The sequence below is a fragment of the Enterococcus termitis genome (assembly GCF_001730305.1).
GTDB lineage: Bacteria > Bacillota > Bacilli > Lactobacillales > Enterococcaceae > Enterococcus_L > Enterococcus_L termitis.
In genome coordinates this window covers 1-406,527 of record NZ_MIJY01000012.1, presented here as the reverse complement: position 1 = coordinate 406,527, position 406,527 = coordinate 1, and the positions used below count along the sequence as shown (strand labels likewise).

Sequence of the window (406,527 nt, the reverse complement as noted above, 5' to 3'; positions counted from 1 at the left end):
AAGGTGCATGTACGGTGTGGAGCGGGGGAAAACCTAGAGAAGTTATTTGCTTTTAGTAGCTAAGAAAGCAAACTTCAAAAGGTTACCTATCGCTATCTAAACTGCAAGAAATCTCTACAACATTACCAAACTTACCACATAGCAGTGTGCCTATCGGCGCAGATGAAGATGACAACGTTGAAGTTCGTCGATGGAGTGAACCTAGAAACTTTGCGTTTGAGCCTAAAGCTCATTGGGATGTCGCTGAACAGTTAGACATTCTTGATTTTGAACGCGGAGCCAAAGTTGCCGGCAGCCGTTTTGTCTATTACAAGGGATTAGGCGCTCGTTTAGAACGTGCTTTATATAATTTTATGCTGGATATGCATGTTTATGATCATGGGTATACTGAAATGATGACCCCTTATATCGTCAACAGCAATTCTATGTTTGGAACTGGTCAATTCCCTAAATTCAAAGAAGATGTTTTCCAACTAGAAGGCACGGATATGACATTGATTCCAACAGCAGAAGTGCCGCTGACAAACTACTATAATAATGAGATTTTAGATGGTAAAGATTTGCCGATTTATTTTACAGCTCTAAGTCCTTCTTTCCGTTCAGAAGCAGGAAGTGCTGGTCGAGACACACGTGGTTTGATTCGTTTACATCAGTTCAACAAAGTCGAAATGGTCAAATTTAGTGATGCAGAGCATTCTTATGAAGAATTGGAAAAAATGACAGCAAACGCGGAAGACATTTTACAAAAATTGAATTTACCTTATCGAGTTATGGCGCTTGCTACAGGCGATATGGGCTTCTCTGCTGCTAAAACTTACGACCTAGAAGTTTGGATCCCTGCGCAAAATGCATACCGTGAAATCAGCTCTTGCTCAAACTGTGAAGATTTTCAAGCTCGCCGTGCAATGATCCGCTACCGTGACGAAAATGATAAAGTTCAATATGCGCATACCTTAAATGGATCAGGATTGGCAGTCGGCCGAACAGTAGCCGCTATTTTAGAAAATTATCAAAACGAAGATGGTTCAGTTACCATCCCAGAAGTATTAGTCCCTTATATGGGAGACCTCAAATTGATCAAATAAGGAGTCAAAGAAATCCTTAATTTAATGATTAGGCTGTTGAAAACAGAATTTGTGCATGTTACATTTGATTTATTGTAAAAAGATAAGTCAAAACATAGAGGAATCAAAGATCATGGATAAAAATAGGCATGCACATAGCACTCGAAACAGTCGACGTATAAACAGAAATCAACATACTGGTAAAAAGCTAGCTATTCTCTCTCTTTTTACTAGTATGTTTCTTTTGATTGGCGGTGGTCTTTATGTCACTCATGCAATCCAGCATGATACAAAAGAAACCGCAGAAGAGGACGAAAACAATGACTACCAGCAAAAAGCGGCTGCACTTGTAGAGAAGATTCGACAAGCGCAAAAAGAAGAGCCCATAGAAAGTACAGAATTTTTAGAAACAACAAATGATATACAAACTCTTCTTTATAATCCCGCTCAGACGAAGTCGATCCCTCAATTCTCAACACTAAAAAGTGAATTGACTGCAATGATCGATACGATAAAAAAAGATCGAGCGAACCACGCCCCTCGAAAAATCGTGGGACAACTGAAAATGACTAAAATAACCGAGCAATTAAATAGGTATCAGCCCTTTATTACAACGTACACTTGGGAAAAGAATAAGCAAGACTGGTCTAAACAAACAAATACGGGAAAAACATCGGTTGTTGTCAATCAAAAAAACAATCAACGTTTAACCCTTACGGATCTTTTTACTAGCGAAGCAAATTTATTAGCCGTTCAGCAAATCGTTCAGCAAAAACTACTAGATGACAGCCTTGATGGAAATGCTGTTATCGACGGAGTGCTCACTATGCCGAAGTTTTCTATACAAGACACAGCATTTACCTATTATCCAGATAAAATCAGCTTGAATTTACCTGATAATCCAACTGGAAAAAAAGAAGTGACCTTGCCTTATAATGAAATTACCGGCTATATCAATTCAGAATTTGTTGATCCAAGATCGCTCCAAGAGACTCCCCCTGTTGCCTTGGATCCAAATAAAAAATATATCTCGCTAACATTTGACGACGGCCCCAATCCTAAAACAACACCCAAACTTTTAGATATCTTAAAAGATAAAGGGGTCAATGCTACATTTTTCATGTTAGGACAAAACGTAGTAAAAAACGAAGCGATTGTTAAACGTACAGCGGAAGAGGGGCACGAAGTTGCTAGTCACTCTTATTCTCATCCCCAGTTAACTGAACTCAGCCCAGAGCGTATAAATGAAGAAGTTCAAAATACAGATAAAGCTATCTATCGTGCTATTGGGAAGCTGCCTACTGATTTTAGACCGCCATATGGCGCTGTGACTCCTGAAGTCGCAGCAATCATCAATAAACCAATCATTCAATGGTCGGTCGACTCACAAGATTGGCAAAGTCATAATGTAGACAAAATTATTCAACGAGTTCATGATACTGAATACAACGATGCCATTATCTTGATGCATGATATTCATCCAGAAACTGTGGAAGCTGTTCCGATCGTGATCGATCGCTTACGTGAAGAAGGCTATGAAATCATTCCATCTAAACAGCTATTAGGGAATAAGACTAAACCGATGCACATGTATTACGGTTCTACCGACGAACGTCCTATACAATAAAAGGGCTGAGCTACAACTCTTCGAGTTATAGCTCAGCCCTTAAAATTCAACTAAACGGCGGAAACAGAAGTACTCACTACACTTCAGTGCCAGCCTCTTCGTATTCTTATTGTTCTACAGAATAATTTGGTGCTTCTTTGGTGATTTGTACATCATGAGGATGGGATTCTTTCAATCCGTTACCGCTCATTTGAATGAACTGTGCGTCTTCACGTAATTGTTTTAAGTCCGCTGCACCTACATAACCCATACCTGATTTTAGTCCGCCAATCAATTGGAAAACAATATCAGATACGCTGCCTTTGTATGCTACACGACCCTCAATACCTTCTGGAACCAACTTATTCGCTTCATTGACTCCACCCTGGAAGTAACGATCGCTTGATCCTTTTTCCATTGCACCCAATGAACCCATACCGCGGTATGTTTTAAAGCGACGACCTTGATAAATTTCAAATTCACCTGGTGATTCATCTGTTCCAGCTAACATACTTCCTAACATTACCGCATGTCCACCAGCAGCTAATGCCTTGACGATATCACCAGAATATTTGATTCCGCCATCTGCAATGATTGCTTTGCCATATTTGCGAGCAACAGAAGCTGCATCGTAAATCGCGGTTAACTGAGGTACACCAACACCTGCTACTACACGAGTGGTACAAATAGAACCTGGTCCGATCCCAACTTTAACCACATCAACGCCCACATCGTACAGCGCTTTTGCGCCTTCTGCTGTTGCAATATTTCCAGCAATCAACGTAGCTTCTGGGAAAGTATCACGAATTTCTTTGATTTTACGAATCACACCTGCACTGTGACCATGAGCTGTATCAATAATAATCGCATCTGCGCCTGCTTCCAATAACGCTTCGGCACGTTCAAAGGTATCACTTGTCACACCTACTGCAGCTGCCACTAACAAACGTCCATGCTCATCTTTCGCAGCATTCGGAAATTCGATTACTTTTTCAATATCTTTGATCGTGATCAATCCACTTAGACGATTGTTTTCATCAACAATCGGTAGTTTTTCGATTTTATGTTTTTGTAAAATCTTTTCAGCATCTTTTAGAGAAGTACCAACTGGGGCTGTTACTAAATTGTCTTTCGTCATGACTTCTTCGATCTTCATTTGATAATCTGTTACAAAACGCATATCACGGTTAGTGATAATACCTACTAATGTACGATTTTCCATTGTTTCAACGATTGGCACACCACTGATACGATATTTGCTCATCAGATTTTCAGCATCTGCTACCAAATTAGTTGGTGTTAGGAAAAATGGATCAATGATTACTCCGCTTTCAGAACGTTTTACTTTACGAACCTCATCTGCTTGTTGCGCAATACTCATATTCTTATGGATCACTCCTAGTCCACCTTGACGAGCCATTGAAATCGCCATTTTACTATCTGTGACCGTATCCATACTTGCACTGATCAGAGGAATATTCAATTTGATATTTTTCGCTAGCTGCACGCTCATATCTACTTCATTTGGCAGTACATGACTTTCCGCCGGAATCAATAAAACATCATCAAATGTTAGACCCTTTTTCGCGAATTTTGTTTCCCAGTTAGACATTTTCTAGACCACTCCTCTATTTAATTTTATATAAGAAAATAACAGATAATATAAGGGAAGTCAACAGCATTTCTTCCTTTAAATAAATTTTCTGTTCGTTTTGCAAAACATGAGATTTTTCTCATGTTTTTGCCACTCAAGCCAAAGGATAACGACGGTTATTTCTCTTCTTTAGACCCTTGGGAGTGAAAGATAGACAATTTTACTAGGAGAAATATAAACAGTGTTCCTAGAGATATCCCTAAAGCAACTTTTTGTATCCAAGTTGCTTTATAAGAAACAGAGACCTTACCTTTTCCAGATAACGGAATATCGACGAGTCCATTTTCTTTATTCAATGCCCCTAAGACCACTTGGGTTTTGCTGTCCTCAACAACTTCTGCTTGATAACCATAGTAATAAATAAAAGGGAGTGTGACCGTAGCTTCTCGTGAGCTTTTTACAGAATAGTCAAATGTTGCACCGCCAAATGGTAATTTGACATTCGTCAGTTCAAGCTCATTTGGATCATAAGCCATTTTTCTTTTTTTATTTTTCAGTAACTGATCATAATTTACTTCTTTTGGTAAATATTCGTGACCAGCACCGATATAATAGCTATTTGTCTGATCATAGCTCTGATGCGATAATACCCGACTATTTTCAGTACGAATACTTTCCCATTCATACAGTACAACACCCAGTAAAATAAAGAGCAGCACAATAACAGACCCATAAGGTACTCTTTTCAATATGCCGATAGAATCATTTGCAATCAAATAGGCTAACAACAATGTAACGACAGAAAGAAAACGCCACGGAAACTGAATCGTATTTAATGGCGTATGGTCAAAGAGCTGCCAGGGAAAAAGATTCGTGGTCATCAACATAAACAGGAAAGAAAGAAAAATCAACTCCTTATTTTCTGTTTCTCGTTTAAAAAGCATTGCCCCATAGACGAACAGCCCCATTAAAAGAATAATTCCTATATTCGCTGAAGAAGCATGAAAAACGCGGTTCTCAAAGCTATTTTTCAGTAATTCACCTATAGAATAGCTTTTAGTAGAAATCAATGTCAGTGGCTTAGCCGTTACTTGAAACGTGATACGACTCATCTGTTCAAAAACTGGAAATAAATAAAAGGCTAATAATAACACCGTCATGACTGCAGCCTTAAAAAACGCAACAATGATTGGCTTTTTAAGAAAATAAGAGGCATTCAAGATGATATACAAACCAATGAACAGACTAATGATTTCTAAGGAAATAAAATGAGCTAACCCGATCCCTGTCATTGCAACTGTTAAGAGCCACCATTTTTGTACTTTCCCTGCTTTTAGCAATGATAAGCTAGCTAAGACTAAAGGGAAAAAACTCATTGCCAGTAATTCTCCGATCGCTTGACGATTGAAAAAATCTTGTAACCGGTAGATCGATAGTGTATACAACAAAGAAAACAGATAACTATTAAGCTTAGGTAACCCCATATAACGCCCGGATAAATAGGTCAATCCAAAGGTACCCAGATTGATTGCCATCGCAAAAAAAAGAAAACTCGTAGCTAAAGAACATCCAGCAACTCTTAAAAGAGCTGGAAAATATAGATAAAAATCTGGGTAAAACAAACTCGAAGCATACCCATATCCGCCAATAAAAAAATAACTAACTTTAGGAAACCATAGTCCATGTTTTAACGATTGTGCCAGTCCTTCAATACGATTTTGATGAAAATGATAGTCATCACCGATTAAAATATGACCATTTTGAAAGTAGACAATATACAAAGATAAAAAACTTAACAGAAGAAAGCTAATGAAAATCAATAGTCGACTTCGTTTGTTGATCCATTCGGTCATCATGTCACCCTTTCAAGATTATAGTTCTACTATAATTAAAGTACCTTGAAAAAGTGCATATTTCAAATACTAACCTTTTTTAAATAAAAACACTCAAAACAGATTTTGTTTTGAGTGTTTTTGTTCTTATTCTACATATTAACGTGCTAAACTACTGCGCATATTGTATTTTTTCTTTAAGAAATGACGGACTACCAATGCTACTCCGCCAAGAATAATCACGATTACTGGATCAAAAATCGGATTAATCACTGCTGGCAACATCGCTGACCCTGCAAATACGGCTAACCATAATAGCATTGACCCGACTAAAATCAAGCCAGTTTTAAACCAGCCTGGACGTTTTGATTTATCCATGCCAGGACGATCGTACTGGTAAACATATTTATACATCAGATAGAATACATATCCGCCAGCCATCGATGCTAAGACAAGTGTCAGTAATCCTAAAGGCTGTGTTTTACCTTTAGACCACATCATCATGATCGAGAACATCAACGTCATTACCCCAAATAACAATAACGTATTATCCAGCCACATCAGTGTCGGTGTTGATTCTGGTAGTTCTTCTGGTTTATTTAAAATAGACTCCGTACGTTCAGATACTGTACCAAACAACTGACGTGCAGTTTTCCCACTCTTTTGACCTTCTACCAATTGGGGTAAAATCTCATGCAAAGCCAATGTCTGCGCTTCTTCAGAAAGGTTGGCTGCTACTAATGATTTTTTTAAATCAAAAATATACTGTTCATTTCTCTTTGTCAATTTTTGTTCAAGCTCACGATTCTCTGAAACAATATCTCGAAGTGCTTCTGATTCCATTTTTTGCGTCCTCCTCGCCCATGAAAAACGGGGCAGTCTTTACCTAAAAAGTATTCTAACACATTTTTTAGGGAGAAAAACAGTTTTTAGCAAATTTTTCCTATACATTGAAACGGAAAAGCATAACATCGCCATCTTGTACAACATATTCTTTTCCTTCTAAACGGACTTTTCCAGCCTCTTTAGCAGCCTGCATATTGCCATAGGTACTTAAATCATCGAAGGACACTGTTTCGGCACGAATGAAACCGCGCTCGAAATCTGTATGAATAATTCCTGCTGCTTGAGGTGCTTTGATTCCTTTGCGGAAAGTCCATGCACGAACTTCTTGTTCACCTGCTGTAAAATACGTTGCCAAGCCTAACAGATCATATGCTGCACGAATCAATTGATCCAAACCAGACTCTTCAATGCCTAAGGCCTCTAAAAATTCAGCCTTGTCCTCATCGTCTAATTCAGCGATTTCTTCTTCTGCTCGCGCGCACACTACAATAACTTCTGCGTTCTCATTCGCAGCAAACGTACGAACTTGTTGGACATAAGGATTATTGTTTGAATCAGAAACTTCATCTTCTGATACATTCGCTACATATAAGATAGGTTTTGCAGTTAATAAGAACAGACTTCTAACAATCTTTTGTTCTTCTTCCGTAAATTCGATTGTTCGAGCAGATAATCCTTCTTCCAAGACTGGCTTAAGTTTATCCAACACGGCCAATTCAGCGACAGCATCTTTGTCTTTTGTTTTAGCAATTTTAGCAACACGAGTATAGCGCTTATTGATAGAATCCAAATCAGCTAAAACCAATTCTAAATTGATCGTATCGATATCCGCTAATGGATCCACGCGTCCTTCAACGTGAGTGATATTATCATCATCAAAACAACGTACCACGTGACAAATCGCATCAACTTGACGGATATGACTCAAAAATTGGTTTCCTAGACCTTCACCTTTACTTGCACCTTTTACGATACCTGCAATATCTGTAAATTCAAATGTTGTTGGTACTGTTTTTTTAGGTTTTACTAATTCTGTTAAACGCTGCAAACGATCATCTGGTACTTCAACCATTCCCACATTCGGGTCGATCGTCGCAAACGGGTAGTTTGCTGCTTCTGCTCCTGCTTTTGTAATTGCGTTAAAAAGAGTTGATTTCCCTACGTTGGGCAAACCTACGATTCCAGCTGTTAATGCCATTGATCATTCACTATCCTTTATTATTTTTTTCCAAAATTTTCTTCATTTTCTTTTCAAAATCACGACGTGTCATCATAACGATATGACCGCAGTTGGTACATTTTATTTTAATATCGGCACCCATTCGGATAATTTCCCAACGATTTGCCTGACAAGCATGTGGTTTTTTCATTTCGACGATATCACCAAGATCATACATTACAGACATATCCTTTCTAATATTAAATAGTACGCAATATTTATGAAATCCAACATAAACATACAAAGATACAATACCATTTTTTTAGCAATCAAGCAAAAGCTATTTTTACCAAGCTTTCGATTTTGTATGATTTTATGATAATGGAAAATAGTTCAACGGATTTTACCAAAAAATATACATTTTTCCTTAAACAGGATTGTATTCTCCTTGTTTTTAATAGATAATGATAAAAATATCTTTAAAATCGAGAATTTCTACTTTTTATTTTTAGAAATATCGTTCTCAATTGATATAAGGGAGATTTGTTTTGGAAAAATTTGATCTATTAGAAAAAATGGAAATGTATCAACTTGACTTACTTATATATATAATTAATGCTGGAGGCTCTGCGACCAAAAAAGAACTGTTGGCACATCTAAAGATCGGCGATTATATTCTAACAAAAGTAACTGAAAGTTTGATCACTTATGCAAACGATTCCAGTAACGGATTTACGCTTGAAGTAACAAAACACTCCATTCGTTTTCAAACTAAACCAGACTATTCGATCCACACTTTATTTAATAAATTAATTGTTCACGCACCAAAATATAGGATTTTAGAAGAATTACAGCTTTGCGGAACGATTGACCCCATTCGCTTATGTGAAAAAATCGGAATCAGCCATTCAACCTATTTTAGAAAAATCAATGAATTAAATTACTTACTGAAAGAATTTGACTTGTCTATTCAAAATGGCTATCTTTTAGGATCCGAGCTGCAGATTCGTTTTTTCTATGTTTCTCTTCATCTTATTACGGATTCAAAAGAACCGTTGAAACTTCCTAATATAGATCCTAGGATTTATGACTCCGTAAATGAAATACAAGCAATTTTAGGCTCTCCTTTATCCTTTCTTTCTAGAAGAAAGCTGATCATTTATCTAAGCCTATTAAAAAGAAGGAATGCTCAAAAGAATATCTCTGACTATAGTGATCAAGCACCATTTTTTAATAATAAAACCGGAATCACGAATCAAAAAAAATTTATACGCTCCTTAAAAACCACGACTCTCTTTAAAAAAATCAATAAGGTTCTTACTTCTTTTTTAGTCTACTATTCCTTTAAAATGCTTCCAAACGAAACTACCTTACTACTCCTTTTCCTACTAGGAGAAGAAATCATTCCTATTCATTCCTATTTTTTAAAAGAGCTGGATTCTATTGAAAAAAGTAGTAATCTTTTCGTTCTAACACTGAATGAGGAATTTATAGTCTTTATGAAGCAGATTTATCCACATGCTCAACTCAGTAAGCGGCATCTTACTATGTTAAATTACTATCTAAACTCGATTGCTTATCGTTATTTGATTTTCAAAGGAAACGTCAACTATTACTGGGAGCCATACCCTATTGACCACCAAGAGAACAATCGATTTAACATTATCATTGCATTTATTGATCACTTGAAGGGAAAATACCCAACACTTTTTGAGGACAGCAAGTACACTCATCTCCTGATTAAAAAATATGCCTATATTTTAGATTTTTATGAAGAGTGTATCAAGGCAAAGGTAACTGTCGGTATATTTATTGAAGACAGCTCATTATTTAAAAAACAGGCAACTAAATGGTGGATCAAGCATGCTGAACTAACCTCATTTGCTCAAGCTGAACCACTGGTCATCAGCCATCCTTACGATTTAGTCATCAGCAATGTTGATTGCTCTTACCTTAGAAAACAGGGAAAACATTTCTTCTTTATCACGAATTATAATGAAAAAATGGATACGATCGACCTTGATAACTTGCTGCACAAAATTTATTCTTCACGTTATTAACGGTATGAGAATAACCGTTATCTTGCAGGTTATTTTCTGCCTTTATTTCTTTTACTATTGCTTTTATCAATGAACAAATTCAAGCTTTTCAACTAGCTGTCGTTCCTCTGACAAAAATGAATTTGTGTAGCAATCCAACGTCATCTTCGTTGATGAGTGACCTAAAAGAGAACTGATTGTAGCAATATTCCCGCCGGCCTCTAGACAGCGTGTAGCGAAGGTATGCCGCAAGGAATGGAAAGAAAATTTTTCTAATCCGATTTTTTTACGAATAACTTGAAAACGATAGGCAACAGTACGCGGTTCAAGTGCTCTATGTTTATTAGAGATGACATAATCACTTTTAGAGAGCTTTTGAAGCTCCAAAAGTTTTTCCTTTAGAGTACCAGATATTGGAATTCTTCGAGATGAGTTCCTACTTTTAGGAGTAATTTCAACAATTTTGGTCTTTCTAACGCCATTATCTTTTACCGGAATTCTTAATACTGTTCGGTTTACACCTAATGTATTGTTTTCAAAGTCAATATCCTCCCATTTCAACCCACAAATTTCTCCGATTCTCAGTCCAGTCTGCAATGCTAAAACAATAGAGAAAAACTTTTGATTTGTATTGATTTCTTTGATCAATCGATTCTGATCTTTGACGGATAGTGCCTGAACCGTTTTTCTTTCTGCTTTTGGCAACTCGATGCCTGTGCATGGATTTTCAGTCAGTAGATTCAATGCGACAGCTTTACTCATACAGTTTTTCAAGACAGAAAGAATAGATCTAACCGAACTGGCTTTCAGCGTTTCGTTCATTTCATTAAGTAATGTTTCAATATCAGATTGTTTCAATTTTTGTAATTTAATGTTTCCTAATTTGGATAGTACATGAACGTCCATTTTATTTTTATAACTGGCATATGTACTATCTTTTACCTTCGGTTGGACAAATGTTTCCAGCCAATACTTTGTCCAATCAAGTAATTTGCCATCATACTGCATTAGATGCTTATTGCTGCTTGTTTGCTTTTCATATTTCATTAATATCAATTGCTGCTTGACTTCAGAATACTTATAACCGTAAATGTATCCATAGTAAATTTTTCCACTCTCTTGTCTACCTTTTATGTATCGGCCTTCCCAACGGCCATCTTTTCTTTTGTAGATATTCTCTCCTCTTCTTGCCATAATCAATATCCTTTCCAAAGTTAATTTCGTCAATTCAAGAAAATAAATTCACTGAAAATATATAAAAATTATGTTATTTTATTTAAATAAAATTTATAATTTTAAGCGATAATTTATATTCATTCCCAATCTAACCAAAACTTCTTACAAACCACATAAAACTTGGCTTTATCAACTAATTATGCATTCATTTGAAATTTTTTTAGTTCCAAAAATTTCAATAAAATCATTAATTTTTGAAAGTAGAATCCGACTATTATTTGTTATAGAAATACAAATTAAGAACAAAATAAAGAGGGCTATACTACAGAGACTTTTAGTCTCTTGTACACACCTCCTTTCTTAAACAGTCTATCACTCACTTCTTATCACTATTCATTATTGTTATATCCTCAATCTGACGCAAAGAGTTGCTCAGCAATTCTTTTAGCGCTGCATATCCTTCCAATTTGATCAGCATTTCTTGTGAACAATAGACCCAATAATTAAAAATAGACGCATTTGCTGTAATTTTCTCTACCCGCTCCATAAACTGCCCTAAATCTTCAATCAATTTTCGACAACTCAACTCATTAGCAATAATTATTTCTTCTTTTCCTTCTAACTCGAGTAACATCCATAAATAGTCTATAAATTCCACCTTAGCTTTTAATTCTAAAAACTGCCTTTTTGATATCATCTTTTTTTTATTTAGATTTTTACTTGCTGAAAAACATCTAATGATCTCCAGCTCAATTTTGGGAATAGGTTTTCTTCGTGAATTAATAGGTTCTGGTTTCTCCGTAATAGCTTCTTTTTGCTTTGGTTGAATCCTAGCAGTTGTCTTTACGTATTGACTAGTACGCATCAAAATGAAGTTACGCTTATGTTTAGGTTTTTCTTTTGAATGCTCATGTCTTATTTCCTCGACTTGCTGCGAATCATTCTGAATTTCCATCTTCTCTTGTTCGTTAGAAGCATCCACAAGTTGGTATTCTTCCATTTTTATTTGCTCTTTTAACGTTTGACTTACCTTCGTTAATTCATTTTTTAGTAATTCTCCAGAATCAAGAACAATCGCTTCATTCTTTTTTAGTCTATTTTCTAAAACATCCATTTTTTCCGTTAGCTGACTAAATTTTTCTAAGGCATTATACATTTTTTCTTCTTTTCGTTTATATTCTGCCTCTTGTTCTTGCTTGAGTATCGCTGCATAAGATTCGATCAGCTCCTGCGCATAGTTTCTAAATACCGGTAGTTGCTTCACTTGTTCTGGTTCAAAAAAACCAAGGGTAAAGGTTAAAACGATGTAAGCTGGTGAAGTATAAATATTGATTTTTTTTATGGACAGTTCATGGTCTTCTTCCAGCCAGCTCTCTCGAATTTTCTTTGCCATTTGTTCAAGTTCCATCAATGACTGGATATCTCTTTGAAAGATCAGTTTGCAGGATAAATAAGCTTCATGCGGCGTTTTTATGTGCTTATTGTATATTTCTACCCCCAAAAGTCTTGGATTAACTTTTTGGTGAAGAATATATTTTTTAATGATTTTTTTTCCATGTCTTTGAAATTTTTGTTCGGTATCGTTCATATCCTCAAACTCCTAAATTGTTATGCTCTCGACCTGACGTCTCGTCATTATGGACATTCATATGAAACAAGCTGATTTTCTGTTTTTTTAATATGTTTCATTCGTTGTTATTGGGTATATGTTTCTTTTTTCGTTTCATTTTTTTCTGTTCGTTACTTTTTTGTGGGTGCTGCTGCACCTTTTTCCGCCGATTTCGCTTTTTCTTTTTCTGGTACAGCTCTGCCTCATATTGTTTCTGTTTTCTTCTTCTCAAAAGCAGCAATGATAGTAAAGCAATCAGTAGAAAAAGAAGAACGACTGTACAGATTACTATATAAAGAATCAACTGATCATGCTTACCTTCTGATGCTTCCTTCGGTAGTTCAAACGCTTCTTCCCATTTCCATACTTGATCAGTATCTTTGGATCTAACGGTTAAATGAAAAAGATATTTTCCAGCAGGCTGAAGAACCTTTGCTTCATCAAGCACACTCAAGGTAGTACTTGAGTTGGGTGCCATGCGATAATCATTTTGCTTGATTTGATATATGACTTGTTCAGATCCTTGTTCGGTGATCTCAGCTGTGTATTCGATTGCTTCTAGATTTACTGCTTGATCATTTTGAATTGTTGCGTGTATAACATACTGCCCAGCTTTTTTTGTAGGAAGCAGCTGCAGTAAATTTAGGTTTGCTTGTACTGGTGTATCTGTTTCTGTTAGCTTAACAGCTACAATATAGACGTTTTTTCTATTTTGATTGTCTATTGTAGGTTTAGGATTTGTTGAAACCAACTTGATTCCACCCAAAATCATACCGTCAAATGGTTCTTTAGGCATTTTTAAATGAACGAGGATTATCTTTTTTTCATGGGCGGAAATCACAACTTGAGACTCCACAGCAGCAATATCTTTGAATGAAACCGTTAAGCTTTTATCTCTTTGTATCTGCTCAGAGCGATCCGTATAGTCGATATCTCCTAAAAAATTGGTGGTTGCATCATTAAGTTGGATCGTCAGTTTTCGTTCCTCATCAGAAGTGTTAGATACTTCTAATTTCAGTTCCTGTTCTTGACTTGGTTTCATTCTAAGATCGTAATAAGTTGCTTCTGGGTCATGTTGATTTTCTGGCAGAATCGGCTTGACTGAAACAGCTAAACCACTCTCAGTTGTCATTATAAACAGGAAAAAAGGAAGGAAAAGACTATATCCCAAGATAAGCAAACGAACGTTCTTCTGTTTATTCGTCATTTATTTAAACTCCCCATATAGTGGATTATTTAAGCAATGAGGAAATAGAAGGTCATACTTCCTTCATTTCTTTAACCGTATAATTTTAGTTTTCTCGCCATGATGTCTATTTGCATCGGTCTATACGTATAAAGTATTTTCCCAATAAACTATGTAATACGGATGGGAAAAACCGACTATTCCCACTCCATTTTTATTCTTATGAAACCTGTTTTTTTACTCTAGGTCATCTGGCTCTTCATTCAGTACTATTTGTTCTAATAAAAAGTTTTCTCCCTGAATAAGGTCAAAATAAGCTGCCTTATTTAAAATACTGTCATAATCCATTTTCATGATTCGGACATGTGGTTGCCTAAACCACGATTTTTTTTTGATTTTCACTCGTGATTCAATCAGCTTACACTCTTCCAAAATCAAATAGATTTCATTAGTGGAAACAGACTCTTTAAAACTTCTCACTTGTTCTCTCTCATACGTCAAGCGGTTGTCAGAAATCGTCATTTTTTCTGATTTCGTAACTAATTCCTTATTCATCATCCATGACTGCTCTAAGAATTTTGCCTTCTGCAATAACTGTGAATACTCTCGCAAATCGATTTTCAATAGTTGGTCCCAATCTTCATTTTCATTGTTGTTGGGCTTACTTAGCTCATTGATTGCTCTGGATAGGTTTTGCCGCTCCATTTGATCGATAACAACTTCTAATTTTTTATTGGCAAGACGCATTCGTTCTTTTGCATAACGTTCCCTGCTGACAGCTTCTTCCATTTTTAAAACATAATTTATATTTGCTTCTTTTACGTTATGTTCTGCTGCTTCTACCTTCGGTTTGGGTTTTGCTTTTACTTTTGGATTACTCGTGGTAAGTGGTTTGACGAATTTAGACACCAATCGCTCAATTTCGTTGACGAATAACGCTAATACATCATCACTTTCACCTATCAGCTGCTGTTCTAAAGATTGAAGTAAATTGACCATGAATGGAAAATTCGTCTCACGATAAGCAATAGGAACAAAATCAATATAGTAAACGACTCGATTGTCTTCTTTTTCCTTCGAGCCTCCAATCCAGGCAATTTGAGGAAATGTGTGAATCAACTCATCCAACAACGCAGACCAATCAAGGTCTACGAAGTCCAAGGTAATTTCTACATGTTTAAAAAAAGAAATAATCGTATGAAATTCTTCAAAATATTCTTCTACCTCTTCTTTTGGGTAGGGATCTCCTGCATTTCTTTTTTGAAAAATTTCTTCACAGATATAATAAATATCCCGCAACATATCGTCATCAAAAAGACGCTCACCTACTGCCGGAGAAGCAGCTTGATAAATATCAACAATAATATTTTGATAAACCACTTCTTATTCTCCTCCCCTTATTCTATTGACTGATCAGCTAATCGTTCTGATTTACTCAATAGATCTTCCATCAACACACTTGTCTCACTTTGAAGACGAAGAATACGAGTATGGTAATTTGCCGCTTCTTGGTTGATTTTTTTCAACTCGATTGACGCTTCTGAAACAGCCTTCTTAGTCTCATGCCTTGCCGCTTCTACTGTTCGATCTGCTTCAATCGTTGCTCGTTCGATGATCTGTTGTGCTTTTTCTTTTGCTTCCATCAAAACTTCTGCAATTTGATTTTTCATTGAATCTTGCTGGCGCAGTTGACGTTCAAGCTCACCATTAGCCGCTCGTTCTTCCAGCAGCTGCTCTTCTACCTGTGTTCTTAAGTCTTCTTCTTGTCTGATATGCTCTTCCAGCGTGTGTATTTTATCTTTCGATTGAGATGAACTCGTCAACCGCAACGTTAACTGATCGATTTCCTGCTGCTTATTTTCCACTTCTGCTTTTAACCGTTCAGTCATCGTTTTTTGACGTTGTACTTCTTTTTGAAATTGTTGATTTTCATTTTTTAAATGCTCGATTACAGCTGCCTGTTCTTCTTTCATTTCTTGTTCTTGCTTTCTCATAGTATTTTCCAAACGTTCTCTCTTACTTGATGTTTCTGGACGGCTCTTTTTAGGTGGTTCATATTCTTCTTCCTCAAACTCATCCTCGTCATATTCATCGTAATCGTCGTATTCTTCATAATCATCATAATATTCTTCGTAATCATCATCATACTTCTGCTTTTTTTTCTTAAAAATCGCCAACTTGCCTCTCCCTTTCTCGCTTAAATTGTTCCTGTTAGTAATTCTTTTATTTTTTCACCTTGTTGATCATCCAGCATCACAAAATCTTGATTTAAGTAGTAGCCTATACCTTTTTTATTTAAGATAAACGGCTCAAAAATCGATGTTTTTTCCATTATTTTTTGTTTGATGCGGTTGATCAAATTACTTAGCAGTGCTTGTTTATTTTTTTGTTTAGCATTCGTCCAAATTGCTTCGCATAGCGCCTGACTAGAAAATACTCTCTGATCAGATTTAATAAAGTGATCCAAAACTTGATGTTCTTTTTTGGTTAGCGGAATCAACCAGTTATCAATAATCAATGTCCGATCTTTAAGCTGAAATGTGTGGTGTTTTTTTAATTTCGCTCCATGTGAAAATGATGCATGCTGTGCCTCCCGTTCATTTTCTGCATAGATGCCGATTGTTCGTTCTGAGCTGGATTGACCTTTACGATTTGCAGATTCTTCAAAAATTGCAGCCAGCTTACTAGCTAAATCAGTAACAGATATCGGATAACGTACAAATGTTACGTCTGAATTTCCTGCATATTTAGCTTCATTAACGTGCTCTGATTCAAAAGTCAAAACAACGATAGGTTTATTGAGTAGCGCCAAATTGTCCAAAAAGGATTCTTTTAACCCGCTATACATGGATTGTTGATAAATAATCAGATCAAAGTTTTGCAAAAAATAAAATTCTTTGTCTTTGGGCCGAGTTAGTATATCTTTTGAAACCATAATTTCATAATCCATGTTCAACAAACTATTTTGTAATAAGCCATTTGCGCTAAGTGTGTCAGTTAATATAATTATTTTTTTCCTCATAAGAAAGTCCTCCTCTTAATTTTGTATATAGTAAAATACCAACCATTCATGTTTACTAAAATTCCCTAGATAGAACAAATACAACCTTGCTATTAGCCTATGCACCACTATATGCTGCAAAAATTGAATAATAGGAATTTCTTATTCTTATGTAAAATAAGAAAAAATAATAAATACAACTGACCTTGTACATCTTTACAATCCCCTTATGACGGCTAAATGACGGTCAATTAAACTGTATGAATATATTTAATATGAAAAAAAATAATTTTAATGAAATAAATGATTCAATTATAAGAGTAAAAAAATTTAAAAAAGGGACACTTCATTTTTTCGCAAACCAACAGATGTCTTGATATCCTACCTGTTTTTTTGACGGCTTATTTGACGGCGAATAAAAACAAGTGATTTTTTCATTAATTACTGTTTATTTATAAAGAACGATAACTGACTAAAAGCTTGTGTCTTCCGGGTATTCTAGCGTTACTCCTACCTGTTGCACCACTATCATCATTATGATTTAATCATATGATCTATCAATGTATATAATTTAATTAAATATATTGTTATTTTTTTATTCCTCATTGACACGCCTAAATTAGTTATTGTATACTTGAAACATAAGTACTTAACAAAGCGTCTATTTATAACAATTACCATATAGTTTAATTTTAACAATTGTAAATTTTTCTTATTTTACATAAGAATAAGAAAAAATCTGTTATTTATACATAAAATGATTTTTATATGAATTATATTCAAAATTTGATAAATTGTTCTTCTACATCAACTAAGTCGAAAAAAAAAGAGTAACAAAGACGAAATCGTCTTTGTTACTCTTTTTTGAATTTATTATGCTATTTTTCGTCAAAATGGATTTCTAAAATATCTAAAATTCTTGCTAAGTCTGATTGTGAGAGATATTCGATTTCGATTTTACCTTTGCCTTCTTTTTCTTGAATTGCGACAGTCGTTCCGAATTTATCCATTAATCGATCTTCGCTTTCACGAATATAATACGGCTTTTCTTTTATAGACTTTTTATCTTTTTTAGCGATTTTCTTCCCTTGATTTTCATTTAAATCATTGACGATTTGTTCCAATTGACGGACAGTCAAGTTTTCTTCAACAACTCTTTTCGCTAAAGTCAAAATCAATTCTTTGTCTTTCAGACCTAATAACGTTCTTGCTTGTCCCATTGATAATGTTTCACCTTGCACCATTTCTTTGACAGGAGCAGGTAAGGTCAATAATCGTAAGTAATTCGCAATATAGGGACGGCTTTTCCCTAAGCGTTCAGCAACTTCAACTTGCGTCAATTTCAAATTTTTCATCAGCATATCATATGCTTCTGCTTCTTCTAACGGATTTAAATCTTCCCGCTGTAGATTCTCTAAAACAGCAACCTGCATCATTGCCTCTTCATCAAACTCACGGACAATCGCTGGAATTGTTTCTTTTTCTGCTAATTTTGAGGCACGAAAACGTCTTTCACCTGCAATGATCTCATAGCCTTTGACTGCTGATTTTCTTACGATGATCGGCTGGAAAACACCCGATTGCTGGATTGAATTCGCCAACTCTTGTAGTGATGCTTCATCAAAGGTCTTTCTTGGCTGGTATGGATTTGGCCGAAGCTCATTTAAAGGGATCTCAATAACTTCCTCTTTTTGAACATCCACATCTTCTAGACTAGCAAAATCCTGAAATAGTGCATCAATACCTCTTCCTAAACCTTTTCCTTTACTCATTATCCAACACTTCCTTTGCTAGTGCTTGGTACACTTCGGCACCACGTGAACGAGGATCATAATCAATAATCGACAAACCATGACTTGGCGCTTCAGACAGACGAACATTCCGCGGAATAATCGTATCATAAACTTTTTCACGGAAATATTTACGGACTTCTTCTACAACTTCAGCACCTAGATTTGTTCTAGCATCATACATTGTCAATAGCACCCCTTCTATACGCAGATCAGGATTAAAGTGCTTTTGAACTAATCGAATCGTATTCAACAACTGACTCAATCCTTCTAGAGCGTAGTACTCACACTGTACAGGAATCAAAATCGAGTCACTGGCAGTAAACGCGTTGATGGTTAAGTGCCCTAACGACGGCGGACAATCGATCAAAATGAAATCATAAATATCACTCACCTCTTCGATTGCGGCCTTTAATCTTGTTTCACGTGCCATCATTGAGGTCAACTCAATCTCAGCTCCAGCTAACTGAATCGTTGCTGGAACAATATCCAAATTTTCTCTTGAGGTTTCTTGAATCACTTCTTTGATCGGTTCTTCATTTACTAATACATCATAAACATCTGTTGCAACGTCCGGTTTACGTACACCAATACCGCTTGTTGCATTTCCTTGAGCATCAATATCGATCAGCAAGACTTTCTTACCATAATAGGCTAAACAAGCACCTAGGTTCACAGTGGTCGTTGTCTTACCAACACCGCCCTTTTGATTCGCTACAGAAATTATTCGTGCCATTTGTGTCCCTCCATCTTATTTGATCGGTTGTTTATTTGGTAGTCCTGGTTTTCTTGGGTATTTTTTAGGTGTTTCTTTTTTCTTTTGAATCACCACAATATGTCGCTCATCCTTTGTAACAGGCAGTTCAAACGAAACTTCTTTTTGAAATTGGCCACCTAAAAGGGCAATCGCAGGTTTTGCTTCAGTAATTTCCTCTTCACTTTTAGCGGCTTTCAAAGCTAAGAAAAAACCCTCTTTTTTCACTAGCGGCAGACACAGTTCACTTAACACATTTAAACGAGCGACTGCTCGGGCAGTAACATAATCAAACGCACCTCGAAATGCTGCTTTTTGTCCAAAGGTTTCTGCGCGATCATGATATAAAGAAACATCCTCCAAGCCAAGTTCATTGACTAACTCTGTTAAAAAGGTGATCCGTTTATTCAATGAATCCACAATCGTTACTTTTAATGAAGGGAAAACGATCTTCAACGGTATACTAGGAAAACCGGCTCCTGCACCCACATCACAGATTGCTTTGTTACTTGAAAAATCTTCGAAAAATGCTAATGAAATCGAATCGTAGAAATGCTTTAAATATACTTCTTGCTCTTCAGTGATCGCAGTCAGATTCATCTTTTCGTTCCACTCGACAAGTAATTCAAAATAACGAGCAAACTGCGCCATTTGATGCTCTGACAGCTGGATTTCTTTTTTACTCAATAGTTGTTTAAATTCTTCAGGTGTCATAACTTTCCTTCCTTGCGTGAAACAGAAAATGTTTCACAATTGTCTTTTCTTACTTTAACGCAAATAGAGATTTCTTGCAATGTTTTTAGCAAGATTTATAGGAGTTATAATGAAATCATTCTTTCTATTATATGCAAGAAATTTTTAGCTACTCGATCAAATGAAAAAAGGACCGAGACATAACTCTACGAGTCACGAATCTGGTCCTTTTGAAAACGAATAAACAATAGAAGCAGGAGTAACTACTACGCTACATTACGTATTAGTCTCCACCTACCGTTGCCTTGATAATTGTATTGTAGATTGGCTCATGTTGCATTAAGTCGTCGATCGTACCGATTTTAACGCCCTTAGAATAATAACCATCTAAAATACCTAGTTTTTGGAAAATGGTTTGTTTATATGCAATTTCAGCATTCCACTCGACTGTATCCAAAATTGCCAATGCTGAATGGATCGCTTCAATCCCTGTCTCACCACCCGTTGTAATCAGCACGCCATGACTATCCAGCAAAAATTCATGCGGCAACTGCTTTCTCGGCATTGTTTTAATGTGGTTGCTGACAATTTCTGCTAGCTCCTCTGAACAGTTTGGCTCAAACTCTAGCACTTCAATGTATTCAACTTTTTGCGTTGCTTCAGTCAGATTGGGCATGTCCAAGCCACTCGTTGCCCAAAACATACTTTCTGGTGCATGTGCATGAAGTACAGCCTTGATTTCAGGATTTGCATCATATACCGCTTCGTGCATATTGATTTCCCGAGTCAAGCCGCCTTCCCCTGCGAGCACCTTTCTCGTATGGGGTTCGACGACTAAAATCTGCGATGCTGAAAGATGACCTAAATATGCTTGTGACATCATCGTTGGTGTCATGATGATGTATTCTTTTCCGGCTTTGTCGGTCGTCTTAAACGAAAAATTCCCTCCGGCCACATTGGTATTTTTACGTTCAAAGATCAACTGAACGATTTTTGCCATATCTTCTCTTTCACGTTCAAATAAAATTCTTCCATCTGCCATTATTTATTACAGCTCCCTTTTCTTTTTAGTAGTTTCCCTGTACGAATCGTTGCTTGTGCCGCTTCTTGAACTCGCTTATATTCTTCATATTTCTGCTTTTTTCGTTCATCATATTCTTTAAAAAGGACTGCATTTCCATCTTTGTAAATAAAAAAGGAAAGAAGAATCACTAAAAAATAGATTGGCGTTAAAGTTGTAGTTATTGCTAGTAAAAAAAGGAGGATATCCACAAACAACAGCAACGTCCATTTCCCTTTTTGGCTCATCATTACCACTCCTTTCATGATCATCATTTGGTTTCTTCATACCGAACACTTGGAACGGGTTCTTTAGACATATACTTATACAACCAGACAAACATTGCGATAAAAATAATAAAACCAACAATCGCTACTATATTAAGATTTGCTGCTTCTGCAAATAAAATTCGAAATTCTGGTCCTTCAATCGATGACCAAGTAATACTGCCGCCTTTTAAATCGACTGCCCCCGTTTTTTTCGCTAGTCCTGTCAAGACTGGTGCCAAATAAGTTGCTCCATAGAGGTACAGCGGTGTATAAATCAAGCCCAATGTAATCATCCGGTAGAGATTTCCTCCCGTTAATAACAGGCCGCCTACCGCGATCGAATAATTGATGATCCCTGCTAAAGGAAGCACTTGATTGCCTGGTAAAATCATGGCATAACCGATAAATACCGGCACTAAGATAATCGCTGTCACCCAGATTTCTGAACGCCCAGCTAACACAGGCCAATCCAATCCGATATATACCTCGCGATCCTTAAAGCGTTTTTTCATCATTTCAGACATCGCATCCGCTAATGGGGAGAGCGACTGCATAAACATCTTACTGATCATAGGAAATAGCGCCATCGCAGTCGCAATCTGAATTCCTAAATTCAGTGAGCCTGATACACCATACGCCGCACCAAAGCCTAGTAAAATTCCAATGATGAAGCCCATTACACTATTTTCCGAGAAAATCCCAATTTTTGCTTTTAAAGCTGTTGTATCTGCCTTTTTATTAAAGAAGGGGATTTTATCCATCACAATATTGACCGGCAGCATCAAGACTGCTGAAATATTCATCAAATGTGTTACCGTCACTAATGGAATTCCTGTTAAATCTTGAATATGCCGTTGGAACATATCACCCATTTTCAACTCTAAAACCACTTGAATCACCGCAGCAGCGAAGCCTGCAATCAAGGAACCACTGATAAAATAGACAAGATAAGCCGTTAGTGCTTTGCCCCATACATTCCACATATCAACATTTAGCGTTTTCGTCCAATTCAACAGCAGCATCACGAAATTTACGCCTAAGACAACTACGAAAAAGACAAACGCATACGACCAAGACCATGTAATACTGGCAGCCCCTGTCCAACCTAAATCCAGTGCCGGCAAACTGATACCCGTATTTTTTGCCATCGCTTCTGACGCTGGACTTACAGCATCCGACATAAAGCCGATCACCATACTCATCCCTGTGAACGCCACACCTAACGTAATTGCTGACATGAAAGCTTTTTTCAGCGGCATTCGGGCAATCAAGCCGATAATCAGAATAATCAGCGGAACAAAGATCGCCGAGCCAAGATTCAATATATAATCAATCACAGATTGAAACATTTCCATCTCCTCTACCTACCTATCTTTTTAATTTTTTGGTATGATTAACTTATAATTTTTGTTTCAGATAATAAGATCATCCATTTAGCTGAGCTTATCATCTGTCTACGTTCAGGTTCATCACAACCTGGACGTTTCTTTATTATTTCTTCGTATCGTTTACGATCCCTGCGTATATCTCATCTACGCCCATGCCTGTTAAGAAAGGAACACCTGCATAAACGGATATACCGAGCTTCTCTGCAGCCTGCAACACTTCGTCATCTGGTTTAGCAATATATACATAAATACTGGCACTTGGCAGTTCTTGTAAGATTGATTTGTAATCCACTGCTTCTACTGGATAATCAATATTATCCGCCTCTAATTTACTTTTGATTTTCTCTGCCACTGTTGTACTTGTCGCCACACCGCTTCCACACGCTACAATCAATTTTCTAGCCATTTTTTACTTCCTCCCATTGCTTCATGAATAAATTAAACACATCTTCTTTTTCTGTCGCCTGTTTTAATTCAGATACAAATCCTTGATTTTGAAATAAGAGCATTAATTCCTGCAGCAAACCAACTTGTTTCGTCGGTTCTTTAATTCCTAAAAAAAATAGATCCTTCACCTCCATTTCTTGATTGTCGCCCATCTGTTTGACTTTGATCGCATCTGTTGTTCTAACAATATATATGAAAGGCCTTTCAATATATTCTGTATCTGAGTGAGGTAGCGCAATATTGAGATACTCTGTAATCAATCCTGTTGGGAACTCTTTTTCTCTCGCCTTAATGCCCGCTAAATAACCATCATTTACATATCCTTCTTTTTGTAAGCGCGCAGCAATCAGTTCAAATAATTCTTCTTCATTTTGAACCGACACCTGTAAATCAATCAACTTCGGCTGGAACATCTCTTTTGTATTCATTGATTCTCTCCTCATCATTATTGATCAAGCTAAAATATATTTATTTCGCTAAACTTTTTATGTTCAACTTTGTAAATATATGTTAAACTTTGTTTATACAAAAAGAATACAACTTGTATAAAGGTTTGTCAACGCTTTCTTTTGATTGTTTTTTGTTCACTTTACGTTTAAAATGTAGTAGATAAACATTTCCGAACAAAAAGGAGCACATATTATGTTAAAAAGAGAGCGTCATGCGCATATTTTAGAATTATTGGATGAACATACCTTTATGACAGTATCTGACATCGCAGGAAAACTACAGGTTTCTGAAATGACGATTCGTAGAGATATCAATGAGCTGAGTGATTCCAATCAACTCGTTCGTCTATACGGTGGAGCACAAAAGATCGACCGCAAAGATAAAGAGTTGGCTACTCACGAAAAGATCAATCTGCATATCGAACAAAAGGAATATATCGGAAAAATCATGAATTCGTTGATTCAGGATCATCAAGTCGTTTTTCTTGGTGCAGGCACAACAATTTTATATGCGTTACCTTTTATTAAGAAACAAAATTTGATGATCGTTACCAATAGTCTTTTGGCCTTTAATTATGTTATCGCCCATACGGACTATCGAATACTGTTAACAGGAGGAGATTTCACACCGATCACAGAGGAATTTATTGGAGAGCATGCGGAGCAAACCTTCGACACGATCAATATCGACATTGCTTTTGCCGCAACAAATGGTATTTATAACAATAACGTAACGACTTCCAATTATTTAGAGGGCGGTGTCCAACGGGCAGCCTTTAAAAATGCGAAGCAAAAGGTGGTGGTTGCTGACAGTACAAAATTTAACGTCAGTGATGTTTATACCTTTTATAAACTTTCCGATCTGGACTATGTGGTCACCGATGACAAAATTGACGAACAAACCTTTAATTTTTATCAATCTTATGGCACGTTGTTGAATAAAAAAAGGTAACTGGGTGTTGTTGTTCTTTCAATAACCCAGCTAACCGGGAAAATTGAGAGGAGAACAACCATGATTTTAACAGTGACACTGAACCCTTCATTAGATTCTATCTATTTCACAGAGACATTTGTCTTGGGAGAGATGAATCGCTGCGGCAATCCAGTCAAGGCAGTTGGCGGAAAAGGAATCAATGCTGGTAGAACAGCAGCCATTCTAGGTGCTAAAGTAACAGCAATAGGAGTTTTAGCCGGCATCAACGGAGACTTTATTCGTTCTGCACTTAATAAAGAACCATTTTTTGCTACTCATTTTTTATCAATCTCAGGAGAATCTCGAAATGCGGTCACCGTAATGGACCAAGAAAAAAATCAAACAGAAATCGTCGAATTAGGACCTGAGATCACTGCGGATACAGCTGAAAAAGTATTAAATCTTGTGATCGATCTTTCAAAAAAGCAAAAAAAAGAACCGATCCTTGCACTATGCGGATCAGCAAACACAGAAAATGACCACCTCTACCAACACTATTTAGAACAACTAGGTGGCATATCTAAGGTTCTGACAGATATTTCAGGAAAACAACTGAAAAACATACTCAATAGTCCTGTAAAACCTTATTTTATCAAACCCAATATTCATGAATTTGCAGAATTGCTGCATACGACAATCAAAAATAAAAATGACGTCATTGCTCACCTTACTCAGCCTCTGATCAAGGATATTCCATTTGTGCTTGTTTCCTGCGGCAGCGAAGGGGCAATAGCAAAATATAAAGACCGAATTTTTGACGTTTCCATACCGGCGATCGATGCCATCAATCCGACTGGCTCTGGCGACGCTACAGTCGGTGGGATTGCTTTTGCTTTAGATCAAGGATTCTCTATTGAAGAAACCTTGCGTTACGGCATGGCTTGCGGGATGAGCAATGCGTTAGAACAGGCTGTAGGTTTTGTATCTACGGATAATGTCGAACAGCTTAAAAAGAGAATCATTTTGCGTGATGTCCGCATATAATGATAAACCTAAAAATTGGAAAAAAGAGGAGGCTGGGATAAACACCCTGCCTCCTCTCTAACTTTACTCTATTTCTTCCTACTTATTTTACAATAGATTTAAACTACTTTTTTGTTTACCCTCTTCTGTAAAATTCTCAGGAGCAAGCCAAGTTTCTATTCGCTGCTTGACCTTTGGCCATTCGCTATCGATAATAGAAAACCATGCCGTATCACGATTTCTCTCTTTATACACTACCGCTTGCCGGAAAACACCTTCAAAAACAAAACCTAAACGTAATGCTGCCTTTCGAGATGGTTCATTCAAGGCATCGCATTTCCACTCGTAACGTCTGTACCCTAACTCGTCAAATATATAACAAGCAGCCAAGTACTGTGCTTCCGTTGCAATACGCGTTCTTTTCAACTCGTCAGCATAGATAACAAAACCAACTTCGGCCGATCCCTGCTCTTGATCTATCCGCATCAGTGCTAACGTGCCTAATGCTTTTCCATTACTCTTGTCAATAATCGCATAATGCACTGGATCTAAAGACTGACTGATCGTTTGCAGATAGTCAGCAAAAACTGATTTGTCCTCAAATCGATTTAATGGAATATATGTCCAATTTTCAGGACGACTGTTTGGCCCATAAACCTCATACAGGTCATCCAGGTGCTTTTCTAATGAAACCCTCTCCAAGCTGCAATACTGTCCTTCCAGCTTAAACTTCTCTGGCAGTTCTCTAGTAGTCCAGCCTATCACTTCTTTCCCAATCGGCTGATCATATTCATTCTTACGTATTCGCTCATTCATCTGAATTCCCTCCCATATCTTAGTTTACTAAAAAAAGAGCTACATTTATAGAAAGGATTTTTTTCTACATAATTCATTTACGTGCAAAAATTTCCGAAAATATACCAAAATATGATTATTCTACGTTAAATTTTATGATATGATAAATATAAGTGATACCACAGGGTGGAAACTTATTTTCAAATGTAACAAAAGATAATTAAATGGTAAATAAAAGAAAAACGTTTTAAAAGAATGTTAAACTAAAGAGGTGATATATCATTGAACATTGCTTTGTGTGATGACGATCAAATCGAAATCGGAAAAATCGAAACTTATCTAAATCCCTTAAGAGAACAACATTATGAGTTTGATTTTTTTAGCAGCGAAAATAAATTGTTAAAACAGATTCAAAAAACAGAAACAAGCTACAGCATTTACTTCATTTCGATTGAAATGCTAAAAAACAAGGGCATCCAGCTTGCCCAACAAATACGTAAAGTTGATTTAGAAGCCCTTATTATTTTTATTTCAGATGATAATACCCATATGCCAGAAGCTTTCAAGGTTCAAACCTTTGATTATTTACTTAAACCGATTTCTGAAGAACAATTGATGCTAACAATGAAACGAGCAAATGACTATTTAAATGAACGAAATACCTATTTTGACTTTTCATTTGGCCGAAAGACGATTTTTCTAGCAATGAATGAAATCGTGTATATATCAAAAAGCGGACGGGTTGCTTATATTCATACAACAAACACGATCTACAAGACGTATCTAACAATGTCAGAAATTCTTAAAAAACTAAACACTAACGCATTTGTTAGAACTCATGGAAGCTATGTCCTTAATTTAAATTACATTGTTGAAATCGTTAAAAATGAAGCCTTCGTAAAACATTTTAAAGAGGGCCTTCAGCAAGACACAAAACTTTCGATCCCTATTAGTAGAAAATTTAAAGATGAATTAAAAATAAAGTATTCAAATTTTGTAAATACGCTCTAATCTATTCCGTTAATTATTACATTCAGTTATTACTAAAGATCAATTATGAAGATATAAACCGCTTAAAGCGCTGATAAAAAACGACCCTTTGTGGCTCCTTGTCAACTAATGTTGGTAAAGAGCCATTTTACTTCATATTTTCCCTCTCATGCTTCAACAACCACTTCTTCCGTTCAACTCCGCCGCCATACCCACCAAGGCTGCCATCTGTCTGAATCACTCGATGACATGGGATAATGATCGCTAATTGGTTCGCGCCGTTAGCATTTCCCACAGCTCGCATTCCTTTTGGACTGCCAACAACCGCTGCTAGTTCTTTGTATGACAACGTTTTTCCAGGCGCGATTTGAGTTAGTGCCTGCCAAACATTTTTTTGAAAATCAGAGCCTAAGCATCGATACGGCGTATGAAATGTTTCCAGCTTGCCATCAAAATATAGTGCTAGCTCCTCTTTGATTTGTTCATTGATCTTCGTTTTTCCCGGAACGATCGATGCATTCAATCGATTACGTAGTCGCTCAACTTCCCTCTCCAGTCCGCGTCGATCAACAAATTCCAACAGATATAAATAGTCATCGTCAGCAATGCTCATCATCGGACCTAAAATAGTGTCGATCCAATCTGCCGATAAGCTTTTGATTTTTTCTGATTGTTTTGGATTTCTTCCCATGATTTTTGAGAAGGCATCGTAAAATCCACTGGAAGAATCATAGCCTGCATCTAACTGCGTATCGATTCGTTTTTCACCATTTTTAATTGATTTCAAAGCCATGCCCATCCTTCTTGAACGTGCATATTGGACAAAGGTCATGCCATAAACTTTTTTGAATTGTCTTCTGGCAGTCATTGAATGAATCCCTAATTCAGCGAAATCTTGATCTTTCCAGCGCTTTTCTGGATTTTCTTCCACTAACTCTACCATTTTCTGAACAAGTGGCGGGATTTCTCTTGGGAAAGATAACGGTTTGCATCGTTTACAAGGTCTGTAACCAGATAAAAGTGCTTCTTCTGCTGTTTCATAAAAAGTACAGTTCTCATATTTAGGTTTTCTAGCTGGACATGTTGCATGACAGAAAACACCTGTTGATTTAATGCCCACAAAGAAAATACCATCATAGGTAGAATCTTTTGCAAGTAGTGCTTGGTAATAGTGTCTGGTTTCCTTTTCACTGATCATTGGGAACTTCTCCTTTCTAATTTATTCTGAAACATTCAACAAGACCTTGTTCCTCATAGTGAGCTAAATCTACCAATAACGACGTATAAAATTCATTTAAGTCTTTATTTTCACGTTCATTGTAAAACAGATAGATCGAAGGTCCAAAGCTGATTCTTGAAACTCCTGTATGTAAATATTCTGCAATTGAATCTTCTTTGATATCCAGCATAATATTGATCGGTAGTGTCGTTTCCGCTGCTATTTTCTTGATGTGTTCTTTATTTTTTAATCCTGGTATAAAAATACCATCGATTCCTGTTTTTTCATAGGCTTTGATTCGAGTAATCGTTTGGTTTAGTATAGCCTCATTTTGATTATTTTCAACAATATCTCCGATAAAATAAGTATCTGTTCTCACATTGACAAATAGATCTTTTTTCATATCATTGCTTGTTTGTTTGATGCAATGCAGGCGCTCACTTTGTTCATCTATGGAATAAAGAGTTTCTGTGTTTGCTTTTTTATCTTCAATATTGATTCCGATGACACCGTTGTTTATGAGTGTTTCAATCGTATTTGCTAGATCTGTTTCGTTTTCAGCATATCCTGATTCAATGTCTGCAGTAATATAGTTCGTTTCCGGCTTCATTTGTTTGATAGATTCGATTATTTCACCGAAGGGCATATTTTCACCATCTTGATAGCCATAGTAATCGGACACCGCATAACTACTTGTTGGAACCAAGAGTATCTTTTTCTTTGTCAGTTCATTGGCACTAGCCGCATTCCAAATGTTTAATAAAATAAGGGGTTTATCTTTTTTGTGTGCATTTCTAAATTGTGCTGTTTTATTTTTGATCATCTTTTATCAATCCCTTCTTTTAGTCTCTCTATTGTACTGCTGATCCGTAGAAGGTTCTTTCGAAAAATGAACATCAATTTTTTTATTTTAGTGAGTGATAATAAAAAAGCATCGCCCTTTAAACTAGAGAAATGCTTTATCAGTAAAATTTATTTATTCAGTACCAATTCCTTTTTCCATCATCTCATGTCCCCAATTATTAATAATTTCTAAGGCTGGAATTAGTTTTTTTCCTTCTTTGGTCAAAGAATATTCTACATGAGGCGGAATCACTTCAAATTCCTTTCGACTAATCAATTTGTATTTTTGTAGATCTTCTAAGGCTCGATTTAAGGTTGTATTCGTTATGCCATCAAGCTCTCGTTTTAGTGCATTATATCTAAGAACTGAATGATAGGACAACTGCCATAGAATCTCGATTCTCCATTTTTTTCCAATGATCGACAATGATTTTGTTACACCGCATGCGGATGTTTGTTCTCGCATTAACTCATCTCCTTTTTACAAACACAAAAATGTGCGTACTTGTTTCTGTCAATTTTAAATAATAAAATAATCATAACACTTGATCAAGTGGAAAATAAAGAGAAAGTTGGGCATCCCTATGTCGGGAATAAAACAATTTTTAATCAGTCGAAAATCAATCAGAAATTTTGATAAACAATTTACAATCACAAATGAAGAAATCAATACAATACTTACAGAAGCTTCATCTGCTCCATCTAGTAACAATTTACAACCTTGGAAAGTCATTACAGTAAAAGATAAAAGCCTTCAGAAAAAACTATCAACATTAGCCTTTGATCAGTCAGCGATCAAAGAAGCATCAGCAGTATTTATCTTATATGCTGATACGACTCAATATGACCATATCGAAGAAATTACCAAACGAATGGTCGATCAACATATTATTGATGAGGATATGGCAACGAAACAAATCAAAACCGTTGAAGCTTTTTTCACTTTGCATCCAAATGATAATCAAGAATTTGGAGCCGCTTTAGACTCTGGTTTATTTGCAATGCATTTAATGCATATTATTCGAGCACATGGTTACGGTACTGTTCCAATAAGAGGGGCTACTTTTTCTAAGATTTCAGAACTTCTAGATGTTCCTAGTCACTGGATTCCAATCATGTTATTGCCAATCGGTAAAGCTTTAGACAATGGTTATGACTCCATTCGCTATCACGTTAATGAATTTTCTACTATTATAGAATAAGTTTTTAACAATAAAAGACCCGCTCTTCGGGGAAAGAGCGGGAAAAGGAGTTAAAAAATGAAAAAGTGTTTTGTTAGGGTTGTTTGTTTGGTATGAATATATAATAACCCGAAATTGTGACTATTTTGTGTTGAAAAATTGGTTTCTTTATTACGATTGTTTGGTGAAACTCTGAATTTCTTTTAGATTTCTATAATCTTTGACTCGCTTTGTCGCTTATTCGTTTATTCTTACTAATGCTTGCGTCGTGCATCTAAAAGAACCGCCGAATATTCTTGAAATCTCGTAATCTAACGTTTCGACATGTATTCCGTAACCGCTCAACGCTGCGATCAATTCTGTAAATGACCGATCCGTCACATAAACCGATTCATTGATCGTCAGACCATTTGCCATCAATAACGCTGCTTCGTTTAAAGAGATATTTATCTTATCCCACTTGTTTAGCTCTTCAGGTAAACCATCTAAAAATGCTTCCTCACAGTAAATCATCAACCCTTCTTTCACCATACTTAAGGCACAATCCAAATGCAATATATCCGGGTGCAAACGTACTGGAACAATCGTATAACCCCAATGAGTCAACAGCGATTTTAGCCAGTTTATTCCATTTAAATTACTTGCCAAGCCAGAATATCCGACAAAGATTGTTTTACCATAGACTAAAACATCGCCCCCTTCTATAAAAGGACCTGTTTCACTCTCCAGACCTTGAGAAATATCTGGTTGAGGTGCAGCGAAATAAATAGCTTCAGAATGCTTGGATTCCTCGATTAAACGATCTCGAAGCGGTAAGACTTCTAAACGACGATGAGGAAATCTTAAATTACCTTCGATGATAAAATGACCAATTGTAAAAAAAGGATCTCTTGAAAAGAAATTTGCATAGCCTTGCCCGCTCGCTTTTCCTGATTCCTTTTCATAGTTTGTTAACATTCTAGGTCTCACAACTTCTACACCATAAGATGTCAATAATTGACGCATCTGCTCTTTTTCATTTTCCCACTGTTTCTGCATATCTGGATAAAGATCGGCAACATCTCCCACTTTATTTTTAAACAGTGTAAGATTTTTTTCCGACAAAAAACTTGTATCTACTGCTTCTTCTCCTTCTGGTATATAAAATTGTGATTGTGCCAGAACGACTCTTTTTAGCGGTGCAAACTCACTTTCCACAAAATTTATGCTCATTTAGCGTCACTCCATCTCTCCCTATATTTTCTACATTATAGCAAGAGTTATTTGAATTTTGTTGACTGACCCCTTTTCATTTTAATTAAAAAAGCCCTTCCCCCACGTAGTATCAATACGCCCATCATCGGGTCCCACTGCAATGTAACGCCGCTTTCCGCCGTAATCAAGATAACTGATCCAAACATAACCATTACTATGCGTGTACTTATCATAATAGATTGCCATTCCTGGGAAATAATACGCAAGTGCGGGACTTACTGCGTCATCTGGATTGGTATCCTGACTGACGGCTAATTTTCTGTCTGGATAAAATGTACCTGACTTTGAAAGTAGCTTTACCTCTTTCTTTTCCGGTGTTGGATCTGGTTTAGGACTTGATGGGATCGGCTGCGTGCTATTGCTATGAGAATAGCGGTAAATTGTGATACTAGGACAGCCGTTGACAGACCAGATTTGATCATGATTATTAACGGTAATCCCGTTGTATCCATAGTTACAATGAATAATCGAATCCTTATCATCCACAAAAATTCCAGTATGTCCATTTGCTCCGCCTGAAAAACCTCGATCACCCCAGATAAAAATATCTCCTTTTTTAGCAGGGTAATTCCCTGTACTATCTGGTTTCACCAACTCCCAGCCTGCTTTTTCTAAATGAGAGAAAAGTGTATCTGTATTCCCCATTGTTCCGACAGGTAAAAATTCTCCCGCGATTAAAGAAAAATAAACCGCACTGGAACAATCATAACTGTTAGGACCTGTTCTTTCGATCATTGAATAGCTGACCTTCCCCTGGCGTTCAACCATCCACTGAATCATTTTTTCAATTGTTGTCATGTTGTCTCTCCTTTCAATAATAATAGAAACAAATTTGCTTTCCTTCATTTTAAATGATTATCCTCATGCACTTCCTATTGATATTCTGTTAAACCTCTCCCAAATCCAGTTATACTCATTTTCTATAAAAAGAACCTCTGACAATTATCTAGAATGTTTCACATGAAACAAAATTTGATTTAGACTGCTTATCACTCTTTATTTTGAACACTTATCAAGCTTTTATTAATATATACAATAAAATACATATAATTATTTTTATTATTGTATAAATAAAGGATTATTATTATACCGTTATTTTTACATTAGAATCAATATCCTTTCTTAACCTCATTTACTTCAAAAAAGGGGCTATTTTAAGCAATATTCTCATTTATTATAAAATAGGATTATCTAAAAAAAATATATGTACTTTCTATTTAATGTTATTATCTGATTTTTTTGATATTTACTTCTCAAAAAATTAGATGATCAAAGAAAAACATGATAAATCACTAACTTGTAATTATTGTATAATTACATTTGTGCAAATATAAATGGCTTAACGAAGGCATTGTTTTACCACAAATAGTAAGTGAAAAAAAGGGAAAAATAGTAAAAGGAAGGTAATATTTATGAATTATTCATGGAGAAAGGGTACCTTTAAGTTTTTATTGTATTCAAGTACAATGCTTATGGGAACAGCAACATCTGTGCAAGCACTGGCTACGACCGTTAATCAGGTAAATCAGTCTACACAGACAAAATTGCAAAGAGACTACATGACTACTTTGCAAGAATACGAAGCTGCAAAAGCTGATTATCAAACTGTCAAGGACAACTACGAGGATGCTCTTAGCGAGTACAACACAGCCAAAACAGCGGCGGATGATGCTTATGCTATTGCTGCACCGTTAAAGGCAGAACTCGACAATCTAAAAGGACCTTACCAAGAGAAATTGTTGGCATTTGAAGAAACTAAAAAGTCTTATGAAAATAGCAGAGCCCTTTATGAGGCAAATAAAGCAGATTATGAAGAAAAAGTAGATAATTATGAAGAAGTTCGAATTAACTATGAAGCCGAAAAAGCTAATTATGAAGAAACACAACAAACATTTATTTCAATGCAAGAAGAGTACCTAACAGCACAAAATGACTACGAAATGCTAAACACTGAGGCTGAAGAAAAAAGAGCTGCATACGAGACGTTGCGTAATGCTTACGAAGAAAAACGAACAGCTTATGAAGCCGCTGCACTTGATTATGAAGAAATACAATCCGCTTATAATGAAGCAAAAACAGCGTATGCCTCACAGTTGCTAAGCTATAATGAACAAAAAAGTTCTTATGAAAAAATGTTAAACACTTACACTACGAAAAAAGATAATTATAATGCAAATGCTGTCCTATTCAATCAAGCAGTTGTAACCTACAATACCTTAAGAGCTGAACTTGAAACAGCAAAAACCGCTTATGCTGAAGTCAAAACCGTATACGATCAAGCACTTAGCGAGTACAATACATTATTAAATGAATACAACACAGCCAAAGAAAGTTATCTAACTGAAAAAACAACGTATGAAACGCGTTCTGCTGAACTAAATGCATCGATTGCGAACTACGAAGACAAGCTTACTGCATACAATACGATCAAAGATAACTATAATACGGCCAAACAAGCTTATGAAACTGCTTTGTCTGATTACAACACATTATCAGCACAGTTGACGGAGCTAACAACACAATATGAAACAGAACGAAAAACATATGAAGCTGAAAAACTAATCTATGATCAAAAAACAACGGCCTATGAAACTGAAAAAACAGTTTATGATCAGCAGAAAGCGGATTACGATGTTCAGCTGGCTAACTATACAACTGATTTAGTTACTTACGAAGAAAAACGAGCAGCTGCAAAAGCTTTGATGACCCAATATGAAGAAGGATCAGTGGAATACTCAGCGGCACTTTCCGCTTACAACGAAAGTAACACACGTTTTAATGAAATAAACAAAGAATACCAAGCAGTCAAAGAACAATCAGACCTACTAACTGCTAAATTTAATGAAACTAAAACAGCATACGATAAAGTAACAACTGACTACCAAAATGTTACTGCTTCTTATCAGTCGATCAAGCAGCAATATGATGCGCTTGTTTTAAAACGTGATCAAGCAAAAACAGATTATCAAAAACTGGAAACAACGTACAACGAAGTTCATATAAACTACACACAAGTCATGCAAGTTTATGATGAAACGGAAGCAGATTATCAAGCAGCACTGGCAGAAGCACAAGTAGTCAATGATCTTTATGATCAAGCAAAAGCAGCCTATGATGCCGTACAAACTAAATTTACTAACGGACTTGATGCTTATACTGCCATCGAAACAAAGTACAATACAACGTATTCTTCTTACGAAAATGCGAATCAAAAATTTGAAACCGCTCGTACTGAATATGATCGTTTATTATTGGAGCAACAACTATTAAAAGACGAATTGACACAATTAAAAGAAGAACTTTCACAAACTAAAACAACTTTTGCTAATTTAGAAGAAGCGTTAGCAGACACACAAGGTCAATTTGATTCATTACAAACACAATTTGATGATACTAGAGCAATTTATCTCGACCTAAAAGGACAATTTGACACATTACAAACAGATTATACGAATGCAAAAACTGCCTATTCTATTGCAGCAAACGCTGTTACTGCTGCATCTGATTCCTATGAACTACGTAAAATAGAATATGAAAAACTAGCAGCTTATTATGTTGATCTTGAAAAGAAATATCAACTTACCTCAGCAAATTATGATAAAGCCTCAGAATTGTTGGGAAGTCTTAAAACAAAGCAAACGAATCATACTAATGAGTATCAAACTGTTTTAGAGGAATTCAATGCTATAAAAGATACTTTTACACAACTTAAAACAGAATACACAACCATAAATACTAAATATGAAGCGGCCTATACTGCATGGGACTCCGCCAATACGACATATGAAGCTGCAAGCGAGAAATTCGAAATCCTTGAAGACCAATATAACGAAACTATGACTGCATACAATCAGTTAAAGGACAAATACGAACTTGCTAAAGAAGATTTCACTACAGCAGCAAAACCTTATGAGGATGCATTTGCAGCTTACAACAATGCTGTAACTGCCCAAGCAAAAATCAATGAATCAATTACTGAAATGAATACAGTACTTGAAAACTTCCCAACAGATCAAATCACGCAAGAAAAGCTTGCAGGGATACCTAATGCTATAGCTGCATGGCAAGAAACATACGATGCTGCCGAATTGGCACTTGAAGCAGCTTTAGCCGACTCTTGGCCGATTATTGAAGAATATCAAGCGAAAAACGATGCATATAACGTTAGTTCCATTGCGCCTGATATTAAATTAAGTGTTGTTTATAGTCCTGATTCATTTGAGACTAAGTTAACTAACTTTATTGCAGAAGCAGAAGAAGTAATGAAAAAAAATATTGCTACTGTCAAGATTTACGAAGATTATTATTTGGCATATTCTAATTACCAAACAGCATTTGATGCATATAAAACAGGTTGGAGTATTGGAAATTCGGGTGACCCAAATGATGATTATACAAATATTTGGCAACCAATTATTAATTCATTAAATACCCTAGATTTTACATCTATTTCGCCAGAATATACTACTGAGAATCTGCAACAAATGACAACGGCAGACGAATGGAACTCATTTGTTGCAACTTTTGAAAAAACTGTCAATGAACAAGTAACTAATTTTTCTAATTATGCAGATTATTTAAAAGGAGTTTCAACAGCATGGAATACAGCCCAATTAGAATTAAAAGAAGCTATTGCAACTTTTAATAGCTTAACATCTAGTACCGTTCAAATTTATTTTTGGGGAGATCCTATTCCTAATTCCGTTGAAAGTATGGTAACTCAAACTACCAATATTGCCAAAGAAAATATTAAAAACTTAAAGAATACTCCTCTCCCACAAATACCTGGTTATCCAATTTCAATTTATAGCTGGCTAAAGGATAATTTTAGACAAAGTAGTGAGTACAGTGGCGTAATAGTGGGACAAAATCCAGATATTGTTATTCAATTTCCTGAATTTACTATGGAAACTATCACAACAAAACTAGATTCATTAGAAATCTACAAAATCACAGCTCCAGATATTCCGCCAGTACCTGATATGCCAGAAGCACCTAAGCAAGTAGAAGTAGATTTAGCGGCACCACAAATAGTCACACCGGTACAAGAGCCGGTGAATCCTTCCATTGAGCCAACAGCTCTTTCTACAAAAGTGCTTACGGACGTTGCAAATGTTGACCTTCCTATGCTGACAACAGCGCAACCTTCAACACCAACTCAACCTGTTGAAGACATTGATAATACTGAACCTGTAACAGATATAGATTTTGATAGTGAAGAAGCGACAGGGAGCGTCCAACCCGAAGCACCTACGGAATTAGGAGATTTAGAAAATGTCACAGAGGTCGATCCTTTAGAGAAACCAACAGAAATAGAAGAAGCTCCTGAAGTTGTCGCGCCTGCTACACCAGAGGTAACGGCTCCTGAAGTTGTTGAAGAAGCAGAGCAACCAGTAGAAAAAGTAATTGATTTAACTGCTCCGACTGATCCGAAAAAGACAGAAGCAGCCAAAGTAAATACAGTGCCGACAGCTCCATTAACTTTGGCAAAACCTACAGAAAAAGCTCAAGATCCAGCAGGTACCACAGTAACAACGACTAGATCTGCTATTCGTACCAAGACAGATCCTAGCAGTTCAACTTTACCAACTACCCGTTCTCAAAGAACACTACCAAATACGGGTGCAGAAACATCTGCTACAGCACAGAGTATGGGTGTCTTAATGGCTGGCGCTGCCGGATCACTTCTATTTTGGAAGAGAAGAAAAGGGAAACATGAAAAATAAAGTGAAATGAATTAGAGAAAGAATAGAACTATTTTATAAAAGAATAGACGGATACTTAACTTTTTTCGTTAAGTATCCGTCTTTTTAAATACAAAAAAATGATTACTACAAAAAAGAAACACTAAACTATGATAAAATTAAAAAAAATTTATCTCTAATACAAATAATTTATATCGAATTACTTAATACCATATAGAATAGTCTATTTGATGTTATCAATCTATTTTTTAAATTTATTGTGGCGGATAACGAACAAAAGAAATGAAATAATTATCTGAATTTTCAGCATATTATTCAAGACTTACAAGAAATCCTATTTTTGTAAGCGTATTCAAAACAATGTCCACATATATGGACACAACAATAAGTTTATACTCGAAAAAAGAATTTATAGTATAGATAAGGAGGTTGATAAGATGCAGCTAAGTAAAAGAGAACTTGTCATTATTGATTTATTTTTGAAGCATGATCTTTCACTGACGGCAAATCAATTAGCTTATTTTACCAACGTTTCTACCAAAACCATTTATCGAACAGTAAAAAAAATAAATGATCAGTCTGATTCCGGTGATTTAATTATTTCCGAGCCTAGTAAAGGGTTCGTTTTAGATTATGACCGATTTTTAAAAGAAAACGCCAAAGTTGGTCGAGGTATTCAAACAACTGATCCTTTAGAACGAAGAAATAGCGTTATGTTGAGGCTCCTTTTTAAAGCACCTAATAAGGTAGACATTCATTATCTATTTGAACCGTTCTATGTAAGTGATGCTGCTGTTAGTGGTGACATTCAGCGGATAACAGAATATTTAAAAACGTATCATCTTCAAGTAAAACGGTCCCAAAAGAAACTGTCCATTGAAGGTGCTGAACGGAATATCCGCAAGGCAGTACTTTCTATCATTGCAAAAGATAATTTGATTGATGATGTATTTACAATTGATGGTCAATTGATGAACGCATACGATATCGATTTTCTTACGTCATTGTTAGATTTTATCGATAAAATGCTCAAAACATCCATTACCTATCCCTACAATGTAAACATTTTTTCTCACCTGTATATTTTGGTGCAACGAACGCGAGAAGGGAAAATTCTTTTTAGCGAAGAACGTTTTCTACTGGATAGCGAAGAAGAAGAGCTCATCAAAAAAAATCAAGAACTCTATAGCTTGGCTTGCATCGTGATTGATAGAATTGAAGGCTATCTAGCTACCCCGTTACCAACGAATGAACGTTTTTTCTTATTTCAATACCTCATCTCCTCTCGTATTGAAAATCACAGTTCCCATATGATTGAAGAACCTGATTTAGCCAAAACTGTAGCCAAAGATTTCTTGGAAATCATTTCTGTGACGTTAGGGATCGAGTTAGCAATTACTGCAAATATTCAAGATCTCAAAAATCATATCGCTCCCTTACTCTATCGTTTAAAAAACGAAATTATTGTTAAAAATGGATTATTGAACGACATTTCATTGGAATATCCCGATATGTTCGAAACGGTTAAGGAAACTGCTCGTATCATCGAAAAAAGATATGACTTGATTTCCATATCAGATGATGAAGTTGGATTTCTCACACTATATTTCGTTAAATACCGAGAAATGATCAATCATCAAAAAAGGATCCTGATTATGTGTAGTTCAGGGGTGGGTACATCAGAATTGCTCAAAGTAAAAGTCAGTCGAGCTTTTCCTGATATCAATATCGTCGATGTTCTTTCTTCGCGAAAATATCAAAATAATATTGATGACTACAAAAACATTGACTTGATCCTAACAACTATCCATCTAAAGGAGAATCCAAACATACCGACAATTTTAGTCAACTCTATTTTTACAAAGCAAGATGAAGAACGAGTAAAAGAATTTTTAGGAGGCTTATAGCATGACAATCAGTGAAAATTTTAGTATTGCAGACGTCATCAACAAAGATCTAATCAATTTAGAATTAAATGCAAGCAACAAACAAGAAGCAATCTTGGAATTAACGCAAATGCTTTACAAAAAAGGCATTGTAACTAATGCGAAAGATTTCTCAAACGATGTATTTTATCGTGAAAACGAAGGAATGACTGGACTAGGTCAAGGCGTAGCTATTCCTCATGGAAAATCAGACAGCGTAATCAAAACATCTCTCGTCGTTGGACGAACCCAAGAACCAATCGAATGGGAATCTCTTGATGAAAAGCCGGTAACAATCATCATTTTATTCGCTGTAAAAAACACAGATGCGAATACAATGCATATTAAACTATTACAGAAAGTTGCTATGTTGTTAGCAGATGAAGCCTTTATTGAACAACTGCATACAGTTAATAGTAAAGAGGACATGTTGACCCTGCTGGCAAAAGATCCAACAGCATAATAGAAAGGAGGAAAGAAAATGAAAATCGTAGGCATCGCAGCTTGTACGTCTGGCATCGCACATACGTATATTGCTAAGGAAAAACTAATGAAAGCCGCCCAAGCTTTAGGACACACCGCCCATATTGAAACACAAGGAACCATTGGTACAGAAGATGAATTAACTGCTGAAGAAATCAAAGAAGCGGATGTCGTTATCATCGCAGCAGATATCAAAATTAGCGGACGTGACCGTTTCAATGGGAAAAAAATTGTTGAAGTCCCTACAAATATGGTTATAAAAGCTCCCAAAGGACTAATAAATAAAATTGCTGATGAATTAGAAAAATAAAGGAGGAAAAACTTATGTGGAAAAAGTTACAACTAAAAAAACATGCACTCACAGCTATCTCGTACATGCTCCCAGTTGTTGTAACAGCAGGTTTGCTTATTGCGATTGGAAATCTAACTGGCGGACAGGTCATCGCAGATTATAAAGCTGCTTACTCGATCCCCGATGCGTTGGTATCTTTAGGTGTGTTGGGGATGGGATTATTAGCACCCGTCATTTCTTCTGCGATTGCTTATTCGATCGCCGATCGCCCTGGAATTGGTCCTGGTTTATTTATGGGGTTGATTGCAAATAGTATTGGTGCTGGTTTTCTTGGCGGAATGCTGGGCGGTTATTTGATTGGATTCTTTATCAAATGGTTGGTAGCAAATTTGAAAGTGCCAAAATGGGCACAAGGGTTGATGCCAATGATGATCGTACCCGTTCTTTCAACTCTTATTATTGGGTTGTTGATGTTCTTTGTGATCGGTGTACCAATTGTTTGGCTAACAGAAGCAATGACAGATTTCTTAACAGGGCTTCAAGGTTCTGGAAAATTCTTATTTGGCACGATCATGGGCGGTATGGCAGCCTTCGACTTTGGTGGTCCAGTGAATAAAGTCGCTTCCTTATTTGCTGACGGACTCTTATTGGAAGGTGTACAAGAGCCAGAAGCGGTTAAGGTTTTAGCTTCTATGGTCCCTCCATTTGGCGTCACCATTTCATGGGTATTATCAAAAATATTCAATAAACGTAAATTTACAACAGAGGAAGAAGACAATATTAAGATCGCATTCCCAATGGGCTTATGCATGATTACAGAAGGCGTTATCCCTCTAGCTGCCGTTGATCCCCTTCGAGTGATCTTATCTTGTACAGTCGGTGCTGCAATCGGCGGTGGATTGAGCATGTCTTGGGGCGTAGGTTCACCGGTTCCATCTGGCGGCGTGTTTATTATTCCTGCTATGACTGATCCTTTGAAATTCACTCTAGCTTTATTGATCGGCTCTGCAATCACAGGTGTTCTATTATTTGTCTTGAAGAAACAGCCAGCAAACGACGTTTTATTAGATGAAAATATTGAAGAAGAAGAAATGGACTTTTCCGACATCAAATTCACATAAGGAGCAATTAACTATGTACGTTTCTATGAAAGGAATGCTTCAGCGGGCAAATGAGGGAAGATATGCAGTTATGGCAATCAATTGTTTCAACTTAGAAACAGCCAAAGCAGTGATTGAAGCTGCCGTTGAAATGCGTTCTCCCATCATTATCGACTTGTTGCAAGATCACTTAAAAGAGCATTTAAATCACCATTATTTGACAAAACCAATTATTCGAATGGCCAATAATGCCAGTGTCGAGGTCGCTATCAATTTAGATCACGGCAATGATATCGCCTTTGTTAAACAGTGTTTAAATGAAGGATTTTCTAGTGTCATGATGGATGCTTCCATGTATCCTTTGAAAGAAAATATCCGAATCACAAAAGAGATGGTAACTTTTGCCCAAGCCTATGATGCTAGCGTAGAGGCTGAGGTTGGCGATATGGGCGCCGTTTCTGGAGATCACTGGACTCGTGATGACATGTTCACAAATCCTGACGATGCGATTTACTTCATTCAAGAAACTGGAGTGGACTGCCTAGCCCTTTCTTACGGTTCTTCTCATGGTGATTATCCTGAGGGCTATGTCCCTGATTTTAGGTTCGATATCGTTGAAAAAATCAAAGCTGCTACAAACTTACCCTTAGTTTTACATGGAGGTTCTGGGGCTGGAGAGGATAATATCAAAAAATCTGTTGCACTCGGTATCAATAAAATCAATGTCGGCTCAGATTTCATGCGTGGACAGGTAGACGACATTATCGAACAGCTCAAAAAGAACCCACAAATCGAGTACCCTGACTTGATCCATCACACGGTTGCAGCCGGTAAGGAAGTCGTTAAGCGGTACATCAAAATTGCAGGTTCAGAAAATAAATCTATCTAAAGTATACTATAAAATAAAGAAAAAGAGGAATCTAATTATGTTAATTAATATGAATCAAATGTTAGAAATAGCTAAAAAGAATAAATTTGCTGTCGGAGCTTTCAATGTTGCAGATAGCAACTTTTTACGAGTCGTCATTGAAGCTGCTGAAGAAAATGATGCACCTGCAATCATTGCTGTTCACCCTACTGAATTAGATTTTACCAAGGATGAATTTTTCCAATATGCTGTTGAACGCGCAAAAAATAGTCACGTTCCTTTTGTCATCCATATGGATCATGGCGATAGCCTAGCAAGCATCATGCGTGCTATTCATTGCGGTTTTAGTTCCGTTATGATCGACGGTTCATTATTATCCTTTGAGGAAAACATTGCGATTACTAAAGAAGTAGTTGATGTTTGTCATAAAATTGGTGTTTCAGTTGAAGGAGAGTTAGGTACTATTGGAAATACTGGCACCTCAGTTGAAGGCGGCGTTTCAAAAGTTATTTATACGAAACCGGAAGATGCCAAAGAATTTGTTGAAAAAACAGGAATCGATACCCTAGCGGTAGCTATTGGCACAGCTCATGGAATCTATCCGAAGGATGTTAAACCTGAGTTAAAAATGGATGTGTTGGAAGCAATCAAGAAAGAAGTCGACATTCCTCTAGTATTACACGGCGGCTCAGCAAATCCAGATGGTGAAATTGCGAAAGCTGTTGAAATCGGCATCCAAAAAGTCAATATTTCGTCAGATTATAAATATGCTTTTTATAAAAAATGCCGTGAAATCCTAGCAACTACTGAACTGTGGGATCCAAATGCTATCTACCCAGAATGCATCATTGAAGCAAAAAAAGTCGTGAAACAAAAAATGGAACTGTTCAACTCAATTGGCCAAGCTAAAGTATATCGGACAGAAAATGTGAAACCTTGGAGAAGTGATTGGAATTAAACAACTGTTAACAAGTATATAATATGCAAGGAGACTGGAAAATAACTCTGCGAGTTACACTCCAGTCTCCTAAAAATGATAGAAGCAGAAATTATTTCTCGGATCTAATCACTTCTCAGCCACCTTGGATAGACTTGTTGTAATCTTTTTCAAAAATGCGCTCTTTTATAATTCTACTTTAACCAATGAAAATAAGTCTTTTTAAGTCGGATGGATATCTTACTATTAAGCCTTCTTTGGTGCTATTTTCGCGATTTTTCCTTGCTCGTTGTATTCAGTGTTTTCACAATCATTATCAGCTATTACGCATCATATGGGCTTTTTAACAAGTAAAAGAGATCAAAAATCATCATTATACGCCACAAGAAAATTTTTTTCATTATTTATTTGTTTTGAACCTCAAAAGAGCCTACTTCTTTGACAATCGTACCATATATATCTGACTCTTCAATCTTAACTTTATAAGTTGATACTTTATCTAAAGCACTTAAATCCAGCTCGATTTCTAACTTTTCCTGATCTAATTGCTTGAAATTAATATTTGAATTAGAGATCTCTACGCCATTCTTATATACTGTAATCTCAGGAGAATTCGGATACTCTATTGGAGCATTAAATGTGATTGTTGTTTGTAGTGCGTCGCTTTTAGATACAATATTTGTAACATTATTTGAATCAAGAACCTTTGTAACAGCTGTTTGATTGAGTGGTCGATAAGCAATATCAAAGCTCCAATCTCCCGTATATTCTAAAGATGTAGGAACACTAAATGGTTGAGGATTATCGGGATCAGCAAATGCCTTAGATTCTGCTACTTCATACTCGTCACGATCCATCCAAGCTAATCTATAAATGTGAAGACTTAGTTCTGCATTTTCAGGAATACTTTCCGTATCGAAAGTCGATATCACTGATCCATAAAAAACATCTCCATCTAATCTAAACGTTGAATAGGAATGTACACCTTGAAATAAGTCTTTATTATTCCCATTGACAAAAAGACCAATTTGAATATCTTGATGATCTGATCTAGCTGCTATATCCTTTTTTAGTAACTCTTTTAATTTTTCATCATCCACCTTAAACTGATAATCAAAAGCAAATTTTTTCTTTGTAGAAACAAATTTAGTTAACTTTATCTCTCGATCATTTTGAATACTTGTCAAATTGAGTTCAGTCGGTATTGCATTGTTCTCTACTGTTTTCACTCCAGAATCTCTTCCAATCCCCAATGCATTCTCTATTGCTACCCCTACTGGTGTTTTGGTTATTATTAGCAAAAGTGCTGCTGCAGCAACTAACACTGCAATGACACTTTTTTTAGAAAGAATTTTAAAATTTTTCTCTTGCTTAAATTTATTGTTTAGAATATTTTCTCTGTTGGATTCTAGCTTAGTTAGTACCTCATCTGGAATTTTTCGTTCGTTTTTAATTTTATCGATTATCTTTTTATCCATCATTTGATTCCTCCAATAAAATTCTCAATTTCATTTTTCCTCTTGCTAGTCTTGTCTTTACAGTATTTACAGATATTTTTAATTGTTCAGATATTTCTTTGATACTAAATCCCGCATAATAATATAGTATAAGTGGAATTCTGTAGATTTCTTCCAAGCCATTCAATTCTTGCTCTATATCAAATGTATTAATCATGTCTGCCTTATCAGATAGATACCTCTCTTCAGATTCTGAATGTGCTGTTTTTTTCTTCAAAATATCTTTTGCAATATTAGTCATTATTTGAAAAATCCAAGAATTGAACGCTTCTTCATTTTTTAATTTAGTTATTTTTGTCCATGCACGTATCTCTGTTTCTTGCATACAATCAGCCACATCTTCATCATTCAAAAGTATTTTATAGGCTGAATTATATAAAATGTCTTGATAGGCAGTACATAGCTCAATAAAAGCTTGAGAATTTCCTTTCTTAGCTTTTCTAACTAAATGGACATTTACATTTTTTGGCACTACTATTCCTCCCTTCATAATATAAGACTATAAATCTCCCTTAAAAGTTTCATCGAAAATATTTTTTTATTTTATATGTACTTTGTTTACCAGCAAAAAGACCAGAATAAGTATTATGAACTACTCTGGTCTTTTCTACCTAATAATTTAGATTACTTTTCATGTAGTAACAATAAACATGGCTAATATATATAGTATCGGCTTCCTTTGACAGGATTGTATGTTGCAAAATATCCTTGTAATTTTGCTGACCCACTTTTTGAAGGAAAATATACCCAGTCTAGATTTGCGCCGACCTCATGTCTACGTAAGAAACTATTATTCCCTGGAATCACAGTGTAAAAATAGAAAGAATCTTTTGTAGCTCTTATACCAAATTTAGGGTTTGCATTGTAATCCCTAAATTTAAATTGAGCTCCACTGTATCTCCAACCTGATCCAGAAAATTCTTTTGAATTATATGGAATCCATGCGGTTTGGTTATCTCTAGGTGCCCCAGCAGCAAATGGCATGAATGGAGGTAAGGTTTTTTCAGTAGTCTCTATTACCTCTACATTTTTTATTGAGCTAAATACTTCATCATAAATCTCCTGCGTAGGTTCTTCAATATTTAAATCTTGTATTTCTCCTTCAAGTGCTTCTATTACTTCAAGTGAACCTTCTTGAGTCATTATTCCGTCTATCTCTGGATTATAAATCAAGCCAGTTCCCTCTTCAACATTCTTTTTCATACTTTCATATGAAGCTGCTTCAGAAGTATGTGCACTCAAAATTAATCCCATACACCCAACAACACTAAATAACGTTACTTTTTTTAATAAGTTACTCATAATATCTCCCCCTTATTTTTCGATAAGCAAATAATAACAAATGAAAAACTATATGTAAATTATTAATATTATAAAATAATTTATTATTAATTAAAAGTAATGTTTAACATAATTTTCGTATGGAGTATAACTTTAAATTTGTCACTCTTCAATTAACACACTGTCGCAACACCCTTACAGTATTATCATATTCATTAGCAAATCTGATTGGACGCTCTTGCTTTTGTTGGACTAAGCAATGGCTTATAAATGGAAAAACCACATCATCCAACAAAAACTTTCTCTAGGTCTAAGAGATAAGCATGTTGAGAACAACGTGATTTTTAGTAATTCTGTTTTATATCGTGATCGTTAATATCTTTACAAGTCTTACTCTACTCATGTAAACAAATCAACAAAAATCACAACAGATATTTATATCAAGGTAACGCAAACAAAGCAAGATGAAACTGCCGAAAAATTTCCTCAATATATGGCGTTTTAAAAAAGTTTATTCAATAAAGTTTTGGTGTATATTGAACTCCCTGTAAACATTGGTATATAAGTATTCTAAGGCTTAACCTTCGCTATCTTGCCTTGTTCAATATACACCATCAATATCGAGATATCAGCCGGATTTACTCCGCTGATTCGGCTTGCTTGGGCAATAGTTTCTGGTTGGATTTTTTGTAGTTTTTGTTTTGCCTCTGTTGCTAGTCCATTAATCGCGTCGTAATCGATGTTTTCTGGAATGCGTTTGGCTTCCATGCGTTTTAATTTATCGACTTTCTCTAATGCTTTTTTGATATAGCCTTCATATTTGATTTGGATTTCTACTTGTTCGATGACTTTTTCATCTAGTTTTTCATCAGCTGTAGGGATGAATTGAGTCACTTCGTAATAGGTCATTTCTGGGCGTTTTAAGAAGTCACTTGCTAGAACGCCATCTTTTAGCGGTACAGATCCTTTCGCCTCTAAAAAGGCTTGTACGTCCGCTGTAGGCTTCACTCTGACTGAACTTAGACGAGCGATTTCTGCTTCCACTGCTTTTTTCTTTGCAAGATATGCTGTATACTGCTCTTCTTTCACTAAACCGATCTCATGACCTTGTTCTGTTAAACGCAAATCGGCATTATCATGACGTAAAATCAAACGATATTCTGCTCTTGATGTTAGTAAACGATAAGGTTCATTTGTTCCTTTTGTTACCAAATCATCGATCATCACACCGATATAACCATCACTACGTTTCATGACGAATGGTTCTTTTCCTTGGACTTTCAAAGCAGCATTGATCCCAGCGATCAAGCCTTGACCAGCAGCTTCTTCATAGCCGCTTGTTCCGTTGGTTTGACCAGCAGTAAAGAGATTTTCAATAATTTTTGTTTCCAATGTTGGACGTAGTTGATGGGGTACGACTACATCATACTCGATAGCATAACCTGTTCGCATCATTTCAGCTTTTTCCAAGCCTGCAATTGAGTGAAGTACTTCTGTTTGCACATCTTCTGGTAATGATGTTGACAATCCTTGCACGTAAACCTCTTCCGTATTCAATCCTTCAGGTTCTAAAAATAACTGATGACGCGGCTTGTCAGAAAAACGAACGATTTTATCCTCGATCGATGGACAATAGCGGGCGCCTACACCTTCCACGATTCCTGTAAACATTGGTGCACGATGGAGATTTTTCTGAATGATCTCGTGAGTTCCTTCGTTTGTATAAGTCAACCAGCAAGAACGCTGTTCCAAATTATAAGCATCATCTGGCGTGCTAAAGCTAAAATGATTTGGTTTTTCATCGCCAGGTTGTTCTTCTGTTACCGAATAATCGATGGTGCTTGATTTTACACGCGGAGGAGTTCCTGTTTTAAAACGATCCATTTCTAGTCCTAATTCTTTTAAATGATCTGCTAAACCGATCGAAGGTAATGAATTATTTGGCCCAGAAGAATATTTCAATTCACCAATAATGATTTCCCCGCGCAAAGCAGTTCCAGCAGTAATGATCACCGCACTGCTATGGTATTCAGCGCCAGTGGTTGTAACTACACCTTGACAGAGGCCGTCTTCTACAATCAGTTTTTCAACTACTCCTTGACGTAGTGTTAGGTTCTCTGTTTTTTCGATCGTGTGCTTCATTTCTGAAGCATAGGCGTGTTTGTCTGCTTGGGCGCGCAAGGCGCGAACCGCAGGACCTTTTCCTGTGTTCAGCATCCGCATTTGGATGTATGTTTTGTCTATATTACGACCCATTTCTCCACCTAAGGCATCGATTTCTCTGACTACTACACCTTTGGCTGGTCCGCCGACAGAAGGGTTACAAGGCATAAATGCCACCATATCTAAATTGATCGTTAAAAGGAGGGTTTTGCTGCCCATACGTGCGGAAGCTAGGGCGGCTTCTGAGCCAGCATGTCCTGCTCCAACAACGATTACATCATACGATTCTGCTTTAAATTGATTCATCGACTCTTCCTCTCTATTTTCCTAAACAAAATTGACTGAATAATTGAGTGATCAGTTCATCTTGGACACTGTCACCGACGATTTCACCTAAGAAATCCCAGCAACGCGTCATGTCCATCTGTACTAAATCGACTGGCATGCCAGCTTCTATTCCACGAATCACTTCGTCTAAAGCAATCGCTGCTTGATCCAATAGTGCGATATGACGAGTATTGGAAACATAGGTAGCATCTTTTTCGGCTGTTTGTCCACCGAAGAATAGATCAGCGATTTTTAGTTCTAAAGCATCCATTCCAGTATTTGATAAAACAGATACAGGTAAGATTTCTTCTTCTTTCACCAACTGTTTTAATTCTTCTTTGTCCAATACAGACGGTAAATCCATTTTATTTAATAAGATGATCCGTTTTAACCCATCAGTAGCTGTTAGTAAGTGTTTATCTTCTTCTGATAATGCTTCGTTCTGGTTTAAAACTAGTAAAATCAAGTCTGATTCTGCTAAAGCTTTGCGGCTGCGTTCTACACCAATCCGCTCCACGATGTCTTCTGTTTCACGAATCCCCGCTGTATCAATCAGTTTTAACGGAACGCCGCGTACATTGACATATTCCTCAATCACATCTCGAGTGGTTCCTGCAATATCAGTTACGATCGCTTTTTCTTCGCGTAACAAATGGTTCAGCAAGCTGGATTTTCCAACATTCGGCCGTCCAATGATTGCTGTACTCAATCCTTCACGTAAAATTTTTCCTTGTTTAGCTGTCGTCAATAATGCTTCGATCTGTCCTTTTACAAAGCCAGCTTTTTCCAGCAGTAATTTGGTTGTTAGCTCTTCGACATCATCGTATTCTGGATAATCGATATTGACTTCCACTTGTGCCAATGTTTCTAAAATTTCCTGGCGCAATGAACGAATCAACGTTGATAAATTCCCATCTAGCTGATCCAAAGCGACTTGCATCGCTCTATCTGTTTTGGCTCGGATCAAATCCATCACTGCTTCTGCCTGTGATAAGTCCATTCGTCCATTCAAAAATGCCCGTTTGGTAAATTCTCCTGGTTCAGCTAAACGCGCTCCTTCTCTCAATAACAGCTGCAGTAATTGATTGACGACAACGATCCCGCCATGACAGTTGATTTCAACGACATCTTCCCGGGTAAATGTTTTTGGTGCCCGCATAACAGAAACCATGACTTCATCTAATAAGTGATCGTCTTTTGGATCGACGATATGTCCATAGTGAATCGTATGAGTTGGTACATCCAGCAGCTGCTTGGTGCCTGAGCGGTACACTTTATCTGCGATCGTAATCGCGTCATCTCCACTTAAACGGACAATACTGATCGCCCCTTCGCCAGGCGGCGTGGAGATAGCTGCGATCGTATCAAATTCTAAGGTAACTTGTTGCATGAGTGACTTCCTTTCTTAAAAAATAGCCTATTTTATGTATATACTCATTTTTGACTACAAAAAAAGCGCCCACTCCACCCCTATTTTTTCAGGTTGGATCTAGCACTTTCACTGCATCAATTCCTATTTAATTCTGGACATAGAATAGCATAATTTCATTTTTTTCGCAAGATTATTTCTTTTCGACTTGTAGTGGTTAGCTTTGCATTTCTCACCTATTATCATTAAAATGAATATATCTAAGACAGGAGGTCTTTATCATGAGAAAAGGAAAAAAAGATGGATTATCTGCAGAGGAGTTAGAAAATCGTTTAAGCAGCATTACTTTATCAACTGGGAACGTCAATAAAAAATATATCGTTCGAGATATCGTTTTTGCGACAGATCGAATCGAAACAGATTTATTTTCACCAGATGTCAACGCTAATGAAGTATTCAGCGGTGTCTATCGCCAACTAAAAGAAATTGCTTTTGAATATGAAGCAGACGCGGTCATCAATTGTCATTTTGAAGAAAAATATGTAGAGTATCAAGGAAAATGGGTCGTGGAAATTTTTGCCTACGGTACTGTTGTTCAATTTACACAGACTACGATTGGCTAAATAAAAAAAACCTGATCCAAAAGAACCAGGCCGGAAGAAGCACGAATGCTTCAACTACTTTATCATCGTATTTTGTACGTTGATAAGAATGATTTCGTCTTAAAATATACTTTGTTTGACTGTGTTTGTCAATGTATTTTTTAGATAACGACACTCAATTAGCTAATTAATGAGGATGGGACAGAAGTGTTTAATCCCGAGAACCAGGTAGGTACTGTTCTACATCAGCTCGTGCCTCACTGTGTTTCACAGCAATTTCAGCTTATTTCCGAAGTGATTGCTTCTGCTCCCACCGTTTATTCGGATTACAAGTGAGTGGGACATGACTCGAAGAGTTATGTCCCACTCATTTTTTCTATTAAAAATGTTTTTTTGCAGGTTCAACCACTAAATAGCGATACGGTTCATCACCTTCTGAATGAGTTTGGATCTGATCGTCTTTACTTAGGGTAAAGTGAATTTGTTTTCTCTCAAAAGCAGGCATAGGTTCAAGAAAAACCGGACGACCTGTTTGTTTGACTTTTTCAGCTGTTCTTTCTGCTAATCGTTGTAAAATCGCTTGGCGTTTTTCACGGTAATCACCAACATTGACAACAACTGATAACTTATTAGCAGCTACACGGTGTACAAATACTTGTGCTAAGTATTGCAGAGCATTTAGTACACGACCATGTTTTCCAATCAAAATTCCTTGCTTATCTGTATCTAAATGGAAGATCAGCAACCCTTCACTGCGTTCTAAACGAACCAATGCGGGTGCGTTCAATTCTTTTGAAATTGCCGTTAAATATAAGGCTAATTCAGTAATTGCTTCTTCATCTTCAAGATTTTCCAAAAGTTTCGGTTCAGAGGTGTTAGCCGTTTGGGCAGACAGCAATTCTTCAACCGCAGCTTCTGCTTTACTCTCCTCGTCTGTCACAATAATATCTTCAACGACTTCTTCTACAGCTTCTGATATCTGTTCACTGACCGTAGGTTCGATCGAAACTTGTGCAAGCTTTTTACCAAAGCCTAAAAACCCTTTTTTGGCATCTGAGATCACGTTGATCTCTACTTCTTCTTTTGTCAAATTCAGTGCGTGTAAGCCCTTAGTTGTTGCTTCTTCGATTGTGTTTCCCTCATAAACCGGCACCCGGAAAACCTCCTTTTATTTTTTCTTATTTTTTTTCTTTGGATTCATTGCTTTCTTCAACGCTTTTTCACGTTCTTTTACTTGTCGTTCTGCTTCAGCGCGTTCTTTCCGAATCTTGAATGGGTTATTGATTAATAACGTTTGTCCTACTTGGAACGCATTAGAAACCACCCAATATAGTGATAGTCCACTAGCCAAACTCATCCCCATCACGAAAATCATCACTGGCATTGCAAAATTCATGATCTTCAATGAGGCATTTGATTCCAGCTGACTCATACTTGTTAAATAAGTACTGGCAAAAGTAAAGACCGCCGCAAGGATCGGTAAGATCAAATATGGATCTGGTTTACCTAAGTTCAACCACATGAAACTTCCTTGTTTCAATTCTGGAACACGAGAGATCGATTGGTACAACGCCATCATGATCGGCATTTGGATCAATAAGGGTAAACATCCAGCATATGGATTAACATTGTTTTCTGCATACAATTTCTGTTGTTCTTCACGGAATAAACGTTGTGTTTCCGGATCTTTTGACGAATATTGTTTTTGCAGTGCTTTTAATTTAGGTTGTAGTTCTTGTGTTTTACGCATGCTCTTCGTTTGGAAATGCATCAATGGTAATAAAATGATCCGAATCACTAAAGTAAACAGGATGATCCCGATCCCAGTATTTGCTGAAATGGATAAAAACTTGATCGCTTCAGCGAAATAATAGACAATATAACGATCCCAGATTCCTGTACTATTTTCATTAATCGGTGCTGTTCCACAGGCAGATAATACAAAAATCAAGGAAATTAAACCTGCCATCAATAATAAACGTTTATACTTCTTCACAAAACTGTTCCTCTCTTATTTCAAAATTTTTGCAAGTTTTAAGACATGCGTGATGTTGCGGTGAATTTCTTCTGAGGTCAACGCTTCCACTCCTGGCCGGGCAATGATGATAAAATCACATGTTGGCTCGAGCGATTCTCTTAGCTGATAGATCGATGTGCGGATTTTACGCTTCACAGCATTTCTGACAACAGCATTACCGATTTTTTTACCAACCGAAATGCCTACTCGAAAATGCTTTTGTTCTGGCTTTTCCAAAACGTAGACCACAAATCTTCTATTTGCGCAGGATTGCTTATGCTGAAAGACGGTCTGAAATTCTTTTTCTTTTTTTACTCTATAGGATTTTTTCATCTGCATCCCTTTGTTTCTTTCTTTTTTACTCACTTACAATAATAGCATAGTTCAGTCATTTTTTTCCAAATTTCAAGGAAAATATCCTGAGATTTTGAATGTCTTGACTCTAATTCAATATATTATCATTTATTGACTTTTTTTTCACTTTATTTCTTGTAAATATCGAGGGAAAATGAACGGTATTTTGTTGATTTATGTTTGTCTTGTTTTTTTGATGCTCATTTATTTTGATTTGTTGGTCACGTCGTTCTATCATTGTTTGGCGATTATGATCGACACCATCGTTTGTAAATTTCACTTTTTTCTTTGGTTAATGATGACTCTTCAAAGAGTAAGAAGTTAAATTGAAAGGGTAAAAACGATAGAAAGCTATTTAGGACCGTTTGCTTCCTTAGGTTGTTAAGTATTGTTTATCTCCAACTCTAGCAAAGCCTGTTATAGGGTTTCAATACTTTGATCTTTAGCGCTTAGAAATTGATGTGATCGAAACTACGTAGTGGGGTTTTTATTGTGTTATTTTTTTGCTTAGCTGATGCCTTTTGTTTAATTGAATGTTGAGCATTTGGTGATTCACTAGTATGGACACTTCGCTCCCTTTAGTCGCCAAGTATTGTTCATCATCTGCTCTGGTAAAACCAGTCGCAGTCCTTCAATTCTTAGAGTTTTAGCTCTTAGAAATTGATACGATCGAAACTATGTGGTGGGAGTTTAATTGTGATACTTTTTTCTTAATTGATGCCTTTTGTTTATTTGAGTGTTAAGCGTTTGGTGATTCACTAGTATGGACACTTCGCTCCCTTTGGTCGCCAAGTATTGTTCATCATCTGCTCTGGCGAAGCCAATCGCAGTGATTCACAACAAAAGAACCCTTTATTATTTTCACATATGTATTGTGAAGATAATAAAGGGTTCTTATAGTTCATTTGATTCGTTATTCAAAGTCAACATAAATTATGCTGAAATAACTTTTCTACCTTTACGACGTCTGCTCGCTAATACGTTACGACCATTTTTTGTGCTCATACGTTTACGGAATCCGTGAACTTTTTGACGTTTACGTTTGTTTGGTTGATATGTTCTTTTCATCTTGTTCCACCTCCTGAAATTGTAACTATCCATCAATACATAGACATACTTTGATAGTATACCTAGTATTGGGTAGGTTTGTCAATAAATTTTCAGGAATATTTTTGTCTCTTTATTCACTAAAGTTATCCACAAAAGTTAAAATTATCTGTATAAGCTGTGGATAGTTTTTTGTCTTCACTTCGGCTATTTTCGGTTTTCAGCCAGTTTTTACACAAAAAAACATGGTGTGAAAAAGTTATGCACATTTTATTTTCTTGTTGTGAATAACTTTCAAAAAAGCTTGTATTCACTGATTTTGTTTTACAGAAGATGCTGTGGATAAATAAAATAAAGTAGTGTAATCCACTGTCTAATCACGATCTGTGGATAAACTTTTAGACATCTGTGTATTTTTTTTCCACAATTCACGTTTGCCTGTGGAAAAAGTTCCAAAAAAATGCTAAAATTCTATTTGCTTATCTATTTATATTTGTGCTGCCCTTTTATATAGAAAAATAGGATTTCGGTCACATGAACGTCATTTCCTTTTCTATTTTTAACTTTACCCAGCCATCTTTCGGAAAAAAGATACAATAGATTGTTTCTGATTTACACGACAGTCTATTTTCAGTTTTATCTGAACAAGTCTACTTTTAAAATAAGGAGGTCGCTATATGCCCGATATGGAAAGTTTCTGGAAAGATCTTGAGAATACTTACCAAGCTGTTTTATCTGCTCCAAGTTTCGATGCTTGGATCAAAACAGCCCAACCGCTAAAGTTGGAAAATAATCAATTATGGTTGGAAGTTCCTTCTGCTGTCCATAGAGACTATTGGGAAAAAAACTTAGCTGCAAAAATCGTTGAAACCGGCTTTAAATTGACTGGCGCTGAAGTGATGCCTCATTTTGTTGTAACCGATGAAAAAGAAGCGATGATCGTTCAAGAAGAAAAAAAAGAAGCTGTCACTCCGGAAAAAATCTCAGAGCACAGTAAAAAGGCTTTGTTGAACCCGAAATACTCTTTTGACACATTCGTTATCGGAAAAGGCAATCAAATGGCTCATGCAGCTGCTTTAGTTGTCGCAGAAGATCCCGGCTCGATCTATAATCCACTCTTCTTTTACGGTGGTGTTGGTTTAGGGAAAACTCACTTGATGCATGCGATCGGTCATCAAATGCTGCAAAATCGCCCTGATGCCAAAGTAAAATATGTCAGCAGTGAGACCTTTACAAACGAGTTCATCAATTCGATCCAAACAAAGAATTCTGAACAGTTTAGAAAAGAGTACCGCAATGTGGATTTGCTTCTTGTCGATGATATTCAGTTTTTGGCTGAAAAAGAAGCGACCTTGGAAGAATTTTTCCATACCTTCAATGATTTGTATAATGAAAATAAACAAATTGTTTTAACCAGCGATCGGCCGCCCAATGATATTCCAAAATTACCGGAACGTTTAGTTTCTCGTTTCGCTTGGGGCTTATCTGTTGATATTACTCCTCCAGATTTGGAAACACGGATCGCTATTTTACGAAAAAAAGCTGATGCAGAGCGTTTGGAAATTCCCGACGATACGCTTAGCTATATTGCAGGACAAATTGATTCCAATATTCGCGAACTTGAAGGTGCATTGGTACGAGTTCAAGCCTATGCTACGATCAATGGTGAAGATATTTCAACAAGTCTAGCAGCTGATGCACTGAAATCATTGAAATCTGTTGGTAGTCAAAATCATCTCTCTATCTTACAGATCCAAGAGGAAGTCGCAAAATATTACCATATTCAGCTGAAAGATCTTAAAGGGAAAAAAAGAGTGAAATCAATCGTCGTTCCTAGACAAATTTCAATGTATCTTTCTAGAGAGATGACAGATAACTCCTTACCTAAAATTGGTGCTGAATTTGGCGGCAAGGATCATACAACCGTCATCCATGCCCATGAAAAAATCCAACAATTATTGGAAAAAGATCCAGCAATCCAAAAAGAAGTAGCTGAAATCAAAAATCTGCTCAATTCATAGATTGTGGATAAAAGAAAGAGAAACTAAAAAGTTTTCCACAAGTTATACACAGGTGGAAAACTCTACTTTCATTTCGTTTTTTAAGTTTTCCACAGAATTAACAGGACCTACTACTTTTATTATTTATTTATATATAAATACAAAGATTCCTCAATAGAGATTCTCTATTTAAAAATCATAGAAAAAGGAGTTTAATCATTATGAAAGTAACCGTAAAAAGAAATACATTTTTACAAGAACTACAAACCGTTCAAAGAGCCATTTCTTCTAAAACAACTATCCCTATTTTAACTGGGGTAAAAATTGTATTAACTGATGAAGGATTATCTTTAACAGGGAGTAATGCAGATATTTCTATTGAAAGTTTTTTAAGTCAAGACGATGAAAAAGCACAAATGACCATCGAATCTACAGGGAGTATTGTTTTACAAGCCCGTTTCTTTGGTGAAATTATTCGTAAATTACCTGAAGATCTCTTTACATTAGAAGTTTTAGAAAATAATCAAGTAGCGATCACTTCAGGAAAAGCTGATTTTACAGTAAATGGTTTAGATGCTGAAAATTATCCACACCTTCCAGTTATCGATGCTAAAAATCAAATCCAATTACCTGTTCATCTGTTGACAAAAATTATTAATGAAACTGGATTTGCTGTTTCACTTCACGAAAGCCGTCCTATTTTGACAGGGGTTCATTTTATTTTAGAAAATCAAAAATTATTAGCTGTTGCGACGGACTCTCATCGTTTGAGTCAACGTGTGATCCCAATCGAACAAGCAGCAGAAGATTTCAATATCGTCATTCCAGGTAAAAGTTTGACTGAGCTTTCTCGTTCATTTACGAATGAAGAGGAAATGGTTGAAATCAGCATCATGGAAAATCAAGTTTTGTTTAAAACACAAAACATGTATTTCTACTCTCGATTACTAGAAGGCAATTATCCTGATACTAATCGTTTGATTCCAACGAGCTTCAATACTGAAATCGATTTTTATGTACCAGAATTATTGTCAGCAATCGATCGTGCATCTTTATTATCACATGAAGGCCGCAACAATATCGTTCGTTTAGCGATTGCTTCTGACTCTGTTGTTCTTTATGGTAATTCTCCAGAAATTGGTAAGGTAGAAGAGCCGTTGAGCTATGAGAAGGTCACTGGCGACCCATTAGAGATTTCTTTCAACCCGGATTATATGAAAGACGCGTTACGTGCATTTGGTGATATGAGTATTACGGTGAAATTTATTTCAGCGATCCGTCCATTTACATTAGAACCAACAGAAACAGATCTTGACTTTATCCAACTGATCACTCCCGTACGGACAAATTAAAAATAAACTAATTCATTGAAAAAAGGTTAGAATGTGACGGATCATCGTCTCATTTTAACCTTTTTTCGTTAGCCTTCATTTTCTTGGAATGAAAATGGAGTGAAAAGAAAGTCATCTCCTTCCAACTTTAAATTTCTTCTTAAAATGCATTTTAAGCCTTTTTTAATCGTTAGAATATTTTTTATCGATTATATTTAAAATTGCTTAGAATGAAAATTAGACGGATAAATTTGTTTTATCCTCGAAAAAAGAGTATAATATTAGAGTGAAAGTGAAAATAAAAAAGAGGGATGCATTTTGAAAAAGACACTTGTTTTAGAAACTGATTTCATGACACTTGGTCAGGTCTTAAAAGAAGTCAATGTAATTGGCAGTGGAGGCCAGGCTAAATGGTATCTAGCTGAAAATAGTGTGTTCGTAGATGGGGAATTAGAGAATCGCCGCGGTAGAAAATTGTATGCCGGTATGATGATCGAGATACCTGAAGAAGGTACTTTTTTTATGGTGAAAAAAGGCGAGGCAGCGGATGAGACTGAATGAAATCGAAGTGCAGCATTATCGTAATTATGATGGGCTGACTTTGGATTTTCCCAAAACATTGAATATTTTTTTAGGAGAAAACGCACAAGGTAAAACCAATCTTCTAGAAAGTATCTATGTGTTGGCAATGACCCGCAGTCATCGGACTAGTAATGAAAAAGAGCTGATTCATTGGGATTCTGATTCTGCAAAAATCAGCGGAGTCATCGAAAAAAAGACAGGAACGGTCCCGCTAGAAATCATTATTTCTACTAAAGGACGTAAGACAAAGGTAAATCATATTGAACAAAAACGATTGAGTTCATACATAGGTCAGCTGAATGTCATCTTGTTCGCGCCAGAGGATTTATCTCTGGTCAAAGGCTCTCCCCAGTTACGCCGTAAATTTATTGATATGGAATTAGGTCAGGTCAATCCGATTTATTTATATGATCTGGTTCAATATCAATCTGTTTTAAAACAGCGGAACCAGTATTTAAAGCAATTAGCTGAAAAAAAGCAGTCAGATCTTGTCTATTTAGACATTTTGACTGAGCAGCTGGCAGAATTTGGCGGCAAGGTTTTATTTGCTCGTTTAGAGTTCATCAAAAAATTGGAACATTGGGCAAACCTCCTGCACAAAAAAATCAGCCATGAAAAAGAAGAGCTATCAATCGAGTATTTTTCAAGTATTCCATTAGATAAAGAAAATTTTTCACTAGAAGAACTTCAAAAACAATTACTGCAAAGCGTTATGGATAGCCGCAAACGAGAGTTATTCAAGGCCAATACCTTTTTAGGTCCTCATCGTGACGATCTGATTTTTAATGTAAATGGTCAAAATGTTCAAACTTACGGGTCACAAGGTCAGCAAAGAACGACGGCGTTAAGTGTGAAGCTTGCAGAAATTGATTTAATGTATTCAGAAACAGGAGAATATCCTGTTCTGTTATTGGATGATGTCATGAGTGAATTAGACAATGAACGACAATTGCACCTACTAGAAACGATTGAAGGAAAGGTCCAGACATTTTTAACCACAACCAGTTTGGATCATTTAAACAATAAATTAACTGTTGAACCAGATATATTCTATGTTCATCAGGGAGAGATAGAGAGGGAAGCATCTATATGACAGAAGAAGAAAAAAACATGAAAGAACGTGCCCAGGAATATGATGCCAGTCAGATTCAGGTATTAGAAGGTCTTGAAGCGGTTCGTAAACGTCCAGGGATGTATATTGGATCAACTAGTTCGGAAGGACTGCATCACTTAGTTTGGGAGATCGTAGATAATTCCATTGATGAGGCCTTAGCTGGTTTTGCAACAAGTATCCAAGTGATTATTGAACCAGATGATAGTATTACCGTTATCGATGATGGCCGTGGAATTCCAGTCGATATCCAAGCAAAAACAGGACGTCCTGCTGTTGAAACTGTATTTACTGTTCTTCATGCCGGTGGTAAATTTGGCGGCGGCGGATATAAAGTATCCGGCGGGCTGCACGGCGTTGGTTCCTCTGTAGTTAACGCGCTATCTACTACCTTAGATGTAAAAGTTTATAAAGAAGGTAAAGTTTACTATCAAGAATTTCAACGAGGCGCTGTTATTAATGATTTGAAAGTCATTGAAGAAACAGACCGCCACGGAACAACCGTTCACTTTGTTCCAGATCCAGAAATTTTTACAGAAACAACTACATTTAATTTTGATAAATTGGCAACTCGTGTAAGAGAGCTTGCTTTCTTAAATCGCGGACTGAAGATTTCTATTGAAGATAAACGTGAAGAAAAACCAGTTCTAAAAGAATACCACTATGAAGGTGGGATCAAGAGTTACGTTGAACATTTAAATGCGAATAAAGATGTTTTATTCCCAGAACCAATTTTTATCGAAGGGGAACAACAAGACATTACAGTCGAAGTTTCAATGCAGTATACAGATGGCTACCATTCAAATTTATTGAGTTTCGCCAACAATATTCATACGTACGAAGGCGGAACACACGAATCTGGGTTTAAAACCTCTTTGACTCGTGTTATCAATGATTATGCTCGTAAGCAAAAAATCATGAAAGAAAATGATGAAAACCTAACGGGTGAAGATGTACGTGAAGGATTGACTGCGGTTATTTCGATTAAGCATCCGGAACCTCAATTTGAAGGTCAAACAAAAACAAAACTAGGAAATTCAGAAGTTCGGACTGTTACAGACCGCTTATTCTCTGAGTATTTCAATAAATTCTTGATGGAAAATCCAACAGTAGGGAAACAAATCGTTGAAAAAGGGCTGTTAGCTTCAAAAGCTCGTTTAGCTGCGAAAAGAGCCCGTGAAGTAACGCGTCGCAAAGGTGCACTTGAAATCAGCAACTTGCCAGGGAAATTGGCAGACTGTTCAAGTAAGGATCCTGAAAAATGCGAAATTTTCATCGTCGAAGGAGATTCAGCCGGCGGTTCAGCAAAACAAGGACGAAGCCGTGAATTCCAAGCGATTTTACCGATTCGAGGAAAGATCTTGAATGTTGAAAAAGCCAGCATGGATAAAATTTTGGCTAATGAAGAAATCCGTTCATTATTTACAGCAATGGGAACTGGGTTTGGAGCAGACTTTGATGTTTCAAAGGCTCGTTACCACAAATTAGTGATCATGACCGATGCCGATGTCGATGGTGCCCATATTCGTACGCTGTTATTGACATTGTTCTACCGTTTCATGCGCCCTGTTGTTGAAGCTGGCTATGTTTATATCGCTCAGCCGCCATTATATGGGGTCAAACAAGGAAAGAACATCACGTATGTTCAACCTGGTAAACATGCCGAAGAAGAGCTTGCAAAAATTTTAGAATCATTACCCGCAAGTCCAAAACCAAGTGTACAGCGTTATAAAGGTCTGGGCGAGATGGATGATCATCAATTATGGGAAACAACGATGGATCCGGAAAGACGTTTGATGTCACGTGTTAGTGTGGATGATGCGATCGAAGCCGACCAAATCTTTGAAATGCTGATGGGCGATCGAGTTGAGCCGCGCCGTGCGTTTATCGAAGAAAATGCCCATTACGTGAAAAATCTAGATATTTAGTTTAAGAAGGAGATAAATTCATGAGTGAAGAAGTGAAAGAAAACATTCAAGACGTCAATCTGACCAGTGAAATGAAAGAATCCTTCATTGATTATGCGATGAGCGTTATCGTAGCTCGGGCATTGCCGGATGTACGTGATGGGTTAAAACCTGTTCACCGCCGTATTTTATATGGTATGAATGAGTTAGGTGTGACACCTGATAAACCACATAAAAAATCTGCCCGTATCGTTGGGGATGTTATGGGTAAGTACCATCCTCACGGTGATAGTGCGATTTATGAATCAATGGTGCGGATGGCTCAGCCATTCAGTTACCGTAGTATGCTAGTCGATGGTCACGGAAACTTTGGTTCTGTTGATGGAGACGGTGCTGCTGCGATGCGTTATACCGAAGCTAGAATGACAAAAATTGCCTTGGAAATGCTGCGTGATATTAATAAAGACACTGTAGATTTTCATGGAAACTATGATGATTCGGAACAAGAGCCGGATGTATTACCGGCACGTTTTCCTAACCTGTTAGTCAATGGGACGACAGGGATCGCGGTAGGGATGGCAACAAATATTCCACCGCACAATTTAACAGAAGTGATTGAAGCAACAAATTTGCTGATGGATAATCCAGAGGTCACAACCAATGAATTGATGGAAGTCCTACCTGGACCAGATTTTCCAACTGGTGGTCTAGTTATGGGAAAATCCGGTATTCGCCGGGCGTATGAAACAGGTAAAGGTTCTATCACTGTTCGTGCCAAAGTAGATATCACAGAAATGCCTAATGGCAAAGAGCGGATTTTGGTATCTGAATTGCCATATATGGTCAACAAAGCGAAGTTGATCGAGCGGATTTCAGAGCTGCATCGTGAAAAACGGATTGAAGGAATCACGGATTTACGTGATGAATCTTCCCGTGAAGGAATGCGGATCGTTATTGATGTTCGTCGTGATGTTAGTGCTTCTGTTATTTTGAACAATCTTTATAAAATGACCGCTTTACAAACATCATTTGGCTTCAATATGCTGGCAATCGAAAAAGGTGTGCCGAAAATCTTGAGTTTGAAACAAATTCTTGAGAATTATATTGAACATCAAAAAGTAGTCATTATTCGCCGTACTGAATTCGATAAGAAAAAAGCCGAAGCGCGTGCACATATCTTAGAAGGTTTGCGTATTGCATTGGATCATATCGATGAAATCATTTCAATCATTCGAAATTCCAGAGCAGACGACGAAGCGAAAGCTTCTTTGATCGAACGCTTTGAATTTTCTGACCGTCAAGCGCAAGCAATCTTAGACATGCGTTTACGTAGTTTAACAGGCTTGCAGCGTGATAAGGTTGAAAATGAATATCAAGAACTATTGAAATTCATTGCTGATATGAATGATATCTTGGGGCGTCCAGAACGTGTCATTGAAATCATCAAAACTGAATTAGGCGATATCCGTGATAAATATGGCGATGCTCGCCGTACCGAGTTATTAGTCGGAGAAGTTTTGAGTTTAGAAGATGAAGACTTGATCGAAGAAGAAGAAGTCGTTATTACCTTGACAAACAATGGCTATATCAAACGTGTAGCCAACAGCGAATTCCGTGCGCAGCGCCGTGGTGGTCGTGGTGTGCAAGGAATGGGCGTTCATGACGATGACTTCGTGAAAAACTTAGTATCATGTTCAACTCACGATACATTGTTGTTCTTTACGAATAACGGTAAAGTTTATCGCGCGAAAGGATATGAGATTCCTGAATACGGTAGAACAGCGAAGGGAATTCCTGTGATCAATATGTTAGGTATCGACTCAAGTGAGAAGATCCAAGCAATCATTGCCGTTGAAGGTCAAGCAGAGGATGGTCATTATCTGTTCTTTACAACTCGTAAAGGAACTGTTAAACGTACAGCTGTAACAGCCTTTTCTAATATCAGAAGTAATGGTCTGATTGCGATCGGTCTGAAAGAAGACGATGAGTTAGTCAACGTTGTCTTGACGAACGGCGAACAAAATATGATTATCGGAACGCACAATGGTTATTCTGTAACATTTGCAGAAACAGCTGTTCGTGACATGGGCCGTACAGCATCTGGTGTTCGTGGTATTCGTCTAAGAGAAGATGATTACGTCGTAGGAGCCTCTTTATTGGACGCTGACACGGAAGTTCTAGTGTTGACGGAAAATGGTTACGGTAAGCGGACAAAAGCCTCTGAGTACCCTGTGAAGGGCCGTGGCGGTAAAGGAATCAAGACAGCCAACATTACAGCGAAAAATGGTCCATTAGCAGGACTTACAACTGTTCGCGGTGATGAAGATATCTTAGTTATCACTAATAAAGGCGTTATTATTCGCTTCAACGTAGATTCAGTTTCTCAAACAGGACGTGCTACATTAGGTGTTCGTTTGATGAGAATGGAAGAAGATGCAAAAGTGGTGACGATGGCAGTGGTTGAGCCAGAGCCAGATGAAATCGTTGAAGAAGTTGAAGGTGTAGAAACAACAGTTGTAGAAACTGAAACACCTGAAACAGATACAACGACTGAAGAATAATTTATTTGAATAAAAGTTAACAATAAAAATACAGTTGCTTCCTTTTAGAGGAAGCGGCTGTATTTTTTATTGATTATTATTTTTAAAAAAACTCAATTATATTTCTTTTGTTTTGCCTAAAAGTATGTTTATAATAAAAAATAAGAATAAGTATGGGGTGAAGAGATGATTCAAGAAAAATTACTATTATCCAAAACTTTTTCCAAACAATTAAATATAGGAACCGCATTGTCAAACTTCATCGAAAATATACTTGAAATATTTGGAGATAAAACAACGGTGCTAGAGCGTAGACCGATTACTTTTTCTGAATACTTTTATGTAGAGTTGATTACATTTACTAATGGGTTTCAAGTGAGAACTAGTTTAAGAAGGAATCCAAAGACTTTTGAGATAGAAGCAAAAGTGTACTCTGAACCGAATCATTCTTATTTATCAGAATTGACAATAGAAGAGTTAAGTGTGATGCGTTCTCTAGTAAAGAGAGAACGAGACCACATCATCAAACAAAAATACTCAGATGTCGATCAAAGTGAGCTGGATGTTATTTCTTCTTTATTCATGAAATTAAAGATTATAACTGGAGAAATTATTTAAATAGAATAAATAACAATAAAACAGAAGCGCTTAGAAATATTCTAGCACTTCTGTTTTATTGTTTACTACCCCATACCGTTTTATTTCCTGTTTCGTTTGAGTAATGTACATCGCCCTACACTTATCAGCTCTTCATCATCATTGAAAATCTTTCCCTCCCAAACTTGCAGAGAACCACCGATCTGATCAGGTTTAGCAATGATAGTCAATGTGCCATCTGCGACACTTTTTAGGTGATTGATCTGTAAATCAACGCCTACTGCGTAAACATTTTCTTCAGAAAATTGAGCATTGGCACCTAGACTACAGGCTGTTTCAATCAGTACACCGTTAATGCCACCATGAACAATCCCATAAGGTTGTTTATGAAAAGCTTCAACGTTCATTGTTAGGATTACTCGATCTTTCCTTACTTCTTGCGTTTTTATTTGTAAATAGTCAAGCAAATGCATAAAATCAATTCCCTTCTTAACGCCTATTTTGCTACAAAATCATGAATAGATCGAATCGAGAAAATCGATCGCAGAATCTGTCAACAAATGATGATAAGCTAGTGAGTCATAAAAAAAGATGCGTTCCTTTGGATAATTTCCACTATCAAATTGCTTTTGCAGCCCAGGCAGACAGATGATTGCATCCGCTTTTTGCGAAATTTGCTCGATATCCGCAATTGAATCATCTAGAACAGCAGTCCATGGCGCCTTTTTTTTATTTAATTCTATGTTTAACTGTGTAACTAGCTTGTTCTGATTAAACATTCCTAAAATATTGCCGGTTTGAAGTAGATTTCTTCCCAGCATAGGAGTACTTTGATAAACGATAACAGCTGTATACAAAAAAAAACGCCCTTTCTATCTTTTATTAAACATCTTATCACAAATCATAACCAAAATTTAAAGTGTTCACAAGAAGTTTCGTACAGGAACGACGTAAATTTTTTATAAAAAAGAAAAGCGCTGGATCCTCTTTTATAGTATAATTTATTATCGATTTAGCATCGAATAGAGCAAGTGATTTCAGATTAAAAGTGTTAAGTGATCATTATTTAATTGCTTAGTCAACATAATTAACTATTTATACCAAGTACCAACTCTTTCAGTACTCAAAAACACCAAAATTAATTGGTCTACTTCTAAATTGAAACAGAAATGTTATTAAATCAATGTTTTTGTTTTTATCCTTTGGTGGATCTATTTTTCTCCTATACGTAACAAAATTAATATGTAAATTTAACTTTGCAACTAAAAAGTTTTCTGTTATGATTTATGTATCTCATACATGCCTAAATGTATAAATAAAAGAACAGGAGAATTAATTTGAAAGGTATACCTTATCTTCTTTTTGGCCTAGTGATGTTAACCATTTTAGTAAGTTGCAAACCATCAAAAAATGAGACTCATTCAAATGAGTATTCTCTTTTTGATGGTACATGGGAAGTTATAGATAATCCTGAGCAAAGGATTACTATAACAGAAAATGACAAGCATTCATTTGATCTGTCCTTTGAAAACTTGGATTTTCTTGAAAGTAGTGATCTTATTGTTTCTGAGCAGACTAGGAAAGAGCTTATTTTAAAATCAAAAAACAAAGGTCTAATTTACTCATTTTATATAATTGAAAAAAATCAATTAGATTTTTATTTTGCTGCTAATTCTGATGAGAATATTGTTGGTGAATCTCCGCCAATAACCTTAAAAAAAACTAAGTAGGATTTCTACTTAGCTTTTTTATGTTACCAATTAGTTATTGTACCTATCCAAGTATATGTTCGCTTGGAATTTGCTATATATTTGATCTGTTTTGGTGAAGCGTCAATTATTTCTGTATAGTTATTCCATGGATTCCAAATGATATAACCATTCATTTGTTTACCCATATAGTTTTCTGAATAAGTTCCTAATAAATCGATGGCATGAAATGTGTTAACCTGAGATTTCCATAAACCAAGTAAGGCATTACTTTTTCTAAATTGAGTTAGACTTTCTGACCATGTAGTCGGTCGTTCGAGCAGTTTCGGATAAACGCCTCTAGTTTTAGCATATTTAATTATTTCTTCAGGAGTGAACCCATTATTTTTACCCTTTTTACCCCACTTTACAATATCAGAAACTTTTGTTGTTCGTGCATCGTTTTTATTAATTAGAATCATTGTAGTTGCATAAGCCATGCACCAGTCATTCCCTTTTTGAATTTCTGAAATTTTCCAATTAATGCGGGTTCCAAATTTATTTAAAGTAATTGATCTTGAAACTAGTTCAGAGCTTGATTCGTTTACTATTTCTGTGCTGCCATTACTATCATAGTCTATTGTATCATTCAAAGAAATTTGGTTTAGATCTTCTGATTTGTGCTCATCTAATACTACTTCTGCTGAATCTTTTTGTGAGCTTTCAGTTTTTAGATCAGGATTTTCCCAAAGTAAAAAGACTGTGTTGTTATCTTCATAATAAATACTTCCATCTTCAGAAGCTATTAATGTTATTGGACGGTTTTCCCCTTGTTCCTCTAAATTATTTAACTCATCAACCATCATTTTTGATAGTTTAGAAGAGAATCCGTCATTTTCTTTTTTTACATAAAAAATATATTCAATCTTTCCATCTTTTGTTACAGGAAAAAGGATTAAATTATTTTTATTATCTTTTTCAAGTAATGAGAAAGGTGCTGAAAGCTTATAGTTTAAAAGACTTCCTTCACCTTTTTCAGCTTTTATCATCCCTTTTAAATAGAATGATAGATTATCTGTAGCATAATCTACAACTTCTTGCTCTACAACTTCAGTTTTTACTGATAGTATATGTTCATCATTAGCATAAACATTTCCACCAATAAAAAATATACCGCTAAATAATAACCCAAATAAAAATTTCTTCATTTTTTTCCTCCTTAAAAAATATCAATACATCACTAAATATATTATAAACATAACACTAAGTAAATATTAGTAGTTTCATATTTCAACAAAAAGACTATCCTTTATGCCAAATGAGGCATCCTCAAAGATCAACTAAAGTTTTATAATTTTAGTAGAAGAAATATTCTATTTATTTTTTTTAAGGAATAAGATATAGTATAACAGGTGGGAAATTGTGAATTAATTCTTGGCAATCAAAAATCGAAATGTAGAGGAGATTGCCAACGAAATGTGTTAAACGTTTTCTATTGTGAAGTCTTCTACATATTCTGAAAGGGTATGAAGTTGGTTAAAGCAGAGACCTTAATCGCTTTCTGATAAGAAGTTTGGAAATGGCCAATGTGGCTGGTGATTATTGTGATTTTGTTTATATTTTTTTATCCTGGTTACGTTGTCGGGCGAGAATCTAAATCGCATTATACAAAAAACGACAGCTGTCAGCGTTGGTTTTAGTTATTTTAGAGTTAAGAAAGAAGAGGGATTGGGAATGAGTTGTTTAGGAAATATCATATGGTTTATTTTTGGTGGTTTTATTGGTGGAGTAACATGGCTTTTGGCTGGTATTCTTTGGTGCATCACGATCGTGGGAATACCAATTGGACTGCAATGTTTTAAATTAGCTGGTTTGAGTTTTTGGCCGTTTGGGAAGGATGTTGTCTATAGCACAAGCAGTGTATCATTTATAGTCAATATTCTATGGCTGATTTTTAGTGGCTTCTGGCTAGCTGTCGGACATTGTGTTAGTGGAATTATTCTGTGTGTGACGATTATTGGAATTCCGTTTGGTATGCAATCATTCAAATTAGCTAAATTGGCACTGATGCCATTTGGCGCTCAGGTGGTTACTGTAAAATAATTTTTAATCGAATAGAAAAAGGAACGAAGGTTGACTATCAGCTTTTGTTCCTTTTTGCATTTTTACTGAAGTTGTAATTAATTGATAGAGTACAAAAGAATCAACGAGGGAGAATGTGATGAATCAATGGCGTGTTAAGCTTAAAAAGCAACTGTTTATGTGAGTTGAATTATATAATTAAGTACATTGTAACTCATAGTGTTATGTCCGAGTCATATTCTTTTTCTAAAGGTGATTTTCTTGTTCTTTAAACCGTCTATCATTCTAAAATGTCTATATTTGTGTATAATAGAAGCATTGAAAACTTATTGAGTTGCACAGGCCAGCCTTTCGAGGGAAAGATAAAAATAAATTGTGGTAAAAAACACCACATTTTATTTTTCCTATTTCCTTGTCAAGGCTAACCGGCTTGTTCCGCTTTTATTGTTATCTAGCTGCACAGGCTAGCTCTTCAGAAAAAAGATAAAACCTGAATGAGGCAAAAAGCACCTCAGTCATGTTTTCCTATTTTTCAGCCAGAGCTAAACGAGCCTGTTTCGCTTTTAAATTTATAAGGAGGTTTCTACATGAGAAACTGGACAACGATTAAAGAATACGATGAAATTTTATTTGAACAAGAAGGTAAAGTTGCGAAAATCACTATTAATCGACCTCAGGTGCATAATGCTTTTACACCGAAAACAGTGATGGAAATGATCGATGCCTTTAATATCAGTCGCGATAAACAAGATGTTGGTGTAATTATTTTGACAGGTGCAGGAGACAAGGCATTTTGTTCTGGTGGTGATCAAAAAGTCCGTGGCCACGGTGGATATGTCGGAGAAGATAGTGTTCCTCGTTTAAATGTATTAGATTTACAGCGCTTGATTCGTGTGATTCCAAAACCTGTTATTGCGATGGTTAAAGGTTATTCGATCGGCGGCGGAAATGTTCTTCAACTTGTTTGTGATTTGACGATTGCAGCAGATAATGCCAAATTTGGTCAAACGGGACCAAATGTTGGTAGTTTTGACGGCGGCTATGGCTCTGGTTATTTAGCACGTGTAATCGGCCATAAAAAAGCCAAAGAAGTCTGGTTCTTATGCAAACAATATTCTGCAGAAGAAGCGTTAGATATGGGTTGGATCAATACTATTGCGCCATTAGCAGAAGTAGAAGATGTAACGATGGAATGGGCGGAAGAAATGCTGAAGAAAAGTCCGCTTGCATTACGTATGATCAAAGCTTCTCTAAATGCTGATACGGATGGACTTGCCGGTATTCAACAATTAGCTGGAGATGCAACATTACTTTATTACACAATGGATGAAGCAAAGGAAGGACGAGACTCGTTCAAAGAAAAACGTGATCCTGATTTTGATCAATTTCCTAAGTTTCCATAAGGGTGAAAACTATGAATAGTTGGCTGCAAAAACAAATGAATGAACGACCTGATCATCCTGCTTTTTATTGGCAGGATGAAGAGTGGTCATTTTTGGAAGTAGGTCAGGAAGTACAAAAATGGCTAACGGCATTTTCTTCAAAAATACCGCAAACAGAAAAACGAGTGGCTCTTTTCAGCCGAAATTCAAAAGAAATGTATTTTTCGATCCTTGCATTGTGGGAATTAGGCAAAGAGATCGTTTTTTTGAATACACATTTAAGTGCTCAAGAGCTTCGTTATCAGTTATCAGATGCTGAGGTAATGACTGTTATTACTGCTACGGAATATTTAACAGCTATTACTGAATTGCATCAAGTGAGATGCATAGAAATGAGTTGTTCAGTCGTTACAGAGAGACAAAAAACTGCGGATGAATCATCGTATCAATTAGAAACACCCGCTTCGATTATGTATACTTCTGGAACGACAGGTAATCCTAAAGGGGTGGTTCAGCGTTTTAGCAATCATTTAGCTAGTGCTTTAGGTACACAAGAAAATATGAAGATCACTGCAACTGATTGTTGGCTTTGTCCGGTCCCCTTATTTCATATTAGCGGATTATCGATCGTGATTCGTCAATTAGTTTTAGGCTGTAGCGTTCGTTTATATAGTAAATTTGATGCAGAACGTATCACAACGGATTTGGTTGAGGGGCGTGGCACGGTTATTTCAGTTGTTGCAGTGATGTTGCAGGAACTATTAGAAAAATACCCAGAATCTGGTTACAGCGAAACATTCAAAGCCATGCTTTTAGGCGGCGGACCAATTACACCCACAGCATTAGAAAAATGTGAACAGTTTGGAATTCCCGTCATCCAGTCATATGGTATGACTGAAACATGTTCTCAAGTCGTTGCGTTAGGTTTTGAAGATGCAGTAGCTAAAATTGGCTCTTCCGGTAAACCTTTAAAAGGAATAGAAATAAAAATCGTTGACGACAGTGAGCAGTTTGTTCCAGCAAATAAGGTCGGAGAAATTTTGTTAAAAGGAAAAAATATTGTCCAGAATTATCTGAATGGAGACCAATGGCAAGCAATAAAATGGACAAGCGATGGTTGGTTTAAAACAGGAGATATGGGGTATCTAGATGATGATGGGTACCTTTATTTAGTTAGTCGCTTAAGTGAGTTGATTATTTCTGGTGGAGAAAATATTTACCCCACGGAAATTGAACATGTATTACAGGAAGTTCCAAAAGTTAAAGAAGTTGCAGTTGTAGGTGAACCAGATGAAAAATGGGGTGCCGTTCCTGTGGCCTATATCGTTGGTGAATCAACAGTAACTGCTGAAGAAATCTATAATTTTGCTCAAAAATACTTAGCAAAATTCAAACTTCCAAAACGGATTTATTTCTGTCACACATTGCCTAGAACGGCTAGTGGAAAACTTGCAAAACATCGCTTAACAACAAAAGAAAGGGAGGCTTTTTTAAGCAAATGAGCATTCCTATAGAATTAATTCAGGCTTATGAAGAAGGCTATCGTCAATTTAGCTGGGTCAAAAAAATAAATGAAAATACAGAAACATTGCGTACTTATTTTGAGAAGGGGCAAAATCGATTCAAAGGAGCAAGATTTTATTGGCAAACACCAGAACAAGAGTTGACACTTGTAGGACTTGGAAAAGAAAAAGAGCTGTCTGCTGCTGAGGCCTCTTTTGAAAATGTGGATGCTTTTCTTTTAAAAGAACAACAGTTGATTTATCAAAATGACACTATCGCTGGAACGGGAGCAGTTTTATTCGGCGGATTTGCATTTGACTATAAATCATCCGCACAAAATGATTGGGGAGAGATGGAGCAGGGACTATTTTATCTACCTACGTTTTTGATCACCCAAAAAGAAGAACAACAGTATCTTACTATTAGTTTCAGTGCTGAAACTTTGGATGTATTACAGCAGCGATGGCTTGAATTAAATCAAGAATTTAACGAACTGCTGCATGCTCAAGTAAAAACAAGGGCAGAACATGATGAGCTTGAAGCAGAGGAAGTCGCTGTTTCAGAATGGTTAACACTTGTTGAGCAAACCGTTGAACGCTTAAAGCAGCCCGATCCATTAGAGAAAGTCGTGCTAGCTAGACGAATGAAAGTAAAAAGCACGGAGTCATTTCAAGCAGAGTCAATTTTGAAAAATCTCCAAGAACAACAAATGAATACGTACTTTTTTGTGTTGGAATCAGCTGAGCATCTTTTTATTGGAGCAACACCAGAACGCTTATTAAAAGCAACGGCAACCTTATTTTCAACAGCGAGTATTGCTGGCTCTGTTTCACGTGGAACAACTGCAGCTGAAGATGAAGCGCTAGGAAAATATTTATTGAACGATCTAAAGAACCGTCAAGAACATAAGATCGTTGTTGATCGGATTGTTAAAGAAGTAGAAAAGATGACAGGTGTTTCAATCCAGCCGCAACAACCGCAACTCCTCAAAAATCGAGATATTCAGCATTTACACTTACCGATCCAAGGAAAACGGCAAAAAGAATACCGTTTCTTAAAAGGGGTTCAACAGCTTCATCCAACACCGGCATTAGGCGGAGAACCAAAAGAATTAGCGTTGGCTTGGCTAGTGCAGCATGAGCAGCTGGATAGAGGTCTATATGGCGCACCGATCGGCTGGGTTGCTGTCAAAGAAGATATTGGTGAATTCGCAGTGGGGATTCGATCTGCTGTATTTTCAGGAGATACTGGCTATTTATATGCTGGTTGCGGCATTGTGAAAGATTCTAAGGCAGCAGAAGAACGTGAAGAAACAAAAATCAAATTTCAACCGATGTTAAGAGGAATAGGTGGGAAAATCCATGGCGAATCAAAATGAAATGACGAAATATCTACAAGCTTTTATAGAAGGAATCATTAGTAGTGGTGTCACTCAAGCAGTGATCAGTCCTGGTTCAAGATCGACCCCGCTAGCACTGCTTTTGCATCGACAGGAAAAAATCAAAACCTACGTTGAAGTTGATGAACGTTCAGCCGCCTTTTTTGCATTGGGACTAAGTAAGGCTAGTGATAAACCGGTTGTTTTATTATGTACCTCTGGAACAGCTGGAGCAAATTATTATCCGGCGATTTGTGAAGCCAGGGCAAGTCATATTCCTTTACTGGTGCTGACAACAGACCGTCCGCATGAATTGCGACAAGTGGGCGCACCGCAAGCAATGGATCAGTTTCATTTATTTCAAAGCCATGTCAAATTGTTTGTGGAGATGGCGATTCCCGAAGGAACTAAAGAGATGCTGGATTACGCTTACTGGCAAGGGATGCGTTCAACAGATGCAGCTTGTCAGTTGCCTAAGGGGCCTGTTCATCTAAATTTCCCCTTGAGAGAACCATTATTGCCAGATCTATCTCAATCATTAGCAACAGAGCAACGTACAGAAATTATTGCAGGAAAACAACTTCTGTCTAAAGATCAAATGTTGCACTGTGTAAATGCTTGGCAAGGTAAAAAAGGTGTTTTAGTCGTTGGTGGAAGTCATACACCGGAGGAAGCTGTATCGTTTATTGAGCTAGCTTCAGCATTAAATTGGCCGATCATCAGTGATCCATTGGCAAATATTCAATCCTGCGGCAAAGATAGTCCATTGATTATGAGCTGTGCCGATTTATTTATTCAAGAAGTCAAAATGGAGCAACATCCGGAAGTAATTGTTCGTTTTGGGATGCTGCCAATTTCAAAAAATACGATGTTTTGGCTTCAGTCTCTTAAAGAATCTGAAACAACTATTTATTTTGTAGATGAGACTGGTGAATGGCAAGATCAATTGAAACAAGCACAACTATCCATCCAAGCAGAAGAACAAGCATTTATTCAATCTATCAAAGAAAATACCACTATAAAAACGCCGAATTCATGGCGGGATCAGTGGATTGAGTGGCAAAAAATCGCAGAACAGCAGCTACAGGAAGTAACAGAACTGAATCAGTTAACAGAAACCTCTGCAAGTATTTTAGTGCATAAAAAAATGACTACTGGCGGTCAGTTGTTTGTTTCAAATAGCAATGCGATTCGCTTTTTGGATAGATTTTCGACTACTGGAAATAGCCAGTATCATTTGTTTGGTAATCGCGGAATCAATGGCATCGATGGAATTGTTTCGACGGCACTGGGAGTGTGTGCGATTAAACCTGAGCGTCAAAACATGCTATTGATCGGGGATTTAGCGATGTATCATGATATGAATGGGCTATTACTGGCTAAAAGTTATGATTTACCGTTAACAATTGTTTTGTTGAACAATAACGGTGGTGGTATCTTTTCTTTCCTTTCTCAAAGACAACTTGAAAAAGAAGATTTTGAACCAATTTTTGGAACGCCGATTCATTTGGATTTCTCTTTGGTTGCAGATTTGTACGGCGCAGAGTATACAAAAGCTGAAACGTTGGATGAATTGGACGAATTATTAGAGAAAACAAAAACGCAGCCAAAATTTCAAATAATTGAGATTGTTGGTGAGCGTGAGGAAAATGTGGATTTGTATGAACAGGTGATAGAAGGCTTGAAAGAAAAATTGAGGTAGAATAAATGAATGCAGAGATCAATGGAGTAAATTACTACTATGAGTGGCTGTCCTATCAAAAGGATCGAGCAACATTAGTTTGTTTTCATGGTTTTACTGGCAGCAGTCAAACATTTGTACCAGTTTTTCAACATAAAAATGATCATAATATTTTGCTTATCGATTTAATAGGTCACGGTCAAACCGATTGCTATGTTCATCCTTATCGTTATCAATTAGAATCACTTTGCCGAGATATTGCATTATTAACAGAGACATTGGGCATTAGTAGGTTTTCATTGCTAGGCTATTCAATGGGTGCTAGAGCGGCTTTAGGTTTTTGTTGTCTATTTCCTAATAAAGTTCAAAAACTGATCTTAGAGAGCGGTTCTCCGGGCTTAAAAAGTCCTTTAGAACGAGCAAAGCGTCAATTGTCGGATGAGCGATTAGCAGCAAAGACTTTGACTTCCTCTATCGAAGCGTTTGTGACGAAATGGGAGGCACTCCCTCTTTTCAACACACAAAATAGCCTGCCAAAAAATGTTCAAATGGTAGTTCGTGAAGAACGATTATCTCAGCAACCTTTTGGGCTTGCTTGTAGTCTTTGGTTTATGGGGACAGGCGCTCAAAAAAATTTTTGGCCGGAATTAACGCATATAACTATTCCAGTCCTGTTGATTGTTGGTGAATTAGATACCAAATTTCAACAGATTGCTGATCAAATGAAGCAACGACAAGTTACTTTTTCTATTAAAACGGTGAGCGATGCAGGACATTGCGTTCATTTGGAGAAGCCACAGCAATTTGAAAAAATTGTGTATGATTTTTTAAAGGGAGGCAGTAACAGTGATAATTAAGCGTATTGATCGCTACCAAGTTCGTTTACCGTTACGTACTCCTTTTGAAACGAGTTATGGTCGTCTAACGGAAAAAGCGTTTGATATTCTGCTAGTCACAGATGAGTTGGGAAACAAAGGGATTGGGGAGCTAGTTCCTTTTGAACAGCCGGATTATATTGAGGAAACGATCCAAACAGCCCGAATCATTATAGAAAAGCATTTGATTCCGTTACTCAAAGATAAAGAGATTTATGATCCTAACGAAATCTCTTCTTTGTTTAAAGAAGTAAAGGGGAATCAAATGGCTAAAGCTAGCCTAGAAACGGCCATTTGGGATTTGTATGCGAAACGTAATAATCGAAGCTTAAAAACCTATTTTGCTACAACACGAGCACAAATTCCAGTTGGTGTCAGTGTAGGAATCCAGCCCAATCTATCGGAATTATTAAAACAAATCACGAATTATGTAGATCAAGGATATCAGCGAGTGAAACTCAAGATACGCCCAGGATATGATTTGGAACCGATTCGTGCGATTCGGAAAAAATTTCCAAAGCTGCCATTAATGGTCGATGCTAACTCAGCCTATACCATTGAAGATATCGATCGTTTAAAAAAACTGGATATTTACGATTTAGCAATGATTGAGCAGCCTTTTTCAGCTGACGATTTTTTAGACCACGCACAACTTCAAAAAGTAATTAAGACGAAGATTTGTCTAGATGAAAATATTCGATCGCTTAAAGATTGTGAATTAGCGTTCGCTTTAGGGAGTTGTCAAAGTATCAATTTAAAGATTCCTAGAGTCGGAGGAATTACAGAAGCATTGAAAATCGTTGAATTTTGTGAGAAACATGGTCTGCTTGTCTGGTTAGGTGGTATGTTCGAGTCAGGTGTAGGGAGAGCATTGAATCTGCAATTTGCTGCTCAAAATATGTTTACTTTTCCAGGTGATATTTCAGCTTCTGATCGCTATTATTTTGAGGATATTGTATCGGAACCTTTTATGATTCAAGAGGGTGAGATAAAGGTACCCGATGGCTTGGGAATTGGAGTCAAGTTATCGCAAGAGAAGCTAATGAAATATGGATATTATGAAACGATATATTCAAATTAAAAAGAAGAGGCTGAGACAAACACTTACAAGAGCGATTGCTCTCATGAGTGTTTGTCCCAGCCTTTTCTTTGATGCTATTTATTGTTCCTTCAACGTTTTTTCAATCTGTAAGCGTTGAACTTTCATTGTTGCTGTACGAGGAATTTTATCCCAATCCATAATGATTGGTTCGTTTAGACGAGGCAGGTCATTAACTTCTTCCCACCAAGCATCCCAGTCCATTCCTTGTTTTGGATCGACCGCTAAAATCGGCTGTGGAGAATTATCTTTTGCACGGACGATAATTACTTCTTGAAGAAAATCGAGAGCATCTAATAAATGGTCTTCAATAGCTAAGTTACTATCGATTTTCTCAATTAAATCAACTTGACGGTCTTTTAAATGTAGATGACCATTTTCATCCATAAAGCCATAGTCGCCACTATCCCACCACGGGCCAAAGACCGTTGCTTGAAATCTATCATCTTCTTTATAGTAAGTAAGAGCACGCCCTTTTGATAAAAATTGAATATGTCCATCCGTCATTGCTGGTAGAATATTGCCATCTTTGTCAGCAATCCGAGCTTCAGTCAATCCTTCTAAACCAACACCCATATCACGAGCGTCAGATGTTTTTAAAGATTCTAATTTGTGTGCTTTTAGGATCATTGGTCCACATTCACTTTGTCCATAAACCTGTAAGAAAATGGGTTCATTTTTTTCGGAAGCCTTTAAGAAACTCGCCATCGTTGCATTATTGATAGCGTCAAAAGTTGAATGGTAATAACGAACGCTGGAAAAAGCTTCAGGATTACGTTTGGCTAATGCTGTCCATTGAACAAAATTGTTTGGATGAGTCTCAAGAGCAACTGGCTGATGTGTCGATAGCATTTCTGCAACAGAATCACTAGTTGAAATTGATAAAGGCATCATAGGAAATCCCATCGCCATCAATGAAGAGATACCAATATTGAAGCGTGAGTGTACAGGCGAGATATGAAATCCGACTAGTTTCTTTTCAGCAATTTTTGTAAAAATTGTTTTTTGCCATTTGGTTCGCCACCCCATGGAGTTTGCTGAATGACAGATTAATTTAGGAATACCAGTCGTTCCAGAGGTATGCGTCATATATGCAATCATATCTTTTGGAAGCTCTACTTGGGGAACTTCCACCGCTTGTGCTTGTAAAAGTTTTGCTACTGAAATTTGTTTTTCTGGAGAACTATTTTTTACATTTGCAATTTTATCTGCCGTTTCATCATCAAATAAAATAAATGGATTTTCTAAACGATCAACAAAAACTTCTATTGTTTCAGCTGGAAAATGATAGGAAATCATTGCTGGAACAGCGCCTAAATAAGAAGCTGCAACAGCTAGTAAGTAAGTATCAAATTTTGAACTTTTAAAAATAATGATCTTATCTTCAGCTTTTACTCCTAAGCTCGCTAGTTGATATGCGCGAGTCAAAATAGCCTCATGACTTAATTTATACGTATAGCTTGTTCCTAGTTCTGGAAAAGCAGGTAATGCTTCATCATGAATAATTGCTGTGTCAGGTGCTTTACGCGCCGCATCCCGATAGTTTGTGTACAAATTAAGTGGTTGGTACTCTAACAGTTGGTTCAATTTACAGCATCCTTTCAAACTACATAAGTATTTTTCGCTTGTGTAATAACGAACAAAGACAGTATACCATGAAAAATAAATAACCAAAATAATTAACAAAAAAATGAGATGCATGTGTTTTAGCGTATATTATTAGTGAGAGCCAAATGTAAAATAGCTTAACAAAAAACAGTCAGAAATTATGAAGAATACTTGATTTGATTGGATTTTAGGTGTATAATAAAATATTGTGAGTAGTCTATAAATTTTAGATAACTCTCCTTGCTCTTAGCAATCTAAGAGCCTAAAGTCCATAGGGAGGTGAAAATCAATGAGTCAAGCTACGAATTATGAAATTATGTACATTATTCGTCCGAACATTGATGAAGAAGCAAAAACTGCTTTAGTAGAACGTTTCGACACAATCTTAAAAGATAACGGAGCAGAAGTTATCGAATCAAAAGATTGGGAAAAACGCCGCTTAGCATATGAAATGAACGGATTCCGTGAAGGCATCTATCATATCGTTAAAGTATCTTCTCCATCAACAGCAGGCGCAATCAATGAATTTGATCGTCTTGCTAAAATCAATGACGATATTATCCGTCACATGATTATCAAGGAAGAAGCATAACCAAATGTTTCACGTGAAACATTGGATTGACGAAAGGAGATGTTTAAATGATTAACAACGTTGTATTAGTTGGAAGACTAACAAAAGATCCCGATTTACGATATACATCTAGTGGTTCAGCAGTTGCGACGTTTACTCTAGCGGTAAACCGTAACTTTACGAATGCAAATGGAAATCGTGAAGCAGATTTTATTAACTGTGTGATTTGGCGTAAACCGGCTGAAACAATGGCAAACTATGCGCGTAAAGGTACATTATTAGGCGTGACTGGTCGTATTCAAACTAGAAATTACGAAAACCAACAAGGTCAACGTGTTTACGTGACTGAAGTTGTATGTGAGAATTTCCAGTTGTTGGAGTCTCGTTCTGCATCAGAACAAAGACAAACAACAGAAGGATCAGATTCGACACCAAGTTATAATGCTGGTGGCGGAAGTTTCCAACAACCACAGAACAATAATTTTTCAGGACAAAACAATTTTAATCAATCATCCTCTCAGTCTAGCAATAACGGTATGCCTGATTTTGATAGAGACTCTGACCCGTTTAGTGGATCAGGATCGACTATTGACATTTCAGATGATGATTTACCATTCTAAACGAATTTGATAGGAGGGAATAAGAATGGCACAACAAAGAAGAGGCGGACGTAAACGTCGTAAAGTCGATTATATTGCAGCTAACCATATCGAATACATCGATTATAAAGATATCGAATTATTAAAAAAATTCATTTCTGAGCGTGGAAAAATTTTACCACGTCGTGTAACTGGTACAGGTGCTAAAAATCAACGTAAATTAACCATTGCGATCAAACGTGCACGTATCATGGGCTTATTACCATTCGTTGGTGAAGAGCAATAATATAGAGAAACAAGAATCAAAGAATTCATTTTCTTTGGTTCTTTTTTTATTAAAGAGTTTAAAGTTGTTCTTTCCTCTAAAATGATATTGGATTTGTCTGACCATATATTATTGTTAGAAGTCTGGATAATTGATACTTTTTAAATGTTTCACGTGAAACATTCTGGATTCGCAGAAATCCTTTTTTTATGCTAAAATAACGGTATATTTAGAATGATGGAGGAGTCCTTTGAATGAGAAAAATTAGAATGAAACGGATTTTTGGTTCTGTATTCGTTCTCTTTTTTTTAGAAATACTAATCCTTTTCTTTGTAACGAATAAATATATTTCTATACTGGCATTGTTGATACTCAACCTTGTTTTAATCAATAGAATCATCTATTTAATTAGAAGGCTAGAGATATCGAATACAGAGAAAATAAGAGCAGCAAGCACAATTGCGGAAAAATCATTGGATTATGCATTCAATGAAGTATCTGTTGGTATCATTAACTATGATCCAGATACAAAGGAAGCAAAATGGCTAAATCCATTTGCTGAAAGTATTTTTAGAAAAGACGGACAGTCACTGATCAGTCCTGAATTAATTCAGAATTATGTAGCGTTGGCTGAGAAGAATAAAGATATATTTAAGGTTGGAGATCATGTTTACCGTTTTAATGTTGATGCTGCTCAAAATACAATTACGTTCAAAGACATTACGGAAGAGAGTAATCTATATCAGCAAAAACATGAGATGCAAACAGCGATTGGTATAGTATCTGTCGATAATTACGATGACATTACTGATAGTTTAGATGACAAAGAAATCTCTTATTTAAATAGCTTTATCACAACGATGATTTCTGATTGGATGGATGAATATCAGGTCTTCTATAAACGGTTAAATGCTGAACGTTACTTTTTCATTGCTCAACTGGAAGATGTAAAAAAAATGATGGAAACGAAATTTCAAATTCTAGATAAAATCAGAAAAGAATCAACTTCACGTGAGACGGCTGTTACATTGAGTATGGGAATTTCTTATGGTGGAGAAACCTTGAATCAAACAGGAAATACTGCTCAGACCAACTTGGATATGGCTTTAGTTAGGGGCGGAGACCAAGTGGTTGTAAAAGAAGCAAAAGATGATGCGAAACCTATTTTTTATGGGGGTAGAACAGCCTCTGTTGCAAAAAGAACACGCGTTCGCTCTCGGGCAATGAGCACCGCAATTCAAGGGATTTTGTCGGAGTCATCTGATGTTTATATTATGGGGCATAAATATCCTGATATGGATGCAATTGGTTCCGCATTTGGGATGGCACGGTTAGCTAAATTTCATAATAAACACGCCTGGGTTGTTTTAGAAAAAAGTGAGAGTATTCCTGATGTAGAACGAGTGATGAATGAGGTTGAGAAATATCCAGAGTTAGCCGAGCAAATTATTACTCCGAAGGATGCGATGAAACGAAAGACAGACAGCAGTTTACTTATTATGGTTGATTATCATAAACCTTCACTATCGATTTCACAAGAATTGTATGAACAATTTGCTAAAGTAGTGATTATTGACCATCATCGTCGTGGCGATGAGTTTCCAGCGAAACCGTTGCTTTCTTATATTGAATCCTCCGCTTCTTCGGCATCAGAATTAGTGACTGAGTTGATTGAATATCAAAGCAACGTTCAAAGACAGTTAGACAAATTTGAAGCAACCTTATTATTAGCTGGGATTGTCGTTGATACAAAAAGTTTTAGTGTTCGTACAACAGCTCGTACCTTTGATGTGGCAAGCTACTTAAGAACTTGTGGTGCTGATTCATCTTTAGTACAATATTTATTAAGCTCGGATTTAACTAGCTATTTAGAAATGAACAGCTTGATAGCCAAGAGTGAATATGTTACCCCTGATACAGTAATTGTTACAGGTAACGAAACGAAAGAATATGATAGTGTAACTGCAGCCAAAACAGCCGATACGTTATTATCTATGGTCGGGATCAATGCGGCTTTTGTGATTACAAAGCGGACAGATAAACAAATCGGTATTAGTGCTAGAAGTAATGGGTCGATAAATGTCCAACTTATTATGGAAAATCTTGGCGGAGGTGGTCATTTCACTAATGCTGCGGTACAATTATCTAATGTAACTGTAGCTGAGGTGAAAGAACAGCTATTAAGAGTGATCCATCAAAATATTGATGTGATGTATGATTCAGCTACGTAAGCTATCCTTTCGAATAAAAGATGTTTGTGAGAAAAACAATACACGTATAGTTTATTTTCGTAAGGCTGAACAAGCTTCGTATGCTTTTAAAATGAGGAGGAGTAATAGAGATGAAAGTTATTTTTTTACAAGACGTTAAAGGCAAAGGAAAAAAAGGCGATGTCAAAGAAGTACCAACAGGCTATGCTCAAAACTTCCTAATTAAAAACGGCTATGCCAAAGAAGCAAATAAAGGCAGTATCAGCGCGCTCGCTGGACAGAAAAAAGCACAAGACAAACATGAAGCAGAAATCTTAGCAGAAGCGAAAAAAATGCAAGAGTTTCTAGAAAAAGAAGAGACTGTTGTAGAGCTTAAAGCAAAGGCTGGTGAAGATGGACGTCTATTTGGATCTATTCCATCAAAACAGATTGCAGAAGCCTTAAACAAGCAATATAAGGTGAAATTAGACAAGCGTAAGATTGAGCTGTCTCAACCAATTCGTTCACTAGGCTATACGAATGTTCCTGTCAAACTTCATCATGAGGTCACAGCTAAAATCAAAGTTCATGTTGTGGAAGAATAATCAATAAAAACAAAAAAGTAGAGGCATTCCTCTGCTTTTTTGTTTGCTCTGGAAGAGGAGAAGCTCCACCGTTCTTATGTACATTTGGGTTATTTCTTGTTAAAATAGAAAGACTGGACAGATTGAATATACGATGAGAAAGATACAAATAAATCATAGTGAAATGGTTCGTTTGTATTTAGAAAAAAATAGGAGAGAAAAAAATGAGTGAAGTATGGCAAGATAGAGTACCGCCACATAGCATGGAAGCAGAACAGGCCGTTTTAGGGTCGGTTTTTTTAGATGCTGAGGTTATTATCGATGCATTAGAATACATAGAACCAAAAGATTTTTATCGCCGTAATCATCAATTGATTTTTCAGACTATGCTCACGTTGAATGATCGGAATGAAGCGATTGATGTGATCACAATCAAAGATCGTCTGGAACAGGAAAATTTACTGGAAGATGTTGGCGGACTAAGTTATTTATCAGATTTAGCATTGGCTGTCCCCACTGCAGCGAATATTGTTTACTATGCCAAAATCGTGGAGCAAAAATCATTACTGCGTAATTTGATTTCAACTGCTACAGAGATTGTGACAAAGGGTTTTGAACAAGGTGAAGATGTTGAAACGATATTAGACGATGCTGAACGAAGCATTTTAGAAGTATCAGAAAAAAGAAATCGTAGTGGTTTCTTATCGATCGCTGATGTGCTGAATACCTCGATTGCAAACATTGATCAGCTGTATCAAAACGATGAAGAGATCACTGGATTGCCGACAGGTTATCCTGCTCTTGATAAAATGACTGCCGGACTTCAAGCAGAAGAATTGATCATTTTAGCAGCGCGGCCAGCCGTTGGTAAAACGGCCTTTGCCTTAAATATTGCTCAAAATATCGGAACAAAAACGGATCGTTCTGTTGCTATTTTTAGTTTGGAAATGGGGGCGGAATCGCTTGTCAATCGGATGCTTTGTGCGGAAGGCTCGATCGAAGCGGGGCATTTGCGTACAGGTCAATTATCAGAAGAAGAATGGCAAAACTTGATTATTGCAATGGGTAGTTTATCTAGGGCACAAATTTTCATTGATGATACGCCAGGGATCAAAATCACTGAAATTCGAGCAAAATGCCGAAAGTTAGCTCAGGAAAGAGGAAACCTAGGCTTGATTTTGATCGATTACTTACAGCTAATTGAAGGAACAGGCCGTGAAAGCCGCCAGCAAGAAGTTTCTGAAATTTCCCGTCAACTGAAGAAATTGGCGAAGGAATTGAAAGTACCGGTTATTGCGTTGTCTCAGTTATCTCGTGGAGTAGAACAGAGACAAGATAAACGTCCTGTGTTGAGTGATATTCGTGAGTCTGGATCAATCGAGCAAGATGCGGATATTGTTGCCTTTCTTTATCGTGATGATTATTACGAACGAGGTGAAGGCGGCGAAGATGGAGATCATGAACCACCTGAAATCGATAATGTGATTGAAGTAATCATCGAAAAAAACAGAAGTGGGGCCAGAGGGACTGTCGAACTTTTGTTTATCAAAGAATACAATAAATTCTCTTCCCTCTCACCAAGAGAAGAATTTTAGTAAATAAACGCGCTAACCAAAATGATTAAACAATTTTGGTTAGCGCGTTTTATTTGTATAATGTATGAGCAAATCAATCAAAGAGCGGCAAAGATAAAAGCAGAAAGCTCCAAGAATCAGGTGGGCTATGTACATCTATTCGGTACATGTTATTTTCTAAGGAGTGAATTCTTAGTACGCAGGCACTTAGATGTTGCTGTGTTCGAAGCGATTGCTTTTCTCTTGCCTTATTAGGAATTAGAGAGTGTTTTAAGGTTACAATGTAATTCCGCCATCTACACTGATTACAGCACCAGTCATGTATTTTGAATGATCTGAAGCCATGTAAGAAACAAGTGAAGAAATATCTTCTGGTTCACCAAGTGCGCCATTATTTAATAGAGCAATAGAAGGACGAGGTTGTTGGAATTTACTTTCAGTCATTGATGCAATGGTTGAATCGGTCAATGGTGTCACGATCCCGCCAGGACAAATCGCATTGATCCGAATATTGTTTGCGCCATATTCAATAGCTGCGTCTTGTACTAAACCAAGAACGGCACGTTTTGAGGCAGAATAAACCCCAAATCCTGTTTCTGAACGAATACCTGAAGAGGAAGCGATGATCGTGATGTTCCCGCTGTCTTGTTTTAGAAGCTGTTTAATTACGTGCTTCATACCGAAAAAAGTACCCTTAACATTTACGTTCAATACTTTATCAACATCTGATTCAGGTGTTTCATCAAACATTTTTGGTTCATAGATAACACCTTGATTACCTAAATAATAATCGATTTTATTGTACTTTTTCACGACAAAATCAACTAAGTGCTTCACCTCTTGCTCAACACTCATATCTGTTTTTACAAAATCGGCTTCGCCGCCGAGTGCGTGGATTTCTTTAACCAGAGCAAGACCATTTTTTTCACCTCTAGCAGCTAGAACTAGCGCAAAACCATCTTTTGCTAATTGAAGTGCAGAAGCTTTACCGATTCCTGTTGTAGCTCCAGCGATTAATGCAACTTTTTTCATACTATCGTCTCCCTTAATTATAGATTGGTGGTAGCTTTTACTGGTTTTTCAAATACGTCACGGTCACGATTCAAATTGAAAATAATTTCAGCAACATTTTCAGCGATGACACGTTCCTTTAATGCAAATCCTTCGGGTAGATCAGTCCGTTCTTTTTCCTTAGCTGGATCGGAATACAGTGGTGGGTTATCTAAAGGTAAGTAGCCCACAAAAATATCATCAGGTTTAAGTTCATCTCTTAAATGCTCTGCCAACAACCTTAATGCTGCTTGAGGCGCACCGATTGCTGCTGTATATGGAAAAGGTGAACGATCCGATTGACCACTTGTAAACAAGAGTGATCCTTTACTTGCTTTTAAGTAAGGAATTGCAGCTTGAGCACTGCTTAATGCACTTAATACTCTCATTGTCAGAAATTCTGTTAATAGTTCAGTAGAGACTTCTGTGACAGGTACATAAGCTTTTCCTAGAGGACCAGGTACATTGTAGAATAGAACATCAATGCCAGCCATTTTTTCTCCTAATGCTTGAACTGCTTCTGAAATTTCTTTAGGATCACTCGCATCTGCTGTTGCAGAGAAGGTTTCAATTCCTTCCTGAGCCAATTCTTCTTCCATAATTGCTAAGTTTTCTTTTCCTCTGCGGATTAGCCCGACTTTATAATTTTGCTTACCGAACTTGCGGGCAGTTTCCATACCGACACCAGGTCCAGCACCGACGATAATAATTGATTTTTTCAAAATGACATCTGTCCTTTCAATAATGGTTTTGCTATAGCACTGTTAGAATAGGTGCAATGCAAGGAATTGTCACGAAAATCTTTTTAGACAGTCACTCACATTTTTAAAATAAAATTTTCTTTTTAGTCGAGCTAAAACCTGTTTGTCTCTAAGGGAGTGTCATTCAATCAGTACGTTATTGTCTATAAAGAGGGAGCGTTTCATCTTGAAAATAAGAAGTTTTGCTTTCAGTTATCAGTACTAAATTGTTTTTCTTTAATGTTCGCTTGCCTTCTTTCCTGTAAACTCTTTATAATGAAGCCATAGTCCAATGAGAGGAATTTCTGTGATGGTTGAAATGGTAAAATATAAAAATGAATTGAATCGTGTAGCGTTAGAACAGTTTACACCAAGTGAGATGAATCTCTTTTTTGCAATTGTTTCACGTATAAGAAATAAAGAAGACTGTGTCATTCGCTTCTCATTGAAAGAGATCAGAGAGTTAGCCCAGTATAAGCCGACAGCGGCCAATCGCTTGATTGAAGATTTGACACATACATATGCTAAATTATTAAAATTGACCTATCCCCATACGTATACGAAAAAAGACCAGGTGATAATCGAATCGTTCAATTTATTTAAAAACTTTGAGTTTTGTGAAGAAAATGAAGCAACTTATGATAGTTCAGGGGAAAAAATCACCGCACATACAGGAACGACACTAAAAGATGGATATGTAGATATTGCTGTAAACCCGCATTTTTCTTGTTTATTCAATAATGTATTCAGTGGCTTTACACAATTTTCTTTATCCGAATTTATTAGCTTAAAAAGCAAGTATGCTAAAAATATGTTTCGATTACTTAAACAATTTCGCTCTACTGGTTACAGGCGATTTTCTATTGTGGAATTTCGCTACATGCTGAGTATTCCAAAAAGCTATCAAATCGGTCAGATCGACCAAAAAATTATTCAACGACTGAAACAAGAACTGTCCCCCTATTTCAAAAATTTAACGATTCGAAAAGAGTACGCCAGAACGCAAGGGAAGAAAGTGACAGGGTATAATTTTTATTTTACGCCAGAAAAAATCTATCGATGAAGGAAGAACGAATAGCTGGAATTTTCGTTTTTTTAACGTATGTTTATTTTAATTTTAAATAATGTTCGTGTTTTGCCTTGTTTTTATTTTTTTGAAATCACAATATTCGATTTTTTGTTGAAAGCATTGTGTTTTACTGGTACAATGAATCAGGACAAAATAATTTAGAACGAGGTGTTCGAATGTCATCAGTTGTAGTAGTTGGAACGCAGTGGGGCGATGAAGGAAAAGGAAAGATCACGGACTTTTTAAGTGAGAATGCTGAAGTCATCGCACGTTATCAAGGCGGAGATAATGCAGGTCATACCATTAAATTTGATGGTATTACTTATAAACTACACTTGATTCCTTCAGGTATCTTTTACAAAGAAAAAATCAGTGTGATCGGAAACGGTGTTGTCGTCAATCCTAAATCATTAGTAAAAGAGCTTGCTTATTTAAAAGAAAATAATGTAACGACAGATAATTTACGAATCTCTGACCGTGCTCACGTGATTTTACCATACCATATTAAATTGGATCAGTTACAAGAAGATGCCAAAGGTGAAAATAAAATCGGAACGACAATCAAAGGGATCGGTCCTGCATATATGGATAAAGCGGCACGTGTAGGGATTCGTGTTGCAGACTTATTAGATAAAGAAATTTTTGAAGAACGTTTGAAAATCAATTTAGAAGAAAAAAATCGTCAATTCGTTAAAATGTTTGATAGTGAGCCAATCGCTTTTGAAGATATTTTTGAAGAATATTATGAGTATGGTCAACAAATAAAGCAGTACGTAACAGATACATCTGTTATTTTAAACGATGCGCTGGATGCAGGTAAACGTGTCTTATTTGAAGGTGCCCAAGGCGTTATGCTGGACATCGACCAAGGAACTTATCCATTTGTAACGTCATCAAATCCAGTTGCTGGAGGGGTTACGATCGGTAGTGGTGTTGGTCCTTCTAAGATCAATAAAGTCGTTGGGGTATGTAAAGCTTATACATCGCGTGTAGGTGATGGTCCATTCCCTACAGAACTATTTGATGAAACAGGTGAAACGATTCGTAAAGTAGGAAAAGAATATGGGACTACTACTGGTCGTCCACGACGTGTTGGTTGGTTTGATACCGTTGTGATGCGTCATTCTAAACGTGTATCTGGTATTACGAACCTATCTTTGAACTCAATCGATGTTTTAAGTGGTCTAGATACAGTAAAAATCTGTACAGCTTATGAGTTGGATGGAGAATTGATTTATCACTACCCAGCTAGTTTGAAAGAATTGAGCCGTTGTAAACCAGTCTATGAAGAATTACCAGGCTGGTCAGAAGATATCACTGGCTGTAAAACATTAGCGGATCTACCAGCAAATGCACGGAACTATGTTCACCGTATTTCTGAATTAGTTGGAGTTCGCATTTCGACATTTTCTGTTGGTCCAGACCGTAATCAAACAAATGTTTTGGAAAGCGTTTGGGCACAAATTTAACTAATAGAATGGAGAGCGGGACAAAACTGAAAATCCGTTTTGTTTCGCTCTCTAAACCCGAATAAACGGCGAGAAAAAAGCAGCTCCTTCGGAAATAAGCCGAACTTCACAAAAATTTGAAGAGCAATTTTCGTGAAGTCCTTCTTATTTCTTGGAGCTAAACGCTTTTGTCTCAGCCTCTTTTTGTTTCATTTTGATGAGCTTCTTCCTTTAATAAAGCATGAGTATCCTTCCATTATGTGTTAAAATAGAAAAGCAGTTAGGAGGATAAAAAAATGACATTTAAATTAATGACAGATTCATGTTGTGATTTACCATATACATATTTAGAAGCAAATGACGTTGACTTTATTAGTATGACGATCCAGTTAAATGACAAAGAGTTGGTAGATGACTTAGGAAAAACATTTGATTACGACTGGTTTTTAAAAGAAATAAAAACAGGCGGGATGCCAACGACTTCACAGGTCAATGTTGGTCGTTATATTGAGTTTTTTAGACCGTTTGTCGAAAAGCAAGAACCTATTTTATATCTAGCATTTTCATCTGGTTTAAGCGGCTCGTATCAAAGTGCAATGCAGGCTGTTGAGATATTGAAAGAAGAATATCCGGATGCAGAAATTTATGTGATCGATACAAAAGCAGCCAGCTTAGGTGAAGGACTATTAGTCAGTGAAGTGATTGGCTTGAAGCAAGAGGGGCATTCATTGGAAGCCATATTACAATGGCTGTCAGAAAATAAAATGACTGTTCATTCTTGGGTCACGGTGGATGATTTAAAACATTTAGAACGCGGCGGTAGAATTTCCAAGGCTGCAGCAGCTATTGGCGGATTAATGAACGTTAAGCCGATCATCGTGGTAGACTCACAAGGAAAACTGCAAAATATTGGTAAAGTCCGAGGGCGTGGTAAAGCCTTGAAAAAGTTAGCTGAGGAAACGGTTCAGGGAATGATTGATCCTGCCAATCAAACACTGTTTATTGCATATGCAGGAGATTTAGAAAGTGCAGAGAAGGTAAAAGCACTGATTGAAGAACAAGTTCAGGTACGGGAAATTCGTCTGCATCCTCTAGGACCTACAATTACTAGTCATACAGGGAATGGCTGTATTGCCGTCTTTTCTAGAGGAAAGAAGAGAGTATAGTTTGTTATTTAATTATGAGTGAGATCAAGGCGAAAATGTGTCACTCCAAGAAATAGCAGGAAATCCACGAAAATTGTTCTTTAAATTTTTGTGGATTTCTTGCTATTTCCGAAGATGCTGCTTTTTTTTACCGTTTATTTGGATTTAGAATCCAGCACAAATTTTTTTTTAGTTTTGTTCGGGAAATATTTTTTGTGAAGGACTCTTAAAATATAGGACCAAAGTCTGATTACAAACGTATTTCTTTAATATTACAATAGTGTTACATAAAGTTGGCTGGTCACTTACAAAAGAGTATTAGCAACATGATGTGAGGGCTGAAACAAAAGGAGTGAGTTATGATGACAGTGTTGAGAAAAGTGAATATAAAAGGGTTGTTTTTTTTATTACTATTATTTATTGTAACGGTTCCCGTAAAAAGTTATGCGAGTAGAGACGAATTACCGGAAGCACCAACGCATTTTTATCTAGATGAATTATCTATTTTAACTGAGGAAACACAACGGTTGATCGATAATAAAGGGGATTACTACAAAACACAAGCAGAGAATCCTCAGGTTGTTGTTGGGGTGATCGAATCAACGAATGGCGATAGCATCGATAGTTATGCGGCAGATCTCTTTGAAAAGTGGAAGATCGGTAATCAAGAACAGGATAATGGCATTTTGATTTTATATGCATTAAATGATGGGGATCGTAATGTCAGAATTGAAGTTGGCTATGGATTGGAAGAGGTTATTACCGACAGTACGGCGATGAATATTTTAGTTGATCAAAAAGAGAAACTGAAATCCTCCGATCCTGAACAAATCAATGAAGGCTTGCGTTATGTGTTTAACGCAGTAACGACATTGATCGATCAAAAATATGAATATCCTCTAGACGAGCATGCGTTGAGTCAATCAGAATTAGATGGGTTTTATGAGGATGAAGATGATAATGTGATTTATACTTCCTATAGTATTTGGGATTCAGTTGATGGTGAGTCTATTCTAATTTTCTTTCTCTTTTTTATTATTGCGATTTTGTCGACTATTTTTGGTAAAGGTGACGGCGGCAGTAGTGGTGGTAGTTCTTGGGGAGGTGGCTCATCTTCTGGCGGTTCCTGGGGTGGCGGTGGCTCTAGTTCCGGCGGCGGTTTCTCTGGAGGTGGAGGAAGTTCTGGCGGAGGCGGAGCGAGTATTTAAAAAAGAGAGGACTGAGATATAACTATTTGAGTTATGTCTCGGTCCTCTTTTTTATTAGTATTCACCAGCGAATAATTCATCCAGCTGTTTTTGAACATCTTTGTTTTCTAAGAATTCATCGTAAGTTGTATCTGCGCGATCCACAACACCTTTGTCTGAAACGGCAATGATACGGTTAGCTAATGTTTGAATAAATTGATGGTCATGAGAAGCAAATAAAATTGCGCCGGTAAAGGCCATTAAACCATCATTTAATGCTGTGATTGATTCTAAATCTAAGTGATTGGTTGGATCATCTAGCACAAGAACGTTGGCTTTTGATAACATCATTTTAGATAGCATAACACGAACTTTTTCGCCACCAGAAAGGACATTTACTGATTTTAGTACATCTTCACCAGAGAATAGCATTCTTCCTAAGAAACCACGTAAGAACGTATTATCGTCTTCTTCTTTGCTGGCAAATTGACGCAACCAGTCCAGAATCGTTAAATCAGTATCAAAGTCTTTACTGTTATCTTTTGGTAAGTAAGCTTGAGATGTGGTTACACCCCAACGAACTGTACCTGTGTCTGGTGTAATTTCACCCATGATAACTTTGAATAGAGTCGTCGTCACGATATCGTTGTCGGCAATAAATGCCACTTTATCAACATTACTCAAAGAGAACGAAATATTGTCTAAAATCTTTTTACCATCGATCGTGACAGAAACATTTTCTACATGAAGTAAATCATTACCGATTTCTCTTTCAGGTGTAAAGCCTACGAATGGATAACGGCGTGAAGAGGGTTGGATATCGTCTAAGGTAATTTTATCCAACATCTTTTTACGAGATGTTGCTTGTTTTGATTTCGATGCATTCGCACTAAAACGAGCGATAAAGTCTTGTAATTCTTTAATTTGTTCTTCTTTTTTAGCGTTTGCATTGGATTGCAATTTTGCTGCTAACTGGCTTGATTCTAACCAGAAGTCGTAGTTACCAACATATAGTTTGATTTTCCCAAAATCAAGGTCAGCCATGTGTGTACATACTTTATTCAAGAAGTGACGGTCATGGGAAACGACGATAACGGTATTTTCAAAGTTGATCAAAAATTCTTCCAGCCAGCTGATCGAACGAGTATCTAATCCATTGGTCGGCTCATCTAAAAGCAGAACATCCGGTTTACCAAATAGAGATTGAGCAAGCAAGACTTTGACCTTTTGGCCAGCTGTTAGCTCACCCATTTTTTGGTCGTGAAATTGTTCAGGAATATTTAATCCTTGAAGTAAAACAGCAGCTTCTGGTTCAGCTTCCCAACCATCAAGTTCGGCAAATTCGCCTTCAAGTTCTGCAGCTTTGATCCCATCTTCATCAGAAAAATCTTCTTTCATGTAGATCGCATCTTTTTCTTTCATCACTTCATATAAACGTTTGTGACCCATGATAACTGTTTCTAAAACTGTATTATCTTCATAGTCGAAGTGATTTTGTTTCAAGGTAGCCATACGTTCGTCAGGACCTAATGTTACAGTTCCTGTGGTTGGCTGGATCTCACCAGATAAAATTTTTAAAAACGTTGATTTACCAGCACCATTTGCACCGATCAATCCATAACAGTTACCTGGAGTGAATTTAATATTTACATCATCGAAAAGTTTGCGGTCTGAAAATAGCAAACTTACATCATTTACAGTAATCAATAGATTTCCTCGCTTCATATATAATTGTTGAACCTCTCTGCATTATAGCGAGGAAACCTATATTTTTCAAGGAATTTCAGAGTTTTTCAGAAATCCCTTGAGGTTTTTAGTCAAATAAGATAGATTTTTCCAATTAGCAGTGTTTCATGTGGAACATTCTCATAAAGGGGTTATTAGTGTACTTTTTTTATGATACACTGTATGATACACATAAAATTAGTGTATCGTTTCTACGGCTTGGCAGCTTAAAAGGGGAGAGAAAAATGAAACGGATCGAACGAATCTACCTGTATGTGAAAGAGCAGACCGAACATTTACAGCCAAATGATGTTTCTTTAGGAAGCGGCGTGACGACAGGTGACGTGTCCGCTGCATTAGACATTCAAAGAACCAATGCCAGTAAAGACTTAAATAAGCTTGTTAGAGAAGGTTTATTGGAGAAAACAGATGGACGCCCCGTTAAATATGTAGATAAGGCTATTTTTAAATATCAACCGCTGTCTAAACCGGTAAAAAGCTACCGTGAGCATAGTTTAGTAGAAGAACAGACGGCAAAGATTCAACAACCGCAGTCATCTGCTAAGAAGTTTGTGGGCGAAGATATCTTTAAAGCAATGATCGGTTCGACTGGAAGTATGCGGACGCCAGTGGAGCAGGCAAAAGCAGCAATCTTATATCCGCCAAAAGGGCTAAACTGTTTAATAACAGGACCGACAGGGTCAGGAAAAACCTATTTTGCTCACGCGATGTTTCAATTTGCTTTATTGAATCATGTGATCGATTCTTCAAAAAAACTTGTGGTTTTTAATTGTGCAGACTATGCCCACAATCCTGAATTATTAATGTCTCATCTTTTTGGTTATGCTGAAGGAGCATTTACAGGTGCAACGAAGGCTAAAGAGGGAATCATTCATGAAGCAGACGGCGGCATTTTATTTCTTGATGAAGTTCATCGCTTGCCGCCAGAAGGACAGGAAATGGTTTTTTATTTTATGGATCACGGCACGTATTCAAGATTAGGAGAAACAGTCAAAAATCGACATGCAGATGTCAGGATCATTTGTGCAACAACTGAAAATCCAACTTCTTCATTATTAAATACATTTGTCCGAAGAATTCCGATCATTATTCAGTTGCCGAATTTCATTGATCGTCCAGCCAAAGAAAAAATCGATTTATTGAGAGTCATGATTTCAATGGAAGCGTCACGGATTCATCGAACGATCTCTTTGTCAGAAGATGTAGTCAAAGCATTGATCGGTAGTGTTTCATATGGAAATGTAGGACAGTTGAAATCCAATGTCCAGCTAGTGACGGCTAGAGGTTTTTTAAATCATATCGATCAAGATGAGCTGGTCATCACGATTGATGAATTAACTGACAGTATCAAAGAAGGAATGATGCAGCTAGCAAGTAATCGCGATTTGTTGGCGGAGTTATCAAAATATTTAGAGCCGCAAATGGTTGTTACACCTAATGAACCACTAGTAACGATTCAGTCAGATTCTTATGAGTTACCATACAACCTTTATGAAATCATCGGAGACAAAGCGGCGTTATTGAAAGCAGATGGACTGGAGCAAGAAGTCATCAATAACTTTATTACGACGGATATCAATGTTCACTTGAAATCTTTCTATAAAGATCATGGCTTTACCTTTGATACAGAAAATAAATTAGCAGAAATCGTTGATCAGCGCATTATAGATGTGACGAAAGAAATCTATAGTTTTGCTAAACAAAAGTTGAACTATAATTTTCAATCGAATTTTATTTATGCAATGAGTTTGCATATTAGTTCCTTTTTGAAACGAATCCAAAATGGGGAAGAACGACAACATCAGCTCAACGAAAATATTCGAAATATGGTTTTGGATTATCCATTAGAATTTGAGACAGCTCAAGAAATTAAACGAATCATCGCAAATAGCTATCAAATGAATATCCCAGAATTTGAAACCTATTATTTAGCCGTTCTACTGATTTCACTGAGGGAAAATAAAGATGCTGGACGGATCGGGATTGTAGTAGCAGCTCATGGGAAAAGTACGGCTACAAGCATGGTACAAGTTGTCTCTCAATTATTGAATGTTGATAATTTAAGAGCAGTTGATATGCCTTTAGAGATGCAGCCCAAAGAAGCATTACGTCAAATCGTCAATGTAGTTAAGGAAGTAAATGAAGACAGTGGTGTGATTCTTTTAGTAGACATGGGTTCTTTAGCAACTTTTTCAGATGAAATTACTCGTCAAACAGGCATTGATGTCCGCACCGTGGATATGGTGACGACACCGATCGTTTTGGAAACGGCACGAAAAACATCTTTGATCGATACACAATTAGATTCATTGTATGAGTCGTTGAAAAATTTCCAAGGCTATGCGGACATTCAGCAGGAAAAGAAGAGCGAAGCGGTTGAACCATGGAAAAAAAGGGCAATCATTGCTATTTGTGCTTCTGGTGAAGGAACAGCAAGGCGGATGAAGGAAATGATCGAATCGGCGGTTCCACCGCAGTTAGGGCTGGAATTAGAGGTATTGCCGTTATCGATCGTTGATATGAAAGAACAGCTGCTAACGATTCAAGAAGAATACCATATCCTTGCGGCGACAGGAATCACTGATCCTAAGATTGCAGCACCATTTATTCCAATGGAGAATTTTTTCTCTGGAGAAGCAGAGACGATCATTGAGCGTCTTTTACTGGAAAGTGAGATTTCTGTAGAATCGCAGACAATGAATGAGCAAACTGCAAAGCAAGTTTGTATTGATTACATGGAAGAAAGTTTCACTTTTATCAATCCGAAAAAAGTGATCGAACCGCTGTGGCAATTTGCTGATATCATTCGGACGAAACTTTCCTTAAAGCTAGATTACACTTTTTATGTGAATCTAATCATGCATTTAGCAGGGATGTTGGAACGCATGTTGCAGCATGAAACGTTATCACTGACAGAAGAAGAGCTGGCTCATATCATATCGGAGCCAAGCTATGAGGTAGTAACTAAAGCTGTTCTGTATTTAAAGCAAACCTTTCAGTTAGATGTACCATCAGAAGAAATCTACTATATTATTCAGTTAATCAAGAATACACAATTGAACCAAGCAGAAATCGGAGAAAATACACTAGAATCAATACACAAAGAAGATACACTATTTTAGTGTATCTTCTTTGTGTATTTTCTTAAATAAATCCTTAGTTTTTGCTTTTTTTAAGCAATACACTAATTTTGGCACGATTCTTGCTTTAAATAATATGATAGATTGTACACGACTGTCTAATAACTATTTTTCTACACTATTCTAGTTTTTATAATCGTTTTTTTGGTAATAAATGAAAGAGCATAGTATTTTATTACTAAAGATTATTTAAAGGGACATATCGCGGCAGGAAATCGCAAATGCATGAAGGAGAACAATAGATGATGGATATTCGTTTAGTGCGCATCGATGATCGTCTGATTCATGGACAAGTGGCTACAGTTTGGACTAAGAGTACAAATGTGGAAAGAATTTTAGTCATCAGTGATGCAGTTGCACATGACACGCTGAGAAAAGCATTGCTTGTACAGGCCGCACCGCCTGGCGTAAAGGTAAATGTCATTACTGTTGAAAAAATGATCGATATTTTTTCAGATGAACGTTTCAATGGGATTAAAGTTATGTTGCTGTTTACGAATCCGGAAGATGTTCAAAGAGTGGTGGAAGGCAAAGTTGTGTTTCAATCGGTTAATATCGGTGGTATGAGCTTTACTAGTGGTAAACGAATGATTTCAAATGCTGTTGCAGTTGATGAACGAGATATTGCAGCGTTCAAGTATTTAAATGATCAAGGGATCAAGCTAGAGATTCGTAAAGTGGTTGCTGACAACCAAGTGAATTTGATGGAATTGCTGAAAAAGGAACAACTTGTTTGATTTTTCAGATTCTATAAATAAAAGAAGCAGACTAGAAGCCAATTGTGGAAACGAGTCAAAAGAGTATTGAAAGAGGTGGTCACATAGGAAAAAAGTAAAAGAAAAGTTGTGGTAATCAAGGGATTATGATCATTGTCACTCAATTCAAAACGATAAGTCAAACGAGCCGTGTAACGCATTTTTTCTTTTATATCTTTCTAAAGGCTGTTTTTATTGTAAAAATTTAGTGATTATGTAGTTGAAAAAAATACAGGAGGTATCAAATTATGGTAGGAATTATTCTTGCTAGCCATGGAGAATTTGCCCAAGGCATTTTACAATCCGGTTCCATGATTTTTGGTGAACAGGAAAAAGTACAAGCAGTTGTATTGATGCCCAGCGAAGGCCCAGATGATTTAAAGGCAAAGCTAAATCAAGCAATCGCAACGTTTGATGAGGAAGACGAAGTATTATTTTTAGTTGATTTATGGGGTGGAACACCGTTCAACCAAGCAAACAGTCTTTATGAAGAGCATAAAGACAAGTGGGCAATCGTTAGTGGATTGAACTTGCCAATGTTGATCGAAGCGTATGCTTCTCGTTTTTCAATGAACTCTGCACAGGAAATTGCTGCACACATTCTTGAAACAGCTAAAGAAGGTGTGAGAATCAAACCAGAAGAATTAGAACCAGCAGAAGCACCTAAAGCAGCAGTTGAAGATGCTCAGCCAAAAGGAGCATTACCAGAAGGAACAGTTGTAGGAGATGGAAAAATCAAATTCGTACTAGCACGTGTAGATTCTCGTTTATTACACGGACAAGTAGCTACTGCATGGACGAAGTCTGTTTTACCAAATCGAATCATCGTGGTTTCTGATGCTGTATCAAAAGACGATCTTCGTAAAAAATTGATCGAACAAGCAGCTCCTCCAGGGGTTAAAGCAAATGTTATCCCAATCAGTAAAATGATTGAAATCTCAAAAGACCCACGCTTCGGCAATACAAAAGCATTGTTATTATTTGAAAACCCAGAAGATGTAGTCAAAGTAGTAGAAGGCGGCGTAGATATCAAAGAAGTCAATGTCGGTTCTATGGCTCACTCAGTAGGAAAAGTTGTAGTAAGCAAAGTATTGTCAATGGGACAAGAAGATGTGGAAGCATTTGAAAAATTAGAAGCAAAAGGCATTAAATTTGATGTGCGTAAAGTACCAAATGATTCTCAAGCAAACATGGATGAGATTCTTAAAAAAGCAAAACATGAGTTGGCAGAAGCACACTCAAAATAATACAAAATCTTAAATGAAAATAGGAGGCTTATCATGTCTATTATATCAATTATTCTAGTAATTTTTGTTGCCTTTCTTGCAGGTATGGAAGGGATTCTAGATGAATTTCAATTCCATCAACCGTTAGTGGCATGTACGTTGATTGGATTAGTTACAGGTCACTTGGAAGCAGGAATCATTTTGGGCGGTACATTACAAATGATCGCACTTGGATGGGCAAATATTGGAGCAGCCGTAGCACCGGATGCAGCATTGGCATCGGTAGCATCAGCAATTATTTTAGTTAAAGCACTAGGTGCACAAAGTATTTCTATCAAAGATGCAGTATCTTCATCAATCGCAATCGCTGTTCCTCTAGCAGTAGCAGGTCTTTTCTTAACAATGATCGTTCGTACATTAGCTGTACCGATTGTTCACATGATGGACTCAGCCGCAGAAAAAGGAAATATCAGACAAATTGAAGCGTTGCATATTTTAGCTGTATGTATGCAAGGGATTCGTATCGCAATCCCAGCAGCTGCACTTTTATTCATTCCAGCTGAATCTGTACAAGGTGCATTGGAATCTATGCCAGCATGGTTAACTGATGGTATGGCTATCGGTGGTGGCATGGTTGTTGCCGTAGGTTATGCGTTAGTAATCAACATGATGGCAACAAAAGAAGTATGGCCATTCTTTGTTATCGGTTTTGTGGTAGCTGCGATTTCTCAATTAACATTGATTGCATTAGGAGCTTTAGGTGTCGCTTTAGCCTTGATCTATTTGAACCTTTCTAAAATGGGTGGTTCTTCAAATGGCGGCGGCGGAAGCAATACTGGTGATCCACTCGGCGATATTTTAAATGACTATTAATCCTGAAGGAGGAGAAGAGAAATGGCAGAAAAAATTGAATTAACTAAAAAAGATCGTTTAGCCGTTGCATGGCGCTCTACCTTTATTCAAGGTTCTTGGAACTATGAGCGTATGCAAAATGGTGGATGGGCATTCTCAATGATCCCAGCGATCAAAAAATTATATAAAACAAAAGAAGATCGTTCAGCGGCGTTGAAACGTCACTTAGAGTTCTTTAATACACACCCATACATTGCTTCACCAATTCTTGGCGTAACATTAGCACTTGAAGAAGAGCGTGCCAATGGTGCACCTGTTGATGATGTAGCAATTCAAGGGGTAAAAGTTGGGATGATGGGACCATTAGCCGGTGTTGGTGATCCAGTATTCTGGTTTACTGTTCGTCCGATGTTAGGTGCTTTAGGTGCCTCACTAGCAATGGGTGGCAGCATCTTAGGTCCAATTATTTTCTTCGTTGCATGGAACTTAATTCGTTGGGCATTTATGTGGTATACACAAGAATTTGGCTATAAAGCTGGTTCTAAAATCACTGAAGACCTTTCAGGCGGCTTGTTGCAAGATGTAACAAAAGGTGCATCGATTCTCGGAATGTTCGTTCTGGCAGCTTTAGTACAGCGGTGGGTATCGATTAAATTCCTGCCAATCGTTTCTACAGTTAAACTAGACAAAGGTGCTTATATCGAGTGGGATAAACTTCCTGCTGGCGGAGAAGGTATCAAGAGTGCTTTTGAACAAGTAAATAGTGGTATGGCACTTTCAGCTGAAAAAGTTACGACCCTTCAAGATAACTTGGATCAATTGATTCCTGGTTTAGCTGCATTGTTACTTACATTCTTATGTATGTGGTTATTGAAGAAAAAAGTTTCTCCAATCGTCATCATTCTTGGTTTGTTCGTAGTCGGTGTTGCTGGACACTATATTGGCTTATTATAAGCTAAAATAAGTAAAGAGTATTCATCTAGTGCTTGGGATAAATCATGTCTTTGGTTTTATCCCAAGCATCTTTTACATAGCGTAATCAATTGAAAAAACGTATAATAAGAAAGAGAAGAAACTGAAGAAATGGAGTAGATACGATGGTTCAATCACTGAATACAAAAGTAGATTTCATAACAGATGCCACTGCTTTTACTGGTTTGACAGACTATGGGAAAATTATGATCGGTGACAAGGGGTTTGAATTTTACAATTCGCGTGATTCCCGTAAATATATCCAAATTCCTTGGGATGAAGTCGACTATGTGATCGCTTCTGTAATGTTTAAAGGGAAGTGGATTCCCCGGTATGCGATCCAAACAAAACAAAACGGTACGTTTACCTTTTCATCTAAACAGCCCAAAAAAGCACTTCGTGAGATGCAGGCTTATGTCACACCTGACCATATGGTTCAGTCGTTAGGCTTTTTTGATGTAATGAAACGTGCATTCAAGTCAATTGGTAAAAAAAGTAAAGAATGACATGTAAAGATAGCGATTGCTATAAGCTCTGAATAAAAGAAGTAGCTGTAGCAAAAAACTCTATTGTTTTACCCCCCACACGATGCGTCCTAGTTTGCATCGTGCGGGGGTTTTAATTGTGACATTGGAAGTCGATCTAATCTATTTTATTCACTTTTGTAAAGTTGAAGTGCGGGTAACCCAACAACGATCAATAAGACCATCGTAGAAAAAAGCAGTCTGCTGCCGTCTGATAAAAAGGCAGGATTTACTAAACCTGATAAAACCATGATTTCTAAAACAGCTAAAATAATCGTTGGCAAGGTTTCAACAAGACTATGTCTTTTTAAATAGCTATTTAAAAGAATAGTGCCGGATAAAACGAGCAGAATCAAAGCAAAAGTCTGATGTGAAAGAATAAATGTTTTGCCAATACCACCAACGGCAGTATCAATAACAGGAATCAGAAGTGTAGCTAGCCAGCAAATAAACGCAAAGAAAGCGAATAGATAACTGTTTTTTTTGGAAAAGCTGCTACGTTTGAGTGATAAAAGCAATAATAAAATCACGGCTAAAATCAATCCGAGCGGCAAGGCAGTTTTAAACAGACTCAGAGCAACCACAGGTTCTAAAAGGATATTGAATAAATTGAATTGAAGCAGCAAAATAAACACAAAGCTAATCGATTTTATATTGTTCATTTTTGAATTTCTTGGTAAACCCGCAAGAATATCATCACTGAGTTCATTTGGTGTTTTGCCGAAAAATTCTTGAGCGGAATGCCCGTTTGTTTGGGCATCGATTATATCCTGTAGAATACGCAAAAGTGTTTTTTCTACTGTGTGTTCTTGCTTTTGTCCATTAAGACGAATGGACAAAAGCAACTCTTCGTAGTATTTTTTATTTTCAGCGGTTAGTTGCTTTCGTAGTCTATTGTTTTCTTTGATTAATTCATCTGTTGTCATTTGTTACCCCTCTTTTTCTTTTTCATAATAGTATTAATTTCTGTAAAACGGCTGTAAAGAGGCTTTCTCCATTGAAGTTAAAGAGTACTATTTTCGTTTTGAAGTTTTAGAGAAAAAACGCATTTTATAACCGTATACTGTTTTTTTGAATAAGCATCTTGTCATATAACATACCAAAAGACCACTATGTTGTAAAATAACATAGCGGCCTTTTTAATAAATCAATCGTATTGATTATGCTAGAAGTCTGTGACTAGGTTGTTCCATTTAAGAGTGATAATATTTTTTCCTAAGATTTCTTGTGTGTAGTTCATAGTCATATGTGTGTCGAGTGCGGATTCATTTTCCCAAACTTCCCACAGCATGAATTCTCCTTTGTCTGGATTACTTGGTACAACGAAAAATTCGACAGATCCTTCTTCTTTAGCTGTTTCTGCGACAAAACGTAACAGCTGTTGATAAACATCCATGTAATCATCTCCTGTGGTAACACTCAGACATGCTGTATTGTAGACAAAGTCCTGTGCATTGTCCATATTGATTTTGTTGAATAATTTGTTTGTCATTTTAAACCAACCCCTTTTTTTATTGACAGCACTAGTGTGCTAAAATAAGTATAGTTTTAAGAGAACAAATGAACAAGTACGCACATTTTTGTGCCTTGAAAAATTGGAGTGAGAGAATGCAAGAATATCCTACGGTGAGAGAAGATCCATGCCCTGTAATGGCTGCTTTAAAAATTATTGGCGGAAAATGGCGAATCCCGATTATTTGGAAATTGGCAAATGGTCCAGTTCGGTACAACGAGCTAAAAAGACAGATGACTGGAATTACAACTATTATGTTGACACGCTCATTGAAAGAACTAGAAGAATATAAGTTACTTAGACGTATTCAATATTCGGAAATTCCGCCTCATGTTGAGTATTCTTTGACAGAGGATGGGGAAAAACTATTACCTGCTTTGATGATCATTAAAGAGTGGGGACTAGACGTTATCGAGCGAGAGCAGTCGTAATATAGAATTAAAAATCGGTTGATTACTTATGTGGCTAGTAAAATTTTTTGCTGGTTTTTAAGGTATTCTAGCGATTTTTTTTGTTATGGAGCGCCTAATAGTTAGACATTTATGAGAAATAGAGGTCAGTTGTTATTTTTAGAATCTTTTGCTTTGACTCAAACTTTTTTTAGGAGTACCATAAAATTGTAAAGAGAAATAAAACAGGAAGAAGTGGGAAAGAATGAACGAAACAAGGCAAAAAGGAATTGATTGGGGTTCTTTGATATTAGGAATTTTATTTGTTTTAACTGCATTGGTATCATTTCAAGATCCAACTGGAAACTTGATTGCAATCGTGATGGTTTTCGCCGTATTTGCGATTTTAAAGGGAGTCTTTGAAATTTTTGTTCGTAACAGAATGAAGGAATTAACGGGATACAAAGCGTATGCACCTGTCGTATTAGGTATAATCGATATTATAATCGGAGTTTATTTCTTATTTAATTTAAACATCGGTGTTGCAGCTTTACCATTTATTTTTGCGATTTGGTTTATTGTAGATTCTGTTTTTGGTCTATTTGCGTTAGATTTGGCTAAATCAGTAAGTACAGGGTATTTTTGGTTCACTTTGATCGTTGATGTGTTAGGAATTATTTTAGGTCTGATGTTATTGATGAACCCGTTGACCTCTGCTTTAACATTAAGCTTTTTAGTTGGATTTTATTTTATGCTTTTTGGGATCACTCATATTGTCTACGCGTTTAGATAAAGAGAGCCTCTTTAAATAGAAGCAATGGTTGCTACTGCGATCATTGCTTTTTTTGTTTGATTGATGAGTAGCTGCTGCACGAAAATCTTATTTTTTTGACCGCTACTTTTCAGTCAATGAACGAGATTTATTCGTAGTTTTAGAAGCGGTTCAGTTTAAAGTGAATGAGGATGTATATATTTTATAAGTGTTGCGAAATAAAAAGGTATTTTATCACAAAACTAGTAATCGAATGACCAAAAAGTAACTAAATAGGGTCTAAGACATAACTCAAAGTTATATCTCAGACCCTTGAAACTCGAAGAAACAGTGAGGAGAAGCTTATTATTGTAAAGCACTTCCGTCTCACCGTTTGTTTTTTATGAAGAAACAAAGTCGTAAATCAATCGCCTTTGTGGGTTTTAAGTCACGTTGGTTAGTAATATCTGCGGCGATTATTTGAAGGGCCCGAAATTACTCGAACCAACCAGACAGCGATTGCTACAGGAATCATGATTTTGATCGCAAACCACAATAAACTACCGACAATTCCCATTACTAGACTTAAAATAAAACTTCCTACAAAAAATAATCCAATTACCATTAAAATATTCATTAACATTGATCGTTGTCTCATTAGTAAAACCTCCATTTTTTTCTCTCGTTCTCTATGAATAAAGTATAGCAGGGATAATGAAAGGAATGAATCCAACTTGAGGCTGATTTTGTATCAGACCGGAGGCGGGCGAAATCATTGCATTTGAAGAGAAAGCACGTAAAATAAAAACGAGGAGATGAAACATATGTCAAAATCTAGGCTTGAAGCATTTACGGATGCAGTGATTGCGATCGTGATGACAATTTTAGTTTTAGAGCTACATCAGCCAACAACAGATACATTAGCGGGTTTAGTAGGAATCGAGCGAAAACTGTTCATTTACATCGTTAGTTTTGTGATGTTGGCGATTTATTGGAATAACCATCATCATATGTTTCAATTAGTTCATGAAATCGATGGACGGGTGCTGTGGGCAAATAATTTTTTTATTTTTGCATTGACCCTTGTTCCGTTTGCGACAGCTTGGGTAGGTGATTTTATTGATAGTCTGATTCCACAGCTGACGTATGGCATTATGACTCTTTTAGCTAATTGTGCTTACTTGATACTGACCAAAGAATTGATTCGAGCAAACGGCAAGGAATCAGCACTTGGCGATTTGTTTCAGCGTTACAATAAATCGTATTTAACGATTTTTCTAAATATTTTAGGTTTAGGTCTAGGCATTTTGATCCATCCATATTTTGTTTTGATTCTGAATATTGGTATTTTGATCATGTGGATCATTCCAGACCGTCGAATTGAAAATGAGTATAAAAAATAAAAATTAGCAATATAAATCAAATGTAACAAAGCTATTCATTTAGTTTTGTTATATTTTTTTAAATATAAAAGTTATATTATCATTTTTTTTAGATTATTACATATTTTATGAAAACATAAGCCGTTGTTTTTAGGGTAAAATTAGAAATGATTGTGTAAAATAGGGTGCATTAAACATAGAAATACGACAAGGGCATAAGCAAAACAGGAACGACAATGACGAGTACAAAGTTTTCAACAATTATCAGTGTAAAAATGAAGATAAGAACGAAAACGAGTGATCGATTGATTGTTTCAATTTTAAAATTCTATTCAAGTCTCTTCGATCGTGTGAAGAGGAAATGTGAATCATAAACAAAGGAATTAGCTGAGAAGGAGCCATTAATACATATGGAAAAAGGAAGTTTTGCAAAGCAGACAACAGGAAATAAGAAAGTTTTTTTTAGGAAAGAGATAGAGGAAAGTAGGCTCGGGGAAGAACTTTATTCAGATGATGTGTTGAGCCAATATTCTGTGTACTTATTAAGAAAATTTGAGGTAGCAGAAGATTACGAACAGCCAGAGCAATTTGAAGCACTTTTGGCCGATTTACCAGAACAATTCAACTATGAATTTGAAGATTGTGTCGTTAAAAATCTATACGTACGGGTAACGCAAAAAGCAGTGTATATCACCTTACTGTTAGCTTTAGCGCACCCGTTAAGTAAGTTGCAAATAAGTGATTTGCGTACATGGATCAGTAGTCTTGAAGTGCCGGAATTACCGTTAGAACATACAACGGCTTTTTCTGAAGCGGTGCCTTTAGAGATGGTCAAAGGATTGCAGGAAACCAATAGTGAAGTGTTGCTGTTGACTGAAATGATGAATCAATTTAGTGAAAATCTAAACGATATCTACAAGGAAATTCAAACAGTCAAACAAAAGAAAACACCACCTGTTGTAAAAGTCGTTCAAAGTAAAGTTGCTGCTAAAGAAGCACAAGAAGGTATAAATGCTCAGCACTTAAAAAAACTGGACCAAAAAATCGAGCAGCTGCAAGAAGAGTTTTCAGCATTCAAGATACAGGTCGATAAAAAAATCGAGACGTTCCCAAAACGCAAAACACCACCTAAATTTAAAATTACATTAGGGCCAACTGGTGAAGAGGCGGGACCGACAGTTGAAGAGCGCTTAGAAGAAGCATTAAAACAGATCGATTTATTAAATCAGCGCTTGAATAACTCTGACCAGAAAGTAACTAAAATTGATCAGACGTTGGAACAACAGAAAAAACGGCCTAAACTAACGTTTTCGACGGCGAAAAAAGTCAATCAAGAACAGAATCAGCTAGCAGAAAAATTAGCATCAACCAGCAATGAAGTAACAGCTATTGCTAATCAACTTCAACAGATAAACGATAAATTGACTACAGTAGAAACGAACGTTTTGGAAGCAAAATCAGATTCAGAAGCTTTAGAAAGAATTGAACAAGATCATGGACAACTGCAGGAAACAACTTCTGAAACCGTCAAGCTAAATCAGGTGATCGAGCAGTTGACAGAAAAGCTTCAAACGATGGAAACGGAATTGCTGAATGTCAAAACAGAAAAGAGAAAAATTCCACAAGCCAAACTGACAAAAAGTGAATCTGCTAAAAAATTAGCAGAACAGCATCAAAAAGATCAAGAACAGCTAAAATCAAATGCAACTGAGATCAAAAAATTAACACAAACAGTTGGAAAAGTTGATGTTCAATTGATCAAGGCGCATCAAAAAATTGCAGAATTAGAGCAAAAGGTCCGAAAAGCATCGCAGGCAACTGTGAAAGCCCCGGTAGCTGAGCCTAAACCACAACCTGTTGAACCGAAAACAAACGATATTATGGTAGGTCCACCTGCACCACCAAAAACTTCTCAAGGACCAGCGAATCGTAGTTTTCCATCTAAGGAGTCTTTCCTGCAAGCAACTAAACCAATGCGTCCAGTAATAGAGGCAGATGAAGAGCGACCTACAGTTACTTTGGCCATTGAAGAAATGCTGGATCGTGTATCTGAACAACATCCAGTTGTAGAATCTAAAAGATCCTGGACGGTCGAGGAAGGCTATGAGAAAAATAGAGAAAATTATCAGGATCAGCAAGGCCCGTCTTTACGTCGTTTGAAAAAATTAGAATGGGATATTCATACCTTCTTCCAAAAGGGCAGAGGTCTAGGGCACAAAGGAATGATGGCAAAAGATGATTTCTATGCTAATATTCGTCAAATCGAAGTACTGCCTTATTTATGGGGTTCTGTCTATGAACGAGAAAAGAAAGATATTCTCTTGGGCAACGAACTAAGCTGTCAGCAGCTAATCGATGATTTAGCTGATTTTTTAGAAGAGGTCGATGTATTATCCAGAAAACGAAAAGTCATGGGTAAATGGATCTATTGTCCCAAAGAAGTAGAACAAAAAATGGAAGGATATAAGCTTTTAAGTGAATATCTGGAAACCTATCTTGCCCGCCAAGAGAGTAAATAAGAATCAACGTAAGAGTAAACCAAGATCAATTTTGAACAGTTGATCTTGGTTTTTTTGTTGCGGGTTCTGATTTGCTCTAATTTTCTGTAACGGGTACTATTAGGAAAAGGGGGAGAGGACGATGAAGGAATCTTCGACAGGTACGAAAAATGCCCAAAAGGACAAACGTAAAAGTGCTAGATTTAAAGAGATATTGCAAATATTTGTATCATATAATGTGCTAGGGAATTTATCCAAACAGGAACACCCTGAAAAAGTTAGAGAAGCGTTGGAAATGTTGGGGCCGACATTTATTAAAATCGGTCAAATGCTTTCAGTACGGACCGATATTTTGACTCCGGCTTTTATTGAGGAGCTAAAGAAATTACAGGATAATGTAAAAACGGATGATTTTGCGTCGGTGAAAGCTGTTATTGAAGCGGAGACGGGCTTGGCATTGACGGATATCTTTACAACATTTGAAGAGCAGCCGTTTGCATCAGCTTCTATGGGACAAACACATAAAGCAACCTTGCCTGATGGACGACTGGTCGCAGTGAAAGTTCAGCATCCCGGAATCAAAGAAGAGATCATGCTGGACCTCTCTTTATTTGAGAAAGTGTTGCCGCTAATCAAGTATATTCCAGAAGCCAGTGTGGTAGATCCAAAAGAAATTTTTCGGGAAGTAAAATCCTCTTTAGCCGATGAACTTGATTCACTTAAAGAAGCTGCCAACGGCAAAGAATTCTATGAAAAAAATAATGGTTGGCAAATCGTACGTTCACCGATCATTTATGAAGAATACTCTACATCCAAAGTTTTAGTCATGGAATTTATGTCGGGGGAAAGTATCAAGCAGTTTGTAAAAGGTGAGAAGAATAAAGAGTCCAAAGAGCTGGAAGAACATCAAAAGATGAAGAAATTTTTTGGTGATACACTTGTGAAAAATTTTGTGAAGCAAGTATTTGACGATGGTTTTTTTCATGCAGATCCACATCCAGGAAATATTTTGGTTCAGTTACTTGCTCCTTCTGATGAATCACTAAAAGAGAAGGTTCAAACGAAGAAACACCATCAAGAAAAACGCGTAGGTGCAACAGATATTGTATTTGATTACGCAAAAGAACAGGAATTACCACCTTATCGGTTAGTTTTTTTAGACTTTGGGATGATGGGAAGATTGGATGCTGATATGATTCACAAGCTGACAGCGATCATGGACAGTCTATATGGCAACAACGTCAAAGCGATCGGTCAAGCAATTTTGCGCTTGTGTAAGCAGTCTGGACCAGTTGATGAGGAAGCCTTTTTTGAACAGTTGACACCGTTGTTGGAGGACAATTATGGAGTCAGTATTGGTGAAATCAATTTACAAACTCTTTTTTTCCAAATCATTGCTATCTGTCATAAAAATAATCTTCAGGTTCCGCAGGAAGTCACGATGCTGGTCAAAGCCGTCGCAACATTCGAAGGAATGATTCGAGAATTGGACCCATCTATTTCATTAGTAGAAATCGCTACTCCATTTGCCAAGAAATATTTTACGGAAAAAATCGATTGGTCCTTTGAATTAAAACGAGCGGGCTTGGATCTTTTGTATTCAGCAAAAGCTGCTCCTAAAATTCCATCAAGGACATTGGATGTATTAGATGACTTTGCCAAAGGAAAAACGAAAATCAATTTTGAGCTTAAAAAGCAAAATGAATTGTTAGATCGAGTGGAGGGAATGATCAATCGTTTAGTGATCGGTCTGATTTTAGCTGCCTTGATCATTGGCTCGTCTATGCTTGTTGAATTTAATCAGCGCGTTACAAGTAATTTTGTTTCGATCTTAGGGATCATTGGATACGGTATTGCCTTATTTGCTATTTTATTTTTAGCAATCGACATTTTACGAAAACGCAAGAAAAAGTAGAATTAATGCAGTAAAATCGACTATAAAAACGCTTTCCTCATAAATAGTTTCCATCTAGATTAAAAAACATGATAAACTATTATTGTTAATCTTTTTTCTTTATTTTAGGGTGATGAAAATATAAAAAAAGGCAAAACAAAAAATAAAAGGAGTTTACTATGGAAATTAAAGTAAGAGATTTAGTAATGCGCTATGGTCGTGTAGAAGTGTTGAATATCCGTTCATTAGACTTTGAAAAAGGCACTTCTTATGGTTTAGTTGGTCATAACGGCGCAGGGAAAACAACGTTGTTTAAATGTATGACAAACATTATTTCAAATTATCAAGGCGATATTTTGATCGATGATACCTCTGTTAAACAGCATAATGAAGTATTGTTGAATGTAGGAATCGTATTAGACGGCATGTCTGTATATACGAATCGTACAGGCTGGTTCAATATTGAGTATTTTTCTGGGTTACGCGGGAGTTTTGATCAAGAAAAGGCGAAAGAGTTGGCTAGAGAGCTGGATTTATTTGCTGTGTTGGATCAAAAAGTCAAAAGCTATTCATACGGAATGCAGAAAAAATTGATTTTATTGATTGCATTGATGCATACACCGGAAGTGCTGATTTTGGATGAGCCTTTCCGTGGGTTGGATATTGACACAGTAAAATGGTTTAAAAAATATCTAAAACAGTTGACAGATCAAGGGTTGACCCTAGTTATTTCAAGTCACGTCCAAAATGATCTAGAAGCATTATGTGATATCGTTTATGTGATTGACCGTGGTCGTATTGCGGAAACGATTGACATCAATGCTGAAAAAGAAAAACAAATTCGTCGCGTCGATACGACGAATAATGATCGCTTGAAAGAGTTATTGGATGAAGCCAACTATTATCACCAAGTGGATGAAGAGGGCGGCGTGAAGCTGGATATCTCTGATGAACGCTGGACAGAGATCAAACAGCGTCTGACAGAAGAAGCAATTGAAATTTCTGAATTATCTAAAGTGAAAATTTTAGATGAGAAGTTGAACTAGGAGGGACGAACATGACTGGAAAACTGATTTTTAAAATGGAGCTATTTAAATTTTTACGAGATAAAAGCTTTTTGATCACGGCTGGAGTTATCGGCGTGTTGAATATTATTTTGTCATTATTTGCATTAAGTGCTGTTTCAGCGTTCTCAGATTCTTATTATGAGTCTAGCGCTACTGCGGCACTTTTAGGGACAATGGGTGTGATAGGCTTTATTGTTATCTTTGGAAATATTATTTTCGCCTACGTGTATCCATTCCACATGATTTCAATGGATTATAAGAATAACGTAATGGCAATGATGGTCGCTTCAGGCGTAAACAGAAGAAAGTTATTCTTTGCAAAAATTGGTGCGATCTTCATTTGCACGATTGCGTTGATGCTGTTGATTGCCTTGATTCCAATGATTCTATTTTTAGTAAAATTAGTGCAATTAGATGGTTGGGATAGCTTTGTTGAAGGGCTGAATTCAATGTTTTATTATACTGAACTAAGCTTTGGTAAATTGATTTTTTCTGGCTTATTAAGCTACTTGAATATGCTGATGGTTATTGCTACTGCTTGTATTATTATGAAAGGAAAAAATCTTTCCTTCTTACTTTTCATCGGCTTCAATATTCTTAGTACATTTGTGACTGGAATCTTGAGCATGATCTCATTTTCATTTGATTTTAGTGTCACTGGAAGTTATATTTTCCAATTGTTCTTAACGGTTGTTTCAATCGTTGTGTTTGGTTATATTTCTTTAAGAACGTTGGAGAAACAGAATTTATAGACGAACAGAAATAAAGCTGAGGAAAATTTTCCTTAGCTTTATTTGCTATTATTTTTTAGAAGTCAGTAAGAAGATCTGTTGATCGATGAATAAAAATTGAAGATAGGAGTTGTCCAGATATGAGAAAAGCATTTATTAGTCCGGCAAAGTATGTTCAAGGGGAAGATGAGTTGCTGAATTTGGGTTATTTTGTCAGTACATTTGGTAAAAAGGCGTTATTGATCGCTCATCCAGATGATATAAGTCGTGTAAAAGAGAAGTTGGACCAAACAGCTGCAAAGTTTTCCATTTCATTGATACCAAGTAATTTTCAAGGTGAAGTAAGTGGTCGGGAAGTTGCTCGTTTAAAGAAAGTTGCAGCCGAAAATGAGTGTGATTGTGTGGTTGGTCTTGGTGGCGGCAAAGCGATCGATGCAGCTAAATGTGTGGCAGAAGGACAGCGTTTGATCGTTGTGCCGACGATTGTGGCGACAGATGCGCCCACAAGTCATTGTGCGGTTCTGTACACGGAGGATGGACTATTTGATCGCTACGTTTATTTTGTCCAAAATCCAAGTGTTGTTTTAATTGATACAGTTATTATTGCGAATGCACCAACCCGTTTTTTGGTTTCAGGCATGGGCGATGCCTTATCAACTTATTTTGAAGCTCGAGCAGTACGTAATGCGTATGCAAATGTAGATGCAGGCTTAGCCTGTGGAGCACAGGATGGTTCATGTCCACCTGCTAAAGGAACGAATGCAGCTTTTGCTCTAGCAAGCTATTGTTATGAAACGCTGCTGGAAGACGGTGTTAAAGCAAAAGAGGCTTCAGACAATAATGTAGTGACGCCTGCTTTAGAAAATATCATTGAAGCCAATAGCTTACTTTCAGGCTTAGGCTTTGAAAGTGGTGGTTTAGCAGCAATTCATGCGATTCACGACGGCTTATCGGTACTACCAAGTGCTCGGAGTGCGACGCATGGTGAAAAAGTTTCGTTTTGTACGATTTGTCAGTTAGTTTTAGAAAATGCACCAACAGAGGAGCTACGTGAAGTACTGGATTTTTCGCTGTCAGTCGGGTTGCCAGTTTGTTTAGCTGATATAGGGATTGAAGAAATCACAGAGGCAGAATTAACAGCAGCTGCAACAAAAGCATGCGCTAAAGAGGAGCCTATAGAAGCGATGCCTTTTCCAATTACGATCGAGCAAGTGAAAGCAGCAATCGTCGTTGCAGATAGGCTTGGTGCAGCGCATAAAGCTAGCAAATAGACGGATAAAGGTAGTTAATGAGTCGTTGGATAAAGCTCATCGACTGCCTTTTTTTTGTAAAAAATAAGGAGATTTCACAACGAAAGTGGAAAAATAAACAGTTATACGCTAACATATAAAAAGATGTAAGAAAAAAGCTTGTATAAGTGAAAGGTATGAAAAGGTGGTGAACAGATGAAGAAGAGTGTGAATCAACTTGTTCATTGGATGAAAGAGCACAGTTTATTGTTAAAATTGATTTTTCTTGGTTCTGTTTTGATTTTTGTAGCGAATCAGGTGACTCATATTGTACAAGGAATGACGTGGCAGGATGTTTTTCAGACCATGGGACAGCAAAGTCGTGTTCGTCTTATCGGTATGATTGCAGTTGGCTTGGTCGGTGTATTGCCGATGTTTTTATATGATTTAGTAGTTGTCAATGTTCTTGAGGAGCAAGGGAAGCCTAAGATGGATCGCTGGGAATGGTTTGTATCTGCCTGGGTCACGAATACGATCAATAATCTAGCAGGCTTTGGCGGAGTAGTTGGCGCAACATTGCGGGCGAATTTCTACGGCAAGGATGCTTCGCGGAAAAAGGTTGTTGCAACTGTTTCTAAAGTGGCGCTGTTTATGATCTCCGGTTTGTCTATTTTATCGTTTATTGCATTTATTGATGTTTTTTTTATCCGACCGGATAGTTTATTTCGAGAATATTGGGTTTGGCTGCTGGCAGGCAGTTTGATTGCACCAGCGCTGTTTTTATTTACTCAGCTAAAGAAATATACGTTGTTTAAGGACTTTTTCCCAAAAGGTATTTTTCTTTTATTTGGTGCATCGTTAGGTCAATGGTTAGGTGCACTGTTTGTCTTTTTAAGTGTAGGTGCGTTGATGCAGGTTAAGGTATCGTTGATTTCTGTTTATCCGATGTTTGTGATCGCTACACTTATTGGGATGCTGACGATGGTGCCTGGTGGGATGGGAACATTTGATGTTTTGATGATTTTAGGATTATCTCAGTTAGGTGTGAGTCAATCGACCGCAGTTGTTTGGCTGATTTATTACCGTCTATTTTATTATGTCTTGCCGTTTATTACAGGAATTTTATTGTTCGTGCATCAAACAGGGATCAAGATCAATCGCTTCTTTGATAATTTGCCGCGAATTTTTTCTCAAAAAGTAGCTCATTTTATTTTAGTTGCAGCTCTGTATTTTGCAGGGATTATGATGGTACTATTGTCTACAATTACGAATTTATCGAATGTCAGCAGGCTGTTTAAATTTCTTTTGCCGTTTTCTTTTGATTTTCTAGATCAAACCTTCAATATGCTGATCGGCTTTTTATTGCTGGGCTTGGCGAGAGGGATTTCTATGAAAGTGAAAAAGGCGTATTGGCCGACCATTGGACTGTTGATATTTGGGATCGTCAACACGATTTCGAGGACGGCATCTTGGCAGTTGATTGTAGTATATTTAGTCATTTTATCTGCCGTATTTTTAGCACGAAAAGAGTTTTATCGGGAGAAATTTGTTTATTCGTGGGGTGCTTTAGCACTAGACGGAGTTTTGTTTAGTTTTCTCTTTATTATTTATGCTGTTGCGGGTTACTATAGTTCACATCCGCATAAAACTGGACCGCTTCCGCACATGTTTTTACTATTTCCATCGGATGATGTCTGGTTTTCGGGTTTGATTGGCTTGGGGATTTCGATGATCGGTTTGATCACCCTGTATCAATACTTGGCAGATACGCCCATCAGATTAGGAGAATCATATCAAAAAGAACGTTTGGATGCGTTGATCAGTAAATATGGCGGCACAGAAGGCAGTCATTTACTTTATTTAAAAAACTATGTTTATTATTACTATCAAGAAAATGAGCAAGATGAAGTGTTGTTTGCTTATCAGATCAAAGCGAATAAATGTTTTATTTTAGGTGATCCTATTGGTAATCAGGAAAAGTGGGCGCAGGCGACATTGGCTTTTATGGATGCGGCAGATTTACTTGGCTACCAAGCTGCCTTTTACCGCATCGGTGAAAAATATACGATGATCCTACATGATTTAGGGTACAATTTTATGAAAGTTGGCGAAGAAGGGCTTGTTGATTTGTCTCAGACAGAAACAGTTCCAACCGCTTTAGCAACAAACCGCATGGAGTTGCAGCATCTAACCAATTTAGGATATACCTTTACAATGTATCATGAGCCTATTTCGGAGGAGTTGTTTCAAGCGTTAGCAAAAGTATCGGAGGAGTGGTTAGGAAGTCGGCGAGAGCGTAACTTTGTCAGCGGCTGTTTCGATCGAAGCTATTTATCGTTGAGTGATGTAGGAATCGTAAGAAATGAGAAGCACGAAGTAGTTGGTTTTATTACAGCTAAACCGATCCAGCTGAGACAACAGATGTCTTATGATTTATTGCGTTATTCGAGTGATGTTCCTGAATATTTAACTGATTTCATGTTGACTCATTTTATAGAGGAGTATCAAAAGCAGGGATATCCGCTTGTTGACTTAGGTACAGCTCCTCTTTCAAATGTAGGAGAAACAAAATATTCATTTTTAGAAGAACGTCTAGTCAATATTTTTTATAAGTATGGGGATCAAGTCTATGGTTTCAAAGATACAAGAAAAGAAAAAGAGCGTTATGTAAGTCATTGGCAAGCGCGGTATTATGCCTATTCTAAACAAAGTAATGTGTTGTTTTCATTTATCCAGTTAGCTTTATTGGTGGAACGTGGCAAGGGTGAAGGGATGTCTATCGTGGAAGAAGCGATGATTATTTCCTAAAAAAACAAGAGACTGGGACATAATTCTATGAGTGACAATCTAGTCATTTAGAATCCGAATAAACGGCGGAAGCAGAAACAACCTCTTCGGAAACAAGCTGAAAGTGCTGTGAAACACAGTGAGACACGAGCGGATGTAGAACAGTACCTACTACACTGTGTTTCGATCTCATCACTCTCTAAGTGTTAAAGTCACTAAGAATTGAAGGACGTAGTTCTCGGGATTAAACGTTTCTATCCCAGCCTCTTGTTGCCTAACCTTAAGTACTACTAGCAAAAACATAAGAATAGCGTATAATAATTTAAAAAGGGGAGAGATTGAGAGACGTATGAAACGAATAAAAGTACATACAAAATCAGAACTATTGGCTGAATTGAAAAAGAAAACAGATGAAATTCTTGTCGAAGGTGATCTCACTCAAAACCTTGCAGAAATAAAAAAAGGGCAGCTGAATTACACAGAAACAATGGGGGTTACTGGCGGCAGTGGCGTTATATTTGAATACGGTATCAGTAAGATTTTAGAGCTGTTTGATCCGTCGCCCAAAGAAGATAAAATAGTACGCAGACATATTGAGCGCTTGTATGTGATCAAGCAGTTAAGTGCAGCGTCATTTTTATTGCATTTGAAGCAGTTAGATTATTGAACGTGAAAGAAGACGGGAGCAGAGATGCTTTCTGTTTTTTATACTAAAAAGGAGCACTTTGACGAAGATGAAATCATTTGGGAGAAGGTTTTACTAAATCAAAGTCTAAAGGAAGGATAAGGTAAAGTGAAAAAAACAAGAAAAATCATTATCGATACAGACCCGGGAATTGATGATGCGGTAGCGATTGCTGCAGCATTATTTGATGAAAGTCTGGACATCAAATTATTTACAACGGTTGGAGGAAACGTCAGTGTAGATAAGGTGACGAAAAACTTGCTTAAGTTGTTGGCTTTTTGGAACAAAGATGTTCCTGTAGCGATCGGTTCAGGTCGTCCGTTGCTTCGTGAAGCAATCGATGCAAGTGAAATCCACGGCAGTACAGGAATGGATGGATATGATTTTGCAACGTCTAAATATGAGCTGTTGACGAAAAATCATGCAGTGATCGAGATGTATAAAGTATTGATGGATTCGAAAGAAAAAACGACAATCGTAGCGATCGGTCCATTAACAAATATTGCGTTATTATTGAGAATGTATCCAGAATGTGTGGAAAGAATCGAAGAGCTTGTGCTGATGGGCGGTTCTTTAGCCAGAGGAAATACTGGTGTACTTTCCGAGTTTAACATTGCTGCAGATCCAGAGGCTGCCAAAATTGTTTTTGAAAGCAATTTAACCTTAACAATGGTTGGCTTGGATGTGGGTGAGAAGGCCTTGATTTTAGCAGAAGATTGCCAGAAACTTAAGAAGATGAATAAAACTGGTGATATGATCAATCAGCTATTTAATAGCTACGGCAGTGGCAATATGGAGGTTGGTTTACACATGTATGATGGCTGTGCAATCGCCTATCTGCTGGCACCGGAAATGTTTGACGTAAGGGAGACGTACGTTGCGATCGAAACCCAAGGGGCACTAACTGCTGGGGCAACATTGGTTGATTTGAATGGATATTTAGGTAGGAAAGCCAATTGTCGTGTTTGTGTAGATCTGGATAGTGTGCAGTTCAAGCAATGGTTTTTTGATGCAATTGGGAAATGTGATTAGGATAAAAATAGTACAAGGGCAATAAAACAAGCAATTTTAACGTCAAAGACTTGAGAAATAAGCTGAGGGCTGTAAAGCTCAGTTCATTTCTCAAGTCCTTTTTTTAGTTATTGTAAGTGGGTATGCTGAAAGCTGTCTGGGTATTTCAATCCATAGCCTAAAGTACGATCCATAAAAATATGTGTAAAAAGGATAAGTGCTGGCATCAGGAAGAAAGTGTTTTGAGTAAGCAGACCTAACGTAAATGTAACGGTGGGCAATACTAAATTATGGACAGTGTTGTATACATAAGCTCCAGATTTATTCCCAAGAGCATAACCGATTATTGATAAGTCAGGGATAAATAGAAAGATTAAAAAATATACCCAGCTAAATTTAAAAATAAAAAAGTATAAAAATATACTAAGGCTGAGTTGACTGATCGCTTCCAATTTTAAAGTTAGTTTCATTAGAATTCCTCCTCAAACAATGCTAAATGTGTCATGATTTCCTCTTCTTCATTTGGCTCGTTACGAATGACAATATCTTTGATAGCTGCTAATATATGGAGCGATTTCGTCAAAAATGCTAACTGGTCTTTGCTTGCATCGATATAATGATCCAAAAAACGCAGAGTTTCTTCCTTACAGGCTAAACTAGTCTCTTGCCTTTTTATATCCATCATAATTTTTATATCGTTCAATGGCATGGACAAAAGCTTTAGTTTTAAAATAAAACGGATATCCTTTATATCTTGATCCGTATAACATCTATAACCATTCATACTTCGGACAGGTGTTAATAGTCCGATGGATTCATAGTATCTGATTGTTTCTTTTTTAAGACCAGTAAGTTTGGATAATTCATTTATTTTCATACCAATTCCCTCACTTCATTGTTAGTATAAGCATGATAACATTGAAGTGAACTAGAATGTCAAGAGGTAAAAGTGTAAAGCTATGTACGTACTTTGTAAGTAGAGGGCTTTTTTTTAGTTAACTAAAAAGAGATTAGGATACAACTCGAAGAGTTGTATCCTAATCAATTGGAATCCGAATAAACGGTGGGAGCAGAAGCAATCCCTTCGGAAATAAACTGAAGTTGTTGTGATTCGATCTGATTGATCTCTAAGTGTCAAAGATAGTAAGAATAGCAGAACTTGGCTCTCGGAGTTACTCGATTTTGTCCCAGAGCCCTAAACGAATTTACTTTCTTTTCCGTCTTCGTTTCTTTGGTTGTACCAATGCCAATTTAGGTTTATTGATTACCCGTACATACACCACAAAACTGCCAATACAAACCACAAATAGAATTGCTCCGAGTAGGAATCCTTCTGGTAAATAGACAAGCTTGATCGTATGTTCTCCGCTAGTGACAGGGAAGCTGACAAAGGCTTTTTTGAAAGCAGAGACAGGGACTTTTTTCCCATCTACATATGCTTTCCAGCCTTTATCATAGGGAATCGTTGTTAGCAGCACTTGATCGTTGTCTGCTGTGACAGTTCCAGTTACTTTTCGTCCTTTGGCAGTTAGATCTGCGCCTTTTTCTTGAATAGCTTGAACAGATTGTTCAAAGGCTTTTGTATCCATACCGACTACTTTTGGCTCCATAAAGCTGACAGCAGTTGTTCCATAAAAGCTCACAGTAAATGTTACTGTTGTCGGTGTATCGTAATAACCGAGATTGTAATATTGTCCAGTAATATTGATCTGAGATTTCTGGCTTGTCCCATTTACGGACATAGTTGCTGTTGAGCTTTCTAATTGAGCAAAATCAGTTGGAAACAAGCTAAGGTAGGCTTGGGTGTTTGCGGGTACATCCACTGTCCAAGTAATATCTTTCGCTATGTTGTTTTGAACTTCTTTATAAGTGACAGTTGAGCCGTTTTGCTCAATTTTCACGTTGTTTTTGTTGATGATTGTTGGTTGATAAAAGGTAAAATAATCTTGTTTTTGATTAGCTAAAGCATTGAAGAGTTCTGTTTGACTCGTTAGATTATCGTTGGCGGGCTGTTTCACAGAATAAATATCTTTATCTGCCAAAAAGCCTAAGGGTAAGGCATTACTATTTTCGTATAGTGAAAACTTACCAGTTTTATCGGTTGCGAGAAAACCAAATTTCAACGGATCACTCTCTGAAATATTGTATTTGATCCCTACCAAAGAATCCATCAGCAACGTATTGTTTTGGTAACGAATATTCAGTGCTGTTCCTCTTGCGCGGAAGCCCAAGTCATTCAAATAAGAGGAAGAATGACGATTCCGAATCGAAGAAAACAGACTGACGCCACTGTAACCATAATTGATACTGTCATTAGAAGAAACAGAGTCCAGATTTTCTAGACGATAAAAAGAATCATTGTCTTTTTTTGTTTTGTCTACTAATGTTTTGATCGTTGGATAGGGCTCACTATATAAACTGCGTGACGCATAATGCCAATCATCCAGAATCCCTTTTAACATAGAATTTGTGTTGATAAACGCTTCTGTTGACACAAGCATCAATAATAAGATGATCAGATAATGCATAGGTATTTTTTTCAACTGGTAAAAGGCGATTCCAGCGAGATATAAGAGTAGAAATACCACAGTCAAAATAAAAGCAGAAATCGGAATATATTCGTAGCTAGTTACACTTTTTGTGCCCTCTGCTAGAGCGAATACGGCAATCAAGATAATGGTCGTTCCTGCTAAAAGGCCTAAATCATCCGTCTTAAATTTCTCAAAGCCATAACCTGCTAAAAGTACGACTAAGAAAGAGAACAAGAAGCTATAGCGGAATAAGAACATATTCGGCGCATGCATCCCATGCCAAAATAGATTTAGTGGCGTGATATAGAAACTGGCAATCAAAATAACAAATAGACTACCGAATAATACTTTATTTTTCCAAGGAATCTCTTTTGTGACAAAATAAAAAATACAGAAAATCAAAGGAAGTAAGCCGACATAAATGAAAGGAATCGAGCCATATTTTGTCGTATCATAAACACCGATCATATTTTTCATGACAATATCCCAAAAAGCTGTTGCTTCTGTTTTAAAATTAGTGATTTGGGAGAGTGTTTCTCCATTTGCCCGCAAGTCAAGAACTGCAGGTAAAACTAAAATCATTGAAGCGCCACCTGCTAATAGGGAGGTAAGTCCATAGGAGACAATTCGTTTTTTGTGTAGCTTCCAATTTGTCAACGTTCGGGCGATGAAATACAAGAATGAAAAAATTCCGATCATAAAGCCCATGTAAAAATTGGAAATAAATAAAAGCAAGTAGCTGACAAATAGAAGTGTTGGCTTTTGTTTATCCATCAAACGATGTATCCCCAGCACAACCAATGGCAAGTACGTAAAGGCGTCCAGCCACATGATGATCTCCGAATGTGCGGTGGCAAAAGACATTAAGGCATACGGCACGCTGAGCATGACATGGCCCCATTTAGGAATCTTGTATGTATTTTTTGCGAAGACCCAAAATGCCAATCCAGCTGAACCGATTTTCAATAATGTGATCAAATAAAGCGCATCAGGAATATTTTGATTTTTAAAAAATAAAACGAGCGGAGTGAAAAGACCGCCAAGATAATAGGAAATCAACGATAGATAGTTTAAACCAAGAGAAGCATTCCATGTATAAAAAATACTCTGCTTTCCATGAAGCACATTGTTGAAACTTGCATGAAAATTGGAAAACTGTGAAAAGGAATCACTCGCCATCACACTGCGGCTGCTTCCAGGATAAATACCAAGACTTAAATATATAATGACCATTACAAAAAAAGGAATGAAAAAGCTGGCGGTCATATAAGGCCAGTTTTCTTTAAAAAATGCATGTATTTTTTTCTTCATAATCGACCTCGCAACGTAATAAATAGACTATCTATAGTTTAGCATATCCCTCGAAAAATTGATTGCTAGAAAGTGAAAATCTAGAAAAATTTAACTCTTCTGAGAAATTCTTATTTGTTTGGAAACAAATGTAATGAAGCGACGAAAATAGAGGAGAGTAGGTTGAGCAAATGCTTCAATACATCTCGATGCAGGAGACAATGAAAAGCTGCGTTTTAGGTGACTGAGGTATAGCTCTGAAGCTACATCCCAGTCACCTCCAACGCTCATAAACAGTTTAGGTAAAATCAAGGTATCTATTGCAAATAGTGTTCTACTTTTGAATAACTGCGACCAACATCCATCAAGGCATGCGTATCTGATCCATAAACCAAGGGAATGCCCAAATCAATCGCTTTTTCGGTTATCCACACCTGTGGATAACTCTGTTGATAACCTTGTTTATAAAATCCGGCAGTGTTTAAATCAAGGCTATAATTTTCTTGCTTCACACGTGTTAAAAGGGTGTGGACAAGTGCTTGATTTTTGGGTGAATAATCAACGGGTTCATCAAAGAAGTTCTGAAACTTCTGGCACAAAGAGATATGTCCTAAGCGCGTTGGTTTCCAAGGACCGAGATCCGCTTCTAATGATGCTAAGACCGTTTGATAGTACAGTGTCTGTGCCTTTTCAAAGCTACCTAAATGCTCAACGATCCCAATTTTATATTCATCAAAAGAATAATCGATTCCACGCAATCCACCGTCTCCTTCAAGGAAATGAACAGATAAAATCCCATCATCTGTTTGTGGGCCATATTCTGCTAAAAAGTCCTTTGTCCAGTCTTTAAAATCAGAAAAATAATCTAATTCAAACCCAATGTGGATAAGAATGTCAGATGCATACTTTTTACGCAAACTATTCATTCGTTTAAAATAGTTATCCACATCATTTAGCGCCATCGAGGCAGTTGTCCACACATCAGGATCGCCAGCTGCCTTTTTTTCTATGCCCTTTGGCAAAGGTGCATGTTCTGTAATGCTGTACTCTTTAAAGCCCAGACTGATTGCCTTTTGAATGAGCAGCTCAGTATCTTCGACATTTCCATGAGGACAATATTCTGTATGGGTATGACCGTCACGTTTCATAAAAGAACCTCCTTTGAGTTGTTGTTCCAGCTTATGAATAGTGTATCAAAAGGTGTTCCAATTGTATATCGACAGTAAAAATACTGGGTTCTTTTTGGTATACTTAAGCCACAAACAAACGTTGATTTATCAGTAATCTACAAAACATAGAGTCACTGACTTAGCTGATTCTACGAATAAAAGGTAGTCTAATCGGGCTGTTTATCATAAGTTAGTAAGTGAAAGGAGCACATAAAGTGGAATTAAAAACTCAATTAAAAAAATATCGAACAAGGAATGAATGGACGCAAAAAGACTTAGCAGAAAAAGTAAACGTCTCAGATAAAACGATCTCAAGTTGGGAAACTGGACGAACATATCCAGATATTGCGATGCTGATTCAGCTAAGTGAATTGTTCGATCTTACCTTGGATGAATTCATGAAGGGAGATGCAAAGATGATTAAAAAAATGGATGTCGATTTAAAATTAAAAAAAGTCTACAAATATGGATTGATTATTCTTTTAGTTCTTTTGGTTAGCGGAGGTATTTTTTTGAACGTATACCAATATAAAAACCAATGGGTCGATCGGTTCAACCCATTTATAGAAATGAAAATCGGTTATGCTACGTTGCCTACGGCAGTAACGTATAACGGCGGAAAAGAGTACGATGAGAGTAGTGAAGCGCCTCAATATCCAGATCCCTACAAAGATATTTGGGTGTTAGATGATCCATTTGGTGAGTCACATAAGCTGACGTTTTCTGGAGGACAGGCACCAGAAGGAAAAAACTATGCATTGGTTCAGCATAAAGGCAGCTATGTTCGACGTATGTCATTTGTTTCTTGGGAGTCCATTCCGGGAATGTACCGAGATATCATGAACCAAGAATACGTAAAAATACCTTAAAGACGCATCGTCTTTAAGGTATTTTGTTATAAAGTTATTTACGATATTGCCCTTCACCATAAACAATATATTTAGTAGACGTCAATTCAGCTAAGCCCATAGGACCTCTGGCGTGTAATTTTTGCGTACTAATCCCGATTTCTGCACCAAAGCCAAAAACAAAACCATCGGTAAAACGAGTAGAGGCATTTGCATAGACAGCGGCAGCATCAACCTGTTTCAAAAACTGTTGTGTAGCAAAATAATTATCGCTGATAATACTTTCTGAATGTTTGGTGTTGTATCGGTTGATATGCTGGATTGCTTCGTCTAGAGAATCAACTACTTTTACTGCTAAAATATAATCGTTGAATTCTGTTGCCCAATCTTCTTCTGTTGCTGGAATGGACTGTTCAAAAATAGAGCCGGCACGTTCATCTGCACGCAGTTCTACGTTGAACTCATTCAAAGCTTTTTCGATCACAGGTAGAAAGGTTGCGGCAACGTCTTTATGAATCAGTAAAGTTTCTGCTGCATTACAGACCGAAGGACGTTGGCACTTTGCATTGACGATGATGTTTGTCGCCATGTCTAGCTGTGCCTCTTTATCGATATACACGTGACAGTTTCCTGTACCTGTTTCGATCACAGGAACGGTTGCTGTTGCTAATACTGTTTTGATCAAGCTTGCACCGCCGCGAGGAATCAGAACATCTAAATAGTCATTTAATTTCATTAATTGTTGAGCGGTCTCACGAGAAGTATCATCGACAAACTGAATTGCGAAAGGAGATGCTCCGTTTTGTTCAAGTGCTTTTTGTAAAACAGTAACGAGGATTTGATTTGAGTGAAATGCTTCTTTTCCGCCACGTAAAATCACTGCATTACCTGTTTTAAAGCATAAGCTTGCTGCATCTGTTGTGACGTTTGGTCTTGACTCATAAATAATGCCAATAACGCCCAGTGGAACACGCTGTTTTCCGATCATTAAGCCATCTTCGTTTTTCCACATTTTATCGACTTCACCGATTGGGTCAGGTAATGTTGCTACTTGGCGGATACCGTCTGCCATATCTTTGATCCGCTCGTCGGTCAAGCGTAAACGATCCAGCATTGTATCTGTAATGCCGTTGTCTTTTGCTTGAGCAAGATCTTTTTGATTTTCAACTAAAATGGCTTCTGTATTTTCTTCAAGCGCATCTGCCATAGAATGTAAGAGATCGTTTTTTGTTTTAGTGTCTAATAGTCCAAGCTGATACGCTGTTTCTTTCGCTTGTTTTCCTAATTGAATTAAATCAGTCATAAGGCTTTCTCCTTTCAAGCTAGATGAATAATGTACCGATTATTTTACCTTCTAAAATATCAAAGATAATTTTTGGCTGTTTTCCATTGGCTAAAATCATTGCGCCGTTATGCTCTAACACTCGCTCGGCTGCTTTCAATTTACTGTACATGCCGCCAGTTCCAAAACGACTGCCCTTTCCGCCTGCCAACTGTAAAAGTGCATCATTGATTTCGTTGATTTCAGAGAACAGTGTAGCATCTTTATTGGTGTTTGGATTGTCAGAAAAGAAGCCGTCGATATCAGACAACATGATCAACGCATCCGCCTGGATCAGCTGAGCAACGATAGCAGATAGCTGATCATTATCCCCGAATTTTGTTAGATGGTCTAATTCATCGATCGCTACAGTGTCATTTTCATTGATTACTGGAATGATGCCCATTTTAAGTAATTGATCCATCGTATTGGTTACATTTTTGCGGCTTTCAGGAAATTCGATGACATCTCTTGTTAGTAGCAGTTGAGCGATTTGCTGGCTGTAGGTCAAAAAGCGTTGATTATAAATGTTCATCAATTCCGCTTGTCCGACGGCAGCCACAGCTTGCTGTTCAGGTATGGTTGGGGGACGCTTGTCCATATTTAATTTATTTAAGCCAACACCAATTGCACCCGAAGAGACTAAGATGATTTCCTTTCCTTGATTACGTAAATCAGTCAAGGTGAATGCCAGCTGATCGATTGCACTTAAATTGATATTGCCGTTAGGATAAATCAAGGTACTTGTGCCTACCTTGATGACGATCCGTTTTGCTTCTTTTAATTGTTTTCGCATGGTTAACCTCACATAGATAGTAATGAAAAAGATAGGACAGAAGAGTGTCTCTAAAGTGCAGTATCAACTTGGCTGTCGTCGTTTTTTACAACAAATAAGAAGGAGCTGCTTGTGTCTCTATCAATTATTTGTATTTTAAGAGACTGGATTGTAACTCATAGAGTTATATCCAATCACCTAGAATCCGAATAAACGGTGGAAGCAGAAGCAACCCCTTCGGAAATAAGCTGAAATTCACAAAAATTTGAAGAGCAATTTCTGTGAATTCCTTCTTATTTCTTGGGGTTAAACACTTCTATCCCATCCTACAATACTTAAATTAATTCTATTCTACAGCTTTTTGTTTAATTTGTCTCTAAATCGTGAATAAATAATCCACTTAGTAATTTTGGTTCAAACCAGGTTGATTTTGGCGGCATGATTTTTCCAGCGTCTGCTACGTTCAACAAATCATCCATTGTGGTTGGATAGACTGCAAAAGCAACTGACCATTTGCCGCTATCTACAGCTTGTTCCAGCTCGTCCATTCCACGAATACCGCCAACAAAATCGATTCTTTTGTCAGTGCGCACATCTTGAATATCAAAGATATCAGCAAACACATGGTTCTGAAGCAGAGAAACGTCTAATCCATCAACAGGATCGTCAGATAAAATTGTTTCTCTTGCAGTTAGCTGATACCATTGTCCAGCTAAATACATACCAAAAGTTTTTGGCTGATCAGGTTTACCTTTTGCTGCCTTAACGATAGTAAACTTTTTCTCTAAACGTTCAAAAAAGTCTGCTTTGATCGGTACGTTTAGTATGCGATTATAATCTAAAATTTCTAATTCTTCTTTTGGAAAAATTACAGATAAGAAATAATTAATTTCTGCTGTATCTGAAGCGTCGGACAAGCTTTCTTTTTTCTTTTGACCGACTTTTACGGCAGATTCTGTTCGGTGATGCCCATCTGCGATATACAAGACGGGTACGTTTTGAGCAAAAGCAGTAACTAGCTGTTCGATCACTTTGTTATCATCGATGAGCCAGACACGGTGGCTGACTTCATGGAAGCCAGTAAAATCATAAACAGGTGTTTGCGATTTTTTCCAATCATCCATCAACTGCTGAATCAACTCATTTCGGCGATACGTTAGAAAAATTGGGCTGGTATTTGCGTCACAAGCTTCGATATGACGGATACGGTCAACTTCTTTTTCCGGACGTGTAAATTCATGTTTTTTAATTTTGCCGTCAGTATAATCGTTAATGGATGTACAGGTTACTAGACCAGTTTGTGCGCGTCCATTCATAGTTAATTCATAAAGATATAAAAGTGGCTGCTCATCTTGGATCAGCCATTGCTTTTGTAAAAAGGCCTGTAAATTACTTGCGGCTTTTGCATAGACCTGATCGTCATAAGGAGACAAACTTTCAGGTAGATCGATTTCCGCTTTGTCGATGTGTAGATAAGAATAGGGATTGTTCTCTCCAAGATCTCTCGCTTCTTGTGAACTAAGGACATCGTAAGGCAAGGTTGCAATTTGTTCGCTGAATTCTTTTTTAGGGCGCATGCTTTTAAAAGGATGGATCAAGACCATTAATAGCTCACCGCCTCTGTATTTTTAATTGTCCGAACACGAACGATATTTTCTGCGGCTTGAATTTTTTCAGCAGCGGCAGCGATTTTTGCTTCGTCAGTTTCGGCGATATCAAGGATCGTGTAGGCGAAGTCTTCTCGGCTGCGGTTGATCATGTTGTCGATATTGATATCTAAATTAGCAATACCTGTTGAGATTTGACCTAGCATATTCGGTACGTTTCTATGGATGATCGTAAAGCGAAATGGCGAATTGAATGACATCTCCACTGTTGGAAAATTGACTGAACGCTTGATATTGCCGGTTTCCAAGAATTTTTTCAATGTTCGAGCAGCCATTTTCGCACAGTTTACTTCGGCTTCCTCAGTGGAAGCACCCAAGTGTGGTAAAACCAATATTTTTTCATTATTTAGTAATCGCTCATCTGCAAAATCAGTGACAAAATTGCTGATTTCGCCAGCTTCGATAGCAGCAATCACCGCTTCCGTTTCGACTAATTCACCACGTGCAAAATTCAATAAGACAGCGGTCTTTTTCATTTTTGCTAATTGTTCTTTTCCAATTAGATGGTGAGTATTTTCAGACAAAGGAACGTGAACGGTGATAAAATCACATGTTTTTAGCACTTCTTCCATACTTTGTGCTCGTTTGACACGGCGAGAGATGCTCCATGCTGTATCGACAGAAACAAAAGGATCGAAACCTGTCACTTCCATGCCTAAACGGTAAGCATCATTAGCAACCATCGCACCGATTGCTCCTAAACCGATCACACCTAATTTTTTTCCTTCAAGTTCAGTTCCGGCAAATTGCTTTTTCTGTGCTTCTGCTTGTTCTTCTGCATCTGGACCTGTTAAGGTTTGGACCCAGTTTGCCCCTTTTAAGATTGGCCGAACAGATAGCAGCAGGCATGCAATCACTAATTCTTTTACGGCGTTTGCATTAGCACCCGGTGTGTTGAAGACCACGATCCCGTCTTCTGTACATTGTTTAACAGGCACGTTATTTGTTCCAGCACCTGCACGAGCAACTGCTAAGACAGAATCTGGAAAGTCATAGTCATGGAGTTTTTGGCTGCGCAAGATAATACCAGCAGGTGTTTCTGTTTGATTGATCGTAAAGTTTTGCTCATCGAAACGTGCTAGACCAACGGACGCGATAGCATTGAATGTTTTAATATCGTACATTTATTTTGTTCCTCCATTTTCTGCTTCAAATGATTTCATGAATGTGATTAGTGCTTCTACACCCGTTTTTGGAAATGCGTTGTATAGGCTTGCCCGCATACCGCCAACAGAGCGGTGACCTTTAAGATTTTCAAAACCAGCTGCCAGAGCTTCTTGATTGAATTGTTTGTCTAACTGGTCATCTCCAGTGATAAAAGGAACATTGTTGATTGAGCGGTCTTTTTTATTGACGGGTGAAGAAAAAAGCTTTGATGAGTCGATTTCATCATATAAAAGAGCTGCTTTTTCCTTGTTTTGTTGTTCCATTTGGCTCACGCCGCCTTGTTCTTTGATCCATTCAAAGACAAGTTTAGCCATGTAAATGCTATAGGTTGGCGGTGTATTGTACATTGACCCGTTTTTGGCATGGACATCATAGTCCAGCATTGCACTTAAAACATCGACTTGTCCAATCAAGTCTTCACGCACGATCACGACTGTCAGACCAGCAGGACCAATGTTTTTTTGTGCACCGGCATAGATTAGTCCAAAGTCTGCTACGTTATAGTTTACAGACAATATATTTGAGGACATGTCAGCAACAATAGGTACATCTCCTGTATCCGGCAAATCATAGATCGTTGTGCCTTCGATCGTATTATTTGTAGTGATGTGTACATATGCGGCATCTTGCGGAATGTCTTCTTTACGAATTTCAGGAATATAGGTAAAATTTTTATCTTCACTTGAAGCAATGACTTCAACAGTGACGTTTTCAATTTTTTTAGCTTCGCTGATGGCTTTTTTTGACCATGAACCTGTGTTGACATACAGCGCTGTTTTGTGCTGTGCTAAATTTAAGGGAACCATAGTAAATTGCATACTGGCACCGCCTTGTAAAAATAGCACTTTATAATTATCAGGAATAGCCATCAATTCTCTAAGTAGGGTTTCTGCATTTTCAATGATTGTTTCAAAAAGGGAGGAACGATGACTCAACTCCATTACGGACATGCCGCTGTTTTCGTAATCCACCAATTCGGATTGTGCTTTTTCCAAAACACTTTTAGGTAAAACGGCGGGACCAGCTGAAAAATTGTAAACAGTTTTCATACATCTATCTCTCCTTTGATATGCTTTTTATTCACTATTTTTGTATAGTAAATGTGAAAACCATTATAACAGAAAGCTTAAATTAAAAAAAGATTAAAAAGTAAGTTTCGCTATTTTTTTCACAAATTTTTTCAAAATGAATAATATAGGCTAAAAATTCCTTCATAAATTGGAAGTATAGGCATATTTTTGCGTAATTGACTGCAGATCATTTAGGATTGATTTTACTTTTTTTCTGAACGTGGTAGACTACCTACATACAAACCGTTTTAAAGGAGATTGAACCATGTCAAAACTAAAAGGATTCGTGCGCAGTGCACTACAAGTTGCGCCGTTTATTTTATCAAATACACTTACTATTATTCCTTATTTTTTATTTTTAAATTTGAATGACGGACTGACCTTAGAAAAGGTGCTGCCCTTTGTTTTATTTTATACGTTTCGAATGACAGGGATTTTCTTGTTAAAGAGTTTTAAACTGGCGTTGACGAGTTTCAACATTTTGATTATTTCTATTCTGATTGGTGGCGCAGGATGCTTTATTGGTGTGTTAGGTCATTTTTATTTTCCTGCATATTTGCTTTCAGCTGTGTTGATTGGTCTTAGCACTTCTTGGTTGCCGGCTGCCAACACTACAGTGAATTATCATGAAAAACATCAAGGAAATTCTACTTCTATTGGTCGGAAATATTTATTTATTTTATTGATTTTAGGCGGCGTAATGGCTTCCATGATGTTAACGAAAGAGTGGCGAACCACAGTCGTTTTAGGTGAATATGTGCTGCTGTACGTTGCTGCTTATCATACTGTGACTCATTATCCCGATTATGAAATCGACTTTAATGAAGTGGATCAGCAGGTGATTTCTGTTAAAGAATTCTTCTTGTTTTTAAGCTTTTTTATTTTACTACTGTTCATTCGTTCTGCACGTTTATTGTTTGATTCTCAATTATTGGATATCGGACTTATGGGCTTTTCAATTTTGTTTGTCATTGCTGCATGGTATCTGAATCGTCAAAGAAAGATGTGGAAATTACCGTTGTGGATGAATCTGCTGACATTTGCTAATGGTATGTGTATGAACTTTTTGATGTTGTTTGGGACTTTTTATGTGGCGATACGTTTTGGGGCCAATCGTTTGATTTTTAATTTATATTTGCCTTATATTTTTGGCATTATCTGTGCTGCGTTTTTTATTAAATTGCTTTATCGTCTGTTTTCAACAGTCGATCCTAAGCTCGTTCATTTGGGCAGTTACATCGTATCGCTACTCTTTCTTTTGTCTTCTTCACTTTTTCCGGTAGGGATTCTTTTATTGAGCTGTACGATCAATGCGACAGGCGCTTTCTTGAATCGAAATTATTATCAAGAGGAAGTTTTGCCGCAAGATCAGCGAATCATTACTAAATATAGTACACAAACTAAGGGAAGTATAACACATCAGCTATTGATGATGAGTCTGCTGTGGGTTTTAGCTAAACAAGAGGAGTTGCCAGTTAAAACAGTGCTGCAGATCACAGGTCACCGGACAAAGAATCCAACCGCTGTTCACCTAGTAGAGATGGTGCATATGGTGAGTATAGTAGGGTTGATGTTATTCTTTTCATTTATTGTGTTTATCGTGATCAAAAAAGATTCGAGTGAGGAAAAAAAGCCAATTGTATCCAAATGATGTGAAAACAGTAAAAAAGCACAAGAGAATATTAAAGATATGATAAAACTAAACTGGGACCGCAAGGAATATGGTAAAATAAAAATAGTTTACAAGTAGAGGAGCTTTTTAATGAAACAACGAGGATTTGAAATTATTTCTAGTTATAAAGATCAAGGGATCTCACTTCCCAAGCGTGCGACAAAAGGTGCTGCGGGCTATGATTTTGAAGCAGCTGAACGAGTTGTTGTGCCAAGTATCTGGCAGCAACAGGCGCAAGGAATTGCTCCAAAACCTATTTTGGTAAAAACAGGAATTAAAGCATATATGGCAGAAGCAGAGTATTTGGAGCTGGTGAGTCGATCATCTAATCCGTTAAAACGCTTTTTGATGCTGGCAAACGGTGTAGGCGTAATCGATCGTGACTATTATAATAACGAAGGCAATGAAGGTCATATCATGTTTCAGTTCATTAATTTTGGCTATGAAGACATGGTGATCGAAAAAGGAGAACGAATCGGTCAAGGCATTTTCAAGCCATTTCTTTTAGCCGATGGTGATGACGCAGAAAACGAACGCACAGGCGGTTTTGGATCTTCTGGTAAAAACTAAGATAAAGTTACTGAAAAACTGCGTATTTTAATAGTGGCAAGTCTTGGTCGAAGAGACCGATATTATGGTAAAATAAAGAATACATCAAAATGAGGGGACAGCATATGGCAAAAAAAGCAAAAGTTCAATTTGAATGTCAAACTTGCGGGTATATCTCCCCTAAATATTTGGGCCGTTGTCCGAACTGCGGACAGTGGAACACGATGACTGAAGAAATTATTCAAGATACAACAGACCGTAGAGCTAGAGTTAGTTTGACGGGGAAGAAAACACAGCCGCAACGCTTAGCTGAAGTAGTTCCTAAGAAAGAGCCGAGAGTCAAAACAAAGCTGGTGGAACTGAATCGTGTTTTAGGTGGCGGTGTCGTTCCCGGGTCTTTAGTATTGATTGGCGGAGATCCAGGGATCGGTAAATCTACGCTGCTTCTCCAAGTATCGCAGCAGCTTGCTGAAATAGGCGGAAAAGTTCTTTATGTTTCTGGTGAAGAAAGTGCCGAGCAGATCAAAATGCGGGCTGAGCGTTTAAGCTCGATTGACACAGAGTTTTATTTATACGCTGAAACAGATATGAATGAAATTTCAAGAGCCATAGAAAAACTTGAGCCGGATTACGTCATCATCGATTCTATTCAGACTATGACACAGCCGGATGTGACTAGTGTTGCGGGTAGTGTCAGTCAAGTAAGAGAAACGACGGCAGAGCTTTTGAAGCTTGCTAAGACCAATGGAATTGCCATTTTTATTGTCGGTCATGTGACCAAAGAAGGATCGATTGCAGGACCTAGAATGTTGGAACATATGGTAGATACTGTTTTATATTTTGAGGGAGATAAGCATCATACATTCAGAATATTACGAGCAGTCAAAAATCGTTTTGGTTCTACTAATGAAATCGGGATTTTCGAAATGCGTGAACATGGTCTTGAAGAGGTTGCCAATCCGTCACAAGTCTTTTTAGAAGAACGTTTAGCAGATGCAACGGGTTCTGCGATTGTTGTGGCAATGGAAGGAACAAGGCCGATCTTAGTAGAAGTACAAGCGTTAGTGACACCTACTATGTTTGGAAATGCAAAGCGAACGACAACTGGATTAGATTTCAATCGAGTGTCATTGATTATGGCTGTTTTAGAAAAGCGTGCAGGATTATTACTGCAAAATCAAGATGCGTACTTAAAAGCAGCTGGCGGCGTTAAAATCAACGAACCAGCTATTGATTTGGCTGTAGCAGTCAGCATTGCATCAAGCTATAAAGAAAATGGAACGAAGCCGACAGAATGTTTTATTGGTGAAATCGGCTTGACGGGTGAAATTCGCCGTGTCAATAGTATTGAACAGCGGGTGCGTGAAGCCCAGAAGCTAGGCTTCACTAAAATTTATTTACCCAAGAATAATTTAGGTGGCTGGACACCGCCAGAAGGTATTGAAATCGTTGGTGTGGCTACGATTGGAGAAACATTAAGAAAAGTATTTCAATAGGATTTTAAGTAGCGTTCAGCTTAGATATGGAGCGAATGCTGCTTAATCTTCTTTAAATGAAGTATCAATATAATATATTGGAGGATGAATCTATGCAAAAACGTGTCATCACGTTGCTGATGATCGTCGTTGGTGCAAGTCTGGGTATTTCATTATTACCGATGGCTTGGGAAATGGCGCAGCAAGCGGATAATACATGGCTGAACAATAACTTTACTAACAGTTTGATTGGTGCACTTATTTTCTTTATTTTATCGTTAGGGTTAGCGAAGTATATTGTATCAGGCGTAAAAAAAATAGAAACTGCATTAAATGAATTAAGCTTGACCTATCTTTTATTCGGTAGTGTGGGAGTGATCATCGGTTTGATTATTGGGGCAATTATTTCGATCCCGATGTATAACTTGAACATTCCTTTCGTAAATAGTGTATTGCCGATTTTAGTCATGATCATTTTCGGTTATCTAGGTTTTCGAATGGGAACAACCCGAATTGATGAGTGGCGTAAAATTTTCACCCCGAAACAAAAGAAATTACAAGCTGAAAATGATGGACAGGTTTTAGAGCGTAAAGTAGAAGATCATTTCCATAAATATAAGATTTTGGATACAAGCGTGATCATCGATGGCAGAATTTACGATATTGCTAAAACTGGTTTTTTAGAAGGCGTTATTTTAATTCCTAATTTTGTTTTATATGAATTACAATATATTGCTGACTCTGGTGATAGTCTTAAACGTGTACGCGGACGTCGTGGATTGGACATTTTAAATGCATTGCAAAAAGAAGATGGAATCTCTGTTGAGATGTATGACGGCGATTTTGAGGACATCTCTGAAGTGGACAGTAAATTGATCAAATTAGCTAAGCTCTTAGATGGTGTTGTTGTGACGAATGACTACAATTTAAACAAGGTTTCTGAATTTCAAAATGTTCCAGTTCTTAATATCAATGCGTTGGCAAATGCAGTCAAACCGGTAGTGATTCCAGGTGAGACGATGAATGTGATGGTCGTAAAAGCCGGGACAGAGCGCCAGCAAGGTGTCGCTTATTTGGATGATGGAACAATGGTGGTTGTGGAAGACGGTCAGCATTATATGAATGAGCATATTCAAGTTGTGGTAACAAGTGCGCTTCAGACTGCTGCGGGTCGAATGATTTTTGCAAAACCTGCACATTCTGGTCGAGGAATCGATGATAGTAAAGAAGAAAATAAAAACCATGAGAAAAGCTGACAATAGAGACAAAACGCTTGATTATGAAGTCATTTTATTAGCAGCGGGACAAGGAAAACGAATGGGCGCCAGCCGCAATAAAATATTACTTCATTTAATAGGTAAACCTGTCATTTCATATTCACTGCAGACCTTTTTAAACGATCCAGCCTGTAAACACATCATTCTTGTCACACAGGAAGATGAACAACAGTTATTGGCAACAATGGTGAAAAAAGAAACGAAAAGAAATCAATGTCCTGTCACAATCGTATCGGGTGGATGCGAGCGCCAATACAGTGTTTATAATGGATTGAAACGCTTGCTCAATCCAGAGAATATTGTAATGGTCCACGATGGTGCGCGCCCTTTTGTAACCTTAGCGCAACTAAAGTCGTTGCATCGGAAAGTAGTCAAGACAAGAGCTGCAATTTTAGGCGTTCCAGTCAAAGATACGATCAAACGAGTGGTTGATGGAATTGTTCAAGAGACGGTTCCACGTGAAACATTATGGCAGATTCAAACGCCCCAAGCTTTTTATGGTACGGATCTATTAGCCGTTCACGAGCAGGCAAAACAAGAGGAATATCTAGGTACGGATGATGCTTCATTGATTGAGAAGTACAGCAACTTAGCTGTTTCTATGGTATTAGGTAGTTATGAAAATATCAAGCTGACGACACCAGAGGATATGCTGACTGGTGAAGCCATCGTAAAAAGAAAAAGAAGTTAGGTGAAAAACATGATACGCATTGGACAAGGGTTTGATGTTCATCAATTAGTTGAAGGACGTAAATTGATTATTGGCGGTGTAGAGCTGCCTTTTGAAAAGGGATTATTGGGTCATTCAGATGCAGACGTATTGCTACATGCAATTACAGATGCTATTTTAGGTGCGGCAGGTCTTGGCGACATTGGGCATTTATTTCCCGATACGGATCCAGTCTTTAAAGATGCCAACTCAATCAAGCTTTTGCAAGAAGCAAATCAAAAAGTTTTAGCTACCGGCTTTACTATTGGCAATATTGATTGTACAATTTTAGCTGAGCAGCCGAAAATGAAGCCGCATTTGGAGAAAATGAAAGAAAACATTGCTGCTGCCTGTCAAATTGAAACAAATCAAATCAATTTAAAAGCAACAACGATGGAAAAAATGGGTTTTATTGGCCAAGAAGAAGGCATGGGAGCGATTGCGGTCGCTTTACTTGAAAAATAGAAAGAGGAATGCACAATGACAAAAGTACGTGTACGTTATGCACCAAGTCCAACTGGACACCTACACATCGGAAATGCAAGAACAGCGTTATTCAATTATTTATTTGCCCGTCATAACGATGGTGAATTTATTATCCGTATCGAAGATACAGATCAAAAGAGAAACATCGAAGATGGTGAAAAAAGTCAATTAGAAAACTTAGCATGGCTAGGTATGGACTGGGATGAATCACCTGAAAAGCCTGGTGAATACGGTCCTTACCGTCAATCAGAACGTGGCGAAATCTACCAACCGCTGATCGATCAATTATTAGTCAGCAATCGTGCGTATAAGTGTTATTGTACGGAAGAAGAACTAGAAACAGAAAGAGAAGCACAACGTGCCCGCGGCGAAATGCCTCATTATTCTGGTAAGTGTGCAGAATTGACACCATCTGAACAAGCAGAAAAAGAAGCGCAAGGCCTTAAACCAGTTATTCGTTTCCGCGTACCAAGAAATACGTCTTATACATTTAATGATATGGTCAAAGGTGAAATCGTTTTTGAATCAGACAATATCGGTGGAGACTTCGTTATCCAAAAACGTGATGGTATGCCAACCTACAACTTTGCTGTGGCTGTTGATGACCATATGATGAAAATCACACATGTTTTACGTGGAGACGATCATATTGCCAATACACCAAAACAATTGATGGTTTATGAAGCATTTGGCTGGAAAGCTCCTGAATTTGGACATATGACACTGATCATCAATTCGGAAACAGGGAAAAAATTAAGCAAACGTGATGAATCGATTTTACAATTTATCGAGCAATACCGTGAGCTTGGGTACTTACCAGAAGCGATGTTCAACTTTACTGCACTATTGGGTTGGTCGCCAGTTGGAGAAGATGAAATCTTTTCACAGGATGAATTGATCAAAATTTTTGATCCAGAGCGCTTAAGCAAATCTCCAGCTGCTTTTGATGGTAAAAAACTTGAATGGGTCAATAATCAATACATGAAACAATTAGATTTAGATGTGTTGACAGATATGTGTATTCCTTATTTAGTGGCGGATGGACGTATTGAAGCAAACCCAAGTGCAGAAAAACTTGAATGGTTGAAAAAAGTTGTCAGCTTATATCAACCGCAAATGAGCTACGCTGCTGAAATTGTTGATGTATCAGATCTTTTCTTCAAAGAGCATCCAGTTTTAGATGACGCTGCGAAAGAAGTCTTAGCAGGCGAAACAGTACCTACTGTATTAGCTGCATTTAAAGCACAATTAGAAGCAATGGATGTTGTTGATGTTGAACATATCAAAGCAGGAATCAAAGCAGTTCAAAAAGAAACTGGCGTAAAAGGCAAAAACTTATTTATGCCGATCCGTGTCGCTGTTTCAGGACAAATGCATGGTCCTGAATTAGGAGATACGATCGAACTTTTAGGAAAAGAAAAAGCGCTAGACCATTTAAACAAAGTCTTATAATCAAAAATATATCGAGAAGAAGAAGTAAAAAAGAGCGTGTCTTTAGAGAGACTGTGGGTGGTGAAAACAGTTGTCGGCCCTTTTTGAAATGCATCTTTGAATAGTTTCAGTGATACGTAGCTGAAAACGGCCAACAACCGTTATCTGTTTTTGAGGCAGGGTGACCTGTGAAAAAAAGTGGAACCACGCGCAAGCGTCTTTTAAACGAATGTTGTTCGTTTAAAAGACGCTTTTTTTGTTAAAAGTGATTTCTAGTTGTTTTTATCTGAGATAAGGCTTTATTGCTTGTAAATGCAAGCAAAGCCGCTAAACACAATGGTATGAAAAAAATAAGGATTAGACCAGGTGCGTCATCTTTATCCGCGATAAAATATATAGCGGGTAGTAACTGTGCTAAGGTTCCTGTTGCTAACATAGACAAGTATCGGATGATATGACTGTCTTTTGATAGGTGTTCGATGTTGCTATTTTGTTTTCTGTAAAGTTTCCAAATCATGTATATCAGCATAAGGACAAGTAGCGAATTGAGCGCGAGACTAATGCAAATCCAACTGATAAAGAAAAAATTAGTTGGGAAGAAATAGATGGTTAGTCTGAAAATGATAGGAGATAGAAATAAAGTCAAACTTAGAAGAGCCAAGGTGATTCCGGCTGCTAAATACTTAAAAGACGCTTTATCGTTCATAACACAACACCTCATTTATAATGATGCTTTAAGTTTAGCGGAACTGGGGCAGGCAAGCAATTGATCACGCAAATTCTTAATAAATAATGTAGATAAGACTCTTATTGAATGAAAGGAGCAGAAAAGATGGGTTGGTTAAAAAAAGCAGTTAGGGCAGTTAAAAAAAATGATCCAGCAGCACGTTCAACGTTAGAAGCGTTACTTACTTATCCTGGGTTGCATGCGTTATTTTGGCATCGTTTTTCACATTTTCTCTATAGGCATCGGTTATACTTGTTGGCAAAAATTCATGCACAATTTTGGCGCTTTCTAACAGGAATCGAAATTCATCCAGGCGCGCAAATTGCTGCTGGTGTGTTTATCGATCATGGCATGGGGGTCGTGATTGGTCAAACGGCGGAAATCGAGGAAGATGTTGTATTGTTCCATGGTGTTACGTTAGGTGGTACTGGAAAAGACACAGGAAAGCGTCATCCAACCGTTAAAAAAGGAGCAATGATCCATGCACATGCACAAATTTTGGGTCCTGTTACAATAGGTGAACGAGCAAAAATCGGCGCTTCGGCTGTTGTTTTGACAGATATTCCGGATGATGCGACTGCTGTCGGGATACCTGCAAAAGTCGTCCGAATCAAAGGGAAGAAAATGGAGGAAAAAGATGATTCAAATCTATAATACATTAACAAGAGAAAAAGAAATATTTCAACCGATCGAAGCTGGTAAAGTCCGGATGTATGTCTGCGGACCAACCGTTTACAACTATATCCATATTGGGAATGCCCGCAGCACAATTGCGTTTGATACAATCAGACGATATTTAGAATATCGCGGCTATGAAGTCAATTATGTATCTAATTTCACTGATGTCGATGACAAAATTATTCGTGCCGCCAATGAGTTGGGGATTACTGCACCGGAAGTTGCCGATCGTTTTATTCAAGCGTTTGAAGAAGATACTCAGTCACTGAATGTTCAGCCTGCAACTAGTCATCCTCGTGTTATGGATCATATGCCGGATATTTTGATTTTTATTGAAGCGTTGATCGATAAAGGGTATGCCTATGAAGCAAAAGGTGATGTATACTACCGAACGCGTAATTTTGATGGCTACGGTAAATTGAGTCATCAGTCTATCGATGAATTAGAAGTTGGCGCCAGCCAACGAACGGGCGTTGAGCAAGAACTAAAGGAAGATCCATTGGATTTTGCGTTGTGGAAAGGTGCCAAAGCTGGAGAAATTTCTTGGGAGTCACCTTGGGGAGCGGGGCGTCCTGGCTGGCATATCGAGTGTTCTGTTATGGCTACAAAACATTTAGGTGATACAATTGATATCCATGGAGGCGGTCAAGACCTAGAGTTTCCTCACCATGAAAATGAAATTGCCCAAAGCGAAGCTAAAACAGGCCAAACCTTTGCCAATTACTGGATGCATAATGGCTATGTAACCATCGGTGAAGATGATGAAAAAATGAGTAAATCACTAGGAAACTTTGTAACAGTTCACGAACTGGCAAAGCAGATCGATCCGCAAATTCTGCGATTCTTTATGGCGACGACACAATATCGCCGTCCAATCCGCTATAGCGAAGCGACAATTAAAGAAGCGGGTGTCAATTTACAAAAGCTGAGAAATGCGTTTGAGAATTTATCCTTCAGAAAAACAGGTGCTGCCGCACAACTCGATGAAGACGAAAGAAAATTGCATGAATTAGCTGATTTAGAAGTTCGCTTTACAACAGAGATGGATGACGATTTCAATGCAGCAAATGGGATTACCGTCGTGTATGAATTGGCAAAATGGATCAATCAATATAGTGAGCAAGAAACGGTATCGCAGGTTGTGACGGATAAAGCATTGGAACAATTTGAGCAATGGTTAAGTATTTTTGGGATTGTTTTCTTATCTGACGAGTTAGTAGATGATGAGATTGACCAACTGATCGAAGAACGAAATCAGGCACGCAAAAACCGAGATTTTGCTCGTAGTGATGAGATCCGTGATTTATTGAAAGACAAAGGAATAACCTTGGAAGATACAGCTCAAGGGACTAGATGGAGAAGAAGTGAATGAGAGATTATACACAATTAAACGGTTTGGCATTAGCTTATGTAGGAGATGCGATTTATGAAATCTACATTCGTGACTACTTAGTAGAGCAAGGACAAACAAAACCAAATACACTACATCGAATGGCAACACATTATGTTTCGGCCAAAGCACAGGCCTCTTTGATTCAGTTGATGTTGGAAGAACAACTGTTGACGGAAGCAGAAGAAACGATGTATAAGCGTGGACGTAATGCCAAAAGTCATACTTCTGCAAAAAATGCGGATATTACCACCTATCGTGTAGCTACAGGCTTTGAATCATTAATGGGCTATCTCCATTTAACAAAACAGACAGAACGTCTAGAAGAACTGATCGATTGGTGTATCAAAAAAGTAGGTGAAAAAAATGAGAAATGATAAAAAGCGTCCATTTAAAGAAGGAAAACCTAAAAAGAAACAATCATTTAAAAAAGAACCACTGAAAAAAGAGCGCAAAACAACTGAGGAAACAGTTGAAGATAATTTTGTTTTCGGTAATCATGCAACGGTTGAAGCGATCCAGCAAGGAAGAGGGAATAAATTATTCCTGCAAGAAGACAGCAAAGGAGAAAAAGTCGAGCAATTAAAAATCTTGGCAAAAGAAAATGCTGTTCCTGTAAAATGGGTTCCTAAGCAAAAACTAGATACTATGACCGATCACGGAGTTCATCAAGGCATCGTATTGGCGATTACAGCATACGAGTATCTAACACTGGACGAATTACTTTTACGTACAAAAGAAAAGACAGAAACACCGTTCTTTTTAATTTTAGATAGCTTGGAAGATCCTCATAATTTTGGCTCTATTCTAAGAACAGCGGATGCCACAGGCGTGGATGGAATCATTATTCCCAAACATCGTGCTGTTGGAATCACTCCAGTTGTAACAAAGGCTTCAACAGGAGCTGTCGAATATATTCCAGTTGCTCGTGTGACTAATTTGTCGCAAAGTATTGCTGCATTGAAAGAAAATAATTTTTGGATTTTCGGAACGGATATGAAAGGAACAGATTACCGTCAATGGAATACACAAGGAGCGATTGCATTGATTATCGGTAATGAAGGCCGAGGTATGAGTCAAGGTCTTCATAAAGAAGTGGATGAATTATTGACGATTCCAATGACGGGTCATGTTCAAAGTTTGAATGCAGGTGTTGCTGCAGGATTGTTGATGTATGAAGTATATCGAGGACGTAATCCTTTGTAGAGTTAAATAGAGGTACAGGATAAAAATTAAAATAATTATTACTTTGTATGGAGAAGGTGAGAATACAAAAATGAAAAAACAATTACTAATCGTTGACGGTTACAATATGATTGGGGCCTGGCCGGAACTTGTTAAATTGAAGAATCAAAATAAACTGGAAGATGCCAGAGAAGCCTTACTGCAACGTCTGTCTAATTATGCGAAATATGAGGATTTAGAGGTGATTGTTGTTTTTGATGCTCAGCTTGTTCCAGGTATTCAGCAAACCTATAAAAAGTATCTACTGACAGTTGTTTTTACGAAAGAAGATGAAACGGCTGATAGCTATATTGAGCGAATTGCCGGAGAGAAAAATGACCGTTTGACCCAGGTCACGGTCGCAACGAGTGATTTGGCTGAACAATGGCTGGTTTTCTCTAAAGGCGCATTGCGGACGTCTGCAAATGAACTATATAAAAGTGTAAAAAAATCAGAACGCACAATAGCGATCCACGCAACAGATATTCACTTTCAAGATTTTCGAAGAAATTCTCCATGGAATTTAGAACAATTGTCAAAATTGTCTGATAAGCTAGACGAATTGTCTAAAAAGAAGGATTAAACACTTGTTCGCTTCTGTTTGTACAAATGATAATGATACGCTTCTTTCAAACATTTTTATATAGAAAAATGTTTGAAAGGAGAAAATGGTATGGGGAAGTATGGAGACATTTTAAAAGGAGATGGGGCAGCTTTTGATCGACTGTATCGAAACTATCATCCCATCGTGTACAATTTTCGGAAGAAGTACTATTTGAAAGATTTTGACAAGGAAGATTGGTTGCAGGAAGGGAGGATCATTTTCTATCGTTCACTTGAAAAATATGAGGAGACATATAGCGTTTCTATTGGGAAGTTTTTCAAGTCAAATTTTGAAAATCATGTGCGCAGTCTTATTCGAAAACAATGTGCGTTTAAACGGACGATCGATGTACAATCCGTTTCATTGGATCAAAAAATGGAGATTAAGGGAGAAGCTTTTTTTGACTACATCGGAATCGAAGAGGCAGATGTCTTGGAACAAATGATTATCAGAGAGAAATTAGAAGAGCTGCCCTATGTATTATCGCCGTTTGAACGAACGACTTTTCAAGAATTTATGAATGGTAAAGAGCTGAAAGAGATTGCGAAGGCTACCGCAAGCCGCGAAATCACTGTCAGAAGTGCGTATGATCGAGCTAAAAAAAAGCTGAAATCTATTATTTATGATTAAATGAGAATTTTTATTTTTTTTCACATGAAATAATTATCTGCAAATGAATCATAATTAGTTGCATTTCATTTTCTGCTATGGTAAACTTGATATTTTTATCTGTATGTGTTACAATGAAGGTTGAGGTGAATGCAATGCCAACAACTTTAGCGTCAATTAAAAAAGATTTAGAATGTCGTATCGGCAGCAAAATCACATTAGTTGCTCAGACCGGCAGAAAGCGTCAAACTGAACGTAAAGGTATTTTGACAGAAACGTATCCATCTGTCTTCGTTGTAGATTTAGATCCGGATGAAAACTCATTTGAACGAGTTTCTTATAGTTATTCTGATGTGTTGACACGCACAGTAGAGATTGAGTTTGTCAGTGAAGCAGTCTAAGATTGAGAGAAAAGGCTACATTAAAACGGAAACGTTTTAATGTAGCCTTTTCTGTTTAATGATAAGAAAAAGGAAGGGAAAATTTCCATTGTATTCATCATTTTCTTAACAAATCTATACATCTCAAACAACATATGTTAGAATTTAAAAGATTGTGAAGTTGGTCGGAGTATCAGATTAGATAGGTGAAAATAATGGAAATCATAGAAAAGGCACCCGCAAAAATCAATTTGGGGTTGGATGCTCTTTATAAACGAAAAGATGGTTATCATGAGTTAGAGATGATCATGGCTAGTGTAGACTTGGCAGATCGGCTAATATTTGAAGAGCTGCCGCAAGATGAGATTGTGATCGAGACAGACAGCTCTTTCTTACCAGTGGATAGAAGAAACCATGTCTATCAAGCAGCAGAGTTATTAAAGCAGACGTTTCATCTAACACAAGGTGTCAAAATTATAATAGAAAAACGAATTCCTGTTGCAGCAGGTTTGGCAGGCGGCAGTAGTGACTGTGCAGCAACGTTTCGGGGGCTCAATCGCCTGTGGAATTTAAATTTAACGCTGGAGCAGTTAGCAGATCTGGGCAGCCGCATAGGTTCAGATGTTCCTTATTGTATTCATGGCGGTACGGCGTTTGTTACAGGTCGAGGTGAAAAAATTGAATTTTTACCTTCGATGCCACAATGCTGGGTCGTTTTAGTTAAACCTAAGATGAGTGTTTCAACAAGTTCGATTTTTGGTAGTTTATCATTTAATAGTATTCAGCATCCTGATATCGCTGGAATTCGTCAGGCTGTTGAGACAGATGACTATTATTTGATGACGGAAAAAATCGGTAATGCTTTAGAAGGCGTGACTATAAAGCGTCATCCAGTGATCCAACAAATCAAAGATCGGATGCTCACTTACGGCGCAGATGCTGCCTTGATGAGTGGTAGCGGTCCGACTGTTTTTGCATTATGTGAAAAGAAAACTCGTGCACAACGAATTTATAATGGGCTAAAAGGCTTTTGTGATGAAGTTTATCTTGTAAGGACATTGAAATAAGTAAAAGTGTGGAGGAATCAATAATGATTCCTCCACACTTTTACTTATTTCATATATTTCTCTTGACGTACCACTTTCCTTCTGTTAAATTAGTTCTTGCTACCAAATCGTAAATATTACGATTTAAATAAGACAAATCGAAATGGGGAAACGAGATGAGAAAAAATAAATGGCTATACTTTACAGGAATTCTTGTATTTACCACGTTGTTCACACTAGCGGCTTGCGGGCAGACAAAAGAAGCAGACAAAACGACAAAAGGTGATAAAATAAAAGTTGTGACTACTTTTTATCCGATGTATGATTTTGCTAAAAATGTCGTTGGAGATGCCGGCGATGTTCAACTGTTGATCCCAGCAGGTACAGAGCCGCATGATTATGAGCCTAGTGCAAAAGATATCGCTAAAATAACGGATGCAGATGCCTTTGTGTATAATAGCCATGAATTAGAAACCTGGGTGGAAGATGTATTGGAAAATGTCGATCAGAAAAAAGTCGCAGTTGTAGAAGCGGCTGCTTCTATTGATTTAATGGAAGGTGCAGCTCACGACCATGAAGATGATGAGGCCGATCACGAAGAACATGATCACGATCATGAATTAGATCCCCATGTATGGTTAGATCCAGTTTTAGCACAAAAGGAAGTCGAAGCGATCCGTGATGCATTAGTCAAAAAATATCCAGAACAAAAAGCAGTGTTCGAAAAAAATACAGCAGCCTATCTTGAAAAATTAGCCGCTCTTGATACCGAGTATAAAGAAGCGTTGAGCGATGCTAAAAACAAGACATTCGTCACTCAACATGCAGCATTTGGTTATTTAGCGAAACAATATGGTTTGACCCAGGAATCGATTGCGGGCATTTCTCCTGATCAAGAACCTTCACCAAGCCGTTTAGCTGAACTAAAGAAATACATCGAAGCTCATGATGTATCTGTGATTTATTTTGAAACATCCGCATCATCAAAGGTTGCACAAACATTAGCTAAAGAAACGGGTGTAGAGTTATCTGTGCTTAACCCGCTTGAAAGTATTACAAAACAAGAACAAGAGCAAGGCGAAGACTATATTTCTGTCATGAGAGCTAATCTTGAAGCCTTGAAAAAAAGTATTAAGTAGATTAGGTACATTGACATACCAATCTAAAAAGGAGCAGAGTCATGCATTATCTAGAAGTCAAAGATCTCACATTTTATTATGATGATGAGCCTGTCTTAGAAGGTGTTTCTTATCATGTAGATCCCGGTGAATTTGTGATTTTGACGGGGGAAAATGGTGCAGCGAAATCAACGCTGATCAAGAGTAGCTTAGGCTTACTGAAGCCGACCAAAGGCACGATAACTATTTCTAAAGAAAACAGTGAGGGAGAAAAGCTTAGTATTGGCTATATCCCTCAGCAAGTAGCCTCATTTAATGCGGGCTTTCCAAGTACAGTGATCGAATTGGTACGCTCTGGTCGTTTTCCACGCAATCGTTGGTTCAAACCATTGACCAAAAGAGATCATCAGCACGTAGAAAAAGCATTAAAAGCAGTCGGTATGTGGGAGATGCGCCATAAGCGAATCGGAGAACTTTCCGGTGGACAAAAACAACGCATCAGTTTGGCTCGTATTTTTGCGACAGACCCTGATTTATTTATTTTAGATGAACCAACAACAGGAATGGATGAAACGTCTAGAAATGAATTTTATCGACTATTAAGACACAATGCGCATGATCACGGTAAAGCGATTTTGATGATCACACATGATCATGAGGATATAAAATCATATGCAGATCGACAAATTCGTCTGGTTCGGAAGGAGGATTCACAGTGGAGATGCTTTCATATGAGTTCATAATTAATAGTAATTAGAGCAAAAACACTGTAATATAAGCGTTTCTATCAATCTTGTTTTGTACAAATGTATTAAAAAATGACCTACTGTTCTCACGAATGTTCCCAGTAGGTCTTTTTTTAGTTTGTTTGAATTATAAATCTAGCTTTCTTTAATTAACCCAACGGCATATGGTGCCTTAGTATCCTTATCTTTGTGGTGAGTCAATTCTTTTACTTCTACTTTGACATTATTTGCATGTTCAAAATCTCCAATATCTTCTAAAATCGATATGAAGTTAGTAATTTGTTGCATATATTTTGGTTCGCCTGTTTCAATCCAGTTGGTTAAATTTTCGAGATATTTTAGGTTCATCCGAAAGCTGTAGTTAGTGTTGGTTTTATCGGATTTTTTTGCTATACTTATGTATTTTTTTGTTAAGTCGTAATCTTTTTGATGTAAAGTAATAGAAATTAGGTTGATGAGAGTGTTGTAAGCAAATTTTTTTGTTGTATAGTCACGAATACTTTCATTTTCTATAGGATATGCTTTTTGAATAAGTATTTTTGCTTGTTCCTTAGAAAAGAAGCTTATTGTGTTGCATAGTAGTTTGTATTCAAATCCGAAAAAATACTTAGCTTGTGACAATTGATTGTATATTATGTCAATCTCTTCATTTGAGATTTCCTCTACTTCATCCCAAAATTTGTGAAAATAGGATTTAATGGCGTAATAGTTTGATAAGTCTTTAATGGTTTTGATTCGTTTTTTTTCAATATTAAAATATATATCTAACAGGTGCTTTTTAGTAGTCTGATTGGTTGGATGATTTGCACAATAGTAATAATAATGTAGAAATTTTTCGTATTCCTTGTCCAGACTGGCGTATGAAAAAAATTCATCTGCTTCTATATCTAGTTTGAGAAGTATTGCTTCTAGATCATCTATTTTAATTACTCTTTGATTGTTTTCAATCCTAGAATATGTAGAAGAATCTTGGTGATCTGGAATCATTTCCTTTTGCTTAATATTTTTTTTGGTTCGTATAAAACGTAAAGAATCGCCTATATTCATAATGTTACCTCCATTTGTTTGTCATTATAACAAATTAAATGATTATAATCACCTGCTTTTTTAAAATTAATATAAATAAGTGACTACTTTATGTCATATAATCAAAATTTAATAAAAAGGGTTTAAATCTAATTAATTGTTTGGTAATCTTTGCATACAGATATGCATGCTTGTCTGTAATTTAATGTTAAGGAGGTGCCATGATGGTAGGTTTATTAGTTGCTGTATCAAGTTTAGTTGGTGTTTATGTAATTACAGTTGGTGGTTAGTAAGAAATAAAACGATCATAATTTATTTATCAAAAAAAGCGCAAAAAAAGAGCTGCCTTTAGCATTCATAGGTTGGTCGCCTATGTCAAGCGCTAAAGACAGGTACTATAGTATAGGGCTATAGTACGCTACTCTTATTCTGTAGCAGACTGCTACAACTATTGAGTATACCAAAGATTTTAAAAGATTTCATTATTATTTGACAATTTGTTGTGTTGTAGGCTCTGTATACATAATTCAATTGAGTAGTCTCAAATCCAAAAAAATGGAGTGTTGGATTTGAAGATAGAAGATGCAGAATTGTTGGCATTATTAGAAAAATTTAGTAGAGAACTGAACATAACTTTGGAAGAAGCCTTCTGTTTAGTTGTTTCAGTAGAGGACTAAAATTTTTCTTTTAGTTCAAACATAAAAAATAATAACGCTTCTCGTGATTCGGGAGTGTCAGGAACGTTAAAGGATGCTAGAAGTTTTCTAATATCTTCGTAGCGTTCCTTTTGTTTGGTTAGATATTCTGGATCAGAAAGTTTTGTTTTTATTTTATTTGAATTGTTAAATTCAACTATATCTTCGTTTATTGTAAAAGGAGTTTCATTTTTTAACTTTAGATTATTTAGATAGTGTTCTTGATCAGGCGTTAAGTTAAGGTATTGGACGTTAGGATTGTCTGTTTGTCCTAAAATATAATCAGTAGATACGGAATATAGTTTTGATATTTTGGTTATCATTTCCGAATCAGGTTCGCGAGTTCCGTATTCCCAATTTGCGTATGTACCTAGATTCTTAAGTCCTAATTGTTTTGCAACATAAGTCTTTGTCCAATTTTTTTCTTCTCTAAGTTTAGTTAATCGTTCAGCTAATATATCCATGTACAAAACCACCTTCCTTTGACATTATAAACGTTTTGAGTATAAAAATGTAAAAGTTAAACAAAAAGTGTTGACATTCATTTGGGAAAGGTGTAATATATAGCTAAGTTAAACATAACGTTTAACGTTTATAAACAAAAAAGCATTCACGAGAAGAAAATGAATTTCTATTTCGTAAACACTCTTAATAAATACTAGACACATTTATTTTAAGTGATTCAACGAAATAATACAAGGATGAAATTTTCGTTTAAGGTTATAAGTCTTTTTGAGGTATTGTATGTTCAGCCTATGAATGAACTACAAAGTGGCAACAAGCATGCGTAAATGCAGCCGAGAACTTTATTGATTTTTAGAGATCAAAATTTCTTGTCTATTGCTAAGGGCTAGGTTTCTGGTTTGACTTCTAATAAGGAGAAGGGCATTGGAAACGTTGAATAAGATTCGCTTAGGGTAGATCAGTGTTTGGTTGAATAAAATCACTTTGGATCAATAGCTATGTCGTGATGATATTGCTGATTGCAAAGGTAGTTGTACTTCTATAAAAGAAGTATTTCTATGTAAAGTCAGAGGAGGAGAGTTGTACACTGTATGTGGTAGGTCTATCTAACGTGCTGTGATATAGACGTATTAACGTTTATTAGCCGTTGAACAATGATTCTATGAAACGAATGATAGAAGACCTGATTTCATAGCTCTAGGGCGAACTTGCAGGGTATCTATAGCAATGTACAGAGCATTGCACATTCTACTACCATGAATAAAAGAATCTTAAATTAATTAAGACAGAATCATTAGTCAAAATAGGAAGAAAAATTATTTTTTCAGCGACTAAGAGATTTTGATATGAACATATATTGAAGGACGTTCTTTAAGGATGTCCTTTTTTCCATGTTCTACTAAAGGGAAATTTAAACTAGTTTTCTTTTAGTAGGACTTAGAAATTCAATACAAAATATTAGAATAAAAAGGAAATGAAGAAAATGCCAGCGAGAAAAGAGGTTGTGAATAAATGGAGAAAAGACTAACTTATACAGGTTTAGAGTTCTCATTGGACAGGTGGGGAGATTCGATTTTTCTTTCAGATGCGGAAGGTTGTACTTGTACTGAAATTAGAGAGTTCATTCCGAATGAACATGAGCCTAAAGACGCAGAATATATGTTATTGACAATGGGGATTCAACCAATGTTGACTAAAGAAGAATTAAATCATTTTGCTTTAAAAATTTTAACACTTACTGGATTTTTAGTAGAAAAATAAAGGTGATGATAATGAGAAAGAAAGAGGAAAGAGAAAAAGAATTTCAAAGGTTTGTTGATGTCGGTGGGTTGAAATTTTTGGAAGAAACTAAAATCAAAAAAGCAGAAAGCAAAAGAGATAAAGAAAGGAAAAGACAAGAAGGCGAGGAATTTATGGAATTGGTAGGATATTTTTTGTTTTGTGCGCTTGCTATTTTATTAATGGTGGGAACATATTGGTTCTTTTTAAGTGAGTTTGGAAAACGAATGGTAGAAGAAACGGTCAACTCAATTATGAAAGGAAGATATTAATGAAACAAGGAAAAAGACCAACGAGGAAACAGAAAGAATTAATCGGGCAACAGAAAATTGGCAATCAATTTCTTAACCCAGATAAATGGTTAGTAAGACAGTTATCAAGAAACGATATGCTTTTAATTCATAGAGTATCTGGTAAAACTAGAAAAGCACGTATGGTTGATTAAAATGGAAAAATTACTTTCTGAGAAGCTAGAAATGTTGGAGATTGCATTTGATGATCTTAATACTAAATATTTTGAAAGTGCACTTTCAAAAAGTGTAATAACGATCCAAAGTACACCTTCTTCATACGGACATTTTACAACAAAGCAAGTATGGACTGTAGTAAGAAAAAAAGCTTATGAAATAAATCTAGGGGCAGAGACATTGAACAGAAAGATTGAAAATATTATTGCCACATTAGTTCATGAGATGGTACATCAATATTGTGCAGAAAATAGTATTAAAGATACTTCAAGAGGGAATACTTATCATAATAAGCGTTTTAAAGAAGAATCGGAGAAAAGGGGTTTGTTAATTTCTTATGAACCTAGAATTGGATGGAGTGTAACAGAACCAACTAAAGAGTTGATTGATTATGTGCGAAGTAATAACATTTATGAGAAGATATCAATGTATCGTAAGACGACACTGAAAGAGAAAAAATCAACAAGATCAAGTACCAGAAAATATGTATGTGTGTCTTGTTCTCAAACAGTTAGGGCAACGAAAGAAGTGAATATTATTTGTGGTGACTGTAATCAAAAAATGATTAGTAATTAGGATTGACTTTCAATCTTTTTAGGTGAATAATATTATTTACAGGAGGATAAAAAAATGAAATTAAATGAACAGTTGAAAAAAATGACAAAGAAACAAAAAATGGGTGTATTCACTGTTAGTATCGCAATTTTATTAGTAGGTTCTTTTGGGTATAAAGTTTATGCAGATGATCAAAAGGCACAAGAACAGGCACGAATTGCAAGGATTGAGAAAGAGAAGTTAAAAAATGATACTGAAACAGCAGTAAATGATTTATTTGAGAAAGCAATTATTGATAATGATGATGCTAAAAAAATTGCGATCAAAAATGATTTGCAAAGTGAAACAGTAAAGAATGTAAAAGAAAAATATTTCGTCACGAAAACTAAAGATGCATGGCAAATCAATATAAATAATATGATTGATAATGCTGAAAATCAGTTGCAACAAATTGATATTGCTAAAAAAGCGGTAGAACAGGTTTACAAAGAAAAAGTCTTGAATACAGATCAGAAAAAATATGATGTAGCAAAAAAAGAAGTAGACAAGATTAAAAATGCTAAAGCTAAAAAAGAGTTATCTGATAAATTAGCAAAAGTAAAATCTGAAATTGAAAAAAAAAATAAAGAGAAGGAAGATAAGAAAAAAGAATCTGGAAAAGTTTCACAACAAACACCAGAAGCAAAAGCGACTACTGATAATGTAGCTCAAACAACGGATGGTGCAGAACAACAAGTAGCAGATGTAACAGGGCAACAAACAGATCAAGCGCAACAACAAACACCACAAGCAGGCGCAGGGCAAGAAACAGGCTACTACGAACCACAAACTCCAGTAACAGATAATGGCACTGGATCAAATCAAAACGTAGCGCCAACAGCACCTGCAAATAATGGGAATGCAGGAGGAACACAAACACCTGCTCCTCCAGCTCCAGAGCCTACACCAGAACCGATACAACCAGCAGGACCGCCAGCAGGTTGGATAAATCCGCCATTTCCTATTGGAAGTGGAGAATTAATGGATTGGATTGCTGATAATGGCTATGGTGGATATGATAGTTCGGATGGATATATTCGTCCTTATTAATAAATAGATGTAAAAGCAACTTCTTAAATAGAGGTTGCTTTTTTTGTATCAAAAAAATTAGAAAGAGGTGATATTTATAAGTATTCGGAGTAGAGAACCGCCGACAATGAAGAACTATTTCAAATAAAAAAACAGGAGGAAATTATGAAGAAAATCAATTTTAAGAAGAAAGCAAAATATTTATTTGCTAGTTTAGTTGTGCTGGGGCAGGTGGTATCATCATCTGTTTTACCAGTGGTTGCAAATGCTGGAGTACTTTTCCCAAAAGAAGTAACGGTTGAGTATGACAATAATAAAATGTATGTAGCAAAAGGAACCAATAAAGATGGTACATTTTTTGACGAACGTATTCCGCCTTTGTATGCAGTATATGAAGGTAAAAGACAACCGATTTTTTGTATTGAACCAGCAGTGCCGATCGTCAATGCAGTAACTCCTGGTTACACGTCCAATCCTTTGCCTGCGTTTGCGAATGACCAACGATCAAAATTTTTAACAGTTTTATGGAAGTATGCAGGTAATGATGAAGACACGCAACAGGTAGCGCAAATTATGCTCTGGGAACATCAGCAGGGCAAAACAATTGATTACTTACGACGACCAGACGGTTCCTTAATAGATGTTGGTGCTGTAAAATCAAAAATCAATCAAATTATTGCAGATTACGAGAAAAAACCTAGTTTTGATAAAGAAAAAGTAACTGTAAAAGTAGGTGAATCAATTACTTTAACAGATACTGATAATGTTGGTTTAAGTAGATTCGATACTATGAGTCCGAAAAGTGATGCAAATGTGGGTTGGTCTATTGATGGAAATAAATTAACAATTACTCCAACAAAAGATTCGAAAGAAGACGGTATTCTAAGATTGTATAAATCAGTCGATGAAGGAACGCCAGTTGCTTATTCTTTAGCAGGATCGCAACAAGTAATGGCTGGTGCAATTGATGATCCGAACTACTTTGAAATTAGTATAAAAGTTATTAAAACTGGAGATATCAAAGTAACGAAGCTTGATGAAGGAACAGGTGAACCAGTACCAAATACCGAGTTTGACATGAAAAACCTTTCGGACGGTAAAACTCAAAAAGTGAAAACTGATGCTAAAGGTGAAGGGCTATTGAAAGATGTTTATGACGGAACAGAAGTTGAAATTACAGAAACATTCGTGCCTGCTCCATATGTGAAAGCGAAAAACAATACTAAGAAAGTAACGGTAAAAGCTGGTCAAGTAACACCAGTTGAATTTAGAAATGAACGTGCAACAGGTAAATCAACACTAACAAAAGTGGATAAAACGACTGAAACTGATAAACCGTTAAATCCTAATTATCCAATGACTGGTGCAAAATATGGCTGGTTTAAAGAAGATGGTACGTTAGTGAAAGAATTTGATCTAGATGAAAAACAAACAGCAACGATCGACAAACAACCATTAGGAAATTACTACTGGAAAGAAACAGTCGCTCCAGTTGGTTATACTCTTGATCCAGAAAAACATGTTGTTGAATTAACGTATAAAGATCAAGATACACCAGTAGTTGTAAAAGATAGTAAAAGTAATGACGATGTTATTCGTATGAATATTGATTGGCAAAAATTGATTCAAAATGCAACCAATGAAATGTTTAAAAATGGCGTAGAATTTACAGCGACAAATAGCCGTACAGGTGAAGAATTTGTTGAAACTACAGCTACAGTCGACGGTAAGAAAGGTTATTTACAATTTAAAGATTTGCCGTTAGATGATTATGTTATTGAAGAAACAAAAGGTGTTGAGGGCTATGATCCAGTTGACCCAATTGAAATTAAACATTCTTATGATAAAGAAACAAAATCATTTACTTTTACAGTTACCGATCAAAAAAGCGGTAATGTATTAAATGAAGAAACATTAACACAAGAAGAACTTTCAAAAGGTGAAAACGTTGATCTAGGCACTTATACTCTTAAAGACAAAGCGACTGTAAATGAGGAACCTACTGTTGGTATTTCTACAAAAGCACATACAGGAGATGGTGAAACGAACACTTTTGTATGGGGGGAAGAAGCTAAGTTTTATGATGATAGTATTTTAACTCACAAAAATATTGAAATTGGTACGAAACGTGCTAAAGAAGTGAAATTACATGCTGTTTATACTGATAAAGAGGGCAAAAAGACAACAGAAGTTGTTTGGAGTTCAGGTTTAGTCGATTATGAAGTAACAGACAAAGAAATGACTGAACGTGTGATTGCTGACTATGACTATCGGAAAGACAAAAAAGCAGATGAAAATACACGTTGGTATTTTAGCGAAGATGGATATAATTATGATGAAGAGAAGCCAAAGAAAGACACTGAACACAATCCAGATGGAAAAGACCCAGAACAAGATATTAAACCTGTGGTAAAAGAGACGCCGAAAAAAGATATTCCTAAAGAGGAAACACCAAAAGAGACACCAAAGGAAACGCAATCCTTACCATACACTGGTGAAGAAATGATGCGTGGGGCTACTGTAGTAGGCTTGCTATTGATTTTAGGTGTAGGCGGTGCTATGTATCTAAAACGTAAAAAGAAAACTGATTTATCAGAAGAAAAAACAGAAGAGAATAAATAAGAAGAAGTGATAAAAACTTCTTCTTATTTTTTTGGAGTGTAAATGTAATTAAAAAATAAAGGAGGCTGGTCGTGAGAGAAGGGGTTTATGGACTGAAATGCATATTTGAAGAACGTTGTGTTGAAACTATGCCGAGCGAGATACTTGAAATATTTATTAGTGATTTAGAAAGTAAGCATGTAGCTTTAATTGATAGTGAGAGTGCATATAAAATTTATAAACTATCGACGGAGGGGGGATATGAAAATACTATATTAGGTTCACATCGCCAAGCTACTATTTTGGATGAATATAGAAGAATTATCGCAATGCAAAATAATCGTAATTTTAAAAGACCTGTTAGAATTGTAAAAGATTTATCTGGTCGTTACTGGTGTGATAATACTCATGCAGCTATTGCGTATATTTTGAGAGGAAATAAAAAAATAAATGAGATTCCATTTTATGTTGTTGATTTAAAGGATAATAGTATTATTTCATGCGATGGTGCGGTTAATGGTGATTTGCAGGATTTACGAAATATCATATCATCGTCGTTGAGGATTCAAGAAAGAATTGATAAAGGAATACGTCCTATTGATTGTAGGTGGACGATAGAAAATCTCATGAAAAATTTGAAAGTAATCTAGAATTTATAATCACGAAAAAAGAATAAAGTGGTATGTATCTAAAACGTAAAAAGAAAGCTGATTTATCAGAAGAAAAATCAGAAAAAAATAACTAAGAAGAAGTGATTAAAATTTCTTCTTTTTTTTGTATGAATTTAGTGTGATGCAGACTTTTATTGACAACAAAATTTAATAGAAATGGGGTGCTATTATGATGGTTCGAACATATCGTACTATTACTTACTATTGGGCGTTATGGAGAAACGAAGAGTTGGAGTTAGCTCTTTCCAAAACAAAGCAATATGAATCTCAATTCACAGAAGGTGAATATATTGACCTAAAAAATAGTTGTAATTTCTTTTTAAGTAATGGGTTGAAAGATTATTTAGCTAATTCACCTGAAAGCTTTTGTAAAGAAGATTTAAGAAAATGGTTTGATCGAACGTTTTCTCATTGTGAAGAGGAAATTCACTATTTTATTTCTAATTGTAAAAAGAAGGATGTGAGTGTATGAGTGGTAATCTGCAAACAGTTGAAGGTGTAGAAATGTTGTGGATTGAATTGGAAAAAATGTTTTTTGCAGATGTTGATCGTATGTTAAAAATGAAAAGTGTAAACGGTATTAGATTTGAATCAGATATTCACGATATGAAATCAGAAGTCGGGGAGGAATTATCTTCGTGTTGTCATCAACTTTGCATGAGGTTCGAATCTGACTTTTCGAAAGAAGGCATGCCTAAAAGTTTAATTAAAAGTGAATTTTTAAAGTGTTACGAAAAGCTGATGTATATAGTGGATGGAAGAATAAACGCAATGATTGATATGAAAGAGAAGGAAAATGGAGATTTGGGTAACCCTATTAAATTAAGGAATTTGTCCACTCTTTTTTTAGAATCGATTGATAGTAATAAAGATAATGCTGAGGAAATTTATGCTGTATCAGACGCTTTAATTGATTTGGCAAAAAAGATTGAAAAGAATAATCAAGTAAAATAAAGGAGGAATAGTAAATGGATGAAATAAAAGTTTTTGTAGCGCCTTATTCGAAACCTAATGTAGGTTCTTGGTTTACTTTACCAACTTCTGTAAGTGGTATTGAAGCAACTGTTCGTAAAATTGTGGGTGATGAAACTATTGAAGAGTTTGTGGTAGTTGATTATGAAGCGCCTTTTAAACTATTTGATACAGATTTGGATTTTTTAAATGATTTAGCTGAAAGAATAGAGGATTTGCCAGAGGTGGTTCGTAAAAACCTAATTCGTTTGACTGAGTATGAAGATATTGAGGAAATACTTGATAGTGAAGGTGATAATTTTGTATTCACTGGAGAAACTGAAATGGAAGATGTTGCAATAGAGTATGTTGAGAGCTGTGGTGGTATTGAATCGGCTTTGGGCGATAGAGTAGAATTCTACATTGATTATTTTAAATTAGGTAGAGATATGGAATTCGAAGGCAACTATTTTGAAGGAGTTAGCGGAGAAATTATCGAGTATGTAGGTTAATTCGGGAATAATTATATACTTCATGATGGAGGGCAGAATGAAACTATTACTAAGTAAATCTGATCGAATGTATCTAGAAAAACTGGATGAAAAAACAAGAAAAAAACTATGTAGCATGATTAGTGGGGATGTAGTTTTGATCGAAAAAATGCTTATAGCAGAAAATCTAAATCATGAAGAATGGTCTTGTTATGAAATGCCTATTTATGGTGAAGTATATTGTTGTGAGAATAGAGATCAAACAGAATATTTTGCAGTTGAAAAGGGATATGATGGGGTTTATCTAATGCCAACATACATTACTAACGAGGTTGATGAAAATGGCTATAACAATTTCCCTTGTAAAACATTGAAAGAATCAATAGAAAAAAATAAATTATATAAATAGGAGAGTGTAAGAATGGCAACATTAAAAAATATTATTATGAAATCTGAAAAGTTAGCGGGTACAAAGGCTAATGGGCGAGTAGAACAAAGACAGATGACGATTGACGGTAAACAGATGGCGGTAAAAATCTATTCACTACGAAATAAAGAGTTCGGGGCTTTTGAATATATTGTGCCTGCTCGTGCTGGTGTGGCTGTAAAGCCTAATCAGGAAGTAACGTTAGAAAATCCACGTCTTCATTCTGTGGGGCGTGTAAATTCGTCACAATCAACAAATGCAAGCGGTAGACAAGAAACAAATTATGTAGGATTCGTTGAACGTAGTGTTGTTGGCGATGGACTGAAAATTAAGGGGGAAAAATAATATGTCATCAATTAAAGTAGAAGGAAACGATATTACACCATTAATCGATTTTGAAAAAACATTCGGAAATCTTAGATTCTTAGAACAAATTGCAGATCAAGAAAGCCGTGGTGAAGACGGTGAACGTGGTGAAGTAACAGCGGTTCGTTTTGAGGTGTTGTCAGAAAATCAAGGAGCAGAGTTCCGTGTTAAAATTGATTTAGATGACAATCCAATGATCGATTTGTCAAAATTTGAGATGGACGATGAAATTGAATTAGTTGAACCTAAAGTGTTTGAACGGAATATGAATAATGGCTCAATGCCGAATATGGTTGTAACAATTGAAGCAATCGATATCAAAAAGAAAGGTGCTACTAAACCATCGCAACCAGCAGGTGGAGGAGACAATAAGAAATAATTAAATAAAAATCAGGCGGTTAGTTGTCAAAGGCTAGTCGCTTATTAAGTAGGTGAATTGCTATGAATGAACAGAAATTATCACAAATAATGGTGAAAATGGGCTTCTTGGCTTTAGAAAATAATGGAGTAGAAATCTATATGCTGGAGACACGCTATTATTATTTGGTTATTGAACCTACAACAAGAAACAATCGAACTACGTATGACTTTATTAAGTATTCCTACAATAAAAGTAAAGGAGAAACAAAAATAATTAAGTGCTATTTTGAAGGTTTCAATGAAAATGCTATGGTAAAGAAAGTAGGGTCTTACATGGCGTTTGTGCTAGAACGAGGATATTTAAAAACAAATAATAAACAGATTCTTCCGTTTGCTAGAGAGATTAGTAAGCGGAAGATTTTTATTTAGAAAGGGAGAGAAAAATGAATAAGTTCAGAATTAGAAAGTACATTAGACAATTTCTAAAGGAAAATAAAGATAGTGATTTTATTTGCCTGAATACTGCTAAACTTAGCAACAATCAATTTAGAGTTGCTTATAAAATGATGAGTAAAACATTGTTGGAAAGCAGAAGAAAAAAACAATCTGTATTTATTAGTGATCAGTAAATATTGGAATGAGGATATTCTATTCGTGGTTGTTCATGGATGCGATAGGAAGGGAGAGTAGGATGTGGAACAAGAAATGTTTGTAGGTATACCGCCGTTGCAGTTGAGAAATGAACTATCTTGTAAAGCAAAAGAGCATGTAATAAGAGAGCGATTGAAAGCGACTAAAATTGTTGTTGTTGACTCGAAAGGAGAGTTTAAATCTATTAAAAATTACTTACCTAAAAATGTAAGGTTTGTTGATAGTATGGACAAAGCAAATAAAAAGATAGGATGTGTTAAGGATAATGGGATTAAGAAGGAAACATAAACTATCTTTGAAAAGTAAATCGTTTAATAAAAAGTACTGTAAGAAAAAAGCAAGACAATATAAAAGATGGGTTGAAAAATATTATAAGTGAGTGGGGGATCTTATGGAGGTTAATGTAAAAGAGCGTTTAAAGTTGGATGTTTTGAAGGGGGAATTAGGTAGGTGTGAAGGTCAGCTGAAGAATTTAAAAAAGGAATTATCTTTTTATGAAAAACTTTCAGATACAAATTTTTTTAAAGGACTAATTATTTGGATGTGTAGGTATCCTATTTTTTTTCTTCCATTATTAAGTGGAGGGGTGTTCTTTTTAGTTGTTCGGTCTAATAAGGAGCTAATTTTCTTTGGAATGATGATTGTGTTTTTCTATTTCTTTGTGTCATTTTCTGTGTATGCCAGTGAAAGAAGTTCAATTAATTTGTTGAGGAGAATTGAAAATTTAGAATCGTCAATAGAGTACTCTAAAGAAAAACTGGAATCTCTAGAAAAAAAGATAAAAAATTTTGAGAGGGATGAAAAAGTATGATAACAGATATTATAGGAGCACTAGCAAATTTGACCAGCCTTATACTATGGATTCCACAAGCAAAGACGACATGGAAGAATAGAAATGATCCGCAAGCATTAGCAGGGGTTAGTATTGGAACTCAAATGCTTGTAGGCGTTAATACTGTATTGTGGTGCATATATGGCGTGATGATAAACAATGTATGGCTACCACTTGGAACGATTATCATATTGCCTTTAGCAAGTTTGACTATTTTTTTAAAGAAGAAATCAGATAAGCGTAAAAAGATTGTTGTGAATGAAGAAAAAGAAACATGGTTTACGTTTGCAGACTATAGAAGGCTTGCTCCAGAAAATAAAGAACTTTGTTTAAAAGCAATTTATACAACTGATTTTGGGCAACAAGTCTCGGCTGGTTTATTGAATTGGGAATCCTATGAAGAAATGAATGAATTAGATAAAATGTTTTGGAATAAGGATTTGTGGCTTGAAAAATATTGTGTGTGAGGTGATCTAGTGTTTAAGAAATTTCAATCAAAAGTAAAATTTGATAAAGGAAGATATACATTTGAGGAATATGAAAAAAATGCAGAAGTGGTCATTTACAGAGAGATACTAGGCGGAATATTGGTTTATCTAAGTGTTTGCTTGCTTTCGTTGACAGTTGATAATATGTTCCATACGGCTGTTTTTTTTGGTGCAATTGGGGCTGTCGTAATTATTTACTTCAATATTATTTCAGAAACTCATCAGTTAACTAAGGAATATATTTATCAAGCAAAAAAAGAATGGCGTGAAGTAGATAGAAGATTACTTTTTCCTATCATTAATTCAGCAGAAAATGTTATTGCTGATCCAAAAGGACGTTTTTATTTAGATTCTGATATGTTCAGGCGTGATGTGCTAGTGGACGGAGACTATGTGTATTATTACATTTATGTTAGTGAAAATAGAGGAATAAGACAGTCGTTCCCAGTAAGTTCAGTAATTTTTGATAAAGAGTACACTGGCAATTCATATTTGATTAAAGAAGAATTATGTTTTATAGATGAACGATTTCAGTCTATGGCTGGAAATTATGGGGAGCCGATTGATAATGAAAGAACAATAATTCGATCGAGATTTGTTCAATGGTAGAAGGAGGAACAAGAATGGCAGAGAAAACGTTAGAATGGTACCAAAAAGAACTAAGAGATAGATTTCAACATTTTTTTATGTTTTTAGATGGATCGTATAATTTTCCGAATAGCTTAGAGGGTGATTTGTTGAAAATGACACATAACATGTTGAGATTAATGGAAAAAGAAAATAGTAACCCACCTTTTGTGGTCGGGGAGTATTATGCGGATGAATATGGTGTTTATAAGATTTTAGAAAATGGGGAATGTATGTCATATTCTTTGGTCAGTGGTGAATTCAACAAGTGTTTACAATGGTACACACTTAATGGTACAATACCAGCCACTAACGAACAGGTAAAAATGTTTAAGGTTGCTAAAGCAATAGAAAATAGCGGGCTTACACCAGAACAACATAAACAAATGATCTTAGACGGAAAAATAAACTTAGGTGTGTGGAGTGCGCTTCAAACAAAAGTTGAAAAATTGGAGGAGGGAAAGAACCAAAGTGAATAAGTTGTTTGTCTATCGTGGTAGGCGCATTCGTATGCTTCATAGAAATTTATTATTTAAGTATGGACTAGGAATCTGTAGTCCTTTTTTTGTACTCTTAGGTGTCTATCATTTCTTTATTACTTATCCGATGGTAGAAAAAATGAATGGAGAATATACAATACAACCGTTTATAATACCAGTTGTTGTTACAATCGCTGGAATTGTTTTTAGTATATTCTTTTCGGTTATTGTTATTCGATCATCACAATTACGAGGGGGCTTTTTTGCAAAACAATATAAGAAACAGATGCTAGCAGAATACTTAGATGAAAATGAGTTTGTGATAAAGAAGACCAAAAAAACAGAAAAAGGACAAAAAGAAACTAGAAGATTTCCAAAGGTATATTACCGAGCGAATGGTGATACAGATGAATTTACATTTAAAATTGGAAATAAATTTCAAGATAAATTTCTTCAAATTGGGAGACCACTAGAAGACATGTATTTAGCAGACTTAACAGCAGTAAAAAGAGAACAAGGCTTTGTGACTTTCTGTTACTTGATTGATGTTCAAAGTAAACGAATCAAATTTGAAGATTTGAGTGCCAAAGATGGAAAAGTAGAATTGATGAAAGGTGTTGTTTGGGAATATGATGCTCTGCCGCATATGTTAATCACTGGTGGTACTGGTGGAGGAAAAACGTACTTTATCTATTCTTTGATCTCTGCTTTAGGTAAAGAAGGTCGTGTGCATATTGCTGATCCTAAAAATGCTGATTTAGCTGATTTAGGAAACTTTGATGCATTTAAAGGATTGGTTGCTTCTGATAAAAAAGATATCTTCAAACAGATGCAAGAAGCGGTAGAATTGATGGATAAACGTTTCTTACACATGAAGAAACAACCCAATTATACGATCGGTAAAAACTATCGTTATTATGGAATGAAACCAGAATTTTTTATTGTAGATGAATGGGCAGCATTTGTTTCTGTTTTGGATAAATATGGTAGAGATGATGCACTTACAGAAGAAAAACTTTATGAAAGTATTACGCCGTTAGTATTGAAAGCTAGACAAGCTGGAGTGTTCTTTATTTTGGCTACTCAAAAAGCTGGTACAGATGTTATCCGTTCGGCTATTCGAGACAATTTAATGTGTAAAGTATCATTAGGTCGTCTATCAGAACAGGGGTATATTATGACCTTTGGTGATGATAATAAAAATAAAGCGTTCATTAATAAGTATGGCGTTGTTGGACGTGGTTATATTGATGTTGGCGCAGGAGTTCCACAAGAACTGTATTCAGCATTAGTGGACAAGACCTTTGATTTTGTTGAGTTCTTCAAAAACTTTCCTGCAATGCCTTTTACAGATGTTGATGCAGTAGAAGTTACCGAGGAAGACAAAGAAATACTGGAGGATATTTATGGAGATCAATTTGTTAGTGAGGAAAGAGAACAAATTGAATCAACTAGAAGCGAACATAGAGCGGAAATGATAAAAGAGAAAAATGAAAAGGCGGAGGCACTTCTGGAAGGTGTTTCTTATTCTGAAAAAGTAAAAAAACGACAAAAAGAGACAGTTTAAATTCCGTATTTTTTTATGTAAAGATCAAAATTTGGTAATTATGGGAGGGAAGAAATGATTGGTGATGATAAACGCTTCATATTTATTGTACTACTGACAACTGTAATTGGTTTCATAGCTTTTTGGTGTTTGGATAATAAGTTGGGGCAAGTGTTCAGTTTGATCTTTTTCTTTTTGTTTCTTTTACAATTGATATTTACTGATTGATTTAATAGGTGAAGAATTGTAACGCATATTTAAAAATGAATGTAAGGAGGGTGTCTTTTTTTGACATATTATACAATAATTGAAGTCTGTGACTTTTTAAAAATGAAAGAAAGAACTTTGCGTAGCTGGATTGTTAAGATTGAAGAAAGAACAGAGTTTCGTTTTACTAGAAAAATTGATATGAAAAACCCTCACTATGTGTATGGAAATCCAGTTCCGCAATTAATGCTAGACGAGGACGAAGTAAAATTGTTGGAGAAACTTAATGAAAATAGAAAGCAAGGGGCGAATTTATCAGAAATGATTGATCGTCTTTTTTTATTGCCTGAAGACTATAACCAACGTTATCCAGTGGATAAAAGAGGATAGAAAGAGAGGAATAAGTTATGCCTTTGCATCGAGTGATTGGAGAAGTATATGAAGTACAACCTTATTTAGTTAAATATTTAAAAAATGGAGAACGTTATGGAATGAAAGTACCAGCAGTGAATAAAAAAGATGCAATCCGAAGAGTAAGAATAATTGAGGAAGATATTGAAATAATAGAGGTGGAAGAATTGTAGTTTTAATGCTTAACAGTAGGTGAATAACACGAGTGTGTCTGCAAGTGAAATGTGCGTGCATTTTGTGGTTGCGTAAGCAATCACCACGTAAAAATGCACGTGCATATTGCTTGCAAGATGCACGAAGTGAATTAGAGGGCGTAGCCCTCTAATTTCCCAGCACCCCGATTGGTAATACGGGGTGCAGAAAAAACGAATAAATAAATAATAGAACCTTTAAACCTTTGATACGAAAGGATTTCATTGATAAAAATTTGTCGGACAAAAATTGATATCTTGTCCGAATGGTAAGGAGACGTGCGTTTGACTGGTGATGAGCTAAAAAAGATACGAAAAAGATTAGGGTATACGTTGAGAACTTTTTCTCCAAAGGTGGGCATATCTAGAGCGATGTTGTCAGATTATGAAAGAGAAAAATATCCAATACCAGATGACAAAGTAAAACAAATAAAAGAAAATTTGGGTTTGGTTTCAGAAAGTTCTTATCAATTACACGTTCATTTTGATTATTTAAAGTTTACATTTTTTGATAGTACAATACGAACAATTTTAGAAAAAGTCATTGGTATTCCGATGAAGTATTTTGTGATGGAAGAATCAAGTAAGCATAATTATGAAGCGAAATATAGTTGTGGAAATATTGTTGTATTTGATCGAACGTCTGATTCTCGTCAAGGTATTTTGCTGGACTTAACAGGTATGGGTGTTTATGAGTTAGAACAATATTTAGAAAGTATTGGTTTGACTTTTCGTGAGTGGTTAGCAAGAGTTTTAGATCCGTCTTGGTATTCTTCTAGAGGATATTATTCTCGGTTGCATTCAACTCGACTAGATATAGCGATTGATGAAATGTATGATCCGATCAATGGGAATTTTGATTTATACGAGTTGAAAAAGCGTAGGGATAAGGAATTGATTAATACTGATTTTCAAGTGTATAGAGAGCAGGAAAAGAAATTTAGAGAGGATCATGGGGGGTTAACACTTTATTATGGTGCTCGTGGTGGTGAAGGTATGTTTGTTCGTTTTTATGAAAAGCGGTATGAACTGGCTAGTAAAATGCGAATGAATGTAGGTGAAGTGATAGAAGAATATGGTATTTGGAATCGCTACGAGTTAGAACTTGGAAAAGATTATAATGAGCAAGTTTTTTCAGACTATATAAATGGTGTTCCTTTAGATGATATAGCAATCAATTTGTTGTTATCAAAATTCGAGGTTTATGACGAACAAGTGGACAGTCAAGGCAATATAGAATTAGTTTTTTATAAAGAATTTTATGAAGTGTTCGGCTCGTGGAAAAAGGTGAAGTTGAATAAAAAAAGAGAAGAGCCTAGTTTGGAAAGATCAATGCGTTGCATTGAATTGCAATGGGCGAAACGTTTGAAGATTATTGAACTTTCTTTAGGTAAACAAGGATTTGCTCTTTGGTTGAGGGAACTTATGGATCGAGCAGAATTGACAGATAAAGATATTCGTCAAATTGAGTTTGAAAAATTCATTGAGAAGAAAGGATTGAATTAAATGAGTAATGTATTGTCTGTTGGTAAATTATTTTTAGGTGATACTACTACAGTGTCTGGTTCAGAAGTAGATACTTTATGGTATGCATTACATGCTGAATATACTAACCGTATCCGAGATAGTACAATCTGTATAGAAGCCGATAAAATAGGAATTCGAACGATACTTATTGAATCGTGGTTAGAAAAAAATAGCGAAAAAGTCTTAGGGAATATTCAATTATGTGGTCAAGATGGAAGCTATTTTTTATTTACTAGGGAAGAAATTGACGGGTGGTATTACAGATATGTATATTGTGCAACGCTGGATATTCTGATTCCAAAAATACAAGAAAGGAAAGGTCAATTCCGATATTTTTATAATACATTACGTAAGCAAGGTTGGAATATGTCGGCTCAATTCGAAAGTAAGATTTTGAATGAGGGTATATTTTTATCCAGTGGTCGTGATATAAAAAAAAGAATTCCTTATCAATTCATGAAAAAATTAAATATAAAAATGGGGTGAGGTTATGGAAAAAATAAATGAACTTACAGATCGCCTTCATATAGTATTGGAAAAAGCTATTGAACTAGAAGCGAATCCTAAAATTTTAGAAGAAGACAAATTGGAAGTTATGCCACGTTGTGAATATGATGTTGATGTGTTAAGGATTTTAGGAAAACAGCAAAATGTAGAAATTTTGGTAAATGATATTTATTTACAGGAGCTGGAAGACAGCAAGAAAGCTGTAGATGAGTTTTGTTCGATTTTAAATTTAGCTGAGGTTTCCCATGACGTTATTGGGATCAACAAAAAAGTTCTGAAATATCGGCTCGTTATTTTTCCAACGTCCAAAGATATGGAAATGATGCTACGAAAAGATGCAGAAAAAGTTGATAAAGTTGAGTTTATTTTTGAAAGTGGTGCAATTCAAGCGATGGATGAACAAGGGGAGCTAGAAGATCATTCAGAACGTGGGGAAAGATTACGTCAAAAAGAAGAGGTATGTAAAAAGTTAGCTAGTTGGGGGATTGAATATCAGCTTTCAGATTTAGAAACAGTTGAAATATTTCCTACTAGTTATCAAGAAAAACTAAACATTCAACGTCAGTTAGGGAAATATTCTTTGTTAAATTTATTGTTTAAAACAGATAAATATACAAAAATACCAATGACTAGTGAGGAAAAAAGAGAGATCATTAAAGATTTAGCCAACAAATTTAAAAAATATGGAAATGGTTTTATTGAAATGAAAAATCCATTTACTATCATTGCTTATGCAAAAAACCCGAAACTTGCAGAAACTTATAATAAAATTTTTTCTGATTATTGGTACAGATATGTATTAGTAGATGGAGAGGTGAAAGCACTTAAACTTATTGTCGAGCCTTTATACAATAATGGTGAAATGTTTTCAAATGAGGAATGGCTATCAGTGGTGAATAAAGCAAAAGGAGGAGCCGAAGGACTTGAAAATGTAACGGTAGAGTTACCAGCAAAAGGGGAATTAATAGTTAAAGCACCAAATTTTGCAACGGTAAAATCTCTATATTGGATCAAAAATTATCATGATCGAAAATTAGAATCAGATAATGATAGAGGGTATGTTTATACGAATATTATATTCAAATTAGATGATTAGGAGGCGAAAAATGGAGATTATAGCTATTGATATTGACGGAACCTTGACGGGTAATGAATTAGAATGTCAACTTTACAGTAAATGGTTAGGGAGAAAAATTAAGCCGAGTGAATTGACAGATTATGATGTTACTAAAGTTTTGGGAATGACAAAAGAATTTGAAAAACTAAAATGGTTAGAAAATGCATTTTATTTCTATAAAAATGTTGAAATTGATGAAATTGCCACCAAAAAAATAATGGAGATTGCAAGTGGATATGATCATGTAATCATTATGACAAAGCGTTTTGGTTGGAGTTCTACAGTAACTTCCGAATGGTTAGATACACATAATATTAGATATGATAAACTGGTTTGTACAAATGAGTATAGCAAAATGCTATTTTTGGATGCGTATGGGATAACAGGAATAGTAGAAGACAATCCTTATTTAACACGAGAGATTAAGAATTGTCGCAAAGGTATAAAAACTTATTTGGTAGAACGTCCATATAATAGTGTTGATGATTGTGATGTCTATATTAAAGGGTCATTTTAGAAAAGAGACTTAATAAAGTTTGTGGTGTGAGACCTACAGTTTAAATTAATAGAATGAGGTAGAGAAAATGAGTTTGATATCAAGTGAAATGGCAATTTCATATTTTTGGGAAAATTTGCAGAATGAAATTGTTAATGAAATGACTAATAATATCAAGAGTTGTGAAAAATATTTTAAACGGAAGCCTACAGAAGATGAACTGTTAGAGCTTCCTTTTTTGTTTAAAAAATTGATTTCAGCAAAATGTTTTAAAAACATGGAAATGTTTGTTGAAAAGATTCGCATAGAAGGTGGTGTTTCTGAATCTGAAATTCGTACATTATTTAATCGAGAATTATTAGTTGTTGAAGATGAGATTAAAAATAATTATTACCAATAGAAGGAGTGGTGCTAATGTTTACAAAAGAAGAAGTTTTGGTACACATTGAACGATATGTGTTTAAGGAAGTATCTTTGCATTATAAAGGCAAAGATTTAGAAGAGCGGTTCAAAAACTTATTTATGATGAGTGAATCGTTCCGAACGCTAAGAGCTAGGTTGAATTCTGGGGATGCAGAAACATGCGATATTGGACAATTACATGAATTTGAAGATACGTATGGTGAATATATTTCAGAAGAAATTTTGAAACAATTAAATAATATTCCTAGTATGACTGTTACAGAATATTTAGATCAAATCAAAAAAGAGGTTTTTGATTATGTGTTAGGCAAGACTGAATTAAAATCTGATCAAGTTGAAAAGCTTTATTATGAATCTGAAAATTATCAACTATCTGTTGCTTCTGCTAAAAAATGGGCAGATGAAGATGGAGTTATCAGAAGTGATATTTTTGAAACATTGATTGCTGGAGCTTGTGAAGGCATTGTGAAGGATATTGTCAAACGATAATTGAAAATGCTAAAAAGTTTGAGAAAAAAATGTCTAGATGAAAATGATTATTTTTAATGAAAGGAGTGGTATTAATTTTTACGAAATCAGGGGTACTGCTTAGTATTGAGATTTTTGTTTATCATGAAGTTTCGTTAGTATATCAAGGTGAAGACTTAGAAGACCAATTTAAAAATTTGTTTATGATGAGTGAATCGCTTCAAGAGTTAAGAGCTAGGTTAAATTCTGGGGATGCAGAAGTTTTTAGTCTTGCACAATTAAATGAATTTGAAGATATGTTTGGAAAGGATATTGCTAAAGATGTTTTAAAAAGAATAAGAAATATTCCTGATATGACTGAAAAAGATGTTTTGTAGCTATGTTAGGAGAGTGATTTAGAGATATCTTCTTTATGGATTTAAACAAGACTTTTTTGAATGGTTTGAATAATGAATTGATAGAAGAATAAAAATTTTGATTAAAGTAGTCATAGTTGAATGACTACTTTTTTCTTTGGAAAGAAAGGTAGATGGGAGGGAATAATGAAAATAGAAGCTTTAAGAAATTTACTTGATGAGTTAGACAGTGACTTTGAAGTAAGAGTATCAGTGGAAGAATATAAAGAAGATCGTATACGAAACGGAACGACCGTTTATGGAAGTTCTCAATTGTTGGCTGGAATTTCTATTAGAGGAAATATTCTTTGTTTACAAGGAACAAGGAATGCTGATCTAAAATGAAGGGAGGTAGAAAGAAAGTATGAAATGGAAAAATATTAAAAAGAAAGAAAAAGCTGAAAAAAATCCTAAAGTAAAAAAAGTTTCAAGGAAAAAATCAACTACATTTGTTTCGGTAAGTTTTATAGCATTACTCGTCTTTTCAGGAGTTGCGGTTGTTCGTTCTAATGTAATGGCTTCTAATATGTCAGAAACGATAAAAAAAGTTGAGAAGCTAGAAAAACAGGAAAAACCGCAGGAAACAAAAGAAATTGATATTGTAAGTTTGTCTCATTACGTGAAAGGATTTGTGAAGGACTATATCACGTATGATTCGGAAGAAAAAGACACGGACAAACGGTTTAAACGGTTATCTTCATATGTTTCTTTTGATGCTGGAGAATTAGATGAAGGAATCAAAGGAAAATACAAACGTACATTAAAAAGTGTGGAACTATCAGAGGTAGAAGAATCTAAGGATAGTTTGTTGGCGCATGTGACCATTAGTTATGAAGAAAAATTGGAAAAGAAAACTTTTCAAAAGAACGAAGTGTTAGTATTGCCAATTGTTGAAGATAAAGGGTTGTATGCAATTGTTTCACGTCCATATGTACTGGCATTAGAGATGCCAAAAGGGAAAACTGATCCGCTGGAGACAGTTAAAAAGCCATTGGATGTTGAAGCAAAGGAACGAAAAAAAATGGAAACATTTTTAATGTTGTTCTTTGGTAAATATGCCGAAGGAAAGAAAGAAGAATTATCCTTGTTGATGAAAGAACCAGTGCTGACGACTGGTCAATTCAAATTTAAGGAATTAGAAAAAGGCTCTTTAAATTTCTTTGAAACGAAAGAGAAAGACCTTCAAGGCGTGCAAGTTTCTGTAGTCTTTGAAGACAAAGAAACAAAAGTAACACATACAGAGAATTTCACACTATGGATTGGTGAGACGGAAAATTCTCAATTCATTTATACATTTAAACATTATTTTACAGAAAGTAGGGAGTAAGTAGATGAGTACTGGAAATTTAGATAGCTTTTTAAAAGGTAGTTTTATTACCATTATTTCTTTTGTTGTTATTTTAATGATTTTGAAGCACTGGAAAGGTGCAGAATGGTTGAAAATTGGTTCAACGATTTTTATTGCTTTGATTGTTCTGGATTTTGCGAATAATCAAGGTGCTGTTGTTTTGGGAGTAGTAAAATGGTTTGCTAGCTTGTTTGGTATCAATTTCAAGTGAGGGGAATACGATGAAATATTATGATTACAGTAGGGGATTGAAAGCCCCTTATCAAATTCAAGTAATACGTTCACCAAAAGGAAAGTTGCTATGGGCATTTTCGCAGCCGATGGGACTTGCCTATTTTATTGTCTATCTTGTCTTTTTTATCTTGTTTTTATTGATGGGACAAGTATTTATGTTTCCTGTTATTTTTGAGTTCAATGTCAACTTAATTATTTTATTTTTTGTTCCACATAAGTTGGCTCGCTGGTATACAGAAACAGAAATTGATGGAAAAAAAGGGCTGGTATATGTTATGGACGTATGTTCTTATATTAAAGAATTTGCGATAGATAACCGTAGTATTTATCGCTTTGAAAGAGTAAAGGAGATCAAAGAATTTTCATTTAAACGATAGTTAGGAGGAAAAAAATGCAATTAGAATATCCGTTACGAAGGGAAACACACAATAATCTTGTGTTGACCAAAGAAAAGGTAGCGATTGCGTATTACCGCATAAAAAGTGAAACGGTTATGTTAACAGACCGTGAGAAAAAGGAAAAGACTAAACGAAAAGTGGCACGAGCGATAAAACGGTTGTCTAAGAATAAAGGGGTAGAAATTACTCTATCCCCAGTCAATACAGATATTCGAGGAAAAATGGGTGCATTGCGTTCGATTATTGATAAAAACAACTATAAAGTTGGTGTTGATAAATTAAAAAAAACCGTTGTAGCGCTAGAAAAAGAAATGGGTATGGTTTATGAGTATTGTTGGTTGATTGGTGTTCCATTGAGTAAAGCGGAAATAGCTGTTGATTTTAAGGAGGGAATACTCCAGCGTGCTGATTCATTTTCAGAAAAAGTTGTAAATGGTTTGGGCTTAGAAGTAGAGCTGGATGAAGGGTGGGGTGATAAATATAAGGAACAAGAAAATGAAGTGTTTCAAAATCTGTCCGAATTGTTAGTTGAACGTCTGACAGAAGACGAGTTGTATTACTATCAAGCATACCAGTTCTTAAAAAATATTCCTCATGAACGGAAGGATGTTTTGACCTGTCAATCTGTCGATAATCTTATGGATGCTAAAATTAAACCGTTGTTTGGTGGAGGAATGAAGTTTTCTTCTGAATATGGTGAAAGTTATGTGGATGCTTTACCGATTGGTGATATGGGTGTTTTTTTAGATGGTAATCATTTACTGGAGATTGTTCAAAAAATGCCTTTCCCTGTAGAAGTGAAAATAGGTGGTCTATTTAGTGAAAGGAATGGTCAGTTAGGTTTAACTGGTCGTAGTTCACGAGCCAAAACAAGAACCAAAAATATTATGCAAGAAGCGAGAATCGCTGGTTCTAAGCAAAAACGCAAGATTATGGAAGGTCAATTGTCTTTAGATGATCTAGACCAACAGATTGATGATGGCAATGATATTTTAGATTGGAATGCCTATCTGATTGTCACTGGTTCGACTAAAAAGCAAATGAAAGCACGGAAAAAATATCTCTTGAATCGATTTGATAGCTTTGGTGTTCCGTTGTGGAAAGCAACGTTTGATACACCGTATATCTTCCAATCTACATTGTTTGGTAACTTTATCCGCAATAAATCAATGAAATGGCAACATACAAGTACCGTAGATAGCTTTGCAGAGTTAAATTTCTTTACGTCTTTACGTTCAGGAACAAATTTAGGTTTCTATTTTGGACGTGTAGACAGTACATTAGAAGAAAAGGAAGATAGAGAATCCATTATTGCTAGTTCAAAAAATTTGATTTATTTAAATATGTTATTGTCAAATAAACAAGGAATTAAGGGAAAGAAAACAAACAATCCGCATATTGCTTTAACAGGGGATACAGGAAATGGAAAATCCGTAGTGGCGAAAAAATTATTCATGGAAAGTGCCTTGTTAAAAGATAAGGTCTTATACATTGACCCTAAAAAAGAAATGCGTAGTCAATTCATGCGTACAATTAATGACCCAGAGTATCGGAAAAAGAATCCATTGGATGTTGAATTTATTGAATCCTTTAATTTTGTAACGCTAGACGTTCGGAATAAGAAAAACAAAGGGGTTCTTGATCCGATTGTATTATTCGATTCTACAGAAGCCATTAGTACCGCTAAGGCAATGTTAACGAATATCTATGAAGGGCAATGGGATTTAAAACAAAAAACAGCTATTAATGAAGCCATTTCCAAAGTGGTTGGACAACGAGAAAAAGGGCAACAGGTTGGTTTTTGGCATGTTATTGATGAATTTAAACAAGATAAAAATGAAAATGTTCGGGATATGGGACGTTTCTTAGCTTCAACCATTAAAGACTCTATCTTAGAGTTGTCATTTTCTCGTGGTGAAGTAGTAGGATTGTCTTTTGATAAAAAAGTAACCATTCTAGAAATTCAAGATTTGGATTTGCCAAAAGAAAAAGGTGAAGTGTTGGATGAAAACAAGCGCCTTTCTGTAACACTAATGTTTGCATTAGGGATGTTTTGTAGCAAATTTGGTTCTCGTGACCCGAAAGAAGAAACTATTGTATTCTTTGATGAAAGCTGGATTTTCCAGTCTTCTTCTGAAGGAAAAGGAATTTTAAAATCAATGAAGCGTGTAGGACGTTCTCAAAACAATTTCTTAGTTTTAATTACGCAATCTGTAGAGGACTTAGATGACAATGAGGATGGAACTGGCTTTGGAATGGTCATTTGTTTTGATGAAGTGAACAATCGTGAAGGGATCTTACAGCATTTGAACTTGCCAATAAATGAAACCAATTTGAAATGGGTATCAAATATGGTGCAAGGACAATGCCTATTTAAAGATATGTTTGGTCAAATTAATCGTGTGGTGGTTCATGTTCTGTTTGATGAATGGTTGAAACTATTTGAAACAGTGGATGATACGGACGCTTCACGTATGGAAAATCAGTTTGTCGCATAGAAGGGGGAATAGAATTGAATTATTTGATTGATAGCTACGCTCCTTATTTTGTGGATGCTGGTGTTCTCGGAAAATTAGCCGAAGGATTAAATTGGCTGTTCGTTGATATGCCGTTCTTTATTTTACGATTTTTTGCGATAGGTATTCTGATTATTCAACAATTACTTGATCAAAGTGACTTATTTATGGAGAAACAACAAGATGCGTATACCCTTTCTTTAGAAATTTTAAATAATTTTGGTGGGAAAGAAATTGCACAAGGAAGTATTATTGCCTTGTTAATTTTGTTGAGTGCTTATTATTTACTGTACAATTTCTTTGTGAGTAAAAGGAGCTTTAGCAAAGTGATATTGCATTACTTAGCCGTCTTTGTTTTATTTGTCTTTTGGTTTGGATCAATTGCGACCCCTTCGGGTTCACAGTCTGGTGGGCTATTTCTAGTAAAAAGTGTTTCTAATATCGTGACCGCTGTTAAAAATAATTTTACCAGTGGGTCAAGTGATTTTAGGATGGTTGACTCTGAACAGTCTTTAGATGAAACGCCTCTGTTTAATGCAACCATTAAGCAAACCTTTTATTATGTGAATACAGGTTCATTAGACGGTGAAATGGAAAATGGCAAAAAAATAGACGAGAAAAAACTATTAATGCCGAGTGGGCTATCAAAAGAAGAAAAGAAAACCTTTGAAAAGGAACGCAAAAAGTACATTGATAGTATTAAAGATGAAAATCCGTATGTTCAAATGACGAAGGATAAAACAATGGAAAAACTCATGGCAATCTTTACTGGTGGGGTCAATACCATTGTTACGTCTTACCCAGCATTATATGTGAATGCGATGTTGAGTGTGATTCAGTTGATTATTACTTTATTAATCATACTTGCGCCAGTCTTTTTCTTATTGTCCTTTGTGCCAGCTTGTCAGCCAATGTTGTTTAAATTCTTTAAATTACTCATTGGCTTGTTGTTCTTTCCGGTTGTCTTGGGTGTCTTTTTAGCTGTTTTCTTTTGGGCGAATAAAGTGATTGATACCATTTACTTAAATGCTATGAAACTAGTAGCTAAGCCGATTCTTTTGGTTATGTCAGGTGGTATTTTTGTCTTAGTGAGTAATGTTGTGTTGATTATTATTAAATTATTCTTATATCGCTCTATTTGGAAGAATAAGTATCAGTTGTTAGGCTTCTTTACCAATAATCAAGTAGAACAACCAGAAATACTAGAAAAAGTAGAGGGAAAAGTGCAAGAAAAGAAAGATCGTGCAAAAGATATTACCTATGGTGGTGCAGAAATGGCGTTAGGTGCATATACTGGTAATCAAATGTTAATGATGGATGGTGCAAATAAACTAATGCCGACAGATAAAGCAATGAACTTAGGACGCTACCATTTTAAAGATGATGAATTGGACGAACGAGAAGGACATAGTAAATTAGATGAATGGTTGGATGAACAAGAAGAGTTTCCAAATGATACACCAGAAAATCAATTAAAAGATGTTGAGTTTGAAGAAAAAGAAAATGCTATACCAGAATTTGATTCAGATATTGAATTAGAAGAACTTGATTCTAGTGTAGACGATGAGACAATACCAGAAACATTCATTGATGTATCAGAAGATATCTTAGAAGATGGTGCTACGGTTTCAGTTGATAATTTAGATGAAGTCACATTAGAATCGCCTGATGAAGTGAACGAATTTAAAGAATTAGAGAAAGTGGAACAAGAGATAATAATGGAAAGGGATGAATATGAGTTAGATAAAGAGTTTCCAGAAGATATTTTCTTTGGAAAAGAAACAGAAAGTGAATTGTATGAAGAAGACTGATGGTGATTCAGTCTTCTTTTTAATTTTGGAGGTGACCAATTGAAAAAAATTGGTTTTATTATTGGTTTGTTTTTTTTGCCGATTATTATTATTATGTTTAGCATTTCCGCTTCTACAGAAAGTGATACAACAACTGATTTCACACCACGAACAGAACAAGAAAAAGTTGCTTATCAAGTGCTTCAATATGTTGAGAAAAATGGTGGTACGAAAGAGTTTGCGTGTGCGTGGATCGGCAATATGGAACATGAAAGTGGTTTAATTCCTAGTCGTATTCAAAGTGATTTACCGTATATGGAAGCCACGGCGATGAATCCTAGTCTTGGTGGCTATGCTATGGGGCTAGCGCAATGGGATAGTGGTAGACGAGTTAATTTACTTAATTATGCAAAAGAAAAAAAGAAAGAATGGAAAGATATTGATTTACAGCTTGATTATGCATGGAATCATGACGGATCAGACAGTAACCTACTAAAAAAATATTCTAAGGGAACAGATATTAACCAGATAACGGTTGATATTCTTAAATATTGGGAACGTGCTGGAACGAAAGATGATCCGATGCAACAAGCACAACGAAAAACAAGTGCAAATAATTGGTATAAACGGCTGTCTACTGGTAGTCAAGGTGCTGGTTCTGCCAATGTTGGCGGAGGTAAAATTGATGTACTTGAAACTCAAATGGGAAAAAAAGTCTACAATGGTCAATGTTACGGTTTGACAAGTTTTTATGTAGATAACTTCAATACTGGCATTCACTTAGGGGCTGGTAGTCCTGTAGGGATATCTGGAAATGTTGGGAATACTGTAAACGCGTGGGAAATAGGAAGCGCGTATTCATGGGAAAGTAACGGCTGGCAAGTCATTAATAATCCTAGTTACTCCGATGTCAAGGCTGGAGATATTATTAATTGGGGTCAAGGTGGAGGTGCTACAACTAGTTATGGTCATACTGGAATTGTAGCTAGCGTTAGTGGAAATAATAAATACACGACTTACGAACAAAATGCAGGTCAAGGTGAAATTTGCGCTAAATATGAACGTACATGGGGCGTAGAGTTTCCCAATACGACTAGTATTGTAAGGAAAAAATAAACATGAAGAGGGGATATTATTGAGTGGTAAGTGTAGGTATAGAAGACCAGATGAACTTGGAGACAATCATTTTTTAAAAGATATATTTGAAGTTGTAAATGCTGTAGATGAAGAAAATTGGAAATACTTTGGTAAGGAAGATAGAAAAGAGTTTTGTAAAAACTTTTTAGATTATGGTGAATTAACACGGCTTATTTATGTTGGTGAGGAACCTGTTGGGTATATAGATTGTTATGTTCTAAAAAGAAATTCTCCAGCATTATTGAATGAAGATTATTATCATGAAGTGGGTTTGTCTAGCATAGATTTAAGAACTAGATATCTAGGGAAAGAGGTTAATCAATCTTCTAATCATTTGTATGTAAATGTTGTCGCTGTGAAAAGAGAATATCAAGGTGGTATTAGAATTGTAAAAAAAATAGCCGAGGCTCTTGAAGATATTTTGCAAAATAATTTTGATGATAATAGTCGTCCAGAAAAAATTTATGCTGTTGCTGTTTCGAAATATGGAGAAAATATGTGTGAATTTTTCAATTTTAAGAATATTAGTGTTGCAACTAGGGTTTATGGACAGAATATAAATAAAAGAATTTTGTATACAGGAGAATCAAATGAACTATTAAAACGTTTAAGAAAAGTTAGTAGGAGGGATTATTAAATGTTTGGAAAATCAAAAGTAAAAGTATTAACAAGAAAGCAGATCAAAGAAATATGTTTAGCTTTCAAATGTCAAAAGAACGAATTTGTAGCTAGAAAGTTTGAAGATGGCTTTTTAGTATCGATAAGAAGTAAAGAATATCGAGTGAAATTTTCAGAAGGTTTCAGTCCAAAAATTGTTTATGCCAAAGAAGTTAAGAGAGTGTCGAAAAAGTGAGGAGGGTAAAGGTGAAAAAAATAGTTTTTTTATTTTTAGCTACTGTGGTGTTAGTCGGGATATCTGGTTGTAAAAAAGAGGTCAAACCTAAAGTGACGACTGAAAGTTCTTCTTTTTCAATGAAGCAAGTAGAGGATGATGAAAAAATGGAGAGTACAACTGAAAATTCTAGTACAAGTGAAATTAAAGAGGAAAAGAAAAATAATGTTGATGTAAAATCTTTATTAGAAGATTTTGGGGATGCATATGCAAATTATGAAAGCATTAGTGATCGTAATGAAAAATTAAAAAAACTGATGACAAAAAAATGTATTGAAGCGAACGGAATCAATTTTGATTCTGATGTAATGATGATTTCAGAAGGAGAAGTAAATAGTATCTATCAACCGATGGATGGTGAAAAAAATCAATACGCAATTTATTTAATATGTAAACAGAATGGAACAGAGGTAAGGGTTTTATTGTTAGTAAAGGTGACTGGAGATAAAGTTTCAGAAATGACATACAATACAGTTCGACAAGAGTATTAGCAGATAAGGAGAAGTGATTAATATGAAAAAAGTATATAGTGTAGAAGATTTATCTGAAAAAGGATATTTTATTGAGGATGATATTGCATGGAGAATTGAAGATTCTCTAAGAAAAAACATTCAAGTTTTTCAAGCTGGAACAAATGGTGAATTGGTTGTTGGTGTTTTTCCAAATGGAGATGAGTTTGAGATTGGAAGAATTAAGAAAATTAAAATTATGTGATTTTAGTTTTATTGCTTATTGCAGTAATAGGGGCGGCTGTTAATGAAAGATATTAAAAACTATTTTTAGAAAAGAATGATCCTTTTATTTTATCCTTATTGTGTAAATTTTACATATAAGCTTATATAAATCTGACACAAGTATGTTGAGTCAGATTTTTACTAAATACCACATTTAATGTGAAATTCCGTTGACTCACCACATTAAATGTGGTATTATAGTAATTGTAAGAGGGAGATATAAAAAAGAGTACAGAGGATGCCCCCTCCATACTCATACAAAATATCAATCAAAGATTGACAGTTAATTATATCATGCTGACTACAAATACAAAATATTAAGGAGATTGATCTATTATGACAGAATTTACAATTAGTTGGAGTACTGAAAAGGATGGGGAATCGTCTGAATTGGATTCCTTCGAGTATTTCGAGACTTTGGAAGAAACACAAGAATATGTTGCGACATGGGATGTTTCAGATGTTATGGAAGATGCTTCTTATTGCATTATTGAAGTTAACACAGATAGAGGTGATGTTGTAGATAGTTGGTCTGTTATCGGTGGAAAAGCGTTTTGGAATGAAGAAGATACTTCTGAAGATATTATTACTTATATTAAAAGCTACAGAAAAGATTCTTAAATCGAGGAAAGAGACATTCTCTCTTTGATTTAACTAATTGGAGGAATACAGATGAAATATGAATTATTCGTTACTTTATACAAGGAAGCTCTTGAGTACGATTCAGAAGAATTTTACATAGCTGAACGTGGATGGCAAGAGTGGATGGAACAATTTGAAGATGTTGATATGGTTTCTTTTATTCTTAAAAGAGTATTTTACTATGCTACACATGATTTAAGAGTAGTTAGAGAAGATCGCAAAATAAGTCGTGCTAAGTTTTCTAAGTCGTATGAAATACCAGTGAGAACAGTTGAAGCCTGGGAATATGGAACAACAAAGATGTCTAACTATGACAGATTGTTTATTTTCTATACGTTTCTTATGGATGATTTGCTAGTGTGAGGTGAATAAAATTGTCTGAAAAATATTCAGAAGAATTTTTAATTGCTGAGGTAAAAAAACTTGGTGAAATGTTGAAAAGAACTCCGAAGTTTAAAGAGTTTCAATATGCTCGGACTGCTGCTACTACATTTAAGTCTTGGAATAATTTCTTAAAGATGGCGGGCTTTGAAGAAATACGCAAATGGGAGAAAATGGACTTTGAGGAGACCCGAATAGAAGTGCTAAATTTGGCGGAAAAATTGGGGCATACTCCCACACAACATGAGTTTGGCTATTCTAAAGCACAAGCTATCGCTAATAAATACGGCGGTTGGAATAACTTTTTGGTTTCATGTGGTCTAAAACCAACATTAATTAGTCATACTAAAGAAAGCTTATTACGTGATGTTCGTTTACAAGCTAAAGGATTGGCTAGAACTCCCTCTATATCAGAGTTCCCTTACGGTGGATCAGTTAGAAATTATTTTGACAGCTGGGATTCTTTTGTTGAAGAAGCTGGACTAGAGAAGTATCAAAAAAAATGTGCAATTTCCGAAGACGATCTGATTAGAGAAATCAGACAGCTTGCAAACAAACTACAAAGAGTACCCAAAACAAGCGAGTTTAAACGATATGGTGTAGCAAAAAAGAGATTTAATACCTGGCAGAATTTCTTAATAGCAGCAGGTCTGGAAACACCGGACAATAAATGTTTGATCTGTGGAAAACCAGTTAAACGCAATGGTAGTGACTACTGTTCTAGGAAATGCTACGCCAAATCTAAACAAAACACTAGAAACTGTGTAGTATGTGGCAAAGAATTTGATGTTCCTCCGAGCAGTCAAAAGATTTGTTGCTCTAAAGAGTGTAGTACAGTTAACCGAAAAAAATTACATGCTGAAGGTACATATGATAAGGCTAATGAAAAGTGGTTTGCAAAAAAAGAAGAATATTACTCAGATCACAAAGGTGAAAATCACCCCAATGCTAAAAGTTGGATTATTAAATCACCAAGAGGAAAAGTATATGAGATCACCAATTTGAAAAATTTTATTACATTGAACCTATATCTTTTTGAAGGTAGTACAGTAAGGCAAGTGCTCGATGGATTTATAAAAATCAAAGCTTCAGAGTTGGGAAAGCGAAAACGACCCGTTCATAGCTACAAAGGCTGGACGTTGATTAGTTGGAGTGACTAAAAGCTAGGATAAGATAAAATGAGATTTATAAACGAAATAATTGAAAAGGATGATAGTAATGAATAAACTAAACACTTTATTAAACCAGGACAACGTAAAAGTATTAGGGTTTCCGGCTTTTGCTGGATTAACACCAGATGTTGAAGAAAACAAGGCTACTATATTTGTCTCTACCTTACCAGCAGCACAAATGCTTGATAAAGGTATTAAGCAATACTATGCTCCTGTTATCCCTCGTTTTTCTAAATTTTACACGACTAAGGATGTTTTAGATGCTGACTTAGATTTAAACACCGTTGATGTGCAGGAGGTTGAGGAAATACAAAGCGACGATCCTGTTGTTATCGTCACTCAACACCAAGCGACTATTGATGTTTTACAAAGTATTTACACTAATGTTAATGCCGTTATTACAGGTAATGCAAGTGTTAGTGATGTTAAAAATAAAAATGTTGTAGGTGTACTCCCGCCATTTTTAGTGTCAGAGTGCGCAAGATTTAAAGCATACAGCATTGAAGATTACAACTCAGCAACAGACAACGATTTAGATTCTGATCAAATCGCTCAACGATTGATTACTAATAAAACAATCAAAGTAACAATTAATAAAACAATTAAAGAAAAAAAAGGATTTGAAATACTTTATTTTGATATAGATGAGTATGATAATCCTCTGTTATATGCGGAAGATCCAGAAAAGAAAGTATATTATATAGGTACAGATTATGAGTTTGAAAACTATTTTGACATAGAAATAGATTTAAACTCTCTTGAGGATGATGACATTGAGTTTGTTGAAGGGCGGACTTCGCACTTAGACTCTATAGGTTGGCATATGCAGCAAATAACAGGAGATACATTGATTACTGATCCAGCTTTTTGGGACGTAAGCGAGGTAAAAGAAGGCGATAAACTTATCTATGTTGGCAAGCAGAGTTTTGGATATAAACCAGGAGAAATATATGAAATAACAGAAGAACATGGGCTGCTTTGCATTTCAACTTACGTGTCCATAGTCGACGAATGGGCAACAACACCTATCGACGAATTAAAACGGGATGAGTTTAATAAAGTACTCTAAATTAAAAAAATTAGTACAACTCACTTTTTTCTCCAATAGTGGAAAGGTTTATGAAGTTACTAATTTAAAAAATTTTGTAACCCAGAACTTAGATTTGTTTGAAGGAAGTTCCGTTAATCAAGTTACAGATGGAATTGTGAAAATAAAAGCTTCACAACTTGGAAAGAGAAAAAATCCTTGTTACAGTTACAAAGGATGGACTTTAATAAGTTGGAGAGACTGAATGTTTGTAGTAGTAGAGTAAAAGACTTTTATAATAAATAAAAGTCTTTTTTGGTTATTGCAAAAAGTTGATATTAGTAATTAGTATTGTAGGACTTTGTATATCTTTACTTTTAGTAAAATACCTCATGCTAGACAAAGGGAACTAATGTTCTTATAATTGTGGTATCTTAAAGGAAGGTGTTTATTATGTCAGAAAAGCACGAACTATCGGATACTTATTTCATGCAGTATGAAGATAGGAAAATGAAAAAATGGATGACTGCATTTTCAATCGGTGAATTAACTAATGCTATAAATAAAACCAAAAATGAAGCAAGAAAGGATATTTCACGATTACGGCAACAAGATTTATTATACATAGAAAAGTGCCTAGAAGTTTCTATTAATCAAAATAAAGTTCTGGAGATACAATTAAACAGTAGGGATCATTTAGGAAGGGTTAGGGATCACGTTATAGGAACTTTTCGGGGCTTTGCAGATTTAGATACTATAATTATTAACACTACGAAAGAAGGAGAACAATACGATCAATATATAGATTTTACTGATATAAGACACATAATAATTCATAACTATAACAAGTGGTTCACTCCGAAAATTGATCAAGATCCATTTGAAGAGATTGAATTAGAGATAACCCCAGAAATAGATGAATTTTATGATGAATATTTTAATGATGGAGATTTTATAGAATAAGGAAAGAAAGGTATTGCTTAATTGCGATGCCTTTTTTGTATTATATGGAGGGAGTATAATGATAGAAACATGTACAAAACAAGATTTGATAGCTAAAGGCTTCTGTGAATATCAAGCTCGAACAATCATTAAATCAGCAAAACAAGAAATGGCTAAAAGAGGATGCTCTTTTTATCTAGGTTCTAGAGTAGGACGCGTACCTCGCTGGATTGTTGAGGAAATGCTTGGTTTTGAGTTTGAAACAGGAAAAGAGGTTTGATTCTATGGCTAGAAAATCAAATGTTTATAAAGATAATAATGGTTGGTATTTTAAAGCAAGTTTAGGTAGTGATCCTATTACTGGAAAAAGGAGAACAAAAACTAAGAGGGGGTTTAAGACGGAACGAGAAGCAAAGAAAGCATATATGGAGTTTATGCTTTTGTGGGAATTTCAGCAAGAAGATATAGAATCGCAAACGAGGGAGGATATGACTTTTAAGGAATTCACCGATACTGTATTTTTGCCGTGGTATCAATCACAAGTTAAACCTAATACCTATAATAGGAGAGAATCATATTTAAAAGAACGTTTTTCTATATTTAATGATAAGAATCTTCGAGACGTAACTAAACTGGAGGTTCAATTATTTCAAAGTCAGCTAGTATCTGAAAATTTGAGTGGTAGCTATATAAATCTTCTGTTTTCATTAGGTGGCATGATTTGGGATCGGGCAAAAGTTTTTGATTTAGTGCAAGAAAATCCTTTTCGAGAAGTTGGAAGAGTTAGAATCAACCCTAAAAAAATTAAGTTCTGGACAGTTAGTGATTTTAAAGATTTCGAAAGAAAAATATTTACACCAAAACTTGAAACTAAAGTTATGGAAAAGAAGAATTTGTCTTATGCTGAATACTATGATTTTTTTCACTACTTATATTTTAGATTTTTATTTTTTACAGGTTTAAGGTTTGGAGAAAGTGCTACATTGCTTTGGGAAAATATGGACTTAGAAAATGGAAAGCTAAAAGTTGAATACACATTGGGAAATGTAGCTAAACATAAAAATGAACAATACATGTCAACTCCAAAAACAAAGAGTAGTGAGAGAGAGTTGTATGTAGATAGTAAAACGTTGAAACTACTTGGGGTATGGAAAGATTACCAATCAAAAGTTGGCGGTATTGAGTTGGTATTTAGTCATGATGGTACATTTTTGGATCAAGGCTGGATTTGGAAAAAGTTTAGGACATTACAAAAAAAACTAGAACTTCCCTATATTAGTGTGCATGATCTTAGACATTCTCACGCTAGTTTATTGGTTTATCTAGGTGAGAATCCTAAGATGATACAAGAGAGATTAGGGCATGCTAATATAGAAATGACTTTGGGAACATACTCTCATTTATACCCGAATCAAGATATAGAACTTGTGAAAAAACTAGATCAAGTAAATTAGTGTTAATTTATCCTTGACTAGTATTTTTTATTCTGCTAAAGTATATCTTGCGTCATAAGTGTAACGATTACGATTTATAAAGTTTAATCGTAAAGAAGTAAACTGTGAGTTATTGTTCTCACGAATGTTCTCACGAAAAATAAAAGGCTTAGAAAGTCTTATAGAATAAGGAGTTGAACAAATTTGGAGATGCTTTCATATGAGTTCATGAGAAAAGCCTTTTTAGCAGCAACATTTATTTCCGTGATTGCTCCAATGCTTGGTGTGTTTCTTGTGATTAGAAGACAATCACTGATGGCGGACACGCTATCACATGTTTCACTAGCAGGTGTTGCGTTAGGCTTTTTCTTGAATTGGAATCCAGATATCATGACGCTTGTCGTTGTAATCATTGCCGCAATTATTTTAGAATACCTGCGTATGGTCTATAGTACGTACTCGGAAATTTCGATTGCGATTTTGATGTCAGGCGGATTAGCACTAGCTTTAGTCTTGATGAATATGAGCGGTGGTAACTCAGCAGCCAGTATTCAATCCTATCTGTTTGGCTCGATTGTAACGATCACTTGGCAGCAAGTAGTGATTCTCGCTGTGATGTTTGTAATTCTAGTGGTATTGTTTTGCTTATTCAAACGTCCGATGTATGTATTGACGTTTGATGAAGATACTGCACATGTAGATGGATTGCCGATTCACTGGATGTCTATGCTGTTCAATGTGATTACCGGGATCGCAATAGCTGTGATGATCCCGATCGCAGGTGCATTACTGATTTCTGCGATTATGGTTCTGCCTGCAGCGATTGGGATGCGGATTGGTAAAGGATTCAATACAGTGATTATTATCAGTGTGATCATGGGCTTGATTGGCATGCTAACAGGATTGACGGGTTCCTATTATTTAGAAACTCCGCCAAGTGCCAGCATTACGTTGATATTTATTGGTTTGTTTATTCTGGTCAGTGTATTCAAAAAAGTCATTGTAACGATGCAGCGAAATAAGAAAATGGGTCAAGGATAAACACATAGTTTTTCATAGAAAATAGAAGCAAAAGCGAAAGTTTTTTCTTCTATTTTCTTTTTTGTTTTCTAAATTGCGAACTATTTTCCATTTTTTTCAAAAAATGCTCGAATTTTTTTATCAAACCACTTATAATAGGGAACGATAGATTGAAAGGACATACTATTTATCTTTGAAGGTATACTTACTCAAAGAGAAGAACGAATAGATCTATAAAAAGAAAAAGGAGTGACGAATTTGAAAATTCGGAGAAGTGAGCGTTTGATCGATATGACACAGTATTTGTTGGAGCATCCTCATACATTGGTTTCCTTAACCCATTTTGCTCAACGGTATAAGTCGGCGAAATCATCGATCAGTGAAGATTTAGCGATCATCAAAAAAACATTTAAAGAACGTGGGACGGGGATTCTCGAAACAATTCCGGGAGCTGCTGGCGGCGTCCGTTTTATCCCTGAAATACCATATGAAGAATCGAAGGAATTAGTTTTAGCTTTATGTGACCGCTTATCAGAGCAGGATCGTTTGCTTCCAGGAGGCTATGTGTATCTTTCTGATTTACTGGGACAACCAGAATTATTGCGTCAAGTTGGGCGAATTATTGCTTCTAAATACTTGGGTGAACAAGTTGACGCGGTAATGACCGTGGCAACAAAAGGCGTTCCGATCGCTCAAGCTGTTTCTTATTATTTGAACGTACCTTTTGTAATTGTGCGCCGTGATTCAAAAATCACCGAAGGCTCAACGGTTAGTGTGAATTATGTATCTGGTTCGTCTGAGCGAATCGAAAAAATGGAATTATCAAAACGCAGTTTAAAACGCGGTTCTAGAGTTTTAGTTGTAGATGATTTCATGAAAGGCGGCGGAACAGTCAACGGAATGAAGAGTCTGATCGAAGAATTTGAAGCAGAACTAGTGGGAATCACTGTTTTTGCAGAATCTAAATTTAATGGTCAGCGTGCGATCGAAGACTATACTTCCTTGCTTTATGTAAAAGACGTAGATACACAAACCAAAACAATCAATGTCGTACCGGGAAATTATTTTGACGAGGAAAAATAAACGTTCGAAGTTTTACTAAGTATAAAATACTTGGTAAGGCTTTTTTTATTTAACGAAAAATAAAAATAGGTGTACAATTAAGAGGTAAGGAACAATATCCAACCTTTTTCCACACATAATAATGAAGAATCTTGGATGTATCATATGAAAGAAGGCATATATAATGGAAAAACAAGAAAAAATTCAAATTTTAAACGATCTTGTCGCAATCAAATCGGTCAATGGCAATGAAAAGGAAGTTGCAAAATATTTGAGTGAACTCTTTAAAAAACACGGAATCGATTCTTCTTTTTTAGAATATGAAAAAGATCGGGATAACTTGATTGTTGAAATCGGTAATAAAAATAATGACAAAGTTTTAGCTTTTTCTGGACATATGGATGTTGTATCAGCAGGAAATGCGGCTGATTGGACCTCTGATCCCTTTAAGCCTGAAATTCGTGACGGCAAAATGTACGGCCGCGGCACGTGTGATATGAAGAGTGGTTTAGCGGCTATGGCAATCGCCATGATTGAATTAAAAGAAGAAAAAGCGGATTTTAATGGACGTTTACGTTTATTGGCAACAGTCGGTGAAGAAGTTGGCGAGCTTGGCGCAGAGCAATTGACAAAAGAAGGCTATGTGGATGACGTGACATCAATGGTGATTGGTGAACCTTCTGGCTACGCAGGCATCGTTTACGCTCATAAAGGATCGATCAATTTTAAAGTGGCTTCTGTTGGAAAAAATGCTCATAGTTCAATGCCGCAACTTGGTGTAAATGCCATTGATCACTTGAATGATTTTTATACAAGAGCCAATCAATTATTCCGCAGTGAAACCCACACAGACGAAGTGTTAGGTGATTTTATTTATAATGTAACCATGATTTCTGGCGGGGAGCAGATCAACAGTATTCCTAGTGAAGCAAGTCTTCAAGGAAATATCAGAACAATTCCTGGCTATGATAATGATCTAGTCGTCAAAAAAATGAATGACTTAATCGATGAATTGAATCAAAAAGAAACATATCAGTTAACATTAACTATTGAGGCCAATAAAATTTCAGTCAAAAGTAAAAAAGATTCGGATATTGCAAAAATCGCCCAACAAGTGGCAAAAGCACATGTGGGTAAAGAGATTCCAATGGTTGGTATCTCCGGTACAACAGATGCAGCAGAATTCACGAAGGGCAAACAAGATTTCCCTGTAATTATTTTTGGTCCAGGTAATGAAACACCTCACCAAGTAGATGAATATGTAGATGTTGATAACTATTTGGAAATGATCGATATTTATAAAGATATGGCAGTGACTTACTTGAGATAATACTTTGTTGTAAATGAGTTTTTGACAATAAGCTTTTACGACAGCATGTAATTACAATGTAAAAGAGATTATATAGAATTTTTCACAACATAATGGGAAATAGATAAAGTGCGTCAAAGCTGGGAGTTAGTTTTGATGCACTTTTTTTGTGTGCGGGTGTGAATACTTTGATAAAATATGTTTGAGTATTAAAACTAGCCGCTATAGAAATTTCTGTTAATGATCGTGCATGTGATACCTGTTTTCTTTTTCAGTACTTTTTACATATGAGGAGGAACTATGAATAATACTAAAGACAAATAGTTTATCTTGCCGAGTGAAAAAATACAGAGATGATATTTTTGTATATATCCGCTGCTAAGCAAGTCAAAATGAATGGGAAAAATTGTTGGGGACATGATTGTTACATGAATGATATCTGCTATAATTTAGGCTAACGATTGAGGTATTATACAAGGAGAATGATTTGGAAGAGCTTCTTAAAGAGAATTAGTAATTGTATCATGAATGGAGGGAAACCGATGGAAGGGCATCGAATAAAGCGATAATGAAGGAAAATAAGCTCTGTTTAAATCATAAAAGCGTAATAAAAGAGCCACTTTTCATGTAGTGACTCCAAAAAGGTAAACTTTTATGAGCAAGTCTAGATCTGTAACGATTTTTGATCCAGCGATATTTTTGTAAACTCTCATCAGATAATTTAATAATAGATAAATTGTTTCTACTGAGCTTAATTAAATACCAATCAAAAATATAGCATCACCTAAAACATAGGACAGAACAATGTCCGTTTTTATTTTTCGAAGTTTTCTGAACCTGTTTAAATAACATTGACGGCTTTTCAATATTTTCTTTACACAACATAGAATCAAAGATATAGAGCTGATACTCGCTTTTAATTAGTCTAACTATTTCTGTTTCAGCAAGCTTTAATTGATCCATCGTTCTTAAGTAAAAGCTCAACAATTGAATTTTTGATTCCAGTTGTAGCATACAAGTAACTAAAGGCAATAACTCTTTTCTTTTGTATTCATTAAATAATTCATACAGTTCATTTTTCAACTCAAAATAAAAAGTGTTGAGAATCTGATGGTTTTGAATATCGTATTCATCCAAAAAGCAATCTAGTTCTTTAACAATCCTCTCAAATTCGCTCATAATTTCTCTCCTTTTTATTCGGCGTTTGTAAAATCGATAATCATTTAGCTCTGCAGTGCAGTAGCAAACTGGATCAACTCTCCTACATTGGTCAGCTTTGAAAAATGGATGATTTTGGTATTTTCACAAAAATCATAATTAAACGGAACGATATTTGTAATTATTTTGTTGTATGCTTGCTGTCTAAGATCGCATCCTTGAATGTCTTCTTCATATAAAATGGTCGCCTGACTGTTAAAAAAATTCTCAAAAACGATCCGGGCCGACTCATCAATAACAGAGTCATTAGATAATAAAATCAATAAATCTTCAGAGTTAAAAATAACATTATTAACAAATAAATATAACAAAAGTGAAGCAGAGAAATCTGGAATAAACGCGTTCTGAAAATAGCTTGGAAGATCATTTTTATTGTTAAGAAAATCACATAGTTCGTTATAAAGTATTGGATTCAGTGATTGAGCAAATTTATTATTTTCTTCGGTATTTTTTAAATAGGTTTCACCTAAACAAATTTTGGTATATTGACGGGAAAGAAAATCCATCACCGTAGTCTCTAGTTCATTATCTATTGGTGCCATCCTTTTTTGAGAAAGAAAACTGACGATGCTGCGACAAAATTTTCCACAGGTTGAGGAAATATCTATAAGAGGGATTTTAGTAGAGTTACTTTGATTCCAGTGTGAGTAAAGCATTAAAAAGATAAACGTGGCTTCTTTAAATAAAACACTGTTTGAATAATGACTTAAACAGGAAATTTTTCGTAGTTCAAGGAACAGAGGAACAAATAAATGATCCAAAATAGCCAGCTCGCTAACGGGATAATCAAACTCTATCTTTCCTATCCCTGCTCGTCCAAGAGACAGATTCAGTATATTTTTGATCCTTTTTACGGAAATAAAACGACCGTCTAATAAGAATAGCTCAATTAACTGCTTTTGGTGCCCATTTGGTACTTCATAAATCTCAATAAAACTTGACTCACAGTACAAATCCCAAAAAAACTTTCTTGCATCTAATTCTTTTCCTATAAATTGAACAGGTGAAAAGGACAAATTTATTCTATAGGGCTTAACGATTTTTTTAAGTTTTTTCAGCAATCTTAAAATAGTGGATTCAGATAATGATATTTTTTCAGCCCACTCTACATAGTTTAAACATTCACCTGAGTATATGCCTTCAATAATCTGAATCAACGGCTCTTGTCGAATATAAACTTGCTTCTTGAAATGATAGATGCTGTAATCATTTATTATCAGTTCAATTCCACGGTTGGAACCGCTAATTTCAACAGAATCCTCAAAATGACTTCTAATTTCATTTAAATCAGACAAAATAGTTCGTTTGCTCATTTTTAATTCTTCAGCAATCTCTTTTACCTGAACAATTTGTTTCTTTTCCAGTAAATTCAAAATCTTTAAGCATCTTTTGCTCAGCATATTAGTGACAATTTGATCTGTTAAGGACTCCATACATCTTCCTCCCCCGTTTTGTTACAGCCTTCTTATTTTCTTCCCAATTCACTCCTTCAAATGTATTTCCCGAGATATAATTCCAATAAAAAAACAATAGTTTTTAAATAATACTAAACTCATTTATAATATAGCATGTTAAAACTAAGTCAGTACAGTCAAAGTTTGCATTTGCATGTGAAACAAAGAACTAAAAAATAATGTTAAAAAAGAGAAATAGCTCAATTGTATCCATTTATTTCATTGACTAGAGCATTCATAAAGAGCGTTGTTGATTTAAGCAACTATTGCTTTGGGGTACAATCGATAGCTGCTGCTGATCGCTCAATAAATGGTTCATCCTTATTCTATCATTTGATAGTTACGCCGCATTATTAATCAAGAAAATATATAATCCATAAAAAAATTGATCATTGAAAACTACGGATTTCAACAACCAACTTTTTTATATCCATCATTTGCACTGTTTTGATAAAAGCAAAGAAGTTGGCCCCTGCAGCTAAATATATAGACACATCAAGCTCTTACCTATATATATCTTTCTTTATCTTTAATCATTCTTCTCCAAGATAGTAATACAGTCACCAATAAAACATAGATTACAGCTAAACAAATAGAATTTTGATTCATTGAAAGAGTGCCTAATTTAGGAAGTTGATGACCCTCTACCTTTTTCTCATTTGGTACTTTAATAATGATTTCTTCAAAGTCAGATTCAGGATCAGCATCAACGTGACTTCCTACTCTTCCGCTTATATGCATTTCAGAAGAATAACTGGCTACTGCTGAAACAGGGTACAGCAAGAAGATCAATCCAACAATGATTAGAGCTAATGACATCCTCTTTAGTTTTCTAAAAATTCTATACACCCCCAGTCATCCAGCTAGTTTCAATCATTTAAGAGATGATCGGAACAAATTTAAGAACTAAATTAAAGCTTGGATTGACTTCAGAGGATAAACTTGCGGCTCCTGAGGCTTCACCGCTTAAGGAAAAGTTGTTTACTGCACCTGTTGAATTACTATTGTCGTCTAAAATAAACAACAAATCAGTTCCATCCAGACCTGTACTCTTCGTACCGCTATCAATCAGTTCAATCGTATTGATCAATAGTTCATCAATCAATGTAGCTGACTGTATATCCTCTACATCCTCTACATACACTTCAACTTTTTTCGCTGAGTTATTCGTGATTGTATAATTGGGTCCAACTAAATTTGTCACATCATTGCTGTCGCTGTAAAAGAGTGCTGTCGTTGGAAGTGTTACATTAATCCATTGGTCTGTATCAGCAGGATCTGGACCAGGAGTCGTGTTATCAAATTCTCCAAGAATACCATTTACCGGAACGGTTGCCTGATTATTTCCATCTTCTCTTCCATCAATAGTTTGTGTTGCGTAAGCTGAAACTCCAGCTGTAAATAATACAGCGCCCATCGCAACTATGCTTGTTGCTAAACATAAATTTTTTTTCATAATTTTTCTCCTTCGTTTCTATTACGTATTTATAATTAATTTCTATTAATTATCAACTGTTATAGATATAGCTGCTTTTGTAGCGCCTTGTTTTTCATTCGTTTCAGGATGATACAGTGTTACAGTCGCTGTAGCAGGATAAACGCCCTGCTTCAAATTTTTTAACAGCTTAACTTGTAAAATTTCCTGATTCGGATGAATCGCACCAGAATAATAAACCTCTTCACCAGTTTCATCTAAAGTGACGCTGACTGAAATAGGATAAACATTCGTTTCTGGATTAATAATTTGCAGCATCCCTTCACTTTCACCGTCAGGGAAACGAGCAGCTGGATTGATCGTTAAAGTAAAATAATTTGCATCTGCAACTTCTTGAGCAACCTCAGCAAGCGAACGATCTTTTGCATCTCCTACCGCAGGAAGTAAATCGCTGCTAATAATTTCTGCTTTTTCCCGAGTCAGATAAATGTATCCTGCTGACAGCACACAAGCAAACAACACCAGACACAAAATCCAGCGAACTTTTTTCTTTGTAGTCCATTTCGACTCTGTCATTTTCATGAAAAACTCCTTTTTAATTGTATTAACCAATTCTCTTTTATAATTATTTTTGTGAATAAACAGCATTATGACGTATTTATTTATCAAGAGCATTGAATGATACAGTATGATTTTAGTAACGATGTTCAAGCGCAATCGTTCATTTTCAGCTGTTAACTAAAATTAATTTATCACATGAGATCGAGCTTGTGACTTTCTTTCTTTGCGTATACCACTGCACAAAGAGATAAAACAAACGATGATGAAGAAACGATTATTTGTGTGTACTGATACAATGTCCATTTAATAATCCATTTTATAGCTATCGCTTATTCTCTTTTCAACAGGTTCGGTGACGATAATCAAATACTCAGTTTAAAAATTATTTCAAAATAAGGATTGCTTTCCGAACTTTGTGCACGCGCGTCACCGGAAAAGGTAAGTATTTCACTCTCTCCAGAATTTAAAGTCAGTGCATCAAAAGCAGTAACAGTAATGATATTTCCGCCAATGATCAGATCGATATCGTATAAATAAGGCTCTCCGTGGAGATGCAGTAGGAATAGACGATCGAGATCTCTTCCATTTTGAATGCTGTCAATCGAAAGTGTAATTGGGACAGATGAAAGATTAGTAAAGCTATATTCTGGAGAGTTGATTGATTGAAGAAAACCATCTAATGGCTCACCATAAAACATCATTGAAACGGGTAAAATAACCTCAATCCATGGTTCGGCTTCCTCCCAGATATAAGTGTCGCTTTGACCGGAATAGCTGGTCACAAAATCTACACTTGAATCGAAGCGGAGCTCTGCGTTTTCTCCGATCCAACCACCTGAAAATACTGAAGATGTGGTATCGATTGACGGTAATGCTACTCCAGTATTCCAAAAGCGAAAATTTGGTCCCAAGTGAAGCTTTTTCAAGCGAACACAGTCAGCAAACATATTATTGGCAGCTGTTACATTGTTTGTATTCCAATTCATGAAGTCCAGTTCTTCTAGCTGCACACATCCTGAAAACATGTTGGTCAGTGTTCGCGGTGTCACTGTCCATGAAGACATATCCACATCTACGAGTGACAGACAATTTAAGAACATATTGCTCATATCCGTCACATTTGTCATTGAATTGCCTCCCATTGATACTTTAGTCAGTGATTGGCATCCTGAAAACATTGAAGCTGTATTCACTGCACTTACAGAAGCAAAAGAAGTGGAAAAACTGACCTCTTCAAGATTTGTACAATTCAAAAACATATTATTTCTCGATTCTACGTATCTGGAAGTAATCTCAGCTTTCTTTAATGAGGTGCATCCGGAAAACATATTGTTCATTGATACATTTGCGTTAGCAGAAAAATATCCACTAAATTCTTCCAGTGATGTACAGTTCATAAATAAAGCAGTCACGTCTACTATTCGATTAATAAATTGAGTAGAAAAAATCACGATTTTTAAGCTATGGCAATTTTGAAACATATAATTCATTCGAATAAATTCATTGAGATTTAATGCATAAAAATTTGATAGATCGACTGTCACCAATTTACTGCATCCGGAAAACATATAGCCTCTGAGAGTAGTTACAGTTCCGCTGAGTGGTGAATACTTGCTGATTTTTGGCAGCGTAATGGCTTCTAAGTTTGTGCACTCTGCAAACATATACTGACTGTTGACGATATTGGTGAAATCTGCATCAGTTGAATCAAAATTGACCATCGCAGAGCAGCTTCGAAACATATTGTTAGCATTTACTTCACGATACGTATTATCTAGAAGATTCAGATTTTTAGCAATAAATGAAACCAGGCCACTGTTACTAAACATATTGGATATATCTTGAGCACTTGCCAAATTGAATGGATTGTCAAAACTTGTTAAGCTTCTACAATTTGAAAACATATTAGAGAAATTCGTGGTATTTCTCGTATCAAAGCTAGAAATAAATTCATTGAGTACTGAACTGGGAAGAACATTAGCTCCGGCAAACATCGCATCCATACGTGTTACATTGGCTGTACTAAAATGGCCTGTCAATGAGGTTAGACGTTGGCAGCCTTGAAACATATAACTCATACTTGTGACAGCAGCTGTATCAAAAGAACTTAAATCCAATGTTTCCACGCTTGTACATTGATAAAACATATACGCCATTGAAGTTACCTTCGATGTATCAAAGGTAGACACATCCAAATTTCGTCCTCGCCAAAAATCAAACATGTGTGACATATCCGTTACATTAGAAGTATTAAATGAGCGTAAATCCAATGAATAAAGATTGTTGCAATTTTGGAACATATAGCTCATGTTAGTAACAGACGAAGTATCCAACAGATTTAACCCAGTTATCGCTGAAAGATTGCTCAATCCGCTGAAGAGATAAGCTCCACTCGTAACAGTCACTGGACCGGCTATCTGAATATACGTAATCAGAGCTCTGTAATCATACCAGGGAACATCAGTATGATTTTGCAAAGAAGCCATTTGACCACCTGAAATTGTTAACATTCCTGTATCTGCCAATGTCCACGAACAAGTTCCATGGCTTCCAACAGCTACATTGTATGCAGTAATGGCTTCCGTATTGGAAGTGAAATTTAAGTTGCCTTCTATCTCTAACACTCCTTGTTCTTCAACATTTCCGACTGGAAACAGGTCCTCCTCAATGCGTTCATTGCTTCCTTCTTCAACAAAATTATTAGTGGGCAGATTTTCATTGGAAAAATCTGTAGGTTGAGTGGGGGAAAAAGAATCCAGATAGTTTAACTTAAAAGATGGATCTATAATTGAATTATTTTCTTCCGTTGAAACTGCATAAGCCTTTACAGCGACTAAAGGAACAGAGCCGCTTCCCAACAAAGATAAAAGACTGATTATTGTTAATTTCCTGCTGCTTCTCATTGCTTAGTATGACCTCCTGAAAAAAACAGATTATTTAAAAGGCTTCAATTAATTAAACTAGAAAAACCAAGGATTACTTTTTCAGTTTAATAAATAGCTGCGATTTTATTTAGTTAACATAACTGCGGTATAATTAAATCAGCAAAAATGATTCTCAATATATTCTTTTATCATTAAGAACTTCTTGCTCTCCTTATTTTAAAGGGGATAAGTCTGTTTTTGTATTTCAATCTTTTCATACCAGCATGCATATTCTGACTATAGGCTCTTTAATGGATAATATATTATAAAAATCTACAGGAGATAGCTGATGAACACGGTCTTTATTCTAAACCAAGCAAAAATGAGAGTCCGGATCTACTAATCTGTTTCAAACGTAGTATACTTAAATGGTATACTCTGAAAAATGATATTTTGCATATGTATGACTACCTTTAAGAGAAGAGGAAAAAAATTGATTACACTAAAATCAAAAAGAGAAATAGCTAAAATGGAAGCTTCAGGAGCATTATTAGCAGATGTACATAAGCAATTACGTACCTTTATTAAGCCAGGAATTACCAGTTGGGATATTGAAGTATTTGTCCGTCAGTATATTGAACGTCATGGCGGTATTGCTGCTCAAATTGGGTTCGAAGACTATGAATACGCTACTTGCTGCAGCATCAATGATGAAATCTGTCACGGCTTTCCTAGAAAAAAAGCGCTAAAAGATGGCGATCTAATTAAAGTGGATATGTGCATCGATTTAAACGGTGCAATTTCAGATTCTTGTTGGGCATATGCGGTGGGAGAAACAACAGAAGAAACGAAGCGTTTAATGAATGTTACTAAAAAAGCATTGTATTTAGGTATTGAACAGGCGAAAGTTGGGAATCGAGTGGGAGATATTGGACATGCGATTCAAACCTATGTTGAGTCGCAAGGATATAGTGTGGTTCGAGATTTTATTGCTCATGGTATTGGTCCGACCATTCATGAGGAACCGTTTTTTGCGCATTATGGCGAACAAGGAAAAGGAATACGGTTAAAAGAAGGCATGACGATCACTATAGAACCAATGGTCAATGCGGGTTCTTGGGAAATGCAAATGGAGTCAAATGGCTGGTGTGCTAAAACAAAAGACGGTAGTTTGAGCTGTCAGTATGAGCATAGTATTGCCATTACAGAAACGGGTCCAATCATTTTAACCTCACAAGGGGAAGAAGGAACCTATTGATTGCTTTAGCTGGGAATGTCTAAATGTTTTATTTGAGTTATCTGTAATAAATAGGAGGATTTTGTATGTTTGATGAAAAATTTAAAGAAGTTTTAATGCATGAAGGGCCTGTTTCTTTGACGACGTGGGCGAATAATGATGCGCATGTCACCAATACCTGGAACAGCTATTTGAAGTTGACAGAAGATGGTCGGATTTTATTGCCAATGGCAGGAATGCATTCGACAGAAGCAGATTTAGCGATCAATAATCAAGTAAAAATGACAATGGCTTCCAGAGAAGTGCAAGGAACGATCGGTGCAGGGGCTGGTTTTTACGTTGAAGGAACAACTGAATATCTTGATTCAGGCGAAGAATTTGACCTTATGATCAGTGAATTTCCTTTTCTAAGACGTGTTATGGTCGTTCATCCTACTTTGGTAAAACAAACGATTTAGCAGAAAAATAAATAGATTAAGACACAAAGAGTGAGACAGAAGTATTTTTTCCTTTCGTTTCACTTTTTTTGTTGAGAAGCTATCTCTTCAGTAAAGTGATAGCGTATACTAAAAGGAAAAGGAGTGATAAGTGATGACAATGAGAGAAAGAATTCGCACAGGGAAATTGTTTTTAGATAATTGTGAAAATCTTCCAGAAGAACGAATGCAGGCAAAAAAACGAATGATGCAGTTTAATCAAACGTTTCCAGATGAAATCGAAAAGAGATTTACACTTTTAGATGAGATTTTTGGAGTAAAGATCAATGCATGGATCGAACCACCGTTTTATTTTTGTTATGGCTACAATATCGAGCTTGGTGAAGAATGTTACTTGAATATGGGCTGTCAGTTTATTGATGATGCAAAAATCAAAATTGGCAATAAGGTTGCTTTTGGTCCCAGTGTGACCATTGCTACAGTTGGCCATCCCATTCATCCAGAGTATCGACGTTTGATGTATGGTGATCCAGTAACGATCGAAGACAATTGCTGGATCGGTGCGAATACGACGATTTGTCCGGGAGTAACAATTGGTGAAAATAGTGTGATCGGTGCAGGAAGCATTGTGACGAAAGATATTCCAGCGAATTCAGTCGCAGTTGGGAATCCTTGTAAGGTACTGCGTGAAATCAATGAACAGGACCGTGCATTTTATTATCGAGATCGTCCGTTTAGTAAGGAAGATTTAGCAGAAGTCTATCGGCTAAATGGCGGTTCGATGTAGTGAAAGAAAATGGAGTTGATTGAGGTGGTTTTCTGGATAGTGTTTACATTTATATACTAGCTGCCTATCCAATACATGCGTTCTTTTTTTGGTTGATAGTAAAATTGTATTCATTCAATCAAGTAACACATAAGGTAGCGCTTAGACTAGGGCGTGAACAAGCTGAATGGGAAAGGCGGGTAGCTGGTGTTGTGGTAGCGGGTGTTTCTATTTTTGGTGTTTCTCAAATACTCCACTATTATTTGTTTACTTTAGCGGGGATGTGGCTTTTACTGTTTTCAGCAGGACTCTTTTTTTTCAGTTGTCTGATTCCCCTAGGAGCTATATGGGTACCCTTTATGAAGAATAGTATCAAGGAATGGCATTTTTTAAAACGATGTTATTGGAAGTTTATTGGTGCGTATACGTTGTTGTGGGGCGTATTGCTCTTAACGGATATGAATTTTATTTATTATTTTGAAAGTGAATATAGTAGTAATCCGCTAAAAAATATTGGTGGTATTTGTCTGATTTTATTAAGTTTATACGTATTATTTACTATTTCTGCTAAATATTATCTTAGTCCAAAGAAAAACAAAGAGGACAATGAAAAATCTGTTTTTGATTTGATCATGGATTCTTTCGTAGAGCGATATAAAAAATGGTGGAATAATAATCTATATAAGCGTAATCAGCCACTGTTCATCGCTTTTTTACCGTTAATGGTATTAGGTTTAGTGGTTATTCCGTTTTGTTTTATTGATGATACGATTGCTACGATTATAGTTTTTATGAAAGTAGTTCCTTATTTGATTAATGTGTTGGTCGTTGTTCTATTGAGGAAGCTGTGGTTGAAGCGAAGGATTCCGAGTATCTTAGTGTTTATTTTGTCCGTAATTCTTTGTCTGGTCTGGTTGCTCGTCATGCTCTTTATCTATTTAGACTTTTCACAGATTGCCAATTTGAATGTATTTAACGGGTTGTCATTAAGAGAGATGGAAACCGTGATCGATGCACTACTGCTCCCAGTTAACATTTTTGCGCTTGGTTGGACATTGGTCTATGCAGTGAGAAATAGAAGAAAAGAACTGGCTCAAGACGTTTCGAGTTAGTTATGAAGTTCCTAAAGTCTGAATAAATAGTGGTAAAAAAGCAGCGCCTTCGGAAATAAGCCGAAGGCGCTTTTTACTAAGCCCATTTTCTACTTAACTAAAATATATAGTTTTTTCTCCTTTTCATAAATATCATAATAATAATCTGTCGACTTCAATTCGCTGTGTTCTTTATCAAAGCTAGCAAGATCAAAGGGTTGGATCATGATATTCATGCCAGTGTATGTTTTAAATACCACTTGATTAGGAAAAAAGATTGCTGTATTTGGCGGCACCATGTCTTGTAAGATAGGATAATTTCGTTTGGTATTGTCGAAAACAGGCGAGTCTTTAAAGAGCATTGATGCATAGACTTCTTTGGTTTCAGTAGTCACAAGATTTTTTAATGTCATTGCAAGCATAACACTTTGCCGCTCAAAGGCTCCCTTTTGATAGTACAAAGAAGAAGCAAAAACGAACGGAAATGAAAGCAAATAAAAACAAAAAAGGCCAGCTGTTCCCTTGACAGTAACATTCAGTATCGGCTGTGTTAGCTTGTAGTCCAATAATAGAATGCAGGTGATCGATGTAAAAACACCAAATCCATACGCATATCTTGGCGCAGCAAGAGCCAATTTTTCTGGGAATATTAAAAATACGCCATAACTTAAAATAGCACCTAAAATCAAATATAAAACTAGGTATATCAGACTTTTAAAAGGAGTGATCTTGGCATTTTTGACACTAAACACAATAAAAAAGATAATCAAAAAAAGAAAAAGAATGAACCAAATCTTGGTACTCTGATCAGAAATTTGTTGTAAATACATGGAGCTATTTGTAAATAAGGTAGCAGGAATATCCCTTAACTTAGCAATAGCAACATTGCCGCCACGAGCTGCCAACTCGGGATTGAATTTAGTTTCTATAAAATACATCAGCATCGCAACAATATATGCGCCAGCTGAAAGGAATACTTTTTTTAATGGGTCACTTATTTTTCCGCCAGCTAGTAACGTTTTTAACGCTAGTGCCAGTACCATGATAATATAGATTCCTGAAGAAGCCTGATAGGTGTTGCACATCATAAAAATACTGAAAGTAGACAGAATAAAAAAAATACTTCGTTTACTTTCCCACCAAAGAAATGGGAGCACAGAGAATAAAATACTTAATGCCATGTACGGACTATCGAATCTGAAACTGATACATTGTAAAAACCAAGGATTCAATCCAATCAAGGTAGAGACGACTAAGGGAAAGAATCGTAAGGTCTTATTATTCAATGTATAGACTACGATAATACTCGAAATAGCTAAAATAAAACCCGTTAGAATGTGCGTGAGAAGACCCATATCCGTCAAATGTCGGCTTCCTTGTACCAACCAAGACGCGACCTCGCTGCCCCATCTCGAGTAAGTACTTGCAAAGTCTGTGTTTCCAGCTTGTTGTCGGACTGTATCATCCATATAAGGAAAATTCACAAGTCCGATTGCTAAAATAGCGAGTTGATAAATGATAACTGTCATAAGCAGAAGTGCTTTATTTTTTTTACTCCAGTCAGTTAGTGCGGATATTTGGTAAATCATACCTTCAAAACCCTCTCTCGTTCGTTTTACGTTATTCATCACGAATAAGTATAACTGAATGAAAGAGGATTTAAAATAGCGAGCGAAACAATAAATAGTGTGAGTTGCTGTGTTTTTAGCTTAATTTGGTCCTTTATCTTTACATTCCCAGCGCTCAAAAGAGTTGAAAAGCGTTATACTTTTATACATAATAGAAAGATAAAAAGAAGCCAGATTTTATAGTATTTGAAAAAACTTGTAGAAATTTGCTTAGGGAGAGTAGATTATGATTGAAATCAAAAAAATAGATTTGAAAGATGTAGAGAATTTGAGACAATTAAGCATTAAGACATTCTCGGATACTTTTGCTAAGGACAATGACCCAGAAGATTTACAGCACTATTTGTCTACTGCATATACCGAGGAAAAGTTAACAAAAGAACTTAAAAATAAAGAGTCAGAGTTTTATTTTATTTATAAAGATGAGCAACTCGCTGGATATTTGAAGTTGAATGTGGGAAATGCTCAAACTGAGAAAATCGATAAGAACGGAATGGAAATTGAACGGATTTACGTTGATGCTACCTTTAAACGGCTGGGCTTAGGGAGAAAACTATATGAAATGGCCGAGATGAGAGCGACAGAATTAGGGAAAAAAATCCTTTGGCTAGGCGTTTGGGAGCGAAATCTACCTGCGTTGGCGTTTTATAAAAAATTGGGCTTTGTTCATTTGGGTCAACACTCTTTCTTTATGGGAGAAGATGAGCAGATTGATTTGATTATGGGAAAAGAGCTTCATGCAGAATAAAAAATTGCTGTCTCATTTTGTGCAGAAAATAAAAAATGAGAGAGCGGGACAAAACTAAAAATCCGATTTGTCCCGCTCTCTCGAAATTGTGCGACCTTATAGAGTCACTATTTCGTATATTTGACGTTCTGAACGAAAGCTTCTAATTCTTCTTTCCGCTCGATGTTATGGTTGCATTTTTCACTATCATAGCAAATGTAATTTCCACGTTTGGTGTACATACCATCACCAGATTCTTTTACTTTCGACATGAAAAGCGCAACTTCAGATGTTTCATGACAAATCGGACAAATGCCTTTTTGGATTGCTGGTGAAATACTACCTTGTACGCCAATAAATTGACCATCGATTAAAGCAACAATAAATTTTTGTTGTTTGCCGCTGTCATTCCAGCTGTAGAATGTATAGTCTCTAAGATCCAGCTCATCCCATTCAGGAATTTTTAGCTTTTTCGTCTTTTTAAATAGTTTGGTCAGTTGTTGCTTAGAAGGTGGCGTGAACGGAACAACAGCTTCTTTAAGACCCTCTAAAAAATGTTCCAGTCTTGGTTTTGAAGTAGCAGCTTCCAAGAAACCTTCCAGTAATGGTTGAAGTTCTTCGTGGTTTTCACCGAATTGTTCATTGATTTTTTCAAGCACGATTGCTTCTAGTGTTTTTACTGTATTTTTGTCATTTACAGATAGATGTGCCTGAAGTAAAATATTGGCTTGTTTTCTTATAAAATTATATTGATATGGTTGTAGTTTGTTAGTCATAATGGATTTCCTCTCTATCAATCAAAAGTGATAAAGTACTTGGTGTCAAAGGAGATCCTTAAATCAACCAAAGCACTTTATATATAGAAACCAACTCGGGCTTTTGATTGAGATACGTGTGTTTGTAAAAGTATCATATTATCACCCCCTTAAAATAAAAGCGGAACAAATCGCTTAATCCAGTAGAAAATTAGGAAATTGACATTGAGACGATTTTTGTCTCACTGACAATTTATCTATTTTCCTAAGGATTGATTTGAGTAGCTGGATAATACTAATGATCAACACTTTCTTACGAAAGTCTTGTACTGTTCATTATCAACTCAAATCCTTTCGTTGTGATTCTCAGCAAAAGCGGAACAAGCCGTTTAGCCTTGACAGAAAAATAGGAAAAATAAAATATGGCGTTATTTGCCATAATTTATTTTTATCTTTTTTCCGAGAGGTTGGCTTGAGCAGCTGGATAATACTAATGATCAACACTTTCTTACGAAAGTCTTGTACTGTTCATCATCAACTCAAATCCTTTCGTTGTGATTCTCAGCAAAAGCGGAACAAATCACTTAATCCAGTAGAAAATTAGGAAATTGATAGTGAGACGATTTTTGTCTCACTGACAATTTATCTATTTTCCTAAGGATTGATTTACGCACCTAAATAAATGACGATTCATCAGTTTATATAAATTTTCTCCTATTATAACGCACTTTTAGGTAATTGGTATAGTAAAAAAGAAATTGGTTCAGTTGAAAAACAACAAGGAGTAAGCTAAACTAAAACATGATTCTAAATCATATTGAAAAGACTAACTAAAAATAAATACACGCTTAGGAGTGAAGTAATTGGAAAACAGATATGTTATCATCCTCGCTGCCGGTAAAGGAACACGAATGAAGTCAAAATTGTATAAAGTGTTGCATCCTGTTGCTGGAAAACCAATGGTAGAACACATTATAGATCAGGTAGAAAAAACCAATCCAAGTGAAGTTGTAACAATCGTTGGTCATGGGGCTGAAGCCATCAAAAGCCATCTAGGCGAGCGTAGCCAATATGCTTTACAGGAAGAACAGTTAGGGACAGGACATGCTGTTTTACAGGCAAATTCACTATTAGCTGATAAAAAGGGTACAACACTTGTTATTACTGGTGACACGCCGCTTTTAACAGCAGAAACGTTAAAGAATCTGTTTGATTACCATCAAGGGAAAAATGCCAGTGCAACGATTTTAACGGCACATGCAGCAGATCCGACTGGATATGGACGCATCATTCGTGACCATATCGGAATTGTTGAAAAAATCGTCGAACAAAAAGATGCCACTGAACAAGAAGCGCGTGTACAGGAAATCAATACAGGAACCTTCTGTTTTGATAATGAAGCGCTGTTTAATGCGTTGTCTAAAATCAATACGAATAACGCTCAAGGAGAATACTACTTAACGGACATTATTGAGATCCTTAAAAAAGAAGGAAAAGCCATTGCTGCCTATCAAATGTCTGATTTTGAAGAAGCGATGGGGATCAATGATCGTGTTGCGTTGGCTTTAGCGAATAAAATCATGTATCAACGCTTGAATAAGATGCATATGATGAACGGTGTGACGTTTGTCGATCCAGATACAACGTATATCGATGAAGGTGCAGTGATCGGTTCTGATACAGTGATCGAGGCTGGTGTCCATATAAAAGGGAAAACAGTGATCGGTGAGGATTGCTTCATTGGCGCACATTCACAAATTATTGACAGTGTAATCGAAGATAACGTAAAAATCACTCAATCGGTTGTTGAAGAAAGTATCGTGCGGAAAAATGCCGATGTCGGTCCGTTTGCGCATCTTCGTCCTAAAGCTGAAATTGGCGAACATGTCCATGTCGGCAACTTTGTAGAAGTAAAAAATGCTACGATTGCTGAACATACCAAGGTTGGTCATTTAACTTATGTGGGAGATGCTGATCTAGGTAAAGATATCAATGTTGGCTGCGGGGTCGTTTTTGTAAATTATGATGGGAAAAACAAACACCGCACAACGGTGGGCGACCATGCCTTTATTGGGTCATCAACGAGCTTGATCGCACCTGTAGATATTGCAGCAAATTCAGTGATTGCGGCAGGCTCAACGATCACGAATGATGTAAGTGAGTACGATTTAGCGATTGCCAGAGCAAGACAGGAAAATAAGGCTGGCTATGCTAAAAAACTTCCGTATTTGAATAATTAAAGAATCAAAGACTCTAGGATAAAACGAAAAATCAGTTTTATCCTAGAGTCTAGATCCGAATAAACAGCGAGACAAAAGCAACTCCTCCGGAGCTAAACGCTTTTGTCTCGCCTTTTTTTGCGTACATTAAAGTCAGTTTTTCTTGGTTAACTTATTTTTCGTTTTCTATTGTATTCATAAATACCATAGCCAGAAAGACCAATGATTATAACGCCTAAGCTACCATAAGCAACTGCTTTTTCACCCATTTTTGGATAATCTGCTGTTTTTTTGTCTGGTTTTTTGTCTTTATTAGGCGCTTTTGGATCTTTAGGATCAGGTTCTGGATCAGGTTCTGGTTCAGGCTTCGGTTTAGGATCAGGATTTGGGTTAGGTATTGGTTCAGGTTTGAATTTATCATTGAAATCAGCCTCTGAAATCGAAACGATCCGTTCACCTGGGAAAGCCTCTTTGTATTGTGCAAGATCGATATTTGTCGCTGCCTCATACAGACGAAGTGTTGATGCTTGTTTCAAATAGTCAATCAAGACAGTGTCCAAGGAAGGACCTTCTTCACGTTCGCCGCCTAACATATCATATCCGTCGCCGCCAGCTGCTAAAAAGTCATTTGTCGCCATATAGTAGGTTGCTTTTTCGTCGATTGGTGCAAATTCACCCGTCGTGCGGTCTTGAACCTCAACACGTAGGACACGCTCGCCGACAATTGTTTTATCCGTTCCATTTCCTTCATCTGCGGGTAGTAGGGAACCTTTTTTCGTTGAATCGTAGTAAACACGAATCGTACTCGATACATGTAGGAATCCGCCGTTTGCGCCAAGTTTCGGTTGATTGTATTCATCAAGGATGATATTGCCGTTCTCGTCTTTTTGCGCCATAGAACGCAGAGACAGCTCAAACATCTCTTTTACCTGTGCGCCTGTTACTTGAATTTGAGAAATACTGTTGCCAAACGGTAACACAGCGATGACATCACCTAAGGTCACTTGTCCAGGTTCGATATTTGCTCGAATACCGCCGCCGTTTGTGACTGCGAAGTCTGTTTTGTGTTTAAATCCGTCTTGTCCATAATGGAGCATCGCATCCCCAATCAGGTTTCCTAAATTGGTTTCACGCGTACGGACATTGTCACGTTCTCCATTAAATTGGTACGGATTATTTTCAATAACAACTTCAGCGCCCCAAGCTTCAAAGTTTGCTTTGGCTTCATCGACTAACGCTTTGACTGCTGGATTTTCAGCAAGATCTGCTAATTCTGTTGCAGGAGTCAATGAAGCTGTTTTTTTGCTAAGATCTTTTAAATCAACATCAACTAAACCAACATTGTTCAAATAATTTCCTGTTTGTGTATAGATGACATTTCCAAAACGTTTGCCGCCAGCCACAGCTGTATGCGAATGACCATCTAAAACAGTAATATTTAAATCAGTAAATGTTTTGCTTAAACTTTCGGCTAAGGTGTCGCCGCGCCATTCATGAGGAGTGGTTTCGTCTATCCCTAAGTGACCAGCTACCACATAAGCATCAATAGTTTTGCCGGATGCTTTGATTTCGTTGATGGCTTTTTTTGTTTCCTCGATCGGATCGGCAAAAGTAACACCAACGATATTGTTTGGATGAGTTTTTGTTGCCGTTTCAGGTGTTGTTACACCGATGACAGCATAAGTCTTTTCATTTTTTTCTATGATCGTATATGGTTCAAAAGCTAGTTTGCCATCTTTGAATGTATTATTAGAAAGAATCGGGAAATTTAATGCGTCCTTGTAATCCATTGCTGTGTCGAAGCCAAAGTCAAATTCGTGATTTCCAACAGCCATCGCATCATAGCCCACTTCGTTCATCACTTTAGCCATATCCATGCCTTTAGAGAAATTAGAAATCGGCAACCCTTGGAATACATCGCCCACATCGATCATAAGATCAGGCTGGATCAGATCTTTATAGCTCTTTAAACGTGCCATTCCTAAAACATCACTGCCATTACCTTCTAAACGTCCGTGAACGTCATTTGTGTGCATGATCGTGATTGAGGTTGGTTCATAGCCTGCATTTCGTACATCTTCTTTGGTGATTGGTTTTACATTTGGTGTGCGTCCGTCTGCAGCAGGTTCTGTATGCAGAATGCCGTCATTTACTAATTGAACAGCCAGATCACGCCATTTTTTATCAAATTGATAGCCAATGATTTCCCAGTTTTCTTCGATTTCCTCTGCTGGATCAAGGGTTTGTTTTTCACGGATATAATCTGCGATCAATCCACGTAGTGTTTCTGGATCAGTTGAGACAAGAGGTTCTTCTGTGACTAGTCCTTGTGCCAGTAAGCCTTCGTAACGGTAATTGTTCATTGCCATTGTGTAAGTTGCATTTAAGTCTACAGGTTTTCCATCAATTGTGGGATCAATGATGCGGCTGCCGCTTGGTTTAGAAATATCGATTTTGTATGAAATGCCGGAAACAATATCATAATTATACACACGGATATTTGAGTTGAAGCTGATCGTTAAATCGTCTGGTCCTGGTGTGTTGTAGTAATCCGCTTGGTTTTCCATGTATTTCAATAAATTTTCACCAGTGATGTTGACACTGACTAGGGTATTCGGATATTTATAGATATCAAAGATATTCGAATAAGAAATGTCGCCAGCGTTTAGTTTACTATCTGCTTTAAATAGGGCTGAAGCTGCAAGTTGTGCGCCTGTCGCTTTACGTTGTACATTGTTGATCAGTGAAATCATCGCAGTTGGGCGTAACTGAGCTTCTGGAATTCCTTTAACTTCTTCAGGCGGTAAAAAGTCCGCTGTTGCCGTTCCTATTTTTTCGGAAATAAAGTTTCTTGTTGTGTCGTGGTATTCCTGGGTTTGTTCTTTTAAAGCTTCATCAGCAGCAACTGTTTTGGTATCGACGATTGCCGCATTACTGTTGGTGACCTGCCATTTGTCTTCTGTTTTTGCAATATCAAGATCGATCCGCACGAGCTCCGTTCCAGTGTCTTTGGGACCGCCTACAGGAACTAAGCCATCTGGACTTTGAAGCTGTTCGGCGAACGAGCGATGGTCATGACCTAAAATATAGGCATCGATACCCGAAACATTGTTGATCACTTGATCTGCACTGGCAGCTGGATCGGAACTTTGACGACCAGCATGAATGGAAGCGATGATAATATCCGTTTCATCCTGCAATTCAGCGACCGCTTTTTCAGCTTCTTCTTTTAACGGATTAAAATAGAGACTATCAACCTTAGCACCGTCCCACAAAGGAATTTGAGGTGTTGTTAAACCGATGATCCCTACCGTTAGATCCTTAGTACCGTCACCATCGATGTCGATTTCTTTTTTCATAGTGCCGCCAACAAAATGCTCATTTGTTTCTTTGACGTAGGTATTGGCAGATAAGATTGGAAATTCTGCTTCATTATCAAGCTTTTTGATCAAATCCAAGCCAAAATTAAACTCATGGTTCCCCAAAACCATTGCGTCATAGTTCATGTAGTTCATTGCCTTGATCATTGGATTTGGTTGATCGATCAGAGGTGCTTTGTTATATAAATCATCCGTTAAAATCGTTCCTTGATTCATATCCCCATTATCAATCAGGATCGTACCATTAGGATTTTCTGATCGAACATTTGCGACGACTGAGCTAACTTGTGCGAGTCCGACAGGCGTTTGTTGGTCATCTTCATAAGACCAGTTCCATAATTGACCGTGAACATCAGAGGTTCCTAAAATCGTCAATCGTTGCGGTGTATCAGCAGCTGTAGCTGTTTGCTGCTCTTTTGTTTGTTCAGTTGATGTAGTACTTGAAACTGTAGTGCTTTCTGTTTTTGTTTTCGTTTCACCTGCTAATGCATGATCAATAGCTAGTACTGTTGTTGCACCAGTGCTTGCCAGTAACGTAGAAACCATTAATACCTGTAACCCGACTTGTACTTTCTTCAAAACAGACTTTTTCACAAAATTCCTCCTTAATATTAGTAACAACGTTCCACTTCGCTCCACCTTGTACTGTTCATCATCAGTTCAATTCTTGTCACTGTGATTCTCAGTAAAAGCGGAACAAATCGTTTAATCCTGTAGAAAATTAGGAAATGGACATAGAGATGCTTTCTGTCTCAAGGGCCATTTGTCTATTTTCCTAAGGATTGATTTGTGCAGCTAGATAACGACCAAAAGCGGAACAAATCGTTTAATCCTGTAGAAAATAGACAATAAAAATTAAATAGGATTTATAGATATAATGCGCTTTCATTTTTGAAACTATTTAAATAGTAATATATATTTTCGATGTTGTCATTAGAAATTTCTATAAATTTTTCAATGAAAATGACAAATTTGACATATTTTTACTTCTCCAGATTTTTATTGAAAGCTAGCGGCAATTTTTTATGAGAAATTTGTATTAATTTGTAGGAATACCCTAAAATCACTTGATTTATTTTGAAAAAGTGACTACTATTTATAAGGAAACTATTGTTCAGTAAAAGAAAGCGGAGGTCCCCATGTCAAAACATTATTTTGATCCAAGATTGAAAATCTTCTCTCTTAACTCGAATCGTCCACTAGCGGAAAAAATCGCAGAAGCTGTTGGCGTAGAATTAGGAAAATGTTCTGTAAATCAATTTAGCGATGGTGAAATTCAAGTGAATATCGAAGAAAGTATTCGTGGTTCGCATGTTTACATCATCCAATCAACAAGTAGTCCTGTCAATGATAACTTGATGGAATTATTGATCATGATCGATGCCTTAAAACGCGCAAGTGCCAAAACAATCAACGTTGTTATGCCTTATTATGGCTATGCGCGCCAAGATCGTAAAGCTCGCGCTCGTGAGCCGATCACAGCTAAGCTTGTAGCAAATATGCTTGAAAAAGCTGGTGCAACAAGAATGTTGACATTGGATTTACATGCAGTTCAAATTCAAGGATTTTTTGATATCCCAGTGGATCATTTAATGGGTGCACCATTGATTGCTGATTACTTCCTTGAACGAGATATCAAGGGTGATGATGTGGTTGTTGTTTCTCCTGACCACGGTGGTGTGACACGTGCACGTAAACTAGCTGAGTACTTGAAATCACCAATCGCAATCATTGATAAACGTCGTCCAAAAGCAAATGTTGCTGAAGTGATGAATATCATTGGACATGTAGAAGGTAAAACATGTGTCTTGATCGATGACATGATCGACACAGCTGGAACGATTTCACTTGCAGCCAACGCACTAAAAGAAGCGGGTGCCAAAGAAGTATATGCTTCATGTACTCACCCAGTATTATCTGGTCCTGCTTTACAGCGTATCGAAGATTCTGCTATTGAACGTTTAGTTGTAACAGACTCCATTTACTTATCTGATGACCGCAAAATCGATAAAATTGATGAAGTTAGCGTGGGTGAATTAATTGGGGATGCAATCAAACGTATTCATGAAAATAAACCAGTTAGTCCATTGTTTGAGACGAAGCGCAAATAAGATTAAATGAAAACAGAAAAAACAAACATTATTTTGTCTATCAAAATGATGCTTGTTTTTTTGTATTTATAAGTTGCTAAAATTAGGAAGATAACAGGAAAATATTGAATTTAATCTTCGTCTGAAAAATATTGTGATCAAGAATTTGATATAGAAAACGTTTCATTCTATTTATTTACTGAGCTAAAGAGAAATGCTCGATTTTTTTGAAGGATGGCAAGTTCAACTTTAGGCACTTAGCGGGAAAAAATAACAATTAAAATGAATCAACTTGATACACTAAATTTAATAGTGAAAACAGTTAAGAGATAAAATGAAGAGAGAAAAATATGAAATTTGGGGTTTAACGATGCAACTAGTCGTTGTGGAGATTGCACTAGTGTACTATTTTTTTATTTACAGATAAGTAAAAAAATTTCTAATTAGAAGGAAGGAAAATCAATGTTTTTTAGAATAAAAAAAGCTTGGCGGTGTTACGGTTCCAAAAAATAAGTGGCTAACCAAGTTAGAATCAATCACAGAGCTAAGTGCTCCCAAGCAGATTATCTTACCAATGAATATGCATATCGGTAAACCTGCAAAAATTGTTGTTTCTATTGGTCAAGAAGTGAAAATAGGAACGTTGATTGGCGCAAAAGATGGATTGATTTCAGCCAACATACATAGCTCAGTTTCAGGAACTGTTGAAAAAATTGAGCAAAGAATCATTGGAGTAAACGAAGTGTCAGTTGTAGTCATCAAAAAATGATTTTAAAGATACATATGAAATATCACAATCAGGAAATGAAAACATAGTTGATATCATTAAAAACAACGGAATTGTCAGCATGGATGGAGCTGTTTTTCCAATAGATGTAAAATTTCTTTTCAAAGAACATTAGCAGATGGAAACGTTGATCATTAACGCGGTCGAGTGTGAACCCTTTGTCATGGCTGATAGACGAATTATCATTGAGCAGCTGAATGATTTTATCGAAGGAATCAGTCTGCTCCAGGAAATGCTAACAACCAAACAGTTTGTGATTGCAATCGAAATTTCATCGGAAGAGTCAATCCAAAAACTGAATGCTAAGATCGATAATGACCGTATCAAACTAAAAATTTTACCAAATCACTATCCTCAAGGTGCTGAAAAGATCGTTATTAAAGCGGTCCTTGGAACTGAACTGCCAGTAGGGAAATTACCGATTGATTTAAATGTTGGAATCATGAATGTATCAATAGTATTGGCGACATTTCATGCATTGAAAGAAAATCGACCATTGATCGATCGAGTTGTGACGGTTTCTGGTACACCGATCAAGACGCCTCAAAACTTACGCGTAAGAATCGTCACACCGATCGAACATGGTTTTATTGAAAGCCCGATGAAATTGATCAATGGCGGGCCAATGATGGGGAAAGTGATTCAAAATTTAGATGAACCAGTCACAAAAAAACTTCTTTGATTCTTGCGTTGACTAGAGAAGAGACTAAAATCCTCGAAGAACAAAATTGTATTCGCTGTTCAGAATGTTTGAATGCATGCCCTGTCAATTTACAACCGATCTCTATCAGTAATGCTTATCGAGCAGGTGATATTGAAGAAACAAAACGCTTAGGAGTATTGAACTGTATCGATTGTGGTGCATGTTCGTATATTTGTTCGTCAAAAATCGATATTTTAGGTGATATCCGAGCAGTGAAGCAAAAAGTATTGGAGAGTCGGTGATGGTAAATAAAGAATATACAAGTGCGGGGCCATTTACGGGACCTCATATTAGAGAAAAATGGACCTTTCAGTGGATCATGCAGCAAGTGTTTATTGCTTTGGTATTTCCAACGATTGCCACTACTTACTTTTTTGTTGGTGGTCACTAGTAATGGTAGTGGTAAGTATTGTTGCCTGTGTAGGGCTGGAATTTTCTTTTCAGAAAATAGTTCATAAACAAGTGACGATATCGGATTATAGTGCGGTGATTACAGGGTGGCTTTTGTTTTTGACATTGCTTGTGACAGCGCCATTATGGATATTGCTTATTGGAGATTTTATTGCGATTATCGTTGTAAAGCAATTGACTGGCGGGATTGACAGAAATTGGTTGAATCCAGCTGTGGCAGCTCGTGTGCTGTTTACCATGGATCACGAACTGGGTCACACCACAACCAGATGTTGTCACGAGAGCGACGCCATTAGCTGACTTAGGTAATTTTGCTAGAGAGGTTTCACCCACGACATCAGATTTGTTTGATTTGTTATGGGGTTTGGTTTAGGTGGACCAATTGGAGAGACATGTAACTTTTCGTTACTTTTATCAGCTGTTTATTTGATTGTACGTAAAATCATCAATCCGTTGGTTCCTGTTCATTAGGCGTGTTTTATAGCACCATATTATTAGATAGTGGCTTTGATTTTTCATTTGCTGAGTGGCGCATTGATTTTTGCTTTCTCAGTTCTTTTTGAATTATACTTTAGTTTTTTTCTTTTGAGTTCTTTTAGGTTGTAGTAGTGACTAAAGAATCTCTATATAAGAAATCGAAAGTTTGAGAACTAACACGAAAGATTTCAATTATTTATTTAACAAGGAATTCTATAGGTTGAAGAAGCTATCATGTGTCTATTAATTTCTATGATATAAACATAGATTTAGAAAGAGCTAATTTAAATTGAGTGTTTTTCTAAAGTTCTAGGTTATACCAAGGTAAATAAAAAATAGTAAGTAATTTAATAGAAAATCTAAGGTTTTCTATTTTTTACTGAATAACAATAAAAAAAAGAGTAGAGAAGCGGGACCCAATAGTTAGACCATATATCGATTTTAATAGACCAAAGAAATTTTCCATAGGGGCGTTGTCAAAACAGTTTCCTTTTCGCAACATGTTTTGAAAAATAGTCTCATTGAATAATGCTTTTCTGTATTGTTTCACCTGATAAGCCCAACCATGATCAGAATGAAAGGTCCGGCGATTGAGTCAATCAGAAGTCACTTTGATGGCTTCCTTTTGGGCGTCAAGGATTGCTTTGGCAGTTGGGTTTTCTGAAATTTGATACGAAAAAATTTCACCATTCTTGCGAGATTTATGCGTAAATTTTGCCCCTTTCAACCCCAGCTTGTGCATGATCCTGCGAATCTTTTTCTGATTCACGTATACTCCTCGTTTATTCAAAGCAATTTGAATATTGTTTTTCTCTAATGCTTTCTCCGTATTTTCACAATCGAATCGCCTTTGCGAATACGCATAAGTCACTTCAAGAAGGATCATTAACTGGAACTATATTCAGAGTTCGTGAATGATTCGTACGTCTTATTCTTGCGTAGATACGGAATATTCATTTCTAAAGCCCGGAGCAGTTCATTTTCAGGTTCTAATTCTTGTTCACGAGTCATTTTTTTCTTTGTCATTGAAGGTCTTCCTTTCGGTTTGTGTAAAAGAGCTTCGATGTTTTTACGTAGAAAAATTTGGTGCCAAGAATGAGGCAGAGCTTCAGAAGATAGACCGTATTTTAACGCAACCTCAAAGTAAGAATCACCACTAGTTAAATAATAGTGTATGACACCTTGCTTGAACTGGGAAGAGTATTTTGATTGTTTCTTTGACTTTTCGGAGCGTTGAATCCAAATTTATCCACTGTTTAACCCATTTGTGTACGAGGGAATCAGCTGGGATGTCAAATTTGTGGGCTAAGGCAACATAACTACCATTCCCGTTTTAATATGCTGCAACTACTTTTTTTAAAATTCATGATCATATTTAATCATAAAAAGCCCCCAAAGTTAGATTTTTTGGTCTAACTTTGGGGCTCATTTCAAAGATTAATCTAAAAAATTAAAATAGTTTATAATAGAGTCAGCTACTTCTTTAGAAGTTTTGTATTCAGTATTCAACCGACAATATCTTTCATACTTTATTTCGTTTTTGTTTGAGTTTAAACGATAATACAAAGTATGTTCTTTTAGCTCCTTTTCAGAATATTCAATATTTCTTTTAGAAGGCTTTTTTTCTAATCGGTGTGCATCTTTATTTCTAATAATTCTGGTTTCAAGTTCTGCTTCTAACTCAATAAAATAGGGCTCTATGTTGTGTTCGCGAAATATTTCAAAAAATCGGTCGTTTCTCTCAATATCTTTAGGGTCATCAAAATAAGTAACAAAACTCGCAATTATGCCCACATTATCGGGTTGTTTCACAATTTCTTGGAATAAGCGTACACGAATTTCATTGCTTAACGTAAACATTTCTGATGTCCAGCCTAGAAATGGTTGTAAAAGATCTAAGGTCATATGATTAAATAGTAAAGGAAGTTTTAACTGTTGGGACAGTTCTTCCCCGACAGTCATCTTCCCCACAGCATGAGGGCCAGTAATAAATAATACTTTCATCTTGAATCCTCCTTCAAAATTTCTTTTTTAAGAATATATATAACGAAAATAATTAGTTATATTACCTATAATAAGAGTTAACAAAAACAGCCAATAAAAATTTATTTAAGTGTTGAGTTGAAAAAATGTAAGTTAATAAGGCCTAGCCTTCAATAATATCTATATTATTCATATAGGGTTTCAAAACCTCTGGAATAATAATACTTCCATCGTTAGTTTGGTAGTTTTCTAATATGGCTGCTACAGCTCTGTCTATTGCAATTCCTGTACCATTTAGTGTATGAACATAATCAAGTAGACCATTTTCTTTATACCGTATCATTGCTCTACGGGCTTGAAATGATTCACAGTTTGAGCATGAGCTTATTTCTCTGTACTTATTTTGTCCAGGTAACCATACTTCCAAATCGTATGTTTTTGCCGAAGAAAAACCTGTATCTTCAGTAGATAGTAACACTACTTGATAAGGAAGATTTAAGTCTTGTAAAATTCTTTCAGCATGCGAGGTTAATTTCTCTAGTTCTTGATATGACGAGTGTTTGTCAGTAATTTTTACCATCTCTACTTTATTGAATTGGTGCAATCTAATTAGCCCGCGTGTATCTCTACCAGCACTATCTGATTCAGATCTAAATGAGGGACTCATCGCTGTAAAATTGATGGGCAGCTTGGTTACATCAAGGATTTCATCTCTAAAGTAATTTATTAAGGGAATCTCAGCGGTGGGCATAATTGTCCATTCATTATTTTTTAATTGAAAAACATCATCTTTAAATTTGGGAAATTGACCACTTCCATACATAGACTCATTATTTAACAGATAAGGAGGTACCATTTCTATATAATTGTGTTCATTGATATGAGTATCTAACATATAATTTTGAAGAGCTCTACATAACAATGCACCAATATTTTTATAGAAAACAAATCTTCTACCTGTAACCTTAGCAGCTCGATCAAAATCAGCTAGATTTAATAGTTCTGTAATCTCCCAATGTGGTTTTACATTAAAATTTTTCTTTTTTATTTCCCCCCAGGTTCTAACAATGTGATTTTGAGTTTCATCGCCTACAGGTGAACTAGAATTTATTAAATTAGGCAAAGAATTATACAATACATCGCTCTCATTTTTTATCAAATTAACTTTGATGGAATAAGTTTCGATTTCATTTTTTAAATCTTTCATTTCCTTTTTCAGAGGGGCACTTTTTTTTAGTTTCATTTCTGAAGCGGTAATATTTCGTTTTTGTTTTAGGGATTCGAGATATTGAAGTGATTTCCTATAAGTAATGTCTAGATGACGTAGCTTTATTAGAACTTCTTTTTTTACCCCTCTGGAAACTAAATTATCGCACACTAAATCAAAATCGTTTCTAAATTTTTTTTTGTCAATCATTTTTACTCCTCCTAAATATAAAGTAGCCTCAGAGGAATTATTCCTCTGAGGCGAATTAACGCGGTACCACTCAGTTTTTTACTTTAGTATGACATAATATGATCTTCTCTAGCTAGTTTTATCAGAGTGGATTCGTTTAGATAGCATATCTATTTTCACCAAACATAGACTCTCTAAAATGCTATTTTTAAACTACTAGCTCTGCATAGCAATCTATTTATTTTATATAATAATGAATTTTTATTTAATTGTCAACTATAATATAGTATACATGTTTGTGAGTTACAACCCTTGATTAACTGGTGTAATTTTTAATTCAGAAACGACAGTATTTTTAGTCTGTTGATATAGGAAAAAAATTATTTTTGCTATATCAATAGGCTCAATCCCTTCATTTCGTTCTCGTTGGAAAGCTTCGTTTCTAAATTTTATTTCTGAGATACTTTTATAGAGGTTGGTATTTACTGTACCAGGTGAGATTGTAGTAAATTTTATTTGTGTATCTTTCTCCTCGAAATTTAGATGTTTCATAATACAATTCATAGCTGATTTTGTAGCAGCATATACACCAGCTCCATTACAAATTTTTTCAGATGCAGTAGAACTTATGGAAAAGAAATGGCCATGATTGTATTTTCTAAAAATTGGGAGAACAAAATTAATTGAATGAAGAAAGGCTGTCAGATTTGTATTGATCATATTGTTCCACTCCTCAATTTTTCCATCGCGTAATAAGGATAGCGGCATAATACCTGCAGAAAAAACAAATAAATCAATCTTTTTAAATCTTTTATGAATAGATTCAAAGGTAGAAAGTAGAACGTTAGTATCAGTTATATCACAAGAATAATAATAACAAGCCTGGCCCTTTTTTTCTAACATATCCTGTATCTTTTGCATTTCTAAAATATTTCTTGAAATACCAATAACAAGAAAATTCTTTTCTGCAAGATATGTTAAAGTTGCTCTACCAATACCACTAGAAGACCCAATTACTAACGCAATAGGTTGTTTTTTATTTTTCATGATTTTCTCCCTTCTGTAATCAAAGCATTCATTAAGTCGTGTTCTTCAAGCGAAGATAATAATTCCAGAGAGTGTTGCATCATTTTTTTATTGAAAGTTATTTTTCCCAATCTATATTGTGCAATAGCATATAGATCATATCTTTTGTTTTCTTTGGATAGATGCATAGCTATGTCTAAATAAGTTTGTGACTTAGAAATATTCTCATGTAATTCAAGCATATAAGCTAAATTTATATAAATAGAAATTTTTATATTAGCCATACCATGAAAATTGTCGTATCTTTTTATGTTGAGTATCAATTTTTTTCCAATTTCAATAGCAGTATCTATTTGGAAGTAAAAAAGAATATGATTGAGAAACTTAATCTCATTTAAAAACCATGTATCCATGTTGGATATTCGTTCCCAAATTTTAGCCACTGATATTTTAGTAATGCATGAAAATTTTTCTTCATCCTTTTGTAATAGTAGTAAGCAATTTAAAATGTTAATCATATCTGAGATCAGAGAATTGCTATTATTTTCTAAAAAGTTGGAACATTTTTCTTTTAAGCTTTCTATTTTGTAAATTTCAGTATTATTTTTTATTAAGTAAAACTCATCAAGTAGTTCATCTAACTCTTTATTCTCATAGTTATTACAAATAAAGAAAAATTCATCATAATTCATATCTATTTTTTCTAGAAACTTTATAAAAGAATACAGTGTAGGCATAAGTCTGTCATTCTCAAATTTTGACAAGCTAGTTCTTGACAAATTATCAGAACAAACAGCATTTTGTGTGATTTTTTTATTCTTCCGTATCATCTTGTAAGTGGCTCCTATATTTTCCATATTAATTCCCCCCTATTTTTCCCTAATTCTCCTGTGAAATATTTAAAAATGTGAATATCGTGAACAAATCAAAATAAAAATACAGTTATAATGTAATATTATTTTAATGACTATCACATATAAATTAAACCACAAAACAGAAAGGAAATAAACATTTTGACAGAAAAAAAAGTATTGTTGTATTACATTTTATGGATTACTGGGTAAAGAAGAGGAGAAGATACGCATGAAAGTATTATTGGTTGGTTTAGGCTGGTTCGGAAAAAAGCATTATAATGTATGGAATGATTTGGGTGTAGAAATTGTTGGTGTTTTTGAAAAAGAAGGATTTTCAATCAGCCAAAATGATGAACAGTCAAAGTATCATAAAGAGGTTGTTGAATATACTGATAGTAGTCAAATAACTTTTTTTGATGAGTTGCAGCAAATAGAAAAATTAGATTTTGATTGTGTCGATATTACAACAAATGAAAATTCTCATTTTGAATACGCTAAATATTTTTTGCGAATTGGGAAAAAGGTCATTATTGAAAAACCTATTGCGTTAAATTATGAAGAAGTTAAGGAATTAAGAAAAATAGCATTAGAAAATGATACTTTTTTTTATGCAGGGCACATATTGAGATTCGATTCAAGAACGATTGAAGTGAAAAAAAGAATACAGAATTTTGAACTAAGATTTGGGAAATTTGAAAGAAATTTTCAAAATCAAGCCTTAAAAAAATATGGAAGCATACCGACACTTTATACAGCATTGATTCATGACTTAGACCTATTTAATTTTCTATTCAGCCCCAACTTAGAAGAGATAAATGAGATTCAATACAAATATTTATCTAATAAAAATTATCAAGCAGATTTGGTTACAGCAGTTTCATTTAAATATAATCAAGCCCTCCTTTTATTTAGTAATTGTTGGTTAGTATCGGAAGTAAATGAGTATGGGTTCATATCTAACTATCAACTATATTCGGAAAATATGAATATAGAACAGCAAAATACTCCAGATATTAAAATTTATGAGAAAACATTAGAAGTACCTGACTTATTTTTTTGGAATCACACATATTATCCTGGGGGAGCACTAAGAAGGATGCTAAATCATTATAAAAATTGTATTGAAATTAATGTTGAATCAGATATTGCTTCTATGAAATCAATAGAGAACACATACCAATTGATTCATTTAATACTTGAAAAAAGGTAAATATTATTGGGAAGGATAAAAAAAATGATGGAACATAGATGTTTCTTTAAAAGAAATGAAATATATTTTGAAACTGAGAATTTGGCTGTTTTTGCTTATGATGCTTTTTTAGAAAAGAATTTTCCTGAATTAGTTGTATTTCCAAAAAATGAAAAAGAAATGATTATGGTTATTAATTATTTGAAATCTCAGAGGCTGCCTTATTTAATAAGGGGTGGAGCAACCAACTATGTGGGTAGTGTAGTTCCAATTAATAATGACATTATTGTAAGTACATTACGCATGGAAAAAAAATGGGAATTAGATATAGAGACAAATACTTTGGTAGATGTATCTTCAAGTTGTACGGTTGATGAAATAAAAAACGCAGCTCTTCCATTTAGACATTTTCCACCTGATCCCGCTTCCAAAAACGTTGCAACTTTGGGTGGGATAATTAATATGAATGCTGGTGGAGCTTATTGTTTTAAATATGGGGTTACAAAAAATTATATAAAAAAAATGAATATTCATTATCAAAATGACACTTTAGCTTTAGGGTATGATAATCAGTATTCGTTAAAAAATTACCCTATTAAAGATCTATTGATTGGTTCAGAAGGAACTTTAGCACCTGTTTTACATGCTAATTTAAAAGTTCTTGCTAAAGAAGATTTTGAAGCTATTAGTATAGTCTATTTTAGTGATTACAGAGCAGGGATAAGGTTCATACTAGAGGTAACTGATAAAAAAATTCCATTATCTGCTATAGATATGTCAACAGATCCGTTTATACCTGCTATGAATATTAATAAGGTAGTAGGTTGCAATGTTATTATTTCTATTGAGTCATATTCAAAAGAAAAATTAAATATGTATACTAAAAAACTCAAATCATTGATAGCTAGGTTTCAAGGTACAGAAATAATCAAAGACAATCTTCATAAAGAACGACTGGATATTGTACAAAGAAATGTTCAAGTGATAAGAAGTGAATACAATCATTATACTTATTTTTTATTTGATAGTGTAATTCCTAGGTCGAAATTAAGTATTATGCTTGAATACCTTTATAAAGTTTCAAATATGTTATTGATGCCGTTGATGAATACATATCATGCAGGGGATGGAAATATTCACCCTACGGTTTTTTATGATTCAAGTTCTATTGAAGATAGAGAAAAGCTAGAATTATTTCTTTTCCTTATATTAAGTAAGACAGTTAAACTGGGAGGAACAATAACTGGTGAACATGGCATTGGACAAGAAAAAAAAGATTTTCAGTCATTGATTACTCCATCAATGATAGAAGAAGTATTTAAAAAAATAAAAGAAAAATTTGATCCAGATTATTTATTGAACGTCGACAAACTCATTTGTAAAGATTATAAATCAAATAAAGAAAAATACATTAATAAAATTGTAGGCCTAAAAAATAAATATATTAATGGAGGGGACTTTCAATGGCAAATAAGACGAATAAGTTCAGAAAATCATATTGTAGATCATAGAGATGGTCTAATATCAATACAACCTCAAGATACATTAAAAACGTTATTAAATAAACAAGGTTATAGAAACTATGCCATTCCTTATTATCCGATAATAAATGGAGAAGAATATATCATAAATTTAATCAAATATGGGATACCAAGTTTTTATGATAACTGCTATGAAATACAAAATTATATAACATATATAGAAAATGAAAAAGTGGAATTTGGAAGTAAGACATTAAAAAATGTTATGGGGTTCAATTTGATTGGGTTTCTATTGTCTAAGTCCACTTCTATTCAAGATATATGTGTGAAATGTATCAATAAAGAATATATTAAGGGGCAACTTTGTTTGTACGAAGTAGAGGGAAAGTTAGATTATTATTATGGAACAAAGTATATTGTGAAAAAAGATGGAAAAACAAGTCAGTATTTGGTAGGGAGGCCCGAACAAAGTGGGGAAAAGATAAAGAAAATCGTATTTCGGCCATTTATAAATTTTTCAAGCGATTTCTATATTTATTCATTTAAAAGTAAAATTTCAAAAGAATGTTTTGATAAGGGAATTCTTATTGATTACAAAACATTAATTACAGAAAACCGGATTAAAATGACTGAATATCAAAATATATTAAGTATAAGAAGGATAAATTTGAGAGAACAAATTGAAAAAATTATATATATTAATGAAACTCTCAAAAAGCAATTGATGCTGGAAAAAGAGCTGGAGGAGGTATTGCATGCTATATTTTAACTGTTCAAAGTGTGGTCTATGTCTTTCTGATTGTCCAGCTTATCAAAGGACAAAAAATGAGCAATATTCACCTAAGAGTTTGATTATAAATAATTATCATAACTCAAAAGATAACTTAGATTTTATTTGGAAGCAATGCTCCATGTGCAGAAGTCAATGTTTAGCATTATCAAAATGTCCGATGGGGATAAAATTTGACGAAGTGAAAAAGGAATTAGGCCGATGAGTTCGAAAATTCTAATTGAACAATTGTTTAATTTAATAAGAATTGATTCTCAAAATCCAGGGGAATATGAAGAACAAATTTCAAAGTATATACTTCAAAAATTAGATTACTACGGTTTTGAATATGAGTGTATCAGTTTCGATAAAATGAAATTGAGAAAAAATATAATAGTTTACGTCAAAGGTACATCCGAAGAAACAATCATTTTAAATGGACACATGGATACGAAACCTTTTGGAGATATAAAAAAATGGAAAACACCTCCATTTTCTCCAACTATTATAGATGGAGAAGTTTATGGATTAGGTGCTTCAGATATGAAGTCAGGCTTAGCAGTTATGATTTTTTTACTCATAACCATAGGTAAGAAAAAACAAAAACCATTATATAATTTGGAATTTCATTTTGTTGTTGATGAGGAGAATAATAGTTTTTTTGGTTGTAGGAAGTTATGTGATTTCAAGTATTTAAGAAAAGAACAATATAAACTAGCTATAATACTAGAACCAACCTCAGCTAGACTAGCAACAAAATCATTAGGGAATAAATGGCTAAAGATAGAAATATTTGGAAAAAAAGCTCATGCAGGTAAATATTATCAAGGGGTATCTGCACCTAGAATAATGACAGAGATATTAGTTTCAATTACTAAATATGCAGAAACTTTAAGAGGATTAGATCAATATCCTAATATAAATATTGGTTCTTTGTATGGAGGAGAACATCCGGGAACTGTTCAGGATTACTCAAGTTGTATTATTGATATCCGAGTTTTACAAGAAGATCATAAAAAGAAACTATTGAAACGTATTGAGGAACTATTAGCATTTTATGAAATTAAGTGGACAATGGCTGATTATGCTCCGGAAATGTATTCATGGATAAATAGTTTTGAATCTGACGAGATAATAGAGTTGATGATGTTGGAGTCAGGACAGACAGAAGGCTTATTATTTCAGGGTGGATCAGATGCAGGATTTTATAATCGATTAGGATTGAACACGGTGATTTTCGGCCCAGGTTCTTTGGATCATGCACATCAATATAATGAAAAAGTGAATATTGAGGAAATAAATATAAGCTATAAAATTTTAGAAAATATTTTGTTAAATGGATGTGGAAAATTATGTTAGAGCTAAAAAGTAATGATTCAAAAAAATTAAGAAATCAAAATAAAGTTTTAAATTATAAAGATACATATTTTTCTACTATCAATGATGGAAAGAATGTAGGTAAATTTATAGAGTTTCACCCATCAGATATATGTAACTTTAATTGTTCGTTCTGCTCTTATAAAAAAAGTAATTCATTATCTGGTAATAGAGTGATATATCCTTTTGATCAATTGGATAAATTAAGAATGCTTGATCCCAAAGCTATTACTATCGTAGGTGGAGGAGAACCCACATTGTACTATGATAAAGAAAATAGAAAAAATTTTGGAGATTTAGTTCAATATTTATCTGAGCATACTAATGCGAAATTAGGATTAATTACAAATGGAAGTACAATTATAAAAAAAGAAACACTTGATAAATTTGAATGGTTGCGGATTTCTCTAGACTATACAAATCCTACCAGTTATTTAAAATCTAAAGGTTATACATTGAAGAAAGTCTTGGAGAAAATTAACAATCAATTCTTAAAAAGCGATGTGAGTAAAATTGGTATAGGTTATCTTATAAATAATGAAAATTTAGAAGAAATTTATGATCTATTAAAATATTTTAAACAGACAAGAGTAAATATACAGTTTAGAAAGACTTGTCCAATAGAATCATGTGATTGCCCCTTACTTCAAGTTGAGGATAAAGAGGATGAAGTAAATACTAATGATTTATCTAAATATTTTTTTGAGACTATGAAAAAGTTGGAAGAAATAATTTGTAAAGAACCTGATCTAGAAAAATTTGTAAAAGAGCAGACGAATCTGGGAGATTATTTTAAAAAAACTAAACAACCAAAAGAAATAACCGCTAAGAAATGTTATACATCACTTTTTAGATGGATTGTAAGACCTGAGGGCTCAGTTTTTCCATGTGTAATGTGTGCAACACAAAATAATAAAAAAATTGGCTCGATTTTTGAAGATTCTTTAAAAGTTTTACAAGAAGAATCTTTCAAGTTTTATCACTATGAAAAATGTACTACAAATGATTGCTGTAAAATTGGACAAGGGGTTCAGAATGATATTTTTGAGCAGTCTTTAGATAGTAGCGAAATAAAATATGAAAGTAATGACTTTTTCATTTAATTTAGGAGGGAAATAAAATCAATGAATGAAAAAAATTTTTTAAGGAACAAGGAAAAAATTTACAGAATGCTTATAAATATTTATGAAAATCCATTTTATAAGAAAAGAATGTTAAATGAAACAATGGTTTCATTTAATCAATTTGATTATCAATATTTTAGTAAAAATATTCCTGTGATTGAAAAAAAAGATTTGTTAGGCGTTGAGGAAACACTACTCCCTTCACAAATTTCCCAATCCAAATTGTTTTTTGATGATACCAGTGGAACAGATGGAGAGCCTTTACGCTGTTATATGGGGGAAAAGGAGAAGATTCTTTTTTCAAAAAAATTATGGAGTATTAGAAAGAGTATAGTTCCTAATTTAAATATAAATGATAAAGTTGTTCAGTTCTATTCATCAAGACATATAAAAGGGAAAACAATTACTGATGCAGTAGTAGATTCTGAAAAACAATTGTTACTTTCTTTGTTTGATCTATCTGAACCTAAATTGAAGCTTTTTATTGAGACTATTAGTAATACTGGGTGTCAGTGGCTTCACGCAGTTCCTTCGGCGGTACTGGCTTTAGCTAGGGTAATTAATCGATACGCATTGAGAATACCTGAACTGAAATATATTGAATTGACTGGAGAGTATATTTCAGAAGAAGAATTCAAGTATATCAAAGAGACCTTTAAAACAACTGTAATTAATCATTATGGGCTTAGAGAATTTTGGACAATCGGATACGGTGAAGGGAACATGTTAGAAATAAATGAAGATAATGTTTTTATAGAAAATGATACATTGTCTAGTGAAAATACAGGGATATTGGTTACAAGTTTGTCTAATTCAATGTGGCCGTTAATTCGTTACAGAGTGAAAGATAATGTTAAATTAGTTGAAAAAAATGATGAATTTAAACTAAAAATTATGGGAGGAAGACATTCTGAATACATAGAATTATGTGGCACTTCTTATAATTCTATTGTTTTTTCATATGTTGTTAGAGAGATAAATCGAAGAATGAAAGGCACGTCTATAATAAAATATCAAATACACAAATTAAATAGCAACGAAATTTTATTTATAGTTGTTTTAGAACAAGAAAAGCAAAAATCATTGGTTGAAAAACACTTAAAAAATATTGGAAATGAGGTATTACCATCTATTTGCATAGAGATGAAAGTACAATCTGAAATTGAACTTTCCTTTGAATCAGGAAAAAAAAGAACAGTTATCGATAAAACAATTGATTAGGAGAGTAAATTGAATATAAAAAATCTATTAGTTACACAAAAAAAGAATAATAAAGTTGCTATTACTCAAGGAAATAAACATCTGTCATTTGAAAATTGGTACACATTATCAAGTGAATTGCACAATTTTTTCTTAGATAATCAAGTATTTGGGAATGTTGCGTTATGTATGAATAATAGCATTGAATATGCTATTGCCTACTTTGGTATTACATTTTTGGGAGAAACAATAGTTCCGTTAAATCCAAATATGAGTAATGAAAATTTATTATCTGAACTGAAATTTTGTGATGTGACCTATATGCTTGTTGATAAATCTCAAAGTGACCAAATACAGAAATGGATCCTTCAAGAAAAAAGAGAAATTATTTTGATTGAAGTAAACGTGACTGAAGAAATGAAAATTGAGATAAAAAAGTTTGAGGATAATACTTTTAAAGAAAGAGTAAATGAGGTAGTTCAAGATAAAAGTGTGGCAATTTTATTACCTACTTCAGGTACCACCTCGAATTCTAAACGAGTAATGTTAACGCACGAAAATTTATTAACAAATATAAAAAACAATTTACCCTCTTTAAGAGCAAATGAAAAATCTGTATTTCTTATTGCTCTTCCAATGTATTTTGGCTATTGTAATACGTCTCAATTTTTAACTAGTTTGTTCTTAGCAGCAAGAATAGTAATTTCTGAATCAAAATTTATAGCAAAAAATTTTTTTCATATAACAGAAAAAGAAAAAATAACGCACTTTACCGCAGTGCCTACAATGCTAAAAATGATTATCGATTATAGGTATGGAAACCTTTATGATATTAGTAGTTTAATACAAATTTGTTTTGGAGGAGGACCTTGTAAAACTGAATATATTCAAAATTTTTGTGAATATTTTGGAAAAGATAAAATTGTACAGACATATGGACAAACTGAAGCTGGGCCTAGGATTTCATTTAAAACATACACTAGCGGAGAAATTATAAATAAATCGGTTGGAGTACCTATACAAAATATAGAAATTAAAATAGAAAAAGAAACGACTACTGATTTTAATGGTGAAATATTGATTATGAGTGATAGCTCAATGAAGGGATATTATAAAAATATTGAGGAGACAACAAAAATTTTAAGCAATGGCTGGTTGAAAACAGGTGATCTAGGATATCTTGATGACAATGGAGAGCTACATATAACTGGTAGAAAAAAAAATATTATTATTTGTGGAGGGATTAGTATATCTTGTGAATTTATAGAAGAAGTAATGCTTGATTTTCCGGGAATAACAGAAACTGTAGCCTTTAGTAAAAAAGATGAACTACTTGGAGAACAAATCGGTATAAATTATGTGTCAGAATATGCAGTTAATGAACAAGAATTAAAAAAATATTTTAAAAATAGAACAGGTTTGAAAAATATAAAACTATGGTTGGAACAAGTTGAACAATTAAAGAAAACATATAATGGAAAGATACTAAGGGGAGGATAAAAAAATGGTAACCTCAGATATATTGGAAAAAATACTAATAAAAGTTTGTGAAAAGGAAATAGTTATAACGCAATTAAACGAAACAGATAATTTATTCGAGTATTATGAAATGGATTCACTTGAAATTGTTAACTTTTTGTTTGAAATTGAAACTACATTTAATATAGTGTTGGAAGATGAAGACTATAATCCAGAAAAAGTAGGTACTGTAACGAATTTGATAAAGCTAATTGATGAAAGAAAAAAAAATGAAGATTGATTTATCAGAAAAGGTAATTATTATTACAGGAGCTTCAAGTGGAATAGGGAATTATTTAGCCAAAAAATATTGTGAGGAAAAATGTAAACTTGTTGTTTGTTACAATAAAAACGTGGATGAGGCTATGAAATTAGAATCGTATTTAAAAAATAAAGGTTGTAAATATATGTTGTTTAGAGTTGATATCAAGATCAGTAGAGAAGTGGTAATTATGATGGGAAAAGTCGTTAAAAAATTTGGGAAAATAGATGTTCTGATTAACAATGCAGGAATCATTTTAGATAATACTCTTCTTGAGATGTCAGATAAGCAGTGGGATTCTGTAATTTCTACGAATCTAACGGGAACCTTTATTTGTTGTCGTGAATGCGCAAAAATTATGAGAACTCAAAATTTTGGGAAAATTATTAATATTTCTTCTTTGAAAGGACAAATAGGTAGTGAATTTCAAGCAAATTATTGTTCATCAAAGGCAGGAGTTATCGGCTTAACTAAGTCAATGGCTAAAGAATTATGTGTTTTTGGAATAACTGTAAACAGTGTTTGTCCTGGATTTATAGAAACCAATTTAAACATGGGGATGGAAACTAAAAAAGAGCGTGCTACTTCAGAAAGTCTTTTGGATATAAAAAATAATTTAGATTCCTTAAGTTGTATGTTAGCTTTTTTATCTTCTAATTTAAGTAACGGGGTTACAGGACAAGTTTTTAATGTAGATTCTAGATTAATTTAATAAAATATGATTTAGGAGGTGGCAAAAATTAGAGAAGATATAATAATAGTTGAGAACTTAATAAGAATATATAAAAATTCTAAAGTCAATTCAATAGCATTGAATGATATTAGTTTCCAAGTACGTTCTGGAGAAGTATTTGGAATTTTAGGTCCAAATGGGGCAGGAAAAACAACTCTTATTAAAATTCTTTCTACAATGTTATTACCAACAGAAGGTTTTGTTAAGCTGTTCGAAACCGATATCTCTAAGTATCCGGAAAAAATCCGACCTAAAATAAACTTTGTTTATGGTGGTGAAAAAGGTGTTTACGGACGCTTGACAGCTAGTGAATATATTGAATATTTTTCTATTTTATACAATGTACCTTCTAAAGAGATCAGCAGTAGGAAGAAAATGTTATTAGAAAAAGTTGGGCTTCAGGGTGCTAAAGAAAAAAAAATACATACATTTTCTAAAGGTATGATCGAACGACTTCATTTAGCTAGAGCACTGATTAATAAACCGAAAATAATCTTTTTTGACGAACCAACTGTTGGATTAGATCCTGAAGGCAGTCGTATGCTGAAAAAATTAATACGAGAAATAAAGGAAGATGGAGTAACTGTTATATTAACTACTCATCATATGCAGGAAGCAGATGAACTATGCGATAGAATTGCTTTCATTAATAAAGGAAAAATAATAGATATAGACTACCCTTCTCAGTTAAAGTATAAAGCCAGCCAGTCTATTGTGCGTTATGATATAAGTATAGAAATAGGAAAAGAAGAACTCAAAGAATATATATATGAGCAGTATGATGTAGTGAAAACAGAAATGTTAGATGGAATAATGCTTTTGACAGTTGTTCTTGATAAGAAGGATTGTATAAAGAAAGTAAAGGATAACTGTTTGAGTATGGTTTATAAAGAATTAACATTAGAAGATGTTTATATGACTTATTTATCAGATAGAGAAGAGAATAATAGATGAAAAATTTTATCAAATTATTGATTGTAAACTTCAGATATTTTTCAAACTTAAGTAATAAAATGTATCAATTTATTCTATTTGTTGAACCGTTCTTTAATTTATTAGTTCTATCTTTACTGTCAAATCTATCTGGAAATACATTATCTAGCGATAGTATACTCTATTCTGGAATTATGGGAGCGATAACTTTTTCTTTATACTCTAGTGGTTCTATACTTGTTATTGAAAAGTGGAATAGTACCATGGAATTATTGGAAGCAACTCCTACACGACTGTTCAAAATTGTTTTATCAAAAGCGCTAACGAATGCATTGCTAGCGATTGTATCTTTATTAATCAATCTATTGTATGCAATTTTTGTCTTTAAAGTAAAATTGAACATTGAAAATCCAATTCAAATATTATTATTGACGTTTATTTTATTACTGTTCTCGTTGACGTCGTTGGGTAGTATTTTAGCTGTGATTTTTGGTCAAAACAAAAATGCAATGGAATTACAAAATCTATTATTAGTACCATTGATTTTATTTTCGGGAGTTTGGGTTAGCTCGATAGAATTGCCAAATTGGGCAATTCGCCTCATAAACATTTCTCCTGTAAAATGGTCTATTGATTGTATTTTAGAAAGTATCGAAAGAGAAAAAGTATCGTTAAGAAGTTTTGTGTATAGCATTGTAACATCCTTAATAGTAATCGTTATTACCTATGTAGCAATTGTTTTTTTAGAGAGGAATATGAAAGAGAATGGCAAATATAATGAGTTTTAAGCGAATAATAATTTCATATAAAGCGTTAACAAATACAGAAGGAATCAAGTATAAGTTGTTCGACATGACATTATCACCAGTTGCAGAATATATACTGTACTCTGTGATTATTTCTTCAGTAGCTAATGAATCCTATATTATTGCAATGCTAATAGGGATGATAATGTTTAAAGGTGGTGACCGAATAGTTACAAATATGTCTAATTCACTTCGAACAGAAAAGCGATATAAAGTATTAGAACTTTTGGTTGCTTCACCAACAAGTTTTTTCAAAATATGTATAGATAGATTACTATTCTGTTTGGTTGAATCGATGTTATTTGTTGCATTAAACTTCTTCGTATTGCTAATTATTTTTCAACTGAATATAAAAATAGGAGCATTATTAATCAGTCTGACTGCAATTACTTTTACCCTGCTATCTGCCTCGTCGTTAGCATTATTGTATACACCATTAATTTTACCAATGAAAAATGTTAATTTATTTTCTAACATAACAAGTAGTATCCTTATGGTATTTTCGGGAGCAATTGTTAGTGTTCCTGATCATACGTTGTTTCGATATTTTCCACTTAGAAATAGTATAACAGCTGCTAGAGAAATTTTGTTGAAAAATAACTACAATATTTTAAATTTATTGATACAAGAAGCCTTAATTACAATGATAATATTCCTATTTAGCTATATATTTTTTCTGGTATCTGAAAAGATGGTCAGAAGGAATGGCGGATTTGTTGATAACTATTTCTAAACAAAGAACTATGATTGTGAAGATAGTGAACAAAAAATAAATTTTATGAATTTACTTAGTAATATTAAAGTGTAAAAATGTTTAGGAGGAAGTATGAAAGAACAGTTTAAGGAAATAAGTAAACATCTAATTGAGAATGATAAGTTTAATAAAATTGTATCAATTGGTATAACGGGAAGTTATGCTTCAAAGTTGAAAAATGGTCCTGATTATCAACAGAAGAAATTATCAGATTATAATTTTTACGTATATATAGATGGAGAAGAGAAAGATTCTTATTACTATAACAAACTTTTAAGAGAGAGTTTAGAGAAGGTTTTAATAGATACTGACTATACGTTAGATTTACATCCATTTTCTTTCTATCCGTTGGATTGTTCGGTGGATAAAATGGTGCAACTTACGACAAGGTGTATTTTAATGAATAGAAAAGATTTATATGCTAGCTACATTTGGCATGGGTGGAAAAAAAATTATATAGAATTGTATACAAAGCAAGACATTTTTGAAGCAATCCCTTTGTTGAAAAAAGATGAGAGTTGGTTCAGAACAATTTATCATGCGATTAATTACTATAAAAATATGATTTTGAATATTCCTTTATTTACTTCCTGTGAGGCTGGAAGAAAAGTTGAACTTATTCGCTACACAAAAGAACTAATAAAAGATGGAGTACAAATCCTTATGGAAAGCGATTTATATGAAAGTGAGGAACATTATACTATTTTACATGGAGGGAAAGAGGAGATTATGAAGTTCTATTCTTCTATTTCTGAATTAATGACACTGAATAATTGTATTGAGCGCATCCTTTCGTTTCATGATGATGATGAGAAGAGCATAGAAGAAACGGAAATTGTATCTACTTTTTTTAAATTATTTAAAATTTTAGAATTAACATTAAAAAAACAAAATCAGAGTATTGGTTTAGAACATAGTTTTTTGTGGTTTTAAAATTAAGTAATTTTTAATAAGCAGTATAAAAGTTTGGGGGCATAGGTTTGAATATTAAGTCTTACTATAATAATAAAGGTTTATCAACATATAATAATATGGATCAGGCGAATTTGAGTTTGACCGGTTATTCAATTCCTCTTGAAAAACCAATAAAAAAGATGGGAATAGAACTATCACCTCAGCTAGTGAATGATAATATAGAATGTTTTGGCCAAAGTATTTTAGCAGATAGAAAAGCGCGACAGCTAATTTTTATAGGGGTTGGAAGTCAAGGAGAGGTAGAGAATACTTGTATACTAGTTGGACATCATGAAGAGATAGAGATTTCCATAAACTTTAATGCATATGATTCAGAGTTATCGTACTTTAAAAATAATTTTATTTTTTATAAAGAAACATATACTAATAATTTTTATGAAGGAAATAAAAGAACATTTAATAGGCCAAACTTTATTTGGGGAGTAAAAATAGAGCTTGAAAAGCCAATCTTAATAGAAAAGTTGATTCTTCCTTTTCATCCAGGCATGCATATTTTTGGAATTCAACTAAAGTGAATAGAAGGGATTAGTATAGTATGTTATATAAAAATTACCTTAATTGTTACGAGCTTATTTTCGCTAATATACTTGAAGAATTTAATTTTTCTCATGAAACGTTATTTTTCCAAAGTGGTTTTGCATTATATAAGGGTAAAAATCAAGATATATTTAAGCACTTTAGAATAACGAACAAGGTATTAGATTATAATTCTTTAATCTGTAATAAATTTTCGATAAAAAGAGAAGAAATTTTAGTTAGTAAAAAGGAATTCCTCATATTGGTTCAAAAAGCGCAAAAACAAAAAATTGTGCTTGCTGTGGATACATATTATTTACCGTATTGTAGAAGTTACTTAAAAGATCACTATTATCATTATATACTTGTTGATTCAGTTAAAGAAAATGCTATTTTAGTTACCGATAGTTTCTATAAATATGAGGGAGACATCACACATGAAGTGATGGATAATGCTATTTCACTAGAAGCATTTGGACAAGATGCGGTTTATAATATTATGATATTCACTCCGCTTAATGAGAAAAAAATGAAAAAAGAAGATTTAAGGTCTGTGTCAAAAATGAACATTGCTCTTATGACAGAGGAATGTATGTATTCTTTTTTAGAGGATCACGATATATTTGTTGGAATTATAGGGATAAAAAAATTGATGCTAGTTGTAGAATATGCAATTGAAAATCGAGATTATGATATTGTCGATAGGCTATTTGATGAGATTGGAGCAATAGTTCATTCTAGGAGGCAATTAGTTGATTATGCAAACTATAATGATTCTGAATCTCTTAAAACAGTATTTTTTGAAAGCTATCAGAGGTGGATGATTTTATCTAATATGTTGTTAAGAATATTGTTAAAAAAAGAGTTTAATTTGTCACACTTAAAAAATATTAAAAATATTTTTGATAAAGTTATTGAAGCTGAACAACGTGTAATAATTGAGCTTTCTAATATTGTTGATAAAAGATCATAACTACACTATTGATATTAAAAAAATATTAATTAATAAGGAAAGGCTGAGGTCATATATGGGAAGAGTAGATGTAAATGAACTTATGGAAGTTGTTTCTTTGAATATAGAAAATAAAAGTTATCATTTTGAACAAGTTAAAAATTTTAAAAAGAAATGTCGGATTAAGAAGATGGTTGTTTGTCAAGAAAAAGAACGTATTGGACAGAGACAGTGTAGATAAGAGAATCACGATATGAAATATCGATTTTTTGGTATTTTGTAAATAGATATTAATATATCAGAAAGGAGTGTTTGTTAATGATTTCAAAAAAAATCTAATAATCAAATTGAAATTAAATAGAGAGGAGAAAAAATAATGGTAGAATTAGAAAAAAAACTAATTTAATATGGTGAAACAAGTAGTGAAGCAAGTTTATTTTTGCTTCACTACTTGTTTTAGGATGTGTAATCAAATAGTTTGAAATATTATATTAGCCTATATTACATCGCTTAAAATAGCTGTGAACCATATTTGTTTGAACCTTGGTTTCAATAAAATAATTTAACAATTCATTGTTCTCAAAATGAAGTGAATGTTTTACGTACACTATCAGGAATCATCCCTTCAGATTTTCGAATCAAATATCAATGATAAATAAATTTGAGTGGTAGCCACAGCGGTGTTAATTTTGTTTCTAATAAATGTAAATACTTTTAAAAACAGTCTTTTTTTAATTACTCATAGTATTAGATAATTTCAAGTTTAAGTCCCATTAATTGTTTGAGTTCAGCACATACTCATCTTTTTCATTTATCATTCAATTTCAATTAATACTTCTCCAATGCTGCTATCTGCTCTCCATACAACTTTCCATCATACATCTTGAAAAATGGATAATAGCACACAATCGACACAGCTAAATTGATAAAGCCGATCAGCACTGCACGAAAATCGCCGCCAGTTCCTAGAAATGCACCAATTCCGACAGGAGAAATCCAAGGAATTCCAGTGATGACCTTGTTCACTAAGCCCCAGGAAGTTGCAAAATAAGCAATGGTCACATTGATCAGTGGTGTCACAATAAAAGGAATAATCAAGTAAGGGTTATAAACGATTGGCGCCCCAAAAATCACTGGCTCATTGATATTAAACAAACCAGGCAACACAGCCGCTTTCCCCAAGACTTTCAACTGATCTGATTTTGCTGCAAAAATCATCAGTAAAACCAAACCGAGCGTACTGCCGGCACCGCCGATAAAGATGTACATATTTACAAAATCACCTGCAAAAATATTCGATCCCCCATCGATATTTTCTGTCAAAGCCACAAGTAAAATGGGATTGATAAAGCTATTTTTGATTACTGCTGTTCCGTGAACCCCAACAGCCCATAATAAATGGATCAACAGCATGATGACGATAATTCCCAGCCAAGATCCTGTCAAGTCTTTTACGAATTCAAATGGTTTTGAAAGCAATCCATGTAAATCTGTATGGAATACCGCTAAAATCGTATTGATAAACAACATCACAAAGGCAATAAATATTGCAGGAATCAATGAAGCAAAGGCCTTGCTTACACCATCTGGGACACCTTCTGGCATCCGAATCGTAATATTTTTCTTCACACACCAGCGATAGATTTGAGTTGAAATCACCGCTGTGATGATTCCAATAAAAATACCAACGCCGCCGAAACGAGTTACCCAACCGCCAAGAGCAACACCATTGTAAACAATCGCTGTTTCGCTCTCACTTTGGAGTAATTGAGCGCCGCCATCTACGATATCCGTTTGTACGATCGTCATTAAAAAGGCAAACAGACCCAAAATGGCACCAACAAAACTGCTTAACCCATCACTTTCTTCTTTCCGATAAATATCCGTTAAATAGTAAGCAGTGGCTAAACAATAAAAAATAGCAATCGAACCGATAGACATCGTTGTAGCCACGCTATAAATCGGCGCAAACTTCAAAATGGTATTCTCAAAAAATGGTGCCAGTGGCGGAATGATCTGCGGCAGGTTATTGATAATCAAAAAAATCGATCCGACGATTGTGAACGGTACAGTAATGATCCCGGCTTGCATGATCGCTCTGATAAAGCGCAGATTAGCGACTTTATTCAATGGCGGCATTAATTTTGTCTCTAAAAAAGTAAATACTTTATTCATTTTTTTCTCCTTTCATTATGAGGGCAGCTGGTTGGCTTTGATCAAGGATTGATACCAGTAGAAGCTATCTTTTTTGTAGCGGTGCATTTCTTTTTCGTCATGCTCGTTACGGTCAACATAGATAAAGCCATAACGTTTACTGATGCCTTCATGGACGCTGATCAAATCGATGGCAGACCAAGGGCTGTAGCCAATCAAATCAACACCAGCTTCGATTGCTTGACGACACTGATCGATGTGTTGCTCTAAATAATCGATCCGATAATCATCATGAATTTTTCCATCTTCCGTTAATTCATCTTTGGCACCTAGACCGTTTTCAGTAATAATGATCGGTAAATGATAGCGGTCGTATAATGTCTGCAATGTGGTTTTTAAGCCATCTGGATCGATCGTCCAATTGAATTGATTTTTTTTCAAAAATGGATTGGTAAACCCCTTATAAAAGCCCCATTCCATAATATCTTCACTTTGTTGATCACTAATGCCGTTAGCCATACCATCACGTTCAGTTGGTTTTTCTACAGTGACAGTCGTATAGAAGTTCATTGCAACAAAATCGGGAAAATGTTTTTCCATCAATTCCTGATCTTCAGAAGCGAAGGTGATCGACACATCGTTGCGGTTCAAATAATCTTTAAACACTGTGTTGTAGCGACCGAAACAAGAAAAATCCAGATAAGCCCAGTTTCTGACGCTGTTAAAATAAAGTGCAGCTTGATTGTCTAGCGGCTTGCTAGTTGCAGGATAAACCAAAGAAATATTGGGAACAGGACCGATTTTTCCTCCTTCAATTAGTTCATGGCAACGTTTGAATGCATATTTTTCAGAAATCATTAAGTGATGGAACTGCTGATATTTTTCCCGTAAAGGAATTTCTTTACCTAAGATTTTTTTATCGACCAAAAGCATGATATTTGGTTCGTTGATCGTTAACCAATGCTTAACTCTGTCGCCGTATGCTTTAAAGACGGTTTCTGCATAATGAACAAAAGCATCTACTGTAGTACGAACGCCCCAGCCGCCTTCATCTTCTAAAGCCTGTGGTAAATCAAAATGATTCAACGTAATATAAGGCTGTATGTCGTATTTCAATAGTTCATCGATCACATCACTGTAGTGTTGGATGCCTAAATCATTCACTTTTCCTCGGCCGTTTGGAAAAATTCTTGTCCAAGCAATAGAAAAACGAAAAACTTTGATCCCCATCTCAGCTAATAAACGAATGTCTTCTTTATAACGATGGTAATGATCCACGGCTACTGTAAAATCAGCGATGTCGTGATTGTCTCTCTGGCGCGTATCCTGTACACTCAGCCCTTTACCTTCAGCATTATAGGCACCTTCAGTTTGATGGGCAGAAATGGATGCACCCCATAGAAAGTTTTCTGGAAATGTATGAGTCATAAAATTCTCCAATCTATATTTTTTGTAAAGCGTTTTCTTTGGTTTTAGAATAAGTGATTACGGACAGTAATTCAATGCATTCAAAAGAACTGTTCATGAAAGTATTTTTATGAACAGTTCAAAAGGGTAGGAAGCTAAAAATCTGTTTTGTCTGGAGTTCTAACTCCGAATAAACGCTACTGTTTCTATCTGGCCTTTTTTAGTATACCTTTTTTATTCATTTAGTACGTCTACGGTGATCGATTGACTCTGGTAGTTCGATAGAAGAGAGGCTGGAATCGAAGCATCTGTATACAAAATATCAAATAAAAAAGTACGATCGATCATAAAAGAACTGACAGTTTCTAAGTTGCTAGCTGGTGTATAAACGATTTTGGGACCCTTTGTATGTTGGATCATCGTACGATAGACGAAGGATTCATTTAATGTTTTGGTTGTAACTTCATGTGTATTAAAACCAGCTGCTTCAATGATGCAAAGATCTGCCTCGACTTTGTTGAATGAATGTGTGGCAAAATCACCTACCAGCGCCTGTGTATTTTTTTCTAATTCACCGCCACTGACTGATATCAGGGCTTTCTGTTTAGGATGATCGATGGAAAGAGCAGCTGCATCATTGGTTAAAATAGTAACATCAAAGACCGAGAGTGCATGAATAATCTCTGTTGAAAAAACGCCAGCGCCCACAAAAAGCTGTAGTCGATTCTCTAAAAAAGGTGAGAGCTTTTCAATAAAAGCCGCAACAGGAAAACTACTTTTTTCTGCTTTTTCTGTACGCTTTACTTGTTGACTAGAAACTAATTTTACTCCGCCATAAAAACGTTCAATCATTTTTTTCTTTTCTAAAAAGAGCAGATCTCGTCTGATTGTCACAGCAGATACATTGAAATAGTCGGCAAGCTCACTGACTGTTAGATGCTCTTTTTGGTGCAGACGTTCGATCAATTGTTCTCTTCTTCTGAATACATCACCTTGACTGATTTTCATAATGTCCTCCTACCGTAGTCATCATTATTTTTAAATTACCCATAGTATAGACAATATCTGTGCCAAATGACAACTTGTTTTATTTTGTAAGGAAGGAATTCATTTATCGAACAAGCTGATAAAGGATTGTCTAAATGCTAGAAGTTTGATACCATTAAAATGGGTTCACTAATGGAATCTAAAGGAGGAATAGGTATGAAAAGTAAAAAGTATTTGTTGATGGGTCTTTTAGTTTGTTCAGTACTCGGATTGGCAGCTCACGTTTCCTTTGCTGAAGAAACCAAAGCAACTATGGAAACACTGGAGACAGTAAGTTCCGAAAGTAACGCTAAAACAAAAGAGACAGCCAAAGAACTAGATATTACACCAACATTTAAACTTGAAAAAATCAAAACAACGGTTGGTGGAAAAGGATTGATTGAGGTAGAGCCATTAGAAGGACTTAAGGACCTCAAGGGAACATTTAAGGTAACAGTCGCCGACACCAGTATTCTTACTGTAGACAAGCAAGGAACCTGGCAAGGATTAAAAGCTGGAACAACAACTGCTGTGCTTGATTTTGAATGGTCAGAGGAATCATTAGCCAAGATTCAGAAGAAATTTCCTGATACTCAATTAAATCAAAAATCGATTGCGCAAGAAATTCCAGTTGAAGTTACTCAAGCAGACGAAAAATTTGTAGATATCACTCCTGAATATAATCTAAAGGAGATTAAAGCTAAAATTGGAGAAACTGGGCAATTTACAGTTAAACCAATGGGTGGTGTAAGTGATCTGAAAGGTATATTTACAGCGCATATTTCAAGTGGACAAGCAAAGGATGTTCTTTCCGTAGACGCTGATGGGAAATGGACAGCTTTAAAAGCTGGTAAGACAGAATTTGTTTTAGACTACAAAGTCATATAAGGAAATTCAAGATAAAAATCCTGGTAGTACGCTTACTTCCATGTCTATTGCTACATTAATCAAAGTAGAAGTAACACCAGTGGGCTCATTAAATATTACTCCAGTGATCGATGCTACTTCTGTTGAGGGAAAAGTTGGAGATACAGGACAACTGAATGTCAAACCCATCGAAGGAATAGAAGGTTCTAAAGGGGCCTTTGCTTTCACTGTTAAAGATCCGTCGATTATTGAAATCGATGCAAATGGAAATTGGAAAGCCTTAAAAGCAGGAACAACCGAATTTACCTATACGTATACTTGGTCAGATGAAACAATGAAGCTTCTTTCTGAAAAATATCCAGGCTATGAGTTTTATACGCAGGATAATGCGCAAGTACTCAAGGTAACGATTACTGACAATACCACAGGATCAACTGTTTCTGGAGGGACTGCCAAACCTGTAGGAAAACAGTTGCCTGCAACCAATGAAACAAATAGTAACGGTGTTTTGCTTGCTGGATTTATAGTAGTATTACTTGCGGCAGTAGGGTTTTACAGAAAAACTGAAACAGTTTAATAAAATAAAGTGAGAGAGCTGATTAGGCCCTCTCTTTTTTAGAATGGAAATAAGAAAAGCTGTAATGACAGTATGGGGCTGATTTTTCATAAGTTGCTTTATTTTTTCGCATAGTATATCGTAGTTATAACACGTCAACATAAGGAGTGAGTCTATGGAACCAATGGAGCGCCCAGATGAACGGAAAGCGTTGGACATTCTTCAAAAGGTTGATCCTGAAAAATACCACGAAGCTCAGCTTTTAGACAAACCTGACATTCAAAATCCTATACGAAATATCGGTGTAGAAGTTACGCAATCATTGAAAGAGAGCGTGTTGAAAGTGTTAGGGATCGATACTATCAGTGTGCATGATGACAGGCAAATTCTAGAAACGATCAAGACAAAATATGGAGCCGGTATTCTCCGCGTAGCACTTCCACTACCGGATGGGACAAAGAAAAAAGTTGGGATATCTATTGCGAATTGGCATTCTTTATTTAACTTGATCGAAGCCTATGACAATAAAGTGAAGAAGCTTCAAAGTGGCAATTATACGGTGTATGCCGAAAATAATCTATTTATTTTCGTGTTTGGCAATGATGAGCAAAGCATTGAGCAGTTAGCCAAGCATATTTACCGCAAAAGAAAAAAGCAACAGTATGATTATATCTATGTTTATAGTCAACCCATTTTATATATGATCGATTATCATAAAAAAGTGATCCATAAACAGCAAATAGGGTGAATGCCTAAATTGCTGCTTATGGATCACTTTTTGTTAATAAAGCTCTAATGTTAAGGATCTTGCTGTTTAGTTAAAGATTTTCTTGAATGTCCAAATGGGTTGTATCATACAATACACGGGCATGATTTTCCTTGATCAATTTCTTTTCTAAAAGATTTCCTGTTCGTTTATCGATACATTTTCTGAAAATTTGTCCATTACGGTAAACTTCGCCATTTTCTCTTGAAAAATACTCATTTTCCGCAGAAATATGATAGCTATAGGCTTGTTCTTTGTCCGAACGAAGCTCCCCGTTAAGGTGGGTTTCACTGACAGAAATAAGTAGCTGATAGGTGTTTGGTGTATTATTTTTAAAACGATAATCTAGATAATTATAAACAATGGAGGTCCCCGTACCAAACGGAATTTTACGACCATAATCTGGAAATAGATCTAAGCCGTCATGATGATGATGTTCTGTGATCTCTAATGGGGAGTGAAGAACGATCCAATGAATCAAATTTGTAAATTGACAAAGCCCGCCCCCAAGACCTGGTCTTACGGAATCATTGAAAATAGTTACGCCATCTTTATATCCTGCGCTCACAGAACACTTTCCCACTAAATACCAAAATGAAAACGTTTCGTTCGGCTTAATCAAAATCGTAGATACTTTGGGGGCAGCAATCCGAAGATTCGCTGCTTTATTTTCCTGAAGTGTGAGGTCTGTGTTCCCTAATTTTCTTCGTATTAGCGAGGTGTGCTTGTAAACGGATACAGGCAAAAGCGTTTCTTGTTTTGTTTGGGCAAGCGGCTCTGCTTGAATGAAATCAATCAGCTTTCGTTGTAGAATGTTTTTTTTGATAGAGATTTGATAAGTTAGTGGCGATAATTCGCTAAACAGCTTTCTTTTCATTTTATTAACCCCGATTCCATTTTTGTAACATTATCGTAACACGAAAGACTTGTTTTTGAAATATAATTGAAATTTTTTGAAGAATCTTAAGAATTACTTTTTATTTAATCGGTTGAATAAAAAAGAGAAGCGTACCTGTGTGGTTAGGTAGACTCCTCTTTAGATTGGTTTAAATGGAAATCAGTTGTTCAACAGACAATTCAGTCATTGAAGTGACTTGCAGATCGGCACCAGTTAATTTTTCTGTTGTAGAAATCCCTACAGCATACATCCCAGCTGCTTTGATCCCTTCAATCCCAGCTTGCGCATCTTCAAAACCAATAGCATCTTTGGGCGCAACACCAATACTTTGGGCGGCCTTCACAAAGATCTCTGGATCGGGTTTGCCTTTCATTAAGGTCTCTGGATCAACGATATGTCCAAAGTAATCCAGAACCCCTAGTTTTTCTAAAATCATCGGAGCGTTTTTTGAAGCTGAAGCAATCGCACAAGGAATGTTGTGAGCTTTGGCATCAACTAAGAAATCACGAACTCCTGGTAATAGATCGTCAGCAGAAAGATCTGCTAATAATTTTACATAATCATCGTTTTTATTTTTTGCCAATGCTTCTTTTTCAGCCAATGTATATTCATTCTCTTTATGTCCGTGTGCAAGGATCTTGTCTAAAGAGTCCATACGGCTAATGCCTTTTAATGATTCATTGAATACTTCATCGATCGTGATGCCAAGATGTTTAGCTAAATTTTTCCAGGCGATATAATGAAATTTGGCAGTATCGGTAATCACGCCGTCTAAATCAAATACAAATCCTTTTTTCATGAGTGTTCTCCATTCTAACTATTTAGTAGTTGATCGTTTGTTGTTCTTGCGTATTTAAGTGGTACGGCTGATTATTGACAATAATAGTCGTGTCTTTGTTCGCCAAAACTTGAACAGCTGTTTTGCTGATAGTCAGCTGATAGGAAATCCCTTTTTGAGAGAGATTAAAGGACATGTCTGTCCAATGGTCAGGCAGATTTGGCTTGATTGAAAGCTTTTCTTTTTTTATATCGATGCCAGCATAAGTAGTCAAAGTCACATAAATAGTTGCTGCCATTACGCCAGTGTGAATTCCTTCAGCTGTGGTTCCGCCTTGAATATCTTGGTAGTCTGAATATAGAGCTTCTTGATAAAGGGTCCAAGAAAGATCGTGAAAAGCAACTTCTTCTGCAAGTTGTGCATGGACGATTCGAGAAAGCGTAGAGCCATGAGAGGTTCTATTTAGATAATACAAAAGATTTTTCTCTAAATAATCTGACGGTAATTCGTAACCTAGTTCCGCTAAGATTTCATCGATTTTGTCTTTGTTTAGATTATAGAAAAGCATTAAGGTGTCGGCTTGTTTCGAAACTTTGTAATCATCCGGCGATTGTCCTTCTGCTTTTAAAATACGATCCATACGGTAAATATTGCCATAGGTTGCTTTCGCTTGTTCCCAGTCGATTTCTTTTAAATCAAAATAGCCTTCATATTGCGCGATGATGCCATCTTCATTCGTTTCGATCGTCAAACGTTTGCGAATAGTGTTCATTTCTTCCAGATTTTCTTGTGTGATTCCTGTTTTAGTAAATAATTCTGCTGTTTCTTGCGTATTTAATAATGAGAGGATCGTTTCAAGCTCTTCGAATAACCATACAACCATCAAATTCGTATAAGCATTATTTTTAAGCCCACTTTCAGTACTATCGGGATAGGCTTCGTGAAACTCATCGGGTCCCATCACTTTGTCGATGAAGTAACGATCGGTTTTTTCATCAAATGTGGCTGCGCTGCGCCAGAAATTTGCAATTTCTAAGAGCATTTCAGCCCCATATTCTTTAATAAAACGATCGTCACCAGTATTGTTCCAATACATCCAGATATTATAAGCGATTGCTAACGACACATGGCGCTGTAATACACTATGGTCTTCACCCCATTCGCCATTTAACGGATTCAAATGAAGCTTTTGTGTGTCTTCACTGCCGTCAAGCCCAGATTGCCATGGGAACATGGCTCCTTCGTAGTTGCTTTCGACAGCATTTTCTTTGGCTTTTCCTAGGCGGTTATAGCGATACATCAATAATTGTTTCGCCGTTTCTGGAAAATGAAGGATGTAAAATGGCAAGATGAAAATTTCATCCCAAAAAATATGACCACGATAAGCTTCACCGTGAAGTCCGCGTGCGGTCACAGAGACATCTAGCTCATTATTACTAAAAGGAGAAGCTGATACAAGTAGATGATACGTGTGGATACGTAATAATTTTTGAGACATCAAATCACCAGAGACTTGAATATCAGATTTTTCCCATAACGTTTTCCAAGCTGCAGCACTTTCGGTCAATTCAGTGTCGAAGGATACCGGAAAAGCAACGGGAGTTTTCCAATTTTTTTCAGCGATCGACGTCATTACTTGAACATGCTTTTCAAGTGTATAAGTGTTATTTTTCTCAGCGTAAAAAGTTACCGTTTGTTCAACCGTTTCTTCATTAACTGAATTTTTGACATCGTTTGAAGTGAAGAAATCACCAGAAATCTGCGAACTTTGTTGCACATCGATTTTAGATTGATTGGTTTGAACACGGATCATTGTTTTATTTTTCTCAGCTTCTAGTTTCGTGATATGAAAATGTTTTGCTGTTAGGTTGCGGTAGCGTTCTACGTTAAAGTTATAGACAGAACCATCGGTCATTGTTTTGACGGTTATATTTTTAGAAAAGTTCATGGGTTTGATCATGTATTTGATGCTGTAATTATTCATTTTAGCCATATTGACGATTTTTAAAGCTGTGATTTCTACTTGGTGTTGATAAGAGTCTGCGATGATCAATCGTGAAGTGAATAACCCGTTTTTAAGATCTAAATTTCTATGCAGCAAGGTCAAATCGGCTTTTTCCAACGTCAGCCACTCATTTGTTCCTTCCACTTGAACACTGATAAATTGATTATCGGGAGTATTGACGAAATCTTCATTTTCAACGATTTGTCCGGCTACTTCTGATTTTTCTTCGTTATAAAGACCCGCAAGATAAGTTGCAGGATAATGCTCTTTTGAAAGCCTCATTTCAGGTATCGTACCACGTAATCCCATAAAACCGTTACCAACTGTTAGTAAGGATTCAACCGAATATTCTTCTTTTCCAGGTGTGTAGCCAAAATAATCCAGAGTCCAAGTTAATTGCTCGACTTTCTCTTTAAAAGCTTCTGCTAAGTTATCCGCTGAGTCTGCTTCTTCAAAAGTTAGTATAGGAATATTCAATGCTTCGGATAACACCTTGATGATTGCTTGACAACTTGCATTTAAAGGGTCTAATTGTGGATAGAGAGTATAAAAATCTGAGGAGCTTGTCTGTAAAACAGCACCAGTCGTATGTGGATACTTTTCTTTGAGCTGCGTAGCTAGAGCATCGAATGTTCCTGGGAATGCTACATTTGAAAGTGGAAAGTTATGTTCAGAAAGAAACTGATCTGCTTTTTTTTCCTGAACAGTTAAGCTGTTTTTTGTAAAGCTTAAGAATAAGATATTCATGATTGTCGCTCCTTAAACGGTTTTTCAAACTTGTATAGACATGTTTGCGTTAGGTTCATTATAGTATGGAATGCTTGTAAATACAAGTGGGATCGTGGAAAAGAATTATTCGACTTTGAAGGGATACTTGTGGCGTATGCTATTTTTTTAAGGAAGAATATGCTATCATTTTCATTGAGTATCCTAGTTTGGAGGGCTAAACATGAATAAATTTCATGATATATTTTTAGAACTGGAAAAGGGCATCTTGGAGGGTGAATATCCGCCGGGAACATTACTGCCAAGTGAGAATCAGCTAGTGGAGCATTATTCAGTTTCAAGAGAGACGATTCGTAAAGCATTGAACTTATTGATCAATGCTGGATATATACAAAAAAAACAAGGCAAAGGCTCTATTGTATTGAATGTTAGGAAGTTTGATTTTCCGATTTCAGGCGTGATTAGTTATAAAGAGTTGCAAAACGCACAACAAATACATAGTGTAACTAAAGTTGTTGAGTTGAAAGAAGAAAAGGTCAGTGATTCTTTAGCACGCTTAACTGGTTGGAAAAAAGATGCTTTAGTTTGGCGTTTGGTACGTCAAAGAGAGATTGACGGAGAAGTCGTGATTGTTGATATTGATTATCTGTTAAAAGAAATCATTGAGGAGCTTCCAGAAGAACGAGCAGCAGATTCAATTTATGACTATTTTGAAAATGATCTAGGGTTAGCGATCAGCTACGCTCAAAAAGAAATTACGGTTGAAGCTGTGACGGAAGATGATCAACGATTGATGGATCTTGACGGCGATACATTTATCGTTGTTGTTCGCAGTGTCGTGAGCCTAGAAGATACTCGTTGTTTTGAGTACACAGAGTCTAGACATAGACTGGATAAATTTAAGTTTGTTGATTTTGCCAGACGAAGGAAAGCATAAAAATGATGAATCACTTTTAGGAGTTGAGGGTGTTTGTATATAGGGATAATTTATTTTATTGTGATTATTTTAGCGAATACGGTTGGTGCTATTTCAGGAATGGGCGGCGGTGTAATCATCAAACCGGTTTTGGATGCATTGCATTTTCATCCATTAGCGGCAATCTCTTTTTATTCTAGCGTTGCTGTGTTTACCATGTCAATCGTGTCTACGTTGAGACAAATGAAGAATGGGTTGAAATTAAAAATTCAAATTGCGCTGTTTGTCTCTTTGGGTTCAGTAATCGGTGGCATTACTGGAAATACAGTATTTGAAGCGTTACTGCAATTATTTTCGGATGAGAAATATGTCCAACTGATCCAAATTGTTCTAACGATCGTAACCTTGTTATTTGCTTTTTTCTATACAAAAATCGGTGAAGAGCGAACATTTCGTTTATCGCATCCGCTTTGGTATGTGCTCGTGGGTTTATTTTTAGGCTTTATTTCTACCTTGCTAGGGATTGGTGGAGGACCAATCAATGTGGCGTTATTGATGTTATGCTTTGGTACACCCATCAAAGAGGCAACGGTGTATTCAATCATTACGATTTTTTTCTCACAAGCAGCAAAATTAGTGACGATCGCTCAGGGAACCGGTTTTGGTCGTTTTGATTTGACGATGTTGTTTTATGTGATTCCCGCTGCAATTGTTGGTGGTTTTCTTGGAGCGTTGATTAGTGGCAAGGTGTCTTCTGCAAGAGTGACGCAAATTTATCAAATTGTTATTTTGATTGTATTGCTGCTGAATTTGTGGAATGGCATTCGATTATTTGTTTAATGAATAAAAACATTTGAAACCGAAGTGTTACAGGTTTTAGGTGTTTTTTTGCTATGTTATAATACCAGTATAATTTGAAAAAGGAGTGTTTAAATGAAAAAAGTGGTTAAAGCTAGTATGTTTTTAGTTTTGGTATTTTTGCTTGTAGGGTGCGCTTCCAGCACAGCTAAAGAAATTGAAGTAAATGATGATAAGGTTCCTTCAGTTTATTCTGTACTCGGAGAGAAAAAAATTGTGGGAACAAACAGTGAAGTGAAAAATAAAGTTCGGATGACAACCTTGACCTACAAAGCTGGCAGTATTAGTGAAAAGGAATTACAAACATATATTGATTATTTAAGAGAAAAAGAAGACTATGTTTTTACTTTAGATTCTAAAGAATCAGAGGAAGGTACGTTGATTCAATTAGGTAAAGCCTCTAAAACGAAAGGAAATATTGTTTTGGTCGACTTTTTATACCCGACAATGTCAAGTGAAAGTGTTAAGGTCATGTATCGCTCTGGACCAGGCTCATTGAAAATGAATAATGAATGAAAGGAACTAGGGGATGGACTATCATGTAAAGAAGTTTTCTGAATTAACCACAAAAGAGTTTTTTGACATTGTCAAACTTCGAATAGCTGTATTTGTTGTTGAGCAGCATTGTCCTTATCAAGAAGTCGACGATGTTGATGAGTGTGCAATACACACTTGGCTGCAAGAAGAGGCAGATATTGTTGGCTATACTCGGATTATGGATAGGGGAGAGACTGTCTCATTTGGTAGAGTGTTGATCAATCCAGCTTATCGGAAACAAGGATTGGGAAATAAATTGTTAGAGGAAACACTGCGAGTGATCGAAGAAAAATTCCCAAACAAACCAATTATTATCGGGGCTCAAGCACATCTGAGCGATTTTTACGGTGCTTTTAGTTTTGAAGAAGTTTCAGATGTATATTTAGAAGATGGTATTCCACATGTACAAATGAAAAAATAAAAGACCGAATAAACGCGTTTAACCAGTCTCTATTTAAAAGTCAAATAATGTGATAAGACTACCGCCCTTAACTTCTTTTATCGGAGTTAAGGGCGGTAGCTTTTTTATCGTTGGTTATTCTTTAGTAATTGGTTGAGTATCTTTTGCTGTGCTAGCTGCTTTTTCAGCATTTTGTGCAGCAAGTAAATCCCGTATTTGTTCTAGATAGTCTTCACTAGTAAGAAGAATTTCTTCCTCTTTATTCTCTTCGGCAGCTGGTGTTTTCTTCATTTTGTTCGCAGCTTTAACAATTAGGAACAATACGAATGCAGTAATTAAAAAAGTAATAATGGCACTAATGACATCACCGATTTTAAAAGGAACCCCTTTTACTGAAAAAACTAAAGCTCCTAATGCATCATCTGCACTTTGTTTTCCAGTCGTCAGAACAAAAACCAGACTAACTAAAGGTGTAATCAGCCCTTCAACGACTTTTGTGACGATGGCTGTAAACGCAGAACCAATCACAACACCGACGGCTAAATCAAGGACACTGCCTCGCATAATAAATTCTTTAAATTCTTTGATCATAAGTTTATCCTCCCTTTCTCAAATTTAGTATACAGAAAAATAGAAAAATTTTGAAATGAAAAACTCTTACATCAAGGAAAGACTGCTTGGCTGTGCTATAATTAACTAGATGCGGAAAATCTTAAAAAAAGATTTAAAAACAGCCAGATGATTGTATTTCATGCTGAGCTTTATTATGATGAAAAAACAAAGAGGAGCTGACAAGATGCCGATTGCATTAGCACAAGGAGTCAACTTACATGTTGTTCCAACAGAAAAATATAAAACCGTACGGATTTTAGTACGTTTCAACACGCGCTTAAATAAAGAAACGATCACAAAACGCACGTTGTTATCTAGTTTATTAGAGACGAACAGTCTGAATTATCCAGATCAAGTGAAATTAAGTGAAAAGCTGGCAGAGCTGTATGGCGCAAGCTTTGGGATCAATGTTAATAAAAAAGGGAACTTGCATTGGTTGAACGTTTCTATGAATTTTGTAAATGACCGCTATTTAGAAGATAGCCATGTTTTGGAAGATGCTATTGACTTTATCAAAGAAATTTTATTTTATCCAAATATTATTGATGGAAAATTTGAGACGGAAACGTTCCAGCGTGAGAAAGAAAATTTAGCTGCTTACTATGAAAGTGTTTCAGAAGATAAACAAGTGTATTCTTCTTTAGCTTTACAAAACCTTTATTTCAGTCCATCAGCTGATCAAAGAATCCCAAGTTTTGGCAATAGTTCAGACCTTGAAGCGGAAACAGCGGAAAGCATTGCAGCGTATCACCAAAAAATGCTTCAAGAAGATCAAGTAGACATTTTCGTATTGGGAGATGTTGATGAAGCACGGGTTACTTCATTGGTCAAAGCATTACCATTTGAAGATCGTAGTGAGGGGAAAGCGGATATTTTTTACGACCAACCTTCTAGAAATGTGATCGAAGAACGCTCAGAACAAGAAAAGGTAGCACAGTCTAAATTGAATTTAGGTTACCATACGGATATTTATTATGGAGATGAGAACTACTTTGCTTTGCAAATTTTCAATGGTGTTTTTGGTGGCTTCCCTCATTCGAAGTTATTCATGAACGTTCGTGAAAAAGAAAATTTAGCTTATTATGCTTCAAGCAGCATTGATACCTTCCGTGGTTTTTTGAGTGTTCAGACAGGGATCGATGGAAAAAATCGTAACCAAGTGCTACATTTAATCGCTGCAGAATTAGAAAATATTCGTCAAGGAAAGGTCACTGATTTGGAGATTGAGCAAACAAAAGCAATGTTGAAAAATCAGTATCTACTCTCGTTAGACAATGCAGGAGCGGTGCTGGAAACGGAATACTTAAACGACTTGATTCCTCACCTCCGATTGAAAGATGAGGAATGGCTTCGCCGGATGGAGGCAGTCACTTTAGCAGATGTACAACGAGTAGCTAAACGAATCCAACTGCAAGCTATTTTCTTTTTGGAAGGAGAAAAAATTGATGATTAAAAAAGAGTACCCTCAAATCAACGAAGTTCTCTATACAGAAGTTTTAGAAAATGGGTTGACTGTCTATCTATTGCCGAAGAAAGATTATAATAAAACCTACGGCTTGTTTACAACAAATTACGGCTCGATCGATAATGAATTTGTGCCAATCGGACAAGAAGACTTTGTCAAAGTGCCAGACGGTATTGCCCATTTTCTAGAGCATAAAATGTTTGAAAAAGAAGATGGCGATGTGTTTCAGCAGTTTGGTCGTCAAGGAGCTTCTGCGAATGCGTTTACTAGCTTTACTAAAACCAGTTATTTGTTCTCAACAACGGATCAAGTAAGGCTTAATTTAGAAACCTTGCTGGATTTTGTTCAAGCACCTTATTTTACGAAAGAAACGGTGGAAAAAGAAAAAGGCATTATCGGACAAGAAATCCAAATGTATTTAGATGATTCAAACTGGCGCTTGTTTTTTGGGATACTGGGCAATCTATATCCAAAACATCCGCTGCATATTGATATTGCCGGAACCGTTGAAAGTATTGATGAAATTACGGCAGAGGATTTATATACGTGTTATAACACATTTTATCACCCAAGTAATATGACCTTATTTGTGGTTGGAAAAATGGATTCAGAAGAAATGATGTCCTTTATTCGAGAAAATCAAGCAGCGAAAAAATTTGCCAAAGCGGTTCCTGTCAAACGCCATTTTCCCCAAGAGACAGCTACAGATATCGTGAAAGAAAGTTCGCTCGAGATGCCGATCAGCCGTTCAAAAGTAATTGTAGGCTTAAAAGGGCTGGACGAAGTACCAACGGACGGCAAGGCATTGCTTAAATATAAATTAACAGCCAACCTTCTGTTTCAATTATTATTTGGCAATACTTCACAAAATTATTTGACGTTGTATAATGAAGGCTTGCTGGATGACAGCTTTGGATATGAATTTAGTTTGGATCGAAGCTTCCACTTTGCAGATTTTGGTGGAGATAGCGATTATCCTGAACAGCTGGCAGAAAGAATTGAAGAAATCCTTTTAACTGTTGATAAAAGTTCAGAATTGACGGAAGAAAATCTGTCATTATTAAAGAAAAAAATGATCGGGAAGTATTTTCAATCATTAAATTCACTTGAATATATTGCAAATCAGTTTTCACAATCACTGTATGGAGAAACTACCTTATTTGACACACCAGAAGTTATTGAAAGTATTCAACTATCTGATGTGAAAAAGCTAGCTGAAGAGTTTATCACTCAAGCCGGTTTGAGCCGCTTTTATATGCGCCCCAAAAAATAGTGACTGAAGTATAAAGAACATTTTCCTAACGCTAAAAAAGTATGACTCGAAATATATTTAATTAAATTAAAAAAGTCCAATATTTCGTTAAAAACTTTCAAAAATGTTATCCTCATCAGTATTTTTTTGTGGTATTCTTAAAGAGTTGGATAATCAAAAAATGTAGCTATTTCATTGAGTGATTTACAGAGAACGATCTAAGAACGATTGTTGCTTATATAAAACAAACGAACAAAGACAGGGTGAGGATTTCCCTAGATCTTTTATTTACTAATAAAAAATACCGATAAACTAAAGAGACTGGAGAAGATGGACGAGTGGCCAGCGTAAATATAGGAAAAAAATTGAGAGATGCACGACTGCAGCGTAATATGTCTTTAGATGAACTGCAGCAAATTACAAAAACACAAAAACGCTATTTGATAGCGATTGAAGAAAACGACTTTGATTCAATGCCGGGTACGTTTTACGTACGTGCGTTTATTCGTCAATATGCAAGTGCAGTTGGCTTGGACGGTAACGAGTTAGTTGAGATTTATGATGGAAAAGTTGAAGAAGAGGAAATGGATCCAGCGGTTCATTATGAAACTCTGGATGAGTCGCGTACCCAAATGTACGATGAAAACAGTTCATTTAAACGTTTTACACGCAGCTTACCTGCAATTATTTTTTCTTTGATCGGTTTAGCGATAGCAGTCGTAGTTTTTTATATTACTTGGCAAGATCGTCAAGCCAATCCGATCATTCAGACACCAGATTCCAAAATTATCAGAGAATCTTCGTCTGAATCGAGTGTCGAATCAAGTCAAACGTCTGTTTCAAGTAGTACAGAGTCTTCGACTACTTCAAGTTCGTCTGAACCAAAAGAGCCTACAGCGGTGAACTTTATCAGCGAATCTGGTGTGACAGTGAACATGGGAGCAACCAATGTAGCGACACCAGCTAAACTTGAATTTTCAGCAGTTACAGGTCCTTGCTGGGTAGGGGTATTCATCCCGACAGCTGAAAATAATGATAATGGCTACTTTTTCCAAGAAACTGTTCAGCCAGGACAAGCTCAGTCTGTCGATATTCCAGAAGGAACAACACAGCTTACGATTAGTTTAGGTGCCTCTGAGTATATGGAATTTAAAGTGGATGGACAGGCAGCTGTGTTTAATCCTAACAATACAGGAATCGGTCCCAGAAATATCAATATGACTCTTGAATACGCACAAACACAGGCGTCTTCAGAGCAGCCTCAACAAACACAAACAGTACAATAAAAATAGGTCATTTCAATATAGATGAGCGGAAAAAATTTATGATGAGCAAGAAATCATTATAGGTGTTTTCTTGCTCATTTATTGTGAGTAACAGCTGAGTAGACAACAGAGAGAAGAGTGAAACGACTTTTTTCGTGACAGGCTCTAAAAGATAACGTAAAATGAGTAGGAAAAGAGAGGGGTAACAAGCATTGAATTTACCAAACAAACTAACAGTTATTAGAATTTTTATGATTCCGCTTTTTATTATTGTAGTTAGTGTTCCATTGGATTGGGGCAGTATTACATTTGGAGGAGCTTCATTGGCGATCACACAACTAGTCGGTGCTGTGATTTTTGCAGTTGCCAGTATTACCGATTGGCTGGATGGCAAAATTGCCCGCTCCCGTGGCTTGGTGACGAACTTCGGTAAATTTGCGGATCCTTTAGCGGATAAAATGTTAGTGATGACCGCATTTATTGTTTTAGTTGCACAACAGAAAGCTCCAGCTTGGGTTGTTGCAATCATTGTCTGTAGAGAATTAGCGGTGACAGGATTACGTTTACTGTTAGTTGAAGGCGGCGAAGTGATGGCAGCAGCTTGGCCAGGAAAAATCAAAACAGCAACACAAATGGTTGCGATCATTTTATTATTGATCAATAATATTCCATTTACTGCGATCGGCATACCTGTTGATTTGATTATGCTGTACATCTGTTTACTATTTACGATTTATTCAGGTGTTGATTATTTTGTAAAAAATGCAGAAGTTTTTAAAGGCTCTATGTAATAAATAATCAGAATGAAAAACCAGTATTTTTTGCTCTTTTTGAGTAAAAAACACTGGTTTTTCTTTTTTTACAAAAAATATATAGTCGATGGAATTGCTGTTAAATCAAGGTTTATAAGAGTTTTGGTGAAAAAATCACTATTGTTTATAAAATAATAGTTTACTTTTATGAAATTAGTGGTTATAATCTGTGTATCGGAACTATTATTTTATGAACAGTAGTATTCGAACAAAAAATAAATTGGAGGAATTAATAATGAACAAATTTGTAAAAGGTTTACTAGTTGCTGGGGTTGCTTTATCAATCGGAGGTGCAGGTCTTGTTTCTACAACAGCTCAAGTACAGGCAGCTTCTGTACAATCAGCAGACACAACTGCAAAAATCAACGCATTGATTCAAGAAAAACAAGAAGTAATCAATAAGAAAAAAGTAAGTAAAAATGGTTTAGAACAAAAAGCTTTAGGAATCCGTCTTGGTGAAATCGAACGTGAAATCCAAGCATTGAAAAATGGTAGCTCAACAGGTGGATCAACTGGAAGCGCGACAACACCATCTACACCAGCTAACGATACAGCAGCAAAAATCAACGCATTAATCCAAGAAAAACAAGAATTAATCAACAAGAAAAAAGTAAGCACAAACTGGCAAGAGCAACAAGCTTTGGGTATCCGTATTGGCGAAATCGAGCGTGAGATCCAAGCATTGAAAAATGGCAGCTCAACAGGTGAATCAACTGGAAGCACAACAGCACCATCTACACCAGCTCAAGATAATGCAGCAAAAATCGCAGCATTGATTCAAGAAAAACAAGAATTGATCAACAAGAAAAAAGTTTCTCGCGATAAAAACGAACAAAAAGCTTTGGGTAAACAAATCGATGCAATCGAGAAAGAAATCAAACAATTAAAGAAAAATAAATAATTCTCTATAACTAATCTATAAATTTTCACTTTCCTTACCCCAATTTGTGTGAATACAATAAATAGAATCAATCATTAGCTTAAGCTAATAAAAATACAGCTGCCGTAATTGGCAGCTGTATTTTTTAATTACGATCAAAGCCAAGGTCCTACAACAAGAGTATAAATACTTAAACCCACTCCAACAAGAGCAAGAAGCACACCGAAAATCACCAAAGGATTGATTTTTTTCGGACTACCGGCTGGCGGCTCTTTTTTAAATAGTTTTGCTAAGGCCATAAGCAACAAGCCTAAGACAATCAATAAGCCGTTTACAAAGAATGTGGATAAGCCATTTTTTTGGTTTGCATTTTTTAACAAAGCAGAATTTTGTAGTGCTTTTAATTTTTTAGCATATTGGAACTCAGCGCTAGGAGCTGTGATTGTAGGGGAAACCTCGCTAAGACCGTTATCAAAAGTTATCTGATTAGCAGACAACGTGAAAGTCGGCTCGGTTCCTTTTTGGATCACTCCATAAAGATCTTGAGACACATTCAGTTCTTCTCCGTTGATGGTTTGCTTGCCCTTTGTTAGTAGCTGCTTGTATTCATATGTTGAAAAAGCACGGTCGAAAATCGCATTTCCGAAGGCATGGCGTTGTAACTCACCATTTTGATCTTCCCAATCTCCGACACCAAGAATTACTTCGATCAGACGTGTTTCGCCACGGACGGCAGTAGCTGCATAATTGAATCCGCCTGTTGGGCTAGAACCAGTTTTTAACCCATCTGCTCCTTCATAACCATAAGCAAGGCCAGGTAGAGAATAGTTGTGATTTTCTAAAACTTCGGCATAAGGCGTGTTTTCCATGATCGTGATTTGAGTTGGACTCGTATAAGTTACTGTATCAGGATATTCTTTCAATAAATGATAGCTTAGAATCGCCAAATCACGGGCTGTAGAAACATTATCAGCATTTTGATCGATCCCGACTGGATTGTAATAGCCGTTGAAGGAAGCCGTATCAGCCCCGCTACAATTATAAAAGGTCGTCTTGGTCATGCCTAATTCTTTTGCTTTGTCATTCATTAAGTGGATAAATTTTGCTTCGTCATTTGCAGTGACTAAATTTGCCAGCATAACAGTAGCAACATTTGATGATTGAACAAGTGTTGCATACAGCAAGTCACGTACAGGATAGTCAACGCCAGAAACAATTGTATTATTGCTCAATTCATAAATTTGAGAAATGGCTTGATCACTATCTGTTGCTTTGACAGTGGTCTCTAAAGTGAATTTCCCTTGTGCTATAGCTTCAAAAACAAGATAGGCAGACATCAGTTTAGCGATGCTGGCAGGGTTCCAGTTTAAATCCGGATTATCTGCCCATAATACTTGACCAGTCTGCGCTTCAATGACGATCGAAGCTTTCGGTTTGTAAAAGTCACTAGTTTGATAGCCGGCATTTTGAGTGATTGTTAGAATATCTTCTTCTGCGTAAACACTTGACGCAGTAAAAATACCAGAAAAATAACTTAAAACTAAGAGTAGGGCACTAAATTTTAATAAAAACGTTCTTTTCTTCATGATAAATATAAACATCCTTTGTTATTCATCCGGTTCTTCTAGAAGGTTCCGGATATTTTTAAATGCTATTCTATTTGGGTAATGAATCATTTCTTCATTGACTTCCTCCCAATTAGGACCGAAAACGTGAGCAACTCTCCCTTGATCGTCAAAGGTAAGAATCAATTTTTCTTCATTTTCCTGATTCTGATCTGACACGATAAATTTGATTTCCGGCTGTTCGATCTGATAAAGGTAACCTGCTTTCAAATTTTCGGAAATTGGCTCATTCAAGTTAATTTTAATAACGGATTGTATGTTTTCAGAAAGGTAGTCAGTGTATTCTAACAGATTTTGTTCCTTGTTGTTCGAAAATAAAAATTTTTTTAGAAAAATGGTAGTAGAACGTTCAGGAGTTACCACTATCGTTTTGAGCATGTGCTGGTAGTCCTCATCTGAAAGCTGATGCCATTGTGCACCATAGGCATCATAAAGAGTATACGGCCCGATACTAGATTCTAAAATACATAGTAACTCATTATCAAAATAAACAGCAGTCATTTGCTTTTCAGGATACCCAACTTTACTTGTTTTGTAATGGAACGCGGAAGCCTCCTTGTAGATAAAGGTATCTTGGTTAACATAATCACCTAAACGTTTTTTCAAAGCTTCATCAATCACGTGAGTGTCAATGAAATGCTGTTTCCCTTCAGGATCATTCGAGGCATAAAAGTAGTGCACAAAACGTTCTTCGATTGTCTCCCCAAACAAGTTTATGCGTTCTTCCTCGGTTGCATCTGTTTCTTCTTCAACAGTGGAGGATATCGGCAAGGATTCTTTCGTGTCAGCAACTTTCATGGCAGCTGGTGACTGACGAAATTTATAAGGAGTTTGAGGGTGTTCTGCCGCATAGGCTAAGAACCAAAATATTGTTGCCAGAGCAAGAATATAAATGGCTACATGTTTAATTCGAGTGGCGGTCACTTCAGCCGGTGTTGCTGCAACTTTTCGAATTTCTTTTAACAATTTGCGACATTCTTTTTTTTCCTGCTTCATTAAATATGGGGAAATTACTTTAAAATGTTTTTTTAAGGCAATTTTTCTGGAAAGATCTAACTGTTTCCAAAGATTGAAAGCTGGAACATATTGCTGTGTTTGAAAAAAGATAGTGCCTAACATTAGTAAAAATAACTCTTCCGGGATAATTAATTGTTCCTTATGCCAGTCAAAAATCGTTTCTGAATCAGTGCTTTTAGTGAGCAAGTTAAAATAATTAGTTAAAAAAAGTGAGGTTGGATTTTGATCCAGCTCTTTGATTTGTTCAAGCAATGTCTGAAAGGTTTCTCTATCTATTTCAGTATCTAAAAAACTATCGGATTTATCAAGTAAATCAATCAGCTGTAAAGTCCAAAGTTCACTATCTTCAGCAAAAATATCTGCACAATCATTGATTCTTGCCTCTACACTCATACCGTGGTTCTGCTTTTTTGCAATCATTTGGTAAATTTCATAGCGCAAATAAAAATATTCTTTGCGACGTTCTTTTGGTATGCCTTTGGCTATCCGAAAAGAAAATGGTGGTACATGAAAAATTTCTCTTTTTAAAGCGATAAAATCTGCTGAGATAAAACGAGTAGCAATGTGATCTTTCAGCTGGATCAAGTCAAACGCTTTAAAGAGAAAACGAATGATTTCCTTAGATAAACAAGGATAACGCTCCACTAAAAATAATTGGATCGTATAGCTATTGTCCATATATTCATCGATTGACCAGTCTGTAGCTGTTTCGGTTAATTTCTGCCAAACAGAAAGGTCGTAAAAATGTCTGTCATCATCTACTACTTGCTGTAACTGTTCTCTAAAAGAAACCATTGCTGGAATCTCAAATGCTTGCTGGTGTGGTGAATGCTCTTCAATACCAAAATTAGTTGAAACCATCGTAGTTGTGTCAGCTGACGAGTGGTTTTTTGCAAAGAACAATGCAGAGTCAAAGGCTGCTTTAAGACGCTGGAATTCTTCCGGCTGTTCATCTGGCTGGATTGCTCTTAATTTTGCAGCATAGGCCCGTTTAATCGCACGAATATCTGTTGTTTGAGTGAGGCCAAGAATGGTCCAGAAACTCATAACCAACGTCCTTTTTCTAGTTCATCCAGCTGCTGTGTGACGTCAGAAGCGACTCTCTTTGTTAGAATTTCATCTTGTTTTTCTAGTACATTTCTAAAATGGAACAATAGAGCTTGGATTTGTTCTCGTTGGACGCCGATCGTTTCTGCGTAAAGGCGCTCTAGTCGTGCCAGTAATAAACGATTTTCAGCGCGATCTTTTGGATGGATCTTTAAAGCATTAAGCTTTTTTAGACTGTCCTGCATTTGCTGCTTTGTCAGTTTTCCAGGAGAGCTTTCAATGATCAATTGTTCTGAGCGGCCGTTTTGATCTGTAACTAATACTTCTAAAAGACCATTAGAATCATACGTAAATCGACAGTCGATCGGAGTATTTTCAGGAGCTGGCGGAATGTTGATTTCCAGCTCGCCGATTTTTAAATTATCTTTGACCATAGGATTTTCTCCTTGATAAATTGGAAACTGAACACAGTTCTGATTGTCTCTTAATGTATAAAAAGTCTTGACTTTACTAACAGGGATCGTTGTATTTCTCTCGATGATCGGAGAAAACACACCTTCGATATAAGCGTCACGAGTCTGATTAACGGATTCGACGCCTAATGTGTGACCGCAGACATCCGTTAAGATCATTTCACTGACCATAGAGCGGTCTTGTTTCAGCGCACCTTGAATGCCGGCTCCTCGTCCAACCGCTTCATCTGGATTGATTTGTGTATAAGGAATTGTTTTTAATAAGCGGGCAAAATAATTTCGGACAATTGGATTTTTTGTGGCGCCGCCAATCAAGATTACTTGATCAATCTCTTGAATGCTGATTCTTCCATCATTTAAAACACGACTGATTGGTTGGCGCATTTTAGCCAAGAGCGGCTCACAGAGCTCTTTATAGCCTTCTTGTGATAAATGATAGGTATAGGTTTGTTCCTCCCAAAGAAGCTCAAAAGAAGCCGTTTCTTGTGTTGTTAGCGCATGTTTCAATTGTTCTGCTTTTTGATACAAAACTGATTGTGCAGATGCGGATAACACGATGCCGGTCAATTTATTTTTTTGTAGGTAGTCTCTGACGATTACTTGGGTAAAATCCTCACCGCCTAAGTGATTATCACCCGCGATTGCCTCGACTTGCATCACACCTTCAAACATCTCTAATAAAGAAACATCAAACGTTCCTCCACCAAGGTCGACCACTAAAATAGATTGATCGATTTCCTTGTGGAAACCATAGGCTATTGCAGCGGCAGTAGGCTCACTAATAAGATTTTGCACAGACAGACCTGCGAGTTTAGCAGCTTCAACTGTTGCTTCTCTTTGAATACTATTAAAATAAGCAGGTACACTGATTACAACTTCGTCACAGGACTGCTTTAAAAAAGCTTCCGCATCTTCTTTCAAACTGCGCAAAATCAATGAGGATAATTCCACGGGAGTAAACGAGTGTTGTCCTAAGTCATAGCACTTGTCGGTTCCCATAAAGCGTTTAAATGTTGCTGCCGTAAACTGAGGGTGGCTGATCATACGTTCTTTGGCAATCGCACCGATCAAAATTTCTCCATTATCGTCAATACCGACCACAGAAGGAGTTAACACCTCGCCAAAATGATTCTTGATCAGTTGGACAGCCTGGCCATCCCAATAAGAAACTAAACTATTTGAAGTACCTAAATCAATCCCAATTATTCCCATAAACGTCTCCTTTTTTACCAACAATATATATAGATTTATAAAAAGTCTATCATATTCATTTTACGTGAAAATAAGGAAAAGAGGTACATTTTTCGCGTACTTTTAATAAAAAGTAAGGATTGAGAGGTAGTCTGTTGTAAAACACACGAAGAAGCAATCTCTTCAATCAAAGTATTTTCCGCTTAATTTTGGTATAATTTAAAAAGATGGAGGTGCTGATGATGAGAATCGAAAGGATGGTTGCGTCTGAATGGGCTTTTTTTGCTTCGCAGATTGCTAGAAGTAAACAATTACTGCCTTTTTTTGAGACCCACTCTTCAGCAAGAGCCATATTTAAGCGAAATGTTAAAAAGAATTCAGGAACTGCTTATGTTGTTTACAGTGGAAAAGCCCCTGTTTTATTTTTAGTGATTGAAACAGGTCAAGTAACCAATTTATTGAGTTTGGAAACAGCTAAAATCCGCTGGTCTTCGGTGTTTTTGATGATTGATCAGTTAGCTAAACAGACATTTCAGCCGACAATCACGTTTATTCTTCCGAGAAGTCTGACACTTCACTTGCAAGAAGTTTTCTTGGCTCAAGGCTACAAACAGACGGAACCAAATGTTTTTATTAAAACGTTAGAATACCACACAGGTTTAGTTCTAGGTGGTGGCGGTGCTAGAGGTGCTTATCAGATCGGTGTTTGGCAGGCGCTGAAAGAATTGGATATACCGATCGTACTGATCACAGGAACATCTGTAGGTGCATTAAATGGTGCACTGATTTTACAGGGGGAATTTGAAGCAGCAAAAACGATGTGGGAAGAAATCGAAACGAGGAAAATTTTAGCTTTTCCTGCTGGAAAAACATCCAGTGATACGTTTGGCGGGATGCTTAGTCAGGTGAGTGCATTTACGCTAAATGCCATCCAGTCTAAAGGTGTTTCCACAAAACCATTACAAGCCTTGATTCATGACACATTTTCGACTGAAAAAATGCAGCAGACGACGATTGATTTTTATTTAGTTACAACAGAATTGCCGAATATGCAGGAAAGAGTCATCCACTTTAATGAGTGTCAGATGAGCCAGTGGCAAAGCTGGTTGTTGGCTTCGGCTTCATTTTTTCCGGCGATGGCAGCGGCAAAAATTGCTGATAGATATTATGTCGATGGCGGATATCGAAACAATATTCCTGTGGATGTGGCTATCCAGCATGGGGCAACGGAATGCATCATTGTTGATGTTAAAGGTCCGGGGATCACAAAACCGGTCAAAGTTCCAAACGATATTCCTTGTATGACGTTGCAGACACCCTGGTCAATGGGGGCCGTTTTGTTGTTTGATGGTGCCAGATCTGTTCAAAATATTCAGCTGGGCTATTTGGAGACAATGAAAATGATCGGGCAGAAATACTGCGGTTATTGGTATACATTTGACGAGACAGTAGATAGCTTAACGGAGTTTCAACGTGCGTTTTTTGCATTTATGAAGGAAACGTATCAGCTAACAGTATGGACATCTGCTGAACAGCAAAATAAGATTTGCAGAAAAATGCGTAAAGTTTATAAAGACAGGGTGTTTACAGAAAACATTGGACTTGTTTTAATCGAGTTATTAGCAAAAAGTCAGACAATCTCAGCTGCTAAGCTATATACGATCCAAGAAATGATCGAACTATTGAAAAATACAGGAGAAATGAAAGCCGATTTCGTTGAATCGATCGGGATGATCTCGATTCAAGAATGGCTGAAGAAGTATTATGACGATTATTTTTTACTGTCGGATAAGCAGCAGCTGGCAGGTATGATTAGTTTGTTGGAGTCAAATGTGCAGGAAAAAGCACAGTGGCTGACGTTTTTACTAGATAAATTGCCAGTCCAAACATTACAATTATTGATGATCGAATTTATTCAAACAAGGAGTGATAAAGAATGGCACAAGAGTTCTCATATGAAATCGTAGAAGAAATCGCAGTACTATCAGAAAATCAAAAAGGGTGGCGTAAAGAGTTCAATTTGGTTAGCTGGAATGGTCGACCACCAAAATTCGACTTAAGAGATTGGTCCGCTGAGCATGAAAAAATGGGTAAAGGTGTTACACTGACGAACGAAGAATTTGAAGCTTTAGCAAATGCGATAAAATCAATGTAGAAAGGACACCCTGTCAATGAAAAGTATGACTGGTTTTGGAAAAGAAACCTTTTTAAACGAGCGCTACCAAATTGATGTTGAGATCAAAAGTGTCAACCAGCGTTTTTTAGATATTCAACTGCGAATGCCTAAAGAGGTCAATCCATATGAAATGACAATTCGTCAATTAATGAAACAAACGTTGCAGCGTGGCAGAATCGAAGCGTATATCAATATCAAGCAAACGGGCGGCGGCAATAAAGATGTGCAGGTTCATTGGAATCTTATTCATCATTTATTAGGAGAAATCGAGCAGGAGCTGTCGGCTAAGTACCCAGAGGCTGTTTTTGAGCCTGGTCGAAGTATTGAGCAGCTGCTCAATAATCCCGATTATGTTGAGGTGACAGAGAAACAAGAGGCGGACGAGGCATTTGGTGCACTTGTATTAGGTATTGTGAAACAGGCAGTAGAGAAAGTTGATGCCAGCCGTTTGCAAGAAGGCCAACAAATTCAACAAGTATTAACAGTTTATGGCGAAGAATTCACAGCCTTGGTAGAGCAATTATCGGGATTTGTTGATATATATGAACAAGAGTATCGAGAAAAATTTGAAGCTCGTTTGAATGAATGGCTGGGTAGTCAGGTAGATGAAAGCCGCTTGTTGACTGAAATGGCAATTCTTCTTGAAAAAGGAGATATTCATGAAGAACTGGATCGTTTGGTGATCCACATCGATAAATTACAAGAGCTATTAAAGCAAGAAACACCTGTGGGTCGTGAATTAGATTTTCTGATTCAGGAAATGAATCGTGAAGTCAATACGATCGGTTCGAAATCAAGCCCGATCGAGATCAAAAATATCGTCGTTCAGATGAAAACGATTCTTGAAAAAATCCGCGAACAAATCCAAAATGTTGAATAAGATAAATTTTTGGTGATTTGATTGATTAAAGGTATAATTAGGTAGAAGAAAGTGATGAGGTGAACGTTCATGTCAAATTATTATGATGTAACCTTCCACGAATTAAGTGGAAAGTCTGTAGTGAAAAGAGAAGTTATTTCGGATAAAGAACCTTTTGATGCGTGGCAAGACGCGTGTGATTCATTTACAGATGACGTGTTGAATATTCGCGTCAATGAAGATACCTTTGTGTCGTTGAGTCGCCGATTTGTGGTTCGAATTGATGTAGAAGAAGTGGACGGACCAGTAGATAAGCAAATCAAACGCCACGATGAAATCATGGGTGTGGTAAATACGTTATCCAATATGGGCTTTTAAGCTAAATAAACAAACAAAAGCAGTGTGATTCTTCATTTAAGGATCCGCTGCTTTTGTTCTGTTCTATAAGAAAAACCAAACGCCAATCACGCCAATGAACGAAAGGATGCTAAGGATAAAAAACAAGCGGGACGTTGGGGTTGCCATTTTTCGGTTGCTTCTTCTTATACTTGATATTCGTTTTCTAAAGACACGTGAGAAGGCGAAAAAAAGCACACTTAATGTGAATAGAACGCCGCAGAACAAGTAAGTACGTGTCTTTTTTGGACCAACAAAAGAAGAGGTCTTTTGTTTCTCTTGTTTCTTAGTCGCTGCTTTTTCAGCAGTCTGTTGTTTTTCCTGATAGTTAATACTTTGAACAGGGATTTTTGGTGAGACTTGTCCAAGTTCGTTAGCTAAAGATAATGTGCCGTTTTCTGTAATGAAGCGGGGCGTCGTGCCTTTTTTTACGAGTCCATAAAAATCCTGATCCAAAGTAATTTCTTTTTGATTGATGGTATTCGTGCCTTTTTCTAGGATCTTCTTATATTCGTAGGAAGAAAAAGTGTTATCTAAAATAGCATTTCCAGCGATATGCCGTTCATACTCACCTTCCTGATCTGACCAGTCTCCAACACCTAAAATGACTTCGATCAAGCGGACCTCTCCTTTTTTGGCTGTAGCAATGTAGTTAAAGCCGCCAGTAGGACTTGATCCGGTTTTTAATCCATCTACTCCGTCATAGCCATATTTGGCACCCGGTAAGGAGTAATTGTAAGTATCAAAGGTTTCCTCATAAGGGGTGTTTTTCATAGTTGTTACAACGGGTTGATTTGTAAATTGTAAGGCATCAGGATACTTGTTGACTAGATTGTAGGCTAAAATGGCTAAATCTCGAGCTGTTGACTTGTTGTCGCCATTCGGATCGATCCCCTCTGCTTGGTAATAGCCTTCAAAAGCACTGATTTGTGCCCCGCTGCTATTGAAGTAGGTGGTATTTTTCATACCTAAATCCGCGGCTTTTTTGTTCATTAGATGGATAAAACCAGTTTCGTCATTATCAGAAACTAAATTTGCTAACATCAGTGTAGCGACATTGGAAGAAGGAACTGCGAGCATTGTCAGCAGATCGCGGACTGGATATTCGACACCTAATGAAATATTATTGTTGCTCAACGCATAGAGCTGAGAAATATTCACGTATTTCTCTGTGGCTTTGACAGTTGTATCTAGTGTGAATTTTCCTTGTTCCATTGCTTCGAAAACAAGATACATGGTCATGACTTTAGCAATACTTGCCGGACTCCAAGGCAGATCCGGCTGATCTTCCCACAATATTTGACCAGAGCCAGCATCGATAACGATCGAAGCTTTGGGGCGATAGCCGTTTTTGATGGGGTATTTTGGGTTTTGAGTAAAGTCGGGCTCTACATCGACAGCGTCCGTTTTTTGCGGCAAGCTTCCGATAAAAAGACAAGTGATCAGTAAGAAAAAAGTGAGTGTGGCAAGCTGTTTTTTTAGGGACGGCATAGTCTAATTTCCTTTCAAATTCGTTATATAATAAAGGTAGGTTATTTTATTTCAGCATGATGTTCTACATTCATTTTACAAGAAAGTAAGGGGAATTGTATACTTCTTTTTGGATTTTTTTGACTTCTGTTTAGCTATTCTTAATAATTATTTGTTTTTTTATCCCTAGGTTTCAAATCAACTACAGATAAAAAAGATACCTTTTCTTATCAAACCTTAATGATAAAGTCTTGAAAAATGTAGGAAAAAAGTGCATTATAGAACTAATACTTTGTTAATCGTTGGCTAGTGGGCTAGCGTAACGTGTAAATCGTCTAGCTCAATAGGCTAGCTTTTTAGAAAAAAATCTCTCACGGCTGAAGGTGCCGCAAGTTTATCCCTATTTTCCGTTAAGGCTAAACGAGCCCATACAGCTATTAATGAAAGGAAGTCATCATGTCAGAGCGTGGATTATTAATTGTACTATCAGGTCCATCTGGAGTGGGAAAAGGAACCGTACGCAAAGCAATTTTTGATAGTGAGGAAAATGATTTTCAGTATTCAGTTTCTATGACGACCCGCAACAAACGGGAAGGAGAAGTAGAAGGTGTCGACTACTATTTCCGCACAAAAGAAGAATTTGAAGCGATGATTGAGGCTGGTGAGATGCTGGAGTATGCGCAGTATGTCGGCAATTATTACGGTACACCGCTGTCTTATGTCAACCAAACGTTAGATGAAGGCAAGGATGTCTTCTTAGAGATTGAGGTACAAGGCGCTGAACAAGTGAAAGAAAAAGTGCCTGATGGTGTGTTTATTTTTCTGACACCGCCAGATCTAGCAGAATTAAAATCGCGAATCGTCGGACGAGGCACAGATGCTCACGATGTGATCGAAGAGCGAATGCGTGTTGCTCGCGAAGAAATCGAAATGATGGCATTATATGATTATGCAGTTGTGAATGATGAGGTCCATCAAGCTGTAAAACGAATCAAGGAAATTATTGCGAGTGAACATTTTCGTGTTGATCGAGTAATTGGTAAATATATTAAAATGTTGAAGGAGATGTAGCCCTATGATGTTAAAACCATCTATTGACTCATTATTGAAAGAAGTACCATCAAAATATTCACTAGTCATTTTAGCTAGTAAACGTGCCCATGAATTAGATGAAGGTGCACAGCCGACATTAGAAAGTTTTGAATCAGTGAAAAGTGTAGGACAAGCGCTAGAAGAAATCGACGCTGCAACAGTTATCAATGATCCAAGACCAGAAGAAAAGCGCGAAAGAATGCGTATGGCAAAAGAAGAACAAAAAATGAGACACGAACAAGAGCAAAAAGAGCTTGAACATCGTATTCGCGAAGAAAAAAATCTGTAATAGTCACTCAATTAAAAAAATAAGCTTCAAGATATAAAAAGAAGAATGAAAATCTTTTCAAGATTTTCATTCTTCTTTTTTTGTCTATATTTTCTCATTTGTATTTCGAAATGAAAAAATAAAGAGATGTTATTTTGTTTTGTTACTGTTATAAAATCGTTTGTTTTTATTTTTGTTTCCGGTGATAAAAACAAGTTTTTTCTGATTAAATATCAAAGAGGGCTAGCAATTTAAAGGAAATCATTTACTATAGAATATGGTAGAGATAAAAAATAAAAAAATATTTCTTGTTTTTAAATAAAACGAGAAACATCTTTTTTTGAAAGGCGAATATTCAAATATATTTTTATTGTATTGCTTTGTTTGGAATAAATCAATAGCTTTATGATAGAAAATAACTATTTGTTTTTTCAATTTTTTAGCTTTTTTTATAAAAAAATGGAAATTTAGGCGGATTATCATAGAAATAGCGGATATTTTTTACCGCCGTCAACAGCGCCGTCAAATTTTCGGAGAAAGGGTATGATCAAATTGGCTAGAGGTGAAAACATCTATAAAAGAAAAGATGGACGTTGGGAAGGACGCTATCCAAAAGGACGTAAGCAAGATGGATCTATCCATTATGGCTATATTTATGCACGTTCTTATCGTTCTGTCAAAGAACAGTTAATTGAAAAAAAAGCAAATACAGCTATGGTTTATTTAGGTGAATCAAAAGAATTTTCGGGTACTTTTGGTGATTGGGCAAATATTTGGCTAAATAATATCATGTCGATCAAATTAAAGGAGAGTACATATGCTAGTTATAGCAATAATCTTCAAATACATATTTTTCCGTTCTTAGAGCAACGCCCATTAAAGAAGATTACACCAACAGAAATGGATCAGTTGGTAAGAAAACTCTCTAATTCATTAGCACCAAGTTCTGTTCATATCGTTTTCCGCATTGTTAAAAGTTGTTTAGAGGCAGCTAGAGAACGTGGCTATATCTATCTAAATCCATGTGAACGGACCAGTCTGCCTAAAAATGATAAAAAAAATATTCAAGCACTATCACGAACTCAACAAAAAGCAGTCGAAAAGGAATGTTTAAAAACAAAAAAAGGTCTTCCTATCCTATTAGCCTTAGAGACAGGAATGCGTATTGGCGAAATTTGTGCACTTAAATGGGAGGACATCGATTTTGAGGATTCTGTTTTGCACGTACACCGAACAAAGCAGCGCATCGCGATGCCAAAATCAGCCAGTCAACGAACAAAAATCATTGAAACAGCACCGAAGACAACAAATGCAAATCGCTTAATCCCGCTTTCTACAAAATTAAAAGCAGCTTTATTAAATGAGCAGGCACAATCTATATCAGATTTTGTTGTGACAACAGGACATCGGTCAATTGAACCAAGAACGGTGAGTTATCGTTTTGAACAGATCAAAAAGAAATTAGGTTTAATTAATGTGCCTTTCCATGCTTTGCGTCATACTTTTGCCACACGTTGCGTGGAGTTAGGTGTAAATATTGCCGCAATCAGCTCTTTACTAGGACATGCCTCTATCAAACTGACTTTAGATACGTATACGAACTCCTTCTTTGAGGAAAAGCGTGCAGCAATTGCTAAATTGGCTGTGCTATAGTGTCTTCTTGTCTTTTTTTCCAAAAAGACATTTTTTTTGGCATTTAAATAACATACGTTATTTAAATGTTCGTTCTAGCGAAGAAGAAACAGTTATTTTTAGTAGTAGTTGATTTTTTTCGCCGTCAAAATCCTCGTCAATTGGAACGAGAAACCTTTATAAATGGAGGTTAAATAGCTGATTTTCTCGTTTTATTTAAAAATAAGAATCTTTTATTGTATTAAATCAAAGACCCTCAATGAAGTCAATTATTCTGATTAAGGTAGGTTTATTCATTATGTGAAAAGATCAAGATCCTTGAGTGAAAGGAGGTGAAAATAAAGAATGTTAAGCAAAATAAAATCTGCTTTTTTTATTGCAGCTGCGGTTAGTATTTTTTTAGTTCCTTTAAAGACAGATGCACTGGGGTTCATTGATGCGCCTCAAAGTGTACCACTTGACCAGATTTTCATCACCCCGCAAGGAGCAAACAGCTATGTGGAAGGAAATAACGTAATCATTACTGAGAAGAAGAAAAGTCAAATTGGTAGTATTTTCTCAACGGAACAAAACAAAATAAACCTTACAGAAGATTTTTACTCAGAAATGTATATTTATCTTGATGGTGATGCGGATGGTGTTGCATTTGTTATGCATAACGAGCCAAGTAAACTGATTAATTTTTCGGGTTTAGTCGGAAATGGATTATCGATTTATGGTGAATACATGATTGCCGGAATGACAGATAAAGTAGGCGGTAAACGGTTAAAAAATAGTTTTGCAATCGAATTTGATACCTATCATAACAACGATAGCTATGACTCTGGTCTTGACAGTAATGGTAAGAGAGGGCATGTCGCCTATACATTTCCAGATAAGGCTTCAACGTATCAATACCGATTGCCATCTACAACGATTACAGGAATCAATCATTTCGGACTACAATATCCATCTTTTAAAATGGGTGACGGACAATGGCGTTTGTTAAAGTTGGACTGGAAAGCATGGGATGCAACGAACACAGGAAAACTTACCTATCAGTACGGCGATTTAGATCCTGTAACGGCGTCTATCTCGAAAGACACATTTGGAACCGATAACGTTTATTGGGGCTTCACAGGTTCTACAGGTGCACTTACTGAAAAAGCTGTTGTTGCATTTAAATCAGTTCCCGGCTTAGTGAATTATACCGAAAATGTAGAATTTATGAATGCTGAGGGGCAAAAGATTCAAAGTACCGTGCAAGATTCCGAAGTGACTGTGCATTACACAGGCATGTATCATGGTGGAAAACAAAATATGCTGGACCCTGTCTTGTCTTTTGAACTAGATAAAAATCAAGTGTATCAGGAAGGGACATTTCTTTTGAATGGCACAGCGGTCAACCCCACTTATATTAATAATGTGCTACAAATTCCGCTGGGGAAAGACTTATCTACGACAGATGATGAAGTCAATGTGGAGTTCAAGGTAAAAGATACCAAACTAACCACAGATGCGAAGCTAACAATGAAAGCTATTGCAACAGCCAAGAATATTATCTCAGAAAAACCAGCGTCATATAATGTCATGTATGATATCGAAGCACCTCTTGGTATAGGTAAGTTAACATTTATCGATAGTAATGATGTAAAAGCGATCACAGAAGCGACGGATTATCGACCATTTCTTTTTTACTATGAAGATGATAATACGCCTAATGATAAAATCACAATCACACTAAAACCAGGACAAGACATTGAAACAGCCGTTAGTTCTATCGGTCCGAGCGAGTTTGTACTCACACTTACCGATAAAAGTGGAAATGCACGTGATGTGACAATTCCGATTTTTGTCAAAGATCAATCAGTTGTTAAAAGCAGTAAGTACATTATTTCCGGGAAAGATGTTGAAGTAGCTGCAAAAGATTACCCTAAAACAGAAGCCGCCTTGTTGGCGTTACTTCGAGAACAGGGAGCGCTGAAGCTATGGCAGTATGATGATATTTCTGTCACGGCTCTAAAAAACAGTCAGCTAACGTTTTCATTAGGAAACTTAGCGAAGCCTCCTGAGCTAGCAGAAGCAGGTATTTATGAAGTGATTGCGGCGTATGGCGCTGGCAGTACGAAAGTAGAAAAGCCATTGAATCTAACTGTTATTCAAAGTTTCGCCACTGTAACCATCTCTTTTGTAGATGAAAAAAATCAATCGATTATGGATGATTTTTCTTTTGAAGCACCAGTGGCAGAAAGAATTGATTTAACAAAAAATCAGCAGCTATTAGAGAAGCTCAATGCTGTGAAGGGATTGAACTATTTAAAGGATTCAGGACCACCGGATGAAACAAATCTATTGGTCATTCCAGAGGGAGTCTCACGGAAATATACGTTCAAAGGAACGTTATTCATTGAATCGGCACCCAACACGATAGATTTTGGTGATCAAAAGGTAAGCGGCCAGAACAAAACATTCAACGATCCAAATTACGACCAGCATTTAGTTATTTGGGATAACCGCGCTACTTTGGGCACTTGGAAAATCACGTTAAAACAATCAGAAAACTTTAGTATCCCTGGAAGTAAAGATCATCAGCTGCCTGATGCGTTGCGTTACCAAACTGCAGATGAAGAAAAAGTGATTTCTACAGAATCGCAGGAAGTATTTCGCTCAAACCATCAAGCCTCTGGGAAATACGATATCAGCGAAGAGACGTGGGGACCGAAAAAGCAGGGATTACGTTTTAATGCGCCAGTCGGGTCTGTTAAACAAGTTGGAAAATACGAAACCACACTCACTTGGCAAATAGAAGAAGCATATTGATGGAGGAAAGATTGTAATGAAAAAAGGCTATAGGATTCGTTTACTTCTAACCTCTATTAGTTTTCTTGCCCTGTTTTTAGGTATGAACCATACCAATGAAGCTCGGGCAGCTGAAGAGGGTGGACAAGTACAAACAGACGCTGGCATTGTGATGCGTAAAGCTAAAAAGACGACTGATTCGTCAGATAAACCACCGATTCCAAAGAAAAAGCCAGTGGGCCGTCTGCCGCAAACAGGTGATCTAGTCAAAATAAGCCTGCTTTTTAGCGGAGGTGTGCTAACACTAGTGACACTGCTGCTGCTTTTCTGGCGAAGAAAAGCTGGAAGGAGTGTGTAACGAAACATGAAAAAAAACGTTTTATTTGTACTGCTGTTTTCCTATTTGTTTTTGATGCCGCTCAACGTTGAAGCAAAAGCAACTTCTTTTTCAGGAGACGCGACTGTTGAATTTACAGGGAAGCACCCTAAGCAAGTGGTGGATCCTGAACATCCTGGAAAACCAGCTGATCCTGGTGAAAGTCCCAACACAGATCGCCAGTTGCGTATTGATTTTGTGCCGCAAATAAAATTTGGGGAAGTCGAGATTTCTGATACGGATCAAACCTATTACGGTCATGCCCAACTCTTTAAAGATGATACAGGAGCCCGAGGAAACTTTATCCAGGTATCTGATTTTAGAAACGACAGTGCGGGCTGGCTTTTGCAGGTGAAACAGGAGACACAATTTCAAGATATATCAGCCAAAAAACAGGAGCTAAAAGGGTCTGTATTATCCTTTGACCAATCCTGGTCGAATTCTTTGAATGACCCTGCTACAGCACCTACTGTTTCAAAAGAAGTGATTCGGCTGTTAAATATTGGCGAAGTCTATAACTTAGCAGAAGCAAAACCGCATATGGGTGAAGGAACCTGGTCGATCATTTTTGGTGCTTCTGTATCAAATGATAAAAACCGACCAGATACACTAAAACCAAAATTAGATGAACAGAACAAGCCAATTGTTGATCCAGCATTTAATGAGCAACCCATTTATGAAAATCAAGCAGTTTCTTTATTTATTCCCGGAAATACAACCAAAAAGCCGGGCAACTACCAAACGGTGTTAACTTGGATTTTATCCGAGCTACCATAAATTTAAAAAATTCTAGGAGGAAACACAAATGAAATTGACACACAAATTATGCGCTGCAGCATTAGTAGCAGCATTCGGAGCAGCAGTTGCCTTACCACATGGCGCATATGCTGAAGGAGAAGAAACGACTACTGGGAATCCATTGGAGTTTAGCGGAAAAGGTACGATCAACTTTAGTGAAGATGATGGGGAAGACAAACCACTTGACCCAACGGATCCAACAAAACCAGGTGACATCATTAAACCACCGGTTAACGACGCTGCCGGTCCTTTAAAAGTTATTGCGATCACAGACTTAAATTTTGGCGCTAACAAAGTAACACCAGCTACAGGGAATGGTTGGGAATACACTGCCCAAGCAGCTGAAGTAGAATACAAAGATGGCAAAAAAGTAGTTAGCCCTAACTTTGTTCAATTTAAAGATACACGTGCAAATAATGAAGCAAATAAACATACGTTGATTGCTAAAGCAACAACATTTATTAATGAACAGGATAAAGAACTGAAATCAGCTCAATTGAAATTCAGTAACATTAAATTAGTTAATGGTGCGGATCAAAACCAAGTAAATGCAGCTGGTGTTCCAGCCGCGCAAACTGTTGAAACAGATGGAACGACACCAACAACATTTGTTACACAAGATGCAGCAGACAAAGGATTTGGTCAATTTATTCTACAATTTGGTGATACAGCAGATAGTACAGAAGGAGACTCTGTTAAATTATGGGTTCCTTCAGAAGGAAATAAATTATCAACAAGCAGTGGTTATTCTTCAACCATCACTTGGACGATTGCAAACGCACGATAGTTGAGTGCAGCATAAAAAGGACAGGTAGAAGAGGACGATCAAGTCCGCCAGATAACGGCGGACTTGCTTCTCTTCTTACAAGAAAGGGCAGTATGGGATGAAAAAAATTTTTTCAATATGGCTGATGGTTATTCTATACATAGGGATTAATAGTAACCTGCTAACAATTACTGGACAAGCAGCGGAAAACGACGGCAGTGGTTTTACGTACAAAGTGATTCAACCGGAGAATCAACATAATAAAGAGGTCGGTTATTTTGATTTACGCATGACACCTAGTCAAGAACAAACGGTCACGATCAGAATGAGCAATAGTTCTGACAAAGAAATTACCGTAGAAGTTGCACTGAACAGTGCGAAGACAAATACAAATGGCGTGATCGAATACGGTCCTTCAAAATTGGAAAAGGACAAGTCGTTAAAATATGATTTTGCGGATATCGTAAAAGGAGAAAAAACGGTTAAGATCCCCGCGAAACAAAGTGTCGACTACCCATTAACGATCAACATGCCGGCGTCACAATTTGACGGGGTGATTTCTGGCGGCATCTACATGATTCAAAAGGGACAAACAGAAGACCAAAAAGCTATGATCAAGAATGAATACGGCTACCTTGTTGGCATGGTCTTAACCGAAACAGACATAGCTGTACAGCCGAAACTGAAACTGAATACTGTTTTTGCAGAACAACAAAATTATCGTAATGCTGTGTTTATCAATTATTCAAATACGCAGCCTGCTTATGTTGACGAGATGACGGTAGATGTTCAAATCATGGAAAAAGGGTCAGATGAAGTCTTATATGACACCAAACAAAATAAAATGCGGATGGCACCGAATTCTCAAATCAACTTTCCCGTGTTGATGAATGGTGAACAGATGGTCGCAGGCGATTATCGAGCGCATATTCTGGTAACGACGGATAAGGATAAAAAATGGGAATGGGAACAAGAATTTACGATTACCGATGAAGAAGCGGACAAATTCAATAAAGAGGACGTAAGTTTACTGCAAGAAAGTCGTGTGAACTGGACGATGATTCTGATTTTGGTGGGCGTAGCGTTAGGTATCGTTATACTTATATTTTTTGTGGTTCATTTCTTTAGACAAAAGAAGAAAAAGCAAGCACGGAAAAAAAAGAAAAGTAATCAAGTGAGGAAGAAAAGATAGCGAAGTAAAAGGAATGGTTTATTGAAATTGCTGTCTATTCGAAAAAAATGGTGGTGTATCACGAATGCCATCCTCTGGAGGATAGAAAAATGTCGACACTAGACTGGGTTTTTATTGGGATACTTTCAACAGCTATCCTCTGTATAATAGTTGCAGGTGCCTTTTTTGTCGGGGCTGTTATTACTCGAAGAAAAATGGTGCAGCTAAAGCAACGACGTTTTAAAAATAAAAAAAAGCGTGCTGTTTTTAAAAAGAAAGCCTTCAGGTTGAAAAATAAAACAAAAAAACAAGTCCGAACGGGACTGCTCTTTTTCGTGGTAGGAGGACTTCTAGCAGGAGGAGCCGTTTTTTCCCGTTACCATCAAGCAACGAATCTAAGTGATCGAGATTCTGATGGGATCGTTGAAGGCTATTACTTGTTGACTCGAACGGAAGAACAATTAGCGACGATAAAAGACACAAAAAATGCGGAGAAAACACGGAAGAATATCCGGGAGCTTGCTGCAAAGTTATCTGGGTTTGGTGTTCGTTATGCAGATCCTCGATTGACTGTGGATGGTCAAAAAATGTTGAATCGCTATTATTCACAAATGAAAGAGCTGGGCTTGAACTTGAATAATCAGTCAATTGAAAGTCTACAGGATAAAACAACCTATGACGATTATGTGGCAGATATCAAAAAAGTCCAAACGATTCAGAAGAACATCTTTGCTTATTTTAAAGTCAATGAAACTGCGCTCGAACAAAAGAAGTAAGTAGCATAAGAAATGGCAGTGACTGAAATGAACAGAAAAAAACACCCTAATAAGAAGCGAACACCTAGGAAAAAAACGAGAAAAAAAAGAAAAAAGAATCATAGGTACAAGGAACTGAGTCAAGAAATTGGCATCACCTGTTTGATTGTAGTTGTCTTGGGCGTATTGTGTTCACAATTTGTGTTTGCGCTCCCTCAAACTATTGGTTATGGGATGAGAGAGAGTTTAAATGATGGTGATCGTGTGTACGTGAATCGTTTAGGCAAGCTTAGACGTTTTTCATTGGTTTATTTTAAACAGCCGGATGGAAACGGGACTTCGATTCGACGAATCATTGGCTTGCCGCAGGAAACGGTTCGCTACAGCAATGATGAATTGTATATAAATGACCGATTAATTGTCGAACGCTTTTTGCAAAGAGCATTGGCGCAGGCGAAATTAGACAACGAAATGATCACAGAAGATTTTGATTCAGCAGATATTCTCAAGACGAATACAGGAATGATTCCGAAAGACAAGTACCTTGTACTCGGCGATAACCGCAAATATGCGACGGATAGTCGTTATTATGGTGTCGTTGACAAACAAATGATCATTGGAACGGTTGAGCTGCGTTGGTGGCCGTTTTATCAAGTAAGAAGTTACTGATTGATTAGTGCAATCAAGTGGAAATTTTCTAGTGGAGGGGAAACTATGTATCGTATCGGCGTAGTAAATTTTGAAGGAGACACGTCAGGTTGGACACAATTTCAAGCACAGATGCCCAGTGACTGGGAACTTCATCAAACTGCCTCTGATGAAGGGGCTGTTTTTGATCTGCTTATCTTATTGGAAAATAAACCAGAGCAAACTGGCGAAATTTGTGGTCAACTGTTGCAGTTGAAAAAAGAGTTAGACTCATTGATCTGGATTTGGGCGACGGCTCAAAATGAGATGAATCGAATGGTTTATTTAAAGCTTGGGGCAGATGGTGTGATGACAGACCACCTAAAATTGGAAGAATGGGTCCTGATCGTATCTAATGCGTTACGAAGAAAAGCAATGAATGGGCAACACAGTGAGGAAAAAATTGTTTCTAAAAATAATGGCGGCGGACTTGTATTAAATATTAGAAATAGAAGTATCATGGTAAATGAGAATGATGAAATTCGCTTAACCAATCTTGAGTATAAAGCGATGGACATCTTGTTTCAAAACGTAGGTGAAACCGTTACGTATGAAGAAATATATAAAGCGATTTGGGGAGAAAAAGAGAACGAACACCGGAAAGTCTATCGCATCAGTAACCTGATTTTTCATATCCGCAAGAAATTTGAAGAGGAAATAGGAACATCAAAAGCGATTCGAACCGTAAGATCGAAAGGCTATGTTTTGACTGTTTAATGAGGGGGGGAACATATAATTGATTCCGAGTGCTATCCTCAGCCACGAGTTACTAATAACAATGATAAGAGTTTGAGCAAGCCCTTGGAAGGGGATTGTTCAAACTCATTTTTCATATTTATGCTTTCTTTGAAGGTTTAAAATAGGTCAGGATTACTACCTGTGATTGATTTAAGCATCTTGACTAGTCGCTGCGATCAGTACTTCACGAATAGATACTTCTTGTGGAAGTTCATACATGTATTTGACAGTTTTGGCTACATAAATGGGGTCTAACGTTACTCCGCCCATTGAAGCTTTCCAGCTTTCGTAAGTATCTGCAGCATCTTGATCTGTGACGTGAGTCAATAGCTCTGTTTCAGCTGCGCCAGGCGCCATTACAAGGACGCGGACATTATGAGAAGATAGTTCCTCACGAACCGTTTCAGATAAGGCGTGGACGCCAAATTTACTTGCGGCGTAGGCAGCGTGGTTGCCGAAGGTTTTACGCCCTGCAATTGAACTGATATTGATGATCGTTCCGTGGTGTCTGTCCATCATCGACTGCATCACTGTTTTCATTCCATTTAAGACACCAATGACATTTGTATCCATCATCGTTTGCCACTCTGATGCGTCTTGTTTCCACACATTACCTAAAAGCATTACACCCGCATTGTTTATGAGTAGGTCTGCTTTTCCAAATGCTTTTTCACCTTCAGCAACCGCCGCTTGAAATTGTTCTAAGTTTGTAACGTCAACAGCTTTCACTAACACTTGGTCAAAGTTTAGCGGCAGTGCATTGATTTTTTCTACTCGTCGTCCAAGTAATAATAAAGGATAGTTGTCGGCATTAAATTGTTTGGCCATCTCAGCACCGAATCCAGAGCTGGCTCCTGTAATAATGACTAAAGGTTTTTTCATTCATAAACGCCTCACTTTTCGTTGATATGTGGTATACTACACCTTTGACCATACTCAAAGTCAAGAAGGGAGAATTCAAATATGTACACAGTTGGAGAAATAGCGAAGATGACCGATTTTTCCGAGCATACGTTGAGATATTATGATCGTTTAGGGTTGCTACCTTTTGTTACAAAAGATCAGCATGGCGTTCGTCATTTTTCTGAATCTGATTTGGATTTATTGGCAACGATCCGTTTTATGAAAGACACAGGAGCAACAACGAAGGAAATAAAAGCAGTCATGACGATGATCATGGGCGGGGATCAAACATTGAAGCAGCGACTAGACTACTATAAAAACTATCGAGAAAAGATGAGAGCGATGGTTGCTGATTTAGAAGCAAATCTAGAGAAAATCGACTGGAAGATCGACTATTATCAAAAAGCAGTAGCCGCTGGAACTGAAAAAATCCATGATGGTGAAGAAGGACTGTACGCTTTATACTACAGAAAAGAGAAAACAGTCGAATAAAACAGTTATCTATGGCTTTTTTTACAATAGAAACCGGAGAAGCAAGACAAAACAGGGATTCTTTAGTACAATAAGCAAAGAAAAGCACAAGCGAGAAGGATGTTTAAAAAGAGCATTTAGTTAAATAATAAAAGAATGGAGGAATGTATATGAGAAAGACGGCCCAAGTGATTGTTGATGTTCCAACGATGCAGACCGATCAACCGTTTACTTATTTGATTCCTTTGAACTTAGAAAATCAACTTACAGTAGGAATGCGGGTAGAAGTACCTTTTGGCAATGGAAATCGTCATCTGCAGGGATTTGTTTTAGACATTCAAACCGTTTCAGACGAAGAAATCGCTGAGCAAACCTTTGAATGGAAAGAAATTCTGTCTGTTTTAGATTTGAAGCCAGTATTAAATACAGAATTATTAGCATTAGCAGATTATATGAAAGAGAAAACTTTCGCGTTTAAAATCACCTGCCTACAAACGATGCTGCCGAGTGTGATGAGGGCAGATTATCGAAAATACATATATTTGACCGATGAATTAGACGAAGCAGTACAAGATGAATTATTTTACGGATTAGATGAAATTGCTTGGGACGAAGCTTTGGAGCGAAATATTTTGCCGCAGTTGATGCAGTTGAGAAAGCAGCAGAAAGTCGATATTCGTTATGAGGTCAATACAAGAAATAAAGTGAAAACGATTCGCTATGTCCAAGCGCTTAAATCTTTTGAGCAATTAGAAGAAGCGCGTATGGATCTGAGAAAAGGTTCGCAAAAAAAAGAACAGCTGATTCATTATCTACAACAATTAGGGCTTGAACAGATGACCACAGTAAAGGAAATGAAGACATTAGGCTTTAGTACAGCAGTCTTAAACGATGGGGCTAAAAGAGGCTGGCTGACCTTCGTGGAAACAGAAGCGTATCGTGATCCCTTTGCAGATCATACATTTGAAAAGACGACTGCGTTAGCCTTAAATGATGAACAGCAAGTCGCTGTTGATCGTGTCCTAGAAGCAATGAATCAAGCACAAAGTAAAACCTACTTATTAGAAGGAATCACTGGCAGCGGTAAAACAGAAGTCTATCTTCAAATTATTGCAGAAGCCTTAAATCAAGGAAAAACAGCCATGATGTTAGTACCAGAAATTTCTTTAACTCCCCAAATGGTTCATCGTTTTAAAAGTCGTTTTGGTGAGCAGGTAGCGGTGATGCATAGTGCGTTATCACAAGGTGAAAAGTATGATGAATGGCGAAAAATCGAGCGTGGAGAAGCACAAGTTGTCGTTGGCGTGCGTTCGGCTATTTTTTCTCCTTTAGAAAATTTAGGTGTGATCATCATCGATGAAGAACATGAAGCCAGTTATAAACAAGAAGAAACACCTCGATATCACGCTAGAGATTTGGCGATTTGGCGTGGCGCCTATCATCATTGCCCAATCGTGTTGGGAAGCGCTACGCCCTCATTGGAGTCACGAGCACGGGCACAAAAAAATGTGTATGAGCGCTTGGTGTTGACGAAACGAGCGAACCAAACCGCTACATTACCAACCATTGATATCGTAGATATGCGGGAAGAACTTCAGCAGAAAAATACCTCATCCTTTTCTTTAGCACTTCAAGAAAAACTGCAGGATCGTCTTGTTAAAGGTGAGCAAAGTGTCCTATTACTGAATCGGCGCGGCTATTCTTCCTTTGTTATGTGCCGTGATTGCGGCTATGTTTTGCCCTGTCCAAACTGTGATATTTCATTGACCTTGCACATGGATACTAAAACGATGAAATGCCATTATTGCGGTCACGAAGAACGAATTCCTTATCATTGTCCGAATTGCGGTGGAGATAAGATTCGCTACTACGGAACTGGAACGCAAAAAGTAGAGGAAGAGCTAAAGGGGCTGTTCCCAGATAGTCGGATCTTGCGAATGGATGTAGATACGACTCGGCGAAAAGGTGCGCATGAAAAAATTCTAACGGCTTTTGGCAACCATGAAGCAGATATCTTATTGGGCACTCAAATGATCGCAAAAGGTCTGGATTTCCCTAATGTAACATTAGTTGGCGTATTAAATGCGGATACAGCCCTAAATCTTCCTGATTTTCGTTCCAGTGAACGAACATTTCAGTTGTTGACACAGGTCAGCGGACGCGCAGGACGCGCAGAAAAGCCTGGAGAAGTGATCATTCAATCTTTCAATCCAGAGCATTATGCGATCCAGTTAGCCAAAGCACAAGATTATGAAGACTTTTATCAAAAAGAAATGTACGTCCGCCACCGTGGAGACTATCCGCCTTTTTACTATACAGTTCAGATTACAGCTAGCCATCCAGAAGAAAATCAAGCGGCAAAGCAGATGTTTGAGATCGTCAGAGAGTTACAAGCTGGTTTATCGGATCAAAGCATTTTACTTGGACCAACGCCTAATGCCATTATGCGAGTCAATAACCGCTACTTCTATCAAGTAATCATCAAATATAAGCAAGAACCCAATCTACAGAATATATTGCAGAAAATACTGACAGACACTCAAAAAGCAACTGCACACGGACTGAAATTATCAATCGATGCAGAGCCGATGAACTTTATCTAGACGCCTGTGATTCTCGGAAACAAGAGAAACGTTATAAAAACTAAAAAACTTGCTCCGATAGAAAGGAAATGTTATGCGCTATCCTATTGTAATACACCCAAATGAACGTTTAACACAAAAAGCGAAGCCGATTACCATGATTACTGATGAAACGATTCTTCTTTTAGAAAACATGTATGAAACGATGATTGCCCATGATGGAATTGGTTTAGCAGCACCTCAAATCGGCAAAAACCTACAGCTTGCTGTGGTCGAAGTGGATGAGGAAACAGGCTTGTTTGAGCTGATCAATCCAGAAATCATCGAAAGTAAAGGAACAGACATAGATGTAGAAGGCTGTTTAAGTATTCCTGGGACCTATGGAACGGTCGAGCGGGCTGAGGAAGTCACTGTTCGCTATTTTGATCGTGAGGGAGATGAAATCGAAGTGACAGCTTACGGCTATTTAGCTAGAGCATTTCAACATGAGATCGATCACTTAAACGGCGAACTATTTATTGATAAAATCATTGAACCGATCAAAGCAGAAGATTTAGATGCATATATGGAGGAACACTTAGATGACTAAACTAATTTTTATGGGAACACCCGCCTTTTCAGTTCCAATTTTAGAAGGATTGATTGAAAACGGCTATGACATTCAAGCAGTAGTGACGCAGCCAGATCGTCCAGTTGGGCGGAAAAAAGTAATCACACCAACCCCTGTAAAAGAAGCCGCTGTAAAACATGGTTTATTGGTCTTACAGCCAGAAAAAATTTCAGGATCAGCAGAAATGGAAAAAATCATTGAGCTTTCCCCTGATTTGATTGTAACGGCAGCCTTTGGGCAATTTTTACCAGAGAAAATTTTACAGGCGCCAGCCTTCGGGGCGATCAACGTTCATGCCTCATTATTGCCTAAATACCGCGGTGGAGCACCTGTCCACTACTCAATTATCGAAGGGGAAAAAGAAACAGGCGTTACAATCATGGAAATGGTCAAAAAAATGGATGCCGGAGCTATTCTTTCTCAAAAAGCTATTCCCATTACAAAATCAGATGATGTAGGAAGCATGTTTGATCGTTTGAGTATTGTCGGAAGAGATCTGTTATTAGAAACATTGCCTAAGCTTTTGAGCAATCAAATTACACCGATCCCACAAGATGAAAGCCAAGCCACGTTTTCACCAAATATCACAAGAGAACAAGAGAAAATCGATTGGAATAAAACAGCAGAGCAAGTGGATAATCAAGTACGTGGAATGCGTCCCTGGCCGACAGCATTTACTACATATAATGATACTAACTGGAAAATCTGGGCAGTCACTCCCTTAGAGGAAACGACAACAGCAGAACCTGGAACCATTATTAAGCGTGGCAAAAAAGAATTATGGATCGCTTGTGGTAAAGGAACGGTTCTTTCAATAAATACGCTTCAGCCTTCTGGAAAAGGTCAATTATCGATTCAAGATTTCTTGAATGGTGTGGGTAAAGCAGTGGCAGAATCGGATAAGGTGGGCTAATCAGTATGGGAAAAAAGATACCAGCAAGAGTGAAGAACTCTGTACGTTACGTTGCACTTAGAACAATCGAACGTGTCGATAACGGCGGAGCCTATTCTAATCTATTGCTAAATGAAATGATCAACAATTCGGCACTGAATGAAAAAGACAGTCGTTTATTCACGGAGCTTGTTTATGGTACGATCAGCCGCAAGCTATTGCTAGAATATTATTTAACACCATTTATTCAAAACCCTAAAAAAGTAGATAGCTGGGTCAAAAATTTACTAAGCCTATCAGTGTACCAGTTAGTGTTTTTGGATAAGGTTCCTGATCATGCAATTATCAATGAAGCGGTAGAAATCGGCAAGCATCGTGGAAACAGTGGCATCGGAAAATTCGTAAATGGCGTTCTTCGAGCGTTTCAAAGAGAAGGAGTTCCTAGTCTTGAAAAAATTCAAGATCCAGTAAAACGTTTATCCATCGAAATCAGTATGCCGCAGTGGCTGACTGAAAAATTGATCAAACAATTAGGAATGGAAGAAACAAGAAAATTAGGAGTATCTCTTTTCGAAAAAAGCCATGTTAGCGGACGAGTTGACACAAACGAAATTACTATCGATGAAGCACTGGAAGAATTAAAAAGAGAGCACATCGAAGTTTCCGCTAGCCGCATTTCACCATACGGAGTTGTTGCAGATAAAGGCTTTTTAGCTGGAAGCTATTTATTTGCCGCAGGGAAACTGACGATCCAAGATGAAAGCTCGATGCTGGTGGCACCAGCTATGCAGATTGAAGAAAATCATGTTGTTCTAGATGCCTGTGCAGCGCCTGGCGGAAAAACAACACACATCGCAACATTCCTAGATGCGAAAAAAGGCGGTCGCGTCAAATCTTTGGATATTCATGATCATAAAATCAAATTGATCAAACAAAATGCGGAACGTCTACATGTCAAAGAAGTGGTAGATACAGAAAAATTAGATGCCCGTGAAGTCGGTGCAGAGTTTCCAGCCGAATATTTTGACCGTATCTTAGTGGATGCTCCTTGTTCAGGACTTGGTCTGATGCGCCGTAAACCGGACATTAAATACCATAAGTCTGCACAAGATTTTGAGCAATTACCTAAAATCCAATTAGAAATTCTAGAAAGTGTTGCCCAAACATTGAAACAATGGGGTATAATGGTGTATAGCACTTGTACGATTGCTGAAGAAGAAAATCAGGAAGTTGTCGCAGCATTTTTAGAGAAACATCCCGAATTTAAAAAAATAGATGTGAAAGTCAATGAACTAGTACAGACTGCTGTACAAGATCAAATGCTGACACTATACCCGCATCAATTAGGAACGGATGGCTTTTTTATTTGTTGTATGCAGAAAGTTTGTTAAACGAGGTGAAGCAGAGTGGAAATCAATTTTCAAACAGATGTCGGTCGGAGACGGAATACCAATCAAGATTATGCGGGGTTATTTGAAAATCAAGCAGGTCTTGCTTTGGCAGTTTTAGCTGATGGAATGGGTGGTCATCAGGCTGGTGATGTAGCTAGTCAAATGGCTGTGAACAATCTAGGTGTACGCTGGCAAGAAAGTCTGATCGAAACATCAGAAAAGGCGGCACAATGGTTGATCAAAGAAATTCAAGACGAAAACGAATTGATCTATCAAAAAGGACAATCTCAACCAGAATATTTAGGAATGGGAACGACTATCGTCAGCGCGGTATTACTAGATCGTTCTTTTGTGCTGGCAAATATTGGAGATAGCCGGGCGTATTTAGTCCGCAATGATCAGCTAGTTCAATTAACAGAAGACCATTCTCTAGTCAATGAACTGGTGAAATCTGGCGAAATCACTCGTGAAATGGCTGCGAACCATCCGCGGAAAAATGTGTTGACTCGTTCATTAGGTATGCCGGGAACCGTAGAAGTAGATGTAACGAATCATCTGTGGGTACCGAACGATTACATTTTGCTGTGTTCAGACGGACTGACCAATATGGTTTCTGAAGAGGATATTTTAGCAATTTTACTTTCAGATCAACCGTTAAAGGATAAAGTATCGATGTTGATTGCCCAAGCGAATGAAGCGGGAGGCGCAGATAACATTACTGTCCTAGTAATACATTTTGACGAACAGAAGGAGGAAAACCAATGATCGAAATCGGCAGAAAATTAAATGGTCGATATCATATTATTGGCAATATCGGTAGTGGCGGAATGGCAAACGTCTTTTTAGCTCACGACTTGATTTTGGATCGAGATGTAGCGATCAAGGTCCTGCGTTTTGACTTCCAAAACGATCAGGCAGCGATTCGTCGTTTCCAAAGAGAAGCCTTAGCAGCTACTGAATTGGTTCATCCGAATATCGTCAGTGTTTATGATGTAGGGGAAGAAGACGGACTGCAGTACTTAGTGATGGAATATGTCAAAGGGATGGATCTAAAACGATATATCCAGACTCAATATCCGATTCCATATGCAAAAATCGTAGATATCATGGAGCAAATCTTATCAGCAGTTTCACTTGCCCATGAACATAGAATCATTCATAGAGATTTAAAACCACAAAACATTTTGATGGATGAAAGCGGTGTGGTAAAAATCACCGATTTCGGGATCGCTATTGCTTTAACAGAGACGTCGATCACCCAAACCAATACGATGCTGGGATCTGTTCATTATTTATCACCTGAGCAAGCCAGAGGTAGCATGGCGACGAACCAATCTGATGTTTATGCGGTTGGGATCATTTTATATGAAATGTTGACAGGAAATGTTCCGTTTGACGGAGAATCCGCAGTAACGATTGCTTTAAAACATTTCCAAGAAGAAATGCCGTCGGTTAAAATGGTTGATCCAAACATTCCGCAATCGTTGGAAAATGTAGTTCTGCATGCAACAGCGAAAGATCCAGCTGATCGTTATAAAACGGCCGAAGAAATGTCACGGGATCTCTACACCGTACTAGCAGCCAATCGTTTAGATGAACCGAAGTGGCAGCCAACTGGACTGATTGGAGAGACGAAGATTCTTACACCGATCACAGATGATATGGCAATGCCTTCATCATTTGCCGCAATGGAAGCACCCGAGGAAGAGCGGAACGAACATGAAGAAATCGAACAGCAAGAAGCAGAAGACAAAGCGAAAAAGAAAAAGAAAAAACGTAATCGAATCATCGCGTTTGTTATTGTACTTTTGATTTTACTAGTCGGAGGAGGCTTGTATCTTGCAGGCCAAGGCAGCAGCGAGGTCAAAATTCCTGATGTATCAGATAAAACTGAAGCACAAGCACGGACAATTTTAGAAGATGCCGGCTTAAAGGTCAAAGAAGAAACCAAAAAGATTCCAGATGAATCGATCGAAGAAGGAAACGTAGTCAAAACAGACCCAGTTGCAGAATCCACGGTTAAAAAGAACCGGGAAATCGAACTGTATATCAGTACTGGAAACAAAAAGATCGAGCTAGAGGATTATACTGGAGAAGATTACAAAGATGTTATCGAAGAACTAAAGAAACTAGGTTTCCAAGAAAGTCGTATCAAAGTCAGCAAAGAAACGAATGCTAAAGTAGATGAGGATAAAGTCATTAGCCAAACACCGGAAGCTGGCGAAGAAGTGGATCCAAAAACTGATGAAATCACATTGGTGGTCAGTGAAGGACCAGATGATATTTATCTAGCAAACTATGCAAGTCTGGGTTACAGTTACGATAACGCAGTGGCTGAATTGCTAAGCTATGGGATTAAATCAAGTCAAATCACACGAGTGGATAAAGCGAGTGATACGGTAGATAAAGGCTTGGTTATGGATCAAGACCCAGCCGCTGGGAATCCATTCAATCCGAAAAATGGGAAAATCACATTAGTAGTCAGCTCTGGACCGGATAAACCGGCAGAAAGCAGCTCGGAGTCGAATACAGTCATTTTGGGAAGTTATGCAGAAAGCTATACTTACGATAATGCAGTGAATGCATTACTTGGCTTAGGCATTAAACAAAGCCAAATTGCTAAAGAAGAGGTGGACAGCGACTTACCTAAAGATACTGTAGTTTCACAAGATCCAGGAGCAGGAGCATCCTTTGATCTTAATAGTAATGGTAAAATCACACTAAGAGTCAGTAAAGGCCCTAGCAATGTGAACGTTCCAAGTATTTCTAATCTATCGCCTTCAGAAGCTGAAGCACAGATTAAAAATGCCGGGCTGAACTACGCAGTCGGTTCAGGTGACAGCTCTAAAGGAAAAGTGGTTAGTACGTCACCAAGCATTGGCAGCAGTGTAGCTAAGGGAACGACCATCACGGTCAATTATTCTGACGCGTCAGAGCCTGCAAATGATGAAAATAGCTAAAAAAAAATGAAGCAGCCGATTAAAATCAGGTTGCTTCATTTTTTATTTTAGTTTAAAGAAGTAGCGTTGAATGTCGGATTGATCCCAAATTCAGTTGGTTCATTGGCCGTTAAAAGATTCTCAGTCAATTTTACAGAAAATACTTCCTGTGTGCTATAAGGATTCAAGTAATAGACAAGTTCGTCAGTGTCCATGACCACCCGATATTGCGTATAATCGACAGCACCGTCATCTTTTATGTTAACTCCTTTTGGAATAGTAACATTATTCAAAATATGAAAGACTGCATTGACCGCATCCTTAGTGGTCTGTCCTTTTTCGGTCAAATGACGAGTATAGACTGTACGAACAAAGCGTTCAGGAGAAGTATATCCGCCAGGTAATCCGAAGGTTCCGGAGCCTTGTCCAAAAGGCTTAAGAGTAAAATCATCAATAGATATAGCGGAAGCATTGGTAGGTCGGATAAAAATATAATTATTTAGATTTTTAAGATGCCATTCAAGTTCAGGACTATTAGTCATAACACCAATAGGATTGTCTTTGATTTCGATTTTTCCACTATTTGTTTCAACTACGATTGAGTTTCCAGATTTGTCAGCAACGATGAAATGAAGAGGAACAGTGATTCCTAAAAGAGAAACGGGTGCATTTACGATCACTACTTCATTGACACGTTGTTTTAGCTCTTCGATACTTGACATTTCACCAAGCAGCCATAAGATAAATTCATGCGGGGCAAGATTTAGCTTGTTTTCTATTGGTTCAGATAAGTATTTTGCTTCATTCGGGAAATACAATTCTGCAACGGAAAGCCCATGTTCATTCACGCCATCAGCAAAAAAGTATTCTTCTAATTTACGACCAGTGCCCACAAACCCATAGCTTGATTTTTGCTTTTGCCCGAAATGAGTGGTCCATTCATGGTTTCTAGGCATAACGATCGGTCTGCCATCCAGTTCAAAACCAAAGTCCATTGTTCTAGCTAAAAAATGATTTCCTTGAGTTGATGTAAATGTCAAACTTGTACACATGTGTTTTTCCTCCAGAATAATTATTAACAAATAAATTATACATCGAATTTTCAAATAGTATATATGAAAACCCTTCAAAGGTAAAAAATGGCTAATATGAAGTAATAGCTGTCATCTGCTAATCGGTGAATGATGAGAAGGTATGTTCAATAAAGGGCGAAGACTTCTGTAAGAGGAGTGAAATGGGAACGATCAAGGAAATATTTTCCTATATAAGAAACGATTTAATGAACAAAAATCAATGCTTTAATTAAATAGGCACACACTAAATTTTTTCCTCTTGATTTTAATCTAATAAACAGTCCAAAGCAATCTGGAAAGATCTTAGGTTTTTTCGTTGAAAGTTGAAATGACCTATACATTAGTGTATATTCGATTATGATAGGAGTTGATACATTGAAAGGTCAAATCAGAAAAGCGTTAAGTGGTTTTTACTATGTTTATGCAGAAGGACAGACATTTCAAACAAGAGCCCGCGGCAATTTTCGTAATCGCAAGATTACTCCGCTAGTTGGGGATGAAGTGATGTTTGAAAGTGATAATTTAACTGATGGCTATTTACTGGAGGTTTTTCCTAGACATAATGAACTCGTCCGTCCGCCTGTTGCCAATGTCGATCAAGGTGTGATCGTTATGAGCATGGTGGAACCGAATTTTTCGTTTAATTTGCTGGATCGATTTTTAGTGACATTGGAAGACAAAGGGATTGAACCGATTATTTATTTAACCAAAATCGATTTGCTTACTGGTACTGAAACCGTCAGTGTAGCAGATGTGCAACATGTATATGGAACGCTGTATCCTGTAATCGCAGCAACAAGTGTGAGTGATGAAGGAGCAGTCCATTTGTTGGAACAGTATTTTCCAGAACGTTTGACTGTGTTTATGGGACAATCAGGTGCGGGAAAATCGACACTGTTGAATAAGATTTCTCCAGAGCTACAATTAGCTACAAATGAAATTTCTGAATCGTTAGGACGCGGAAAACATACCACACGCCATGTTGAACTATTACCGTTGTTTGATGGATTAGTTGCTGACACACCTGGTTTTAGTTCGATTGACTTTTTAGAGATGGAAGCAACGGAGCTGCCCAAGCAATTTCCAGAATTTGTAGAAGCGTCGCATTTATGTAAATTTCGGGAATGCATGCATCGAAAAGAACCTGGCTGTGAAGTGAAAGCATTAGTAGAAACTGGCGGAATTGCCCAAACACGTTATGATAATTATCTTCAGTTTTTATCAGAAATCGAAAACCGTAAACCAATGTATAGAAAAAAATAATCATATAAGTTAGCTAAAAAACGAAGGAGGATTTTTTTATGAAATTAGCACCATCTATTTTAAGCGCAGATTTTGCAAATTTAGAAAGAGATATTCAATTAGTTGAAAAATTAGGAGCTGACTATATTCATGTGGATGTGATGGATGGTCAATTCGTACCCAATATTACTTTAGGACCTAACGTAGTTTCAGCGATTCGACCAGTGACAAAATTACCGTTAGATGTCCATTTAATGATCGTACAGCCGGAAAATTATATAGAGGCTTTTGCGAAAGCTGGCGCAGATATCATTACGGTTCATCAAGAATCAACACCGCATATTCACCGTGCGATTCAAATGATTAAAGCATCTGGTGTAAAAGCTGGAGTAGTCATCAATCCAGGAACACCGTTATCTGCAATTGAATATGTGTTGAATTTAGTCGATCAAGTCTTGATCATGACAGTGAATCCAGGTTTTGGCGGACAAACATTTATTGAAAGCTCGTTGGATAAAATCGCTCAGTTGAACGAATGGAAAGAAACAAAAGGCTATACTTACGATATCGAAGTTGATGGAGGGATCGAACCAAATACAGCAAAACGTTGTAAAGAAGCTGGAGCGAATGTCTTTGTGGCAGGATCTTATATCTACAACTCAGAAAGTCCTAAAGAAAGAATTGCAGCGTTGCGAGCTGTGTTGGACTAATGGAGATACTACTTGTGGCTGGCGGCTCGCCAAAAGAATGGCCGCAGTTGGAGATCACGCAGTTTGACTATCTTGTAGGAATTGATCGTGGAAGTTTATATAGTTTAGAACAGGGCTGGAAATTGGATTTAGCTGTAGGCGATTTTGATTCTTTATCTGAAGAGGAATTTGAAATTGTTCAAAAAAAGGCTGGCGAAATAGAGCAAGCGCAGGCGGAAAAAGATTTTACAGATACTCAGCTCGGATTGATCCGAGCCTTTGAACGATTTCCTAAAGCGCAGGTGACGATCATCGGAGCAACTGGCGGTAGAGCGGATCATTTTCTTTCGAATCTCTGGCTGCCTTTAGAACCAAAATTCCGTTCATTTGCAGAACAGATTCAGTTAAAAGATCGACAAAATAGTATTACCTACTATAGTCCAGGTAGCTATACTGTAAAAAAAGAAGCACACATGACTTATTTAGCGTATTGCTGTTTAACACCTGTTAAAGGTCTAACGTTAACAGAAAGTAAATACACCTTGGATCATGTAGAGGTTCCAGTACCAACATCATATGCTAGTAATGAATTCGTAGGCAATACTGCTTCGTTTTCATTCGATTCTGGAATGATCGCAGTTATCCAAAGTCGAGATCTCACTAAAAAAAGCTGAACGGCATGCCGTTCAGCTTTTTGATTACAATTTATTAAACACGCTCAATGTTACCAGATTTCAAAGCACGAGTTGACACCCAAACTTTTTTAGGTTTACCGTCTATTAATACACGAACTTTTTGCAAGTTAGGTTTAACAGTACGTTTAGTAGCGTTCATTGCATGTGAGCGGTTATTGCCGCTTTTTGTTTTACGACCAGTAAAGTAACATACTTTTGCCATTTTTAGTTTCCTCCTTTGCTTTGATCTCGGAGCGATAGTTTTCAGCTCATACTAACTTAATTTATCATAGAAAGGAGATTTTGGCAAGGGGATTTTGCTAGTAGCGACTAAAAAAATGGGTAATAGATTTGCTTATGAGAAAAAATCGTATTTTCTATCCTATTAGCTACTTTTTACTAGAAACGATGGATAAGCAAGAATGATAGAAGTAACCACTAGAAACAACTGTAATGATAGCCATGAGTACTTTTATCGGTAATGGTTTAATTAAAATCGTCGCTGCTACAAATAAAAATATCAAACTGATTACCGCAGGAACATATTTTTGATCCATAACGATCCCCTTCTTTCTTCTTTTATTGTGCACACTTAAAGTATAGGCTAATTCCGTTATTCGTTCCCTTTTATTCCTCATACCGTATTTTTATCTCCTATCTGTATTAAATGACGTTTAAGCATTCCTGAACGTAAAATAAAACGATAATGCCGAAAATTGATGAATTTAAGAAGAAGCGTATATTGACATGAATACATACATAAATCACCTAGAAAAAAATTCTTTATTTTTTTACATTATGTATCTGTTTTTTGATATACTGTTTTTATAATAAATTGACTTAAACTCTAGCATAAATGATAAGAGGAGGGTTTTTATGGGCAATATTGCTTCAAGTACTGGCTTAGCAACAGCCGCTATTTCAGGTGTGAAATCAGTCACTATCAATAAAGGACAACAAGTCTCTTTGGGTCAAAGTACAATAGCCAGTATGAAAACTGGAATGGAAGTGAATAACCAATTATTGTCAGATTTAGCTCAACTAGTTGAGTGTATAACGACTCAAAGTGAAAAATTCCCTAAAATTGCAGAACTTATTGCACTTCGAGATAGTCAGATTAAGTTTTAAGAGGTGAAAGAATTGGAACATAAGATGAGTGATCAAGAACGTGTGAAATATGATCGGCTAATTTTAGAAAATGAACAGTTAATTGATGAACTTAATAATGGGAAAAGAAAAATAGAAGAATCTATTTATACCCTAGAAGAAGACCTTCATAGAAGTTTTAAGGAACTAAGTAATTTAAACGATGAAAATTCAAGATTTGGTGGTTTCAAAACTAGTTGGTTACAACGTAATAATGAAGAACAAGAGCGAGTATTTCGTCAATTACTACGTGAATCCAATGAACAAATTGCATTAGCTTATAAGAAAGAAACAAAAAAGATGGATGAAGAACGAGAATTACTTTATAAGAAACGGGGTGATATTCCTTGGGATTAGTTTATTCAAGTGGCGAGTCCGCAGAATTGATTCAAGCCTTAACAAGTAATTTGGCGAGTGGAAAAGAAGCAACTAACCAATTAAAATCTGGCAGTCAAAAAATAGTTGCAGCAGTTGATGGACGCACACTAGCAGGCGCAGCTTACACTGCTGGCAAAGGATTATTTAGCGATCTGATTATCCCGACGATTACACGAGCAACGACCGCTTGTGATGCAATCGAGCAAGAATTACAAAAATATAAATCAGCCGATCAAACTATTTCAAGTGAGGGTTACTTAAATGAAGATAATTTAAATCAACAAATTGCGATAAAGAAAGCGATGAAAGCTTCTGTGGAATTTGCTTCATCTGTCGCAAAAACAGCTTCAAGAAACAATCCAGTTGCAGCAGTGCTAGATTCCTTGCTCAATTTCCAGAAAAACCTAAACCGAATGTCAGATAATATTCAGGATGATATTGAGCAACTGCAAAAAAAATTAGAGAAATTGCACTCCTTTTCTTCTCAAACAAGCGGGCTATTTAATAACAGTCTTAATGATCTAAAGATAGCCATGCAGGGCGTTTTAGTTTTAGACAGTACCATTGTAAATAGTGATGGATCATATACGTTACCTGCTGGAGTAGATAAAAGTTGGTTTAATTCTCTTAAAAATACAGATAAGCTAAAAGAGATGGAAGAAAAAGAAAAGAATTTAGCAATTAAAGAACTGAATGACTTGTTTTCTAAAAATCCAGCAGCAGCACTTGAAAAAATTAAAAATAATGATCGATTATTTAGCTACGTCATCGCAGCTTTAGATAAGTTTCCAAAAGGAATACAGGATGCTGCGTTGAATCTATTTATTATGCAAGAAAGTTGGAATCAACTTCCTAAAAATATTGCTAAGAATGTATTAAATAATCCCAAATTTGGGTTGTATGTTAGTAAGTTATCTTTAGATAATCAAGCCAAAGTTTATGGGAGCTTATTACATTTAAGTGACAAAGGTTGGGATGTATTAGCCCCTCTAGGATACGTAACAAGTATTTTATCTAAATCAAAAGCTGGTGCAAAAGTGATTGCAGGTTCTAAAGTTGGACTAACGTTATTCAAGAAATTAGATCCCGTTTCTAAGTTCGTAAAAGCACATCCCGTTGCAAGAGAGGGACTTTCGTACGGTGGTGATACGTTGACTATTATAGGTTACGCGTATGAAGAATACACTAATCCTAAAAGTCCTGCTTATGGAGATGAAAGCAAAGCATTATATGGTGGTATTAATTTATTTATGTGGAATGCTGGACCGTTAGAAGGAGCACAATATGGCGGACCAATTGGAGCTTTGGTGGGCACAGCAAATACACTATGGCAGTATGGAAAATATAATATAATTAATAACATCCCCAATTTAGTCCCTGGTGAAAAAAATGATTTAGGATGGAATAAAGAAAGCGATAAAAGAGAGTGGCTGGACAATCTATATAAGGATTATGGAAAGCATGAAGCTAGTCCAACAGATAAAAATTATCGTCCGGGAGTACAGCCTGAAAGTGGGAGCCCCAATTTTAATCCTGGTACACAGTATACTCCTAACCAAGGTAATAACGGAGTGAGCCCTAATAACTCTCCGTTGGATAATTGGGGTGTAAAATGAAAGCAGTAGATATTGTTTTAAATAAAAACATTAAAAATAATATCCAGACTATTGATTTTGAACAAGCAAAACAAATAGTGGATCTTCGTGATGTATCAAATAATATGAATAACAAACTTCTATTACCAAAATACAGTATATTTACTTTGACTATTATTTTACAGATATTAATGGCAGCAAGTTTGTCTGGATGGATACTAAGTAGGCCATTTTTCGCCGTTATAGAATGGTTAAGTGTTTTGCTGACAAGTATATTTTTTTTCAAGATTAACTTTAAGAGTATATCTGAAAATTACTTATCTAGATTTTATTCTAACTGTTCTATCATTTTGAATGTATGTTCACTTGTTTTTTCAATAGGTTTATGGATATTACTGTTAACATTTTCTGGTAATATAAGTATGGAGTATCTATCTCAAATTCTAGTTCAAATGTTTCTTTCGATAATGAGTATTTTTTTTCTTGAATTCTCTATTTATAAATATATTCAGTATAGAGTGCTGCAAGAAATTTCTACTTTTAGAGCTGATATAAAAACCCCTATTTTTGGAAAATTAATTGACAAATCAATGATATATGGAATTGGGCTAATTATTATTGCAATGCAGTATTATCGTATAAATAAATTTTGGATTATAGGCAATTCTTCTTGGATTACTAAAGTCTTGATCCCAGTAGGACAACTTTTTTTATGGTTAATTATTCTACTATTACTGATAGCACTTCCTATTCGTATTTTCTATCCAAATTTTGTAAAAAATTATATACTTCAACTATATTCTGAAGAATTTCGAAATGAGTATGGATTTACTGAAAAAGAATGGTACAGCGGATGATAGTAACAATCTAAAAATCTGGTAATAAAAGCGATTATATTTATCGAGAATACGATGAAAATGATACTGAGATCATCTCTATTATGTTTGATAGGTGTCATAAATCATACTTAATCAATCGAGATCATATCAGTAAGGTTATAAAAAGCGAGCGAATCGTCGAGATGAGCAATGGAGAAGAATGCTTAGTTTCAGTAAGAGCAATGAAACATTTATAAAAATGTGCGTACAGGATTTGATGGTTGACATCAGATCTTGTATTTTTTGCGTAATTGACAATTTCCTACAAACAATGTAAATTATACAAATATTGAGTACTACGATGAGACGCTCTATAATAATCTGATGAACTTCCTTTTCATTAAGAGGTGGCTATGTTAAAATATTATAGAAGAAAATAGGGCAATTATGCTCTTTAAGGAGGCTTTCATCAATGGCTGTAAAAATCAAAACACCAGCAGGCACCATTGAGATTACCAATGAGGTTATCGCTACTGTAGTTGGCGGAGCTGCGACAGATATCTACGGAATCGTCGGTATGGCTAGTAAAAACCAAATCAAAGATAATTTAAATGGCATTTTGCGTAAAGAGAACTATTCTAAAGGTGTTGTCGTACGTCAAGAAGAAAATGGCGTTGCGGTCGACGTATATACAATTGTAAGCTATGGAACAAAAATTTCAGAAGTTTCTCGAAATGTACAAGAAAAAGTCAAATACAACCTTGAGACATTACTTGGTGTCACTGCTAATTCTGTCAACGTTTTTGTACAAGGTGTTCGTGTCTTGCCTGACTAGGCAACCGACTGTTAAATAGAAGAAAAAAATTTCGTCTATTAGCAGCAATCTAAAGGAGGATTTTTAGGTGAATGTAACAGAAATCAGTGCAGGTCAGTTCCAAGAAATGGTTCAGGCTGGTGCGAGTCGTCTGCATGTCAATGCAGAGTATGTCAACTCATTGAATGTTTTCCCTGTCCCAGATGGTGATACAGGAACAAATATGAATTTATCCATGACAAGTGGAGCAAAAGCTGTAGCAGATTCTCGTTCCGAAAAAGTCGGAGAGCTAGCAACGGTCCTTTCTAAAGGATTATTGATGGGCGCTCGAGGAAACTCTGGAGTTATTTTATCGCAATTATTCCGTGGCTTTTCTAAACAAATTCCAGATGTTGCTACACTGAATGCAAAAGACCTAGCAGCAGCGTTTACTCATGGAGTAGAAACTGCCTATAAAGCTGTAATGAAACCTGTAGAGGGAACAATTTTGACTGTTTCCCGGGAAGCTGCCCGTTCTGGTGAGCGTAAAGCAAAAGAAACAGACGATTGTATTGAAGTAATGGAAGCCGTTGTAAAAGGTGCTAAACGAGCACTAGCTAAGACACCAGATCTTTTACCTGTGTTAAAAGAAGTAGGCGTTGTCGACAGTGGTGGTCAAGGGTTATTGTTTATTTATGAGGGCTTTTTAGAAGCTCTATCGGGCAATTTCTTGGCAACAGAAGTCTACGAACCAACACCAGGGGAAATGGACGAAATGGTCAATGCTGAGCATCATCGTGGTGTCAGTGGACATGTTGCGACAGAAGACATCAAATTTGGATATTGTACAGAAATCATGGTCAAAATCGGAGAAGGTCCGACGGTTGACAGTGAGTTTGATTATGAAATATTTAGAAACTATCTAAATGAACTAGGTGACTCGTTACTTGTTGTCAATGACGATGAAATCATCAAAGTTCACGTTCATACAGAACATCCAGGTGAAGTAATGAACTATGGTCAAAAATTTGGTTCACTTGTAAAGATCAAAGTAGACAACATGCGTTTACAGCATGAAACATTAGTGGAACATGATGCACAGGTTGCTTCAGCACCTAAAGCACGTGTACCATATGCAGTGATTGCTATTGCAGCTGGAGAAGGGGTTCAGGAATTATTCCGCAGCCTTGGTGCCAGCTACATTATCAGTGGTGGTCAAACAATGAACCCAAGTACAGAGGATATTCTAAAAGCTGTTAAAGAAGTGAATGCTGACCAAGTCATCATTTTGCCTAATAACAAAAATATCTTCATGGCAGCTGATCAAGCAGCCGAAGTAGCTGATATCCCTGTAGCCGTTGTACCTACGAAAACAATCTCTCAAGGAATGACAGCGATGCTTGCTTTCAATGATCAACAATCACTTGAAGATAATAAAGCAACGATGACTGAAATGATCGAAAGTGTAGTCAGCGGACAAATCACAACAGCTGTACGTGATACAACAATCGATAATGTTGAAATCAAAAAAGATGATTATCTAGGTATGATCGACGGAAAAATCGTTGTTTCTGAACCAGATATGTCTAAAGCTTCATTAGATACACTAAAACGCATGATCGATGAAGAAACTGAAATCGTCACGATCATTGTCGGTGAAGGTGGTACAATGAAAGAAGCTGAGCAGTTTGCAGAAGCACTGACGACTGAATTTGAAGAGCTTGAAACAGAACTTCATGAAGGTGGACAACCAGTGTATCCTTACCTGTTTTCAGCTGAATAATCAATGACCTATAAAAGCCAGACACTTTTTGTTTGGCTTTTTTTATATGTTTAAAAATGATATATTAATACAAATGAAGAAAAAACCGAAAAAATTCGTATTTAGTAATGAAAGGCGGAAAATAAGTGGATTTATCAGATGATATCGGTGTGCTGTCAGGTGTCGGACCAAAACGTGCTGAGAATTTAAAAGAGTTAGGCATTCAAACGATCGAAGATCTGCTGACTTATTACCCTTTTCGTTATGAGGATATTCAAGAAAAAGAGTTAAATGAAATTCAAGATCAAGAAAAAGTGACACTTAAAGGATTAGTCGTGTCGGAGCCAGTGGTCAGCCGTTATGGTTACAAAAAAAGCCGTTTAATGTTTCGAATGATGCAGGATCATGCCGTAATCAATGTCTCGTTTTTCAACCAGCCCTATTTAAAAGATAAAATCGTGATGTCAGAAGAAATCGCAGTTTATGGAAAATGGGATGCTAAACGTAAATCATTGAATGGCATGAAGATTTTAGCTGCAAAAGACGATGGCGAAGATTTTGCACCTATTTACCATGTGAATAAAAAGGTGCGGCAAAGCAGTCTGATTCAGCTTATCCGCACAGGCTTTGATAAATATGGCGAATTGATTCCAGAAATTCTACCACAAGATCTATTGGAAAAATATCGGTTGATCTCAAGGAAAGAAGCTATCTTTGCGATGCACTTTCCGCGCGATCCAGAAGAAAGTCATCAGGCAAAGCGCCGAGTGGTTTTTGAAGAATTCTTTTTCTTCCAATTGAAAATGCAAGGCTTAAAACGACAAGAAAAAGCAGAAAAAAACGGATTAAGTATACAATATGATGTTGAGCGCCTAAAAGCATTTACTGCAAAGCTGCCGTTTGAATTGACTGCTGCCCAAAAGAATGTGACAAATGAAATCTGTCGGGATTTAATGAGTCCAAACCATATGCAGCGTTTACTGCAAGGAGATGTTGGTAGCGGGAAAACCGTTGTCGCAGCAATCGCGCTGTATGCAACAATGACAGCTGGATTTCAAGGTGCGTTGATGGTACCAACTGAAATCTTAGCACAACAGCATATGGAGAGCTTGCAGCAACTGTATGATCCTTTAGAGGTTCGAACGGCTCTATTAACAGGCTCGACTAAAGCAAAAGAACGTCGGGAAATTTTGGCACAGCTGGCAACTGGGGAAATCGATATCATTATTGGTACTCACGCGTTGATTCAAGAAGATGTTATTTTCCATCATTTAGGGCTGGTGATTACCGATGAACAACATCGTTTTGGTGTGAATCAGCGTCGAATTTTGAGAGAAAAAGGGTTGAAACCAGATGTCTTATTTATGACTGCAACTCCGATTCCGCGAACTCTGGCAATTACGGCTTTTGGGGAAATGGATGTGTCGATCATCGATGAGATGCCGGCAGGAAGAATTCCGATCGAAACACGTTGGATTCGACCACCACAATTAGACACTGTGCTGGAATGGATGCAAAAGGAGTTGGCGCGTGGTCATCAAGCATATGTGATATGTCCGCTAATCGAAGAATCTGAAGCGTTAGATGTAAAAAATGCGACAGAAATCTTTGAGCATATGTCTGCCTTTTTTAATCCTAATTACCAAGTAGGCCTACTTCATGGGAAAATGAAGAATCAAGAAAAAGATGGAATTATGCAGGAATTCAAAGAAAATAAACTACAAATTCTCGTTTCCACTACGGTAATTGAAGTAGGTGTCAATGTACCAAATGCGACAGTTATGCTTATTATGGATGCGGATCGTTTTGGTCTTGCTCAACTACATCAGTTACGTGGTCGAGTTGGTCGAGGTTCTGAGGCGTCTTATTGTATTTTAGTTGCTAACCCTAAAAATGAGATGGGTGTAGAACGAATGAAGATTATGACAGAGACGAATAACGGCTTTGTATTAAGTGAAAAAGATTTGGAGTTACGCGGTCCAGGTGAAGTATTTGGCGCTAGGCAATCTGGGATTCCACAATTTGCAGTGGGAGATATTGTTACAGACTTCAATATCCTCGAAGTTGCCCGTCAAGAAGCCAATGCCATTTGGAAAAAAGAACAGTGGTGGCTGTTGCCGGAGTATCGAAGCGCTGCTGAAAAGATCAAGTTGAACGAGAACGAGCAGCAGTTTTTTGATTAGTAAATTTAGCTGGTATGTTGAACAGTACAAGACTTTCGAAGAAAGTGTTGATCCATTTTTTTGATCTAGCTGCACAAAGCAATTCTCAAGGAAAATAGATAATCTGTCAATGAAACAAAGAGCATTTCAGTGCCAGATTCCTAATTTTCAAGAGAGCTAAACGCTTTGTTCCGCTTTTGCTGAGAAATACAAAGAATGGAATGATTTGATGTTGAACAGTACAAGACTTTCGAAGAAAGTGTTGATCCATTCTTTTAATCTAGCTACACAAGCCAGTCTCTCGAAAAAAAGATAAATGAGGAGTGAGACAAAGAACGTCTCAATCATCATTTCCTATTTTTCAGTCGAGACTAAACGGGCTCGTTCCGCTTTTCTTGATCCAGCTACACGAGCCAGACCTTTCGACAAATAGATAAAATGCTGGAAAGATAAAGAGCATCTTTCCATCATTTTCCTAATTTGTTCAAGGTCTAAGCGGCTCGTTCCGCTTTTCTATATGTTATACTACTTATTGTACTTATTTAGGAGGGACTATTATATGAAGATTGCTGTTGATGCAATGGGAGGCGATCATGCACCTCAGGCTATTGTTGAAGGTGTGATGCTTGCTAAACAGGATTTTCCTGATATTGAGTTTTTACTTTATGGAAAAGAAACTGAAATTAGAAAATATGTTACAGATGAAACGAATATTACGATTATCCATACGGACGAAAAAATCAGTAGTGATGACGAGCCAGTCAAAGCGATCCGTCGAAAGAAAACGGCTTCGATGGTTCTAGCTGCTCAAGCAGTAAAAAATGGTGAAGCGGATGCGATTTTTTCTGCCGGGAATACAGGTGCGTTATTAGCAGCAGGTTTATTTATTGTGGGGCGGATCAAAAATGTTGAACGTCCAGGCTTGATGTCCACATTACCAGTAATTGGTCAACCAGATGGTGGATTTGATATGCTGGATCTAGGAGCAAATGCCGATAACAAACCGGAACATTTAGTTCAATATGCAGTATTAGGCTCTTTTTATGCTGAAAAAGTGAGAAATATCCAAAAGCCTCGTGTTGCACTTTTAAACAATGGAACAGAAGAAACAAAGGGCAGTGAGTTGACGAAAAAAGCTTTCGAGTTGCTTTCAGAGGAAGAAGGAATCCATTTTATCGGGAATGTCGAAGCGCGTGACCTTTTGAGTGGAGCCGCAGATGTGGTTGTTACTGACGGATTTACAGGGAATGCTGTTTTAAAATCCATTGAAGGCACAGCATTAAATATGATGGGACTTCTAAAATCATCGATTCTAGCAGAGGGTGTCAAAGGAAAAATGGGTGCGCTCCTTTTAAAAAATGCGTTACGCGGAATGAAAAGTGAAATGGACTATTCTAAGCATGGTGGTGCAGTACTCTTTGGATTGAAAGCACCAGTCATCAAAACACATGGCTCAACGGGTCCAGAAGCTGTTCGATATACGATTCGTCAAATTCATACTATGCTGAAAACAGAAGTTGTTCCTCAGCTTGTCAGCTATTATGAAACGAAGGAATAAGAGCGTTCGCAACCAGATTGCAACTGTTCTGTAATAAGATTGCAAAAAAAGATGGACAAATCGATCATTTGTGAGTACAATGTATCATAGCGTTTAACTCTAAAAGAAAAGCGCTGTTCAAAAGCAGTGGAGGTGAATACAGTTGACTCGTGAAGAAGTATTAGAAAAAGTAGCGAAGATTATCTCAAACCACTTTGATATTGATGCTGAAAAAGTGACAGATCAATTAAACATTAAAGATGACTTGAATGCAGATTCTATTAGTGTAATGGAATTTGTTTTAGAGCTTGAAGATGAGTTTGGTACAGAAATTTCGGATGAAGATGCAGAGAAGATTGAAACAGTTGGTGCCGCTGTAGATTATATTATGAATAACTTATAATAAACAAATGAAAAGAAGCAAAACGCTAGCGTTTTGCTTCTTTTTTTTGTTTGAAAATAGTCGAAATAGCTATTGACTGTATTCATGCTGAAATCAAAGGATGTATAGTGCGAAAAGTGTGTAGTTCGGTAGTATGATCATTTTTTGAATATACTTTAGACTGAAAATTATATCTATTATTCATAAGGGGGATTTTGATTACCTTATAATTATTTATTTTAACCAAAAAGTTGATTTTTGTTCAAGAGTTATATACAATTAACTAAAAAGATTACAAAAAGATTAGAAAAGAAAAACAGGACCTAGTATACAATTTAAAAATATCAAGCAGCACAAGAATTATAGAGGAGTGTATCAGTGTGGAAGAGGGAAATCAACTACTAGATGTGCAGCATTTGCACACGGCGTTTCGTTTAAAAGATACGTATTATGATGCAGTTGATGATGTGTCATTTGAGTTAGGCGCAAATGAAATTTTAGCAATTGTTGGTGAGTCTGGATGTGGAAAAAGCACACTGGCGACAACTATTATGGGGTTGCATGATCCTAATAATACTCGAGTAAGTGGAGAAATTGTGTATAAAGAGTTGAACTTAACGACCTTTAACGAACAGTTATACAACAAGATTCGCGGCAATGATATTGGGATGATTTTTCAAGATCCTTTGTCTGCATTGAATCCGTTGATGCGAATTGAAGACCAGATCAAAGAAAGTCTGACCTATCATACAGATATGACTGCTGAACAAAAGCAAGCACGAGTGATCGAGTTATTGATGCAAGTTGGGATTCCTAATCCAGATCGAGTAGGGAAACAATATCCACATGAGCTTTCGGGCGGAATGCGGCAACGTGTGATTATTGCGATAGCAATTGCTTGTAAACCAGCTATTATTATTGCTGATGAGCCGACAACAGCATTAGACGTGACGATCCAAGCGCAAATTTTAGATTTATTGAAAGACCTGCAAGAGGAGACTGGAGCGGGAATTATTTTGATTACACATGATTTAGGTGTTGTGGCAGAAATGGCGGATAAAGTTGCTGTGATGTATGCAGGGCAATTTGTTGAGGTGGCTACTGCTGAAGAATTGTTCAGTAATCCTAAGCATCCTTATACACGCTCTTTATTGCAGTCTATTCCGCAAGAAAATTCTGAAAATAGCCAATTACATGTGATTGAAGGAGTGGTTCCTTCGTTAAGTAAACTACCTAGAACTGGCTGTCGTTTTGCTCCTAGAATCCCTTGGATTTCTTCAGAAGCACATGAACAGATTCCTGCCTTACATGAAGTGGCAGAGGGGCATTTTGTCCGCTGTACTTGCTATCAGGATTTTCATTTTAGAGATGAGCAGGAGGAAGTTTAATGGCAGAAATCATTCAAATCAAAGACCTAAAGGTTCATTATCCTATCCGAAGTGGATTCTTTAATCGGGTAACAGACCATGTATTAGCAGTGGATGGTGTTGATTTCATTATCGAGAAAGGACAAACATATGGTTTAGTCGGCGAATCTGGCTCTGGAAAATCAACAACAGGAAAAGCGATTGTCGGCTTAGAAAAAGTGACTAGCGGCAGTATTTTATATCAAGAACAAGATGTAACGAAGGCACGAAATCGAAAAGCAATGAAATACAATAAAGACGTTCAAATGATTTTCCAAGACTCAATGTCCAGTTTGAATCCTAAAAAAAGAGTAGTAGATATTATTGCGGAACCCATTCGTAATTTTGAGCGTTTAAGTGATCAAGAAGAAAAGAAAAAGGTCAAAGGATTGCTGGATATCGTAGGAATGCCGGAAGATGCCTTGTATAAATATCCTCACGAATTTTCTGGAGGCCAGCGTCAGCGTTTAGGTGTTGCACGAGCGGTAGCAACTAATCCTAAGCTGATCATTGCAGATGAGCCGGTTTCGGCATTGGATCTATCTGTTCAGGCTCAGGTCTTGAATTTTATGAAAAATATTCAAGAAGAATATGGGTTGAGTTATCTGTTTATTTCCCATGATCTAGGAGTTGTAAAACATATGTGTGACAATATTGCGATCATGTACAAGGGACGTTTTGTAGAAATCGGAACGCGTGAGGATATCTATAACAATCCGCAGCATATCTATACGAAACGCTTGCTTTCTGCTATCCCTAAAATTGATGTAGCGCATCGGAAAGAGCATAAAATGCAAAGGCGTCAGGTGGAGCAGGAATATCTTGCTGATCAGAGTGAATATTATGATCAGAACGGCCGTGTGTATGATCTACGTAAAATCAGTGAGACACATCAAGTGGCTTTGAAAGATGGAGGTGCAGTTTAATGTGGAAAACGATTTTACGACGTGTACTCTTTATGATTCCTCAAATTCTGATTTTGAGTGTTTTGATTTTTATGTTGGCTAAAATGATGCCGGGAGATCCTTTTACGGGATTGATCAACCCGAATACAGATCCCGCAGTGATAGAAAGAATGCGGGAATCAGCTGGCTTGAATGATCCTTGGACAACACAATATGTTCGTTGGATCGTTAATGTTTTCCATGGCGATTTTGGTGAAAGCTTTATTTTTAAACTGCCAGTGTCAACCTTGATTGGCAGTCGTGCAGTGAATACGATTCTTCTTTCATTAGTAACGGTTGTAATCATGTACGCTATTGCTTTACCATTGGGTGTTTTATCAGGTCGCTATCAAAATTCTATTTTAGATAAATTTGTTGTGATCTATAACTTTTTCAGTTTTGCGGTGCCGCCATTTATTTTTGCACTCGTTATGTTGTTTGTTTTTGGTTACCGTTTGGATTGGTTTCCAACAACAGGTTCAATTTCCAGCGGCGTTGAGCCTGGCACAGGTGTTTATATTTGGGATCGGTTTTATCATTTGATTTTACCTGCCCTTTCCCAAGCATTGCTTGGAACGGCTATCACGATTCAATATTTACGTAATGAAGTTATTGACTCTCAGTCGTTAGACTATGTTCGAACAGCTCGTTCAAAAGGGGTACCAACAAATAAAGTGTATACCAGACATATTTTCAGAAATGCTTCTTTACCAATTGTTTCTCAGTTAAGTTACGAGATTACGGCGTTAATCAGTGGATCGGTAGTAATAGAAAAAATCTTTGGTTATCCAGGGATTGGAAAGTTGTTTATCGATTCGATCGGACAGCGTGATTATGCAGTGATTACAGCCTTAGTATTGATTTTAGGCGTTGCAACGCTTATTGGAAATCTGGTTTCAGATATTGTAATGAGTATTGTAGACCCAAGAATTCGAGTTCAATAAAAAATCAATTTTAAGGAGAGGAAGAAACGAAATGGATAAAAATAAAGAAAGTGCAGTAGCCGTTGTACCAGAAGCGATCCCCCCGATGGGATTTAGAATGATTGCAAGAGAATTTAAAAAAGATAAGTTAGCCATTTTTTCATTGGTATTGTTAGTAGCCATTTTATTGATTGTGTTTATTGGTGCTCTATTGACTGATCAAGATAAGGTGATGATGGTCAGTATTTTAGACAAATATGCCGAACCTGGTGGAAACTTTATACTGGGAGCAGACGAAGGCGGTCGTGATGTGCTAGGACAGCTGATCATTGGTGCCCGTAATTCTGTGGTGATCGGTTTTGCGATTACGATCTTGACATCGATTATCGGTGTAAGTATCGGTATCGTTTCGGGTTATTATGGCGGAATGTTTGACAATGCTGTGATGCGTGTTGTTGATTTTATTATGATTTTACCGATTATGATGATTGTCATTGTGTTTGTTACAATCATTCCAAATTATAATGTATGGTCTTTCGTTTGGATCATGAGTGCATTTTATTGGGTAGCCAAAGCGCGATTATTCAGAAGTAAAACATTATCTGAAGTCAGAAGAGATTATGTGAGTGCTTCAAAAACCTTAGGAAGTAGTGATTTTAAAATCATGTTTCGAGAAATCATGCCGAATTTAAGTTCACTGATTATTACGAACTTAACAATCAATTTTGCGGCAAATATCGGAATTGAAACAACTCTGACGTTCTTAGGTTTTGGTTTGCCGACAAATGTGCCAAGTCTTGGGACATTGATCGGATATGCCAGCAATGGTGATGTTTTAGCAAATAAAACATGGATTTGGGTACCTGCATCAGCACTGATTTTAGTAATGATGTTATGTATAAATTATATAGGCCAGGCGTTTAAGCGTTCAGCAGATGCTAGACAACGTTTAGGCTAGAAGAGGGGGAAATAATGTGAAAAGTAAAAAACTTTTGGGTTTAATTACACTGACAGCAGTGGTAGCCGTAACGTTAGCTGCATGCGGTGGAGGTAAGAAATCGAATTCAGGCAATAAGAATGTAGATACTGAGGATATCAGTAAATTTACCTTAGAAGTAAAAAATGACAAAGAGGCGATCAAAGGTGGGACTTTGGAAGTAGCTGTTGCTTCAGATACACAGTTTACAGGGTTGTTTTCTAAGATATATTATCAAGATTCTTATGATTATCATTATATGAGACCTTCTGATGAACCATTATTTGGTTATGACGAAGACTTTGTTATTAACGATGATGGTGCTGCCAAGCTAGAGATAGATGTTGATAATAAAAAAGCAACAATCACATTGAAAAAAGATATTAAATGGTCAGATGGGGAACCTGTAACCGCTGATGATTTGATTTATCCATATGAAGTGATCGGAAATAAAGACTACACAGGAATTCGTTATGATGACAACTTTACTAACATTGTCGGAATGGATGAATATCATGATGGAAAAGCTGATGCTATATCTGGTATCAAAAAAGTAGATGATCAAACAATCGAAGTAACATATAAAGAAATGAACCCAGGCATGCTGCAATTAGATGGTGGTGTTTATACAAGTGCTATGCCAGAACACATTTTTAAAGATATTCCAATCAAAGATCAAGAAAAAAGTGATGCCGTCCGTAAGAACCCAGTAACATTTGGTCCTTATTATATGAGTAAAATCGTAACAGGCGAATCAGTAGAATACTTACCGAATGAGCATTACTATCAAGGGAAACCTAAATTGGATAAAATCGTATTCACAAACGTACCAACCGCATCGATCGTTGAAGCTATAAAAGCGAAGAAATATGATATGGTGTATTCAATGCCGACAGATAATTACCCAACCTATAAAGATTCGGAAAGTTATCAAATGCTAGGGCGCGAAGAACTAGCTTATACGTATGTTGGGTTTAAATTAGGTACTTATGACAAAGAAAAAGGCGAATCAATCATGAATCCAGATGCAAAAATGGCTGATGTGAAACTACGTCAGGCAATGGGCTATGCGATGGATAATGATGCAATCGGTCAAAAATTCTATAACGGGTTACGTACCGGTGCAACAACATTGATTCCACCAATCTTTAAAACATTGCATAATACAGATGTAAAAGGGTATCAATACGATTTAGATAAGGCAAATAAAATCTTAGATGACGCTGGGTATAAAGATACAGATGACGATGGACTTAGAGAAAATCCTAAGGGTGAAAAATTAACCATCAACTTTGCTTCAATGGCAGGTGGCGAAACTGCTCAACCTTTAGCAGATTACTATCTACAACAATGGAAAAAAATTGGTTTAGATGTTAAATTAGCAACGGGCCGTCTTATTGATTTCCAAGCATTTTACGATAAAATCAAAAATGATGATCCAGAAATCGATGTTTTCCAAGCTGCATGGGGTGTTAACAGTGCACCTTCTCCAGCAGGATTATATAGTCGCAGTGCAGCGTTCAACTACTCTCGTTTTACTTCTGAAGAAAATGATAAGCTATTGAAAGCGATCAACTCAAACGCTTCATTTGACGATACAAAACGTAAGGAAGCATATGATGCGTGGCAAAAATATATGTTTGAACAGGCCTCTGTTATTCCAACATTGTATCGTAATGAAATTATGCCGATCAATAACCGTGTAAAATCTTTCACTTGGAACTATGAAGATACTAAAGATTATTATGATATTGAATTAACATCAGAAACAAGATAAATGTAAAATACAGAGAAAGTCATAGCTGTTTGTTACGCTGATTTTCTCTGTATTATTGTATTTATAAAGACAGATCATCAATGGTATCCTATTCAGTTTAAACAAACCAATTTTCTTTTTTGTCACCTATATACTAGACAGATGTTCTTAGTGATGATAACCTCTATGTTAAGCGTTTACATTTTCGCTGGAATGAATCGGAGGTAGAAGGCAGATGGAGCAAACGTTGATTATTATTAAACCGGATGGTGTAAAGCGTAAGTTAGTAGGAGAAATACTTCAAAGATTCGAACGAAAACAATTAACGATTCGTCAGCTAAAAGTGGCAATAATGACTCGGGAATTAGCAGAAGAGCATTATGCTCATGTGAAACAATTTGATTTCTTTGAAGACATGATTACTTATATGACATCTTCAGAAGTGGTTTATCTTATTTTAGAAGGAACAGAGGTCATAAAAACAGTCAGAAAGATGATTGGTGCAACAAATAGCTTAAAAGCAGAACCGGGAACGATTCGTGGAGATTATGGAGGCGACAGCTCTCAAAATGTCATTCATGCTTCAGACTCACCAGAATCAGCCCAAATAGAAATAAATCGATTTTTTGGTAATTAACTGAAAAAAGAGCGTCAAAGGTTTAGCGATCCTGAAAAGAGTCATTTTTCGGATCAGTTCAATCTTGGGCGCTTTTTTTTACCTAGTAAAATTGAGGTTATTTCTTTAAGGATTGAATAAGAAACCTTATAGCAACGATAAAATGCTAAGTAAATTGTTCAAATATGAGGATTCATGTGTGATTTTACGGCAATTCTCCCCTAACCATTTAAAAATACTGGAAAAAAAAGTATAATAGAGAAGGTTGTAAATAAACTTAAAGGAATGTAGAAAATGGACAATCAGTTAACTACCGAACTAAAAGAACGTTACGGCATTGTTTTCCATGATGTCAACCTGTTAGAACAGGCTTTTACACATTCATCCTATGTGAATGAGCATCGCTATTTAAAACTATCTGACAATGAGCGCTTAGAATTTTTAGGAGATGCTGTTTTAGAACTATTGGTTTCTCAATATCTATACAAGCAATTTCCAGAAATGCCGGAAGGCAAACTGACAAAAATGCGTGCGGCAATCGTTCGCGAGGATAGTTTATCAAAATTTGCGAAAGAATGTCACTTCGACCAATATATTCTTCTAGGAAAAGGAGAAGAAAATTCTGGTGGCCGCCAACGCCCAGCGCTGCTTTGCGATTTATTTGAAGCTTTCTTAGGCGCATTATATTTAGATCAAAAAGTTGGTGCAGCGAAGAAATTTATTGCAGAAGTCGTTTTTCCAAAAATCGATGCTGGTGCTTTTTCACATGAGATGGATCATAAAACCCATTTACAAGAAGTACTACAACGTCAAGGAGACGTAAATATTGACTACCGCCTAGTCAATGAAGAAGGACCTGCACATGATCGGATTTTTTCAATCGAAGTGTATGTTGATGAAAAACTGATCGGCACAGGACAAGGAAAGTCAAAGAAATTAGCAGAACAGGATGCCGCTGAACGAGCGCTTAAAAAATATCCTGAGTAAGCTTGGAAGGAGCCGTTTTATTCGTGTATTTAAAACGAATTGAGATCGCAGGATTTAAATCCTTTGCGGATCGAACCGTTATAGATTTTGAAAATGGAGTGACTGCTGTCGTCGGTCCGAATGGCAGCGGAAAAAGCAACATCACTGAAGCGATCCGCTGGGTTTTAGGCGAACAATCGGCGAAAAGTCTTCGCGGTGGAAAGATGCCGGACATTATTTTTGCCGGGTCAGAAGGCCGTAAAGCACTGAACATAGCAGAAGTAACGGTTGTATTAGATAATAGTGATCATTTTTTGCCGTTGGATTTTACTGATATTAGTGTTACACGTCGGTTCCGTCGAACCGGGGAAAGTGACTTTTTTATCAATAAGCAATCCTGTCGTTTAAAAGATATCCATGATTTATTTATGGATTCCGGGTTAGGAAAGGAATCTTTTTCGATTATTTCTCAAGGGAAAGTCGAAGCGATTTTTAATAGCAAGCCTGAAGACCGACGCGGAATTTTTGAAGAAGCAGCTGGGGTCTTGAAATACAAACAACGCAAGAAAAAAGCAGAACAAAAATTGTTTGAGACAGAAGATAATTTAAGTCGTGTACAAGACATCATTTACGAATTAGAAGACCAACTGACTCCTCTAGCTGCCCAAAGCGAAGCGGCCAAGGAGTTTTTGAAACTAAAAGAGACACTGACGGAAATCGATGTAAGCTTGACCGTTACAGAAATCGAAGCCGCAAAAGCAGTTTGGGAAATCAAAACGGCAGAACTAACGGAAATAGAAGAAAAGCTAAGCACTGCAAGTAAAAAGATTCGCGATTCAGAAGATGAATTATTCCAACTGCGTGGAAAGCGCAACAAGCTGGATGAGCAAATCGAAAAAGAACAGCAGCAGCTTTTACAGATCACAGAAGCATTGAAACAAACAGAAGGTCAAAAGAATGTTTTGGTGGAACGTTCAAAGCATACACTGCAAACAGCAACTGAATATCAACAGTCATTGGAAGAAAATGCTGAGAAAATCACACGTTACCGTGAAGAAGTGCAAGATCTGCAAGCAAAGGTAGCGGAGAAAAAAGTACATCGTGAAACATTGGTTGAAGCGATCCATGTGTCTGAACAAGAAGTTGAAAAATACAGCAAGTCCTCAAAAGAATTATTGGAAGAACTCCGCAGTCAATACGTTGAAGTGATGCAGGAGCAAGCAAGTACAACGAATGATTTAAAATATCTAGAGCGCCAATATCAACAGGAAACGGCAAAAAATCAACAGTCGATTCAAAAACATGAAGCGCTGGAAAAACAAATGGCAGAGGCCTTGGCTGAAAAAGACCAAGTTGAAGAGCAGTTGACTGCTTCTGACCAGTCGCTAACTGATCAAAGAGAACAATATACACAAGTGAAGCATCAGCTAGATCAAAAACAAGCCCAATTAGCAGCGAAGCAAAAGCAAATGTACCAAGCGATGAACCAAGTTCAGCAGGCTAAAGCTCGTCAAAAGAGTTTACAAGAAATCCAAGAAAATTATTCTGGATTTTACCAAGGCGTTCGAGCGGTTTTAAAACACAAAGACCAACTGAATGGAATCGTTGGAGCGGTGGCTGAATTGATCGATGTACCTAAAGAGTTTACAGTAGCGATTGAAACAGCTTTGGGCGGTGCAGCGCAGCATGTTGTGGTTGAAAATGAAAAAGATGGACGTGCTGGGATCACTTTTTTAAAACAACAGCATAGTGGTCGAGCAACGTTTTTACCGTTGACCACGATCAAGCCTAGAAATGTGTCCAATGCGGTTCGCGATCGAGTGAGTAATGTGCCGGGATTCTTAGGAATCGCAAGTGAGCTGGTTCATTATTCAGATGAAGTTAGCAATGTCATCCAAAACCTTTTAGGCGTTACATTACTAGCAGAAAGCTTGGAAAGTGCCAATCAGCTGGCCAAGGCAGTCAATTATCAGTATCGTGTCGTTTCTTTAGAAGGAGATGTCATGAATTCCGGTGGTTCAATGACTGGTGGGGCGAATAAACGAGGAAATCAAGGCAGTCTGTTTTCTCAAACACAGGAGCTTCAAACCTTAACCGAACAAATGGAACGTGTGGAAAAACAACTGGCAAATACTGAAAAAGAAGTGCAGCAACTGACAGACGAAGTGAAGCTGCTAAACGAACAGCTGGAACAATTACGTTCAGCAGGTGAAATCAGTCGTTTAAAACAACAAGAGCTTCAGAATAAACTAGCGAACCAAGAAGAAACAATCACTCGTTTAACGAAAGAACAACGACTTTTTGAATTTGAAGCCCGTGAGTTGCATCAGTTCTTAACAGAGTATCAAAGACGAAAACAAGAGCTGACAGAACAACAACAAGAGCTTGAACAAAAGCGAAATAATTTAGATAAAGAAATGAAACAAGTCGATCAAGAAGCCAGCCAGATGGAAACGTTACGTGCAGAAGCCTTTGAACGCTACAATCAGATTCAGGCAGATCAAGCAGTAGCAGCCGAGCAGTTAGCTCATTTAACTGAGCAATTGGCGGAAAAGCAAACTCAGCTGGATGAATTTTTAGCACGCGAGACTGCTTTACGTCAACAATTACAGCAGTTGAATGATCATTCGACAGATCACCAAGTCACTGAAGAAAGCCTAGCTGTTCAATTAGAACAACTGGCAGAGAAAAAAGAACAGCTGCAAACCAGTATTCAAGAAGCGAAAACCAATCGTCAACAATTACAAGAACAAGTGGATCAAATCGATGCTGGGTTAGCAGAAGAAAATAAACAGCAGCAGCATTTGTTAACAGAGCAAACCAAAATCGAAGTTGAAAAAAACCGTTCTGAGATCAAATTGGATAATTCGCTGCAATATTTGCAAGAAGAATACAGTTTGACGTTTGAACGTGCAAATGAAGATTATGAGCTAACACTTGATAAGGAACAAGCTAAAATCGAAGTAAAACGATTGAAACGTGATATCGAACGCTTAGGGCCAGTCAATCTTAATGCGATCGAGCAATATGAACAGGTCAATGAACGACATGAATTTTTAGTATCCCAACGAGATGATCTATTAGATGCAAAAGATCAATTGTTTGAAACGATGAACGAGATGGATGAAGAGGTCAAGGCTCGTTTTAGTGAAGTTTTTGAAGCTATCCGTGCTCAATTTAAAGTAGTATTTCCTAATATGTTTGGCGGCGGTCGAGCGGAATTGATTTTAACCGATCCAGATGATTTACTGAATACTGGGGTAGAAATTGAGGCGCAGCCTCCAGGTAAAAAGCTACAGAATTTAAGTTTACTTTCTGGTGGAGAACGAGCGTTGACGGCTATTGCGTTGCTCTTTTCGATTATCCGTGTACGACCAGTACCATTTTGTGTATTGGATGAAGTGGAAGCTGCCTTAGATGATGCCAATGTTTCTCGTTTTGGTCATTATTTAAGTGAATTTGAAGACGATACTCAATTTATCGTTGTTACGCACCGTAAAGGAACGATGGAGGCAGCCGATGTGCTGTATGGAGTGACAATGCAGGAGTCCGGAGTATCTAAAATTGTTTCTGTCCGCTTAGAAGAAGTGAAAGAAGGCGGAGCGATCGTTTCAGAGAGTGGCTCGTGATGAACATTAGCACCAATCAAACCTTAGGAAAATAGATAAATAGCCAGTGAGGCAAAAAGCGCCTCAAAGTCAATTTCCTAATTTTCTACAGGACTAAGCGATTTGTTCCGCTTTTACTGAGAATCACAACGAAAAGGATTTGAGTTGATGATGAACAGTACAAGACTTTCGCAAGAAAGTGTTGATCATTGGTATTATCCAGCTGCTCAAGCCAGCCTCTCGGAAAAAAGATAAAAATAAATTATGGCAAATAGCGCCATATTTTATTTTTCCTATTTTTCTGTCAAGGCTAAACGGCTTGTTCCGCTTTTATTTCTATCCAGCTACACAAATCAATCCTTAGGAAAATAGACAAATAGCCAGTGAGGCAAAAAGCGCCTCAAAGTCAATTTCCTAATTTTCTACAGGATTAGACGATTTGTTCCGCTTTTATTCGTTATCCAGCTACACAGGCTAGCTCTTCGGAAAAAAGATAAATGTAGAGTGAGATAAAAAGCATCTCAATCAACATTTCCTATTTTTCAGTCAGAGCAGAATGAGCCTGTTCCGCTTTTAAATTAAGGAGGTTTTTATTTGATTAAATTGGTTGCTATTGATTTGGATGGTACGTTACTTACAAGTGAGAAAGAGATTTCGACTAGAAATAAAGAAGTTTTAGCGCAGGCAAAAGTTGCTGGTGTTAAGGTTGTTTTATGTACAGGGCGTCCGTTAGCTGCGATTGAAGGCTATTTGGAAACGTTAGGATTGTGCGATGATGGTGATTATAGTATCACGTTTAATGGCGGATTGGTTCAAAAAAATGATACGGGAGAGATCATCGAAAAGAATTTGATGCCGTTAGAGGATATCCATATACTACACGAATTAGCTAAAACATTAAATGTACCGTTGGATATTTTATCTGATGGAACAGTGTTGCAGCTGCCGGTTTCTGAAGACCATATATCCTTATACAGCCAGTTAAATAATCTGCTGACCTTTGAACCTGTGGAATTAGCTCAAATGACAACGGATCGTATTTACAATAAAGCGGTCGTTGCCATCGATGAAGAATATCTTGATGAACAAATCAAAAAAATACCGAGCGAATTCTATGAACGATATGAAGTAATTAAAACGAGAAGTAATTTATTGGAATTTATGCCTAAAGGAATCACAAAAGCATATGGAATTTCTCTGTTGGCCAAAGATTTAGGCATCAAGCAAGAAGAAATCATGACGATCGGTGATGAGGAAAATGATTTGCCGATGATCGAATATGCCGGTCTTGGCGTTGCGATGGAAAATGCTGTAGCGAGTGTGAAAGCTTTAGCAGATGTGATCACAGATACAAATGATAATGATGGCGTAGCAAAAGCTGTTGAAAAATTTGTTTTAGAACCGTTGAAGGGGGGAAATTAAATGGGATTTTTTGATAAAATAAAAAAGGCATTTATGAATGAAAAAGAAACAAAACCAGCCGATATGGAAATAGATGAAACGTTGGAAGAATCAACTTCGGAAGCTGCTGATCAGGAACAACCACAGCAACCACAACAAGAGGAAGCTGAACCTGTCGTAGAAAAAGAGCTGGAAGCTGAGGCAGAATCAGAAGCAGTAGATGAACCACAGCCAATAACGGATGAAATACCGCAGGAAGAAACGATTGAACCTGAGGTCGTTGAAGAAATTCAAGAAGAGATCGTGGTACAGGAAAAGTATGAAAAAGGATTAGAAAAAACGCGGAAAACCTTTGGGCAACGGTTGAATGAACTATTTGCTAATTTCCGTTCGGTAGACGAGGACTTTTTCGAAGAACTAGAAGAAACCTTGATCGGTGCCGATGTTGGCTTTGATACAGCGATCAAAATCACTGAATCACTCCGTCAAGAGGTAAAACTGCGTAATGCAAAGAAACCTGCGGTGATCCAAAATACAATCATTGAAAAAATGGTTGATTTATATGAAGCAGAAGGTGTAGAAGAAAATAATGCACTGAATATTCAAACCGACGGCTTAACAGTGATGCTGTTTGTAGGAGTCAACGGTGTAGGTAAAACGACAAGTATCGGTAAGTTAGCACATGAGTTCAAGCAAGAAGGTAAAAAAGTATTGATGGCCGCGGCAGATACATTTAGAGCAGGAGCGATCGATCAATTAGTTGTTTGGGGTGAACGTGCGGGTGTAGAGGTTGTTCGTGGAAATGCTGGCGGCGATCCTGCGGCTGTTGTTTTCGATGCGGTGGAGCGTGCTAAAACAGAAAATGCTGATATTTTATTAGTAGATACTGCTGGTCGTTTGCAAAACAAGGTCAATCTAATGAAAGAGTTAGAGAAAATCAAACGTGTGATTCAGCGTGAGATACCTGATGCGCCTCATGAAGTGTTACTTGTTGTTGATGCAACGACAGGGCAAAATGCAATGTCACAGGCAAAACAGTTTAAAGAAACGACAGATGTTACAGGCTTGGTTCTTACGAAACTAGATGGTACTGCTAAAGGTGGTATTGTACTAGCGATCCGTAATGAGCTTCATTTACCAGTGAAGCTAGTTGGACTAGGTGAAGGAATCAATGATTTAGAACCATTCGATGCAAATGATTTTGCGGTTGGACTGTTTAAAGGGTTATTAAAAGAAGAGGACTAATAATCAAGTTGACTGTTATATTAAGCTTTGGATATAACTTTGCAAGTCATTATGAAAGCTTGGAAAATCTGAAGAAACTTTGATACTAGAAGTACTTCTTTCTGAAAAAGAGGGATGCACAAAAATTGTAGAGCAATTTTGTGCATCTCCTCTTTTTTTATCTGGGGATTAAACATGTCTGTGTCAACTTCAATGTAGCACTTTTTTAGAAAATCGTCGGCACCATACCACCGTCCATGCGAATCGCTGCCCCGCTAAAGGCAGAAGCATAAGGGCTACTCACAAATACTGCTAAACGTCCGATTTCCGCTGGATCGATCAAACGTTGAATTTGAGAAAGTGGTCGATTATTGTGCATAAATAATTTTTCTTTTTTTTCTAAGGACAAGGCTGGATCAGGATACATCTTTTCAATCATATCACGAACGCCTTCGGTCATAGTAGAGCCAGGCATAATTGTATTAACGGTGACCAGTGTGCCTTTTGTGAGTTTAGATAAGCTCTTTGCTAAAGAAAGCTGCATGGTTTTAGTCATGCTGTATTGCGGCATTTCACCAGAAGGCATGATGGCTTCTTCGCTGGCAATAAAGAGGACTCTGCCAGAATTTTCTTCCAGCATTGTCGGTAAATAAAATTTAACTAATGCATTAGCAGCTAAGACATTTGTACGAAAGAACGTTTCCCACGTTGCATCGTCGATTTCTTCATATGCCATAGGTTGAAAAATCCCCATATTATTGATCAGAATATCTACTTTAGGAAATTGTGAAAATAGTTTTTCCCGATGCGCAGGGTTTACAATATCTCCTGTGGCTGCCTGTGCTGTGGCTGAGGGATATTGCTGGTTCAATTCAGTGACGACTTGTTGAACCTCTTGTTCATTGCGGCCGTTGATGAGTACGTTTGCACCTTCTTTTGCGAATGCCACAGCAATCGCTTTACCAATTCCTTTTGTTGAGCCGGTAACAAGTGCTGTTTTCCCTTTTATTCCCATATCCATATTGTTGCCTCCTTCGTAATTTGTTTATTCAAAAAAGAATAAATCTGGATGTGGACCAACTCTAGTACCGTTGTTCAATTGATCGATTATCTCTAAGTCTTGTTCGGATAATTCAAAATCAAAAATCGCTGCATTACTTGCGATTCGTTCTTCTTTCATAGATTTTGGAATCACGATGATCCCGTGTTGGATATGCCAGCGTAAAATGATTTGCGCGGCGGATTTTTGATACTTTTCTGCAAGGGCTAAAATAGTTTGATCTTGTAGTAATTGCCCCTGCATCAAAGGAGCCCATGCTTCTATAGCGATGTTGTTTTCCTTTGCGAAGGTACGCATTTCTTTTTGAGCTAATCGCGGATGCAATTCTATTTGATTTAAAACAGGTTTGATTTTTGCGGATTCCAATAAGGTTTCTAAATGATGGCGTTCAAAATTACTTACACCGATTGCTCTGATTTTTCCTGCTGCATATAAATCTTCCATGGCTTTCCAAGGTGCTAGAAATTCATTGTCTCCAGGCCAGTGAATCAAATATAGATCTACATAATCCAAACCTAAGTTTAACAAGCTTTCATCAAATGCGGAAATGGTTTGCTCATAGTTTAGGTTGTGATTCCAGAGTTTCGTAGTGATGAATAACTCTTCACGTGTCTTACCTGTAGCTGCCAGTCCGCGCCGGATTCCTTCGCCAACACCTGCTTCATTTCCGTATATTTGTGCAGTATCGATACTAATATAGCCTGCTTCGATGGCTTTTTGAACTGAAAAAATTGTTTCTTCATTGCTCACTTGAAAGACGCCTAAGCCAAAACCAGGCATTTTTACGCCATTATTTAATAAAATCGTATCAGTTAATGATTGAATCATTGTGTCTCTTCCTTTCACTTTTAGAATATACCTATAGTATCAGCCGCCTGTTCGTTTGAACAGTACGTACTTTAAAGTTTTATACACACCTAAAAGTAAGTAATTGATTTATCAACAGTTCTTTGCTTTAATAGAAAACGAAAGGATGCGGTTTCGATGGAAAAGGTACAGACAACAGTTGAAAAAGAATACAATATCGGGGTAGAAGTCACGGTGGATGTCATCGGAGGAAAATGGAAACCGATCATTCTTTGCAATTTAAGGCATCAAGTGATGCGGACAAGTGAATTGCACAGAGCAATCCCCAAAATATCACAAAAGATGCTGACGCAGCAATTAAGAGAGTTGGAGCAAGACAATATCATCGATCGAAAAGTCTATAATCAAATTCCGCCAAAAGTAGAGTATAGCTTAAGCGAATATGGTGAGTCACTGGGCGAAATTTTGGATTTGCTTTGTACCTGGGGTGAAAAACATGCAGAGCATTTAATTGCAAATGGTGAAGCAGTTAGCTTGCAATGCGATAAATTCAAGTAAAATGGATAAAATAAAAGAGCAGCTTCGTGACATTTTCATCACGAAGCTGCTCTTTTATTTTCTATAAGTTATTCGTTTCAATCCCATATTCTTCCGCAATTTTCTTCAAGCTAAAACCGCGTCCAAAGACTTCACTTGCATTCATTGAAACGATAAAGGCTTCTTCATCGATTGCAAGGACATCTTCTTTGATGCGACTAAAATCTTTTTCACTGATCACGGTCATCATTAACATACTTTTATTTTGTTGATAACCGCCTTCGATTGGAATCATGGTTAGTCCTTTGTCCATATCAATCAAGATTTTTTCTTTGATTTCCATATATTTTGGTGAAATGATCAGAACATTTTTCGAACGAACAAAGCCGACCTGAACCATATCGACCACACGACCAATAATGTAAAGACAAATCAATGAGAATAAGACCGTATCTGTGTTAAATACGTAGAGCGCTGATAAAATCACAAGACCATCCACGAAGAGAATCGATACCCCTAGTGAGATTTTGAAATATTTATTGACGATTTGAGAAATAATAGCTGTTCCGCCAGTCGAAGCATTCCCTCTGAATTCCAGACCTAACCCGATCCCAGTTAAAATTCCTCCAAAGAGAGTGGCTAGAAAAATGTTATGGGTCAATACAGGAAAGTTCGCTGTGATCCCTACAAAAAATGGATAAATCAAACTACCATAAATGGTTTTGATCCCCACATCTTTCCCCAGCAATAAAAAGCAAAGTATTAACAGTGGTAAATTGATTGCATATAATACCAAAGCAGGACTGATGCCGAAAAGATGATTGATAACTACGCTGATTCCGTTTGCGCCTCCAGCAACGATTTTATTTGGAAGCAGTACTGAATTGATTGATACAGCTAGAATAAAAGAGCCAATTGTTACGTAAAGAGTGTCTTGAATTTGTCTTTTCGTAAATTTCATTTTATACATTCCTCCATCATTAAAATAGTAAAATCGATATAATTGAGTGATAAATACATTCATCATTAAATAGCTCAACAAATACCCCTTAGCTATACTATCACGATGACTAAGAGATATCATGAGATAATTTTAATTTTTTAGCCGACAATTATGTTAAAATGAATCAAGACAAAGAATCATCGAAATGCATTAAATAAAAGTCAAAAAGCGATTATTCCATAATTGTTCATGATGTTGAATAATCGTTTTCGCTCCAAGTAAGTCATTATTTAATGTGGTGCTGAGCCCTTTTTTCATAAAACCTGTGTAGCCCAAGCCATGTGCCATACGAATGGTTGTATCGACACAATATTCAGTTTGAGCGCCGCAAAATTCAAGCTCTGTAACCGATAAGTCTTCGAGACATTGTTTAAGAGAGGTGTTGAAAAACGAGTTAGCATGCGTTTTTCCAATATAAATGTCCTCGTCTTGAGCATCTAGCTCATCAAATAATTGCCAGTCTTGGCTGTTAAGAATCAGTTCGTCATCTTCATGTTGAATAAAAATGATCGGCAGCTTATGCATGCGATAGTCTGCAATTCGTTGGTTGACTCCTTTCAGGAAATCATTTAGTTGAAACAATCCGGTTCCGGAATGATTTAAGCCTTTTTGCAGATCGATAACGATCAATGCTCGTTTAGTCATGTAGATGTCCTCGCTTTAACTTATTTTTTTTAGTATACAATGAGTCAGCTGCAGAGGAAAGAATTAAAATAGCTAAGCCACTACTATCAGTGAAATTTAAGGTAATTTTTTTCTTTTTGACAAAATTAAGCGTAAATATTCTTTTTACCGCTCTTTTTTTATATAATGAGTAGTGATGAATAATTACGGGGAAGAAAGGGACAGTATGAAATTTAAAGAGTTGTTACAGAAAAAAAATGTGCGCCCTTATATAACGGCTGCGCGTTTCGGATTAGAAAAAGAAAGTCAACGTACAACATTTGATGGTGCATTGGCAAAAACTGATCATCCAGAAGTGTTGGGAAATAGATCTTACCATCCATATATCCAAACGGATTTTAGTGAAACTCAGATGGAACTTATTACACCAGTAGCGAATTCAATCAACGAGATGCTGCGTTATCTTGCTGCGATCCATGATGTAGCTTTACGTTCGATGGATAAAACAGAAATGCTTTGGCCACTAAGTATGCCGCCTAAGTTGCCTGTCAAAGATGAAGATATCAAGATTGCAAAACTCGAACAATTTGAAGGAATTCTGTATCGCCGATATTTGGCGCGAGAATATGGGAAACGTAAACAAATGGTTAGTGGGATTCATTTCAATTTTGAATATGCAATCGAATTAGTGCATCAATTATTTGCGATTCAGGAAGAGTACGAAACCATCGAAGAGTTTAAAAATATCTTATATATGAAAGTATCACGAAACTATCTCCGCTATCGTTGGTTGATCACTTATTTATTCGGTGCGTCTCCTGTTAGCGAAACTGGCTATTTTTCAGAAAAAGAAGATCACCCAAAAGAGCCAGTCAGAAGTATTCGCAATAGTGCATTCGGTTATCAAAACAAAGAGAACGTCAATGTCTCGTATGAATCTTTACAAAGTTATATTGAGGACATTCATCGCATGGTGGAAAATGGGATTTTATCAGAAGAAAAAGAGTTCTACTCCGCAGTCAGATTGCGTGGCGGCAAACAAATGTCTGATTTGCCGAAAACAGGGATTCGTTATATCGAATTAAGAAACTTAGACCTGAATCCTTTTGCGCCTCTTGGGATAGAAGAAGAATCATTGGAATTTATCCATTTGTTTATGCTGTTTCTTCTTTGGACCGATGAAAAGGAAACACCGAATGATTGGGTTGCTACAGGCGATTTGTTGAACGAACAAGTAGCTTTGGGTCATCCATTTGCTCAAGTGAATGTCCTAGCTGAAGGCGACCGAATTTTTGCTGAAATGGATGAAATGATCGAAGCCTTAGGTCTGTTCAATTTCAAAAAAGTACTAGAAGTTCATCGCGGACAATTAAGAACACCTGATTTAACGATTGCAGGGAAAATGTGGACGATCATTGAAAGCAATTCAAATCATGAATTAGGTATTGTCTTTGGAAAAGAATATCAAGGCATGGCATTTGAACGTCCTTACCAGCTAGCTGGGTTCAGAACGATGGAATTATCGACACAACTCTTTTTATTTGATGTCATTCAAAAAGGGATAGAGGTTCAAATTTTAGATGAGCAAGAACAATTTTTGAAGCTTGAACATAAAGGGCATGTAGAATATGTCAAAAATGCAAATATGACCAGTAAAGATAGCTATATCGTACCGTTGATCATGGAAAATAAAACTGTGACGAAAAAAGTTTTGGCGAATGCAGGTTTTGTTGTTCCAGAAGGTGATGAGTTTGACACGCTTGAACAAGCGGAACAAGCCTATGTGAAGTATTCAGAAAAAGCGTTTGTGATTAAACCGAAAACAACAAATTATGGGTTAGGCATTACGATCTTCAAAGAAGGAGCCTCTTTAGCTGACTATAGTGAAGCACTAAAATTAGCGTTTAAAGAAGACTCTGCTGTACTGATTGAAGAGTTTTTACCAGGAACAGAGTATCGCTTCTTTGTGATCGATGATCAAGTTCGAGCTATTCTTTTGCGTGTGCCGGCAAACGTTGTGGGTGACGGAGTTCGTTCCGTGGAAGCCTTAGTGGCAGAGAAAAATCTCAATCCATTAAGAGGAACACATCACCGTTCACCGTTAGAGATCATTCAACTTGGAGATGTAGAACGTTTGATGTTGAAGGAGCAAAATCTATTGGTGACTTCTGTTCCCGAAAAAGATCAAATCGTTTATTTACGTGAAAACTCGAATATCAGTACAGGCGGCGATTCGATAGACGTCACAGATGATTTCGATGAAAGTTATAAACAGATTGCCATAGAGGCAGTTCAGGCAATAGGTGCGAAAATCTGCGGTATTGATTTGATTATTCCAGACAAATCAGTCAAAGGCAGCAAAGATAGCAAAACCTACGGTATTATCGAAGCAAACTTCAACCCGGCGATGCATATGCATACTTACCCTCATGCAGGACAAGGGCGTCATTTGACGATGGATGCGCTGAAACTATTGTATCCGGAAGTGTTTGAAAAAGAATAAAAATAAGCTGTGACAGAAGCGTTGAATCTCGAGAAAAGAGAGGTTGCTTCTGTCACAGCTTTTTATTCATAGGTTGAGTGGTTAAAATGAAAAGCTAAGCGCACTATTTATCAGTACTCCAGCTCTTTGATAGCAATAGTTTGTTTGGTTTCTTCCACTTCTAAACCAGTACTATCTTCCCACCATTGTTTCATTTCACGTTCGTATGTTGTTGGAAAGGCAGCAACGATCTCGTTCAACGTTTTTCCATGCAGTCGAGCATAGGGGTAGTTTAAAAGTAGATTGTATTTCAGCTCATTAAGGAGACTGTAGTATTGAAACATCATATAATGCAGTTCCTCTTCATCTTCTTCAAGCATGACTTTAGGTGCATGCTCCAGCATAAAACCAAAGCTTCGCATCATAAAGGTAAAAGCATCCATGTGGTCTTCCTCAATTTGTTCAACTTCTCTAAGTAAAGTGATGTGCGTATTCAAGGCATTTGCTAAGTCTTGTTTCAGTAACTGTTGTTCTACCATTTTAAAAGACTCCTCTCCTTAGTTAAATAAGTTGCGCCAAAAGCTTTTTTTAGGGGCATCTTTTTTTTCAGTGGGTGCTGTTTTAGGGTATTTTTGTTCAATATCAATAATGTCGATATTTACTGCTTCTTTCGCCGTTAAAATCAATCCTAGTGAATCTGGTGTATTCGTAACGAAATCATTTATTACAGTAAAAGAGATATGTTGTTCATTGATCGTTTTTATATAGTTGGCCTGTAGAGCCATATCTATTGCTCCGTTTAAAAGAACCGTAGCATCTGGATGAGCGGCTGCTTCACTTAAAAAATGTTTTTTGTTTTCTTCATCTTTCATTTGTCCAATGGTCATGGTTAAATAACAGCGTTCCCGGAATGTGCCCATATATTTTTGCTGTTCCTCTGGTTTTAGCCGCGGGGTGCCATACATTGCATTATCCAAATGTTTTTGTAAGTCATCTTGCGCCATAGAGTATCAAACCTGCTTTCATTCAGTAGTCTTATACCAAATTATAGCATAGAATACCTGAAAGAACTGGATTTACTTGTCATCAAAGTACGCTTAAATGGCAAAAAGGTATTGCTTTTCTAGCGACTTTCGCATAGACTAATAAATAAGAATGAAAATCATTCTCAATTAGAAAAACTAGTGTATGAAGCTAACTCTTCGGAAAAGCTGAATATACGTGATCAGCTCTGACCGAAAAATAGGAAAACATGATGATGCATCTTTGAGGCACTAGTAGGTTTTATCTTTTTTCCGAAGAGCTAGTATATAAAGCTAGACAATAAGGAAAGCTGAATATGCTTGATCAGCTCTGACCGAAAAATAGGAAAACATGATTGTGCTATTTTCAGGCACTAGCAGGTTTATCTTTTTTCCGAAGAGCTAGCATATGAAGCTAGACAATAAGAAAAGCTGAATATACGTGATCAGTTCAGATAAAAAAGTAGGAGAGAGTATATGAAAAAAATAGGTTTATTTGTTCTCTTACTCCTGTTAATTGTTTCATCGATTTTTGTCGGGGTCAAAGATATTTCTGTGTCTCAATTCATGCAGTGGGATGCACAACAGCAGTTGGTGCTGTTGACAACAAGAGTACCGCGAACAGTCAGTTTAGTGATTGCTGGCAGTACAATCAGTATTTCCGGATTAATCATGCAGCATTTGACGCAAAACAAATTTGTTTCTCCAAGTACGGCAGGTACGATGGATAGCGCACGTTTAGGTATTTTGTTTGTGATGATCTTTTTCCCAAGTGCCCCCTTGCTGTTTAGGTCATTCATTGCTTTTTTATTTGCCTTTGGCGGAACGTTGTTGTTTATTTATTTAACACGATTTTTACCCGCAAAGAATCAAGTGATGATTCCGTTGATCGGTGTGATGTTTGGTAATATCATCGGATCAGTGGCGACCTTTTTTGCGTATCAGTTCCAGCTAGTTCAAAATATGTCTTCGTGGCTGCAGGGAAATTTCTCCACAGTAATGAAAGGCAACTATGAATTGTTGTATCTGACGATTCCTCTATTATTTGTGACCTATCTTTTTGCTTATCGATTTACCGTTGTCGGCATGGGAGAAGACATGGCAACCAATCTAGGGATAAATTATCAGCGCATCCAGCTGTTTGGGCTGGGAATTGTTGCGTTGTCCAGTGCAGTCGTGTTGATCATGGTCGGAAACATTCCCTTTTTAGGAGTAATCGTTCCTAATTTGGTTTCGATGCGCTACGGCGATCATATGAAAAATACGCTCGCGATCACAGCCGTTGGCGGAAGTATTTTCTTGCTGGCATGTGATGTCTTGGCTCGTGTAGTAATTGCACCGTATGAGGTTCCTGTCAGCGTTGTTGTCGGCGTATTAGGCAGCTTTATCTTTATTGCATTACTGATGAGGAGGAAAACAGCATGAAAAAATTCTTCCAATCCTCAGCGGTAAAAATCATCTTATTGTTGATCGCCGTAATTGCAGTTTGCGCATTGTATCTATCCTATAAAACCTATGGGAATTGGGCGTTTGCTTTAGAACTTAGAGGGAAAAAATTACTGGCTTTTGTATTTGTTGGTGTAGCTGCGACATTTTCTACGATTAGTTTTCAAACTATGACGCAAAATCATTTCTTGACACCGAATATTTTAGGGCTGGACTCGCTGTACGTGTTTATTCAAACATTGCTGTTCTTCATTTTAGGCGGCCAGCAGTTACTAGGTAATGAAACGATTGCCACCTTTGTTTTAAATGTTTTGTTGATGGTCGGCGCAAGCATCATGCTATCTCGTTTCCTATTAAAAAAAGGTGGAAATGATCTATTTCTATTGCTGATGATCGGTATTATTTTAGGTACTTTTTTTAATAGTATCAGTACGTTCCTGCAAGTTGTGATGGACCCGAATGAATATGATTTACTACAAGGTAAATTATTTGCTAGTTTTGGAAATGTGAATAGTCAGCACTTAGTGATTGCCGGTATTTTGATTACGCTTTTAGTTGGTTTTTTGTGGATAAAAAGTCATGCATTAGATGTTTTGCATTTAGGAAACGAGCAAGCCACTAGTTTAGGAATCAATGTTCCTCGATTTCAGTTTATCTTATTGACTGTTATCAGTGGATTGATCGGTTTATCGACGGCTTTGGTCGGTCCGGTGACATTTTTGGGATTTATCGTGGCGAATATGAGCTATCAGCTAATGGGGACTTACCGACATCGTGCGTTGTTTCTGGGCGGTAGTTTACTGTCGATTTTATTATTAGTTTTAGGTCAATTTTTAGTTGAGCAGGTTTTCCAGTTGAACACAACATTGAGTATTGTAATCGAGTTTGGCGGCGGAATGTATTTTGTTGGAAAAATTATTAGTGAAAGGAAGCAGCGCGGATGATCGAAATCAAAAATGTTTCAAAAAGATATGGTGAAAAGATTGTTGTTTCAGAAGTTCAATTACCGATTACAGAACAAAAACTGACCGCTTTTATTGGTCCGAACGGGGCAGGCAAAAGTACCCTGCTTTCGATGATGAGCCGCTTGATTCCTAAAGATACAGGGGAAATCTATTTAGACCACAATGAAGTGAAAACGTGGAAACAAAGTGAACTATCAAAAAAATTATCGATTTTGAAGCAAACAAACGGGATCAATTTGAAAATCACTGTCAGAGAGCTGGTCAATTTTGGGCGTTTTCCATATAGCAAAGGTCGCTTGAAAAAAGAGGATCACGAGAAAGTCGAAGAAGCTATGAAAAATCTGGGCTTAATCGATTTGGCAGATGAACTGATCGATACCTTATCTGGCGGACAATTACAGCGTGTATACATTGCGATGGTTTTGGCGCAAGATACAGATTATATTTTGCTGGACGAACCATTGAATAATTTGGATATGAACTTCGCTGTTCAAATGATGCAGACATTACGTCGCTTAGTAGATGAATTTGGTAAAACTGTCGTAATTGTTCTTCATGATATCAATTTCGCTGCTAGTTATGCAGATGAAATCGTCGCAATGAAAGACGGTCGACTCTTTACTCATGGAACGACAGACGAAGTGATCCAATCAGAAACATTGAACAAACTTTATGACATGAATATTCGAATTTGCGAGATCGAAGGCAAACGCTTTTGTATGTATTTTAGCTAGAAAAGCTGAGAGCATTGTTCAGCTCTTGAGCAAATTAGGAAAATCGTTCAAAGGTGTTCTCTACCTTTGAAAAGATTTTGTCTATTTGCCGAAAGAGCTAATGCTCGAAGCTAGATCAAAGAAAAGCGCAACACGTTCGTTCAGTCTTTGAGCAAATTAGCAGAAAAAAATTAATCTATTGTAGAAAAAATTTAAAAACATTAATGAAACTGGGGGAAATAAAATGAAAAAGAAATTTTTAGCAGTGGCTACAGTATCAATGATCGCATTACTTACGTTAGGAGCTTGTGGAAACAATAGTAAAAATGCAACAGATGGTTCTTCTGCGAAAGAATCAAGTGCGGCAGAAACAACTATTACGATAGAAGATTCAAACGGTTCGGTTGAAGTTCCTAAAAATCCAGAAAAAGTTGTTGTCTTTGATAATGGTTCATTAGATACGCTGGATGCGTTAGGTGTGGGTGAAACAGTAGTTGGTGCACCAACTAAAAACCTGCCAGCCTATTTAGCGGATTATAAAAAAGTAGAATCAGCTGGAGGAATCAAAGAACCAGATTTAGAGAAAATCAATCAAATCAAACCAGATTTAATCATTATTTCTGGTCGCCAACAAGATTTTCAAGATAAACTAAGCAAAATCGCACCGACGATTTATCTATCTGTAGATGCAAAAGATACATGGAATTCTACGAAGAAAAACATCCAAACATTAGCAGAAATCTTTGATAAAAAAGAGGAAGCTGATAAAAAAATTGCAGACTTAGAAAAAGAAATCGCTGATGTGAAAGAAAAAGCAGAAGCAAGTGATGAAAAAGCATTAGTTGTTTTAGTGAATGAAGGTCAATTATCTGCTTACGGAACAGGCTCTCGTTTTGGTATTGTACATGATACGTTTGGCTTTAAACAAGCAGACGATGCAATCGAGGCCTCAACCCATGGACAAAGCGTTTCTTATGAATATGTATTAGAGCAAAATCCAGATATTTTATTTGTGGTTGATCGTACGAAAGCAATCGGCGGCGATGATACAAATGATAATGTAGCGGATAACGAGTTAGTGAAACAAACAAACGCTGGTAAAAACGGTAAAGTGGTTTCTCTACAACCAGACGTTTGGTATTTAAGCGGTGGTGGGTTAGAGTCTACGCACTTGATGATTGAAGATGTACAAAAAGCATTGAAATAGTTATTCTTACTTCAACAAAAAAATGGATTTTTTTGATAAAAGCTGAAATTCACGAAAAAAATTTTTTCGTGAATTTCTTTTAGTTTTTTTAGATATGATTTTTTCAAGTAGTGTGTGCGATGAAAAATCATCTGTTAATTGGTTTAGATACAGAGAGATTCTGAACTTTTCTTGATAAAAAACTATATGTCTGATAAATTATATCTAGCTAGTTCTATAAGTAAGGAGCAGGAATATATGTATTTAAGTCAAAAAGGAAGAGCGCAGCAAAAGCTAGCCGAAGTTTTTCTTTCGTGTAAAATTGGCGATCAAGTTCCAACCTTCAACGATTTACATAAAGAATTCAAAGTTGGAACGGGAACGATCCAAAGTGCATTGAAAGAATTTGAAACGAACGGAATTGTACAGTTAAAAGCGCAGCCACGCTATGGTACGACATTAGTGGGGAAAGATGTGGAAAAGCTTTGGCAGTTTTTACCAAAAAAACATGTGATTGGTTTATTCCCAGAACCATTCAGTTTAGAGATGCAAGGATTGGCAATGGGCTTAAGAGAAGCGTTTCAAGAACTTGGAATTCCGTTGATTATTGTTTACGGATATGGCTCTAAGGTTCGCTTTGATCGAATTTTAAGTGAACAGCATACAGAAGATTTTGTGATTTCTTCTTTTGCATCTGCCAAAGATCGGCAACTCATCAATCCAGAATTGGATGTTGCACTGCGCTTTAAAGAGAATTCTTTTTATCAAAAAGAATCATTATTGGTTTTAGAAAATGAACAGATACAAAAGAAAAAAGAAATCAAAATCGGGATTGATTATAGTTCTTTTGACCATATGTTGTTGACAAAAATGGTCTTTCCAGATGCGTCTTACGTAGATATCAAATATAGCGATGTTCCCTATGAAGTATTAACGAATATTGTGGATACAGCGATTTGGCATCGAACTATTCAGCCTAAATTTGTTTCAGGAAAAGTAATCTCTATTGGTTCGTGTGGCAAAGAGATGGATAACTTGAAATTAACGGAAGTTTCAGAAGCAGTCCTGACTATAAACAGTAATACCAAGCTAATGAAAGGTGTCTTGGAACATATTGATTGTGCCAAGGTAATTGACATTCAAAAAAAAGTATTAGCACAGGAAATACAACCGATATTTTAATACAAAAGATGGGAAGGGGTATATGCCAACTCCCGTTTTTATTTGAAAATAAAAAAATTAACTGGAATGGTATTGACTATTATCAATATATACAGTATTCTGTATTATGTATTAAAGAGAGTTGGAACCAGTATTTTTTATTAAAAATACTAAATACATTTAGAGAGAGAGGAACAAAAATGGTAAAAGTTACGAATCAAGTAGGAAAAGAGCTACGTATCAGTCGTTTTTTAAATTCGGAGTCGAAACGAACAGTGATGGTAGCCTATGCGCACGGTGTTCTTTTGGGACCAATCAAGGGAATGGAAACAAACGCTGAAATCAATCAACAGGTAGACACCTTACGTGAAGCGGATGCTATTTTAATGCCAATGGGTTTTCTCCCATATGTACAGCCTCTATTTGAAGGAAAAGACGCGCCAGAAATGATTGCCTTATATGATTGGCAAAGTATTAGCCGACCAGCAAATCATCTTGGATATACTGAAGGCAGTATTGAGCCGATTACATCAATCGAACGTGTCTTAGCAAGTGGTGCAACCGGTGTAATGACTTATCTCTTTATTGGATTTGATGATCCTGAACTTGAAGCAAAAGAAGTGCGTAGAAATTATGAAGTAAATGAACTTTGTCAAAAATACGGTTTAATTCATATTATTGAACCACGAGTGGTGAAAAGTAAAGAAACGAATACGGATGGAACCATGAAATTAGAATTGATGAAAGTTCATACACGAATGGCAGCCGAGCTTGGAGCTGATTTTATCAAAGTGAAATACCCAGATACACCAGAACGTTTAAAAGAGCTACAAGATATTAGTCCAGCACCATTATTGGTTGCAGGAGGCTCAAAAATTGCTGATGGTGATGCAGATCAGATGGCAGAAGCATCGGTAACTGCTGGGACGGCTGGTATTGTCTTTGGACGGAATATCTATCAAGCGGATCAACCAAAAGAAGCATTAGCTCGTTTCCTAAATATCGTTCATCAAAAATAAGCGATAGACCAGCTCAAAAAAAGAAGATGAAGCTGGGATGTAACTCATAGAGTTATGTCCCAACTTCTTTATCAAGTATTAAGCAACAGGCTGTTCAATCTTTTTTTTATAAACAAAAGAAAACGTTTACTTTAACGCTAGGAGTGAGACTATGGGTATTTTACAAGGAGCGATTGATTGGTTTATTGGTTTGGGCGGTACATACTTTGTGCCAATCGTTATGTTGGTTATCGGCTTAGTCTGTCGTGCAGGATTGAATACAAGTGTTAAAAGTGCTTTGTTAATTGGAATTGGGTTAACTGGATTGAATTTAATCACAGATTTTTCGGTCGCTGCCATGTTACCTGTTACAAAACAGCTTTCCGCACGATTAAATGCAGATTTTTCAATTGTTGATATTGGCTACGGAAGTGTGACAGCGGCTTGGAGTTGGCCAGGAGTTCCTTGGGTTATTTTAGGTATTATTTTATTGAATGTTTTGCTTGTTTCACTTAAATTGACTAGTACATTATGGGTGGATATGTGGAACATTTGGCATGGGCAAGCTTTAGGTGTCATGTTTTGGGCTTTTACAGGAAACTTACTTTTAGGAATTGCGGTTGGAGTAGGTACATTAGTTTTATCAATGTTTTTGGCCGATTTTCATGCAAAACAGTTTCAGGCATTCAATCATTTAGATGGTGTAACAGTGCCGGCACCTTCAGCAACCTTTCCTGCGACTTTTGCTTTTATTCTCATGAAAGTTATTAAGCGAATTCCAGGATTAAATAAGGTGAAAGCTTCTTCGAATGATTTAAAGGAAAAATTTGGCTTGCTGGGTGAGCATAGTGTTATCGGGGCTTTGTTAGGTGTCATAATTGGTGTGATCAGCGGCATTGAAGTCGCAATGATTATTCAATTAGCTGTGAAATTAGCCGCTATCCTAGTTATTTTACCGGCGATGCTGCAGTTTGTAGCAGATGGAATAGTTCCGATTACAGAAAATTTATCCAAATTTATGAAGGAAAAGTTCAAAGGTCGTGCATTAAACATAGCTGTTGACCCAGTCATGTTGCTTTCTGATCCTTCTGTTATGTCAACTGTAGTTATTATGTATCCAATCGCAATTTTTGTTTCAGCCTTTTTACCTGGGAACAACTTTTTGCCGGTTGCAAGCTTAGCGGCACTTCCTTATTGGATTGGCGGAATTGCACCATACACAAAAGGGAATATTGTTTATAATGTTATTATTACAACGTTATGGATTATACCCACCACATTAGCAGCGACACAGTTAGCTGGTTTAACAACCGGTGCAGCAGAATTGACGAACATTCTAGGGGGAAATATTGACGCTGGTACACTTGTCAGTAGCTGGGATGAAGGAGGAAATCTGTTAATGTGGTTAATCGTAAAAGTGAGTGAACTATTTGCTGGATAAACTGGAGGCGGTAAAATGAAAGCTTTATTATTAGAAGCAAAACAAAAATTAAAAATGAAAGAAATACCTACACCGAAGATTTCTGAGAATGATGTGTTAGTTAAAGTGGCTTATTGCGGAATTTGTGGTTCCGATCTACCAAGATTCTTTGAAGGTGCTGTTCATCAATTTCCTCAGATTCTAGGACATGAATTTTCTGGTACAATTGAAGCTTGTGGATCAAAAGTAACGACTTTGGCAGTTGGTGATCGTGTTGCAGTAGCCCCATTAACCGTTTGTGGACACTGTGAATATTGCTTAGCGGGATATCCGCAAATGTGTGAAAACTATGGTTTTATCGGTTCACATCAAGCTGGGGCATTTGCTGAATATGTGGCTGTTCCTGAGCAAAACATCATTAAAGTTCCTGAAACCGTCTCTTTAAAAGAAGCAGCTTTAATTGAACCATTTACGGTTGGCTTACATGCAGTGGAAAGATTGCCGATCAAAGCGAATGATGAGATCTTAGTATTAGGTGCAGGAACGATTGGTTTAATGACGATTCTTGCTTTACGTGCACGAGGTGTTGGGAATATTAGTGTTTCTGAGATCAATGATAACAGGTTGAGATTCGCTAAATTGGCAGGTGCAGATCAATTAATCAATCCAATGAAAACGCAACTTGAAGACTATGTATTAGAACATGGTCGTCCTCATAGCGTCTTTGAAACAGCGGGACATCCATTGACGCAAGTTCAGGCCATTACGCTTGCGAGGAAGAAAGGGCAAGTGACGTATGTAGGAACGAGTCATCGGCCAATTCACTTTGAAGCACAAGAATTTGAACATATTTTTAGAAAGGAATTAATTGTCACAGGTTCTATGATGTCTTATTCAGCTCCATTTCCTGGTTATGAATGGCAAGCAGCTTTAAGTTATCTAGAACGGGGGTTAATTGATGTAAAACCTCTGATTACAGGTATCGTTCATTTGGAAGATGAGGGACAGCCATTTTTAGAGTTGACAGCAACTGATTCTAAACAGATTAAATTACTTTATGAAATTGGAGGAGAAGTTTAATGGTGGACGGATTATTAGGAATCGACATCGGTACTTCAAGTTGTAAGCTAACAGTCTTTCAAACAGATGGACAGCCGCTTATTAGTGAGACCGAAAAATACCCTGTGTATTATCCGGAAGATGGCTGGGTAGAGCAAAATCCAGAAGAATGGTGGGAGAGCATTTGTCTAGCTTTGCAGCGTATTACCACCAGTAAGGCTCTAGAAAATGTACAGATTAAAGGCATTGGTGTTGATGGGCAGGGCTGGTCAATGATTCCAATTGATAAAAATGGTCAAGTACTTTACAATAATCCTATTTGGATGGATACACGAGCTGCTGCAATTTGTGAAGAGGTAAAAGAAAAGATTGGTGCAGAGAAGATTTTTACTATCAGCGGAAATTCTTTTGAGCCCACGTATACGTTGCCGAAGATACTTTGGCTAAAGCAGGAGCACCCTGAAATTTATAAAAAAATTGACAAAGTACTTCAAGCAAATAGTTATATTGTTTATAAGCTAACTGGAGAAAAAACACAGGATATTTCTCAAGGCTATGGTTTGCATTGTTTTGACATGAAGCAAGGCAAATGGAGCGAAGAAATGTGTCAATTGTTTGGTATCTCCTCGGACATTTTACCTTCCATTCACCTATGTGACGAGGTTGTAGGCAGTGTTAACCAAAAAGCTGCTTCTGAAACAGGTTTAACTCAAGGAATTCCTGTTGTGGCTGGCGGTTTAGATGCAGCGTGTGGCGCATTGGGAGCAGGTGTTATTGCTCATGGAGAAACACAAGAACAAGGAGGACAAGCTGGTGGTATGAGTGTTTGTCTAAATGAATATGTTGCTGATCCGAGTCTGATTATGGGTTATCATGTAGTGCCGAATCATTGGCTGCTTCAAGGAGGAACAGTTGGTGGTGGCGGTGTGATCGATTGGGTTAAAAATAATTTTTGCTTTGAAGAGAAAACAAATGCACAATTTTATGGCACAACAACTTATTACGAGATGGATCAGCTTTCAGCAACGATTCCAGCAGGCTCACAAGGCCTAGTATTTCTACCATATATGAAAGGCGAGCGCTCACCGATTTGGAATCCACATGCCAAAGGAGTTTATTTTGGGTTAGAGTTTACCAAAACTAGAGCACATATGATCCGTGCTAGTCAAGAAGGCGTAGCGTATTCATTGCGGCATAATTTAGAAATTGCTGAACAGGCGGGTGCAAGTGTTGAAGAATTATGGGCAATGGGAGGCTCTGCAAATAGTGAGGTCTTTACGCAAATTAAAGCAGATGTGACTGGAAAGGTAATTCGTGTCCCATCATCAGATACAGCGACAACGTTAGGAGCTGCACTGTTGGCAGGTGTGGGTGTAGGTTTATATAAAGATTATGAAGAAGCGCGTGAAAAAACGGTTCAGGTCCAAAAAGAGTATGTTCCCAATATAAAAAATAAAGAGGCCTATGATTCAGGTTTTAAAATATATAAAGAATTATATACAAAATTAGAAAGTATGATGATAGAGTAAAGGGGGCGAAAAATTTGATCGTAACAGTGACAATGAATGGATCTGCAGACATTACGTATATAATGGATCAGTTAATTTTAAACGATACAAACCGCGTGGCGAATGTCAAAAAAACCGCAGGCGGAAAAGGATTAAATGTTACTCGTGTATTGAAACAGCTAGAAGCACAAGTTATTGCTACAGGGATCGTTGCAGGAACAACTGGTGATTTTATTTTAAATCAACTGGATCAGCAGGGGGTTAAACAAAATTTTTATAAAATGAACGTAGGTGAATCACGGAACAACATTTCTATTATTCAAAGTAGCAGTCAAACAGAAATTTTAGAACCTGGTCCAACGGTCTCAGAATCAGAATTAGCTTCCTTTTATAGAATCTATCAACAGATTACGAAACAAGCAGATACAATTGTCTTATCTGGTAGTCTGCCGCAAGGAGTACCAGTAAATTATTATAACCAGTTGATCGAGTTTGGCTATAAAAATGGCAAAAAAATGCTATTAGATACTTCTGGAGCTGCACTTGCGCAAGCAACTCAGGCAGTATTTCCACCAACCCTGATTAAACCAAACCAAGCAGAATTGACAGAATTATTAAAGAAAGAAATCAGTCTGAAAAATCTATCTGCATTAAAACAAGAATTATGTTCACCTTTACTTGAAAAAATTGAGTGGATCGTACTGTCTTTGGGTGCACAAGGAGCTGTAATTAAGAGAGGCAAGCAATTTTATCAGGCTACTGTACCTAAAATCGAAGCAATGAATGCGATTGGCTCTGGGGATTCTGTAATTGCTGGATTCGCATTAGGATTGGATCAATCTTTACCTACAGAAGAAATCATTCGTTATGGAATGACCTTAGGTGTTTTAAATGCGATGGAGCAAGAACCTGGTCATTTAAAACTTTCTAAGTTTCAAGAAATTTATCAAAAAATAGATATTACAGAAATATAGAAAATGGGGTAAAAAGGACTATTAGGAGACACAGTAGTGAAGGATTTTTACCCTATGAACTAGCAAAAAAAGATAATTTCAATTGACTTTATTTATATAATACAGTATTCTGTATATTGTAAATATAGAATTAGGAGGATTTGAAATGGAATTCATTACAGACGCAAAAGAAATGAGAAAGTACATTATTGATTGGTGGCCGGCAATTTTAAAATGGCCGGAGGAAAAAATACAAGCGCATTTACCTAAAGCTGTTGCTATTCCTAAATCAGTTGAAGAAGCACAAGAAGCAGTAAAATATGCGTATGATCATGGATTAGCTGTAGTACCATTTGGAGGTGCGTCCGGTGTTTTAGGAGGGATTGTTCCAGAAAAACCTTCATTGAGTATTGATATGCAAAAGATTACTGGTGTGGTTGAATTTGATGAAGACAATTTATTGATTACAGCTAATGCTGGCATGTTTGGTCGCGAGTTGGAAGATTATTTAAACGAAAGAGGCTATACAACGGGTCACTACCCTCAATCTATTGATTTAGCCACTATCGGTGGGCTAGTAGCTACTAAATCAGCTGGGACTTTTAGCAGTAAATATGGCAATATTGAAGACATGATGCAGTGTGTAGAGGTCATTTTACCAGATGGAACATTATTCACTAATCGAAATGTCCCTCGCTCAGCAACGGGACCTTCCATTCCTAACTTATTTATTGGCTCAGAAGGAACATTAGGCTTAATAACTAAAGTAACTTTAAAAGTGCATAAAATTCCTGAACGTAGAGAATTCCGAGGAATTGAGTTTGATACTTTAGAGGAAGCGGTTTCAACAGCACGAGACTTCTATTTACGTGATATTGTACCAGCAGTTGTTCGTATTTATAATTCAGCAGAAGCACAAAATTTATACGCTAAAATAAATCATACCTCTGACAAGATTTTGATGATCGTAGGGATCGTCGGGGCAGAGACGATCGCACCTGAAATATTGAAGCAGGTTCTACTAACAGCAGCTAAACGAGGTGGAACAGATTTAGGTGCTGAAATCGGTAATAATTGGGAGCAACACCGCTATAACGCAGATTGGCTGGAAGAGGGCAATGCCGAAGATACGATCATAGCGGATGCCATTGAGGTCAGCGGTAATTGGACCACATTACCTAAGATGTATGAGGTTATTTCTAAAAAATTAGAGGGTAAGGTTGAGAAACTTTGGGCTCACTGCTCACATTGTTACCCTAGCGGAGCGAATATTTATTTCATTATTTTTGCTAAGGGAAAAGATAAAGAGGAAACCTTGAAAAAATTTAATGAAATTTGGCAAATCATCATGGAAAATGTCCATGAAATTGGTGGTTCAGGTGCCCACCACCATGGAATTGGTCGTCAACGTTTGCCTTGGTTTGAAGAAGAGATTGGCACATCGTACACCATTTTAAAAGACATCAAAAAAGCAGTAGATCCAAAAAGTGTCTTTAATCCAGGTATTTTAAAACTATAATAAAATCAAATTCACTATCCTAAACGTTTATGATCTAAATCAGTGTTTTTAGCTAACGCATATTGACGCTACCTCATTCTCTATGCTACAATCCTTTTAATACATTATCTATTAAAATTAAATGTGAAGATAAGGAAAGTATTTTTCAGATAACTTAAAGAGAGTCTCGGCTGGTGGAAAGAGACAGTGACGCTGGAAAAGAAAATGGCCTTTGAGCAAATTGGTTGAATAAGTTAAGACCAATTCAGGTGCGCCTGTTATAGCGCCTCAGTATGATTGTACTGATAGAGTGGACTTAGAATTCTAAGTCAATGAAGGTGGTACCGCGAAAGTTTATAGCTCTCGTCCTTTTTGAAGGATGAGGGCTTTTTGCTGTGAATCGCTGCGACTGGCTTCGCCAGAGCAGATGATGAACAGTACTTGGCGACCAACGGGAGCGAAGTAACCAAACTCTCGAATCACTACACTGTGTTTTGATCGCATCAATTTCTAAGAGCTAAAGCGCTAAGAATTGAAGGACAATTGGCTTCGTCAGATTAGGAACAATCATACTGAATACAACGCTCAATGTTCGCACAAAATGGTAGGAGTAGCTAATGTATGAAACTATTTAGGGGGAAATAAAATGAAGAAAAAGTTATTCGTTGTAAGTGCTGTATTAACAGGCTTACTATTAGCCGCATGTGGAGGCAATGATAAAAAAGAAACAACCAAAACCGAAACAGAAGGATTGGCAACTAGCCAAAAAATAGAAATCAGTTCACCCGCACCATTGTCTACACTTGATACCACGCAAACAATGGACAAAAATACCTTTACAATCGTTCAGCACTTATTTGAAGGCTTGTATCGTTTTGAAGATGATAGCACGCCGATTCCAGGATTAGCCGAAAAAGTGGCTATCAGCGATGATGGGTTGACGTATAAATTTACTCTGAAAGACGATATTAAATGGAGTAACGGAGAGCCGATCACAGCACAAGATTTTCTTTACTCATGGAAAAAATTAGTCACACCAGAAACGATTGGTCCAAATGCCTATCTTTTGGATAACGTCAAAAACAGCAAAGAAATCCGTAATGGTGAAAAATCAGTAGATGAGATGGGGATTTCTGCGCCAAGCGACAAAGAATTTGTGGTTGAATTAGACCAAGCACAACCTTCATTTTTGACTGTTGTTTCTATTGGCTGGTTGGCGCCTCAAAATAAAGAATATGTTGAAAAACAAGGAAAAGAATACGCACAAGATAGTGATCATTTGATTTACAGTGGACCATTTATTTTAACGGATTGGGATGCTTCTTCAGACACATGGACATTAAAGAAAAATCCAGAATACTATGAAGCAGATAAAGTAAAATTAGAAGAAATCAAAGTCAATACAATCAAAGAAGAAAATACTGGGATCAATTTATATCAATCAGGCGAATTGGATTTGGCTCGTATTAGCGGACAATATGTTGCTCAATATCAAGATGATGCCGGCTATGTGACGCATTCTGATGTAGCCAATTACTTCTTAGACTTCAATAAGCAAGAAGGAACAGCGCCAGCCAACGTTCATTTACGCAAAGCCATTGCTCAAGCAATCGATAAAGATGCTTTGGCAAAAAGTGTGTTAAATGATGGTTCAAAACCATTGAACGGCTTGATTCCAAGAAATCTATATAAAAATCCGGATACATCAGAGGATTTCAGGGAGTTTAGTGGAGATCATTTAGAGTATGACGTAGAAAAAGCGCAGGAAGAATGGAAAAAAGCTCAGGCTGATTTAGGCGATAAAGTAAAATTATCTGTGCTGGTTTCTGATGATGACAATGGGAAAAAACTCTCTGAATATGTGCAAAGTCAATTGCAGGAAAATTTAAAAGGCTTGGAAATCACGATCAACGCACAGCCTAAGAACAACGTACTTGAATCTAGAAAAAATAAAAAATATGAACTATCTTTATCTGCTTGGATCGCTGGCAGCAGTGATTTAGATTCGTATTTTAACTTATATGATGGCACATCTGCCTACAATTATGGCGGATATGAAAATAAAGATTACGACAAATTAGTAACAGATGCAAAAACGATTCATGCGAATGATCCGGAAAAACAGTTTGATGACTACAAAAAAGCGGAAGATATTCTGCTTGATCAAGATGCTGCACAAGTTCCGTTGTATCAAAGTGCATCAAATTACTTGATCAATCCAAAAATCAAAGGCATCAGTTATCATTTGTACGGAGATTATTTCAATCTTAGAACGGCATTTTTAGAAGATTAGTTTAACGGTTAGGAGCAAAAGAATGGATAATTTATTAGACCGATTTATTCGCTATGTAAAAGTCAATACACGCTCGGATGCAGCTAGTCAAACTGTACCAACAACACAAGGGCAAGTTGAATTGGCGCACATCATTGAAAAAGAGCTAATCGAGATGGGGCTTTCTGATATTTATTACAATAAAAAAAATGGCTTTCTAACAGCTGTCTTACCAGCAACAACGACGGAGGATGTACCTGCGATCGGTTTTATCGCACATTTGGATACAGCAGATTATAACGCAGAAAAAATCCAGCCAAAGGTATTTGAACAGTATGATGGACAGTCGGTTGTGCTGAACGAAGCGCAGCAAATTATTATGGAGATCGAGGAATTCCCTAATCTAAAAGACTACATTGGTGAAACCTTGATCACCACAGATGGTACGACCTTGTTGGGAGCAGATGATAAAGCAGGAATTGTAGAGATTTTAGATGCAGTTGACTATTTACTTGCTCATCCAGAAATTCCTCATGGAAAAGTGCTGCTTGCATTTGGACCAGATGAAGAAATTGGTCGTGGTGCGGATCGTTTCGATGCAGAAAACTTTCCAGCAGCTTTTGCGTATACTGTGGATAGTGGTCGAGTGGGTTGTTTTGAATATGAAACCTTCAACGCCGCACAAGCGATTATTACGATCGAAGGAACAAGTGTCCATCCGGGAACGGCTTATGGCACAATGGTCAATGCGATCAAAGTCGGCGAACAATTGGATGCTTTATTGCCAAAAGAAGAGGTTCCAGAAAAAACACGCGGACATGAAGGCTTTTATTTGCTGACAAAATTCAACGGCAGTTTAGATTATGCGGAGTTGACCTACATTATTCGTGACCATGATAAAGCATTATTTAATCAACGCAAACAAAGACTCCTTGAACACGTGCAAGACTTGAATGCATCCTTTGATAAGGAAAGATTGACGATTACATTTACAGACCAGTACTACAACATGAAAGAAGTTATCGAAAAAGATTTAACGCCTGTTGAGTTGGCCGTTACGGCAATGAAAAACTTAGACATCGAACCAGATATTCAGCCCTTCCGTGGAGGGACGGATGGATCGAAAATCTCCTTTATGGGCATTCCTACACCAAATTTATTTACAGGTGGGGAAAACTTCCATGGTCAGTACGAGTTTATTACGTTAGAAGCAATGGAAAAAGCGGCTAAAACAATCGTTGAAATCATCAAAGAAAATGCGAAGTTTCAAAAAAAGTAAATGAGCATTAAAAGTTTATACAAAAAATAGTTGACAATATTAGAATTTTCTAATATGATTATCCTCAATAACAAAGCTTTGAGAAAGAGGAGTAACAACACTGGAACTTTTCAGAGAGCTGATGGCGGTGAGAATCAGCAAGGGATGGGTTGCGAATGGACTTTCGAGCAAAATGTTGAATAGCAGTAGGCATTTTCGGGAACTCCCGTTACAGAGTAAGGTCGTTGATAGACGACTGATAAGAGGAAAGAATTTCTTTCAAACTTGAGGTGGCACCGTGAATTTATCGCCCTCAAACCACAGATTTTATGTGGTTTGGGGGCTTATTTTATTGTAAATCATGAACAACAACGTGATTCGATGATGTACAATACTTGGTGTCCGACAAGAGAGAAGTAACCTTCGTTTACTTTTGAAAAAATGATTCTTTTCATTGAGGTGGTACCGTGGATAATACTATTCGCCCTCACAAAACAGACCGATGTTTGTTTTGTGAGGGCTTTTTGTTTTATCGAAAAAAATCAGAAAAGAGGGAAATCCATGCAAGTGATCAAAGAGATATCCGCAGACTATTTAACAGCAATATCCGCATTTTTAAGAATCAAAGGGAAAAATAAGTGTCTTCTGGAAAGCATTCCCAGAGATAAAAGTAAAGGCAGATACTCGATCATTGCTTGGGATGCCGTCGCTGAAATTACCTATACAGGAAAAGAGCTAACCGTTGACGGACAGACGATTGCAACGGATGATCCTTTAAAAGAAATTGAGAAGTATGTTTTGAAACAGGAAGAAATAAAAACGGAACTTCCTTTTCAAGGTGGTGCGATCGGCTATGTGGGGTATGATGTGATCGCGTGTTATGAAGATTTGGGACAAATACCGTTTGATGAACTGAAGGTGCCGGATATTCACTTTTATCTGTTTGATTCCTATTTAGTTTTTGACCATGTAGGAGAAAAAATTTTTCTCGTTGAAGCAGACAGCTATTCTAAACGAACGACACTCGAATTAGAAAAAGCGATCCAACAAAAAATCAAAGAATTGCAAACGCCCAATTCTGAAGAACAAAAAGCAATTCACTTAAAAACGCTGGATTATCAAAGCAATTTTACGAAGCCTGATTTTGAACAGGTTGTAAGTAAAGTCAAAGAGTACATCAAGCAGGGAGATTTATTTCAAATGGTTCCTTCACAACGTTTGACAGCCCGTTTTAATGAAGAGCCGTTTGATTATTACCGCCGACTACGAGTGACAAATCCGTCCACTTATCTTTACTTTTTAGATTTTGGAGAGACCTATGTCATTGGCTCTTCACCAGAAAGCTTAGTTAGTGTCAAAGAGGGCATCGTTACGACCAACCCGATTGCTGGAACAAGAAAACGGGGAATGACTGCCGAACAAGATGTTGCTTTGGCAAATGAACTGATCCATGACGAAAAAGAGCGGGCAGAACATTTGATGTTAATAGATCTTGGTCGAAACGATGTAGGAAAAGTAAGTGAAATCGGTTCGGTAGAAGTGCCTGTGTATATGACCATAGAAAAGTATCGTTTTGTGATGCATATTGTCTCAGTAGTCACAGGTAAGTTAAAGCACGGGCTGTCTGCCATGGATGCGCTGAAAGCGACGCTGCCTGCTGGAACTGTTAGCGGAGCGCCAAAAATTCGAGCGATGCAGCGGATCTATGAGTTTGAGCCGGTCAAAAGAAATATATATGCTGGCGCAGTTGGGTATTTATCGAAAAACGATCAGGCAGACTTTGCAATTGCGATTCGTACAATGGTGATCCATAAAAACTACGCGTATGTCCAAGCAGGTGCAGGAATCGTTTATGACTCTGATCCAACAAAAGAATATGAAGAAACGTTGCAAAAAGCCAAAGCACTTTTGGAGGTAGACCAATGATTTTATTGATCGATAACTATGATTCATTTACGTATAATTTAGCTCATTTACTCGGTAACTCACAGGAGATTGTTATCCGCAGAAATGATGACCCACAGATGCTTCAAGTAGCGAAACAAGCATCAGCAATCGTTATTTCTCCGGGTCCTGGAACACCAGCAGAAACTGGGAAGGTAAAACAAGTGATTCAAACTTTGTATCGCGAGAAACCATTCTTGGGGATTTGTTTAGGGCATCAAACAATTGGTGAATTCTTTGGGGCTGAAGTGGTTTCTGCTAAGAAAATTCGTCATGGCAAACAGTCTAAGGTACACATACAAGCAAACAATCGGCTGTTTAAAGGCAACACAACAAGCATTTCTGTGATGCGTTATCACTCACTTGTGATCGATCGAAATACTCTTTCAAAAGAGTTTACAGTGTCAGCAATAGCTGAAGATGATCAGGAAATCATGGCAATCGAGCATCAACAATATCCGATTTTTGGTTTGCAGTTTCATCCAGAGTCGATTGGTACGACAGAAGGGAAACAGCTGATTCAAAATTTCATTCAAATTAGTGGAGGTGCAGATAATGAAACAATTATTTGAGAAAGTTTTTGGGCGTGAACATTTAACACGAAGAGAAGCACAGCAAATTGCAGAGAAAATGTTTGAAGGGGAATTGACCGATAGCCAAATAGCTGCTTTTTTGACAGCGTTGAAATGCAAAGGTGAGACAGCAGAAGAAATGGCGGGAATTGCGGAGACGATTCAGAAAAAGGCAATTACGATCTCCTGTGAAAAAGAAAATATCATGGATAATTGCGGAACTGGTGGAGACCAATCAGGAAGTTTCAATATCAGTACGACTGCAGCGTTCGTTTTAGCTGCCGGCGGTGTCACCGTAGCCAAGCATGGTAATCGCAGTATTTCCAGTAAATCCGGCAGTGCAGATATTTTTGAATGTTTAGGACTTGATTTGACCCTTTCACCAGAGAAATTAAGTATCTTGCTTAATGAGGTTGGCTTAGCTTTTCTTTTTGCACCCCATATGCATCCTAAAATGAGCTATGTAATGAGTGTTCGTAAAGAACTGGGAACACCGACGATCTTAAATTTGATTGGACCGTTGACGAATCCTGTTTCGTTGGGGTCTCAGCTTATGGGCACGTATCGTCGTGATTTAGTAAAAGAAACAGCAAAGACACTTGGAGAGCTAGGTCGAAAACGAGCAGTGGTCGTCAATGGAGCTGGCGGTATGGATGAGGCTTCACTAGCGGGAACGACGCATTTTGCTTTGTTGGAAAAGGGACAAATAACGATGCATGAGCTTTGTCCCGAAGAGGTTGGCTTTGCTCGATTGCCGATAGAAGCGATTCGTGGCGGAAATGCAGAGCAGAATACGGAAATTCTACTTTCAATTTTAAGGAACCAGACGAGTCCTTATTTAGACACTGTGTTGCTAAATGCTGGATTAGGTTTTTTCAGTAATGGGAAGGTGAAGAGCATTCAGGAGGGGATTATTTTAGCACGAGAATGTATTTCCTGTGGTGCGGCTTTCGATAAACTGCAGCAATTGATCCAAGCGCAAAGGGAGGTGGCATAATGGATTTCTTAGAAAAAATCATTACAGAAAAGAAACAAGAAATACAAAAAATGCCCTTAGAGAAATTACAGCCACTACGACAGACAACCTCTTTTTATGAACGGGTGAAGAAAAATCCTGAAAAAATACATATTATCGGAGAAGTGAAACGTGCTTCTCCGTCAAAAGGAGCAATCAACTTATCTGTCAATGTTATTGAACAAGCAAAAGCTTATGAGAAAGCTGGTGTTACAGCGATATCGGTGTTGACGGATCCAACCTTTTTTAAAGGCTCGATCGAAGATTTACGTCAAGTAGCGGCAGAAGTGAGTATTCCTGTTTTGTGTAAGGATTTTATCATCGATGAAAAACAACTGATCCGAGCGAGAAATGCAGGTGCAACGATTGTTTTACTGATTGTTTCAGCGTTATCTCGTTCAAGGTTAAAAAAGCTTTATGAACAAGCAAGAACATTAGGCTTAGAGGTGCTGGTTGAAGTGCATGACGAACAGGAACAAACGATTGCGGAAGAGCTGGGTGCATCACTAATTGGTGTGAACAACCGCAATTTAAAAACATTTGATGTTTCACTAAACGTTAGTCAATTACTAGGAGAAAAACAACGCACAGATGCTGTTTATATCAGTGAGTCAGGTTTTTCAGATGCGACGCAAGTTGAACAGGTGAAAGATAAGTATCAGGCGATTTTAGTCGGTGAAGGACTGATGAGGCAAACAGAACCTATGGACAAGGTTAAAGAATTGCAGGTTTCACGATGAAAGTAAAAATATGCGGATTGACCACAAGAGAACAGGTAGATACAGCGGTAAAAAAAGGTGCAGATTATCTTGGTTTTGTATTTGCCGAAAGTAAACGAGCGATTCGTCCAGAAAAGGTCAAGGAAATCACAAAAGAGGTTCCGAAAAACGTCAAAAAAGTCGGTGTGTTCGTTACGCCAAGTAATCAAGAGGCAGAAACAGCTATTCGAGAAGCTGGGCTAGATATGATTCAAATCCACGGAAAGCTAGTAACTAGGAGCTACTCAGTTCCAGTGATTCAAGCAATTCCTGTAGGAAGCTACGAACAGGAGAAAATGATGAAAGAAACAACGGCAGAATATTTGTTATTTGATGCACTTCCCCAGAAATTCATTGGAGGAAATGGCAAACCGTTTGATTGGCAACAATTAAATATCAGCAAGTTAAAAAATAAAAAGATCTTTATCGCTGGTGGTTTAACGAGTGAAAATGTACAAGAAGCAAGAGCAACTTTTTCCCCGTATGCGGTAGATGTTTCTAGTGGTGTTGAAACAAATGGCATAAAAGATCTAGCGAAAATCAGCGAATTTTTAAAGAAAGCCAAGGAGGAATAGTATGTATAAGCAACCAAAAAAAGGATTTTACGGAGAATTTGGCGGACAGTTTGTTCCAGAAACATTAATGTACGCAGTCAAAGAATTAGAGGAAATCTATGAAGCGTCAAAACAAGACAAAGAATTTCAAGAAGAATTAACTTACTATTTGAAACAATACGTTGGACGAGAAAACCCGCTTTACTTTGCACAGCGGCTGACAGAAAAAGTCGGTGGAGCAAAAATCTATTTAAAAAGAGAAGATCTAAATCATACAGGTGCGCATAAAATCAACAACACGATTGGGCAAATTTTGTTAGCTAAAAAAATGGGAAAAAATAAAGTTGTGGCAGAAACTGGAGCTGGACAGCATGGCGTAGCAACAGCGACAGTAGCTGCTCTGTTCGGAATGGAATGTACAATTTTTATGGGGGCAGTCGATGTAGCACGTCAGTCACTGAATGTTTTTCGAATGGAATTATTAGGGGCAAAAGTTGAGAGTGTGACATCTGGAAGTAAGACGTTGAAAGATGCTGTGAACGAAGCCTTACGATTTTGGGTCGCTCATGTTGAAGATACTCATTACGTGATGGGCTCTGTTTTAGGTCCCCATCCGTTTCCAGAAATTGTCCGTGATTATCAAAGCATTATCGGAATTGAAGCAAGACATCAATTTTTAGAAGTAGAACAAAAATTGCCGGATGCGGTAGTTGCTTGTGTTGGCGGCGGTAGTAATGCAATGGGTATTTTTTATCCGTTTATTAATGATGAGGTTGCCTTGATCGGTGTAGAAGCTGCTGGTCTAGGGTTAGACACAGCTCACCATGCAGCATCGATCACAAAAGGGAAAACAGGCGTATTGCATGGCGCCATGATGAAATTATTGCAAGATGACAACGGTCAAATTTTAGAAGCTTTCTCGATATCAGCTGGATTAGATTATCCAGGTTTAGGACCAGAACATTGTCATTTAAATGAAAGCAACAGAGCCAGCTACGCTTCTGTCACTGATCAAGAAGCATTGGAAGCTTTTGAAATTCTATGCAAAACAGAAGGAATCATTCCAGCCTTAGAAAGTGCTCATGCCGTGAGTCATGCGATCAAAGTAGCGCAGGAACTTGGGGAGGATAAACAAATCATTGTTTGTCTATCTGGTCGCGGAGATAAAGATGTACAGCAGATCAAAGAATTAATGGAGCAGGAGGAAAACCAATGAAAACATTAACGGAGCAGCTAACCAAGAAGCAGCAAGCGAATGAAACGATTTTTGTTCCTTATATTATGGCAGGCGCACAAGGGCTGGATCAATTGGAAGCTGAGATTACATTGCTTTGTGATGCAGGAGCCAGCGCAATCGAATTAGGCATTCCTTTTTCAGATCCAGTTGCTGATGGTCCAGTGATTCAGGCTGCAGGCTTACGTGCATTGGAAAACGATGTCTCTTTGGAGAAAATCATTGATCAGTTAAAGAAAATCTCAACAAAAACTCCATTAATATTGATGACATATTTTAATCCGATCTTTCATTATGGGTTGGAACAGCTTGTTCAAGAATTAGCCGAAACAAATGTCAAAGGACTGATCATTCCCGATCTACCTTATGAACATCAACATTTACTAACACCTTTGTTAGAAAACAGTGATATCGCTTTGATCCCCTTGATTGCATTGACCACACCGAAAGATCGAATCGCTGAACTAGTGGAAGCTGGAGAAGGTTTTATTTATGCGGTGGCTGTTAACGGTGTAACGGGTGTAGGTCGTGAGTACCAAGCTTCATTAGATGAACATTTGGCTTACATCCAAAAAATCAGTGATAAACCCGTTCTTGCTGGGTTTGGCATTTCTTCAAAAGACCACGTAGCTCGTTTTAGAAAAAACTGTGCCGGTGTGATCGTTGGTAGTAAAATTGTTGACTTACTAAGTGAAGGCAAGCAGGCAGAAGTGCGTCAATTTATTCAGGAGTCTGTAAACCATACAATCTAACATTTTTTATTTTCCTCTTGCTTCTGTAGGTGTCTTTCTGTAAAGTAGTATAAAAAGTAGGTGGCACGATGGAAATAGTGATTAATCGAAACTTAATTTTTGCACAGAATCAACGATTAGAGACGGAACGCTTGATTTTACGTCCTGTGACGCTGGAGGATGCAAAAGCTATGTATGAGTATGCATCAGATGAAGAAACAGTCACATATGTTTTTCCGCTTCACCAATCGATCAAAGATACGAGAGAGAGCATAGCAAATTATTTTTTGACTGCTCCGTTGGGAAAATATGGCATCGAGGAAAAAGAATCGGGACAGTTTATCGGAACGATCGATCTGCGTGTAGAAGAACAGCATAGCAATGGTGAAATTGGCTATACCCTGAATAAAAACTATTGGGGTAAAGGCTATATTCCCGAAGCGGCAAAGGCATTATTACGTTTGGGTTTTGAAGAACTTAAATTGATTCGTATTTGTGCTGTCCATGATATCGATAATCCAAACTCTGGTCGAGTGATGGAGAAAATTGGGATGAAAGTAGAAGGTACCGTTCCCAATGCTCGGATGTGGAAAGGAAAAATCACGACAGATATTCTAAGAGGAATCACCGTAGAGGAATGGCAGAAATTACAAGGTGAAAGATAACGAATAAGTTAGAGGAGAAAAAACGGCATGTTGATGTTTACAGAAAAAGATTTTGACGTATTTACCATAGATGGATTGGATCCTAGAATGGCTGAAATTCGAGCGGTGATCCAACCGAAATTTCAAGAACTAGATGATTATTTTGCAGAGAAATTAGGCGAAAAGTTGGAGACAGAATTTTTTGTTCATATCGCCCAGCATCGTCGGAGAACTGTTTATCCGCCGGAAAATACGTGGTCTGCATTGAGTCAAAAAAAACGCGGCTATAAAATGGAAGCTCACTTTCAATTAGGAATTTGGCCGGAGTATTTATTTATGTGGCTATCATTGATCGATAATCCTAAAAATGAAAAAGAAATCGCACAGGCCTTTTTAGATAATCCTAAATTATTTAAACAGCTACCTGATGATTTTTATGTATCGATCGACCACACTCAGCCTCAGGTTGAGCGCTTGAATGAAGTTGATTTGGAGAAGTTATTGGTTCGGTTTAGAGATGTCAAAAAAGGTGAATTTCAGATTGGTCGGATTATTGAAAAGACAGATCCAGTATTGAATGATCCTGAAAAGGCACGTGAATATATGCTGCAGACATATGAAGCCTTAGTACCTTTATACCAACTGGCAGCCGAACATCAGCATAAGTAATAAAAAAAACGTTGAAACAAGACGAGCGATTCGTTTTGTTTCAACGTTTTTTTTAAAGTACGGTTATTATTGCAATCCGATTTTATTCAATGGATAATAACGAAAATAGACAACGCCATAAATATCTTTTTTATCCACAAAGCCAAAATAACGGCTATCATCGGCTCTTCTTCTATTATCACCCAAGACAAAGACTTTGCCCTCTGGGACGACTGTTGCAGCATCAACTTCTATTGTCTGTAAAGAAAAATCTTTGGTCAACAGTTCTCCGTCGGTCAGTGCTTCTTTTTCTTCGTCTAAATAAGGCTCTTCATAAGGTTTATCATTGATATACAGCTGATCATTTTCCATTCGAATGGTATCGCCAGGCAAACCGACGACTCGTTTGACGATTCTTTTACCATCTCTTGGACTGGGAAATGTTGCGATATCAAAGCGGCTAGGTTCGATTAAGGATGTTTGCCATACGCGATCTGATTCATGATAAGTCGGCTCCATGGATATTCCGACAACTTCTACAGGAGTCAACACAAATTTTCTGAGAAACAATATAAATGCGAGAATCATTGTAAACTGGATTACTGTATATAAAACGCTATGTTTCTTCTTCATTAAAATACCTCGTTTTCAATTTATTTCATTCAGTATATCAAATAAAAGAAGAGAAGGAAATAAGACGAAAGTCGGATTAAGAGCAGATATTTTGTTACCCAAGCAAAAATTTGCTATACTTTTTACAAAACTTATCGATCGATAAGGAGGAGGATATTATGTTTTTAGCTTGGAATGAAATTACACGTTCAAAATTACGATATGCACTAATCATTAGTGTAATGTTTTTAATCTCTTATTTAGTTTTTTTCTTAACAGGTTTAGCCTACGGACTAGCGGAAGATAATCGAACAGCTGTGGATAAGTGGCAGGCAGACGGAATCGTTTTGTCTGATGAGTCCAATACCAATATCAACATGTCGATGATTCCGCTAAAAGCGATGAATGATGTTGAAGCAAAAGAAAAAGCTGTGTTAGGTCAAACGGCGGCGGTGATTCAGCTAGATAAAAAGAAAGCTGAAAAAATCAATGCCAGCTTTTTTGGAATCAATAAAGACGAATTTTTAATGCCGAACATCATCGAAGGAAAAGCATTTGCAGATGATGATGAAGCAGTTGTAGATAGTAGCTTGAAAGAAGAAAATAATATTCAACTGGACGATACGATCAAGTTAGCTGGAAGTGATAAAAAGCTGAAAGTAGTGGGGTTCACAGATGACGCGAAGTTCAATGTGGCACCTGTACTGTATGTTTCCACAGGCGCGTTTCAACAAATCCGTTTTGAAAAATCGGATACCTCAGAAAATGCACGAGTGAATGCCATTGTTTTTCGTGCGAAAGATAGCTCGCTCAAAAACGTCGAGCTAAAAAGCGATGATCTGACCAGCTACAGTATTCAGAAATTTATCAATGAATTGCCAGGATATAGTGCTCAAGTACTAACGTTTGGCTTTATGATTGGTTTTCTAATTGTAATTGCAGCGATCGTTATAGGAATCTTTATCTATGTATTAACGATGCAAAAAGCGACGATCTTCGGAATCATGAAAGCACAAGGAATTTCAGGAAAATATATTTCAGTTTCTGTCATCGTTCAAACGTTTGTACTAGCCGTTTTCGGAATTGGCATAGGACTTTTAGGAACTGTGGGAACGTCCTTGGTGTTGCCAACAGCGGTGCCGTTTCAAAGTAACTGGCTATTCTTTTTAACGATAGGTGGTTTAATGTTGATCATTGCGGTTTTCGGAGCGCTGTTTTCTGTACGAACTATTGTGAAAATCGATCCACTAAAAGCAATCGGATAAAGCTTGTGGATAATAAGGAGGATTTAGGATGAAAGCAATTGAGTTTTTAACTGTGGATAAAAAATTTCTCGATGGAGATACAACGATCGAAGCCTTAAAAGAAACGAATTTCTCTGTGGAAAAAGGTAAATTTGTCGCGGTCATCGGTCCAAGTGGCTCAGGGAAAAGTACCTTTTTAACCCTTGCGGGAGGCCTACAAACACCAACAAGTGGAGAAGTGAAAATAAATAACGATTCTTTTAGTACTGAAAATGAAAAAACAAGAGCTAAAATCCGCTTCAGCGAAATTGGCTTTATTTTACAAGCATCAAATTTGGTTCCCTTTTTAACTGTGGAAAAGCAGCTTCGTCTTGTAGACAAAGTAAAAAAAGAGAAGACAGATGAGGATAAAGTCAACGAGTTATTAACACAACTGGGGATCGACAAACTAAAGAAAAAATACCCGGATGAGATTTCGGGTGGAGAACGGCAACGTGTCGCCATCGCTAGAGCATTGTACAATGATCCGTCGATTATCTTAGCTGATGAGCCTACTGCTAGTTTAGATTCGGAAAAGGCTTTTGAAGTGGTTAAGATTCTAGCGAGGGAAACCAAAGAAAAAAATAAAGCGACAATTATGGTAACGCACGACCAACGCTTGATCGAGTACTGTGATGAAGTATTTGTGATGAAAGATGGCGTATTAACAAAGCAAACAAATGAGAAATAGGTAACAGCTTATTGAATAGCCAAATGCTAAAGAAATCGAAGTCTGAAATGGAGACCTCGATTTTTTTTGTGTAATAAAAAAACACCTCTTGCCAAAAGGCAAAGAGGTGAAAAAAATCGATCTTAAAGTTTTTGGTTGTAGTATTCAACGACAAGAGCTTCGTCGATTTCAGGATATAGCTCATCACGTTCTGGTAAACGAGTGAAGCTTCCTTCTAATTTTTCAGTATCGAAGCTTACGAATGCTGGACGTCCAACAGTAGCTTCAACTGCTTCTTTAACAGTTACGATATTTTGAGATTTTTCACGAACTGAGATCACTTGACCAACTTCAACGTGGTATGATGGAATATCAACACGTTTGCCGTCTACAGTGATGTGGCCGTGGTTTACTAATTGACGTGCTTGACGACGAGTAGTAGCAAGACCTAAACGGTAAACAACATTATCTAAACGTTGTTCTAGTAAGATCATGAAGTTAACCCCGTGCTTACCTTCTTTGATTTTGCTAGCTTTAACGAACAAGTTAACGAATTGACGTTCGTTCATACCGTACATATGACGTAATTTTTGTTTTTCAGTTAATTGCATACCGTATTCAGAAACTTTACCACGGCTGTTTGGTCCGTGTTGTCCTGGTTTGTATGGGCGACGTGCTAGTTCTTTACCAGTTCCTGATAGAGAGATACCTAGACGACGAGAGATTTTCCATGATGGTCCTGTATAACGTGACATTAAAAATTCCTCCAATAAAATAAGTTTTTTGGAGTAAAATAATCTTCTGAAAAATTCATAATCGTGCAGTTCATTCTTCAACCTTCACCTTTGCAGCCGCGGTTACGCAGTTAAACCTGAAAAGCTGATAAGACTTATTAGTCCTAGAAGCTAAACAATGAGGCAATGAACTGTTGACGAGTCTATTATTTTTCTGCTGCTTATTTTACACGAAGATTAGTATACCGCAGAATAGCGGATAACTCAAGCTTTTTATTGATTTTTCTCTGGCTGTTACCAACCACCAGATGCTCCGCCACCACCGGACGAACCACCGCCAAACGATCCCCAAGACGAACCGCCGCTATCAGACCCGTTACTACTGTCATTCCAATTGGCAGAATTATAATTTGAAGCAAGGTAGGCAGTCGTTAACACATGCCCGTCTCCCGAATAAAGTGTATCATCGATCAAGACCCGTCCGAAGGCTTTCTTTTGGGCGGAAGGATGTTTCAATAAGCGACCTTGGGCGATCGAGCGTCGCAATTTTCTTCTTGAAGCGATCAACGAACTACCGCTTAACATAAGATGATAGAAGTTTGTTTGCTTCATTTCAGCGAGCTGAGTTGCTACATTTTCATTTGTAAAGGTTGAAATCCGATTTTGATAGTCACTGTAAGTTTGTTTTAAGGCTTTTCCTGCCGATAGACTTCTGATTGTTAGGATCAAATTCGTCAATAAAGCAAAGAATAGGAAAATACCTAAGCCCCAACGGCCCCATTTGGTAGCACTTTTTTGACTCTCGACTTGATTGATCTTGGAATCGACTAAAGCGGTTTTGGTATTCATTAGAGGAAATACTTGATCGAGTACTTGATTGACTGCTTGATCATATTTTCTATCTTTAAAGGCATCAACGACATCGTCATCATTGATGATCGAATCGGCCGTTCCGTCAGGAATCAACCCCTCTAACCCATAGCCGACTTCTAAACGAAATTCACGATCGTCCAAAGCAATCAGATATAAAATTCCATTATTTTCATTTTTATCACCAATCCCCAATTGATTGAATAATTTGTTGGCGTAAGATTCGATATTTTCTCCTCTTGGCAATTCTGGAATAGTGATGACTTCTAATTGTGCGCCATTGGTACTAGCAGCCAGTTGTTTGTTTAGCTCATAAATCTTTTGCTTTGTTGCTTTGTTTAGCATGTTTGCGTTATCCGAAACAAAAATATTGTTTTTGTTGAGTGTAATCTGGCTATTTGTTCCTTCAATAGAGACCGTATAATTGTTTTCTGATTGAGGATACTCTTTTAAATTCGCCAGATTTTCTTGTAAAATCGTGTCAAACGATTTTTCTGCCGTGACGATTTTTCCTGATTCGATCGCCGCTTTCTCTTCTTGAAGTATGTTAAGCTCTTGGTCAAAGGCAGTCATTTTTTCAGTATAGTTAGCGTTCGTTGAAAAAAATAGACTGAAAAGACCTATAAAAATCATTAAGACAACCAAAAGAATGACTGAGAATACATTGTTTGTCGCTCTCATCGATTTATATTGGTTTTCAATTCGTTGATTTAAATTCTTTACGTTCGTATTCTGTTCTTGTTTTGACATTACGTTCACCTTACTTTCCCCATCGTTTGGCAAAACTTTGCGCCAAAGGTTATCTATTTTCCATAAAGCAACCCTATTTTTATTGTTCAATAGATAACTTAGTTCTATTTTACCAGTTAAATGTAAATTCTCATCGGTCTTCCGAAGGATTTTCTCATTGTTTTTTCATAAAAAGAAGAAAAGTGAAGAGAAAGAAATGAAAATGGATAAAGGAACGACGAACTTTACCACTTGTTTTGCTTATAACGAAAAAAAGTGTTACTTTGTATGAAAAAGCACTAGACAAAACCTCTAGAGGTCTTTAAAATGGTAAAGGATGTTTTTGAAAATATAAGTATGAAAACAAATTGAAAAGGAGAAACAACATGAAACCTGTATCACCATTATTTGAGCAGATCGATAAATCAATCAATAAAAAAATGAACTTATTCCAAAGTAGTTTTCTGCGCTATGCTTTTCGTGCGATGCTTGCCTGCATGTTTTTAACATTAGGAACAGCGGTTGCCTTTGCAATTGCAATGAAAGGTGAGGACATTGCGCATGGACTAGGCAAAATGTTGTATGCGTTTATGTTCAGTTGGTCACTTGTGATGATTCTTTATATGAATGCCGAATTGGGTACATCAAATATGCTGTATATGACTGTTGGTGTCTATCGTAAAAAAATCAAATTCTCCTTTGCTGCTAAAATTTTATTTGCCTGTATTTTCTTCAATTTAGTTGGTGGGGTTTTATTCGGATATTTGATTTCATTAACGGTTCCTTATCAAGATTTGGCATCGGATAGTTTCTTTTTCACATCGATTGCCGGCAAGTTGAATAAGACAACAACACAGATTTTAGTTGAAGCTATTTTTGCTAATATCGTTGTAAACACAGCAGTTCTAGTAAGTATGCGTATGAAAGATGATGCAGGGAAAGTTGCTGCAATCATTTTTATCATTTTCATTTTCGCCTTCCTAGGCTACGAGCACGTCATCGCGAATTTCCCAGCATTTAGCTTGGCTTATTTCGCTTCTCATGGCACGATGTCAGCAATGACTGTCGGTAGTGTGGCGCACAATCTGTTCTTTGCCCTGATCGGTAACTTTATCGGCGGTGGTTTGGTGATGGGATTAGGTTATGCTTGGCTGAACAATGCGGATACAAATTATTTAGACTAAACTATTTAGAGTGAGGGGATTTCTCTTCACTCTTTTTTTACAGTTAAGGAATAAAAAAGTAAAATGAAGAAAAGTCAAAAGGAGCAAAAGCATGGAGACTATTGTTTTTGTAAAAAATGAAGAGAAGGCAGCACAAATGGCTGCTTACATGAAAAACTTATTCCCTTTCGCAGGAATACCTGCACCAGAACGTTCAGCAATGCAAAAAGATCTTTTAAAAGCAAGTAAGCAATTAACTGTTGACGCATTGGTTGAACTAGTTAGAGTTTATTTTAATAAGCCAGAACGGGAATATCAATATGTGGCAATCGATTTGGCTACGAGGAATGTCAAGCGACTTTCTTTTAATGAAGTACTATTATTTAAACCACTCGTGATCGAAAAGGCTTGGTGGGATAGCGTAGATGCTTGGCGTAAATTTTTTGCCTTATGGGGAGCACACCATTATGAAGAAATGCCGCAGTTGTTTGAAGCATTTTTCGGAGAAGAAAACTTCTGGCATCGGCGAGTTGCTATCAATTTACAGCTGTTATATAAGGAAAAAACCAATACGGAGCTGTTGAAAAAAGCGATTATTTATGATAAAACTACAGATGAGTTCTTTATTCAAAAAGCCATTGGCTGGTCCTTGCGTCAGTATAGTAAAACAGACCCTGAATGGGTGCAAACACTGATTAAAAGCATAGAGCTAAGTCCACTAGCTGTTAGAGAAGGTAGTAAGTATTTGCCAAAATCATAGAAAGCGAGCGGAAATAATACGCCATGAAGAGAAAACTTTTTGCATTTGATATCGACGGAACATTACTGGGAACAGACAAACAACCCTTGGAAAGCACCAGAGAAGCATTGCTAGCGTTAAGAAAGCAAGGTCATTTAGTGACCGTAGCTACAGGCCGCAGTCGTTTTATGGCACAGGATATTATTTTGGACTTAGGTTTTTCAAACTATGTTCTTTGTAATGGTGCCGCAGCTTTTTTAGACCACGAGCAGTATTATCAAAATTTATTGGATGAAGAAGAACTGCAACGTTTTTCATCTGAATTGGAAAAAAGAGAGATCGGTTTGGCTTATGTAGGCTTAGATGATGTGAAAAAGAATAATCATCACCGTCAATTACAAATGGCGGAAGCGATGGGTTCTATTGATTTTGCAGCTCCAGAATATGATGGCGATTTTCATAAGGAAAATGATGTCTATCAAGGGTTAGCATTTTACGATGAGTCGTATGAAGGTGTGTTTGACAATGCTTTTTCTAAATTCCGTTTTGTCCGCTGGCATCCTCAAAGTGTAGATATTGTGCCTAAAAATGGCTCGAAATCTGCAACCTTGTTGAATTTAGCAGATCGTGTAGGGATCGAACGTGAAAATATCATTACGTTCGGTGATGGGGAAAATGATCGGGAAATGTTGCGGGAGGCCGGTATTGGAGTAGCCATGGGCAATGCATTGCCACATATCCAAAAAGAAGCAAAACTTGTAACAGATACTAATGATAATGATGGTATTTGGAAAGCGTTGAAAGAATTGAAGGCAATTTAGGGAAAAAGTTATTTGTATAGTGGGTAGATGGAGCTGTAAATGGCGTTCTTAAAAGGACATTGTTTACAGCTTTTTTGTATATCATAATCTCAAGTAACTAGTATTATAAGCTTTTATTTTTTTTGTTAAAATAATAAGGAATCTCTTTGATGTTCTTATCGCTATTGATGTGCAACTATAAGTTGACACGCTGCAAACCGAATGGTGCTTTCTTTTCTATCCCTTTTTTGTACTGTTAAAGTGCAAAAAAGGAGTGTTTTTAAGTCTTATTAGTAAGGGAACTGTTAGTTACGCAGAAGGAATTCCAACATCCGTTTGTGAAAGACCTCTATTTTCTCTATGTGCACGTAATCGATTAGCTAAAACCAATAGACTTCCCCCTCTTTTTAAACTTTCATACTTAATCATGCGATATTTTGAATGAAAAAACTACCAATTGTTGGTTTATACTATGACAACGCTTGGTTGCGACTGGTAAAGCAACTAAGCGTTGTCATGATGTAAACTAATAGGTGCTTACTAAAATAACTTTCTCATGCAATGATAATGGCATATTAAAAAGAAAGAAGGTTTTATTTATGAAAAAAATTTTAGTAAGTATCTTGTTTAGTGGTGTATTATTTGGTAGCGTAACATTGGGAGTAACTTCTAATGCAAGTGAAGCAATCAATGATAATGATGAATATTATTATGTAGTTGAGGATACTTCTCAGCTTCAATCGCGCACGTGGGCAAAAACGCAAAGTTATACTATAAAAAAAGGTAAGAGAACTTTCTTAGGAAACTATACTACATCTAGAAAGTCAACTATTGAGATAACTACTCAAGCGGGACCAGTCAAAATAAAATTGGGTCATACTTATTCTGAGAGTGGTAAATTCAAAAAATACAGACAAGAAGCGAAAATCACAGTTACTTATAAACGCTATAGAAAAGTAGACAATAAATATGTTGATACTAAAACGGTAACTTCTAATACATCATACACAGATTATGTGCCAGCATAATTTAATCAATGAAAAGAGTGAAATGGTTAATGCCTAAAATTATATACCTTTCCATTTATTTTTTAACAACACAAATTATTCCAGCTATAGGAACTAGCTGGAATAATTTTGATCCAACTTATCTATTCGTTCAAAAAATAATTTTTATTTTGCTAGCAATTTTGTTCTTTAAAAAAGAGTTGATTGGAAGTTTAAGAATAGTAAAGTTGAGAAGAGCTGTTTACACTGTGCTAATTACATTCGGGTTAATGCTGTTTACATACATAATAATAGCTACTATGTTAAATACAGAAGTCGTTTTTGCGAGGTATGATTGGAAGATATTATTTTTTGTTGAAAGTATTTTTTTAGGACCATTCGTAGAAGAAATAGCTTATCGATATTGTTTTATTAATTCTGATCATAGATATTTAAAAATAGTTACGGCTTCAATATCTAGTGTATTATTTGCATTCAATCATGCTGCAGCTGCAAATTATAATCTTATATTTTTACTTCCATTTTTAGTACTAGGAATCATTCTAAGTATATTTTATATAGTTGAAAAAAATATTTGGTATAGTATTTTAGCACATTCTTTTTTCAATTTTATGATCGTTATTACTCCATTACTAATAAGTAACTAACCATTTGAGTCTAGAAATTTTTAGATGTATCATTTTTATGTAAAAGAACATGCAAAAATGTATTCTGATTCTAAACGAACTAAGCAAGTCAGCAGCTATGTTTCAGTTCATAAATTCAGAAAAAACTATTTGGTTGTTATAACAGTCTACGTTTTAGTTAGGCTAAATGTTTTAATAAGAGATAACAAACGTTCATTGTTTTATTTTCTAAATTATGAAAAATCTTCTAAGATAATATAGTCTTTTTAAGTAAGACAGAATAGAAGAGAAAAAATTTATACAAAAAAATCCAGCAATCAATTTGACAGATTGCCGGATTTTTCGTTGAGGAATTACTCTTTAAAAAATTAGTATACTTACTGAGCTATTACTCAATCACCAACACGCCATCTTTCAATGCAAATGGATTTTGTTGGTTGATATGATCATAAAACATGACACCGTTCAAGTGGTCGATTTCATGTTGAACAACGATCGCTTCATAGTTTTTTAAACGGATTTTTTGTTTCTCACCTGCACTGTCAACATAGGAAAGCGTGATTTTGTTGTGGCGTACAACATATCCCGGTACTTCACGATCGACAGATAAGCAGCCTTCTCCTTCACCTAAACAAGCATCTTGTACGGAATGGCTTAGAATTTTAGGATTATACATCACTGCACTCAAGGTTGGTTCGGGATTTTCTAAATCATTACTTGGTACATGAACAGCGATGACACGTTTAGAGATATCCAGCTGAGGGGCTGCAAGCCCAACGCCGCCGCGCAAAGCAAGCTCTTCTGCTTTGACAGGATCTTGACTGTTTTTTAAGAATTCCATCATATCTTCGCCCAGTTTGATATCTTCATCAGAAAGCGGGATAGCTACTTCTTCAGCCACTTTTCTAAGTGTTGGGTTTCCTTCACGGATAATATCCTCCATGGTGATCATAGGATAATTCCTCCTTTGATTATTTAAAAGCCTAATGCGAAGACAGGCTGTATAAAAACTGTCTTGCTGTTTGATTAGCTTCATCTATTTTAATTGCCCATATAGTTTATCATAAAACCAGTAGAAATGGGGATAAATTGTTCAAAAAAACACCAGCAGGAGTCAGCTGGGTCTTGCTTTTTTAAGAACTTTCCTGTAAAGTATCACTGTATGGAAACATGCCGTCTTTTACTTGGTTGTGCGAATCACCAACGCATTACTCAGTAGTGAGATGATTACTTAAAGAAGAGGTGAAAAACATGGCAATGTCAAAAGAAAAGAAAAACGAAATCATTAAAGAGTATGCTCGTCATGAAGGAGATACTGGTTCACCAGAAGTACAGATCGCTGTATTAACTGCTGACATCAACCACTTGAACGAACATGCACGCGTTCACAAAAAAGATCATCATTCTTACCGTGGACTAATGAAAAAAATTGGACATCGTCGTAACTTGTTAGCTTACTTACGTAAAACTGACATCCAACGTTACCGCGAATTAATCCAACGCTTAGGATTACGTCGTTAATCATTAAGAGGCTGAGCCAGAAGCGCTTAGCTCCGAAAAAATAAGAAGAAATTCACAAGGATTGTTATAAATTTTTGTGAATTTCAGCTTATTTTCAACGGAGCTGCTTCTGACTCGCCGTTTTTGACTTTTTAGTCTATTTTTAAAGGTACAGTATCCTAAAAATACTAAAATAACTAGGATCTTTGGAAAGGTTACATAAATCTACTAACCAAATAAAAGGACTCAAATCTTTGAATCTTTTCATTTGTTTAGTAGCTGTCTGACTTTTCCAAAGGATAAAGGAGAATCGATACATGTCAGAAAAACAAGTATTCAAAACAACATGGGGCGGACGCCCGTTGCAAGTTGAAATCGGTCAGTTAGCCAAACAGGCAAATGGGGCTGTATTAGTACGTTATGGTGATACAGTCGTTTTAAGTGCCGCAGTAGCGTCAAAAGACGCCAGAGACTTTGATTTCTTTCCGTTGACAGTTAACTACGAAGAAAAGATGTATGCTGTAGGTAAAGTCCCAGGTGGCTTTATCAAACGTGAAGGACGTCCAAGTGAGCGTGCAACCTTAACTGCTCGTTTGATCGACCGTCCAATTCGTCCAATGTTCGCTGAAGGCTTCCGTAATGAAGTTCAAATCACGAATACAGTAATGAGTGTTGAACAAGATTGTACACCGGAAATGGCTGCAATGTTTGGTTCTTCTCTTGCTCTTGCAATTTCAGATATTCCATTTGACGGACCGATCGCAGGTGTTGATGTTGGTCGTGTAGATGGTGAATACGTACTGAACCCAACAGTAGAACAATCAGAAAAAACAGATATCGAATTAACAGTTGCTGGAACGAAAAAAGCGATCAACATGGTTGAAAGCGGCGCAAAAGAAGTATCAGAAGAAGATATGCTTGGCGCATTACTTTTCGGTTTTGAAGCAATCAAAGAATTAGTAGCTTTCCAAGAAGAAATCGTTGCCGCTGTCGGCAAAGAAAAAATGGAAATCAAATTATTGCAAGTCGATGCTGATTTGAAAAAAGAAATTTTCGATGCTTATTATGCTTCAATGAAAGAAGCAGTTATGACAGAAGAAAAATTGGCTCGTGAAGTCAATATCGATGCAATCAAAGACCAATTAAAAGAAGCCTATGCTGAAAAATTTGCTGGTCATGAAAACGAAGACCAAGTAGCAAAAGAAGTTAAACAAATCGCAGAAGATTTAGAAAAAGATGTTGTGCGTGAATTGATCACGATCGATAAAATCCGTCCTGACGGCCGTAAATTAGACGAAATTCGTCCATTAGCTTCAGAAGTTGGTATTTTACCACGTGTTCATGGTTCTGGATTATTCACTCGTGGACAAACACAAGCATTATCTGTTGTGACGTTAGCACCACTTGGTGAACACCAAATCATTGATGGTTTAGGCGTAGAAGACAGCAAACGTTTCATCCATCATTACAATTTCCCACAATTTTCTGTTGGTTCAACAGGACGCGCAGGATCTCCTGGTCGTCGTGAAATTGGTCACGGTGCATTAGGTGAACGTGCGATGGCACAAGTCATTCCAAGTGAAGCGGATTTCCCTTACATGATCCGTGTCGTATCAGAAGTTTTAGAATCAAATGGTTCTTCTTCACAAGCAAGTATCTGTGCGGGGATCTTGGCATTGATGGACGCTGGTGTGCCGATTAAATCACCAGTTGCCGGGATTGCGATGGGACTTGTCAGCGATGGCGAAAACTACACGATTTTAACAGATATCCAAGGATTAGAAGATCACTTAGGCGATATGGACTTTAAAGTAGCTGGTACAAAAGACGGAATCACTGCTTTACAAATGGACATCAAAATCCAAGGGATCACTGAACAAATCTTGACAGAAGCGCTGACCCAAGCGAAAAAAGCGCGTATGGAAATTCTTGCTGAATTGACATCAACGCTTGCAGAGCCTCGTGAAGAATTAAGTAAATACGCACCTAAGATCGAAATGATCCAAATCGCTCCAGCCAAAATCAAAGATGTTATTGGTAAAGGTGGAGAAACGATCAATGGCATCATCGATGAAACAGGTGTTAAAATCGATATCGACCAAGATGGTAATGTAAGCATTGCTTCTGCAGATGCAGACATGATCAAAAAAGCAATCAAAATCATCGAAGAACTTACAAAAGAGGTTGAAGTTGGTCAAGTCTATCTTGGTAAAGTTGTTCGTGTTGAAAAATTCGGCGCCTTTGTTAATTTGATCAAAGGAAAAGACGGATTGATCCATATTTCCCAATTAGCAAATGAACGTGTCAACAATGTAGAAGATGTAGTAAAACTTGGCGATGAAGTACTTGTTAAAGTCACTGAAATCGACAAGCAAGGACGTGTTAATGTTTCACGTAAAGCATTGTTGAACGAAGAAAATAAAGAAAAGTAGACAGAACTCACACACGTCTAAAATAGCGAACAAAGCAGAGTATGGTGCAAGCCTGCTCTGTTTTTTTGATAATAGCGTAAGATATTTAGTAAAAAAAGTGTAAAGTCGCAACACAGCTCTTTTGTTTGTCTAAAATTAGTGGTAAAATTATTGCTATCAGTCTAAAGATTATTCGGGGTGTCGAAGTGAAAAAATTTAATCCAAATAAAAATATAATCATTACGTTGATCGTCGTGATCATCGTTGTGACAATCATTAGTTTGACCGCTAGTCATCGAGCCAATGACGGAAAAACGAATCTAGGACAATCCGCTGTTAACGATAGTGTAGGATTTATTGACAAGGTGATTTCCTTTCCAGCCAAAGCAATCAGCAACGGAATTTCCTCAATCAGTACTCTTTTTAACACGTATGATGAAAATGAGCGTCTAAAAGAGCGAATCGATGGATACGGTGAATTGTCGATCCAAAATGATAATTTGAAAAAAGAGAATGAAGCACTGAAAAAAGAATTGGCTCTGAATGAAACCCTAGGAAATTATGAAAGAGTCACTGCTACCGTCGTTACACGAACGCCAGATATGTGGCAAGATCTATTGATCGTTGACCGCGGCACAAAAGACGGTATCGAACCGAATATGGCCGTATTGTCTCAAAAAGGCTTGATTGGACGTGTCATCGAGGTTAATGCATCTACATCAAAAGTTGAGTTATTAACATCTAAAAACCAAAATTCAAATCATTTCCCGGTACAAATCAATTCAGAAAACGGGGATTCTTATGGTCTATTAAAAACCTATGATGATAAGGAAAATACGTTGATTGTCAGCCAAATTGTTGGTGACCTTGATATCAAAGAAGGCGATGTTGTTCAAACCTCTGGCTTAGGTCAAAATTCGCCTGCTAACTTACCTGTCGGTGTTGTTCAAAAGGTTAAGCCGGACAGCTACGGTCTAGATCGAGAAGTCTATGTTAAACCTTACGCTGAAATGTACAATATGCCCGTTGTTACGATCATTAAAAGATTAGCAGGAGCGGGGGAGTAAGATGCACATAATCAAAAAAGAAAATGTAAAATACTATGCGCCTGTAGTTTTCTTTTTGCTGATGCTGATCGATGGTCAATTGACGCAAGGCGCTGAAAACTTGATGGACAATATCTATTTTGCCAACGCCCACTTCTTATTATTGGCTTTTTTAATGGCGGTTCCTAATTTGTCTAAACGTTATTTATTGATCACTTCATTGGTGTTAGGCTTAATTTCTGATAGCTATTATTTAGGCATTATCGGAGTCTACACGGTTGCCTTAGCGGCGACAGTGATGATGATGTATCGTTTCCAGCGTGTGGTACATACAAATTTATTGACAGCATTCTTCGGAATGATTATTTTTGTAACCACATACGAATTGATTGCAGTTGGGCTACAAGTTATTTTTTCACTGTCAAAGGTAGCGCCGATTTTATTTATCACAAAAGTGTTAGGTCCAACACTTATTTTTAATATGCTTATATTTGTTTTATTTTCTTACTTGTTTAAAAGACTGTTCGCAAACGAATAGTCTTTTTTTAGTGAATAAGAAAATATCTGCAACTTTTATCGGCAAGGCTGAAACATTTTTGTAATATCTCTTTTATCTGCATGTCATACAGCTATGGTACAATGAGACCGTTGACTGAAAATTGAATAGTAATAGTTGAATATAAAAATAGAAGTATTAAGTAAATGCCGGAGGAATAAAGCGTGAAAAAAACGATATTATCAGCATTAATGGTCTGTTCTGTGACCCTAACAACAGTGGCTTTGCCACTTGCAGCTGCAGCAGATGACTATGATACAAAGATCGAGCAACAAGAGAACATTATTGACGATCTAAAAACAAAAGAATCACAAGCAGCGGCTAAATTAGCGGAGATCGAGTCGGATATGTTAGAGACCGCGACAAAAATCGATGAATTGACTGCTAAGAAAAAAGCACTCAAAGAAGAAATCACAAAATTATATAGTGAAATCTCTGATTTGAATGTCCGCATTCAAAAAAGAGAAGTTCAAATGCGTAATCAAGCTCGTGATGTTCAAGTCAGTGGATCTGGCACAAGTTATTTAGACGTGATCATTAACTCAGAGTCTATTTCAGATGCAATCAGCCGTGTCCAAGGAATCACAACACTAGTGAATGCGAACAATGATTTGTTGGATCAGCAAACAGCAGATAAAGAAAAAGTTGAGAAAAAGTCTAAAACCGTAGAGTCTCAAATTTCTGTTTTGGAAACCTCGACAAAAGAATTAAATGCAAAACAAGCTTCTTTAGACACATTGAAATTAGAGCAAGAAATTGCCAAAAATGAATTAGAAGCACAGCGTACAACAGAAGAAAAGAAAAAAACTGAGTATGTTGAGCAAAAAGCAGCGGCTCAAAAGAAATTAGAACAAGAGCAAGCAAAACAAGCCAAAGATTTAGAAGCACAAAGAAAAGCAGAAGCAGAGGCAGCTGTCAAACTGGCAGAAGCACAAGCGGCAAACCCTGGTCTTACTAAAACAAATGTTGTAGAGAGTGATGGCACAACGAACCAATCATCATCTGCACCAGTATCTGAAACACCAGCAAGCGGTTCTGGAAATGCAAGCAGTATCGGCAGCGGCAAGGTATCTGATGCTAAGAAAAAAGCTGCACAAATTGCTTTGAATTCAGTTGGTCAAACGAACCCGACAGGCTGGGGACAAAGCGGTGAATGTATCGTAGCTGTACAAAACTGGCTGAATGCAGCTGGAATCAGATTCACACCAGGCGGACCACATAGTGGCTATACACAGTCAGGCGCCGTCCAAGTTTCTTGGTCTGATGTTCAAGTCGGAGATGTTGTCCAATATGAGAATGCCCTTAGCCCAGATGCTTGGCTAGATGGTGTTCATACGGTCCTAGTTGTAGGTGTCAAAGGAGATCAAGTCCAAATTGTTGAATCCAATAATCCAGCTGGTTCTGGTTATGTATCAACAACTACAGGCTGGACACCAAGTCCATACGCAGCAAACTTTAGAGCAGTTGTCTGGCGTTTTCCAGGCTAAATAAACGAGACGTAAAATCCCTTCTAAGCAGAGCAAATGCATTTGTTTAGAGGGGATTAGTTGTATTCTCAGTTTTTATGGAGTATGCTAAAAGAGTTGCTAGTGTTTTTAACTGTTTTTTTAGGCTAGATGCTTACACAGAGTGTATTTAAATCTGTTATTCAATAGGTCTTTAGTCAGTAAAAACAAGTTGATTTCACTTGTCATTTTCGTCTTTCGAAAATGAAATACTCCTGTAACATTATTATTATATGTATGACATGTGTCTATGATACAATGACATCGTTGTTAATAAAAGAATGTAAAATACTCATACAAAGAAGAATTTATCATAAGTAAAATTTCGGAGGAATGAATAGTGAAGAAAAGTGTATTACCATTACTAATGATTTGCTCATTAAGCCTTTCAGCTGTAGCATTACCAGCATTCTCATTTGCAGATGAAGTGGATACTAAGATTCAACAAAAAGATCAAACGATCAGCGGATTAAAATCACAAGAAGCAGACGCACAAAGCCAAATGGCATCAGTCCAAAGCGAAGTAGCTGCTATTAACGAAAAAGCACAAATACTACTTGCTGAACAAGGCAAATTAAGAAGTACTTCTACAAAACTAGAAAAAGAAATCGCTCAATTAACAAAACGTATCGAAAAACGTGAAACAGCAATCCAAAACCAAGCACGTGACGTTCAAGTGAACGGAAACAGTGCAAGCTACATGGATGCATTATTAAATGCAAAATCAGTTTCAGACGCGATTACTCGTGTAACAGCGATGTCTACAATTGTTAATGCGAATAACAATTTAGTGAAACAACAACAAGAAGACAAAAAATCAGTTGAAGTGAAGAAAACTGAAAACGAAGAAAAGCTTAAAGAACTTCAAGATAACCAAGTAGCACTTGAAGCTCAAAAAGGTGATCTAGTAAAAGCAGAAGCTGAATTGAATGTGCTACAAACATCATTAGCTGCTGAAAGAGCAACTGCAGAAGACCAAAAAGCTGGTCTAGAAAAAGAAAAAGCAGATGCAATCGCAGAACGCGAACGTATTGCTGAACAAGAAAAAGTAGTTGCGGCTAACGCTAAGAAAGCAGCTGAAGAAGCTGCAGCAGCGAAAGAAACAGCGCCAAGCACTACAACAGCACCATCAACTGAAGAATCTTCAACAGATTCAACAGATAACCAAACAACACCAAGCAATAATAATAACGGTGGAAATGTAGATCCAGAACCAACACCTACACCAACGCCTACACCGACACCAACTGAGCCAGAAAAACCAGCTCAACCTAATTTACCAGATTCGACTGGTGGTTCTGCAATTTCAGTCGCAGCAGCACAAGTAGGTAAACCATATGTATGGGGTTCTAAAGGACCAAACAGCTTTGACTGTTCAGGATTAGTTTACTATGCATTTATGCAATCTTCTGGTCGTAATGTCGGCGGATATACAGTAGCACAAGAAGGTGCTGGAACTCGTATCTCTGTAGGTGAAGCTCAAGCTGGAGATTTATACTTCTGGGGTAGCCCAGGTGCCTCATACCACGTAGCAATTGCTACAGGTGGCGGCGGTTATATCCATGCTGGTAACGAAAGTACAGGTGTTGAGTACAGTAACGTTGGTTCATTCACACCAAGCTTTGCAGTACGTATGTAATCAATTATTCTCGATATTCTAAGAATCAGACGATTGTCTGATTCTTTTTTTGTATAAAAAGAAGCTTCAATGTTAAGCGATTGAAGCTTCTTAGTAATTATTTGATGTACTTTTCAGTTAATGTCATGAATTCATCAACATCTTTAACCACTTGATCGATACCTGCTTGCCAGAAATCTGGTTGTGTTAAATCGACGCCTAAATGTTTTTTAGCTAGATCTTCAGAAGTCATAGAAGCTGTGTCACGTAGTAATGCGATATATTGATCTTCAAAATCGCTACCTTGCTGGTTAGCATAAGCGTAGATTCCCATACTAAATAGGTAACCAAAGGTATAAGGGAAATTATAGAACGGAACATCATCAATGAAAAAGTGCAGCTTGCTTGCCCAAAAATGTGGATGATAAGTTCCAAGACTATCTTGATAGCTTTGTTTTTGTGCTTCAAGCATCAAGTCAGTGATTTCGTCTTCACTTAATAATCCATTTTTACGCGCTTCATAAAAGCTAGTTTCGAAAATAAAACGAGCGTGAATATTCATAAACATAGCAATCGCATTTTGCATCTTCGTATCTAATAAATTGATTTTTTCTTCAGGTGTTTCTGCTTCTTTCAGCGTTGCATCTGCTACAATCAATTCAGCGAACGTACTAGCCGTTTCAGCCACGTTCATAGCGTATTCACGGTCAAGTACCGGCAAATCCCACATAACGCTGCTGTGAAACGCATGACCTAGCTCATGAGCTAAGGTGGCTACCTCATTAATTGAATTTCCAAAGGTCATGAATATTCTAGATTCTTCTGTTTCAGGAAGTTCTGTACAATAGCCGCCAGGGCGTTTACCAGGACGATCTTCTGCTTCGATCCAGCTTTTTTCAAAGGCTTTTTTTGAAAAAGCTGCCATTTTTGGACTAAATTTTTCAAAATTCTCTAAAATAAATGAAGCAGCTTCGTCAAAGCTAAATGATTTCTCTTTTAAATCTCCAAGAATAATAGGGGCATCTTGATCTTGCCAATCCATTTTTTCTTTGCCGAATAACTGTGCTTTACGTGTTAAATAGTCAATAAAGGGCTGTTTGTTTTTCTGGATCGTTGCCCACATGACGTCCAGTGTTTCTTTTTGCATCCGATTATAGTTGAGCGGTTCTTCAAGAAAGTCTGTTACGCCATGCAGATTGTATTGGCTCAAACGGAAGCCGTCTAAATGATTCAAGGTGTCAGCTAGTAACGGAGATTTTTCTTTCCATACGTTTTCCCACGCACTAAATAGCTCTGCACGAACAGCTTGATCAGGATCGCTCATCATGCGGTTAAAGGCTTGACCTGCTGATAGAAGTGTTGTGGTTTGATCTTTTTCTTTAAACGGAATCGACACAGAGGCGACGATAGTATCATAATGACTGCTCCAAGCATTCAATCCGTCTAATGAAAGAGTGTTAATGATATGTTCTTCTTGTTCAGAAAGAAGCTTTTTGCCATCACGGCGAATTTCATTTAAACGGAAAGCAATGTTTTTAACGTTTTCCAAAGAAAGTAAGTGTTGCCAATCAGTATCAGAAATGTTCGTTAATTTTTTTGTAAAAATCGTTTCTGCTAATTGAATCGCTGGTAGTAGTGCATAAAGATCACCAGATAAGGTTTTGGCTTTTTTATCCGCGGTATCTGCAGAAGATAAGGCATTAATAAAACTATTGCATTGTGCAAAGCCATTTGAGATAATTCCTTGTAATGATAAAATTTTTAACAGTTCTTGGTAGTTGCTATCCTTTTCAGGTATCCACTGGTCGATCAACTGGTGATAGTCATTGCTTTGCTTTTTCAGCTCATTTAATCGTTGCTCTAATTGAGGCGAATGACTGCCGCCAGGAAAAATACTATCTAGATCCCAAGTAATAGAATAAGTCATGCATAATTCCTTCTTTCTAAAGTTTTCTTCTATTAGTATAGCATAAGAAAAAGCGAGTGATTGTTTATTCTATTGGAAATACTGTTATATCAATTAAAGAAATGAGGCGACAAATTGAAAAAACATTTAAAAAATAGTAATTTATATATCTTTGTTGCATTTTTAATCATGGCAATTTTATTTTTTAGTTCATCACAAACCTATGAGCAGCAATCGCAGGTGGGTCTTTTAAGCAAAGTGTTGAGTAACCAGCCATTTGAAGCACAACTGAAAGGAATCTCATTTGATTATGCTGGCAGTGAAGTGAGTATAAAAGCTATGGGCTACGCTAAATTCATTGAATTTTTCATCCGCAAAGGTGCGCATTTTGGTACGTATTTTTTATTAGGTGGAAGTTGGTTTATTGGTCTAAATATGAAAGTAAAGCAGCCGTTATTGATTGGGGTTGTTTCATGGCTTGCGGCAACAGGCTATGCAGGCTTAGACGAATACCATCAAATGATCACAGGTGGACGCAGTCCGTTGTTTCAAGATGTCATGCTCGATTCCTTTGGTGCTTTGAGTGCAGTATGCCTATGTCTAATCGTTTTGGGGATTAGAAAATTGTCTAAAAAAAGATAATCGTAATTAAAATGAGTAATATCCGCAGTTAGTAATATAAAAATAAAGCAAAGAGAGAGTGGGCCAAAAGTCGATTAGGTTCGAGGTATTGGAGTAAAAAGTGAACAATACGCTTTTTACTCCAATGCCTCGCTTTTTACGAAATTGCCGAAAAATCTGATTTTTTATTTTGAGTTGTCTCCCATTTATATATCAGTCTTAAGTTCGATGGCAAAAAAGTAAAAAGCCGCTATTATTGAATAGAAAGAAAAAAGAATAAGAAAGTTTTGTGATGACTTATGGTAAAAAAATTCTTAAAACGAATAGTAGGCTTTGTAATACTTTTCATTGTCAGTGCATTTGGCTTTCGTCTATATACCTATAATAATACAACCCAAGCTGCCGCACTGATTGATCAATTGAATCCATTAGTACAGCCAGAAATAATGTATGTTAAAACAACTGACAAGTATGCATACAAATATCCTGATTCGGTGAGTAAAATTGAAAATTTCACCTATATTCAGACGTGCGTTAATAAAGATGGGCAGAAACGAGAGTTAGCCTATACTTCATTTGGCAGACCGCTTACGCCAAAGAAATTTTTAAAACTGACGACAAAAGGGCAAAGCATTCAAAGTTGGGAAGAAGTCGATGAAAAAGAGATTCCTAAAACAATTCTTTCGCTGTTATAAAAGGTAATAGTTTTGTATAATATATCAAAGAGGTGCTAAACAGTGAAAGAACTGATTATAAATAAAAATAAATTAAGAGATACTGCAACGATTCCAGAGTTAGGAATGTTAGCGTATCGTATTTTTCCAGATACAAACCGGATCAACATACAGTTGCTTATGGGAGAACAAGAAGAAGCTACAATCATTTGTCAAGACGGAGAGGTATTTACATTGAGAGATCAAATGATCCGTTTAGTTGTTAAATAAATAAAACAGAGATGTTGGCAGCAAGTAGTTTCTTGTGTCAACATCTCTTTATTTGTTATTGTTTTAGGTAAGCGATACTTTTTTCTAATCGTGCTAAACCATCGAGCAGTTTCTCTTTTGAGCAGCCAATATTTAGTCGTAGGAAAGGTTGGCCGGATTCTCCGTAAGTTGTTCCAGCCATGATTGCTACTTTGCCATGGTGAATCAGTGCGTGCTGTAGTTGCTCCATAGTAAAGGGAAGTGCCGAACAATCGATCCAAAGTAAGTAGGTTGCTTGTGCGTTAATGACGGTTAAGTCAGGCAATTTTTCTCTAAAAAACTGTTCTGACAGCTGAACATTCTTATCAAGGTACTCATTTAATTGATTCAACCACTGCTGACAGTCGTTATAAGCTGTAATCGTACTGTCCATTCCTAAAATACTTGTCGAAGAAAGACCATCACGATTTTTCAGTATACATAAAAATTGTTCCCGTAGCTCAGGATCAGGAATCATTAAATACGAAGCAATCAATCCCGGCGTATTAAAAGTTTTGCTTGCAGAAGTACATAAAGCCATATTGGTGGTTTCGTCTGCCCATTTAAAAATGGGAGAATGACGTTCACCTTTGCGTAAAATATCCATATGGATCTCATCAGAGATCAGAAAAACATCATAGTTTGTACATAATTGAATGATCTTGCGAAGTTCTTTTTTGGTCCAAACACGTCCGGTAGGATTATGCGGACTACATAAAAGGAAGATTTTACAGTTCGGATGCTTCAACTTGTTTTCTAGATCAATAAAATCGATTGTGTATTGATAATTTTGGTAATGCAGTGTTGTTTCAACTATAGTTCGATTTTGTGCCTTGATCGTTTTGAAAAAAGCATCATAAGCAGGTGTTTGGATTAAAACCTGATCACCTGTCTCCGATTTCAATTCAATCAATTTAGAGATCGAGTAGATTACGGAAGGGCTGTAAACAATCCAGTCGGCGTTAAGCGAGTAATCCAAGCGCGTGTGGTACCAATTTTGTATACTTTCTTTAAAAGCCGAGTGATTCCAGCGTGTATAGCCAAAAACAGGATGACTGATACGTTGCTGAAGAGAGCCAATGATCTCCTTTGGCACGGCAAAATCTGTATCTGATACAGTAAACGGCAATAAATCTGCTTCACCAAAACGGTCAGCGATATAATCCCACTGTGTACAAAATGTTCCTTTTCTATCAATAATCGTATCAAAATCAATTGTTTCTACCATAAAAATCCATCCTACTCCATTAGATTTTCCAAGTCATTTTTAACCGAAGCTACCTGCGTGCCGATGATGACTTGAAGATTATTAGCGTCTAGTTTGATAACACCTAAAGCGCCTTGATTTTTTAATTCTTGTTCGTCGATAGCAGACATATCATCAACGACTAGACGTAAGCGAGTGATACAATTATCCAATGAAACGATGTTCGAACGTCCTCCGAGTGCATTAAGAATCAATGGTCCGTCGTATTTTCCACTCTTCTTATAAGTCCGTTCTTTTTCTGTTACATCATCAACAGCTAACTCACGACCCGGTGTTTTTAAATTGAATTTTTGAATCGCAAATGTAAAGACAAAATAATATACCGCAAACCATAATGCGCCTACGAGCAAGACTAGATACCATTTAGTATAGGTTCCCTGTAAGATACCGAAAATCAAAAAGTCCAACACACCACCATCGGTATTACCGATCACTACTTGAAGTAAAGCCATGATCATGAATCCTAAGCCAGTCATGATGACGTGGAAACCATATAAAACCGGTGCAATAAATAGGAAGAGAAATTCGATCGGTTCTGTGATTCCTGTTACAAATGTTGCGATCACACCAGAAATCAACAAGCCTTTGATCTTGTGTCGATTTTCAGGTAAAGCAGTGCGGTACATTGCCAGAGCTGCTGCAGGTAAACCAAACATGAAGGTCGGCATTTTTCCTTGAGATAGGAAAGCTGTAGCCGCTGGACTGATCGGTGAACCGCTTTGCAACTGAGCGTAAAAAATATTGAGTGCACCAGAAACGCTTTGACCATTGACGATCTGAGTTCCACCAGCCTCGGTAAAACGAATCATAGAAACTAAGATATGATGTAAACCAAATGGTAGAAGCAAACGTTCACCAGCACCGAATAGAAATGGACCGAAAATACCAGATTTTTGAATAGCGAATCCCACACTATTGATTCCTAGAGCGAAAATGGGCCAAATAATTGGGATAATAACACCAATGACCGCCATTGTGAGTGAAGTGATAATTGGAATGAAGCGAGCACCGCCGAAAAAGGCAAAGGCATCTGGTAGTTGAATGGTATAAAATTTATTATGCAGTAAATATACGATGATCCCAACGATGATTCCGCCTAATACACCCATTTCAACTGATTGCATCCCCAAGACCATTCCTTGTCCTGCTTCACGTAAATGATCCAGATCAGCCAGCTTATCAGTCTCAGTCAGATAAAAATTAATAGATAAGTTCATAACGACATAGCCGACAAGACCAGAAAAAGCAGCAACACCCTTTTCGCTGCGAGCTAATCCAAGAGGAATCGCCATAGCAAATAATAAAGGCAAATACGTAAAGGCGAAGCCGCCGATAGTAGACATGAAACGGAAAATCACTTGTAGCCAAGGTTGATCTAAAAAAGGAAGTAACTCGAGTGTTGAAGGACTTGAAAAGGAACTGCCGATTCCTAAGATAAGTCCCATAAAAGCTAATAGAGCAACTGGCAGCATAAACGTCTTGCCGATTCCTTGAAAAAATTCCCAAAAACTAAATTTCTTTTTCATTCTGTTTCTCCTTTCGAATTAGAAAAGCTGAACCTAATAAGTTTTGTTATCTCGATCGATCTAGGTTCAGTTTACGTGGGAGAACAAACGAAAACAAGCGCTTTCAAATGATATGTAAGAGCTTACAGATAAAGAAAGAAGATTCATTGTTCAACGTAAGATTCTATATAATGAAGAATCAATAGCTCTAATACTAGATGCATCGGAATTCGCGAGCTCATATCGATTTCCCCATAATAGCCATTGACTACTTCAACATGAAAGACGATAGAGGCAAATTTTTCTAAAGGCGTGTTTTTTGAACCGATGATCGCAATGATGGGCACCTTTCGTTCTTTCAGAATTGCAGCATATTCAAGTGCCAGCATCGTTTCACCACTATAACTAACAAGAATCGCCGCATCTTTAGCTGTTAAATGATTCGCAACGATTCGTAGTTCATCCCAGTCTTCACGAGCGTCGGCGATTCTTCCAGCGAAGGTTAATTTTCGCGCAGCTTCAAAACAACAGGAAAAGGAGCTGCCGACGCCAAAAAATTCTATTCGCTGACTTTCTGCTAATAACTTAGCGCCTGTTTCTAAAGCCTCCTGTTGAATCAACTGCAGGGTTTGAGTCAATTCTCGTTGGATGCGTTCTGCTAGTTGTGTCAGATTTTTTGACGGATGGTATACAGGACGTTGTTCATCTTCTAAGTGACGAATCAAAGCATATTTCATTTCTTGAAAACCGGAATAGCCTAATGCTTGACTGGTACGACTGATCGTAGCTGTAGAAACGTAGATTTTTTCAGCAATTTCATGAATCCTGCTTTGTGTGATTTCTTCTGGATGTTTAATAATGTATTCTAATACTTGTTGTTCCAAAGGGCTTAGGGTTTCTTGTTTTTTTTGAAGCTTCTTTAAGAAAATATTCATCGCCTGTCCTCATTTCATTTATAGATAAGGTTTTATTTTAGTATAACAAAGAACAAGAGAAGCGCACAGCCGCTATGTTGAATCCATGATGGAAAGGTTGCAACTATTATGAACAATAGTACAATAGGAAGAGATAGGAATGAGCGGGAAAAGAATGAATGGGGAAACTTGTTGAATATTTGTGTCCCCATCTACACAAGCCAGTCTTTCGGGAAAAAAATAAAACCTAAGTGAGATCCAAAGGGACTCAATCGTTTTTCCTATTTTCCAGTCGAGGTTAACCGGCTTGGTCCGCTATTAGTCGTTATCCAGCTGCACAAATCAATCCTTAGGAAAATAGATAAATTGTCAGTGAGCCAAAAAGCGTCTCAAAGTCAATTTCCTAATTTTCTAAAGGATAAAGCGATTTGTTCCGCTTTTATTGGGAATCATAACGAAAGCGTTTGATCTGATGTTGAACAATGCAAGATTTTCGTGAAAGGTATTAATCATTTTTTATTTTAAGGAGGAATTATCATGGCAGGTCATAGTAAATGGAAAAATATTCAGGGACGAAAAAATGCTCAGGATGCGAAAAGAGGAAAGATTTTTCAAAAGCTTTCAAGGGAAATTTATGTTGCAGCAAAAGCTGGCGGGACTGATCCTGCAACGAATGCCGCACTGCGTTTAGTGATGGATAAGGCAAAGTCGGCTAATATGCCTAACGATAATATTGATCGTGCATTGAAAAAGGCGAGCAGTACTGGGAATAATGAGCAGTATGACGAGATTACTTATGAAGGATATGGACCTGGTGGAACAGCTGTTTTGGTTTATGCTTTGACAGATAATCGAAATCGGACGGCAACGAATGTCCGGGTCGCATTTACTCGAAATGGTAGTTCATTGGGGGAAACTGGATCGGTCAGCTACATGTTTGATCGAAAAGGTTATATCGCTATTGAACGTGAAGGATTATCGGTTGATGAGGACACACTTGTTGAGCAGGTGATCGAAGCTGGAGCAGACGACTTGGAGATTTCAGATGAAGTTGTTGAAATTTACACAGAGCCGGAAGATTTTGTTTCTGTTCGTGATTCATTGGAAGCAGATGGATTTACATTGGCGCAGGCGGAACTAACTATGATTCCTCAAACGCTGACGACTTTGACAAAAGAGCAGCAAGAACAGTTGCAATTACTTGTTGATAAATTAGAAGAAGATGATGATGTATCAGAAGTTTTTACTTCAGCAGATATATAAATAAAAAAAGAACCTGATTCGCTAAAAAGTGAATTAGGTTCTTTTTTCTGTGGAACCCTTTCGGATCTCCAATTCATTTTCAATGACAGCAATAATAGTGAAAACATCCCTTGGGGTAAAGCCAGGATTTATATAAACAATAGGTATATGTTGTGCTCTTTTTTTTAGAAGTGAAGATGTTGTAGAAGCAATAATCAAATCAATGTTCATTTCTTCTCGATGAACGGTAGACGGCACGAAAGAGACATTATAAAAAGGCTGTAAAAAGGATTCTAATTGTTGGGCAATAATCCTTTCCATGATCACAGGTAGATCCGTTTCCATCTGTATATAGATAGGAGGCGAATAGATTGTCGGGCTTTTGATAAGGGCGTGTGCTTCACAAAAACGCGCAACAAGCATTTCCTCATTTGAAAAGGACACAGCGGGGGTGTATTTTTGCATTTCTCGAAATTTCTCAACCATAGCTGCTCTTAAAAAAGGATAATGTTGTTTTAAATACCTAGTGTAATCATAACCAGATAATGTAGTTGCGAAATTTGGAAATAAAAGATCGGTCAAAAATCCTACGAAAAGCACGCTGTGATAAGCAATTTTTGTTTCTTCATCAATAGCAGACAAGTCTGGTTGGATAACTTTTAGGAATACTTGATACATTTGGTAAACAGAGGTATTCAACGACTCGTGAACAGCCAACAGACGTTTTGATATTGTTGGAATTAAAAGAAAGCTAGACCGTATCTGAAATAATAAACAAATAAAATCTGCTTCTGGAGTAGATAAATGAAAACTTTGCTGTATCGAGAACAAGATCGAATCATTTATCCCTGCTTGTGTGAGAGCTTCTTGATTCAGTCGATGAGCAAAACTTGGCAGATCTTCGTTGGTTAATGGTTTTTTATGATTGTAACGATAAAGATTAATTGCAATCATATAGCTCCAGCTTGCAACGGTCACATCTTTAATAGGAGAATAAGGTCTCATTTCAGTTTCGATGAATCTAATGATTTTTTGTTGATCGATAGTCGGAAACGGCCAGGACATTCCACGATAGATATTCCAAAACAAGATATAGCTGAGATAACGAAATTGTATCTCGTTGCCCTCCACGCTTAACTCTCGATTAACTGATTTTATCTTCAATCCATATTTTTTAAGTAATAGATTAAATTGTTGTACTCTTCGACGAATTGTACTTTCACTGACAAAGTATTTTTGAAGGAAATAATCTAAAGACAAATTTGTCTGGAAAAATAGTTCTTTCATTAATGATAGTGCTATTGATTGTTCAGTAATAATAGGAACCGTTTCTAGATAACCTATTTGCCCGCCAGTAAAACAAACCCCTTTGCCTTTTGAAAAGGTGATCTGAGCAGATTCGACCTCCACAATATCATTTGCTAACTCTTTTGTATATTTAAGAACAGACTTTCGCTCTAAATGACTATCGAACACTAACTCATCGATAGAATACCAGTCTTCTTTTTTATAAAGTAAGTAAAGCAATTGCAATTTTTTGCCTGTCTCTGCGTCAAAAATATCAAAACTAAGCATGGGGAATCCCTCTCTTTCATTGTTGACATAATAATGCAAAATCTCTTTTTTCTCAACGAATCTGAATTGAAAAAAACATTTATCCATTTGAAGGATAAATGCTATGTAGTCAGAAAAGGGATTTTTATGAGGCAAATGATGAGCAAATCTTAATAATAAATCACGTTAAACTTAATTTAAATAATAAAGAACAAAAAAATATATTTCTTATTTCTATCACAAATAAGAATATTAAAAAAATGAATTATTAGAGAAAAAATACTTTTTTGTATTTGTAAATTAATTGTAGATTCATATTAACTGAGCTTAAATTTAAAGTCAATAGAGTTTTATCTCATTTTTTTGCGAAAAATTTAAAAAAAGTGAGATAAATGACAAAAATATATTTGATTTTTTATAAGAAAGCTTGAATTTACAGACTATTTACTGTTTTAGCCGTCAAAAAAATCGTCAAAAAATTCAAAGCAAAGGATAAATTAATTATGGTGAAAAAAGGAGAAAATATTTATAAACGCAAGGATGGCCGCTGGGAAGGTCGATATATTAAAGAGCGGACACCTAAAAATAAAATTGTTTATGGCTATATATATGGAAAACATTATTCTGAAGTAAAAGAGAAGCTAACGGTGGTGAAAGCTAAGTATCTAGTCAGCGACTATTCTATCACCAGTTATCATGGAACGATCGAAAATTTTATTGGTAATTGGATGCTATCAACAATGAAATATACGGTCAAACCAACGACCTATTCAAACTATGTTCGCTTGATCAAGCGCCACATCATTCCAACAATTGGTTCTATCAGGCTGCAAAAAATAACTCAAGAAAATATCCAAGCCTGGGTTTATCAGCTAGCACAGCAAAAATTTGCTTCAGGAACGATCCGAAATGTCTTTAATATTTTAAAAAATGCATTAAATGTAGCTGTTAAGCAAAATTACTTAAACGAAAATCCATGTAACAACATAGTTTTACCAAAAACAACAACGAAAAAGATCACCTCACTTTCCCTGACAGATCAAAGAAAAATTGAGTTAGTTGCGCTGCAGGAAAAAGAGTGTTCCCCAATCATTTTAGCGCTATATTCAGGGATGAGGATTGGAGAAATCAGTGGTTTGAAGTGGGAAGACATCGACTTTGAGAAAAAGACTATTCATGTCAAGAGAACGATTACAAGAATAACCAACGAGCATACAACGGTAAAAAAAACCGAAGTTATTGCCGGAACACCTAAGTCCAACAATTCTGAAAGAATTATTCCATTAGCAAATAATTTATCAAATTATCTATTAGAAAAGAAAAAATATTCGTCTACGGACTACGTTATTTCATGTAATGGCGGACTAACAGAACCACGAACGATCAATTATCGATTCAAAAAAATTACCAATAAACTAGGATTTCCAGAAATTCGTTTCCACTCATTACGACATACGTTTGCCACACGTTGTATAGAACAGGGAGTTGATATTGCCAGTCTAAGTCAAATACTTGGGCATCATTCAACAAAATTAACATTAGATACATACGCAGATTCGTTATTAGAAAACCGACAAGCTGCAATAGCTACGATTGACAATTTATTTTTAAATGCTCAATAACTGGGCATTTAATTTTTTTGCACAAATAAGCCGTCACCTTCGTGGTCACGAATTTCGAAGAGAAGCATTAATTCAGGGGGAAAAAGATTTTTTTCTTATTTGTGATAGAAATAAGAAAATGGAAATATAATAAAAAATAAATATACAGTTAGTAAAAAAAAGAAGAATTGCCATATCTTCTTTATAGAAAATATTATAAAGCGTTTAAGGAGGAAAGCCAAATATTCGACTCGTAAGACCATTAAAAAGGAAGTGACACGAAAAGTAGAATGAGGATGCAGCTAAGACAAAGATAATATAGGAGGTAAACATGTATAACATAGGGGTAATCAATACTGGACTTCCAGAAGCAGAGCTAAGTAAGTACATAGATGAAGGAGGTTTTAATTCATTTAAGGCTTCCAACATAGATCCAGAGAATTTATCTAGAGATCTTAAAAAAAATGATGCTGTATTGATTTTCACGGATAATGTTGATTCTGCAGTAGCAGAGATTTGCCAATTTATCATTGAAATCAAGACGAACTCAGAATCATTTGTGTGGGTCGTATCGAAAAAACATGATGAAAAAAAACGAGTGGTCTATCTACAACTAGGAGCTGATGGAAACATCAGCACAGAATGCTCGCCTAAAGAATTACAATTGATCGTAAAAAATGCATTAAATAGAAAGAAAATGTATGAAGCACAATCAATAGAAGAAGAGAAAACGACAGAACAAAACGAAGCTGTAGCAGAATTAAATGAAAAAAATCTAAGTTTTGTTTCATTAGGCGAAGAAGTACCACTCACTAGAACGGAGTACAAATTATTTAAATTACTTTTAAGCAATCCGGGGATCGCCTTTTCTTATGAAGAATTATATAAGAAGGTTTGGGGGAAACCGTACAATAACGAAAAATATCGTGTATCAAATGTTGTTTTTCATATTCGTGAGAAGCTTGAAGAATACTCACTGAATCCAAATCATATTAAAACGGTTCGCTCCGTCGGATACATGATTTGTGAGTAACTCCTTTTGAAAACAATTATCGTACTGCGAAAGGGGGTGAAAATAATATGAAAAGGAAAGTTAGAATGAAGAGATTTAAAATAGGGTTTTCACTGTTGATGAGTTTGGTGATGGTCTTTGGTGTTCTTCAATATGCATTTACTGCACAACAAGCACCTGTAAAAGCAGCAGCTGATATTACAACGTCGAACTATACGACTTGGACAGCAGCAACTTTAGCAGAAGCTAGAGATTCAGTAAACAAATTTTTGACATCATTTAAGGGTACTGATCCAGATCGTCCATATAAAGAAGAGACAGATTGGCAAGAAGGGTCTTTAGCAGCGTTGGATAAAGTCTACACGGCTAGTGCTAGTGCTGGTTCAGGAGTTAGTAGTGAATTAGCTAGACAACAATTGATTCAAACTGTTCATGGATTGGAAAAATACGATAGTACGGATTACTTCGGAAGAAACCTAGCATTGAATGATTATCCGGATGATGAGTTGACCTATAAGCTCATGCAAGTTATTAACGAGGAAGAAGAAGGGGTGGCCTCTTTCCTCAGAGAGTCACGGATTTCAATTGCTGACAGAGGAAATACCATGACTGGAGGCTTGATTTATAATACAGGTGGCTCATTAGCAGTCAATAATTTATATTTGCATGCCAGGAATACGCTTATGAACTTTTTTGATAGAGGTCAAGGCACCTGGGGAGCATATAGTTTTTATGGACTCAGATCTAATGGATTAGCATCACAGATAGGACAGCCGATATCTTCTTTGGATGTGCCAACCCCAACCGTAATGATGGCAGGGATTAGCTCAATAGCACTTGGACCGGGAAAAACCACCTATTTTAACGATGCGATGCCGACAGCAGTAACGATGAGTCAACAATCTAATCCGGCAGCTTATATTCGATGGGCTATCGAGAAATATTCTGTTCCTATTCTTGGTAAAGGCCTCCCAGAACCTTATATTTATACTACCATAGCAAACAAAAGCCGTCCTGTTATTGTGTTGTTTACAAACTCTGAATTTCCTTCGCAAGCAGCGAAACAAGATTATTTAGCTAGTTTAGATGAATTTGAAAATGGTACAAAAGTAAAACAATGGACAAGCGTTCCGCCGCTGTTTATTCAAATCAGTTATAAACGGAATAACGCTCCAGCAGGTGCCACTTATGATCCTATGATCGATGAAATATTTACTCCTTCGAGAATCGCAAGAGGCTGGAGACATATTGAGGTTGATAGTACAAATGTCAATGAAAACCTAACAGATAAGCTGTGGAATGCTTTACCGTTGATACCTGTTACTCAAACACCAGGTGGCACAATTTTTCAGACGCTACCATGGGAGGCTACTTTAACAACGAATGAATTTCAATTCGTTCCAGGTACCTTTGTAGCTGAGTCTACTAGTGCTACTAGTATGACAGAGACCGAGCTTAAAGTATCTGGTATAGCTGATGGTGGTAGAGGAACATTTGACGCCACTGCGAAAAACAATTCTTATTCAGGGTATAAGATGGGGGATAAGCTGCCTGCTTTAGCCAGTTCAGTTTATACATCTAATGGGAATGCGAAGGACAGCAATGCTTCACCAAATCTGTATGTTCCATTGTCAGATGCAGCTGTTGAGCTGTACACCTACAGCGGAAGTGGTTCTGAAGATTTAGCAAGTAGCTATACACTAAAAAATACAGCGGTAAGTAATACGTATCAAAACTACGGTGGCACGTCGTATTCATGGACTAGCAGCCAGTTGGCTTCTAAAAAATATGGAACGGAGTTAACCTTAGCTGCTGCGAAAAATGCATTGAAAGATGCCATGGGAGATGCGGCATTTAACAAGCTTAATTTCACGAATGGTGATTCATTAAATGCAGCCTCGCTTACTGTAAAATTTGATGCAAGTAAAAACGTGTATAAATTATATGCGAAAGAAGAGCCGACAACAAGTACGATCACAATTGAACACTGGATCAAAGATGGAGCAAAAATTGCAACAAGCACCCAAGATGATATCAAAAAAAATGGAACGATAGGTGAGTTGGCGAAGATCACACCAACTGTGATTTCTGGCTATACGTATGTGAATTCAGATTCAGATCCGTTAAGCAGTGTGACATTCGGGAATACGAATAAAACAGTAAAACTGTATTATACGGAAAACCCGACAACAAGCACGATGAAAGTGAATTATGTGGTTGCAGGTTCAAACGAAGTGATTATTCCAGCAAAAACGATCTCAGGAACGACCGGTGAGTCACCGACAGCGGAGCAACTAAACAAAGAAGCAGTGGGAGCAGGGTATACGTATTTGATGCAAAATCCTAATCTCCCTAAATTTGGAACAGATGCTGAAGTGACGTTGTATTATCTAGTTTTAAATGGAAAAATCACATTTGAACACTGGGACAAAGATGCAAATCAGCTGATTTCAGGTGAAACATCAAAGGTTGTGACGGGGCAGGTAGACACACGGCCTACTCAAGGTGATCTTACGCCCAAAGTGATAACTGGTTACACTTATGATTCTGCTTCAGTCGATTTATCAACAATTAAATATACCGCTGCAGATCAAACAGTGAAGCTGTTTTACACAAGAAAACAAGGAAGCATCAAGATTGAGTATTGGGATTCAGATACAAATACAAAGATTGCAAATCAATCAGATGAAACTAAAACCGGTCCAACAAATACGAATGCTGGAATCACAGCGAAGACAATAGCTGGTTATACTTTTGAAAGATCGGAACCGACATCACTGTCTTCAATTGTGTTTTTAGACACGGAACAGACTGTCAAGTTGTACTATAGACGGACAAAAGGAACGATTACAATCGAGTATTGGGATCAAGATACCAATCAAAAAATTCCAGGACAAGCAGACGAATCGCAAACAGGTAATGTAAATGATAATGTTGGTTTAACACCGAAAACAATAGCTGGCTATACCTACCAACGTTCTGAACCATCTCCATTATCAAGTATCGTATATAAGGAAACAACTCAAGTTGTGAAACTTTATTATACAAAAGATGCGACTGAAGTAACACTAACGATTCGATTTGTTGATGAAGGAGGAGACGACTTAGTCGCTTCCAAGGTGAAACCGAATCAACAAATTGGAAAACAAATTAATGTTGCAACTGAGTATGATGATGTGGCTGATGTTATTACAGAGCTAAGTAAGAAATACCAGCTTGATGTAACTTCATTGCCGCCAGATCCATATACAATTCCAAATAAGGATGCAACAGTTACATTCAAATTCTTGGGTGTATTGAAACTTGTTTCGGCGCCAGATCTCGAGTTTGGTATTAAGGACACGGGCATTTTTGGTGCAGTTGAAGCAACATCACCAACGTATACTACACCTTTAGTTGTAAGCGATAGTAGAACGACAAAAACTGGTTGGACACTTTCTGCGAAGGTAACAAAAGAGCTGACAGCACTGAATGATTCCTCAATGGTATTGACCGATGCCCTGTATTACAAAACAGATACTCAGGAAAAACCGATGGGGTTGAATTTGGCTAAGAGCATTTATAGTCCAGGTTCTTTGAACCAAGATAGTTATGATATTAGTCAATTGGAATGGAAAAATAAAACAAATGGTTTTATTGTTCGATTACCGAAGACACAATATCGCTCATTAGATGACTACCAAGCTGTCATTGAATATTCACTGGCAGAAACAAGATAAGGAGGTAATAGTCATGAAATCGAATAAATTGAATTATATGCTGTTATCTTCTTATTTATTGGTAGCTATGGTTATCTGTGGATTATTGATGAAGCCGCTCTATGGAAATGCAGAAGGAGGAGCAGTTCAAACCAATGGTGAAATCACTTTTTATAATGATGACACCACGGATAGCTCATCCAGCTCCAGTAGTTCGTCTTCTAGCTCAAACAGCAGTTCATCCAGTTACCCAAGAACAAGTGGTGATAACTCAAGTGATTATGTAACAAAGCCAGAAGGGAAATATCCATCAACTGGTGAACTTGTAAAGAAGAGTCTGTCTATAAGCGGTATTGGACTAGTTCTTTTCAGTATTCTATTCTTTTTTATTAAACGAAAAAAGAAGGAGGCTGAAGAATGAAAAAAGGACTACTTTATGTAACTACCTTAATGACATTGGGAGTTATGGCAGTGTCTGTAAATCCGATGACATCTTTAGCAGAGCATAGTATTACTGGCGGAGGCCATATCGGATTTGAAGGTGAGGACAATGGGCGCGAAGGTATTCAAGACCCAGAAAATCCTAGTAACATCGTCGATCCAGGTTCTAGTCCAAGTACAACTGGTAAGCTCAGAATTGATTTTGTACCGAAATTGAATTTCTCACTTAACAAAATCAGTAAAGAGAATGCTAAATACCCAGTTAATGCTCAGTTATTCCATGATGCAACTGGTGCTCGTGGCAACTTTGTACAAGTCACAGATTCTAGGGATTCCGCCTACGGATGGCAATTACAATTGAGACAAGAAACACAATTTCAAAATCCGGATACAGCGAATAGTCAATTAAATGGCGCTGTTCTTTCTTTTGATATTTCTTGGGCAAACTCTACTGAAGATAAAAGTCTAGCTCCTTTAGTTTCTAAAGAAGTTATTCAATTAAATAATATTGGCGAAACCTACAATCTCGCCAATGCTAATTCTGGCAAGGGGAACGGTACATGGTCTATCTCATTCGGTGCTTCTGCGGATAATCCAATGGGACTAGAAAATACACTAAACCCCAAATTGAATGCGGCTGGGGAGCCGATGCTGGATAGCAATTACGAAAACAAACAGATCCACGAAAATAGTGCGATCAAACTAGCTGTACCAGGGTCAACAGAAAAAGATCCGGTACCTTATTCAACGGTGCTAACTTGGGTATTAGCCGAGTTACCATAAATAAAACAACACAATAATAGGAGGAAACACAAATGAAATTAACACACAAATTATGCGGAGCTGCTTTATTAGGAGCAGTAGGGATTGGTTTAGCTATTCCAAACACAACAAAAGCGGCACCTGATTCAAAAAACGGAACTGGACATATCGGATTTACTTCAACTGGTACGTATACACATACGGATCCAGGTAGTTCAGGTGGTACACAAATCACAGATCTCCCAATCGATAATCCAGAATTTGGTATGGTTCTTGTAACACCATTGGAGTTTGATACTCATGATCTATTAACAGCGCAAGACAAACGTGAGTATAATGCACTTCCACACAAAGCTAACCCAGACAGCAAAACTCCAGGCAGCGAACAATTTAATGTACAAAACCACGTAGTATTCCAAGATTACCGTGAAGTTACTGATCATAAGTATAAATTACAAGCACAATTATCTACTGAATTTTCAACAGGGACTAAAGCAATAGATGGTGCTGAATTGCTATATCAAAAAACTTGGTTGAGTTTACAAGATTCTAATGGAACTTCGCCAGCAGGCTTAGCACCATCAGTAACACTTTCAAACGATGGTCTTACTCCCCCTAACACGGCTACACTAATTGATAATAGTTCTGCTACTGGCTCAACAGGTTATGGAGTACATGCATTGAACTTCGGTACTGTTCCAGCTAAGATTGAAGATTATGATGGTGTTGTGATGAATATTCCTGCAGCAACAAAAATTGAAAAAGGCGATTATAATGCAACAATCGTGTGGACTTTAACTGACGCTGTTTAATAGCTGTCATAAATAAGTAAAGCATGCATGGAAGTTCACTGACTCAGTGAGTCTGTGAACTTCTTTCAATCTAGATGAAATGAGGCAAAAGTAGAATGAAAAGAATGAAACAACTAGTTTTATTAATAGTTTTGTACATAGTAGGAACGGTTTGTTTTAGTACCCCCGTAAATGCTTCAGAAGCGCTAAGTTTTAGTTATAAAGTAAATCATCCTGAAAATCAACAAAGCTCTGATGTGGGATACTTCGACCTCCGAATGAAAGAGGGGCAAAAACAAACAGTTACTATCGATTTGACGAATGAATCTGATAAGGAAATACCGGTGACCGTTTCATTAAATGGAGCAAAAACAAACGGAAATGGTGTCATTGAATATGGACCAACAGCTATTGATAACGATAAATCATTGAAATATGATTTTGCGGACATAGTAAAAGCGCCAGAAGAAATCACAATCCCTGCCAAGAGTACAGTGCCATTGAACCTGGATATCACCATGCCGGCAACTTCTTATGATGGAGTTATTTCAGGCGGGATTCAATTAAAACAAAAGGTTGATGAAAAAGCAAAAGCAAAACAATCAGGTGTTATCAATGAATATGCATTCCTAATTGGTATGATTTTAAGTGAAACAGATACAGTGGTTGAGCCAAATTTGGAATTAAATAAAGTTAGTGCAGGATTAAATAATTTTCGGAACAGTGTTTTTGTTAATTTTTCAAATGTAGAGCCAGCTTATCTTGAAGGTTTGACAATGGATGTTCAAATCAGTCAGAAAGGCTCAGATGCAGTTTTATATGATACGAAAAAAGCAGATATGCGTGTAGCACCAAACAGCTTAGTTGATTTTCCAGTTTCGATGAATGGTGAAAAAATGGTGCCGGGGGATTATAAGGCACATATTGTTGCATCCACAGAGAGTAAGAAGTGGGAATGGGATGAAGAGTTTACTATTACTGATGAAGAGGCAGATAAGTATAATAAGCAAGATGTCGATCTGACACAAGAGCAAGGAATCAATTGGCTTATTGTCGGTATGATCGTTGGTGGAGTCGTTCTTCTAGTGCTTATCATTTTTATCATTGTTCGTTTAATGAATAAAGGGAAGAAAAAGAAAAGTAAAAAGAAAAAATAATGCAAAATGGAAGGGAGAGAAATGATAGATGAGTATATTAGATTGGTCATTTGTTTCATTACTATCTTGTGCCCTTCTCTTTTGTATTTTTGGCGTTGTACTTTTAATTAGCTTTTTAAGAAGTAGAAGAAAATTGAAGCCATTAAAAAGAAAGCGACCGCCTAAAAACAAAAAGAAGCGAAAACAGTTCATCCGAATGCGCAATAGATTAAAAAAGAAAGCGAAACGTCAGTTGATGACGAGCATTATTCTTTTGTTATTGTCTGTTGCAACAATTAGCGGCGCCTTATTTTCTAGAAATTATCAGCAAAACCATCTGCAGGGGAAAAATGCAGAGGTCATCGTTCAAAGCTATTACCTTCTTGATGATTTAGAGTTGCAGCTTCAGAACCTTAGTAAGGGAGAAAGTCCACAAAAGTCGTTTAAAAATATTCAGAATATAACATCACAATTGGCAAGTTATGGGAATGAAAAGGCTGATCTTGTTTTAAAAGAAGACGGTCAAACTTTGCTCAATCGTTATTATTCTAAAATTAGACAACTAGGAATCAATCTACATGCACAAAAGATAGAATCTTTGCAGAAAAAAGAGGTATCTGATGAGTATCTCAATGATGTGAAAAATGTGAAGAAAATTGAAAAGGATGTCTTTACACGATTTAAGATTAATGAAAAAGCACTAAAAAGTAAGAAATAGAAAAATATTGAGGTGGCGGTATGACGAGTAATAAAAAAAGCAAGGTCAGACCATCTAAATCAAGCCCCAAAAAATTGCCTGATAAAAGAAAGCAAGCAATAAACAAAAAAAAATCCGTTAAAAGCAAGACAATTGAAGGAATATCTAGTAAGAAGGAGCGAAGAATACGTAAAGGGAAAACGTCAGCTCTTTCTTTTTCTCAGAAAAAAAAACGCAAACAGGCGAAACGAAAAAGACTGATTTTTGAGTGGAGCATTACCTTAGGAATCTCACTGATTTTGTTAATAATCATAAATATTAGCACCTTCTCAGTTGTTACTGTTGACGGGTATTCTATGACACCAACTATTAACGATCAAGACAAGTTATTTGTTTTTAAATGGGGAAAAGTGAATCGATTTCAATTGATCTATTTTAAAGATCCTAAAAAAAATGAAGTGAGTGTTCGCCGTATTATTGGTTTGCCTGGAGAACGTATTGAATATAGAGAGGGAATTCTATATGTTGATAATTCACAAGTACCAGAACGATTTATAGAAGCGATTGATGAGGCCACAGAAGAGCCGATTACTGGAAATTTTACGTTAGATGAAATACTGGAAGTTGGGAGCATTCCAGAAGGACACTATTTTGTTCTTGGTGATAATCGTCAGTATGCTACAGATAGCCGTTATTACGGATTTATAGATGAGAAGTCTATTATTGGGGTTGCTAAGGCTAGAATCTTTCCTTTCCATAATATGAGACAGTTTTAAAGAGGGCAAAAGAAGAATGAATGAAACGAAGCAAAACAAAAGACAACCCATTGAAAAAAAGATAAAAAGAAAAGCACCGGCTAGCAAAAAAAGAAAAAGTACCAGAAAAAAAAGTGGGGGACGAAATAAAGCATATGCACTAAAGGCAAAAGGCAAGCAAAAAAAGAAGAGTAGATTGGCAGCTATATTACAACCGCAAAATATCTTTTTTATCCTATTTGTTATTCTATGCGCTTCGTTTCTTTTCCAGATAAAAACCCATCAGGTTGATGGACAGTCTATGGAGCCTACTTTTCAAAATCGAGATCGGATTTTTGTTAATCGGACTAAGAAGATTAAACGATATGAAATTATTACCTTCGATCCAAGAAGCAATGAAGCGGATTCCTATGTAAAAAGAGTTATTGGAGTACCAGGAGATCGTATTTGGGTAAAAGAGAATTCAGTGTTTTTATTACCAAAAGAAAGTAATTTAGAAGGGTTGGGAGATATTCCTCAACTGAGTATCCAATTACCAGATAGTGTGATAAAAATTGATGTCTCGGCTGGCGTAGCTGGGCAAATGGCAAGATATACGGAAATACCTGAAAACAATTATTTTGTTCAAGGTGATAATCGAAATCATTCAACAGATAGTCGAACATTAGGGCTAATCAACAGTGAACAGATTGAGGGTGTGGTAGTTTACCGCTATTATCCTTTCTTCAAAGCGGGGATAGTGCATTAATAACTAGGAAAGTAGGAAAAAACAGTTATGAAGAAGCAAAAAGTAGTTGATTTTTTGAAACATAATAAAACAGGAATGATGTTGAGCTTCGCTCTACCTATTCTTATTATGTTTATTACATATTATACATTAGGCATTTATCCAGGAAGTGAACGGAGTATTCTCGCATCAGATTCATTTTCTCAGTATGCTGCCTTTCATGCGAGCTTTAAAAATGCGATGCAGGGAAAGCAAAGCTTTTTTTACAGCTGGTCAAGCTCAATGGGGCTAAACTTTTGGGCTCTGTCAGCGTATTACTTAAATGGTTTATTCACACCATTAGTTATCCTCTTTGATAATTCCGCAATGCCGGACGCCATTTATTTTTTGACATTACTGAAATTTGGTGCGAGCGGGCTATCATTTTGGGTATTTTCTCACAATACATATAAAATCAATCGATGGATAACTGTTGGTCTAAGTGTAGCGTATGCTCTTTCTGCATACGCAATTGCCTACGGTGTGGTAGTCATGTGGCTGGACGCATTCGTTTATTTACCACTAATTGTTTTAGGTATTCACCGTTTGATGGATAAAAAGAAACCTGTGTTACTTTTCGTTTCTTATTTGCTGTTGTTTGTCTCGAACTTCTATATGGCATTTATGATTGGTTTATTTACGTTTCTTTATGTTGTAGCAAGAACGTTTACAGATTGGAAATTATACAAAAAGACATTCCTCTCTTATTTATGTACATCCTTTTTAGCTGGTGGCGCATCAATGATTACTATCTTGCCAACGATACTGGATTTGAAAAATAACGGTGAAGGGTTAACAACAATTCGTAGCTTTATTACACCAGATGTAGGAGCTTGGGATTTGATTGCTAAAAATTTGGTAGGAGTTTATGATACATCGAAATATGAATCCATGCCATTTATTTATATTGGATTAATCCCGTTGATTTTTTGCTTATTTTATTTTGTAAGTCGCAAAATTTCCTTAAAAAATAAATTATTGTACGGTAGTTTGTTCATTATTTTAATTGCCAGTATCTATATCTATCCATTAAATCTATTTTGGCATGGAATGCATGCGCCTAATATGTTTCTATTTCGTTTTAGCTTTCTTATTTCATTTTTAGTCATCTTATTGGCTGGATATGGCATTGAATTGTTTGAAAAAGAGGATGCAAATACTCTTACCAATATATTTTTAGCAACCGGCGGTGTTTTTCTACTCTTTCTATTGCTTTCAAATAAGAAAAGATACGGTGTAATTACTACACAGTCATTAGTTGTTACAATTGCTCTTTTGGTTATTTATTTACTTATTTGGATGGGTTATGTTTATCGTCCTAACTTAAAAAAATGGATGCCTATTTTGCTGTTGATATTTATGTCAGGTGAAGCATTAGTGAATTCTAAATCCATACTTAATGAATTTAAAGAAGATTGGGCCTATCCTACAAAGGCCAACTTTAGTGAAAACCACGATGCTATCAATTCTTTAGTTGAAGAAGCGAATCAGAGAAATGAAAACTTTTTCCGATTGGAAAATCTAAACGGAAGCTCTGTGAATGATAGTTTTATCTACGGCTATCATGGGGTTTCGATGTTCTCATCTATTCGAAATCGACATTCCTCACAGTATCTGAACGCTCTTGGATTCCGTTCTCTTGGGACGAACTTGACCATTCAATATTCTAATAATACGTTGCTAGCAGATACTTTGGTGGGGATGAAGTATAACATCAGTACATCAAATTTAGCCAAATTTGGTTATAAAAGAGTGGCGAAGCAAGATGATTTTATGCTATATGAGAATCAATATGCTATGCCTTTAGGTGTATTTACTGATGACTTAATCTATGAAGAAGATGCGGTTAAGACACAAACAGAGCTCTTCAATCATTTAGCTGACGTTGAGACAGAATATTTTGATTTTGGAGAAGTTACCTTATTGGAAAGTGAAAATGCGGTTGTTAATGAGAGTGTGCAAGATGGAAAAGTAATTGAAATTGGTGAAAAAGAGCCAGGACAATCGAAAGTATTAAAATGGTTAGTCACCGTTCCAGCAAAAAAACAAGGCTATTTTAGTATTGTACCTACCGATTTTGGAGAGCAAGCTACATCGTTTATCAAATTTTCTGTTAAAGGAAGAGAGATCACTACTAGAGCAGCTGAAGCAGGTCAATACTATAATCTAGGTTATTATGAAGAACCGACATCTGTAGAGATTACGACAACTATTTACGAAGGACCTAGCACAACATCTATTTTCAGACCGGATGCAGTATTCTTAGATACGGAAAAATTTGCAGAATCTGCTGAGAAAATTCAATCTAAAGGGGTTGATTTTAAGGTAGATGGTCGTAGAGCGAAAGCAAATATTTCTTCGGAAAAAGATCAAGTTGTTCTAACGACAATTCCGTATGAAAGAGGCTGGAAAGTCTATATTGATGGAAAAAAGGCAGAGATAGAGACGTTCAAAGATGCCTTTCTAACAGTTAAAGTGCCAAAAGGGAATCATGAAATAGAATTTGTCTACTTACCACAAGGATTCTTGATAGGAGCCATCTCTTGTATCACGTGTATTATCCTGTTTGCTTTATATATTTGGTGGTTAAGTCGTAAATCTAAAAAAGAGCTAGATGTAACTAAAGTAGAGAAAGAGTCAGGAGAGCTGATAGAGTGAACATAAGAAAAATGATGCTGTTCTTCTTTAGTGTCCTTTTCCTTTCAGGGTGTCAAAGTTTTTCTTTGCAAAAGGAAGAGGAATCACTATATGTCAATAGTAGTGAATACTATTTCAAATTACCAATGAATTGGTCAATAGAAGAAGATCCTCAAAAAGAACTCAACGAAGATGCAAAATTTGGGGCCAGCGATACTAAAAGTAATTCAGTGATGTTTATCCGTACTCAGCATGCGGAAGGTATCGATGAGAAAAAGATGAAAAGCAATGTTGAGAAATACTTAAAGAACTATTATGATCTAAATTCAATGAAAAAGGCTAGCTTTAAAGTAGGTGACCTGCCTGTATTAAGCTATGTTTTCAAGTCTAGTTATAAGAAAAAACCAGCTTGGGCACAGATGTATTATGTATTATCGGAAAATAATATCGTAGAATTTGTGTTTTACAGTCCGGTCGATAATTCAGAAGAGAAAAGAAAACAAGTATTTGAGGAAGTTGTTAAAACGTTAAGAGAGAAAGTTGACGCTGAAACAGTAGCATCCTCTGAGGAGAAAACTACGGCATATAACCGTTTTGAAACAGAGGATATGTCGATTTATTTAAGCTCCTATAAAGTAGAGAAGCAAGATGCAAACAGTATCTTAGTTATTCGATATGTCTTTACCAATAAGGGAAAAGAGTCGCTTGTACCATCGGAGCAGTGGAATAAGCTAATTGTAGCTTCGCAAAATGATAAAGAACTACAAGTATTTAATAACGAAGATATTACAGATACGGAATTGAGTTATCTTCTTTCAAGAGGAAATGAGGAAGCTAAAAAAGGAAAAACGGTTGAAAGTGCAGTTATATATTATTTGCATGATGAGGCTGAAACTGTAACCTTTACATTTAATCAGTCTTTATTGGCTGGAAGAGAACCATTAGTTTTAGATATTAACCAATAAGGAGATAACGAAGAATGAAACGACTATTAAAAATGTCTCTAGTACTATTAACAATAACTATTTTGTCTTCTTGTAGTACGGGCACAAAATCAACAGCTGACGCAAAATTGCCAGAAAATTTGGAAGCATTCACTTGGTGGACAGATCGTGAAAAACCTTTTGGAGAGTATAGTTATAAACTGTCTTCAGAAGCAGAAATAGAAGAAAAATTTGACTTAAAAACATTGCCATCTCGTGAAAAAACTATCGCTCTTTTTAAGGATAATTTTTCTATAGAAGGAGTTACCTTAGAACCAGAAGTAACTGATGTTCAATCAGATGGAAAAAATTTAACTTTGAAAGATACCATTCTTTATAAGAATGCAGAAGAATTGTATCCATCATATATAGAGATAATAACTATGTATCAGTATCTGCCAGAACTAAAGAAAGCTAAACTGTATAGTCAAACTATTAGTATTACAAATATGTCGGTAGATGGTCAGTATCACGGGAAAAATTTTGATGGGCTAATAAAAGAACTAGGTGCACTTTTGGATCAAAAGGATATGGATAAGCGTATAAAAGAGTTCAAAGAGAAAACCGCGGATAAGGAAGCAATTAAATTGTCAGACGTTTCGATATTTAGCACAACAGAAAGTAAAGGAGAGAAAAGTCTGTTCTCAGCTAATTTTGGTGTGAAGTACGGATCGACAGGAGTACCAATGAAAATTTATCTTGAAACAACTGATTTTAGGGAGTAACAAAATTCGATTTTTTGAAGAGTTAATTAAAAAAATTCTAGGTGGTTCATGAAAATTGATCTTTGAATTTTTTTGAACCTCTGTTTATTTTTAAGAGTTAGGTATTTATTATGTCATTAAATAAAAGTAATGAGAGAATGCATAATCAATATAAATGGGAAAGTATGGAGGAGATGTAAGATGAATAAGAGGATGGAGGTAATTGAAAAAGAAAAAATATTTGTCTGGGGTATAGTTTCAGTTATCCTATTAATGGCTTTTAGTAAAAATTCTCCTATTTATTTAACTAATAATTGGGTTGATGCGAATGCCTTTATGACAATGGGAAAAGGCATGATGCAAGGTCTAGTGCCATATAAAGATTTATTTGAACAGAAAGGACCATTGCTTTATCTTATCTATGGTTTATCTTCTTTGATTAATTCTAAAGAATTTACAGGAATTTATATTGTTGAATGTATAGGAATGACAATAAATCTTGTTTTTTGTTTTAAAATACTTAAGCTATATTTATCGGAAAAAAGTAGTTTTTTGTTAACCCTTTTTTTTCCAGTATTACTTTTAAACGATCAGTTCTTTAGGCAAGGAGGAAGTGCAGAAGAACTATCTATTCCCCTACTAATGCTTCTATTGTATTCTGTAATGAAAACAATCAAAATATCATCGGAATCTTTACACTTTTCTAAGTGGATTTATCTTTGGCAGGGTCTTTCAGTTAGCATGATATTCTTCATTAAGTTTACTTTATTAGGTCCTTGGGTAGGATTCTATCTGTTTATTTTCATTTATTTGATTGTAAAAAAAGAGACTAAAGAACTAGCTACATTGATTGTTTACTCAGCTATAGGTCTTTTTATAGGAATACTTCCATGGTTATCTTACTTTTTGTTAAATGATGCAATAGCAGATTTTTTTAATGTTTATCTTTTTATTAATAGTAATGCTTATAATGCTTCATCGGTCAATTTAATAGAACGTTTCTCTTTTATCTTACAAGTAGTCATAGAAAATATGAAAGAAAATTGGATTACATTATTGCTAGTATTTCCAGGATGGGTGATCATACCTGTTTTTCAAGAAATATCGAAGAAAAGTTCTCATCGTTTGTTTCTTTTTGTAATTAGTTTGTCAACACTATTCTTTACATATATAGGTATGAAGTCATACGAGTACTATTTTCTATTCTTTATGCCTTTTGGAGTAGTTGGTTTAGTCATGTTAGGAAAAATAAGTTCTTTTTTAATTAATGAAGCCAAAAGAATTTTGGATTTTAAGTCAACTATATTGTTTCCATGGGCTTTCATCGTTTCTTTTTTGTTGATTTTTGGATATAACGGGAATTTACAGGAATCATTATACTTTCCAAATAATTCTACGTTTGGAACGAAAGGTACAGAGGAGAAAAGAACAGCACAAAAACTATTTGCTGAATATATGTTAATGGAGAAAACTAATCCTACATTGTTAAACTTTGGTTTTTTAGATGGAGGATTCTATTTAGCAGCAGATATACTCCCAAGTGAATATTATTTCGAACTGCAAAATTTGGAGTATTCGGTTTTCCCAGACAACTATGACGGTCAAATTCAGGCAATAGAAGAAGGCCGAGTTGACTTTGTTGTTGTAGAGACAGACCCAAAACAGCAGGAAGAATATTTTGATCAGTTAGGCTTAACAGAAAATTATCAAGCAGTTATGACCCATAATCAAACTTGCGATGAAAGGGAACGTATGTATTGGCTTTTTGAACAAAAGCGATAAAAGCATTACAGTAGATCCAATTATGATTAAAGATACAGATAAGGTAACTACTAAAATGTAGATTGATGGAAATGACAAATAAGATTATTTTTTGGTAGAAAGGGTTTAAAAATGAAAAAAGACACGTTATCTATCATTGTTCCTTGCTACAATGAAGAAGATGTACTACCTATTTCGAGTGAACAATTGCTGAATACGTTACATGAGTTGATTGAGTTAGAGACTATTAATGAAAACAGTAAGCTATTATTTGTAGATGATGGAAGTTCCGATAAAACTTGGGAAATCATATCTAACTTATATAACAGCTATCCTAAAAATGTTGTAGGTATAAAGTTAAGCCGCAACTATGGTCATCAAAAAGCATTACAAGCCGGAATGGAAACAGTAGCAGATACGGCAGATATGATAGTAACTATAGATGCTGATTTACAAGATGACCTACAAGCTATAAAAAAGATGCTACAGAAATTTAATGAAGGAAACGATATCGTATACGGAGTAAGAGAAAATCGTGAGACGGATACTTTCTTTAAGCGAAATACAGCACTCGGTTTTTATAAAATGATGGGAAAGTTAGGAGTCAAATTAGTGCCTAATCATGCAGATTTTCGTTTATTAAGTAATCGTGCTATGAAGGCAGTTCTTTTATTTAAGGAAGAGGACCCATTTTTAAGAGGAATTGTTCCGCTTGTAGGCTATCCTTCTACAAAAGTATTTTATGATAGAAAAAAACGTGAAGCAGGGGAATCAAAATATCCGTTGAAGAAGATGATTCGCTTTGCTACTAATGGATTAACCTCTTTTTCTCTTATTCCAATTAAAATGATTCGAAATATGGGCTTTTTAACGCTTCTTATCGGTATTTTATACATTTTTTATACATTTTATCAGAAGTATATAGGTGATTCTGTTCATGGATGGTCTTCAATTATCATGAGCATTTGGATTTTGGGAGGCATGCAGTTGGTTGGCATGTCAATTCTAGGAGAATATCTTGGACGTGTTTATTCAGAAGTAAAGGATCGCCCTGCTTTCATTATTGAGCAAAAATTAGAGAGGGATTAACAAATGAATCATAGTGGAGAAATAGATTTGGGAGGAAAGGCATGTCTAAGAAAAAAATAAGAAGCAAGGAGCACATAATTGTTTTTGCTAGTGCTTTGTTTTTAGCTTTGTTGTTTATTGGACCTATGTTAGTTAAAGGGAAGTTGGTGTTTGGTGATGATTTAACCTATCAGTTATCAAGAATAATTGAGCTAACTGCTTGGCTTAAAAATGGGATGCAAGATTTTCCCGGAATTAGTGTTGAGTCTTTCTATCAAATAGGTTATGGGGTAAATATCTTTTATCCTTGGATGACTCTGCTTTTATTTTCGAGTGTCGGTTTATTTACGGAAAATCTTGTTGTTTCAGTATATATTGGTTTTTATCTATATACGTTTATTACCTTGTTAATCAGTTACTATTGTATGAAGCAGTTTAGTAATTCTTGGTTAGCTGCAGCTGCATTTTCAATTTTATATACTTTCTCTATCTATCGAACGATAGATGCTTATACACGTTTTGCATTAGCCGAATTTATTGCGTTGACATTTATTCCTCTTGTTTTATTAGGAAGCTATGAAGTATTGTTTGGAAAAACTAGGTACTGGATACTAGTGACTATTGGTTTTTCTCTGATTGTCTGTACGCATGTTCTTTCAGCATTTTTGATTTGTATCTATCTGGTTCTTTTTTGGGGAATTAGCCTTTATTTTCTTGAAAATAGAGTGAAGCGAAGCTTGGTTTTACTTTTCTCTGGTTTGGTCTCTATTTTTACTTCTGCTGTATTTTTGTTTGGATTTATTGAAGAGCAACTCTTTCAAACTTTTTTACAGCCGTCGCCCTACCAATTAGAAGGGAATGATACTTTTCAACTAATCTCCAAAAGCATTTCAAGTGATCTGTTACAATCAAGTATGGGTGGGATTTACAATGTAGGATTTACCTGTATATTACTACTTTTTTTAGGTGCTTTCTTTTTTAAAAAGCTGGAATTAAAGGCTAAAGTTATCTATATTTTAGGTATTGTGACTTTATTCCTGACAACAGATGGCTTTCCGTGGTCAATACTGCAGAATACACCATTTTCACTTATTCAATTTCCGTTTCGATTGATGATTTTCCCTACACTATTCTTTTGTATAACGGGTGCCAATTTATTGCAGTTATTTTTTGAACAATATGATGTCAAAAGAAAAAGTGGAATTTTGGTTGTAACATTTTTGTTCAGTTTCCTACCATGGTTGCTTTCAGTAAACAGTATGTTAAATACTGCATTTGTTTTAGAAATGAATATAACAGACGATTATTTTGGGCAATCGTTCAATCGTTATTCTTTGTGGATCGATCAGTATACACCAGAAGAAGGTCAGCACTATATTGATGAAATTCATAAGCACATAGGATATCGTGACAATGAGGGATTTTTTATGGAACCCAAATCAACAAATGGTGCACTGTTATTTGAAATACCCATTGAAAAGTCTGAATCAGTTGTAGATCTACCAGTAATTAAGTATAAAAATACACAAGCTTTTGTAGATGGAGAAGTTATACCAGTTACCTTGAGTGAACGAGGAACTATGCAATTAAATCTTAAAAAAGGAATTAATGTAATTGAAATCCGCTATGTTAGCTCTATTGTTGTTAAAATTGGAATAGTAGTGAGCTTTTTGTCTTGGGTACTTGTAATTTTATATTCTGTTCTGGTTTTTCATCAAAAATCTCCAATTAAGAGGGACTTTCTTGATATTTTTAACAAAGTCAAGAAAGATGATAAAAATTAGCATAATAGCTCAACTCTAATTTATGTTGATAAAATTAATAAAGAATCGATCTACTTATAATTAGAGTAAAATTTTTTTCTGAACTCATTTTGTGCATTTGATATGTCGAAGAATTAATTTAAAACATTATTTTAGTACCATTAAAGATTAACTTGTATTCAATTATTTTTTTAGAAAATTTTTTTGATGGGCAATGATTTAGTATTGCTCCACTAAAATACTCAAATTGAAAGAGAAGGTATCCAGTAATTTATACTTTCATATTAACCAAAAATAAAGGGTAAGTATCATAAAAAATGGTACTTACCCTTTATTTTTGGTTAATATGTTCTAATACTTTTGTCGATAGTGTCTAAAATTTCTTGAATATATGACAATTTTTAAAACGGTTCGATGAAGTTGTATGGGATTATTATGGTTTTGATATAATTTCCTATGAGCAACTCAAACGCCTTCTCTCCACACAAATCCAAATGATGATCCACCGTAGGGAATTTCAACAAGCGACTAGACAAAAGATTTTCCTCACCAATCACAGTTACCTCAGTCAATGAAAGTGTCTGTAAAATCCCAGCCGCTACATCGTCTCCATTTGTAACAATCACATCAAGAGCGTCAAACTGTGAAAAATACTCTCCAGCTGCAATCCCATCTTCGTATGTTCGACAATCTCTAAAAATCAGTGAAGGCTCTGTTAGACCTATGACCTCTCGATAAGCTTCTAAAGCAATGGCAGTACTAGCGCTATCTTTTTCCGGTCGTCCAACTGTTAAGCCAATTTTTTTAGATCCCTGATCCTTCAATAAGGTAAGCAGATCACGATAAGATTTTTTGCGATCGATTGCCACACAAGAAATAGGGAATTCTTCAGTATCCTCACAGCAGACGATCGGAGCATATTTCAAGTAGCCTGCGATGATATCAAAGGAAATTTTTTTAGAAGTAATGATCATGCCATCCCACGCTTTAGCTGCCAGCTCATCTAAATAGCGCTGTTCAACTGCTAAATCATAATTGGTTGGCAATAAAGTGACCTTGTATTCAGCCTTAAACGCAGCTTTTAAAATACCGCTGACAATTTTATCCGTGTAAGGATGGTCAGCAAAAGGAATCATTACAGCAATATGCTTTGACTTTCCATTACTCAAATGTCTAGCTTTGATATTAGGAATATAATCCAGCTCTTTCATTATTGCCAAAACTTTTTGCCGTTTGTCTTCCGATACATAGGGATGATTATTCAAAACACGAGAAACAGTAGAAACAGAATAACCGGACAAACGTGCAATATCGCGGATGTTTGCCATACTTGTCTCCTTTCAGGACTATTGATGAAGTGTTATAGGAAATAGGATAGTTTTAAAAAATGATAGAATATGATTTCCATAATCTACAAAATGATAATGGTCGTTGTCGAAGTCAAAACAAATATACCCTAATCCACCTGAATCTTCAATGTGTAGTCCGTCTATTTGTGTTAATTCTATTGTTTTACTGATTGGTTTGCAATAATTGTTTAAGCTATAAAGGAAAAGCTGCCCTTCTTTTACCTCTAATGAAACAAAGTAATAGTCCATTACCAACGAGTCTGTCAATTCAAGCATTGCATTCGTCATAACTCACTACCTCCTGTCTTTTTTTTTACTATAAAGTATGAAACGCGTATCAGGTCAAGACTAATATTTAGAAAAATAATTGACTGGCATATTCGTAGAAAAAGGGTTTCTTTTTGTCTTGCTAACTATGAGAGAGTATACTCAGAGTAAGAGAGGATTTTCCTCAAAAAGACATAAAGGAGCTGTTACTATGATCAAAATCAGTCAAGCAAAAATGGATGCCTTAAACCGTTTGTCGAATGAAAAAGGGCTGATCGAAGCATTAGCGATCGATCAACGTGGATCATTGAAAAAAATGATTGCGGACGCTGCCACAACAGCAACAGGAGAAGAAATCGTTGATTTTAAAAAAGTTGCTGCAGAAGAGTTGACGCCTTATGCATCTGCGATTTTATTAGATCCCGATTATGGATTACCAGCGACAAAAGTTCGTGATAATTCATGTGGATTATTGTTGGCGTATGAAAAAACAGGGTATGATGCATCTACTCCGGGAAGAATGCCCGATTTATTGGAAGATTGGTCTGTCTCACGTTTGAAAGAAGCAGGTGCCGATGCTATCAAGTTTTTACTTTATTATGATCCTGATGAACCTAGAGCGATCAATCATCTAAAGCATGTATTTGTGGAACGATTGGGTAGTGAATGCTTGGGTGAAGATATTCCGTTTTTCGTAGAAATCGTCACGTATGATACGGAAATTTTGGATGCTGGATCAGCTGCTTTTGCCCGAGTAAAACCACATAAAGTGTTAGAATCAATGATCGAGTTTTCTAAACCGCAATACCATATTGATGTATTGAAAATGGAAGTTCCTGTAAACATGAATTATGTTGAAGGTTTTACCGAAGATGAAGTTGTGTATAGTCGAAAAGAAGCATTAGGTTATTTCAAGAAGCAAAGTGAATTAACAGAATTACCATTTATCTTTTTAAGTGCTGGTGTTTCTACTGAGCTATTTCAAGAAACATTAAAATTTGCTAAAGAAGCAGGCTCAACCTTTAGCGGTGTTTTATGCGGACGGGCAACTTGGCGTGAAGGCGTCAAACCATTTGCTGCTAAAGGGGAAGACGCAGGACGAGACTGGTTTGCTACACAAGGAAAAGCAAATATCGAAACCTTAAATGAAATCGTCGATAATTGCGGTACCTCTTGGCGTAGTAAAGTAGAAGTAGGCTAAGCATATTTAAATGAAATGAACTGGAAGAGAAGTAGGGTCTTTTCTTCCAGTTTGTTTTTTTGGATTAAAATTTAAAGAGGAAATAAAGTTTTTTTCTACGTATTGCAGTTGAACTTTCATTAAATTATAATCATTAGGTGGACCAAAAAGTATATTGAAGGAAAAGAGAGGGGATTGAGTGATGAATATTGGCATACCGAAAGAAATAAAGAATGGTGAAAACCGTGTGGCATTGCCCGCAGCAGGCGTTCTAGATCTAATTAAACATGGGCACAATGTGTTTGTTGAAACAGGTGCTGGGCTGGGCGCGTCGATTCATGATGAAGAATATGTCGCAGTAGGGGCGACGATTGTTGAAACAGCAAAAGAAGCGTGGGCGCAAGAACTAGTTTTAAAAGTCAAAGAGCCATTAAAAGAAGAATATCCTTATTTAAGAGAAGACTTGATTCTATTCACTTATCTCCATTTAGCCGCGAACAAACCGTTAACAGAAGAATTGATGAAACGTAAAGTGAAAACGATTGCCTATGAAAGTGTTCAGTTAGCAACAGGTGAACTGCCACTATTAGCTCCAATGAGTGAAATTGCTGGACGTTTGGCCGCTCAAATTGGGGCTCAATTTTTAGAAAAAGTTCCAGAAGGTAAAGGTATCTTGCTTGGCGGAGTTCCAGGAGTGAAAAAAGGAAAAGTGACAATAATTGGCGGTGGTATTTCTGGCTGTAACGCAGCTAAAATTGCTTTAGGTCTTGGCGCAGATGTGACGATATTAGATGTAAATATCAAAAAACTGCAGGAAATCGATAATCAATTTGGCGGAGCAGTTAAAACTCTTGTATCCAATCATTTCAATATCCAAGAAGAGGTCAAAACAGCAGATCTTGTGATCGGTGCAGTCTTACTTCCGGGGCATAAAGCACCTGTTTTAGTAACGAAGGAAATGGTTGAATCCATGCCAGAACATTCGGTGATCATTGATATTGCGATTGATCAGGGCGGGATTTTTGAGACAATCGATGAAGTGACCACGCATGAACATCCAACCTATACAAAATATGGCGTGATTCATTATGCCGTAGCGAATATGCCGGGAGCTGTTCCGCAAACGGCAACTTTCGCATTAGCCAATGCAACTTTAAAATATGTTTTAGAGCTGGCAAACAAAGGCTTCAATTCGGCTGTTGAGCAAAACCCAGCGTTGTTAGCAGGAGTCAATACATTGAACGGTAGGTTAACAAATTCAGCTGTTGCTACAGATCTAGAGTTGACGTACACTTCCGTAGAATCTGTTTTATAAAAAATGACTATCTTTAAGAGAGGAACAATGGCTATGGTGAAACAAGAATCTTTACAGTTAATCGAAAAACTATCAAATGCTTCAGGTGTTTCAGGCTTCGAAGACGAAGTTGTGGCAATCGCTAAAGAATTTTCGGCTTCATTTGCACAAGTTGAAGAAGATCATATCCGAAACGTTTACATGAGGGTTGGGGAACACAAGAAAGACAGACCAACGATTTTGTTTGATGCACATAGTGATGAAGTTGGCTTTATTGTGCAAGCGATCAAACCAAATGGCACATTGCGCTTCTTACCATTAGGCGGCTGGGTACCCAATACGATCCCAGCACACCGTGTACGTATTAAGACAGCAGATGGTACAGAAATTCCAGGAATCATCGCCAGCAAACCGCCGCACTTTATGACAGATGCGGAACGTAAAGAGACACAAACTATTGATGACATGGTGATTGATGTCGGCTGTATCAGTGCCAAAGAGGTGACTGAAAAACTGAATATTGCAATCGGTGATCCTGTGATCCCGGATGTCGCTTTTGACTACTTAGAGACAATGGATGTCATGATCGGCAAAGCATTTGACTGTCGAATCGGTTGTGCGTGTCTGTTAGAAACGTTACAAGAGCTTTCAAAAAAAGAATCTGCATTCAACCTAATTGGGACGATGACCGCGCAAGAAGAAGTCGGTGAACGCGGTGCAACAGTTGCAATGAATAATGTCAAACCAGATTTAGCAATTGTATTTGAAGGTTGTCCAGCAGATGATACATTTTCAGAAGAATACATGATCCAGTCAGGTTTAAAAAGAGGACCGATGTTAAGGAACTTTGATGTGTCTATGATAACGAATCCGCGCTTTCAGCGCTTTGCAAAAGAAACCGCCGAAAAATATGGCATACCAATGCAAAGTTCAGTCAGAAAAGGTGGCGGAACAAATGGTGCAATCATCAACTTAACAAACAAAGGAGTACCCGCAATCGTTATCGGTGTACCTGTCCGTTATGCACACACTCACTATGGCTATGTCGCATATCAGGATTATGAAGCAGCGTATCAGTTAGCAGTCGTAATCGTCAATGAGTTAGATCAGACGATTATCGACAGCTTTTGATCATAAAATGAAAATAGGGGGAAAACAACAATGAACATGAAAAAGTGGGCACTGACAACAGTAGCAGCCAGTGCATTGGTTTTATCATTAGCAGCATGTGGCTCAGGGAATAATAAAGATGATGCATCTGGAGACAAAAAACAAGTTCTGAAGGTATTAGAGAGTGCTGAGTTACCAACAATGGATATTTCACAGGCAACAGATGTTGTGAGCTTTTCTGCAATCAGCCAAGTGATGGAAGGGTTATACGAGTTTGCAGATGATAGCACATCAGCACCAGCAATCGCTGAGGAAGTTGTCACACCAACAAACGATGGAAAGACATATACAATCAAATTACGTGATGATGCAAAATGGAGTAACGGTGATCCTGTGACAGCTAACGACTTCGTGTATTCATGGAAGCGCACGGTTGATCCGCAAACAGGATCAGAGTATGCCTACCTATTTGATGGGTTTGAAAATTATACGGCGATTTCTAAAGGAGAAAAACCTGCTTCTGACCTAGGAGTAAAAGCGTTAGACGATTATACCTTAGAAATCAATTTAGAGTACCCAATCCCTTATTTATCTTCTCTTTTAGCAAAACCAACATTCTATCCATTAAATGAAAAATTTGTTGAAGAAAAAGGAAAAGATTACGGAACAAACAGTGATAATATGATCTATAATGGACCATTTACTCTTGCTGATTGGGATGGAACAAGTATTACATGGAATTACATCAAAAACGATAGCTACAGAAACGCAGATAAAGTTAAATTAGACGAGGTCAACGTGCAAGTAAGTAAAGAAATCGGAACCAACGTGAACCTATTCAAGGGTGGGGAAACAGATATTGCTCCGATCAAAGGTGAGTACGTGGACCAAGAAAAAGAAAACCCAGAACTAGTGACGCGTATCTATCCATCAACCTCTTATTTACAATACAATACTGAAAATAAAGTATTTGCGAACAAAAATGCGAGAAATGCAATTACGAAACTGATCAATTCAGATCAAATCGCCCAAAATATCCTAAAAGATGGGTCAATGGCAATTGAAGCATTTGTGCCAAAAGGGATCGCTAACCAAGATACTGGAAAAGATTTCGCTGAAGAAGCGGGTACATTGATGAAAACAGATATCGATGGTGGCAAAAAGCTATGGGAAGATGCGAAGAAAGAGTTAGGAATTGATTCTGCATCGATCACGCTATTAACCTCTGATACAGATTCAGCGAAAAAATTGTCTGAATATATTCAGGGATTATTGACTGAAAACTTAAGTGGTCTAAAAGTAACAATCTCAAGTGTACCGTTTAAAAACCGTTTAGATCAAATGAGCAAAGGAGACTTTGATGTTGTGCTAGCGGGTTGGGCAGCGACATACGCTGATCCATATGATTTCTTACAACTGTTCAGAACCGGCGGGGAACAAAATTACGGTAAATTCAGTAATGAAGAATTTGATAAGTTGCTTCAAGAATCCGCAACGACGTATGCAACTGAGAATGAAAAACGTTGGGATACATTATTGGATGCGCAAAAAGTATTGATGGATAATTCACCAGTAACACCACTATACCAAGCTTCAGAAGCATTTTTAGTGAATGACCGAGTAGAAGGATTGGTCTATCGGGCAATTGGTGCACCGTACTATAAAAATGTTTCAGTGAAATAATTGTTTCGAAAGGAAACCAAAAAGACAGGTTGAAAAAGCAGACAATGGTCATTTTTCAATCTGTTTTTTTTATTAGATTAATTATTTATCGGTTTTTTAACTAATCATGAAACATACAATTAAGGGGAGGAACGCCATGATAGTTGTAAGAGAAATGACGAAACAAGATGTACCCAAGCTAAGAAAAATCTATTTAGAAACTAGAATAAAAACATTTGAGTGGATAGACCCCAAAAATTTTGAATTGGCAGATTTTGATAAAGATACAGAGGAAGAAATTATTTTAGTAGCGGAAAGTAATGGAAGTCCTGTAGGCTTTATTTCACTATACGCTCCTGACAGCTTTATTCATTGTTTATTTGTTGATTGGGCATGGAAAGGAACTGGTGTTGGGCATCTTTTGTTGGAAGAAGCTAAAGGCTATTTGCCTTTGCCGCTGAAATTGAAATGTGTATCAAAAAACACAAGTGCCTTAGCCTTTTATAAAAAAGAAGGCTGGAAACTTGTCGATGAGGTAACAGACACAGAGAATTACTGGAATTTAGTATACGGTGAGTAGAGTCGAACGTTAAAGAAGATTGTCTAAAGCTAAAACAAATTAATGCATTCTCTGAAAGAAACCTTTATACTAAAGAGACGAAGAAACTGTTTCTGGAGGAAAAAGATGAACAATAATGATATACTGATTCGTTTACGCTATGCATTGGATATTAAAGATACCGACATGATCAAGATTTTTAAATTAGGTGATCTAGAAATCACAAGAGAAGAGTTACGAGTATTATTAACGAAACAAAATGAAGAAGATGAACTTCCACGCGATGCGGTTTGTGATAATCGGACATTGGAGGCTTTTTTAAATGGACTGATTACCTTTAAACGAGGGAAAGCGCCAGTCAAAAATGGTGTAGCTCCTAAACCAACGTTTTTGATTACCAGCCAACGTAACGTTAACAATGTGATGCTAAAAAAAGTGAAGATTGCTTTAGCGCTTACTAGTGATGAGATGTTGGACGTATTACGTTTAGCCGGCGTTTATGCTTCTGATAGTGAATTGAGTGCGATTCTTCGAAAAGAAGGACACCGAAACTATAAAGAATGCAAAGATCGTTATGCGAGGAATTTCTTAAAAGGATTAGCAATCAAATATCGGGATTTATAGTAAAGAAATAGGGATGGAATCGGTGATAACTAACTGATTTTGTCCTTTTTTATACAAAATAAGTGTAGATAAAAAGGTGAGAACAATGAAAAAGATTGAACGGATATTAGGAATCATCGTGCTGCTTTTGGAAAATGATCGCGTGTCGACAGCGCAATTAGCGGATCGCTTTGCCGTAACGAAACGAACTATTTTTAGAGACATCGAAACGATTGAACTGGCGGGGTTTCCTATCGTCTCCTATCCTGGACGAATGGGTGGCTTCTCGCTGATGGATTCCTTTAAATTACGTACATACACTTATAGCGGTGAAGAAAAGCAAGCGATCATTCATGCGTTGGCTGTCAAAGAAGGTCTGTTTGGGATTTATGATCAGCAAAATACGATCAAAGAAAAAATGGAATTGCTGCAACAGTCGACTAGCGCAGATACTACAATAAGCCATCAGTTTTCATTTGACTCTCCAACCATGCATCGACCAGAGATTGAACAGCAAACTAAAAGTAAAATCAATCAAATCAATGTAGCTCTGAAGAACCATCAAAAGATACAGATCGACTATGTGGATAATAACGGTGATCAAACCAAGCGACTGATACATCCGTATGAAGTGATGCTGATGAATGGTAGTTGGTATATCTATTCCTTTTGTGAAAAGCGTGAGGCATTCAGATATTTCAAAATTACTCGAATCCGTCAGCTAAATATTCAAGAGACAACTTTTATAGTAGCTGATCGACCAAAGAAAAATACAATAGAGACATCGGGCAGTGTCATTCAGTTACGCTTTAGAAAAGAAGATTTAGGAAAACTCTATGATTACTACACTGAGTCCGAGATCCAAGTGAAAGCAGATCACATCGACGTCAAACTTTATGCGAATCAGCAAAAGACGATTTTGCCATTTTTGTTAATGTTCGGTAATGGTGTACAAGTGATTGAGCCAGCTGAGTTGAGAGCATTGCACCAACAGGAAATCGTCAAACTTACTCAGACTTATAATGAATCAATATAAGAAAGGAAACAAAATAGATGGAAATCGATAATCTATTAACGATAACGACTAGACAGGAGTTACGTCAGTGGCTAAAAGTAAATAGTAATACTCAAAAATATTGCTGGATTATTGTAAGTGTTAAACCAGAACCTGATAAAATTCAGTATTTAGATGCAGTAGAAGAAGCACTTTGTTTTGGCTGGATCGATGGTATTAAAAAGAAAGTATCTGAAACAGAAACCGCACAGCGATTGTCTCCAAGAGCAAAGAAAAGTTCATGGACGGAATTAAATAAAGAACGCGTTCGTCGTTTAGAACGAGTTGGATTGATGACAGAACAGGGCAGAAGTGTGTTGCCGGATATGAAAGAAACTTCATTTAAAATTGAAGAAACGATCTTAGCACGTCTAAAAGAGGAGCCGGAAATCTATGAGAATTTTTTGTGTTTTCCAGAGCTGTATCGCCGTATTCGCATCGATACGATCCAAAATTACAAAGCGCAACCAGAGCTGTTTGAAAAGCGGTTAGACAAATTTATTGAACAAACAAAAAATGGAAAAATGTACGGCAAATGGCATGATGAAGGGCGCTTACTTGAAAAATCGAATGAAAGCTAAGCTGAAATTGAATCTTTCAGCCTTTTTTTGCTTGCCTTGGAGTTCACTTCATGGTTTATGATAAATACAATGAATAGAAACGAGGTCGAAAGGCATGACAAAAACATTGTATTTGATGAGACATGGAGAAACGTTGTTTAACCAACAGAAAAAGATCCAAGGTTGGTGTGATTCGCCGCTTACAGAAAAAGGTATCAAACAAGCGCAAATCGCCGGGAATTATTTTAAGGAACACGATATCACTTTTGATAGCGCATATGCCTCTACTTCTGAACGCGCTAGTGATACCTTAGAGCAAGTGACTTCTATGCCCTACGATAGAGTGAAAGGCTTGAAAGAATGGAACTTTGGGCGCTTCGAATCAGAAAGTGAATCATTGAATCCAGCTTTACCTTATGGTGATTTTTTCGTTGCATATGGCGGTGAAGAGGAGTTTCAGTTTAGAAAACGAGTGTCTGAAGCCTTAATGGAAATCATGAAAGAAGCGGGAGAAACAGTTCTAGCAGTATCTCATGGAGCTGCGTGTCGACAATTTATGCGAAATTGGGCGCATACAAGTGAGGTAGACCAAAAAGACCGATTAGGAAATTGCTGTATTTTGAAATTTGAATGTACAGGTGATTCTTTTAAATTGCTAGAAATTATCAATCATGATTTTTCTGAGCTAGAATAATGAATAAAGGAGACGATCATGATGAACAGTAAAGAAGCTGCTGAAATGTTTGGCTTAACAACCGATACGGTGCGTTATTATGAACGAGTGGGTGTTATTCCGCCAATCCAGCGAGATAAAAACGGCTATCGTGTATACACACCAAGAGATCTGAATTGGATTTATTTAGCAAAAAGTTTACGGCATGCAGGAGTCTCAATCGAATCCCTGATCGAATTCGCTACACTTTCTCAACTTGGGGGAAATGTTGAACAGGCGCAAAAACAGATCCTGCAAGACCAGCTGCGAGAAATTACTGAAAAATTAGAAGAAATGACTAAAACGCGTGATTTACTTCAATACAAAATCGATACTTATGACGAGCATATCGCCAAGTTCAAATCAGGAGAAGTCACCTCAGACAATGTTGAAGAGCTTTGGAAGGTAAATCATAAAAAATAAGTATAAACAGCTTGCTATGAAGTTGACTCCATAGTTTATAGTGAGGTTGTTAGTCATTTATAGAACCAAAAAGAGATGGAGGAAAGACAAATGCAAACAGTTAAATTGAACAACGGTATAGAGATCCCAATTTTAGGCTTTGGTACCTACCAAATCACGGACCCAAAAGAAGCAGAACAAGCAGTCATTGATGCCATCAAAGCAGGCTATCGTCATATCGATACAGCTCAATCGTATATGAATGAAGAGGCGGTTGGTCGTGGGCTTGCAGCTTCTGAAGTGCCACGGGAAGAGTTATTTGTTACAACGAAAATTTGGGTGGAAAATGTTTCTTATGAAGGCGTCAAAGAATCCTTCCAGCGCTCACTGCAAAGACTGAATCTGGACTATGTTGATTTATTGTTATTACATCAGCCGTATAATGATGTATATGGCGCTTGGCGAGCGATGGAGGAATTACAAGAAGCTGGGAAAATTCGGGCGATTGGCATTTCGAATTTTGCCGTAGATCGAGCAGTAGATTTAGCTGAATTCAATAAGGTCATTCCGCAGATGAACCAGATCGAGATCAATCCTTTCAATCAGCAAACAAAAAATATTGAAGCTCTTAAAGCAGAAGGAATCATGCCGGAAGCTTGGGCACCCTTTGCTGAAGGGAAAAAGGATATTTTTACCAATGAACTATTAACAAATATTGGGAGAAAATATCAAAAATCTGTTGCGCAAGTCATCGTTCGTTGGCTGATCGAACAAGAAATCGTTGTACTTGCTAAATCAGTGAAGCCTGAACGTATGGCTGAAAATTTAGCTGTTTTTGATTTTAGCTTAACAGATGAAGATAAAGCTGCAATTGCAACATTAAATGAAGGAGAAAGTCAATTCTTCTCACATGCTGATCCTGAAATGATCAAATGGATGGCTAGTAGAAAAATGGGTATATAACGAATTTTTAGTAGAAATAAAAAATTAGAAGTAGTAGAAGTGATCGAGCAAAAGAATCACGAAACAACATGAGGTCCTCTAGTGATTATCCTGTACTTTTGAAAGGATAATTGCTAGAGGACCTTAACATTTTATGACGCTCAGTGTATTTTTCTTTTTTATTCAATGTGTAGATTTTTCAAAAAATCAAATGAAGTCGCGCTTTTTAAACCATAGGCATAAATCGAGACTTGGCTAAAGGGAGGAGCAGTTAGTGAGCGTAGCTTCTCGTGTGCAGCAATCGTTTTTTGTGGTAAGAGGGCGACTGTCTTATTGCTTTCCAACATTGAAAGCATAATGTCAAGAGTGTCTACTTCAATGACAGCTTCTGTTGTAATCTGATGATCAGCCAAGTAATCCAAAGTTGCTTTTCTATAGGGACACATGGGGTCTCTACTGATCAGAATCGTATTGTTTAAAAGCGTTTCTTGATTTTCTATTGCAGTCGTCCAAGCAATACTTTCGTGCCAATGGTGGAGCTCTTTCAGCTCGCTATCATTCACTGCTGTATTTACGATCATTACATCAAGACTACCCTCTTTTAGTTTTAGGGTCAATTCCTGGATCGATTGAATAAAGATTGAAAAGTCCTTAGTAAAGTAATAATCTTGTAGGTAATTTTTGGCGAGAGTTTGGGTGCTGCCGAGATGAACAGACTCTTTTTCAATAGAGAATGCAGCTTCCATTTTAGAAACCTCGGCCAAAATACAGTTCACATGAGCAAGAAATTGTACACCATCTGCCGTTAAGGTCATTCCTTTATTTGTTCGGTGAAAAAGCGTACGTTTAAGCTGTTTCTCTAAATGAGCCACTCGTTTACTCACATTAGATTGAACATAGTTTAATTGGTCTGCTGCTTTGCTTGTTGAGTGGAGTCGTGCAACTTCATAAAATATTTTTAGGTCATTTATTTCCATTTATGCTGCCTACTTACTATTCCTATTTGGAATAATAGGAATGATTTTTAACCATTATACTTGATTGATATCTCTTTGTATAATAAATGCAAATAAGAAAGGACGTGAGAAACATGCACGCAATGCAATATAAAATCACGCTGCCGAATGATTATGATATGACGATTATTAAAGACAGAGTAAAAAAGAATGGCTCAAAAACAGATGAATTTCCAGATTTGTTATTCAAAGTCTATTTGATCAGTGATACACCGACTAAAAAAGAGTACGCACCATTGTATATTTGGAAAGATGATAAAGGGATGAACCAATTTATTTTTGAAGGGTTTTATGATAATATTTTGGCTTCTTTTGGGTGGCAGCACATCAATATTGCGGTTCCGGTTGAGGTGGATACATCAGATGCATTTACGCAAGCAAAATATATGCTAGAAATTGAGCAGAGGATTCCAGAAACAAATCGGATGACGGTACCTGAGTTTTCTATCCATGACACAACTGAACTGGGGAAAATCTTAGTGTATAATCCAGATAAATGGGCGTATGTTGAATGCTATTTCTTTGAAGAAAGGCCTGATTATTTAGCAAGCAAGGGGACGGTGTATGAGTTGCTTCATCTATCGTTGCCGAAGAAGTGAAGTCTCAAAAGAGACTATAAAAAAGCGTTTATTCTAGGCAATAAATCCGAATAAACGCTTTTATTTCGGTCTCCGTTTACATCTAAATAAAGGGTACTTAGTCTTTTTTGTTACGATACAAAATATCTTCTGTATCACTGCTTGACCAGATTTTTCCATTAGGAGCATCAACGTCTTCTTCGTTTAAATCAATACATCGTATCCGTTGATTGTTGTATGTCTTATAGTAATATTTTAATGAACTATTCATCATGACTGACGTATACTGTGTATAGTCATAAGAATCAGTCGTCTGCACGACCCCTTTGGGAACATCTACGTTAGAAAGTACATGGAAAGCAGCAGTGACGCTGTCTAATTCTGTTTCAATATCTTTGAGAGCAGATTTTAGGAAAGCCGCTCTGATAAAGCGTGAAGGCGGTGTAAAATCTCCTGGAAGTCCAATAGAACCAGCACCTTCACCAAAAGGACGCATGATGACATTCTGCAATTGAAATTCATTTTTTTGCGTAGTCGAAAGTCCGGTATAATTTCTAAGATTTGTTATATGCCATGTGTAATCAGGACTATTAGTTAAAACACCAACTGTGTTGTCATGAATATACAAGTCATGATCGATATACTCGATAACAATGCTTTGACCTGTGGCATCAGTAACGACCCAATGAAGAGGTAAAACAATGTCCAAAAAGCGTAGCGCAATATTCTCAACTTGTGCGTTTTCCATCACTTCAGCGGCTTCGCGTACAGTAGCACAAGAAGATAATAGAAAAGGAACGACATCGTGCGGGGCTAAGGAGTATTTTTTCTCATGTGCCTGATCATTGTAATCCGCATATCCAGAGAAATAAAGAGTCGCACAAGAAAGTCCTTTTTCATTCAAGCCATCTGCAAATACGAATTTTTCATCGTCCTGTCGTGCCATTCCAACAAATGCATAATCATTTTTGTGATTGTCGCTGTCATCATTGTTAAAAACAAACTTTTTTCTAGGAATAAATGTTGGTTCTGCCTCTAAAATTACAGCAAAATCCATTGTTCTAGCCAATAAAACATCTTGCTTGTCTGTTGTCATTGTGATACTTGTGCACATGAAAATCTCTCCTTCTTTCTTATAATTAACTATTTTAATGAAAAAATATAATCATATAAAAATATAAGATAAAGTGAACTTTCTAAAATTTTAACGTACTTCAAATGAATAATCAAATGAAAGAAAGAACAAAAAGGAGAGTTGGTGAACGTGTTTCTAGCAGGTGCGTGTAGCGAAGAGCTTTTCCAAAAAATAAAAAAATTATCGTTCGTTGGCTGCTTCTGTTAATAATTTAAAAGAATTTTTTTGTTTAGCAAAATCATAGATATAGCTAGCTGCCATGATTTCATCTGCATGAAATTGTTTTTGAAAGGCATTCAGTTGTTTTCTTATCCGATCTTTGTCACCGATTAAGGTTAGACCAAACATTGATTCTACGTATTGCTTTTCGACAGGAGACCATAAGTCATCCATAGAAGCAATAGGCGCTTTTAATGGTTGGATTTGATTTCTGAGTGCATACAAGTACATTTGCTGCATGGTGGTTAGTTCGTGTTGTGCTTCTTCGTTTGTTTCTGCTGCGATCACATTCAGAGCAACGATAATATACGGCTCAGCAAGATATTCAGAGGGTTGAAATTCACTGCGGTAAGTTGCAAGAGCCGCGCTCATCTCATTAGTTGGAAAATGTCCTGCAAATGAATAGGGTAAACCTAATCTCGCTGCTAGTTTTGCAGAGTTGACGGAAGAGCCAAGAATGTAAAGAGGAACTTTGGTACCAACTGCGGGATAAGCTTTTACCTCTCCTTGCTGTTTTTCTGGGCCAAAATAGCGTAACAGCTCGGTAATATCCTTTTCAAAGGTATCTATTCCGTTTAGAAGTGCTCGGCGCAACAAATAACCAGTTTTAGGATCAGCTCCAGGTGCACGCCCTAATCCTAGATCGACTCGATGTGGATGAATTGTTTCTAGTGTGCCGAATTGTTCGGCTACAATCAATGGAAAGTGGTTAGGTAGCATGACACCGCCGGAACCTACACGAATTGTTTTTGTATGTTCTAATGTATGATTGATCAGCATCGACGTTGCAGAACTGATTGTACCATTGATATTATGATGCTCTGCAATCCAGTATCTTTCATAACCTAAACGTTCAGTGTATTGAGCTAGCTTGACCATGCTTTCGATTGCTTCTTGACTGGTTTGACCTTCACGGACTGAAACGAGGTTTAAAGCAGAGAGTGCTAATTTTGTTGTTGTCATTTCCTTAGACTTCTTTCTTATGTAGGATTTTAATAAACTAAAAGCATCCAGCGATGTGGACACTTTTAGCGAATAGAAATTGATTATTTTTTTTGAATTCGAACGTCAAAATTTTCTCTAAGTGTATCTTCTTTGAAGATTTCTTCTGCTACGTCTTTTGCAGTGATTCTCATTTCTTTCGTTAATTCAAAACCGCCAGGTAAATCTTCACGTTTGGCTTCTTTTTTCTCATCAGTAATTACAGGTGGATTGTCTAATGGGAAGTAGCCAACAAAAATGTTCTTCTCTTTTAGCTCCTGACTTAAATGAGTCATTAACATTTTCAAGGCTGCTTGGGCGGTACCCATGATCCCAGTAAATGGATAAGCAATTCGATCTGATTGACCGCTAGAAATCAGTATGGAACCCTGACTTTTTTCTAGACTAGGTAACACGTGTTGGATAGAGCTTAGTACTGAAGTTACTCGTAATTGTAAAAATAAAGAGAATAACGATTCTGGTGCTTCTGTCATCGGCATATAAGATTTACCTAATGGACCTGGAACGTTATAGAAGTACGTAGTCAAACCACCAAGCTGCTCGATCAAACGATCGATGGCATGACCTAATTCATTCGTATTACTTGCATCTGCTGTTTCATAATAGACAGTAATTCCATCTTGTTCTAATTCCTCTTTCAGTTCTAATAAAACGGGTTCTAAAATATTGATCAAGCCTACTTTATACCCCTCATTACCATATTTTTTAGCCGTTTCATAGCCAACTCCTGGGCCTGCGCCGACAATAATAATTGATTTGCTCATAAAAAAACTTCCTTCCGTTGTGTTTTAAATTACTTCCAAAGAATAGCATCGCTTTTCAACCTTGTCAGGTTGGGAAAAAATAGAAAAAATCTCCGAAGTGATCGAACGTAAAGTCTAGCAAGGGTTTGTGTGCTATGCTTTTTTTGAAACGTGCACATTTTATCGGGAGATATCAGTACCTTTTTGTATTTTTTGATTGCTTTTTAAAAAGAAACTGACTATAATGACGTTCAAATAAGCAGTAGAAAGTGAGCTCTGATCATGAATGAATATGTGAAATATAAAAACGAACTGAATACAGTCTCATTAGGTGCCTTTAATGCGAATGAATTCAATCTTTTTTTCTCTATGCTAAGTAAAACAAAAGAGGAGCAACATCAGCAAATCTATTTAAAATGGGATGAGTTGAAACAATTAGCTAATTATGGATCAACGTCTAATACGAGATTTTTGAACGATTTAAAAAGCATGTACCAAAAACTGGTTGATTCTAATTACATACATATGTATACAGATGATGAGCAAGTTGGGTTGGAGAGTTTCTCTATTTTTGAAAATTTTACCTTTTTTGAAGAAGAAAAAGCAGTCGGAGCACAGTTCAATCCAAAGTTCACTTGTCTGTTAAATCAAGTAAACAGAAATGCGACCTGTTTTTCTTTAGAAGAGTTTATTTCGTTGAAGAAAAAGTATGCTAAAAATCTGTATCGTCTGTTAAAACAGGTTGAAAAAACAGGCTATTGGGAAGTTTCACTGGAAAACTTTTCTTTTTTACTCGGGATTCCCAAAAAGTATCAAGTGGGACAAATCGATCAAAAAGTTTTAAAGCCATCGATTGAAGAGCTAAGTAAGTATTTTGAACATTTGGAAGTTGAAAAAAAATATAGTAAAACTCAAGGAAATAAAGTTTTAGGATATAGATTTACTTTTGAGAAAAAGAAATAGTAAAATTGTTTTTTGGATATTTTATATAAATAAATGACAATAATATATTAATTTAGGAGCAGTATTGAAATAGAAGTACAATTTATAAGATATTTCTCTAAAAGGTTATTTTTTAGAATATATATAGTTATTATATGTTGTTTAAAATGTTGATATTAATATGTTTTTAGGTATTTATTTATTATTTTTTAATAATGAAATTTTATTTTATATCTGAATTTGTTACAATATATAACGTAAGGTAGCATACCGTTTTGATAAAAATGGTATGCTATTTAATTTGATTACTTAGTAAAAAGAGAATGAGGTGGAAATGAAGAGCTGAATAATCTGATGGAAAAAGATTAAAGGCGGTTTTAAAGTGATCAGAGACTAGTGAGAAAATAAAGATAATTGCATAATTCAAAGGGAATGGGATTATAGCAGCATTTAAGTTGGGAGAAAAAGATGGAAAGAAAAATGAAATTTAAATTGGTATGTTGGGGTATTTTTAGCCTTCTGTTGTGTGTGACAGGTTTTTCAAAGGGATATGCGGCGCCAGCCAATCCACATTTAGGCAAAATAACCTTTGAACAACCAGATGGAAAAACTTTTGATGGGGAACTCAAAGGTGATGAGTATCTAAATTATGTTGTTACGGATGAAACCGAGGATGTTGTCATACAGGGAGAGGATGGCTACTGGCAGTACGCGCAAATGAAGAGAAACAGAACGGGCGCACAAGCAAGTGGCAAGAAGTATTTAATTGATGAAAAGCCAGCAAATGCATTGACTGAAGAAGAGCTAAGTACAGTTGAAACACCACAGCAAAGGAAAAGCAGAACGCTAGCGTCAGGTCCGCTATCATTAACTAAAGATCAAAACTTATTAGTGGTTTTAATTGAATTTAACAATCAGAAATTGAATCATTATTCTACTGGAACGCCTATTGAAAAACCCACGAGTATTGAACAGTGGCATGAAAAAATTTTTGGAGAGACATCTAAAAGACAAACACTGAGAAATTATTACAATGAAGCAACTCAGAATAGAATCAATTTGTTACCAGCTGCAACGACACAATATAACGAAGCGCCAGGAATCGTTAGAGTTTCATTGAATGAAGATCATCCTAACCCGGGAATTGGCAATACGTTTCCAGAAAAGTCATATATGGAAAAAGCTTTACAACAGGCTGAAGACTATGTAGATGTATCTGCTTATGACAAAAACAATAACGGACGCTTGGATAAAAATGAGCTTCATGTGATGTTTGTCTTTGCTGGATATGAGGCTTCAGCGAGTCGGGCTACAATGAATACTGTCTGGGGGCATAAGAGTCATTCGACAATTCGATCTAAAAAGGGAGTGCATTTTGAAAATGGCTATGTAGCAATAGGTGAGAATACATTTGAATACATCGAAATTCAGGTTGGTGCAAATTCAACCTTCAAGTCTATCGCTGTATCTAGTCCAATTGGCTTAATGGCCCATGAGTTTGGACATGATTTAGGCTTGCCTGATTTATATGGACCTAGAACGACCAATACAGGAAATGGATTAGGCTATCATAGTTTAATGGCGAGTGGATCATGGGGGACAACTGGGAACAATATGGTGCCTAAACCTGAGGATTATGCAGGAGCTAATCCGGTACATTTTGACGCGTACTCTAAAGCTCAACTTGGGTTCCCAGTAGAAACCATTGAAAGCGAACAAGAAATCTCAACAGTGGATGCTCGTGATGAGAATTTTAAACTATATAAATTACCAATCTTCAAAGATGGTGTCAAAAGTGAAAAAGAATACTATTTAATTGAAAATAGACAGATTTTTGGTTTTGATGAAGGACGTCGGAAGTTTAACGGAAGTGAAGGGATTTCTGTTTATCATGTTAATGAAAACTATAGAAATAATTTAAATATATCAAAATATGGGGAGCAGCTAGTTACCTTAAAAGAAGCAGATGAATCTGTCCATGGTTACCCTTTACTAAGTAAAGGAGATAAATATAGTGCGAAGAGTTACTTCAAGAAAGAAAATGAGTTATTCATGTTTAACTCAGAGACAATTCCCACAAGTAAGACAAAAGAAGATGCCAGACCTGATTTTGCTTTATCGGTTGAAGAGAAAATAGAGAATGTTATAAAAATCAATTTTAAAGATTCCAAATTAATCAGAGGAACTTTTGGAACAGTTCCATGGACTTTCGATCCATTTAATAAAAAACTAACGTTTAAAGGCGGGGCACTCAGCTCAAGTGCCCAAATAAGTAAACTAGCGAAGGAAAAGGAAATACAAGTGGAAGACATTGAAAAAATAGTCTTCACAGAAAAAATAAAATTATGGGAAAAGAGTACATTATTCAGAGGCTTAAGCGGGT

389 protein-coding genes, 2 pseudogenes and 3 other annotated features are annotated in these 406,527 nt (G+C 36.5%); of the genes and pseudogenes, 284 read left to right on the top strand and 107 right to left on the bottom strand.

The annotated features are described in order from the left end of the window. Positions 1-98: 98 nt before the first annotated feature. A pseudogene (serS, locus tag BCR25_RS09285) lies at positions 99-1,085 on the top strand (serine--tRNA ligase); the annotation flags it as partial. A gap of 112 nt (positions 1,086-1,197) precedes the next feature. Then, positions 1,198-2,691 (top strand): polysaccharide deacetylase family protein, encoded by a 1,494-nt coding sequence (locus BCR25_RS09280; RefSeq protein ID WP_069663333.1) that lies wholly within the window; start codon positions 1,198-1,200, stop codon positions 2,689-2,691. A 106-nt stretch (positions 2,692-2,797) separates the two neighbouring features. On the opposite strand, the gene guaB is transcribed toward BCR25_RS09280, so the two are convergent. The 5 genes from guaB to BCR25_RS09255 all read right to left on the bottom strand — a co-directional run bounded on the left by guaB (position 2,798) and on the right by BCR25_RS09255 (position 8,339). Beyond that, positions 2,798-4,282 (bottom strand): IMP dehydrogenase, encoded by a 1,485-nt coding sequence (guaB, locus tag BCR25_RS09275; protein ID WP_069663332.1) that lies wholly within the window; start codon positions 4,280-4,282, stop codon positions 2,798-2,800. Between the two features lie 158 nt (positions 4,283-4,440). Beyond that, positions 4,441-6,120, bottom strand: coding sequence for a glycosyltransferase family protein (locus BCR25_RS09270; RefSeq protein WP_245792119.1), 1,680 nt, complete (start codon positions 6,118-6,120; stop codon positions 4,441-4,443). A gap of 135 nt (positions 6,121-6,255) precedes the next feature. Beyond that, positions 6,256-6,939 (bottom strand): DUF1129 domain-containing protein, encoded by a 684-nt coding sequence (locus BCR25_RS09265; RefSeq protein WP_069663330.1) that lies wholly within the window; start codon positions 6,937-6,939, stop codon positions 6,256-6,258. A gap of 100 nt (positions 6,940-7,039) precedes the next feature. Next, entirely contained in the window at positions 7,040-8,140 is a 1,101-nt protein-coding gene (gene ychF / locus BCR25_RS09260) for a redox-regulated ATPase YchF (protein ID WP_069663329.1), read from the bottom strand. Positions 8,141-8,150: 10 nt separating this feature from the next. Continuing rightward, positions 8,151-8,339 carry a DUF951 domain-containing protein gene (locus BCR25_RS09255; RefSeq protein ID WP_069663328.1) on the bottom strand — a complete coding sequence of 63 codons (189 nt, stop codon included), beginning with the start codon at positions 8,337-8,339 and terminating at the stop codon, positions 8,151-8,153. A 310-nt stretch (positions 8,340-8,649) separates the two neighbouring features. Between BCR25_RS09255 and BCR25_RS09250 the strand changes: the two genes are divergently transcribed. Further along, positions 8,650-10,161 (top strand): helix-turn-helix domain-containing protein, encoded by a 1,512-nt coding sequence (locus BCR25_RS09250; RefSeq protein WP_069663327.1) that lies wholly within the window; start codon positions 8,650-8,652, stop codon positions 10,159-10,161. Between the two features lie 66 nt (positions 10,162-10,227). On the opposite strand, the gene BCR25_RS09245 is transcribed toward BCR25_RS09250, so the two are convergent. The 14 genes from BCR25_RS09245 to BCR25_RS09180 all read right to left on the bottom strand — a co-directional run bounded on the left by BCR25_RS09245 (position 10,228) and on the right by BCR25_RS09180 (position 23,941). Next, entirely contained in the window at positions 10,228-11,334 is a 1,107-nt protein-coding gene (locus BCR25_RS09245) for a tyrosine-type recombinase/integrase (RefSeq protein ID WP_069663326.1), read from the bottom strand. A gap of 358 nt (positions 11,335-11,692) precedes the next feature. Then, positions 11,693-12,904 carry a hypothetical protein gene (locus BCR25_RS09240; RefSeq protein WP_069663325.1) on the bottom strand — a complete coding sequence of 404 codons (1,212 nt, stop codon included), beginning with the start codon at positions 12,902-12,904 and terminating at the stop codon, positions 11,693-11,695. A 97-nt stretch (positions 12,905-13,001) separates the two neighbouring features. Beyond that, positions 13,002-14,132 carry a DUF916 domain-containing protein gene (locus BCR25_RS09235; protein WP_069663324.1) on the bottom strand — a complete coding sequence of 377 codons (1,131 nt, stop codon included), beginning with the start codon at positions 14,130-14,132 and terminating at the stop codon, positions 13,002-13,004. Between the two features lie 216 nt (positions 14,133-14,348). Continuing rightward, complete coding sequence (locus BCR25_RS09230) at positions 14,349-15,491, bottom strand: hypothetical protein (protein ID WP_069663323.1); 1,143 nt, start codon at positions 15,489-15,491, stop codon at positions 14,349-14,351. Positions 15,492-15,508: 17 nt separating this feature from the next. Beyond that, the gene (locus tag BCR25_RS09225) at positions 15,509-16,288 is read right to left on the bottom strand and encodes a coiled-coil domain-containing protein (protein ID WP_069663322.1); all 780 of its coding nucleotides are present in this window, start codon (positions 16,286-16,288) and stop codon (positions 15,509-15,511) included. 20 nt (positions 16,289-16,308) lie between these two features. Beyond that, a complete protein-coding gene (locus BCR25_RS09220) occupies positions 16,309-17,133 on the bottom strand; it encodes a winged helix-turn-helix domain-containing protein (protein WP_069663321.1) in 825 nt (274 codons plus the stop codon). A gap of 857 nt (positions 17,134-17,990) precedes the next feature. Next, positions 17,991-18,884 carry a ParB/RepB/Spo0J family partition protein gene (locus tag BCR25_RS09215; protein ID WP_069663320.1) on the bottom strand — a complete coding sequence of 298 codons (894 nt, stop codon included), beginning with the start codon at positions 18,882-18,884 and terminating at the stop codon, positions 17,991-17,993. Further along, positions 18,877-19,638, bottom strand: a complete 762-nt coding sequence (locus BCR25_RS09210; RefSeq protein ID WP_069663319.1) for a ParA family protein — start codon at positions 19,636-19,638, stop codon at positions 18,877-18,879. The genes BCR25_RS09215 and BCR25_RS09210 overlap by 8 nt, the downstream gene beginning before the upstream one ends. Before the next feature lie 15 nt (positions 19,639-19,653). Further along, positions 19,654-20,370 carry a 16S rRNA (guanine(527)-N(7))-methyltransferase RsmG gene (gene rsmG, locus BCR25_RS09205; RefSeq protein ID WP_069663318.1) on the bottom strand — a complete coding sequence of 239 codons (717 nt, stop codon included), beginning with the start codon at positions 20,368-20,370 and terminating at the stop codon, positions 19,654-19,656. A gap of 262 nt (positions 20,371-20,632) precedes the next feature. Next, positions 20,633-21,391 (bottom strand): class II aldolase/adducin family protein, encoded by a 759-nt coding sequence (locus BCR25_RS09200; RefSeq protein WP_069663317.1) that lies wholly within the window; start codon positions 21,389-21,391, stop codon positions 20,633-20,635. After that, the gene (locus tag BCR25_RS09195; RefSeq protein WP_245792117.1) at positions 21,391-21,684 is read right to left on the bottom strand and encodes a hypothetical protein; all 294 of its coding nucleotides are present in this window, start codon (positions 21,682-21,684) and stop codon (positions 21,391-21,393) included. Before BCR25_RS09195 ends, BCR25_RS09200 begins: the two co-directional genes overlap by 1 nt. Further along, positions 21,681-23,033 (bottom strand): PTS galactitol transporter subunit IIC, encoded by a 1,353-nt coding sequence (locus tag BCR25_RS09190; RefSeq protein ID WP_069663316.1) that lies wholly within the window; start codon positions 23,031-23,033, stop codon positions 21,681-21,683. Before BCR25_RS09190 ends, BCR25_RS09195 begins: the two co-directional genes overlap by 4 nt. A gap of 136 nt (positions 23,034-23,169) precedes the next feature. Further along, positions 23,170-23,472 (bottom strand): PTS sugar transporter subunit IIB, encoded by a 303-nt coding sequence (locus BCR25_RS09185; protein ID WP_069663315.1) that lies wholly within the window; start codon positions 23,470-23,472, stop codon positions 23,170-23,172. Beyond that, positions 23,465-23,941 (bottom strand): PTS sugar transporter subunit IIA, encoded by a 477-nt coding sequence (locus tag BCR25_RS09180; RefSeq protein WP_069663314.1) that lies wholly within the window; start codon positions 23,939-23,941, stop codon positions 23,465-23,467. The genes BCR25_RS09185 and BCR25_RS09180 overlap by 8 nt, the downstream gene beginning before the upstream one ends. Positions 23,942-24,155: 214 nt before the next feature. Between BCR25_RS09180 and BCR25_RS09175 the strand changes: the two genes are divergently transcribed. Further along, on the top strand, positions 24,156-24,914 hold the full coding sequence (locus BCR25_RS09175; RefSeq protein WP_069663313.1) for a DeoR/GlpR family DNA-binding transcription regulator: 759 nt from the start codon (positions 24,156-24,158) through the stop codon (positions 24,912-24,914). A 60-nt stretch (positions 24,915-24,974) separates the two neighbouring features. Beyond that, positions 24,975-25,919 (top strand): 1-phosphofructokinase family hexose kinase, encoded by a 945-nt coding sequence (locus BCR25_RS09170; RefSeq protein ID WP_069663312.1) that lies wholly within the window; start codon positions 24,975-24,977, stop codon positions 25,917-25,919. Positions 25,920-26,006: 87 nt separating this feature from the next. On the opposite strand, the gene BCR25_RS09165 is transcribed toward BCR25_RS09170, so the two are convergent. Beyond that, entirely contained in the window at positions 26,007-26,714 is a 708-nt protein-coding gene (locus BCR25_RS09165) for a GNAT family N-acetyltransferase (RefSeq protein ID WP_069663311.1), read from the bottom strand. 261 nt (positions 26,715-26,975) lie between these two features. On the opposite strand from BCR25_RS09165, the gene BCR25_RS09160 reads away from it, so the two are divergent. Then, positions 26,976-27,704, top strand: coding sequence for a LytR/AlgR family response regulator transcription factor (locus BCR25_RS09160; protein ID WP_069663310.1), 729 nt, complete (start codon positions 26,976-26,978; stop codon positions 27,702-27,704). A gap of 127 nt (positions 27,705-27,831) precedes the next feature. On the opposite strand, the gene BCR25_RS09155 is transcribed toward BCR25_RS09160, so the two are convergent. The 3 genes from BCR25_RS09155 to BCR25_RS09145 form a co-directional block, all read right to left on the bottom strand. After that, complete coding sequence (locus tag BCR25_RS09155; RefSeq protein WP_069663309.1) at positions 27,832-28,881, bottom strand: bifunctional transcriptional activator/DNA repair enzyme AdaA; 1,050 nt, start codon at positions 28,879-28,881, stop codon at positions 27,832-27,834. Positions 28,882-28,897: 16 nt separating this feature from the next. Next, a complete protein-coding gene (locus BCR25_RS09150) occupies positions 28,898-29,725 on the bottom strand; it encodes an isocitrate lyase/PEP mutase family protein (protein ID WP_069663308.1) in 828 nt (275 codons plus the stop codon). A gap of 153 nt (positions 29,726-29,878) precedes the next feature. Further along, the gene (locus BCR25_RS09145; RefSeq protein WP_069663307.1) at positions 29,879-30,211 is read right to left on the bottom strand and encodes a winged helix-turn-helix transcriptional regulator; all 333 of its coding nucleotides are present in this window, start codon (positions 30,209-30,211) and stop codon (positions 29,879-29,881) included. Between the two features lie 118 nt (positions 30,212-30,329). Between BCR25_RS09145 and BCR25_RS09140 the strand changes: the two genes are divergently transcribed. Continuing rightward, on the top strand, positions 30,330-30,947 hold the full coding sequence (locus tag BCR25_RS09140) for a nitroreductase family protein (RefSeq protein WP_069663306.1): 618 nt from the start codon (positions 30,330-30,332) through the stop codon (positions 30,945-30,947). A gap of 216 nt (positions 30,948-31,163) precedes the next feature. Here BCR25_RS09140 and BCR25_RS09135 read toward each other — a convergent pair whose 3' ends face one another. After that, entirely contained in the window at positions 31,164-32,138 is a 975-nt protein-coding gene (locus BCR25_RS09135) for a dimethylarginine dimethylaminohydrolase family protein (protein WP_069663305.1), read from the bottom strand. A gap of 81 nt (positions 32,139-32,219) precedes the next feature. Continuing rightward, a complete protein-coding gene (locus BCR25_RS09130; RefSeq protein WP_069663304.1) occupies positions 32,220-32,978 on the bottom strand; it encodes a peptidoglycan amidohydrolase family protein in 759 nt (252 codons plus the stop codon). Between the two features lie 614 nt (positions 32,979-33,592). Here BCR25_RS09130 and BCR25_RS09125 point away from each other — a divergent pair. The 7 genes from BCR25_RS09125 to BCR25_RS09095 all read left to right on the top strand — a co-directional run bounded on the left by BCR25_RS09125 (position 33,593) and on the right by BCR25_RS09095 (position 43,511). Further along, a complete protein-coding gene (locus BCR25_RS09125; protein WP_069663303.1) occupies positions 33,593-37,906 on the top strand; it encodes an LPXTG cell wall anchor domain-containing protein in 4,314 nt (1,437 codons plus the stop codon). Positions 37,907-38,322: 416 nt separating this feature from the next. Next, positions 38,323-39,792, top strand: a complete 1,470-nt coding sequence (locus BCR25_RS09120; RefSeq protein WP_069663302.1) for a BglG family transcription antiterminator — start codon at positions 38,323-38,325, stop codon at positions 39,790-39,792. Between the two features lies 1 nt (position 39,793). Beyond that, positions 39,794-40,273 (top strand): PTS sugar transporter subunit IIA, encoded by a 480-nt coding sequence (locus BCR25_RS09115; RefSeq protein ID WP_069663301.1) that lies wholly within the window; start codon positions 39,794-39,796, stop codon positions 40,271-40,273. 18 nt (positions 40,274-40,291) lie between these two features. After that, entirely contained in the window at positions 40,292-40,603 is a 312-nt protein-coding gene (locus BCR25_RS09110; RefSeq protein WP_069663300.1) for a PTS fructose transporter subunit IIB, read from the top strand. A gap of 14 nt (positions 40,604-40,617) precedes the next feature. Beyond that, positions 40,618-41,706: a PTS fructose transporter subunit IIC gene (locus BCR25_RS09105; RefSeq protein ID WP_069663299.1), complete on the top strand. Its 1,089-nt coding sequence runs from the start codon at positions 40,618-40,620 to the stop codon at positions 41,704-41,706. Between the two features lie 13 nt (positions 41,707-41,719). After that, positions 41,720-42,574, top strand: coding sequence for a class II fructose-bisphosphate aldolase (locus BCR25_RS09100; protein WP_069663298.1), 855 nt, complete (start codon positions 41,720-41,722; stop codon positions 42,572-42,574). 37 nt (positions 42,575-42,611) lie between these two features. Next, positions 42,612-43,511 carry a ketose-bisphosphate aldolase gene (locus BCR25_RS09095; protein WP_069663297.1) on the top strand — a complete coding sequence of 300 codons (900 nt, stop codon included), beginning with the start codon at positions 42,612-42,614 and terminating at the stop codon, positions 43,509-43,511. Positions 43,512-43,894: 383 nt separating this feature from the next. Here the strand turns inward: BCR25_RS09095 and BCR25_RS09090 are convergent, their stop codons facing one another. The 5 genes from BCR25_RS09090 to mnmE all read right to left on the bottom strand — a co-directional run bounded on the left by BCR25_RS09090 (position 43,895) and on the right by mnmE (position 50,168). Beyond that, positions 43,895-44,971, bottom strand: coding sequence for a hypothetical protein (locus tag BCR25_RS09090; RefSeq protein ID WP_245792115.1), 1,077 nt, complete (start codon positions 44,969-44,971; stop codon positions 43,895-43,897). After that, positions 44,961-45,497 carry an RNA polymerase sigma factor gene (locus tag BCR25_RS09085; RefSeq protein ID WP_069663296.1) on the bottom strand — a complete coding sequence of 179 codons (537 nt, stop codon included), beginning with the start codon at positions 45,495-45,497 and terminating at the stop codon, positions 44,961-44,963. The genes BCR25_RS09090 and BCR25_RS09085 overlap by 11 nt, the downstream gene beginning before the upstream one ends. A gap of 164 nt (positions 45,498-45,661) precedes the next feature. Then, positions 45,662-46,309: a hypothetical protein gene (locus BCR25_RS09080; RefSeq protein ID WP_069663295.1), complete on the bottom strand. Its 648-nt coding sequence runs from the start codon at positions 46,307-46,309 to the stop codon at positions 45,662-45,664. Between the two features lie 549 nt (positions 46,310-46,858). Beyond that, positions 46,859-48,757 carry a tRNA uridine-5-carboxymethylaminomethyl(34) synthesis enzyme MnmG gene (mnmG, locus tag BCR25_RS09075; RefSeq protein ID WP_069663294.1) on the bottom strand — a complete coding sequence of 633 codons (1,899 nt, stop codon included), beginning with the start codon at positions 48,755-48,757 and terminating at the stop codon, positions 46,859-46,861. A gap of 13 nt (positions 48,758-48,770) precedes the next feature. Continuing rightward, the gene (gene mnmE / locus BCR25_RS09070; protein WP_069663293.1) at positions 48,771-50,168 is read right to left on the bottom strand and encodes a tRNA uridine-5-carboxymethylaminomethyl(34) synthesis GTPase MnmE; all 1,398 of its coding nucleotides are present in this window, start codon (positions 50,166-50,168) and stop codon (positions 48,771-48,773) included. A 260-nt stretch (positions 50,169-50,428) separates the two neighbouring features. Here mnmE and BCR25_RS09065 point away from each other — a divergent pair, with 260 nt between their 5' ends. After that, a complete protein-coding gene (locus BCR25_RS09065; RefSeq protein WP_069663292.1) occupies positions 50,429-50,770 on the top strand; it encodes a heavy metal-binding domain-containing protein in 342 nt (113 codons plus the stop codon). Between the two features lie 358 nt (positions 50,771-51,128). Here BCR25_RS09065 and jag read toward each other — a convergent pair whose 3' ends face one another. The 4 genes from jag to rpmH form a co-directional block, all read right to left on the bottom strand. Next, entirely contained in the window at positions 51,129-51,902 is a 774-nt protein-coding gene (jag, locus tag BCR25_RS09060; RefSeq protein WP_069663291.1) for an RNA-binding cell elongation regulator Jag/EloR, read from the bottom strand. A 15-nt stretch (positions 51,903-51,917) separates the two neighbouring features. Next, positions 51,918-52,745, bottom strand: a complete 828-nt coding sequence (locus BCR25_RS09055) for a YidC/Oxa1 family membrane protein insertase (protein WP_069663290.1) — start codon at positions 52,743-52,745, stop codon at positions 51,918-51,920. A 15-nt stretch (positions 52,746-52,760) separates the two neighbouring features. Then, the gene (gene rnpA / locus BCR25_RS09050) at positions 52,761-53,099 is read right to left on the bottom strand and encodes a ribonuclease P protein component (RefSeq protein ID WP_069663352.1); all 339 of its coding nucleotides are present in this window, start codon (positions 53,097-53,099) and stop codon (positions 52,761-52,763) included. Between the two features lie 954 nt (positions 53,100-54,053). Then, positions 54,054-54,188 (bottom strand): 50S ribosomal protein L34, encoded by a 135-nt coding sequence (gene rpmH / locus BCR25_RS09045; protein WP_010762140.1) that lies wholly within the window; start codon positions 54,186-54,188, stop codon positions 54,054-54,056. 656 nt (positions 54,189-54,844) lie between these two features. On the opposite strand from rpmH, the gene dnaA reads away from it, so the two are divergent. The 7 genes from dnaA (at position 54,845) to BCR25_RS09010 (ending at position 64,256) form a co-directional block, all read left to right on the top strand. Further along, positions 54,845-56,188: a chromosomal replication initiator protein DnaA gene (dnaA, locus tag BCR25_RS09040; protein ID WP_069663289.1), complete on the top strand. Its 1,344-nt coding sequence runs from the start codon at positions 54,845-54,847 to the stop codon at positions 56,186-56,188. Positions 56,189-56,388: 200 nt separating this feature from the next. Next, the gene (gene dnaN, locus BCR25_RS09035) at positions 56,389-57,519 is read left to right on the top strand and encodes a DNA polymerase III subunit beta (protein ID WP_069663288.1); all 1,131 of its coding nucleotides are present in this window, start codon (positions 56,389-56,391) and stop codon (positions 57,517-57,519) included. Between the two features lie 297 nt (positions 57,520-57,816). Next, entirely contained in the window at positions 57,817-58,059 is a 243-nt protein-coding gene (yaaA, locus tag BCR25_RS09030) for a S4 domain-containing protein YaaA (RefSeq protein WP_069663287.1), read from the top strand. After that, a complete protein-coding gene (gene recF, locus BCR25_RS09025) occupies positions 58,046-59,173 on the top strand; it encodes a DNA replication/repair protein RecF (protein ID WP_069663286.1) in 1,128 nt (375 codons plus the stop codon). The genes yaaA and recF overlap by 14 nt, the downstream gene beginning before the upstream one ends. After that, complete coding sequence (gene gyrB / locus BCR25_RS09020; RefSeq protein WP_069663285.1) at positions 59,170-61,119, top strand: DNA topoisomerase (ATP-hydrolyzing) subunit B; 1,950 nt, start codon at positions 59,170-59,172, stop codon at positions 61,117-61,119. The genes recF and gyrB overlap by 4 nt, the downstream gene beginning before the upstream one ends. Before the next feature lie 20 nt (positions 61,120-61,139). Beyond that, positions 61,140-63,659, top strand: coding sequence for a DNA gyrase subunit A (gene gyrA, locus BCR25_RS09015; protein ID WP_069663284.1), 2,520 nt, complete (start codon positions 61,140-61,142; stop codon positions 63,657-63,659). 165 nt (positions 63,660-63,824) lie between these two features. Next, on the top strand, positions 63,825-64,256 hold the full coding sequence (locus BCR25_RS09010) for a hypothetical protein (RefSeq protein WP_069663283.1): 432 nt from the start codon (positions 63,825-63,827) through the stop codon (positions 64,254-64,256). An 80-nt stretch (positions 64,257-64,336) separates the two neighbouring features. Here BCR25_RS09010 and BCR25_RS09005 read toward each other — a convergent pair whose 3' ends face one another. Both BCR25_RS09005 and BCR25_RS09000 read right to left on the bottom strand, forming a co-directional pair. Beyond that, positions 64,337-64,708: a PaaI family thioesterase gene (locus BCR25_RS09005; protein ID WP_069663282.1), complete on the bottom strand. Its 372-nt coding sequence runs from the start codon at positions 64,706-64,708 to the stop codon at positions 64,337-64,339. A gap of 39 nt (positions 64,709-64,747) precedes the next feature. After that, entirely contained in the window at positions 64,748-65,092 is a 345-nt protein-coding gene (locus BCR25_RS09000) for a hypothetical protein (protein WP_069663281.1), read from the bottom strand. Positions 65,093-65,572: 480 nt separating this feature from the next. On the opposite strand from BCR25_RS09000, the gene BCR25_RS08995 reads away from it, so the two are divergent. Next, a complete protein-coding gene (locus tag BCR25_RS08995; RefSeq protein ID WP_069663280.1) occupies positions 65,573-65,965 on the top strand; it encodes a hypothetical protein in 393 nt (130 codons plus the stop codon). Positions 65,966-65,988: 23 nt separating this feature from the next. Here BCR25_RS08995 and BCR25_RS08990 read toward each other — a convergent pair whose 3' ends face one another. Next, positions 65,989-67,131, bottom strand: a complete 1,143-nt coding sequence (locus BCR25_RS08990; protein WP_069663279.1) for a C47 family peptidase — start codon at positions 67,129-67,131, stop codon at positions 65,989-65,991. A 526-nt stretch (positions 67,132-67,657) separates the two neighbouring features. Here BCR25_RS08990 and BCR25_RS08985 point away from each other — a divergent pair. From BCR25_RS08985 to menC, 7 genes are all read left to right on the top strand, one after another. Next, complete coding sequence (locus BCR25_RS08985; protein ID WP_069663278.1) at positions 67,658-68,026, top strand: YccF domain-containing protein; 369 nt, start codon at positions 67,658-67,660, stop codon at positions 68,024-68,026. A 566-nt stretch (positions 68,027-68,592) separates the two neighbouring features. Next, entirely contained in the window at positions 68,593-69,408 is an 816-nt protein-coding gene (gene menB, locus BCR25_RS08980) for a 1,4-dihydroxy-2-naphthoyl-CoA synthase (RefSeq protein ID WP_069663277.1), read from the top strand. An 11-nt stretch (positions 69,409-69,419) separates the two neighbouring features. Continuing rightward, complete coding sequence (locus BCR25_RS08975; RefSeq protein WP_069663276.1) at positions 69,420-70,889, top strand: o-succinylbenzoate--CoA ligase; 1,470 nt, start codon at positions 69,420-69,422, stop codon at positions 70,887-70,889. Next, a complete protein-coding gene (locus BCR25_RS08970) occupies positions 70,886-72,268 on the top strand; it encodes an isochorismate synthase (protein WP_069663275.1) in 1,383 nt (460 codons plus the stop codon). The genes BCR25_RS08975 and BCR25_RS08970 overlap by 4 nt, the downstream gene beginning before the upstream one ends. After that, entirely contained in the window at positions 72,252-73,970 is a 1,719-nt protein-coding gene (gene menD / locus BCR25_RS08965; RefSeq protein WP_069663274.1) for a 2-succinyl-5-enolpyruvyl-6-hydroxy-3-cyclohexene-1-carboxylic-acid synthase, read from the top strand. Before BCR25_RS08970 ends, menD begins: the two co-directional genes overlap by 17 nt. A gap of 5 nt (positions 73,971-73,975) precedes the next feature. Continuing rightward, the gene (menH, locus tag BCR25_RS08960) at positions 73,976-74,806 is read left to right on the top strand and encodes a 2-succinyl-6-hydroxy-2,4-cyclohexadiene-1-carboxylate synthase (RefSeq protein WP_069663273.1); all 831 of its coding nucleotides are present in this window, start codon (positions 73,976-73,978) and stop codon (positions 74,804-74,806) included. Then, on the top strand, positions 74,796-75,905 hold the full coding sequence (gene menC / locus BCR25_RS08955) for an o-succinylbenzoate synthase (RefSeq protein WP_069663272.1): 1,110 nt from the start codon (positions 74,796-74,798) through the stop codon (positions 75,903-75,905). The genes menH and menC overlap by 11 nt, the downstream gene beginning before the upstream one ends. 78 nt (positions 75,906-75,983) lie before the next feature. Here the strand turns inward: menC and BCR25_RS08950 are convergent, their stop codons facing one another. Continuing rightward, positions 75,984-77,510 (bottom strand): AMP-binding protein, encoded by a 1,527-nt coding sequence (locus tag BCR25_RS08950; RefSeq protein ID WP_069663271.1) that lies wholly within the window; start codon positions 77,508-77,510, stop codon positions 75,984-75,986. Positions 77,511-77,820: 310 nt separating this feature from the next. Between BCR25_RS08950 and rpsF the strand changes: the two genes are divergently transcribed. From rpsF to dnaB, 6 genes are all read left to right on the top strand, one after another. Beyond that, positions 77,821-78,123: a 30S ribosomal protein S6 gene (gene rpsF / locus BCR25_RS08945; RefSeq protein WP_069663270.1), complete on the top strand. Its 303-nt coding sequence runs from the start codon at positions 77,821-77,823 to the stop codon at positions 78,121-78,123. A 47-nt stretch (positions 78,124-78,170) separates the two neighbouring features. After that, positions 78,171-78,722 (top strand): single-stranded DNA-binding protein, encoded by a 552-nt coding sequence (gene ssb / locus BCR25_RS08940; RefSeq protein ID WP_069640118.1) that lies wholly within the window; start codon positions 78,171-78,173, stop codon positions 78,720-78,722. Between the two features lie 25 nt (positions 78,723-78,747). Continuing rightward, a complete protein-coding gene (gene rpsR, locus BCR25_RS08935) occupies positions 78,748-78,987 on the top strand; it encodes a 30S ribosomal protein S18 (protein WP_010762117.1) in 240 nt (79 codons plus the stop codon). A 233-nt stretch (positions 78,988-79,220) separates the two neighbouring features. After that, entirely contained in the window at positions 79,221-81,197 is a 1,977-nt protein-coding gene (locus tag BCR25_RS08930) for a DHH family phosphoesterase (RefSeq protein ID WP_069663269.1), read from the top strand. Positions 81,198-81,307: 110 nt separating this feature from the next. Continuing rightward, positions 81,308-81,760, top strand: coding sequence for a 50S ribosomal protein L9 (rplI, locus tag BCR25_RS08925; RefSeq protein WP_069663268.1), 453 nt, complete (start codon positions 81,308-81,310; stop codon positions 81,758-81,760). Positions 81,761-81,963: 203 nt separating this feature from the next. Further along, a complete protein-coding gene (dnaB, locus tag BCR25_RS08920; RefSeq protein ID WP_069663267.1) occupies positions 81,964-83,334 on the top strand; it encodes a replicative DNA helicase in 1,371 nt (456 codons plus the stop codon). 255 nt (positions 83,335-83,589) lie between these two features. On the opposite strand, the gene BCR25_RS08910 is transcribed toward dnaB, so the two are convergent. Continuing rightward, positions 83,590-84,345, bottom strand: a complete 756-nt coding sequence (locus tag BCR25_RS08910) for an SDR family NAD(P)-dependent oxidoreductase (protein ID WP_069663265.1) — start codon at positions 84,343-84,345, stop codon at positions 83,590-83,592. A 17-nt stretch (positions 84,346-84,362) separates the two neighbouring features. After that, positions 84,363-85,085, bottom strand: coding sequence for an SDR family NAD(P)-dependent oxidoreductase (locus BCR25_RS08905; protein WP_069663264.1), 723 nt, complete (start codon positions 85,083-85,085; stop codon positions 84,363-84,365). Positions 85,086-85,413: 328 nt separating this feature from the next. On the opposite strand from BCR25_RS08905, the gene BCR25_RS08900 reads away from it, so the two are divergent. The 4 genes from BCR25_RS08900 to BCR25_RS08885 all read left to right on the top strand — a co-directional run bounded on the left by BCR25_RS08900 (position 85,414) and on the right by BCR25_RS08885 (position 89,973). Next, on the top strand, positions 85,414-86,166 hold the full coding sequence (locus tag BCR25_RS08900) for a replication initiation protein (protein WP_069663263.1): 753 nt from the start codon (positions 85,414-85,416) through the stop codon (positions 86,164-86,166). A gap of 182 nt (positions 86,167-86,348) precedes the next feature. After that, positions 86,349-87,641: an adenylosuccinate synthase gene (locus BCR25_RS08895; RefSeq protein WP_069663262.1), complete on the top strand. Its 1,293-nt coding sequence runs from the start codon at positions 86,349-86,351 to the stop codon at positions 87,639-87,641. A 275-nt stretch (positions 87,642-87,916) separates the two neighbouring features. Continuing rightward, the gene (locus tag BCR25_RS08890) at positions 87,917-88,786 is read left to right on the top strand and encodes a DegV family protein (RefSeq protein WP_069663261.1); all 870 of its coding nucleotides are present in this window, start codon (positions 87,917-87,919) and stop codon (positions 88,784-88,786) included. 338 nt (positions 88,787-89,124) lie between these two features. Then, on the top strand, positions 89,125-89,973 hold the full coding sequence (locus tag BCR25_RS08885) for a TPM domain-containing protein (RefSeq protein WP_245792112.1): 849 nt from the start codon (positions 89,125-89,127) through the stop codon (positions 89,971-89,973). 54 nt (positions 89,974-90,027) lie between these two features. Here BCR25_RS08885 and BCR25_RS08880 read toward each other — a convergent pair whose 3' ends face one another. After that, entirely contained in the window at positions 90,028-91,659 is a 1,632-nt protein-coding gene (locus tag BCR25_RS08880) for an ABC-F family ATP-binding cassette domain-containing protein (RefSeq protein WP_069663351.1), read from the bottom strand. A gap of 263 nt (positions 91,660-91,922) precedes the next feature. Between BCR25_RS08880 and BCR25_RS08875 the strand changes: the two genes are divergently transcribed. The 6 genes from BCR25_RS08875 (at position 91,923) to BCR25_RS08850 (ending at position 99,149) form a co-directional block, all read left to right on the top strand. After that, positions 91,923-94,820, top strand: coding sequence for a sigma-54-dependent transcriptional regulator (locus BCR25_RS08875; protein WP_069663259.1), 2,898 nt, complete (start codon positions 91,923-91,925; stop codon positions 94,818-94,820). 260 nt (positions 94,821-95,080) lie between these two features. After that, positions 95,081-95,575 carry a mannose/fructose/sorbose PTS transporter subunit IIB gene (locus tag BCR25_RS08870; RefSeq protein ID WP_069663258.1) on the top strand — a complete coding sequence of 165 codons (495 nt, stop codon included), beginning with the start codon at positions 95,081-95,083 and terminating at the stop codon, positions 95,573-95,575. A 266-nt stretch (positions 95,576-95,841) separates the two neighbouring features. Continuing rightward, entirely contained in the window at positions 95,842-96,840 is a 999-nt protein-coding gene (locus BCR25_RS08865) for a mannose/fructose/sorbose PTS transporter subunit IIA (RefSeq protein ID WP_069663257.1), read from the top strand. A gap of 33 nt (positions 96,841-96,873) precedes the next feature. Continuing rightward, on the top strand, positions 96,874-97,692 hold the full coding sequence (locus BCR25_RS08860) for a PTS mannose/fructose/sorbose transporter subunit IIC (protein WP_069663256.1): 819 nt from the start codon (positions 96,874-96,876) through the stop codon (positions 97,690-97,692). 21 nt (positions 97,693-97,713) lie between these two features. Continuing rightward, complete coding sequence (locus BCR25_RS08855) at positions 97,714-98,625, top strand: PTS system mannose/fructose/sorbose family transporter subunit IID (protein ID WP_069663255.1); 912 nt, start codon at positions 97,714-97,716, stop codon at positions 98,623-98,625. A 143-nt stretch (positions 98,626-98,768) separates the two neighbouring features. Then, the gene (locus BCR25_RS08850; RefSeq protein ID WP_069663254.1) at positions 98,769-99,149 is read left to right on the top strand and encodes a DUF956 family protein; all 381 of its coding nucleotides are present in this window, start codon (positions 98,769-98,771) and stop codon (positions 99,147-99,149) included. A 146-nt stretch (positions 99,150-99,295) separates the two neighbouring features. Here the strand turns inward: BCR25_RS08850 and BCR25_RS08845 are convergent, their stop codons facing one another. Together BCR25_RS08845 and BCR25_RS08840 are read right to left on the bottom strand one after the other, a co-directional pair. Continuing rightward, entirely contained in the window at positions 99,296-100,093 is a 798-nt protein-coding gene (locus BCR25_RS08845) for a DUF1129 domain-containing protein (RefSeq protein WP_069663253.1), read from the bottom strand. 239 nt (positions 100,094-100,332) lie between these two features. Next, positions 100,333-100,659: a putative quinol monooxygenase gene (locus tag BCR25_RS08840; protein WP_083242624.1), complete on the bottom strand. Its 327-nt coding sequence runs from the start codon at positions 100,657-100,659 to the stop codon at positions 100,333-100,335. Between the two features lie 116 nt (positions 100,660-100,775). On the opposite strand from BCR25_RS08840, the gene BCR25_RS08835 reads away from it, so the two are divergent. Both BCR25_RS08835 and BCR25_RS08830 read left to right on the top strand, forming a co-directional pair. Continuing rightward, complete coding sequence (locus tag BCR25_RS08835; RefSeq protein ID WP_069663252.1) at positions 100,776-101,111, top strand: winged helix-turn-helix transcriptional regulator; 336 nt, start codon at positions 100,776-100,778, stop codon at positions 101,109-101,111. A gap of 223 nt (positions 101,112-101,334) precedes the next feature. After that, positions 101,335-101,862, top strand: a complete 528-nt coding sequence (locus BCR25_RS08830) for an HdeD family acid-resistance protein (RefSeq protein WP_069663251.1) — start codon at positions 101,335-101,337, stop codon at positions 101,860-101,862. Between the two features lie 415 nt (positions 101,863-102,277). Here the strand turns inward: BCR25_RS08830 and BCR25_RS08825 are convergent, their stop codons facing one another. Continuing rightward, entirely contained in the window at positions 102,278-102,478 is a 201-nt protein-coding gene (locus BCR25_RS08825; RefSeq protein WP_083242623.1) for a hypothetical protein, read from the bottom strand. A gap of 166 nt (positions 102,479-102,644) precedes the next feature. Here BCR25_RS08825 and BCR25_RS08820 point away from each other — a divergent pair, with 166 nt between their 5' ends. The 9 genes from BCR25_RS08820 to rihC all read left to right on the top strand — a co-directional run bounded on the left by BCR25_RS08820 (position 102,645) and on the right by rihC (position 115,125). Then, positions 102,645-103,223: a TMEM175 family protein gene (locus BCR25_RS08820; protein ID WP_069663249.1), complete on the top strand. Its 579-nt coding sequence runs from the start codon at positions 102,645-102,647 to the stop codon at positions 103,221-103,223. Between the two features lie 389 nt (positions 103,224-103,612). Continuing rightward, entirely contained in the window at positions 103,613-105,721 is a 2,109-nt protein-coding gene (locus BCR25_RS08815) for a coiled-coil domain-containing protein (RefSeq protein WP_069663248.1), read from the top strand. Positions 105,722-105,842: 121 nt separating this feature from the next. Next, entirely contained in the window at positions 105,843-107,615 is a 1,773-nt protein-coding gene (locus BCR25_RS08810) for an ABC1 kinase family protein (RefSeq protein WP_069663247.1), read from the top strand. A gap of 158 nt (positions 107,616-107,773) precedes the next feature. Next, positions 107,774-108,640 carry an ABC transporter ATP-binding protein gene (locus tag BCR25_RS08805; protein WP_069663246.1) on the top strand — a complete coding sequence of 289 codons (867 nt, stop codon included), beginning with the start codon at positions 107,774-107,776 and terminating at the stop codon, positions 108,638-108,640. Between the two features lie 11 nt (positions 108,641-108,651). Further along, positions 108,652-109,413 (top strand): ABC transporter permease, encoded by a 762-nt coding sequence (locus tag BCR25_RS08800; RefSeq protein WP_069663245.1) that lies wholly within the window; start codon positions 108,652-108,654, stop codon positions 109,411-109,413. A gap of 119 nt (positions 109,414-109,532) precedes the next feature. Beyond that, positions 109,533-110,663 carry a glycerol dehydrogenase gene (locus BCR25_RS08795; RefSeq protein ID WP_069663244.1) on the top strand — a complete coding sequence of 377 codons (1,131 nt, stop codon included), beginning with the start codon at positions 109,533-109,535 and terminating at the stop codon, positions 110,661-110,663. Positions 110,664-110,837: 174 nt separating this feature from the next. Next, complete coding sequence (gene mprF, locus BCR25_RS08790) at positions 110,838-113,429, top strand: bifunctional lysylphosphatidylglycerol flippase/synthetase MprF (protein ID WP_069663243.1); 2,592 nt, start codon at positions 110,838-110,840, stop codon at positions 113,427-113,429. Positions 113,430-113,757: 328 nt separating this feature from the next. After that, entirely contained in the window at positions 113,758-114,075 is a 318-nt protein-coding gene (locus BCR25_RS08785; RefSeq protein WP_069663242.1) for a hypothetical protein, read from the top strand. Between the two features lie 126 nt (positions 114,076-114,201). Further along, positions 114,202-115,125: a ribonucleoside hydrolase RihC gene (rihC, locus tag BCR25_RS08780; RefSeq protein WP_069663241.1), complete on the top strand. Its 924-nt coding sequence runs from the start codon at positions 114,202-114,204 to the stop codon at positions 115,123-115,125. Between the two features lie 107 nt (positions 115,126-115,232). On the opposite strand, the gene BCR25_RS08775 is transcribed toward rihC, so the two are convergent. The 4 genes from BCR25_RS08775 to hisJ form a co-directional block, all read right to left on the bottom strand. Next, positions 115,233-115,574, bottom strand: coding sequence for a DUF4260 domain-containing protein (locus BCR25_RS08775; RefSeq protein ID WP_083242622.1), 342 nt, complete (start codon positions 115,572-115,574; stop codon positions 115,233-115,235). After that, positions 115,574-115,981 (bottom strand): MerR family transcriptional regulator, encoded by a 408-nt coding sequence (locus BCR25_RS08770; RefSeq protein ID WP_069663239.1) that lies wholly within the window; start codon positions 115,979-115,981, stop codon positions 115,574-115,576. The genes BCR25_RS08775 and BCR25_RS08770 overlap by 1 nt, the downstream gene beginning before the upstream one ends. Positions 115,982-116,309: 328 nt before the next feature. Beyond that, positions 116,310-118,946: a YfhO family protein gene (locus BCR25_RS08765; protein WP_069663238.1), complete on the bottom strand. Its 2,637-nt coding sequence runs from the start codon at positions 118,944-118,946 to the stop codon at positions 116,310-116,312. Between the two features lie 296 nt (positions 118,947-119,242). Next, positions 119,243-120,073 carry a histidinol-phosphatase HisJ gene (gene hisJ / locus BCR25_RS08760; protein WP_069663237.1) on the bottom strand — a complete coding sequence of 277 codons (831 nt, stop codon included), beginning with the start codon at positions 120,071-120,073 and terminating at the stop codon, positions 119,243-119,245. Positions 120,074-120,309: 236 nt separating this feature from the next. Here hisJ and BCR25_RS08755 point away from each other — a divergent pair, with 236 nt between their 5' ends. Continuing rightward, the gene (locus tag BCR25_RS08755; RefSeq protein WP_069663236.1) at positions 120,310-120,963 is read left to right on the top strand and encodes a helix-turn-helix domain-containing protein; all 654 of its coding nucleotides are present in this window, start codon (positions 120,310-120,312) and stop codon (positions 120,961-120,963) included. A 34-nt stretch (positions 120,964-120,997) separates the two neighbouring features. Here BCR25_RS08755 and BCR25_RS08750 read toward each other — a convergent pair whose 3' ends face one another. From BCR25_RS08750 to serC, 5 genes are all read right to left on the bottom strand, one after another. Then, positions 120,998-122,245 (bottom strand): glutamate-5-semialdehyde dehydrogenase, encoded by a 1,248-nt coding sequence (locus BCR25_RS08750; RefSeq protein ID WP_069663235.1) that lies wholly within the window; start codon positions 122,243-122,245, stop codon positions 120,998-121,000. 19 nt (positions 122,246-122,264) lie between these two features. Then, on the bottom strand, positions 122,265-123,059 hold the full coding sequence (gene proB / locus BCR25_RS08745) for a glutamate 5-kinase (RefSeq protein ID WP_069663234.1): 795 nt from the start codon (positions 123,057-123,059) through the stop codon (positions 122,265-122,267). Positions 123,060-123,403: 344 nt separating this feature from the next. Then, complete coding sequence (locus BCR25_RS08740; protein WP_069663233.1) at positions 123,404-124,642, bottom strand: DUF1015 domain-containing protein; 1,239 nt, start codon at positions 124,640-124,642, stop codon at positions 123,404-123,406. Next, complete coding sequence (locus tag BCR25_RS08735) at positions 124,642-125,829, bottom strand: 3-phosphoglycerate dehydrogenase family protein (protein WP_069663232.1); 1,188 nt, start codon at positions 125,827-125,829, stop codon at positions 124,642-124,644. The genes BCR25_RS08740 and BCR25_RS08735 overlap by 1 nt, the downstream gene beginning before the upstream one ends. After that, on the bottom strand, positions 125,830-126,921 hold the full coding sequence (gene serC / locus BCR25_RS08730; protein ID WP_069663231.1) for a 3-phosphoserine/phosphohydroxythreonine transaminase: 1,092 nt from the start codon (positions 126,919-126,921) through the stop codon (positions 125,830-125,832). A gap of 286 nt (positions 126,922-127,207) precedes the next feature. Between serC and BCR25_RS08725 the strand changes: the two genes are divergently transcribed. The 18 genes from BCR25_RS08725 (at position 127,208) to BCR25_RS08645 (ending at position 143,060) form a co-directional block, all read left to right on the top strand. Beyond that, positions 127,208-128,593 carry a hypothetical protein gene (locus BCR25_RS08725; protein ID WP_069663230.1) on the top strand — a complete coding sequence of 462 codons (1,386 nt, stop codon included), beginning with the start codon at positions 127,208-127,210 and terminating at the stop codon, positions 128,591-128,593. A 111-nt stretch (positions 128,594-128,704) separates the two neighbouring features. After that, complete coding sequence (locus BCR25_RS08720; protein ID WP_069663229.1) at positions 128,705-129,184, top strand: dCTP deaminase/dUTPase family protein; 480 nt, start codon at positions 128,705-128,707, stop codon at positions 129,182-129,184. 104 nt (positions 129,185-129,288) lie between these two features. Then, complete coding sequence (radA, locus tag BCR25_RS08715) at positions 129,289-130,659, top strand: DNA repair protein RadA (protein ID WP_069663228.1); 1,371 nt, start codon at positions 129,289-129,291, stop codon at positions 130,657-130,659. Positions 130,660-130,751: 92 nt separating this feature from the next. Beyond that, the gene (locus tag BCR25_RS08710) at positions 130,752-131,894 is read left to right on the top strand and encodes a PIN/TRAM domain-containing protein (protein WP_069663227.1); all 1,143 of its coding nucleotides are present in this window, start codon (positions 130,752-130,754) and stop codon (positions 131,892-131,894) included. After that, on the top strand, positions 131,854-132,606 hold the full coding sequence (gene ispD, locus BCR25_RS08705) for a 2-C-methyl-D-erythritol 4-phosphate cytidylyltransferase (RefSeq protein WP_428839343.1): 753 nt from the start codon (positions 131,854-131,856) through the stop codon (positions 132,604-132,606). Before BCR25_RS08710 ends, ispD begins: the two co-directional genes overlap by 41 nt. A gap of 9 nt (positions 132,607-132,615) precedes the next feature. Continuing rightward, positions 132,616-133,089 carry a 2-C-methyl-D-erythritol 2,4-cyclodiphosphate synthase gene (gene ispF, locus BCR25_RS08700; RefSeq protein WP_069663225.1) on the top strand — a complete coding sequence of 158 codons (474 nt, stop codon included), beginning with the start codon at positions 132,616-132,618 and terminating at the stop codon, positions 133,087-133,089. A gap of 15 nt (positions 133,090-133,104) precedes the next feature. Beyond that, positions 133,105-134,562, top strand: a complete 1,458-nt coding sequence (gltX, locus tag BCR25_RS08695; protein WP_069663224.1) for a glutamate--tRNA ligase — start codon at positions 133,105-133,107, stop codon at positions 134,560-134,562. Positions 134,563-134,564: 2 nt separating this feature from the next. Further along, positions 134,565-134,766 (top strand) — a binding site (T-box leader). A 380-nt stretch (positions 134,767-135,146) separates the two neighbouring features. Further along, positions 135,147-135,311, top strand: coding sequence for a hypothetical protein (locus BCR25_RS20360; RefSeq protein ID WP_169819003.1), 165 nt, complete (start codon positions 135,147-135,149; stop codon positions 135,309-135,311). A gap of 62 nt (positions 135,312-135,373) precedes the next feature. Further along, positions 135,374-135,922 carry a serine O-acetyltransferase EpsC gene (gene epsC / locus BCR25_RS08690; RefSeq protein ID WP_069663223.1) on the top strand — a complete coding sequence of 183 codons (549 nt, stop codon included), beginning with the start codon at positions 135,374-135,376 and terminating at the stop codon, positions 135,920-135,922. Continuing rightward, the gene (gene cysS, locus BCR25_RS08685; protein WP_069663222.1) at positions 135,906-137,318 is read left to right on the top strand and encodes a cysteine--tRNA ligase; all 1,413 of its coding nucleotides are present in this window, start codon (positions 135,906-135,908) and stop codon (positions 137,316-137,318) included. The genes epsC and cysS overlap by 17 nt, the downstream gene beginning before the upstream one ends. Further along, a complete protein-coding gene (locus BCR25_RS08680; protein WP_069663221.1) occupies positions 137,315-137,713 on the top strand; it encodes a Mini-ribonuclease 3 in 399 nt (132 codons plus the stop codon). Before cysS ends, BCR25_RS08680 begins: the two co-directional genes overlap by 4 nt. Next, a complete protein-coding gene (gene rlmB / locus BCR25_RS08675) occupies positions 137,694-138,542 on the top strand; it encodes a 23S rRNA (guanosine(2251)-2'-O)-methyltransferase RlmB (RefSeq protein WP_379974971.1) in 849 nt (282 codons plus the stop codon). The genes BCR25_RS08680 and rlmB overlap by 20 nt, the downstream gene beginning before the upstream one ends. Before the next feature lie 70 nt (positions 138,543-138,612). Beyond that, entirely contained in the window at positions 138,613-139,143 is a 531-nt protein-coding gene (locus tag BCR25_RS08670) for an NYN domain-containing protein (RefSeq protein ID WP_069663219.1), read from the top strand. A gap of 90 nt (positions 139,144-139,233) precedes the next feature. Then, positions 139,234-139,794, top strand: a complete 561-nt coding sequence (locus tag BCR25_RS08665; RefSeq protein ID WP_069663218.1) for a sigma-70 family RNA polymerase sigma factor — start codon at positions 139,234-139,236, stop codon at positions 139,792-139,794. A gap of 134 nt (positions 139,795-139,928) precedes the next feature. Further along, a complete protein-coding gene (locus BCR25_RS08660) occupies positions 139,929-140,174 on the top strand; it encodes a Veg family protein (RefSeq protein ID WP_069663217.1) in 246 nt (81 codons plus the stop codon). Between the two features lie 194 nt (positions 140,175-140,368). Further along, on the top strand, positions 140,369-141,220 hold the full coding sequence (gene ispE, locus BCR25_RS08655; RefSeq protein ID WP_069663216.1) for a 4-(cytidine 5'-diphospho)-2-C-methyl-D-erythritol kinase: 852 nt from the start codon (positions 140,369-140,371) through the stop codon (positions 141,218-141,220). Between the two features lie 155 nt (positions 141,221-141,375). Next, positions 141,376-142,338 (top strand): metal ABC transporter substrate-binding protein, encoded by a 963-nt coding sequence (locus BCR25_RS08650; RefSeq protein WP_069663215.1) that lies wholly within the window; start codon positions 141,376-141,378, stop codon positions 142,336-142,338. Positions 142,339-142,379: 41 nt separating this feature from the next. Further along, the gene (locus BCR25_RS08645) at positions 142,380-143,060 is read left to right on the top strand and encodes a metal ABC transporter ATP-binding protein (protein WP_069663214.1); all 681 of its coding nucleotides are present in this window, start codon (positions 142,380-142,382) and stop codon (positions 143,058-143,060) included. A gap of 138 nt (positions 143,061-143,198) precedes the next feature. Here the strand turns inward: BCR25_RS08645 and BCR25_RS08640 are convergent, their stop codons facing one another. Continuing rightward, positions 143,199-144,110, bottom strand: coding sequence for a helix-turn-helix domain-containing protein (locus tag BCR25_RS08640; RefSeq protein WP_069663213.1), 912 nt, complete (start codon positions 144,108-144,110; stop codon positions 143,199-143,201). 652 nt (positions 144,111-144,762) lie between these two features. Then, entirely contained in the window at positions 144,763-145,248 is a 486-nt protein-coding gene (locus BCR25_RS19880) for a helix-turn-helix domain-containing protein (RefSeq protein WP_083242621.1), read from the bottom strand. A gap of 1,012 nt (positions 145,249-146,260) precedes the next feature. On the opposite strand from BCR25_RS19880, the gene BCR25_RS08630 reads away from it, so the two are divergent. The 52 genes from BCR25_RS08630 (at position 146,261) to BCR25_RS08385 (ending at position 182,907) form a co-directional block, all read left to right on the top strand. After that, positions 146,261-146,509, top strand: a complete 249-nt coding sequence (locus tag BCR25_RS08630) for a hypothetical protein (protein ID WP_069663212.1) — start codon at positions 146,261-146,263, stop codon at positions 146,507-146,509. A gap of 11 nt (positions 146,510-146,520) precedes the next feature. Continuing rightward, positions 146,521-146,799: a hypothetical protein gene (locus BCR25_RS08625; RefSeq protein WP_069663211.1), complete on the top strand. Its 279-nt coding sequence runs from the start codon at positions 146,521-146,523 to the stop codon at positions 146,797-146,799. Continuing rightward, the gene (locus BCR25_RS20355) at positions 146,799-146,972 is read left to right on the top strand and encodes a DUF6906 family protein (RefSeq protein WP_169819002.1); all 174 of its coding nucleotides are present in this window, start codon (positions 146,799-146,801) and stop codon (positions 146,970-146,972) included. The genes BCR25_RS08625 and BCR25_RS20355 overlap by 1 nt, the downstream gene beginning before the upstream one ends. A gap of 1 nt (position 146,973) precedes the next feature. Further along, on the top strand, positions 146,974-147,570 hold the full coding sequence (locus tag BCR25_RS08620) for a SprT-like domain-containing protein (protein ID WP_069663210.1): 597 nt from the start codon (positions 146,974-146,976) through the stop codon (positions 147,568-147,570). Positions 147,571-147,624: 54 nt separating this feature from the next. Next, positions 147,625-148,638, top strand: coding sequence for a hypothetical protein (locus BCR25_RS08615; protein WP_069663209.1), 1,014 nt, complete (start codon positions 147,625-147,627; stop codon positions 148,636-148,638). A 144-nt stretch (positions 148,639-148,782) separates the two neighbouring features. Beyond that, a complete protein-coding gene (locus BCR25_RS08610; RefSeq protein ID WP_069663208.1) occupies positions 148,783-151,239 on the top strand; it encodes an MSCRAMM family protein in 2,457 nt (818 codons plus the stop codon). Between the two features lie 71 nt (positions 151,240-151,310). Beyond that, entirely contained in the window at positions 151,311-151,868 is a 558-nt protein-coding gene (locus tag BCR25_RS08605; RefSeq protein ID WP_069663207.1) for a hypothetical protein, read from the top strand. A 190-nt stretch (positions 151,869-152,058) separates the two neighbouring features. Further along, positions 152,059-152,361, top strand: a complete 303-nt coding sequence (locus BCR25_RS08600; protein WP_069663206.1) for a hypothetical protein — start codon at positions 152,059-152,061, stop codon at positions 152,359-152,361. Then, positions 152,358-152,843, top strand: coding sequence for a hypothetical protein (locus BCR25_RS08595; protein WP_069663205.1), 486 nt, complete (start codon positions 152,358-152,360; stop codon positions 152,841-152,843). Before BCR25_RS08600 ends, BCR25_RS08595 begins: the two co-directional genes overlap by 4 nt. A 14-nt stretch (positions 152,844-152,857) precedes the next feature. Then, positions 152,858-153,352 (top strand): antirestriction protein ArdA, encoded by a 495-nt coding sequence (locus BCR25_RS08590; RefSeq protein WP_069663204.1) that lies wholly within the window; start codon positions 152,858-152,860, stop codon positions 153,350-153,352. A 37-nt stretch (positions 153,353-153,389) separates the two neighbouring features. Further along, positions 153,390-153,740: a hypothetical protein gene (locus BCR25_RS08585; protein ID WP_069663203.1), complete on the top strand. Its 351-nt coding sequence runs from the start codon at positions 153,390-153,392 to the stop codon at positions 153,738-153,740. 12 nt (positions 153,741-153,752) lie between these two features. Continuing rightward, positions 153,753-154,103 carry a hypothetical protein gene (locus BCR25_RS08580; RefSeq protein WP_069663202.1) on the top strand — a complete coding sequence of 117 codons (351 nt, stop codon included), beginning with the start codon at positions 153,753-153,755 and terminating at the stop codon, positions 154,101-154,103. Between the two features lies 1 nt (position 154,104). Next, complete coding sequence (locus BCR25_RS08575) at positions 154,105-154,503, top strand: DUF961 family protein (RefSeq protein WP_069663201.1); 399 nt, start codon at positions 154,105-154,107, stop codon at positions 154,501-154,503. A gap of 62 nt (positions 154,504-154,565) precedes the next feature. Further along, positions 154,566-154,913, top strand: coding sequence for a hypothetical protein (locus BCR25_RS08570; protein ID WP_069663200.1), 348 nt, complete (start codon positions 154,566-154,568; stop codon positions 154,911-154,913). Positions 154,914-154,927: 14 nt separating this feature from the next. Continuing rightward, on the top strand, positions 154,928-155,113 hold the full coding sequence (locus BCR25_RS08565) for a hypothetical protein (protein WP_069663199.1): 186 nt from the start codon (positions 154,928-154,930) through the stop codon (positions 155,111-155,113). Positions 155,114-155,177: 64 nt separating this feature from the next. Further along, positions 155,178-155,423 (top strand): hypothetical protein, encoded by a 246-nt coding sequence (locus BCR25_RS08560; RefSeq protein WP_069663198.1) that lies wholly within the window; start codon positions 155,178-155,180, stop codon positions 155,421-155,423. A 103-nt stretch (positions 155,424-155,526) separates the two neighbouring features. Further along, entirely contained in the window at positions 155,527-155,946 is a 420-nt protein-coding gene (locus BCR25_RS08555; protein ID WP_069663197.1) for a hypothetical protein, read from the top strand. Next, a complete protein-coding gene (locus BCR25_RS08550) occupies positions 155,943-156,434 on the top strand; it encodes a SemiSWEET family sugar transporter (protein WP_069663196.1) in 492 nt (163 codons plus the stop codon). Before BCR25_RS08555 ends, BCR25_RS08550 begins: the two co-directional genes overlap by 4 nt. Positions 156,435-156,443: 9 nt before the next feature. After that, complete coding sequence (locus tag BCR25_RS08545) at positions 156,444-157,064, top strand: hypothetical protein (RefSeq protein WP_069663195.1); 621 nt, start codon at positions 156,444-156,446, stop codon at positions 157,062-157,064. Between the two features lie 14 nt (positions 157,065-157,078). Continuing rightward, positions 157,079-157,561: a hypothetical protein gene (locus BCR25_RS08540; protein ID WP_069663194.1), complete on the top strand. Its 483-nt coding sequence runs from the start codon at positions 157,079-157,081 to the stop codon at positions 157,559-157,561. After that, positions 157,554-159,128 carry a cell division protein FtsK gene (locus BCR25_RS08535; protein ID WP_139124555.1) on the top strand — a complete coding sequence of 525 codons (1,575 nt, stop codon included), beginning with the start codon at positions 157,554-157,556 and terminating at the stop codon, positions 159,126-159,128. Before BCR25_RS08540 ends, BCR25_RS08535 begins: the two co-directional genes overlap by 8 nt. A gap of 54 nt (positions 159,129-159,182) precedes the next feature. After that, on the top strand, positions 159,183-159,335 hold the full coding sequence (locus tag BCR25_RS20350) for a hypothetical protein (protein ID WP_169819001.1): 153 nt from the start codon (positions 159,183-159,185) through the stop codon (positions 159,333-159,335). A 60-nt stretch (positions 159,336-159,395) separates the two neighbouring features. After that, positions 159,396-159,704 (top strand): hypothetical protein, encoded by a 309-nt coding sequence (locus BCR25_RS08530; protein WP_069663193.1) that lies wholly within the window; start codon positions 159,396-159,398, stop codon positions 159,702-159,704. Between the two features lie 17 nt (positions 159,705-159,721). Then, the gene (locus BCR25_RS20345) at positions 159,722-159,898 is read left to right on the top strand and encodes a hypothetical protein (protein ID WP_169819000.1); all 177 of its coding nucleotides are present in this window, start codon (positions 159,722-159,724) and stop codon (positions 159,896-159,898) included. A 303-nt stretch (positions 159,899-160,201) separates the two neighbouring features. Continuing rightward, on the top strand, positions 160,202-161,422 hold the full coding sequence (locus tag BCR25_RS08525) for a replication initiation factor domain-containing protein (RefSeq protein ID WP_069663192.1): 1,221 nt from the start codon (positions 160,202-160,204) through the stop codon (positions 161,420-161,422). Then, a complete protein-coding gene (locus BCR25_RS08520; protein WP_069663191.1) occupies positions 161,423-161,929 on the top strand; it encodes a hypothetical protein in 507 nt (168 codons plus the stop codon). A gap of 4 nt (positions 161,930-161,933) precedes the next feature. Next, a complete protein-coding gene (locus BCR25_RS08515) occupies positions 161,934-163,046 on the top strand; it encodes a hypothetical protein (RefSeq protein WP_069663190.1) in 1,113 nt (370 codons plus the stop codon). Between the two features lie 10 nt (positions 163,047-163,056). Then, positions 163,057-163,584: a hypothetical protein gene (locus BCR25_RS08510; protein WP_069663189.1), complete on the top strand. Its 528-nt coding sequence runs from the start codon at positions 163,057-163,059 to the stop codon at positions 163,582-163,584. Positions 163,585-163,651: 67 nt separating this feature from the next. Then, positions 163,652-163,963, top strand: a complete 312-nt coding sequence (locus BCR25_RS08505) for a hypothetical protein (RefSeq protein WP_069663188.1) — start codon at positions 163,652-163,654, stop codon at positions 163,961-163,963. Positions 163,964-163,977: 14 nt separating this feature from the next. Next, complete coding sequence (locus BCR25_RS08500) at positions 163,978-164,475, top strand: hypothetical protein (RefSeq protein ID WP_069663187.1); 498 nt, start codon at positions 163,978-163,980, stop codon at positions 164,473-164,475. A gap of 56 nt (positions 164,476-164,531) precedes the next feature. After that, entirely contained in the window at positions 164,532-164,831 is a 300-nt protein-coding gene (locus tag BCR25_RS08495) for a hypothetical protein (protein ID WP_069663186.1), read from the top strand. 165 nt (positions 164,832-164,996) lie between these two features. Further along, positions 164,997-165,194, top strand: a complete 198-nt coding sequence (locus BCR25_RS08490) for a hypothetical protein (RefSeq protein WP_069663185.1) — start codon at positions 164,997-164,999, stop codon at positions 165,192-165,194. A gap of 19 nt (positions 165,195-165,213) precedes the next feature. Continuing rightward, positions 165,214-166,176: a conjugal transfer protein gene (locus BCR25_RS08485; RefSeq protein ID WP_069663184.1), complete on the top strand. Its 963-nt coding sequence runs from the start codon at positions 165,214-165,216 to the stop codon at positions 166,174-166,176. A gap of 4 nt (positions 166,177-166,180) precedes the next feature. After that, entirely contained in the window at positions 166,181-166,408 is a 228-nt protein-coding gene (locus BCR25_RS08480; RefSeq protein WP_069663183.1) for a hypothetical protein, read from the top strand. Between the two features lie 10 nt (positions 166,409-166,418). Next, a complete protein-coding gene (locus tag BCR25_RS08475; RefSeq protein ID WP_069663182.1) occupies positions 166,419-166,808 on the top strand; it encodes a conjugal transfer protein in 390 nt (129 codons plus the stop codon). A gap of 14 nt (positions 166,809-166,822) precedes the next feature. Next, positions 166,823-169,327, top strand: a complete 2,505-nt coding sequence (locus BCR25_RS08470; RefSeq protein ID WP_069663181.1) for an ATP-binding protein — start codon at positions 166,823-166,825, stop codon at positions 169,325-169,327. Between the two features lie 14 nt (positions 169,328-169,341). Then, positions 169,342-171,156 carry an MPP10 family protein gene (locus BCR25_RS08465; RefSeq protein WP_069663180.1) on the top strand — a complete coding sequence of 605 codons (1,815 nt, stop codon included), beginning with the start codon at positions 169,342-169,344 and terminating at the stop codon, positions 171,154-171,156. A gap of 39 nt (positions 171,157-171,195) precedes the next feature. Next, positions 171,196-172,251, top strand: coding sequence for a phage tail tip lysozyme (locus tag BCR25_RS08460; protein WP_069663179.1), 1,056 nt, complete (start codon positions 171,196-171,198; stop codon positions 172,249-172,251). A gap of 19 nt (positions 172,252-172,270) precedes the next feature. Continuing rightward, positions 172,271-172,909 (top strand): hypothetical protein, encoded by a 639-nt coding sequence (locus BCR25_RS08455; protein ID WP_069663178.1) that lies wholly within the window; start codon positions 172,271-172,273, stop codon positions 172,907-172,909. Next, complete coding sequence (locus tag BCR25_RS08450; RefSeq protein ID WP_069663177.1) at positions 172,910-173,125, top strand: hypothetical protein; 216 nt, start codon at positions 172,910-172,912, stop codon at positions 173,123-173,125. An 11-nt stretch (positions 173,126-173,136) separates the two neighbouring features. Then, positions 173,137-173,655: an EF0163 family protein gene (locus BCR25_RS08445; protein ID WP_069663176.1), complete on the top strand. Its 519-nt coding sequence runs from the start codon at positions 173,137-173,139 to the stop codon at positions 173,653-173,655. A gap of 22 nt (positions 173,656-173,677) precedes the next feature. Next, entirely contained in the window at positions 173,678-173,878 is a 201-nt protein-coding gene (locus BCR25_RS08440; RefSeq protein WP_069663175.1) for a hypothetical protein, read from the top strand. A 356-nt stretch (positions 173,879-174,234) separates the two neighbouring features. Then, positions 174,235-174,519: a hypothetical protein gene (locus tag BCR25_RS08435; protein ID WP_069663174.1), complete on the top strand. Its 285-nt coding sequence runs from the start codon at positions 174,235-174,237 to the stop codon at positions 174,517-174,519. Positions 174,520-174,570: 51 nt separating this feature from the next. After that, on the top strand, positions 174,571-174,903 hold the full coding sequence (locus BCR25_RS08430) for a helix-turn-helix domain-containing protein (protein ID WP_069663173.1): 333 nt from the start codon (positions 174,571-174,573) through the stop codon (positions 174,901-174,903). An 11-nt stretch (positions 174,904-174,914) separates the two neighbouring features. Next, positions 174,915-176,081, top strand: coding sequence for a homing endonuclease associated repeat-containing protein (locus tag BCR25_RS08425; protein ID WP_069663172.1), 1,167 nt, complete (start codon positions 174,915-174,917; stop codon positions 176,079-176,081). A gap of 58 nt (positions 176,082-176,139) precedes the next feature. Then, positions 176,140-177,162: a hypothetical protein gene (locus BCR25_RS08420; RefSeq protein WP_069663171.1), complete on the top strand. Its 1,023-nt coding sequence runs from the start codon at positions 176,140-176,142 to the stop codon at positions 177,160-177,162. Between the two features lie 411 nt (positions 177,163-177,573). Continuing rightward, the gene (locus BCR25_RS08410) at positions 177,574-178,083 is read left to right on the top strand and encodes a hypothetical protein (protein WP_069663169.1); all 510 of its coding nucleotides are present in this window, start codon (positions 177,574-177,576) and stop codon (positions 178,081-178,083) included. A 58-nt stretch (positions 178,084-178,141) separates the two neighbouring features. Further along, positions 178,142-178,342 (top strand): DUF3173 family protein, encoded by a 201-nt coding sequence (locus tag BCR25_RS08405; RefSeq protein WP_069663168.1) that lies wholly within the window; start codon positions 178,142-178,144, stop codon positions 178,340-178,342. 4 nt (positions 178,343-178,346) lie between these two features. Beyond that, on the top strand, positions 178,347-179,516 hold the full coding sequence (locus tag BCR25_RS08400; protein WP_069663167.1) for a site-specific integrase: 1,170 nt from the start codon (positions 178,347-178,349) through the stop codon (positions 179,514-179,516). Positions 179,517-179,705: 189 nt separating this feature from the next. Continuing rightward, entirely contained in the window at positions 179,706-180,536 is an 831-nt protein-coding gene (locus BCR25_RS08395; protein WP_139124558.1) for a metal ABC transporter permease, read from the top strand. 237 nt (positions 180,537-180,773) lie between these two features. After that, positions 180,774-181,598, top strand: coding sequence for a pur operon repressor (purR, locus tag BCR25_RS08390; protein WP_069663165.1), 825 nt, complete (start codon positions 180,774-180,776; stop codon positions 181,596-181,598). Positions 181,599-181,761: 163 nt separating this feature from the next. Then, on the top strand, positions 181,762-182,907 hold the full coding sequence (locus tag BCR25_RS08385; RefSeq protein ID WP_069663164.1) for an ArgE/DapE family deacylase: 1,146 nt from the start codon (positions 181,762-181,764) through the stop codon (positions 182,905-182,907). Positions 182,908-183,666: 759 nt separating this feature from the next. Here the strand turns inward: BCR25_RS08385 and BCR25_RS08380 are convergent. The 6 genes from BCR25_RS08380 to BCR25_RS08355 all read right to left on the bottom strand — a co-directional run bounded on the left by BCR25_RS08380 (position 183,667) and on the right by BCR25_RS08355 (position 190,457). After that, the gene (locus BCR25_RS08380) at positions 183,667-184,065 is read right to left on the bottom strand and encodes a DUF7006 family protein (RefSeq protein WP_069663163.1); all 399 of its coding nucleotides are present in this window, start codon (positions 184,063-184,065) and stop codon (positions 183,667-183,669) included. A 44-nt stretch (positions 184,066-184,109) separates the two neighbouring features. Then, the gene (locus BCR25_RS08375; protein WP_069663162.1) at positions 184,110-185,537 is read right to left on the bottom strand and encodes an AcpB/EbpR/MafR family transcriptional regulator; all 1,428 of its coding nucleotides are present in this window, start codon (positions 185,535-185,537) and stop codon (positions 184,110-184,112) included. A gap of 528 nt (positions 185,538-186,065) precedes the next feature. Continuing rightward, on the bottom strand, positions 186,066-186,407 hold the full coding sequence (locus BCR25_RS08370) for a hypothetical protein (RefSeq protein WP_139243105.1): 342 nt from the start codon (positions 186,405-186,407) through the stop codon (positions 186,066-186,068). A 28-nt stretch (positions 186,408-186,435) separates the two neighbouring features. Continuing rightward, positions 186,436-187,014 (bottom strand): hypothetical protein, encoded by a 579-nt coding sequence (locus BCR25_RS08365; protein ID WP_069663160.1) that lies wholly within the window; start codon positions 187,012-187,014, stop codon positions 186,436-186,438. 45 nt (positions 187,015-187,059) lie between these two features. Further along, on the bottom strand, positions 187,060-187,575 hold the full coding sequence (locus tag BCR25_RS08360) for a hypothetical protein (RefSeq protein ID WP_139124554.1): 516 nt from the start codon (positions 187,573-187,575) through the stop codon (positions 187,060-187,062). A 341-nt stretch (positions 187,576-187,916) separates the two neighbouring features. Continuing rightward, positions 187,917-190,457 carry a BspA family leucine-rich repeat surface protein gene (locus BCR25_RS08355; protein ID WP_069663159.1) on the bottom strand — a complete coding sequence of 847 codons (2,541 nt, stop codon included), beginning with the start codon at positions 190,455-190,457 and terminating at the stop codon, positions 187,917-187,919. A gap of 454 nt (positions 190,458-190,911) precedes the next feature. On the opposite strand from BCR25_RS08355, the gene map reads away from it, so the two are divergent. From map to BCR25_RS08335, 4 genes are all read left to right on the top strand, one after another. Further along, positions 190,912-191,676: a type I methionyl aminopeptidase gene (map, locus tag BCR25_RS08350; RefSeq protein ID WP_069663158.1), complete on the top strand. Its 765-nt coding sequence runs from the start codon at positions 190,912-190,914 to the stop codon at positions 191,674-191,676. A gap of 65 nt (positions 191,677-191,741) precedes the next feature. Then, positions 191,742-192,113, top strand: coding sequence for a pyridoxamine 5'-phosphate oxidase family protein (locus BCR25_RS08345; protein ID WP_069663157.1), 372 nt, complete (start codon positions 191,742-191,744; stop codon positions 192,111-192,113). A gap of 133 nt (positions 192,114-192,246) precedes the next feature. Next, positions 192,247-192,879, top strand: coding sequence for a sugar O-acetyltransferase (locus BCR25_RS08340; RefSeq protein ID WP_069663156.1), 633 nt, complete (start codon positions 192,247-192,249; stop codon positions 192,877-192,879). 104 nt (positions 192,880-192,983) lie between these two features. Then, entirely contained in the window at positions 192,984-193,970 is a 987-nt protein-coding gene (locus BCR25_RS08335; RefSeq protein WP_069663155.1) for a hypothetical protein, read from the top strand. 89 nt (positions 193,971-194,059) lie between these two features. Here the strand turns inward: BCR25_RS08335 and BCR25_RS08330 are convergent, their stop codons facing one another. Continuing rightward, positions 194,060-195,538, bottom strand: coding sequence for a glucosyltransferase domain-containing protein (locus BCR25_RS08330; protein WP_069663154.1), 1,479 nt, complete (start codon positions 195,536-195,538; stop codon positions 194,060-194,062). A gap of 265 nt (positions 195,539-195,803) precedes the next feature. Here BCR25_RS08330 and BCR25_RS08325 point away from each other — a divergent pair, with 265 nt between their 5' ends. Next, complete coding sequence (locus BCR25_RS08325; protein ID WP_281247169.1) at positions 195,804-196,325, top strand: GNAT family N-acetyltransferase; 522 nt, start codon at positions 195,804-195,806, stop codon at positions 196,323-196,325. 107 nt (positions 196,326-196,432) lie between these two features. Here the strand turns inward: BCR25_RS08325 and BCR25_RS08320 are convergent, their stop codons facing one another. Then, positions 196,433-197,080, bottom strand: coding sequence for a FusB/FusC family EF-G-binding protein (locus BCR25_RS08320; RefSeq protein WP_069663152.1), 648 nt, complete (start codon positions 197,078-197,080; stop codon positions 196,433-196,435). Between the two features lie 842 nt (positions 197,081-197,922). Between BCR25_RS08320 and glmU the strand changes: the two genes are divergently transcribed. Continuing rightward, on the top strand, positions 197,923-199,299 hold the full coding sequence (gene glmU / locus BCR25_RS08315) for a bifunctional UDP-N-acetylglucosamine diphosphorylase/glucosamine-1-phosphate N-acetyltransferase GlmU (RefSeq protein WP_069663151.1): 1,377 nt from the start codon (positions 197,923-197,925) through the stop codon (positions 199,297-199,299). Positions 199,300-199,445: 146 nt separating this feature from the next. Here the strand turns inward: glmU and BCR25_RS08310 are convergent, their stop codons facing one another. Beyond that, the gene (locus BCR25_RS08310; RefSeq protein ID WP_069663150.1) at positions 199,446-203,252 is read right to left on the bottom strand and encodes a 5'-nucleotidase C-terminal domain-containing protein; all 3,807 of its coding nucleotides are present in this window, start codon (positions 203,250-203,252) and stop codon (positions 199,446-199,448) included. 545 nt (positions 203,253-203,797) lie between these two features. On the opposite strand from BCR25_RS08310, the gene BCR25_RS08305 reads away from it, so the two are divergent. From BCR25_RS08305 to BCR25_RS20685, 6 genes are all read left to right on the top strand, one after another. Then, positions 203,798-204,769 (top strand): ribose-phosphate diphosphokinase, encoded by a 972-nt coding sequence (locus BCR25_RS08305; protein WP_069663149.1) that lies wholly within the window; start codon positions 203,798-203,800, stop codon positions 204,767-204,769. A 514-nt stretch (positions 204,770-205,283) separates the two neighbouring features. Continuing rightward, complete coding sequence (locus tag BCR25_RS20705; RefSeq protein ID WP_245792122.1) at positions 205,284-205,517, top strand: hypothetical protein; 234 nt, start codon at positions 205,284-205,286, stop codon at positions 205,515-205,517. Between the two features lie 136 nt (positions 205,518-205,653). Next, a complete protein-coding gene (locus BCR25_RS20700; RefSeq protein ID WP_245792110.1) occupies positions 205,654-206,217 on the top strand; it encodes a hypothetical protein in 564 nt (187 codons plus the stop codon). Positions 206,218-206,225: 8 nt separating this feature from the next. Then, the gene (locus BCR25_RS20695; protein ID WP_245792109.1) at positions 206,226-206,480 is read left to right on the top strand and encodes a 4Fe-4S dicluster domain-containing protein; all 255 of its coding nucleotides are present in this window, start codon (positions 206,226-206,228) and stop codon (positions 206,478-206,480) included. Then, the gene (locus BCR25_RS20690) at positions 206,480-206,629 is read left to right on the top strand and encodes an RnfABCDGE type electron transport complex subunit D (RefSeq protein ID WP_245792108.1); all 150 of its coding nucleotides are present in this window, start codon (positions 206,480-206,482) and stop codon (positions 206,627-206,629) included. Before BCR25_RS20695 ends, BCR25_RS20690 begins: the two co-directional genes overlap by 1 nt. Next, complete coding sequence (locus BCR25_RS20685) at positions 206,584-206,949, top strand: RnfABCDGE type electron transport complex subunit D (RefSeq protein ID WP_245792120.1); 366 nt, start codon at positions 206,584-206,586, stop codon at positions 206,947-206,949. Before BCR25_RS20690 ends, BCR25_RS20685 begins: the two co-directional genes overlap by 46 nt. Positions 206,950-207,562: 613 nt before the next feature. On the opposite strand, the pseudogene BCR25_RS20975 reads toward BCR25_RS20685, so the two are convergent. The 7 genes and pseudogenes from BCR25_RS20975 to BCR25_RS08270 form a co-directional block, all read right to left on the bottom strand. After that, a pseudogene (locus BCR25_RS20975) lies at positions 207,563-207,706 on the bottom strand (IS3 family transposase); the annotation flags it as partial. 15 nt (positions 207,707-207,721) lie between these two features. Next, positions 207,722-208,012 carry an IS3 family transposase gene (locus BCR25_RS20805; protein WP_071879523.1) on the bottom strand — a complete coding sequence of 97 codons (291 nt, stop codon included), beginning with the start codon at positions 208,010-208,012 and terminating at the stop codon, positions 207,722-207,724. Next, positions 208,012-208,152, bottom strand: a complete 141-nt coding sequence (locus BCR25_RS20680; protein WP_245792107.1) for a hypothetical protein — start codon at positions 208,150-208,152, stop codon at positions 208,012-208,014. The genes BCR25_RS20805 and BCR25_RS20680 overlap by 1 nt, the downstream gene beginning before the upstream one ends. Positions 208,153-208,563: 411 nt before the next feature. Continuing rightward, positions 208,564-209,130 (bottom strand): DEAD/DEAH box helicase family protein, encoded by a 567-nt coding sequence (locus BCR25_RS08285; RefSeq protein WP_069663148.1) that lies wholly within the window; start codon positions 209,128-209,130, stop codon positions 208,564-208,566. 142 nt (positions 209,131-209,272) lie between these two features. Then, positions 209,273-210,526, bottom strand: a complete 1,254-nt coding sequence (gene serS / locus BCR25_RS08280; RefSeq protein ID WP_069663147.1) for a serine--tRNA ligase — start codon at positions 210,524-210,526, stop codon at positions 209,273-209,275. Between the two features lie 282 nt (positions 210,527-210,808). Then, complete coding sequence (locus BCR25_RS08275) at positions 210,809-211,552, bottom strand: SDR family oxidoreductase (RefSeq protein WP_069663146.1); 744 nt, start codon at positions 211,550-211,552, stop codon at positions 210,809-210,811. Further along, positions 211,549-212,388: a helix-turn-helix domain-containing protein gene (locus BCR25_RS08270; RefSeq protein WP_069663145.1), complete on the bottom strand. Its 840-nt coding sequence runs from the start codon at positions 212,386-212,388 to the stop codon at positions 211,549-211,551. The genes BCR25_RS08275 and BCR25_RS08270 overlap by 4 nt, the downstream gene beginning before the upstream one ends. A gap of 226 nt (positions 212,389-212,614) precedes the next feature. Here BCR25_RS08270 and BCR25_RS08265 point away from each other — a divergent pair, with 226 nt between their 5' ends. The 16 genes from BCR25_RS08265 to BCR25_RS20335 all read left to right on the top strand — a co-directional run bounded on the left by BCR25_RS08265 (position 212,615) and on the right by BCR25_RS20335 (position 227,215). Continuing rightward, complete coding sequence (locus tag BCR25_RS08265) at positions 212,615-213,595, top strand: Gfo/Idh/MocA family protein (protein WP_069663144.1); 981 nt, start codon at positions 212,615-212,617, stop codon at positions 213,593-213,595. Positions 213,596-213,619: 24 nt separating this feature from the next. Beyond that, positions 213,620-215,824: an FAD-binding oxidoreductase gene (locus BCR25_RS08260; protein WP_069663143.1), complete on the top strand. Its 2,205-nt coding sequence runs from the start codon at positions 213,620-213,622 to the stop codon at positions 215,822-215,824. Beyond that, entirely contained in the window at positions 215,811-216,050 is a 240-nt protein-coding gene (locus BCR25_RS20970; protein WP_069663142.1) for a 4Fe-4S dicluster domain-containing protein, read from the top strand. Before BCR25_RS08260 ends, BCR25_RS20970 begins: the two co-directional genes overlap by 14 nt. Continuing rightward, on the top strand, positions 216,047-217,183 hold the full coding sequence (locus BCR25_RS08250) for a M20 family metallopeptidase (RefSeq protein WP_083242619.1): 1,137 nt from the start codon (positions 216,047-216,049) through the stop codon (positions 217,181-217,183). Before BCR25_RS20970 ends, BCR25_RS08250 begins: the two co-directional genes overlap by 4 nt. Beyond that, complete coding sequence (locus tag BCR25_RS08245) at positions 217,177-218,304, top strand: radical SAM protein (RefSeq protein ID WP_069663141.1); 1,128 nt, start codon at positions 217,177-217,179, stop codon at positions 218,302-218,304. Before BCR25_RS08250 ends, BCR25_RS08245 begins: the two co-directional genes overlap by 7 nt. A 21-nt stretch (positions 218,305-218,325) precedes the next feature. Further along, positions 218,326-219,546, top strand: a complete 1,221-nt coding sequence (locus tag BCR25_RS08240; protein ID WP_069663140.1) for a phenylacetate--CoA ligase family protein — start codon at positions 218,326-218,328, stop codon at positions 219,544-219,546. Positions 219,547-219,555: 9 nt separating this feature from the next. After that, complete coding sequence (locus BCR25_RS08235) at positions 219,556-221,025, top strand: class I adenylate-forming enzyme family protein (protein WP_069663139.1); 1,470 nt, start codon at positions 219,556-219,558, stop codon at positions 221,023-221,025. A gap of 4 nt (positions 221,026-221,029) precedes the next feature. After that, positions 221,030-221,284, top strand: a complete 255-nt coding sequence (locus BCR25_RS08230) for an acyl carrier protein (RefSeq protein WP_069663138.1) — start codon at positions 221,030-221,032, stop codon at positions 221,282-221,284. Then, the gene (locus BCR25_RS08225) at positions 221,274-222,017 is read left to right on the top strand and encodes an SDR family NAD(P)-dependent oxidoreductase (protein WP_069663346.1); all 744 of its coding nucleotides are present in this window, start codon (positions 221,274-221,276) and stop codon (positions 222,015-222,017) included. The genes BCR25_RS08230 and BCR25_RS08225 overlap by 11 nt, the downstream gene beginning before the upstream one ends. Before the next feature lie 18 nt (positions 222,018-222,035). Further along, complete coding sequence (locus tag BCR25_RS08220; protein WP_083242616.1) at positions 222,036-222,992, top strand: ABC transporter ATP-binding protein; 957 nt, start codon at positions 222,036-222,038, stop codon at positions 222,990-222,992. Further along, positions 222,989-223,759: an ABC transporter permease gene (locus tag BCR25_RS08215; RefSeq protein ID WP_069663137.1), complete on the top strand. Its 771-nt coding sequence runs from the start codon at positions 222,989-222,991 to the stop codon at positions 223,757-223,759. Before BCR25_RS08220 ends, BCR25_RS08215 begins: the two co-directional genes overlap by 4 nt. After that, entirely contained in the window at positions 223,737-224,510 is a 774-nt protein-coding gene (locus tag BCR25_RS08210) for an ABC transporter permease (RefSeq protein ID WP_069663136.1), read from the top strand. Before BCR25_RS08215 ends, BCR25_RS08210 begins: the two co-directional genes overlap by 23 nt. Positions 224,511-224,603: 93 nt before the next feature. Continuing rightward, entirely contained in the window at positions 224,604-225,464 is an 861-nt protein-coding gene (locus BCR25_RS08205; RefSeq protein WP_069663135.1) for a hypothetical protein, read from the top strand. A gap of 47 nt (positions 225,465-225,511) precedes the next feature. Further along, a complete protein-coding gene (locus BCR25_RS08200; RefSeq protein ID WP_069663134.1) occupies positions 225,512-226,021 on the top strand; it encodes a hypothetical protein in 510 nt (169 codons plus the stop codon). A gap of 20 nt (positions 226,022-226,041) precedes the next feature. Continuing rightward, on the top strand, positions 226,042-226,995 hold the full coding sequence (locus BCR25_RS08195) for a hypothetical protein (protein ID WP_069663133.1): 954 nt from the start codon (positions 226,042-226,044) through the stop codon (positions 226,993-226,995). A 55-nt stretch (positions 226,996-227,050) separates the two neighbouring features. Next, entirely contained in the window at positions 227,051-227,215 is a 165-nt protein-coding gene (locus BCR25_RS20335; protein ID WP_169818998.1) for a hypothetical protein, read from the top strand. A gap of 587 nt (positions 227,216-227,802) precedes the next feature. On the opposite strand, the gene celB is transcribed toward BCR25_RS20335, so the two are convergent. The 3 genes from celB to BCR25_RS08175 all read right to left on the bottom strand — a co-directional run bounded on the left by celB (position 227,803) and on the right by BCR25_RS08175 (position 231,543). After that, a complete protein-coding gene (gene celB, locus BCR25_RS08185) occupies positions 227,803-229,149 on the bottom strand; it encodes a PTS cellobiose transporter subunit IIC (protein WP_069663131.1) in 1,347 nt (448 codons plus the stop codon). 15 nt (positions 229,150-229,164) lie between these two features. After that, a complete protein-coding gene (locus BCR25_RS08180) occupies positions 229,165-230,556 on the bottom strand; it encodes a glycoside hydrolase family 1 protein (RefSeq protein WP_069663130.1) in 1,392 nt (463 codons plus the stop codon). A 213-nt stretch (positions 230,557-230,769) separates the two neighbouring features. After that, the gene (locus BCR25_RS08175) at positions 230,770-231,543 is read right to left on the bottom strand and encodes a DeoR/GlpR family DNA-binding transcription regulator (protein ID WP_069663129.1); all 774 of its coding nucleotides are present in this window, start codon (positions 231,541-231,543) and stop codon (positions 230,770-230,772) included. A 195-nt stretch (positions 231,544-231,738) separates the two neighbouring features. Between BCR25_RS08175 and BCR25_RS20675 the strand changes: the two genes are divergently transcribed. The 3 genes from BCR25_RS20675 to BCR25_RS08160 all read left to right on the top strand — a co-directional run bounded on the left by BCR25_RS20675 (position 231,739) and on the right by BCR25_RS08160 (position 233,732). Then, the gene (locus tag BCR25_RS20675; protein WP_069663128.1) at positions 231,739-232,449 is read left to right on the top strand and encodes a hypothetical protein; all 711 of its coding nucleotides are present in this window, start codon (positions 231,739-231,741) and stop codon (positions 232,447-232,449) included. A 40-nt stretch (positions 232,450-232,489) separates the two neighbouring features. Continuing rightward, complete coding sequence (locus BCR25_RS20670) at positions 232,490-233,005, top strand: LPXTG cell wall anchor domain-containing protein (protein ID WP_069663127.1); 516 nt, start codon at positions 232,490-232,492, stop codon at positions 233,003-233,005. 154 nt (positions 233,006-233,159) lie between these two features. After that, the gene (locus tag BCR25_RS08160; RefSeq protein WP_069663126.1) at positions 233,160-233,732 is read left to right on the top strand and encodes a hypothetical protein; all 573 of its coding nucleotides are present in this window, start codon (positions 233,160-233,162) and stop codon (positions 233,730-233,732) included. 70 nt (positions 233,733-233,802) lie between these two features. Here the strand turns inward: BCR25_RS08160 and BCR25_RS08155 are convergent, their stop codons facing one another. From BCR25_RS08155 to BCR25_RS08145, 3 genes are all read right to left on the bottom strand, one after another. Further along, positions 233,803-234,627, bottom strand: a complete 825-nt coding sequence (locus tag BCR25_RS08155) for a VanW family protein (protein ID WP_069663125.1) — start codon at positions 234,625-234,627, stop codon at positions 233,803-233,805. Between the two features lie 169 nt (positions 234,628-234,796). Then, positions 234,797-235,447: a beta-phosphoglucomutase gene (gene pgmB, locus BCR25_RS08150; protein WP_069663124.1), complete on the bottom strand. Its 651-nt coding sequence runs from the start codon at positions 235,445-235,447 to the stop codon at positions 234,797-234,799. A 22-nt stretch (positions 235,448-235,469) separates the two neighbouring features. Then, entirely contained in the window at positions 235,470-238,178 is a 2,709-nt protein-coding gene (locus BCR25_RS08145) for a glycoside hydrolase family 65 protein (protein WP_069663123.1), read from the bottom strand. A gap of 202 nt (positions 238,179-238,380) precedes the next feature. On the opposite strand from BCR25_RS08145, the gene treR reads away from it, so the two are divergent. From treR to BCR25_RS08125, 4 genes are all read left to right on the top strand, one after another. Beyond that, a complete protein-coding gene (gene treR / locus BCR25_RS08140) occupies positions 238,381-239,094 on the top strand; it encodes a trehalose operon repressor (RefSeq protein ID WP_069663122.1) in 714 nt (237 codons plus the stop codon). A gap of 33 nt (positions 239,095-239,127) precedes the next feature. Then, positions 239,128-239,913, top strand: a complete 786-nt coding sequence (locus BCR25_RS08135) for a sulfite exporter TauE/SafE family protein (protein WP_069663121.1) — start codon at positions 239,128-239,130, stop codon at positions 239,911-239,913. 93 nt (positions 239,914-240,006) lie between these two features. Further along, positions 240,007-240,447, top strand: coding sequence for a putative periplasmic lipoprotein (locus tag BCR25_RS08130; RefSeq protein WP_069663120.1), 441 nt, complete (start codon positions 240,007-240,009; stop codon positions 240,445-240,447). A gap of 13 nt (positions 240,448-240,460) precedes the next feature. Beyond that, positions 240,461-240,889, top strand: coding sequence for a GNAT family N-acetyltransferase (locus BCR25_RS08125; RefSeq protein WP_069663119.1), 429 nt, complete (start codon positions 240,461-240,463; stop codon positions 240,887-240,889). Between the two features lie 114 nt (positions 240,890-241,003). Here the strand turns inward: BCR25_RS08125 and mscL are convergent, their stop codons facing one another. Further along, positions 241,004-241,459, bottom strand: coding sequence for a large conductance mechanosensitive channel protein MscL (mscL, locus tag BCR25_RS08120; RefSeq protein WP_069663118.1), 456 nt, complete (start codon positions 241,457-241,459; stop codon positions 241,004-241,006). Between the two features lie 205 nt (positions 241,460-241,664). Here mscL and yfmF point away from each other — a divergent pair, with 205 nt between their 5' ends. The 5 genes from yfmF to BCR25_RS08095 all read left to right on the top strand — a co-directional run bounded on the left by yfmF (position 241,665) and on the right by BCR25_RS08095 (position 247,175). After that, positions 241,665-242,933 carry an EF-P 5-aminopentanol modification-associated protein YfmF gene (gene yfmF, locus BCR25_RS08115; protein ID WP_069663117.1) on the top strand — a complete coding sequence of 423 codons (1,269 nt, stop codon included), beginning with the start codon at positions 241,665-241,667 and terminating at the stop codon, positions 242,931-242,933. After that, positions 242,926-244,218 (top strand): EF-P 5-aminopentanol modification-associated protein YfmH, encoded by a 1,293-nt coding sequence (gene yfmH / locus BCR25_RS08110; RefSeq protein WP_069663116.1) that lies wholly within the window; start codon positions 242,926-242,928, stop codon positions 244,216-244,218. The genes yfmF and yfmH overlap by 8 nt, the downstream gene beginning before the upstream one ends. A 317-nt stretch (positions 244,219-244,535) precedes the next feature. Further along, entirely contained in the window at positions 244,536-245,483 is a 948-nt protein-coding gene (locus BCR25_RS08105) for a helix-turn-helix domain-containing protein (RefSeq protein WP_069663115.1), read from the top strand. 191 nt (positions 245,484-245,674) lie between these two features. Then, positions 245,675-246,253, top strand: a complete 579-nt coding sequence (gene pgsA, locus BCR25_RS08100; RefSeq protein WP_069663114.1) for a CDP-diacylglycerol--glycerol-3-phosphate 3-phosphatidyltransferase — start codon at positions 245,675-245,677, stop codon at positions 246,251-246,253. Between the two features lie 256 nt (positions 246,254-246,509). Beyond that, on the top strand, positions 246,510-247,175 hold the full coding sequence (locus tag BCR25_RS08095; RefSeq protein WP_069663113.1) for a hypothetical protein: 666 nt from the start codon (positions 246,510-246,512) through the stop codon (positions 247,173-247,175). Positions 247,176-247,309: 134 nt separating this feature from the next. On the opposite strand, the gene BCR25_RS08090 is transcribed toward BCR25_RS08095, so the two are convergent. From BCR25_RS08090 to BCR25_RS08080, 3 genes are read right to left on the bottom strand one after another with little or no spacing between them, the layout of a single operon-like run. Then, positions 247,310-248,740 carry a DUF1958 domain-containing protein gene (locus tag BCR25_RS08090; RefSeq protein ID WP_069663112.1) on the bottom strand — a complete coding sequence of 477 codons (1,431 nt, stop codon included), beginning with the start codon at positions 248,738-248,740 and terminating at the stop codon, positions 247,310-247,312. A 21-nt stretch (positions 248,741-248,761) separates the two neighbouring features. After that, positions 248,762-250,843, bottom strand: a complete 2,082-nt coding sequence (locus tag BCR25_RS08085) for a hypothetical protein (protein WP_069663111.1) — start codon at positions 250,841-250,843, stop codon at positions 248,762-248,764. After that, positions 250,840-252,528, bottom strand: coding sequence for a molecular chaperone HscC (locus BCR25_RS08080; RefSeq protein WP_069663110.1), 1,689 nt, complete (start codon positions 252,526-252,528; stop codon positions 250,840-250,842). The genes BCR25_RS08085 and BCR25_RS08080 overlap by 4 nt, the downstream gene beginning before the upstream one ends. 218 nt (positions 252,529-252,746) lie before the next feature. Between BCR25_RS08080 and BCR25_RS08075 the strand changes: the two genes are divergently transcribed. The 4 genes from BCR25_RS08075 (at position 252,747) to BCR25_RS08060 (ending at position 255,920) form a co-directional block, all read left to right on the top strand. After that, entirely contained in the window at positions 252,747-254,474 is a 1,728-nt protein-coding gene (locus BCR25_RS08075) for a patatin-like phospholipase family protein (RefSeq protein WP_245792105.1), read from the top strand. Continuing rightward, positions 254,444-254,662, top strand: coding sequence for a YdbC family protein (locus BCR25_RS08070; protein ID WP_069663108.1), 219 nt, complete (start codon positions 254,444-254,446; stop codon positions 254,660-254,662). The genes BCR25_RS08075 and BCR25_RS08070 overlap by 31 nt, the downstream gene beginning before the upstream one ends. Positions 254,663-254,678: 16 nt before the next feature. After that, positions 254,679-255,563, top strand: a complete 885-nt coding sequence (locus BCR25_RS08065) for a YicC/YloC family endoribonuclease (protein WP_069663107.1) — start codon at positions 254,679-254,681, stop codon at positions 255,561-255,563. A gap of 69 nt (positions 255,564-255,632) precedes the next feature. Beyond that, complete coding sequence (locus BCR25_RS08060; protein ID WP_069663106.1) at positions 255,633-255,920, top strand: hypothetical protein; 288 nt, start codon at positions 255,633-255,635, stop codon at positions 255,918-255,920. Between the two features lie 63 nt (positions 255,921-255,983). Here the strand turns inward: BCR25_RS08060 and BCR25_RS08055 are convergent, their stop codons facing one another. Next, positions 255,984-257,429: a DUF1958 domain-containing protein gene (locus tag BCR25_RS08055; RefSeq protein WP_069663105.1), complete on the bottom strand. Its 1,446-nt coding sequence runs from the start codon at positions 257,427-257,429 to the stop codon at positions 255,984-255,986. Positions 257,430-257,864: 435 nt separating this feature from the next. On the opposite strand from BCR25_RS08055, the gene gmk reads away from it, so the two are divergent. The 11 genes from gmk (at position 257,865) to BCR25_RS08000 (ending at position 268,448) form a co-directional block, all read left to right on the top strand. Then, positions 257,865-258,479 (top strand): guanylate kinase, encoded by a 615-nt coding sequence (gene gmk, locus BCR25_RS08050; RefSeq protein ID WP_069663104.1) that lies wholly within the window; start codon positions 257,865-257,867, stop codon positions 258,477-258,479. A gap of 4 nt (positions 258,480-258,483) precedes the next feature. Beyond that, entirely contained in the window at positions 258,484-258,789 is a 306-nt protein-coding gene (gene rpoZ, locus BCR25_RS08045) for a DNA-directed RNA polymerase subunit omega (protein WP_069663103.1), read from the top strand. Positions 258,790-259,311: 522 nt separating this feature from the next. Beyond that, positions 259,312-260,421: a tyrosine-type recombinase/integrase gene (locus tag BCR25_RS08040; protein WP_069663102.1), complete on the top strand. Its 1,110-nt coding sequence runs from the start codon at positions 259,312-259,314 to the stop codon at positions 260,419-260,421. A gap of 324 nt (positions 260,422-260,745) precedes the next feature. Continuing rightward, entirely contained in the window at positions 260,746-263,199 is a 2,454-nt protein-coding gene (locus tag BCR25_RS08035; RefSeq protein ID WP_069663101.1) for a lectin-like domain-containing protein, read from the top strand. A gap of 16 nt (positions 263,200-263,215) precedes the next feature. Next, positions 263,216-263,536 (top strand): EF2685/EF0750 family sortase-dependent surface protein, encoded by a 321-nt coding sequence (locus BCR25_RS08030; RefSeq protein WP_069663100.1) that lies wholly within the window; start codon positions 263,216-263,218, stop codon positions 263,534-263,536. 6 nt (positions 263,537-263,542) lie between these two features. Then, positions 263,543-264,331, top strand: coding sequence for a WxL domain-containing protein (locus BCR25_RS08025; RefSeq protein WP_069663099.1), 789 nt, complete (start codon positions 263,543-263,545; stop codon positions 264,329-264,331). 28 nt (positions 264,332-264,359) lie between these two features. Then, positions 264,360-265,139, top strand: a complete 780-nt coding sequence (locus tag BCR25_RS08020) for a WxL domain-containing protein (RefSeq protein ID WP_069663098.1) — start codon at positions 264,360-264,362, stop codon at positions 265,137-265,139. 97 nt (positions 265,140-265,236) lie between these two features. Beyond that, positions 265,237-266,310: a WxLIP family cell surface protein gene (locus BCR25_RS08015; RefSeq protein WP_069663097.1), complete on the top strand. Its 1,074-nt coding sequence runs from the start codon at positions 265,237-265,239 to the stop codon at positions 266,308-266,310. Between the two features lie 89 nt (positions 266,311-266,399). Continuing rightward, positions 266,400-267,065 carry a hypothetical protein gene (locus BCR25_RS08010; RefSeq protein WP_069663096.1) on the top strand — a complete coding sequence of 222 codons (666 nt, stop codon included), beginning with the start codon at positions 266,400-266,402 and terminating at the stop codon, positions 267,063-267,065. Between the two features lie 27 nt (positions 267,066-267,092). Then, positions 267,093-267,713, top strand: coding sequence for a signal peptidase I (gene lepB, locus BCR25_RS08005; protein ID WP_069663344.1), 621 nt, complete (start codon positions 267,093-267,095; stop codon positions 267,711-267,713). A gap of 45 nt (positions 267,714-267,758) precedes the next feature. Next, on the top strand, positions 267,759-268,448 hold the full coding sequence (locus tag BCR25_RS08000; RefSeq protein WP_069663095.1) for a winged helix-turn-helix domain-containing protein: 690 nt from the start codon (positions 267,759-267,761) through the stop codon (positions 268,446-268,448). A 171-nt stretch (positions 268,449-268,619) separates the two neighbouring features. Here the strand turns inward: BCR25_RS08000 and BCR25_RS07995 are convergent, their stop codons facing one another. Next, on the bottom strand, positions 268,620-269,351 hold the full coding sequence (locus tag BCR25_RS07995) for an SDR family oxidoreductase (RefSeq protein ID WP_069663094.1): 732 nt from the start codon (positions 269,349-269,351) through the stop codon (positions 268,620-268,622). 81 nt (positions 269,352-269,432) lie between these two features. Between BCR25_RS07995 and BCR25_RS07990 the strand changes: the two genes are divergently transcribed. The 7 genes from BCR25_RS07990 to pknB all read left to right on the top strand — a co-directional run bounded on the left by BCR25_RS07990 (position 269,433) and on the right by pknB (position 278,278). Next, positions 269,433-269,864, top strand: coding sequence for a MerR family transcriptional regulator (locus BCR25_RS07990; RefSeq protein ID WP_069663093.1), 432 nt, complete (start codon positions 269,433-269,435; stop codon positions 269,862-269,864). 149 nt (positions 269,865-270,013) lie between these two features. Further along, a complete protein-coding gene (gene priA, locus BCR25_RS07985) occupies positions 270,014-272,446 on the top strand; it encodes a primosomal protein N' (RefSeq protein WP_069663092.1) in 2,433 nt (810 codons plus the stop codon). 73 nt (positions 272,447-272,519) lie between these two features. Further along, positions 272,520-273,014, top strand: coding sequence for a peptide deformylase (gene def / locus BCR25_RS07980; RefSeq protein ID WP_069663091.1), 495 nt, complete (start codon positions 272,520-272,522; stop codon positions 273,012-273,014). Beyond that, positions 273,007-273,948 carry a methionyl-tRNA formyltransferase gene (fmt, locus tag BCR25_RS07975; RefSeq protein WP_069663090.1) on the top strand — a complete coding sequence of 314 codons (942 nt, stop codon included), beginning with the start codon at positions 273,007-273,009 and terminating at the stop codon, positions 273,946-273,948. Before def (BCR25_RS07980) ends, fmt begins: the two co-directional genes overlap by 8 nt. Positions 273,949-273,953: 5 nt before the next feature. Next, positions 273,954-275,318, top strand: a complete 1,365-nt coding sequence (gene rsmB, locus BCR25_RS07970; protein ID WP_069663089.1) for a 16S rRNA (cytosine(967)-C(5))-methyltransferase RsmB — start codon at positions 273,954-273,956, stop codon at positions 275,316-275,318. 15 nt (positions 275,319-275,333) lie between these two features. Further along, positions 275,334-276,083 carry a Stp1/IreP family PP2C-type Ser/Thr phosphatase gene (locus BCR25_RS07965; RefSeq protein ID WP_069663088.1) on the top strand — a complete coding sequence of 250 codons (750 nt, stop codon included), beginning with the start codon at positions 275,334-275,336 and terminating at the stop codon, positions 276,081-276,083. Further along, positions 276,080-278,278, top strand: a complete 2,199-nt coding sequence (gene pknB, locus BCR25_RS07960) for a Stk1 family PASTA domain-containing Ser/Thr kinase (protein ID WP_069663087.1) — start codon at positions 276,080-276,082, stop codon at positions 278,276-278,278. Before BCR25_RS07965 ends, pknB begins: the two co-directional genes overlap by 4 nt. Before the next feature lie 47 nt (positions 278,279-278,325). Here pknB and BCR25_RS07955 read toward each other — a convergent pair whose 3' ends face one another. Next, positions 278,326-279,309 (bottom strand): choloylglycine hydrolase family protein, encoded by a 984-nt coding sequence (locus BCR25_RS07955; protein ID WP_069663086.1) that lies wholly within the window; start codon positions 279,307-279,309, stop codon positions 278,326-278,328. Between the two features lie 378 nt (positions 279,310-279,687). On the opposite strand from BCR25_RS07955, the gene rsgA reads away from it, so the two are divergent. From rsgA to BCR25_RS07940, 3 genes are read left to right on the top strand one after another with little or no spacing between them, the layout of a single operon-like run. Next, positions 279,688-280,593 (top strand): ribosome small subunit-dependent GTPase A, encoded by a 906-nt coding sequence (gene rsgA / locus BCR25_RS07950; RefSeq protein ID WP_069663085.1) that lies wholly within the window; start codon positions 279,688-279,690, stop codon positions 280,591-280,593. A 38-nt stretch (positions 280,594-280,631) separates the two neighbouring features. After that, positions 280,632-281,282: a ribulose-phosphate 3-epimerase gene (gene rpe / locus BCR25_RS07945; protein WP_069663084.1), complete on the top strand. Its 651-nt coding sequence runs from the start codon at positions 280,632-280,634 to the stop codon at positions 281,280-281,282. Next, on the top strand, positions 281,282-281,935 hold the full coding sequence (locus tag BCR25_RS07940; protein ID WP_069663083.1) for a thiamine diphosphokinase: 654 nt from the start codon (positions 281,282-281,284) through the stop codon (positions 281,933-281,935). Before rpe ends, BCR25_RS07940 begins: the two co-directional genes overlap by 1 nt. Before the next feature lie 34 nt (positions 281,936-281,969). Here BCR25_RS07940 and rpmB read toward each other — a convergent pair whose 3' ends face one another. Both rpmB and BCR25_RS20125 read right to left on the bottom strand, forming a co-directional pair. Beyond that, positions 281,970-282,158, bottom strand: a complete 189-nt coding sequence (gene rpmB / locus BCR25_RS07935; protein WP_069663082.1) for a 50S ribosomal protein L28 — start codon at positions 282,156-282,158, stop codon at positions 281,970-281,972. Between the two features lie 166 nt (positions 282,159-282,324). Further along, entirely contained in the window at positions 282,325-282,573 is a 249-nt protein-coding gene (locus BCR25_RS20125) for a hypothetical protein (RefSeq protein ID WP_139124552.1), read from the bottom strand. Between the two features lie 238 nt (positions 282,574-282,811). Here BCR25_RS20125 and BCR25_RS07930 point away from each other — a divergent pair, with 238 nt between their 5' ends. The 20 genes from BCR25_RS07930 to ftsY all read left to right on the top strand — a co-directional run bounded on the left by BCR25_RS07930 (position 282,812) and on the right by ftsY (position 306,349). Continuing rightward, a complete protein-coding gene (locus BCR25_RS07930) occupies positions 282,812-283,063 on the top strand; it encodes a hypothetical protein (protein ID WP_069663081.1) in 252 nt (83 codons plus the stop codon). 24 nt (positions 283,064-283,087) lie between these two features. After that, positions 283,088-283,438, top strand: coding sequence for a hypothetical protein (locus BCR25_RS07925; protein WP_069663343.1), 351 nt, complete (start codon positions 283,088-283,090; stop codon positions 283,436-283,438). Continuing rightward, positions 283,429-285,075: a T7SS effector LXG polymorphic toxin gene (locus BCR25_RS07920; RefSeq protein WP_139124551.1), complete on the top strand. Its 1,647-nt coding sequence runs from the start codon at positions 283,429-283,431 to the stop codon at positions 285,073-285,075. Before BCR25_RS07925 ends, BCR25_RS07920 begins: the two co-directional genes overlap by 10 nt. Continuing rightward, positions 285,072-285,911, top strand: coding sequence for a hypothetical protein (locus BCR25_RS07915; protein WP_069663080.1), 840 nt, complete (start codon positions 285,072-285,074; stop codon positions 285,909-285,911). The genes BCR25_RS07920 and BCR25_RS07915 overlap by 4 nt, the downstream gene beginning before the upstream one ends. Before the next feature lie 83 nt (positions 285,912-285,994). After that, the gene (locus BCR25_RS19870; protein WP_245792100.1) at positions 285,995-286,129 is read left to right on the top strand and encodes a LytTR family transcriptional regulator DNA-binding domain-containing protein; all 135 of its coding nucleotides are present in this window, start codon (positions 285,995-285,997) and stop codon (positions 286,127-286,129) included. Positions 286,130-286,344: 215 nt separating this feature from the next. After that, positions 286,345-286,707 carry an Asp23/Gls24 family envelope stress response protein gene (locus tag BCR25_RS07910; RefSeq protein ID WP_010761897.1) on the top strand — a complete coding sequence of 121 codons (363 nt, stop codon included), beginning with the start codon at positions 286,345-286,347 and terminating at the stop codon, positions 286,705-286,707. Between the two features lie 67 nt (positions 286,708-286,774). Further along, complete coding sequence (locus BCR25_RS07905) at positions 286,775-288,448, top strand: DAK2 domain-containing protein (RefSeq protein ID WP_069663079.1); 1,674 nt, start codon at positions 286,775-286,777, stop codon at positions 288,446-288,448. 125 nt (positions 288,449-288,573) lie between these two features. Beyond that, positions 288,574-290,610 (top strand): ATP-dependent DNA helicase RecG, encoded by a 2,037-nt coding sequence (gene recG / locus BCR25_RS07900; protein WP_069663078.1) that lies wholly within the window; start codon positions 288,574-288,576, stop codon positions 290,608-290,610. Positions 290,611-291,148: 538 nt separating this feature from the next. After that, positions 291,149-292,147 (top strand): phosphate acyltransferase PlsX, encoded by a 999-nt coding sequence (gene plsX, locus BCR25_RS07895; protein WP_069663077.1) that lies wholly within the window; start codon positions 291,149-291,151, stop codon positions 292,145-292,147. Positions 292,148-292,289: 142 nt separating this feature from the next. Continuing rightward, complete coding sequence (acpP, locus tag BCR25_RS07890) at positions 292,290-292,529, top strand: acyl carrier protein (protein WP_069663076.1); 240 nt, start codon at positions 292,290-292,292, stop codon at positions 292,527-292,529. Between the two features lie 359 nt (positions 292,530-292,888). Then, a complete protein-coding gene (locus BCR25_RS07885; RefSeq protein WP_069663075.1) occupies positions 292,889-293,896 on the top strand; it encodes an ABC transporter ATP-binding protein in 1,008 nt (335 codons plus the stop codon). After that, positions 293,896-294,840, top strand: coding sequence for an ABC transporter ATP-binding protein (locus BCR25_RS07880; protein WP_069663074.1), 945 nt, complete (start codon positions 293,896-293,898; stop codon positions 294,838-294,840). The genes BCR25_RS07885 and BCR25_RS07880 overlap by 1 nt, the downstream gene beginning before the upstream one ends. Next, positions 294,840-295,802: an oligopeptide ABC transporter permease gene (gene opp4B, locus BCR25_RS07875; protein WP_069663073.1), complete on the top strand. Its 963-nt coding sequence runs from the start codon at positions 294,840-294,842 to the stop codon at positions 295,800-295,802. The genes BCR25_RS07880 and opp4B overlap by 1 nt, the downstream gene beginning before the upstream one ends. Before the next feature lie 31 nt (positions 295,803-295,833). After that, a complete protein-coding gene (locus tag BCR25_RS07870) occupies positions 295,834-296,739 on the top strand; it encodes an ABC transporter permease (protein WP_069663072.1) in 906 nt (301 codons plus the stop codon). Between the two features lie 16 nt (positions 296,740-296,755). Beyond that, positions 296,756-298,534, top strand: coding sequence for an oligopeptide ABC transporter substrate-binding protein (locus BCR25_RS07865; RefSeq protein WP_069663071.1), 1,779 nt, complete (start codon positions 296,756-296,758; stop codon positions 298,532-298,534). Between the two features lie 214 nt (positions 298,535-298,748). Continuing rightward, complete coding sequence (ndk, locus tag BCR25_RS07860; protein WP_069663070.1) at positions 298,749-299,150, top strand: nucleoside-diphosphate kinase; 402 nt, start codon at positions 298,749-298,751, stop codon at positions 299,148-299,150. A gap of 273 nt (positions 299,151-299,423) precedes the next feature. Further along, positions 299,424-300,116 carry a ribonuclease III gene (gene rnc / locus BCR25_RS07855; RefSeq protein ID WP_069663069.1) on the top strand — a complete coding sequence of 231 codons (693 nt, stop codon included), beginning with the start codon at positions 299,424-299,426 and terminating at the stop codon, positions 300,114-300,116. 23 nt (positions 300,117-300,139) lie between these two features. Continuing rightward, entirely contained in the window at positions 300,140-303,724 is a 3,585-nt protein-coding gene (gene smc / locus BCR25_RS07850) for a chromosome segregation protein SMC (protein WP_069663068.1), read from the top strand. A 573-nt stretch (positions 303,725-304,297) separates the two neighbouring features. After that, complete coding sequence (locus BCR25_RS07845; protein WP_069663067.1) at positions 304,298-305,125, top strand: Cof-type HAD-IIB family hydrolase; 828 nt, start codon at positions 304,298-304,300, stop codon at positions 305,123-305,125. Continuing rightward, positions 305,126-306,349, top strand: coding sequence for a signal recognition particle-docking protein FtsY (gene ftsY, locus BCR25_RS07840; RefSeq protein ID WP_069663066.1), 1,224 nt, complete (start codon positions 305,126-305,128; stop codon positions 306,347-306,349). It abuts the gene before it with no gap. 205 nt (positions 306,350-306,554) lie between these two features. On the opposite strand, the gene BCR25_RS07835 is transcribed toward ftsY, so the two are convergent. Together BCR25_RS07835 and BCR25_RS07830 are read right to left on the bottom strand one after the other, a co-directional pair. After that, entirely contained in the window at positions 306,555-307,349 is a 795-nt protein-coding gene (locus BCR25_RS07835) for an SDR family NAD(P)-dependent oxidoreductase (protein WP_069663065.1), read from the bottom strand. A gap of 24 nt (positions 307,350-307,373) precedes the next feature. Next, positions 307,374-308,216 (bottom strand): aldo/keto reductase, encoded by an 843-nt coding sequence (locus tag BCR25_RS07830; protein ID WP_069663064.1) that lies wholly within the window; start codon positions 308,214-308,216, stop codon positions 307,374-307,376. Positions 308,217-308,372: 156 nt separating this feature from the next. Here BCR25_RS07830 and BCR25_RS07825 point away from each other — a divergent pair, with 156 nt between their 5' ends. After that, positions 308,373-308,753: a winged helix-turn-helix transcriptional regulator gene (locus BCR25_RS07825; protein ID WP_069663063.1), complete on the top strand. Its 381-nt coding sequence runs from the start codon at positions 308,373-308,375 to the stop codon at positions 308,751-308,753. A 61-nt stretch (positions 308,754-308,814) separates the two neighbouring features. On the opposite strand, the gene BCR25_RS07820 is transcribed toward BCR25_RS07825, so the two are convergent. Together BCR25_RS07820 and BCR25_RS07815 are read right to left on the bottom strand one after the other, a co-directional pair. Continuing rightward, positions 308,815-309,693, bottom strand: a complete 879-nt coding sequence (locus BCR25_RS07820) for a YitT family protein (RefSeq protein WP_139124550.1) — start codon at positions 309,691-309,693, stop codon at positions 308,815-308,817. Positions 309,694-309,885: 192 nt separating this feature from the next. Then, positions 309,886-310,380: a cysteine hydrolase family protein gene (locus tag BCR25_RS07815; RefSeq protein ID WP_069663062.1), complete on the bottom strand. Its 495-nt coding sequence runs from the start codon at positions 310,378-310,380 to the stop codon at positions 309,886-309,888. A gap of 205 nt (positions 310,381-310,585) precedes the next feature. Between BCR25_RS07815 and gshAB the strand changes: the two genes are divergently transcribed. Next, positions 310,586-312,862, top strand: coding sequence for a bifunctional glutamate--cysteine ligase GshA/glutathione synthetase GshB (gene gshAB, locus BCR25_RS07810; RefSeq protein ID WP_069663061.1), 2,277 nt, complete (start codon positions 310,586-310,588; stop codon positions 312,860-312,862). 110 nt (positions 312,863-312,972) lie between these two features. On the opposite strand, the gene BCR25_RS07805 is transcribed toward gshAB, so the two are convergent. Further along, on the bottom strand, positions 312,973-313,380 hold the full coding sequence (locus BCR25_RS07805) for a hypothetical protein (RefSeq protein WP_069663060.1): 408 nt from the start codon (positions 313,378-313,380) through the stop codon (positions 312,973-312,975). Positions 313,381-313,398: 18 nt separating this feature from the next. Beyond that, complete coding sequence (locus BCR25_RS07800; protein ID WP_069663059.1) at positions 313,399-313,845, bottom strand: YueI family protein; 447 nt, start codon at positions 313,843-313,845, stop codon at positions 313,399-313,401. Between the two features lie 495 nt (positions 313,846-314,340). Here BCR25_RS07800 and fitA point away from each other — a divergent pair, with 495 nt between their 5' ends. The 22 genes from fitA (at position 314,341) to BCR25_RS07690 (ending at position 338,421) form a co-directional block, all read left to right on the top strand. After that, positions 314,341-315,288 (top strand): iron chelate ABC transporter permease FitA, encoded by a 948-nt coding sequence (gene fitA / locus BCR25_RS07795; RefSeq protein ID WP_069663058.1) that lies wholly within the window; start codon positions 314,341-314,343, stop codon positions 315,286-315,288. Next, positions 315,285-316,253 (top strand): iron chelate uptake ABC transporter family permease subunit FitB, encoded by a 969-nt coding sequence (gene fitB / locus BCR25_RS07790; RefSeq protein WP_069663057.1) that lies wholly within the window; start codon positions 315,285-315,287, stop codon positions 316,251-316,253. Before fitA ends, fitB begins: the two co-directional genes overlap by 4 nt. After that, complete coding sequence (fitC, locus tag BCR25_RS07785; RefSeq protein ID WP_069663056.1) at positions 316,250-317,008, top strand: iron chelate ABC transporter ATP-binding protein FitD; 759 nt, start codon at positions 316,250-316,252, stop codon at positions 317,006-317,008. Before fitB ends, fitC begins: the two co-directional genes overlap by 4 nt. Before the next feature lie 223 nt (positions 317,009-317,231). Continuing rightward, positions 317,232-318,194 carry an iron chelate ABC transporter substrate-binding protein FitD gene (fitD, locus tag BCR25_RS07780; RefSeq protein ID WP_069663055.1) on the top strand — a complete coding sequence of 321 codons (963 nt, stop codon included), beginning with the start codon at positions 317,232-317,234 and terminating at the stop codon, positions 318,192-318,194. 237 nt (positions 318,195-318,431) lie between these two features. Next, positions 318,432-319,355 carry a YhfZ family protein gene (locus BCR25_RS07775; RefSeq protein WP_069663054.1) on the top strand — a complete coding sequence of 308 codons (924 nt, stop codon included), beginning with the start codon at positions 318,432-318,434 and terminating at the stop codon, positions 319,353-319,355. A gap of 179 nt (positions 319,356-319,534) precedes the next feature. Next, positions 319,535-320,353, top strand: a complete 819-nt coding sequence (locus tag BCR25_RS07770; protein ID WP_069663053.1) for a class I fructose-bisphosphate aldolase — start codon at positions 319,535-319,537, stop codon at positions 320,351-320,353. A 151-nt stretch (positions 320,354-320,504) separates the two neighbouring features. After that, positions 320,505-321,773 carry a PTS transporter subunit IIC gene (locus BCR25_RS07765; RefSeq protein WP_069663052.1) on the top strand — a complete coding sequence of 423 codons (1,269 nt, stop codon included), beginning with the start codon at positions 320,505-320,507 and terminating at the stop codon, positions 321,771-321,773. A gap of 15 nt (positions 321,774-321,788) precedes the next feature. Beyond that, the gene (locus BCR25_RS07760; protein ID WP_069663051.1) at positions 321,789-322,832 is read left to right on the top strand and encodes a galactitol-1-phosphate 5-dehydrogenase; all 1,044 of its coding nucleotides are present in this window, start codon (positions 321,789-321,791) and stop codon (positions 322,830-322,832) included. After that, positions 322,832-324,340, top strand: coding sequence for a xylulokinase (xylB, locus tag BCR25_RS07755; RefSeq protein ID WP_069663050.1), 1,509 nt, complete (start codon positions 322,832-322,834; stop codon positions 324,338-324,340). The genes BCR25_RS07760 and xylB overlap by 1 nt, the downstream gene beginning before the upstream one ends. 14 nt (positions 324,341-324,354) lie before the next feature. Further along, complete coding sequence (locus BCR25_RS07750; protein ID WP_069663049.1) at positions 324,355-325,293, top strand: hexose kinase; 939 nt, start codon at positions 324,355-324,357, stop codon at positions 325,291-325,293. 145 nt (positions 325,294-325,438) lie between these two features. Further along, positions 325,439-326,791 (top strand): FAD-binding oxidoreductase, encoded by a 1,353-nt coding sequence (locus BCR25_RS07745; protein ID WP_069663048.1) that lies wholly within the window; start codon positions 325,439-325,441, stop codon positions 326,789-326,791. Positions 326,792-326,908: 117 nt separating this feature from the next. Beyond that, positions 326,909-327,144, top strand: a binding site (T-box leader). Between the two features lie 272 nt (positions 327,145-327,416). After that, positions 327,417-329,063: a peptide ABC transporter substrate-binding protein gene (locus BCR25_RS07740; protein WP_069663047.1), complete on the top strand. Its 1,647-nt coding sequence runs from the start codon at positions 327,417-327,419 to the stop codon at positions 329,061-329,063. 22 nt (positions 329,064-329,085) lie between these two features. Beyond that, positions 329,086-330,321 carry a peptidase T gene (gene pepT / locus BCR25_RS07735; protein ID WP_069663046.1) on the top strand — a complete coding sequence of 412 codons (1,236 nt, stop codon included), beginning with the start codon at positions 329,086-329,088 and terminating at the stop codon, positions 330,319-330,321. A gap of 69 nt (positions 330,322-330,390) precedes the next feature. After that, positions 330,391-330,618: a binding site (T-box leader), on the top strand. A gap of 243 nt (positions 330,619-330,861) precedes the next feature. Next, positions 330,862-332,226, top strand: coding sequence for an anthranilate synthase component I (trpE, locus tag BCR25_RS07730; protein ID WP_069663045.1), 1,365 nt, complete (start codon positions 330,862-330,864; stop codon positions 332,224-332,226). Then, entirely contained in the window at positions 332,223-332,816 is a 594-nt protein-coding gene (locus BCR25_RS07725; protein WP_069663044.1) for an anthranilate synthase component II, read from the top strand. The genes trpE and BCR25_RS07725 overlap by 4 nt, the downstream gene beginning before the upstream one ends. Next, the gene (gene trpD, locus BCR25_RS07720; protein WP_069663043.1) at positions 332,800-333,813 is read left to right on the top strand and encodes an anthranilate phosphoribosyltransferase; all 1,014 of its coding nucleotides are present in this window, start codon (positions 332,800-332,802) and stop codon (positions 333,811-333,813) included. Before BCR25_RS07725 ends, trpD begins: the two co-directional genes overlap by 17 nt. After that, a complete protein-coding gene (gene trpC, locus BCR25_RS07715) occupies positions 333,813-334,571 on the top strand; it encodes an indole-3-glycerol phosphate synthase TrpC (RefSeq protein WP_069663042.1) in 759 nt (252 codons plus the stop codon). The genes trpD and trpC overlap by 1 nt, the downstream gene beginning before the upstream one ends. After that, positions 334,568-335,164, top strand: a complete 597-nt coding sequence (locus BCR25_RS07710) for a phosphoribosylanthranilate isomerase (RefSeq protein ID WP_069663041.1) — start codon at positions 334,568-334,570, stop codon at positions 335,162-335,164. The genes trpC and BCR25_RS07710 overlap by 4 nt, the downstream gene beginning before the upstream one ends. A gap of 1 nt (position 335,165) precedes the next feature. Further along, complete coding sequence (trpB, locus tag BCR25_RS07705; RefSeq protein ID WP_069663040.1) at positions 335,166-336,359, top strand: tryptophan synthase subunit beta; 1,194 nt, start codon at positions 335,166-335,168, stop codon at positions 336,357-336,359. Continuing rightward, a complete protein-coding gene (gene trpA / locus BCR25_RS07700; protein ID WP_069663039.1) occupies positions 336,356-337,129 on the top strand; it encodes a tryptophan synthase subunit alpha in 774 nt (257 codons plus the stop codon). Before trpB ends, trpA begins: the two co-directional genes overlap by 4 nt. 68 nt (positions 337,130-337,197) lie before the next feature. Next, positions 337,198-337,773, top strand: coding sequence for a GNAT family N-acetyltransferase (locus BCR25_RS07695; protein ID WP_069663038.1), 576 nt, complete (start codon positions 337,198-337,200; stop codon positions 337,771-337,773). A 27-nt stretch (positions 337,774-337,800) separates the two neighbouring features. Next, positions 337,801-338,421, top strand: a complete 621-nt coding sequence (locus BCR25_RS07690) for a DUF1054 domain-containing protein (protein WP_069663037.1) — start codon at positions 337,801-337,803, stop codon at positions 338,419-338,421. 66 nt (positions 338,422-338,487) lie between these two features. On the opposite strand, the gene lepB (BCR25_RS07685) is transcribed toward BCR25_RS07690, so the two are convergent. Then, positions 338,488-339,033, bottom strand: a complete 546-nt coding sequence (gene lepB, locus BCR25_RS07685; protein ID WP_069663036.1) for a signal peptidase I — start codon at positions 339,031-339,033, stop codon at positions 338,488-338,490. 158 nt (positions 339,034-339,191) lie between these two features. On the opposite strand from lepB (BCR25_RS07685), the gene BCR25_RS07680 reads away from it, so the two are divergent. Continuing rightward, complete coding sequence (locus BCR25_RS07680; protein ID WP_069663035.1) at positions 339,192-340,277, top strand: ABC transporter permease; 1,086 nt, start codon at positions 339,192-339,194, stop codon at positions 340,275-340,277. Positions 340,278-340,305: 28 nt separating this feature from the next. Continuing rightward, complete coding sequence (locus tag BCR25_RS07675; RefSeq protein ID WP_069663034.1) at positions 340,306-340,986, top strand: ABC transporter ATP-binding protein; 681 nt, start codon at positions 340,306-340,308, stop codon at positions 340,984-340,986. 122 nt (positions 340,987-341,108) lie between these two features. On the opposite strand, the gene rpsD is transcribed toward BCR25_RS07675, so the two are convergent. Continuing rightward, positions 341,109-341,720, bottom strand: a complete 612-nt coding sequence (gene rpsD / locus BCR25_RS07670; protein ID WP_069663033.1) for a 30S ribosomal protein S4 — start codon at positions 341,718-341,720, stop codon at positions 341,109-341,111. Positions 341,721-341,993: 273 nt separating this feature from the next. Next, the gene (locus BCR25_RS07665; RefSeq protein WP_069663032.1) at positions 341,994-343,319 is read right to left on the bottom strand and encodes a TPM domain-containing protein; all 1,326 of its coding nucleotides are present in this window, start codon (positions 343,317-343,319) and stop codon (positions 341,994-341,996) included. Positions 343,320-343,684: 365 nt separating this feature from the next. Here BCR25_RS07665 and BCR25_RS07660 point away from each other — a divergent pair, with 365 nt between their 5' ends. The 5 genes from BCR25_RS07660 to BCR25_RS07640 all read left to right on the top strand — a co-directional run bounded on the left by BCR25_RS07660 (position 343,685) and on the right by BCR25_RS07640 (position 347,654). After that, the gene (locus tag BCR25_RS07660) at positions 343,685-344,482 is read left to right on the top strand and encodes a formate/nitrite transporter family protein (RefSeq protein WP_069663031.1); all 798 of its coding nucleotides are present in this window, start codon (positions 343,685-343,687) and stop codon (positions 344,480-344,482) included. Between the two features lie 91 nt (positions 344,483-344,573). Then, entirely contained in the window at positions 344,574-345,221 is a 648-nt protein-coding gene (locus BCR25_RS07655; RefSeq protein ID WP_069663030.1) for a DNA alkylation repair protein, read from the top strand. Positions 345,222-345,244: 23 nt separating this feature from the next. Then, entirely contained in the window at positions 345,245-346,021 is a 777-nt protein-coding gene (locus BCR25_RS07650) for a Cof-type HAD-IIB family hydrolase (RefSeq protein ID WP_069663029.1), read from the top strand. Between the two features lie 578 nt (positions 346,022-346,599). Beyond that, positions 346,600-347,028 (top strand): LMxysn_1693 family intestinal colonization protein, encoded by a 429-nt coding sequence (locus BCR25_RS07645; protein WP_069663028.1) that lies wholly within the window; start codon positions 346,600-346,602, stop codon positions 347,026-347,028. 29 nt (positions 347,029-347,057) lie between these two features. Further along, the gene (locus BCR25_RS07640) at positions 347,058-347,654 is read left to right on the top strand and encodes a type II CAAX endopeptidase family protein (RefSeq protein ID WP_069663027.1); all 597 of its coding nucleotides are present in this window, start codon (positions 347,058-347,060) and stop codon (positions 347,652-347,654) included. 367 nt (positions 347,655-348,021) lie between these two features. Here BCR25_RS07640 and def (BCR25_RS07635) read toward each other — a convergent pair whose 3' ends face one another. Then, on the bottom strand, positions 348,022-348,585 hold the full coding sequence (gene def / locus BCR25_RS07635; RefSeq protein ID WP_069663026.1) for a peptide deformylase: 564 nt from the start codon (positions 348,583-348,585) through the stop codon (positions 348,022-348,024). A gap of 299 nt (positions 348,586-348,884) precedes the next feature. On the opposite strand from def (BCR25_RS07635), the gene rpsO reads away from it, so the two are divergent. The 6 genes from rpsO (at position 348,885) to BCR25_RS07605 (ending at position 356,290) form a co-directional block, all read left to right on the top strand. Next, a complete protein-coding gene (gene rpsO / locus BCR25_RS07630; protein WP_069663025.1) occupies positions 348,885-349,154 on the top strand; it encodes a 30S ribosomal protein S15 in 270 nt (89 codons plus the stop codon). Positions 349,155-349,450: 296 nt separating this feature from the next. Beyond that, positions 349,451-351,565 (top strand): polyribonucleotide nucleotidyltransferase, encoded by a 2,115-nt coding sequence (pnp, locus tag BCR25_RS07625; protein WP_069663024.1) that lies wholly within the window; start codon positions 349,451-349,453, stop codon positions 351,563-351,565. Positions 351,566-351,750: 185 nt separating this feature from the next. Beyond that, positions 351,751-352,611, top strand: coding sequence for a rod shape-determining protein MreC (gene mreC, locus BCR25_RS07620; RefSeq protein ID WP_069663023.1), 861 nt, complete (start codon positions 351,751-351,753; stop codon positions 352,609-352,611). A gap of 7 nt (positions 352,612-352,618) precedes the next feature. Further along, the gene (gene mreD, locus BCR25_RS07615) at positions 352,619-353,128 is read left to right on the top strand and encodes a rod shape-determining protein MreD (protein WP_069663340.1); all 510 of its coding nucleotides are present in this window, start codon (positions 352,619-352,621) and stop codon (positions 353,126-353,128) included. A gap of 209 nt (positions 353,129-353,337) precedes the next feature. Next, positions 353,338-354,633, top strand: a complete 1,296-nt coding sequence (locus BCR25_RS07610) for a PcsB-like coiled-coil domain-containing protein (protein ID WP_425429352.1) — start codon at positions 353,338-353,340, stop codon at positions 354,631-354,633. Between the two features lie 358 nt (positions 354,634-354,991). Then, a complete protein-coding gene (locus BCR25_RS07605) occupies positions 354,992-356,290 on the top strand; it encodes a coiled-coil domain-containing protein (RefSeq protein ID WP_069663021.1) in 1,299 nt (432 codons plus the stop codon). A 97-nt stretch (positions 356,291-356,387) separates the two neighbouring features. On the opposite strand, the gene BCR25_RS07600 is transcribed toward BCR25_RS07605, so the two are convergent. Next, positions 356,388-358,196: a M3 family oligoendopeptidase gene (locus BCR25_RS07600; protein ID WP_069663020.1), complete on the bottom strand. Its 1,809-nt coding sequence runs from the start codon at positions 358,194-358,196 to the stop codon at positions 356,388-356,390. A 114-nt stretch (positions 358,197-358,310) separates the two neighbouring features. Here BCR25_RS07600 and BCR25_RS07595 point away from each other — a divergent pair, with 114 nt between their 5' ends. The 3 genes from BCR25_RS07595 (at position 358,311) to BCR25_RS07585 (ending at position 359,740) form a co-directional block, all read left to right on the top strand. Beyond that, on the top strand, positions 358,311-358,817 hold the full coding sequence (locus BCR25_RS07595; RefSeq protein WP_071879521.1) for a VanZ family protein: 507 nt from the start codon (positions 358,311-358,313) through the stop codon (positions 358,815-358,817). A 278-nt stretch (positions 358,818-359,095) separates the two neighbouring features. Then, positions 359,096-359,491: a YxeA family protein gene (locus BCR25_RS07590; protein WP_069663019.1), complete on the top strand. Its 396-nt coding sequence runs from the start codon at positions 359,096-359,098 to the stop codon at positions 359,489-359,491. Positions 359,492-359,533: 42 nt separating this feature from the next. Next, the gene (locus BCR25_RS07585; RefSeq protein ID WP_069663018.1) at positions 359,534-359,740 is read left to right on the top strand and encodes a hypothetical protein; all 207 of its coding nucleotides are present in this window, start codon (positions 359,534-359,536) and stop codon (positions 359,738-359,740) included. 55 nt (positions 359,741-359,795) lie between these two features. Here BCR25_RS07585 and BCR25_RS07580 read toward each other — a convergent pair whose 3' ends face one another. The 3 genes from BCR25_RS07580 to BCR25_RS07570 form a co-directional block, all read right to left on the bottom strand. Then, the gene (locus BCR25_RS07580) at positions 359,796-360,986 is read right to left on the bottom strand and encodes a MalY/PatB family protein (RefSeq protein ID WP_069663017.1); all 1,191 of its coding nucleotides are present in this window, start codon (positions 360,984-360,986) and stop codon (positions 359,796-359,798) included. A gap of 11 nt (positions 360,987-360,997) precedes the next feature. Beyond that, positions 360,998-362,551, bottom strand: a complete 1,554-nt coding sequence (gene malX / locus BCR25_RS07575) for a maltose/glucose-specific PTS transporter subunit IIBC (protein ID WP_069663016.1) — start codon at positions 362,549-362,551, stop codon at positions 360,998-361,000. 143 nt (positions 362,552-362,694) lie between these two features. After that, on the bottom strand, positions 362,695-363,465 hold the full coding sequence (locus BCR25_RS07570) for a MurR/RpiR family transcriptional regulator (protein WP_069663015.1): 771 nt from the start codon (positions 363,463-363,465) through the stop codon (positions 362,695-362,697). 516 nt (positions 363,466-363,981) lie between these two features. Between BCR25_RS07570 and BCR25_RS07565 the strand changes: the two genes are divergently transcribed. Further along, complete coding sequence (locus tag BCR25_RS07565) at positions 363,982-364,707, top strand: YebC/PmpR family DNA-binding transcriptional regulator (RefSeq protein WP_069663014.1); 726 nt, start codon at positions 363,982-363,984, stop codon at positions 364,705-364,707. A gap of 33 nt (positions 364,708-364,740) precedes the next feature. On the opposite strand, the gene BCR25_RS07560 is transcribed toward BCR25_RS07565, so the two are convergent. Then, the gene (locus tag BCR25_RS07560) at positions 364,741-366,261 is read right to left on the bottom strand and encodes an AcpB/EbpR/MafR family transcriptional regulator (RefSeq protein WP_069663013.1); all 1,521 of its coding nucleotides are present in this window, start codon (positions 366,259-366,261) and stop codon (positions 364,741-364,743) included. Positions 366,262-366,743: 482 nt separating this feature from the next. On the opposite strand from BCR25_RS07560, the gene BCR25_RS07555 reads away from it, so the two are divergent. The 16 genes from BCR25_RS07555 to BCR25_RS07480 all read left to right on the top strand — a co-directional run bounded on the left by BCR25_RS07555 (position 366,744) and on the right by BCR25_RS07480 (position 386,836). Further along, on the top strand, positions 366,744-367,862 hold the full coding sequence (locus BCR25_RS07555) for a tyrosine-type recombinase/integrase (RefSeq protein WP_069663012.1): 1,119 nt from the start codon (positions 366,744-366,746) through the stop codon (positions 367,860-367,862). A 310-nt stretch (positions 367,863-368,172) separates the two neighbouring features. Beyond that, positions 368,173-368,874 carry a DNA-binding response regulator gene (locus tag BCR25_RS07550; RefSeq protein WP_069663011.1) on the top strand — a complete coding sequence of 234 codons (702 nt, stop codon included), beginning with the start codon at positions 368,173-368,175 and terminating at the stop codon, positions 368,872-368,874. Positions 368,875-368,939: 65 nt separating this feature from the next. Further along, positions 368,940-372,572 (top strand): MucBP domain-containing protein, encoded by a 3,633-nt coding sequence (locus BCR25_RS07545; protein ID WP_169818997.1) that lies wholly within the window; start codon positions 368,940-368,942, stop codon positions 372,570-372,572. A gap of 13 nt (positions 372,573-372,585) precedes the next feature. Then, entirely contained in the window at positions 372,586-372,972 is a 387-nt protein-coding gene (locus BCR25_RS07540; RefSeq protein WP_069663009.1) for an LPXTG cell wall anchor domain-containing protein, read from the top strand. Continuing rightward, complete coding sequence (locus BCR25_RS07535) at positions 372,969-373,775, top strand: WxL domain-containing protein (RefSeq protein WP_069663008.1); 807 nt, start codon at positions 372,969-372,971, stop codon at positions 373,773-373,775. The genes BCR25_RS07540 and BCR25_RS07535 overlap by 4 nt, the downstream gene beginning before the upstream one ends. Positions 373,776-373,807: 32 nt before the next feature. Further along, positions 373,808-374,566 carry a WxL domain-containing protein gene (locus BCR25_RS07530; RefSeq protein ID WP_069663007.1) on the top strand — a complete coding sequence of 253 codons (759 nt, stop codon included), beginning with the start codon at positions 373,808-373,810 and terminating at the stop codon, positions 374,564-374,566. Positions 374,567-374,661: 95 nt separating this feature from the next. After that, positions 374,662-375,702: a WxLIP family cell surface protein gene (locus BCR25_RS07525; RefSeq protein WP_069663006.1), complete on the top strand. Its 1,041-nt coding sequence runs from the start codon at positions 374,662-374,664 to the stop codon at positions 375,700-375,702. 28 nt (positions 375,703-375,730) lie between these two features. After that, entirely contained in the window at positions 375,731-376,399 is a 669-nt protein-coding gene (locus BCR25_RS07520) for a hypothetical protein (protein ID WP_069663005.1), read from the top strand. Positions 376,400-376,419: 20 nt separating this feature from the next. Then, positions 376,420-377,154: a signal peptidase I gene (lepB, locus tag BCR25_RS07515; protein WP_083242610.1), complete on the top strand. Its 735-nt coding sequence runs from the start codon at positions 376,420-376,422 to the stop codon at positions 377,152-377,154. Positions 377,155-377,170: 16 nt separating this feature from the next. Beyond that, positions 377,171-377,881 carry a signal peptidase I gene (gene lepB, locus BCR25_RS07510; RefSeq protein WP_083242609.1) on the top strand — a complete coding sequence of 237 codons (711 nt, stop codon included), beginning with the start codon at positions 377,171-377,173 and terminating at the stop codon, positions 377,879-377,881. A gap of 27 nt (positions 377,882-377,908) precedes the next feature. Next, on the top strand, positions 377,909-380,557 hold the full coding sequence (locus BCR25_RS07505; protein ID WP_069663004.1) for a YfhO family protein: 2,649 nt from the start codon (positions 377,909-377,911) through the stop codon (positions 380,555-380,557). Further along, positions 380,554-381,501: a DUF5067 domain-containing protein gene (locus tag BCR25_RS07500; RefSeq protein ID WP_069663003.1), complete on the top strand. Its 948-nt coding sequence runs from the start codon at positions 380,554-380,556 to the stop codon at positions 381,499-381,501. The genes BCR25_RS07505 and BCR25_RS07500 overlap by 4 nt, the downstream gene beginning before the upstream one ends. A 14-nt stretch (positions 381,502-381,515) precedes the next feature. Beyond that, positions 381,516-382,244 (top strand): hypothetical protein, encoded by a 729-nt coding sequence (locus BCR25_RS07495; protein WP_069663002.1) that lies wholly within the window; start codon positions 381,516-381,518, stop codon positions 382,242-382,244. A gap of 180 nt (positions 382,245-382,424) precedes the next feature. Then, positions 382,425-384,005, top strand: a complete 1,581-nt coding sequence (locus tag BCR25_RS07490) for a hypothetical protein (RefSeq protein WP_069663001.1) — start codon at positions 382,425-382,427, stop codon at positions 384,003-384,005. A 111-nt stretch (positions 384,006-384,116) separates the two neighbouring features. Next, the gene (locus BCR25_RS07485; protein WP_069663000.1) at positions 384,117-385,073 is read left to right on the top strand and encodes a glycosyltransferase family 2 protein; all 957 of its coding nucleotides are present in this window, start codon (positions 384,117-384,119) and stop codon (positions 385,071-385,073) included. A gap of 41 nt (positions 385,074-385,114) precedes the next feature. Continuing rightward, positions 385,115-386,836 (top strand): glycosyltransferase family protein, encoded by a 1,722-nt coding sequence (locus tag BCR25_RS07480; RefSeq protein WP_069662999.1) that lies wholly within the window; start codon positions 385,115-385,117, stop codon positions 386,834-386,836. A gap of 380 nt (positions 386,837-387,216) precedes the next feature. Here the strand turns inward: BCR25_RS07480 and BCR25_RS07475 are convergent, their stop codons facing one another. Both BCR25_RS07475 and BCR25_RS07470 read right to left on the bottom strand, forming a co-directional pair. Beyond that, the gene (locus tag BCR25_RS07475; RefSeq protein ID WP_069662998.1) at positions 387,217-388,143 is read right to left on the bottom strand and encodes a LacI family DNA-binding transcriptional regulator; all 927 of its coding nucleotides are present in this window, start codon (positions 388,141-388,143) and stop codon (positions 387,217-387,219) included. A gap of 18 nt (positions 388,144-388,161) precedes the next feature. Further along, positions 388,162-388,452 carry a hypothetical protein gene (locus BCR25_RS07470; protein WP_069662997.1) on the bottom strand — a complete coding sequence of 97 codons (291 nt, stop codon included), beginning with the start codon at positions 388,450-388,452 and terminating at the stop codon, positions 388,162-388,164. Positions 388,453-388,642: 190 nt separating this feature from the next. Between BCR25_RS07470 and lacD the strand changes: the two genes are divergently transcribed. From lacD to BCR25_RS07415, 11 genes are all read left to right on the top strand, one after another. Continuing rightward, positions 388,643-389,632, top strand: a complete 990-nt coding sequence (lacD, locus tag BCR25_RS07465) for a tagatose-bisphosphate aldolase (protein WP_069662996.1) — start codon at positions 388,643-388,645, stop codon at positions 389,630-389,632. A 181-nt stretch (positions 389,633-389,813) separates the two neighbouring features. Beyond that, the gene (ald, locus tag BCR25_RS07460) at positions 389,814-390,926 is read left to right on the top strand and encodes an alanine dehydrogenase (RefSeq protein WP_069662995.1); all 1,113 of its coding nucleotides are present in this window, start codon (positions 389,814-389,816) and stop codon (positions 390,924-390,926) included. 33 nt (positions 390,927-390,959) lie between these two features. Continuing rightward, positions 390,960-392,036, top strand: a complete 1,077-nt coding sequence (locus tag BCR25_RS07455) for a M42 family metallopeptidase (protein ID WP_069663336.1) — start codon at positions 390,960-390,962, stop codon at positions 392,034-392,036. 30 nt (positions 392,037-392,066) lie between these two features. Continuing rightward, positions 392,067-393,698: a peptide ABC transporter substrate-binding protein gene (locus BCR25_RS07450; RefSeq protein ID WP_083242608.1), complete on the top strand. Its 1,632-nt coding sequence runs from the start codon at positions 392,067-392,069 to the stop codon at positions 393,696-393,698. Positions 393,699-393,834: 136 nt separating this feature from the next. After that, positions 393,835-394,257, top strand: a complete 423-nt coding sequence (locus tag BCR25_RS07445; RefSeq protein WP_083242607.1) for a GNAT family N-acetyltransferase — start codon at positions 393,835-393,837, stop codon at positions 394,255-394,257. Positions 394,258-394,362: 105 nt separating this feature from the next. Then, positions 394,363-394,860, top strand: coding sequence for a YehS family protein (locus BCR25_RS07440; protein WP_069662994.1), 498 nt, complete (start codon positions 394,363-394,365; stop codon positions 394,858-394,860). Between the two features lie 85 nt (positions 394,861-394,945). Continuing rightward, positions 394,946-395,875 (top strand): helix-turn-helix transcriptional regulator, encoded by a 930-nt coding sequence (locus BCR25_RS07435; RefSeq protein WP_069662993.1) that lies wholly within the window; start codon positions 394,946-394,948, stop codon positions 395,873-395,875. A gap of 17 nt (positions 395,876-395,892) precedes the next feature. Further along, complete coding sequence (locus BCR25_RS07430; RefSeq protein ID WP_069662992.1) at positions 395,893-396,474, top strand: YdeI/OmpD-associated family protein; 582 nt, start codon at positions 395,893-395,895, stop codon at positions 396,472-396,474. Positions 396,475-396,568: 94 nt separating this feature from the next. After that, entirely contained in the window at positions 396,569-397,147 is a 579-nt protein-coding gene (locus BCR25_RS07425; protein ID WP_069662991.1) for a histidine phosphatase family protein, read from the top strand. Positions 397,148-397,168: 21 nt separating this feature from the next. Beyond that, entirely contained in the window at positions 397,169-397,588 is a 420-nt protein-coding gene (locus BCR25_RS07420) for a MerR family transcriptional regulator (protein ID WP_069662990.1), read from the top strand. 90 nt (positions 397,589-397,678) lie between these two features. Then, the gene (locus tag BCR25_RS07415) at positions 397,679-398,530 is read left to right on the top strand and encodes an aldo/keto reductase (protein ID WP_069662989.1); all 852 of its coding nucleotides are present in this window, start codon (positions 397,679-397,681) and stop codon (positions 398,528-398,530) included. 158 nt (positions 398,531-398,688) lie between these two features. On the opposite strand, the gene BCR25_RS07410 is transcribed toward BCR25_RS07415, so the two are convergent. Next, positions 398,689-399,486 (bottom strand): LysR family transcriptional regulator, encoded by a 798-nt coding sequence (locus BCR25_RS07410; protein ID WP_069662988.1) that lies wholly within the window; start codon positions 399,484-399,486, stop codon positions 398,689-398,691. A 113-nt stretch (positions 399,487-399,599) separates the two neighbouring features. Between BCR25_RS07410 and BCR25_RS07405 the strand changes: the two genes are divergently transcribed. Further along, positions 399,600-400,124, top strand: coding sequence for a DUF4865 family protein (locus BCR25_RS07405; protein WP_069662987.1), 525 nt, complete (start codon positions 399,600-399,602; stop codon positions 400,122-400,124). Positions 400,125-400,221: 97 nt separating this feature from the next. Here BCR25_RS07405 and BCR25_RS07400 read toward each other — a convergent pair whose 3' ends face one another. From BCR25_RS07400 to BCR25_RS07390, 3 genes are all read right to left on the bottom strand, one after another. Further along, positions 400,222-401,217, bottom strand: coding sequence for a linear amide C-N hydrolase (locus tag BCR25_RS07400; RefSeq protein ID WP_069662986.1), 996 nt, complete (start codon positions 401,215-401,217; stop codon positions 400,222-400,224). Positions 401,218-401,418: 201 nt separating this feature from the next. Continuing rightward, entirely contained in the window at positions 401,419-402,420 is a 1,002-nt protein-coding gene (locus BCR25_RS07395; RefSeq protein ID WP_069662985.1) for an LLM class flavin-dependent oxidoreductase, read from the bottom strand. Positions 402,421-402,503: 83 nt separating this feature from the next. Beyond that, positions 402,504-403,223 carry an SDR family NAD(P)-dependent oxidoreductase gene (locus BCR25_RS07390; protein ID WP_069662984.1) on the bottom strand — a complete coding sequence of 240 codons (720 nt, stop codon included), beginning with the start codon at positions 403,221-403,223 and terminating at the stop codon, positions 402,504-402,506. Between the two features lie 261 nt (positions 403,224-403,484). Between BCR25_RS07390 and BCR25_RS07385 the strand changes: the two genes are divergently transcribed. Both BCR25_RS07385 and BCR25_RS07380 read left to right on the top strand, forming a co-directional pair. After that, entirely contained in the window at positions 403,485-404,165 is a 681-nt protein-coding gene (locus BCR25_RS07385; RefSeq protein ID WP_069662983.1) for a replication initiation protein, read from the top strand. A 447-nt stretch (positions 404,166-404,612) separates the two neighbouring features. After that, positions 404,613-406,527 (top strand): M6 family metalloprotease domain-containing protein (locus tag BCR25_RS07380; protein WP_139124547.1); only part of this gene is annotated, 1,915 nt, incomplete at its 3' end.

What these genes read in the sequence shown, in the direction of transcription:
- BCR25_RS09280 (WP_069663333.1), top strand. Translation starts at nt 1,198, where the DNA reads ATGGATAAAAATAGGCATGCACATAGCACTCGAAACAGTCGACGTATA.
- guaB (WP_069663332.1), bottom strand. Translation starts at nt 4,282, where the DNA reads ATGTCTAACTGGGAAACAAAATTCGCGAAAAAGGGTCTAACATTTGAT.
- BCR25_RS09270 (WP_245792119.1), bottom strand. Translation starts at nt 6,120, where the DNA reads ATGATGACCGAATGGATCAACAAACGAAGTCGACTATTGATTTTCATT.
- BCR25_RS09265 (WP_069663330.1), bottom strand. Translation starts at nt 6,939, where the DNA reads ATGGAATCAGAAGCACTTCGAGATATTGTTTCAGAGAATCGTGAGCTT.
- ychF (WP_069663329.1), bottom strand. Translation starts at nt 8,140, where the DNA reads ATGGCATTAACAGCTGGAATCGTAGGTTTGCCCAACGTAGGGAAATCA.
- BCR25_RS09255 (WP_069663328.1), bottom strand. Translation starts at nt 8,339, where the DNA reads ATGTATGATCTTGGTGATATCGTCGAAATGAAAAAACCACATGCTTGT.
- BCR25_RS09245 (WP_069663326.1), bottom strand. Translation starts at nt 11,334, where the DNA reads ATGGCAAGAAGAGGAGAGAATATCTACAAAAGAAAAGATGGCCGTTGG.
- BCR25_RS09240 (WP_069663325.1), bottom strand. Translation starts at nt 12,904, where the DNA reads ATGAACGATACCGAACAAAAATTTCAAAGACATGGAAAAAAAATCATT.
- BCR25_RS09235 (WP_069663324.1), bottom strand. Translation starts at nt 14,132, where the DNA reads ATGACGAATAAACAGAAGAACGTTCGTTTGCTTATCTTGGGATATAGT.
- BCR25_RS09220 (WP_069663321.1), bottom strand. Translation starts at nt 17,133, where the DNA reads ATGAGGAAAAAAATAATTATATTAACTGACACACTTAGCGCAAATGGC.
- BCR25_RS09215 (WP_069663320.1), bottom strand. Translation starts at nt 18,884, where the DNA reads ATGAGTAAAGGAAAAGGTTTAGGAAGAGGTATTGATGCACTATTTCAG.
- BCR25_RS09210 (WP_069663319.1), bottom strand. Translation starts at nt 19,638, where the DNA reads ATGGCACGAATAATTTCTGTAGCGAATCAAAAGGGCGGTGTTGGTAAG.
- rsmG (WP_069663318.1), bottom strand. Translation starts at nt 20,370, where the DNA reads ATGACACCTGAAGAATTTAAACAACTATTGAGTAAAAAAGAAATCCAG.
- BCR25_RS09200 (WP_069663317.1), bottom strand. Translation starts at nt 21,391, where the DNA reads ATGGCAGATGGAAGAATTTTATTTGAACGTGAAAGAGAAGATATGGCA.
- BCR25_RS09195 (WP_245792117.1), bottom strand. Translation starts at nt 21,684, where the DNA reads ATGATGATCATGAAAGGAGTGGTAATGATGAGCCAAAAAGGGAAATGG.
- BCR25_RS09190 (WP_069663316.1), bottom strand. Translation starts at nt 23,033, where the DNA reads ATGGAAATGTTTCAATCTGTGATTGATTATATATTGAATCTTGGCTCG.
- BCR25_RS09185 (WP_069663315.1), bottom strand. Translation starts at nt 23,472, where the DNA reads ATGGCTAGAAAATTGATTGTAGCGTGTGGAAGCGGTGTGGCGACAAGT.
- BCR25_RS09180 (WP_069663314.1), bottom strand. Translation starts at nt 23,941, where the DNA reads ATGAATACAAAAGAGATGTTCCAGCCGAAGTTGATTGATTTACAGGTG.
- BCR25_RS09175 (WP_069663313.1), top strand. Translation starts at nt 24,156, where the DNA reads ATGTTAAAAAGAGAGCGTCATGCGCATATTTTAGAATTATTGGATGAA.
- BCR25_RS09170 (WP_069663312.1), top strand. Translation starts at nt 24,975, where the DNA reads ATGATTTTAACAGTGACACTGAACCCTTCATTAGATTCTATCTATTTC.
- BCR25_RS09165 (WP_069663311.1), bottom strand. Translation starts at nt 26,714, where the DNA reads ATGAATGAGCGAATACGTAAGAATGAATATGATCAGCCGATTGGGAAA.
- BCR25_RS09155 (WP_069663309.1), bottom strand. Translation starts at nt 28,881, where the DNA reads ATGATCAGTGAAAAGGAAACCAGACACTATTACCAAGCACTACTTGCA.
- BCR25_RS09150 (WP_069663308.1), bottom strand. Translation starts at nt 29,725, where the DNA reads ATGATCAAAAATAAAACAGCACAATTTAGAAATGCACACAAAAAAGAT.
- BCR25_RS09145 (WP_069663307.1), bottom strand. Translation starts at nt 30,211, where the DNA reads ATGCGAGAACAAACATCCGCATGCGGTGTAACAAAATCATTGTCGATC.
- BCR25_RS09140 (WP_069663306.1), top strand. Translation starts at nt 30,330, where the DNA reads ATGTCGGGAATAAAACAATTTTTAATCAGTCGAAAATCAATCAGAAAT.
- BCR25_RS09135 (WP_069663305.1), bottom strand. Translation starts at nt 32,138, where the DNA reads ATGAGCATAAATTTTGTGGAAAGTGAGTTTGCACCGCTAAAAAGAGTC.
- BCR25_RS09130 (WP_069663304.1), bottom strand. Translation starts at nt 32,978, where the DNA reads ATGACAACAATTGAAAAAATGATTCAGTGGATGGTTGAACGCCAGGGG.
- BCR25_RS09125 (WP_069663303.1), top strand. Translation starts at nt 33,593, where the DNA reads ATGAATTATTCATGGAGAAAGGGTACCTTTAAGTTTTTATTGTATTCA.
- BCR25_RS09120 (WP_069663302.1), top strand. Translation starts at nt 38,323, where the DNA reads ATGCAGCTAAGTAAAAGAGAACTTGTCATTATTGATTTATTTTTGAAG.
- BCR25_RS09115 (WP_069663301.1), top strand. Translation starts at nt 39,794, where the DNA reads ATGACAATCAGTGAAAATTTTAGTATTGCAGACGTCATCAACAAAGAT.
- BCR25_RS09110 (WP_069663300.1), top strand. Translation starts at nt 40,292, where the DNA reads ATGAAAATCGTAGGCATCGCAGCTTGTACGTCTGGCATCGCACATACG.
- BCR25_RS09105 (WP_069663299.1), top strand. Translation starts at nt 40,618, where the DNA reads ATGTGGAAAAAGTTACAACTAAAAAAACATGCACTCACAGCTATCTCG.
- BCR25_RS09100 (WP_069663298.1), top strand. Translation starts at nt 41,720, where the DNA reads ATGTACGTTTCTATGAAAGGAATGCTTCAGCGGGCAAATGAGGGAAGA.
- BCR25_RS09095 (WP_069663297.1), top strand. Translation starts at nt 42,612, where the DNA reads ATGTTAATTAATATGAATCAAATGTTAGAAATAGCTAAAAAGAATAAA.
- BCR25_RS09090 (WP_245792115.1), bottom strand. Translation starts at nt 44,971, where the DNA reads ATGATGGATAAAAAGATAATCGATAAAATTAAAAACGAACGAAAAATT.
- BCR25_RS09085 (WP_069663296.1), bottom strand. Translation starts at nt 45,497, where the DNA reads ATGAAGGGAGGAATAGTAGTGCCAAAAAATGTAAATGTCCATTTAGTT.
- BCR25_RS09080 (WP_069663295.1), bottom strand. Translation starts at nt 46,309, where the DNA reads ATGAGTAACTTATTAAAAAAAGTAACGTTATTTAGTGTTGTTGGGTGT.
- mnmG (WP_069663294.1), bottom strand. Translation starts at nt 48,757, where the DNA reads ATGAATCAATTTAAAGCAGAATCGTATGATGTAATCGTTGTTGGAGCA.
- mnmE (WP_069663293.1), bottom strand. Translation starts at nt 50,168, where the DNA reads ATGCAACAAGTTACCTTAGAATTTGATACGATCGCAGCTATCTCCACG.
- BCR25_RS09065 (WP_069663292.1), top strand. Translation starts at nt 50,429, where the DNA reads ATGAGAAAAGGAAAAAAAGATGGATTATCTGCAGAGGAGTTAGAAAAT.
- rnpA (WP_069663352.1), bottom strand. Translation starts at nt 53,099, where the DNA reads ATGAAAAAATCCTATAGAGTAAAAAAAGAAAAAGAATTTCAGACCGTC.
- rpmH (WP_010762140.1), bottom strand. Translation starts at nt 54,188, where the DNA reads ATGAAAAGAACATATCAACCAAACAAACGTAAACGTCAAAAAGTTCAC.
- dnaA (WP_069663289.1), top strand. Translation starts at nt 54,845, where the DNA reads ATGCCCGATATGGAAAGTTTCTGGAAAGATCTTGAGAATACTTACCAA.
- dnaN (WP_069663288.1), top strand. Translation starts at nt 56,389, where the DNA reads ATGAAAGTAACCGTAAAAAGAAATACATTTTTACAAGAACTACAAACC.
- recF (WP_069663286.1), top strand. Translation starts at nt 58,046, where the DNA reads ATGAGACTGAATGAAATCGAAGTGCAGCATTATCGTAATTATGATGGG.
- gyrB (WP_069663285.1), top strand. Translation starts at nt 59,170, where the DNA reads ATGACAGAAGAAGAAAAAAACATGAAAGAACGTGCCCAGGAATATGAT.
- gyrA (WP_069663284.1), top strand. Translation starts at nt 61,140, where the DNA reads ATGAGTGAAGAAGTGAAAGAAAACATTCAAGACGTCAATCTGACCAGT.
- BCR25_RS09010 (WP_069663283.1), top strand. Translation starts at nt 63,825, where the DNA reads ATGATTCAAGAAAAATTACTATTATCCAAAACTTTTTCCAAACAATTA.
- BCR25_RS09005 (WP_069663282.1), bottom strand. Translation starts at nt 64,708, where the DNA reads ATGCATTTGCTTGACTATTTACAAATAAAAACGCAAGAAGTAAGGAAA.
- BCR25_RS08990 (WP_069663279.1), bottom strand. Translation starts at nt 67,131, where the DNA reads ATGAAGAAATTTTTATTTGGGTTATTATTTAGCGGTATATTTTTTATT.
- BCR25_RS08985 (WP_069663278.1), top strand. Translation starts at nt 67,658, where the DNA reads ATGAGTTGTTTAGGAAATATCATATGGTTTATTTTTGGTGGTTTTATT.
- menB (WP_069663277.1), top strand. Translation starts at nt 68,593, where the DNA reads ATGAGAAACTGGACAACGATTAAAGAATACGATGAAATTTTATTTGAA.
- BCR25_RS08975 (WP_069663276.1), top strand. Translation starts at nt 69,420, where the DNA reads ATGAATAGTTGGCTGCAAAAACAAATGAATGAACGACCTGATCATCCT.
- BCR25_RS08970 (WP_069663275.1), top strand. Translation starts at nt 70,886, where the DNA reads ATGAGCATTCCTATAGAATTAATTCAGGCTTATGAAGAAGGCTATCGT.
- menD (WP_069663274.1), top strand. Translation starts at nt 72,252, where the DNA reads ATGGCGAATCAAAATGAAATGACGAAATATCTACAAGCTTTTATAGAA.
- menH (WP_069663273.1), top strand. Translation starts at nt 73,976, where the DNA reads ATGAATGCAGAGATCAATGGAGTAAATTACTACTATGAGTGGCTGTCC.
- rpsF (WP_069663270.1), top strand. Translation starts at nt 77,821, where the DNA reads ATGAGTCAAGCTACGAATTATGAAATTATGTACATTATTCGTCCGAAC.
- ssb (WP_069640118.1), top strand. Translation starts at nt 78,171, where the DNA reads ATGATTAACAACGTTGTATTAGTTGGAAGACTAACAAAAGATCCCGAT.
- rpsR (WP_010762117.1), top strand. Translation starts at nt 78,748, where the DNA reads ATGGCACAACAAAGAAGAGGCGGACGTAAACGTCGTAAAGTCGATTAT.
- BCR25_RS08930 (WP_069663269.1), top strand. Translation starts at nt 79,221, where the DNA reads ATGAGAAAAATTAGAATGAAACGGATTTTTGGTTCTGTATTCGTTCTC.
- rplI (WP_069663268.1), top strand. Translation starts at nt 81,308, where the DNA reads ATGAAAGTTATTTTTTTACAAGACGTTAAAGGCAAAGGAAAAAAAGGC.
- dnaB (WP_069663267.1), top strand. Translation starts at nt 81,964, where the DNA reads ATGAGTGAAGTATGGCAAGATAGAGTACCGCCACATAGCATGGAAGCA.
- BCR25_RS08910 (WP_069663265.1), bottom strand. Translation starts at nt 84,345, where the DNA reads ATGAAAAAAGTTGCATTAATCGCTGGAGCTACAACAGGAATCGGTAAA.
- BCR25_RS08900 (WP_069663263.1), top strand. Translation starts at nt 85,414, where the DNA reads ATGGTTGAAATGGTAAAATATAAAAATGAATTGAATCGTGTAGCGTTA.
- BCR25_RS08895 (WP_069663262.1), top strand. Translation starts at nt 86,349, where the DNA reads ATGTCATCAGTTGTAGTAGTTGGAACGCAGTGGGGCGATGAAGGAAAA.
- BCR25_RS08890 (WP_069663261.1), top strand. Translation starts at nt 87,917, where the DNA reads ATGACATTTAAATTAATGACAGATTCATGTTGTGATTTACCATATACA.
- BCR25_RS08885 (WP_245792112.1), top strand. Translation starts at nt 89,125, where the DNA reads ATGATGACAGTGTTGAGAAAAGTGAATATAAAAGGGTTGTTTTTTTTA.
- BCR25_RS08875 (WP_069663259.1), top strand. Translation starts at nt 91,923, where the DNA reads ATGAAACGGATCGAACGAATCTACCTGTATGTGAAAGAGCAGACCGAA.
- BCR25_RS08870 (WP_069663258.1), top strand. Translation starts at nt 95,081, where the DNA reads ATGATGGATATTCGTTTAGTGCGCATCGATGATCGTCTGATTCATGGA.
- BCR25_RS08865 (WP_069663257.1), top strand. Translation starts at nt 95,842, where the DNA reads ATGGTAGGAATTATTCTTGCTAGCCATGGAGAATTTGCCCAAGGCATT.
- BCR25_RS08860 (WP_069663256.1), top strand. Translation starts at nt 96,874, where the DNA reads ATGTCTATTATATCAATTATTCTAGTAATTTTTGTTGCCTTTCTTGCA.
- BCR25_RS08855 (WP_069663255.1), top strand. Translation starts at nt 97,714, where the DNA reads ATGGCAGAAAAAATTGAATTAACTAAAAAAGATCGTTTAGCCGTTGCA.
- BCR25_RS08850 (WP_069663254.1), top strand. Translation starts at nt 98,769, where the DNA reads ATGGTTCAATCACTGAATACAAAAGTAGATTTCATAACAGATGCCACT.
- BCR25_RS08845 (WP_069663253.1), bottom strand. Translation starts at nt 100,093, where the DNA reads ATGACAACAGATGAATTAATCAAAGAAAACAATAGACTACGAAAGCAA.
- BCR25_RS08840 (WP_083242624.1), bottom strand. Translation starts at nt 100,659, where the DNA reads ATGACAAACAAATTATTCAACAAAATCAATATGGACAATGCACAGGAC.
- BCR25_RS08835 (WP_069663252.1), top strand. Translation starts at nt 100,776, where the DNA reads ATGCAAGAATATCCTACGGTGAGAGAAGATCCATGCCCTGTAATGGCT.
- BCR25_RS08830 (WP_069663251.1), top strand. Translation starts at nt 101,335, where the DNA reads ATGAACGAAACAAGGCAAAAAGGAATTGATTGGGGTTCTTTGATATTA.
- BCR25_RS08825 (WP_083242623.1), bottom strand. Translation starts at nt 102,478, where the DNA reads ATGAGACAACGATCAATGTTAATGAATATTTTAATGGTAATTGGATTA.
- BCR25_RS08820 (WP_069663249.1), top strand. Translation starts at nt 102,645, where the DNA reads ATGTCAAAATCTAGGCTTGAAGCATTTACGGATGCAGTGATTGCGATC.
- BCR25_RS08815 (WP_069663248.1), top strand. Translation starts at nt 103,613, where the DNA reads ATGGAAAAAGGAAGTTTTGCAAAGCAGACAACAGGAAATAAGAAAGTT.
- BCR25_RS08810 (WP_069663247.1), top strand. Translation starts at nt 105,843, where the DNA reads ATGAAGGAATCTTCGACAGGTACGAAAAATGCCCAAAAGGACAAACGT.
- BCR25_RS08805 (WP_069663246.1), top strand. Translation starts at nt 107,774, where the DNA reads ATGGAAATTAAAGTAAGAGATTTAGTAATGCGCTATGGTCGTGTAGAA.
- BCR25_RS08800 (WP_069663245.1), top strand. Translation starts at nt 108,652, where the DNA reads ATGACTGGAAAACTGATTTTTAAAATGGAGCTATTTAAATTTTTACGA.
- BCR25_RS08795 (WP_069663244.1), top strand. Translation starts at nt 109,533, where the DNA reads ATGAGAAAAGCATTTATTAGTCCGGCAAAGTATGTTCAAGGGGAAGAT.
- mprF (WP_069663243.1), top strand. Translation starts at nt 110,838, where the DNA reads ATGAAGAAGAGTGTGAATCAACTTGTTCATTGGATGAAAGAGCACAGT.
- BCR25_RS08785 (WP_069663242.1), top strand. Translation starts at nt 113,758, where the DNA reads ATGAAACGAATAAAAGTACATACAAAATCAGAACTATTGGCTGAATTG.
- BCR25_RS08775 (WP_083242622.1), bottom strand. Translation starts at nt 115,574, where the DNA reads ATGAAACTAACTTTAAAATTGGAAGCGATCAGTCAACTCAGCCTTAGT.
- BCR25_RS08770 (WP_069663239.1), bottom strand. Translation starts at nt 115,981, where the DNA reads ATGAAAATAAATGAATTATCCAAACTTACTGGTCTTAAAAAAGAAACA.
- BCR25_RS08765 (WP_069663238.1), bottom strand. Translation starts at nt 118,946, where the DNA reads ATGAAGAAAAAAATACATGCATTTTTTAAAGAAAACTGGCCTTATATG.
- hisJ (WP_069663237.1), bottom strand. Translation starts at nt 120,073, where the DNA reads ATGAAACGTGACGGTCATACCCATACAGAATATTGTCCTCATGGAAAT.
- BCR25_RS08750 (WP_069663235.1), bottom strand. Translation starts at nt 122,245, where the DNA reads ATGACTGATTTAATTCAATTAGGAAAACAAGCGAAAGAAACAGCGTAT.
- proB (WP_069663234.1), bottom strand. Translation starts at nt 123,059, where the DNA reads ATGCGAAAACAATTAAAAGAAGCAAAACGGATCGTCATCAAGGTAGGC.
- BCR25_RS08740 (WP_069663233.1), bottom strand. Translation starts at nt 124,642, where the DNA reads ATGGTCTTGATCCATCCTTTTAAAAGCATGCGCCCTAAAAAAGAATTC.
- BCR25_RS08735 (WP_069663232.1), bottom strand. Translation starts at nt 125,829, where the DNA reads ATGTACGATATTAAAACATTCAATGCTATCGCGTCCGTTGGTCTAGCA.
- serC (WP_069663231.1), bottom strand. Translation starts at nt 126,921, where the DNA reads ATGAAAACTGTTTACAATTTTTCAGCTGGTCCCGCCGTTTTACCTAAA.
- BCR25_RS08725 (WP_069663230.1), top strand. Translation starts at nt 127,208, where the DNA reads ATGTCAAAACTAAAAGGATTCGTGCGCAGTGCACTACAAGTTGCGCCG.
- BCR25_RS08720 (WP_069663229.1), top strand. Translation starts at nt 128,705, where the DNA reads ATGAAACAACGAGGATTTGAAATTATTTCTAGTTATAAAGATCAAGGG.
- radA (WP_069663228.1), top strand. Translation starts at nt 129,289, where the DNA reads ATGGCAAAAAAAGCAAAAGTTCAATTTGAATGTCAAACTTGCGGGTAT.
- BCR25_RS08710 (WP_069663227.1), top strand. Translation starts at nt 130,752, where the DNA reads ATGCAAAAACGTGTCATCACGTTGCTGATGATCGTCGTTGGTGCAAGT.
- ispD (WP_428839343.1), top strand. Translation starts at nt 131,854, where the DNA reads ATGATAGTAAAGAAGAAAATAAAAACCATGAGAAAAGCTGACAATAGA.
- ispF (WP_069663225.1), top strand. Translation starts at nt 132,616, where the DNA reads ATGATACGCATTGGACAAGGGTTTGATGTTCATCAATTAGTTGAAGGA.
- gltX (WP_069663224.1), top strand. Translation starts at nt 133,105, where the DNA reads ATGACAAAAGTACGTGTACGTTATGCACCAAGTCCAACTGGACACCTA.
- BCR25_RS20360 (WP_169819003.1), top strand. Translation starts at nt 135,147, where the DNA reads ATGGTTAGTCTGAAAATGATAGGAGATAGAAATAAAGTCAAACTTAGA.
- epsC (WP_069663223.1), top strand. Translation starts at nt 135,374, where the DNA reads ATGGGTTGGTTAAAAAAAGCAGTTAGGGCAGTTAAAAAAAATGATCCA.
- cysS (WP_069663222.1), top strand. Translation starts at nt 135,906, where the DNA reads ATGATTCAAATCTATAATACATTAACAAGAGAAAAAGAAATATTTCAA.
- BCR25_RS08680 (WP_069663221.1), top strand. Translation starts at nt 137,315, where the DNA reads ATGAGAGATTATACACAATTAAACGGTTTGGCATTAGCTTATGTAGGA.
- BCR25_RS08670 (WP_069663219.1), top strand. Translation starts at nt 138,613, where the DNA reads ATGAAAAAACAATTACTAATCGTTGACGGTTACAATATGATTGGGGCC.
- BCR25_RS08665 (WP_069663218.1), top strand. Translation starts at nt 139,234, where the DNA reads ATGGGGAAGTATGGAGACATTTTAAAAGGAGATGGGGCAGCTTTTGAT.
- BCR25_RS08660 (WP_069663217.1), top strand. Translation starts at nt 139,929, where the DNA reads ATGCCAACAACTTTAGCGTCAATTAAAAAAGATTTAGAATGTCGTATC.
- ispE (WP_069663216.1), top strand. Translation starts at nt 140,369, where the DNA reads ATGGAAATCATAGAAAAGGCACCCGCAAAAATCAATTTGGGGTTGGAT.
- BCR25_RS08650 (WP_069663215.1), top strand. Translation starts at nt 141,376, where the DNA reads ATGAGAAAAAATAAATGGCTATACTTTACAGGAATTCTTGTATTTACC.
- BCR25_RS08645 (WP_069663214.1), top strand. Translation starts at nt 142,380, where the DNA reads ATGCATTATCTAGAAGTCAAAGATCTCACATTTTATTATGATGATGAG.
- BCR25_RS08640 (WP_069663213.1), bottom strand. Translation starts at nt 144,110, where the DNA reads ATGAATATAGGCGATTCTTTACGTTTTATACGAACCAAAAAAAATATT.
- BCR25_RS19880 (WP_083242621.1), bottom strand. Translation starts at nt 145,248, where the DNA reads ATGGATATATTAGCTGAACGATTAACTAAACTTAGAGAAGAAAAAAAT.
- BCR25_RS08630 (WP_069663212.1), top strand. Translation starts at nt 146,261, where the DNA reads ATGGAGAAAAGACTAACTTATACAGGTTTAGAGTTCTCATTGGACAGG.
- BCR25_RS08625 (WP_069663211.1), top strand. Translation starts at nt 146,521, where the DNA reads ATGAGAAAGAAAGAGGAAAGAGAAAAAGAATTTCAAAGGTTTGTTGAT.
- BCR25_RS20355 (WP_169819002.1), top strand. Translation starts at nt 146,799, where the DNA reads ATGAAACAAGGAAAAAGACCAACGAGGAAACAGAAAGAATTAATCGGG.
- BCR25_RS08620 (WP_069663210.1), top strand. Translation starts at nt 146,974, where the DNA reads ATGGAAAAATTACTTTCTGAGAAGCTAGAAATGTTGGAGATTGCATTT.
- BCR25_RS08615 (WP_069663209.1), top strand. Translation starts at nt 147,625, where the DNA reads ATGAAATTAAATGAACAGTTGAAAAAAATGACAAAGAAACAAAAAATG.
- BCR25_RS08610 (WP_069663208.1), top strand. Translation starts at nt 148,783, where the DNA reads ATGAAGAAAATCAATTTTAAGAAGAAAGCAAAATATTTATTTGCTAGT.
- BCR25_RS08600 (WP_069663206.1), top strand. Translation starts at nt 152,059, where the DNA reads ATGATGGTTCGAACATATCGTACTATTACTTACTATTGGGCGTTATGG.
- BCR25_RS08595 (WP_069663205.1), top strand. Translation starts at nt 152,358, where the DNA reads ATGAGTGGTAATCTGCAAACAGTTGAAGGTGTAGAAATGTTGTGGATT.
- BCR25_RS08590 (WP_069663204.1), top strand. Translation starts at nt 152,858, where the DNA reads ATGGATGAAATAAAAGTTTTTGTAGCGCCTTATTCGAAACCTAATGTA.
- BCR25_RS08585 (WP_069663203.1), top strand. Translation starts at nt 153,390, where the DNA reads ATGAAACTATTACTAAGTAAATCTGATCGAATGTATCTAGAAAAACTG.
- BCR25_RS08580 (WP_069663202.1), top strand. Translation starts at nt 153,753, where the DNA reads ATGGCAACATTAAAAAATATTATTATGAAATCTGAAAAGTTAGCGGGT.
- BCR25_RS08575 (WP_069663201.1), top strand. Translation starts at nt 154,105, where the DNA reads ATGTCATCAATTAAAGTAGAAGGAAACGATATTACACCATTAATCGAT.
- BCR25_RS08570 (WP_069663200.1), top strand. Translation starts at nt 154,566, where the DNA reads ATGAATGAACAGAAATTATCACAAATAATGGTGAAAATGGGCTTCTTG.
- BCR25_RS08565 (WP_069663199.1), top strand. Translation starts at nt 154,928, where the DNA reads ATGAATAAGTTCAGAATTAGAAAGTACATTAGACAATTTCTAAAGGAA.
- BCR25_RS08555 (WP_069663197.1), top strand. Translation starts at nt 155,527, where the DNA reads ATGGAGGTTAATGTAAAAGAGCGTTTAAAGTTGGATGTTTTGAAGGGG.
- BCR25_RS08550 (WP_069663196.1), top strand. Translation starts at nt 155,943, where the DNA reads ATGATAACAGATATTATAGGAGCACTAGCAAATTTGACCAGCCTTATA.
- BCR25_RS08540 (WP_069663194.1), top strand. Translation starts at nt 157,079, where the DNA reads ATGGCAGAGAAAACGTTAGAATGGTACCAAAAAGAACTAAGAGATAGA.
- BCR25_RS20350 (WP_169819001.1), top strand. Translation starts at nt 159,183, where the DNA reads ATGATTGGTGATGATAAACGCTTCATATTTATTGTACTACTGACAACT.
- BCR25_RS20345 (WP_169819000.1), top strand. Translation starts at nt 159,722, where the DNA reads ATGCCTTTGCATCGAGTGATTGGAGAAGTATATGAAGTACAACCTTAT.
- BCR25_RS08520 (WP_069663191.1), top strand. Translation starts at nt 161,423, where the DNA reads ATGAGTAATGTATTGTCTGTTGGTAAATTATTTTTAGGTGATACTACT.
- BCR25_RS08515 (WP_069663190.1), top strand. Translation starts at nt 161,934, where the DNA reads ATGGAAAAAATAAATGAACTTACAGATCGCCTTCATATAGTATTGGAA.
- BCR25_RS08510 (WP_069663189.1), top strand. Translation starts at nt 163,057, where the DNA reads ATGGAGATTATAGCTATTGATATTGACGGAACCTTGACGGGTAATGAA.
- BCR25_RS08505 (WP_069663188.1), top strand. Translation starts at nt 163,652, where the DNA reads ATGAGTTTGATATCAAGTGAAATGGCAATTTCATATTTTTGGGAAAAT.
- BCR25_RS08500 (WP_069663187.1), top strand. Translation starts at nt 163,978, where the DNA reads ATGTTTACAAAAGAAGAAGTTTTGGTACACATTGAACGATATGTGTTT.
- BCR25_RS08495 (WP_069663186.1), top strand. Translation starts at nt 164,532, where the DNA reads ATGAAAGGAGTGGTATTAATTTTTACGAAATCAGGGGTACTGCTTAGT.
- BCR25_RS08490 (WP_069663185.1), top strand. Translation starts at nt 164,997, where the DNA reads ATGAAAATAGAAGCTTTAAGAAATTTACTTGATGAGTTAGACAGTGAC.
- BCR25_RS08485 (WP_069663184.1), top strand. Translation starts at nt 165,214, where the DNA reads ATGAAATGGAAAAATATTAAAAAGAAAGAAAAAGCTGAAAAAAATCCT.
- BCR25_RS08480 (WP_069663183.1), top strand. Translation starts at nt 166,181, where the DNA reads ATGAGTACTGGAAATTTAGATAGCTTTTTAAAAGGTAGTTTTATTACC.
- BCR25_RS08475 (WP_069663182.1), top strand. Translation starts at nt 166,419, where the DNA reads ATGAAATATTATGATTACAGTAGGGGATTGAAAGCCCCTTATCAAATT.
- BCR25_RS08470 (WP_069663181.1), top strand. Translation starts at nt 166,823, where the DNA reads ATGCAATTAGAATATCCGTTACGAAGGGAAACACACAATAATCTTGTG.
- BCR25_RS08450 (WP_069663177.1), top strand. Translation starts at nt 172,910, where the DNA reads ATGTTTGGAAAATCAAAAGTAAAAGTATTAACAAGAAAGCAGATCAAA.
- BCR25_RS08440 (WP_069663175.1), top strand. Translation starts at nt 173,678, where the DNA reads ATGAAAAAAGTATATAGTGTAGAAGATTTATCTGAAAAAGGATATTTT.
- BCR25_RS08435 (WP_069663174.1), top strand. Translation starts at nt 174,235, where the DNA reads ATGACAGAATTTACAATTAGTTGGAGTACTGAAAAGGATGGGGAATCG.
- BCR25_RS08430 (WP_069663173.1), top strand. Translation starts at nt 174,571, where the DNA reads ATGAAATATGAATTATTCGTTACTTTATACAAGGAAGCTCTTGAGTAC.
- BCR25_RS08420 (WP_069663171.1), top strand. Translation starts at nt 176,140, where the DNA reads ATGAATAAACTAAACACTTTATTAAACCAGGACAACGTAAAAGTATTA.
- BCR25_RS08410 (WP_069663169.1), top strand. Translation starts at nt 177,574, where the DNA reads ATGTCAGAAAAGCACGAACTATCGGATACTTATTTCATGCAGTATGAA.
- BCR25_RS08405 (WP_069663168.1), top strand. Translation starts at nt 178,142, where the DNA reads ATGATAGAAACATGTACAAAACAAGATTTGATAGCTAAAGGCTTCTGT.
- BCR25_RS08400 (WP_069663167.1), top strand. Translation starts at nt 178,347, where the DNA reads ATGGCTAGAAAATCAAATGTTTATAAAGATAATAATGGTTGGTATTTT.
- BCR25_RS08395 (WP_139124558.1), top strand. Translation starts at nt 179,706, where the DNA reads ATGCTTTCATATGAGTTCATGAGAAAAGCCTTTTTAGCAGCAACATTT.
- BCR25_RS08385 (WP_069663164.1), top strand. Translation starts at nt 181,762, where the DNA reads ATGGAAAAACAAGAAAAAATTCAAATTTTAAACGATCTTGTCGCAATC.
- BCR25_RS08380 (WP_069663163.1), bottom strand. Translation starts at nt 184,065, where the DNA reads ATGAGCGAATTTGAGAGGATTGTTAAAGAACTAGATTGCTTTTTGGAT.
- BCR25_RS08375 (WP_069663162.1), bottom strand. Translation starts at nt 185,537, where the DNA reads ATGGAGTCCTTAACAGATCAAATTGTCACTAATATGCTGAGCAAAAGA.
- BCR25_RS08365 (WP_069663160.1), bottom strand. Translation starts at nt 187,014, where the DNA reads ATGAAAAAAAATTTATGTTTAGCAACAAGCATAGTTGCGATGGGCGCT.
- BCR25_RS08360 (WP_139124554.1), bottom strand. Translation starts at nt 187,575, where the DNA reads ATGAAAATGACAGAGTCGAAATGGACTACAAAGAAAAAAGTTCGCTGG.
- BCR25_RS08355 (WP_069663159.1), bottom strand. Translation starts at nt 190,457, where the DNA reads ATGAGAAGCAGCAGGAAATTAACAATAATCAGTCTTTTATCTTTGTTG.
- BCR25_RS08345 (WP_069663157.1), top strand. Translation starts at nt 191,742, where the DNA reads ATGTTTGATGAAAAATTTAAAGAAGTTTTAATGCATGAAGGGCCTGTT.
- BCR25_RS08340 (WP_069663156.1), top strand. Translation starts at nt 192,247, where the DNA reads ATGACAATGAGAGAAAGAATTCGCACAGGGAAATTGTTTTTAGATAAT.
- BCR25_RS08330 (WP_069663154.1), bottom strand. Translation starts at nt 195,538, where the DNA reads ATGATTTACCAAATATCCGCACTAACTGACTGGAGTAAAAAAAATAAA.
- BCR25_RS08325 (WP_281247169.1), top strand. Translation starts at nt 195,804, where the DNA reads ATGATTGAAATCAAAAAAATAGATTTGAAAGATGTAGAGAATTTGAGA.
- BCR25_RS08320 (WP_069663152.1), bottom strand. Translation starts at nt 197,080, where the DNA reads ATGACTAACAAACTACAACCATATCAATATAATTTTATAAGAAAACAA.
- BCR25_RS08305 (WP_069663149.1), top strand. Translation starts at nt 203,798, where the DNA reads ATGTCAAAACATTATTTTGATCCAAGATTGAAAATCTTCTCTCTTAAC.
- BCR25_RS20700 (WP_245792110.1), top strand. Translation starts at nt 205,654, where the DNA reads ATGGAAACGTTGATCATTAACGCGGTCGAGTGTGAACCCTTTGTCATG.
- BCR25_RS20690 (WP_245792108.1), top strand. Translation starts at nt 206,480, where the DNA reads ATGGTAAATAAAGAATATACAAGTGCGGGGCCATTTACGGGACCTCAT.
- BCR25_RS20805 (WP_071879523.1), bottom strand. Translation starts at nt 208,012, where the DNA reads ATGATCCTTCTTGAAGTGACTTATGCGTATTCGCAAAGGCGATTCGAT.
- BCR25_RS20680 (WP_245792107.1), bottom strand. Translation starts at nt 208,152, where the DNA reads ATGACAAAGAAAAAAATGACTCGTGAACAAGAATTAGAACCTGAAAAT.
- BCR25_RS08285 (WP_069663148.1), bottom strand. Translation starts at nt 209,130, where the DNA reads ATGAAAGTATTATTTATTACTGGCCCTCATGCTGTGGGGAAGATGACT.
- serS (WP_069663147.1), bottom strand. Translation starts at nt 210,526, where the DNA reads ATGATTGACAAAAAAAAATTTAGAAACGATTTTGATTTAGTGTGCGAT.
- BCR25_RS08275 (WP_069663146.1), bottom strand. Translation starts at nt 211,552, where the DNA reads ATGAAAAATAAAAAACAACCTATTGCGTTAGTAATTGGGTCTTCTAGT.
- BCR25_RS08270 (WP_069663145.1), bottom strand. Translation starts at nt 212,388, where the DNA reads ATGGAAAATATAGGAGCCACTTACAAGATGATACGGAAGAATAAAAAA.
- BCR25_RS08265 (WP_069663144.1), top strand. Translation starts at nt 212,615, where the DNA reads ATGAAAGTATTATTGGTTGGTTTAGGCTGGTTCGGAAAAAAGCATTAT.
- BCR25_RS08260 (WP_069663143.1), top strand. Translation starts at nt 213,620, where the DNA reads ATGATGGAACATAGATGTTTCTTTAAAAGAAATGAAATATATTTTGAA.
- BCR25_RS20970 (WP_069663142.1), top strand. Translation starts at nt 215,811, where the DNA reads ATGCTATATTTTAACTGTTCAAAGTGTGGTCTATGTCTTTCTGATTGT.
- BCR25_RS08250 (WP_083242619.1), top strand. Translation starts at nt 216,047, where the DNA reads ATGAGTTCGAAAATTCTAATTGAACAATTGTTTAATTTAATAAGAATT.
- BCR25_RS08245 (WP_069663141.1), top strand. Translation starts at nt 217,177, where the DNA reads ATGTTAGAGCTAAAAAGTAATGATTCAAAAAAATTAAGAAATCAAAAT.
- BCR25_RS08240 (WP_069663140.1), top strand. Translation starts at nt 218,326, where the DNA reads ATGAATGAAAAAAATTTTTTAAGGAACAAGGAAAAAATTTACAGAATG.
- BCR25_RS08230 (WP_069663138.1), top strand. Translation starts at nt 221,030, where the DNA reads ATGGTAACCTCAGATATATTGGAAAAAATACTAATAAAAGTTTGTGAA.
- BCR25_RS08225 (WP_069663346.1), top strand. Translation starts at nt 221,274, where the DNA reads ATGAAGATTGATTTATCAGAAAAGGTAATTATTATTACAGGAGCTTCA.
- BCR25_RS08215 (WP_069663137.1), top strand. Translation starts at nt 222,989, where the DNA reads ATGAAAAATTTTATCAAATTATTGATTGTAAACTTCAGATATTTTTCA.
- BCR25_RS08210 (WP_069663136.1), top strand. Translation starts at nt 223,737, where the DNA reads ATGGCAAATATAATGAGTTTTAAGCGAATAATAATTTCATATAAAGCG.
- BCR25_RS08205 (WP_069663135.1), top strand. Translation starts at nt 224,604, where the DNA reads ATGAAAGAACAGTTTAAGGAAATAAGTAAACATCTAATTGAGAATGAT.
- BCR25_RS08195 (WP_069663133.1), top strand. Translation starts at nt 226,042, where the DNA reads ATGTTATATAAAAATTACCTTAATTGTTACGAGCTTATTTTCGCTAAT.
- BCR25_RS20335 (WP_169818998.1), top strand. Translation starts at nt 227,051, where the DNA reads ATGGGAAGAGTAGATGTAAATGAACTTATGGAAGTTGTTTCTTTGAAT.
- celB (WP_069663131.1), bottom strand. Translation starts at nt 229,149, where the DNA reads ATGAATAAAGTATTTACTTTTTTAGAGACAAAATTAATGCCGCCATTG.
- BCR25_RS08180 (WP_069663130.1), bottom strand. Translation starts at nt 230,556, where the DNA reads ATGACTCATACATTTCCAGAAAACTTTCTATGGGGTGCATCCATTTCT.
- BCR25_RS08175 (WP_069663129.1), bottom strand. Translation starts at nt 231,543, where the DNA reads ATGAAAATCAGTCAAGGTGATGTATTCAGAAGAAGAGAACAATTGATC.
- BCR25_RS20675 (WP_069663128.1), top strand. Translation starts at nt 231,739, where the DNA reads ATGAAAAGTAAAAAGTATTTGTTGATGGGTCTTTTAGTTTGTTCAGTA.
- BCR25_RS20670 (WP_069663127.1), top strand. Translation starts at nt 232,490, where the DNA reads ATGTCTATTGCTACATTAATCAAAGTAGAAGTAACACCAGTGGGCTCA.
- BCR25_RS08160 (WP_069663126.1), top strand. Translation starts at nt 233,160, where the DNA reads ATGGAACCAATGGAGCGCCCAGATGAACGGAAAGCGTTGGACATTCTT.
- BCR25_RS08155 (WP_069663125.1), bottom strand. Translation starts at nt 234,627, where the DNA reads ATGAAAAGAAAGCTGTTTAGCGAATTATCGCCACTAACTTATCAAATC.
- pgmB (WP_069663124.1), bottom strand. Translation starts at nt 235,447, where the DNA reads ATGAAAAAAGGATTTGTATTTGATTTAGACGGCGTGATTACCGATACT.
- BCR25_RS08145 (WP_069663123.1), bottom strand. Translation starts at nt 238,178, where the DNA reads ATGAATATCTTATTCTTAAGCTTTACAAAAAACAGCTTAACTGTTCAG.
- treR (WP_069663122.1), top strand. Translation starts at nt 238,381, where the DNA reads ATGAATAAATTTCATGATATATTTTTAGAACTGGAAAAGGGCATCTTG.
- BCR25_RS08130 (WP_069663120.1), top strand. Translation starts at nt 240,007, where the DNA reads ATGAAAAAAGTGGTTAAAGCTAGTATGTTTTTAGTTTTGGTATTTTTG.
- BCR25_RS08125 (WP_069663119.1), top strand. Translation starts at nt 240,461, where the DNA reads ATGGACTATCATGTAAAGAAGTTTTCTGAATTAACCACAAAAGAGTTT.
- mscL (WP_069663118.1), bottom strand. Translation starts at nt 241,459, where the DNA reads ATGATCAAAGAATTTAAAGAATTTATTATGCGAGGCAGTGTCCTTGAT.
- yfmF (WP_069663117.1), top strand. Translation starts at nt 241,665, where the DNA reads ATGCCGATTGCATTAGCACAAGGAGTCAACTTACATGTTGTTCCAACA.
- yfmH (WP_069663116.1), top strand. Translation starts at nt 242,926, where the DNA reads ATGATTAAAAAAGAGTACCCTCAAATCAACGAAGTTCTCTATACAGAA.
- BCR25_RS08095 (WP_069663113.1), top strand. Translation starts at nt 246,510, where the DNA reads ATGAACAAATTTGTAAAAGGTTTACTAGTTGCTGGGGTTGCTTTATCA.
- BCR25_RS08090 (WP_069663112.1), bottom strand. Translation starts at nt 248,740, where the DNA reads ATGAAGAAAAGAACGTTTTTATTAAAATTTAGTGCCCTACTCTTAGTT.
- BCR25_RS08085 (WP_069663111.1), bottom strand. Translation starts at nt 250,843, where the DNA reads ATGAGTTTCTGGACCATTCTTGGCCTCACTCAAACAACAGATATTCGT.
- BCR25_RS08080 (WP_069663110.1), bottom strand. Translation starts at nt 252,528, where the DNA reads ATGGGAATAATTGGGATTGATTTAGGTACTTCAAATAGTTTAGTTTCT.
- BCR25_RS08075 (WP_245792105.1), top strand. Translation starts at nt 252,747, where the DNA reads ATGATGAGAATCGAAAGGATGGTTGCGTCTGAATGGGCTTTTTTTGCT.
- BCR25_RS08070 (WP_069663108.1), top strand. Translation starts at nt 254,444, where the DNA reads ATGGCACAAGAGTTCTCATATGAAATCGTAGAAGAAATCGCAGTACTA.
- BCR25_RS08065 (WP_069663107.1), top strand. Translation starts at nt 254,679, where the DNA reads ATGAAAAGTATGACTGGTTTTGGAAAAGAAACCTTTTTAAACGAGCGC.
- BCR25_RS08060 (WP_069663106.1), top strand. Translation starts at nt 255,633, where the DNA reads ATGTCAAATTATTATGATGTAACCTTCCACGAATTAAGTGGAAAGTCT.
- BCR25_RS08055 (WP_069663105.1), bottom strand. Translation starts at nt 257,429, where the DNA reads ATGCCGTCCCTAAAAAAACAGCTTGCCACACTCACTTTTTTCTTACTG.
- gmk (WP_069663104.1), top strand. Translation starts at nt 257,865, where the DNA reads ATGTCAGAGCGTGGATTATTAATTGTACTATCAGGTCCATCTGGAGTG.
- rpoZ (WP_069663103.1), top strand. Translation starts at nt 258,484, where the DNA reads ATGATGTTAAAACCATCTATTGACTCATTATTGAAAGAAGTACCATCA.
- BCR25_RS08040 (WP_069663102.1), top strand. Translation starts at nt 259,312, where the DNA reads ATGATCAAATTGGCTAGAGGTGAAAACATCTATAAAAGAAAAGATGGA.
- BCR25_RS08035 (WP_069663101.1), top strand. Translation starts at nt 260,746, where the DNA reads ATGTTAAGCAAAATAAAATCTGCTTTTTTTATTGCAGCTGCGGTTAGT.
- BCR25_RS08030 (WP_069663100.1), top strand. Translation starts at nt 263,216, where the DNA reads ATGAAAAAAGGCTATAGGATTCGTTTACTTCTAACCTCTATTAGTTTT.
- BCR25_RS08025 (WP_069663099.1), top strand. Translation starts at nt 263,543, where the DNA reads ATGAAAAAAAACGTTTTATTTGTACTGCTGTTTTCCTATTTGTTTTTG.
- BCR25_RS08020 (WP_069663098.1), top strand. Translation starts at nt 264,360, where the DNA reads ATGAAATTGACACACAAATTATGCGCTGCAGCATTAGTAGCAGCATTC.
- BCR25_RS08015 (WP_069663097.1), top strand. Translation starts at nt 265,237, where the DNA reads ATGAAAAAAATTTTTTCAATATGGCTGATGGTTATTCTATACATAGGG.
- BCR25_RS08010 (WP_069663096.1), top strand. Translation starts at nt 266,400, where the DNA reads ATGTCGACACTAGACTGGGTTTTTATTGGGATACTTTCAACAGCTATC.
- lepB (WP_069663344.1), top strand. Translation starts at nt 267,093, where the DNA reads ATGAACAGAAAAAAACACCCTAATAAGAAGCGAACACCTAGGAAAAAA.
- BCR25_RS08000 (WP_069663095.1), top strand. Translation starts at nt 267,759, where the DNA reads ATGTATCGTATCGGCGTAGTAAATTTTGAAGGAGACACGTCAGGTTGG.
- BCR25_RS07995 (WP_069663094.1), bottom strand. Translation starts at nt 269,351, where the DNA reads ATGAAAAAACCTTTAGTCATTATTACAGGAGCCAGCTCTGGATTCGGT.
- BCR25_RS07990 (WP_069663093.1), top strand. Translation starts at nt 269,433, where the DNA reads ATGTACACAGTTGGAGAAATAGCGAAGATGACCGATTTTTCCGAGCAT.
- priA (WP_069663092.1), top strand. Translation starts at nt 270,014, where the DNA reads ATGAGAAAGACGGCCCAAGTGATTGTTGATGTTCCAACGATGCAGACC.
- def (WP_069663091.1), top strand. Translation starts at nt 272,520, where the DNA reads ATGCGCTATCCTATTGTAATACACCCAAATGAACGTTTAACACAAAAA.
- fmt (WP_069663090.1), top strand. Translation starts at nt 273,007, where the DNA reads ATGACTAAACTAATTTTTATGGGAACACCCGCCTTTTCAGTTCCAATT.
- rsmB (WP_069663089.1), top strand. Translation starts at nt 273,954, where the DNA reads ATGGGAAAAAAGATACCAGCAAGAGTGAAGAACTCTGTACGTTACGTT.
- pknB (WP_069663087.1), top strand. Translation starts at nt 276,080, where the DNA reads ATGATCGAAATCGGCAGAAAATTAAATGGTCGATATCATATTATTGGC.
- BCR25_RS07955 (WP_069663086.1), bottom strand. Translation starts at nt 279,309, where the DNA reads ATGTGTACAAGTTTGACATTTACATCAACTCAAGGAAATCATTTTTTA.
- rsgA (WP_069663085.1), top strand. Translation starts at nt 279,688, where the DNA reads ATGATAGGAGTTGATACATTGAAAGGTCAAATCAGAAAAGCGTTAAGT.
- rpe (WP_069663084.1), top strand. Translation starts at nt 280,632, where the DNA reads ATGAAATTAGCACCATCTATTTTAAGCGCAGATTTTGCAAATTTAGAA.
- BCR25_RS07940 (WP_069663083.1), top strand. Translation starts at nt 281,282, where the DNA reads ATGGAGATACTACTTGTGGCTGGCGGCTCGCCAAAAGAATGGCCGCAG.
- rpmB (WP_069663082.1), bottom strand. Translation starts at nt 282,158, where the DNA reads ATGGCAAAAGTATGTTACTTTACTGGTCGTAAAACAAAAAGCGGCAAT.
- BCR25_RS20125 (WP_139124552.1), bottom strand. Translation starts at nt 282,573, where the DNA reads ATGAGGAATAAAAGGGAACGAATAACGGAATTAGCCTATACTTTAAGT.
- BCR25_RS07930 (WP_069663081.1), top strand. Translation starts at nt 282,812, where the DNA reads ATGGGCAATATTGCTTCAAGTACTGGCTTAGCAACAGCCGCTATTTCA.
- BCR25_RS07925 (WP_069663343.1), top strand. Translation starts at nt 283,088, where the DNA reads ATGAGTGATCAAGAACGTGTGAAATATGATCGGCTAATTTTAGAAAAT.
- BCR25_RS07915 (WP_069663080.1), top strand. Translation starts at nt 285,072, where the DNA reads ATGAAAGCAGTAGATATTGTTTTAAATAAAAACATTAAAAATAATATC.
- BCR25_RS19870 (WP_245792100.1), top strand. Translation starts at nt 285,995, where the DNA reads ATGTTTGATAGGTGTCATAAATCATACTTAATCAATCGAGATCATATC.
- BCR25_RS07910 (WP_010761897.1), top strand. Translation starts at nt 286,345, where the DNA reads ATGGCTGTAAAAATCAAAACACCAGCAGGCACCATTGAGATTACCAAT.
- plsX (WP_069663077.1), top strand. Translation starts at nt 291,149, where the DNA reads ATGAAGATTGCTGTTGATGCAATGGGAGGCGATCATGCACCTCAGGCT.
- BCR25_RS07880 (WP_069663074.1), top strand. Translation starts at nt 293,896, where the DNA reads ATGGCAGAAATCATTCAAATCAAAGACCTAAAGGTTCATTATCCTATC.
- opp4B (WP_069663073.1), top strand. Translation starts at nt 294,840, where the DNA reads ATGTGGAAAACGATTTTACGACGTGTACTCTTTATGATTCCTCAAATT.
- BCR25_RS07870 (WP_069663072.1), top strand. Translation starts at nt 295,834, where the DNA reads ATGGATAAAAATAAAGAAAGTGCAGTAGCCGTTGTACCAGAAGCGATC.
- ndk (WP_069663070.1), top strand. Translation starts at nt 298,749, where the DNA reads ATGGAGCAAACGTTGATTATTATTAAACCGGATGGTGTAAAGCGTAAG.
- rnc (WP_069663069.1), top strand. Translation starts at nt 299,424, where the DNA reads ATGGACAATCAGTTAACTACCGAACTAAAAGAACGTTACGGCATTGTT.
- ftsY (WP_069663066.1), top strand. Translation starts at nt 305,126, where the DNA reads ATGGGATTTTTTGATAAAATAAAAAAGGCATTTATGAATGAAAAAGAA.
- BCR25_RS07835 (WP_069663065.1), bottom strand. Translation starts at nt 307,349, where the DNA reads ATGGATATGGGAATAAAAGGGAAAACAGCACTTGTTACCGGCTCAACA.
- BCR25_RS07830 (WP_069663064.1), bottom strand. Translation starts at nt 308,216, where the DNA reads ATGATTCAATCATTAACTGATACGATTTTATTAAATAATGGCGTAAAA.
- BCR25_RS07825 (WP_069663063.1), top strand. Translation starts at nt 308,373, where the DNA reads ATGGAAAAGGTACAGACAACAGTTGAAAAAGAATACAATATCGGGGTA.
- BCR25_RS07820 (WP_139124550.1), bottom strand. Translation starts at nt 309,693, where the DNA reads ATGAAATTTACGAAAAGACAAATTCAAGACACTCTTTACGTAACAATT.
- BCR25_RS07815 (WP_069663062.1), bottom strand. Translation starts at nt 310,380, where the DNA reads ATGACTAAACGAGCATTGATCGTTATCGATCTGCAAAAAGGCTTAAAT.
- gshAB (WP_069663061.1), top strand. Translation starts at nt 310,586, where the DNA reads ATGAAATTTAAAGAGTTGTTACAGAAAAAAAATGTGCGCCCTTATATA.
- BCR25_RS07805 (WP_069663060.1), bottom strand. Translation starts at nt 313,380, where the DNA reads ATGGTAGAACAACAGTTACTGAAACAAGACTTAGCAAATGCCTTGAAT.
- BCR25_RS07800 (WP_069663059.1), bottom strand. Translation starts at nt 313,845, where the DNA reads ATGGCGCAAGATGACTTACAAAAACATTTGGATAATGCAATGTATGGC.
- fitA (WP_069663058.1), top strand. Translation starts at nt 314,341, where the DNA reads ATGAAAAAAATAGGTTTATTTGTTCTCTTACTCCTGTTAATTGTTTCA.
- fitB (WP_069663057.1), top strand. Translation starts at nt 315,285, where the DNA reads ATGAAAAAATTCTTCCAATCCTCAGCGGTAAAAATCATCTTATTGTTG.
- fitC (WP_069663056.1), top strand. Translation starts at nt 316,250, where the DNA reads ATGATCGAAATCAAAAATGTTTCAAAAAGATATGGTGAAAAGATTGTT.
- fitD (WP_069663055.1), top strand. Translation starts at nt 317,232, where the DNA reads ATGAAAAAGAAATTTTTAGCAGTGGCTACAGTATCAATGATCGCATTA.
- BCR25_RS07775 (WP_069663054.1), top strand. Translation starts at nt 318,432, where the DNA reads ATGTATTTAAGTCAAAAAGGAAGAGCGCAGCAAAAGCTAGCCGAAGTT.
- BCR25_RS07770 (WP_069663053.1), top strand. Translation starts at nt 319,535, where the DNA reads ATGGTAAAAGTTACGAATCAAGTAGGAAAAGAGCTACGTATCAGTCGT.
- BCR25_RS07765 (WP_069663052.1), top strand. Translation starts at nt 320,505, where the DNA reads ATGGGTATTTTACAAGGAGCGATTGATTGGTTTATTGGTTTGGGCGGT.
- BCR25_RS07760 (WP_069663051.1), top strand. Translation starts at nt 321,789, where the DNA reads ATGAAAGCTTTATTATTAGAAGCAAAACAAAAATTAAAAATGAAAGAA.
- xylB (WP_069663050.1), top strand. Translation starts at nt 322,832, where the DNA reads ATGGTGGACGGATTATTAGGAATCGACATCGGTACTTCAAGTTGTAAG.
- BCR25_RS07745 (WP_069663048.1), top strand. Translation starts at nt 325,439, where the DNA reads ATGGAATTCATTACAGACGCAAAAGAAATGAGAAAGTACATTATTGAT.
- BCR25_RS07740 (WP_069663047.1), top strand. Translation starts at nt 327,417, where the DNA reads ATGAAGAAAAAGTTATTCGTTGTAAGTGCTGTATTAACAGGCTTACTA.
- pepT (WP_069663046.1), top strand. Translation starts at nt 329,086, where the DNA reads ATGGATAATTTATTAGACCGATTTATTCGCTATGTAAAAGTCAATACA.
- trpE (WP_069663045.1), top strand. Translation starts at nt 330,862, where the DNA reads ATGCAAGTGATCAAAGAGATATCCGCAGACTATTTAACAGCAATATCC.
- BCR25_RS07725 (WP_069663044.1), top strand. Translation starts at nt 332,223, where the DNA reads ATGATTTTATTGATCGATAACTATGATTCATTTACGTATAATTTAGCT.
- trpD (WP_069663043.1), top strand. Translation starts at nt 332,800, where the DNA reads ATGAAACAATTATTTGAGAAAGTTTTTGGGCGTGAACATTTAACACGA.
- trpC (WP_069663042.1), top strand. Translation starts at nt 333,813, where the DNA reads ATGGATTTCTTAGAAAAAATCATTACAGAAAAGAAACAAGAAATACAA.
- BCR25_RS07710 (WP_069663041.1), top strand. Translation starts at nt 334,568, where the DNA reads ATGAAAGTAAAAATATGCGGATTGACCACAAGAGAACAGGTAGATACA.
- trpB (WP_069663040.1), top strand. Translation starts at nt 335,166, where the DNA reads ATGTATAAGCAACCAAAAAAAGGATTTTACGGAGAATTTGGCGGACAG.
- trpA (WP_069663039.1), top strand. Translation starts at nt 336,356, where the DNA reads ATGAAAACATTAACGGAGCAGCTAACCAAGAAGCAGCAAGCGAATGAA.
- BCR25_RS07695 (WP_069663038.1), top strand. Translation starts at nt 337,198, where the DNA reads ATGGAAATAGTGATTAATCGAAACTTAATTTTTGCACAGAATCAACGA.
- BCR25_RS07690 (WP_069663037.1), top strand. Translation starts at nt 337,801, where the DNA reads ATGTTGATGTTTACAGAAAAAGATTTTGACGTATTTACCATAGATGGA.
- lepB (WP_069663036.1), bottom strand. Translation starts at nt 339,033, where the DNA reads ATGAAGAAGAAACATAGCGTTTTATATACAGTAATCCAGTTTACAATG.
- BCR25_RS07680 (WP_069663035.1), top strand. Translation starts at nt 339,192, where the DNA reads ATGTTTTTAGCTTGGAATGAAATTACACGTTCAAAATTACGATATGCA.
- BCR25_RS07675 (WP_069663034.1), top strand. Translation starts at nt 340,306, where the DNA reads ATGAAAGCAATTGAGTTTTTAACTGTGGATAAAAAATTTCTCGATGGA.
- rpsD (WP_069663033.1), bottom strand. Translation starts at nt 341,720, where the DNA reads ATGTCACGTTATACAGGACCATCATGGAAAATCTCTCGTCGTCTAGGT.
- BCR25_RS07665 (WP_069663032.1), bottom strand. Translation starts at nt 343,319, where the DNA reads ATGTCAAAACAAGAACAGAATACGAACGTAAAGAATTTAAATCAACGA.
- BCR25_RS07660 (WP_069663031.1), top strand. Translation starts at nt 343,685, where the DNA reads ATGAAACCTGTATCACCATTATTTGAGCAGATCGATAAATCAATCAAT.
- BCR25_RS07655 (WP_069663030.1), top strand. Translation starts at nt 344,574, where the DNA reads ATGGAGACTATTGTTTTTGTAAAAAATGAAGAGAAGGCAGCACAAATG.
- BCR25_RS07650 (WP_069663029.1), top strand. Translation starts at nt 345,245, where the DNA reads ATGAAGAGAAAACTTTTTGCATTTGATATCGACGGAACATTACTGGGA.
- BCR25_RS07645 (WP_069663028.1), top strand. Translation starts at nt 346,600, where the DNA reads ATGAAAAAAATTTTAGTAAGTATCTTGTTTAGTGGTGTATTATTTGGT.
- BCR25_RS07640 (WP_069663027.1), top strand. Translation starts at nt 347,058, where the DNA reads ATGCCTAAAATTATATACCTTTCCATTTATTTTTTAACAACACAAATT.
- def (WP_069663026.1), bottom strand. Translation starts at nt 348,585, where the DNA reads ATGATCACCATGGAGGATATTATCCGTGAAGGAAACCCAACACTTAGA.
- rpsO (WP_069663025.1), top strand. Translation starts at nt 348,885, where the DNA reads ATGGCAATGTCAAAAGAAAAGAAAAACGAAATCATTAAAGAGTATGCT.
- pnp (WP_069663024.1), top strand. Translation starts at nt 349,451, where the DNA reads ATGTCAGAAAAACAAGTATTCAAAACAACATGGGGCGGACGCCCGTTG.
- BCR25_RS07610 (WP_425429352.1), top strand. Translation starts at nt 353,338, where the DNA reads ATGGTCTGTTCTGTGACCCTAACAACAGTGGCTTTGCCACTTGCAGCT.
- BCR25_RS07600 (WP_069663020.1), bottom strand. Translation starts at nt 358,196, where the DNA reads ATGACTTATTCTATTACTTGGGATCTAGATAGTATTTTTCCTGGCGGC.
- BCR25_RS07590 (WP_069663019.1), top strand. Translation starts at nt 359,096, where the DNA reads ATGGTAAAAAAATTCTTAAAACGAATAGTAGGCTTTGTAATACTTTTC.
- BCR25_RS07580 (WP_069663017.1), bottom strand. Translation starts at nt 360,986, where the DNA reads ATGGTAGAAACAATTGATTTTGATACGATTATTGATAGAAAAGGAACA.
- malX (WP_069663016.1), bottom strand. Translation starts at nt 362,551, where the DNA reads ATGAAAAAGAAATTTAGTTTTTGGGAATTTTTTCAAGGAATCGGCAAG.
- BCR25_RS07570 (WP_069663015.1), bottom strand. Translation starts at nt 363,465, where the DNA reads ATGAATATTTTCTTAAAGAAGCTTCAAAAAAAACAAGAAACCCTAAGC.
- BCR25_RS07565 (WP_069663014.1), top strand. Translation starts at nt 363,982, where the DNA reads ATGGCAGGTCATAGTAAATGGAAAAATATTCAGGGACGAAAAAATGCT.
- BCR25_RS07560 (WP_069663013.1), bottom strand. Translation starts at nt 366,261, where the DNA reads ATGCTTAGTTTTGATATTTTTGACGCAGAGACAGGCAAAAAATTGCAA.
- BCR25_RS07555 (WP_069663012.1), top strand. Translation starts at nt 366,744, where the DNA reads ATGGTGAAAAAAGGAGAAAATATTTATAAACGCAAGGATGGCCGCTGG.
- BCR25_RS07550 (WP_069663011.1), top strand. Translation starts at nt 368,173, where the DNA reads ATGTATAACATAGGGGTAATCAATACTGGACTTCCAGAAGCAGAGCTA.
- BCR25_RS07545 (WP_169818997.1), top strand. Translation starts at nt 368,940, where the DNA reads ATGAAGAGATTTAAAATAGGGTTTTCACTGTTGATGAGTTTGGTGATG.
- BCR25_RS07540 (WP_069663009.1), top strand. Translation starts at nt 372,586, where the DNA reads ATGAAATCGAATAAATTGAATTATATGCTGTTATCTTCTTATTTATTG.
- BCR25_RS07535 (WP_069663008.1), top strand. Translation starts at nt 372,969, where the DNA reads ATGAAAAAAGGACTACTTTATGTAACTACCTTAATGACATTGGGAGTT.
- BCR25_RS07530 (WP_069663007.1), top strand. Translation starts at nt 373,808, where the DNA reads ATGAAATTAACACACAAATTATGCGGAGCTGCTTTATTAGGAGCAGTA.
- BCR25_RS07525 (WP_069663006.1), top strand. Translation starts at nt 374,662, where the DNA reads ATGAAAAGAATGAAACAACTAGTTTTATTAATAGTTTTGTACATAGTA.
- BCR25_RS07520 (WP_069663005.1), top strand. Translation starts at nt 375,731, where the DNA reads ATGAGTATATTAGATTGGTCATTTGTTTCATTACTATCTTGTGCCCTT.
- lepB (WP_083242610.1), top strand. Translation starts at nt 376,420, where the DNA reads ATGACGAGTAATAAAAAAAGCAAGGTCAGACCATCTAAATCAAGCCCC.
- lepB (WP_083242609.1), top strand. Translation starts at nt 377,171, where the DNA reads ATGAATGAAACGAAGCAAAACAAAAGACAACCCATTGAAAAAAAGATA.
- BCR25_RS07505 (WP_069663004.1), top strand. Translation starts at nt 377,909, where the DNA reads ATGAAGAAGCAAAAAGTAGTTGATTTTTTGAAACATAATAAAACAGGA.
- BCR25_RS07495 (WP_069663002.1), top strand. Translation starts at nt 381,516, where the DNA reads ATGAAACGACTATTAAAAATGTCTCTAGTACTATTAACAATAACTATT.
- BCR25_RS07490 (WP_069663001.1), top strand. Translation starts at nt 382,425, where the DNA reads ATGAATAAGAGGATGGAGGTAATTGAAAAAGAAAAAATATTTGTCTGG.
- BCR25_RS07485 (WP_069663000.1), top strand. Translation starts at nt 384,117, where the DNA reads ATGAAAAAAGACACGTTATCTATCATTGTTCCTTGCTACAATGAAGAA.
- BCR25_RS07480 (WP_069662999.1), top strand. Translation starts at nt 385,115, where the DNA reads ATGTCTAAGAAAAAAATAAGAAGCAAGGAGCACATAATTGTTTTTGCT.
- BCR25_RS07475 (WP_069662998.1), bottom strand. Translation starts at nt 388,143, where the DNA reads ATGGCAAACATCCGCGATATTGCACGTTTGTCCGGTTATTCTGTTTCT.
- BCR25_RS07470 (WP_069662997.1), bottom strand. Translation starts at nt 388,452, where the DNA reads ATGACGAATGCAATGCTTGAATTGACAGACTCGTTGGTAATGGACTAT.
- lacD (WP_069662996.1), top strand. Translation starts at nt 388,643, where the DNA reads ATGATCAAAATCAGTCAAGCAAAAATGGATGCCTTAAACCGTTTGTCG.
- ald (WP_069662995.1), top strand. Translation starts at nt 389,814, where the DNA reads ATGAATATTGGCATACCGAAAGAAATAAAGAATGGTGAAAACCGTGTG.
- BCR25_RS07455 (WP_069663336.1), top strand. Translation starts at nt 390,960, where the DNA reads ATGGTGAAACAAGAATCTTTACAGTTAATCGAAAAACTATCAAATGCT.
- BCR25_RS07450 (WP_083242608.1), top strand. Translation starts at nt 392,067, where the DNA reads ATGAACATGAAAAAGTGGGCACTGACAACAGTAGCAGCCAGTGCATTG.
- BCR25_RS07445 (WP_083242607.1), top strand. Translation starts at nt 393,835, where the DNA reads ATGATAGTTGTAAGAGAAATGACGAAACAAGATGTACCCAAGCTAAGA.
- BCR25_RS07440 (WP_069662994.1), top strand. Translation starts at nt 394,363, where the DNA reads ATGAACAATAATGATATACTGATTCGTTTACGCTATGCATTGGATATT.
- BCR25_RS07435 (WP_069662993.1), top strand. Translation starts at nt 394,946, where the DNA reads ATGAAAAAGATTGAACGGATATTAGGAATCATCGTGCTGCTTTTGGAA.
- BCR25_RS07430 (WP_069662992.1), top strand. Translation starts at nt 395,893, where the DNA reads ATGGAAATCGATAATCTATTAACGATAACGACTAGACAGGAGTTACGT.
- BCR25_RS07425 (WP_069662991.1), top strand. Translation starts at nt 396,569, where the DNA reads ATGACAAAAACATTGTATTTGATGAGACATGGAGAAACGTTGTTTAAC.
- BCR25_RS07420 (WP_069662990.1), top strand. Translation starts at nt 397,169, where the DNA reads ATGAACAGTAAAGAAGCTGCTGAAATGTTTGGCTTAACAACCGATACG.
- BCR25_RS07415 (WP_069662989.1), top strand. Translation starts at nt 397,679, where the DNA reads ATGCAAACAGTTAAATTGAACAACGGTATAGAGATCCCAATTTTAGGC.
- BCR25_RS07410 (WP_069662988.1), bottom strand. Translation starts at nt 399,486, where the DNA reads ATGGAAATAAATGACCTAAAAATATTTTATGAAGTTGCACGACTCCAC.
- BCR25_RS07405 (WP_069662987.1), top strand. Translation starts at nt 399,600, where the DNA reads ATGCACGCAATGCAATATAAAATCACGCTGCCGAATGATTATGATATG.
- BCR25_RS07400 (WP_069662986.1), bottom strand. Translation starts at nt 401,217, where the DNA reads ATGTGCACAAGTATCACAATGACAACAGACAAGCAAGATGTTTTATTG.
- BCR25_RS07395 (WP_069662985.1), bottom strand. Translation starts at nt 402,420, where the DNA reads ATGACAACAACAAAATTAGCACTCTCTGCTTTAAACCTCGTTTCAGTC.
- BCR25_RS07390 (WP_069662984.1), bottom strand. Translation starts at nt 403,223, where the DNA reads ATGAGCAAATCAATTATTATTGTCGGCGCAGGCCCAGGAGTTGGCTAT.
- BCR25_RS07385 (WP_069662983.1), top strand. Translation starts at nt 403,485, where the DNA reads ATGAATGAATATGTGAAATATAAAAACGAACTGAATACAGTCTCATTA.